This is a genomic window from Lysinibacillus sp. G01H, from assembly GCF_028872195.1.
GTDB lineage: Bacteria > Bacillota > Bacilli > Bacillales_A > Planococcaceae > Lysinibacillus > Lysinibacillus capsici.
Genome location: NZ_CP118397.1, coordinates 2,825,905 through 3,287,277, shown reverse-complemented (window position 1 = coordinate 3,287,277; position 461,373 = coordinate 2,825,905). Strand labels below are relative to the sequence as shown.

Genomic DNA, 461,373 nt, shown 5'->3' with positions numbered 1-461,373 from the left:
TAGCTGAATCTAATCGTCCTCAACTTTTAACACGTGGGTTTGATAGAAACTATATTGTGAAATATCTAGGAATGTATAACTATACGATTTATGACTCAGTTGAAACGATGAAAGCATCTTCTCAGAGAGCTTTGGCTGATAGTAGTGATATTACAGAAGTAATTAACTATACAAAATCAAACTATGCCAAGCCGAATGCCCAATATTTTGGTGCAGCTAAGGGAATGAATGTTATCTATTTACATTTAGAATCATTCCAAAACTTTTTAATCGACTATAAATTAAACGGTGAAGAAGTAACACCATTTTTAAATTCATTAGCAAAAGATAAGAATACATTGTATTTTGATAATTTCTTCCATCAAACAGGTCAAGGGAAAACGTCTGATGCAGAATTTATGCTTGAAAACTCTTTATTTGGGTTACCTCAAGGATCAGCTTATATTACTAAAGCACAAAATACGTATCAGGCAGCTCCAAGTATTTTAAAAGATTATGGTTATACATCAGCTGTATTCCATGGTAATAACGGAAGCTTTTGGAATAGAAATGTGATTTATAAATCATTTGGATTCGACAAATTCTTTGATGCTAGTTACTATAACACAGGTACTTCCGAGGACATGGCTGAATATGGTTTGTTAGATAAACCATTCTTTGAACAATCTCAAAGTCTTTTAAGCTCCTTACCACAACCTTTTTATACAAAATTAATTACGGTAGGAAATCACTATCCATACAAAATGAATCAAGATTTAGTGACAATTGATAAAGCCAATACGGGAGATGCAAGCGTTGATAATTATTTCCAAACAGCGCGTTATGCAGACGAAGCAATTCAACAGGTCTTCCAGCAATTAAAAGAATCAGGTTTATATGATCATTCAATGATTGTGCTTTATGGTGACCATTACGGTATTTCCGATAATCATAATAAAGCGATGGAACAAGTCATTGGAAAAGAGATTACACCATATGAAAGTGCTAATTTACAACGTGTACCATTATTTATACATGTTCCAGGCATACAAGGTGGTACCAACCATAGCTATGGTGGCCAAACAGACCTACTGCCAACGTTATTGCATTTACTAGGAATTGATTCACAACAATTTGTTCAATTTGGTTCAGACTTATTATCAGAAGAGCATGATGAAATTGTTCCATTTAGAAATGGCGATTTTGTCAGTCCTACTATTTATTCAATTAATGAAAAATATTATGATAATAAAACAGGCTTACCATTAGACGAGAGTCAATTAGAGGAAGCAAAGACGATTAAAAATGAAGTAGATCATAAATTGGCGTTATCTGATAGAGTCGTAAATGGTGACTTATTGAGGTTCTATACGCCAACAGGTTATACGCCAGTTGATCCTTCTCAATATAATTACTCTCCTGATGAGAATGTAGAGTCTAAATAATTTAAGGCAGTTCAAGGAATTGTGTACGATATCAAAGTCTATAGGATATCATACCATTACCTTGAATTGCTTTTTTATTGGTCATTTTGAATAAGTATGGCAATACCAAGATTTTATATTCTCCTTAAGGTTCAAATAGAAAATTGGACTAACTGAAAAAGCGATTCAAATCCTAATAGTCAGGGTTTGAATCGCTTTTATTAGTAAGGAGAGGAACAAACATGATGGTACTCATCATCCTTACTTATTTCTTTATAAAGAATAATATAGATGAAAAAAGGAAAGAAATAGGTGTAAATTTGAGGAGTTGATCGGGATGGAATTTTATAAAGACATAGTCATTTACTGTTATAGTTGTCGTAAAAAGACTGTGTTTACATGTAAAGATACACATGAAAAAAAGGGTGTCGATAGTCACTGTAGTGAATGTACAGGTATTTGGTTTGAATGGCAAAATCGAGCTGTCGAGAGAGAAATGGAGAAGTGGATTGCCTATAATAAAGACTTAGTAAATAATATAAACCACTGATCTATATTTTTACACAAGAGTTAAGTTGAATACACCTAAAAAGCGTATTATCAAGTAAGTACGATGAGGCGTTGAAAGTGCCATTTTCTTTTAAGGGAGTGGTTCTTTTTCTTTTGTATAGACAAAAGCTCTAGCTAGAATGAACAAAATTACTATTCCTTTATCTCATTTGATTAAGAGACGTGAATAATTGAATCTAAACCATGATTTTCCCGTATACATATTATTAGGATAATCAGGAGGGCATCATGGACGTTTATAAAAAGATTGCAATTATTGGGGGAACAGGTAAAGCGGGGCGTTACATTGCTTTTAAAGCATTAGAGAAAGGATATCACGTACGTATGCTTGTTAGAAACCCAGAAAAGTTAGTTTTCAGAGACAGTAGGATTGAGGTAATAGAAGGAAATGTACAAAAGATCGAGGATCTTCAAAAGCTATTAAAAGATTGTCAAATCGTTATCAATACTTTTGGTCAACCAATGAAAGAAAAACCAATTTATAGTAAAGTAACGGAAAATATATTGGGAGTCATGTCTGATTTACATATGGATCGTTATATTGGGGTAACGGGTGGATCTCTAACCATTGCTGGAGATACAAAGAGTATTATAAATAGAATAGGTGCAAAGATATTTGAAATTATTTATTCGAAAATGATGATGGATAAGAAAAAAGAATGGCATCTACTTAGCCATAATCAAGTAATCAAATGGACACTAATTAGACTTCCATTTATAGTAGAGGGAAATGAAGTAGGGTTCATAAAGGAAAATCTTAGAGATATGCCAGGTACAAAGATAACAAATCGGGATATAGCTACATTCATCATTAACCAAATAGAAAATCAAAAGTATGTACAAAAAGCACCATTTATCTCTAATTAATCTACTTTAAAGGAGAATGCCACTTATAGAGGGATAGGGTCAGCGCCTCAACTAAATGACTTTATCCCTTTTGAATGCTCCACAAAATTTTCCCTTGCCTCAATCGTATTGGTTCAAAAACTCAAATGATTTCCTTTTGAGTAGCTTTTAATTAAAACCTTCTCCAATAAACCTTCCAACCCCTCTCAACAACCAATAAATGATTCTAAATGGGAGGAAAAGCAGTTCTGGTATCCAACCAAGTACGTCAAGAAATAAGTCAATTAAAGAATATTGATCATTACGTCTCTTCTCTCTTCTTCTTGTGTTTTTCCTTTCTTGCAACCACTTCTTCACATTACTCGACCCCTTTTACAAAAAAAGTGCTGGCTTTCTTAAATAAGTTTACGATTCATGGCTTTAGTTGGTTTCATTTTTTAAAAATTTTATGATGTAAAAGCAGATATGGGGCGTAACTGGGAGTAAAAATGTTGGCTTATTATATTTCTTTAGTGATGTGTATTACCAAAAATGGGGAAATGGAAAATATAAAATTGAATAAGGCAAAGGGTATACAGATTTAAAAAGGGCCACTAGACTGGGAGTGACCCTTTTTGCTATGATGTATCGACATTATTATTCGCTCCCAATAATGAAGATCATCCCTTTTTCATGTTTTTCAATAAATATTAATATTCTTTTTGGACGAAAGCTGCTCCGACAATAATGAGAAGAATGAATAGCACAACGATTAAAACGAATGTTGAACTATTATTTTTACCGCCATAGTCCATACCACAACTCATGTTATAACCCCCGCTATAGTCGTTACCATAGCCTCCATAACAACAATTGAAATTACCCATATTTCCAAAGTATCCCATCAAGATCTCTCCTTTCTTTCAGTTTATTGTATGAATGCCGTTGAAAGAGAAAAGGGTATTCGTCTAATGAATCGTATTTACGTAATTTTAAAAGGGATCTTGGGTGAAGGATGCGTATCACTAAACACTTGATATGAATGAAACTAAAGGTTAGTTGTCAATCCACTCCATCATTATTGTCAATTTTTTGATGAATGATGGTGGAACAGGTTTGAAACAGTAAGTCTATGTTAATCCGTTTCTATTTTTAACTACAATCTGTTGTGGAAAGGAATCATTTATTTTTTTATTAAATAATGTGAGAGTTTTTTTTCATTCGCTCGTTATTACTTGTAGAGAAGAAAGGAGGTTTTCTAACTTCGTGTATTCATTAATTAATCAGCTACAAAAAAAGGAAGAACAAGCTTTAAGAGAAGTGATTAACAAATATGGAGGTTATGTTAAAGCCATAGTAGTGAAAGTGTTACAGCCCAATCAAACAGCTATTGAAGAATGTATCAACGATGTATTTCTAACCATTTGGCAAAAGAGTATTCAATTTACTGGCGATGAGATTGATTTTAAAAAATGGATTGGTGTTATCGCAAAATATAAAGCGATTGATACATATAGAAGTCTTCAAAATAAGCCTAAAACAGTCGAGTTACTTTCATCAATTTCAAATAGCAAGGATCTTCCAGAGAGAATTGTAGAACAAAGAGTACAAAAAGAGCAACTGTTTATCAGTATTTTAAATTTAAGTAAAAACGATCAGGAAATTTTTCTATTGAAATACTACTTAGGATATTCCAACGGAGAAATCGCAGAGATATTTGGTCTATCTAAATCAGCTGTTGAAAATCGTTTATATCGAGGTAAGTTAAAGTTAACAGAAGAGCTGGGAGGTATCTAAATGAACGAAAAGGATTTTATCGGAATAGATGTTGAAGAGATTGAACCAGTTGAATTATCTGATTGGGAAAAGTTTAATATTGAAAAAAGTGTTTTACGGTCATCTTCAAACAAGAAGTATGTATTTAAAAAATGGAAATGGGTTAGTATAGTCGCCATGCTCACATTCATTTTTACTAGTAGTAGCATTTGGCTACCTGTAGTGGCTAATCGAGTACCAATTGTACAGCAACTATTAAATAGCAATGATAATCCCCAATTACAAGTATTTAGTGATCATGCATCAATCATCAATCAAAAAGACGAAAGTAACGGAACCTCCATTGAAGTAGCTGAGGCTTTTTTCGATGGAACTGTTGTATCGGTTAGTTATGAAATGAAACATGAAGAATCGATAGATGATCCCCCTCTATTTTGGAAGGGTGATTTAGAAGTCAACGGAAACAAGTTAGACGTACTTAGTCATCAAATCATTAAAAAGAATGATGCTACTTGGATTGGTATGTTTACGGCGAGAATTTCAGACAAAGTAATTGATGAAACGATAAATGTACATTGGCGTCCCAAAGATTTTATAGGTATGAAAAATACGACTCTAGTAGAAGGAGATTGGGACTTTCAATTAGAACTTACACCAACCCAAGCCTATTCAAGAAAAGTAAATATACCATTTGGTAATGATCAATACCAGCTATTATATAATCAAATAACAGAGGGAAAATATATAACCACTCTTTATTTTGAGGGAAATCTTGACTGGGAGACAGAATTTTTAATGGTAGACATAGAAGATAATCTTGGAAATGTATATGAAAAAGTAGGAGCAACAACTATTAAAAGCGGTTCTGGGCGAGTAAATGGTTATGTTGAGGTTTTTATACCTGATTCTGATATTCGAACGCTAATCATTACACCAACTATAAGAATTGTTGACGAAAAAACATTAGAGCGGAAAGAGCTTGTTCCGCTCCCAAGTATTAATATTTCTCTAAAATGATATGGTCTGTTCCTACAACTTCTTTCCAAAGGCTGAAGGAATCAATTCATTGATGTAGTTTCAATGAATTATACAGGTTAGCATCTTTACCATTAGCTCATCTCACGCAGTATTCAATCAAGATAAGGCTATTAATTGTATATCTTTTAAGCTATTAAATTTTAATTCTTCCTTTTAGTACCAATAATCATAAAGCCTAATAATAAATATAGAAGACTGGCCGAAATGGAGCTATACAACAGGAATGTAATAGAAGTTGGTGCCCATACGTTAATAAATGTCCAATTTAAGCCGCCAAGTACTGTGTTAGGTGTGATAAATATTGCTGTCAGCATTGTCGCCACAAGTATAGTATGGGCAGATAATAACAATATTTTTTTGTAATTTAGCTTTGCCATACTACGTTGTTTTTTATAGAGGTTGCGTATATTCTGAACGAATAGATAACAGAAAATAATGCTGATTGCGATGATGATAGCACAGATGATTGTCACAATTTTATCTAGCTTTTGATAGCTGCTGATATGTTGCATGTCAATCGTTTTGCCCTCCCATAAATCCATGACACCTTGTCCAATCGCTGTTGTAGAGCTTGTATTCATATTGGCTAAAATAGCCACGCCAATTTGTTCGTCAGGTTGCATAATGAAATATGAGGAAAAGGTTGGATTCTCACCAGCATGGTAGATATATGACTTTGTGTCCTTTTTCACAACGGCCCAACCGTTTGCATAGTAAGTATTCGTATCAAAAGGCTCCACTGTTAGATCTGGAGTATGGGATTCTTGAATTAAATTGTTACTGATTGAGTAGATATCACTGTTTCCTACCTGTAATTTTAACCATCTGGCTATATCATTAGCGTTACTGATCAGATAACCAGCAGGGATATTGCCACGATAGATAGGTGGTATGTATCGCTGCTCTCTCATTAGACCTATTTTATAGCCAGAAGCCATATGTTTGGAATGTACTTGGTGAATCCCTACAAAAGATTGATTCATACCAACAGGTTGTAAAATTTTCTGTTGAATATACTGATCGAATGGCTGTTTTGCCACTTGTTCAATGACGAGTCCTAAGACATCATAGTTGATGGTTGCATATTCAAAAGAACTACCTGGTTGACGATTTAGAGATTGATCCAGCAGTGTTTTAACTGTTAATTCAAGGGCATTATCAGCTGTGCTTTCTGGGATTCGAGTAATGGAATTTGAGGGAATTCCGCTAGTATGAGACAATAGCTGCTGTATTGTCACAGCCTGATTTTCGCCTTTATAGGTTAATGATAACCAAGGGATATACTTTCGGACATCATCTGATCGTTTTAACAAACCTTGCTTTTCTAATTGTAAAATAGCGAGGCCTGTAAATGCTTTAGACGTCGAGCCTAGCTCAAAAAGGGTACTAGATGTAACAGGCGTTTTTGTTTTTGTATCTGCAAAGCCAAAGCCCCTTTGATAGACGGTTTTCCCTTTATCAACAATAATTACTGAAATTCCTGGGATTTTACTAATGGTTTGCTGCTCCTCAATAAACTGATCAATTTTACTAATTGTATCATTTGATGCTGCGTGTCCAAATTCGGGTGTGAAAGTAAAAAATACTAACATTACCATCAACATCACCGTTTTCTTCGTTAATAATGTCATGTTGTTTTTCTCCTTAGATCGTAATGTGCTCGTGACCATGATTTACTGTAACAAGAAAAATAAGGGTAAACCATCGATTAACATGACTATTTCAGGGATAACATGACAAAATTGTCACTTCAAAAAGGGCCACTCCTAAAACCAATAGGAGGGCCCTTGAAATTTTATTTAGTTTGTTCTGGCTCTGGAATAAAATCTTGGCCGTTAAATGTTAATTTAGATGCTGAGATGAGAATTTCTCTATTCGCTTCGTAGTAAGGATCTAAAATTTTGTAGAAGGCTTCCCATTGCTCGCCTGCTTTATCATCTTCACCCTTTTGTTCAAGGGCAACTGCTTCTTCATAGTGTTGTTTTAATTTTGCGTAATCCGCATTACTAATGCTGAATTCGATATCTGTCATATATTCCTCGAAGGGAACAGGTTTAAAGTGTGGGCGAAGTATTTCATAGAATTGATCCCATTTCTTCATGGCCAACTCTTCATCTTTATCTTTTTCAGCTTTTTGTGCCTCTTCATAGAGCGTTTTAAGTTTTGCAAGTTCCTCTTTTGTTACATCTACGTTCATATCTGCCATGTACTCTTCAAAAGTTAATGGTGGATATAATTCTTGGTAATAAGGTTCAAGAATTGTAAAAATTTTATCAATGTTTTCTGATGCCTCATCCGTTTTATTTTCTTTTACATACTTAATCCAGTTACTATAAAGTGTTTTCAGCTGTTCTTTATCTTGCGCTTTGATAACGATATTTTTCTCAGCGAATGCAGCTTCATTGATAAACTCTTCAAATGGCTCAGGCTGCCAATTTGCTAATTCATAAGGTCTTGTGATGTTATCCATCGCCTCATAGATTCTTTCCATTTCTTCGTAATTCTCTTCTTTTTCAGCCTTTTTCATGTCAGAAAAAAGTTTTTCTAGTTGGACTAATTCTTCTTTTGTTACTTCTTTAGGTAAGCTTTTTTTATACACGTCAAAGGTATAGAAATCTGAGTAATCTTTCACAAGACTACCCTCAACTAAAATTTCCTGCCCCTCCGCTAGCTTTAATTGCTCGATTTGCTTATCAGAGAACTTGTGCAAACCAATGTAATAGTTCTTTCCATCTGTTCCTTTAAGGGTAATGCTGCCGCCATCAAAATATTTAATGGTACCTGTTATTTTTTGTTCTATTTGAATTGTTACACTATTTGTTGTTTCAACAGCTGTTGCACCAGCTTGAAGCGGTGTTAAAACAGCCATCCCAAGTGTTAATGCTGAAGCTAATAGCCATGTTTTTTTAGCAGGTTTTTTCATATTTATCAATTCTCCTTTGGGTTAACTTCTGTTACCAATTATTAGACGCTTTACCAATTGAAAAAGTTTTAACTTTTTGAAAAAAATTTCAAGAAATTAAAGAGTGGAGGATTCATGATAAGGACTCACTGTTTTAGTATCTGAAGTCTTTGGAAAATAGCCATTATTGCAGCTTATACTATTTTAAGCTCTTTTCTCCTAATTGAAGATTTTAGGAGAGACGCTGTCATTCTAATGTTTAATCTCGTAAGATAGCTTGCAGACGCATCCGTTTAATCCAAGCTCTTCTACTGCTCATCCTGAAAATAGATTTTATAGAATTTGCGATTTGTTGCCTCATCATAGCCAACTTCAATTAATTCATCTATTTGGTCGATATGTTGAATATTTACTTGGATTTCAATATTGGAATCCAGTTTGATTTTACGTTTGTATTTCTTTTCAGCCTTTTCTAGCGCACTATCAGAAATGACAGTCTCATAGGGTTTGACCGAATTAATGATGATATCTTTTTGAGTAGTGTCCGCTTGCTCAAAAACAGTTTCAATATAATGATTTACCTGAAATTCCTCTTCATTTCTAAAGTAATCCAGTGTTTTATTCAAGAGCCCAAGTTTTTCTGTGCTTGTATAATTTTCTTCCTTTAAAATGAATTTTTTGCATTCTGTTAATGCTAAATTGGTTTTATAATAATGCTCATCCGCTGCCTTAATTTTTAAAAATCGTTCTTGCCAATAAACAATATCTTCCTTACGTTTTGTTTTAATATAAACAGCAGGAGATTGATCCTGTCCCATATCAACAATAATAGCCATATTATTAATTTTCTTAACGTTAATGCCATCCACGCCGTTCACGATCATTTGATTGTGTTCATTTTTCACATCTAAAAACATTTCTTTTTCATCAATTTTGACAATAGCGATAATCTTTTTTGCCTCATTTAATAGTAAACAATTTTCAAAGAGGCCAATAAACAGTTCTCCGCTTTTAATGTTAGGATGCTGTGACACACTATGTAAGTGCTTGGCAATATTTTGTGAATGTTCTAGGAAGTTACTTCCCTGTTCGAAAATAGCTCTCGAATACGTAAAAACTTCATTGAGTGTAATAGTGCTTTCATGGAAAAATTCATATTGCTGTTCCAAATCAATTTTACTAAAAGCGAGCTGTGTAAAGGCTGCTTCTAACATGACCTCAGGTTGTGTAAAAACTTCTTCTCCTAAAATAAGCGTCTCACTCAAAAAATGCAGACTATATTGTGCTAATTTACTTTCACTGACTTCTAGCATAAATTTCACCTTCTAATTTTTCATAGTAGCTAGTATACCATAAGCTAAAGATTGCTTTTATAAGTACCAGTACTCATTTGAGGCTGGTTTTTTATGATCACCGAATGTTAGTGTCTTGTTATGAAAGAATGTTGAGGATTGGAAGTTTAAAATACTGCTGCTTAGATAAAGATAAAAACATGTAGAGATACTCTGTACAAGTGTACTAAAGAGGGTGATCAATATGTGGGAAAAGGTGATTTCCTACATGCCACATTGGCAAGTTTTTTTACAAGGCTTTTTAGCATTTTTAATTCCATATTTAATTTATAAATTGTTTCATGTTTTTTTATTTGTTAATAAGAGCAATGGCAAAATTGAGATGAAAGAAAAAAGTGAAGAAGGTGAGAGGGTACACATCCCTGTTCAAAAAACGTTAGAGCAATTTACAGGGGATTATAATAAAGATCTTTTACAAATGAGGAAAGAACTTGGCCATAATTGGGATATTCATTTTAGAGAATTTCAAATAGGAAATACGGATAATCGTGCAGCAATCGTTTTTCTTAAGGGATTATGCGATAAAGAATTAATTGACAAACATATTTTGAAATCATTAATGAATGGACATACAGGAAAGTCGTCTGTTTTAAGAGGTCATGAACTACAACAATCAATTAGAAATGAAATCCTACCAGTGAGCGATCTGCTAGAGGAATCGAAAGTCATGAAAGCTGTTGGCAAAGTATTAACTGGTTCCACTGTATTAATTGTGGATGGCATACAGAATGTATTTATCATTGGCACGGCACATGGCAAAACTCGAAATCTTGAGGAGCCTGTTTCTGAAGCAATGGTACGTGGACCAAGGGTGGGCTTCACAGAAAAATTAAGTGTGAATACCTCTTTATTAAGGCAGCATGGTGAGAATCGAAATTTATCGATTATTGAGATGGAAGTAGGCGAACGTACGAAAAAAGAGTTGGTTTTAGCCTATATAGATGAAATTGTGCAGCCTAATCTCGTCAAAGAGGTGAAGGAACGAATTGAAACAATCCATTTGGATGATGTTGCTGAATCGGGATATATTGAGCAATTGATGGAGGATAATTACCTCAGTCCATTTTCGCAAGTGCAGAGTACCGAACGTCCTGATCGGGTTATTGCTGCGTTACTAGAGGGACGAGTCGCAATTCTTTTAGATGGAACGCCCTTTGTATTAATTGTGCCAGTCACGTTTAATATGCTACTGCAATCACCAGAAGATTACTATGAACGTTGGTTGTCGAGCTCTCTTATTCGCTTGCTTCGCTATTTTGCTGCAGGCATCTCTTTATTTGGCCCATCCCTGTACATTGCTTTTGTATCTTTTCATCAAGGTTTAATTCCCACTAAACTAGCGCTGTCCATGATGGCAACAAGGCAGGGAGTACCGTTCCCAGCTTTGATTGAAGCCCTCATTATGGAAGTCGCTATTGAGATATTACGAGAAGCAGGACTTCGTCTACCGAAGCCGATTGGTCCGACAATGGGGATCGTTGGGGGGCTTGTTATTGGAGAAGCCGCCGTACAGGCAGGAATTGTTAGTCCAATCATGGTCATTGTGGTTGCATTAACAGCAATTTCCTCTTTTGCTATCCCTCAATATAATGCTGGTATCACGCTAAGAATGTTACGTTTTGTCGCGATGTTTTCCGCAGCTTTATTTGGACTATATGGCATCATTCTATTTTTCTTATTCCTTTGCAGTCATTTAGTAAAGCTAAAGAGCTTCGGTGTATCATATTTGAGCCCAACTATTCCGTATCGAGCAGGTGATTGGAAAGATTTTATGGTACGAATGCCGTTAAAGATGATGAAGCATCGTCCTAAATTGTTAAAGCCAAAAGATTCGGTCCGCAAAGGGGAATAAGAGAAAGGGAGCAAAACAGCCATGAACAGCAGTATGAAAGATAAAATAACGACGTCACAAGCAGTTGTTATTATTATTAACTATATTCTTGCCACTGGGATTCTTACTTTACCTCGTGCATCTGTTGAAAAAGTAAAAACGCCAGATGTTTGGATTAGTGTATTTTTAGGTGGTGTCGTTGCAATGATTGCAGGTGTAATCATTGTGAAGCTAAGCCAACAATACCCTGACAAAACATTTTATCAATATAATCAAGATATCATAGGGAAGTGGTTAGGCTGGTTTATAAGTGCGTGTGTAATTGCCTACTTTTTTACCATTTCTGCCTTTGAAGTTCGCATCATGGCTGAAGTAACCTCTCTCTTCTTATTAGAAGGGACCCCCACTTGGGCGATTATTTTGCCCTTTTTATGGGTTGGGCTTTACTTAATAAGCGGTGGCATCAATACAATCGCACGCTTATTTGAAATCATTTTTCCTATTACCTTTGTTATTTTTTTACTTGTGGCTTTTTTAAGCTTAGGGATTTTTGAAATTGATAATTTGAGACCAGTACTCGGTCTGGGCGTTGTTCCGATGTTAAAGGGAATAAAAACAGCGACCCTGGCATTTTTAGGGCCTGAAATTATGCTACTACTTGTGGCATTTATGTACCCATCTGATAAATCAAAAGCCGTAAAGGTTGTACTGGCGGGTATAGCCATACCTTTGCTCTTTTATGTCATCACAGTTGTGATGGTCATTGGTGCTCTATCTATTGAAGGTGTTATGACAAGGACTTGGCCAACGATTGAATTAATGCGAAGTTTTGAAATCCCTGGTTTAATTTTTGAACGCTTTGAGTCATTTCTTCTTGTAATTTGGATTATGCAAATCTTTGCTACCTTTACGATTACTTATTATGCCGCCACTTTAGGCTTAGCCCATCTGTTTAAGAAAAATATGCATCCTTTCTTATATGGATTACTGCCAATTATCTACATTATTGCGATGACACCTAAAAATATTAATGATCTTTTTACATTTGGCGATAAGATTGGTCATGCTGCATTAATTTTATTTGGTTTAGTACCGATAACCTTACTCCTTATTTCGAAATTGAAAGGAAAGAAAGCATGAAGCGAATACATTGTTGTGTACATTTACTTCTAGTTGCGACGGTAACCTTACTTCTTACTGGATGTTGGAGTAGTAAAGAGATTGAGGATTTAGGCCTTATTGTAGGTACATCATTGGATTTAGAAACGGGTGATGTTTCCTCTGAAGAGCAACAAGATGCTAGGTATGCAAACAGACTGCTGCTAACAATTACTAATCAATTTGTTACGTCAGAGACAACGGTTTCTGGAGCAAAAGAGGGAGCATTGCCAGAAAAAGCGTATAAAAATGTTTCTGAGACAGGTGATGCGGTGTTACCAACTTTACGAAATATGCTATTAAAGGTTGATAAACGTTCCTTTGCTGAACATTCCAAAGTAATTATTATTGGTGAGGAATTAGCTAGTACTATGAATCTCCAGCAAACGTTGGATTTTTTTCTAAGAGAATTAGAAATACGGCCGAGTGGACTGCTCTTTATTGCTCAGGATCAGGCAAGTCAGGCACTGGAAACAAATGAACCAACTAAAATTCCTGCCTTTCAATTAGTAGAAATGATGGAGGGACATGAAAGGACGACTAAAATTTTGCCTCCGATGACCGTAGCCAAACTAGAGGGGAAGCTTTATTCAGACTCTAGCTTTTTATTGCAAAATGTGAGTACGGAAAATGGAGAAGTAAAATTTGCAGGCGCTGCTATCATTGAAGGAAAAACCAAAAAGCTACGAGGATTTTTAAATGAGAGTGACTTAGAAGGAATTGCATGGATGTCTGGCGATGCGAAAGGTGGACTTGTCAAAGGCTTTGATGAGGAGTCAGGAGCACCCATTGTGTATGAAATTATTTCAGCTAAAAGTAAAATTATTCCACATGTAAAAGGCGATCAAATCTCCTTTACGATAAAAATTCAATCAGAGGGAAGAATTGCTGAACATTGGGTTCTCTCCGATAAAGCATTTGACAATCAATTTTTGAAAAAAGCAGAGAAAGTATTTGAAAAAGAGATAGAACGATTAGTGAGGAAAGCACTAGATAAAACGCAACATGAATTTCAAACAGATGTTTCTGGGTTTGGTAATAAACTAAGAATCGATTACCCGAAAGTATGGCAAAAAAGAAAAAAAGAATGGGATCAAACGTTTAGTGAGGTTCCTATTACATGTGAAGTGAATGTTTCCATTAAGGATTATGGCACGTCAGGTGATTAACATCGTTAATCATCTTTTTTTCTGTCCATTTAGTCTATACTGGAATGAAAGGACATATAGTAGATATTCGAAAAGATGGGGGATAAAAGACATGCAATATACTATTCAATCAATCGCTACCGTTCGTAACAATCGGCAAATGATAAAAGATGATCATTGGGGAGAGATTATTTCAACTATTGAACTTGCTGATCATATCCAAGAGGCGTCCTTAAAAGGAATAGAAGATTTTTCTCATCTAGAAATTATTTTTTATTTTGATAAGGTTACAGACGATCAAATTCAATATGAGGCAAGACATCCGAGAAATAATCATGATTATCCTGAGGTCGGCATTTTTGCACAAAGAGGTAAGAATAGACCTAATAAATTAGGAAGTACAATTGTTGCATTGTTAGAGGTCAAATCGAGAGGATTAATCGTTAAAGGGCTAGACGCCATAGATGGCACACCTATACTAGATATAAAGCCTGTAATGAAAGAATTTTTACCTAAAGAGGATGTTAAACAGCCAGTGTGGTCAATAGATTTAATGAAGGCCTACTGGGGGTAAGAAAGTTGTTAAAGCGAAGAAAATTGTGGATTTCTAAAAAAGGGGAGTAGCGTGCTCCCCTAAGACAGGTTTTAGATAGCGATTATTTTGAAACCTATAATAGGGAGAATGTTTTATTGGTTGATGTTAAAGAATCACCTATTCAAAAAATAACAGGAGAAGGTATTCAAACGGCGGATAACCATTTTGATTTAGAAATCATCATTTTTGCGACAGGCTATGATGGCATGACAGGGCCATTGTTTAAGATTGATATCCGAGGAAGGAAGGGCGTGTCATTAAAAGAGAAATGGAAGGATGGGGCAGCTGTTTAAATCTATCTTGGACTCACAGCAGCAGGTTTTCCTAATTTATTTATGATTACGGGACCAGAAAGCCCTTCTGTCCTTGTCAACATGCCGATTGCTATTGAGCAGCATGTCGAATGGATTGCCGAGTGCATCCATTACTTGCATGAGCATGACATTAACCTTGTGGAACCAACTATAGAAGCAGAGGAAGCCTGGAGCATACATTGTCGAGAGGTTGCTAATGCAACACTCTACGTCAAAGGTGATTCCTGGTATACGGGGGCCAATATTGAGGGCAAACCTCGAAGTTTTTTAATCTATCTAGGAGGATTTGATTATTACACAAAACATTGTAATGAGGTGGCTCAAAACAATTATGAAGGCTTTAAGTTAATGAAATTAACATACTATCATAGTTTGAGAGAGGGGAGCATATAATATGGGGCAACAAGTAGTCATTATTACAGGTGCTGGAAGTGGTATTGGAAGAGAGACTGCAAAATTGCTTGCCACTAAGGGAAATGCATTAGTTTTAGTGGATTTTGATGAAAAAAGAGGACAAGACACACTACATGCTGTTAAGGAGCATCACCAACAAGCAATTTTTGTCCAAGCAGATGTTTCACAAAGCCATGATGTCAAAAAATATGTGGACGCTGCAAAAGAAACATTTGGCAGGATTGATGCTTTTGTCAATAATGCAGGTGTATTAAGCCCACCAACACTACTGGGGGATTTAGAAGAGGAGACGTTTGATAGAGTAGTCTCAGTCAATCTTAAAGGGGCATTTCTCGGCTTAAATTATTAAAAGAAATGGAGCAACAGCAATCAGGTGTCATTGTGAATACATCCTCAGCAGCCGGTATACAGGGACAGCCCTATCTAGGTGGCTATGCGGCAAGTAAGCAAGGTGTAATTGGATTAACTAAAACGGCAGCCATGGAATATGGACCTAAAGGGTATCGAGTGAATGCAATTTGTCCTGGTGGCGTGAGGGCAAACATGACAAAAGGATTGGCATCGAGTCCAGAAGAAAATGGACCATTACGTAGATTGGCAGACCCAACTGAAATCGCAAATGTAATCGCTTTCTTAATTTCGCAGGAAGCTTCTTATGTGAATGGCGCTGTCGTCACAATTGATGGCGGTTTAACATCGTAAAACATTTAAATAAGAGAGGAAGGATTTTAATGGAACATCGTATTGATTCAGAACTAAAAGAAACGTTAGCAATTTTTCCCTCATTAGATTTGGATAATGTACAAGCTACAAGAGAAGGAATGGCAGCCGTTGCTGTACCAGCTCCAATAGAAGAGCACATTATAGTAGAAAATAAAGTCATTCAAGGGCCTGATGATAATCATTCTCTTCGTCTTCGTATTTATAAGTCAAAAGAGCAAAAGGAAATATACCCAGGCCTGCTATGGATTCATGGTGGTGGCTATGTCTTGGGAGCACCAGAGGGAGATGATGTGCTTTGTCAGCGCTTTGTCAATGAAGCGAATTGTATTGTGGTATCTGTAGACTATCGGCTTGCACCTGAACATCCTTATCCTGCTCCTCTTGAAGATTGCTATGCAGCGTTAAAATGGGTAGCAGATCATGCGAGTGAATTAGGGATAGATCCTACCCGTTTAGGGATTGCTGGAGCAAGCGCTGGTGGTGGACTCACAGCTGCACTTGCATTACTTACGCGTGATCGAAATTATCCGAAGCTTAGTTTCCAAATGCCGCTCTATCCAATGATTGATGATCACAATAATACCCCATCTTCATTAGAAATTACGGGACATATGATCTGGAACCACTCACTCAATCAAAAGGGATGGGAAATGTATTTGAATGGCGAAAATGGTAGCGACAATGTATCACCATATGCCGCAGCAGCTAGAGCGGATGATTTATCAGGTTTACCATTTACTTATACATGTGTTGGTCAACTTGATCCGTTTCGTGATGAGACTTTGCAATATGTAACCAAGCTATGTCAGGCTGGAGTAGATGTTGAATTCCACTTATACCCAGGCTGCTATCATGGTTTTGAGAGTATTGTTCCTACAGCTGCAGTCAGTCAAAGAGCTGTCAAAGAGTATGTAGAAGCTGCTAAATATGTGTTACATCGAAATATTTCAGTGCCTTTATAAAAAATTTACGAAAATCTCGAAACCATAATTTACTCAGGTTTCGGGATTTTTTTGTTAAACAAAATGATCTTTTAGCTAGTTTGTAATAGCGTCTTTTAGGTTAAACTTTTATCGAGTGAAAGGAGGAGAATGTAAAATGTTACAATTTGAATCAAAAATTGTTGGAAAAGAGATAGGGTTTGGCTATTTACGAGATAAAATTGCGGATCAGGGTTTCACGATCGGCGGGAATTGGGAGTACTATAAAGGTAGCTTTGACTCGGTATTATGGAAAGAGGCAGGAGAAACTATTTATTTACGTGTCCCTTTTATCGTCACATCAGGAGAGCTTGATAATGAAGATGCTCAAATTCGTTTTCAAAAGCCATTTGTCATTAAGCATGTTGAGAATATTGGTCTAGATTATGATGAGGGCTCCTTACTAGATGCAACTGGTGTTAGCCAATTTCAAACTCCGCTTGATAAAGATGGATACATTCATGATAAAAGTAGATGGATTCAAGCAGGTGAACAAGCTGTGGAAGAAAAAGTACTTCCATTTTTCATTCATTAGCTAGATAAATTTAAATGGCTGCTGCAAGAAATTATATGTCTTTTCTCCTTGTTATTTTGGGAACATGTAATCAAAAATACAAATAGAATTGTCGTAAGAATTTTCCAACATTATAATGGTATTAGCATGTACTACTATATGAGGTGAGTTTATGGATAAAATAGCTATAGATGATTTTCAGCATTCCTATCAGAAATTGCACCAAGAACGACTCATCCATCGTAAAGAAGCCTTTCTAGAGGTGTTAGAAAAAACAAGAACATTTGGTGAAATAATCCTGCTTGAAAGTATAAAAAGTAAGAGAGGCGTCTAGGTGGCGTCTCTTTCTATTTTTCACAAAAGAGAGGATGATTAATCATGGGACGTTACATGCCTTTATTACTGCTAACAATGATTCTATGTGTTGCTTGTACGTCAACGAAGAATAATACCAATAAAAGGTTAGAGAGTGAGGGAAATCACGCGATAGATGCTATGAATTCCTCTGTTGAAATACTAGCAGATCAATTGCAGACACCTTGGTCGATTCAAAAAATTGGAGATGTCTTTTATATAGCAGAAAGGCCAGGCAGTATTGTAAAAATTGCGGAAGGGAGCGTTGATAGGCAGCAGATTATCCTGAAAAAGGAGCTATCAACTGCGCCAGAAGCGGGTATGTTAGGATTTGTATTAGCACCTAATTTTCCTACCAGTCAAGTTGCCTATGCGTATTATACGTATGTCGAGGAAGAGGAACAATTTAATCGTATTGTTACGTTAACGTTTAGCGATAATAAATGGATCGAACAGGATCTTATTATGGATCGAATAAAGAGTGGTACATATCATCATAGTGGACGATTGAAAATAGGTCCTGACGGAAAGCTGTATGCAACGGTAGGAGATGCAACACAACCTTCTTTAGCACAGGACGTGAAAGCTTTAGAAGGAAAAATTTTGCGCATCAATTTGGATGGCTCCATACCGAATGATAATCCTTTTCCTCAATCCTATATATACAGCTATGGACACCGAAATCCACAAGGCTTAACATGGTCTACTGATGGTACGATGTATGCCAGTGAACATGGCAATGCAGCAAATGACGAAATTAATATCATTGAGAAGGGGAAGAATTATGGCTGGCCTCTTATTGAAGGAATGGAGAAAGAGCAGGGGATGATAACACCTCTTTTTACATCCGGTGCTTCTACCACATGGGCTCCATCAGGCATTGCTATTGTAAATGATCAATTATATGTCGCTGCCCTAAGAGGTACAGCGGTCCTAGCTTTTGATATAAATAAGAACAAACACAATGAATTACTATCAGAATTTGGTAGAATTCGTGATGTCTTTGTGGATGAAAAGTTTCTTTATTTTATTAGCAATAATACAGATGGTCGTGGAAATCCACAACCTCAGGATGATAAACTATATCGAACGCCATTGTGATATAATATTTGAGAAAACATGGAATGGTAGGAAGAATGGGGAGGACAAACATGGCAAACTATCTTAAGATCGCAGTAGCAATTGATTTCTCAGAACAATCATTAAAAGCATTGGATAGAGCGAGTCAATTAGCAAAGGAACACAATGCTATTTTGCAATTGGTGAATGTCATTGATACAAAATCGTTTGGAGCAGTTTCAGCATATGACTTAAAATATGCCGAGCAATTGAAGAAGGAAAACATTCTTAAAATGGAAAAGCTAGAAAAAGAGGCGTTACAGACAGGAGTCAAAGAGGTCGAATCCATTGTAGAAACAGGTTCACCAAAAGGTATTTTAACACAATTACCTCAGGTTGATTTAATTGTTTGTGGTGCAACTGGGTTAAATCGTATGGAAAAAATGATGTTAGGCTCTGTGGCAGAGAAAGTCGTACGTCATGCGCTTTGTGATGTGTTGATTGTTCGTTAGTGGTTAAATAGTTTAGAGTAAAAGAACCTGCTTGTGCTAGTCGACAAGCAGGTTCTTTTATTATTGGATTGTTTGAGCGTTATCAATAATGCTTTGAGGTATATCAATTGTTTTTAGATGATTAAATTCCGTATACGTAACGACTGATTTTGTATTCATTAACAATTCGTCACCTTCTACGGCCATTTTTAAGTCAAAATTCATATCCATTTTGTTCGTATCGAAAGTCTCTTTATCGATGTGTAGCACGTAGTTAATTTTTTCAATTGATAGTTGATCCATTGGGTTTTCTTCTAGACCCATTTCTTGGATAGACTTATTAATCTCAGAATCGATTAGCTCTTTGAATTTATCGCCTTTTGCATCTAATGTAAGGACATATTCATCATCCGTTTGTTCAAATGTAAAGTCCTTAATGAATTTTTTCAATTGTTCTAGCTGTTCCTTCGCATCAGCAGAAGCCGCCGTTTGATCTAATATGGCATCAAAGTTCTCATCAGGGAGCTTTAACCAGCTGTCTGTTGTCGAATCCTTCATAAATAAGCCTGCATCTTTTTTCATATACATTTCAATTGGCATGTCCATTGTTTCTTCACTTTCATTCATCATATCAGGCATTGTCATAGATCCTGATAAATGCATTGCAAGTGGATCAACGATGATATCCATCTCCATTTTGGAGTCGATTGAAAACTCCATTGCTTCTTCACCAGACCCAACCTTTGTCACCTGTGTCATATCCATTTTAGCACTTGCACTTTGAATATCAGCCTGGCGATTTACTGCCTTGTCATACACTTGTTCTAAAGTGAGTTTGCTTTTATTAGTTGTGTCTTTCGTAGGCGTAGCGCTTGAATTACAAGCGGCTAGTGTCAACGCTAGTGTTCCAACTGCTAATACTTTAAAAATTTTCTTCATTACTTTCATCTCCTATTCTTGGTAAAAAACACTATCTACTACTATACGCACTAGAAAAGGAAAAGTTTCATAAATTGTTAGAAAAGAACTATTTTTTTATTAAAAAAATAACATTATTCCTACTTTTGTAAGTGGTAAACGTGATAATTACCAAATGAATAGGGATAAAACAAAAAAGCTGTCACGAACTTATCATACAAGGACGATAAGTTCAGACAGCCTTTTGCTTACACCGTAGTGTAATGGATCAATTATAACCCCAGATCATAGCAAATAATGTACCAATGATTGTCACAACACCTACGAATACTGAGTATAAAATGGTTGTATATAACGTTTTTTTATCTTCAGATTCACCGATGTGCATGAATAATACTAATTGTACAGTTGCCTGTGCAAGAGCCGTTACTAGTAAAATTCCAAATGCCATATTAAGAGACATATCAAATTTAACAACGGCTAAAGCTACGATTGTTAGTAATAGTGAGAAGCCGAAGCCCATCACATGTTGTTTTGGGAATAATTCCTTCATCAGCTAATCAGTCCTTTCAAGTAGACGAAGCTGAAGATGAAAATCCAAACAACGTCTAGGAAATGCCAGTACAGTGAGAAGATAAACGCTTTATTAGCCGTTTGTGGGTTTAAGCCACGTTTTGCTACTTGGATTAAAATAGCTACGCCCCAGAAGAAACCGAATGTTACGTGGGCACCGTGCGTTCCAAGTAAAGTCATTAAGGACGATAAGAATGCGCTTGTTTGGATCGTCGCACCTTCGTGTACATATGTGACAAATTCATCAATTTCAATGGCTAAGAAGCCAAGGCCTAGTAGTAGAGTGATGATAAAGAATGTCATCATCGCTTTTTTACGACCGATACGCATTGCATGAACACCAAGACCAATTGTGAAACTACTTGTTAATAATAAGAATGTTTCCCATAGAACAGGAGTTAACTCAAAGATTTCAGCACCATTCGGGCCACTACCTGTCCGTGTGTGAAGTGTGAAATACACAGTAAACAATGTGGCAAATAACACGATCTCGGCGCCAAGGAAAATCCAGAAACCAAAGATTTTTAGGCGATTTTCCTCTGTACTATATTCTAATGGAAGTGAAGAATCGATTTTCATATTATTTATCACCTCTCAAGCTTTTCTCAGTTGCCATAACTTCCTCAACTGAAATATAACGACCATGGTCTTTTTCAAAAGAACGATGGATCATGAAGCCAAATACACCAAGCATACTAATGATGGCTGGCACCCACATATTGAATACAGCGAAGAATGCTGCAAGGAAGAAGAATCCACTCATCCAGAATGGTGTGCCTGTATTATTTGGCATGTGAATTTTTTCGATTGTACCTGCAGTAATATCGCGACCTTCTTTTTTTGCGAACCAATACTCATCTAAGCGAGTAACGGTAGGCACTACGGCAAAGTTATATTCTGGTACTGGAGAATGAGTAGCCCACTCAAGTGTACGACCATCCCAAACATCTGCCTTTTCATTGCGAGGCATATGCTTCCAGCTGTAGTAAATATTGTAGACGATTAAAGCAAAGCCGACTGCAAGTCCTAGAGCACCGACGAACGATAACATGTTCAATGGACCATAACCAGTAGACTCAGAATAAGTGTACATACGACGAGCATATCCATCTAAACCTAAAATGAATAATGGGAAGAATGTTACGTTGAAGCTGATGGCAATGAACCAGAAACCAGCTTTCCCTAATTTTTCATTTAGACGGAAACCGAACATTTTTGGCCACCAGTAGTGGTAACCTGCAAGGACACCAAATACTGTACCTGGAATTAATACATAGTGGAAGTGGGCAACTAAGAACATCGTATTATGATATTGGTAGTCAGCACTTGCCATCGCTAGCATTACCCCTGTAACCCCACCAATTGTGAAGATAGGAATGAAGCCAAGTGCATAAAGCATCGGTGTTGTAAATTGAATTTTCCCGTGCCTCATTGTGAGTAGCCAGTTAAATATTTTAACCCCAGTAGGAACTGCGATTGCCATTGTTGTAATAGAGAAAACACTGTTTACCATTACACCATGACCCATTGTATAGAAGTGATGGGCCCAAACTACGAATGATAGTAGGGAAATGACCACCATACTCATCACCATTGATTTGTAACCGTATAAGTTTTTACGTGCGAATGTTGCAATGATTTCTGAGAAAATACCGAAAGCAGGTAGTATAACGATATAAACCTCAGGATGTCCCCAAACCCAGAAAAGGTTGGCCCAAAGCATATCCATACCACCGTCTTGCATCGCAAAGAATTTTGTGCCGAATTGACGGTCAAACATCATCAGAGCAAGCGCTACAGTTAATACTGGGAACGCGAATACGATAATAATGTTTGTAATTAAAATAGACCAAGAAAACATTGGCATTTTCATTAATGTCATACCAGGGGCACGCATTTTAATGATCGTCGTGATAAAGTTAACACCTGTCATTAATGTACCAATACCTGATAATTGAAGGGCTAAAGAATAATAGTTATTCCCTACAGTCGGACTAAATTCCGTACTTGCAAGAGGGAAGTAGGCTGTCCAACCAGCGTCTGGTGAACCACCGATAATGAATGATAAGTTTAATAAACCAGCACCTGCTGCAAATAACCAGAAGCTGACAGCATTTAGACGTGGGAAAGCAACGTCACGTGCACCGATTTGAAGTGGAATGACAATGTTCATTAAGCCGATAACAAATGGCATCGCCATAAATAGAATCATTAATAAACCGTGTGTTGTGAAAATTTCATTATAGTGTTGTGCATCAAGAAGTCCGTTATCTGGAACGGCTGTTTGTGCACGCATTAATAGTGCATCGATACCACCGCGGAATAGCATTAATAAAGCTACTGCGATATACATAATCCCGATTTTTTTATGGTCAACAGTTGATAGCCAGTTTTTGTAGAAATAGCCCCATTTTTTGAAATAAGTAAGGCCTGCTACGATAACCACTGCACCAACTACGATACTAATAGCTGCCGCTAAAATCATCGGTTCTTGCATTGGATGGAATAATTCTTCCATACTCATTGGATGCGCTCCTTTCAGAATTAAAAATTAATGTCTCGATTCGTTCAACGATAAAATCAAATTAATGACCAGAATGTTCATTATTCATGTCTTCTTCAGACATATCCCCATGATCCATTTCATCCATATTCATGTGTTTACCATGTTCCATTGGAGCTGGTCTAAAGTCTAAGTGTGTAGATGAGAAGCTTTGGCGACCAACATGTTCTGCCTCTAAAAGCTCATCAAATTTTTCTTCTGTTAATGGTGCCTCTTTCGCTTTAACATCAGCAACCCATTTATCGAAGTCTTCTTGTGTCATAGATTGTGCTTCAAATTCCATTTCTGCAAAGCCACGTCCATTAAAGTTAGAGTTACGTCCCATAAATGAACCAACTTCATCTGCTGCAAGGTGAATTGTTGTTAACATATCACTCATAGCATATTTTTGACCTGCTAATTGAGGAATCCAGAAACTTGTAATTGGACCAAATGAGTAAAGCTTAAATTCGATTGGACGATCCACCGGAATGTTTACATAGTTAACTGTTTCAACACCTTCTTCTGGATAACTAAAATGCCATTTCCAGTTTGATGATGATGCATAAATCACTAAAGGCTCCTTATCGTCATAACCTGCTGGTTGAGCTTCTACTGTAGATGTTGTTCTTACTGTCACAACAGCTAAAAATGCTACGATAATAATTGGAATTACTGTCCATGTAATTTCAAGCAGATGGCTTCCTTCTTCATGAGGAGGCTCATAATCTGCAGCAGCTTTTGATGCACGATATTTTGTAAGCATAAAAGCCAAAAGCACATACACGACTAGCAATATAAAGGCCATTGTAATAATGGATAAGATAATTGTGTTTGATAATGTTTCAGCATTAGGTCCTTTTGGATTGAACACTGTTAATGGTTCACATCCAGCAAGAAGAGCAATCGCACTCAATGCTACTAACATTAAACTTAATTTTTTCTTCATGTTTGACTCCTTTCTATAGAACGGCTATTCATAAAATTCATGTGTTTTTTGTCAGTGTCACATTTACAAATAGTTGATACTGAGGTCACCTCTTTTATCTTGGCGTATCAATCAACAACATAAGAAATTACAATGGCATGGTTCAATATGAAACATAATATCTAGTGTTGATTGATCTGATGCAAGCGTTAGCAAAATCAATGATGTGCACAATCGTTTAAATACGTACTTGGTTAACTACGATTGCCACATTCTCTCGTTGTTTGCACATTGGATTATACGCCCTGTTTTTAAGAAAAAACATAATTTTGTTATGAAAATGATAGTATAGCGGTATTGAATTTGAACATTTTTTGAACAAAAATCGTTATTTTAGTATTGGTATTTATAGGTTTTATTTATTAAACACTGTGGAAACGTTGAAAATACTGCATTCCTGATGTTTACCTAAGTAAATAATTTAAAATGTGAAAAATGGTATTTCACATTTTAGACGCTGTTTTGTAATAAAATCATTGTCATACCAGTCCTATTGGGATTTTTTATTTGCCTTTTATCCAAAAAAGGAGTAGATGCAATGACGTTTTATGGAAACAATAGGTTGAATTTTCAATGAAAGGAATGAGTAAGGAGGGAATAAATGGAGTGAAATATTAATTATGTTAATATAATAACTGTTTTTCTTTAATATCCATATTTTTACTTCATTTGTTTTATCTGAAAAGTAAAAAGCAAACTAAGACCGTTCTTAGTTTGCTAGTATTTTAGAAAAAAATTATGTTATCAAGAATTAAGCGGTGTAATTCAGCATTTTTAAAATTACCTGTCAATCACCAAGCTTCAGCCATTTGGCTACTTGTCCATAAATCGTATTTTGAAGCTGTGGAGCTTTATTATTCATTTTCAAAGAAAAATACAGTGTTTTCATAAAGTTTAAGGTACAAGTTCTGCCACTAAAGAAGAGCTCATTATAACCTTGTGTCATTAAATGCATTTCGAATTTATCAAAAGCCTGCTCAACAAATTCGATCAGTGCTTCCTCTGAGTAATTCCGAAGTAATAACGCATCCACTATATTAATTAAACGTTCCTCTTCATCGTTAACAAAGACTGTTTCTTTCCAAGTGACAAGTTTTAATGCATGTAAAATGGATGGTGCATACTGTAAATCGAATTTTGGATGTTTTATTGTTGTTGTAGCTAAATCTGCACCATGTGCAATACTGTGTGCCCAACCTTTTTCCTGAACATATCCTCTCGTATCCTGTTCTAATAACAAATAACGGCCAATTTTTTTGAAGAACACTTCTAGGTCTTCCTCTCTTAAAATGAGTAATTCAGCGTCCTTTGCAAGAAGACCTGCAACTAGTAAAGCGGAAAACGAACGAGTAAAGACACTATCCTCTGTTTTATCTCCGATATGTAAATATAAAAAATCCTCACCTGTAACTGTATCAAACAAATATTGAAGTTGTTGAGAACTCAATAAATTATCACTTAGTAAATCAACAAAGGTGCGATAAATGAGGTGGTCTCGTAATTCGGCATCAACTGAGCCAATATGGGTTAACATCTCCTGTAATAGCCAATCACTATGCTGGAACATAAATGTCTGACGCTCAGACAGTGTCATTGTTGAAAAAGACTGTAATGTTTCTTTAATATCCATGTTAAAAAAGCCCCCAACTTATTTTTGTACTATATATTATAGCGCCATTTCATTTCGAAGGGATAAATTTGAAACCTTCATTTTAAATAAGCACAGTTAGAATGTCCTCTTTAAAACATAATTTTTACAATATTATTTCCAGAAACTATAGAAAGTTGTTATGATAGAAACGCAATTAAATGGTAAAACTAAAATGTGAACAATAAAAAAGACATACCTATTTAAGTATGTCTTTGTCTAGCTAAATAATGACTGCTGATTTAATGCCAATTGGCCATTCAGTGAGCGTGTGTTGATTTGTCTTTAACTCGACAAGAATATTGGCATTTTTGATTGCATCAATGAGCCATTCACTATAGTGACGATTTGGTTCAGGATGCTGTAAAATCTGCTGCATATCTTTTTTATCAACATGTAACAGCTTGTAGTTACATTCAATGTTTACTTTTTGAGGAATAATGGAAAGAGACTCATTTTGATGACCAAGTGCAATAGATCCAGGAATACACCCTTGGATTTTTAAAATATAGGTGCTGGCTTCTTGTGTGAAGACATCAATTTTGGTGCGTGTTAAAAGTTCAAATTCTATCGGCTTATCTTGAAAAGGGCCGTCCGTTGTAGAAATTGAAATGACTTTAATCGATAATGCCTCGAATGTAGATGAGATACAATGATCAAACTCTGTAATTGTATCAAGTAATTGCATGGATTCCACTCCTTGTGTAAGAACTTGATTTTCTTGATGCAGACAACAAAGGGGGAGTGTCTGCGAATTGTGATAAATTTTAGACTATTCTAATTATAATACAATTTATTACAAAATATGAATGCAAAAGCAATAATTTTTTGTTAAAAACAAGAAACTTGTGGATTTTTTAGTAAATAGCAGAAATGAAAAATTAGAACAAAGAGGTGAGAAAAATGACAAAAAGAAAGCGTCATGTCATTAAACATGACAATGTTGTTGTTTTTCCGGGCGCTGTCCAAACTTTAATACGTGAAGGACATATGTTTGCTGAAAATTTTCAGTATGAAAAAGCGGTGGCGAGTTTTGAAAAGGCATTTGTGTACGAAGCTGGAGATGAACTTGCTCTTAGTGCCTATGCTTTTGCCTTGTATGAATTAAAGGACTATAGCAAGACTAAGAATGTTTGTGAGCAATTATTTTCAATGGGTACGTCATTTTATGTAGAAATCATGGAATTGTACATTACCGTATGCATGCAGTTAAAAGAATACCATCAAGTAGAGTCATTAATTACAACCCTACTTGAAGAAAATGTTTTGCCTCAGGATCAAATTGAAAAATTTGAACGTTTAAAAAATTTGAATAGTGAAGTGTCTAAGAATCTAGAAAAAAAAGAAAATGCACAACGGTTAATAGAAGAACAGGAATATGGCCTTGAGAAATTTGGGGCACTTAGTCCAAATGAGCAATCCATTCGCTTACATCGACTGATGGATACAAATGTAAGACAACTAAAAGAGCCATTGAAAGAGATTATTGAATGTTCCACGATCCATCCGTTTGTCCAAAGTCTAGCACTCATATTATTAGTAGAACAAGAAGTAGCTATCAATGTTACAGTGGCCAAATTTAATCAAACCAAAATTGTTAATCCTACTGAATTAGTATTGCCTAACCAGCTACCGCAGTATGGAGAAATAAAAAATATACTAGAATTGAAGCTAGAACAAGACCCATCAACGTTAGAAATGGTACAATATTTAATGGCAAAGCATGCGATTGTAACGTATCCATTTGAATGGCACCCGTTCGAAGCAGATGATGTTGCCTATAGTTATATTGATTTTGTCTTAGCGATGCTTGGAAATGTACAAGAAATGGACTATGAAATCATTGACTTTTTACAAATGTTAGAAAAGTTAACAGAACTACATTAGGTATGAAATAAGTTGAAACTATACACATCTATGTTATACTAAAATGGTTGTCAAAATCGTAGTTACGAATGAATTGTCTAACATCTAAACTTGATTATTTATTTGGAGGTATTTATACATGTCAGCAAAATGGGAAAAACAAGAAGGTAATATCGGTACTCTTACAATCGAAGTACCTGCTGCAGAAATCGACGCAGCAATGGACCAAGCGTTCAAAAAAGTTGTAAAACAAATTAACGTACCAGGTTTCCGTAAAGGTAAAATGCCTCGTAAAATGTTTGAACAACGTTTTGGTATTGAATCTCTATACCAAGATGCATTAGAAATCATCGTTCCTGAATCTTATGCAAAAGCAATTGATGAAGCTGGAATTATGCCAGTTGATTACCCAGAAATCGCTGGTACAGAAAACTTTGTACACGGCCAAGATTTCACATTCACTGCACAAGTAACAGTGAAACCGGAACCAAAGCTAGGAGACTATAAAGGTCTAGAAGTATCTAAACTTCCAGTAGAAGTAACGGATGAAGAAGTAGATGCACAAATTCAAGATCAATTAGCTCGTAAAGCAGAGCTTGAAATCAAAGAAGACGAAGCAATCGTAGAAGGTGATACAGCTGTGATCGACTTCGAAGGTTTCGTTGGTGAAGAAGCTTTTGAAGGTGGTAAAGGTGAAGACTATCCACTAGAAATCGGTTCAGGTTCATTCATTCCAGGTTTTGAAGAGCAACTAGTTGGTGTTAAAGCTGGCGAATCTAAAGATGTTGTTGTTACATTCCCAGAAGAATATCATGCAGCTGAATTAGCTGGTAAAGAAGCTACTTTCAAAGTAACAGTGAAAGAAGTTAAAACAAAAGTTCTTCCTGAGTTAAATGATGAATTTGCAAAAGAATTAGATCCAGAAGTTGAAAGCGTTGAAGCTTTACGCGCTAAAATTAAAGAACAAACTGCAGCTCAAAAGGAAACAGAATCAGATGCAGCTCTTCGTGATGAGCTTGTAGAAAAAGCAGCTGAAAATGCTGATTTTGAAGTACCAGCAGGTATGATCAACTCTGAAACTGATCGTATGTTACAAGAATTTGGTCAACGTTTACAAATGCAAGGTATGAACCTAGACCTTTACTACCAATTCTCTGGTCAATCAGAAGAAGACTTACGTGGCCAAATGAAAGAAGAAGCTGAAAGCCGTGTGCGTGTATCATTAACACTTGAAGCAATTGCTGAAGCAGAAAAAATTGAAGCATCTGAAGCTGATATTGAAGCAGAATTAGAAAAAATGGCTGCTCAATTTAACATGACTAAAGATCAAATCACAAGTGCTTTAGGTGGAACAGCAGTACTTGAAAACGACATCAAAATCCAAAAAACAGTTGAATTTTTAGTAGAAAACGCTAAAATTACTGAATAAGATTTTGTGTAATTAGATAGCCCAAAAAAACAAGGTACGGCATTCATCCGTGCCTTGTTTTATCACATAAACTCTTAGAAATCAGTCCCCTTAACATTAATTCACTTTATACTTCACTTATACATAGTATTGTTTTAGTTTTTATCTTCATTCAGCAGATGTTTTTGTATCCAAAGTATAATGTCAGGTACAAAAAACTCCCATCTCACATAGATGGCGAGCTGTAAACCTTTTAACCTTTTAGTGTGTGTTTAAACCACGACTGGATGAAGATAGTGCCTGCTGGCAGGCGTCAAGGATTTTGATTGAAGTCCTAGCGCTATTAGAGTCAAGGCGAAATTGATACGATGCTAAACTTAACTTCATTCAGAAAGGTTCTAACTAAATAAAATTTATTTTTTGAGTGATATACCCTTGGTTGATGAATGTAGTAGATTTATAAATAGAGATTCAGTAGTTTGTAGTGTGTCGGAAGTGAATAAATGTAACTTTATAGCAGTATAAGGTGGCGAAGTAAGTAGGTTCCTATAGCATGCTTCGAAAGACAATTGAAGTAAAGTACATGTCGATGCGTTATAATCTACACATGCATAATTACTGAGGCGTAAATGATGCAGACAATTTATTTGATAAAGGTTCAATAATCTTGTAAGATTGTTGCTTGAATAGGGGTGAAACATATTGTTCAAATTTAATGATGAAAAAGGCAATTTAAAATGCTCATTTTGTGGAAAACCACAAGAACAAGTGCGTAAATTAGTTGCAGGTCCAGGTGTTTATATTTGTGATGAATGTATCGAGCTTTGTTCAGAGATCGTTGTAGAGGAACTAGGTGTAGAAGAGGAAATTGAATTCCAAGATATTCCAAAACCAAAAGAAATCTTAACGATTTTAGATGAGTATGTAATTGGACAAGAGCGTGCTAAAAAAGCATTGGCAGTCGCAGTTTACAATCACTATAAACGTATCAATACGAATAGTAAAATTGATGATATTGAATTAGCAAAATCGAACATTGTGTTAATCGGCCCAACTGGTAGCGGTAAAACTTTATTAGCTCAAACGTTAGCACGTATTTTAAATGTTCCATTCGCAATTGCGGATGCTACCTCTTTAACTGAAGCAGGTTATGTTGGTGAGGACGTTGAAAATATTTTATTAAAGTTAATCCAATCAGCTGATTATGATATCGAACGCGCTGAAAAAGGGATTATCTATATTGATGAAATTGACAAGGTTGCACGTAAGTCGGAAAATCCATCTATTACACGAGATGTTTCCGGCGAAGGTGTTCAGCAGGCACTCCTGAAAATTCTTGAAGGAACAGTTGCAAGTGTTCCACCACAAGGAGGACGAAAACATCCTCATCAAGAATTTTTACAGATCGATACAACCAATATTCTTTTCATTGTTGGCGGTGCATTTGATGGTATTGAAACCATTATTAAACGACGTCAGGGTGAAAAAGTAATAGGATTCGGTTCAGATCCTAATAAAGTAGATGTAGATGAAGGTTCTATCATGTCCAAGCTGATTCCGGAGGATTTATTGAAATTTGGTTTAATACCAGAGTTCATTGGTCGATTACCTGTACTTGCGAGTCTGGAGCAATTAAATGAAGCAGCACTAGTACAAATTTTAACAGAGCCGAAAAATGCACTAGCCAAGCAATATCAAAAAATGCTTGAATTAGATGGCGTTGAGCTTGAATTTGATGAAGATGCTCTTGTGGCAATTGCTAAGGAAGCAATTGAACGTAAAACAGGTGCGCGTGGTCTTCGTTCAATTATTGAGTCAACAATGCTTGATGTAATGTACGAATTACCTTCACGTGAAGACGTAAAAAAATGTATCATTACAGCAAAAACAATTACGGATAAAGAAAAACCGAAATTGCTTCTTGAAGATGGCACTGAACTCGATGAAGGTAGCGACACTAAAACTTCAGCATAATGAATAGACGTGGCTGTCTACCGTTGTGAGATAGAGAGTAATTAGCTGACTTCGATTGTGCAATATTCGCACATATCGACAGTCAGCTTTTTATTCATTCCTACATAAAGCAGCTGTAACTTGAAGAAATTTTTGGCTCGCTTCAATATCTAGTGTGAATCAACTTTTTAAACACATACTAGTAGCGCGGGATGTTAACATGAAAATTTTGACGGAGGTGAATGCCCGCATGGTGACAATACAAAAAACAACAAATGTACCATTATTGCCTTTGCGTGGACTTTTAGTATTCCCATCGATGGTGTTACATATTGATGTGGGTAGAAATCGTTCTGTAGCGGCACTTGAGCAGGCAATGTTAGAGGACCAAATGATTTTATTGGTAACACAAAAAGAAATGCACGATGAACAACCTGAAGAGCAAGATTTGTATTCAGTTGGTACAATTGCCTATGTCAAACAAATGCTTAAATTACCAAATGGCACATTACGTATCCTTGTAGAAGGAGTTGCTCGTGCAACGTGGAAAAACTATCGTGCGTTGGAGAAGTATACGGTTGTCGATATTGAGATTAAAGAGGAGTCAACAGAAAAAGATGTAGAAACACAAGCGTTGATGCGGACATTGTTGACGTATTTTGAAAAATATGCAAAATCTTCCAATAAAATCACGACAGAGACGATCAATACTGTAACGGATATTGAAGAACCTGGTCGTTTAGCAGATATTATTGCTTCTCATTTGCCCTTTAAAATTGCCGACAAGCAAGAAGTATTAGAAATGCTAAGCGTTAAAAAACGACTAGATCATTTAATTATTCGCTTGCATGATGAACAGGAAGTATTGGATCTAGAAAAGAAGATTAATTCCAAAGTAAAGCAGTCAATGGAGCGTACGCAAAAGGAATATTATTTACGTGAGCAAATGAAAGCTATCCAAACGGAGCTGGGAGATCGCGAAGGGAAAACTGGAGAAGTTGCAGAATTACGGAAGCGTATCGACGAAGCTGGTATGCCAGAAGCAACAAAGGAAGCAGCACTGAAAGAATTGGATCGCTATGAAAAAATACCTGGAGCTAGTGCAGAGAGCGGTGTTATTCGCAATTATATTGATTGGCTTATTTCATTACCGTGGACAAATGCTACAGAGGATCGCATGAATATTACCCATGCTGAAAATATTTTAAACCGTGATCATGATGGATTAGAAAAAGTCAAAGAACGTGTTCTAGAATATTTAGCAGTACGTCAGCTGAAAAATTCACTTCGAGGGCCTATTTTATGTTTATCAGGGCCTCCAGGTGTTGGTAAAACATCATTAGCTCGCTCCATTGCCGAAAGTTTAGATCGTAAGTTTATTCGTATTTCTTTAGGTGGTGTTCGAGATGAATCGGAAATTCGCGGACATCGACGTACGTATGTTGGTGCAATGCCAGGACGTATTATTCAAGGAATGAAAAAAGCAGGTACCATTAATCCGGTATTTTTATTAGATGAAATCGATAAAATGTCGAATGATTTTAGAGGTGACCCAGCAGCAGCCATGCTTGAAGTTTTAGATCCTGCACAAAATAATACATTTAGTGATCATTATATTGAGGAACCATATGACCTATCTAATGTGTTATTTATTGCAACTGCCAATGATTTAAGTAGCATCCCAGGACCATTATTGGATCGTATGGAAGTAATTTCTATTGCAGGCTATACTGAAATAGAAAAAGCTCAAATTACAAAAAATCATCTCATACCAAAGCAGCTTAAAGAACATGGTTTGAAAAAAACACAAGTGGTAATCAAAGATGAAGCAGTTACTGATATTATACGTTATTATACTCGGGAAGCAGGAGTGCGCGGTTTAGAACGACAAATCGCTACGCTTTGCCGTAAAATTGCCAAAGTAATTGTATCTGGTGAGAAAAAACGCGTAACGGTAAGCTCAAAATCATTACAAGATTTGCTCGGTAAACATCGTTTCCGCTATGGACAGGCTGAAAAGGAAAATCAAGTGGGTGTCGCAACTGGACTTGCATATACAACAGTTGGAGGAGATACATTACAAATTGAAGTTTCTTTAACACCAGGTAAAGGGAAGTTACAACTTACTGGTAAGCTTGGTGAAGTAATGAAGGAATCTGCTCAAACAGCATTATCCTATGTGCGCACGAAGATGGAATACCTTAATGTGGATGCAGAATTTTTTGATACACATGATATTCATATCCATGTGCCAGAGGGTGCTGTACCTAAAGATGGACCTTCAGCTGGTATTACAATGGCAACTGCTATCGTTTCGGCTATTCTACATCGCCCGATTCGCCGCGAGGTAGGTATGACAGGTGAGATTACCCTGCGTGGCCGTGTATTGCCAATCGGCGGCTTAAAAGAAAAAACATTAAGCGCTCACCGTGCAGGATTAACGACAATCATTTGTCCTAAGGATAATGAACGTGATATAGAGGATATTCCAGATAGTGTACGTGAGCAACTAACATTTAAACTAGTGTCATCGGCTGATGAAGTATTAGCCTATGCGCTGGACGGAGGTTTTTAAAAAAATGAAAGTCCATAATGTCGAAATGGTCATTAGTGCGGTACGACCAGACCAATATCCAGAAGATGGACTGCCAGAATTTGCATTAGCAGGTCGTTCGAATGTAGGAAAGTCTTCCTTCATTAATCGAATGATCGGACGTAAAGCTTTAGCACGTATTTCATCTAAGCCTGGTAAAACACAAACCCTTAACTTTTATAAGATTGAAGAGCAACTGTTTTTTGTAGATGTTCCAGGGTATGGTTATGCAAAGGTTTCTAAAACAGAGCGTGAGGCATGGGGAAAAATGATCGAGCGCTATTTTACAGGACGCCAGGAGTTAAAAGCAGTCGTACAAATTATAGATTTGCGACATCCTCCAACAGCTGATGATCGTATGATGTATGATTTTTTAAAGCATTACAATATTCCTTGCATTGTCATTGCAACGAAGGCAGATAAAATTCCAAAAGGTAAATGGGATAAACATAAGAAAATTGTCAAAGAGACATTGGAGTTGGAAAAAAGTGATCCTCTTATTGTCTTCTCTTCAGAAACGGGACTTGGCTTTGAGGAAGCATGGAAAACAATCGAAAATAAAATGTAGTAAAAAGCATCTATTGTATCTAAAGCGTTAGGACAATAGATGTTTTTGTATTTTCAATCGAGTGGTGTAGAAAATTAGGGAAAATACTTGATGATGTAACTATTTGTCCGATAAATTAGATAGGAGGTGGACTAGATGGATATCGCAGCTTTATCGATGGCAATGAACCAAACAACACTTATGCAAAATGTATCTTTAGCTGTTACGAAACAGGCAATGGAAATGCAACAGCAAAATACAGAACAGTTAGTTGAAATGTTAGATGCTCCACATCCAACAGCCGGACATACAATTGATATTCAGGTATGAAGTAGGCAAGGTAGCTTGAAGTTAAAAGCTACCTCAACTTTTGTTTTTAGAAATAAATTCAAGAAGGCCTAAAATGTAACTTTTCTAATAAGAAAAACTACCAATAATACGATATACTAATAATTAGTAAGGAGGCAGGTTTTTTGAAAAAATATTTATACATACTGATGATTACGTTACTGATGATAGTTGGTTTTTCCTTTAATCAATCTGCTAAAGCAGCCCAACTAGTGACAGGGACATTTGTTGATGTAACGTTTTCAGAATATACGAAGCCAGATGGTACGATAGAAAAGCAACTTAGTAAAATTACATTGGAAAATGATCGTGGACGAACAGTAACGTTTAATATTAATAAAAATACTAGATTATATATTAATAATACGTCTACAACGATTGAGGGTTTTAAGATGGGGATGGAAGTCGAGGCTGAAATTTCTCTCAGAAGTGTTATTGAACTTCGCGGTACCTCTCATACACCAACAGAAACAAATGTACCATCAACAGGAAGCAGTAACGGTAAAACAACTGCTGGTGTCGTAACGAGTATTGATCCAAATGGTTTATTTATCATGGTAAAACCAGATGTTGGCGCAGAAACGACATATTATTTAAACAAAGAAACCAATTATCAAAAAGGTTCTTCTGCAACAGATATTAGTGCATTATACGTTGGGGATCGAGTTAAATTAAGTTTCAAAAATAAAACTTCCTCAGTCATATCAAAGGTAGCTATCAGTGAAACAGGTACGCTCGTTGAAAACTTATATAAAGGCGAGATACAAGCGGTCAATCCTAATGCTAACAAGCTTACCGTGAAAAATCAGCATGCCTTTGTTAACTGGCAATTTGGCTCTCAAACAACAAATGATCTTTCAACTATGCCTTTTACATCCAAAGTACCAATCCATGTTGGGAATACGAAAATCGAGAAAGGTCAGCTGAAAAATTATATAGGTAGCGAAGCATACTATGCGACCGTTAAACAATTTGGTAAGGAAGTAATCGAGAAAATTGTTGTATTGAAAAATAATGAAAGAACATATTACGAACCAATGCTGTCTGTTGATACAGATTACCAACTACTGAAATTGAAAACAGCAGGAACAATGTATTTCCATAATGGGACTATTTTAATTCGAAATGGACGATTAATTGAACCTACTGGTCTTATGGCATATGGTACTGCTTTTGTCGTGGCTGATGGGGCTACTCGTGATCACTATGCCCAAGTAGTACAAGTTACAAGTGATAGCTTCATGTCACCTAATCTGGCAGGTCATGAATTATATTATGGACGCTTATCTCAAGCTGATGGATATGTAATTGAAATTGACGATGCGATGAAGATTGAATCGAATGTTTTCAAGAAAGCAGATCGTACTGTACTGTCGGTTAGTAATTCAACGAAAGCTATGGTAGATGACGGCAATAAAACGTTTAGTGTCATGCCAGATATCGAACTTTACTTATCTGAGGGAGATTATGGTTATTTCTATGTGAAGGAAGGCCATGTACAAGCTCTTCATATTTTAGACAAGGCTAAACCTGTTGCCCCTCTAATGCTCGCAGGTAAACTACAGTCTGTGAAATCTACGTATCCTGCAGTCATTAATGTCAAGAGTGTTAGTCAATGGCAAAATGGTCGTTGGTATGAAGCGGGTGAAATGGTTAATATGAATATTGACCAAGCGACACTGATTAAAGCAGGTAAGGTGATTCAAGCTTCTGACTTACAGCCATCTGATCGTTTAGTTGTATTATCAGATCGATTTGTTAAAGCTCATTTTATTTTGGTAGATTAGCAATATTAAACTAAAAAAATCTGCGAGTCTTATGCGAATATGTTTCATAAGCTAAAGGTGAGGAAGATACTTCAAATAGGCTAAATTGTGTATACATTCGCAAGACAAGCAGATTTTTTTAGTGGTATTAGAAACAAGCTTCATTATGCACGCAAATGCACAGTGAAAGAGAGGAAAAGCGAATGCAAAAAAAATTATCTAAAATCATGTTTCTAGTCCTTGCTGTTTTTTTGATTGGAACAACTATTCCATTCAATGCATCAGCCGCTTCATTAGAAACAACAGGTGCAGTAAAAAATGAATATACATATGAAGAAGCTGTGTTCCTTTCAGGGACACCTGTTATTTTTAAAGGGACAAGCAAAGATATTAAAATTGCACAAAAAGAATCCAAAGGTAAATTAACTGAAACGTATAGCATGAAGTTAACAGCAAGCAATGGCGCTACATTGACAAGAAATATTGCCTATGAATCTGATGTAGTGGATTATGCAGTTCTTGGTCAAAAAACATCCAATGGTGAAGTGAAGAAATACACGGAAAAAATTACAATTGGCGCCATTACTTATTCCTTAGTCGATTATCAATTTTCACAAGGAACAGTTACTGATAATCGTGCAGCCTCTGATTATTACTCAGGAAATATTATTTCTAGAAAAACCTATGCTTTTGAAACAGGAAAAGGAAAAAATGCTGTTCAAAACACAGTAACAATTGAAACAGATAGTCGACATGCAGGCTATGAGAACTTCTGGGGTGCGACAGAAACTCAAATTACGGAGTCTGTTTATTCCTATAGTGATGGTAAAACAAGTCATGTGAAAAATCGTTTATCTACAAGTAAATCACGTGTTTTAAATTATGAGGAAAATCTCGGTAGCTTAGGGAGTTTTGAAGGTGGATATGCAGTCGTAAGTGAAAAGGATGTTATTTCTGAATATACATACGACCTATCTTCAGGACAAAAGGGTACACTTGATTTAGATACAGAGTACATGCCAACAATTGAACGTCTGATCATTCCTAAATTCAGAGATTTAACAACCCATTACGCGAAAGAAGCAATTGAAAAACTTTATTCTTTAGGTATTTACTCAGATTCAAGTAACTTCTTTTCTCCTAATACACCAATGAAACGTATTGATTTTACGACGGCTATTGGTAAAGCGGTTGATTTACGTGTGTTTGAAGAAAAGAAATCAAAAAAGACACCTACTACAAGTGTTTTTAAAGACTTGAAGCGTTCTATCAAAGATTACGGCTATATTGAATCAGCGTTAAATAAAGGGATAATTAAAGGTGTATCAGCTGACTACTTTAAGCCAGATAATGCGATTAATCGAGCGCAGGCTGCAACTATCTTTGTCCGTGCCTTAGGACTAGAAAATAGAGCACCTGATCCTGGTTACTTAACTAAATTTACAGATGACAAACAGATTCCAAATTATGCGAGAGATGGCATCTATATAGCGAATGAACTTGGCTTAATGATTGGTGATTCTGCTGGTCGTTTTAATCCAAATAAACCGCTAACGCGTGCAGAGGCGTCAGTTGTTCTAGAACGATTCTTGAAATATTTAGAGGATGACTTAAAACAAAACTATCGTGATGACATATTGTTCTTTAACTAAAGAAAGGATGGAACAAAAATGACCTATGTAAAAAAAGCATTGCTTGCTATGCTTTGCTTCATGCTTCTACTGATGACAGCTACACCTACTGTTACGCAAGCAGCTCCAACAATTAGAGATGTTCCAACAAATAGCAATAATTATAAAGCTATTTCATGGGCGGTCGATAATGACCTGATGTCCTTAAATAGTGCAAGTAACTTTTTACCAAATGATCAAGTGACAGATCGCGATCTTGTTCTGATGTTTGCCAAACTAGATCGGAACTATGCTTTATCTTATATAGATAGTGTTGCTTATAATTTCTATAGTGATTTTTATTTACCATTTAACGGTACACATGTTAATACGAATCGAACAAAAGCTGTAACTCGTGGCCAATTTGCCCAAATCTACGCGGCTTTTAAAGGCTTAGATTTAGATGAGCCACAGGCAGTTCAATATTTATATTCAAATGATTTATCTACAAGTTCTACAGGCAAAAACACATTTGCTAGCTTTAATCCTTCCACAAAATTAACACGGGGTGATGTTGCTGTATTTTTCTATCGTGCTGTTCAAAATAGCACTTTCGCAGTACAAGGATTAAAACGTAGTCCAGCTGGTCGTGATAATGATAGTATTACGTTGCCTCCTGGTTTTATGGGATCTAGTAGTGCTGATTTTGAAGAGCCAAAGGATAATTCAAATGATTTTACTGGACCAAATAATGTTAATAATGCATTGCAGAGTATCGTGGTGGAAAAGCCTGATTTAATTGCAAATAATGTGGATACAACACTAGTTACGGTGTCTTTAAAGGCTTGTAATGGTGATCCTATCGCTGATGATAAATCCTATTCATTCCGCGTGAAGGCATCCTACGGAAATATTGTTGATACTTCAGGTGAAGCAGTTGACATTGTCCAATCAGATGGTTCAACTGTATCTGCTATAGTGGTAGCACCAAAACTAACTAAATCAGTACGTGATACAATAACTTTTGAACTGATTAATAATACGGACCCAGCAATGAAGTGTCTTGTTGGAGAGAAACTAAACGCAGAAGTGCGTTATGCACCACAGCCTGAATTACGTATTGATTACCAAGTATACGACCCAGCAAATACAGATGATAATGGTAGCGTGATTCCTGAATTTCCTAAAAGTGAAGATATTCCAGAGTTCTTTACGCAAAACTTAATTGATGTTTATAGCCCAGTTCCTCTCAATGCTAATTCAGATAAAAAATTATTTAGTATTGGGCAGCAAACAAATGTGACAGACGTTTTAGGAAATGTGCAAAACATCTATTTGCGTTACGGTGGATCTGATCCTAAATATCCGGCATTAGGTTATGAAAATGCTATTCTTCAATTTGAAAACTATAATATTTCTGTATACTTATTTGAGGAACTTTTAAAGACACGTTTTGAAAACTCTGTTACGACGCCAGCTAAAACGGAAATAATGTATTTAATTGCTGACGATGGTCGTCCTATTTATCGCGTTCAGGGCATTGACGATGATATTGCCTCACAGGTAGAGAACATTAATCCAGTCGGCGCCATTATTCAGCTTATGAAAGAAATGCCAGACGAAAAAGATTTAACATTAGAACATTATGATAGTGTTATGAAGATTTATTCGATCTTCACAAACTTAAGTAACTATGACCGTACGGTATTATTAAAATACCAAGGCGGTAAATTACTTGGACAAGTAGAGGCCTTTAAAAAACGAGTTGAGGCACTAAAGGAAAGTGCGGATGCGGCATCAAGACCATCAGGAAAAGATCGTTATACAAAAGTAATGGTGACTTTAGTGCGTCCTGGTGGAGAGCCTATTACAGATTATCAAGGGACAGTTAAAATTAAGTATGACGGAGTAGAAAAAACAGCTTCATTCATTACGAACACTTCTGATCCATTAAATAATACAGGAAATCCAGGTACTGCTGTAGCCTACTTTGATTCAGTTATATATGGGAAATCTAAAGTGGAAGCAAGACTTGTCAATCCAATAGACCCTCGCTATGCAACGTCCTTGAAGGGTTTAAAAGATAAAACAGTGACGAAAGATATTTTCACGAATCCATACTTCAGTAAAAATTCATGTTCTTTAGCAACTGAAATTGCCTATGTAGTGGATTATTCTTCTTCCATGAAAGCTGTTGATCCAACAAATTATCGTGGGAAGAAAATGATTGAACTAATCAATCAATTAAAGGCTAAAAATAACATAGTCATTGAAACCAATACAAAAGCAACAGTACTTGGAGAAGGCACAACAGAAAATGTGTTGAAAAAAGATCTTTATAAAGCATCGAAAGAAAAGGGTGCAACCGATATTTTTGCAGGCATCGATATTGCTTTAACAAAATTCTCGAATGATTCGAAAACATCCAAAGCGATTGTTGTTGTCTCTGATGGTAAAACAAGTAAATCAAAAATGACAAAAGTTATAAATGAAGCGAAAAAGCAAGGTGTCAAAGTATATACAGTAAGTATGGGCAAAAAATCACAAGTAAATGACGCCACTTTAATGCAATTATCTTCAGAAACGGGCGGAACGTACTTCCATGCAATTGATAATATGCAATTGCATCAAGTCTTCCAGAAGTTAATTGATACAATTTTATGTAAAACGCAAGCTTCGAGCTGTATCAATCCAGAAGATTTATTTGAAGAGACAAGTGTTTCGCTACGAAAAGGTTATATTACAATGAGTGCTCGAGTTGATGGTAACTGTCAAAACGTTGCGAAGATGAATGTACGTTTTAATTCAATCAGTGGAGATGTCCAGTTTGATTTGCAAAAGCGTAGTGATCAAGTGTATATGTTAACAAAAACTGTTCAAACGATGCAGGACTTTAAAGTCAATGATGAGATTGAGTTTATAGCATACGATAAAGATGGAAATATGATTGCAATAAAGACTGTTACAATAACAAATTAATGAGAAAACTGCCTCCGATGATGGGGGCAGTTTTTTAATTTGAAACAACACGTATAATTTGTTACACTTAGTTTATAATAATTCTAATGTAGATGACGAATTGCAGTTCTTCATGACATGTTCACAAATTATTGATGAACTCTTGTCGAACTGTGCTATAATGAGATTTGTGAATTAGAACGTGTGAGGTGTTATTCATGCATACCATCGTAGTAGGCTTGAATTATAAAACAGCGCCTGTTGAAATACGTGAGAAGTTATCATTCATTGAGAGTGAACTGCCACAAGCAATGGAAGCGCTGCAAAAGCAAAAAAGTATATTAGAGAACGTAATTGTTTCGACATGTAATCGTACAGAAATATATGCTGTTGTGGATCAATTGCATACTGGACGTCATTTTGTGAAACAATTTTTAGCAAACTGGTTTGATTTACCTGTGGAGACATTTTCTTCGTATTTAACGATTCGTGAAGAAGATGAGGCAATCGAACATTTATTTAAAGTGACAGCTGGAATTGATTCAATGGTTCTAGGTGAAACACAAATTTTAGGGCAAGTAAAAAAAAGCTTTTTAAGTGGACAAGAGATTGGCACAACAGGAACGGTATACAATCAGCTATTTAAACAAGCAGTAACATTTGCAAAGCGTGCTCATAATGAAACAGCGATTGGTGAGAATGCGGTATCCGTTTCCTATGCTGCTGTAGAATTAGCAAAGAAAATTTTTGGCTCATTACAACGCAAGCATGTAGCTATTTTAGGTGCAGGTAAAATGGGGGAACTTGCAATTGAGAACCTTTACGGTAGTGGTGTAGGGAAAGTTACTGTCATTAACCGTACATTTGAAAAAGCAGAAAGCTTAGCAGCTAAATTCCATGGTGAAGCTAAATCAATGAAGGAATTACAATGTTCTTTGTTAGAAGCGGATATTTTAATTACTTCAACAGGTGCTACTGATTATGTTATTGATTACGAGCTAATGCAATTCGTGGAACGTTTACGTAAAGGAAAACCATTATTCATGGTAGATATAGCGGTTCCTCGTGATATTGACCCACGAGTTGGCGACCTACCAAATGTATTCCTATATGATATTGATGATTTACAAGGTATTGTCGAAGCGAACTTAGCAGAGCGTGAACGTGCTGCTGCTGATATTACTAATATGATTGGCGACGAAGTTGTGCAATTTAAAGACTGGGTAGCAACGCTTGGGGTAGTGCCAGTCATCTCCGCATTACGTAAAAAGGCAAATCGTATTCAACAAGAGACTATGACAAGTATCGAAAATAAAATGCCAGATTTAACGGAACGTGAACGTAAAATTTTAAGCAAACATACAAAATCTATTATCAATCAATTGTTAAAAGAGCCAATCTTGCAAGCTAAAGAAATGGCTAATTCTCCAAAAGCAAATGAACAGTTACGTTTATTCCAACAAATTTTTGGTATAGAGGATGCTGTGGAAGCTGAAGTTCATGAGATGACAAAGCAAGAGCTTGAGCGCAAAGAACGCGCACAGGTATCTCAGACTTCTACTGAACCAAAGTACTCTTTCTAAATTATCTATTGCGCTCACGTAGAAAGCTGTGATTGTATATGGGTGTTACGCGCAATTGGATTTTCTACTGATATTACATGAGGCGTTTTCGTATCTGTATGGTAAACTAAGGATACGAAAACGTTTTTTTGTTTTCTATGCTAGAATAGTTTATTAATTTCACGACAAAGAAGGGATGTCTATTGGCTGATTTGACCATGACGAGGCTGTATGAAGTGATGATCGTCTTGTATGCGATCAGTCTAGTTTTTTACTTTACTGATTACTTTTATAAGCAAGTACGTGCAAGACGCATTGCTTTTTGGCTTGTTTCATTTGTATGGATGATTCAAAGTGCCATTATCATTTTAACGTTTGTGGAAACGAAGCGTTTTCCGATTTTATCCTTGTCTGAGGGAATACTTTTTTATTCCTGGTTACTCGTGACGTTATCCATTATCCTTCATTGCATAGCAAGGGTGGATTTACCTGTGTTTATTATTAATATACTAGGATTCTTATTCGCTAGTATATTTACTTTTATGCCGAAACGTCCTACAGGAGCTGTCGGGGATACTTTAATTTCGGAGATGCTTTTTATTCATATATCATTTGCAATATTGTCTTATGCAGCGTTTACATTAACATTTGTGTTTGCCATTTTGTATCTCGTTCTATATCGATTGCTGAAAAAGAAAAAGTGGTCGCATTTATGGACTAGATTGCCTTCCTTGCAGCAGACAAGCAGCTGGATGAATATTTCATTTTTTATTGGAATTCCGATGTTATTTATAAGTTTAATATTAGGGTTTGAATGGGCACTATTAACATTAGAGAGTCTTTCGATTTTCGATGCGAAAATCATAGGGTCCTTCATTATTTTAATTTTGTATTGTTTTATCCTATATGTGAATCGCAAAAGCAAGCTGACAGGTACAACTTATGCATGGGTACATATTTATGCCTATCTATTAGTTGTTGTAAACTTCTTCTTAGGGAGTAGTTTATCGAGATTCCATTTATGGTATTAGAAGAAAGGTTGGAGAGAGTTGAGAAAAATTATTGTAGGTTCTAGGAGAAGTAAACTAGCGCTAACGCAAACAAATTGGTTCATTAATGAATTAAAAGCGGCTGGTGCACCATTCGAATTTGAAGTAAAAGAGATTGTAACAAAAGGTGACCAAATTTTAGATGTACAGCTTTCAAAAGTAGGCGGGAAAGGGTTGTTTGTAAAAGAAATTGAACAAGCCCTTTACGATAAAGAAATTGACTTTGCTGTTCATTCTATGAAAGATATGCCTGCTGTATTGCCAGAAGGGCTAGTGATTGGTTGTATTCCACCACGTGAAGATGCTCGTGATGCATTTATTTCGAAAGGGCATGTTAAATTTGCTGACCTTCCTGCGGGAGCAGTCGTTGGGACAAGTTCTTTACGTCGTAGTGCACAGCTTTTAACAGTACGTCCTGATATCGAAATTAAATGGATTCGTGGAAATGTTGATACACGTTTAGCTAAGCTTGAAACAGAAGAATATGATGCCATTATTTTAGCAGCGGCTGGTTTGAAACGCCTTGGGTGGAGTGATGATGTAGTCACTGAGTTTTTACCTGTAGAACAATGTCTACCGGCTGTAGCGCAAGGCTCTCTAGGCATTGAATGTCGTGCCGATGATGCGGAGCTTTTAGCCGAATTAGGTAAACTGACTGATTCATTTACATGGCAAGAAGCACATGCAGAACGTGCATTTTTGGCTGCAATGGATGGTGGTTGTCAAGTACCGATTGCTGGGTATGCCACTTCAAATGGGGAAGAAATTACATTAACAGGCCTTGTTGCTGCTCCAGACGCATCTGTTGTCTATAAAGAAACAGTAGTCGGTACAGATGCACAAAAAATTGGAGAAGAGCTAGCTGCTATTTTAACAGAACAAGGTGCTTTCGATTTAATTCAGCGTGTAAAGGCAGAGCAAGATGCCGAGTAATTTACCTCTCAAGGGTAAAACCATACTTTTAACAGGCACATCTAAGACAACAACCATTGTCGAAAATATAATAGCTTTAGGTGGACAGGCCATCGTAGCCCCATTAATTGAAACTTGTGAACGATTAGATAGCGAGGATTCTGAACTATTGAATCGCGTTAAGCAATATGATTGGTTGATTTTTACTAGTCAAAATGCTGTAGAAGCTTTTGCTAGTAAAATGCTTCGACATCAATTTAATGCGAGTCACTTCCAAGGAAAAATAGCTTCTATTGGAACTAAAACAACAACAGCGCTGGAAAATTTAGGATTTCAAGTGAGCTTTATGCCTTCCATATTTAGTGCTGATATCTTCGTTAAAGAATTTCCGAGTGTAGCGGGTAATCATCCGAGATGTCTGTTTATTCGAGGAGAAAAGGCGAAAAGTACGTTGAAGGATGGATTGCCTTTTGAATTAAAAGAATGGACAGTCTATGAAACGATAGAACGACATGATCAAACATCTGTTATTGTCAATTGCATCCAGCAACATCAAGATGTTACAGTGATTTTTGCTAGTCCTTCAGCAGTTGACGTTTATGCAATGGAGGTTGTGCCACATATTGGCTGGGAAGCAGCTCACATTGCAGCCATTGGCCATATTACGGAAGCAGCTCTTGAACAATACGGCGCTACTGTGGATATTATGCCAAGTGTTTATACAATGCAAGCAGTCATCGAAGAAATTATGAAAGTAGGGGACAAATCATGACAAAACAACAATTTCAAAGACACCGTCGTTTGCGTACCAATGCAACGATGCGATCAATGGTAAAAGAAACATACTTACATAAAGAGGACCTGATCTATCCTATTTTTGTAATAGAAGGCGAAAATATTAAAAATGAAGTACATTCAATGCCTGGCGTTTTTCAATTTTCATTGGATAAATTAGAGGCAGAGGTGGATGAGGTTGTAGCATTAGGTATTCCTGCGGTTATTTTATTTGGCTTGCCAGCTGAAAAGGATGCGGTTGGAACGGGTGCATTTCATGATCATGGCATTGTGCAGGAAGCGACTCGACTCATTAAAACACGTCATCCTGAGTTATTAGTCATCGCGGATACATGCTTATGTGAATTTACAGATCATGGACATTGTGGCTTAATTGAGGGTGATCAAATTTTGAATGATCCTTCATTAGATGTTTTAGCCCGCACGGCGATATCCCAAGCAAAAGCTGGCGCTGATATCATTGCTCCATCTAATATGATGGATGGCTTTGTAACGGCAATTCGCGCTGGTCTGGACGAAGCTGGTTTTGAACATATTCCGATTATGTCCTATGCAGTTAAATATGCATCCAGTTACTATGGACCTTTCCGTGATGCTGCAGATGGTGCTCCGCAATTTGGTGATCGTAAATCCTACCAAATGGATCCATCAAATCGTCTAGAGGCATTCCGTGAGGCAGAGTCAGATATCGAAGAGGGCGCAGATTTCCTAATTGTCAAGCCTGCCCTTAGCTATTTAGATATTATTCGAGACATGAAAAATAACTATCCATTACCGCTTGTTGCATATAATGTTTCAGGTGAATATGCAATGATTAAAGCGGCTGCTATAAATGGTTGGATTGAAGAGAAAAAAGTTGTGCTTGAAACATTATTAGGCATGAAACGTGCAGGCTCTGATTTAATCATTACGTATCATGCAAAAGATGTTGCACGTTGGTTGGAGGAGAAATAAATGACACGTTCTTACGAAAAATCAAAACAAGCCTATGCTGAAGCTGTTCAATTAATGCCGGGTGGTGTAAGTAGCCCAGTACGTGCATTCAAATCAGTAAATATGGACCCGATTTTCATGGAATCTGGCCATGGGGCAATCATTAAAGACATTGATGGCAATGAATATATTGATTATGTATTGTCTTGGGGTCCGCTAATTTTAGGACATACACATCCCGAGGTAGTGAAAGCAATTGCAGATACAGCTGCGAAGGGTTCTTCCTTCGGTGCTCCAAGCTATACTGAAAATCGCTTAGCTCAATTAGTATTAGACCGTCTACCAGGAATGGAAATGATTCGCTTTGTTTCTTCAGGAACAGAGGCTACTATGTCTGCATTACGTGTAGCGCGTGGTGTTACAGGTCGTGATAAGATCTTAAAGTTTGAAGGGTCTTATCATGGTCACGGTGACTCCTTATTGATTAAAGCTGGTTCTGGTGTTGCCACATTAGGCCTACCTGATAGCCCTGGCGTACCTGCAGATATCGCCCGCAATACGTTGACAGTTGCCTATAATGATTTAGAAGGGGCAAAAGTAATTTTCGAAAAATTTGGCGCAGAGTTAGCTGCAGTAATTGTGGAGCCAGTCGCAGGAAATATGGGTGTTGTACCTCCACAACCAGGTTTCCTAGAAGGTTTGCGTGCGCTTACTTCAGAGCACGGTGCATTATTAATCTTTGACGAAGTCATGACAGGTTTCCGCGTAGATTATGGCTGTGCACAAGGGTATTTTGGGGTAACGCCTGATATGACTACTTTAGGTAAAGTAATCGGAGGTGGCCTCCCTGTAGGTGCATTCGCTGGGAAAAAAGAAATTATGGAGCAAGTAGCACCAGCTGGACCAATTTATCAAGCAGGAACATTATCGGGGAATCCGTTAGCGATGACAGCCGGTTATGAAACGTTATCACGTTTAGATCATGGTACGTATGATTACTTTAAAAAATTAGGAGATCAGCTTGAGGCTGGTTTCCGTGAAGCAGCAACTAAATATAATATCCCGCACACTGTTAATCGTGCAGGCTCTATGATTGGCTTCTTCTTCACGAATGAAGATGTCATTGATTTTGCTTCTGCTAAAACATCAGATTTACAATTATTCGCTGAATATTTCCGTCTAATGGCAGAGGAAGGTATTTTCTTACCTCCTTCTCAATTCGAGGGACTATTCATCTCAACAGCTCATACGGAAGAGCACATTGCGACAACGGTGGCAGCATTCCATAAAGTATTCGCACAATTAGCGCAATAAAATTAATTTGATAGAGCATGCTAGAATTATTTCTAGCATGCTCTTCTGCTGTTAAAAAACAAAACCATTACTAGAATTTTTGCGGGAAGTGAAAATGTTTTCCTCTGTAGGCTACTTGCTCTCCTGTGGCCTCACCTCTTTAGCTATCCCATGGGAGTCAAGCATCCTCCACTCCAACCCATAAAAATGTTTCTTTATAGCAAAGGTTTTCATAAAGTGAATGTGTTCACTATTCATTTTATGGAGAGGTGCAAGAACGCAGTGAGTGAAGCAGCTCCGCTGGTGGAACGAAAAACAACCCTCGCCTTGCAAAATTGCTTTTTCTACGTTGATATTACATTTTTTAATGGATTAAGCAGAAAGCATTATAGTGCTTGAGGAATACATGAGCAAAAAGGAATAATAGCATATATTTACTAGTAAGTAAGCTCAACTATACTGGATGAAGGACCTGCTTTTGTCAAAATTACATCTTTCAGCATAGCCAAATTGTGGGCGATATCGTTTATAATATAGCTATTCATAAAAGAAAGTAGTGAATTGATATGGCAACAGGCACACACACGGTCGAAGTACCCGTAGGGATTGAACATGTATGGGATTTCGTTAGTGATATGGAAAAATGGGCAAAGCTTGTCCCTGGTTATAATGCACATGAAATGATTGATGAGAAACACTCCACTTGGACTTTTAAAGGCAATGTTGGCGTTTTGAAAAAAACAGTTGAAGTAGAAATTACAATCTTAGAATGGTTAGCACCATCAAAAGTTACATTTGAATTAAAGGGGCTTTCTGATAACTTCACAGGAAATGGCTATTTCCTCGCAGAAAGTATCGACGCTGAAAATACTAAAATGACAGGATTCTTAGAAGTCGTTGCGGGCGGGTTAGCTGGCCCTGTTCTAAATCCAATTTTTAAACCGATCGTACCAAAGGCAACACAAATGCTAACAGATCGTGTGGCTAATAAAATTAAATTAGTAAATGTTTAATGATACCAACATCCATGGGAATGGCATGCTAGACTATTACTTCTAGCATGTCATTTTTTTAGTAGTATCTATTTTAGACTATGTTCAAATGGCAACATCCTCGCATACTATCCTTCAAATCGTCATATGATGCAAAGGGAGGGATTATTATCGAACACAAAACTTGGAATATGCGCGAAACATTTTGTTTTCCTGGATATGGCTGCCCAACTGAAATAGCAGCTGTTCAAATTAAGCCACAGTGGCAGGCGATGCAGTTAGAGGATTCTTTGCGACTTATGGGCATCTATCATATCACCGCACACGTTCGCTTTGATTTTCAAGATATGCAAGCATTTGCAGAAAATGAAGATTTAATTACAATTGATGCTCTTGATATTCAAGGAGATACTGGTTATTTTGAGTATGCCGTTCCTTTACATGTGGATTTACCAAAAGAATCCGATGTCAAAGATTTAATGGTCAAGGATATTCGCCCTAGTCTGACAAATCAGGTGTGTCAGCTTGAGTGGACAGTCACAAGTGCTTTCAATGAATATGAACCTGTTGTTGAAAAAGATGTGTTAGACAATCCGCACCTATCAACACATGCTTTCGAACAAGAGGAGACATTGGCTGTAATTGAAGAAAGTATTCAAGTGAAACAACCTGCCGCAGTAGCAGCAGCTTCACGCCAAGAGAATTCTACAACAGTTAACCAAAAAGCTATATTAAGAGAATCCTCAAGCCATATTGTTGTACGTGAATCCAGTACTTGGCATGAAGTGCCTTCTATGATTTGGGATCTAACAGAAGAATATACACCGCTTAAAGTTCGTGTTTCAAATGATGTCTTTCAAAAGTAAATAGCAGAGAAGTAGCAGGAGTAATAAGAAGACTAAATCACCTGATGTTGGCACAATAATGACACGGATAAACTGAAAAGCACAAATCGGCACGATAATGGTTCTGCAATAAAAACGAACTTGTCGTAGCCAGGGTGGTAAAAGCCAAGGGTTATACTTGCGTCGTCGCATTTGAATTGTCACTTCCTTTTCTCTTTACTTTTCTCTTACTAAAAGATGACTAAATCACTTGAAAAATGACACGATCCTGCGGTACAATAAGGAAAATCAAATACAGATGCTATGATAGGGAAGAGTAAATTTTGACTACATTTTCAGAGAGGAAACGGTAGCTGAGAAGTTTCTATTTGTACGGAATTGAAGGTAGCCCTTGAGCAGCTTTAGTGAACTAATAGTAGTTAAAGCCGGTTAAACACCGTTACCGAATTGAGAGCCAGTAGAATAGGCTGAGAAAATATGTCATTTAACATTTATCTTAACCCTGCTGGAATTAAAGGTGGTACCGCGAACTAAAACTCCTTCGTCCTTTTAGACGAGAGGAGTTTTTTTATTGGGTAAAAAAATAAATAGTATTTCTTTACCAACAGTTTTCAAACAATAGGAGGAGTCAATATGACAGAAAACATTTCAATGCCAACTAAATATGACCCACAGTCCATTGAAGCTGGTCGCTATGAATGGTGGTTACAAGGGAAGTTTTTCGAGGCACAGCCTGAAAGTGGGAAAAAACCCTATTCAATCGTTATTCCACCACCGAACGTAACAGGTAAATTACACCTAGGTCATGCTTGGGATACAACATTACAAGATATCCTCATTCGTATGAAACGCATGCAAGGCTATGATGCCCTATGGTTGCCAGGTATGGACCATGCGGGTATTGCAACACAGGCAAAAGTAGAAGCCAAGCTACGTGAGGATAATATTACACGTTATGATTTAGGACGTGAAAAATTCCTTGAAAAAACATGGGAATGGAAAGAAGAGTATGCTGGACATATTCGTGATCAATGGGCAAAGCTTGGTCTTGGATTAGATTATACACGTGAACGTTTCACATTAGACAAAGGTCTTTCAGACGCGGTAAAAACAGTTTTTGTTCAGTTATATAAAAAAGGCTTAATTTATCGTGGTGAACGTATTATCAACTGGGACCCAGCAGCAAAAACAGCATTGTCTGATATTGAAGTAATTTATCAGGATGTGCAAGGTGCCTTCTATCATATGAAATATCCATTAGCTGATGGCTCAGGCTATGTAGAAGTTGCTACAACACGTCCCGAAACAATGCTTGGTGACTCTGGGGTAGCTGTTCACCCGAACGATGAGCGTTACCAGCACTTAATTGGTAAAAACGTTATTTTACCGATTGTAGGTCGCGAAATTCCAATTGTTGCTGACGAGTACGTTGATATGGAATTTGGTACTGGGGTTGTAAAAATGACACCAGCCCATGATCCGAACGACTTTGAAGTGGGTAATCGTCACAATCTGGAGCGCATTCTAGTAATGAATGAAGACGGTACTATGAATGATCTTGCGGGCAAATATAAAGGAATGGATCGCTTCGAATGCCGTAAGCAAATTGTTGCTGATTTACAAGAAGCAGGTGTGTTAATTCGCATTGAAGAGCATATGCATTCAGTAGGACACTCTGAGCGTTCTGGTGCTGTTGTTGAGCCATATCTTTCAGCACAATGGTTCGTTAAAATGCAACCACTTGCTGATGCTTCCCTAGAGCTACAAAAGGACGAAGAAGGGAAAGTAAACTTTGTTCCTGCTCGTTTTGAAAACACATATTCTCGCTGGATGGAGAATATTCGCGATTGGTGTATTTCTCGTCAATTATGGTGGGGCCATCAAATTCCAGCCTGGTACCATAATGAAACAGGTGAAATATACGTAGGTAAAGAAGCCCCAGCAGATGCAGAAAACTGGACGCAAGATGAAGATGTACTAGATACATGGTTCTCTTCAGCACTATGGCCGTTTTCTACTATGGGTTGGCCAGATGAAGCAAATGAAGAATATAAACGTTACTATCCAACAAATACATTAGTAACAGGCTATGATATTATTTTCTTCTGGGTTTCTCGAATGATTTTCCAGGGTCTTGAGTTTACAGATCAACGTCCATTTAAAGATGTGCTAATTCATGGTTTAGTACGTGACGGTGAAGGGCGTAAAATGAGTAAATCACTTGGCAATGGTGTTGATCCAATGGATGTCATTGAACAATACGGTGCAGATTCATTACGCTACTTCTTAGCTACTGGTTCATCACCTGGTCAAGATTTACGCTATACAACTGAAAAAGTAGAAGCAGTATGGAACTTTGCCAATAAGATTTGGAATGCATCACGTTTTGCGCTTATGAATATGGATGGAATGACATATGATGAGATCGATTTAACTGGTGAAAAATCAGTCGCTGATAAATGGATTTTAACGCGCTTAAATGAAACGATTGAACGCGTTACCTCTCTTGCAGAGCGTTATGAATTCGGTGAAGTTGGCCGTGAACTATACAATTTCATTTGGGATGATTTCTGTTCTTGGTATATTGAAATGGCAAAATTACCTCTTTACGGTGAGGATGAAGCAGCTAAAAAGACAACTCGCTCTATTTTAGCTTACGTACTAGATCAAACAATGCGTCTATTACATCCATTTATGCCTTTCATTACAGAAGAAATCTGGCAGCACTTACCACATGAAGGTGAATCTATTACAGTGGCAGCATGGCCAACAGTACGCACAGATCTTCATTTTGCTGATGAAGCAGATAATATGAAGCTCCTAATGGATATTATACGTTCAGTACGTAATATTCGTGCGGAAGTAAATACACCAATGAGCAAAAAAGTACCGTTGTTTATTTCAGCGAAAGATGCAGCAACAGCAGCTGTACTTGAAGAGAATCAAGCATATCTAGAAAAATTCTGTAATCCTGACACTTTAACAATTGGTGAAGGTTTAGAGGCTCCAGGACAATCAATGACGGCTGTTGTGACAGGAGCACAAGTTTTCCTACCTCTTGTTGGACTAATCAATCTAGAGGAAGAAATTGCCCGTCTTGAAAAAGAATTAGAGAAATGGGCGAAAGAAGTAAAGCTTGTTACAGGTAAATTATCGAATGAGAAGTTTGTATCGAAAGCACCGGAAGCGTTAGTCAACGCAGAACGTGAGAAATTAGCAGATTACGAAAGCAAGCATGCAGTTGTTTTAAAACGTTTAGAAGAATTAAAAAATATGTAAAGATGAAGCAATGGATGACGAAAAAGTCATCCATTGTTTTTTTATATAGAGCTAAAGATATGCATTGAATTAGGTAAAAATATATAGTATTATTTTAAATAAATTGGTCTAATAGATGATGTTCAGCACTGAACTTATAGGAAACAAAACCTAATTTCATTGTTATTTAGCCGTGAAAAACCAAATCTGAAATTGAGAATGGATGGTATTTTAGATAGACAGTCTTTGTTAGTAAAGAAAATAAGAGCCTATGGAGGTGTTGAGAATGTCAGGAAATATTGCAACCATTATTACAAAAGTCAACAAAGCATGTGATGAATTAGACTTTGTAAGTGCGAGAGTATTGATCGAAACAAATCTCTTAAAATTATCCGAAGCAAAGTATTATCGTTTATTGAATACAAGTGGCCGTGTCCTGATTAAGCACATATTAGCAAATAGTAATCCTCAGCAGGATAGCATTAAATTATCAAGGACTGATTTATTAACAATCCAAAAAATTAATGAGTATTGCTCAGATTTTGATATATCGATGCTAAAAAGAACGTTAAAAAACGCTTTTGAATTAGTGCAACGCCCAGATGTTCATCCTTTATTAAATAGTGATGCAAAAACTATTTTAAATAATATGGGTGCTTTATTAGGTGCTCATAAAGTACACTAAAATAATATTAATACGAACACGCAGTTGCTAGCTGCGTGTTTTTTGTATTTTGTCATTTTGCTATGTTATTAAACGTTACTTGTACTAAAATAAAGATATTGCAGTAAGAAGGAGTGTTTCTTTTGTTTAACACAATGAACGAATGTACAAAATTTATTTTTACATTAAAAGCAGTTGATCATAAACGTGCGCCACTTGTCCTTATGCGAGAAGTACTAGGGCATTTAGATGAACCTCACAACAAGCTAAGAGTAATCCATGTAGCTGGTTCAAATGGTAAAGGTTCTACGGTGAACGCATTAAGAGAAATGCTTCAACATGCAGGCTACACTGTAGGGGCATTTACGTCTCCGCATTTAGAGCGAGTCAATGAACGTATGACCATTAACGGCCGCCAAATTTCGGATGAGCAATTTCTCTACTATTTCAATAAACTTGCGAAAATTATAGAAGAACACTACAATGGCGATTTTCCAAGCTTTTTTGAGGTAGTTACACTGATTATGTTTCAATATTTTGCACATGAAGGAGTAGATATTGCACTTATTGAGACAGGGCTTGGAGGACGTTTGGATGCGACAAACGTAGTAAGACCGCTTATATCTATTATTACAACGATTTCGCTAGAGCATACAGCCTTTTTAGGTGACACCTTCGCAAAGGTTGCCGCTGAAAAAGCTGGCATCATCAAAGAAGGCATACCAGCTGTTGTAGGTGTTCAAAATGAGGAGGCATTGGCTGTCATTAAAGCTACTGCAGAGGAACGACATGCATCATGCTTAGTTTTAGGGCAAGACTTCACGGTGACAAATAGTTGGCAAAGTGCTGACTATCAGCACTTTACATATGAAAAGGCCCCTGTCTTGATGAAGGATATACCATTAAAAATGGCTGGTCAACATCAAATAAATAATGCAAGTTTGGCAATCACAGCCATGCTAACATTACGTGAGCAGGGGGCAATTGGCATTGCTGATGATTCTATTTGTCAGGGTCTACAATGCGCGCAATGGGCAGGCCGCTTTGAGCAATGGCCAAATCAAATTGTGCTAGATGGTGCTCATAATTCCGAGGGGACAGCTGCTCTTATCCAAACACTAAAAAATGTCTATCCAAGAAACCATTATCACTTTATTTATGCGGCATTAGCAGACAAGGATCATGCCAACAGTATAGAACTAATGGATACTGTTGCCACCTCGATCACTTTTACACAAATAGACCTACCGAATGCAATGCCTGCTGAAAGCTTAGCGATGTTGTCGACACATGCAAATAAAACGGTTCATACAGAATGGCTAAAAAGCCTTCAAACAGTATTACAAGAACGCCAAAAAGAGGATATTGTTGTCATTACAGGCTCATTATACTTTATAGCACAAGCTCGACAGTGGCTACAGGAGGAAGGACAATGATCCCAAACTTTGATCATTATAAAGAGAAATGGCAGGTTAAAAGTGATGATGTAATTAAACCAGGTCTTACAGCGATTGAAGAGGCTTTATCATTAGTAGGTAATCCTGAACAAACTTTACGTGTCGTCCACTTAGCAGGCACAAATGGCAAAGGCTCTACGTTAACATTTCTAGAGGCAATTGCACAAGAACATGGCTTACGCGTGGGCAAATTTATGTCACCGTGTATCATTGATGTTCATGACCAAATTCAAATAGCTGGTCAACCTATTAAAGAAGCTGAAATGGATCGAGTTTTTCAACAGATGCATGAGGCTGGGCTGAGTGGCAAACTAACCGATTTTGAATTGCTGACGGTGGCGGCATTTTTACATTTTGTCAATGGGCAGGTGGATATTGCGCTGATTGAAGCGGGAATGGGTGGTTTATTGGATAGCACAAATGTGGTAATACCCATTGTCTCTATTATCCCAAGTATTGCTTTAGAACACACAAAGTTTTTAGGGGGTACACTTGAAAGCATTGCACACCATAAAGCAGGTATTATTAAACAACAACGTCCAGTTATTATTGGTGATTTGCCGGGTGAGGCGAAGCGAGTTGTGGAGGCAGTAGCCAATCAAAAAAAAGCCACTCTATTTGCATTAGGTCAGCATTTTTCCATTAAGCCGACAACTGATGGAGAAAGCTATATAAATGACGTACAGCAGTTCCAAATAGCGAACCTGAAACGTACTATGAAGGGGGCACATCAGGGGAACAATATGGCTCTCGCCATTACAGCATTTTTTGAAGTGGCGTCAGTATTAGGCGTGTCTATTGATCAAACAGCTATTCGTCAAGCTGTGCAAAAGGCCTCTATTTTGGGACGCTTTGAAGAAATAATGCCTTTCGTTATATTGGATGGTGCACATAATCCTGCAAGTGCTCAAAAATTAGTAGAAACGATTCAGTGTGAATATCCAAATGAGCAGATAACCTTTGTCGTTGGCATACTAGCAGATAAAGATGTTCAGCAGATTCTCGGGCTTCTAGAGCAGGTGAGTGATGACTTTTACTTCGTTGATTTTGCTAATTCACGAGCAATGCCAGCCCATCAAATGGTCAAACTTTCTCATGCAACATCGAAAACAACCTTGCTTGACTATGCATCCTTTATACAGGCACAATCACATAGACAGCAGAGAACCATTGTAGCAGGATCGTTATATTTATTAACAGAGGTTCGCCATAGATTAAAACAATGCAATAACTAGGGCTCTTGATAGGGAGTCCTAGTTTTTTTATGGCTGCAAATTTAGGATTGCAATGAGTTCCGTATCAAAAAATAATAAATTCGCATTTACCCTTTGGAATGTACATATAATATCATATGATGTTGGCATAGATAGGTGGAAGGATGAGGTGATAGTTAAATGAAAATTGTAAGTCATGTGATGAAAAAACAAATATTTCGAGCAATGATTATAGGTGGATTTGTTGGTCTATTAGGTGTAGCAATTTTTCTGGGCGTTTTACAAGCCAGCACGCAATTACCTTTAAAGAAAAATGGTAGTGAAGTGGCAAATAATCAATCACAAACAGAAACAATTCCAACTGCCGGGGAGACAACCAATACATCTAATGCATCTATGTTTTATGCAAGCCAAGCTGGCGTGTATTCAAACTATGAGAGTGCAAGTTCATTTGTTGCTGAGTATCCTGCCTTAAAAGAGAGCGCGATTGTTCAAGTTGATGACAAGTTTTATGTGTGGACAAGCATGGTGACGGAGGAAAGTCAGCTAAAATTTTTACAGGACCCCGCTACCTTTAAAAAGGCATTTAGCGTCAGTGGTGAAAGCTGTAAAGAACCGACCTTGGCAGAACTACCAACTGCTTTAGCAGATAAAAATGCCGCAAAATTAAATTTTAAGGAAAATGGCAAGGACTCAACGCTACCTGAGGATTGGCAGTCCATTGGTGCAGCGGCCTCTACTATTTCCAACGATATCGACATCATTCGTCTGCATGTTTTTGCACATTACCAATCTAAAAATACGTGTCTTCAAGTGAAGTTTTAACAATAAATTATAATGAAATCTTCATTATCTTGTTTTTTTGAAAATTTTCAAATTGTGCATTCTTCTGTATCATAAGGATAAGGAGGAATGATCAGATAATGTTAAAAACAAATCATAAGCTTGTCCTTGCTTCTGCTTCCCCTAGGCGTAAGGAATTACTTAACATGCTAGCACTCCCATTTGAAGTCTTGACAAGTGAAGTGGAAGAAACAAGTGTACAGGCTCATACAATGCAGGATTATGTAAAAGGAGTAGCTTTATTGAAGACGCGTGATGTAGCCAAAAAAGCAGCTAATGCCACGATTATTGGTGCAGATACGATCGTTGTTTACAATCAAGAGCTACTACATAAACCCAAAACGCGTGAGGAAGCTATTTCTCACTTATTACGTTTGTCAAATAACAAACATAGTGTGATGACTGCGGTCGCTATAATCGAACCGGATGGAAAGGAAACGACCTTTGTGGAAGAGACGACAGTTGTTTTCCACCGTCTATCGCAGGAATTAATTGAAGCTTATGTAGATACAGGAGATCCTTTCGATAAAGCGGGTGGTTATGGCATTCAAACGATTGGTACACTATTAGTTAAACGAATTGAAGGAGATTATAACAATGTTGTAGGTCTACCACTTGCAGCTTTGTTTTCGCAATTGGTGGATCTACAGATAGTCCAGTTTGCGAAGGAGTGAATATTTTTGCTAGAAGACGCTTTACCAACTTTGATGATACGTGATGTCAATATAGAGGATCGCCCTCGTGAACGGCTATTACGACAAGGGGCTGAAAGTTTATCGAATCAAGAGCTACTCGCTATTTTATTGAGGACAGGCACAAAGGAAGAATCTGTGCTTGTTCTTGCAAATAGGGTGTTAAATGTTTTTGAACGACTCCATCATTTGAAGCACGCAACCATCGAAGAAATGATGGCTATTAAAGGAATAGGTGAGGTGAAAGCCATTCAATTAATGGCTGCCATTGAACTGGGTAGAAGACTGGCTCAAAAACATAATGATGAGAAATTCACGATACGTTCTCCGCAAGATGCAGCAACTTACTTAATGCCTGATATGACGTCGCTTAATCAGGAGCATTTTGTAGTGCTTTTTTTAAATATAAAAAATCAAATTATTCATAAGCAGACGATTTTCATTGGCAGTTTAAATGCCTCTATCGTTCATCCTAGAGAAATATTTCGAGAAGCTGTCAAAAGGTCTGCCGCCTCTATTATATGTGCCCACAACCATCCAAGTGGGGTGCCAACACCGAGCTCGGAGGACATTGAAGTAACAAAGCGAATTGTTGAAGCAGGCTATATTATAGGGATAGAGTTAATAGATCACGTCATCATCGGCGACCATCAATATATTAGTTTAAAGGAAAAAGGATATTTTTAACTCTGCATACAATATGCAGAGTTTTTTATGATTACACCATTTCGTTGTATAGAAAACTCTATTACAAATGGCCTTAATTATAACCAGGCCTAAAAATTTTTTGTATTTTTTTGTGGTATATTAGCGAACCTTTTTTCTTACATAACGTTAATGTATTCATAGAAAAGCAATTATCTTCACAAAAATTGGTAGCCTGATACACATTGTCTTATGGGAATAAAAATTATATGCTAATCTATACGTACTATTTTTAGTTTAAGAGGGAATTAAAATAGTATCTTTTCTGTGAGATGAAGTATGTGATACTACAAATTCTTGCGTTTTTCCGTTATAATGAACGGTATGAATTTTATCTTTATTCAGGGAGGACTCCCATCAAAATTGGTGGTGAGGTGAATGAGTGTGTAGTTTTTTCATAGGTGTAAACTACCAACTGATGGAGATAAAAAACTTTGACAGGTGTTATGGACTTTGAAAGGAGTCAATTGTGTATTTACACAATTCAATTTCCTATACATTGTCGTCAAATATATTGGATGTCAACGAAAGTATGGCTTATATAGAAAGGGAGTACACAATTTGTTTGGACTAGGAAGCAAAGATGTCGGGATTGACCTCGGCACAGCGAATACATTAGTGTTTATTAAAGGAAAGGGAATCGTATTACGTGAACCTTCAGTTGTAGCAAAAAATACAAAAACAGGGGATATTGTTGCCGTTGGTAATGATGCGAAAAATATGATTGGTCGAACACCTGGCTCAATCGTAGCGATTCGTCCAATGAAAGATGGCGTTATTGCTGACTTCGATATTACAACAGCAATGATCGAGTATTATTTAAAAGAAGCATGTAAAAACTCTGGAGGCAACTGGAAAAAACCAAATGTTATGATTTGTGTACCTTATGGTATTACTTCAGTGGAGCAGCGTGCTGTTATTGATGCTGCACGCCAAGCAGGTGCAAAAGAGGCGTTCACAATCGAAGAGCCATTTGCAGCAGCAATCGGTTCAAATCTTCCTGTATGGGATCCTACAGGGTCAATGGTTGTTGATATCGGTGGAGGTACAACAGAAGTTGCCGTTATTTCTTTAGGTGGTATTGTAACGAGTGAATCTGTCCGTGTTGGTGGTGATGCAATGGATCAATCCATCATTTCGTATATCCGTAAAACGTATAATTTAACAATAGGTGAACGTACAGCGGAAGCCGTAAAAATGGAAATTGGTACTGCATTGGCAGAAGGACCAGAAGCACGAATGGATATTAGAGGACGTGACCTGTTAACAGGATTACCGAAAACAATCGAAATTTCTTCACAGGAAATTTCTGAATCCTTACGTGAAGCGGTTGCCTCTATTATTGACGGTGTTCGTAAAACATTAGAACAAACACCTCCAGAATTATCTGCTGATGTAATGGAGCGCGGTATTGTATTAACTGGTGGTGGGGCACTGCTAACAAACTTAGACAAAGTAATCAGCCAAGAGACAAATATGCCAGTATTCATTGCAGAAGATCCTTTAGACTGTGTAGCAATTGGTACAGGTAAGGCATTAGATCATATCGACTTAATTCGTCAACAACAAGTTAAAGGGTAAGGAGGTTTAGGCAATGCCACACTTTTTTTTCAATAAGAAAGTAATTTTGCTGCTCATAGGCATGGTTTTTCTTGTGGCATTGATTAGCTTCTCATTACGTGATCGGACGAATGCAACTTTACCAGAGCAAATTATTAAAGATACTGTCGGTTTCGCACAATCGCTCGTTGCGAAGCCGGCGAATTATATTAATGGTGTTTTTAATAGTATTGACTCCCTCTTAAACACGTACGAAGAAAATAAACGTTTGAAAGCACGCTTAGAAGATTTTGCAGTTGTACAAGCTGAGGCTACGGATTTAAAATCAGAGAATAACAAGCTTCGAGAGCTTTTGGATAAAACTGAGAGCTTAAAGGCATTTAATCCAATTCAAGCAACAGTGATTGCTAGAAATCCTGACCAGTGGGAAGAGAAAATTATTTTAGATAAAGGGTCTTCTCATGGAGTCAAAAAAAACATGGCAGTTATGACGGCGAAAGGGTTAGTGGGGAAAATTACCCTAGTTACACCTTTCACATCTGAGGTAGAGCTTTTAAATACAAATAATCCAAACTATCGTGTTTCCGCGATGGTGCTAGGAGAAAAAGAAGCATACGGTTTAATCGAGGGCTTTGATGAAGAACGTAATGAACTCATTATGAAGCGAATCGATTCTAGCATGAAGGTGAAAGAAGGCGAGCAAGTAGTTTCTTCAGGTCTTGGTGGTATTTTCCCTAAGGGAGTGCCGATAGGAGAAATTATGGAAGTTAGTACAGATGATCATGGTTTAACAAAAATGGCGTATGTCAAACCATCTGCTGATTTTTCAATTTTAGAGCATGTTGTGATTGCAAAGCGAACATCCACAAGTATTGATGGTTCAGATGGCAATGCAACGAATGAGGATTTATCGAATCCGCAAGAGGCGAGTGAAGAGGAGGCGGAGTGATGGTTCGATTTCTCATTCCCTCTGTAGCGGTTTTACTATTCCTTTTAGAACCAGAATTTGCTATGCTTTCCCCTATTGAAATTAAAGGGGAAGTCTATTTTCTGGTACCGCGTTTTTTAATCTTATACCTTATTTTTATATCCATCTATTACAGCCGTCAACGAGCGGTAATGTATGGACTTTTTTTTGGTGTCTTGTATGATGTGTTTTACATTGATATTATTGGATTATATTCAGTACTTTATCCACTTATATGTTTTTTGGCAGGGTCTATCGTGAAAGTTATACATCAGCACTTAGTTGTAACAACTACAATTTCAGTTGTACTAGTAGCGATTTTAGAATTTATTCTCTATCAATTCTTTTTCCTAATCGATTTTACAGCAATTCCTTTAGCGGATTTCTTACGTTCACGACTACTACCAACAATCATTGCGAATGCTTTATTTTTAATGATTCTTGGGTGGGCCTTCAAGTATCTAATTAATGCGCGTGTCTTACAGAGAGCACGTGAGGTTTCTTAACAAAGAACAACGTGAGGTGAGGCATTCATGAAAAAACAGTTAGTTAATATGAAGGGAACGAAGGACGGTTTTGTACTACGCCTAGACGACCAATGTGCGTATGGTGAACTAGTGGAAGAATTAAAGAATAAGGTTTTAGAGGGCGGTATCGATGGTAAAGTTGATGTACAATTATACTTAGGCTATCGATACTGTACTGAAGAACAATTAAATGAACTTATAAAAATTATAGAAGAAACGGAGCAGCTTATTGTATCAAAGGTGCAAAGTGAAGTACTGACTGTCCACGAAAGCAACCAGAAGATGTTTGAAAGCCAACAAGATACATATATAGGAGTGGTCAGATCAGGACAAATTCTGCGTTCATCTGGGGATATTACCATCATAGGAAATGTCAATCCAAACGGTCGTGTTGAGGCTGGAGGTAATGTATATGTCCTAGGTAGACTTAAAGGGATTGCACATGCTGGTATGCAAGGTAATAAAGAAGCAATCATTGCAGCATCTCGATTTGAAGCCACGCATATCATGATTGCCGATCAAGTTCAGGTAATGTCAGATGAACATGTAAAAGCGATAAATCAAGTAGAAATGACTTGTGCATTTATTGGCTACGATGGACGCATTACGTACGATCAAATTCATGCCTTAAAAAATATTCGACCATTGTTAAATGTGTCTAAGGGAGGAAGCTAGTGTGGGAGAAGCGATCGTCATAACTTCAGGTAAAGGCGGTGTCGGTAAAACAACGACAACGGCTAACCTTGGGACTGCATTGGCTCTACAAGGTAAAAAAGTATGTTTAGTGGATACAGATATTGGCCTACGTAATTTAGATGTGATTTTAGGCCTTGAAAATCGTATTATTTATGACCTAGTTGATGTGGTGGAGGGACGCTGTAAAATTCATCAAGCATTAATTAAGGATAAACGCGTAGATGAGAAACTATTTTTATTACCTGCTGCTCAAACAACAGATAAAAACGCTGTTACCCCTGAGCAAATGAAGAGCTTAGTAGAGGAATTGAAAAGAGACTATGATTATGTATTAATCGATTGCCCAGCGGGAATTGAGCAAGGCTACCGTAACGCTGTTGCTGGTGCAGATCATGCGATTGTTGTCACAACACCTGAAATTTCTGCTGTTCGTGATGCAGATCGTATTATTGGTTTACTGGAGCAGGAAGAGATCACAGCACCTAAACTCATCATTAATCGTATTCGACAACATATGATGAAGAGCGGTGACACACTGGATGTCAATGAAATTACAACTCATTTATCTATTGATTTATTAGGCATTATTATAGACAGTGAAGGCGTCATCTCATCTTCTAATAAAGGTGAACCAATTGTAATGGATCCCTCAAATAAAGCGTCATTAGGCTATCGAAATATTGCCCGTCGTATTCTTGGTGAATCAGTGCCTTTAATGGCTATTCAAGATGAGCAAAGAGGGATGTTTTCAAAACTTAAAGCCCTTTTCTCAAAATAAATTAAAACCTTTTCGTGCAATAGTACGGGAAGGTTTTTTCTTGTGCATGTTTGGACATGCAATCACATATAGTGAGGAAAAAAGGATGAGGGCTTGTTTAAAAAATGGAAATGGTTCGTCACGATACTTCTTGTGGCGGCAATCATGCTTGTTATTCGTTTAGAGGATCAGGGTGTAGTGGATACACCTGTTCGGAAGCTTGTTACTACCTCTGCTGATTTAACGTATTTAAGTGAGCTCGGACAAAGCTGGTTCGAAAAAGAAAAAGAGACCATCATGGTTTCTAGTGATGTAGGGCAAGCAGATCTTTTAACATTTGCGAATGCCCAAGTATTTAAAGAAGGCTATCTATTGCAGTATGATGTTGGCTTACCTATCTATGCTGGTCAGAATGGATTAGTCGTTTTTACTGGCCATACAAAATACACAGGTAAGACCATGACCATCAGCTATGAAGATGGTACAACCGTTTCCTATGGTATGTTAGATAGTTTAGCTCAACTACCATACACATCTATTCAAGCAAATGATTTAATTGGCATGAAAGAAGCGGGTCAACTTTATGTGTCCATCGAAAAGGGAGATGCCCATTATGATTTAGAGCAAATTGTACAATGGCTTGAAACGACGGAGACAAATGAAGATTAAATTACATCTTTTGTGTATCCCTCTCGTATTTGTCATGATTTTTAGTGGCCAGTTAGCCTATTACGCGATCATTCTATTTTCATTACTGTGGCATGAGGCTGGTCACTTAGTTGCGGCAGTAATGTGCGGAGTGAAGGTGAAATCCTGCGTAATTACACCATACGGGGGAGAAATTCAATTTGAAAATCCAGCGGTTGTGCAAGCTTCGTCACTCCTATGGATTGCATTAGGAGGGCCAATCGCTACGATTATTGGGATTGGCCTCGCTTTTTTTATGCCTGATTTACTCGCTACTAAGCTTATAAATGTACAACTCGTGTTATTGGCTGTAAATATTGTACCCATCATACCGTTAGATGGTGGAAGGATATTGTTAGCCTGCCTATTTTTAAAATATCCAAGAGCTCACCTGATAGAGCTATATTATTGGTTATCATTCATCGTAGCTACTATACTATTACTTGTCACTTTCAAGTTCTTGCCACAATCTATTTTTTTAGCCATCATAAATTTATTCATTTGGTTGCAAGTGTTGAAAGAATGGCGTTATCGAAAATATCGAGTTGCTTTTGAAAAATATGTTATGAATAGATTGACTTGAAAAAAATCGTGTGGTAATATTTTAATGTTATTGTTTGTAGCACCCGTGCTACTACAACCGCTCTGTAAAGGTTTAAGTGTCTAGTAAGATCACCTTATGAAACAGGCGAGTCTGAGTCTAAGAGGAGGTGCAGTAAAATGTACGCAATTATTGAAACTGGTGGTAAACAAGTCAAAGTAGAAGCTGGTCAAGAAATCTATGTTGAAAAATTAGGCGTAGAAGCTGATGAGGTTGTAACTTTTGATAAAGTTTTATTCGTAGGTGGCGAAAACGTTAAAGTTGGCGCTCCATTCGTAGAAGGCGCTACTGTAACAGCTAAAGTTGTTAAAGAAGGCCGTGCGAAAAAAATCGTTGTTTTCAAATTGAAAGCTAAAAAGAACTACCGTCGTAAACAAGGTCACCGTCAACCTTACACAAAATTAGTTGTTGAAGCAATCAACGCTTAATTGTGAGGTATAGAGAATGATACAAGTTACGATTCATCACGATGAAAATAGACATGTGTCAGCATTCGAATTTTCAGGACATGCTGGTTATGATGAATCTGGTAAGGATTTAGTATGTGCAGGAGCATCAACTATAGCGATTGGTACAGTTAATGCTATTTATGCATTATTACAAATTCAGCCAGAAATCGAACAAGCTGCTGAAGGTGGAGGCTATCTCAAGGTAGATTTACCATCAGACTTAGAGCCTGAAGTAGATGCAAAACTACAGTTAATTGTTCAAGTAATGACTGCCCAAGTGTATTCTATGGTGCAAAATTACGGACAATACATCCAAATCAACTACAACCAAGTAGGAGGTGGAACTCGATGAAATTATTATTAGCATTAGACCTTCAACTTTTTGCATCGAAAAAAGGGGTAGGTTCTACTAAAAACGGACGTGACTCTGAGTCTAAACGACTTGGTGCAAAACGTGCTGATGGCCAATTCGTAACTGGTGGTTCAATTCTTTACCGTCAACGCGGTACAAAAATTTACCCAGGTACAAACGTAGGTCGTGGTGGTGACGATACACTATTTGCTAAAGTTGATGGCGTTGTTAAATTCGAACGTTTAGGTCGCGATCGCAAACAAGTATCTGTTTATCCAACAACACAAGAAGCTTAATCTTTTATAAGATAACATAAAGCGGAGGACTGCATTTATTGCAGTCCTTTTTTTGGCTAAATTTCAAAAAAGCCAATTTTGGACGCAATGACACCAAGGTATAATTGATTAAAGAATTAAGGGAAAAATACAGCAAAACTTGTTATACTAGTAAGGATAACTTTATTGGAGTGAATGGGATGAACAATCAATCACTAACCATTAGTGAAGTATTACGTTTTGCAAATCATGATTATGTGAATCAACTGCAACTGATTCGCATGAATTTAGATTTAGGTAGAATCGAGGAATCGAAAAAACTTATTCAACATTATTCAGAACAATTACGAGTGTTTTCTATCCTCAATCGACTACAATTACCACAAACAATTGAATGGCTTCAAACAGCAGGATGGCGTTACCCATCATTAGCATGGAAGCTAAGCGGTGAAATAAAAAAGCCTGTGACCATTGATATTGATCAGGGAGTTGTAGATTATTTAAACAAAACAGTTATGCATGTTTATGATACATTAGATCCATTTACAGAGCAGATCCTAACGCTTGATGTACGTGTTGACGATCATACATTTGCCGTGACATTCACGCTAAATGGGTTATGGAGTGCTGATGCATTCACCGAAAAAGGTTTGAAACAATTCGACATTCAAACAATTGAGCAGACAAATACGCGCTGGCAATATGTCTTGAGTGCAAATAGGGAGTGAACTAAATGTTTGTCGATCACGTAAAGATTTATGTTAAAGGTGGCGACGGCGGAGATGGTATGGTTGCCTTTCGTCGAGAAAAATATGTACCGAACGGTGGTCCAGCTGGTGGAGATGGTGGACATGGCGGTAATGTCGTATTTGAAGTAGAGGAAGGCTTACGTACATTAATGGATTTCCGCTATAAACGTCATTTTAAAGCACCGCGTGGCGAGCATGGTATGAGTAAAGGCATGCACGGTAAAAATGCGGAAGATTTAATTGTTAAAGTACCACCAGGTACAGTGGTTATGAATGAAGAAACAAATGCCGTTATTGCTGACTTAGTCGAGCATGGGCAACGAGCAGTTATTGCAAAAGCAGGACGAGGTGGACGTGGTAATTCTCGATTTGCTACTCCTGCCAACCCAGCGCCAGAACTTTCTGAAAAAGGTGAGCCAGGACAAGAATTAAATGTTATATTAGAGTTAAAAGTTTTAGCAGATGTAGGATTAGTTGGTTTCCCAAGTGTTGGTAAATCAACACTTTTATCTGTTGTTTCCGCGGCTAAGCCAAAAATCGGTGCTTATCATTTCACGACAATTGTACCGAATTTAGGCATGATTGAAACGGATGATCATCGAAGCTTTGCAATGGCAGATTTACCAGGGCTAATTGAAGGGGCTCATGAAGGGGTAGGATTAGGCCACCAATTTTTACGACATATTGAACGTACACGCGTTATTGTCCATGTGATTGATATGTCAGGAATGGAAGGTCGCGATCCATATGAAGATTATTTAACAATTAATGAAGAGCTAAAACAATATAATCTTCGTTTAACAGAGCGTCCACAGATTATCGTAGCCAATAAAATGGATATGCCTGATGCAGAGGAAAACTTAACAGCATTCCGCCAAAAGGTAGGGGAAGACGTTCAAATTTTCCCGATTTCTGCTGTCTCACGTCAAGGGTTAAAAGAACTGTTGTTTGCTATTGCGGATCTCTTAGAAGTTACGCCTGAATTCCCACTGTATGATGAAGTTGAGGAACAATCAGACGCAACTGTCATGTACAAGCATGAGGCGAAAGGTGAAGATTTCGAAATCACTCGTGACGATGACGGTACATTTATTATTAGTGGCTATGCAATTGAGCGTTTATTTAAAATGACGGACTTTAGCCGTGAAGATGGTATACGTCGTTTTGCTCGTCAATTGCGTGCAATGGGTGTGGACGAGGCTCTGCGTGAACGTGGAGCACAGGATGGCGATACAGTACGCCTACAAGAGTTTGAATTTGAATTTGTCGATTAAGACATGAGTTTTAGGGGGAAGCGTATGAAGAATGTTGCGAATCAGCGATATTATTTAGTTCGTGAGGATGTTTTAACGGATGCAATGCAAAAAACTTTGGAGGCGAAACACTTACTGTCAAGTGGTTCAGTATCTTCCATTTGGGATGCGGTAAAGCAGGTGGATTTATCGCGAAGTGCGTTTTACAAATATCGTGATGCGGTTTTTCCTTTTCATTCAATTGTGCAGGAACGCATTTTAACAGTCTTTTTACAGCTTCAAGATAGAAAAGGAACACTTGCCAAGCTTTTAGAAACGGTGACAATTACACATTGTAATGTCTTAACGATTCATCAAACAATCCCTATTCAGGGACGTGCGAATGTTACATTGTCATTAGATGTAACAAGCATGACCTGTGATCTTGATGATCTTATCCAGCAATTAAAACGCTTAGATTTTGTGGAATCAGCGGAAGTGATTAGCTCTGGAGCATTATAAACACAGAGAGTGTTCAATCCTTTAATTTTTGACAAAATGACAAACATCGTGTTGAATAACCCCAATGGGTAAAGATACGATAACAAAGCTCAAATAAGGAGCTGTCCCAAGCGTTATTCATCACGAGGGACTGCTCCTTATTGTGCCATAAAGGAGGTAAATGCAATGACAAAGCAACAATGGGAAAATCGAATCGCCTATCTAGGACCAGAAGCATCATTTACATACTTAGCAACAAAAGCTACTTTTCCAAATGAGTGGCTTGTACCGTGTGCCACGATTCCAGAATGTATAGAGGCTGTTGCAGAGGGAAAGGTAGATTTAGCTGTCGTGCCGCTAGAAAATGCGCTAGAGGGCTCTGTATCATTAACATTAGATTACTTATTCCATGAGGCAACACTTTATGTAACTGGAGAGTTATTACTGAAAATTCAGCAGCATTTAATGGTCAATAAAGCGCAGAAGGATGATTGGCAGTCAATCGAAGGTGTTTTTTCTCATCCGCATGCACTAGCTCAATGTCATAAATATTTATTTTATCGTTTTAGTCATGTACCATTACATCAAACAACTTCAACTGCAGCAGCAGCGAAATATGTATCAGAGAATCCACAAGAGTGTATAGCGGCAGTTGGTAATGCAGCCGCAGCGGAAAAGTATGGTCTTGAAATAGTGGAGCAGAATATCCATGATTTTCATTTTAATCATACACGATTCTATGTACTATCTAAGCAAAATAAACGATTGCCACAAGAGCTATCAGATGGGCAAGCAAAAACAACATTTATGATTACCTTACCAACAGATCGTTCAGGTGCATTACATCAGGTGCTTTCTGTTTTTGCATGGCGTCAGCTAAATTTAAGTAAAATTGAATCACGTCCATTAAAAACAGGATTAGGTGATTATTTCTTTATGATTGATGTATTAGCAGATGAAAAGGAACCGATGATGCGTGGGGCAATGGAAGAATTAGCTGCGCTAGGTTGCAAAGTAAAATCTCTAGGTACCTATTTTACTTATGTAACATCAGACGAAGCATAGTAATGTGAAGGAGGAGGAAAGAAGATGGGGGGGATTATTTTATTCGATGGTGTCTGTAATTTTTGTGATAGCACTGTTCAATTTATCATCAAACATGATCAAGCGGGCTATTTTCAATTTGCATCGCTGCAAAGCGAGGTTGGTCAATCGCTCCTCACTCAATATCATATTCCAAAGAATATAGATAGTGTAATTCTTATTGAACAAGGGAAAGTGTCTGTTGAATCTACCGCTGCGTTAAACATTTGCCGTAAATTTGATGGATTGTGGCCTTGTTTCTATGCCTTCATCCTTGTACCACCATTTATTCGCAATGCATTATATCGATTATTTGCAAAGCAACGCTATCGTTTGTTTGGGAAAAAAAGTGAATGCTTATTGCCTACGCCCGAGCAACGACAAAGATTTCTATCCTGATAGGGAAATTGCCGCCTTTAAGGGAGCAATAGTTGCGGAGAGAAGAGAAATACCCGTGCTTACGACACAATACCTGCCTTAAAAACAGAAAGCACCGTTTGAAATTAATTTTCAGACGGTGCTTTTGCTATTCATTGATCTGTCACTAAGTAACCCTTTTTTTGTAAAGCTCGCTCAATTAATGTTAAAACTTCAACAGAGGGTGCTGTGATGACATGTAAATGAATGCCACCAGTGAGAGCAGATAAATAATTGGCCTGTGTTGCATTCACACGTTCGATAAATTGTTTCACTTCATGGCGGTTGGATACCATGATTGAGGCTGTCAGTTCACCATATATCGGATGTTCAACAATGACATTTTTGACGGTTCCGCCACAGTCTACAATCGTCATTAATTCATCTTCTGTCTGCTCTGATGTATGCAAGCAAGGGAATGTTCGTTCAACGGTTTGCTGTATTTGTTCTTGATGCATATAAAGATAGCCCTGGCTTGTAGCAATAATAGGCTCATTTCTTGCCTTTAATAAAGTCATATCATTGACGATTACTTGTCTAGAAACATTGGCGAACTTAGCTAAGTCTGTCCCAGTTATAGGTCCTTTATTTTTTTTTAATTGCGCTAATAGTTGCAGTCGGCGTTCTTCGCCTAACATTTTTTTCATAAGAGATCACCCCTGCTCGTAATAAAGGAATCCGTATTCCTTATGAATTAGTGTACCATGAAGCTTTTCTAACTTGCTGAAATTTTTGTATCCAAATGAAACATTGAACATATGATACGTAGAGAGGAAGGGAGGAAAAAATTGCGTATTCATATTGTTCAAAAGGGAGATACATTGTGGAAGATTGCGAAAGAGTACGGCATTTCGTTTGAAGATTTGAAGCGGCTCAATGTCCATCTTGCCAACCCAGATTATATTGTTCCAGGCATGGAAATTATATTGCCTGAAAAAATAAACAAAGAGCCGCATAGAGATTCACATAAAGAAATGCCGAAAAAGGAAACACAAGTGCATAAGGAGACACCAAAGGAAAGTCCTAAAAAAGAGGTACAGCGACCAATGCCACCACCACCGCCAATTGTACCGCCACCACCTATGCCAATGCCAGAACCACAAATGATACCGATACCAATACCGATGCCAATGCCAATGCAGATGCCACAACAGCCGATGTGGGTACCGCAGCCTGTGGAAATGAATTGGCACCAGCAATTGGTGATGCCACAAATGGAGCAAAATGTTACAATACCACCTGTACAAATACAGCCACCACCGCCGCCAGCACCTACACCGCCACCACCACCTGTAGCTAAACCGAAGCCAATGCCAATGCCACAACCAGCACCACATCCACCAATGCATATCATGCCACAAATGCCTGCCGTACCACATTGTTCAAGTTGCCATCAGCCGATCTATCATCAGATGTGGTGGCCGATGCCAATGCAGCCGCAGGTCGAGCATTATACGATGCCACAGCAGCCAATGTCCTATGACATGCCAGATCATAAAGTTGGTGGAATGGAAGACTTTTTAGAGTCCACATCACCATTCTTCCATACGCAAGATCACCAAATGAAGCCACAAATGGATATGATGCCAGATATGAATATGGGGCAATCCTGTGGTTGTGGCACACAACCAATGATGATGCCAGATATGAACATGGGGCAATCCTGTGGTTGTGGCACACAACCAATGATGATGCCTGATATGAACATGGGTCAATCTTGTGGCTGTGGCACACAACCAATGATGATGCCAAATTGGCAAATGGACCCTTGTCATTGCCCGCCACCACCATGCCCATCAGCAACAGGTCCTTGGATGTCACCGCATTATTTCCCAGGCGGGATGACGCCTTATCGATGGTGAAAAAGCATATATTGTAGAAGAAGTAAAGCCAAATATTTGGAAATATAAGTATCGATCGAAAAATTATTTTGTCAAACGTGCAAAGCAAGTGGAAATTGCAGAGAAGGTAAGAACCATTCATCGCCAATTAGGACGTATGGAACCTTCTTTGATCCTACCATTAGTTCAGAGCGATGATGAGCAGTTAATTGTGCAAATGTGGCAAGAAGGAAGCCACGGTGCTAACTTTGCGCATAAAAAAGATCGTAAGGAATCTCTTAGACTATTAATCGCTTTACATGATACACATAAAAAGATTGCTTGGCAGCGCATGCCAGGCTTGCATACCTACTCACAGCTTTTAAAATGGCAAATGCGTCATATGCGCTTTAAAAGTAGAAGAAATGAGTTTCGAACATTTTTAACGAAAGAAGAAATTGATCAAATACTGCATTATAGTGATAAGTCATTACAATTGATTGCATTGGAAGATGCACCTGAAAAAGAGATTACGCTATTGCATGGGGATGTAGTTCATCATAATTTTTTATGGTGCTCCGATGGACAATTACGTTTAATTGATTTTGATTTAGCACACCTTGGTGAAGCGGATGACGAGTATATTTTATGGTTACATCGTGTGTTACCTGCTGTAGATTATGATCTTGGAAAGATTTTTGCAGAGTTACCTGAGCTGAAACGACTGGATAAAAGAAAGCTTCATCGCTTGAAATATCCGAATGAGTTATTACGAGAATGGCTGTTTGCTATAGATTTACCACTAGAGCAACAGCTAGTATTTTTAGATTATTTAGTACCGTTTACAAAACGAGCCCTCACCTATTGGCCAAAACTGTGGTACGATATTGATAGATTTGTCAAGAAATGACCGTCAACTGGCGGTCATTTTTGTCTGCGAACGGCGTTTCGACGCTACTTTTTGTCGAGCATTCGTTCGCTATATGCTATAATCGAAGACGATGATTGTGAGGGATTATAGATGTATGATTATTTAAAAGGACAAATTACTCGTATTACACCTGAATTTATTGTGCTGGAACAACAGGGGATTGGGTGGCAACTTAATACGCCCAATCCATTTGCTTTTCGAACATCTGCCCTTGAACAACAGATATATGTTCATTTGCATGTACGAGAGGATGCACAAGTTTTATATGGCTTCCCTAATCTAGATCAGCGTGAGTTATTCCGTAAGCTTATTTTAGTTTCAGGAATAGGACCAAAGGGCGCTTTAGCGATTTTAGCTACAGGTAATCCACAACAGGTTATTAGCGCAATTGAACGAGAGGATGAAGCGTTTTTAGTGAAATTCCCTGGAGTTGGTAAGAAAACAGCACGTCAAATGATCCTCGACTTGAAGGGCAAACTTGGTTCATTATTAGATACACTGGAGTTACCTAGTGCAGAAGATGAGTTACCTTTGTTTGGTGTGAATGCATATAAACACGAATTAGAAGAGGCCTTACTTGCCTTAATGGCACTTGGCTATTCTGAAAAAGAGCTAGAAAAAATTAAACCACAGCTAGAGGATAACGATAAACTTGAAACGACAGATGCCTTTATGAAACAAGCATTGCAACTACTGCTAAAATTAAAATAAGGAAAGGAGGAAAGGTGCATGTCTGAACGTATGATGGCAAGTGAAGCAGGCAGCTATGATGAGCAGTTTGAGTTATCTTTACGTCCTCAAAAATTAGCCCAGTATATTGGGCAACATAAAGTTAAGGAAAACTTACAAATATTCATTGAAGCGGCAAAGCTTCGCCAAGAAAGTTTAGATCATGTGTTGTTATATGGACCTCCAGGACTTGGTAAAACGACCCTAGCTGCTGTCATCGCAAATGAGATGAATGTTAACGTACGCATGACAAGTGGCCCTGCGATTGAGCGTCCAGGAGATTTGGCAGCTATTCTAAGTTCACTAGAGCCTGGAGACGTTTTATTTATTGATGAAATTCATCGCCTGCCCCGTGCTATTGAAGAAGTACTATATCCAGCAATGGAAGACTTCTGCTTAGATATTGTGGTAGGAAAAGGTCCTGAAGCACGTTCTGTACGACTTGATTTACCTCCCTTTACCCTTGTAGGTGCAACAACAAGAGCGGGTGCCCTATCTGCTCCTCTAAGAGATCGCTTTGGTGTGTTGCTGCGCCTAGAATATTATGATGACCAATCACTTGCTGAAATTGTTGTGAGAAGTGCACATTTATTTGAGGTAGAAATAGAGCAAGTAGCAGCAATGGAAATGGCGAGACGCTCACGTGGAACACCTCGAATTGCCAATCGTTTATTGAAACGAGTGCGAGATTATGCACAAGTGCTTGGAGATGGTATGATTACGGAGGGTCTTGCACAGCAAGCACTAGAGCTGTTACAAGTAGATCCTAGAGGGCTTGATCATATTGACCATAAACTTGTAACCAATATGATTGAGCGATTCCGAGGAGGCCCAGTAGGCTTAGATACTCTTGCTGCATCAATTGGTGAGGAACGGGTTACGATAGAAGATGTTTACGAGCCTTATTTGATGCAAATTGGCCTTATTCAACGTACCCCGAGAGGAAGAGTAGCCACACATTTAGCCTACGAACATTTTGGATATGAGTATCCCCAACAAACATAAAGAAGGAAGTTATTTTCATGCGTGTAGAAGATTTTGATTTTGAATTACCAGAGGAGCTTATTGCCCAAACACCATTAGTCGATCGTACAGCGAGTCGATTAATGGTCGTGACACCGGGCTCAAATAAAGTGGAGCACCACCATTTTGCTCATGTATTAGACGAGCTACATGCTGGAGACTGTCTTGTACTAAATGATACAAGAGTTTTACCTGCTCGTTTAATGGGTGTAAAAGAAGAAACAGGTGCACATATAGAAGTATTGCTACTGAAGCAAATGGCTGGTACAGATGAGTGGGAAACACTTGTAAAACCAGCAAAGCGTGTAAAGGTAGGAACAGTCATCACATTTGGTGACGGTTTATTAACAGCTACATGTACAGGTGAGCTTGAACATGGCGGACGTACATTTGAATTTCAGTATGATGGTATTTTTTATGAAATTTTAGAGCAACTTGGTGAAATGCCGTTACCTCCCTATATTCGTGAAAAACTAGAGGATAAGGATCGTTATCAAACCGTTTATGCCAAAGAGCGTGGTTCTGCTGCAGCGCCTACAGCTGGGCTGCATTTTACAGAGGAGCTATTAGCTCAAGTGAAGGCTAAAGGCGTAGAGGTTGTCTTTATTACGCTACATGTAGGCCTTGGCACTTTCCGTCCCGTTAGTGTAGACTCGATTGAGAACCATGAAATGCATGCGGAATTCTATAGTGTTACAGAACAAGCAGCAGATACAATTAATCGTGTAAAGCGTAACGGTGGCAAGGTAATAGCTGTTGGGACAACCTCTACTCGTACATTAGAGACAATTGGTTCTAAATATGAGGGAGAAGTGCGAGCAGAACAAGGTTGGACGTCTATTTTCATCTATCCAGGCTACAATTTTACGGTGGTGGATGGGTTAATCACAAACTTCCATTTACCAAAATCAACACTAGTTATGCTTGTTAGTACGCTAGCCACTCGTGAGACCATTTTAAGTGCTTATCAGCAAGCTGTAGAAGAAAGATATCGCTTCTTTAGTTTTGGTGATGCAATGTTTATACGTCCCAAAAAATAATAGTGGATAAAATCGGAGTACTGTTTTTACTTCAGATAAGAAAGGATTATTTATTTTATGACACAACCAGCAATTCGATATGAACTACTTCATACATGTAAACAAACAGGAGCACGTCTTGGCATCGTTCATACACCACACGGCTCCTTTGAAACACCAGCATTTATGCCGGTGGGCACACAAGCAACGGTGAAGACCATGTCACCAGAAGAATTAAAAGAGATGAATGCCGGTATTATTCTGTCTAATACGTACCATTTATGGCTTCGTCCAGGTAATGATATTGTCAAAGAAGCAGGCGGACTTCATAAATTTATGAACTGGGATCGACCAATTTTAACGGATTCAGGTGGTTTCCAAGTATTTTCACTTAGTCAATTCCGAAAAATCGAAGAGGAAGGCGTTCATTTCCGTAATCACCTCAATGGAGATAAATTATTTTTGAGCCCAGAAAAGGCAATGGAAATTCAAAATGATTTAGGCTCTGATATTATGATGGCCTTTGACGAATGTCCACCATATCCTGCGACACATGACTATATGCTGAAATCAGTTGATCGTACAACGCGTTGGGCAAAACGCTGTAAGGAAGCACATCAGCGTCCAGAGGAGCAAGGCTTATTTGGCATTATTCAAGGTGGAGAGTACGAAGATTTACGCCGCCGCTCAGCAGAAGCGTTAGTAGAACTAGATTTCCCAGGCTATGCAATTGGTGGATTATCCGTTGGAGAACCGAAAGATGTGATGAACCGCGTTTTAGAATTTACTACGCCAATGATGCCTGAAAATAAACCTCGTTATTTAATGGGTGTTGGCTCACCAGATTCTTTAATTGATGGGGCAATTCGCGGTATTGATATGTTTGACTGTGTACTGCCAACACGTATTGCACGTAATGGAACACTGATGACATCAGAAGGACGTCTAGTAGTGAAAAATGCAAAATATGCACGTGACTTTGGGCCGATTGATCCGAACTGTGACTGCTATACATGTAAAAATTATTCTCGTGCCTATGTTCGTCACCTTATTCGCACGGAAGAAACGTTTGGTATTCGTTTAACATCCTATCATAATCTACACTTCCTATTAAAATTGATGGAGCAAGTGCGTGAGGCAATTCGTCAAGATCGTCTTGGTGATTTCCGTGAAGAGTTCTTTGAAAAATACGGCTTTAATGGGCCAGATGCAAAAAACTTTTAAACTAGACAAATAGGATCATTACATGCGCTAAATTAAAAAAGGACATTAGGCATTCCCTAATGTCCATCATCAATAGCAATAGTTTTGCAAATCATTCAAAACTTTGTAAAAAGTGAATATTTCTAGCAAAATATTGTCAATCATAGAAAAAATATTAGTAATTGAGAAAATTTTTGGGCTTGTCCATCGCTTTTTAATGGTGGAATAGTCTATACTAAAAAAGTGAGATTTGGAAAGGGGGCAAGATGCTATTATGGATCAATTATTAGGATTAGCACCAATATTATTAATGTTCGTTGCAATGTGGTTTATCTTAATCCGTCCAGCTAAAAAAAGACAGCAGGAAACACAAAATATGCAAAGTAGTTTGCAACGTGGAGATAAAGTCATTACAATTGGTGGTTTACACGGTGTTATTGATGCAATTGAAGACACAGCAGTGACATTAAAAATTGCTGACAATGTACGAGTGAAATTTGACCGTCAAGCAATTGGACGAATTGTCAATGACAATCAGTAACAAAGAAGAAAAGGCTTACAATAGGCGATATTGTAAGTCTTTTTTATACAATATTGGATGGCTGTGTTTAGATGTTTTTTGCAGTTGCAGTTTTTAATTTATGAATGAATGCCTCACCAGTATCATTGCCATTAATCGTTATTCTGCTTAATGTAAATAGGGAATCGCCTTTTTTCACATGTTTATTTTGTATGACAAAGGCCATTTTAAAGCCAGCTTCCTTGGCTAATTTGATGGTGGAGGGTGAATAAATCCCATAAGGATAGCTTATTGCTATTGGTTCATATTCTAACTTTTCTTTGATTATTTTTCTTGAATGAATAAAGTCATTTCTTACCCTTTCTTCATATTCAACCTGACTCTCTAGTTGCCCATTCACAATACCAGGACCAAATACTGCGCCATTTAGTTTACCATTTTTTGAAGGTAATTTATAATGTAAGTCCCAAGTATGACTCTGGATTGTAATATAATCCTTCATTTCCTTTAATTGATCCCAATTCATCTTTGCAGTTTCATTTGGATAGTGATTGTTTCCATTCATCTCTAGGATTCGGCTTGCAATCACAAAGATTTCTGCATGCATATCATATTTTTTCAATATCGGGTAAGCTTTTTCATAATTACTAAAATACCCATCGTCAAAAGTAATTAACACTGGCTTTTGAGGTAACGGTGCTTGGTCGTTTAAGTAATCATATAATTGCTGAGCAGAAATGGCCTGATAGCCTTCCATTTTAAGTAATTTCATTTGATTTTCGAAGTTTTTGGGTGAAATAACTGTAGTGTTGTTTATATTGTCCTCTAAATGATGGTACATAAGAATAGGTATTTCCTGTTCTTGATACCCGTAAATAGGATAAGGTCTAATAAGAAAAAGGATATAAACAAAAACGAAAACAATTATTTTTTTTATCATGTCCTCACCTTGTTTGCATGTTTATTGTGATAAGCATCTAAGTTCTATGTTAGTGTGTACGAACAAGTAGGGACTATTCCTTGAAAACTGTATAAAAAACAATAAGTAAGGTCACCTTGATAGTATGGGGGTGTTTATATGGAAGAATATTACCATATTATTTTTAGAACTTGCTTTTTGTATGTGTTTATCATCATCGTTTTCCGTTTAATGGGTAAACGAGAAGTAGGTGAATTATCAGTCATCGATTTGGTCGTATTTGTATTAATTGCAGAAGTAGCAGCCTTTGCGCTAGACGATTATAAAAATCCTCTCTTTAATGCGATACTACCTATCATTATTTTGCTCTTTATTCAAATATTAAGTGCCTTTTTGTCATTAAAGTTCAAAAAAATACGTGACCTAGTGGATGGTGACCCTGCTTTATTAGTAAAAGACGGTGTTATTTTAGAGAGCGAGATGAGAAAACACCGCTATAATTTAGATGATTTATGTCAGCAATTACGAGAAAACGGAATTGCATCTGTGACAGATGTAGCGTTTGCGTATTTAGAGCCTTCAGGCAATCTTTCTGTCTATAAAAAAGATGAAAAAGCCTTTGTGTATCCATTGATTATCGACGGTGATATCCAAGAAAGACATTTATTTACTATGCATAAAGATGTGGACTGGCTAATGGGTGAGCTAGCAAAAAATAATATTACTGACAGTGAAACGGTATTTTTTTGTATTTGGGAAGACAATAAGCTGCATATCCAATTAAAGGAATCCTAGACTTTCTTCGCTAATTTTTTAATGTAACGGAAATCGGTAATACGCAACTGATTGGTAAATAATAAAAAGGTAAATAGCAAAAATAATGTCACACCACTACTTAAAATAAATGGTAGGGATAGTATTGGAATAAGGAAATACTGGGCGACGCAAACAGCAATAAAACAACTATAAGGCACAACAAACATTCTGAAGCCAGCGCGCAGGTTTTTACGTTGTCTAACTGTTGCAATATGCAAGAACGACGTTAGTAAAACCCCAAAGCCAATAGCTACAACGGCTCCTTTTTCCTGGATACCTGGTTGAGAGGCAAGTACAAACATCACGAAAAGTTTACCTAGCCCACCATAGATGGAGTTCATCATGGCAGCTCTTGCCTCACCAATTGCCTGTAAGATGGAGTGTAGAGGACTTTGAATATAATAAAAATAAAAAATAGGTGCTAAAATTTTAACGTACCCACGATTTTCTTCTAAATGGAAAAGCTTCATAGCTAATTCATCTCCATGAACAAAGAAATACGTAGCAGCAAAGCACCCCACTAGCGAAGACAATCTTAGGGACACCGAAATTCGTTCCTGTAATAGCGGGGTGTGCTGACGAGCGACGGCATCACTAACAGCTGGAATGAGCACAATCGATAAGGCTGTTGATACAAACGCTGGAAATAACAGTAATGGCACCAAAACACCGGAGATGACACCATATAAAATAGTGGCAGCAGAAGCGGTTAAACCGGCCACAGTCAAAGCTTTTAAAAAGATAATCGGCTCTAAAAACCAAGTGAAAGAACCAAAAAGCTTACTGCCTGCAGAGGGAAGGGCAATACGCAACATTGGTGATGCAGGATACCCTTCAATTTTAGTTTTTCGTGTCAGTAATTTCTTTTTGGAAACGATATAGTGTAGCCATAAATACAAGAATGCTACAACTTCGGCTAGCAGTGTAATGCCCATTGCCGCCGCAGCCGTGACAGCAGCATTATTGTAATTAGCCACATAGGGTAGCATCAAAGTAATGAAGCTAATACGTACAATTTGTTCGATCATTTGTGCCCATGCTGTCGGTGTTATCTTAGCAACACCTTGTAAATAGGCACGTAATAAGCCAGATCCAACTGATACTGGTACAGCAAAGAGTGCAATCCATAATGTAAATGTTGTCTGTTCATTATGTAATAGAGTTGTTGAAATATATGGTATTGTTAGTGCAACGAGTGGCATAAAAATGATCATGCCAATGAATGACCAAAGAATGGCTGTACGCATGACACCAAAGATGTTCTCACGTTTATTTTTTGCTAGTAGTTCAGCCACTATTTTAGCCACAGCGATAGGTAGTCCTAGTTGAATGAGTGAGATGAAGAAAATAAACGCTGGATAGACGGTCATATAAATACCGACAGCCTCTTCACCAGCAATCCGCATAAATTGCATTCTATAAAAGAAGCCAAAAAGTTTAGATAAAAAAATCACAAACATTAAAAATAATGTACCTCGTACAAAAGAACTCATGCCATCCGTCCCTTCTCAAGCCGCAAAAATTCATTTACACTATTTGTATGCAAGCATGTCTTACGTTACGACTTTGATTGGAGATGATTCAAAATGAGTATGCAATATGAGCAACTATTTGAACAGATTCGTCCGGCAATTGATAGTAAGATAGCAGAGTTCCAGCATTATCAATATAATGCTATTACAGCCGAAGAACTATGGCGCTACTGTATTGAAAAAAAATGGCGTAAAAAGAAAATTGAGCAACTACGTTTACATGAAGTCATTTCTACCATTTTTTCAGTATCACCATCTGATATCGTCTCATTTAATCAAGTAGAGTTTTTACAAAGTAATAATTGGTTTGAAGAAGTCAATACAGACGAGTTACAATTACTGCTTGGTCCAGTCAGAACGTAATCAATGATGTGTCAAATCTTACAAGATTTCAAAGAATCCTATACGTGTTGAATTGACACAAAGCGCAACCTGTTTCATAATAAGTGTGTTGCGCTTTTTTTATTTTGAATAAGTTCTTACTTACATAAGTCACTTATGATTTTATTGACATTTGGAAGACTAGTATCTAATAATACTAAGATAAACTTGCGCGTTATGAACGATTGAATTAAGTAAAGCAACCTTTTTGAAGCACAGGTAACACGATTCTAGATGAAAAGGAGGATTAAACGTTTCAAAAGGTATTGCTAGTTACTTGTTTGGCGTGTAAGGACAGCCCTTACACCAATTCGAGGAGGATTTATTAATGAAACTAAAAAGTCGTATAGTTGCATTCCTACTGATTATCGTGCTATTGGCAGCAGGTATTAGTACGACTGTAAACGGCGTCTTAAAGGACATCAAGCTTGGTCTTGACTTACAGGGCGGGTTTGAAGTGCTTTACGAGGTAAAAAAATTAAAAGAAGGACAAAAAATTACACCAGAAATTGTCACTGCAACATCCACTGCACTTGGTGAACGTGTAAATACGATGGGGGTTAGTGAACCGAGTATTCAGGTTGAGGACAAAAATCGTATTCGCGTGCAATTAGCTGGTGTTGAGGATCAGGAATCGGCACGAAAGTTACTGTCTACTTCTGCGAATTTAACATTCCGTGATGTTGATGATAATTTATTATTAGATGGAGACGATTTGAAAGCAAACGGTGCTAAAGGCTCTTTTGACCAACAAAATCGTCCGATTGTATCCTTAACTTTAAAAGATGCCAAAAAATTTGCTGATATAACAAGTAAAATAGCAGCAAAACCCGCAGGTCAAAATTTATTGGTTGTATGGTTAGACTTTGAAGAGGGAGTCGATTCCTATAAAGCGGAATCACAAAAGGCAAAGCCTCGCTATGCATCGGCAGCAACTGTTAGTCAAACATTAAATACAACAGATGTTATGATTAGCGGTAACTTCTCTGTTGAAGAAACAAAAAATTTAGCAGATATTTTAAATGCAGGGGCATTGCCTGTAAAACTAGATGAAATTTATTCAACTTCTGTTGGTGCTCAATTTGGTGATGCAGCACTGAAAAGTACGATTTTTGCTGGTATTGTCGGCGTAGTAGTTATTTTCTTATTTATGCTATTCTACTATCGTTTACCAGGCTTTATTTCCATTATTACATTGGCTGTGTTCACCTTCCTAGTATTAGTGGTCTTTGACTGGATTAATGCGGTATTAACGCTCCCAGGTATTGCAGCCATTGTTCTGGGTATAGGAATGGCAGTAGATGCCAATATTTTAGCGGCTGAACGTATTCGTGAAGAGCTGCGAGTAGGCTATTCCGTTAAACAAGCCTTCCAAATTGGGTCTAAACAATCTTTATCAGCCATTATTGATGCGCAGTTGACAACTTTATTAGCTGCAGCAGTATTGTTCCAATGGGGAACAAGCTCTGTTAAAGGATTTGCTACAACATTAATTATTAGTATTTTATTGAGCTTTTTAACAGCAGTTTGGGGCTCACGTGTCCTATTAGGACTACTTGTTAACAGTGGCTATTTCAACAGTCCAGCATGGTTTGGTATTGCAAAATCCAAACAGCATAGTCTAGATGAAAATATTGGTACATTAGATTTATCAACGAAATTCGATCGATTTGACTTTGTTCATAACCGTAAGAAATTCTATACATTCTCATTAGCCATTTTAGTGGCTGGTTTAGTGGTTCTTGGCATTTTCCGCCTCAACCTAGGTATTGATTTCTCAAGCGGTACTCGTGTCCAAATTGAATCTGATCAAACATTAACAAAAGAAGAAGTATCCAAATATCTAGATAGTATTGATTTTTCATCAGAGGATATCATACTCTCTGGTGATAAAAGTAATACAGCAGTCATTCGCTATAAAGATGACCTTACACAAGCAGAAATTATAGAATTTAAAAAAGAAGCTGGCGAAAAATATGGTCATGAACCAGCGGTAAGTACCGTATCGCCTACAGTTGGTAAGGAGCTTGTAAAAAATGCGATTAAGGCTTTATCTCTTGCAGCAATAGGGATCATCATTTATGTGGCAATTCGTTTTGAATGGCGCATGGGAATTGGTGCAATTGTTTCATTATTACATGATGTATTCTTAATCGTTGCGGTCTTTAGCTTCATGCGTTTAGAAGTAGATATTACGTTCATTGCAGCTGTATTAACAATTGTTGGGTATTCCATCAATGATACGATCGTTACCTTTGACCGTATGCGGGAAAACTTAAATCGCTATGATACCATTAATGACCGTGAAGTATTGGCGAATATCGTGAATAAATCGCTACGTCAAACAATGGGTCGTTCGGTTAATACAGTATTAACTGTAATTATCGTTGTTGTAGCCCTATTAATTTTTGGTGCACCATCTATTCAAAACTTCTCTATCGCTTTATTGATTGGTTTGATTACAGGTATGTATTCTTCAATCTGTATCGCAGCTCAAATCTGGTATTCATTAAAAATTCGTGAAATGAAAAAAACAGATGGAAAGCTACACAAAAAAGAGAAAAAACAATGGGGTACAGACGAACCTACTGTATAAGATAGTGAGCAGGGAATGGAAAACGAATGGTTTTCTATTCTCTGCTTTTTTCATGCAAAAAAATGCTGCCTTTTAAAAAAGCAGCAGATTTTTCATATAGTATTTACAGTTTAAATTGCTGGATTAAGCCTTGTAGCTGTTGCGCATTTTCACTTAATTCTTCTGCGACAGTATTTACCTGCTGCATGGTCGCAACTTGTTCGTCAACAGATTCTGCAATCATATGAGAATTCGTTGCTGATTCGTTAGAAACATTGGCAATTTCCGTAACAGAAGCTGCAACCTGCTCTGCACTAGCAGAGATTTCTTCAGATGTGGCAGAAATTTCTTCAATTTGCTCTGTGAATGCAGCAACAGCAGAGGTGATGGAATAGAAAGCATCTCCAGCCTCATGAATTTTGGCTACGCCGTCCTTTACAGAAGCTAAACCATTGTCTACTGATGCTGCTACATTTTGCGTATCTGTTAGAATTTCTTTTGTAATAGCAACGATTTGATTGGCAGATTGATTCGATTCCTCAGCAAGTTTTCGTACCTCATCCGCTACGACTGCAAAGCCTTTCCCGTGTTCTCCTGCTCTTGCTGCTTCAATGGCAGCATTTAGTGCCAGTAAATTTGTTTGTGCTGAGATAGCTGTAATCACTGTTGTAATTTGTCCAATTTCTTCTGATTGCTTACTTAGTTTTTGCGTTAATGTTGCAATATCAGAAGTTGCTAGTGCGATCATATTCATCTGTTCTTTTGCTGTTGCAATCGTTGTACCACCTGTATGGGCAAGCTGAGTCAGATTTTCTGCATTATGATGAAGACTTTGAGTCGCCTCCGCAATGCGTTGGACCCCTGATGCAGTTTCATCCATTGCCACAGCACTTTGCTGAGAGGCACTAGCAGAAGAAGTGATATGTGTTACATTATTTTGAATTCGTTGAGCAATATTATCAGAAGTTGCGGTTACTTCTTCAGTACTAGCAGAAAGCTCTTCTGAAACGGCCGATAAATGGGATGCACTATCTTGTATGTTAGTCATTAAACCAGCTAGATTTTGTTTTAATGTATTGACTGCATTTGCAAGTATACCGATCTCATCTTTTGATTGATGGTCAAGCTCAGCAATTGTTAAATCACCTTGTGCTAATGTATCTGCTGCTCCAATAACCTTGCGTAGGGGCAGGATAATGGAGGCTTTAACCATATGCATAAAATATAAACCAATAATAATACTTGCAAGGAGAAGGCTAATAGCAATGATAATAGCGCGTGAAACGGTTTGATTAACAGATTGGTCAACATTTTGAAGCTGTTCATCGTGATAAGCTAATAATTCAGTTGTTAACTTAAAAATGTCCTTATTGTATTTTGTAACATCATTATTGATGATAGAGAGTGCTAGATCGGTGTTGCCACTATTAAACGCTTGTAAAGCTTTCTGTGAATTTGATAGTAACTCTTTTTGCAATTCCGTGATTTGCTGCATAATATTTTTTGTATAATCTGATCGAACAATAGTAGAAAGTTCATGAACTGTTTCAGGTAACAACTTTTCATAGCGCTCTAAATTGGCCTTAGCTGTTTCGTCCTTCTTATTTAAAATATAGGAGCGTAAAAATAAACCTTGAGACGCAAGTTGTTGTTGGATTTTATCTGTTAATTGGATTTGCACCATCCGATGCTTCAATACTTCTTCTAAATCATTCTGTGTTGTTTTAAATTGAATAAATGATACGATGCTTGAGATAAAAAGTAAACATGTTAAGGAAATGAATCCTATATTTAATTTTTTGCGAACGGACATAAACTTCCTACTTTCTTTTATTATATGGAAAAAATTGATGTTCTGAAATTACTATAACTTGATATATTTACATGGTCAATAGTCAAGGAATTTTCAATCGTAGGAAATCTTATTCTCCAATAAGTTTTTATAGAAGGATAATATACCTACTTTTTGACTCTGCTGATAAAATAGGAATTTTAACTTTTTTCGTCAGAATTGATTGACAATAGTATTGGATTGGCATAGAATTAAGGCTAACTTTTTGTTCGGTCAAGGTAGAAGGTCTCGGGAGCGAGGTCAGCCGCAGAACAGATGAGCTGAGTTTAGATGAGAATAGCTGAGAAATTGTTGAATAAGAGTAGTAGCCTAAGTGTGTAATAAAGAGAGTCAGTGGCTGGTGTAAACTGATTTACAGCTTATGTGAATGGACTTATGAGAGTCGCTTATAAAAAAGCGAACGTGATTCCCCACGTTATAGGGGTGCTTTCAAGGTATGGTTTACCATACCCATAAAGCACAAAAGTGAGAGCATATGCTCTAATATGAGGTGGCAACGCGGTCATAATCGTCCTCTGCAATTAGGAATAATCCTTTTTGCAGAGGGCTTTTTTATTTTCATGCAGCATTCGTCTAGACATTAGCTAAAGGAATCTTTGAAAAAGGAGCAAAGTAGCTATGCAAATAACGAGTTCAAGAACAAAAATGAAAACGATCAATGGCGATTCTTTAACACCTATTTTGATTTTTAGGCGTTTACAGGGAAAACATAAATTTTTATTGGAAAGTTCTGCTCAACATGAAGGAGCTGGAAGGTTTTCCTTTATTGGGGCTAATCCACGAAAAACATATACAGGTGTGGGTCAAGAAATCCAAGAGGTTTCCTATAAAACAGGAAAAACATACGTGCATCAAGGGGAGCTTTTTGTTCTTCTTAAACGCCTCATGCCACGTATTTCCAATACGACACAATTTCCATTTTCAGGTGGTGCCGTTGGATATATAGGCTTTGGCGGTACAACGATGTTCGTAGATAAAAAAATAGAACTGCCTGATGCTCATTTTCATGTCTATGAAACGATTATTGTATTCGATCATCAAACAGATGAAGTGACATTGATTCATACAACTATAGATGCAGAAAAGCAAGAACCTGATTTGGAAGATTTGGCTCAACAAATAGTAAACGGGCATATCAGTGACGAAGCATCTTATCGTTATCAACCGCTTGATGCTACAACAAATGAATCATTTGCAACGGTTTTACAGACAATGCAAGCCAACTTACATGATGACATAACAAGGGTGGTTTTGCCGAATCGCAATGTAGCAAATTTTCAAGGCGATACGTTGGCTCTGTATCGACAGCTACGCAAAAAAAAGCCTGCAGCCTATATGTATTATATAGAATTTGAGGATCATGTTGTATTAGGTACTTCTCCTGAAAGTCTAATACGAGTAAAAGGTGAAAGCGTTATTGCGACTCCTACAGAGGGAGCATATCCGCGAGGGGAAACAAAAAATGAAGACCTAGAAAATGAACGCAAATTATATAACCATGAAGGCATTAGACAATCACATGCAGTTCTTGTTAGGGCTATTCAGCAAGAATTACAGTCGATTTGTTTTCGAGATTCTGTTCAGGTCATGGAGGCTATGCGTATCCAGCGGTCCAAAAAGGCACTGCACATGACGACTAGGGTGGAAGGAAAGCTTTTACCAATGCTTCATGCCCTTGATGTTTTAGCAGCAACTATATCACCACTTTCAGCTCCAAAGCTTCCGCATACAGCTGGTAATTTTGGTGCTCTCGGCTTTATTGGATTTAATGGTCATTTGGATTTTGCCTTAACAGGTCAATCTATTGTAGTTAAGCAGGATACAATGCATTTGCAAGCAACAATAACTGTTACCAAATATACAAATGTGCAAAACGTATTACATCAAGTGCAAGAGGAAGAACAGGCATTTTTACAGTTACTAGTGAACAATGGGGGGTAAAACTAATGGAACGATTACAAAGGAAAGTACTGCAGGGAACACATCTCATGTACGAAGAAATGCTACAGGCAGCGCAATGGTTATTTCAAGATGATACTCCTAAGGAAGAAATAGCAAGCTTTTTAACAGCTTTAGCTGCGAAGGGAGAAACTGCACATGAAGTAGCCGCATTAGCAACTATTATGCGATCTTTTGCTCTTGATATAGCTGTAAAAGAAGGTAGCTATATGGATAATTGCGGTACAGGTGGAGATGGTCTTCATACTTTTAATATCAGTACAGCTTCTGCTTTCGTGTTAGCTGGGGCAGGTGTCAAAATTGCCAAGCATGGGAACCGTAAAATCTCTTCCTCCTCTGGTAGCTCAGATGTGTTAGAGGCACTAGGTATTCATACAGCTATTTCTATCCCACAAACAGCCCATTTGCTAGAGAGAGAGGGAATCGCTTTTATTTATGCACCGAATGTTCATCCGAAATTAAAGAGAATTGGTGAAGTTCGCCGTTCATTAGGAAAACCGACGATCTTTAATCTTGTTGGCCCTTTAACAAATCCGGTCCCATTATCCACACAATTTACAGGCATTAATCGACCGAATTTTGTCATGGAATATGCCTCAGTCTTACAAATGCTTGGACGTGAGCGAGCCATTGTCGTCTCAGGACCACAAGGCTTAGACGAGGCTTCATTAGCAGGTCAAAATACATTGGTTTTAGTAGATAAAGGAGATCTGATTCCCTTTTCCCTAACCGCAGAAGATGTCGGTCTTCAAATGGCCCCTTTAGAGGCCATTCGTGGTGGCAATGCAGATGAAAATGCGGTGATAATGCAAAAAATATTGGCTGGGGAACAGAGTCCTTATTTAGATACAGTTCTATTAAATGCTGGCATCGGCTTATTTGGCTATGGTCTAGTGGAAACCATCAAAGAGGGTGTAGCCATGGCAAAGGAAAGTATTTTTAGCGGGAGAGCACAACAAAAATTAGAGGCGGTTGTAACGTTTAGCATGCAAATCAAAGAAGTGGAGGTTGGATAATGAATATACTCAATAAAATTTTACAGCAAAAAAAGATTGAGGTAGGTGCTTTATTAGAGCAGCCAGATCCTTTAGCAAACTTTACAGAAACGCCACGTCGCTCGCTCATTGAATCATTGCGTCAAGCCCATACATTGCAAGTCATTGCTGAAATGAAGCGTGCTTCGCCTTCGAAAGGATTAATAGCTGGCGGAGCAGACCCAGTTGCTCAAGCACAAGTCTATGAACTAGCAGGAGCAGCAGCTATTTCGGTCTTAACAGACAAGGAATTTTTTAAAGGCTCCTTTGAAGATTTAGCAGCAGTTGCTGGTGCAGTAGATACGCCACTTCTTTGTAAGGATTTTATGATTGATCGAGTGCAAATCCGATTTGCCAAAGCAGCAGGTGCATCCATTATCTTATTAATTGTGGCAGCCTTAACAGATGATGCCTTACGTGATTTATATAGCTATGCAACAGGCTTAGGCCTAGAAGTTTTAGTGGAAGTACACGATTGTAAGGAGCTTGAACGCGCTCTTGCAGTAGATGCAAAGTTAATTGGCGTTAATAACCGAGATTTACGTACCTTTGAAGTAAGCCTAGAGCGCACCAGAGAAATTGCTAATGTGTTTCCATTTGATGAGAATCGAGTATTAATTAGTGAGAGCGGCATATGGTCGAGAGACAATGCGAAGCTAGTAGCCTCGATGGGGGCTAGTGGTGTCCTGGTAGGTGAAGCTTTAATGCGGAGTGGAGATGCTGGGCAAGCACTACGGGATTTGCAAGTAAGTAAAGAGGGGGCATCGGTATGACAAAGGTCAAAATTTGTGGTCTACAGGAGCAAGAACATGTCAAAATAGCTATTCATGCTGGTGCAGATGCTATAGGGTTTGTTTTTGCACCGAGTAAACGCCGTGTATCCATTGAGCAAGCCCAACTGTTAGCGAAGCATGTACCACAAGGCGTTTTAAAAATAGGTGTCTTTGTGAATCCAACGCCAGCCGAATTAAAGGAAGCAGTAGAGCGGGTGCCCTTAGATTATGTGCAATATCATGGGGAGGAAACGCCAGCATTTATTCAGGAGCAAGGTTATCCCGCCATAAAGGCATTATCGATACGAGAAAAAGAGGATGTTCAAGCGGCTACCAATTATCAGGTAGATTATTATTTATTTGACGCGCCTGGTACAGAGTTTAAAGGCGGAAGTGGTCACACATTTGATTGGACACTCCTTGAGCAAGTAAGGATTCCCAAAGAAAAATTACTATTAGCGGGTGGTCTCAATGTAGACAATATTGAAGCGGCCATTACAGATGTTGGGCCTTTTATGGTGGATGTTTCGAGTGGTGTGGAAACAGATGGAAGCAAGGATTCTACCAAAATACAAGGTTTTTTACAGGCAGTAAAGAGGGGGAGCAGATGATGGGAATATCAATCGCAAATAGTGTACCGACAAATGAAGGGCGTTTTGGGCAATTTGGCGGTCGGTTTGTGCCAGAAACATTAATGACAGCCTTGCTTGAATTAGAAGCTGCTTATGAGCAAGCATTACTAGACCCTGCATTTACAGAGGAGCTGTCCTATTATTTAGAAGACTATGTTGGCCGCGAAACACCGCTCTATTACGCAGAAAATTTAACGAAGGCGCTAGATGGAGCAAAGATTTATTTAAAGCGTGAAGATTTAAACCATACAGGTGCACATAAAATTAATAATGCGATTGGGCAAGCTCTTCTAGCCAAACGCATGGGTAAAAAGAAAATCGTTGCTGAAACAGGTGCTGGTCAGCATGGTGTGGCAACGGCTACTGCATGTGCATTATTGAATTTAGAATGTGTTGTTTTTATGGGAGCAGAAGATATAAAACGTCAGCAGTTAAATGTCTTTCGTATGGAGTTGCTTGGCACAAAGGTTCAATCGGTGGAAAGTGGTTCTAAAACATTAAAGGATGCTGTGAACGCTGCACTACGTTACTGGGTGACAAATGTTGAAGATACCCACTATATTTTAGGCTCTGCCTTAGGTCCTCATCCATTTCCAAAAATTGTTCGGGACTTTCAGCGTGTTATTGGGTTAGAAACAAGAAAGCAAATCGTGCAAAAAGAGGGGCGTTTACCAGATGCAGTTGTTGCCTGTATTGGAGGTGGCAGTAATGCAATCGGTATGTTTCACCCATTCGTTGATGATGAATCAGTTGCCTTATACGGTATTGAGGCAGCAGGAAGTGGTCTTGAAACTGGGAAACATGCTGCGGCCATCGCAGGTGGACAATTAGGTGTATTACATGGCGCCTACATGTATTTATTACAGGACGAAAACGGCTTTGTCCAAGAAGCACATTCTATTTCAGCTGGGTTAGATTATCCAGGGAAAGGACCAGAGCATTGTTATTTACATGATATTGGTCGAGCGCAATTTGACTCCATCACAGATGCTGAAGCACTGGAGGCACTACAATTATTAAGCCGAACGGAAGGGATACTGCCTGCACTTGAAAGTTCTCATGCCATTGCTTATACGGCTAAACTTGCAAAGACCATGGCAAAAGATCAAATCATTGTTGTGTGCTTATCTGGTCGAGGAGATAAAGATGTTCACACAGTTCGAGCAGCACTAGGAGGGGATGTTAAATGACAACTATACAGCAAGCGATCGAACAGGCAAAAGCTGCAGGTCATAAGGCTTTTATACCTTATATCATGGCAGGTGACGGAGGGCTAGAGACCATTAAGCCGACTATCTTAAAACTGCAGCAATTAGAGGTAACAGCTATTGAAGTAGGGATTCCTTTTACAGATCCTGTCGCTGATGGTCCAACGATCGAACGAGCAGGAGAACGTGCACTCGCAGCTGGTGTGACATTAAGAAGCGTGTTGCAAACACTCGCGTCATTTAGAGATGAAATAACAGTGCCTCTCGTAGTCATGACTTATTTCAATCCAGTATTAGCATATGGCTTAAAGCCTTTTGCGCAAGCCTGTATAGCTGGGGGAGTTAAGGGATTAATTGTACCAGATGTTCCATTGGAAGAGAGCGGGTTGTTACGTGAGGCACTAAATCCATATGGCATTGATATGGTACAACTCGTCTCATTAACAAGCCCTCCAGAGCGTATAGCACGTATCGCAGCAGTTAGTCAGGGCTTTGTTTATGCAGTGACCGTGAATGGGATCACAGGAGCAAGATCGCGTTTTGCCAATAATTTAGAACAGCATTTTGCAAGCTTACGTCAAGCAAGTCCAATCCCTGTGCTTGCAGGCTTTGGTATTTCGACACCTGAGCAAGTGAAAAAGATGGGAGCTTTGGGAGATGGTGTAATTGTCGGTAGTGCCATTGTTACAGCAATACACGAAGGAGATTTGGCAACGGTGGAAGCCTTAGTAGCCGCCTCGAAAGGTATGTTAGAAAAGTCTACTCTTTAGAAGAGTAGGCTTTTTAAATGATGAAAGAAAGGAGAAAGTGACAGATAGAAATTAAAAAGTGATGGATAAAACTATCAATCTAACGGATAGTGCGCAACCTATAGAAATTCGGTATAATAGCTTTCGTAAGGAAGTGAGAAGATGATTCTATCGAAAAAAAGATGGCAGGTGGAGCGTCCTGACGCAACACTTGTACAAGCATTACAAAATGACTTACAACTTTCTGCGATTGCAGCAAAAATTTTAGCAGCACGAGGCTGCGAAACAACGGCTGAGGCAGAAAGCTTATTAAATATGACTGAGGCAAATATCCATGACCCATTTCTTATGCATGGTATGGCTGAAGCGGTAGCACGAATTGAACAAGCACTAGAAAATGGTGAGAAAATTTTAGTGTATGGTGATTATGATGCCGATGGTGTGACAAGCACAACCGTTATGTTACATGTTTTACTAGATCTTGGAGCAGACGTCTCCTTTAAAATTCCGAATCGTTTTATCCATGGCTATGGTCCGCATGAAGCCCTATTTCGGGAGGCCTATGAAGAGGGTGTACAGTTAATCATTACAGTGGATAATGGTATATCTGGTATTGAGCCTATTCGAGTAGCGAAGGAGCTTGGTATGGATGTCATTGTGACAGATCACCATGAGCCAGGTGAGGAGCTACCACCAGCAGATATTATCCTTCATCCCCGAATACCAGAAGGGCAATATCCATTTGGCGAGCTAGCAGGAGTAGGGGTTGCCTTTAAGCTGGCACATGCTCTTTATGGTGAACTACCAAGCCATCTAATAGAATTTGTGGCGATTGGCACTGTTGCAGATTTGGTTCCGTTGGTGGACGAAAATCGCTATCTCGTGAAGCGGGGCATACAAGAAATGCGTCGTTCTCTTAGCCCATGGGTACAAGCGTTGTGTGACATAGCCAGTACAGAGCAGACGAAAATTACAGAAGAAACGATTGGCTTTTATTTTGGTCCACGATTGAATGCTGTTGGTCGACTAGGTGAAGCAGCTCCTGGTGTCGAATTATTAATGGCGGAGGATAATGCTAAAGCAACTGCATTGGCAAAAAAACTAAATGCCTGCAATACCGAGCGCAAAGATATTGTGAAAAGTATAACAGATGAAGCCATCGCACTGATTGAAGCAGATGAAAAAATCGGCAATTCCTTAGTTCTTGTTGTTGCTGGCGAGGGCTGGAACGCAGGTGTTGTAGGAATTGTAGCATCACGTCTCGTTGAACTGTATTACCGTCCAACGATTGTGCTGTCACTTGATCCCGAAAAGGGCATAGCAAAAGGATCTGCTCGAAGTATTGAAGGTTTTCATCTATATAATGAACTAGCTAAAAATCGAGATATTTTACCGCATTTTGGTGGACATCCTATGGCTGCAGGTATGACCTTATCATTAGAGCATGTGGATGAACTACGTACTCGCCTAGATGCTCAAGCAAGAGCCTGTTTAACAGAGGAGCAATTAACACCTGTAGTGCATATTGATATACCGCTCAGCATAGACGAAATTTCAGCGGATGCTATTGAGGAAATTTCAACACTAGGACCATTTGGCACAGATTTTCCTAAGCCTGTGTATGTACTGGAGGATGTAGAAATCGCCTCCATGCGTAAAATTGGAGCGGGCGAGAATCATATTAAAATGGAAATAACAAACGGCTATGACAAATTGGATAGTGTTGGTTTTAACAAAGGGCATTTACATGATGAATTAACGTATGGCATCAAAGTTTCCTTTATAGGCGATTTGCAAATTAACGAATGGCAGGGACGTAAAAAAGCCCAATTTATGATTGAGGATGTCCAAACTACAGAATGGCAGTTATTTGATATTCGTGGTATCCGTCAAACAGCTCGATGGCTGAATACGGTACCGAAGGACGTGGCTCGGTTTATCGCCTTTCGTCCAGAAACGATGACCTATTATCAATCATTAATCGGTGCACCTATTACACTGGTTGACCCAGTCCTTTCAAATATTGAACAAAGTGATTACATCGTGCTCTTAGACTTGCCACACAATGTTCAAAAGCTAGAGGACGTTTTACAGAAGACAGCACCGTCACGTATTTATGCTCATTTTTATATGCCTGACTCGCAATACTTCAGCGGTCTACCTACTCGTGAGCAATTTGCTTGGTATTATAAGTTCTTGAAAAATCGACCAGCCTTTCCGCTTGATATGCATATCGCAGATTTAGCGAAGCATACGGGGTGGCCATTAGATACATTAAAATTTATGACACAGGTGTTTTTTGAGCTTGATTTTGTTAAAATGGAGGGTGGACTGACGACTGTCAACGTGAATGCTCCAAAACAAGCACTAACAGAGGCACCGTCTTACAAACAACGTTCAGAACAGATTGAAATGGAGCAAAAGCTTGTTTATGCTCCTTATATAGAATTAAAACAATGGTTTGATGAACGATTAACATAAACGGACGTATAACGTTTCGTAGGAGGAGCAAGAACATGGATTTAAAGCAATACGTTACAACGGTTGAAAACTGGCCAAAAGAAGGCATTACTTTCAGAGATATTACGACAATTATGGATAATGGGCCTGCCTACAAATATGCAACAGATCAAATTGTAGAATATGCTAAAGAAGTAGGTGCAGAAATTGTAGTTGGACCTGAAGCTCGTGGGTTTATTATCGGTTGCCCAGTAGCTTATGCGCTTGAAATTGGATTTGCACCTGTTCGTAAACCAGGTAAATTACCGCGAGAGGTTATTAGTGCCGACTATGGTTTAGAGTATGGAAAAGATACATTAACAATGCATCACGATGCGATTAAGCCTGGTCAAAAGGTGTTAATCTGTGATGATTTACTAGCAACTGGGGGAACAGTTGAAGCAACAGTGCGTTTAGTAGAACAATTAGGTGGTCAGGTAGTAGGCTGCGCATTCCTAATCGAACTTCAAGAATTAAATGGTCGCGAAAAGCTTGGCGATTTAAATATTAAAACACTTATTCAATATTAAGAGCATTGCAAAAAGCGCCCTACACTGTAGGCGCTTTTTTTTATACTTCGTCATAGGCTTGAATAATTTTTTGCATTGTACGCAATGTATCGTAGAAATCTGCGTATTTTTCGGTTCCAATATCCTCGATAATTCTATCTTGAATGCCTTGCCAAATAGGTGCGGCTTCATGCAACTTTTCTAATCCTTTTTCAGTGAGCGTAATTTTTTTTGTGCGAGCATCATTTGTATCTCGTTTTAATTCAACATAGCCATGTTGCTTTAATAGATTAATATTACGTGTTACAGTGGTTTGATCGAGTTGCAAAATTTCACCTAAACGGCTGATTGAGACAGCTTGTTGAAGGTCGATATGAGCAAGCATCGAATATTGTGTAACCTTTAAACCAGTAGGCTGTAGCAATTTATCATATAATTGCGTGACAACCCTTGTTTTTTTTCTAAGGTTTGCACAAACACAAATTTGTGTATAATCAATATCTTTAAGTTGTTTCTTCATCGACAGTACTCCTTTAAGGGGATTCTACTAACTATAAGTATACACCCAATAACTAGAAATTCCTTCTTGACAGCTTTATGAACGATTACTATGATTATACATGTATATACATATAAATGAAATAAGCAGACTTAAACATGTATATACATGTTTTGTAGTCTATCAAAGAAAAGAAGGTGTTGAGGTGAAGCGTGTTCATTATAGTTGGTTTATTTTAATCGTCACATTTTTCTCGATAATTGTCGCAGGGATTACGATGTCATCATCTGGCGTGTTTATCGAACCTCTTGAAAAAGAATTTCACTGGGATCGTTCAACCATTGCATTAGCTTTTGCTGTAAGTTTGTTTTTATATGGCATATCTGGACCATTTATGGCTGCGTTGCTTGAAGTTATAGGCTTAAAGAAAATGATGCTAGGTGCCATGGCAACTTTAGTATTAGGAATGACTTTAACATTTTTGATGAGTGAATCCTGGCAGCTAATCGTTATTTGGGGTGGCATTATTGGTCTTGGGGCAAGTCTTTTTTTAACTGTCCTTAGCCCATATGTGGCGAATCATTGGTTTGTAAAACGTAGAGGGTTAGCGGTTGGTATTTTAACGGCAAGTACAGCCACAGGCCAGTTAATTTTATTACCAGTTCTAGCTATCATTATTGAACACTATTCTTGGCGATGGGCCATCACATTAATGCTACTCCTTAGTATCATAATGCTTTTCATGATTGCAATTTTTATAAGAAATAGACCTCAGGATATAGGATTAACTCCTTATGGACAAGAGGAGGCTATAGAGGAACAACCAATACAGCAAAAGAAGAATCCAATAGCTATGGCTTTTAAAGGTTTATTTGAGGCGATTAAGGTTAAAGCATTTTGGCTCTTAGCAGGTAGCTTTTTTATTTGTGGGCTATCGACAAGCGGATTAATTGGTACTCATTTTGTTTCTTATTGTATTAGCTTTGGCGTTCCTTTAGTCACTGCCGCATCATTCCTTTCTTTTATGGGCATTTTTAATTTATTAGGTACAACTGCGTCTGGCTGGTTATCTGATCGCTTCGATAATCGGTGGTTATTGTTTTGGTATTACCTGTTAAGAGGCGCATCTCTATTATTGCTTCCTTACGCACTCGCACAAGGATCATATGTTTTATTAACGATTTTCACGATCTTTTACGGACTAGATTGGATTGCTACAGTGCCACCAACCATCAGTATGACACGACAAATTTTTGGTATGCAAAAAAGCAGTATTATCTACGGCTGGATATTTGCTTCACATCAAGCAGGAGCGGCGGTTGCTGCGTATGGTGGAGGGTTAATTTATAAATTTTTTAACGCTTATACATGGGCTTTTTTCCTTGCAGGAATGTTTTGTGCAATGGCCAGCTTATTCGTTATCATTGTTAAAAAACAAACACCTCAGCAAGCATAAACAAATATAAGTTGAACCTCGGTAAGATGAGGTTCAACTTTTTTAATAAAGAATCTTTTGACATAGCACAAACAAAAGTTTATAATATAAACAAATATAATAAAAGGTGATGCTATGAATGAAAGAGAACAGGCGGTGCTTGCTTTAATTCGCCAGAATCCGTTTATGTCTCAGCAAGAAATGGCAGATGCAATGAATCTGTCGCGTCCTGTGCTTGCTAATTTAGTGTCTAGTTTAACGAAGCAAGGAAAAATTGTAGGTCGTGCTTATATATTACCCGAAGAAAATGAAATTATTTGCATCGGTGGAGCTAATTTAGACCGCAAATTCCATGTCAAGGGCAATGTTCAATTTGGAACATCTAACCCAGCCAGTTCTTCCTTTAGTGTAGGTGGTGTTGGTCGAAATATTGCTGAAAACTTAGGCAGATTAAACCACCAAGTGACGTTACTGACAACGGCAGGTAAGGATGCTGATTGGCAAGTGATCCAAGAGGCTTCGGAATCCTTTATGAATCTACGTTATGTAGAGCAGCTTGCAGAGGCTACTACAGGCTCTTATACTGCCATCATGGATGAACAAGGTGAGCTAGCACTAGCTGTAGCAAATATGGAGGTTTACGACCTTCTGTTACCTAGCTTGTTGAAAAAACATGAAACAATGCTTGTAAACGCGGGCTGTTTTATTTTGGATTTAAACTGCCCAAAAGAAACAGTAGCGTATATCCAGCAAGTAGCCATTGCTCGTGATATTCCACTTGTCATTGTGCCAGTATCTTCGCCCAAAATGAATCGACTACCTGAAACATTACAAGGCGTAACTTGGTTTATTTGTAACACAGATGAAGCGGAAACGATTGTTGGACATAAAATTGAAAACGCTACCCATTATGAAAAAGCTTTACAACAGCTCCTACAATTAGGTGCGGAGCATGTCATTATCACGGCTGGCAGCAAGGGCGTTTATGCAGCGTCTACAACGATTGCCCCTCGTCATTTTGCCGCTAAAGTAATTGACAAAATTGAAGATGTCACAGGAGCAGGAGATGCCTTTGTCAGCGCTGTCATACACAGTTGGCTGACTGGACAATCTTTTGAGACATGTATTGATGCTGGATTAACCAATGCAAAAAATACATTGGCATCTCCTTATACAGTAAGACCTGAATTATCAGTAGATTTGTTGAAAAATGAAATGGAGGAATAACAACATGAAAGATTTCATCGTATTATCAGAAGAAGTAAAAGCAGGACAAGCAAAAGGTCTACCAATCGTTGCATTAGAATCAACAATTATTTCACACGGTATGCCATACCCACAAAACGTGCAAACTGCGCGTGAAGTTGAGCAAATTATTCGCGATAATGGTGCAGTCCCAGCAACAATTGCATTAATTGATGGAAAAATTAAAATTGGTCTATCAGATGAAGAGCTTGAAATGTTCGGTAATGCTCAAGGTGTTGCAAAAGCTTCACGTCGTGACTTAGGCTACTTACTAGCAACGAAAAAATTAGGTGCTACAACAGTTGCAGCGACAATGATCTGTGCAGAGCTTGCCGGTATTGAAATCTTTGTTACAGGTGGTATTGGTGGTGTACACCGTGGTGCGGAAACAACAATGGATGTCTCTGCTGATTTAGAAGAATTAGCACAAACAAATGTTGCCGTTATCTGTGCGGGTGCAAAATCTATTTTAGACATCGGTCTTACATTAGAATATCTTGAAACAAAAGGTGTGCCAGTGGTTGGTTATGGTACGAATGAATTGCCAGCATTCTACACACGTCAAAGTGGATTTGATGTAAACTTCCAATTAGATACGCCAGAAGAAATTGCAGCAATGCTATCTGCGAAATGGAAATTAGGCTTAAAAGGTGGCGCTGTCATCGCAAATCCAATTCCTGAGGCGGAAGCATTAGAGCATGCATTTATTACAAACATTATTGAAAAAGCTTTAGTTGAAGCAGAAGAGAATGGCATTCAAGGTAAAAACGTTACACCATTCTTACTTGGCAAAGTTAAAGAATTAACAGAAGGTAAAAGTCTTGATGCCAACATTGCATTAGTGAAAAACAATGCAGTAGTCGGCGCGAAAATTGCTGTAGCTTACAATCAATTACATTAATCAATTTGTCGAAACAAGGACTCTTTGTGACGTGAAGTCGCAGAGGGTCTTTTTTATTAAAAAGAAGAATATTTTTTCCATTTTTCGAACTGTTCACGAGATTAACTAAACTAAATGATACAGTCTCTTTACAATAGACCACTATATTTTATACAATAAAGTTTATATCTAATCTGAAAAATTTGACGAGCAAGGTGGACATGTTATGGCGAAAGAGCAAATTTTGACTCCTGAGGACGTTTTTGAGTTAGTCAAATCCTACATGAATGATGAAAATGTCGCATTCGTGAAAAAAGCATATGAATTAGCAAGGGATGCCCATATTGAGCAATTCCGTAGCTCAGGTGAACCGTATATTATTCACCCAGTACAAGTAGCAGGTATTCTAGCTGAATTACAAATGGACCCAGAAACTGTAGCGGCAGGTTTTTTACATGATGTTGTCGAAGATACGGATTTTACACGGGATGATTTGGTACGTGAATTTGGCGAAGAGGTAGCCGTGCTTGTTGATGGTGTTACCAAGCTAGGGAAAATTAAATATTTATCAAAAGAGGCGCAGCAGGCAGAAAATCATCGGAAAATGTTTGTGGCTATGGCGCAAGATATTCGTGTCATCCTCATTAAGCTAGCAGACCGTCTTCATAATATGCGTACGTTAAAGCATTTACCTGCTGAAAAGCAACGACGCATTTCAAAAGAGACGCTCGAGATTTTTGCACCACTTGCTCATCGTCTTGGAATTTCGACTGTAAAATGGGAGCTTGAAGATACAGCACTGCGCTATTTAAACCCACAACAATATTATCGTATTGTCAGTCTAATGAAGAAAAAACGTGATGAACGTGAAGCTTATTTAGAAAATGTGATGGCTGAGATGAAATCACAACTGAATGAGGTTGAAATTGACGCAGATGTCTATGGTCGACCAAAACATATTTACAGTATCTATCGAAAAATGGTGTTACAAAAGAAACAGTTTAATGAAATTTATGATTTATTAGCCATTCGTGTTCTTGTCGATAGTATTAAAGATTGCTATGCCGTATTAGGAATTGTGCATACACTTTGGAAACCAATGCCAGGACGCTTTAAAGACTATATTGCTATGCCAAAACAAAACCTGTACCAGTCTCTACACACGACTGTTATTGGACCTTATGGTGATCCGTTGGAGGTACAGATTCGTACAAAGGAAATGCACAAAATTGCAGAGTACGGGATTGCGGCGCACTGGGCATATAAAGAAGGCAAAAACGTTGATCATCAAAAGCAAAATGTCGACCAAAAATTAACGTGGTTCCGTGAAATTTTAGAGTTCCAAAATGAATCTTCCAACGCAGAAGAATTTATGGAATCCTTAAAATTTGATTTATTTTCTGATATGGTTTATGTCTTTACACCTGAAGGCGATGTCATTGAATTGCCAGCAGGTTCTGTTCCTATTGATTTTGCCTACCGTGTTCATTCCGAAGTGGGAAATCGTACGATTGGAGCGAAAATCAATGGGAAGATGGTACCGCTTGATACGCCATTAAAAACGGGTGATATCATTGAAATTTTAACTTCGAAACAATCCTTTGGTCCGAGTCGCGATTGGCTAAAAATAGCTCAATCCTCACAGGCGAAGAATAAGATAAAGCAATTCTTTAAACGACACCTGCGTGAAGAAAATATTGTCAAAGGTAAAGAAATGATTGAAAAAGAAATCCGTGCTCAGGATTTCGATTTAAAGGAAACGATGTCCTCTGAAAACCTAAAACGGGTATGCGACAAATTTAACTATACGAATGAAGAAGATCTGTATGCCGCGGTTGGTGTGAATGGTATTACTGCGCAACAGGTCGTAAATCGTTTAGCTGAAAAACGTCGCAAAGAACGCGAGCAGGAAGAAGCACTAGAGAAAATTGAACAAAAAATGAAAAATCCAATTCCACAAAAACGTACGGAATCGGGTGTTATTGTAAAGGGTATTGATAATATGCTCATTCGACTTTCTCGCTGCTGTACGCCTGTTCCTGGGGATGATATTGTAGGTTTTATTACGAAGGGTAGAGGTGTTTCTGTCCATCGTGAGGACTGTCCAAATATTCAAATTGAGGATGAGCAAGAGCGCTTAATTGAAGTGGAATGGGAGCATGGTGTCATTCCTGAGAAAAAGGAATACCCTGTTGATATTGAAGTGTCAGCCTTTGATAGACCTGGCATTTTAAATGAAATCATGCAAATTGTTAGTGAAACGAAAACGAATATTTTAGCAGTAAGTGGTCGTGCTGACCGTGATAAAATGGCAACAATTCATTTAACAATTTCTATTTCAAATATTTCACATTTGCATAAAGTAGTTGAGCGAATTAAACAAACACCTGATATTTATTCGGTGCAACGTGTCATTAACTAATGGATAGGCAATATAGAATTGGGGTTTAGTACATGAAAGTAGTATTACAGCGCAGTAAAGCTGCCTCTGTAACAGTGGACGGAACTGTTACAGGAGCAATTGATCATGGCTATGTTCTTTTAGTGGGAATCACACATGAAGACACACAAGAGGATGTTGCCTATTTAGCAAAAAAAGTAGCCAATTTACGTCTCTGGGAAGATGAAGATGGAAAAATGAATCATTCGATCTTAGAGCATGGGGGCGCTATTTTATCCGTCTCACAATTTACATTGTATGGGGATGCAAAAAAAGGGAATCGTCCAAGTTTTATCAATGCAGCTAGACCAGAAGCAGCTGAGCCACTGTGGGAGGCTTTTAATCAAGCTTTACGCGAGTATGGCTTACATGTGGAAACAGGTATTTTTGGTGCCATGATGGATGTAGCACTAATTAATGATGGTCCAGTCACAATTCTTCTAGAGTCAAAATAATGGAACATTTCCTATAATTCCTTCATATACTAAAGAGTATGGTTAGTTTTATAGGAAGGAGTGTCTTAAACATGACGCAGACGAGAAGTATAACAAATCCATATTTATACGAAACTCTTAACATGATGATTGGTCAGGCAGTAGTTGTGCAAACAGAAAAAAATATTCAACAAGGTATTTTATTATCCATACTACCTGACCATATGGTTCTTGAGATAAATCGTACGCCTTTCTTCATTCGGATGGAGGAAATTGTATGGGTTACATTGGAAACTACAAAAAAATGAGAAAGTATGAACCTTCAAATCATAATAAATGATAGAAGGTTCTTTTTTATTAAGTGCAATAAAAAATACCTGAATAGCAAATTTATTTCGAGGAGATAAAAACTATTAAAACAGTTGCTACTTTTTGAATATTATTTTTTTAAAAAAATATAAACGATATGTAAGAAAGTCCATTTGATTCCTTATGGATAGTTAACCTCGATTTTCAATTCTACTTACTAACTTTGATGTCTTTCATCTTAGATTTATCCCACTAATAATGGGGGAGCTATATGAAGTTCATGAATAAAAAGCACCTAAGGACAATCCATACAACTTTATCATTTAACACCGCCGCATATTGCTCCTGCCTTAATAAGAAACTATAAGATGAAATTATTATTTTGGAAAACAAAAAATAACGTTGGAAATGCCCATTATAATTTGAGTATGTGTCCGTGTTTATAGGAGAGGAATAAGAGGTTTAATAAAGAAAGGCAGCGTGTACTTTCTGAAATAATAGAAAATTAATACTTTACAATAAATTTAAACTCATGTATATTTATTTTCAATTAGCGACAAATAGCGACAATGTACTGCTAATGTCTAAATCAGAAAAAGGAGCGTGATTTAATGGAAAATGAACAGGGGGTAAAGAAGAAAAGCTGGTTGAAAGTACCTCATACATATACGATTATTTTTGCTATTATTTTTTTAGCAGGTATTGCAAGCTATATCATACCAGCGGGTGAGTTTGAACGTGTAGAGGATGAAGAAGGGCGAATGCTCGTTGTAGATGGAAGCTATCATCATATTGAGAGTGAACCAGTTTCCTTTTTTGAAATGTTCACAGCGGTTCCAATGGGCCTCGAAAAAGGGGCTCAAATTATTTTCTACATTTTTTTAGTCAGTGGTGTATTTGGTATTATTCGTTCTACAGGTGCTATTGAGGCTGGTGTTTATAAAGGAGTAAAAGCTTTAGAGGGCAGAGAGAAATTACTGATTCCTTTATCGATGATTTTATTCTCTGTTGGTGGTTTTACAATGGGGATGGCGGAAGAAACTATTATTTTCGTACCAATTGGTGTGGCCATTGCACGTGCGATGGGCTTTGATGCTGTAACAGGAACAGCCATGATTACACTTGGTGCCGCCAGTGGATTTTTTGGAGGAATGCTTAATCCCTTTACGGTAGGTGTTGCGCAATCATTAGCTGATGTGCCATTATTCTCAGGTATTGGCTTCCGTGCTGTTGTCTATGTTTTTGTATTAGGTTTTGCTATTTTCTATGTCTCTCGCTATGCTTTTAAGGTGAAAAAGAACCCACAGGCAAGTGTTATTTACGATATTGAGCAAAAAGCTAAATCCAATGTTTCTGCGATTGACATTCCTGCATTAACGGGAAAGCATAAATTTGTATTTATTGTCATGGCTTGTGGAATAGGCTTTAATATTTATGGTGTCTTTAATTGGGGCTGGTTCTTAACGCAGCTAACTGCATCCTTTTTAATTATGGGGTTAGTTGCAGGATTAATTGGTGGTTTAAAACCTGCTACTATTTTTGATTCCTTTATTGAGGGAGCCAAGGCTGTAACATTTGGTGCTTTAATTGTAGGTTTTGCCCGTGCTATTACGGTTGTTTTAGAGCAGGGGAAAATTATTGATACAATCGTTTATGCAGCATCAGAAACAATTGGACATTTGCCACATGCTATCAGTGCAATCGGCATGTTAGTTATCCAAGCTCTTTTGAATTTATTTATTTCATCTGGTAGTGGACAGGCAGCTGCCACAATGCCGATTATGATTCCAATCACTGATTTATTAGGATTAGAGCGACAAGTGGCTGTTTTAGCCTTCCAATATGGGGATTCCTTAACGAACTCTATTATTCCTACTTCCTCTGCATTAATGGCGTATTTAGCTGTTGCAGGTATCCCATATGAAAAGTGGATTAAGTTTATCTGGAAGATGATTCTTGGGTGGGCATTGATCGCCTGTCTGGCGCTAATTGCTGCGGTAGCATTAGGAATATCTTAAATATGAAAAAAGCTGTGGATGTTATCATCCGCAGCTTTTTTGCTTAGTCATCTTGTTCATTAAAGTAGTTGAGAATTCCCTGATAAATACCAAGAGTCGCTTGTTCACGGAATTTAGCTGTTGTAATGACGCGCTCCTCACTGGAATTACTTAAAAAGCCTAACTCAATAAGGACAGCCTTTTGACGATTCTCTCGTAATACTAAATAATTCCCTTGTTGTGTACCACGGTCTCTTAAATCTAGTTTACTGGAAAGACCATCATGAATTGCTTCAGCAAGCCCTTTTTGATTGTTATTCATATAGTAAGATGTGAAGCCGTTAATGGAGCTATCATCTGTCGCATCGTAATGAAGGCTAATAAAGGCATCTGCCTCATATTGATGGGCAATCGATACACGCTTACGCAATGCCACATATTCATCCGATTCTCTCGTCATGACAACGTTTGCGCCAGCAGCACTTAACTTGGAAGCAAGCAGAGTGGCCGTTTTTAAAGTAATGCCCTTTTCCTCTGTACCTCGTTGACCAGTTGTGCCATGGTCATTTCCACCGTGACCAGCATCAACAACTATCTTTAATCCAGTTAAAGTACCTTTTTTACGAGGCTCTTCCTTTTCTTTCTGTGGACTTGTCGCTTTATTGGAACTTGTTGTGACTACCCAGTTCGCGACAAAAGCTGTTTTTTCGTCGTCTAGTTGTATTTCATAAAAATCATTTTTAACGCCTACAATTGGGTAATTTACACCAGCATCTACACGTTCAACTACTTCTGCAGCTGTTGAGGCATCCGTTCGTAGGTTTGTCCCATTATAGATAATCGTAACAGACTCTAACTCTTTGGAAGTTGATGTTTTTGAGGTACTTTTTACTTTATTAGAGAATGTACCGTAAAAACTATAGACCCAACCTACTTTTTTATCATTGTACTGAATTTGTACCCAATTATGCTCATGTGCGAGTACTTTAAAGGCTTGTCCTTTTGTTACTGTGCCGATTTTTTTAGCGTTCAAATCTGGCTTCTTACGAACATTAAGGGTGTCCACTAAAATGGTGAAGGTTGTATCTTTGTTAGCGGGTGCCGTGGTTGTAGTAGTTACTTCTACAGCATTTTCTTTGGGTTCCGTTTCTTTTTTAGGGTTATCGTTGATCGTGACATAATCCTTCGACACCCATCCTGTTAGTCCATTCCAATCGATTTTTGCCCATTCTCCATTTTCTTCAACGAGGTTTGCTTGGTTACCAGTAGAAAGTTGACCAAGAACAGCTGAAGAGATATCTGGTTCTGTTCGAATATTTAAACGGTCCACTTGTGAAATGACGGTTTTGTCGATCGCTTGTTTAGCATTCGTAGGTGCTGTCAGCCAAGAGGCAACCCATCCCTCGTAATTACCTGCTTTGACTTGATACCAATCACCTTCTCGACCGATTGAGGTTAAAGGGTCACCTTCTTCTAAAGTCGTAATAATGGGATAAGACAATCCAGGACCCTCTCGCAAATGAAGAATCGTTCCAGCGACTTTTAGATCACTGGTGTCAGCGGAAGCTCTTTGAACAAAGTTCTTATTTGGCATCGCCATCGTTACCATTAGTACAAAGATGATTATACTATGTAAAATTTTTGTCCTCATCAGATTCCTCCTATTCCTTGTGCTATTTTACCATGCTTTTATCATAAAATTCGTGGTAAAATGGTAACAGAATTAGTTATTTTCAACATAGACTGATGAAAAATACAAAAATAGTTGACATTGCTTTGGCTAGTGACTAACATAAAGGGTAATCGAAAAATGATTAATCGCTTATGACCAAGCAAGTAGCGTATACCACTATTGGAAAAGAGAGGGAAAGACTTAGGCTGCAATCTTTCCTACAAAAATGTATCACGTGAATAACACTTGAGAGGCTTTTTTCTGAAAAGCAGTGCCTAGTAGGAAAAAACGGAATCGGCCGTTATCCGATTAAGAGGAGGACACATGTAATTATTTGTGTCAACTAGGGTGGAACCGCGGAAGCTTATACAGCTCTCGTCCCTTGCTATTGCAAGGGATGAGGGCTTTTTTGTTGTTCAAAACAGTAATGAGTTTTTTAGAGGGATTGTTGTTTTTGCTCATAAAAGAGGGGAAGGCGCTCCAATTAGTATGAAAAGCGCTCGTCAAAGGCTATAACCCACTCCAACAGGACAAAAATTTGCTCAACCAAAGCATGCATTCGCTCAAAGTGGGACTACAGCTGCTCTATCATAAGCAATCAATATAGGAGGGAATTACATGAGTTTTAAAGTGCCAAGAGGGACACAAGATATTTTGCCAGGTCAATCTGAAAAATGGCAAAAAGTTGAAGCGATTATTCGTGATATTTGTCGTGTTTATCGCTATAACGAAATTCGTACACCAATTTTCGAGCAAACGGACCTATTTGCACGTGGTGTTGGGGAAACAACTGATGTTGTACAAAAGGAAATGTATACATTTGAAGATCGTGGAGGGCGTTCATTAACACTACGTCCAGAGAATACGGCTGGTGTCGTACGTGCCTATGTGGAGCATAAAATGTTTGGTGCTCCTGATCAGCCAGTTAAGCTTTCTTACTTAGGACCAATGTTCCGCTATGAGCGTCAACAGGCTGGTCGTTATCGTCAATTTGTACAATTTGGAGTAGAAGCAATTGGTTCAGCAGATCCTGCGATTGATGCAGAAGTTATTGCTCTTGCTATGGACGTATACGAATCAGCGGGCTTAAAGGATTTAAAATTAGTGATTAATTCACTTGGCGACAAAGAAACACGTGATACACATCGTACTGCTTTATTACAGCATTTTGAGCCACATATTCATGAATTTTGCTCAGACTGTCAAAATCGTTTACAAAAGAATCCATTGCGAATTTTAGATTGTAAGGTAGATCGTGAACATCCATTAATGCAAACGGCTCCAGCGTTAACTGATTTCTTAACAGAAGAATCGGCTGCTTATTTCGCTCAGGTGAAATCGTACTTAGATACATTGGGTATTTCATATGAGGTCGATCCAAATCTTGTACGAGGACTTGATTATTATAATCACACAACTTTTGAAATCATGTCCACAGCATCAGGCTTTGGGGCTATTACAACATTATGTGGTGGTGGCCGCTACAATGGACTAGTACAAGAAATTGGCGGTCCAGATGTACCAGGTATAGGTTTTGCATTAAGTATTGAGCGTTTGTTGCTGGCACTTGAAGCGGAGGGTGTTGAATTAGACACAGCTTCAGGGCTAGATGTTTACATTATTGCAATGGGCGATGAAGCGAAGCAAAAGGCTGTTGAGCTGACAAGCACTTTCCGAGCGAAGGGACTTGCGACAGAGATGGATTATTTAGACCGTAAAATGAAAGCTCAAATGAAATCTGCGGATCGATTAGGTGCAAAATATACGCTTGTTCTTGGTGAAACGGAACTTGAAGAGCAAGCAGCGGCTGTAAAACATATGGAATCTGGGGAGCAGCACAAAGTGGCGTTCTCAGAGCTGGTGAACTATTTAACACAAAAAGCTTAAAAACAGATAGAGGGCATTCCTAGTGAAATGCTACATAAATTGAAGATATTTTGGAGGAATTTAACAATGGCTACAAGAACACATGCTAGTAACGAGCTTTCAGAAGCGTTACAAGGCGAAAAAGTCGTATTAAAAGGTTGGGTACAGCGTCGTCGAGACCTTGGTGGTTTAATTTTTATTGATTTGCGTGACCGTACAGGTATTACGCAAGTTGTGTTTAGTCCAGATGTTGCAGAAGCACACGCATTAGCGGATAAAGTGCGTAGTGAGTATGTGATCGAAGTGGAAGGCACAGTCATCCTTCGTACAGAGGATCAAATCAACCCGAATGTACCAAACGGTAAAATTGAAGTGGAAGCAACAAAATTAGTCGTGATTAATACGGCAAAAACAACGCCATTCCAAATCGAAGATCGTACAGATGTATCAGAAGATTTACGTTTAAAATATCGTTATCTAGACTTACGTCGTCCTGTAATGTTCGATACTTTCAAAATGCGTTCTGATGTGACACGTACAATTCGTAACTTCCTACAAAATGAAGGATTCTTAGAAGTTGAAACGCCAATTTTAACAAAATCTACGCCAGAGGGCGCTCGAGACTATTTAGTCCCTTCACGTGTACATGAAGGTGAATTTTATGCATTACCACAATCACCTCAATTATTTAAGCAATTATTAATGGTTGCTGGTTTTGAAAAGTACTTCCAAATTGCGCGTTGCTTCCGTGACGAAGATTTACGTGCTGACCGTCAACCAGAGTTTACACAGGTGGACATTGAAACGAGCTTCTTAACACAAGAAGAAGTATTAGAAATGAACGAGCGCTTAATTCAAGAGGTTATGAAAGAAGTAAAAGGCATCGACATTCCTGCACCTTTCCAGCGCATGAAATACCAAGAAGCAATGGATCGTTATGGTTCAGATAAGCCAGATGTACGTTTTGGATTAGAGCTAGTGGCGTTAAATGATATTTTTGAAGGCTGTAATTTCAAAGTATTTGCTGATACGGTTGCACAAGGAAAACAAGTGAAAAGTATCAATATTAAAGGTGCAGCTGACAAATATTCTCGTAAAGACATGGACGAGTTAACAAAATTCGTTGGGATATACGGAGCAAAAGGTCTTGCCTGGTTAAAGGTAACAGAAGAAGGCTTAAATGGACCAATTGCGAAATTCTTTGATGAGGCATTAGCAGCAGCCTTAATCGAGCGTATGGGAGCAGAAGTTGGCGATATTCTAGTATTTGTAGCAGATAAAGCCGCTGTTGTAGCAGCTTCTTTAGGCGCTCTTCGTACAAAATTAGGACAAGATTTAAATCTGATCGATGAATCACAATTTGCTTTCCTTTGGATTACTGATTGGCCATTATTCGAATACTCTGAGGAAGATGGACGCTACTATGCAGCACACCATCCATTCACACGCCCGTTTGATGAAGATATAGCGTTAATGGACACAGACCCTGCAGCAGTACGTGCACAAGCATATGATATCGTTTTAAACGGCTATGAACTTGGTGGTGGTTCATTACGTATTTACGAACGTGACCTACAAGAGAAAATGTTTGAATTACTTGGCTTCTCAGAGGAAGAAGCACAAGCACAATTTGGCTTCCTATTAGAAGCATTTGAATACGGCGTACCACCACATGCAGGTCTTGCCTTTGGTCTTGATCGCTTCGTTATGCTATTAGCAGGTCGTACTAATTTACGTGATACAATCGCATTCCCTAAAACAGCTAGTGCAAGCTGCTTGATGACAGAAGCACCAAGCGAAGTATCTCCTGAGCAACTAAGTGAACTAAGCCTGGCTATCAAACCATTTAGAAAATAATGTATAATTCGAAATACCTGGATTACCTAGCAAATACTGTTGGGAATCTAGGTATTTTTTGCGTTTTCTTAAGAAATTATAGATTATTAGAGAAAATCGTTTGAATTATCAGAAAAGTGGTGTTATGATAACTGTAATACGAATCCTGATGTGTTTGTCTAACTGCTAACTCTACTTCACAGTTTTGACCGAACATTATAGAATCGGGAGCCTTCATTTTGTAGTCGCAAACATGCCCCTAACAAAGCGGGACGTTTAAAGTTGCAAAGCGGGCACCCACCTGCAAATTGCGGGTTCAAAACGAATGTTTCTTGGCATTACGGCACAATTGGGATTCGTCCTATACATAGGATTGAGAGGAGCTTATCAATAGCTCCTTTTTTTTACATCAACAGGTACATGGTAGCCAAGAACTCGTAGAGTGTTTGGAGCGAATGTTTAGAAAATAGGAAAGATTACTTTTTATTTCTGATGAAGCAGCATATAATTGGTATAGACAACTATACCTTTTTGAGAAGCTATATCCGCATTCTTCCTTTAGGCAGATAATACGAGGCACTTATGGAAATGATTTTTAAAGCGTTTTAATTGTAGCTGATACTAAACACAGTAAAGGAGAAGCCTACTTAAAAGAAGGCAATTTATATCAAAATTACGAGAAGGTGATTAGTCATTTGACAATATAATGGTACAACGATTGAGCTCAGATGCTACAATGATAGTGAGAAAGGCACCACTTCAAGCGACTGTGTCAATATGTCCTTTTCACACTGTCGTTAGTGGATATCATTTAGCTTTGTTTAATTATGCGAAATACAAAAACCGATCTGACGAGGTAAAGTTGTATTGAGAAATCATAAAGGCGATAAGGAAGGTGCAAGAATTGTTAGAGAAAAATTCTCATATACCTATTTATATACAAATAGAAGAGATTATTAAACAACGGATTTATTTAGAAGAATACAGAATTGGTGAGACCATCCCATCAGAACGAGAGCTTTCTGCACAATTCGATGTAAGTAGAATGACTGTTCGTCAATCCATTACCAATCTAGTTAATAGTGGTCTATTATATCGAGAAAAAGGGAGAGGAACGTATGTTGCAAATCCAAAATTAGAGCAACCGTTAAAAGGTTTAACGAGTTTCACGGAAGATATGCGAGCAAGAGGAATGGAACCAAGCAGTAAGGTATTACGATTTGAGAAAATCATACCACCAGTGGATATTGCAAGAGATTTAATGATAGAGTCTGGCGAAGAAGTGTTTTTTGTAGTGCGCATAAGAAATGCAGATGCGCAACCAATGGCAATCGAAAGAACATATATCCCAGTTAAAATTTATCCGGAGTTGGATGAGAAGCAAATAATGGGCTCGCTTTATGCCTTAATCGAAGCAAAGTTCCATCAAAAAATTGGGAATGCGGTACAACAGATGGAGGCAGCCATCGTATCGAAAGAGGATAGTAAGTTTCTACAAATTAATCATACAGCACCAGTTTTAATTATCAAACGTACAAGTTATTTATCAGATGGTAAGCCCTTTGAGCTTGTACGCAGTACGTATCGAGCTGATCGTTATAAATTCATAAGTGAAATTAAAAGGTGATTTTATGCATGCATATTTTTCTGAAATCGAAAAGCTTATCCAGGTTGTGAAGGAACAGGAGGCATCACATATAAGTGATATGGCTCAAATCATTGTCCAACGTCTCCAAAAAGGTGGGATAATTCAATTATTTGGTTGTGGTCATTCACAGCTATTGGCACAAGAGGCATTTTATCGAGCAGGTGGTTTAGTACCCGTCCGTCCTATATTTATTGAACCATTAGCTTTACATGCTGGGGCATTCGCTTCTTCAATCAATGAGAAAGATTCAACTATTATTGAACAGCATAAGGAACAGTTTGACTTTCGTGAAAATGATGTTTGCATCGTCATTTCAACCTCGGGGAGAAATGCAGCACCTATTGACGCCGCTTTATTAGCAAAGGATTCAGGGATATTTGTGCTATCCCTCCAATCGCTCCACTATAAGGAACAGACTACACGTCATCACAGTGGGCTGCGGCTAGAAGAGGTGGTAGATTTTGTGATTAATACCCATATACCGATTGGCGATGGTGTACTAACTATACATGACCTACAGTATGCGCCAGCATCTACTGTTATTGGTTCATTACTATTAAATGCTTTGTTCAGTGAAATCATAGAAACACTAGCAAAGTCCTCAATAGAGTTACCTATTTTTGTCAGCAATAATGTTGATTCGGATGGATCACATAATGAGAAAATGATTGCCAAATATCAACATCGGATTAATTTTACGTGAAAGAGTGGGGTATGTAAATGAAGAAAATGTATAAAATTACATCTACTGAAGGTATTCATGCCAGACCGGCTGCATTACTCGTAACTGCAGTGACACCATTCCAAAGTGATATTAAATTAATATACGAAGAAAGATCCGTTAATTTAAAGTCTATTATGGGCGTAATGTCACTAGGTGTAAAATCAGGAAGTATAGTGGAAATTTCAGCAGATGGGCCAGATGTAGCAACATTATTTCAAACTATTACTGAAGTCATGTTGTCTAAAGCAATAGGAGAAGTATGGCAAGAGGAATAAAAGATTCGTGCAGTGGTTGTGATCACGCCACTGTAAAAGAATCTCGTAATTAATTATCTGAATATTTAGAATTTAAGAGGTGATTAAATGGACATTCACATCGTCTTGCCTAATGATTATGGGCAGATTCATCGATTGAGAGACTATTGCTTTCCAAATAAGTACTCTGGGGCTCGTCGAGAGGACTTTCATTATTGGATTGAGCAAAGCACGACCTTAGGTGCTTATGATGACAAAAAAATTGTTGGGCAGCTATTAATATTACCGCTAAATATTACAGTGCATGGAGTTTCATTTAAAATGGGAGGCATCGGCTTTGTTGCAACGTATCCTGAGTATCGACAACAGGGTATTATCAAAAGGCTTATGACAGAAGCGCTGCAAAAAATGCGAGACAATGGACAAACGATTTCAGTATTAGCACCATTCTCTGTGTCCTTCTATCGTTATTTTGGTTGGGAATTATTTTTTGAGAAGCTTCATTATACAATTCCTCAAACTATGTTTCCCTCTCTAGGGAAACAAGTGGACGTCATGAAAAGGATGAGCTTTGAGTGGTTAGATTCGGCGCTCTTTCAGATGATTAAGGATTTTCATAATGCACAGGCAATCGTTCAACATGGTGGCATGGCAAGGGATGATGCATGGTGGAAAAGACTTGAAAGAAGGAGCCCAGATAGTCACTTTGCTGTCTATTTTCAAGGCAATAATATAGAAGGCTATATTCGTTATACGATTCGAGATGGGACATTTACTATCCAGGATTTTATTGTAGCAAATCTCTTAGCTGAACAAGCTATGTGGCGTTATATGACATCTCATGCAGCAAGTGTCAGTAGCATAACTGGTGTTACTAGTAATCATTATCCTTTTGGCTTTTATTTCAAGGAACCGCAATTCAAAAGGGAAGTCATACAGGATGTGATGATTAGAGTAGTAGATGTTTATGCATTTATGCAGCAGTATCCGTGGAAGGATATTCAAGAAACATTAACTATTCGTATTAAAGATCCATTTTGTCTCTGGAATGAGCATGTGTATCAAATAAATAAAAATGGTCAGGTCTCAATAATTGAGACAAGTTCAGTCTCTGATAAGCATATGCTAACACTACCAATTAATCTTTTTTCTGCGATGATGGTAGGTTATCTTTCTGTCAAAGAAACGGTTGTCTATGCTAATCAACCTACGGTAGAAAAGGTTATTGAACAGTGGCAATGGGCAATCCCTACTGAAAAGCCAGCATTTTATGAGTATTTCTAGGTATTGAATAATAAGAAAATTTAAAAAATTTTTGGCTTTTTTTCTGGACTATACCAGTTGATTATAATCATTAATTTCACGACAAAATTGAGATAGCCCAATTTTGTAAATAACTTGATGTAAATAAAATTAATGTAAAATTTGTATTGTGGTATATACCAATAGGTGCTATTCTCAAAATAAGTAAGCGATTACACAATCGAAGAAAATAAAAGGAGTGTATCGAATGAAAAACATCATGTTAGTGTGTGTAGCAGGTATGAGTACTAGTTTATTAGTGTCGAAGATGCAAAAAGCAGCGCAAGAGCAAAATATTGAAGCAGATATTTACGCCATTGCGGAAGGAGAGGTGGAAAAGATATTAGCGTCAAAGAAGGCTGATGTTCTTTTATTAGGCCCACAGGTTCGTTATTTGAAAGGATCATTTGAAACAAAATATAAGGATAAAGGTTTTCCAATCGATGTGATCAATATGGCGGATTACGGCATGATGAACGGTGAAAATGTCCTGAAACAGGCTCTACAACTAATTGGATGAAAGAAGGGGCAAAGGGGAATGGAAGATACAGAATTAATGGAGTCCATTATGGGACTGATTGTGCATAGTGGAAATACGAAAAGTGAGTGTATGGAAGCTATTCAGCTAGCAAAAAAGGGGCAAATTGAGGCAGCAAAAGAAAAAATCAAATTAGCGAATGAGTCATTAATTGAAGCACATCATTCTCAAACGGGCTTACTGTCTCAAGAAGCAAGGGGAGAAAAGGTAGAGGTTTCAATGTTATTAATTCATGCCCAGGATCATCTAATGAATGCCATTACTTTTCGCGATTTAGCACAGGAAATGATTGAGCTATATGAACGAATCAAAGGGGAGTAACATCAAATTTTGATGTTATAAATAAAAAGCAAAGGGAGTGTATGTGAGTGTTCCGTTTTTTAGAAGAAAAGTTTGTACCGGTTGCTGCTAGGGTAGGGAATCAGCGTCATTTAGTTGCCATTCGTGACGGATTTATTACGATTATGCCTTTAACGATTGTGGGAACTTTGGCTGTACTTTTTAACAATTTGCCTATCAAATTTTATCAAAATACACTCGATGCCATTTGGAAACATGAGACATGGACTCAATTTGGCGGTAATATTTGGAGTGCTACATTTAATATCATTTCACTGCTACTTGCCTTTACTGTTGCTTATCATCTTGCTAAAAGTTATCAAAAAGATAGTCTATCTGCTGGAGTAATTAGTCTATCAAGCTACTTAACGTTTGGGACTTTTGGGGAAGGCGGAATAACCGGCTTAACAACAGGCACGGGTGGTATATTTATTGCTCTGATTGTTGCACTACTTTCTACAGAATTGTTTTGTAGATTGTCTGGCAATCCTAAGCTACTAATTAAAATGCCAACGGGTGTACCACCAGCTGTTGCCAAATCATTTGCTGCGTTACTTCCTGCCATTATTACGATTGGAATATTTGCTTTAGTACGTACCATTATTTCAGCAGGTTTTGATATACCAGATATTGTCGGGTCCTTCTACTCTGCGATTCAAGAGCCATTTATGGGTCTAACAAATACATGGCTTGCTGCTTTAATTTTGGCATTTATACCTACATTTTTATGGACACTTGGCGTACATGGAGCAAATATCATCGAACCCTTCATGCAAACAATTAATTTACCAGCTATTAACGAAAATGTTGCAGCAATCTCTGCTGGTAAAGTTGCGCCTTACATTGTCAATAAACCATTCTTTGATGCTTTTATTAATATGGGAGGCTCTGGCACGACAATAGCACTCATTATTGCGATTTTCATATTTGCTAGAAAGAATAAGCAATATAATACAGTTGGGAAATTATCTGCAGCACCTGGAATTTTCAATATTAATGAGCCATTACTTTTTGGGTTACCAATTGTATTAAATCCGGTTTTATTTGTACCGTTCATTTTGACACCAATGATCAACGTAACCATTGCATTCTTTGCAACGAAATGGGGCTGGGTACCAGCTGCTACCTTTTCACCGCCGTGGACAACACCGCCAATTATTAATGGTTTTTTAGCAACTCAATCTTGGCGTGGTGCTGTTTTGAGTATGGTTTTAATTGTCATCGCTGTTTGTATTTATCTGCCATTTATCTCAATGGCGAACCGTATGGCAAGGCAGAATGAGCAAAAAGCTGCTTTAGCGGCACAGAGTGAGGAATCTGTAGTGGAATCCAGAGGACAAAAAGTGGAAGTATAAGCGTCAATTAACGGAGGGTTTGAAGTGAAAAGATTAGGAATCTCGCTATATCCACAGCATAGTACGCTAGATGAGATGAAGCGCTATGTTCAGCTGGCTTATGACAATGGCTTTGATCGTATATTCACATGCCTAATGTCACTAAAACAGGATGAGGAGCGTCAAAAATTACAACAAATCAACGAATTTGCGCAACGCCTCGGCTTTGACATATCCGCTGATATTGCACCAGGTGTTTTTGATGATTTAGGCTTAACCTATAGGGATATTGGCTATTTAAAAGAACATTATTATTTGGCAGCTATACGTTTAGATATGGGATTTTCAGGTCAAGAAGAAGCGTTGATGTCACTTGATGGAAGTCATCTAAAAATAGAATTAAACATTAGTAATGGTACGAAGTATGTAGATAATATTATCTCTTATCAGCCTAATAAAGAGAACATTATCGGCTGTCATAATTTTTATCCAAAACGCTTTACGGGGCTATCTCGTCAGCATTTTTTACAAACGTCACAGCACTTTAAAGCGCACAATGTGAGAACGGCAGCGATGATCTCCTCACAACATGGTCAATATGGACCTTGGGAGCAAACAGAGCACGGGTTACCTACATTAGAGGAGCACCGTCATCTCCCAATCACTGTACAGGCGAAAGATTTATGGCATACGGGGTTAATTGACGATTGTATTATTGGCAATATGTTTGCTTCTGAGGACGAACTACGTGCATTAGGACAATTAAATCGTAATAAGCTTGAATTAAGGGTTGTTCAGTCTGAAGACACGAGCATTTTAGAGGAGACGATTCTTTATAAAGAGCCTCATTTTAATCGAGGTGATGTGTCTGAATACGTGATTCGGAGCACCCAATCCCGTGTGAAATATAAAAATGGAGATTTTCCTGTGCATGATATACGGCCATTAAAAAGAGGGGATGTCACGATTGATAATAATTTAGATGTTCGGTATAAGGGAGAGCTACAGATTGTGCTAAAGGACATTCCTAATACGGGATCGAGTAATGTCGTAGCTAGCATTGTAGAGGAAGAACTATTTTTATTAACATGCATTCAACCATGGGCATCATTTGGTTTTACAAAGTAAAGAAGAGTGAGAAAGAGATTGAGTCATCAATCTCTTTTTCTTTATGTGGTCGAGCATAATGTTATATAAGATTTACCTGATTAATGAACTAATTTTTAAAGCGCTATTTTACCATATATAGAACTAAAAGGGATGAAATCTTTTTATGGATTATTATCTCAAAGGATTTAAGTAGACAATTTTGATTTTTTCTTTATATTTTTATCTTGAACAATAACATGATAAAATGTAAGATAGGTTTTGATTTTATCTTAGTATATAACTAGGTTTACTAATAAAATTTCATAGATGGAGAGTGTCAGGATGTTACATCAATTTTCACGTAACGAGCTCGCAATAGGAACAGAGGGTCTCGAGAAATTAAAAAATACAACGGTTGCCATTCTTGGTGTGGGCGGTGTCGGTTCATTTGCTGCTGAGGCTTGTGCACGAAGCGGAATCGGCCGTATTATTCTAGTCGATAAGGACAATGTAGATATCACAAATGTCAACAGACAACTTGTGGCATACCTATCAACAGTTGGTCAATCAAAATCAGCTGTCATGAAAGAGCGTATTGCAGATATTAACCCAGCATGTGAAGTGATTGACATGCACATGTTTTATACGGAAGAAACCTATGAAGAATTTTTTGCACAAGGCATTGATTATGTGATCGATGCAAGTGATACAGTGATGTATAAAATTCATATAATGAAGGAATGTTTAAAGCGTAATATTCCTATTATTTCAAGCATGGGTGCAGCAAATAAAATGGACCCTACTCGCTTCCAAATTGCAGATATTTCAAAAACACATACAGACCCATTGGCTAAAATCATTCGTACTAAGCTACGTAAAGAAGGAATTCATAAGGGTGTTACGGTTGTATTTTCAGATGAAAGTCCAATTGTCGTACGTCCAGATGTTGTCGAACATGTAGGAAAGCCTGATGCAGCAATTCGTAAAGCAAAGATGCCACCTTCATCTAACGCTTTTGTACCGTCTGTAGCAGGTTTAATTGCAGCAAGCTGGGTAGTCAATACCATCCTAAAAGATGTGAAAATTACGCGCGTACAAGGTTAATACCAAATACGATGCTTTGGTAATAGTCAAAAAACAGCATAAATGTTCATTTTCGTAGAAGTAGCTGCCTTAATTGTATTTAGAGGTAGCTATTTTTTCTGTGTTACAATTAGACCGTTGTAAAAAAGGAGGCGTATACAAATGGAAAAAATTTATCAAATGGAGTATAGAGGTTTAAATCTTTTCGACGAGATTAGCACAGTAGAGTTAGCTATAGATGAAGAAAACCAAACTATACATATTTTTGATGTTGGACAGGTTGTCAGCCCCATTTTTAATTTTGATGTATCAGCCTACGAATTGTCAGATGGTTTTTATAAAATGGCTGATGTTCTGAGACATAAAAAAATCTTAACGAATCAACAAGCAGGTAGTGATTTAACATTAAGTGAATGGTTAATTATGAACAATGCTTATTTTTATATACCTCAAAAGCGCATTAAAAAATATGTGCATGGAAGTATTATTGAAATTATTGATCGAGCAAACGAACAATGCTTATTTGATGATTATGTACAAAGGGTATAATTTTACCAAAATAGTTCCTCTTATGTACATAAAATGCTATTAATTCACGAAATTGTCTTATTTTTTTCATGTCCACACTACTTCAGATGGTTTATTGCTATAATTTGAATCATCCATTAGATAATCGATCTGTTTGTTTGGGATGCTTGGTGCTACTCAGTGAATAGCCAGGAAGCTAAACAGCAAATGACATATGGGAGAGTGGGAAAATGGAAATTCAAGTAATTCGTGATCATTTAGATATTGTGAAACTTCAAGAGAAAATGAATGCCATTGTATTTGACTATTTGGATACATCCAACAACTATCCGAAAGCCATGAGAGAATTGAATCCTTTATATATACAAGTCACTACCTATTATAAGGAATATATTAATCAGCGGGCAGGGGAATTACCGAAAGCAAATACGTATTGGCATTTATTTATCGATTGTTGTGCAAAATTATGCTACTTTTTAGCTGCATCGACCTATTATTCTTCGAATGCTTTGCAAGAAACACCTGAAAAAGTAGAGCATTTATTAACCATAGCAGCCTATTCCTTACCAAGTATTGAGCAGGAAGAGAATGAGCAATTATTAGAAGATATCATGGCTCTTTTAACTGAAGTGCTAGAGGATGAAGAAAAAGCAACAAACATACGCAACGAAGTGCTGTCACAAAAAGGTGAAGTGAAGCAATGTCTTCAACAGTTTAAATTATTTGTGGATCAAGAACTTCCGGCATAGACCTTAGACAATAATAGACTATCTATTTTCTGAAAATAGCCTATACGTCAAGAATCTACGTAACTAATAGGAATTAAATCAGTTTTTCTACAATGTTCGATGTGGAAAGAGAGTGATTTACTTGCCTTTTTTAGTAGCGTGGATTCTTTTTTATTGTGGAGAAAGTAAAAAGGCATATTATCTTGAAAGGTATTTATGTTTTTTTGTCGAATTATAGTTAGAAAATTGGTAATATATGTGCTCACTCTGCTTAACGCTGTAAGAACTTATTGGAAGGGGGCTAAGCAATGATTGTAAATGGAATAGAAATAGATTTGGCGAATTTGGAAAAGCCGCTTTTATTAGTTAGTGAGGAAGATGAACTTTTATTTCTACAGCTTATCCGACCGACAATTGAACAGGAGCTTATTCAATGTCAATTAGCGCTCTCAACAAGGAAATCTATTTCATTGGTCAAAGATATTTGGTTGGCTATGTATAGAGACCGAGAAAAGCTGTACATTAATAGCGGTCATGCCATGCTTTATCCAATACGTTTAATTCTTTTTGAACTAGTCACACAAGCAGAATATTTCCAGCGCTTAGCAAAAAAATCACGAGGCGATGAATGTCTTTCTCTTATCTATGCAGTCATTCTTTTGCAATTTGTCTTGAAATGGTTAAAAGATCGATTTAGTGGAAATAAAGAGGTATATAGCGCATTAAAACGGTTATACAGAGTGTCGGATGATGCATTAAGTAAGGAGCCTTCCTGTGAAACAAGAGAACAAAAAATTGCACAAGCAATTGCTGTAAAAGCAATTCGCTTTGAGGTAAGAGAAAACAATCAAGAGTTCGCGAGCTTATTGTATCAGTCGTATAATTTGATTGTTTTTTTGCATAGTAAGGCAAATGAAGGAGATGTGAAAGAATCCATTTTGCCATTACTTCGACATTTAGCTGAACCATTAAATTTGTTTTACCAAGAACGATATACGACAAATAACCCGAGCTTTACAGGATGATTGCTAGAGCAGCCTATCCTGTTGGTATATAAAAAGCAAAGTCATTGCAATTACTTAAGATAGTGACTTTGCTTTTGTTTTATTATTTCTTATCTTGAAATGATTTTAGTTTGTCGTAGATGCCAGCCATGCGCTTTTCCTCACCAGCAATAACAGGTTTGTAGAATTCAGTTCCTACAAGTTCGTCTGGCAAATATTGCTGGTCTACCCAACCACCAAAAGTACCAATCGGTGTGTTATGAGGATATTGATAGCCGACGTGTCCTAAATCTTTTGCACCCTCGTAATGAGCATCTCGCAAATGATGAGGGATATCACCTGTTTTGCCTTCATGAATAGCCTTAATAGCAGCATCAATTGCCACAATGGCTGAGTTGGACTTTGAGGCAAGGCACATTTCAATGACAGCACTGGCAAGTGGGATACGTGCCTCTGGTAGCCCTAGTCGTTCTGCTGCTTGAATAGCAGCTAATATATGAGGTCCGACGTCGGGATTAGCTAGACCAATATCTTCATAGGCCATAACAAGTAGGCGTCTGCTGACAGCCACTAAATCGCCTGTTTCCAATAAATGTGCTAGATAATACAGAGCAGCATTAGTATCACTGCCACGCACAGACTTTTGCAGGGCTGATAGTAAATTATAAAAATGTGATCCTTTTTTATCGCCATACACCCCAATTCGACTAATGAGATGTTCAATAACATGGTCGGCAGCAACCGTTTGTCCATCCACCTCGTCACTGGCATAGTAAATAGATTCTAGCAAAGTTAATGCCTTTCGTGCATCTCCGTTTGCTGCGGCTGCAATTTGTTCAATTTGTGATGGTGTTAAGGCAAAATGATACTTACCTAATCCCCGTCTTTCATCAGCAAGTGCTTTTTCAACTAGTTCGATTAAATTTTCCTTCGTTAAGCGTTTTAGCTGGTAAATTTCTCCACAACGTGAACGAATCGCTGGATTAACATCATGATAAGGATTTTCTGTCGTGGCACCAATTAATACAATTGATCCATTTTCTACATGTGGTAACAGCGTATCCTGCTGTAATTTATTGAAACGGTGAATTTCATCTAAGAAAAGTATTACTTTCCCTGAAATTCTGGCTTCTTGTACAATATCTTCCACATCTTTTTTGCCAGCTCGTGTGGCATTAAGTGCGAAGAAAGGGAGCTTGGAACTTCCTGCAATGGCATTGGCAATGGATGTTTTACCGATTCCAGGTTCTCCATATAGCAACATGGAAGGGACATGTTCATTTTGAATCATTTTATAAAGGGCTGTGTTGGGACCTATGAAATCCTGATGACCAACAATTTCATCAAGGGTTAAAGGTCGCATTCGAAAAGCGAGTGGTTCATTGTGCAAAATAACTTCCCCTTTCTGTCATTGTCATTTTTTGCTTCATACATTTTTTTACGCTAAAATAAAGCACTCGTATGGATTTTAAACGATTTTTAATCGCTTTAATTAGTATATCATATCCTTCTAGGTGTATTTCCGAGTTCATCAAGAGGAGATTATGATATACTGTTGGTAGTATTTTGACTAGACTAATTGAGGGTGATAAAATGAAAATTTCAACAAAGGGCCGTTACGGGCTTACAATTATGATTGAATTAGCAAAGCATTATGGGGAAGGGCCAATTCCTTTGCGTAAAATTGCGGCGGAAAAGGAACTTTCAGAGGCATATTTAGAGCAATTAGTATCTCCGCTTCGTAATTCAGGCTTAGTAAAAAGTGTACGTGGTGCTTATGGTGGTTATATGCTAGCAAATCCACCTAGCGAAATTTCAGCAGCCCATGTTATTAGTGTGCTAGAAGGGCCAATTCAACCAGTAGAGGGTATTGAAAATGAAGAAGCACCGCAACGTGAATTATGGCTACGTATTCGTGATGCAGTAAAAAATGTGTTAGATACAACAACAATTGAAGATTTAGCACAATATACAGAAGAAAATGTAGTGGAAGGCTACATGTTCTATATTTAAAATAGTTTAAGCTAAAGCGCTACTCCTGCATTCACTTCATCTTATTGGGAGATTGTGAACTATTCACATCCCAATGACTATTTTTATGATGAGTGATGTGGGTTTTGTGCTTTTATCTCGATTCAGCAAATGTTTTTGTACTAAAATGAACCACCAAGTACGGAAGACTCCCTGTCATAGTGGGGTGAAGAATACTTGTATTGATTTTACAAGCATTAACTGAATCAAGCGAAAGCCTCTGGCGGATGTCACAGAGTTTAAAAAGGAGTTTTCAACATGAATTCATATATCTATCTCGATCATGCGGCCACATCTCCAATGAATGGCCAAGTAATAGAAGCGATGACGACTGCTATGCAGCAGGTATTTGGCAATGCATCGAGTATTCATAAAGCTGGTCGAGAAGCAAGGAAATATCTAGATGATGCGCGTGAGCTATTGGCGAAATCAATTGGTGCGCAAGCAGGGGAAATTATTTTCACAAGTGGTGGCACAGAAGCTGACAATATGGCAATTTTAGGAACGGTCTATGCCCGTGCAAATGAAGGAAAACACATCATTACAACGCAAGTAGAGCATCATGCAGTATTACATACTTGTGAAAAACTTGAACGTGATGGGTTTGAGGTGACCTATTTACCTGTCGATCAAAAAGGGCGTGTCGCGATTGAGGATGTCAAAAGAGCCCTTCGTGATGATACTATTTTAGTAACAATTATGTATGGAAATAATGAAGTAGGAACGATTCAGCCAATTGCTGAAATTGGCACGTTATTGCGTGAGCATAGTGCTATATTCCATACAGATGCGGTTCAGGCTTATGGCTTAGAGCGCATTAATGTAAATGAGTTACAGGTGGATTTATTAAGTGTATCTGCTCATAAAATCAACGGTCCAAAAGGTGTTGGATTCCTTTATCAAAAAGCAGGAACACCCTTAGCAAGTTACGCTCTTGGGGGCGCACAAGAGAAAAAACGTCGTGCAGGTACTGAAAATATACCTGCCATTATAGCTTTTGCGACTGCCGTGCAAGTTGCAAATGAGTTGCGTGAAGAAAAGCGTTCACTATACAATCACTTTAAGCAAATTATGCTTGCTGTTTTTTCACAGGAAAAGCTAGCATTCCATGTTAATGGTGATGAAGAGCAGTCATTGCCACATGTTTTAAATATTAGCTTTGAGGGCATGGAAGTAGAATCATTTTTAGTGAATCTTGATATGGCAGGAATCTGTGTATCTAGTGGTTCTGCATGTACCGCTGGGTCGATTGATCCATCACATGTGTTAGTAGCAATGTTTGGACAAAGTGCAGAGGAGCTACGAAATTCCATCCGATTCAGCTTTGGGCAGGGTTTAACGGAAAAGGATATTCAAGATGCAGCAGAAAAAACGGCTCAAATCGTGAAAAAACTAGCTAAAAAATAATTTGCAAAATACCTATGTTATGTTTCGTTAAAATATTGAAACATAAACTGTAATTAGATAAAAGAAAAGGTGACCACAATGAAAGAAACACGTGACCCATCTAAAATTCGAGTTGTTGTCGGCATGTCAGGTGGGGTAGATTCATCGGTGGCGGCATACTTGTTAAAACAACAAGGGTATGAAGTAATCGGAATCTTTATGAAAAACTGGGATGATACGGACGAAAACGGTGTTTGTACAGCAACGGAAGATTATGACGATGTGATAAAAGTATGTAATCAAATTGGTATCCCATACTATGCTGTCAATTTCGAGAAACAATATTGGGATAAAGTGTTCACATACTTTTTAGAAGAATATAAAGCAGGGCGTACACCAAATCCTGATGTTATGTGCAATAAAGAAATTAAATTTAAAGCATTTTTAGAGCATGCCATGAACCTTGGCGCTGATTATTTAGCAACAGGTCACTATGCACGAATTGATCGTAGTGGTGATGGTGAAGTAAGAATGTTACGTGGCGTTGATGATAACAAAGATCAAACATACTTTTTAAATCAGTTATCGCAAGAGCAATTAGCGCATGTAATGTTCCCAATTGGTGATATAGAGAAAAAAGAAGTACGAAAAATTGCAGAAGAAGCAGGCCTTGCTACGGCCAAGAAAAAAGATTCAACAGGCATTTGCTTTATCGGTGAACGTAATTTCAAGGAGTTCTTAAGTCAATATTTACCAGCGCAACCTGGCAAAATGGAAACAATGGATGGCGTTGTAATGGGCCAACACGATGGTTTAATGTACTATACACTTGGTCAACGACACGGGCTTGGTATTGGTGGAGACGGTGAACCTTGGTTTGTGCTAGGAAAAGATTTAGCACGTAATGTTCTACTTGTCGGACAAGGCTTTGACAATGAATATTCGTATTCAACATCATTAACAGCTGTGAAAATGAACTATACTTCGACAAAAAAATTGCCTGGGAAATTTTCTTGCACAGCAAAATTCCGTTATCGTCAAACCGATACACCAGTAGAAGTTGAAATTTTACCAGATGGGCGTGCACACATTACATTTGCAGAACCTGTACGTGCAATTACACCTGGCCAAGCTGTAGTGCTATACAACGGAGAAGAATGTATGGGTGGCGGAACGATTGATGAAGTCTTTAAAAGTAATGAAAAACTAACATATGTTGGATAAATTGCGTTAAGACTGCTTTTATGGCCTCTTGGCTTCCTAAAAGCAGTCTTTCGCTACATAGAGGTGAAGAACAAATGAATTATAATGAACAGGGCATCCAAGCATTTCAAGAAAAACGTTATGAGGATGCTGCTCAACTATTTACAAAAGCAATTGAGGCAGAGCCTGAAAATGCTATTGGGTATGTAAATTTCGGCAATTTATTAGCCGTATTAGAGGATACTGAACGTGCAGAACGTTTCTTCCAAAAGGCAATCACTGTGGATGAATCAGCAGCTACAGCCTATTACGGTCTAGCCAATTTATATTACAATGCTGAACGCTATGCCGAGGCTGTGAAGCTATATGAGCAAGCGCTAAACCATCATATTGAAGGTGCCGATGTCTATTATATGATGGGGAAATGCTTTGAACGTATGGATAACTCTAAATTGGCATTACCTTATTTACAACGTGCAGTAGAGATTGCTCCAGAAGATACACAGATTCGTTTAGCTTATGCGATAGTACTATGTGCATTAGAAATGTTTGATGAAGGGAAGAAGGAACTGGATCTCTTGATTGAACAGGATTGGAATAATGCCGATGCACATTATAATTTAGGCGTACTATATGCCGTGTCCACTGAACAAACAGAAGATGCCATGTATCATTTGAAACAAGCCTTTACCTTACAACCTGAATATGACCAAGCACGTTATATTTACGATATGATTGCTCAACGATTTAACTGATAGATAATAAGCAGCGAGTGAATGTTGAATTACATTCTTGCTGCTTTTTTATTGATTTTATCTAGTAAAACAGAAAAACATTGTTTATTTTTTCATAAATTGAATCTCTTTCTCTTTTAATTCTAGTTCAAACTTGGTAATGTATGTCATGCAGGAAAGGAAAAGGTGACAGAATGAATAAAGTATTTATGGCACTATTACTTGTAACAGCACTCGCTGCAATTGAGGGAACTATTGTTAGTACTGCTATTCCGAGTATTACGGCTGATTTATTAGGTGTAGACTTAATAAGCTGGATTTATTCTGCTTATTTACTAGCTTCAGCCATAGCGGCGATTATTTTTGGTAAATTAGCCGATTTATTTGGTCGTAAACGGATGATTATTACAGGTATCATTATTTTTTTAGTAGGTTCTATGTTATGTGGTTTAGCTCAATCCATGGAGCAATTAATTGTTTTTCGAGCAATTCAAGGTATTGGCGCAGGTTCAATTTTACCGATTACATTAACAATGGTTGGTGAATTGTTTAAGACTGAAAAAGAGCGTGCCAAAGGACAAAGCTATTTAAGTATGGTATGGGGCGTTTCTGGTGTAGTAGGTCCGTTATTTGGAGGCTTTATAGTTGACCAAGTATCTTGGCATTTTATTTTCTTCATTAATGTACCGTTTGGTTTAGCCTCTATTTATTTAATTGCTAAACATTATAAAGAACAACTAGAGGCAGTGAAGCGTAAAATTGACTACCTAGGTGCAGTGTTTTTTACAATTGGCATGGTTGCGTTACTGTTTGTTATTATCGAAAACAGTAAAACACAAACCTGGTTATCAGGTCAATCGCTGCTAATGTACGGTGTTGCTCTTGTATTCTTAAGTATTTTTATCTGGGTGGAGTTACGAGCAGAGGAGCCAATTATTCCGTTAACACTATTTAAAAATGGACGACTAATGGTCATTAATGCATTAACTTTAAGCGGTATGTCTATTGTCATTGGTGTAACCGTTTATATTCCTATATTTGCTCAAAGTGTTTTAGGCAAAAATGCAACGCAGGCTGGTTTATTATTAACACCAATGTCTATTTTTTGGACGGTGAACTCGATTATGGCAGGTTATTTAATCGGTCGTTTAACAAATAAACGCATTATCCAAATGGGTACGATTTTACTTGTTACGGGTACACTATTGTTGGCAAGACTATCTTCAGATTCTAGTGATTTCAGCGTTTATTTCGCATCATCATTAATTGGACTAGGGATGGGCTTTATTATGCCGATGTTGATGATTTCCATACAAAAGGTGGCAGATCCAAAGCAACTTGGTATTTCAATTGGTTTGAACTCTTTTACAAATACATTTAGCCAAGCGATTGGTGCAGCACTATTTGGTATGATTTTCAACCTAGCAACGAGTGAAAAAATGGCTTCATTAGGAAAAGGTGAAATTCAATTAAATGGTGAATTTGCAAAAGGTGGGTTTAAATTAGAAGAAGTAAGCTTTTTAAAGGATACTATTGCGAATGGCGTCAGTTATGTATATATAGCTACCTTTATTTTTGCTATTGGTGCTCTTATTTTCTCCTTTTTTGTAGCAACGAAATCTACAAGGAAAGCGCAATAGTGAATAAAAAGTAAAATCCACCTCACATTCTGTGATCAAGCAGCGTGTGAGGTGGGTTTTTCATTTGACGACTAAACCATAGAATAAATTTACTTTTTGAATAGAGTGTCATCAATTATTTGATTGCCAGGTAGTTCCGTTAAGTATTTCGCTAAATGTGCGATGGGGGTACTGTCTAGCAATGAAGGCTCGGCTTCATTTTCTTTTAAAATATTGATTTCCTTATTCAGTCGCTCCATTTTTCGATCTAATTCAGCTGCTTGTAGTGCGGCATCCTTTAATTCATGTCGAATATGCTCAGGTACTTCTTTGTTATACTTATAATAAATTTTGTGTTCTAAGCTTGCCCAGAAATCCATTGCAATTGTACGAATTTGGATCTCTGTATAGACCTTTTCCATATGGTCTGACATAAAGATAGGAATTTTAATAATAAGATGTAAGCTTTGGTAGCCATTTTCTTTTGGATTGGCTATATAATCCTTCACCTCAACAACTTCCATGTCATGCTGTGCTTGTAACATGGCACTTACCTTGTAAATATCCTCCACAAAGGAACAGGTGATGCGAGCACCAGCTATATCGCGGATATTTTCACGCACAGCCTCTATTGATGGAGGAAGCTCTTTTTTCATCATCTTCGTTAAAATACTTTTAGGTGATTTTACACGTGTAGATACATGCTCAATTGGATTATATTCATGAATTAACTTAAATTCTTCTTGTAATATATTAATTTTCGTTTCCACTTCCTGTAGAGCAAATTTGTAAGCTAAAAAGAAGCGTGTTAATTCAGTTTGAAATGATTTTAAAGTGTTTACTTCTAGTTCAGTTTTCATCGTTTGTAAATCCTTTCTTTTTTGGTTTGTTCGATTTTTAATTTTTGTATAGCTGTGATGGCAATGAGATAGCCGATAATTGGTGAAATGCCATAGCCCATAATAGGCATAGGAAAATGACCCACGAACGTGACAAGGATTGTCATTAGAAAATATAAGCCTAAAGCTAATGACAAGGTATCTTTTTTCCATGGGACAAAGAATGGATAAATTAACAATAGGAGTGCTAAAACACCTAAAAAAAGCAAAATACTGCCCATGTCAGCCACTAAAAAATAATTTGCTCCACATATGGGACTGGAGCTAAATGATCAAGAAAAATCCATGATGCGATGACAAAAAAAGCGAATAAGAGCAGTGAAATGTACTTCCAAATCGAATTTTCTATAGCTCTCCATAAAATAATAGTGGATGCACAAGCAAACGCAGTGATTTGTCCTGCATCAGGTTGCATTAATATATACCTTCTATGAGGAACATGAATCCTATCGTAAATGATAAATGGTTATTGATTGAAAAACTCAATAAATAAACAATTGAGGCAAACTAATACTAGCTATATAAAAATTAAACGGGCCAAAAGTTATCCATCGATGGACACCCTCTATTCCATTAAACCAAAAGGGCATAATGAGTAGAACGATTAAAACAGTTGTAATAGAAAGAGGGCTAATATCTAAAAATTTTAGGGTAGTTTTTGTTGACATTCCATAGCAAAAACTAATGCCAACAACCCAGATGAGCAAGTTCTGTATCCAAATATGAAAGCCTACGCCATAGGAGATCATGGTGATCATCCCTATTAGAAGAGCAGGGAGCATAAAAAAATAAGGAAGGACATATTGAGTATGTAGTTTTGTCAGGTAAACCCCTTATGGTTATGCTATACAATATATAACTCACATGACAATGAAAAGGTTTCAGAAATAGGGGCAAGGAAGAATGCAGAAGAGGATTTGAGGTTAAAACAAAGGGAACCATCTGTCCCCATGTTTTAACTAATAATTTCAGCATTTAAGTTATAACGCTTATTAAACTCATCAACGAAAACTTGTAAATCAATATAGGTTCCGATATAAGGCTCAGTTTCTTGATCGCGTAAGAACCCACATGTTGCCTTTAGTGATTTTGAAAATTCCAATAACATTTGTTCGTTGTCAAGTTGCACTTGAATTGCAAGAGAATTATCTTTTTTATTCACTTTGAAATATTTACCATCTATAATTCTCTCTAAATTAGTTTCTTGAAATGGAAAAATATAATCTTTATAAATAAGCTTCACAAAATCCCGCCTTTTTTACAATATTCTACTACATCTGTATAAGGTAAATCGCCACCAAAAATAGAAAGCGCACTCCCAATGGTTACATGAAGTTTTCCATTGGCTAATTGGTTAAATCTTTCTAAGTCTTCAATAGATCGGACGCCGCCTGCATAAGTAGTTGGGATAGATGTCCAAGCAGCTAAGTCCTGTACCAAGCTTTCCTGCATGCCACCCTTTTTTCCTTCAACATCGACAGCATGTATTAACAGCTCATCACAAAAATCTTCAATATAGGCAATCGACGCAGCATTGACTTCGAAGTGACTAAATGTTGTCCATTTATCTGTCATGACAAACCACTTCCCGTCACGCATCTTACAACTGAGATCGATGACAAGGTGTTCTTTACCAATTAATTGATTTAAACGCTTTAAACGTGCTAAATCGAGCTGACCATCATGAAAAATATAGGATGTGACAATGACATGCGAAGCACCTGCATCAATATACTTTTGAGCATTGTCAGCCGTAATGCCACCACCTATTTGCAAGCCTTGAGGATAGGCTGTTAGAGCGGATAGGGCAGCTTCTTCATTACCAGAGCCTAGCATAATAACGTGTCCACCTGTTAAACGATCTTGGGCAAACATTTGTGCATAGTAGCTAGCGTCATGTTGAGAAATAAAGTTTTCAACAACTGCTTGATTTGTATATCCCAAAGTGCTGCCTACAATTTGCTTTACTTTGCCATCGTGTAAATCGATGCAAGGTCTAAATTCCAATAATTTCACAATCCTTCCGTGCAACTAATTCATATTAATCATAGCATGGAACGGAGGATAAAGGCAGAGAATTGTCATTTGTCAAAATAATGTAAAAATAACGAAGCGAATCTATTTTTGTCTGCGATATTTTCATGTGGCTATGGTAAAATAAAAAGATTGAAAACTATAAGAAAGGACGGACCGAACATGACAGATCATTTAGATTTATTTGAACTCAATAAATTTTTTATACTCGGACGTCCGATCGTCTCTATATTTCATAATGCGCAAAATATGTATTCGATTGTACGTGTGAAAATTCAAGAGACGAATTTGCAATATGAAGATAAAGAAATTATTGTTGTTGGTTATTTTCCCCCACTACAAATGGACGAACAATATCGATTTACTGGTATTTTAAAACAACATCCTAAATACGGTGCTCAATTTCAAATTGAGACATTTACGAAAGAAGTGCCTGCAACTGAGCAAGGAATTATTCATTATTTATCTAGTGACCTCTTCGTAGGAGTCGGGAAAAAAACAGCTGAAACGATTGTTGAAAAACTAGGTGCGAATGCACTCCGTGTTATTTTAGAAGATCCTAATGCCCTCGATGCTGTTCCGCGTCTATCTGCTGAAAAAAAAGAAGTTATTCACCGCACCATTGAGCAAAACTTAGGTTTAGAGCGGATCATGATTCAATTGAATGAGTGGGGATTTGGTCCACAGCTCGGCATGAAAATTTATCAAACCTATCGAACAGAAGCCATTGAATTATTGACAGAGAATCCATACCGCTTAATTGAAGATGTGGAAGGGGTGGGTTTCTTTCGAGCTGATGAGCTAGGTGCAAAATTAGGTATAACTGGTAAACATCCTGATCGTGTCAAAGCAGCGATTTTACATATTTTAAATACAGCAGCTTTATCAGATGGACATGTCTATCTAGATGCAGAACATGTTTTACCGCTCGTTAAGGAAATGCTTGAACAAAGCCAACGACAGGAGATACCATTCGAAGATATTTCTCAAGCCTGCATCGGACTCCGTGAAGAAGGCAAAATTTGTGGTGAAGAGACAAGGTTATATTTACCGTCACTGTATTTTTCAGAGGTAGGGATTGCATCGAAAATCTTATCGCTTATCGAACGGAATAATAAGGCTGAGCATTTTAGTAAAGATGAAATTCGAAAAGCCATTGGAGAAACAGAGGAGCTACTCAATGTTACCTATGCAGAAACACAAGCGAATGCCATTGAGCAGGCTTTAAATTCAGCTGTTATGATATTAACGGGTGGTCCTGGTACGGGGAAAACCACTGTTGTACGGGGAGTCGTAGAAGTGTATGCAAAGCTTCATGGCCTATCCTTAAATCCAAAAGAGTATGCTCAAAAAGAGGAGCCTTTTCCGATTATTCTTTGTGCGCCGACTGGACGTGCTGCTAAACGATTAGCCGAATCAACAGAGCTACCTGCGATGACCATTCATCGACTGCTCGGTTTTACAGGGCAAGAAAAAGAGGAAGAAACAGAGCGTGAAGTGACAGGTAAGTTGATTATCGTGGATGAAATGTCCATGGTTGATACATGGCTTGCCCATCAATTATTAAAAGCTTTACATGAAGATGTTCAAGTTGTCTTTGTAGGAGATCAGGATCAGCTTCCACCAGTAGGTCCAGGACAGGTATTAAAGGATTTATTAGCATCCAAGCAGCTACCAACCGTCGAGTTAACAGATGTTTACCGACAAGCAGAAGGCTCAACGATTATTGAACTTGCCCATCAAATAAAAAAAGGAACGATTCCAAAAGAGTTAACAGCTAAAACCTCTGATCGTTCGTTTATTAAGGCTTCAGCCGATCAAGTTGCCAACGTTGTAACACAGGTTGTCAAAAGTGCTGTCGCAAAGGGTCAGGAAATCCGTAATATCCAAGTGTTGGCACCCATGTATAAAGGACCAGCTGGGATAGATAATTTAAATAAAATGATTCAAGAGCTTATTAATCCAAATGATACTGGAACACGAAAAGAGCTAGTCTTTGGGGATGTAACCTATCGAATAAAGGATAAAGTTCTTCAGCTTGTCAATCAACCAGAAAGCAATGTCTTTAATGGAGATATGGGTGAGGTCATTAGTATTATTAAGGCGAAAGAGACGGTCGAAAAACAAGATTTATTGATCGTATCCTTTGATGGCATTGAAGTGACCTATCAACGAAGCGATCTCAATCAATTGACACTAGCTTATTGTTGCTCCATCCATAAATCACAGGGCTCTGAGTTTCAAACGGTCATTATGCCAGTGGTTAGAGGGTATTCCAAAATGTTACGGCGTAATCTTTTATACACAGGTATTACACGTGCTAAAAACTTTTTGATTTTATGTGGTGAACCAGATGTACTTGCAGATGGTTTACAACGTACAGATGACCTACAGCGTTTCACCTCTTTACGTGCAAGACTTAACCCAATGGAAATTGAGGAAGAACTTGTGGAAGTCGAGGCAGTGTCAGTTGAAAATGAAGTGACGCAGGAGCCTGTTTCCATTGAACAAAAGCTAACAGTAGAAACAGCCCCTTTTATTCATCCAATGATTGGTATGAATGATGTCTCTCCCTATGATTTTTTGGATGACTAAAATAAATATACCCGATTAGACTGTCTAATCGGGTTTTTCTAATTGATGTATCGTCACCTAATATTTGGACATTTCATATACTAGATAAGTACAAAAACATAGGGAATGTATAGGGGTGACAGCATGCCAATAATGACAGGGCAGCAGTATATTGAACGAATTGATGCTTTAAAAACGTATATTTCGATAGATGGGAAAATCGTGACAGGGAAGGTGTCAGAACATCCTGCCTTTAAAGGAATTATTCAGAGTCAAGCGAAACTTTTTGATTTACAACATCAAGAGGCACTTCTTGAAAAAATGACCTATGAATCGCCAACTAGCAAACAGAAAGTTGGCATGTCCTTTCTTCAAGTATTGACGCAAGAAGATCTTGTGAAAAGGCGCCATGCGGCAAGAGAATGGGCATTATCTTCACAAGGCTTTATGGGGAGAAGCCCTGATTATATGAATACAACATTAATGGCCCTTGCATCAGCGTCAGACTTTTTAAAAGAGCAGCCAAATTGTTTCCCAGAGCATTTGCTAAAGTTCTATGAGTATGCTCGCGAGAATGATATTACGATGACACATACCTTTATTGAACCACAGGTAAATCGCAAACGCTATTACTATGAGGATGAAGAAGTAACCATTGCTGCTAAAATCATTGGGAAGACAAGTGAGGGCTTAGTCATTAAAGGGGCAAGATTACTAGCAACACAGGGTGGCATAACAGATGAGCTTCTTGTTTTATCGACAAATGGCTATGATGAAGGAAAAGGTTTCGGTTTTTCTATTCCAAGTAATACTAAAGGCTTAAAGTTTTTATGTCGGCAATCGTTTGTAGGGGGAGATTCTACCTTTGATTATCCGTTAAGTGCTCGTTTTGAAGAAATGGATGCAATCGTTGTATTTGATGATGTAGTTGTCCCATGGGAACGTGTTTTTTACTATGAAAATATAGAAGTGGCCAATCAATTTATGAATGTCAGTGGCTTCCAAGCTTACACATTACATCAAGTGTTATCTCGCCAAATTGCCAAGACCGAATTTGTACTTGGGGTTGTGCAATCGATAGTGGACACTATTAACATCGGAGACTATCAACATGTACAACAAAAAGTGGTGGATGTGATTGTGCCATTAGAAACGATGAAAGCACTGTTAATCAAATCAGAAGTGGATGCACAAAGAGATAATTTTGGCTTTATTCGACCTGACCTTGCAACCCTCCAAGTAGCTATTCAAATTTTCCCGAAAGTTTATCCAACTTTTACGGAAATTATCCAGCAACTAGGAGCAAGTGGCTTGATGTCTATACCGACTGAACATGCATTTGCAGTAGATGACGGTGATCTTGAACATTATTTGCAATCATTCAAAGACAAAGGAGAAGAGCGAGTAAAGAAATTCCGTTTAGCTTGGGATTTAACGATGAGTAGTTTTGGCACAAGACAGACATTGTACGAACGCTTTTTCTTTGGTGATCCTGTACGTTTATCTAGCTTGCTCTATCAATCTTATCAACGAGAGCATTTAGTGCAAAGAGTAGAAGACTTTCTGAAAAATGATTGATAGAAAGTTTGACAGTTGTGAAACTATCCGTTATCATTTACAGGAATAAAAAAATAAGACTCCCTTCGTTAGGTGAGGCTCCTATGCTGGAGATACGCTACTACCCAAAAATGTCGAGAGACGCCAATGGGTCAACAGAAATCATCGAAATAAGGTGTTTTTTAACGTAGCTGGACATATTCCTATGCCGCATAGTGCTAAAACTCAACGTTTGAAGGTAACAAGCATGCAATGTATTTTATTGCTATTTTTTGATATGTGTATTCAACACGCCTTCATTCGTAGAAGGCGTGTTTTTGTTATGGAAGGAAGGTGATGAGAAATGGATAGTAGTCCTGAACCGAATAAGTATCATTTAGGCAAACGGAAACATATAAAAAGTCATCGATTTCTGATCACCGATGCAGACAAAAGGTGATAAGGATGACCTTTTGTTTCCCTCAATAACAAACATGAGGTGAAATGCAATGATTAAAATCCACTATTATAATAGCAGCAGCAAGACAGTCCAACATGATTTCAATATGATTGATTTAAAACTCCCTATTCATAACGAAGATTTATTATGGGTAGATTTATATGCCTATAGTTATAATGAATTGAACAATATAGCAGATGTATTTGGCTTTCATCCACTAGCAGTTGAAGATTGCTTACATGAAGGCTCACGTCCAAAAATGGATAGTTATGGTGATTATAAATTTTTTGTGCTCCATGCACCAATCTATAATGAGAAAAGTAACAATGAAATTACAACAGTTGAGTTAAATATTTTTATGGGACCAAACTATATTGTGACTGTGCATAAACAAAAGTTGCAATGGCTAGGGAAAATGGAGAATGTTTGTGTCAATAGCCCAAGATATTTAGAAAAGGGTACTGATTTTTTATTGCATACTATTATTGACGGTATTACAGACGAATACTTCCCAGTATTAGAACGAATTCGCGCACGTATAGATGAACTAGAAGAAGAAATTTATGATTATCAACCAAAAGTGGTGACAGAGGAATTTCTTGCATTGAAGCGGACAATTATTTTAATTCGTCAGGCCATTATGCCACAAAGAAGAATTTTTTCTACAATCAATGGTCAGTGGAAATTTGACATTCAAGAAGAAAATATTCCATTCTATAAAGATTTGAATGACCATCTAGAACGTATTGTCGACTCCACAGAGACATATCGCGATTTAGTGAACAGCACGCTTGATACGTATTTTTCAATTATCAGTGGGAAATCCATTGAAAAGCTGAATTTATTAACGGTCATTTCGACAATTATGTTACCACTATCAGTAATTACTAGTTTTTTTGGAATGAATGTACCTTTACCTTATCAAGATACCCCTTATACAACGATTGCAATTAGCGCCTTCTTAGTTATTTTTACATGGGGTATGTGGATATATTTCAAAAAAATGATTGCTTAGTTAGTGTTAGTCATACTAGTACTAATTGACAGCGCAATAGATTTTTTTTATAATTTTCGATAGAAAAAGTAAAAACGATGATGGAAAAAGTACGTATTTGTGTGTGCACAAGAAAGGGATTTCTAGGCTGAAAAAATCCTCACAACAGCAAATGCCGAAAGCTACTCCAGAGTGCAGCTAATCCCTGCCGTTCACTGACGTTACAAGTGCTAAAGAGGTAAGTAAGATTTTTACTTACAACTAGGGTGGTACCGCGAGACTAATGACAAGTCCTCGTCCCTTTTTGGGGATGAGGGCTTTTTTTATTTTCTTCGGTAGATCGCAGGACTCGTATCGTGATTTTACAATATAAAATAGGAGGAATTTATCCGATGAAAGCAGTAGATATTCGCCGTATGTATTTGGAATTTTTTAAAGAAAAGGGGCATCATCATGAGCCCTCAGCACCACTTGTGCCAATAAATGATCCATCACTTCTTTGGATCAACTCAGGTGTTGCAACTTTGAAACCATATTTTGATGGCCGTATTATCCCTGATAATCCACGTATTACAAATGCACAAAAATCGATTCGTACCAACGATATTGAAAACGTTGGGAAAACAGCTCGACACCATACATTCTTTGAAATGTTAGGAAACTTCTCTATTGGTGACTACTTTAAAAAAGAAGCAATTCATTACGCTTGGGAGTTTTTAACAGATAAAAAATGGATGGGCTTTGATCCAGCATTATTATCTATCACGATTCACCCTGAAGACCAGGAAGCTTATGATGTTTGGCATCAGGAAATCGGTATTCCAGAAGAACGTTTAATTCGTTTAGAAGGGAACTTCTGGGATATCGGAGAAGGTCCATCTGGTCCGAACTCAGAGATTTTTTATGATCGCGGCGTAGAATACGGCTCAGATGAAAATGATCCTGAAATGTATCCAGGAGGAGAAAATGAGCGTTACCTTGAAATTTGGAACCTTGTGTTCTCTCAATTTAACCATAATCCTGATGGCACTTACACGCCACTACCAAAGCAAAATATTGATACAGGTATGGGCTTAGAACGTATTGTGTCCGTCGTGCAAAATGTACCAACAAACTTTGATACTGATTTATTTATGCCAATCATTGAAAAAATCGAGGAATTTGCCAACCGTAAATATAAACGACCTGGCGAAGTAGACTTAAATGAAATCTTTGGCTCAGAAGAAGATATTAATACACCATTTAAAGTGATTGCAGACCATATCCGTACAGTAGCATTTGCTATAGGTGATGGTGCCCTGCCATCAAACGAAGGCCGTGGCTATGTATTACGTCGTTTACTACGTCGTGCGGTTCGCTATGCTAAACAAATTGGCATTGAAAAACCATTTATGTTTGAACTTGTACCAACTGTGGGTAAAATTATGGAAGACTTCTATCCAGAAGTGACAGAGAAAAGCGAATTTATTCAACGTGTCATTAAAAATGAAGAAATTCGTTTCCATGAAACATTAGATGGTGGTTTAGCTATCTTTAATGAAGTAGTGGAATCTCAAAAAGCAGTCGGTCATGATTACATCCCAGGAGCAGATGCTTTCCGTTTATATGATACTTATGGTTTCCCAATCGAGCTAACGGAAGAATATGCAGAGGAAGTAGGCATGAAAGTAGATCATGAAGGTTTTGAGGCAGCGATGGAAGAGCAACGTGAACGCGCGCGTGCTGCACGACAAGATGTTGATTCGATGCAAGTGCAGAATGAAGTATTAGCAAACTTAACGGTTGCTAGTGAATTTGTTGGCTATGATACGTTAACTGTTAATACTGAAATCGCTGCAATGATCGTCAATGGTCAAGTTGCGAAAGTCGCTTCAGAAGGTCAGGAAGCATTGGTTATTTTAGCAAAGACACCATTCTACGCTGAAATGGGAGGCCAAATTGCCGATAGTGGTACTATTTCAAATGATAGCTTTACGGCTGTCGTAAAAGATGTTCAAAAAGCACCGAATGGTCAACCGCTTCATACAGTAGTAGTTGAATCTGGGGAAATGCATGTGGAAGATGCAGTGCAAGCAGTGGTCAATCGTGATGACCGCAATTTAATCATTAAAAACCATACGGCAACACATATTATGCAACGTGCATTAAAAGATGTGCTAGGTGATCATGTAAACCAAGCTGGATCATATGTAGGACCTGACCGTTTACGTTTTGATTTCTCTCACTTTGGTCAAGTTACAAAAGAAGAATTACAACAAATTGAACGTATTGTAAATGAAAAAGTGTGGGATGATATAGAGGTCATTATTGAAGAAAAAGGCATTGATGAAGCAAAAGCAATGGGTGCTATGGCATTATTCGGTGAAAAATATGGAGATGTTGTACGTGTAGTATCCATCGGAGATTATTCGATTGAGCTATGTGGTGGTATCCATGTTAAACGCTCTTCTGAAATTGGCTTCTTTAAAATTGTTTCAGAAGGTGGTATCGGTGCAGGTACTCGTCGTATAGAAGCTGTTACAGGAAAAGTTGCTTATGAAGCAGTAAAAGAAGAAGAAGCATTATTAAATGATGCAGCAGCATTATTAAAAGCAAATGCTAAAGATATTGTCACAAAAATACAGGCATTACAAGCAGACTACAAAGAATTACAACGTGAAAACGAAGCATTATCTCAAAAAATTGCCAATGCTCAGGCTGGGGCAATTGTTGATGCAGCACAAACAATTGGAGATGTCACAGTTCTTTCTACAAAGGTAGAAGCAAAAGACAATAACCAACTGCGTCAGATGATGGATGATTTGAAGGCGAAAATGCCAAAGGCTGTTATCGTTCTTGGAGCAGTGGATGGCGATAAGGTTATGCTATGTGCTGGAGTATCAAAAGAATTAGTTGGTGGCAATTACCATGCTGGAAATATCGTGAAAATGGTTGCGGAAGCATGTGGTGGTAAAGGTGGCGGTCGTCCGGATATGGCGATGGCAGGTGCAAAAGATGCATCAAAACTTGATGAAGCACTACTTTCTGTGTATGATTATGTTAAATCCATTTAATTAATTCACCAAAACATGTTATAATAAAGAGAAATTGGAGATGAGCTTGTTTGCACATCTCCTTATTTCTGAAAGCGAGGTGCTGGTCATGAGTTCATTTGATCAAACGATGAAATTTAATTTTCCAGAAGAATCAATGGAACAGGAAGTCAAGCAGGTAATGTTGAAAGTTCATTCTTCATTAGAGGAAAAGGGATATAACCCTATCAATCAGATTGTTGGTTACTTACTTTCTGGTGATCCGGCGTATATTCCTCGCCATCAGGATGCTCGTAATTTAATTCGCAAGCTTGAGCGTGACGAAATTCTAGAGGAGCTTGTTAAATTTTATATCAAAAAGAATAACGAGGACTAGAAATGAGAATTATGGGATTAGACGTTGGGTCAAAAACTGTGGGTGTTGCTGTAAGTGATGCACTTGGTTGGACCGCCCAAGGTATTGAAACCGTAAAAATTGATGAGGCTAATGGTGAGTTCGGTATTGACCGTATCGCTGAGCTAGTAAAGGAATATACTATAACAGAATTTGTTGTAGGTTTTCCAAAAAACATGAATAATACGGTTGGACCGCGTGGAGAGGCTTCTGAGAACTATAAAAAGCTATTAGAAGAGCATTTCTCACTACCGGTCAAATTATGGGATGAACGTTTAACGACGATGGCTGCTGAACGTATGCTGATCGAAGCGGACGTGAGTCGCAAAAAGCGCAAGCAGGTCATTGATAAAATGGCAGCTGTGATGATTTTACAAGGCTACTTAGATAGCAAAAATTAATTGATGAGGTGACTATGCATGGCACACGAGCATAACCATGAAGAAGAACTACATGTTCAACACATTACAGTGATTGACGAAAACGGAAACGAGCAGCTTTGTGAAGTGATTCACGTTCATGAATCTCCAGAGTTTGGCAAATCATATGTGTTTTACTCAATGGTAGGCGCAGAGGAAGATGAAGATGGCTCAGTTGAAATCTTTGTATCTTCATTTGTACCATCTGAAAATGGTGAAGATGGTGAATTAACACCAATCGAAACTGAAGCAGAGTGGGATATGGTAGAGGACGTTTTAAACGCTTTAGAGGATGAAAACGAAGACTAATCTTCTAACTCAAAGCTTGGAACAAGGATCGCAGCTTGCAGTCCTTGTTCCTTTTTTATTGAAGCTTTTCTATTGTAGAAGGATTGTTAAATGGAGGAATGAATGCATTGTAGATGTGTGAATTTGATCCACAATTGTTGGGAAACGTTCATAAAGTTAGAGGATTCGCTTAGAATTAGAGTGGCACCGCTCCATGAATGGAGGCTCCGCTCAAAGCCACGCTCGAAAATTTCGAGAGCCTGCTCAAATGTAGAGAAGAAAAGCTCCTAAACAGGGAAAACTTGCTCAAAAATAGGAGAAGCTATTCTAAAGTGTATAGCCTCAAAAACGATTTAATAAATGACATCAAATTGTCATAAAGGAGGAAACAGGATGAATGAAGAAACGCAAGAATTTATGATCATTGGGAAAGATGGTAAGGAACAGCAGTGTCGTGTGGTCATTACCTTTGATGCGGAGGACAAGTCCTATGTGTTATTTTCCCTTCTAGATGAAACCGGTCAAGAAATTCCAGGAGACCTTTCGGCGATGACTTTTGATTATGATGACAATACAGGTGAGATGACAAATTTACAGCCTGTTGAAACAGATGCAGAATGGGAAATGATTAATGAAGTGGTGTTAACATTACTTGATGAATTTGAAGAAGAACCACAGCTAATTACTGTGACAGACGAAGAAGGAAAAGATCAAGTGTGCGAAGTCATTCATACGTTTTCGTCTGAGCAATTCGGTAAATCGTATGTATTATATGTGCCAGCAACAGATGAACCGATTGATGAGCGTGATATTTTTGCTGCCCAATATATAGCTGGAAATGAAGGCCAGATTGAAGAATTATACCCGATTGAGTCAGATGAAGAATGGGAATTTGTAGAAGAAGTATTAAACACTTTATAGGATAAACTATTTCTAGAATGCTCAAAAATCTGCTAACGAAAGTTGTTGGCAGATTTTTTACATATGTAATTTCTCCTGAATTGTCGATTTCTGTTTGTCGTGAAAGTTGATTTCTAGTATGATATTGAATAGTGATAGGGGGGAAACCCGTGGATAACGGTTCTAAAAAACAAGAAATGTTTTCAAAAATGCAAGAAAGAAAATCTGAGGTAAAAATCGTGAGAAAAATCGTCGCAATTATTGCCATTGTTTTCGTACTAATAATTGGCGTTGTTGGTTTATTTGGGTACAATTATGTAAAAGGTGCTTTAAAACCACTAGACCCTAATGCAACGAAAACGATTGCGGTAGAAGTACCAATTGGCTCTAGTTTGTCCTCCATTTCAACACTACTAGAGAAAAAAGGTGTCATAAAAGATGCACGTGTTTTTAAGTACTATGCAAAATTTAAAAATGAATCACAATTTCAAGCGGGAAATTATGATTTAACACAGGCAATGACTTTTGATGAACTTATTGAAAGCTTGAAAACAGGGAAGGTATATCGTAAGCCTGTCTTTACGATGACGGTCCCAGAAGGCTTAACACTTGAACAAATTGGGAAAGTGATTGAAAAGAAAACACCGTACACACAAAAAGAATTTATGGATCTTGTGACGAGTGACACATTTGTTCAACAAATGATGGCTAATTATCCTGAGCTAGTTACAGAGGCGGTTTTAGCTGACAATATTCGCTATGACTTAGAGGGCTATTTATATCCAGCTACGTATTCTTATTATGAGGAAAAACCATCCTTACAAGCGATTGTAGAAGAGATGATAGCAGCCATGAACAATGTGGTGAAGAACTATAGTGATGTATTAGCTGAAAAACAAATGTCCGTACATCAGCTGTTAACATTTGCTTCATTATTGGAAGAAGAAGCGACTGCTCAAACGGATCGAGAGACTATTGCAAGTGTCTTCTATAATCGAATCAATGAAGGGATGCCACTACAAACAGACCCAACCGTGCTCTATGCACTGGGTGATCACAAGGATCGTGTTTTATATGAGGATTTAGAAGTGGATAATGCCTATAACACATACAAAAATAAAGGTCTACCACCTGGTCCAATAGCGGGTGCAGGTAAAACTTCTATTGAGGCATCATTAAATCCAAGTCAAACAGATTATTTCTACTTCCTAGCAGATAAAGAGGGTGTCAACCACTTCTCGAAAACCTATGATGAGCATTTGCAGAAGGTAGAAAAATATTTACGAAAAGAAGAGTAAACGTATAGGAAGAACAAAAATCGTATAGCAAACAGATGGATAGAAGGAAAGAAAAATAGCTTTCCTTCTATTTTCATGCTATTATAAAGTGTGATTTTTGATCAATCCGTTCATTTATGCGGGACAAATATGCGTGGTGGCAATTGTTTGAGCATATCGAAGCAATTGCTCATTTTTGTATGGCAAAGTACCAAGACATCACGTTTGGTCTTTTTCTTTTTGTTGATAAATGATGAAGTACAGACAACGGCAAACGCTCGTTGCCTTTTAAATGAGGGTGGAAACAATGGAATTATCAGATGCATATATACAATCATTTATACAGCCACGTAATGAATTGCTTTTAGAAATGGAAGCATATGCGGAGGAGCATCACGTACCGATCATGCAGCTAGCAGGTATTGATGCATTAAATCAACTGTTGCGTATTCAAAATCCGTCAAAAATTTTAGAGATAGGTACAGCAATTGGTTACTCTGCTATTCGTATGGCAGAGGCATTGCCTCATGTCCAAATTGTTACAATTGAACGTGATCAAGATCGTGTAGCAAGGGCAAAAGCCTATATTAAACGTTCGACTGTATCAGATCGAATTACGGTCATTGAGGGTGACGCTTTAGAAGTGGATGACGAGGCCATTAACACAACATTCGATGCGGTCTTTATTGATGCTGCGAAGGGACAATACCAACGCTTTTTTGAAAAGTATGCACCTTTAGTAAAATCAGGTGGGGTATTGTATATCGATAATATGTACATGCATGGTTTGTCTGATTTAGAGTTGAAGGATGTTCCACGTCGTAAGCGAACAATGATTCGCAATTTAAAAAGCTTCACGGATTGGATTATGCAGCACCCAGATTATACAAGTGCTTTTTTACCAGTCGGTGATGGTTTATTACTATGTTTGAAGAGGTGACTACTATGAAAAAACCAGAATTGCTTGTGACACCACAATCATTAGAACATATAAAAGCACTTTTAGCCGCTGGAGCAGATGCTTTTGTTATTGGTGAACAACAATTTGGTCTACGTCTAGCAGGAGAGTTCTCAGTTGAAGAAGTAGAAGAAGCGACAAAGCTTATTCATGAAGCGGGTAAAAAGGTATATGTTGCAGTCAATGCACTTTTCCATAATGAGAAACTAGAGGCACTTGCTGATTATTTAAAAGAAATGCAACGTATCGGTGTGGACCGTTTAATTTACGGTGATCCAGCGGTACTCATTATTCGCAGAGAGCAAGGTGTTACGATTCCGTTACATTGGAATCCAGAAACGACAGCTACAAACTGGTTTACAGCTAATTACTGGGGGAAACGTGGTGCAACGCGTGCCGTATTAGCGCGTGAGCTTTCTCTTGATGAAGTATTAGAGATTAAAGAAAATACTGAAATGGAAATTGAAGTACAAGTACATGGCATGACATGTATGTTCCAATCAAAACGCCCATTACTCGGCCATTATTTCTTATATCAAGATAAAGTAATGGCTATTGAAAATCGCCAAGAAAATCGTAATATGTTCCTACATGATGATGAACGAAATAATAAATATCCAATATATGAAGATGTGAATGGTACACATATTTTCAGTCCAAATGATATGTGTATGATTGATGAACTAGGCGAATTATTTGAAGGTGGCATCGATGCGCTGAAAATTGAAGGTGTACTTCAAACACCAGACTATGTAGTCGCGGTAACAGAAGCTTATCGAAAAGCGATCGATACGTATTTTGACGAATCAGAAGACGCATATGAAGAAATAAAAGACGATTTATTAGCAAAAATTGAAGATATTCAACCAGCTATTAGACCATTAGATACAGGCTTTATCTTCAAGGAAACAGTTTACTAGGAGGGGACAATAACATGGCATTAGCGTTAGAGCAAAATGACAAAATCCGTGAGATTGTCAACGGTAAACGTGTCATTACTAAAAAACCAGAACTACTTGCTCCAGCTGGTAGCTTAGAGAAATTAAAAATAGCTGTCCATTACGGAGCAGATGCTGTATTTATCGGTGGGCGAGAGTTTGGCCTACGTTCGAATGCGGATAACTTTTCAATTGAAGAGATGCGTGAAGGTGTAGAATTTGCCAATCAATATGGTGCGAAAATATATGTAACAACAAATATTTTTGCCCACAATGAAAATATGGATGGCTTAGAGCGTTATTTAAAGGATATTGAATCAGTGGGCGTAACTGGTATTATTGTAGCAGACCCGCTCATTATTGAAACATGTCGTACAGCAGCACCTAAGCTTGAAATTCACCTTTCTACTCAGCAATCATTGTCCAATTGGAAGGCCGTCCAGTACTGGAAAGAGGAAGGTTTACATCGTGTTGTATTAGCACGTGAAGTCGGCGGAGAAGAAATGAAGCTGATGAAAGAAAAGGTCGACATTGAAATTGAGGCCTTTGTCCATGGAGCAATGTGTATTGCCTACTCTGGTCGTTGCGTTCTTTCTAATCATATGACGGCTCGTGACTCAAACCGAGGGGGATGCTGCCAATCATGCCGTTGGGACTATGATCTATATGAATTAGAAGATGGTGAAGAAAAAGCACTTTTCGATGAGAGCCATGCACCATTTGCGATGAGTCCAAAAGATTTAAAATTAATTGAAGCGATTCCTCATATGATTGAGCTAGGTATTGACTCGTTAAAAGTTGAAGGTCGTATGAAATCCATTCACTATGTAGCGACAGTAGTTTCTGTGTACCGTAAAGTGATTGATGCTTATTGTGCAGATCCAGATAACTTTAACATTAAACGTGAATGGCTAGAGGAATTAGACAAATGTGCTAACCGTGATACGGCTGAAGCATTCTTCCATGATGCACCTGGCTTTGAGGAGCAGATGTTTGGTGTGCATGGTCGTAAAACAACCTATGAATTTGCTGGACTTATTTTAGAGCATGATCCAGAGACAAAAATAGTGACAATGCAACAGCGTAATTATTTTAAACCTGGTGACGAAGTAGAATTCTTTGGTCCTGAAATTGAGAATTTCCGTTTAACAATGGGTGAAATTTGGGACGAGGATGGCAATAGCCTAGATGCAGCACGTCATCCATTACAAATTGTTAAATTTAAATGTGATACACCATTGAAGCCGCATAACATGATGCGAAAGGAGAATAACTAATGGCAGTGAAGCGCCCTGTTGTCATCGGAATCGCAGGTGGCTCATGCTCCGGAAAAACGAGCGTGACGCGCGCCATTTATGATGTTTTCCGTGAGCATTCTGTTGTGGTAATTGAACAAGATTTTTATTATAAGGATCAAAGTCATTTAACATTTGAAGAACGCTTAGGAACTAACTATGATCATCCGTTAGCTTTCGATAATGATTTATTAATTGAGCACATAAAAAAGTTGTTAGTTCGTCAACCAATTCAAAAACCTGTGTATGATTACGTCCAGCATACAAGGGCAGAAGAAGTTATACATGTTGAACCAGTAGATGTTATTATACTAGAAGGTATTCTAGTTCTAGAGGATGCTGATTTACGTGATTTAATGGATATTAAATTATTTGTGGATACAGATTCAGATTTACGTATTATTCGCCGCATTATGCGTGATATTAAAGAGCGTGGACGTACAACAGATTCGGTGATTGAGCAGTATTTATCAGCGGTTCGACCAATGCATAATTTATTTATTGAACCAACGAAACGTTATGCTGATATCATTATTCCAGAAGGTGGGGATAATGAGGTCGCGATTGATTTAATGGTAACGAAAATTAAAACTATTCTTGAAACCGACAACGTATTGTAATAAGATAGAGTGGTATTGACAATATTTACATGCATATTTTGAAAAAGCATGCATACTATTAGGTCAAAGCGTAATTTGAAAACGTTTAAAAATAATAAAATTCGATTAAGTGCATCTCACATGCATTTAGTCGAGTTTTATGTTTTTATATTGAAGAAACAAGGAGTGAAGGACTTTGGCAAATGAAAAACAGTACCCTATGACAGCTGAGGGAAAACGTAAATTAGAAGAAGAATTAGTAAAATTAGAAACTGAAACACGTAAAGAAATCGTTGAACGTATTAAAATAGCACGTGATTTTGGAGATCTTTCTGAAAACGCTGAGTACGATTCTGCAAAAGAAGAACAAGCCTTTTTAGAAGGTCGTATTTCAACATTAAAATCAATGATTCGTAATGCAGTGATTATTTCTGAAGACGAGACAGATAACAGTGTAGTATCACTAGGGAAAACGGTTACATTTGTAGAAATCATCAATGGTAAGCCATCAACAGATGAAGAATCTTATACAATTGTTGGTTCTGCTGAGGCAGATCCTATGGAATTCCGTATTTCGAATGAATCACCAATTGCAAAAGGTTTACTTGGTCGTGCTGAAGGTGAAGAGGTTGTTGTTCAAACACCTGGCGGCGAAATGAAAGTGAAAATTCTCTCAATTAAATAATATGTATATGTACAAGCAGTTAGCCTTTGGCTGACTGCTTGTACCATTTTTAGCGTGAAAACTATGTAGTAAAATAATGAGTAGAATTATTTTGCAAGTGCTGTCGAACTTGATAGAATATTGCCTAGAGAGGGGGAGACATTATGAGTGAACGACAAACTCGAAGTGGTCGTCATTTGCAGCCATCTCGTAATAAAAAGCTAGATAAACTATTGAATGTTTTAATTGGTGTTGTGGTTGTACTCATTATTATCACAGCAACCTATGTGTTTAAATGGCAAGATGATGCAGATCAAGCAGTGAAAGAGGATCCAGCTCAAGAAGAACAGAGCGGTGATGATGAAAAAGAAGTAGAGAAAGAACCGACGGATGAAGAAAAAGAAGATCTCGCTGTAGAAGAAGATAAACCTTCAGAGGAAGAGTCGGAACCTGAGACATCCCAGCAAGAACAAGGCACAGCAGAAGAATCAGCATCAGATAATCCTATTGTTGAAAAGGTTATCACGAATAAAAATTGGCAGCCAACACCTACAACTCAAACAGGTCAGCATGTGTCTTCATATGACGACAAGTCTGTAGACTGGGCTGAGAAAGTAGCAACAGTATCTACTGTGACAGGTATTGACCAAAGCAATATGATTATCTGGCGTATGCAAAATAATGGTGGTCCTAATTCATCCATTGCTACTGTTTCTACAAATGATAAATCTCAAATGTATCGTGTAAGCATGGAATGGGTTGATAATGAAGGTTGGAAGCCTGTGAAGCTAGAGCAACTAAATACATTAGAAGGCGCCTATTGACGAAAATTACTCTTTTGATTATTTTTAATAGAGTTGATAAAAGAAGGGAAGTAACAGTACATGAAAATTGCAGTAATTGGCGCAATGGAAGAGGAAGTGGAGCTTCTAAGAGCAGCATTAGACAATGCACACAGCACAACGATTGCGGGTAGTGAGTATACAACAGGAACTTTTGAAGGGAAGGAAGTCGTATTATTAAAAAGCGGTATTGGTAAAGTAAATGCTGCTATGTCTACGACAATTCTTTTACATGAGTTTAAACCAGATGTTGTCATTAATACAGGCTCTGCAGGTGGATATGATGAAGCTCTTGAGGTAGGCGCTATCGTTATTTCTGATGAAGTTCGTCACCACGATGTAGATGTCACAATCTTTGGCTATGAAATTGGACAAATGGCTGGTATGCCAGCAGCCTATAAATCAGATGAGAAATTGATGAAGGTAGCTGAGGAGGCTGTGAAGGCAGTTGGAGAGCACCAGTATGGCGTTGGTTTAATTTGCTCTGGAGATGCTTTTATGAATGATCCTGAACGTGTAGAGGCTGTTCGTCGTCATTTCCCTCAAATGAAAGCTGTAGAGATGGAAGCAGCCGCAGTTGCACAAGTTTGTTATCAATTTGCTACACCTTTTGTAGTCATTCGTGCATTATCAGATATTGCAGGTAAAGAATCGAATATTAGCTTCGATGAATTTTTACCAGTTGCTGCAAAACATTCGACACAAGTCGTATTAAAAGCAATTTCCTCACTATAAACTACACAGAATGGTCAAAATGTGTGGTTTATTCTGTGAGAAAAATCACAGTTAATACAAAAAACAAATGCTACACTGACATTAATAAATCTCTTCATAATAGAATGGGAGGCTTTCATGATGTTATTTTTAACAGCAGGTGTAGTCATTATTACAACTTTAATAGGTACGTTGATTTCAGCAGAACTCTCTGAATCAGCACATTAGTATGACGGGAAAGCTCCCTTGCGACATAGTCATGTTGCAGGGGAGCTTTTTATATGCCATAAAATAGGCATATTCTTCCGCCATTGAAGGATTGAATTTTTTTCATAACCATTTTACAATATATTATTCAATAGTTTTTTGGTCTCGTTTATATAGTTGATAGAGTTTAATAAGTGCCCGTTTTTCAATGCGAGATACATAGCTACGTGAAATATTTAAGCGTGCTGCAATTTCCTTTTGCGTAAGTGCATCCTGTTGATTTAATCCATAACGGAGTGTCACAATTTCGAGCTCACGTTCATCGAGCATATGCAAATAGTGGTATAGTTGTGCTACATGCTCTTTATGCTCTAGCTTCTCTGTGGCACTTTCTTCATCACACTGAAGTAAATCACGAATTTGCAGTGCGTTCCCATCTTTATCAGTTCCAATCGGCTCAAATAGCGAAACGTCTTTTTGCACTTTCTTTTGGGTGCGTAGATGCATTAAAATCTCATTTTCAATGCAACGAGCTGCATATGTGGCAAGTCGAGTTTTTTTATCAGGGGTATAGCTCTCAACGGCTTTCATTAGTCCAATTGTTCCAATGGAAATATAATCATCGAGTTGCTCATGTTTTGGATGGAATTTTTTAACGACATGCGCGACAAGCCTCATATTACGTTCTATTAGATCAAGACGTGCTTGCTCATCGCCACCTAAAAATCGTTCAATACAAGCAGCTTCCTCTTCTTTTGAAAAGGGTTTATGGAATGTTTGCCCCTTTAAATAGCCAAGCAATGCAGGGATTTCAAGCCATAACTGCAACATCGATGTAAAAATTCCGCTCATTGAATGATTTCATCCTTTCCCCATTTTTCGACAGTATATGTTTAAAAGCAGTGGGAAATGAAAAAAGTGCAACAGCAAATGTGCTGTTACACTTTTTTTAACGTAAATGTACTAATCATGAGTAAAGCTAAAATGGGGAAAAGGAAAAGATAAAATGCCGGATGGAACGTATAAGCTGCGAAATACGTTAAAGTTAAGAACGTACCTGCGGCTGTAATTGGTAAACCTGTGAAATAACCGTTCGCTTCGCTAATATTGAAGCGAGCTAAACGCATAGCGCCACAGACGATAAATAATACGGCCATCATCATGCCGACAAAACCAAAATCAACTAGAACAACTTCATACATTAATAATGCAGGCGCCACACCAAATGATATAATATCACTCATAGAATCTAATTGTTTACCTAATTCTGACACTTGTCCGAGCGCTCTCGCTACCTTACCATCGTAGCGATCAAGAAGAGCTGCTATAAAGATAAACAAGACACTATAGCTATAGTATTCATGTAGAGTGGCCATAATAGCCGCGCCTCCAAAGGACATATTACTAATTGTTATGAAGTTAGCTGCGTGCGATTTCATTTTCTTAACCGTGGTATCCACCAACTTGTGATAAAAAAACAAGGGGGATCACTCCTTTGCACTTAAGATATTGTACCATTATACTTCGAATGCGAAAAAATTGACAGTCTAAATTAATGGATAGGGGTTTTACTGTATGAAAGAAAAACTATATCAACGCTTGATAGAACTAACGAATGGTAAGCAATCTTCCCATCTTTTGCAAACAATTGCAAAAGCGAAGTGGAGTAAACGTATAATTCCAAGCTACATGAAGTTATACGATATTAACCTTGAAGAAGTTTCAAAAAAACAACAACAATTTTCGTGTTTACATGATTTTTTTACAAGAGAACTTATTGAAGAAGCTCGCCCTATTGAAAAAAATCCAACTGTATATGCCAGCCCAGTAGATGCAAAAGTGGAGTCCTTTGGACGTATTGAATGGGATATGACATTTCTTGTGAAGGGTAAGCCTTATGCATTACAAGATTTACTTGGCAATACAGAACGAGCTGCACAATATGCAGACGGACATTATATCGTTTTTTATTTAAGTCCGGCTGATTACCATCGTATCCATAGCCCGATAGATGGAGAAGTCTTACGACAATATACACTTGGTCAGAAATCTTATCCTGTGAATCAGTTAGGTCTTACATACGGTAAAAAACCAATTTCTCATAATTATCGTTTAGTGACTGAGCTGAAAACAGCAAATAATCAGCATGTTGCATTGATCAAAGTAGGTGCGACCTTTGTGAATTCCATTGTGCTTACCAATACAACAACGAAATGGCAGAAAGGGCAAGAAGTTGGTTATTTCTCATTTGGTTCTACTGTTGTGATGCTGTTTGAAAAGGATACAATTAAATTTACGGATAATGTTGTAAAAGGAAGCCCAATTCGAATGGGTGAAGCCTTTGCAAATATGCTATAATGGTCGAATAATACGTTAAGATTAGGGGTCGCTATTTTGTATAATTTTTTATTACCGAACGAATTTGTGACGAATATTTTTGAAATTACGCCGGAAAAGTTACAGGAATTAGGGATTAGAGGAATCATTACGGATTTAGATAATACGCTTGTTGAATGGGATCGTCCAGATGCAACAGAAGAGCTAATCATATGGTTACGCATTATGAAAGAATCAGGTATTCGTGTTATTATTGCGTCAAACAACAATGAAGCTCGTGTAAAGCATTTTGCTGAGCCGTTAGGTATCCCTTATATTCACAAGGCGAAAAAGCCACTTCGTAATGCTTTTTATAATGCACTGATTCAACTAGGCTTGCGTCCAAATGAAGTAGTAATGGTAGGAGATCAACTCCTTACGGATGTTATGGGAGCAAATCGCTTAGGCTTACACACAGTGCTCGTGAAGCCTGTTGCACAATCAGATGGGCTTGTAACAAAATTGAATCGTTTTATTGAACGTCGCGTATTTAATGATTTGAAACGAAAAGGAATTATAACTTGGGAGGAACAAGAATGATTGAAATGCCAAATTGTATTGGCTGTGGTACAACAATTCAAACAGAAGATAAAACAGCAGTTGGGTATGCACCCCCATCATCATTAGAAAAGGATGTGGTCATTTGCCAGCGTTGCTTCCGTTTGAAAAATTACAATGAAATTCAACCAGTATCGTTAACAGATGACGATTTTTTACGTATTTTAAATGGTCTTGGTACACAGCAAGGCTTAATCGTAAAAATTGTTGATATATTTGATTTTAATGGAAGCTGGCTACCAGGGCTTCATCGTTTTGTAGGGAAGAATCCTGTCCTATTGATTGCCAACAAAGCTGATTTATTACCAAAGTCAGTGAAGCCCAAAAAAGTTATCAACTGGCTGAAACGTGAAGCAAAGGCTCTTGGACTACAGCCTGTCGATGTCCTATTAGTCAGTGCCCATAAAGGCAAAGGGATGGCAGAAGCAATGGAAGCCATCGATGAATATCGTAAAGGACAAAATGTATATGTTGTTGGCTGTACAAATGTTGGGAAATCTACGTTCATTAACCGAATTATTAAGCAGGCAACAGGTGAGGGTGAAGTGATTACAACCTCACACTTCCCAGGTACTACTTTAGACATGATTGATATTCCATTGGATGATGGTAGTGCATTATATGATACGCCAGGTATTATTAATCATCATCAAATGGCTCATCATATTGATTCCAGTGAATTAAAATATATTATGCCGAAAAAAGAAATTAAGCCGAAAGTCTATCAACAAAATGCAGGGCAAACTCTATTTATTGGTGCATTGGCAAGATTTGATTTTATTCAGGGTGACCGTTCTGCCTTTACAATCCATGTGGCAAATGATTTACCAATTCATCGTACAAAGCTTGAGAAGGCAGATGCGTTATATGAAGAGCATAAAGGAGAATTATTGGCACCCCCAACTGCGGACTTTATCGACCAGTTACCGCCATTGGTTCGTCACGAATTTTCCATCAAAGAAGCGAAAACAGATGTTGTATTTTCTGGGCTTGGCTGGATTACCGTTCAACATGCGAATGTAGTAGTAGCAGCTTACGCACCAAAAGGTGTACAAGTTTCAATTCGTCCTTCGCTGATCTAAATGGAGGACATAGTAGAGAGAGGGACTAAAAATGAAGAAATGGTTTGCAGTTATGGGTGATCCAATTGAACATTCAAAATCACCTGCCATGCACAATGCTTGGTTTGAGGACATGTCAATTGATGCGACATATATTCCTTTACATGTTACGCCTGATCAATTAGAATCTGCTGTTGCTGGTTTGAAGACATTAGGGGCAAGTGGCTGGAACGTGACCATTCCTCATAAAACAGCAATCATTCCGTATCTAGACGAGCTAGATGAGCTGGCACAAAAAATGGGCGCAGTGAATACAGTCGTACGAACAACAGAAGGAAAGCTAAAAGGCTATAATACAGATGGTATTGGATTTGTTCGATCACTTGAAGAAGCCGTTGGGGTTTCTCATAAAGACAAGCCTGTATTACTTGTTGGTGCTGGAGGTGCTGCTCGAGGCATTGCCTTTGCTATGCAGCAACAAGGCTATCGTCATGTAACCATCGCCAATCGTACGGTGACGAATGCACAAATGATTATTGATGAAATGGGTATGGGACGTGCCATTTCATTACAACAAGCGGAAGAAACGCTAGCTGATTTCAGTATTATTGTGCAAATGACATCAGCTGGCCTTTCCACGGGTAATTTTTCAATGCCATTTTCATTAGATCGGCTGATGAAAGAAGCAATTGTTGCGGATATTGTGTATAATCCATTAATGACGCCTTTTTTACAAGCGGCTGAAGAAAAAGGAGCAACGATTGTCACTGGCTTAGGAATGTTTGTCCATCAAGGAGCCATCGCTTTTGAACACTGGTTAGGAGACTATCCAAATACAAATTCAATGATTGCGCAACTGAAGGCGCAATTAGGAGGAAACTAATTTTTATGTTAACAGGTAAACAGAAACGTTTTTTACGTGCAGAAGCACACCATTTAACACCGATTTTCCAAGTGGGAAAAGGTGGCGTTAATGATGAAATGACAAAGCAAATTCGCGAGGCATTAGAAGTACGTGAATTGATTAAAGTACGTATTTTAGATAACTGTGAAGATGATAAACATGAAGTCGCTGAAGCATTAGCCAAAGGCGCTCATGCGGAGCTTGTCCAATTAATCGGTCTGACAGTTGTTTTATATAAAGAGTCCCGCAATCATAAAAAGATTGTATTACCAAAAGTAACGAAATAAGGTGAGACGATGAAAAGGGTCGGTTTACTTGGAGGTACATTTAACCCACCACATATGGGTCATCTTTTAATGGCAAATGAAGTTTTTCATGCGCTAGAACTTGATGAAATCCGCTTTATGCCTAATGCCATCCCACCACATAAGCATGCACGTTTTGATGCTAGTAATGTTGAGCGACTTGAAATGGTAAAACGTGCGATTCGTCCATTTCCTTATTTTTCAGTAGAGTCGTATGAGCTTGAGAAGGGTGGCGTATCCTATTCCTATGAGACACTTTCTGCATTGTGTAGAAGAGAGCCGAATGTGAAATTTTACTTTATCATCGGTGGCGATATGATTGATTCGCTACATACATGGCATTGTATAGATGATTTAGTGAAACTTGTTCAGTTTGTCGGAGTAAAGCGTCCAGGGACAGCCGCGGCAACAGAGTACCCTATACGTATGGTGGAAATACCTCAAATCGATTTATCGTCCACACTGATTCGTGAACGCCTGGCTACAGGAGGAACGGTGACATTTCTACTACCAGAAGCTGTAGAGACGTTCATACGAGAGGAAGGTCTTTATGGAACGCGAACAGTATTTAGCGGCGATTAAGCCAAGACTGCCTGAAAAACGTTATATTCATACAGTCGGAGTGATGGAAACTGCCATCAACCTAGCTCATAAATATGGCGAGGACGTAAAAAAAGCTGAAACAGCAGCTATCCTCCATGATATTGCTAAATATGCTGATATTAAGTGGATGGAAAATATCGTTCGTGATGAAAAATTAGATGAAAGACTAATTGGATGGGGTAGTGAATTACTACATGGTCCAGTAGGTGCATATATAGCACAAAGTGAGTTTGGTATCACAGACGAAGAGCTGTTGAATGCTATTCGTTTCCATACAACTGGGCGGGCTAATATGAGCCGTTTAGAAAAAATTATTTTTGTCGCAGATATGATTGAACCGAACCGTCGATTTGATGGAGTTGATCGTCTGCGCAAAAAAGCACAAAAAAATTTGGATAAGGCGATGAGTGCATGTGTACGCCATACTTTGGCATTTTTAATTGACACAAAGCAGCCGATTTATCCTTTATCTATAGAATGTTATAACGATATGATGAACAGAGAGGATAGTGAAGGATGACTTCAACTTTATTACAAGCAGCGTACAAAGCAATTGACGACAAACATGGTGAGGATATTGTCGTTTTAAATATGCAAGGAATTTCCCTTTTAGCAGATTATTTTATCATTGCTCATGGTAACTCAGATCGCCAAGTGCAAGCCATTGCACGCGAATTACAGGATGTAGCTGAACAACAAGGCTATGAAATTCGCCGTGTCGAAGGATTTGATGGAGCTCGTTGGGTACTAGTTGACCTAGGCGATGTTGTGGCACATGTATTCCATAAGGATGAGCGTGCTTATTATAATTTAGAGCGTCTTTGGGGCGATGCACCGCAACTAGACATGCCAGAGGCCTAAGTGAGTTACGAACGCTTTGCTCATGTCTATGATGAGCTGCAAACGGATATTCCTTACAATCTTTATGTAGATTGGGTTGTACAGCATGCACCAAGCAGCCAGTACCCAAAACTGTTGGATATTGGTTGTGGCACTGGTGTACTTAGCTTGTTATTTGCAAAGTCTGGTTATCAAGTCAGTGGAATCGATTTATCAGAAGAGATGCTGTCCATTGCCGCAGAACGCTTTGCTGGTGCAGGCTACCATGCACCATTATACTGTATGTCTATGGTCGAACTAGATGGCTTTGAGGAAATCGATGTTGTCACAATCACAATTGATTCCTTGAATTATGTGGTAGAGGAGCACTCTATTTATACGACATTAGAACGTATCTATACGGCGTTGCGTGATGGAGGTCAGCTGTTTTTTGATGTTCATTCGTTATTTAAAATGAATGAGATTTTTTTAGATGGTCCGTTCACATATGATGATGGTGACATTAGTTATATATGGCATACGGAGCCTGCCGACTTTGAACATTCGGTTATTCATCAAATGACCTTTTATGTACGAGATGACGCAAGTGAATTATATGAACGCTTTGATGAGGAGCACGTGCAACGTACTTACACTATCGAGCAGTATATGGCTTGGTTGCGTGCCATCGGTTTTAGTCATGTGGAAATTACAGCAGACTTTACAGATGAGGCACCTGATGAGGAAAGTGAACGCATTTTTATTCGTGCAGTGAAATAAAGAAAAGGGAGCTACACTGTGTAATTGGCAGTGTGGCTTTTTTGATGGATAGAAAGGTTAAAGTAGCGGATAGAAAACTTGAATAGGCGGATAAAGAGGCTAAATTGTCGGATAAAACCTGTATAGAAGGATAAAAAATCTAAACTCCTGACGATTTTTTATCATTTTCAACCACCCATCCATAGTGTAAGATATATATAACTCCATATGATGACCTTTCGCAAGGAAAGGATGATACTGTGCTACAATCTTTATGGCAAAAGTACAAAAAAAGTATGTTATTCCCCAGCATACTAGTCGTCAGTGGACTTTGTTACTTCTATTTTTCGAGTTCTGACTCTTCATCTCCCCAAGAAGAGCTCATCGAAACAATCCAACCTATTGAAGAAAAAAATTTGAGTGAATCTGCTGAGGAAGCGGTTATGCAGCAGCTATTTGTGGAAATAAAGGGTGCGGTAATGTATCCAGGCGTTTATGAACTTGAGCAAGACCAACGTATAAAAGATGTTGTACAGCTTGCTGGAGGCTATACAGAGAACGCTGACACACAATTTATCAATCATGCCCAAAAGGTACAGGATGAAATGGTAATCTATATTCCTATCAAGGGCGAACAGCTAGAGGAAGGAGCCTCTTCTCTGTTAACGCTACCTACTGAGACGAATAAGGAGCAAAAGATTAATATTAATAAAGCTGATGTAGCAACGTTAGCAACATTGCCAGGAATCGGTCCTTCTAAAGCACAAAGTATCCTAACGTATCGAGAGGAAAATGGGCAGTTTCAAACCATAGATGACTTAAAAAATGTTAGTGGTATTGGTGATAAAACATTTGAGAAGCTAAAGGATGCAATTACCGTAAAGTAATGCTTTTACATGATGGTATATTGACGTCCCTTTTCTAAAAGGGCTACACTATAGTAGAAAAGCAAGAGAAAGTTAATTTGTTAGACAATTTTTGGAGGTAGTCATATGGAGCGAATTACTTGGGATCAATTTTTTATGGCACAAAGCCATTTACTCGCATTACGCAGTACATGTACAAGACTAGCTGTAGGAGCAACTGTTGTACGGGACAAACGCATCATTGCAGGTGGTTATAACGGTTCCATTACAGGGGACGAGCATTGTATCGAAAAAGGATGCTATGTGGTTGATAATCATTGCGTCCGTACCGTGCATGCTGAAATGAATGCCTTACTGCAATGTGCTAAATATGGAACACCGACAAAAGGTGCTGATTTGTATGTAACACATTTCCCATGTTTACCATGTACAAAATCTATCATTCAAGCTGGCATAGAACGTGTGTATTATGCAACGGATTATAAAAATAATCCCTATGCACAGGAGTTATTTGCAAAAGCTGGAGTGGAAGTAGTTCATGTACCCTTTGATGAACGTAAAATTGATTTTTTACGAGATGACAAGCTAGCTTTGTATACAGAAATGCTGCACGAGCTTCGCGAGAGTGGGGTTTCTGCTGAAAAATTGCTCCCATATGAACAGAAGGTGAGTGCATTATTTGGCATCAAGCTTTAAAGCATAGATGGATTATGGTAGCTCTTGCTGTACTGATAGCTGCTATGGCGATATACAAATCAGTATGGCTACTCATTTTTTTATTGCTACTAGCCCTGTGGCTCACCATAAAAGGTGAGTCACGTTTTCTTGCAATTTTTGTACTAACAAGTGGTCTACTAACTTATTTTTTCCTATCTATCAATCATCTGACGGAACCTTCTCCTTTACCGTCAACCTTCCCTATAACTTGGTCAAATGACTATAAAATAAATGGGCAAAAACTCCGTGGGTTTGCTACAACAACAAATGGTGAAAAACTTTACGTGGTTTATACCTTTTCTTCGGAACAAGAGAAAAATTTTTATGAAAACACCTCATTAACTGGAATGACGTATTCTGCAAAAGGTGAACTTGTGACTCCCTCTCCAGCTGCACATGCTTATGCTTTTTCCATGTCAACCTATTTAACGAGCAAAGGAGCAACAGGCGTCGTTGAAATCGCAAATTGGAACTATATAGGAAAACGAACCTCCATCTTCACTATTCTTGCCGAAGTAAGACACAATATGAAAAAGCATATAGAGAGAACTTTTCCTAAATCACTTGTAGCAGAGGCTCAAGCACTTTTAATAGGGGTGCAAGATCAGATGGAGGATGAACTGCAGCGTGCCTATCAAAAGCTCGGTATTACCCATTTATTTGCGATTTCTGGGCTACATGTCGCGCTGATGTCTTGGCTCTTTTTTGAAGGATTACTGAGAATCAGAGTTCGCAAGGAAATGGCTACTGTCGTGCTATTGATCCTCTTACCGATTTATGGAGTTATTGCAGGTGGAGCACCTTCCGTATGGCGTGCTGTTTCTGTAGTAGAGTTGATGATGTTACTGCGCTTTTTTAAGTGGGTTCTTTCGATCGATGATGCATTAGCTATTAGCTTTATAGGCTTTGTTTTGCTTGAGCCAGGTGTTATTTTCCAGATTGGTTTCCAGCTATCCTATTTAGCAACCGTTAGTCTTCTTTATTCTGGTATTATTTTTAAGCAGACAAGAACTTGGCTAGGTCGTTCTTTTTTTATCACATTCGTGTGCCAACTGCTCGTTTACCCACTATTACTCCATCATTTTTATGAATTATCTTTATCCTCGTTTTTTGTCAATATTGTTTTTGTTCCACTGTTTTCCTTTGTTATATTACCCTTTAACTTGATAGCCTTTGTACTATCTTATCTTTCTTTACCACTTGCTAATGTCCTATTTGCTGGCTATGAACCACTGCGTAAATGGCTGACCGAAATAATCTTTTCTATGCAAGAGCTTCCTTGGCAATTATGGACACCAGGCAAACCATCAATTTGGCTGAGCTGCGTTGCGATGTTAAGTGTTTTAGTGAGCCTCTATTATTTGGAAATAAAACGATTCAGGAAAGCTATTTTGATCCTTGTCATCCCTGCTATTTGGATTCATTTGGCACCCATGTTGTATAACGAAACAAAGATTACCTTTTTAAATGTAGGACAAGGAGACAGTATTATCATTGAATTGCCTTTTAGACGGGCTGTCTATGTTATAGATACAGGTGGAGTATTGCGCTTTGAGCAGGAATTGTGGAAGAAAGCAGATAGTCCTTATAAGGTAGGGAAGCAAGTTGTCGTCCCATTTTTAAAAGGCAAGGGTATACGTACTATCGATATTTTTATTGCTTCTCATGCGGACGCAGATCATATTGAGGGAGCAGAGGAAGTATTACAAGAGATTAACATGAAGGAAATACACGTTACACCTGGTTCATTGTATGAGCCTTTAATGCATGATTTATTACGAGAAGCCAATAAGCGACATATTCCTATTAAAGAAAAAATGAAGGGGACTTCGTGGCATGTAGGGGAAACATATTTTTATTACTTATGGCCTGCTGACGCCATTTATGAGGGAAATGATGATTCTCTTGTCCTGTACATGCAGCAAAAGGCGTTTACAGCGTTATTTACAGGGGATTTGGAGCAATATGGCGAACAACAGCTGATCAATCGTTATGGACCTTTATTGGCCAATCTCACATTACTAAAGGCAGGGCATCATGGGAGTAAGACATCGAGCACAGAAGCCTTTGTCGAGCTGCTACAGCCCCAATTAACGGTTTTTAGTGCAGGTCTCCATAATCGTTATGGTCATCCACATGAAGAAGTAGTACAACGATTTGTCAGTAGACATTTAGTGACATGGATAACAGGGGTGAATGGATCAATCGAAATAAGTATTCGTGATAATCGCTGGTCCGTTAACGGAAAGGAAAAGGGCCTTGTCCAATGACCAAGGCCCTTTTCCTGCATAAGTCCAATTACTGTGATACAAATTCTACTATAGTTGCAATAATAAACATAAGCGTGAAAACGCCAAATGATACACCGAAGCCAACACCAGAATCGATGGCATCGTTACGTCGACATTGTATGTTTTTTCCTTCAAATGGATTCATTGTTATCCCTCCAATTCTGTTATTTATTATAAGACAACATGGTCATAAAAGCTATATCGAAAAGGTGATTTCCCCGTCTGGAAAGGAATCGACACAATTCGGTCAAAGACACAAAGGACTATGAAATCATGTATACTAATAGTATTGCTAGATGGAGGGGAAATTATGATTTCAACGGTTTGGAATACAATAAAAAAAGGTGAGCTTGCACCAGTATATTTGCTTGTTGGTGAAGAAAGCTATTTTATAGATGAAACCATTAAACGTTTAAAAGAGGCAATGGGTCCAGAAGAAGAGCTGGAGATGACCACATTTGATTTAGAAGAAGTACCAGTAGATGTGGTCATGGATGAAGCAGATACCATTCCTTTTTTCTCAGAACGTAAGCTTATTATTGCTAAAAATGCTTCGTTTTTAAAGGCAACCGAGAAAGGGAAGGAAAAAATCGATCATGATGTGAAACGATTGGAAACATGGTTGTCGAATCCTTCTGATTTTTCCGTAACGGTTTTTATTGCCCCTTATGAAAAATTGGATGAACGCAAAAAAGTGACTAAAATGATGAAAGAGCATGCATTATTTGTACAAGCAGAAACACCAAAAGAGCAGGATTTAGCCGTATGGATTCAAGGCATTGTCAAAACACAAGGTAATAGCATTACACAAGATGCTATTGAATTGCTTGTTACGATGGTCGGAGCCAACATGCTACAATTACAGATGGAAATTGACAAGCTAACCCTTTATTTAGGTGATGGGGGCGAAATTACAACTTCTTTAGTGGAGGATTTGGTGGCAAAGACATTAGAGCAAGATGCCTTTAAAATGCTTAACGCATACTTGGCAAATGACTCTGTCGGAGCCTTGTCCATCTATCATGATTTATTGCGACAAAAACAAGAACCTATTATGTTAGTGGGCTTGCTAGCATCCAATGTTCGTACCATGTCAAATGTTTTTTATTTATTGAAAAAAGGTTATCACCCTCAACAAATTGCTAAAAATCTAAAAATTCATCCGTATCGCGTCAAACTTATGATTGAGCAACGGCATCGGCCTTCAGAAGAAAATTTGCTCCGGGCATTATATCAATTAGCAGAGGTTGATTTACAGCTTAAATCGTCTGGTGGAAATCGAGAGCGCTATCTAGAGCTATTTTTATTGCGCCAACTATAGGAAAAGAAAGCTGTCCAATAAGGGCAGCTTTCTATGTTCTCTATAAAATTAAAAAGATCAGCTACTCCTAATAGAGTATCTGATCCTTTAAACAATTACGCTTTTTTAGCAAGGCGAGACTTTTTACGAGCCGCCGCGTTTTTGTGGATAAGTCCTTTTGAAGCTGCTTTATCTAAAGATTTGAAAGCTGCTTGTAAAAGTTCTTGTTTGTTTTCAGCGTTAGCAGCAACAGCGTTTTCAGCTTTTTTCACTGTAGTACGCATTGCAGATTTAGCTTGAGAATTAGCAATGTTAGCTTTTTCGTTAACTTTTACGCGTTTAATCGCAGATTTAATGTTTGGCATATATTTCACCTCCTAAATTAGGTACGAGATGATATCTTCTCATTGATTTCTTGTGTCAATACAACAAAAATCATTTTAACAAACGCTTGGCCAAATTGCAATAGATAAATGCAAAGAATATTTACTTGACAGTTTGAACAAACTACAGCTTGAGGTGAACTGTATGCAAAATTTTAATTGGCAACGAACAGATTTAATTGATGAATCAGAAGAGGTAGTTGTCCATCAGACCAAAGAGCAAAAAGAAAAGCTTGAACAATCAAGTGGCATTCAAATTGAAGATCGGAATGCTGGTAGAGTAAAAATTACAGATGTTCTTGTAGACGCTGAAGGGGAAAAGCAAATTGGTAAAAAGGAAGGGCAGTATATTACCCTTTCTGTCCCGACACTAACATTAGAAGATCAAGAAGGCTTTGCACAACTCGAACAAGAATTGCTTGTAAATTTCAAAAAAATGCATGACGCAATTTCTTGGCAAGAAGACGATAAAATTTTAATAGTCGGTTTAGGAAATCGCACTATTACACCCGATGCAATAGGTCCCTATTTAATTGACCATTTGCATAGTTTAGATGTCATTGATGAAAAATTCGTTATGTATGCTCCTGGTGTAACAGGACAAACAGGCTACGAAACAGGTGAGTTTGTGGCTGCTATTGCTGAACGTCTGCAACCGAAATTAATCATTGTAGTAGATGCACTTGCTACAAGAGCGAGTAATCGACTCTGTAAAACGATTCAATTAACAGATACAGGCATACATCCAGGTTCAGGAGTAGGTAATCAACGGCAAGAGATTTCCTATGAGATGCTTGGCATTCCCGTAACAGCAATAGGGATCCCTACCGTAGTAGATGCACCTGTCCTAATTGCAGATGCGGTAGAAACTATGCTCCGTTCGATAGCTGCTCGTGTGGCTGAACGCAGTAAACCGTCATCGAAGCTTTCATTATCCTCATGGCAACCAGATATCAACAAGGAACTGGATATGACATTAGTACAACCTATATTTGGAGAATGGGCGACATGGACGAAGGAGGAGCGGCAGCAGCTGTTTGAGGAAACCTTCGCTGGCTCCCACACACAATTGATGGTTACACCAAAAGAAGCAGACTATTGGATTGATCGCTATGCAAAATTAGTGGCTTCTATGCTAATGAATTGGGCAAGTGATTTATAAAATAATGAAGAAACAACGCTTAGAGTAGTCCTTCTAAAACACGCTTATTTATGCGTAAAACAAGAAATTTATTTTCGTTCTAATTAACATCCCCCCTCCATACGATATGGGGAGGAGGGTGTGACTTTGCTAAAAAAACTACAATGGTCATTTGGTATATTATTGTTCTTTTTCGTATTACCTGTCATTGCTGGGCAACTTCCGTTCAACAAGCAAGCATCGACTCCGATCAAACAATCAGAAGATAAGCAAGTCGTGTTTGCTGCTACCAATTTAGCTGAACAAAGTGTACTGGAACAAACGAAAGAACCTGAACCAGATCAAGCCCTAGACCCGGACCCATTTAAAGTGTTAGTGTTATTTACCCATACGCATGAAGCATATGAACCTATGGTGAAAGCAGTGAGTGGTAAGGTAGCGACTTCTCATGAAACGGTCAATATTATGAGCCTGAAGGATAAGATTGTGAATCATTTTAATGTAAATGGTTTAAAGACGGATGTTCTTGATGTAGATATTATGAAGAAATTACAAGAAGAAGGTAAAGGCTATCATGAATCTTATAATGTGATGAGGCCATATTTAAGTAAGCATTTAGAAACAAATAATTATGATTTAATAGTTGATTTACATCGTGACTCATTAAAACATGATCTTACAACGATCTCATATAATGGGGAAAATTATGCGAAAATCGCTATTGTTGTTGGGGCAGAACATGCTAATTACCGCTGGAATACAGCCTATGCTGAAAGTTTATCATCCACACTAAACGCCATCGTTCCAAAAATTTCCAAAGGGGTTATTTCTAAAAGTGGTGATGGGGTTGATGGGCGATACAATCAGGATTTAGCAAAGCAAATGATGATTATTGAGATTGGTGGAATTGGTAATACTGAGGAAGAGGTTAATCGTACGATTGCTGTAATTGGTAAGGCAATATCAAAAGCGTTTGTCAATGATTCAACAAAATAGACCAATCATATTAAAAAGTGGGACTCTTGTGGGCTCACTTTTTTAATATTGTATGATAATAAAATTTCCAGAAATAATTCTCATTAATTGTCTTTCCATTGCTTCATTCTTGTCTTATAATTTTCAAGTTGGCTCGCGAATTTCATGATAAAACGTTAAATGAAGGCATATGCAAATAAAGCAAACATACTTTTGAAGTATATCCCACTTTTGGGAATGCCTTTTTAAGTCTATAGCAAATATACATATGAATTTTTAGAAGACAAAAAGTGATAACGTTTCATTTTTCTCTCAAACTTTTATCGTATTTCAATCGTCAAACATATAAGTGAATAAGCAAAAATAATAGAGAGGGGATGGTTATCAATCAAAAGGTTCTATTACGTGACAACAGGTTTTATATTGATGCAGAAGGGAATACCTTCAAAAAGCGTTACTCCTTGTAGCATTTGGATGTAACTATCATTTATCAGCCGTGGGCGGTTATTAGAGGTTGTGACAGCGACTTCTCATTGTACAGCTAGAAAATACCAAAACATTATACCGAAACGAAATTGAGAGATTATTGAAGGAAGGAATAGTATGTCAGGCAAGTCATTAAATCATCGTTATATTCCTGGACTAGACGGGATTCGAGCATTGGCTGTGTTAGCAGTTATTGCTTATCATTTTAACTTTAGTTGGGCTAGAGGTGGCTTTTTAGGAGTAGATATCTTCTTTGTGTTATCGGGCTATTTAATCACCTCTACCATCTTACCTTTAAAGGGCAATCAATTAACAGTCAGCCTAAAGAAATTTTGGGTGGGACGATTTAGAAGGCTACTACCAGCGGCCTACGTTATGATTGTTACATCATTTGTTTGGGCAATGCTCTTTCATAAAGAGCTTCTCCCTACTTTGCGCGGGGATGCACTGTCCTCCATTTTTTATTCAAGTAATTGGTGGTTCATTTTTCATAAACTCTCTTATTTTGATAGTTTCGGTTCTCCATCACCTTTAAAAAACCTATGGTCATTAGCCATTGAAGAACAATTTTACTTGATTTGGCCATTGCTCTTAATGATTGGACTTTTTGTTGTTAAAAAACAAAATAAACTAGCAAATATCGTCTTTTGTGGTGCCCTTTGTTCAGCATTCGTAATGGCCTTACTCTATCAGCCTGGCGCTGATCCTAGTCGTGTCTATTATGGAACGGACACACGTTGTTTTGAATTATTAATAGGCTGTTGGCTAGCCCTTGTTTGGCCAATGAAAAGACTTTCTTCTCAAAAATTATCAGCGAACCATGTGAAGAAACTAAATACTATGAGTTTCATTGCACTTACTATTTTTTTAGTAAGCATAGTGTATGTGGATGAATATCAATCCTTTCTTTATAGAGGAGGTATGTTTTTATTTTGCTTGAATGCTGCCGTTTTGATTGCATGTATTTCTCATCCAGTCAGCATACTAGGAAAAATATTAGCATGGAAGCCATTATGTTGGATAGGCTCTCGTTCCTACGGAATTTATCTATGGCATTATCCTGTCATGGTTTTAGGGACACCCATTCATGAAATTGGTAATCCCTCCTATTGGCGAATCTTCCTGCAGCTTTTACTAATCCTGATGATTGCAGAGCTCTCCTATCGCTTCATTGAAATGCCCATCCGGAAAGAAGGGTTCCGAGTCTATTGTCAAAAATATTTGATTTGTAATAAAAATAAATGGGGAAGCCTTACTTTTCCACGAAAAATATCAACGGTTATGGTTCCACTTTTCCTGCTTGTATTTTTTACTGGCATGACAGGTGTAGTGGGTGAAAGTCAGCAAAACCCATCTAAAACGTTGCCAACAACGATAAAAATTAATGGCGATGACAAGCAGGACAAACAAGCTGAAGCCTCAAACGGCAAGCCTTCTCAAAGCAAGGATGAGGGAGTAGAGGATGTGCAGGAGATAGAAACGCCTAAGCAAGAAGAAAATAACACCATTATTGAGCCTGAAAAGGATGAGTTTTATCGTGGTATACTAGCCATTGGCGATTCCCTAATGATTGATATTGCACCGAGCTTACATAATATGTATCCGACTATTACAATCGATGGAAAAATAGGTCGTCAAGTTTCACAAGCTGTAAGACTTGCACCAAATTATGCAAGTTTTAATCAACCTCATCATGCAGTCATTCTACAATTGGGGACAAATGGTTATTTTACGACTGACCAAATGGATGCACTCCTTGAAGCTTTTTCAAATGCCGATATTTATTTAGTGAATACACGTGTGCCGCGTTCATGGGAAGCAAAGGTGAATGAAGCTTTACTGCAAAAAGCACAGGAACATGAGCGAATAACACTAATTGACTGGCATGCAGCAGCAATCAATCATCCTGAATACTTTGCCCCAGACGGTGTACATTTAGAGAAAAAAGGGGTAGAAGTTTTAACAAAGCTCATTCAACAATCCTTAAACAAATAAAATAATAAAGTCAGTATACACAGTTTTTTCTGCGTAGCTGACTTTTTCTATATCTTAGAAAGGGAACTATTTGATCTACCTATATGTTTTCTATTAGTTGTTGCTCCTGTATGGTAAGCTTGACATTTGACTTGTTCTATTGTGTGGAAGATGGTGCGTTGTTCATTCTTTCTTTTACGATCATAGTTTAGGTTGATAAAAATGGGGTTTTGTCCACGCTTTTTAGTAATATGGATGTTGATATCTTTAGTAGATAGCGGGCTTTTCTCGTTTGATCAAGGGAAGATTTATCCATCGAATCTCTCCTCATGTCGAGTAGACGCATTTTTATTTCAACTGCTACACATCGAGCACTACTATAGCTGATTTGTCTGCATTTATATACTTAATATTGTAAAATTTAAAAACGATGTGAAACACTGAAAGTATTGATATTATAGGCTTTCAAGTCTAGTTGCTGTTGTACTTTGCGTAACGTTCATAGTATAATTCATTATAGTTTAATTAGGAGTGGAAAAGATGAACCGAGAAGCACGTTTAAAACGACAAGAGAATATACGAAATTTCTCTATTATTGCACATATTGACCATGGGAAATCAACGCTTGCTGACCGTATTTTAGAGCAAACAAAATCTTTAACTTCCCGTGAGATGAAGGCACAGCTCCTCGACTCAATGGATTTAGAGCGTGAGCGAGGCATTACAATTAAGTTAAATGCAGTTCAATTAAAGTACGAAGCAAAAGACGGCGAAGTGTATACATTCCATTTAATCGACACACCAGGACACGTCGATTTCACATATGAAGTATCACGTAGTTTAGCTGCTTGTGAGGGTGCCATATTAGTTGTGGACGCAGCACAAGGGATTGAAGCACAAACACTAGCAAATGTTTACTTAGCACTTGACAATGACTTAGAAATTTTACCTGTAATCAATAAAATTGATTTACCTGCAGCTGACCCTGAACGTGTACGTCAAGAAGTAGAAGACGTTATTGGATTAGATGCCTCTGAAGCAGTATTAGCTTCTGCAAAAGCAGGAATTGGTATCGAGGATATTTTAGAGCAAATCGTAGAGAAGGTACCAGCGCCAACTGGTGATCCAGATGCACCACTACAAGCTTTAATTTTTGACTCTGTTTACGATGCTTATAAAGGTGTTATCATTTCGATTCGTGTCATCAATGGTACTGTCAAGCCTGGCGATAAAATTCGCATGATGGCAACAGGTGCGGAATTCGAAGTTATTGAAGTTGGGGTACATACACCAAAAGTTGTGCCACAGGCTGAATTAACAGTGGGTGATGTAGGTTATTTAACCGCATCTATCAAAAATGTAGGAGACACACGTGTAGGGGATACTGTAACCTATGCGAATCGTCCTGCAGCTGAGCCATTAGCTGGTTATCGCCGTTTGAACCCAATGGTCTACTGTGGTTTGTATCCAATTGATACAGCCAAATACAACGATTTACGTGAAGCGTTAGAAAAGCTAGAGCTAAATGATTCTGCTCTACAATATGAGCCAGAGACATCGCAAGCACTTGGTTTTGGTTTCCGCTGTGGATTCTTAGGATTACTACATATGGAAATTATTCAGGAGCGTATTGAACGTGAATTTAATATCGACTTAATTACAACAGCACCTTCCGTAATTTACAATGTTCATATGACAGATGGTACCGAGCTTAAAGTCGATAATCCATCCTTTATGCCAGACCCACAAAAAATCGATCGTGTCGAGGAACCATATGTGAAAGCAACAATCATGGTACCAAATGATTATGTGGGTGCGGTTATGGAACTTTGTCAAATGAAGCGTGGTAATTTCATGACGATGGATTATATTGATACATCCCGTGTAAGTATTATTTATGAAATGCCATTATCAGAAATTGTCTATGATTTCTTTGACTATTTAAAATCAAATACAAAGGGCTATGCATCATTCGACTATGAACTTATTGGTTACCAGCCATCGAAATTAGTGAAAATGGATATTTTATTAAATGGTGAGCAAGTCGATGCACTAAGCTTTATCGTACACCGTGACTTTGCCTACGATCGAGGTAAAATCATCGTAGAAAAATTAAAAGAATTAATCCCACGCCAACAATTTGAAGTACCAATTCAAGCAGCAGTTGGACAAAAAATCGTGGCGCGTTCAACAATTAAAGCCATCCGTAAAAACGTATTAGCGAAATGTTACGGGGGAGATATTTCTCGTAAACGAAAACTTCTTGATAAACAAAAAGAAGGTAAAAAACGTATGAAACAAGTAGGCTCAGTCGAAGTCCCTCAAGAGGCATTCATGGCTGTGCTGAAGATGGATGATTCGAAGTAACATTGATATAACAGCGTTTATAGGGGTTTTTAATAATTGATTTTATATCAATTTGGTGGGGTTCCCCACCAATTCCCCACCATAAAAAAATAAGTTAGAAATTCTTTTCTTATATATCTTGAGCAAATGAGTCAAAGATGTTAGCGGCATCTCTAGCCATTTTCTCAGTGAGGTGGACATAGCGATCTTCTGTTACGGCAGCTCGACTATGTCCTAATCTTTTTTGTACTGTTTTAACAGGTGTACCATTTTCGATTAAAGTTGTTGCATGTGTGTGGCGTAAGGAATGATAGTTAAAACTAAGATTTAACTTTTCGCTTATTTTTCTAGTATTATATTTAATTACACTTGGCGTACAATGTTCGCCATTTTCTTTTTTACATACATAATCATGTTCAGGATCCTTTTGATAAAACTCACCGTATTTTAAACGATTTTCTATTTGTGCTTTTTTAATACGTTTGAGCATTTCTGCGAGCGTATTACCAAATGGAATTGTTCTATAACCAGCCTTTGATTTTGGAGGTCTAGGTTGCCATTGTGCTTTCCCATTTTCATCTTTAATACCAACTAATTGTTGTTCAACCTCCAATGTCATTTCTTCAAAATTTATGTGCTTCCATTCAAGTCCACAAACTTCTCCTACACGTAACCCACAATGTAACCCAATATGAAATGGTAAATAAAAAGGGTGTTCTTCATCTAAAATGCTATTAATAAGTCTTAGATTTTCCTTCGTTTGTATCTTTAATTCCTCGCGAGTTGGTTTTCGTTTCTTATCCTTCATTAATTCTACATAATGCATTGGATTTTCTTTAATGTATTTGTAGGTGTATACTGCATGATTCAAAGCTTTGCTTAATACCTATGATTATACTTAATGTTTGCCGAGCATAACCTTCACGTGTTTTCAAATTAATGAATTGCTGCAACACGTGAGGAGTTAGTGATTTAACTTTATACTTTCCTAAGTGTGGTGCAATATGGTTTCTAATAGTTGATTCATAGTTATAGTACGTATTTGGTTCTAATTTGAGATCTACATATTCCTTCATCCAAAAATCTAAATAATCATGTAAAGTAATTTCTTGGGGTTTAAAAACAGTTCCTGCATTTTCATATTCTAAAATCTTTCTTCTTAAAATTGCCTCTGCTTCTGCTTTTGTATGGGCTCCTTCAGCTGTTGCTGAATCAAATATTAAAGAAATTCGCGAGGATATAGGTGGAATTAAAGACAACACAACTTGGATTTTAAGATTAGTTATTGGTGGACTAGTGGGAGCATTGTTGACCTTTATTATAAAAGGAGGAATGATTTAATATGAAAATCAACTGGAAAGTACGTCTACAACATAAACAATTTTGGGTGTCATTAATCGCATTACTACTAGTGCTTGCTAATCAAATAGCAGGCATTTTTAATGTCGATATTATGATTTACAATGCTCAAATTACAGCCATTTCAGAGACTGTTTTAAGCATTTTAGGTTTGCTTGGTATTATCATCGACCCAACTACAAAAGGTGCTTCAGACAGCGAGCAGGCGCTTAAATATGATGAGCCAAAGGGTGATTTAAAATGACGAGCATTACTACAACATGTCGTGATATATCTGAACTATTGCCAGCTGCACAAACTGCCTGTCGTTTGTTATTCCAAGAGTGTTTTAAAGCAGGGATTAAGAACATCTTTATCACTGAAACATATCGCTCACAGGAACGACAGAATTACTTATATGCACAAGGCAGAACTCGACCAGGGCAGATAGTTACTTGGACATTAGATAGCAATCACAAGTCACGATTAGCATGGGATATTGCTGTTTGCCCTCCACAGTCTTTATATGATCTAACAACACTAAGTCGAGTCGGTGCTATCGCACGAAAGCTTGGTATTACATGGGGCGGAGATTGGACAGCGAATATTGATCGGCCTCATTTTGAAGTTAAACCAACTTGGATTATGCCGAAGGGATACAAAATTGAAGGACAAGTAATTGTTCCAACCAATAGCAAATACCAAGTGCAATTAATTGTGGAAGGCAATACAACGAAACCAATTGCAAAGGATGATGATAAAATGCAATTTACTAACGAAACACTTAAAGCTGCAGTACGTGACTACCTAAAGCAAGCAGTAGACAAAAAGCTTATTGATAAATCACACCTTGAAAAGTTTGACGCTGGTACATTAACAAATTGCGATTTAAAAGGATTAGAAATTATCATTGCACAACGTAGTGTGTAATCAAATGCCTTTTACCTAAATTGGTAATGGGCTTTTTATATTTGGAATATCTGAAAGTCAATTTACTGTCAACAGATATTTAAGTACAAATTGTTAATTTATGATTACAAAATGAATAGTAACTACAATGTAATTAAGGTCAAATAATATGTTTACAAAACGTTGGAAATGTAACTTTAGTATAGCAAAATTAATCGAGAACCGCCAAAAAATGGCGTTATTGATGGGGGGATGTGGCGGTTATTGTAAATTTAATGTAAATTCCGCGCCAAAAAATGGCGTTCTTCAATAATAGATTTGGGAAGTTTCCAATGATAGGATATTAATAACTCGAGGGAACTTAATTTACTATAGTAGGTTTAAACAAAGATTTGGAGGTAAATTAATTATGAAAAATAACCTATTTAAAGGTTTTATCTTTATGTTAAGCTTTATGTTAGTATTTAGTGTAATGTCACCAGCACTTGCAAATGCTAGTGAAATTCAGGAATTACCAACTAATGATTCTTTAAATCACGAAGAAACTGATTTTGATGAATTAACTAATAATTTCTTACTTGGAATAGGAGATTTTGAAGACCCTCTTTCAGATGAAGAGTCTTTAGCAATATTTAATAATAAAATTCTGGAAAACCAATATTCAAATGATCATCCTTCTGTAGAGCAATTCAATCTTTTTAGACTTGCGTTTTCAGTAGTGAGAAGTGGCGTTAATTACGTAGTTAAAGTAACTAGTAAAGGTAATAAAATAAAGGATGTAAGAAACGGGAAATTAGAAGTAGATGTTAGTAAACATATAAATGCTGGTAATCGGTTCAAAGATTATGGTGATATGGACAAACTTGTAAAATATATTGTAGAAGATATACGTAGATCAGATCAAGATAATGTAGTAAAAGATGGTTGGAACTCGATCAAAACGTATTACGGAAAAGGAGATAAAAAATTAGAAATCCGTTTCTATATAGAGGATGGAAAATTATTAAGTTTCAATGCTTTTCCTGATCATTCAAATAAAGATGCAGGTAATGTGATTTGGTTAATTCCACAATAATAATCTAAATAAGAGGAGTTATTATGGAAGAAATTAAGATAAATGATTATGTTGTAAAAGTAGATAAAGAGAAAACTTTAGAATTATACAAAACACTTCCGAAGGTTTCTGAAAAAGCTCATTGTGGTTGTGAAGATTGTCAACTTTTCGCGAAACAAATTCAGCTCACTAGTCCAGAAATTTTAAATTTCTTTAAACAATTTGGAGTAGATCCTACAAAAGAAGCCGAAGTTTGGAGAGCAATCCCCAATAAGGATGGATATGATACTTATAGTGCAGATTATCATTTTATAGGTTTTATAGAGGGTACGGATGATATAGATTGGATTCATATAGGAGAAGCATCTTTTGGACTTGCCAATCATGATGGAGATTTACCAAGTCCCATGATTCCAAGTACATTCTCAAAACCAATAGTAGAATTAGCTGTAAGGATAACAATGCCTAATTTGGAGATTTAATGTGAAAAAATTTTGTTTATAAATTAAACCATGAAAGCCCAGGCGCTCATTCAAACGTGAGTACCTGGGCTTTTTTTATTCATCATACGGTCTGTATTTAGCATGTAATTCTTTCGCTGCTTCTTTTCTTGCTTCCACATCTTCACGTAAAAACATTCGATCCCGTGGTAACTCTTTGATAGGAGTTAGCTTTCCTCGCTTTACAAGTGAATTTAATGACTGCCTAGAAATTTGCAATTCCTCCAATACTTCTGATGATGTTAGGATTTCTGATTGAACTAATTTGATAAATTCTTCTTTGCTGGTGAAAGAGTAGTTTTTTGACATTGGATGAGACCACCTATTTTTTATTTTTTTCTCATTGTAATAACTGTGGCGCCAATTATTATTAATGCTGCAACTGTAAGAATTAAAGTAATAGTCGTCATGAAAATCACCTCTTCTTTTCATTTTGATTGTATAACATTTAGAAATCATTTATATTTAGTGTGAAGGCTAAGGGGGTCAGCCTTAACCTTCATTTTTATACTTTGTTGGACGCTACTTCTTTGAAGTGGTGTCTTTTTCTTTTTCATTAAGTGCTTTTGCTTTTTGGTTGTTTAACTTTGCTGTTTGAAAGTTAATGATTGCAATTGCTAAGTTGACGAATGCTGTTATTGCTACTACTCTTTCAAGTTCCATTTTTATTACCTCCTTTCTATATTTATCATAGTATATCTACATACTTAAGTAAATAGATATTGTTGATTTATTTTCCTGTTATGATAAAAATTTTCATAGAAAAAGCCACTCGTTTGAGTGACTATTTCTTATTTAAGGCTGGATGTTCCTCATAATTACTAACTACATCTGGAAAATTTTCTGTTAAGAAATTATCCCAATTTATTTTATCTAAAGTTGCTTTATCAATACTAAACTTCATTACTGCAGCATCTTTCTCGTTACCAAATTTATCTACAAGAGGTAGCTGCCAATCAACATTAATTAATTTAATATTATTAACTTTTGAAAGTGGTTCTAAAACTTTAATAGAATCCATCCACATACCACGTTTCATCATATCTAATGTAAAATTATCTGATGCATTTAAAGTTAGATTTAAACTGTTGTCTGTTGCATCTATTTTTTCAATTACTTTTTTCTTTGAGTTATTATTTTCACCTAGATTATCAGTGATTATTTTTTCTACTTCATCTGTTGAAACTTTACTTTTTATTTGAGCTATATTTTCCTCGATTTTTTCTTTCTCTTCTTTAGATAACTCTTGTTTGGGTTCTAATAAACCACTTTCAACAAGAGTATTTAATTTTCCGTCTTTAAAAATAAGTGATACTGAAGAGTTCTCACTTACTCCATTTTCGCCATCATAGTCTAAAAATAATAATAAATCATCATTTTCTTTTGCATCTGGATTTTTCGGTTTGCCGCCTACAACTTTTTGTACTTCATCTAAACTCATACCTTTTTCCAGTTTATTAAATTCATCTGGCGTAATTGTAGTTACCTTATTTATATTCTTTTCAGCTTCACGTTTTGCTTTGGATTCATCAGATTCAAAAATATTACCTAGAATACCAATCACAAAAACTACTACTATTACGATAAACCACCATTTTTTGTAGAATGGTTTTTTTACTTTCCTTAAGTTTTATATTCGACATCCATAATTCCTCCTCTGTATTTCCATTTTAGGAAATTCGGTGGTGAAAGTACATATAAAAAAACAGACAACCTTATTTAGTTATCTGCTACATAAAAAGTGATCTATATTTTAGTTCCATCATCTAAAAGGAAATTACTTTCAAACTTAGCTCCACATACTCTTGCTATTTCTTCTAACTCACTTACTTTAAAATCGTCACGACGCATTTTGTTGGATAAGTTTTGTGATGATGTCCCCAATGCTTCAGCAACCTCAGTTACTGACTTTCCTGTTTTGATTAAAAGTATTTTTATTTCTTCAGTTTTACCCACTTTAACACCATCTTTCGTTTCGTATTAGTACTTTAATTATACACTTAAAAATTACAGTGTAAACTTATAAATTAAAAAATAAATCATAAAGTGTTTACAAGGTAATTAGATTATGTATAATGTAACTATAAAGTTTCAAAAGTTATTCATGTGTTAATTGAAAATGGAGAAGAGGTGAAACACAAATGTCATTCGAATACCTAGCACAATACATAACATTCGATTCAGTAACAGATATGGATAAGAGTGTGGAGGACCACATGGCGGTTCATTATTACGACTTAACAGAATCAGAGCGAGCAATCGTATTTAAACTTGCATCGCACAGCTTAGAACATACAGGAGTATGCCATCTTAAAGCGAGTACCATAGCTGCTTCATTGGAAATCAGTACAAAGACGGTTTATCGATCAATGAAGAAATTAGCAGAGTTAGGCATCATCGAAAAAGTACCAAGCACTAAATTAAATGGCATTAAAGGGGCTAGCATTTATCGTATTTTACCTTATGTCCCATCGAGCGTGTCCCAACGAGAGACAGCCGATGAAGCCAATAATGACGCGGTTTGCCTTCCACAATCTGAAAACCAACCATCTAGTTCTTTTAATCTTTTAAGTTCTAAACAAGCAAATAATATTATGAGTCTTGGCAATGAATTGGCTTTGCAAGCTGAAAAGAAAAAGGAGTACATGAACGAGTACCAAAAGATGCTGTTCGATTTCATGAATAGCTTGCCATTGGCTGATAACTTGAAGGATGAATTACACAAGGTTGTATTAGCTTCGCAAGTAAATTCTGTGGATGAATTTATAAAAGCTAAGAACGTGCTATTTAAAATAGCTATGGATATTAAAGAAGGTGTTCTGACGGTTACAAGTACATTGAGAGCTGTATTTGTAGGGGCATTTAACAAGGCTGTAGCGCGTTCAAAAGTTAAGCCTAATAAATCATCATCTATAGAAGAAACAGCAGATAGAAAGCGTCCAGTGCCTTTCTATAACTGGTTAGAGGAAAGAGATAGTCGTCAACAAATAAAAAATATTAGACAAGTTAATATAGAAAATTGGTTGGGGTGGTATGGGGGAATATATCCTTATGAATAACTTAGGTTAAATTAATGAACAGGTTAAGGTTAGCGTACTTCTAAATTCCTATGATAAAATAATCTATAGATAGAAAAGGTATTCCAAAAAAATAAAAGTGGGGGTTTTATTTTAATGTCTATTAGAAAAAAATTATACTTAGGATTTGGTAGTATTATTTTATTTTTGCTCATTAGTTCCACCATTGCATTTACTCAACTAAACAAGGTTAATGACAAGTATTCATTTATCATAGAGGACAGAGTCTATAAGCTTTTACAAGTCGATGCCATAGTAAATGCATCTTCTTTACAAGGTCTTTATATTCGTTCCTATATACTTGAGCCAAGCGATGAAACCTTTAGTAATCTAGTTACACAGGGAAAACTTATAAAAGAAAAATCTGCAGAACTCGAAAAAATATTAACCAGTCCTGAAATGCAAATACAACTTCAAAATTTAAAAGAAAGTCAAATGAAATTTGAACAAGCTGCAAAAGAAATTATCAATTCATATAATCCTGAGGATATCCAAGCTTCTATTGAAATACTACCAGCAAAGGTGCACCCTGCAAACCAAGGCATTCAACTGGCAGTCAACGCTATTGCTGATTATCAAAAGGCTCAGATGGAAAAAACTAACGCTGAAGCAACTAAGATTGCACATACAAGTTCACTAATCATTTTGGTTATTGCTATACTGTCCACAATTCTGGCCCTTCTCATTGCACTATTTATCACTCGTTTAATTACAGTACCTGTCAATAAATTAGCTGCTGCTGCTAAAGTAATTGCTGAAGGTGATTTAAGTCGAGAAGACATAAATGTGAGAACAAAAGATGAGATTGGGACATTAGCCAATTCATTTAATGAAATGAAAAGGAATTTACATTCACTTATTAATAATGTTATTGCAAATGTAGAGCAGACAACAGCCGCTGCTAAACAATTAGCCGCCAGTACAGATCAAGTAGCTATCTCTTTCAATGAAGTGGCAAATCGAATAGAGGTAACATCCGAGGGTGTTAATCAATCGGCTACCATGGGACGAGAAAGTGCGACTGCTATGGATGAAACTGCCCATGGGATACAACGAATCGCAGAAGCCACACAGCTACTTAATTCAAAAGCTTTAGATACACAAGTGATTGCAAATGAAGGTGAAAAAACATTACAGACCGCAGAAAACCAGATGGCTGTTATTCAACAATCTTCTCATGAGACAACTGAGCGTATTAAACAACTAAGTGCACAATCTATGGAAATAGAAAATATTACAAAAGTCATTACAGATATTACTGAGCAAACCAACCTCATTGCCCTTAATGCAGCCATTGAAGCCGCACGTGCAGGTGAGCACGGGAAAGGTTTTGCTGTAGTTGCCGATGAGGTTCGCAAGCTTGCAGAAGAATCAAAAGCTTCTGCCAATCAGATTGTTAACCTAACAACGTATATTCAACAAGAAACAAAAGAAGTTGAAAAGGCAGTGAGTGTCACTGTGCAAAATGTCGAAGAAGGTGTTACCTTTATCCAAAACGCACAAGTCTCATTTGATACTATTATGAAGGCGGTTCAAGAAGTTACTTTTCAAATTGAAGATGTATCTGCTTCTACCGAAGAAATTTCGGCAAGTACTGAAGAGGTTGCCGCTTCAGTGAGTGAAATGGCTTCCACTGCAACTACTGTAGCAGAACAATCCGAAATGATTACTGCAGTCGTAGAAAAACAAACAGCAACTATTCAAGAAATTAATGCTGTAGCTAAATCATTAAGCGATGGTGCAACGACAGTGCAAGAGGAAATCAATAAATTTAAAATCTAAGATTAATTACCCTTTAGCAACCTTAAGAGGACTTCGTGATTAGTTGCTTTATGTAAAAATCACCTTTCTTATCTTTTAACACGAAATTCTCATCGCCTATTTGTTATTTGCACGAAGGTTCATCTTCATAACATAGGAATGATTTCTGTTTCGGCGTATAGCTAAATAGAAACACTTCATGGATGTCAAACAGTGATTTAGTTTAATAACCGATAAAAAGACCACTCCGTGATGGGTGGTCTTAAATTTTCCCCCATCATATCCCCACCAGTGGTAGAAAATAAATAGAGATAAAATGAATATACAACTAGATAAAATTAAATAAAAAAAACCGACAACCCCTTATATATCATAGGATTGTCGGTTATATAGAAATCTAAAAAGATACGTCTGAATACAGCATTTCTATAGGAGGCATTCATGGCTGTGCTGAAGATGGATGATTCGAAGTAACAAAGATTTAAAAATGATTTAAGATAGTGGGTTATATTAGTTAAAGTGGTTGATTGGTGAGGTTCCCACTATTTAGCCACCTTAAAAATGCGTTAGCAATTAACTAATAAATCTTGAGCCAACTGGTCAACGATGTTTTGTAGCATCTTTGGCCATTTTTTCTTTCAGTAAGATGTTTATAGTGATCTTTTGTGATGGCAGTTTGGCGTACATTGTTCTCCAATTTATATATTACATAAATAATCATGTTCTAAGACCTGCTATAGCTTACTCGTATTCCAAACGAATTTCTAATTGACTGCGGTGGTCTAGATTGTCATTTGGTTCTTTCTATCAGGTATACAATCGTCATACATAGTCCAAGCTGAAAAGCCAGACTTAATTTTTATGGAAGTTTAAAAAACTATTATTAAACAGGTAAAAAGGTAATAGTTTTTTAAAAGATAATGATATACTTTGGTTTAATATCTTCTGAATCAACTAAAGGTAGTAAAGAAACTATTAGTTTTCGTATTGAATACTGAGTATAAAAAATAATCTGTAGGAGTTTATGACATGACTATTAAATGGAACAGAGAAGAAATACTTTTCGATACTCTATATGAAGCTGACACCTGGGCAGATTCAATTGCAAATGAAATATATGGAAGAATTTATAACGGCTATGATACTCCAGATTACAAAATAGCCTATTCGCTTGCTTTTAGATTAGCTTCTATAAAAGAGTGTAGGGTTTATACAGAAAGTAGTATTGAAGGTAGATATAAAGTTTGGGTCATTTTTGAAATTGAATAATAAAGACCAGGTGCTCATTTAAAATGGAGTAGCTGGTTTTTGGTAATTCGAGTTTCTTCCTTTTCAATTATATAAATGTAAAGGTGTAGAAACTAACGAAGCAACAGTATGTCCTGAGTTTCTCTCACTCTCTTTCTTTTCATGAGCTTTAAAGTAAATAGGCACCCACTACTTCAAACGTTAATTTGTACAATAATATATTTTATATCTATTTCTTTATCTGATTGGAACAACAGAATTTGTACTATTTGGATAACTGTTTCTACCTGAGCTTGCAGCGTATTGCAGTTATTATAGTCACAGTTAAGTAGAGTTATTACTTTGGGATTGTTGGTTTAAATAGTTCACATTTGTTTCATGAATAGATTGGGTGATTGTTTAAATGAAACCAATCATAGGAATTAGCTTGATGGTCATGTTGAAGAATTTTATAATATCGTTATAGAACAGTATTTGGTATTTGAGTTTAGATTAGTAAGTCAAGAAAGGTGAGAGGTCGTTGGGACAAATTAAAATTTATGGTGTTAAGGGAAGGTTAAATCCCATTAAGAAAACATTATCGAATATTATCCATTCTTGTATGGTGGACGCACTTGAATATCCACTAGATAAGAAATTTCATCGCTTTTTTCCTATGGACAAAGAAGATTTTTATTTTGCAAGTGAAAGAACTGAATCCTATACAATAATAGAAATTAGTATGTTTGAAGGTAGAACGATTCAAGCTAAAAAACAATTAGTAAAGCTACTATTTGAACGCATAAATAACCAATTAAATATTTCACCTCAAGATGTTGAAATTACAATTTTTGAAACGCCTAAACATAATTGGGGAATAAGAGGGTTACCTGGGGATGAATTAGCACTTAATTACAAAGTAAATATATGACATAAAGTCGCTAATTTTTTAGCTAATTCGACTAATGAACACTCTGTGAAAAGTGCTCCCTGTTTATTATTTAACAATTATCTGACCACTAAATAAAGAACCTATAAGGACTAGAATAATCTACATAACTATTATTTTAATGAATGATTCTAAATAATGCTTGAAGCAATGGGTTCGCTTCTATCCGCAATTTATTTACTATTTTTTAGGGAGGGGACAATTGAATGAGTTCTATCATAGACATTTCACATCATCAAGGAGATATTGATTGGTCTGAAGCTTATAAAGATGTTGATTTGGCTATAATCCGCACTCAATATGGTACAAGCACAATTGACCGTAAATACATTCAAAATATAGAAGCTTGTATTAAGTACAAGGTACCTTTTGGCGTTTATATTTATGTTACCTTTAAAAATGGTACTGAGGCATTGGAACAAGCAAAAGATTTCTATAACAGAGCAAAAAACTATAATCCACTATTTTATGTTGTAGATATCGAAGAAAGCTTTGGTGCTAGTGTCCAAAATATCGTACAAGGCACACAGGTGTTTATTAATTATTTAAAAAGTAAGGCTGTAAAAGTCGGACTATATACAGGCCATCATTTTTTCAAACCTTATCTGATGGATACCGTTAAAAATTATGATTTCTTGTGGATTCCTCGCTATAGTGGCTCTAGTTCACCTGGACTAAAGCCAAACTTTGCTTGTGACTTATGGCAGTACACAGATAAAGGGATTGTAGCAGGGATTAAAGGAACTGTAGATTTAAACCAATTAAATGGATCTAAGTCTTTATCCTGGTTCACAGATACGAATAAGAAGGAAATATCATTGTCTCAGTATGAAGAATTAAAGAAAGAAAATAAGCAACTAAAACAGGAACTTACTGAAATGAAAGAGTTGTTAGTTGGGAAAGCAGAATTAAAATCAAATGCTGTGGTATCACCAACACATAAAGAAGATTGGGAATGGGCCATTGAAGAGGGAGTTATACGAGGAGATGGCAAGTGTATGAACCCTACAGATACACTCACAAGACAGCAGATGGCAACGATGCTCAAACGTTTCTATGATAAATTTATTAAATAATAGCATTGTCTCGCCCATAAGTACCAGAGAACAAGCAAAAAATATTTTGCCTATTATGGAGCGATTCGTTAATCGTAAAAGGAATCACTGTTATAGTGATTCCTTTCAAAGTGGGACCAACCTGTTTGAAATTTAATGAAACAATAGGAAAAACTTAGCTAGTAAAAAAATGGGGACTCCTACAATTATTACGCCTGCAAAGAAATAACAAAACAACATAAAAACATCGAAAACCGCACCAGCTAAATCATCAATGAATTTTAACATTTCATTCCCCTCCAAACATAATAAGTATTAGCATTTATAATCTCTTTATTGCTTACCAATCATCATACTGACCCAAAGTCTTTTTTAGAGTTTTATCCCACTTAATCAAGAGTCCCATAAATTTTTATTAGGATGATTTTCATCAGATGGTAACGCATGAAAGCTGGAAGTCACACTGAGTATTCATTGTAATTTGTCATACCCTAAACCACGAAGCTTGAGTATATTTCCTAATAACGACCCTGTAAATCTTTTGGAAAGTGTTTTATATTGTATGCATAAAGCATGTTATTGACTAATGATTTGTTATTTACATAGAGATTTTGTGTTATCTGATAGAGCATTTTTTCCTTCTATAATCGGAATGGTAGTGTTCGCTTCCATATCATATGGTGATTATTTGTTCCCCAATAGTTTTCAAGGACAATATCAGGCTGTCCAAATTTCTTCTGCCAGACCATTTGCGCTTGTTTATATCCACTATCTAAACAAAAACTAGGAACCCTTCGATTTTCTAACGTCAGGAGCATTTTTTGCAGTAGCACGGTGCCAATCCCACGATTTTGATAGTCAGGATGAACAAAAACGGTACCGATTTCTAGACAATTGAATAGATTCTCTTTGATCGTTTGTTGGATGATTTCGTTGGCTTGACCACATTCGATAGTGCCTATTATTTCATTGGTTTCTTCATTCAAAGCTAACCAGAAAAATCTTTTTTCGCCCTGGCTCTCTAAGTCCATTGCTACGTACTGTTTTTTCGTTTCCCATTCATGCTGTTGATCGTCCACTAGCTCTGCAATTCCTTCTTTTTTATAAGTATCCCGAATGACAAGATCAAAGAATTCGTGTAACGTCTGGATTTCCGATTGTTCTGGACGTCTAATAAGTAATTTCAAGATTGCTTGCTCCTTATAATGGATGTCGTCGGTGGTTTAGTAGGGATCGAGCTCGTTGCACATCCACATCTAGTAAGTCATTTATATCCTGCTGTACTACAGTCCATCGATCAAGTGCCAGCTGTAACCAATGATCGGAGGCATCATATTTTTCAGCGTGCCATAGCAACTCTCCATAACAAATGGCAGCACGAATAAATGTGATATGGTCATTCAGCAGATTTGCTAAATGAGTGGCTTGTTTGAGACATGCTTCCCCTTGTGTTACCTTACCATAATCTAAATAGCGAAGTGCTTTCAAAAATTCCGTGTTGGCTTGCTGTATTGTCTGTTCATTCATATGTTGCATGACAGATCGCTCCCATCCGTTATTTTTGTTCACGTTATGCCTACTATCAGTCTATTTTAATGATTATAACATGTTCCCCTTATTTGGTTAATAATGGGGTATGTTAAAATGCAAGAAAGACACTTGGTCATTAAAAGGAGAGAATTCCATTGAAAGATATAGAAAAGAAACTCGATGCAGTATTAGAGCAAATGCGTGATTTTATCGATGAGATTCAGGAGCGGGAGTCAGCCTATCCCATGGTTTTTTCTCATCAATCAGAAGAGGATATTAGCCAATTTGTGGATGGTGGGTGGTCATTGCCAGCAGAGTATGTTTATTTTTTGAGACATTATGTTGTTGAAAGGGTCACATGGGCTACAGGTGATTATATTAATCTAATGATCTATAGCGCAAGAGATTTAAAACGAGGGCAGGAGGGCTATAATTATAATCCGGTGACAGAAGAGGTGATTGTGGATTGGCCACATGATTATTTAGTCATCGCAACAGATGAAGGCGATCCCTATTGTCTGGATCTATCAAGAGGGGATACAGCTGTTTTTACCGCTCCTCATGGGACAGGCAGTTGGCATTTTTCAATGGCTTATGACAATTTAATTTTGTTCCTTGAAAGTGTACTGATTCCACCTGGTTTAGAAGAAATGTTGCCTGAAGAAAGTTCTATAGCGTACATTGAATTAACTATTACTGGGGAAGGAGAAGATAAACTAAAGACATTATTGTTGCTAAAAAAATTATTATCTTATGATTATTCACAAGCGAGAAAGGCTTTAGAACAGCCCCCGCTAGTAATTTATAGGGGAGTTGAAGCAGGTGCCTTAAAGTTAGAAGCCGAGTTACAGGATATCCGTGCAGATTTTCAAAAAAGGAAAATTAGCTTAGCTGAATTTATTGAATGAGGGAAATTAACAAGAATGATGGATATCCCTCCTCTAAAGCAGGAAAGGAAGTGTAATAATGAAAATTAACAAAGCATTAGCACAACACTATCAATGGGGAGCACAGTGTGATGGCTGGCATCTTGTACAAAATAGGGAGCTTAGTGTGATACATGAGAGGATGCCTGCTCAAACAGCTGAGGTAAATCATTATCACCATCATGCACAGCAGTTTTTCTTTGTTCTTTCAGGCACCGCTACAATCGAAATGAATGACCAAAGAATTGAGTTAAAGCAACATGAGGGAATTGAAGTACCTCCAAATGTACCACATCAAATGCGAAACGATTCACAAGAAGATGTAGAATTACTCGTGATATCGCAGCCAAATAGCAGGGGAGACCGAGAGCTGCTTTAACTGCACGAAAGTAAACTTCATTCTTTTGCATGAAGCCATTCTTATCAGCTGCTTGTATAGTAGGGGGTGTAAAGGGGTGTTTAAAGATGAAGATTACGAAGGTAAAATTATATGTCCATGATATGCAAAAAATGGAGCAGTTTTATGTTGAACTGTTAGGCTTTACTTTGTTAGAAAGAACAGCTGATTATTTTACAATAGTCGTGGGGGAAAGCAGGATGACGTTTGAGAAGATTCCTTCTAAAATGCCAAAGCAGTATCATTTTGCATTAAATATTCCTAGTAACTTATTTCAACAGGCAAAGATTTGGGCAAATGAGCATGTAGGCTTGCTGGATTCAGAGGGGCAGGATGAAGTCTATTTTGAATTTTTAAAAGCATATGCATGCTATTTCTACGATCCTGAAGGCAATATAGTGGAGCTTATTGCAAGACAGGAAATAAATCCAAAACATGCTGAGGTTAATTTTTCTGTAGAGCAAGTGTTACATATTGGAGAAATCAATTTAACGTCAGATGACATTCAAACAATTGCTGAAAAGTTAAAGGAGTATGCTATTAATCCTATAGCTAACAAGGAAATTCAACTAGATAGCCTTAATTTTCTAGGGAACTATGAAGACGGAGCCAATATCCTTTTAGGACCGAGTGGACGTCTTTGGTATTTTTCTGATAAGAAAGCAGTAATCAGCCCGATTAGTATTGAAATAGATGAAGCTTTACAATTAAATATGGATGAAGAAGGTCAATTAACGCTTCTGCAACTTTGACATCATAAACTTATCGTTGATTAAATATATGTTATTTTGTATATTTATTCAAAATAAGGAGGGTGTTATATGTATATAATCAAAGAAACAAATCCGACGATAGACTCGTATAAAGCATTGCACCAAACAACTGGTTGGAATGCAAAAGGGCTGTATACGTATGAACAATTATACAAGGCTATTTGTAATAGCTGGTTCAGTACATCTATATATGATGAAGAAAATCTAATTGGTTATGGACGTATTATCTCTGATGGTATCTATCAAACATTTATCTGTGATGTGATGGTGCACCCTGATTATCAACGAAAAGGTGTTGGCACAATGGTGATGGATGCTCTTTTAGAGCAATGTCAGAAAGAAAATATAAAATGGGTTCAATTATTTTGTGCTAAAGGTAAACAACCTTTCTATCAGAAGCTTGGATTTAAAGAACGTGAAATAGATGCTCCTGGTATGATGTTGTTTTATACGGAATGAATAAAGGAGCTAGAATCGTTGAAAGCAAAATGCCTAAAAATTTATGAATTTGGAAATCCGCAAGAGGTAATAAGGTTAGAGAATAAAACAATCGAGCCTCCTCAAGGTAAAGAAATTCTAGTTCGCATGCTAGCCAGACCGATTAATCCCTCAGATTTAATCCCAATATGGGGGAAATATGCTCATAGAATCACTTTACCAACTATACCTGGCTATGAGGGAGTAGGAATAATAGAAGATGTAGGACCGCTTGTTTCACCGAAGATTATTGGTCAGCGCGTATTACCGTTACGGGGAGAGGGAACTTGGCAGGAAGTAGTGAAAACGCAAGTAGATTTTGCAGTGACTATTCCTGACACTATGGATGATTTTACAGCAGCACAAATGTATATTAATCCAATTACAGCCTTCGTAACATGCTCAGAGGTACTTAATTTACAATCAAACGATGTCTTATTAGTAAATGCTTGTGGTTCTGCCATTGGACATCTCTATGCTCAACTTGCGAAATTGCTAGGCTATCAACTTATTGCTGTGACACGAAGTAATCAGCATACTGAAGAATTACTGCAACTTGGGGCAGCTTTTGTCATTGATACCTCTCAAATGCCACTTTACGAAACGGTTATGGCATTAACAAATGGTAAGGGAGCAGATGCAGCAATTGATTCGATTGGTGGAGAGGCAGGCAATCAGCTTGCCTTCTGCGTAAAGCCTGAGGGTATATTTTTAGCTATTGGTCTTTTATCGGGTATTCAGGTAAATTGGACATACATTGTGAAGGAAGCAAAGGTACAGGCAAGGATGTTTCATTTACGCCATTGGCAACATCAGACGTCAATTGAAAAATGGCAACAAACGATGCAACAACTTATACACCTTGTACAGGATGGCTCCTTAAAAATGATGAATGTACATGCTCATTTTCCATTATTGGATATCCATAAGGCAATTTATGCTGTTGAGGGAAATAAAAAAGGAAAGATATTTTTAACGAATGTTGATTAAGTAACATACTACCATCGTAGTTGGGCTACTACGGGTAGTATGTTTTTTTATAGGAAAATGAGTGTTTTTAGCTCTGAAGAAAATAGTTCATACATTGGCCTGCTCCAAATAGTGAGAAAGCCGCTCAAAAGAAGTTAGCCCCCGCTCCAAAGAGTAAGAAAAGTGAACCTCCCACTAGATTAAAGAATTCACTAGCAATAGTAATAACCTATCATTTTATAAAACTAACTAAATTAGCAATTTGAGGTAATAAAAAGGTATGATAAGGTTAGGTGTTTTTAAATAAAGGAGTACAGATGATGGAGAAGATCAACCAACTAAAACAGTCAATACAACGATTGAGTGAAGCTGATGCGAAGTCGATGCTTCTTTTAACTTTAATAAATGAACAGTCAAGAGACAGCATGTTACAGTTTTTATTACAGCAGGCTGAGGAGCGGGATCCTTCAAAGGTACAAACGGTGCATATTGTATTCGGTCATTCACCTGGGGGGAACTTGAAAGCAGCCTTTCGTAATCCTGACTATGCTAAGTCCGAGGAAATCATTGTTGTGCCAGGTAATTTTTCTGTTGGTCCTTTGAAAAATGTACATACATGGGACGGGATTGAAGCACGTTATCAATGGTTGGAACAGCGCTATACAATAGAAGACGATGGATTGATTATATGTGAGCGGGAGATGAAGGAAGCAATAGAGAAAATTAAAAATATCCCCCCCTCATCAGGCTATAATGATTTGGACTTGTCAAAATGCTCATGAGCAAATAGGACTTCGACTCGTTTTGGCGATGCTCGAACAGAAAACAAATGCTATCTATGTATTGGATACTTTTCAGTTATTTCATGAGTTATATACTTTACCACAGTTAGCAGAGGATCATTATCCAAGATCGACTGGAGAGGTCAGAACAGAGGATTTACTTTTATGAACACTTCCAAGGAAGGCCATTAAAAGAAGCATTGAGGCACTCCCTATGCAAAGAAGGGCTAAATCTGTTAATGGATGATTACGATTGCATACATACATGGAAATATCATGAACTCTGGGGCAATCATAATGAAGATAGAGAGGATGACTTGATCATTGCCTGTGCTAAACGTTTACAGGAAGAACAAGAGGAAACTCATTACCAAGTGGCCGCTAGGTTAATTGGAGAGGTGCTGGGGCATATGGAAGAATTGAGAGAGGTTGAATGGATTGACTATCGTCTACGCCAATTAATTCAGCAAGGCATTTTTACTTATGAAGGCGAGTTAAAGGGAATATTACACTATAAAGTAAAGTTAGCAGACGCAACGAACTATAAACCTTGGTGATTTTTATGATATAATTTTTTTGATATAGACGGTTAGAAGGAGTGAGATCATTGTTAAAAACAGAAGTATTTGAACAATTAAAAACGGCAATGAGAGAAAAAGATACATTAGCGAAGGGTGTATTATCTCTTTTAAAATCAGCATTAGATTCAGCTGAAAAAGAAAAGGGAGAGGCTTTAACAGCTGAGGAAGAAATGGCTATTATTAATCGAGAGGTCAAACAAACAAATCAGGCTTTAGAAGGAGCACAAACGGCTGGGCGAGAAGACCTAATTGAAAAAGAGGAAGCCAAATTGACACTTTTGAAATCCTTTTTACCAAAGCAATTATCAGAAGAAGAAATTGCAGACAAATTAGTGGCAGCGGGTGTTGGAAAAGGAATGAACATGGGAGAGGCCATGAAAATTGCAAAACCATTGCTGACAGGTCAGGCTGAAGGTGCCGTTATTTCAAAAGTTGTGAAAAGTATTATTGCCTAAACCTTTACCATTTTGGTAGGAGAGTTTAGAAAGAAGAATCCGCTATGCCGAAAATGGGCATAGCGGATTTGTTATATTTTATAACTGGAATTTTTGAATGATATTGCGGAGCTGTTGAGCCATTTCAGCTAAGTTATTAGAGGAAGCTGTTATTTCTTCGATACTTGCAGATTGCTCCTCAGAGGCAGCTGCTACGTTTTGAATATTGCCTGAAGCTTGTACAGCTACAACTCCCACTTGTTCAACGGAACTAGCGATACTGCTAACACCTTCATTGATATTGGACATCACGTTATTGACATGGTCCATTTCCTTTGTAAGTGCTGTGACGTGGGCATAGATATCAGCAAATGCCTCGCCAGATGCATTGAATGTTGTTGAGCTTTCGGCAAGATTACTGCTACTGATAGCCATTGATTTGACAGCTTGTGCAGATTCCTCTTTAATCGTTTCAATACGTGTACGGATACTGTTAGTAGCCTCTAAAGATTGATCGGCTAATTTACGGACTTCCTCCGCCACAACAGCAAAGCCTTTACCGTGTTCACCTGCACGAGCTGCCTCAATCGAAGCATTTAATGCAAGCAAATTCGTTTGATCCGTAATTTGGGTAATCAATGTCACAATATCCCCAATTTCATTTGTATATGTGCTTAAACGTTCTACTACAGCTGCTGACTCTTGAATAGCCTGAGATGTTACGGCCATTTTTTCAGTAGCATCTTGTATGGTAGTGTTGCCCTTTTCTGATATAGCAGATGCTTGGAATGCCTTATCTGTAACATCGGTTACACTTGTCACTACCTCTGACATTTTGTTAGAGATGGTTGTAATATGACTATCCACTTCTTCTATCGAAGAGGTTTGCTTTTCTGAACCCGCTGCCACCTCTTGCATAGAAGAGGTAATTTGCTGAATGGATGCACTTGTCTGTTCGGAGCTTGCTGTTAATTCCTCCGACATTGCGGCCACTTGTTCAGCATTTTGAGCGATTTGTGTAATTAACGAACGCAAATCTTCCGTCATGTTTTCAATGCCTGATGAAAGCTGGGCGATTTCATTGGAACCTTTTATTTGAAGTGGTTCGACAGCTAAATCACCCTGTGCAACTTGACCAACATAGCGCGTCATTTTTTTAATTGGCTTCGTAATGCCCACACTAATAAAGTAAGCAACGATTATACCAAAAATTACAAAGACAATCGTTAAAATAATACAAATCCAAAGTGTTTCCGTTTGTAGCTTAGAAATGAAGGAAGCATCCATATCTAAGCCGAAAATAATATCTGTATCTTTAAATGGGATAAAAATGGATTTATGGATACCATACTCATCCTTGTAAATATCGCTTGTTTGTGTGTTGCCAGATGCTACGGCTTCATGCATTTTTTCACTAAATACATAATCTTGCTGATGATTGTCGGTATTACTTAGTGCGACGATATGCTCCTTACCGTTTGCTTTAGAAAGGACATAGGCGTTTTCTACATCATATTTTTTAACCGTTGCATTCAATTGATCCAAAAGCTTTTTGTATTTATCAGGGCTACCATTATCCGCTGCTTTTACATCATTTTTCTCAATATCTTCAAAAATCGTGGTCGATGTAATCTCTAAAGTAGATTCAAATTGTTTAATAACAAAATTGTCAATAATGCGGTAAGAAACGGCAAATAACACAATACTAAAGAGCAAGGAAATAATCGCTATTGGAATGGTGAAACTGGCAATATATTTGTAGAGTAAAGAACTCTTAAATTTACTGACGATACGCAATGTGTGACGCCTCCAGTACTTTAAGCTTTTGCTGTAAGAAATGAATCATATTAGAGATATGTTCTAACTCTGTATAAGGTGAGATAGAGAAAAACTTTGCCGCTGCAACTGGTACTTGCTGTGTGGTATCACTAGTACTAACCGTGCAAACGCGCGTTGTGTCACCAAAGAATACTTCGTCTCGACCTTCTCCAATAATTTCAAAGAATGAAGCATTGATACCGTTTATGTGTTCTATTTGGTCTTGTGTATAGTGACCAGCTTGTTCAGCTTGCCAATTCATGCCGTCTGGATATAAACGGAACGCTGTGACTGGCCCAATATTGGATTCATTAACCACCTGTAGCATTGGTGTTTTCTCAGCTAATTGAGCACGGAATGCTAAGTTCACACGTACATAATTAGCTAATAGCTGTTGATAGCCTTCCTTACCGAATGCCTGCAATGCAGCAAAAATTGCAATGGAGCTACCCATACGAGAGCATTCTAATGTATAGCCAGTATGATAAGAGCCATAACCACGATTGCCTACATATGGCGTATCAAAGTCCTCAATATCTAGTAGCTGTAAACTTTTACCTTCCTTAATTAAGAACAGACTAGTTAAATAAGGAGTTTGACCAAGCTTTTGGAAGTCAAAGCAAAGGCTATCCGCAATGGCTAAATGCTGCATAAGTTCATGGATTTGTGCTAATCCTTGTAAAACCTCTGCCTCGAATTGGAGTGGATTTTTATTATAATCATAATCATTGAAGAAGGCATAAAAACCACCTAAAGCCGAATCAGCATGAATATGTACTGGTTGTAAGTTGTATTTCTTCTCAAGGGTTGTTGTGACTTCTTTGATGGCTTGGATATCATCAATACCAAATTGATCAGTAGCACCTGTTGTCGCTACTACATAAACAGGAATACCGCCATTTTCGATGACTTCTGTCATACGTACACGTAAGTCTTCCACATCCATCGAATGATCTTTACCCGCTTTTACCCGCACTAAATGTTTACTGCCGATACCCACTGCTTCTACTGATTTTAAAAGACTGTAATGGGCATTCTCTGAAGCAAAGCAATATAAATTAGTAGGAACACCATCTTCTTTTGCTTGAGGGAATTGTTTTGCAATGGCAAGACGAAGTCCACTGAAAACAGCACCTTGTCCACCCCACGTTGTATAGCCAAAACTTTTTGTATAGTCATAGCCCACTAATTTAGACATCATTGCTACTACTTTAACCTCACACTCAGCAGCAGCAGGGCCATAAACATCCCATAAATTATTGCCATTTAATAGTGCATTTGTAAACTGTCCTAACACTCCAGGAATACTTGCCATTGGTAAAACATTTGTTACAAAGTTACGTGTATGATAAGGGTGTCCTTGCATTAAATGTGTCAATTCTTGTACAACTTGATCTAGTCCAATCCCAGTTGTTGGCACTTGATGCTCTTGCATAAGCTCTTGATAAAAATTAGCCGATCGCTCTTTCATTGGACCAAGAGTTGTCTTATTTGGGTTCTTTAATTCATCTAATGAGGAAACAATTTTCTCTAATAGGGACAAAAAATTCTCTCTTTGTTGGATATTTCCATCTTCGCTCTGGAATAATTGTTGGATATTTTGCATATTCATCATCCTTTTTATAGTTCATATTTCCTCTATTTTTACTTTAATAAAAATAGGACATTATACTAAAAGTATAATAGCATATTTTAGCAGAGATGGTGATTATATTTTACTGAAAAAATATTTATAGACATTTCTGAAAAATCTAAGTTTTATTTACAAATTCTAACTATGTTAATGCGGCTTAATTCTTAAAGAAATATCTTGAGATGAAAAAGGACGATAATATTATTATAAGAAAAACTTTAAGCACTATTACTTTTTATCTATTTGCCTAGTTAAAAGAAAAAATCTGCACAAAGAAAATGCAGATTTTAAGCGTTTTGTTATAGTTGGTTTATTTTGTGGTTTCAAAATTATAGACATGATGTGCTTGTTTTTGAATCATTACTGGAGGTGTTAATTTTAATAACTTATTTCTTAGGCTAATTAAAAAACGATTATTCATCTGAGCCATTTTGCCAATATTCCATGATTGCTTAGAGATTGTATTTACTTTTTCTTTTCGATGGGCATTGTAGTTGGCAAATGCTTGAGTGATATTTTCATACTTATTAAGATATTCTGCTAATATTCGGGCATCTTCGATTGCTTGACATGCCCCTTGCCCCATGTCGGGTGTAACAGCATGCGCAGCATCCCCAATAAAAACGGTACGATGATGGAGAAGCGCACTTTATGAGTTAAGTAAGGAAAACAAAGATGCTTATGGTAAAGCACTTGATAAATTAATGAAAGAACATGCGGAATAATATAGTACCATATGGGGTGACTTCCAGTAAGTCCTCTATATAAAAATCCCCTCTAAGTACGTTTTAAACGTCTATAGAAGGGGATTTTTAATTAACTATTAATGGATTAGACATACCATAACATGAGAACCTAAACAACTAGCACAAGCGACAGCACCTACAACATTTCCACCAAATATTACTGACGCACACGCAGCACTACATATTTGTTTTGTCAGTTCAGGTGCATCATACCAATAGTTTTTTAAGCATTCCCATGAATCACTCCAATAACCTGCTTTAGCACTGTTAGTTGATAAAAGGGAAACTTCTGAGTTTTCATCGAAATATACTTGTTTATCAATTACTTTATTTGTACTTGCTTCAATAGTCATACCAAGCATGTCTTCATTATTCAATGTTGCATAAGTAACATTGATTTCATTATTCTCTACATCTAGAGTTGATTTCATTATGATAAATTCACCAACTTCACCAGTTGTTTTATCATAAGTAGTCAGTAATCGTATATCAAAACTTTCATTGTTCTTTTTATAAGGAATCATTAATCCATCTTTATTTTTAACGTAATCCATATACTCAGTATTTTGCCAATCAAAGTCTTCTCTACTGTATTCACTATGTGTGAAATTCTCTGCAATATCTAAATCCTGTTTCACTTCATTTACAACTACTGAGTCATTAAGGAAACCATTCTTTTCAATTTGCAAAGGTGCTTGTTGTGAGCAACTATTACAATCAGTAGTGTCAGTAGTTTCATTTTTTTCTTTAGCTAAAGCACCTAAATTTACAGATAGGGGTTGAAATGCTAAAAACATAACCATTACAAAGAAGATTAATTTTTTCTTCATTTACTAACCTTCCTAAATTTAAATTTACTTTTTGAAAAATTTGTACCACGGAACACCTATAAAGAAAACAGCAAACAATAGGATAAGAAAATCATAGGTTTGTATCCCATCTGAAAAAAGGATAAGCAATACGGCTATAAATGCCAATACTCTAAGTAGGACTGATTTTTTCATTTAAGACCCCCTTTCTTTTCTGATATTTCGGGAACGGTTGATATATTAAAACCATTCATAGAAAATTCTAACAATAAAAATATATAATTACCATAAAAATACCGATTATTTTATTTTCTTTTATACTACGAAGTATATTCTGTTCTACTAAATAGGTGTAACATTAGATATTAACGAAGGTGAAGCGGTACAACAAGCACTGTCGATATTAGAAAAAGAATTTGTAACATTTGATGATAAGGATTTCGATAAGTTAGTAAAGCTTTTGTATAACTTTTAAATGTGTTCCAAGCAACTAAATTTTTTCTAATAGTAGATGTAATATTATTGAATAAAATGAAGTGTTTGGTGAGTTTGTGAGGTCTTATCAAGTGGTTATCCAAGAAGAAAAAGATGGAAAAGAAGAAGTGTTCGAAAATATTAGTCATAGTCAAATGCTTGATTATTTTTCTAAACATCATGATACGGCTTACCGCTTCAAATCATAAGTAGTTAAAAACCATTAAGGGTAAAGGGAGGGCTTTATGTGAAAACACCTTCTAATGATGAAGAATATGTAATTACCTATATTGATTTGGACACAGATAGAGAGCCTCTATTATCTTTTAATTCTAAAAAAGAAGCGGAAGATAAGTTTAAAGAAATAAAAAAGAATAAAAATTATATATCTGAGTTCCTTATGACAAGAAGCCAATATGACCAATTCCAATTGGATGTAATCATAATGGGTGAATCAGATGAAGGAGAATTTTAAAAGGGGGAGTGGAGGTACATTGGGAGAAAAATTCGTTGTAACAACGGAACAGGTAGATGAATTAATCCTTAACTCACATTACATTAGACTTATTAAATAAGCTGAAAATGCTAATGCAAAGATCAGATAAATCCGATTCCACTATAAACTAGTTTCCTTTTCACTCACTGTGTCCTCTCTTTCACCCTTAAGATGTATGATTTTAATGTATGTTATCTGGAAAACAATATCAATGTTGTTACGTATTGAACGTCATTATCTGTTTGAATACTGAAAAAATAACCATACTACAGTGGAGGTGAGAACATGTATAAATTATTATCACATAATGATCTAGACGGAGTAGGGTGTGGGATTTTAGCCAAGCTTGCTTTTAACGATAAGGTGAAAATACGCTACAATTCCATTACAGCACTTGATCGCGAAATCGAATTCTTTTTGGAGAATGATCAACAGAAAACATTTTTGTTTATTACTGACCTTTCTCCAAATGAAGAGAATGAAAAAAGGATTCATGATTATTATCAGACGACTGGTAATGTGCAATTGTTGGATCATCATAAGACAGCACTTCATTTCAATCAATATGAGTGGGGAAAGGTATTAATTGAGGATGAGCAAGGCTTTTTAACGTCAGCTACTTCTTTATATTATCAATACCTGGTTATCCATGGTCTATTAGAAAAAACAGAAGCCGTTTCTGAATTTGTAGAGTTAGTAAGACAATACGATACATGGGAATGGGAAAAGAACGGCAATTTACAAGCGCAAAGATTAAATGCACTCTTTTTTCTAGTGTCGATTGAAGAATTTGAAGAGAAAATGGTCGAGCGTTTAAAAACAAGTGATCACTTTGACTTCGATGATTTTGAAAAGAAAATTTTAAGCATGGAAGAAGAAAAAACAGAACGTTACATTCGGCGTAAGAAACGGGAGCTTATTCAAACCACTTTGGGTGAATACTGTGCTGGGGTTGTCTATGCAGAATCCTATCTTTCTGAGCTTGGTAATGAATTGGGAAAGGAAAATCCGCATCTTGATTATATTGCGATGATCAATATGGGCAGTAAAAAGATATCCTTTCGAACAATCCATGATCATATTGATGTGTCAGCTATTGCCGCCAAATATGGTGGAGGTGGACATCAAAAGGCTGCTGGCTGCTCATTAACAGAGGAAGCTTACAAGCAGTATGTAGTGGCAACATTCCATATAGAGCCTATTCCAGAGGATGCAAAAAGAAATCGTTATAACATAAAAGGGTCTACGTTTGGGACTTTCTATAAAAATCAGCAAGATGAAATGTTTATGCTCTATTCAAACGATGAGGTTGATTGGATAATTGAAAAAAATAACATGCCAATGACACAATCCTTTGCGGGCTTTAATGAAGCAGAGTGGTTTTTAAAGCGAAATAATCAAGCATGGCTAGTAAGAGATGATCTCTTTGTGGACTATTTAATGCGTGAAATCAATAAAGTTCGTCATCTACATAAAGGGATGTAATATCCTTTTATACATAATGAATCTTCAACATAGAAGGTTATATAATGCATGATTGAGCACTACAATGAACCATAATGATTTTTATAAAAAATGAGGTGTACGGTTGTCCAATGATATGATTCGAGTTGTGGATTTGGATAAGGAAAATCGGAGAAGTAAGAAATGGCTTATTATTGTGATCCTTTTATTAATGATTGCTAGTGGATCGACGCTGTATTTGTGGTGGGATCAGGATGTGAATTTTGAAGCCTATAAAACGGATGTAGGGAAAACAGCTAGCAATAGCTTAGGACGGCTAACATTAAATGAAGTGATTATAGATGACAATCAAATTTTACTGAATGCAACTTTCGAACCTGGAAAAGAGTTTAAACCAGACCATCAAGTATTTTTCTTTCCGCAAATTCTCGTCAATGGTCAAGATTATATGGTTCGTAATGGAGGACAGTCCATAGCAAAGTCTGCCAACGTCTATACAATATACAATAGTATTAAAATGGATGATTTTCCGACTGATGAACAATTAGAATTAGTTATTCGTTATAAAGATTGGAATGTTGAAACACCAATTGAGAAGCCATGGGAATTTCAGGTAGATGCTTCACAAGAGCAATTACAACAAGATCGTGAAATCTTTTCTATTGATAAAAAAGTAAAGCATGTTGATCAGCAGGAAATAACCATTGACAAAGTTGTCTCCACACCTATTTCCACAACCATTTATTTTCATGCTGAGGAAAGTGTTGTCAATGATGCGTTACACTTTAAAATCCAATCAAAATCTGGACAATCATGGGCTTTTGCCACACCCTATCCATTAAATAAAGAGGGTACAAGGTGGGGAAGTCGTGTAGATGCACTCTATCTAACAGAAAAAAATTACACTTTAATTCCAATCAATAAAGAGGGTAGTAAAGTAGGTTCTGCAATTAAAATAAAGAAAAATGAATAATGAAGTAAATTTTACAAACTCTTAATCTAAAAAAAAACTGCTTTCCGTGTAAAATGAAATAAAAGATATGGAAAGTAGTTGAGAGTTTGCGAAGGCTTTGGGAGATTTTTTTTGTTGCTTTAAAATTAGGCTGTACCTCATTCGGAGGCCCAACAGCTCATCTAGGTTATTTTCAACAGGAATATGTACAGAAGCGTAAATGGCTTTCTGCACATGATTATGGTCAACTCGTTATGTTAAGTCAATTTTTGCCTGGTCCTGCATCTAGTCAGGTGGGGATGGGGGTTGGCTTACTTAGAGGAGGAGTATTAGGAAGCTTTCTATCATTTCTTGGTTTTACCTTACCATCTGTTCTGATACTTATAATTTTTGCCTATTTCTCCAAGTATACAGAGTTTAAGATGGATTGGATTCATGGTTTGAAGTTAGTAGCAGTGGCGATTATCGCTCATGCTATTTTTGATATGAGCAAAAAATTACTCTCGACAAAATGGCACTGGTTGATTGCTATATTGACATTGATAACAGTATTGACCTGGCTAAATCCATTTGCTCAAATCGTAGCAATATTGATTGCTGCTTGTTTAGGCTTTCAACTTCTGAAAAAAAGTGACGCGAGTAATACCTCAAAATTAGTTCATATACCTATTTCAAAAACCACGGGTATTGTTTTACTAGTACTTTTTTTCATGCTGCTCCTAGGATTACCTATATTAGCCGCCTTATGGCAGCATGAGTGGATTTCCATGATGGAGAAGTTTTATCTTGCAGGTGCCTTAGTATTCGGTGGCGGTCACGTTGTTTTACCTTTACTGGAAACACAATTTGTTCAAAGTGGTCAAATAAGTACTTCAGATTTTTTAGCTGGCTACGGTATGACACAGGCAGTTCCGGGACCTTTATTTACATTTGCTGCATATATTGGTATGGTCATTGCTGGCGTTCCAGGAGCGATTATTGCTACTTTCGCAATATTTTTACCAGCGTTTTTGCTAGTGGTTGGAGCGCTACCATTTTGGATTAGCCTAAGCCGTATTGCACGTCTTAGAGGTGCGATGGCAGGCGCAAATGCGGCGGTCGTTGGCATTCTAGCCGCTGCTTTTGTACATCCCGTTGTAACACAAACCATCCTCAGCACGTTAGATATTTTCATAGTGGCTGTCTTTTTATGGTGTTTAATTCGATGGAAAATACAGCCTTATTTATTGGTGCTTTTAGGCATAGTCGTCGGAATCGTTTGTTATACATGAAGTATATTATTTCAAGTGCTCGATTTTTCCCTTAACTATTGGGGGGAATCGGGCTTTTTTGTCTTTCTCTTCTCAACTCTATTCACAGTTTGTTCATAAAAATGGCATTTTATCCTTTTCATATTACATAAAATGTTGAATGCATTGAATGATTGATATATTATTTTATCAATTGATAGTAAAATCTATCAATTTAATAAATGAGAAAGAAGGGGTTTATGATGGTAAACACAGGATATGTTCCACGCCCTAAAATGTTTGGTCCACTTGGAAATTTACCTTTAATTGATAAAGAGCAGCCCACACTCTCACTTTGTAAGCTAGCTGAAGCGTATGGACCTATTTACCGTTTAGAGATACCAGGTTATTCAGGTTTGGTGATTTCAGGACATGAATTAGTAGCTGAAGTTTGTGATGTTAGGCGTTTTGATAAACAAATTTATAATGAGCTTGAAAATGTTCGTGCTTTTAGTGGTGACGGCTTATTTACTAGTAGAACGACTGAACCTAACTGGCAGAAGGCGCACAATATTTTACTTCCGACTTTTAGTAAGCAAGCGATGAAGGGCTATCATGATATGATGACCGATATTGCTACACAACTTATCCAAAAATGGGCCAGATTAAATCCTCAAGAAGAAATCGATGTTTCAGACGACATGACACGCCTTACGTTAGACACCATAGGACTCAGCGGATTTAATTATCGTTTTAATAGCTTTTATAAAGAAACACTTAGTCCTTTTATTATGAGTATGGTTCGTGCATTAAATGAAGCGATGATGAAAAGCTCACGCTTAAAAATCCAAGAGTTTTTAATGATTGGAAAAAGACGACAGTTTCAAGAAGATATTCAAACAATGTTTTCATTAGTAGATGCCATTATTAAAGAACGTAAAGCAAGAGGAAAGCAAGATGAGGTGGATTTACTTGCCCGCATGCTGCATGAACGAGATCCTGAAACAGGGGAGACGCTAGATGATGAAAATATTCGTTATCAGATCATTACCTTCCTCATAGCTGGCCACGAAACGACAAGTGGCCTACTGTCCTTTGCGCTTTATTTTTTGTTGAAGCATCCAGACGTATTAAAAAGGGCCTATGAAGAAGTGGATCAGGTTATTACTGGTGATGCGCCGAAATATGAGGAAGTACTAAAGTTAACCTATATTCGTATGATTTTAAATGAGTCATTGCGTTTATGGCCAACTGCTCCAGGCTTTACACTCTATGCTAAAGAAGACACAGTAATTGGGGGACAGTATCCAATCAGAAAAGGGGAAAATATAGACATTCTTTTACCCCAACTACATCGAGATAAAGATGCTTGGGGAGAAGATGCAAATTTATTTCGACCTGAACGTTTTGAAGATTAAGGCAAAGTACCGTTACATGCCTTTAAACCATTTGGTAATGGTCAGCGTGCTTGCATTGGAATGCAATTTGCTTTACACGAAGCCACATTAGTTTTAGGCATGATCCTTCAACATTTCGACCTAATTGATTTTACTAATTATCAATTAAAAATTCAGCAAACATTAACGATAAAACCAGATGATTTTAAAATACAAGTGAAGCCACGTCACTGCAAAATAAAGCAATCTAGTGGCCAACAGAAAAATCACGATAGCACTGTTTCTCATAAAGAAAAGAAGTCGAATTATCGAGGGACCAATCCAGCCTTAGAATCTAACTATCCATTATTAGTGTTGTATGGCTCCGATTTAGGAACAGCAAAGGGTGCTGCACAACAATTAGCTAATGAAGCTAGTTTGTATGGTATTCAAGGAGAAGTAGCTGCCCTTGATGATTATTGTGGGAATTTACCAAAAGAAGGAGCGGTATTAATTATTAGTTCTTCTTATAATGGGCAGCCTCCAAGAAATGCACGTAAGTTTCTCACATGGGTAGATCAACTTGATTCAACGGCTCTTCAAGGCATTAACTTTGCAGTTTTTGGTTATGGGGATCGAAATTGGAATACGACGTATCAAAAAATTCCAAGACTCCTTGATGAACAGCTCTCTTTAAAAGGAGCTACAAAAATTTCTAAACGTGGTGAGGCTGATGCGAGTGGAGATTTTGAGAAAACGTGGGAAGATTGGCGGGCTCAATTATGGTTGGATCTAAAAACGATTTACCCCTTAATGATTCATGAAAATGTGCTTCCAAAACATGAGAATATTTCGATTCAATTAATTCGCGATGAAGTGACAACTTCTTTAGCTTTCATGCATAGCGCTTCATTGGCGACTGTAGTAAAAAATGAAGAACTGCAAGGTATGGAAAGTAAACGTAGTACACGTCATATCGAGATATCCTTGCCTAATGGTATAACATATCAAGAGGGGGATCATTTGGGCGTATTACCGAGGAATAATAGAACCACAGTGCAGCGAGTGCTACGGCGTTTTGGACTTAATGATAATGATCAAGTGATCATTACTGCTATTAATGTACACGCTCATCTCCCATTAGGTCACCCAGTTAGTTTGTATGAGGTTCTTTCACACAGCGTTGACATTCAAAACCCTGCAACTCGACTGCAAATCCGCCAACTTGCAGCATTTACAGAATGTCCTCCACATAAACGTGAACTAGAGGCTTTATTAGAGGAGGAAGCATATAAGAAGGAGATAGTAAAGAAACGAATTTCCATGCTAGATTTACTTGAAAAGTATCAAGCTTGTGCTTTTCCATTCGAAAGATTTTTAGCATTACTTCCAGCCTTAAAACCTAGATATTATTCTATATCCAGTTCACCTCAAGTGAATTCTGAACAGCTGAGTATCACTGTTGGCGTTTTACATGAACCCGCTTGGAGTGGGCAAGGAGAGTATCGTGGGGTGGCCTCAAATTATTTAGCTCAATGTCATATTGGCGATGAAATCGTCATGTTTATCCGTGCCAATGATTCTGGCTTTCATCTTCCAAAAGATCCTACAACCCCGTTAATAATGGTGGGACCAGGGACTGGGATTGCTCCGTTTAGAGGCTTTTTACAAGCACGCTCCACACTGAAACAGCAAGGAATTGAACTGGGTGAAGCACATCTATATTTTGGTTGTAGAGATAATACTGATTTTATCTATCGCAAAGAGCTTGAACAATATGAAAAAGAAGGGGTTGTAACGCTCCATACTGCTTTTTCACGTACAGAAGGGACACCCAAAACGTATGTCCAGCATTTAATGACCCAACATGCCGCTACTATTATTCAAATGATGGAAGGTGAAGGACAAATTTTTATATGTGGAGATGGTAGTAAAATGGCGCCAGAGGTTGAGAGTGCATTACTGCTTGCCTACAGGAGAGTAAAAGGGGTAGGGGAAGAAGATGCTAATGTATGGATCAATCAACTTCAACAAGAAGGAAGGTATGTGAAGGATGTATGGGTCCAAAATGATCAATAAAATAATTTAATACATCAAAAGCTACTCTTTCAACAGGCAAGAGTAGCTTATTTCTATCTCTCATAGAAATTTGTGGAAGGTTGAAATCGTGCCTTCTGTGGTCTACAATTGTAGCAAATGATAGTAAAAACTATCTAGTTTATTTTAGATTAGAAAGAAGTGATAGTTGATGAAGAATTCTAGATCAGCAACCAAAGAAGCAAGACGTAACGCTATTTTAGATGCAGCGACAGAACTCCTTGTGGAAAATCCAACTGCTTCTTTAAATGATATTGCTAGTTATGCTGGTGTAGGTATTGCCACACTACACCGTTACATTGACAACAGAGAGCAATTGATGCTTCAACTCAGTTTTAGGGCTGTCCAAGTTGTAGATGAAACAATGAGTCAAATAGTTGTGGCAGAAGAGGATGAAGCATATATTCCGGAACTTGTTGAGGCTTTGATTCCTTTAGGAGATAAAATCTATTTTTTGGCGCATGAATGCTCTTTAAATTACAATGCAGAATTATTGGCGGCTGAGGATCAGTTAAAAGAGCCTGTTCGACGCACAATAAAATCATTGCAGTCTAAAGGCTATTTGCGACTGGATATGGATAGTGAATGGATGCTAAATGTACTTTATTCTTTACTGTTTACAACGTGGCAGCAGGTTCAAGAAGGAACTATTGCAAAAAAATCGGCAGCAACGCTCATTATAGAGACGTTATTCAATGGGATAAAAGCATAAGATATATTTCGATAATACCTTTGTAAGAAACACTTGTTAACTAGTAGGCTAGAGGAATTTCTTTGGCATACTAGTTTGTTGTTTGTAGAAAAACATTTGAGAAAAATATATGTAAGCTCACTTGAATGGTTTCATAGCGTTCCTTCTATCGATTCGTTATAATGTAGAAATGGAAAAGACTTAACGCGAAAGAAGGGATTGCTATGGCACGAGGTGTTTACATTCATATTCCTTTCTGTCATCAAAGCTGAGGATCAGTTAAAAGAGCCTGTTCGACGCACAATAAAATCATTGCAGTCTAAAGGCTATTTGCGACTGGATATGGATAGTGAATGGATGCTAAATGTACTTTATTCTTTACTGTTTACAACGTGGCAGCAGGTTCAAGAAGGAACTATTGCAAAAAAATCGGCAGCAACGCTCATTATAGAGACGTTATTCAATGGGATAAAAGCATAAGATATATTTCGATAATACCTTTGTAAGAAACACTTGTTAACTAGTAGGCTAGAGGAATTTCTTTGGCATACTAGTTTGTTGTTTGTAGAAAAACATTTGAGAAAAATATATGTAAGCTCACTTGAATGGTTTCATAGCGTTCCTTCTATCGATTCGTTATAATGTAGAAATGGAAAAGACTTAACGCGAAAGAAGGGATTGCTATGGCACGAGGTGTTTACATTCATATTCCTTTCTGTCATCAAATCTGTAATTATTGTGATTTCAATAAATTTTATTTTAAAAATCAACCAGTGGATGAATATATAGAAGCGCTTGGAAAGGAAATGGCCCTGACAACAGAAAAACATCCTGAAAAATTCCGTAACATCGAGACGATTTTTCTTGGTGGCGGAACACCGACAGCTTTATCGCCTGAGCAATTGGACAAACTACTAACGTCTATTCATACGTATATTCCAATGAATAGTGTGACAGAATTTACATCAGAGGCAAATCCAGATGAATTGTCTGCAGCCAAATTGCAGGTGTTGTTCGACGGTGGTGTCAATCGTTTAAGCATGGGGGTACAATCTTTTGACCAGGGATTGCTACAGAAGATTGGACGCACTCATAGTAATGATCATGTCTATGAAACAATCGCCTTGGCTAGGAAAATTGGCTTCCGTAATATCAGCATTGATTTAATGTATGGCTTACCTGGGCAAACAATGGCGCAATGGAAGGATTCATTAGCCAAAGCTTTTACTCTTGATTTGCCACATTTCTCTGCCTATTCTCTTATTGTAGAACCCAAAACGATTTTTTATAATCAGTACGCTAAAGGGAAACTGTATTTACCGACAGAAGATTTAGAAGCGGATATGTATGATGTGCTGATGCAACAAATGGCCTTACATGGGCTTCAACAATACGAAATTAGTAATTTTGCAAAGCCTGGGTATCGTTCAGAGCATAACAAGATTTATTGGGATAATGATGAATATGCGGGGTTTGGCGCAGGGGCTCATGGGTATTTAGCAGGTATACGCTATTCCAATCACGGTCCATTAAAAAAGTATATGGAAGCTGTGGAAGCAAATGAGCTACCAATTGTCCACGCACATGAAGTATCACAAGTGGAAAAAAGAGAAGAACAAATGTTTTTAGGGCTAAGAAAAACAGAGGGTGTTATGCACTCTATATATGAAGAGAAATTTAAAACACCTATGTCTGCCCATTATGATGTGGTAATAAAAGATCTAGTGTCAAAGGGGCTTTTAGAACAGGATGAGCTTGGGGTACGCTTGACGAGAAAAGGACGTTTTGTGGGCAATGAAGTATTTCAACAATTTTTGCTAGAAGATTGAGCGATATCGTTGACATAAAATGTGGGATTTGATAACTTAATAATAGTATTAGCACTCCTCTTAGTTGAGTGCTAACAGAGGTGATAATCATGCTAACAAATCGGCAGTTACAGATATTGCAAGTCATTGTAGACGACTTTATTGTGTCTGCGCAGCCGGTGGGTTCTCGCCAAATCTCCAAAAAACAAGGGATTACATTTAGTCCAGCCACTATTCGAAACGAAATGGCGGATTTAGAGGAATTAGGCTTTTTAGAAAAAACGCATACCTCCTCTGGTCGAGTGCCTTCGGAAAAGGGTTACAGATTTTATGTAGATCATTTGTTGAGTCCTCAAGGTATTAATTCTAAGGACATTCAACAAATTCAATCAATTTTTAATGATCGACTAGTAGAAGTAGAGCATATTATCCGAAAGTCAGCCAATATTTTATCAGAGTTGACATCGTATACTTCCATACTTTTAGGACCTGATGTCCAAAGGCATCGTGTTAAACGGTTTTCAATTGTCCCTCTTTCCAGCGACACAGCAGTAGCGATTATCGTGACGAATAATGGGCATGTAGAAAACCGCATGTTCAATCTACCACCTGACTTTACCGCTTCTGATTTAGAGAAAATGGTGAATATCTTAAATGATCGCCTTATTGGAGTTTCATTAGAAGATCTCCATAAAAGCCTTGAAGCTGAAGTGCTAGCCGTGTTACAGCAACATGTTCGGTCAGCGGATGATTTTATTCGCGCACTTATCACAGCAACAATGCATAATTCAGAAAGTAAAATTTTCTATGGTGGGAAAACGAATATGTTCAACCAACCAGAATTCCATGACTTAAATAAAGTCCGGATGATTTTGGACTTGATGGAGACGACTAGCCAAGTGCAGTCACTTTTCCATCCGAATGAATCAGGTATTCATATTCGGATAGGCTCAGAAAATAAACAACTAGAAATGGAAAATTGCAGTGTCATTACCACTACCTATTCTATTGGTGATGATCAACAGGGAGCCATTGCTATTATTGGCCCTACACGTATGGATTATAAGCGTGTTGTGGCTTTATTAGACGTAATGCGCTTGGATTTAACACAAGCCTTTATGAAGAATCGTAGTGAATGATAATGAGGAGGATTCAAGTGACGGAAACAACGGAAAACAAAGATTTAGTACAAGAAGATGTACAAGCTGAAACGACAACTGAGGAAGTAGAGCAAACAGAAGTTCAGGAAGAAGTAGAGTTATCAATTGAAGAACAGTATGAGGCTAAGCTGGCTGAACTGCAAGCAAAGCTGGCTGACGAAGAAAATCGTCACCTACGTTTACGTGCTGACTTCGATAATATGCGCCGTCGTAATCAGTTAGACCGTGAGGCAGCTGAAAAGTATCGCGCCCAAAGCTTACTATCTGATCTATTACCAGTCCTTGATAATTTTGAACGTGCTTTACAAGTAGAGACAACTTCTGAAGAGACTGCATCGATCATTAAAGGAATTGAAATGGTGTATCGCTCTTTAATTGAAGCAACAGAAAAAGAAGGTCTGCAAGTGATTAAAGCTGAAGGTGAGCAATTTGATCCAACAATTCACCAAGCTGTTATGCAAGAACAAGATAGTGAAAAAGAAACGGGTATCGTCTTACGCGAACTACAAAAAGGATATATCTTAAAGGATCGTGTATTACGCCCAACAATGGTATCTGTGAACGAATAGTCTTTGCACTATTTAGTCAATTAAAATTAGTTAGAAAACGCATCCCTTGCGTTGACATAATAGGAGGAAATTTTAATGAGCAAAATTATTGGTATTGACTTAGGAACAACAAACTCTTGCGTTTCTGTACTTGAAGGTGGAGAACCAAAAGTAATTCCAAACCCAGAAGGAAACCGTACAACGCCATCTGTTGTTGCCTTTAAAAATGGTGAACGTCAAGTTGGTGAAGTGGCGAAACGTCAATCAGTAACAAATCCTAACACAATCATTTCTATTAAATCAAAAATGGGTACGGCTGAAAAAGTAACAGTAGAAGATAAAGACTACACGCCACAAGAAGTATCAGCAATGATTCTTCAATACTTAAAAGGCTATGCTGAAGACTACTTAGGGGAAAAAGTGACAAAAGCAGTTATTACAGTTCCTGCTTACTTTAACGATGCACAGCGTCAAGCAACTAAAGATGCTGGTAAAATCGCAGGTCTAGAAGTAGAGCGTATCATCAACGAACCAACTGCTGCAGCTCTTGCTTATGGATTAGATAAACAAGATCAAGATCAAAAAGTATTAGTATTTGACCTTGGAGGCGGTACGTTTGACGTGTCTATCCTTGAGTTAGGTGACGGTGTCTTTGAAGTACTAGCTACAGCTGGTGATAACAAACTAGGTGGAGATGACTTCGATGACGCAATTATCGAATATCTAGTAGCTGAATTCAAAAAAGAAAATGGCATTGACTTATCAAAAGATAAAATGGCGATGCAACGTTTAAAAGATGCAGCTGAAAAAGCGAAAAAAGATTTATCTGGTGTAACATCAACTCAAATCTCTTTACCATTCATTACAGCTGGTGAAGCAGGTCCATTACACTTAGAAATCTCTTTAACTCGTGCAAAATTTGATGAAATTACTTTACCTTTAGTAAATCGTACAGTAGGACCAGTACGTCAAGCATTATCTGATGCAGGTCTGTCAACTTCTGAAATTGACCAAGTTATTTTAGTTGGTGGTTCTACACGTATTCCAGCAGTACAAGAAGCAGTACGTAAAGAAACAGGGAAAGAGCCACACCGTGGTGTTAACCCTGACGAAGTTGTTGCAATGGGTGCTGCAGTACAAGGTGGCGTATTAACAGGTGATGTGAAAGACGTTGTATTACTTGACGTAACACCTCTTTCACTTGGTATTGAAACAATGGGTGGCGTGTTCACAAAATTAATCGACCGTAACACAACTATTCCTACTTCAAAATCTCAAGTTTTCTCTACAGCAGCTGATAACCAACCAGCAGTAGATATTCATGTTTTACAAGGTGAACGCTCAATGGCAGCTGACAATAAAACATTAGGTCGCTTCCAATTAGCAGATATTCCACCAGCACCACGTGGTGTGCCTCAAATCGAAGTAACATTCGACATTGATAAAAACGGTATCGTATCTGTAAAAGCAAAAGATCTTGGTACGAACAAAGAGCAAACAATTGTGATTCAATCTGATTCTGGTTTATCAGAGGACGAAATTGAACGCATGGTAAAAGACGCTGAAGCTAATGCCGAAGCAGATGCTAAACGTAAAGAAGAAGCAGATCTTCGTAACGAAGCAGACCAATTAGTATTCCAAGTAGACAAAACAATTGCTGACCTTGGTGAGCAAATTACGGAAGACGAGAAAAAATCTGTTGAAGATGCTCGTGATGAATTGAAAAAAGCGCTTGAAGCTGGTGAATTAGAAGGTATTAAAGCAGCGAAAGAAAAACTAGAAGGCGTATTACAGCCACTAGTGATGAAAGTTTACGAACAAGCGGCAGCAGCTGCTCAAGCAGCTCAAGGTGGCGATGCAGGTGCAGACACTGGCGCTGGTAAAAAAGATGACGGTGTTGTAGACGCTGAATTCGAAGAAGTAAAAGACGATAAATAAGAAGTAACACAGTTAAGTGAAAAAGCCAAAGACCGCTTGCGGCTTTGGCTTTTGTCATGATGTGAGGTCACTTCACGTAAATGCACCATTTATAGGCTAGTTGCATACGTTAGCTGCTAGGAAGTGAGTATCTTCATTTTTGGAACTTATAGAACCTTTAATCGAAAAAATGAGGCAGTTTTTTCAACTGCATGTTACAATAGATTTTATGCAAACAGAGCGGAGTGTGAATCATGGAGAAACGCGATTATTACGAGGTGCTTGGTTTAACAAAATCGGCTACAAAAGATGAGATTAAAAAAGCATATCGTAAATTATCAAAACAATATCACCCTGACCTTAATAAAGAGGCAGGCGCAGATGAAAAATTCAAAGAAATCGCTGAAGCATATGAAGTATTAAGTGACGACCAGAAAAAAGCACGCTACGACCAATTTGGTCATGAGGATCCGAATGCTGGTTTTGGTGGTGGCTTTGGAGGGGGCGGCTTTGGCGGCTTCGAGGATATTTTCAGTTCATTCTTTGGCGGAAGTGGTCGCCGTCAGGATCCAAATGCTCCACGTAAAGGGGATGATCTGCAATATCGTATGAACATCCAATTTGAGGAAGCTATTTTTGGAAAAGAAACAGAAATAGAAATCCCAAAAGATGAAACGTGTGAAACATGTCACGGTTCAGGAGCAAAACCAGGCACGCAACCAGAAACATGTTCGACATGTAAAGGTGCAGGACAAATCAATCAAGCAGTGGATACACCATTTGGTCGTATGATGAACCGTCGTACATGCTCAACATGTCATGGGACAGGTAAAATTATTAAAGAAAAATGTACGACTTGTCGTGGAGAAGGAAAAGTTCAAAAACGTAAGAAAATTAAAGTGACAATCCCAGCAGGTGTAGATGATGGACAGCAAATTCGTGTATCTGGTCAAGGTGAACCAGGTATAAACGGTGGACCTGCAGGGGATTTATATATTATGTTCCGCGTTCAAGGTCACAAGGATTTCGAACGAGATGGAGACGATATTTACTTCGAGTTGAAATTAACATTCCCTCAAGCAGCACTTGGGGATGAAATTGAAGTACCAACAGTCCATGGGAAAGTAAAATTACGTATTCCGGCTGGAACACAGTCAGGTGCTCAATTCCGTCTAAAAGATAAAGGTGTTAAAAATGTTCATGGTTATGGTATGGGTAATCAGTATGTGACAGTAAAAGTGATGACACCAGAAAAATTAACGGAAAGACAAAAGCAATTATTACGAGAATTTGCAGAAATCAGTGGCGATATCCCTGAAGAACAAGGTAGTTCACTATTCGACAAAATTAAGAAAAAATTCCAAGGTGAATAATTAGAGGAGCTGAAGAGCTACGTGAAGTGGTCAGAATTATCCATTCATACAAAAAATGATGCGGTAGAAGCAATTTCGAATATTTTGCATGAAGCAGGTGCGAGTGGTGTTGTCATCGAAGATTCTGCAGAGTTTGCGAAGCCACGTGAAGATCAATATGGTGAAATTTATGCGCTAAATGAAGATGATTTTCCGAAAGATGGCGTGATTGTTAAAGCTTATTTATCGGAGTCTAGTTTTTTAAATGAAACAGTCGAAGAAATAAAAGCAGCTATCACAAATTTAACGAACTTTAACATTGATATCGGTGAAAATGTGGTATCCATTGTCGAAGTCAATGAAGAAGATTGGGCAACTGCCTGGAAGCAATACTACCATCCTGTTAAGATTTCTGAACGCTTTACTATCGTACCGACATGGGAGGAATATACACCTGTTTCAACAGATGAACTAATTATTGAATTAGACCCTGGTATGGCATTTGGTACAGGTACCCACCCAACAACGGTAATGTGTTTACAAGGACTTGAAAAGGTCATTAAAGAAGGGGATACAGTTGTTGATATCGGTACAGGATCGGGCGTATTGTCTATTGGTGCAGCATTACTTGGTGCAAAAAGTGTGCATGCGCTTGATTTAGATGAGGTTGCTGTACGTTCAGCGCGAGAAAATGTAGCATTAAATAAAGTGGAAGATAAGGTAGCAGTGTTCCATGGTAACTTATTAGATACTGTAAAAGAACCAGCAGATGTAGTAGTCGCTAATATTTTGGCTGAAATCATCATGTCCTTCACAGATGACGCGTATACAATTGTAAAACCAGGTGGATTATATGTCACTTCGGGCATCATCGGTGCAAAACGAGATGATGTGAAAGTAGCACTAGAAGCTTCAGGCTTTGTGATTGAAGAAGTATTATTAATGGAAGATTGGGTAGCCATTATTGCCCGTCGTCCACTATAACATGACTGAGGAAGCGCCAAATCGTGAGCCGTGTGCTTGTGATTTGGCGTTTTCCTTTCTTGCTAGAAAGGACTGTGTGGCATGCAACGTTATTTTATTGAAACAGCTATCGAAAATGCACGTATTAGTGGAGAAGATGCACGGCATATTGAACGAGTGATGCGTATGAAGCAAGGCGACAACATTGTAGTTGTTGCACAAAACACTGCGCATATATGCACAATTGAAGGATTTGAAGGGGATGAGGTCGTCATTGAAGCGACTGGACAAACAATCCCTTCCCCAGAGTTACCCATTCAAGTAACTGTAGCATGTGGTTTACCGAAGGGTGATAAGCTAGAGCTTATTACCCAAAAAGCCACAGAGCTAGGAATGTTTGCTTTATTACCCTTTGAAGCTGAGCGCTCCATTGTAAAATGGGACAAGAAAAAAGGAGCAAAAAAGCAAGAAAGATTACAGAAAATTGCTAAGGAAGCTGCGGAACAAGCTCACCGTACGCATATTCCAACAGTTTTTGAACCCATATCATTTAAACAGCTAGTACAACAAACAGATCATTTCGATGCCGTTTTTATTGCTGATGAAGAGGATGCAAAGGCTGAAAAGCGCACAAGGTTTGCGGAGAAGCTAAAAAACGTGTATGATAAGAAGTCGAAATCAATGCTTATTATCTTTGGTCCTGAGGGGGGCATTTCTCGTCAAGAGTCGGAAGCGCTATTACAAGCAGGCGCTCAAACGATGTCATTAGGACCGAGAATTTTACGAGCAGAAACAGCGCCATTATACGCACTGTCTGCCATATCCTATGAATTTGAATGAAAGAGGTGTTCAGCCTTGTCAAAAGTGGCTTTTCACACACTTGGCTGTAAAGTAAATCATTATGAAACAGAAGCAATCTGGCAACTGTTCAAGGAAGAGGGCTATGATCGTACAGAATTTGATCATCAAGCAGACGTCTATGTCATTAATACTTGTACAGTTACCAATACTGGAGATAAGAAATCTCGTCAGGTGATTCGTCGTGCAGTGCGTCAAAATCCTGATGCGGTTATTTGTGTAACGGGATGCTATGCGCAGACATCCCCGGCAGAAATTATGGCGATTCCTGGCGTTGATATTGTTGTAGGAACGCAGGATCGTACAAAATTGTTGGGCTATATCGAGCAATATCGTGCAGAACGCCAACCGATTAATGCCGTACGTAATATTATGAAAAATCGTGTATATGAGGAATTAGATGTACCAGCATTTACAGACCGTACACGTGCTTCATTAAAAATACAGGAAGGCTGTAACAACTTCTGTACTTTTTGCATTATCCCATGGGCACGCGGCTTAATGCGTTCTCGTGATCCACAGGAAGTATTACATCAAGCACAGCAACTAGTTGACGCTGGCTACCTAGAAATCGTCTTAACGGGTATTCATACGGGTGGCTATGGACAAGACTTAAAAGATTATAATCTTGCACAGCTACTACGTGATTTAGAAGCCAATGTAAAAGGCTTAAAGCGCCTTCGTATTTCATCTATTGAGGCTAGTCAATTGACAGATGAAGTCATTGAAGTTCTTCGAGAATCTAAAATTGTTGTTAATCATTTACACATACCTATCCAATCTGGATCTGATACGGTTTTAAAACGTATGCGTCGTAAATATACAATGGAGTTTTTCGGTGAACGTTTAACGAAACTACATGAGGCATTGCCTGATTTAGCCGTCACATCAGATGTCATTGTTGGTTTCCCAGGTGAGACAGATGAAGAGTTTATGGAAACGTATAACTTTATTCGTGATCATAAGTTCTCTGAACTACACGTATTCCCATTCTCTCCACGTACAGGAACACCAGCTGCACGTATGGAAGATCAAATTGATGAAGATATTAAAAATGAGCGTGTGCATCGCCTTATTTCTTTAAATGATCAATTGGCAAAAGAATATGCCTCTCGTTTTGAAGACCAAGTATTAGAAGTGATTCCTGAAGAATTTGTCCATGATGGCAGTGAAGAAGAAGGGCTTCTAACTGGTTATACAGACAATTACTTAAAAATAGTGTTTGAAGGGCCTGAAAGTCTCATTGGTCAGCTTGTCAAAGTAAAAATTACACAAGCAGGCTATCCACACTCACAAGGTCAATTTGTTCGTGTTTTAGAAACAGTTAATTAATATGAAAAGGATTGCTAACGGTTGGAGGCAATCCTTTTTTGTTGCTTCAGGAGGAGGGAAATACTCGAATAAATTGGCATATCTATGTCATAGTAGGAATTGAATTGAGCCAAACTAATAAAATAGAAAGATATTAGACGCCAACATGAAAAAGTGGTATGATTCGAAGAGGTACGTACATCTTGTTTAATGAAGGAGCGTTCAACAATGGAAAAAAATTTTGCACGTATGATTGATCATACATTATTAAAGGCTGAGGCAACAAAAGAACAAATTGAAAAATTATGTGCAGAAGCTAAACAATTTAACTTTGCTTCTGTTTGTGTAAATCCTACTTGGGTAAAACGTAGCAGTGAATTACTACAGGGTACAGACGTTTTAGTTTGTACGGTTATCGGCTTCCCACTTGGTGCCAATACGCCAGCAGTCAAAGCATTTGAAGCAAAAGATGCCATTGCTAACGGTGCAAAAGAAGTAGATATGGTTATTAATATCGGTGCATTAAAAGATAAAAACTATGAGCTTGTACAAGCAGATATCGCAGCAGTAGTAGAAGCAGCTAAAGATAGCGCACTTGTAAAAGTCATTATTGAATCATGCTTACTAACAGATGAGGAAAAAGTGAAAGCATGTGAATTAGCTGTAGCGGCGGGTGCTGACTATGTGAAAACATCTACAGGTTTTTCTACTGGTGGAGCAACAGCAGAGGATATCGCGCTTATGCGTAAAACTGTAGGTCCAGATCTTGGCGTAAAAGCATCAGGTGGTGTTCGTAGCTTAGAGGACATGAAAAAAATGGTAGAAGCTGGTGCGACTCGTATTGGGGCTAGCTCTGGTGTAGCTATTATGAATGGTTTAATTGCCGACTCCAACTATTAATTTTATCTTTTTATAGAGCCATAAGCTCATGTGTACATTGACGTGAGCTTATGGCTTCTTTGTGTTTAATCAGCATAATAATTTTCTATGCACATATACTCCACTGATGAATGTAAATACAGAAAGGAGGATGTCATGTTTACACAGTATAAGTCTTGGAGGCCCTATATTAGCCCCTTTGATCCTTGTAAGCCTATAGAAGTTAAGTATTATGCAACACCCCCACAGCTATATATGGGTTTTCAACCACCTGGACTTCCACAATTTCCAACCGCAAGAGAAGCGCTAATAGCAGGAACACTATGGCCACAGTTGTTTAGCCCATACCCATTTCCCCTAAAAGGAGGGAGGAAGCATGACTAAAAAGATGCCGCCCGAATTTTATAAGCAATTAGAAGAAATACAAGCAATTGATTTCGTCATTGTTGAATTAAACCTCTATTTAGACACTCATCCACACGATTATGACGCCATTCAGCAATTTAATGAAAATACAGAGAAAAGTATGAAACTTAAAATTGATTTTGAGCAAAAATATGGACCGCTCATGAATTTTGGGAGAAGCTATTCAAATTATCCTTTTAACTGGATTGATACACCATGGCCATGGCAAGTCTAAACAAAAGACTAGGAGGAAAAATCTTTGTGGTATTATGAAAAGAAACTCCAGTATCCGGTAAAAGTTAGTACATGTAACCCAATGCTTGCAAAGTTTTTAATTGAACAATATGGAGGAGCGGATGGGGAACTGGCAGCAGCTCTACGCTACATGAATCAGCGTTATACGATTCCTGACAAAGTAGTAGGGTTATTGACCGATATAGCAACAGAGGAATTTTCACATTTAGAAATGATTGCCACGATGATTTATAAGCTAACAAAAGATGCCACACCAGAAATGCTGAAAGAAGCTGGTTTGGGTGATCATTATGTAAATCACGATCGGGCTCTATTCTATCAAAACGCCTCAGGTGTACCATTCACAGCAACCTATATTCAAGCAAAGGGTGACCCTATCGCGGATCTGTATGAGGATATAGCAGCTGAAGAAAAGGCACGTGCCACATATCAATGGATTATTGACTTATCAGATGACACGGACTTAAATGATAGCTTGAAGTTTTTACGTGAACGGGAAATTGTTCATTCCCAGCGCTTTAGAGAGGCTGTTGAAATTTTAAAAGATGATAGAGATCAAAAGAAAGTTTTCTAAGACAACTATGGCTGGCTGTATCAAGGTGAACTTGACACAGCCTTTTTGTGGTTATTGAATATTTGAGAATAAAGTAAGATCTTTTCGATGACCAATCATTACTAATAAATCTTCCTTTTCAATAATTTGCTCAGGAGAAGGGGAAATTATTATTTCCCCTTCGCGCACAATCGCAATCACACTGACGTTATATTTAGCTCGAATATCTAGATCCCGAAGATTATATCCTGCCATTTTAGAAGGGATCATGATTTCTTCTAAACTGTACTCTTTTGATAATTCTATATAATTTAACATATTAGGTGATAGTAACTGATTTGCTACTCTTTCGCCCATATCTCTTTCAGGATAGATAATCCAATCAGCACCTACCTTATCCAACACTTGTCCATGCCTTTTTCCAAGTGCCTTTGCAATCACTTTTTTGATCCCTAATTCTTTTAATAACGATACAGTTAATATACTGGATTGCATATCGTTACCGATCGCCACGATAACACAATCGAAATTTCCAATGCCAATGGATGTTAAAGCTTTCTCTTCAGTTGTATCTGCTACTACCGCATGGGTTACATAAGGTTCTGCATCTTCAACTCTTTCCTCACTAATATCGATGCCTAAAACATCCTGTCCAGCTTCATGTAATCTGCGGGCGACACTTGTGCCAAATCTACCTAAGCCGATTACGGCGTATTGTTTAATAGCCATTTAATTAACAACTCCTTCTTCTAATCTAACCTATCATTATATTCCCCTTTGGGTGGCGGAAAGCTTCTGATTTTCGACGTTTTGTAATGGCAAAGGCAATAGTTAAGGGACCTAATCTACCCGCAAACATAGTTAAAATAATTAAAACCCGGCCACCTGGTGTAAGTTCAGGTGTTAATCCCATTGAAAGTCCGACCGTTCCAAAAGCTGATGTTGCCTCAAATAAATACATCATGAAGCTATGTTTTTGTTCTATTATGCTGAGGATGATGGTAACAAATACAACAATGAACATACCACACATGACCACAGTCATAGCTTTTAAAATTGTTTCATTTAAAATCCTGCGTCTAAAGAGAACGACATCTTCTTTCCCTCGAATTTGTGACCACATAGTAGCCACTAAAACAGCAAAGGTTGTGATTTTAATACCTCCAGCAGTCGACCCAGAGCCTGCCCCAATAAACATGAAAATGATCATTAAAAATAATGTAGAATGCGTTAAGTCTCCAATAGCCAGTGTATTGGAGCCAGCAGTTCGTGGTGTAACCGCTTGGTAAAGGGAACCTAACACTTTACCCCATTCGGATAATGATCCAAGTGTTTTTTGGTTGCCATACTCAAACAAAAATATCAAAATGGTTCCACTAGCAGTTAGCAAAAGTGTGGTTACTAAGACTATTTTTGAATGGACAGAAAGCCTTTTAGTCACACGATATTCATACAATTCATTCATAACAATAAAGCCTAATCCACCGATTGTAATAAGAGCACAGATGGTGAAAACAACAAAGGGGTCATCAACATAGGCAGTCATTCCGTTAAAGCCACCCATTAAATCGAAGCCAGCGTTGTTGAAGTTGGATATGGCATGAAAAAATCCAAAATACAGGGCCTTTCCAATAGGCATATCAAAAGAAAAACGAATGGATAGAATAAGACCACCGATTATTTCAATACATGCTGTAAAAAGCAATATTCTTTTTACTAATCGAACAAGACCAGCTATGGAGATATTATTAAATGCTTCTTTAAGCAGCAGTCTTTCTTTTAATGAAATTTTCTTCCCAAGTAGTAAAAATAATAATGTGGCAAATGTCATAAATCCTAAACCGCCAATTTGGATTAAGAATAAAAGAACCACTTCTCCAAAAGTAGAGAAGGTATCACCTGTATCAACTACAATTAATCCAGTGACACAAGTAGCTGATGTAGCAGTGAATAAAGCATCTAAAAAGGGCAAACCCTTCCCATCCTCAGTAGAAAATGGCATTGTTAAAAGAAACGTCCCTATGGCAATAATGAGAGCAAAGCCCAATACGAGAACTTTTGGAGGGTTTAATGCTTTTTTAAAATTGTTCATTTTATTTTCCTCAATTCTGAATAGTAAACAACTGTTTGTTAAATGGCATAATAAAAAGACCTACGATAAGAGCATGAAAATGACAGAAAGCATGCTAATAATGGTGGTCAATAACGACCTCCTTCGCTTTAGCCGACGAAGTTAGCTGACGGGTAGGATGGCGAAAGAGCTTTCTCATCCCTTCTGCTAAAGCAGAATTAACCCCAAAAAATTGGTTCCTCCGTTCTCAAATAGTTGAGATTTGGCCGATATGAAATTGAATGTGATTATTCTACGCCCTTATTCTATTTTTTGTAAACCCCTTAATTGTTAGGAAAATGTAATTATTTTTATTGTGGGCGATTTCTGTATGAATAATTCGAGCAAAAATAAAACCAAAAATTCACTTGATAATTTCGCATACTTTCTATTGACCATTATTAGACAATACGATATAATTTTTTAGTACACAACAGAAGGTAATTTGCCTAATTGTGTATTGACGTGTGTTCGGAGGGAGGGAAAGAGAGATGTCAAAAACTGTCGTTCGCAAAAACGAATCGCTTGAAGATGCTCTTCGCCGCTTCAAACGTACTGTATCAAAAAGTGGTACAATTCAAGAAGTTAGAAAGCGCGAGTTCTACGAAAAACCTAGCGTAAAACGTAAAAAGAAATCAGAAGCTGCACGTAAACGTAAGTGGTAATTTAATTTCCCATTAAAAATCCCTACGTTCATAACACGCAATTGTATGATTCACTGAGCAGACAAAGTTATACCTGAAATTAATCACATTTTTGATTAATTTCAGGTATTTTACATTGCTCAACTTTACGTACATATGAAAAAGCCGAATGAAATCACTTTGATTCATTCGGCTTTTTTGCACATACTGTTGTTAATTGCATTAGATCGAGTGATAAATAAGTGAATAAATTTTTAAGATTTGTGAAACTTTTCGCATGATTGACCGTATATACAGAGGAGAGGCATGTTAGAAGGGAGGGGAAAAGATGCGAAAACGGAAAATCCTCAGCTATTTACTAGTGATATGGATGACTTTTTTGTTAGCGTTTCCATTAACTTCGGCTTTTGCCAGTAATAAGGTTTATCATGTTCTGATTCATAATGAAGTAGAACGAGGACTTCATGCATTTTTAGAACGAGCTTTTAAAGAGGCTGAAGAAAACAATGCAGAGGCGATTATCTTAGAAATACATACGCCTGGCGGTTTTGTGAATGCGGCAAATGATATCGCCATGCTTATGGATGCAACGCAAATAAGGACGATTGCTTATATTAATAAGGATGCGCACTCAGCAGGAGCTTTTTTAGCCTTACATGCGGATGAGATCTACATGGTTCCAAATGGAACAATCGGTGCAGCGGCAGTTATCGATTCAGCAGGTAATGCGGCCGACCTAAAGGCTAATAGCGCTTGGCTTGCTCAAATGAAAGCAGCAGCAGAAACGTCAGGGCGCAACCCTAAGTATGCATTAGCAATGGCAGATACCAACTATGAACTACCAGAATACCGTGCTGGCGGAAAGAATTTGTTAACCCTATCTGCCTCAGAAGCATTAAAGGTTAAATATTCTGAAGGGACGGTTAAGGATTTTCAGGAGCTTTTAGACGTAACCAACTTAAATGGTAGTGATGTTGTTCCCATTGAACCGACCTTTTCTGAAAAATTAGCTCGTTTTATTACAAATCCCATCATTGTACCTATTCTATTGTCTATCGCTAGTTTAGGACTTGTGATGGAGCTTTATTCGCCAGGATTTGGTGTTCCAGGTATAATGGGCTTATCAGCACTTGGTTTATTTTTCTTTGGACATATGGTGGCCGGCTTTGCGGGATATGAAACATTATTGTTATTTATTGTTGGGTTAGCCCTTTTAATTGCAGAGTTTTTTGTCCCTGGTGGAATTGTTGGTATTTTAGGTGGTGTCTTAATAGTACTAAGTCTGATACTGGCAGGTGCAAATATGATGCAAATGATAGTAGCAATTCTCATTGCGCTTGTGATAGCGATGATAGGAATGGTGATTCTGATGAAATTTTTCGGAAAAAAACTGCATGTCTTAAACAGGCTTGTGTTAATGGATGCAACCACGACAGAAGAAGGGTATGTATCCAATGTGAATCGCACAGAACTGTTAGGGAAAATTGGGAAAACGCTTACGCCACTTCGTCCATCTGGAACAATGGTACTTGGTAGTGAACGCATTGATATTGTCTCAGAAGGTGGCTATATCGATGTCAATCAACATGTAGAAATTATTAAAGTTGAAGGCTCACGCATTGTTGTGAGACAAACAGATAAAGAGATGGAGGAATAGAAAATGGGTTTTGATTTAGCTTTGATTGGTCCTATTGCTGGACTAGTTATTTTATTCATTGTGCTTGCGGTATTCTTTACCTTTGTACCCGTAGCATTGTGGATTTCTGCATTAGCAGCAGGTGTACGTGTGAGTATTTTCACATTAATTGGGATGCGCTTACGTCGTGTAATCCCGTCTCGAATTGTTAATCCGTTGATTAAAGCACATAAAGCTGGTTTACCTGTAACGATTAATCAGTTAGAGAGTCACTATTTAGCAGGTGGTAATGTTGACCGTGTAGTGAATGCCTTAATTGCGGCTCATCGTGCCAATATTGAACTGTCATTTGAACGTTGTGCAGCAATTGATTTAGCTGGGCGTGATGTATTAGAAGCTGTTCAAATGTCCGTTAATCCAAAAGTTATTGAAACACCTTTCATTTCAGGTGTAGCAATGAACGGGATTGAAGTAAAAGCAAAGGCTCGTATTACCGTGCGTGCCAATATCGAACGTTTAGTCGGTGGTGCTGGTGAAGAAACAGTTATTGCTCGTGTGGGTGAGGGGATCGTTTCAACTATCGGTTCAGCGACACATCATACAGAAGTTTTAGAAAATCCAGATATGATTTCGCAAACAGTATTATCTAAAGGTTTAGATTCAGGAACAGCCTTTGAAATCTTGTCCATTGATATTGCCGATGTAGATATCGGTAAAAATATCGGTGCTGAATTACAGATTGAACAAGCACAAGCAGATAAAAACATTGCGCAAGCAAAAGCCGAGGAACGTCGTGCTATGGCTGTTGCAAATGAGCAAGAAATGATTGCACGTGTTCAAGAGATGAAGGCGAAAGTAGTAGAAGCAGAGGCAGAAGTACCTCAAGCGATGGCTGAAGCCTTACGTTCCGGTAATCTTGGTATTATGGATTATATGAACTATCGTAATATCCAAGCGGATACAGCGATGCGCGATTCGATTTCAAAAGTGAGCACAGATAAACCTGAAACAAATGAACCTAATGCTTAATAACGGAAAGGAGCAGAACTAATAATATGGAACAATTAATACTCTTTGCCATAATTGCCATAGTCAGCTCTATTTTCGGAAAATCAAAAAATAAAAAGCCTCAGAAGCAGATGCCTCCTTTTAATAAAGATACTGTGGTGGAGCCTCCAGTTACGGAGAAAGCGCCACATCGTACTGGGAAAGCACAGAGTTTTGAAGATTTTGCACGAGAATTTATAGGAGATTGGATTCCAGAAAATGAGAAAGTCGAGGAGCCTAAAAAACTTGTTGAAGAACAAGTGAAAAGAGAAATACCAAGCTATGTTGCCCCAACTGTCATTCCAGCAGATATCCCTAGCCGTTCTACTAATCGAGAAAGTCGAGGACGATTAGCTGCTGAAAAAAAGGAAGTGCAGTCAGTTGGCTCACATTCGACTTTACAACTACCTCAATCTAAAAATGATCTTATGCAAGCAATCGTGATGGCTGAAATATTAGGGCCACCAAAATCAAAAAGAAAATAACTAGCATGTCCTCCTTTTTCGATGCATATATTGCCGAAGAAGGAGGCATTTTTTATGAAAAAATTATTTCAATTAACGCCACTACTTGAGTTGTTAGAATACGAATCATTAAAAATTATTGGACCCTACCGTTTTATTCATGCAGATGCGACGACCTGTTCGTTTGTCTATGCAGATTATCATATTACTGTCAATGCGGATTCAGTGACAATCAATGCGCTCAAAGAAGAAATGCTACATCTCACTGTTGACAATCTACAGGAGCTTCATATGAAAATGACAAAGAATATGGGTGTGAGCTAAAATGTGGAATAATCGGCCAATTATTATACGTATAAAGCGCCATGAAAATGTTCATCCTTTTATTCAAGCATTGCACGCTCAACATGTACCATTAAAGCGTGTTGTCTTTCGTGAGCAGGAAGTTTCCTTTGAAACGACGATGCATTATCTACCAAAAATTCGCCGTGTACGAAGACGTTTTCGCTTAAAAATGGCTGTATTTTATGCAGATGAGCTTCAAGTTTTTCGAGCGCAAATTTGGACTTTATTGGGCTTAGCCTTTATGATTGCTATTCCAATTCTTTGTGCACAAGTTATATGGCGAGTGGACATAGAAGCCGCGACACCAGAACTAGAGCAGCGTTTAGGTAAGACCTTTCATGAAACCTTTCAACTAGAAACCCCTCTATCTCAAAAAAAGTTACCTTCCAATACGGTTATACGACAAAAGCTGTTAGAGCAACACAGAGAGCTATCATGGGTTCATATTGATAAACATGGCGGACGAGTAATTTTGAGACCACAAGAATCACCTAAACAAACAGAGCAAACAACTGATAAATTAGCTTCCCATATAGTAGCAACGAAAAGTGGTGTCATTACACATTTTAATATACAGCATGGTGAGCGGAAAATTTCAGTAAATGATACAGCCTACGAAGGTGACGTCCTCGTAAGTGGTGTATTAGAAAGTGGCACAGATCAAGTTTTTGTAGGGGCGAAGGGAGAGGTTTATGCAGATTATTGGCTTGAATGTTCATTTAAAATTCCAACAAAAATTACCGTGGAAACCTTACAGCAAAAGCAATGGCGAGTGTTGATAAAGGGTATACATCAGGAAAAGGTGGATTATGTACAAAGGAAGGATTTACCGAATTGGCTATCCCCTTATGTTTCGATTGTAGAGGAGCAACAGACGAAAACCATGCAAGTAGATTTGGATGAATCGAAAATTGAGTCATTGCTTATTCCTTTATTGCATGAAAAAGTATTACGCTCGTTACCTGCAAAAACAATCATCAAGAAAGAAAACCTTTTACAGGCAAAGTGGGGGAATGGTACAGTTGAAGGGAAAGTTCTATTTTTAGTCAATGAAAACATTGCAAGTCCAATACAAGGCCTACAAGGAGAATGATTATGTCAGAACAGTTAACTGTATTACAGGTGGATAATCCAAACGAAGCGGTTATGCTACTAGGTATTTCCGATGCAAATATGAAATTAGTTGAAGAAGCACTTAATGTTCATATCATTACGCGTGGTGAACAAATTCAACTTGCGGGTGAAGAAAATGCTAAGGAACAGGCAACATTTCTTCTGCAAGCTTTATTGAAGGTCATTCGCAAAGGAATTAATATTGATCAACGTGATGTTACAACAGCTATTGAAATGACACAAAAAGGAACAATCGAGTATTTTGCAGAACTATATGATGAAGAAATAGCACGCACGACGAAAGGTAAGTCAATTCGTGCAAAAACAATTGGTCAACGAGAATACATACAAGCAATCCGTCATAAAGACGTTGTTTTCGGTATTGGTCCAGCCGGTACTGGGAAAACGTATTTAGCGGTAGTCATGGCAACACAGGCACTTAAAAACGGCCATGTAAAGAGAATTATTTTAACTCGCCCTGCTGTTGAAGCTGGAGAGTCTCTAGGCTTTCTTCCAGGGGATTTAAAGGAAAAGGTCGATCCATATTTACGACCTCTCTACGACGCTTTAAACGACATCTACGGCTCAGAACAAACACAGCGACTAATTGAACGTGGAACAATTGAAATCGCCCCTTTAGCCTATATGCGTGGCCGTACATTAGATGATGCCTTTGTTATTTTAGATGAAGCACAAAATACAACACATCAACAAATGAAAATGTTCCTAACTCGTCTAGGCTTCGGCTCTAAAATGGTCATCACAGGTGATAAAACACAAATCGACCTACCCAAAAATACAGAATCTGGCTTGATTGTAGCAGAACGTACATTAAAGTATGTTAAATCTATCCATTTCCAAGTACTAGAACAAGGTGATGTCGTACGTCACCCAATCGTAGCCAAAATCATTCAAGCCTACGAAGAACAGCAACTTTAGAATTGCATAGCAATTCTAAAGTCTGCCCCGCAAGCGAAGCGACAGGGGTAACGAGGTTTAAAACATCTATATAGTTAAAACCTAAACCTCGAATTTAATCAAAATATGGAAAAAAATGTGACAGCTATGCGAAGATGCATAGCTGTTTTTTGCTTTCTTATACATTTTTCGAGAAAAATGTATGTTGAATTGGTATGATAGTAGGTAGATAGAGGAGGTGCCAGATGGAGAAACAACTTCGAAAATTTACAGAGCTTATCGGTTTTCGCTACTTTCTTATCATCATTCTCATTTTAACAGGTGGCCTACAATTTGGGTTCATGTATGGCAATGTTAAAGGAGTTACATATGATTTCAAACCATTACAGCTTGCGCCTGAAACCGTACGATCTACTAAAACCATTGAAGACACTTATAAAACTCAGCTAGAGCGAGAAAAAGCTGCCAATGCAGTGGATTCAGTCTATCAATTTTCGGAGGATGTCGCCAAGCAAAGAGCAGCGATTGTAACATCATTATTTGATTATGTTTTGGAAGTGAAAAAAGATGTTGCAAATAGTAAGGAACCTATTCCTATTGCAGACCAAGTTACACAGCTTCGAAAGAAATTTGAATCCATTGACGAAGACCAGATGCCGTTAATTTTTACAGATTCTCAGCTGGAAGGTCTGTTAGTGCAAAGTGAAGATGATTTAACTAGAACAAGTACGCAATTATCTAAATTTGTAGAGGAATATTTACAAAAATCCATCCGACCAGAGAACGTCTTTGTTGCACAAAATGATTTTGAAACAAAGATTCGTGGACAACGAGGATATCCTGATAAAATATTCAATACAGTCGTGTTAATAGGACGTACAAGCATTATTGAAAATGAAACAATTAACGAAGAACAAACAAAGATTCGAAAACAGCAGGCCAAAGAAAGTGTAGAGCCAACAAGAATTTTACAAGGTCAGATTATTGTTCAAGAAGGCCAAGTTATTGACAATGAGGCTTTTAGACAATTAGAGCTATTAGGGATGGTTAGTAATAAAGCCTCCTTGAAGCCGATAGCAGGGCTTATTATTTTAACGCTACTGCAAATGATGTTTATGTATATTTTATTTGAGCGTTGGGAGACTAACGAACAAAAAAAACGTAATGCACTGTTAGTGACAGTGATTGTTTATAGCTTGTCTATTTTGCTCATGAAATTTATTAGCTTAGTTTCTAGTGGCTTTGATGTGACGATTGCCTTTTTATTCCCGACAGCACTAGCTACGATGCTTGTACGATTGCTAGCAGATGAGCGAGCAGCCGTATTAATTACAGTTATGACGGCTGCTTCAGCAGGAGTAATTTTTCAAGAAGGCTATTCTTCAGTTATGCAAATGGAAATTACGCTGTATATCATATTCGGAGGGTTTGCAAGCCTATTCTTTTTGCGTAGTGTGGAAAAACGCTCACATATTTTACATGCGGTTGGTGTGATTTCCCTTGTAAACATGGCATTTATAGCGTTTTATTTGTTAATGACACAATCATCCTATGGTTTACCAGAGTTAGCCTTTTACTTAATAGCAGCGATGTTATCTGCCTTGCTTTCAGGGGCATTAACGATGGGACTTTTACCATTCTTTGAATCGGCGTTTAGCTTGCTTTCGTCTTTACGCTTAATTGAGCTATCCAATCCCAACCATCCATTATTAAAAAAATTATTAATGGAAACTCCAGGGACATATCATCATAGTGTGATGGTAGCGAACTTAGCGGAAGCTGCGTGTGAAGAGATTGGTGCTGACGGTTTATTAGCACGTGTAGGTTGTTATTATCATGACATTGGTAAAACCAAGCGACCTTCCTTTTTCATCGAAAATCAGATGTCGGGCATCAATCCGCATGATTCGTTACCACCTGAAACAAGTGCAGAGATTATTATCGCCCATACGACAGATGGTGCCAATATGTTAAAACGTTATAAAATGCCTCAAGAGATTATTGATATCGCTTTACAACATCATGGCACAAGTTTGTTAAAATTCTTCTTGTTTAAAGCAAAGGAAGAAGGAAAAAATATTGATGAAGCAAAGTTCCGATACCCAGGGCCCAAACCACAAACAAAAGAAGCAGCTGTTATCAGTGTTGCGGATAGTGTCGAGGCAGCAGTACGTTCTATGAAAGAACCAAATGCAGAGAAAATTCAGAAGCTAGTACGAGCGATTATCGATGATCGCGTCCAAGATAATCAGTTTGATGAATGCGATATTTCAATAAAAGAGTTAAAATGTATAGAGAGAGTACTTTGTGAAACGTTGAATGGGATATTCCATTCACGTATTGAATATCCAAAGGCAGATAAGTAGGAGGATCTATGATTTTAACAATTGATTTTACGGATGAAACAAATGAAGTGGGAGCACAACATATCGAACTAGTTGAAAAGCTATTACAGCATGCTGCAAGTGTAGAAAATATTGAGCCAGAAACAGAGGTTTCGGTGACGTTTGTAACGAACAAGGCAATTCAAGATATTAATCGTGAATATCGTGGCAAGGACCAGCCAACAGATGTCATTTCCTTTGCGCTAGAGGAGCTAGGGGAAGGGGAAATGGAAGTAACTTTTGAAGGGATGCCACGTGTATTAGGTGATATTATTATTTCAACAGACCGTGCCAAAGAGCAGGCTGAGGAATATAATCATTCCTTTGAGCGAGAATTAGGCTTTTTAGCTGTACATGGTTTTTTACATTTACTTGGTTATGACCATATGGAGCCAGAAGAAGAGAAAGTGATGTTTGCAAAGCAAGATGAGATTCTACAAACTTTTGGCTTAGGTCGAGACTAGATGGATTTGCGAAAATACTTGCGATCTTTTGGCTATGCTTTCGAAGGCATCATAACTGCAAGTAAAGAACAAAATTTGAAATCACATATAGTAAGTGCAATCATTGTTATACTGGCTAGTTATTTGACAGGTTTATCTCGTATGGAGTGGTATATTGTGCTACTATTAATAGCACTGATGTTTGCGCTGGAAATGATGAATACAGCTATCGAACGGGTAGTCGATTTAGCTTCCCCAGAGATTCATCCGCTTGCTAAGCAAGCAAAAGATATTGCAGCAGGTGCAGTGCTTGTATTTGCACTATTCAGTGCTATAATCGGATTACTCATCTTTCTGCCAAAATGGTTTTAATGGAAATGAGTGTCTTCTAATTGAAAATAAACCATAAATGTGAGGGAGAATTAGTATAGATGACAATGGATATGCATGCATTATTAGAAGAATCAAAAAAGGCACGTGAAAAAGCCTATGTTCCTTATTCAAAATTTAAAGTAGGGGCAGCTCTACTAACAAAAGATGGAGAGGTTATTCACGGCTGTAATATTGAAAATGCAGGCTATAGTATGACAAATTGTGCTGAGCGTACAGCGTTTTTTAAGGCAGTATCGGAGGGGATTTACGAATTCGAAGCCATTGCCATTGTAGCTGATACGGAAGGACCATGCGCCCCATGTGGAGCATGTCGCCAGGTCATGATGGAGTTTTGTGCTCCAACTATGCCTGTCTATTTAACGAACTTAAAAGGTGATGTGACGGTAACGTCAGTGGGCGAATTACTACCGTTTGCATTTACGACGGAGGATTTAGAGAATGCAGGAAACTAAAAATGGCTATAAATCAGGCTTTATCTCCATCATTGGTCGTCCAAACGTTGGCAAATCGACATTTTTAAATCGTGTCATTGGCCAAAAAATTGCGATCATGAGTGATAAGCCGCAAACAACACGAAATAAAGTACAAGGCGTACTGACAACAGATGATAGCCAAATGATTTTTATTGATACACCAGGTATTCACAAGCCAAAACATAAACTAGGCGATTTCATGCTGAAGGTTTCTAAAAACACATTGCGTGAAGTGGACGTTATTATGTTTATGGTTAATGCTGAGCAAAAACTCGGTAAAGGTGATGAATTTATTTTAGAAATGCTAGCAGGAAATCCAACACCTGTCTTTTTGGTCATCAATAAAATTGATGCCATTCATCCAGATGAACTAATGGGAATTATTGAGAGCTATAAAGAGCGCTATGACTTTGCGGAGATTGTACCGATTTCTGCGCTACAAGGCAATAATGTTGAAAATTTATTAGTGACCTTGGCGAAGTATTTACCAGAAGGACCTCAGTATTACCCGGCTGATCAAGTGACAGATCATCCTGAACGATTTATTATATCTGAACTTATTCGTGAAAAAGTTCTACATTTAACGCGTGAAGAAATTCCCCATTCTATCGCAGTGGTAATTGATAAAATTCGTCGTGATGAAGAAAATGAGGATAAAATTCATGTAGCGGCTACGATTATTGTGGAGCGTGATTCTCAAAAAGGGATTGTTATCGGAAAACGTGGAGCCTTGCTAAAAGAAGTGGGGACACGTGCGCGAAAGGATATCGAAATGCTCCTAGGGTCTAAAGTTTATTTAGAGCTATGGGTAAAGGTGCAAAAAGATTGGCGTAATAAAGCTACACATTTACGCGATTTTGGATTCCGTGATGATGAATATTAAGTTTTTTCCTGACTTAGCAAATGAGTTGCCCCGATCGTGAACATTGCCCGTTGAATCAGGAATAGACGCCAAATTTTGACGTGACGGTTTTAGAGGTTAACTTCTTCTTATAGGGGCAAAAGGATCTAGGAGTATTGATCATTTTATTTTTGAGCTGTCCAAAATTATTTTGGGCAGCTCTCTTTTCATGGATAGTTCTTTTAAGAAAGGAGGGGGATTATGCTTCATAAATGGGAGGGGATTGTATTAAAGGTTCGCGCTTATGGAGAATCTAATAAGATTGTTATTTTGCTAACTCGTGAAGCTGGCAAAGTGGCTACGATGGCTAGAGGGGCAAAAAAACCTTCTAGTAGATTGGCTTCCATCACGCAACCCTTTACCTATGGGATGTTTATGGTACAACATCATACGGGCATGGGAACTTTGCAACAGGGAGAACATTTAAATTCAATGCGCCATATTCGTGAAGATATTATGGCTACTGCTTATGCTAGCTATATTATGGAATTAGTGGAGCGAGTTGTTGAAGAAGGAAAGCCAGAGCCTTTTGCATTCGATGTTTTACTACATGCACTACAAGCAATTGAGGATGGCTACGATCCTGAAGCCATTACGCTATTTGTTGAATGGAAAATGTTGCCCTATACAGGTGTACAACCTATTTTACATGCCTGTGCTGCGTGTGGCGCTGTAGATGGGGAATTTGCTTTTTCCTTTGCTCAAGGAGGATTCTTATGCCATCGCTGTTATCAGCATGACCCCTATATCATTCGCTTAACGCCAACACAGCTAAAACTTATAAGGATGTTCTACACTGTTCCTATCGACCAAATTGGAAAAATAGAGCTAAAAAAAGAAACAAAATATTTCATTAAAAAAATTATAACAACCATCTATGAAGAACAAACCGGTATTCGGTTTAAGACGAGAAAATTTATTGAGCAACTAGAACGTACCCCTGAACTGCAAATTCGCTCGAAAGACGAAATGCCAGATGAATCATAATGTTCATCTGGCATTTCACGTTATTTAAAATTCATCCTCATCCTCCGACACTAAAAAGGCCCAGTGTCCAGCAATTTTTTTACTTTCAATATAAATGTATGCTGTTTGGTCATTTTTACCTGTTAAATGGAGAATCGCTAGACCTTCAGCTTTTGGCGTAACATGTAGTTGTCCGTTAAGAATCGTCGCTTTTACAGGCACTGGCTCAAAACCAAAGCTTTCGAGTGCTACATGTGTTGGTTCAAAAGGTAATTCTTGCGTTGTTAGTATTAATTCATCTGTCAAATGATATAAATCAATGCTGCGAACAAAATCATAGGAATACACATCTGCAGCCATCTTTTGCTGTTGTGTCCCATTTGAAAATGTAACAATGAATTGTCCATTTTGCAAGATGGATAGTGTTTGATCTTGTTGATTAAAGTTATATAAATTTGAAGCGAGTGGCTGTCCATTCGTGTTTTGAACCGTCACCTCTGCTGGCATGAATGGTAATTGACTCTCAGACAAATCGAGTGGTAAATTTTCGATATAATCATTTTCATTTACTTCTTCAAGCGTTACCTTCAGCTTACCATTTACGTTTTTGACATGTACTAAATAAAAAATGTCAGTAAAATCCTCTGAATCATCAGTAAATCCAGTAATCACTAATTTGCCCGTACCTTCTTTTATAGGGGTTATCGTGATAGACTCTGTCATATCTTCCTCTTCATGCCATGTGAAAATATCCTCTGCTGGCTCAAGACCACCATAAGAGGCAAAAATATAGTCCTGCTTAAATTGATTTGCATAGACGGTTGCATTGCCTTGCAACTTTTCAGCTCGTACAACAAAAGCAGCCAATTGAGAGCGCTTTACATTGCTTTTGGGGCCGAAAGTCGTTGCAGATGTTCCTTTGGTAATCCCATTTGCAAACAATGCTTTAATATGAGGCTCAAATTCATTCCCCTTTTTAACATCTGTAAACGGTAATTGCGTGTTACTCGTATTTGTTAATCCAAAGCCTTTCGCAATCATTTTGGACATTTGCTCGCGAGTTATATGTTGAGTAGGGTAGTAGTAACCATTTGCACCATTAATAATCCCAGCATTTGCTAATGCTGCAATGGCTCCGTAGTTTTCATCGCCAGGTTTGATGTCTTTGAATATAATGCCACGCTCTGCTAATTGAATAATAGCCTTACCTTCCTCATTGGTTGGGTTGACATCAGGGAAAAATGATGCTGCATGTGCGGGTGGTGCGATAATAATCGCACTTGTTACTAAAGCAGAAGCCATAGCTAGTTGAAATAAACGTTGTGACTGCAATTAAATTCCTCCAAAAAGTACAATAGAAAATTTTATAGTATATATGTTTCTGGTTAGACCCTCCTATGTATCAGTTCAAACTTCCGGACGAATGAATGTTAAAAGGTGATGTGTCTTTAGACTGTTAATTTTTCATTATTTAACAGCTAATACTAACTATAATAACTTATTTATACCAAAAAGATGGAACAACGCATAGAGGGAATTTCATCCATACCATGACGTGTTTGGTAATCAATGCTACCTTAAGTAAAAGGATGAGTTAAAACTAATTAACTTGCGTAGCGCAAAACTCGCTTCATTTTATCTTTTTAAATAAAAAGTAATACCTTTGATTTTATAGGAGGATGCAACTATATTATCTTTCTTTTTAATGAATAAATTTCAATTTTTACAAAATAAAATTATTGCAGAAATTTAATTTTATTCGTTATTTTTTTGTCTTTAAATGAAGAATATAAAGTCTTATTTATCTATATTTATACTTATATCTATATTTATAAGTATTTTAATAGGTAAAAAGATTTGTATTTTTGTTTAGTTTTCATTATATAAGTGGTAGAAACTGTTCATTCGAGACCCATATACTAGTTGAAAAGGCATTTTAACCTATGATATTGTAAATGGTATAGATAATGGTAATTATATTTTTTAAATATAATTAAGTCGTTTAATCTCCATCGAAACTGATGTACGCTAGATCACTTTAGACATGCCTATGAAATATAAAAGCCTCTATCAGCAAAACGTATTGTTATACGTTTATCAGAATAGCGCAGTCCTATGGAAGAAGGAGGGAGTCACATAGTGCTTAGTACATTGCGTATGTGGCAAAATATATGCTACGAAAAGTAACCTTAAGTATTCATGAAGTTGAAGCAAATGATATATTAGCAGAAGATATTTTTTCAGAGTATCGTTTATTGGCTAAAAAGGATTTAGTTTTAACGGAGCGAATTATTGCCTTACTTAAACTTCGTAAAGTAGATGAATTAGCTGTCTATTTGCCATCTGATTCAGTTCGAGTTGTCCATGATTTAAGTGCTCAACGAACAAGAGAATATGAAGATCTATTTGCCCCATTAATTGAAAAAAGAGATCCTGTGGATGATTATAGAGAGACAGTCAGTCAGCTTTTTATGACAACGTTGGAAAATGTCGTGCACGAATTACGCTATGGACAAATTCTTAAAAGCATACAAGATACGGCTTATGTAAGAGGTGTTTTTGAAAAGATTTTGGAAAAAAAACATCGCTATGAGCTACTTATGCGTTTAAAGGAATGGGACGAGTATTCATTTGTCCATTCATTTGATGTGTTTGTATTAGGTACAATTTTCGCTAGATACCTAGGTTTAACAGATATTGAAACATTAGCTAGGGGCTACCTGTTCCATGATATCGGGAAGGTTTTTATACCACAAGAAATATTAAATCTGAAACGTAAACTCTCTGAAGATGAGTTTGATATTGTAAAGACGCACACAACAAAAGGCTACGAGCTACTCATGGAACATAACGAGGAAGACATTGCCTATTTGGCACGAGATCATCATGAACGTTTTGCGGGAAAGGGCTATCCAAATCAACTTTGTGCGGATGATATGAGTGATGGTGTACAATTATTACAAATTGTTGATGTATATTCAGCGATGACATCCAAGAGAGTCTATCATGTTGGCTATGGTGCTACAGATGCTTTAGCCGTCTTATACAGAGATCGACATTTATATAATGAGAGCTTTATGCATAAATTTGTAGAATGTTTAGGGATTTACCCAGTCAACTCTGTTGTTATGTTATCAGATAATCGCAGTGCACAAGTAGAACTTGTTTATGATTTATTTCCTACATTACCAAAAGTAAGATTGTTAGATGAGCAAAAATCAATGAATCTACCTTTGAACTATAGTGTGAGAATTACGAAAATGATCGACTATCGAGCGAATAGCTTTGAAGAGATTTTCAACTTATTTGTGGAGCAATTAATCCGCTGTGACGAAAATAATCTGAGAATTCATTTTAATAAATTAATTGACCATTTACATCCTAAAGAAATTGTCTTAAAAATTTTTCTGCCAGCCTTTCGTATTTTACGTTTACTAACAAGAGAAATCCAAACGGATATGACAAAGTACCGCAATTCTATTGGTATTTTAAAAACGCTACTAGAAGAGCAATTAAACGTTTTATATATGGATTATCAACATGAGCAAACGACCATATTAGTTGTGGAGACATCGTTGCGTGAAAATTTCTTCATTAAGCTTGTTCAAAGTATTTTGTATATTGATAAAATTGTGCCATTCTTTATAAACCCAGGTGATGATCAACGTATTACACAATTGATGGAACATTGTGATGTCAATGTCGCTTACTTTATTGAAGATGAACAAACTTTTGACAAACGGGTTCGTCCAATGCGAGAAGGTACATTCCTTTATTACTCACTAGCGGATATTGAGGAGCTATTAGTGAGCTTAATAGGTTTGAGCATGAAAAAGTTTTCATTCGAGGAAAAAATGCAAGAGCGCTTATTTTCAACATATAAAGCATAAGAAAGAGGGAGTTGCCTGCTGGCTACCCCCTCTTTTTTGAGCATTAAAGTGATTAGAATTGTAGGTGTTTTTCAATATAGGCTTTTACTTCAGCAATAGGCATACGAACTTGTGTCATAGAGTCACGATGACGTACTGTTACTTGGCCGTCCTCTTTTGAATCAAAATCATATGTGATACAGAATGGTGTACCAATTTCATCTTGACGACGGTAACGTTTACCAATTGATTGTGATTCATCAAAATCAACAGGGAAGGCTTTACGTAGTTCAGCCCAAACATCTGTAGCTTCATCAGATAATTTTTTAGAAAGTGGTAGCACGGCAGCCTTAAATGGAGCCAGAGCAGGGTGGAAACGTAAAACCGTACGTTTATCATCACCTTCTAGTTCCTCTTCATCATAGGCATCACACAGGAAAGCTAATGTTACACGATCAGCTCCTAATGATGGTTCAATACAATATGGAACATAACGTTCGTTTGATACAGGATCAATGTAAGTGAAATCTTCACCAGAGTGCTCCATATGTTGTTTTAAGTCGTAATCTGTACGATCCGCTACACCCCAAAGCTCTCCCCAGCCAAATGGGAATTTGAATTCGATATCTGTTGTAGCGTTAGAGTAGTGAGATAGCTCATCATCCTCATGGTCACGAAGGCGCATCGAATCTTCTTTCATGCCTAGGTTTAGTAACCAATTTTTACAGAATTCTTTCCAATATGCATGCCATTCAAGGTCTTCACCAGGTTTACAGAAGAATTCAAGCTCCATTTGTTCGAATTCACGTGTACGGAATGTAAAGTTACCTGGTGTAATTTCGTTACGGAAAGATTTACCGATTTGTGCGATACCAAATGGTGTACGTTTACGCATAGAACGTTGAACGTTTTTAAAGTTCACGAAAATACCTTGTGCCGTTTCTGGGCGTAAATAAATTTCATTTGTAGAGGATTCCGTTACACCTTGGAATGTTTTAAACATGAGGTTGAATTGGCGAATATCTGTGAAATCAGCCTTTCCGCAATCAGGGCATACTACGTCATATTTAATCATTGTTTCTTTCATTTGGTCGAATGTCATACCATCAACAATGATTTCATCGCCCTTCGCTAATGCAGCGTCTTCGATAATTTTATCTGCACGGTGGCGGGCCTTACATGATTTACAGTCGATCATTGGGTCATTGAAGTTTCCTACGTGACCAGAAGCAACCCAAGCTTTTGGATTCATCAAAATAGCAGCATCGATACCTACATTGTATTCAGATTCCTGAACAAACTTTTGCCACCATGCTTTTTTAATATTATTTTTTAATTCCACACCTAGTGGACCATAATCCCAAGTGTTTGCTAAACCTCCGTAGATTTCAGAACCAGGGAAGACAAAGCCTCGATGCTTCGCTAAAGATACGATGGTTTCCATTGATTTGTTAGCCATAAAATAGCCTCCTTTAATTTTTTAATACGTTGTTTTAGCGGTAAAAACGCCAAAGTTTTTTTCATTCAGTTGCAACTAAATGAAAATAGCACCCGTCTCCGGGCACAATGTATGCCCAGGGACGAGTGCTAATACCCGCGGTTCCACCCTGATTGTTTTAAACAAGTAGTTTAAAACCTCTTTTCAAAAAGTTAGCTCAGGGAGTGCCTTTTCTCTGTTGCTGTGTAGACTTTCACCATCTTCTACTCGCTATAGAATGGAACAGATACTTTTTTCCCATCATCGCCTGTATAACGCAATTTGCTCGAAAATACAGATAGAGCAAGCGTATGTGTCAATATTGTAGCATGTAGTTCTTTAATTCGCAATAATTATTAAAATAGTATATAATAATTGAGCATAAGTATAACACTATTAGATTTGAGGCGGTGAGTCCAATCGAACTCAATAAACGTCAGGAAGACATATTACAAATTGTGAAAGAAAATGGCCCTATTACGGGGGAACATATTGCCGAACGTCTCAATCTGACAAGAGCAACTCTAAGACCGGATTTAGCAATCCTAACAATGGCAGGATTTCTGGATGCGAGACCAAGGGTTGGTTATTTTTATTCAGGTAAGAAGGCATCTGTTACATTAATAGATAGTATTCACAATTTAAAAGTGAAGGATTTTCATTCAGGGCCAGTAGTTGTCCCTGAAACAATGACGGTTTATGATGCAATTTGCTTTATGTTTTCAGAAGATGTTGGTACACTCTTTGTCGTAGATAAGAATGAGTTTTTGACAGGCGTACTATCTCGCAAAGATTTACTGCGTACAAGTATTGGTACGCAGGATTTAAATAAAATTCCAGTACATATTATTATGACGCGTATGCCAAATATTTCGTACTGTGAAAGATCAGATTCTTTAATTGTTGCAGCGAACAAACTTATTGAACGTGAGGTTGATTCACTACCAGTAGTTGAACCGCAAGAGGGTGGTTTAACGATTGTTGGTCGTCTTACAAAAACAACGATTACACGGGCTTTCTTATCTCTTGCACAAAATGTCTAAATGAAGGAGAGCTGCATGAAAAGATTACGCGTATTTGTTGTATCTGATTCTGTCGGTGAAACTGGTGATCAAGTTGCAAAAGCGGTTATTAGCCAGTTCCGACCGGGTCTTGAAAATACTGTAATTCGTCGATTTCCACATATTCAATCAGAGGAGCTTATCCGTAAAATTGTTTTTCTTGCTTCGCAACAGCGAGCATTTATTGTTTATACACTGGTTCGCCAAGAAATGCGTAAATTATTACATGATTTATGTGAACAAGAAAAAATTCAGGCTGTGGATATTTTAGGTCCGGCCTTACAATCAATGGCAGCTTTTATGGAAGAAAATCCTTTGGAAACGCCTGGCATTGTTCATCTGCTGGATGATGATTATTTCAAAAAAATTGAAGCGATTGAATTTGCGGTAAAATATGATGATGGTAGAGACCCACGAGGACTATTACAAGCTGATATCGTACTAGTTGGTGTATCAAGAACTTCTAAAACACCACTATCACAATATTTAGCCCATAAAAAATATAAAGTTGCGAATGTACCTTTAGTGCCAGAGGTAGAACCACCAGAAGAGCTATTACAGATAGACCCTAAAAAATGCTTTGGTTTAATTATTTCCCCTGAGAAGTTAAACTCAATCCGGAAAGAAAGGTTAATGTCTCTCGGCTTGAATGATGATGCTATCTATGCACAGCATGAAAGAATTCTTGATGAGATTCAGCATTTTGAAAAAATTGTCGGTAGAATAGGTTGTCAAGTTATCGATGTGACAAATAAAGCTGTTGAAGAGACAGCAAATACGATTATCGAACATATTTTGACCTGTAAATAAGGATAGAATTTTAAACCACCTCGGTTAGCAGAGGCGGTTTTTTTGAGTGGATTTTAAAAACGGTATAGATAAAAACTAATTTTTGTTTTATAATAATAAAATTGTGGTAAAAATATTTATAAGAGAAAAATCCTAATTTTTTGTCGAGAAATAAAGGAATTTTAAAACGAATAGCGAATTGTGTTTCTAGAACGCAAATATTAAAGATGGTGATGGATTTGGCAGGGAAGATTCCAGAAGAAGTAATTGAGCAGATTCGCACACAATCAGATATCGTTGATGTTATTAGTGAATACATGCAGCTTACTAAGCGTGGGCGAAATTGGTTTGGTCTCTGTCCATTTCATGGAGAGCAAACACCGTCTTTTTCTGTATCTACAGATAAGCAAATTTTTCATTGCTTTGGTTGTGGTGCAGGCGGCAATGCCATTACTTTTGTAATGGATATTGAAGGCATTTCTTTTCCAGATGCTGTTGTGAAACTTGGGGAACGTGTTGGCATACACTTAGATGTTGAGCCAAGTTTCCCTGGAGGAACGAAAAAGATATCTAAAGCGGAAGAAAGGATGAAAGAAGCACACGCTTTTGCAGCAGATTTTTTTCATCATTTACTGTTGAATACAGAGGATGGTGAAGAACCTTTAAATTATTTGCTAGAAAGAGGATTTACAAGGGAACTTATCGAATCTAATAACATTGGTTGGTCTCTCCCAAGCTTTGATGCATTAACAATATTGCTTGAAAGAAAAGGTTATAACTTACAAGAAATTGCCGAAAGTGGCTTAATCATCAAAAGAGAGGGAGAAGAACGTTATTTTGATCGTTTTAGAGGACGTATCATGTTTCCTATTCGAGATGAGAATGGTAAAATTATTGCCTTCTCAGGACGTATCCTTTCATCCAATGGTGAGGAAGCAAAATATTTAAATAGTCCAGAATCACCAATTTTCCAAAAAAGTGAAGTGCTGTATAACCTAGATAAAGCACGAACTTCTATCAGAAAAAATCGTCAAGTAGTATTGATGGAAGGATTTATGGACGTTTTAGCAGCCAACTCTGTAGGTGTAATGAATGTTGTTGCGACAATGGGTACTTCGTTAACAAATCAGCATATCACAAAGCTAAAGCGCTTAGTAGAGCAAATTACGATTTGCTATGATGGTGATAATGCTGGATTTGATGCAGCGAAACGAGCGGCGCAGCTACTGCATACAGAGCGAATGAAAGTCGATATTGCCGTGTTGCCAGAAAAATTAGATCCTGATGAATACATTCACACTTTAGGTGGACAAGCATTTAAGGAACAAATTTTGGAAAAACCTCATGCGTATATTGCTTTTATGATGATGCATGCTAGACGCAATAAGAACTTTCAATTTGAAAATGATACGCTTCAATATATTCAAGAAGTTCTTGAGCAGCTAGTGGGAAGATCTTCACCAGTTGAACGAGATTTGTATATACGACAGCTATCAAATGAAACAAACATCTCGGAAGAAGCCATTTATGCCCAATTCCGAAAACTGGAGGCTAATCAGGTACGTTCTGCTAAAGTAGAAATGCCTACACAGATACCTTCAATGCCAGTCACGCAACAACAAAAGCCTATGGACGCAGCTGAACGTGCCGAACGTTTATTACTGGCTCATATGCTTCATAATATAGATGTAGTGGACAGGGTATTACGTAGTGAGCAAAAAGAGCCATTTGTACGAGATGCCTATATGGCAGTTTTTGTTCGCTTAGTTGGATTTTATGAGGAGTATGGTCATCCTGATTATCAACGTTTTGTGGAAATTTTGGATGACGCTGAATTGCGAAAAATTGTCATGGAAGCGGCTTTAGTTGAGCGAGATCCTGATCAAGCAGAGGCAGAGGTTATGGACTCTATCCGTCAGCTTCAAAAATATAGAATTGAGCAAGAAATTTATCAAAAGATGCATGAGTCAAAGGAAGCGGAGAAGATGCATGAGTATGCACGTGCACTTGAAATCGCCCAACAGATTATTCATTTAAGAAAATCGTTATCGGCGATTTAACCCGATTCGGTTGTTTAGAAGGAGGAAGGTTTATGGCGGACAAGTCAGAACGTTCAAAAGAGATAGAAGTAGAAATTACATTAGATGATGCAAAAAAATTCCTACAAGAAAAAGCAAAAACAGAGGGTGAAATTTCAATGAAAGAAATTTCAGAGAAACTAACACCTTATGAATTGGAAAACGAAGAAATTTTCCATTTTGCTGAGGATCTTGAAAAGCATAAAGATATTCAAATCATTGGAAAAGAAGAATTTGAAGAAGAAAGTCTAATGAAAGAAGAAGCGAACGAAGAAACTTTCGACTTAAATGATTTGAGTGTGCCACCAGGTGTTAAAATCAATGACCCTGTACGTATGTATTTAAAAGAAATCGGCCGAGTGGATTTATTATCTGCTGAGCAAGAAATTGCACTTGCTGAACGCATTGAGCAAGGGGACGAGGAAGCACGTAAACGCCTTGCAGAAGCGAATTTACGTCTAGTTGTATCGATTGCAAAACGCTATGTTGGTCGTGGAATGCTATTCCTTGATTTAATTCAAGAAGGAAATATGGGTCTTATTAAGGCTGTTGAAAAATTCGATTACCGTAAAGGATTTAAGTTCTCGACTTACGCTACATGGTGGATTCGTCAGGCGATTACACGCGCAATCGCTGACCAAGCCCGTACGATTCGTATTCCTGTTCATATGGTCGAAACCATTAATAAATTAATACGTGTACAACGTCAACTTTTACAAGATTTAGGTCGTGAGCCTTCTCCAGAGGAAATTGGAGAAGAAATGGATTTAACACCTGAAAAAGTACGTGAAATTTTAAAAATTGCACAAGAACCAGTATCTCTTGAAACACCAATTGGAGAAGAAGATGATTCCCATTTAGGAGACTTTATCGAGGACTCAGAAGCACAATCTCCTTCCGACCATGCAGCCTATGAACTGTTAAAAGAACAATTAGAAGATGTACTAGATACATTAACAGACCGTGAAGAAAACGTACTTCGTTTACGTTTTGGGTTAGACGATGGTCGCACACGTACATTAGAAGAGGTTGGAAAAGTCTTTGGCGTAACGCGTGAACGTATTCGTCAAATCGAGGCGAAAGCACTAAGAAAATTACGCCATCCTTCTCGTAGTAAACGTTTAAAAGACTTCTTAGAATAAAATTTAAAATAGCTGGAGCTATCCAAGTAGTGAGATAATGACTAATTGGTATAGCTCTTTTTTTATAGGCTTGAAAAGTGAACAAAAAGAAATTAGCCTTGCTATTCACCTATCGATGTTATGCAATCATAGATAATTAGAATGAGGGAAATGCTAGATTTGCGACTTTATACAGATGTGTTTTCAAATAGTGTGAGATAAAATTGTAATACAACCATTATTAAGCAATGTTTGGAGCTAACACTATGACAAATCCTCGCAAAAAAATAATCCTTAATGAAATTTTGTTTTGGAAGCAAAATAAACTTTTACCTGAGCACTATTGTGACTTTTTAGCAGCTCTTTATACGGAGGGGGCTGATATAGAGGAGTTAGAACCAGTGCAACATCCTAAACAAGCGGTCTTGCCATCAGAAAAAAGAAAAATGATCCTATTGGTAGTGGGTCTATGTATCGCCATAATGGCTGTTTTGGCACTTTATTTTACAATGCAATCATTAACATTGATTTTTACAGTAATTGTGGGAGTAGGCGCATGCATCTTATTTATTGCTGCGTGGCAAATGGCGCGAAAAAAACATCTACTAGCTCCCATTTTTCATGTACTAGCGGCCATCCTGTTATTTAGTATGTCGATCCGCATTTGTACTACATATTTTAGTGGAAATAATACGGTTTTATTTTGCTTGATTGCAGCAAATTGTGTCATTTGGCTTTTGTCAGGTATTAAAATGAAACTTCTATATTTCACAGTCTCAGGTGCTTTAGGATTAATAGCACTAGTGGGGTACTATATCATAAATTTATCTTGATTTAGCAAATGTTATTTGTATCGATGTACAAAGGACTCCATCTACTATATCAGGTAAGAAACTTAATTGAACTTTAGTGTTTATATAAAACCATAATTTGTGACAATTTATCTATAATAGGGTCAGTATCATGTTAAAGTTTTTACCTCAGGAGATTCAAAATCTGTACGCTAATTAAAAACGTACAGATTTTTTAATTTTGGGTATATGAATGAGTGAAAAGGGTATGATAACAGCATAAATATAATGAAAAAGAAATTGTATAAAAGGATAAATTTGACCAAATTTGGATGTTGGCAAGACATATTTTATCCAATAGATACAGAAATGTCGAATTTGTTACAAACAAAGGAAAACTTAGCGAATAGGGCTTTTCGTTTCTTTGTTAATGAAGTACAATATTAGATGTTGACTGATTCTATATTATAATAGAAGTAGACTTAAAATGAGGAGGGGAAACTTATGAAAAACAATCCAGTCGTTCCTTACATCTTAATTCTGGCATTTGGTATTGGTCTTATTTTCTTCATGTCTTTACAAGGTGCAGATAACAAGAAAGAAATTGCTGCTGAACATGAGGGCGGTGGCGAAACTACAGAAACTACAGACGCAAATGCTGGTGGTGATGGAGCAGCATTAGTACAATCTTGTATCGGTTGTCACGGTGGTGATTTAACTGGTGGTATGGGTCCAAACCTACATGGCTTAGATGAAGCTCGTATCGTAGAAGTTTTAACAAAGGGTATCGAAGGTACTCCAATGCAACCAAACATGAAAACTGAAGAGGAAGCAAAAGCAATCGCTGAATACATTTCTACTTTAGAATAGTAAAACTGACAAGTAGCTGTACTGAAATAGTACAGCTACTTTTTAGATTTAAGCATCATGAAGATGGGGTTGTCCACATAGAAATGTGAGACAACTCCATTTGTTTTTTTTCACGACATCATCCATACTATTAATGGACTCTATTGAAGATAGGCGGTATAAAAATGAACGCACAAAAACTTTCAAAGCGATTAGAAGCAGTAGCAAAATTTGTTCCTACAGGAGCAGTCATGGCGGATATTGGTAGTGACCATGCCTATCTACCATGTTATTTAATTCACAAAGGGACTGCCTCATATGCCATAGCAGGAGAAGTTGTAAGAGGACCTTATGAATCAGCGGTAGGACAAGTACAAAAGGAAAACTTAACAGAAAAAATTACAGTACGCCTTGCAGACGGTTTAGCAGCGATCAAAGAAGCTGACCATGTGGATACGGTGACAATTGCTGGCATGGGTGGACCATTAATTGTTTCCATTCTAGAGAAGCATCCAGAAAAGCTTCAAGGTGTCACACGTCTAATCCTACAACCAAATATTCACGCCAAGGTTATCCGTGAGTGGGCTTTAGCACATCAATGGGCGATTCTTGATGAAGAGATTTTAGAGGAAGATGATAAAATCTATGAAATCCTTGTGTTACAAAGAGGCCAAATGGAGCTCTCTACAGCAGAGATTTTGTTTGGACCTAAGCTAAGCCTGCGTAAATCACCAGCATTTACGAAAAAATGGTTGCGTGAAAAAGACAATTGGCAACGTGTACTACAATCCATTGAGGGAGCAGAACAAACACCTGAAATTGAAGAAAAACGTGCAGAGTTAACGGCTCTGATACATTTAGTAGAAGGAGTTTTGTAAGATGAAAACGGTAAATGGCCAAGAAGTTATTCAAGTGTTCGAAGCATGGTCACCGAAAAAACTAGCTTGTATGGACAATGATCCAATTGGACTAGCGATAGGGACCCTAAACAAACCTGTCAGTAAAGTGTTGGTGACGTTAGATGTCAATGAAGCCGTGGCAAATGAGGCAATAGAAAAAGGCTGTGAGCTGATTATCGCACATCATCCACCAATCTTTAGACGCCTAGCGAATATCCGCACAGATCATCCAGCAGGGCGCTTATATGAAAAGCTGATTAAACACGATATTGCTGTATATGCCGCTCATACAAATTTAGATGTAGCCGAAGGTGGGGTAAATGATTTATTAGCAGATGCCCTACAGCTAAAAAACCGTTCAATATTAGAAGAAACGTATGCTGAGAATTTGTTGAAGCTGGCAGTCTTTATACCAACTGCTAATGCACAAGCATTACGTGAGGCGCTTGCAACAGCTGGGGCGGGTCGTATTGGCGACTATGAAGCATGTAGTTACACAACGACTGGAGAAGGTCGGTTCCGTGCACTAGCAGGAGCTAATCCGTTCGTTGGCTCTGTTGGCGAATTACATGTGGAGGAAGAAGTAAAGGTAGAAGTTGTTTTTCCTGAATCCATGAAAGGCCGCGTGTTAAAGGCCATGCTTACTAGTCATCCTTATGAGGAGCCTGCCTATGATGTGATACGTCTTGAGCAGCAAACAAATGTGATGGGATTAGGGCGTGTAGGTTACTTAACAAAGGAAATGACGTTACAACAATTTGCTGAATTCGTTAAACAGCAACTAGATGTGCCAGCTGTTCGTGTAGTGGGTGATTTACAATCGAAGGTCAGCAAGGTTGCGCTTGTTGGTGGAGATGGTAATAAATATATCTATGCGGCAAAACGTGCAGGAGCTGATGTTTTCTTAACAGGCGATATGTACTTCCATACAGCTCAGGACGCACAAGCCATTGATTTACAAATAGTAGATCCTGGGCATCATGTAGAAAAGGTAATGATTGCAGGAGTAGCAAAAAAAATGGCTGAACTATGTGAGGATAAAAAATACTTGGTTGAATTCATCCAATCAACGATCCATACAGAACCATTTTTATTTGTATAAGTGAGGGAACAAATATGGCTAATGAAAGACCAGCTGGTAATAAAGCCGGCAAGCTATGGATCATGATTGGTTTATTCATCGTTGTTTTTGGTATTGGTATGACGGTGATGACAAATATGGTCAATGATAAGAAAATCGATGCAATGACACAGCAATGTGAAGATGATGGTGGACAAGCGATTGTAGCAAAGGAGAAAAACTTTTTATCCACTAGCTATTCATTTGAATGTAAACAATGAGATGGAGGCTGAACGCTAGCAGTACTAGTGTTTCAGCCTTTTTGAATGCAAGGAATCTATGAACAGTGATAAGATGAAAAAAAATTGATTAACAGAAGTGGAGAGAGTGTCTTGTTTATTCGTTTATCTAAAGATCAGCAGGAAATGATTCTTGCTGATATCCAACGGTTTTTTTATAATGAGCGTGATGAAGACATTAGTGAATTTGAAGCTGAACGTATGTTAGATTTTATCAAGGAGCATATTGCCCCCTATATTTATAATGCCGCCTTGTCAGATGCCAAGTATATTGTGGAAAGACAATACGCCTCTATTGAAGAGGAATTAGAGGCATTGGAGCAGCCCATTAAAATAAAATAATCCTCCTTATCCCTCTAGTTTAAATATTTGACAGGTAAGAAAGCTTGATGGTACCTTAATCTTGAATTAGAGATAATTCAATTCTAACTATTCAAAGCTAATTTTCGGGTGATGAATAAAGGGATATTTCCCTGACCAAAATGGTTACGAGTGGCGAACACGTACGAAGAATCGTGATGGAGTCACAAGAATGGATGATAAGAGGAGGCGTCATATGTTAAAAATCGGTATTATTTTAGGAAGTACGCGAGAAGGTCGTGTAAGCCCACAAGTTGGAACTTGGGTAAAGGAAGTTGCGGAAAAACGTCGTGATGCGGAATATGAAATAATTGATATCGCTGAATTTAAATTACCATTTTTAGGGGAACCAGGTGGAGATACTTCTGGGGTAGCTACATGGTCAGAAAAAGTAGCAGCTTGTGACGGCTTTGTCTTTATTGTTGCGGAGTACAATCACTCCATTACAGGTGCATTAAAAAATGCATTAGATTATTTACGAGTGGAATGGAACAATAAAGCTGCTGGTATCGTCTCTTATGGTTCTGTTGGAGGAGCGCGTGCAGCAGAGCATCTACGAGGAATTCTCGGAGAATTGCTAGTTGCTGATGTTCGAGTGCATCCAGCATTATCATTATTTACTGATTTTGAAAACGGCTCTGTCTTTAAACCAAAAGAGGTGCAAGCCGATTCTGTTCATCAAATGTTAGATCAGCTTGTGCCATGGTCAACTGCTTTGAAAACAATTCGATCCTAAACTTAAAGCTTTGATTCAGACGGCCGCTTTCAGAAAGCGGTCGTTTTTTGATGAGGTAATCATTAATGTTTGATTTCTTCAAGGACTTTTTCCTTTAAATCATTCTCCATCGAAGATAGTTTTACTGTATTGGTGAGGCGCTCTTTTAGTTCTTTATCTGTCATAATGCCACGTTCCTCTAAGATTTGTACAAGTAGATTTAATGTCAGTATATTTTTAATATCAGCTGCTTTTGATGCCATATAAAACCCTCCATAATGATAGAATTACTACCTCTTAAGTGTACTCCTTTTTTAGAAGCATGGCACAGAAAGAACAAAACAAAGCAAATTTATTTCGTGTCCCGGAATATGTAGGGAAAAATAAGCGATATAATTTCCCTTATGAAGAGGGGAGATACTGTATTCGACACTTCGCATTTTAGTATGATAAGTGTGAGCTGTTTCAAGCTAGAAAAGCGAATATTGTAGTAAAAGGGGACATACCTTCCTATCAGGAGGGATTCAATGGGTAAACGGTTTGGGCTTGTCATCGGACTGTTGGTAGTCATTATATCTATGCTGGTCCTATTTGATAAATTTGCAGGAGAGAAAAGATCAGAAGCAAATAAAGAGGCTCAATCGCTTATAACAAATGAAGAGTTGAGTCTAGCTCGATTGAAGGATAAGCTACTTGAAAAGTATGTCGGCATTGACGTTAAAACGACGGCAGAAAAGGAATTAGTAATCCAAGTTGTAGGCGAAGAAGACTATTTCCAGTCAATCAAAAAAGATATGGAATCCACAGCAAAAAATGCTTTAAAAACGTCTCCCCTAAAGGACTATCCCATAGTTTTTGAAAGATGGGAGTTTACCTCCTTGCTTGATAACAACAAGATAATGGGAGATGATATGAACCTTTTGATGGAAGATTTAATTGCGGGCTTAGAAGTTTTTGACGTATATGAATATTTAGTCATTGAAAATCGAACAACTATTACCATACAAACAAGTATAAAGGGCGTTACGCATGAGGCACTTGAGTTAGCGTTAAGGATGGAAGAAGCCATCAAGAAGATTGTACAAGCAAAAGCATCACAAAATGATTCCTATGTTATTAACATATTAAATGCCCAACGAGAAAAAATAAATTAGCTGTATAGAAAAATAACATAGGATTAAGGCATCGAGAGGTTAACGCTCGATGCCTTTGACATATTTAAGCAACTATGTAGTTGTTGCAAAGAGAGCTTGATAAAGAGTTGCTAGGAGTGCAAAAAAGCGCATATCATCCGTTTGGAAAAGCTTAAACTGTATGCCTATCTGTACTAGCTCAGTTTCAATAGAGCTTGCACTCGCAATCTTTTCGTCATTGCAATATAAATAAGCCGTAGAGGTAAAATCCTTTTCAAAACGAAATTCTAAATCGTCCATTTTGAATGAATAAGAGGATTCTAATAATTGCACTGTTTTCCGTTGAATGGGTATCAAGCTACCATCAGGCATAACAATTTGATGGCTGACTCCTTTTGTTAGCAGGGTAGATTGTACTTGAAAAAGTGGTACACCTAATGTAGTGCGTGTCTCATAACGGAATGGTAATGTTTGCTGTGCAGCTACCAGCAAGACAGCATTCAATACTTTACCAGCAGAGGTACGTTCCATTTTTTGAAGTACACATACTGTTTCGTTGTGTTCATTCACGATTGGAATATCAGTAAAGCTTTTAAAGCCCTTCGGATAGGTAAGTGTAAATGTTGTCATAAAGAGACCTCCAGTCATTATTTATACGAGTATGCAGTCGAGGAGGTTTCAAGAAACTAGCTCTATGGTGTTTTTTATTTACATGCCTCTCTATAAATAAATGAATAGGCTGCTGAAGAGCAAATTATTTCGCTTTCAGCAGCCCTTTTCTTTTTATGATATTTGGGTATGACCAGACAGAGCTCGCTTTTCCTGCTCTGTATCAAATTCTTTTTCCATTTTTGACACGACCACTGTTGCGACACCATTACCAATTAGATTTGTAACAGCACGTGCTTCTGACATGAAGCGATCTACGCCGATTAAAAGGGCAATCCCCTCTACTGGGATCATCGGGAATGCTGCTAATGTTGCTGCAAGTGTAATAAAGCCAGAGCCTGTTACACCAGCTGCCCCTTTAGAAGTAAGCATTAAGATGGCTAATAACGTAATTTGATGCCAAACATCTAAATCCACACCATAGGCTTGCGCAATAAAGATCGCAGCCATTGATAAGTAAATGGATGTTCCATCTAAGTTAAATGAATAGCCTGTAGGAATCACTAGCCCTACCACTTGCTTTGAACAACCATAGTTTTCAAGCTTACGCATCATGGAAGGTAATGCAGATTCAGATGAAGATGTTCCGATAACGATAAAGATTTCATCTTTAATGTACTTGATAAATTTAAAAATACTAAAGCCAAAATAATGGGTAATCAATCCAATAATCACAACAATAAAAATGAACATTGTAATGTAAACAGATAGCATTAAAAATCCTAAGTTTCCTAATGATTTAAGTCCAAAATTTCCGATTGTATAACTCATGGCACCAAACGCACCAATGGGTGAAATTTTCATCACCATGTTAACGATTTTAAAGAAAATATCTGCTACTTGCTCGAAAAATTTAATAACAGGTTTAGCTGGTTCTCCAATCGCCGCAGCAGCTAGTCCAAATAAAACAGCTGAGAACAAGACTGGTAATAATTCACCATTTGCTAAAGCACCAACTACATTTTCAGGAATAATTTGCATAATAAATGCACCTAAACCATGTTCTGCAGATGCCGCTTCGGTATATTGTGAAACATCAGCGCCGCTTGCTGCATCTGTATTAAAACCTTTACCTGGTTGAACAATATTGACAACGATTAAGCCAATTGCAAGGGCAAAAGTTGATACAATTTCAAAATAAATTAAAGCTTTTCCACCAATTTTACCAACCTTTTTGACATCCCCCATGCTACCAATGCCGATTACGACTGTTAAGAAGATAATTGGTGCTATTAACATTTTAATAAGTTTAATAAATATATCCGCCAATATTTTGAGCTTTGCCCCGAATTCTGGGAATGTTGCTCCGACGATAATCCCTAGGACAATGGCGATCAATACTTGTACTGTTAAGTTTTTAAAATTTATCCGCATATAGTTCTCCCCCTACAACATCTATGAATATTGTGTGAACGCTTTCATGTGGTTATCATAGCTGAAATTTTCCGACAATAGTGTTTATGACCGTAATGGTTGTATTGTTCATTTTGTTCATTCTGAGAGAAGGGGGGATTAAAGCTAGTAATGTCAAGGGTTTTAAGCTGTTTTATAGTAGTTATGATATTTTGGAATCTATTATAATACAAAAGAAAAAATCCTTACGTTTTGTAAGGATGTTTTCATTAATGAACAAAAGTATTAGGGAGCAACGATTTTTTCAATCTCTGCTAAGACATGATCGTTTTGAATATGACCTCTATAAAAATCATAAACAGGTACAAGTTGTTCCTTAAAGCGCTGTCTTTCTTGAGGACTCATTGTATATACATCAAAATCATCTAGCTGTTTCAGCTTGTCCATATCTTGTTCATTCATAAGTTCAGCCTGCTCAAATTGCCAATCGGTTGTTTCTTTCATAGCATCCAACAGCTGATGCTGAATTTTGATAGGTAGTGAATTCCAAAAGGTTTCATTCATTAATACAGCATAGCCTAAAATCCCATGCTGGGTGATAGTCATATGCTTTTGTACTTTATAAAAACCCTTTGAATAGATATTAGAAGCGGTATTTTCTTGTGCATCAATAGCATGCTTTTCTAAATCCGAAAAGACCTCACTAAAAGAAATAGGTATAGGTGTTGCATTGACTAGTTCAAATTGCTTTTCTAATGTTTTACTTGGCATCGTACGTACTCGTAAGCCCTGTAAATCTTCAAATGTATAAATAGGCTGCTCAACAGAGGTTAGATGCTTAAACCCATTGTACCAAAAGCCAAGCCCTTTAATATGGAACGGCTCTAGCTCATTGACCAATTGTTCGCCAATAGAACCCGTTAGGACTTCCTTTACTTGCTCATTTGTATTAAATAGAAAGGGTAAATCAAGCACCTGCCAATTAGGAACATAAGCTGTCATTTTAGAAAAAGTAGGGATGATCATTTCCACTTCTCCCTTTTGCAATGCCTCAAATTCATTTTCATCATTAAATAAAGAGGAGTTGGAGTAGACATGTACTTTGACCTTCCCGTTTGTTTTTTCTTCTACTAGCTCAGCAAATTTGTTGGCAGCTTGACCTTTAGGGGTATTTTCAGCGACGACATGACTTAAATGAATGGTTATCTGTGTGTCTAAACCCTTTTGCTCATCATCATAGGGAAGTGGCTTGGCGAATAGTAATCCTTGTTGAACACTGATAGTGAGGATTAACACAAGCACAGTTATAATCGTTCCAATAATAAATTTTTTCATTGTATACACCCAATTAATTCGTATTTTCTGATGTTTTTGTTATTCTAACATATGGAGTAAGCTAAAATATAGTAGAAGGGAGGCGGTCAGTTGAAATTTCAGAAGTTATCCATGCAAAGAAAAATTATGTCTCTGACTTTTTTTATTCTCATGCTTTCCTTTAGCATTGGCGGTACTTTTTTGTTAGGTTTTGTCATGAATGAGCAAAAGACTAAACTAAGTGATCAAGCACTCCTTGTAGCAAAAACCGTCTCACAGCTTCCTGAAATAAAAACATATATTGCTAGTGAAAATTACTATGATGCCGTACAGCATATTAATCCTGTTGTAGAAGAAATCCGTGATATCAATGGGGCAAAATATATTGTTGTTCTTGATATGCAACGACGAAAATATTCTCATCCTAATAGCCAGGAACTTGGTCGAATATCACAATCTGGCGATTTAAACGCTGCTTTTTCAGAGCACTACTATACGTCGATTGCACGTGGGGAACATGGTAATATGGTTCGTGCGTTTGTTCCGATTATGAATCATGAAGGACAACAAATAGGTGTTACGGTAGTAGGGTACAGTGTTCTTACGGTAGTGGAGTTACTGCAAACAATGCAAACCGAACTAATGATTACTGTTCTATTATCGTTACTATTTAGTGCATGGGGAGCACGAACATTGGGGCTTCATATGAAAAAACAAATGTTTGGGTTAGAGCCGCATGAAATTGCCAAAATGTATGTAGAACGTACAGAAACGTTTAATGCCATGCACGAAGGTATCATTGCTATCGATAATGATTTGACCATTACGATTTTTAATGAAAAAGCCTGTGATATCTTAGGCGTTTATGAAAAACCCTCTAAATTGATAGGACAGAAAATCTTTCATGTCTTGCCAGACACACGACTTCCTGAAATTTTAGAGCTGGATCAGCCGTTATTTAATCGTGAGCTGTATATTAATAATCATAGTATTATGAGTAATCGAATTCCGATACAGGTTAATGGCGAAACTGTTGGGGCAGTAGCCATGTTTAAAGACCGTACGGAAGTGAAAAAGCTTGCAGAAGAATTAACAGGCGTTAGAGCATTTGTCCAAGCCCTTCGTGTACAAACACATGAACATAAAAATAAACTGCATACGATAGCCGGTCTTTTACAGCTAGGTCATCATGAACAGGCACTTTCTTACTTAACACAAGTGAAGGAAGAGCATGATGAAATCACTAATTTTTTAAACGAACGAATAAAAAATGAAAATATTTCTGGGCTATTGCTCAGTAAAATTTCCTACGCGAAGGAACAAGGAATTCGATTGGAAATTGACCGTGAAAGCCGATTAACATCATTTCCAGCTAATTTGGATCATCATGATTTTGTCATTCTCTTTGGTAATTTGATAGAAAATGCATTTGATGCATTAAAGGATGTACAGGTCGAGGAGAAGGTGATTCATGTTTCTGTGGATGAAGATGATGACGTATTAGCCATATTAGTAACTGATAATGGTGTTGGCATGACGGAAGAGGTCAAGCAGCACATTTTTGATAATGGTTATTCTACAAAAGAGAAAAACTACCGTGGAATAGGGTTATTTTTAATAAAGGAAATCGTCGAAAAAGGACAGGGTGACATCGAAGTCATCACTGAGCCTAACAAAGGAACAAGTTTTTTAATCACCTTTTATTATTCTTAATGGGATGGAGGGCTAGCAGTGGCACAGATCAGAGTATTATTAATTGAGGATGATCCAATGGTACGAGAGGTAAATCGTCAATTTATTGAAAAGGTAGAGCATTTTCAAGTGGTTGGACAGGCACCTAATGGATTAGAAGGTATTACGCAAATTTGTCTTCTGAAGCCTGATTTAGTTTTTATGGATATTTTTATGCCAGAGCAAGATGGTATTACAAGCTTACGCAAAATACGTGAGCTCGATCTCCCAGTAGATGTTATTACCGTGACGGCTGCAAATGATATGGAGACAGTGAAACAGATACTACATCTAGGTGTTTTTGATTATATTATGAAGCCCTTTTCTTTTGAACGTGTTAAAGGGACACTTGACAATTATTTACGCTTTAACAAGCAAACTCAAACAGAACGTGAGCTCACACAGGGAGAATTAGATCAGTTATTTCATTATCGTGATGGACAAACCCTATTGGATCAATCTGTTACATTGAAATCCGAGAAAAATCTCCCAAAAGGTTTTAATCGTACAACACTTGAAAAGGTTGTGCACTTTTTACAATCGGTGGATGGTGCTTCAGCAGAAGAAGTAGCCAGTGGAATTGGCATTGCCCGCGTAACAGCTAGAAGATATTTAGATTATCTTGAAAAACAAGAGGAAATTACAATGGATGTCCATTATGGTGGCATTGGGCGTCCTATAAACTATTACTTTAGTAAATAAAGAAAATCCTGATTGTCATTATGCAATCAGGATTTTTTGCGAGTAATTAATAAGGCATGATTTTATCAACAGGTGTTGCTGTCTTAATCTTTGGCAGAATTTTATCTAGTGTCACTGTACGCTTAATCTCGTGTGTAGATGGATCATTTTCATCAAATTGATCAAGGAAGTTAATAACCTCTTTTACAATTGGCGTTGGCGTAGAAGCACCTGCTGTTACAGCAACGATGTTGATACCTTTTAACCATTCTACTTTTAGCTCTGAAACATCTGCAATGCGATAGGATGGTGTTCCTGCAATTTCTACAGAAACTTGTGTTAAGCGGTTCGAGTTATTGGATTTAGGATCACCAACAACAATAAGTAAATCCGCTTCACCTGCTTGCTGAGCAACAGCCTCTTGACGGACTTGTGTAGCTAAACAGATCTCTTTGTGTACCTCAATATGTGGGAATTTTTCTTTTAAACTATCCATTAAATGGGCGACATCCCATTGGCTCATTGTCGTTTGATTTGTGACAAGTAATTTATCATTCGTTAATTGTAAAGCATCAATATCGTTAGAAGACTGAACTAAGTGGACATGATCCGGGGCAACGCCAATAGCACCCTCTGGTTCGGGATGTCCTTTTTTACCAATATAAATAATGTCATAGCCTTCTGCTGATTTTTCACGAATTAAATCGTGGGTAACTGTTACATCAGGACATGTAGCATCAATGGACACTAAGCCTTTTCGCTTCGCAATCTCACGAATTTCCGGTGAAACACCATGTGCTGTAAAAATGACAGTACCTGTTTCAACTTGTTCAATAATTTCTAGGCGGTTATCACCATCTAACGTGATGATACCATCCTCTTCAAACGCATCTGTGACGTGTTTATTATGCACAATCATCCCTAAGATGTAGATAGGTCTTGGTAATGTTTTATCAAGTGCGGCGTTACGAGCGATCACCATCGCATCCACAACACCGTAGCAATAGCCACGTGGATTAATTTTTAATACTTGCATGGTGGTTGTGACTCCTTTCAAGCTTACCTATCTACATTATAACGGACAGTGACAGTGAATACAAAGAAACGTTCATTTACATTGGTGGTTGGAAAATACGTGGTTTAGATGGAAGTGGCTCGGGCGGCGTAAATGATGCACTTTGCCTAGATGACCGTCTACTTCCAGCAGCCTTACTATCGCTTCCTGCTGCTTCAGTTGCTCCACCGCCAGCGGAAGGGAGTCCTTGGAATCCTTTATACAATTTTAAGAGTGATGGAATATTTTTCACCATCGGCATAGCTTGTTGGATATAAGGGGTATAGTTTTTGGCTGTATTAAATAAACTATTGGCTTGCTGTAAAAATGAACCGACTTTCGAAGCTTCTTGCACAGGTGGCATCGGCATTTGCCCTCCAAATGAACCTATTCCATTAGCCATTGGAAAGCCGCCTGGAATTCGTGGTTGAACAGGGAAGCCTCCAGGCGGGAAAAAGGACTGTGGCGACATCTGTGGAGGTGTTTGCATGGGCATGGGCATTCTCATGCCACCCGGATACATTGGGTATGGATAAGGTGGTCGAAATACCATAATGATCTCCTTTCTACTTGTTTTTCATTGATGACATACCTGACTATAGCTATGATATGCAAAGGCTAATAGGAGGGTTCGATAAAGCTAAATAAAATCAAATGTAATATGGAATTTGTAAAGTAAAGTAGAAGGCCAAATACAACTAGACCTTAGGTTCCAAATTCATTCATCCTCTTCATGATAGCGAAGCATTCGATAGCCTATCCGTACATGTGTCTGAATAAGTTTGGGCTGTGCTGGATTAACTTCTATTTTTTTTCGAAGTGTAGCCATAAATACTCGTAAACTTGGAACATCTGATTGAAGAGCATTTTGCCAGATTTCCTTTAAAATATAATTATGTGTTAGAACTTTTCCAACATTTTTGGATAAAACAATTAAAAGTTTATATTCAATCGGCGTTACATGTATTTCTTTTCCATTTACAAATACTGTTTGATCAACATAATTAATTTGAAGATAACCATTTGTGAAAATGGGATTCTCTTTTTCAAGTGGTTGTTCATAGGCCATTCTTCTTAAGGCAACCCGAATTCTTGCTAATAATTCTTCCACACTAAATGGTTTAGTTACATAATCATCTGCACCTGCATCCAAAGCATTAATTTTATCATGTTCTTCTCCACGAGCACTTACGACGATAATTGGTGTTTGATTCCAACTTCTAATTTTTGTGATTAGTTCTACGCCATCTATGTCTGGTAGACCTAAATCTAAAATAAAAACGTCAGGTTTTATGGTAAGAGCCTTTTGAAGTGCACTACTACCATCACGTGCAATGTCGTATTCATAATGGTTTGTCGCTAATGTCATTTTAATTAAATTGGCAATTGCTACATCGTCCTCTACTACAAGAATTCGTTTACTCATCAAATTTCATTACTCCTTTTTTCAGTGAAAAGTTAAAAATCGTTCCTTGAGGTTTATTATCTGAAACGTTTATGCTGCTACCATGTAATTTTAAAATTGTTTGACAGAGTGCCAAGCCTAAACCAAGACCTCGTCTACTATCGCTGCGCTGTACTTTTCCAGTTGTAAATGGCTCAAACAAGCTACTTTTTAAAGCGTCATCGATTCCAGGCCCATTATCAGAAATACTAAAACTTACGAACCCATCAGATTCTTTCACTATAATAGTAATGGCACTGCCTGGTGGGGTGTAAGTCAATGCATTATCGATGATATTAATGAAAACTTGTATGATTAATCGAGCATCCATTACAGCAAATAAAAACTCAGGTTTAATTTCATAAGATATTTTATGTGTATTGTTGTGACGAACAACATGGGAAAGTGCCTCTTGAATAATATCTTCTACTAGTTCAATTTGCATTTCTAACGCAAATTGCCCATCCTCTAACTTAGATACAGCTAGTAAATTTTCAACCATTTGTACAAGCCATTTTGAATTTTTATAAATATCTTCATATAATTTATTTTTTTCAATCTCTGGTATTAGTGATGCATTGTTGAGTAATATATCTGCATTTCCAGAGATAGCAGTGAGTGGTGTCCTAAGGTCATGAGAGATTGCACGTAAAAGGTTAGCTCGCATCTGTTCCATTTCAGCTTCTCGCGCTACTTCCTCATTAAGTTTCTGTAAATACCATTTATCCAAGGCGAATGAAAAATCATTAATAATGGCGTGCAAAATATTGCGCTCAAATGCAGGCAATGGGGAGACTTTAGATAGGGCAATACCTATAACACCCTTCACATCTCCATTAGAGATTACAGGTATATAATAAGCGTTCACTTCAGGAAATATGTCTGTGGATACACCTGCTACATGCCTATTATTTGTCACCCAACTAACAACACCACATTCATTTGGATTATCGAAAAGTACAGCTATTTTTTGATTTTCACTACTAGACATTGTTTCAGTACGAAAGAAAGAGGATTTCTCAATTACCTGGTTATTTATTTCGAAAAATTGTACAGGCTTTTCTACTAATTTAACAATTTGAGACATGCCTTCAACTATTATTTCTTCCATAGACTTAGCATGTTGAAGCCTACGATTTGTTTCAAGGAGTACCTCCATTCGATAAGATTTACGAATGGCTATAATGGTTTGCTCCTTTATCTTCTTTGTTAAGCTACTCGTAATTACTCCGGAAATAAACATGATAAAAAATGTCATTGGATAGTCACGATGATAAGCATCAAATGAAAATCGAGGCTCTGTAAAAAAGTAATTAAAAAGTAAGACAGCAATAATGGAGTTAATAATACTCATCATCGACCCTGTTGACCAAATAGCAAGGATGAGGACCCCTAAAATGTAAATTGTAATGATGTTTGACTCGCTTATACCAATTGTATATAGATATAAGCCGACAACTGATATGAAGCAAAATACGATAAACATTTTGAACAAATCAAGCCATTCAAATGATAATTTATTACTGATACTTGGAAAATAAAATGGTTCATTTTCTTGATCTGGTACGATGTGTAGAGCTAAGTTCGGAACAAATTCATTCAGGCGGTCACTTATTTTTGTGCTAGGTCGCCACCATTTTTTCCTCATACTTGTTCGTCCGATAACAAGTTTTGTGACCCCGCTAATTTGAGCATAATTAGCAAGGGCTGCTGCTACGTCGTCTTCTTGAACAATGACGACATGGCCGCCAAGCTGTTCAACAAGTTTAATGTGTTGTTGTAATCGTTCAGAATTTGCACTATTTCCTTCATTCTCCTGCAGGTTTTGCACATAAAGAGCAGTAAATTTACCGTGTAATGCTTGTGCAAGTCTTGCAGTGGTTCTAATAACTTTTGCATTTGTAGGAGAACTACTGATACCAACTAGTAGGTGTTCTTCTATTTGTACAGGGTGTTTGACAGATTCTTGGTTGTTTAGTTGTTTATAGTTAATTGTATCCGCTGCTCTACGTAATGCGATTTCTCGTAATGACACTAAATTTTGTTTGCGGAAAAAAGAATGCAGTGCTTTTTCCGCTTGTTGCTTTGCATAAACTTTCCCTTCTTGTAGGCGTTGTATTAGCTCATCTGGTTCAATGTCTACGACTTTTATTTGAGATGCTTGATCAATTAAGTAATCAGGGATACGCTCTCGTACTTTAATATCAGTAATTTCTTCTACTAAGTCATGAAGGCTTTCAATATGTTGAATATTTACAGTTGTATAAACATGAATCCCCTTTGAAAGTAGTTCTTCAACATCTCCAAAACGCTTCTTGTGCCGCATTGTTGGAACATTGGAATGTGCCAATTCATCGATAAGAACAATTTCTGGCTTGCGCTGCAATACGGCATCAATATCTAATTCATAAAAAGCTTTGCCTCTATAGGTTATTTTTTTCGTAGGAATTTGCTCAAGCCCTTCTAGTAAAGCTAACGTATCTGGACGAGGATGTGGTTCTACATAGCCAACCACCACATCTTTACCTAATTTTTGAGCTTGATGTGCGGCATCTAACATTGCGTACGTTTTACCTACTCCAGCAGCATAACCGAGAAAGATTTTTAAATTCCCTACAAATTGTTGCTCCTGTTGAAGTCTTGCTAAAAACATCTCAGGAGTTGGACGTGTATTTTCCATCCTCGTTCACCTCATTTGTATTATAGCGTTAACTTCCATTAAGAAAGTATAAAGATTTTGCCTCTTTATGCTTTCTTAATAGAAAAGTAGATTTCCTAACACTACATTAATTTGAAAGTGAGTATGATGAAAACAACCTGAATGAAGGAGGGGTATTATATTGATGGACTTTTATATGGTTGTATTGCTACTGATAAGCTTTGGAAGTCTTTTGTCATTAACCACATGGTGCTTCAAACTAGTAGATGAGCAATAAGGAGGAAATAGAAATGTGGATTTTTATTGGAATTGTACTTGTGTTCTTGTTTGGTTATCTAGGGCATGCATTACTTTGTCCTGAAAATTATTAAAGGCTGTTAGGAGGTAATGCACTATGTGGCAAATAGCCATCGTATTAATTATTTATTTACCGCTCGTTATCTTAACTGGGCATTATCTATATCGGGTAACATTACACCAAAAAACTTGGCTTGATCCTATTCTAGACAAAGTTGACGCAGTCATTTATAAATTGTGTGGCATTAAACAAGTAGATATGAATGGTAAAGAATATGTACTTTCATTAATACTTTCAAATGCATTTATGGTTTTTATTGGATATATTTTGTTGCGCATTCAAGCTTTACTGTTTTTAAATCCAAATAATATTAGCAGTATGGAAGCTACACTTTCATTTAACACGATCATTTCTTTTATGACGAATACAAACCTTCAACATTATAGTGGTGAATCTGGACTCAGCTATTTATCACAGATGCTAGTCATTATCTTCATGATGTTTACATCTGCAGCTACGGGTTATGCAGCTTGTATGGCATTCTGTCGTCGTCTTGTTGCAAAAACAGATACTATTGAGAATTTCTTTATTGATTTTGTTCGTGTTATTACGCGTATTTTAATGCCTATCTCCATCGTTGTTGCCATTATCTTAGTATCTCAAGGGACACCACAAACCTTAAGTGCAAATAAAACAGTACAAACGATCGAAGGAAAATTACAAGATATTGCACTTGGACCTGTCGCTTCTCTAGAATCAATTAAGCATGTAGGTACGAATGGTGGGGGCTTTAACGGAGCCAATTCAACAACACCTTTTGAAAATCCAACCGTTCTCTCAAATGTAGTGGAGATGTTATCGATGATGCTATTGCCGGGCGCTTGTGTAGTTGCCTTTAGTTTGATGATCGCTTATAGAAAAAAGAAAACTATTTTTGGAAAACAAGGTTTAGCTATTTTTGCGGCAATGAGTATATTGTTTCTACTCGGATTAGTGACTGTGTACATAGCAGAGAAGGCTGGTAATCCAATGATAAGTGAACTCGGTATAACACAGGAGCTAGGGAGCATGGAAGGGAAAGAAATGCGTTTTGGAGTAGTACAATCAGCATTATTTACCACTGTCACTACCGCGTTCACAACAGGATCTGTTAACAATATGCACGATACATTGACGCCTCTTGGTGGTCTAGTGCCGATGTTTAATATGATGCTAAATGTTGTGTTTGGTGGTAAAGGGGTCGGCCTGATGAACATGATGATGTATGTTCTACTAACAATTTTTATTGCCTGTTTAATGATTGGGCGATCTCCTCAGTTTTTAGGTAAAAAGATTGAAGAGAAAGAAATGAAGTTAATTGCACTATGCATTTTGATTCATCCGGCTATTATTTTGCTATTTTCAGCACTAGCAGTTGTAACACCAACAGGATTAGCAGGAATAACGAATCCAGGTGCACACGGATTATCACAGGTTTTATATGAGTTTGCTTCGGCCTCTGCCAACAACGGCTCAGGGTTTGAAGGGTTAGCAGATAATTCCACATTTTGGAACGTAACAACAGGACTTGCCATGTTCTTTGGACGATATTTAACCATAATCATTCAACTGGCGATTGCGTCTCTACTTGCCAAAAAGTTTTGGCACAGTGATTCAATAGGAACATTAAAAACGGATAATACTACTTTCACTTTTTTACTTGTGGCTATCGTTTTAATGATTGGTGCGCTAACATTTTTACCAGCTTTAGCACTTGGTCCAATTACAGAGCATTTACAACTTTATTCTTAATGGAGGAGAGAGCATATGGAAACAGTAAAAAAGAGTTTTTTGACAAGTAAGATGCTGAAAAATGCCATGATAGATGCTTTAAAGAAGTTTAGTCCCACTTATATGCTAAAAAACCCTGTTATGTTTGTTGTAGAAGTAGGATTTTTGTTTGTGCTGCTATTAGTTCTTTTTCCAAATATGTTTGGGAGTGTAGTAGAAGAACACGCTCGATTATACAATGGAATAGTTGCTATCCTACTTTTTATTACAATTCTATTTGCTAATTTTGCAGAGTCAATTGCAGAAGGAAGAGGTAAAGCACAAGTTCAAACTTTAAAAAAAACAAAGACAGTGACACAGGCTCGTGTTTTGCTTCATGATGGTACGGAAATCTTTAAACAGGCCAATGACCTAAAAAAAGGAGATATCGTATTAGTTCAAGCTGGAGAGGTAATTCCAAATGATGGAGAAGTCATTGATGGCATTGCAACTGTGGATGAATCAGCAATAACAGGTGAATCTGCCCCTGTTGTAAAAGAACGAGGTGGAGATTTTTCATCCGTTACGGGTGGTACAACGGTTACGAGTGATTGGTTGATGATTGAAATTACTTCATTGCCTGGTGAATCATTTCTGGATAAAATGATTACGCTAATTGAAGGGGCTAGCCGTAAGAAAACACCAAATGAAATAGCCCTTAATACACTTCTAGTAAGTTTAACAATTATCTTTCTGTTAGTGGTAGTGTCCCTCTATCCAATGACTATTTATTTGAATGTGCCAATTTCTATCGCAACATTAATAGCACTTACAGTTTGTTTAATTCCTACGACGATTGGTGGATTATTATCCGCAATTGGTATTGCTGGTATGGATAGGGTAACACAATTTAACGTCATCGCAATGTCTGGAAGAGCGGTGGAAGCCTGCGGAGATGTGGATACATTAATCTTAGATAAGACTGGCACGATAACATATGGCAATCGAATGGCAGCTGAGTTTCTACCAGTAAAAGGAGTTGTCAGGGAAGAGTTAATGCAAGCTGCATGGCTTAGTTCTCTAACAGATGATACACCTGAGGGAAAATCTATCTTAACGCTTGCTTGCGAATTAGGGGTGAATACGGACGGTGAAAAAAACATTATCCAAACAAGTAAACATATTCCCTTTACTGCACAAACACGAATGAGTGGCTTGGATAGGGTGGATGGCACAAAAATTCGAAAAGGTGCCTACGATACAATAAAAAGAGAGAGTTTGAAGGCAGGGTACAGTATTCCTTCAAATTTAGAGTTGCTGGTTCAACAAGTATCTACAGTAGGGGGGACGCCTCTGGTCGTAGCACTGAATGATAAGATTTTAGGCGTTATTTATCTTAAGGATATTGTCAAGGCTGGACTAAAGGAACGTTTTGAACAGCTTCGTGAAATGGGAATTAAAACCATTATGTGTACAGGAGATAATCCACTTACTGCAGCAGCCATTGCAAAGGAAGCTGGGGTAGATAGCTTTATCGCAGAAAGCAAACCTGAGGATAAGATTCAAGTCATTAAGGATGAACAGGCACAAGGGAAGGTAGTAGCAATGACTGGTGATGGTACAAATGATGCACCAGCATTAGCGCAGGCCAATGTCGGGCTAGCGATGAATTCAGGTACAAATGCAGCAAAAGAAGCAGCTAACATGGTTGATTTAGATTCAAACCCAACTAAAATTATTGAAATTGTAGAGATAGGGAAGCAGCTTCTGATGACTCGTGGCGCTTTAACAACATTTAGTATCGCTAACGATATAGCAAAATATTTTGCCATCATACCTGCTATGTTGATGGTGGCTGTGCCTGAGATGAGCGCATTAAACATAATGAAACTTAATTCTTCAACAAGTGCGATTATTTCTGCCTTAATTTTTAATGCAGTCATTATTCCCTTGTTAATTCCAATTGCAATAAAGGGTGTAACGTATAAACCTATGAGTGCTTCAAAACTTTTGAATAAAAATTTATTAGTCTATGGTTTAGGTGGTATTATAGCCCCTTTTATTGGGATTAAGTTAATTGACATACTAGTTGGTCCACTTTGCCGTAGTTTTGGGCTATAGGAGGAAGGTACATGCGGAAACTATTTGTGAACTTAAAGCAAGCAATTCTTATTACAATAACAATGTTTATACTGTGTGGGCTAATCTACCCGTTTGCGGTGACTGCTTTAGCTCAAGGATTACTTCATCATCAAGCAAATGGTAGTTTACTAGAAATCAATGGTAAAGCTGTTGGTTCAGAACTGATCGGTCAATCCTTTTCAGCACCATCATATTTCTGGGGACGTGTTTCAGCCATTCATTATAATGTTTATACTGAGGATGATACGGTACCAGACAAAAATGGTCAGTTAAATTATAGTGGAGTGACCTCTGGAACTTTTAACTATGCACCATCTAATCCAGAATTGAAGAAGCGAATTGAAGCAGATATCAAGAAGTTTCTACTAGCAAACCCAACAGTAAAACGCCAAGATATACCTGCAGATTTAATGACCGCTTCTGGCTCAGGGCTGGATCCACATATTAGTGTGAAGGCTGCAAACATTCAAGTGAAGCGCATTGCCCTAGCAAGCGGTCTTTCAGAAGATGAGATTGAAAAAATCATTGAAGAAAATACGGAGAAACGAACACTAGGGATCTTTGGAGAAAATAAAGTGAACGTTCTAATGGCAAATTTAACAATCATGAAAAAAATGGATAATAAACAACAATAATAACCATAAAATCAGGTAGAGAAATGCTTGGTTCTCTACCTGATCGTATTTTATGCTTGAGAATTTACAAGAATTTTAATATGATTACGTTCCTTCATTAATGCCTCAAAGCCTTCTGTTACCACTTCATCAAGAGCAATTCGTTTCGTTACAAGCTTGTCTGCAGGGAAGTAACCTTGTGTCATCAGCTCCATTACGGCTGGGAAGATATCGCGGTAGGCAATAATTCCTTTGACTGTTCGCTCTGATAGAACGATATTGTTCGGTTGGATAGCAGCTGTAGACTCCCAAATCGATACGATGATTGTTTCACCTTCAAAAGTTGTGGAGTCAATAGCTTGTTGTAATACCACAGGAACGCCCGTTACTTCAAAGGCAACATCTACACCACCATTTGTTAATTCATGTAGACGCACAACGGCATCTTCATCTTTAGGGTTAATGACGGCTGTTGCACCAAGTTCTAAAGCTTTCGCGGCACGCTCTGCTGAAAGCTCTACAGCATAAATTTCTGCTGCGCCCGCTGCACGTAATGCTTCAATGACAAGAAGCCCAATTGGTCCTGTTCCAAAGACGGCAGCTTTGTCACCGGCTTTTAATTTACTTTGACGCACGGCATGTAAAGCGACTGCTGCTGGTTCTACAAGTGCTCCTTGCTCATAAGAAAGCCCTTCTGGCATTTTGTGAACCATTTTTTCATCTACCATTGTATATTCGGAGAATCCTCCGCCACCGCCTGAAAGACCATGGAAACCTAAATGTTTACAAATATTATATTTACCTTTTTTACAGGCAGCACATTCGCCACATGCAAGGATTGGTTCTACTACTACAGGATCACCAATTTTAACAGATGTAACACCATCGCCAATTTCAACTACTTCACCTGAAAATTCATGTCCCATTACAATAGGTGCTATGTCTTTACTTACATAGTGAGGTTGCTCCACTGGAATAAAGATTGGCCCAGCTGCGTATTCATGTAAATCACTGCCACAAATCCCTGTCCAATGTACTTTGATTTTTACTTTTCCAGGTGCGATGACTGGTTCTTCAATGTTTTCTACACGGATGTCTTTTGCTTTATACCATCTTGCTGCTTTCATAATCTACCAACCTCCCATAATATCTTACAGCTCTATTATAACATGTGGGGAATCTGCTAATCATTAGTTCCCTATAAATTGACATAAAATTTACATATTACAAGCGTTTTCGAACATTGTTACAGCGCTTTTTTGATTGCATATTCTGCGTATTTCAAGTACCTTTGATAAGGGCTTTGTTACGGTGATAATAAAACATTAAAAATATGTTTATGCTAGTAAGAAATAGAACGTAAATATACCTTAAAGTTCGAATCATGGTACAATGAAAAAGATGTTAGGAGGAACGAATGATGTCAAAATATACTGATTATAATTTTCAGCCATTTTTGCAGGACGCCATTGCAAATCTTGGCTTTACAGAACCGACACCAATTCAAAAAGAAATTATTCCGCTTTTATTAAAAGGGAAAAGTGCTATTGGACAGGCACATACAGGAACAGGGAAAACACATAGTTTTTTAATTCCAATTGTTCAACGTATTGATGTAGAAAAACAGGAAGTACAGGCCGTTATTACTTCTCCTACACGAGAGTTAGCACAGCAAATTTTTGATGCATTAAATCAATTAATAGAAGGAACTGCTATTCAAGCAAAACTATTTATTGGGGGTACGGACAAACAACGCTCTATTGATAAATTAAAAACACAGCCACAAATTGTTGTTGGAACACCAGGACGTATTCGTGACCTTGTTTCAGCACAAGCGTTATTTGTGCATACAGCACCAATTTTAGTTGTCGATGAAGCGGATCTAGCTTTTGATATGGGCTTCATTGAAGAGATTGATGGATTTGCTTCACAGATGCCAGAAAAGCTTGAAATGTATGTTTTTTCTGCAACAATTCCAGAAAAACTTCAACCATTTTTAAAGAAATATATGGAAGCGCCAGTGCATGTCCATATGAATGATAAACGACCAGTGGCAGAAGGCATCGATTTTGTCCTTGTACCAGTGCGTTCAAAATCGCGTAATAAACGTTTATTAGAAGTCATTGAGGGCATTAATCCCTTTTTAGCTGTTATCTTTACCAACACACGTAAGACAGCAGAACACGTTGCTGGCTACTTAAATGAGCATGGTATCCGTTGTGGCCAAATTCACGGTGATTTAAGTCCACGTGATCGTAAAAAAATGATGAAGCAAATCCGTGATCTTGACTACCAATACATTGTAGCAACTGACTTAGCTGCTCGTGGTATTGATATCCAAGGCATTTCTCATGTTATTAACTACGAGATTCCAGAGGACTTAGAATTCTTTATTCACCGTGTTGGTCGAACAGCGCGTGCAGGCAATAAAGGGACAGCCATTACTTTATTTGAGCCATCAGACGAGGATGCAGTAGTTCGCGTAGAAAAAATGGGCATTCCTTTTGTGCAAAAAGATGTAAAAGATGGCGAATGGTCAGAGTTAAAAGAGCGTCATGCACGTAAAAACCGTGTGAAGCAAGAGAATGAAATTGATGTGAAAGCAAAATCGTTGGTACGTAAGCCCAAAAAGGTAAAACCTGGCTATAAACGTAATATGAAGTGGGAAATGGAAAAAATTAAAAAACGTGAACGTCGCTTAAAGGCACGCGGTAAAAAATAAGGGGGGCTTTTACATGTTACTTGGCTCACATGTTTCGATGAGCGGTAAAGAAATGCTACTCGGCTCTAGTAAAGAGGCACTGTCATACGGAGCCAATACATTTATGATTTATACTGGAGCACCGCAAAATACACGTCGCAAAGCCATTGCTGACTTGAACATTATGAATGGACTCCTGCATATGAAAGAGCATGGGATGACCAATATTGTTGTACATGCACCTTACATTATTAATATTGGCAATACGGAAAAACCAGAAACATTCCGTCTCGGTGTAGATTTTCTACAATCGGAAATTGAACGTACTGCGGCACTGGAGGCAACGCAAATTGTTTTACACCCTGGTGCCCATGTAGGTGCTGGTGCTGATGCTGGTATTGCTAAAATCATTGAAGGTTTAAATGAGGTACTATCTCAGGACTATCCCGTTCAAATTGCATTAGAAACCATGGCAGGGAAGGGGACAGAATGTGGGCGTTCCTTTGAAGAACTTGCTAAAATTATTGATGGTGTAACGAATAACGAGCGACTTTCAGTATGCTTTGATACTTGTCATACACATGATGCTGGCTATAATATCGTGGAAGATTTTGATGGTGTATTAAACGAATTTGATAAAATTATAGGCGTGGAACGCATTAAAGTATTGCATATCAATGACTCCAAAAATGTGCGCGGTGCAGGTAAGGATCGTCACGAAAATATTGGCTTTGGTCATATTGGCTTTGATGCCCTCAATTATGTAGTACACCATCCACAATTAATGGATGTTCCTAAAATTTTAGAAACACCCTTTGTCCCTCTCAAGAGTGACGCTAAATCTAAGGTAGCTCCGTATAAAGTGGAAATTGATATGTTACGAAACGGTACTTTTAAGCCTGAACATATTGAAGCTTTAAAAGGCTAAAAGCAATAACCCGAAATCAGGCTAGTTCTGATTTCGGGCTTTTTTTATTTTGTAAACAAGGCGATGAGTTGACGAGAGCGCTTTCTTCCTAAAACGGCCTCCACTTCAACAAGAATATCTTTAGGAATACCTAAAAATAGCCAAGAAAATGAGAATTGCTCCAAATAAGGTCGAAGTTTTTTTACTTCAGAAGTCGTAATGCTAAAGCCTTCTTCACGAGCAATCGCGACAATTTCCTTATCCGTGCTTTGTGCTAATTGCTGTAAAAATTGAATACTCAAAGTCAATCCTCCTTTATCTTATTTATTTTCACGAAATCATTTACACGCCTGCAATCAGCTGTTCGAAAAAGCATCCATCCTCTTTTCTTTACAAAAACTGCACTTTCCTTTATACTTACAATTTGTAAATCGTAATGATTTTGAATTAGAAAGAAGCGATCATGCATGAAAACAACACTAATTGACATTGAAAATGTGTCATTTCAATATGACTATACGCAAGTTTTAAAAAACATTTCTTTTCGTGTAGAAGAGGGAGATTTTTTAGCACTACTCGGCCCAAATGGTTCGGGAAAATCAACACTACTAAAAATAATTTTAGGTTTGCTGAAACCTTTATCCGGAGAAATAAAATTATTTGGTGAACCAAGTGCAAATTTTAAGCACCGTGAATGGATTGGCTATGTCTCGCAAAAATCCAATGCCTTTAATTCTGGGTTCCCGGCAACCGTGCAAGAGGTCGTGAAAAGTGGATTAACGAAAAAATTAGGGCTTTTTAAAAGACCTGGCCGAGATGCCAAAGACAAAGTACAAGAAGCTTTAAAGGCAGTTGGCATGGATGCTTATATGAATCGCAACATTGGAGAGCTATCTGGTGGACAACAACAACGTGTTTTTATTGCAAGAGCTTTAGTCAGTGATCCCAAACTGCTCATTTTAGATGAGCCAACTGTCGGCATTGATCACGAGAATGTGCAGTCATTTTATGATATGCTGGCGAAATTAAATCGGGAACAAGGAATTACGATGATTCTTGTCACACACGATGTCGATACGGTATCGAATCGTATCAGCCATGTAGCATGTTTGAATCAAACTATTCACTTCCACGGCTATAAAAATGAATTTGATAATATTTCTCAGGATGCGCTAGACGCTTGGTATGGCCATTCCGTGAGAAAGATTCACTAGAAGGAGCAGGCACATGATTGAAGCAATTTTACATTATGAATTTTTACAAAATGCCTTTTTCTCTGGATTATTAATTGGCATACTAGCGCCACTTCTGGGTATGTTTATTGTTGTACGTAGGCTATCCTTGATTGCGGATGCTTTGTCGCATGTAACACTCGCAGGAATTGCTGGGAGCTTATACATTAGTCAATCGGTAACAGCCTTTGCAATGCTCAATCCTATTTATCTAGGAATACTAGCCTCTGTGAGTGGCTCTGTCTTGATTGAGCGTTTAAGACGTTTGTATAAGCACTATGAGGAGCTTGCCATTCCAATCATCATGTCAGGTGGTATTGGAATTAGCGCCATCTTTATTTCACTTGCCAGTGGTTTTAGCACAGATTTAATGAGTTATTTATTCGGCTCGGTTTCTGCTGTATCTCGTCAAGACTTATGGGTAGTGATTGGCATTGCTGCCATTGTGATTGTCTTTTTGTTTTTATTTTTTAAAGAATTATTTGTTTTGTCTTTTGATGAGGAATATGCAAAAGCTAGCGGACTTCCGGCTCGTTGGGTTCATCTTTTATTTATGATTGTGACAGCACTTGTCATTGCGGCAAGTATGCGAATAGTTGGAATTTTACTTGTATCATCTCTAATGACATTGCCTGTTGCAGCCGCAATGCGCTTAGCAAAGGGCTTTAAGCAAACCATCATTTTTGCAATTGTTTTTGGAGAAACAGCTGTACTAATTGGCCTAATTAGCGCATTTTATATGGATTTAGCGCCAGGAGGCACGATTGTTGTCACTTCTATTCTGATTTTGTTACTTGTAATCCTAGGGAAGAAAGTAGCATTTAAAATGGCTGCAAAGCAGGGGGAGGTAGCGCAATGAATATTTCAAGAGCGTGGGAAATATTAAAGGAAAATGGCTATAAAAAAACAGATAAACGGGAGTTAATATTAGATATGTTTGCAGCAACAGATAAATATCTAACAGCCCGTGATTTATTGGATGTTTTAAAAAAAGATTTTCCGGGAATGAGTTTTGATACCATTTATCGTAACCTTGCTACTTTTGTGAAACTTGGAATATTAGAAGAAACAGAGCTATCAGGGGAACGTAATTTCCGTATGCACTGTGAATCTGCGCATCATCACCATCATTTTATCTGTATGGACTGTGGCAACGTCAAAGAGCTTAATCTTTGTCCAATGGAAATGTTAGGTGAAAAATTGCCTGATTATGAAATTGAAAATCATAAGTTTGAAATATATGGTAAATGTCCTGATTGTAAGCATGAAACTCTGTCACATTAAATGTGACAGAGTTTCTTAGTGTTGAAAAACAAAACAGTCAATTGAAAGGTAGAAATGGATTTCCGTTGCAGGCTATTTGATTTTCTGTGGGCGAGCGCCGAGCCGCTTCCTCCGCTACCGCTCCGTTTAGAGGCTATCCTACGGGAGTCAAGCCTTCCACGCAAACCTACAAAAGTGTTATCTTTTTAGCAAAGGTTTTCAAATAAAGTGAAGGTGTTCACTTCTTGTCACTCATCACTTCTCCACATTGAAAATAAGAGCTTATCCCCTCTATGAATACAGATAATGGGCAATTTTAATACTATGCTACTATGAAAAAAGTAAAGACACTTTGCAGAATGGTTGATTGGAGAGGAGCCAGTGTCACTCCTAGGGGATTTAGCGTCACAGAGGAGACCCTGGAGCGAACGGAAGTGAGTGAAGCGGCTCATCGGACGCCCCTGGAAAGGACGCTGGCGGAACGGAAATCAACCCCTCGCCTTGCAAAGTTGCTTTTTCTGCCGTTGACATCTTCTTTTTTCTATGTAAGAAGAGGGTGCCTATAGAAGGCTACCCTCTAAAAGGATTAAGCTACTGCCACTCGACGAATCGCAACAATTTTATTGCAATCTACAATTAAAGGAGAAGCAGCTGCTGCACCTGGCTCAAGGAAGTATGCACAGCAATTTCTTGGATCGAAGGAAATGAAAGTCACACCTAAGAAGCTAATACCTCCAGATAAGAAGATATCTAGTGTAGTAGCTAGCTCTAATTTTCTTAATTGGTGACAAATACAGCCTCTACAGTTGCTGCTCATTCTTGGTGTACATTTTTCCTCTTTTTGACAAGGACATTTTTCAACTTTACGTTGACAGCATTTTTCCTCTTTTTTAGGACATTTACAGCCTTGCCAGTTCATATGTGACATGTATCTTTTATCTTCCATTGTCTAGACCTCCCTTCCTCTATTTTCGTAAAGGTAACCCTTACAGTAATAATCTATGTTTGGTGCATAGCTAGAGGCTGGCGATATGTCCGATAGGCAGCTTAAAAATCTATATTTTTCTCAAAAACTTTTGCAATGTGTAAAGCCCTAAGCTGAAATATTGCTATAAACATCTAATCAAGCTAATTGTATGGGGATAGATTTCTTATTTCCTTCTACAAGCGCGAAAAAAGATGAGTCTTTACATTTCTGTAAAGATTCATCTTTTAAATAGAAGTTTATTGATGTTTTTGTTGGAAATCTACCATGAAATCTCGTAAAGCTTCACATGCCTCAAGGGGCACTGCATTATAAGTGGAAGCACGACAACCACCTACTGAACGATGTCCATTTAGCCCAACAAAACCTGCTGCCTTTGCCTCGGCAAGGAATTGTTTTTCCAGCTCCTCATCTGCAACACGGAATGTAATGTTCATTAAAGAACGGCTTTCAGGTGTGGCATGGCCTTTATAGAAACCATTACTATTGTCAATGGCATCATAAATGACTTTTGCCTTTAATTCATTATGTTTTTCAACTTCTGCTACGCCGCCTTTAGCTTCAACCCATTTTAACACCTCGCCTAGCATATAGATCCCAAATGTTGGAGGTGTATTATAAAGTGAATTACTATCGGCATGTGTTGTATACTTTAGCATCGTTGGAATATTTTTATTGGCTTTTTCAAGTAAATCTTTGCGAATAATTACGACCGTTACACCTGAAGGACCAAGGTTTTTTTGAGCACCAGCATAGATGATTCCGAACTTTTCAATATCAACTGGTTTAGATAGGATGTCACTTGACATATCTGCCACTAATGGAACATTTCCTGTATCAGGGTAGTTTTTCCATTGCGTACCATATATCGTATTATTAGATGTGATGTGAACATATGCATCATCTTCATTGAATTGAATATCTTCTAAAGCAGGAATATTGCGGTATTGGTTTTCTTTTGTGCTTGCAGCTTCAACAGGTATCCCAAATAATTTAGCTTCCTTAAAAGCTTTCTCAGACCATGAGCCTGATAATACATAGCTAGCTTTTTGCTCAGTTGTTAAGAAGTTCATGGGCACCATTGTAAACTGAAGGCTTGCTCCACCCTGTAAGAATAGTACCTCATAGTTTTCTGGAATAGCATAAAGTTTTTTTAATAAAGTAATGGCTTCGTTATGTACTTCATCAAAAATGGCACTTCGGTGACTCATTTCCATAATGGACATACCTGAATCACGGAAGTTTACTAATTGCTGTTGAGCATTTTCTAATACTTCTTGTGGTAGAGCAGATGGACCTGCGTTGAAATTGTATGCACGTTGTGTCAAAGTGGTACACTCCTTGTTTGGTTAATAACAGAACTTTACTGGATTATAACCTAATTTTCAAGAGAAAAAATAAAATTCTTAATATTTGAGCAGAATGGCGACAGGCTCGCAACAAAATGTACACATTTAAGCAGGTATTTTTCATTAAAAACGAACAAAAAGAAGGTTATTTTTGAAATTAAGTTATATTTTCCGTATATTAAATATTTTTTATGGCAATAAAAATGATAATGTTCGTGTTTTTATTTACGAATACTCCTTTATTAGAAGTGTGAAATCTACAGGCTAAAGCAAAAACATTAAAATCGCTTGTTAGAGAAATTTCCTTATTACTTTACGAGAGATAAGCAGGTTTTTGTATAATATTATAAAGAAAAGAAAAAGAGGTGTTTAGGATGTTTACCGTAGAGAAAGCTTGTTTAGTAGTTGTAGATGTACAAGGAAAGTTAGCAACAATTGTTGATGACAATGAAATGGTAATTGAAAATGTGGCAAAGCTCGTACAAGCAATGCAGGCACTGGAAGTACCTATTTTATGGCTAGAACAAAATCCAAGTCGTTTAGGCGGAACGGCTCTTGAGATTGCTCAGCATTTACAAGGGCAACCGATTCCTAAAATGGCCTTTAGTGCGTGCCAAGAAGAGACATTTGTAGAAGCGATGAAGGAAAATGGACGCACTCAATTCATTGTGACAGGTATCGAAACACATATTTGTGTGTACCAATCGGCTAGACAGCTGAAAGAACAAGGATTTGAAGTAGAGGTTGTTGTAGATGCCGTATCCTCTCGAACAAAGGCAAATAAAGAAATTGGGCTTACAAAGATGCATGCGCTTGGTATTTACCCAACTAGCACCGAAATGATCTTGTATGAGCTACTACAACGGGCAGATCATGAACATTTTAAAACCATTTTGAAGCTTGTTAAATAACGCCAACTAAAATTGAAACAATTGGTATATGTATTCCATTCATTGTGATAACAATTTTGTTTTCAAGAGAAATATATACAAAGAAATTGGGTTAGATTGAAAAAGTATAGATGTCTGATGGGTCTATAGACCTTTATTGGGCATCTTTTTTATTTAAGGGCTAGATTATACGTGACATTACTCACATAAAAACTTAGCCATTCCATTTGTTGTATACTATAATTAAAAATCGGGAATTCGTAATGGGTAAATAACATTTAATTAGGATGATGACTATGAAATAACAGTCATTTTTATGGGAGAAATGGAACAGCTAACATGGCTTTCCAAGAAAGCCTCAAAAATTCCTCACACATCTGAGCAGCTTATCTCGCAAGGGTTTTTACCAGAGGCAATTGGCCAATATGTGTTCATAACGAAAAATTTCTGGCAGCAAAAAGAGCCTTTATTATGGATTCATTCATTAGAAAATGCTTCTGTAAAAGGTGACTTTTATGCTCACTTGAAAGAGACGAATTCTCAGGCAGACGCTGCGATTGAAACAAAAGAAGGACAATTTGTCGTAGCCGTAAATCAAAATGCTGATAAGGAAGACGTGAAAGTAGCTAAAAAAGATGAAATATCCTATGTTTTAATTGCAGAATTTGTTGGGCTCATTCTTGTCATTGCTGTTATACTGTATATCATCCTTCGTAAACGAAAGAAAAATCAACTAAAACAATAAAAGCAAAGTCGCGAATGTGCGACTTTGCTTTTTTATGCAGGCATGTCCGTTGGTGTTGGTTTTGCATAGCCCTCTTTATACGTGTCATCAATGAACTGACGAATTTCTTTTAAGCTCTTGCCTTCTTTGTGCAGTTGTGCTGATTGGACAGCAATCTCTAAGCACACTAAACAACGTGTCCCGTGATCATCCCAAACAATCGAACCATCCTCACGTTTTTCCTGAATAAAGCAATTTAAATTACTTTTATGGCCAGCAGATTCCCCACAGCCGCAATAGCATGGCATCCATTCGAGAATCTCTGTTGATTGTCCAGCGATTTGATAGACTAAGCGTATATTTTCTTGCTTGCCCTCTAAAAAGGTTGGTAGGACGTCAGCAGAAGCCGTTTCTTCTTGGATATCAACAGATGCCTCTGCATGGTCATGACCTTCATGTGAAGCGTCATTTGCTTTAGGAGAGGTTTCAGCACTGTTTTTATTTTCTCCACAAGCACTTAATAACAGTAACGCCAATACAACAAAAATAGTAATTGATTTCTTCAAAAATAGCGCCTCCTACATGTTTACAATACTTCCATTATAACATCGTTTTCATAAACATTTACAGACGCCTCGTTGAAAATCAGTGAAATATATCTAATCCACGTGTTTTGTTCATGAAATGTTCCATTTTCTCGCTCAATAATTTTTTTAAGAAGAATCCGAACAGGATAAAAATGAACCAGAAACCTAATAGGAAAATGAGGTCCATCCAGACTGTTGACCAAATAATTCCGCCGACAGCTTCACGCATCATTTCAATCGCATACGTAAAAGGTAAGAAAGGGTTGATTATTTGGAAGAACCTCGGCAATAACTCGACTGGATAGGTTCCCCCAGAGCCTGCAATTTGTAACACAAGCATCACAATGGCTAATGCTTTTCCTACATTACCGAAGACGGAAACGAGTGTGTAGACAACCGTTACAAATACGAGACTAATGAAAAGTCCAAATAAGATAAAGTAGGCAGGTGCTTGAATGGAGCCGTCTACTAAGAAAATATCTCCAATGGTAATAATTAGAGTTTGAATAAACGAGAAAGTTGCAAATGTTAAGAGTCGACCAAAGTAAATTTCTCGAATACTATAAGGTGAATCTCCATGGAGATTCACAGACAATAATGAAATTAACAGTAAACAGCCTACCCAAATAGAGAGTACTGTGTAAAACGGTGTCATGGCTGTTCCATAGTTCGCAATAGGGAATACACGATGTTCCTTTAATTTAATAGGCTCCTCAAAGAAATCACGTTCGGCGTTGACATCATTTTTAAGTAATTGTACAATCTCTGCTAGATCCGCTTCTTCTTCTAGAGTTCGTAGTTTATTCGCTAATTCTTTGATTTTAGCACTTAAAGTTGGAAATTCAGTTTGTATTTTTTGAATAGCTTGATTTGCTGTACCTAGCGTGTTTTTGGTCTGAGTCAATTTATCTGTTGCCTGAGGTATGAATTGTTTTACATTTGTCAGCATGGTAGAAGCGTTAGTTAAAGTTTGTTTCGCACTGGTAAGGGTCGATCGAATTTGTGGCTCTAGACTTTCGTTATAGTAGGATAAGAATTTTTGTAAATTAGCTGTAGCATTTTGTGCGATTTGCTGAATAGCTGTAATGTCTTGCTTGATAACATCTTTATCAATTGGCTTTAATTGATCTATTTTATTTAGTAAATCGTCATGTAGAGTCTGTAATTGTTGTAATGAGCTAAGCGCATTTGACGTAGAATCAATGAAGTTTGGAGGATGTTCCAAGGCTTCGCGAATGGCTGTAAGCTGTTCGATGATTGGTTGATTCGCTTCTGCATTACTTTCCTGTAAAGAACCAATAATGGTTGTTAAAGAGTCTTCTAATTGCTTACGAGTCGAAGCATCTGCCTGAATTAATTTTTGCATTGCCTCAAGCGTTTGAATACTCTTGGTTATGCTATCTTTAGAAGTTGACAATTGATTTTTAAGTGCCTCTTTTGTTTGTGTAATAGAGGCAGGGTCAACATTTATACGATTGAGCTTATTGATGATATCTGTAAAATGTTGGGCAATATTTTGAACAGTTGTGACATCCTTTTTGATGATAGGAGATAGTTCATTAAATAAAGCATCTGCTTCATTCACTAAACGTAAACCCTTTTGAATGGTAGTTAAACCATCTGTTGTTAGTTGTTCCACCTGTGGAACTTGTGTCAGTGCCTGATTAAGTAATTGATTTGCCTCTTTTCCTTGGGTAGAGGCTTGAGTTAAAAATGAATTAATATCAGGTAAATGCTGTTCTATAGTAAAAACATAATTTTCAAATTTGCGGAAATCAGGAATGTCACGTTCCATTTCAATTCCAATTGTATTAAAAATAGAAAAAAGTGTCCCATTGACGGTGGATACAAATTCATTCGAAACCTGCTGTGTAAGTACGCTCGCGCCTTTACTTGTAATTTTAGGAGCAATAGGATTCTTTTTTTCATTTACATAATAATCAATATGGGCCTTCGTTGGTTTGTCGGTTAGAATAGAGGTTAGTTTTTGCGAAAAATCATTTGGAATGATAATGACTGCAAAGAAATCACCATTTTTTAATTGTTCCTTAGCTTTTTTCTCTGTCTCGAGCTTCCAAGTAAAGCTTTTATTCGTACGTAAAGTCTCAATTACTTCATTCCCGACATTTATTGCTTCATCTCTTACAGTGGTTCCCGTATCTTCATTGACAATCGCGATTTTCATATTAGATGTGTGGGCGTAAGGGTCCATGGAGGCATAAATATTTAGCCAGGCATAAAGAGAAGGAAGAAAAATTAGTCCACCTATAATGACAGCTACGACCCAGTTTGTGACAATGTTACGGATATCTTTTGTATAAATTTGAAAAACATGCTGGAACGAGTTTTTCATCATAATCACCCCACATTCAAATTTGCATGAACTCTCACTATGTATGTTCCCAAATATACTTTAAATTATGTTATAAATGTGAAATATCTTCATTTAAAGGCGAATTAGTTTACTAGGTTTTCAAAACAATTTATAATCAATCGCGAATGCACTAAAACTAGGGCTTTTAGTGTAAAAAAGGAGGTCACTACTTTAGTGAAAAAATTATTAATTATTGGTTCAGTGATTGTTGTTTTATTTGCAGCAATTATTGTGCTTACCAACGTCTCAAACAAAAGTAAATTAGAAAGCGCAAATAACCCTTATGGCGATAAAAAGCTAAAACAAGAAACAATTGATCAATTGGATGATGAAAACTATCAAAACATTATGTTACCAGACGAACTAGAAGCTAAAATTAAAGCGGGCGAACCGGTTAATGCTTACTTCTTCAGTCCAATCTGTGTACACTGTCAAGCATTTACACCAGTATTAATGCCAATTGCCGATGAGCTTGGTGTTGATATTGCTCAATTGAATGTCTATGAATACGATGATTTATGGGGAAAATATAATATTGAAGCAACACCAACATTCATTCGTTTCGAAGATGGTAAAGAAGTAAATCGCTTTGTAGGAGCTCTTAAAGAAGAAGATTTACGAACGTTCTTAAATACGGTTGTGTTAAATAAATAGAAAAGGAAGAGACTGTATCATAATTATTTAGATACGGTCTCTTTTGTTTTTGTAGTGTATACTAAAAATACTGAATAGTTGTACACTGGAGGAATGATGAATGTCAATGGATGATTATTTTTATAATGGTGAACTGATGAAATGCTATGAATTAGCGAAGCAGGTGACAAATGAAGCAGACAAAGCACTAGCACAAAAGTATATTCGATTATTAGAAGAATATGAATATGATCGTTATCCAAAGCCAACTGGTCATATCGAAGTACAGCATTTGGAACGCGCTGATGAAAGCTATCCAGAATCAGATCTAGTTGTAGAAATACGGGCAATAAAAGATGAAGAGTCATTTGCGAAGCGTATTCAGCAATTGGAGGAAGTCGCAAAAACTGGAACACCTGCAGACAAGGCACAATCCTTTTTTACACAGGGAGAGCTGTTCCTATTCGCACATCAATACAATGAGAGTGTTCACTGCTTTCAACAAGCAGTAAAGGAAAATCCGAATAAGGCTGTCTATTGGGGAATCACAGGGCAGACGATGCATCGTTTTGGTTGGATGCCATTTGATGCGCTCGGTTATTTAGAACAAGCGATACAGCTAGATCCAACAAATCCTCGTTGGAAATGGAATAAAGCGCTTGTACTTATTCAATTAGCTAAGGATTTGCAAATGGCTCCATTTATGGCGAATGCAGCAATCACTTTAGAGGATGCACTAACTTCTTGTGGCGAACAGCAGCGGTCATTGAAAGATGCCATTCAAAATACAGTAGATAATATGGATAGCTATGTTTTTTCCTAACATTCAGGAGTCTTCTACAGAAAACTAATTTCAATAGTTTTATAATATTATGCGGATGTCCCCAATGTATATGGAGACATCCTTATTTTGTTGAAATAAGATTATGCCAAGAGCGAAAAAAGACCTTTTGGCAAGGCGTGGGGTTGATTTCCGTTCCGCCAGCGTGTCCGATGAGCCACTTCACTCACTTGCGTTCGCTCCATGGGCGCACCTGTGACGAAGTAATCTGTAACGAAAATCTCTTTTCACCTTTCAAAAAATGCTTTAGATGATTTTGTTTTCCAACACAGCGAGGATGTCTCCAATGCATATGGAGACGTCCTTTTTACTGAGAAATCAAGTGAGCGGGGTTCGTTGCCATATTTCACAATCATGGTATGATAAGAAAGAAAATGATTTATAGATATAAAGGACGGATTTTTTATGGCACAAGAAGCGGCAAATAAGTTTATAGAAAACGTATGTAATCATTTAGTTCGCAATATGAATATTACAAAAGTGGAAGAGCATTTTAAAGAAACAATTACTATGCAGCGACAATCTGCCGCAACATCTATGGACTTTTGGGACATGTTGATGATGAATATGCTTTATTTTACGGAGAATGAACAGGCTTGGGAGCAGGAATTTCTAAAAATGCTTCAAGCTAAGGAATGGCTAAAGCCATCAGCTCTTGAAGAGGAATTATTAATGCATCAGATGCGCATTCGTCAACAAGTAGCAGAGCAATTGGATGCTGCAAAGGATTTATTCCATCAGCAATATGAGTCGGAAGATATGACAGAGGAAGCGATTATTTATGATTATGCCTATAGCTCTGCTGGGCATTCCATGCGCATGGATTTATTAACCGTGCTTGTATCCACGCCAGAGCAATCAAAAATACTCTTTGACGCAGACCCACAGGAAACGATACGAATTGTCAATGGCTACATTGCCTACCATACAGATGGATTAATTAATAAAACAAAATTACACTAATTTTGTTACAAAGCTTCACGCGAAAGGAATTTGATTAAATGAATACACCATTTACTTTTAACCATACACAACCAACAAATATGGACCCTACGAAGAAATATCCCGCTATTTTTTTGCTTCATGGCATGGGCAGCCATGAAGATGATTTACCACAATTAGTGCAGGATTTTCAAGAGCAATGTCATATATTTAGCTTACGAGGACCAATTACGCAACATCCCGGCTATGCTTTTTTTACCATTCAAGAGGTGGGGCAACCAGATCGTGCAATCTTCGATAAAGTGTTGGTTGCACTGCAACGATTTATATTAGAGGCCATCGAAGAATATCAAATCGATCCACATAAAGTCTTTGTTTTAGGCTTTAGCCAAGGTGCGGTTTTAGCACAATCACTTGCCTTTGTTATGGGGAATTTAGTGACGGGTATTGTTGCATTAAGTGGCTATACGCCAAAGTTTGTGACGGAGGAATATGCCATTCGTTCTGTAGAACATTTACATGCTTTTATTTCGCACGGTGATTATGATTATGTAATACCTTCTCAATGGGGAATGGAAAGCAAGGAGATCTTTGAACAATTTGGTGCCACGGTGACATTTAAACAATACCCAGATGGACATGGTGTAACACCTGATAATCTTCGTGATCTAGTGGCATTTTTAGCACAGCAACTACAGGAAGAAATTCAATAAAAGGAAATCCGAGGCAAAAATTTGTCTCGGTTTTTTTGCCTACTGTAATAAGACCTATTATCAAATTATTTTTCTCCAATAGTGTTTGGAAGAATCGAGGCAAGAAGGTTCAAATTCACGTCAGTCGGTGGTATCATAGTAGATGTTGTGAATGAACGTTCTTTGTTAGATGAAAAACATGTACTTTATGTGAAAAGAGAGACAGAACAGATCTAAAAGGGGTAAAATAATAATTTGATGTGCTAGATGCAAATTTTGTCGCTTTCTATCGATGAAAGCGTGTAGAAATTATGGAGAAAAGGAATTAAGCTGAATGGAACAAAATCTGAAAACGGAGCATAAACCACTATCCTCCGAAAAAACAAGAGGGAAGTCATCACGTTCTTCTATTTTAGCGCAAACCGTCAAGACAGGGATTATCAAATCTAATTTAATACCTATGTGGGCTGGTTTAACGCTAGGCATGTATAAAAATAAAATGACGTTTGTAGACAATATACCAGAAATCATTTTTTCAACAATCGGTTCCGCCCTTGTCATTGGAGCTGCAGGGGCCTTTAATAATGTCTATGATCGTGATATTGATGCAATTATGCCTCGTACACAAAGCAGACCAACTGTAACAGGTGAAATGTCAGCAAAATCGACGTTATCATTAGCTGTTGTAATGTTAATTATTGGAGTAGCAGTGTTGGCACTTGCGTCACCTTTAGCAGCGGCATTTGGATTATTAGGTGTATTCCTATATGTAGTCCCTTATACAATGTGGACAAAGCGTCGTACGATATATAATACAGAAATCGGTAGTATTAGTGGTGCGGTGCCACCATTAATTGGTTGGTCTGCTGTATCTACAGATATTACACACCCAGCGATACTTGGTTTATTTTTTGTTATGGTCATTTGGCAAATGCCACATTTCTATGCTATTGCCATTCGCAAACGTGTAGACTATGAAGCAGCCAGTGTGCCCATGCTACCAGTTATCAAAGGGATGCGTCGAACGTATTATCAAACCAATTTCTATTTAATATTATTGATTCTATCAAGCTTTTTATTTGGCTCGCTAAGTGTAGGCATCATGCTTGTGGCATTGATCTTAAGTGTTGCTTGGCTAGTGATGAGTATTTACGGTTATCATAGTAATACAGATCAAGTGAAATGGGCTACCAAAATGTTTGTTTTTTCCCTATTCCATATGACTATACTATTCTCAACAGTCATTGTGTACTCGCTAGTAGGAGTTATTTTTAAGTTATATTAATTTTTTCAAAAATTGCCCTGAAAAAAATAAGTAGTGCGAAAACAATTACGAAAATAAAAACCAACAAGTTTACTCGTTACTTGTTGGTTTTTTATTATCGACAGAAATGATTTGGCGACTAGGCCATTCGAATGCATGTAACCGTCCGCCAAACACAGCTCCACCGTCAATGCCAATAATATTATTTTCTCCGAAATAAACACGATAATCAGTTGGATCATGATGCAGGTTATAAGTAGGGGTATGGCCGAAGATTATTGTTTTTTCCCCTTGATAGCCTGCGTGGAATTCCTCACGAATCCAAAGTAAGCGCATGGGGTCAGTTTCGGCTATTGCAGCACCTGGCACAACGCCACCGTGGACGAAAATAGCATCCTCTAACTCAATATATATTTCAAATGTCTCGATTAACTGTAAATGTTCTTCGAGCTTAGGGAGCGTTTTAATAAAGCTAGGTAGTGTATTACTTTGGATGGCTTCCTCAAAGTCTGCCAACTGATAACCGTAGCTTGCTAATGTAGCCTCACCACCACAAAGTCCTACCCAATGGTTCCATGGCTTAGCAAGGCCTGAACGACATGCATTGAGCATGATCGCCTCATGATTGCCTAGTAAAACGCGTGCACCTTTTGTCTGTAGTTCACTCACTAAATTTAACACACCACTAGAAGAGGGCCCTCTATCAATATAATCACCAAGAAGAAAAAGCTGGTCGTTGATTGGGTCATAGTTTGCTTTTAATAATAGTTCTTCCAGTAGCCCTAATTCTCCATGTATGTCACTAATTGCTAGTATACGGTTCATGTACGAGCATCCTTTCTAATAGTACAGCTTTACCCTTAAGTATAGAGAATTATTCTACAAGTTTCGACTTTTCTAGCTTCTCCTAGCTTTTTTCATAGAATTTTTAAAGAAACAATTCTCCTACTACTATGTTTATCATATGAAGGATGATTTTATAGCTTTATTCATTTGTCTAGAGAAGATGAGTTATGAGAGGAGGGGAAATGCTTGAAACGTAACAGCAGAAGCAAATTGCAATGCTCCTACTGTTTGACTTAAAAATTATATCTGTAGTTTTTCCCATGCTTGCTTCGCTATTTGTTCATCAAAGGTTGAAATGAGGCGAAAATTATTGCTGTCTAAAATGCGATAATGCTGACTGATGACGTTTTGCTGTAGTCGAAAACCACCATACTCCTGAATGTTTTTCCACCATATGTATCCACCCATTGTTTTCTCCTTTGGCTGCAATGTTCCATTATTTGCGATTAAATCTACAACCTCTAATGGATCACCACCAAGTTCATGCTGTAAAATCGTACTGTCTCGACACAATGTGCAAACTGTAACAGTGGTTGTCCAGCCAGCTAGTATACGGCCCTTTTCAATTTGGACAAGTGTTTTTTTTGATAATCCTAGTAAATCACTCATTTGATCCTGTGTGAAAGCTTTTTCTGTACGGATTAATTTCAGTTTTTCTGAAACGAGTGTGATTAATTGTTCACGATTCATCCTAACACCCCTTATTTTCAGATTGTTAAGTTCTATTATACATGAAAGTAAAGAAGCGTGTTTTTCTTTCACCTTAGGAAGTGGCTGAGATCGCGTAAAATTGAAACAGACTGCCCCTAATGGACAGTCTGTTGGATGTTAGATTTCATATTTTTTCGTATCCGAGATCACTCTGAAGTGGATGCCTTTAATCTGAGCGCTGACTTTATGGCGGAGTGTATCAATATCCACAAGCTCCTCTTTATTTTTGACACACACAGCAATCTCTTGTAATAGCTTTGTAAAAGATTCTTTAAATAGTGAGCGCATATTATCGAAATCTAAACTACGAAAACTCCCATCAATATCGAAAGCTTCAACTGAATTTAATTGCTTGGAAGCTCCTGCAAAACGATCATCGTAGACTGTGTAATTTTCATCTGTTACCACGATAATAAATAGAACTTCTCCCGTGATTGTTTTTAACTCAATATTTGTTTTGTGTTTCTTTACATCAGTAATAATGTGAATACCATCTGAATGATATAGCTTAAATAATGTCATGTGTATGGCCCCCTACAACTAAAATCATTTTTCTCTATTCATTATATAGTGAAATGGCTAATAATGGAATAAGGAATACTGTTTCCTACAGTTACGATTGAACCTCTGTTTTAAGAAGTAGATTTTTTCGAAGAGGACGAACCTCAATATAATGAATTTGATGACCTTGTTGCTCATAGATGCTAAAAATATAGGAGCCTAGTTCAATGTTTTTTGATGCTTTAATGCCGTTATTTACAGTTAAGAACCAACCACCTAATGTTTCCACTTCTTCAGCTTCCAGCGTAATGTTTAATAGATTTTCTACATCTTCCACAAGCATTTTTGCATTTAATAAATAGTGATGATCTGTAATTTTTCGAATATCCGCAATTTCATCACCATCAAACTCATCTCGAATTTCACCAACAATTTCTTCTAAAATATCTTCAACTGTTACAAGACCAGATGTACCACCATATTCATCCATTAGGATGGCCATATGGATTCGTTCCTTTTGCATACGTACAAGTAATTCTTGAACGGGCATTGTTTCAATTACGCGAATGACAGGATTTATGAAATCTTCTAGAACTAATGAGTCGTCTGTAAGTTGTTCAAGTAGACCATGGGTTAATAGTTCTTTCGCATTGATGAAACCTAATATATTATCTCGGTCCCCATCATAGATTGGGTAACGGGTATATTTTTCAGCAGCGATGTAATGAATAATGTTTGTAAAAGATTCATTTTGTTCAATTCCAACAATTTCTGTTCGGGGAACCATGATTTCACGAGCAATACGTTCATCAAATTCAAAGACGTTATTAACATATTTGAGCTCAGATTTATTGATTTCACCACTTTTAAAGCTTTCGGACAGTAATAATCGCAATTCTTCCTCTGTATGAGATAGCTCATGTTCGCTAGCAGGTTTCATACCGAATAAGCCAACTAACACACGTGCAGAACCGTTCAAGAACCAAATAAATGGATACATGATCTTATAGAAAAACATAATGGGTTTTGCAAAAAGAAGTGTAATGGATTCAGCTTTTTGGATGGCAGCTGTTTTTGGGGCTAATTCGCCGACTACTACATGTAAAAACGTAGCGATGGCAAAGGCTGTTCCAATTGTAAAGATTGTCATATATTTATCAGAAATGCCGATCATTTCGAATAGTGGGTGAAGCATAAATTCAAAAGTTTTTTCACCAACCATCCCGATACCAAGAGCGGTTACAGTAATCCCTAATTGACAGGCTGATAAGTATTCGTCTAAGTGTTGAACAACATGTTTCGCAGCAACTGCTTTTTTATTGCCTTCTGCAACCAGCTGGTCAAGTCTTGAGGAACGTACTTTTACAATGGCAAATTCTGTTGCTACGAAAAAGCCTGTTAAAGCTAATAAAATGGTAAAAATCGATAGGTTTATTATGGTCTCCAAATAGTCGTTCTGTAAAAACAGAACGTCACCTCCTAATTATGAATGAGTAATAATAAAGATTGCATTAATGCAATACTTTCGGGTGAAACATTTTTCTTAATCGTTTCAATTCTTTTATCATCTTGCTTGTTCATTTGTGCTAGCAGAGATGTAACATCATGCTCTAAATCTTGCATTTTTAAACGAAGCACCTGTACATCGATTTCTTCATAGGGTGTGATGTTTAGTTCATGTTGGATTTGTACAAGTGAAAGCCCCTGTTGTTTGCGCTGTTCAATAAATTGAAGCCGTTTAATCATGGCTGGGTCATAGTAGCGATAATTTGCTGCAGAACGTTCTGCATCTAGCAAACCAATATTTGTATAGTAATCGATTGTTCGTTTAGTAATGCCTGTTTTTTCTGCAAGCTCGCCAATCTTTAATTTTTCTGTCCCAATGCAAACACCTCCAAACCATCACGTGATACTTTGATTATAACGTGATGGTTTTAGTTTATTCAAATGATAGCCTTTGATATTTCGAAATTATAAGATTTTTTTCAAAAAAAGAACGTTTCTGCCATGATTAAATGGTAGAGACGTTCCTAAGTTTACGGAAGTAAATAAGTATCATATAGGTGATGGAGAGCTTCCTCACCATTTTTTTGTAAGAGAATTTCTTCATTATATGTAAGTGTTATGCTCGTTTGCTCGCTATCAATTTTGTCGTCAATTATTTTACAGGTAACAGTCACAAAGCCTGATTCAGCAAGCTTTTCTTTCATGTCGTCACTCCACGCCTGATCAGAAAATAGCGGAGGCTGCCAAGTACCTCTCACATGTAGCTCATTTTTTTCGAGGTCATAATCCCAGCGTATGTCACGTAAAATAGTTTTAAATAGGTCATTAACCGTAAACGATGTATCTTTATAGTTAATGTCTAGTGCACGTATTGCATGGACATCTCGGCTAACTGCACTAGCTGCGGAATTAGCAGCTGAATTGATGCCTGAAGCAGCATCTTTAATTTCTGAAAATCGACCACCACAGCCAGAAAGTAGTGCGCAGATGCATGTGATACAAGCAACTTTTGTCATCCATTTCACAAGTAGTCCCTCCAGTCTAGTAAGTTGTTATAACTATCTTAACGAAAAGAAAAATATGAAGAAAGGGCATGAAGGCGGTAGTTTGTGACGGTTTTGCAACGATGCGACCTCCACTTGATTGTTCGGCATTTGAGAAATATATAATTCTGAATATTTAGTAAAAAATCAAAAGAATAGGAGCGGTTTGTGATGAAAATTAATGATGAAATGCTTGATCGATTAGGAACATACTTTGTTTATCATGCTGTTTATGATAATTATGGAATTACGTTTGAAAACTTTGTGGAGCGTTGGCTACGAGGCATACTTGACATATAGCGAGCTGAACTTTGAAAAACTCCTGGAAACAGGAGTTTTTATCTATAAAAAAGACATATTTCCTCTTGATTTAGATACTTTACTCATGGTTACTGATGCTATAATTAGCTTAATTGGTTAGGTATCTATTACTTTCTATCTAAAGGGGATGATGCATATGAATTTATTGGGGAAAATTCTCGCAACTGTCATTGGGACAGTATTTGTCGTATTCGCAGTTATAACAGTTGTGAATATTTATCAAACAAAAAATTTAACAATAGAAACAGCTCAAAAAATGGCACAAGCAGAAACATCGGATCACGCCAACCAGATTCAAATTCAGCTTGATTATGCTATGGATACAGCACGTACGCTTGCAGCTAATTTAACTACAATGGTGGAAGAACAAAAGGCTGATCGTGCTTTAACAGATGCTATGTTCCAACGTATTTTGAAAAATAATGAGCAATTTATGGGTGTTTGGTCTGTATGGGAACCTAATGCCTTCGACGCGCAAGATGAAAAATACATAAACACAGAAAGACATGATGCATCAGGACGCTATGTTCCATTTTGGACGCGCGATGGTGATCGTATCGTTCCTTCTCCTATTGTTGATTATGATACGTCTGATTTTTATCTATTACCGAAACAAAAAGGACAGGAAATGATTTTGGAACCATTTGTTTATCCTATTGCGGGTAAGGATGTGTTATTAACGTCCATCATTGTGCCTGTTACGATTGACAATGAATTTAAAGGCATCGTGGCCGTGGATATGAGTTTAGAAACATTCGCTCAACTAAGCCAACAAGTAAAATTATTTGAGAGTGGCTTTGGTTCGATTATCTCGAATAATGGCATGTTTGTGACACATCCAAATAATGATTATGTGACAAAGCCATTTGCTGAGCAAGAACAGTATACATATAGAAACGAGATTCTATCAGCCATTCAGCAGGGCAAGGCTTCCGTTATTCAAGATTTTTCAAGCTATTTACAAGAGGATAGCTATATTGTCACTGCTCCCATTCATATTGGAAAAACGGAAACTCCGTGGTCATTGCTTGTCACAGTACCGACTAAAGAAGTGTTAGCACAAACAACAAAACTCACATGGACGATGGTCATCATAGGCGTTGCTGGCCTTATTTATCTTATAATCGTGCTAACATGGCTTATTCGTCGAATTGTTCGACCTATCGTAATGACAGTGGAGCAGGTGCAAGCGATTGCAGATGGAAATTTAGCAGTGGAGCCATTAGCGGAGGATAGCAAGGACGAGCTTGGTCATTTAGCAAAGGCTGTCAATATCATGACAAGTAATACACGAACATTGATTCAGGAAGCAACGCAAATTTCAAATCAGGCAAGTACCTTTAGTGATCGTCTCATGTCTTCCACAAAAAATATGAGTGTGAGTATCGATCAAGTGCTAACGACAACAAGTGAGTTAGCGACAGGAGCAACCCTACAAGCTGAGCACGCAGCCCTAACGCTAGGTGTAACGCAAGAGGTAGAGCAGAAATTGCAAGCTATTCAAGCGGCAATCAAGGAAATGACTCATCGCTCTCAGGAGACTACGCAGGCATCTAAGCAAGGTTTGGTTCATGCGGAACAATCGATTCAAGGCATGGAGGCGATGTCGGAGCAAGTCACATTAACAGCATCTGTTGTCCAGCAGCTGAGTGACCAATCGACTGAAATTAATCGTATTTTACAAGTCATAAATGCTATTGCAGGTCAAACGGATTTACTTGCACTTAATGCTGCGATAGAGGCTGCTCGTGCAGGAGAGCATGGAAAAGGCTTCTCAGTCGTAGCAGAGGAAGTACGCAAACTTGCAGAGGAGTCCGCCAAATCGACGAGTCAAATAGCAGCTATTATTGATACGGTTGTGAAGGAGACTGTCAAAGCAGGCGATGCCATGCAAAATGTTGTGGCTGCTGTGCAAACCAACACACAGTATCTTGATGCCAATAAACAAGCACTTGATGCCATCTTACAGCATATCGTTGATACTGTAGCGCAAATCGACGAAGTGACAACTGCCTCTCATTTAATTCAAACGGAAACAGTAGAGGTAGTCCGGGCAGTGGAAAATATGACAGCTGTCAGCCAGCAGTCCTCAGCAGGAACAGAGGAGCTATTAGCAACGATGGAGCAGCAAAATACCGCGGTTCATGAGCTGAAAAATATGGCAGAAAGCTTATCTGGTATGACGAACTCCTTACAACAAACACTAGCAAAATTCCATTTTTAGTAGAGAACTAAGGCTGCGTGTCATCTTATGTACAACGGGATGACATGCAGCTATATTGTAAGTTAAATTCTATAAGAATTATTTTTCTGAATATTTAGTTATTTATTGACGTATAAATGCTATTATTTATTTAGTTGCTATAGGCGGGAGCTGGTACATATGAAATTACTACATAAAATATTACTGACAACGTTATCTACAATGATGATTGTGTTCATCATTATTTTAAGTGTCAATATTGTAAAAACTAATTCATTAGCAGTGGAGGATGCACGACAGCTCGCTCAATCGCGGGCGTCCGAAAGTGCATATCAAATGCAAATGGAACTTGATTATGCGATGGATACAGCAAGGACAGTAGCCTCTAATCTTCAAACAATGGTAGCCAATCATAAGGGAGATCGTGATTTAGCAAACGAGATGCTCAAACAATTACTCGAACAAAATGATACCTTCCTAGGGGTTTGGACGATTTGGGAGCCAAATGCCTTTGATGGACAAGATGCTCATTTTGCCAATTCGAAAGGGCATGATGCATCAGGTCGTTTCCTTCCCTATTGGGCACGCAGCAACAATGGTGTGACGCTTGCTCCTCTAGAAGACTATGAAACTAGTGATTATTATGTATTACCTAAAACGTTGAAACAAGAGGTTATTTTAGAGCCGCTAATTTACCCAATTGATGGTCAAGATGTATTGATGACTTCCACAGCTATACCTATTCAAATAGATGGAAAAGTCGTTGGTCTTGTTGGAATTGATATAAGCTTAGAAACATTGGTAGCCATTAATAATGAAAATGTACTCTATGATACAGGGTATAGTGCCATAGTATCTCATAAGGGGACATTTGTTGCCCATCCATCTCCTGATTATGTCAATAGACCAGTGACTGAAATGGAAAAATATAAAAGTGCGGATAAAGTTTTGTCTGCTGTTGAACAGGGCAAATCCTATCTAGTAGAGGATTATTCATCCTATTTACAAGAAGCTTCCTTTATTGCTGTCTCACCTATCCAAATTGGTCAAACGTCGACACCGTGGGCATTGCAGGTAATTATTCCATCTGATGAGGTAATGGCAGCCGCAAGTGAGGCAATGTGGTTATCAATATTACTAGCTATTATTGGTATTATTGTATTAGTTGGTGCCATTACTTGGATAGCTCAGCGGATCGTCAAACCAGTGGTTCAGACAGTGGAACAGGTCAAAACCATTGCTGGTGGAAATTTAGCAGTGGAGCCGTTACAGGTTCGTTCGAAGGATGAAATTGGCGAGCTTGCACATGCAATGAATCATATGACAGACAATATGCGCGAGCTGTTACAAGCGGCTACACATATTTCCAATCAGGTGAATCTATACAGCGGAGAATTACGTGCTTCTACCAATGATATGAGCATCAGTATCGAACAGGTGTTAACAACAACAAGTGAGTTGGCGACAGGTGCTACCGTACAAGCCGAACAGGCGTCTACCACATTAGGCGTTACACATGAGGTTGAGCAGAAATTGCAAGCAATTCAAATGGCAATTGAAGAAATGCTTCAGGATTCTCAGCTTACAACAGCGTCTTCTAAACAAGGTTTAATTCATGCAGAGCAGTCTATTCAAGGGATGGAAGTGATGTCGGAAAAAGTGTCACTGACAGCTATGGTCGTCCAACAGCTCAGCGACCAATCAACAGAAATTAATCGTATTTTACAAGTCATTAATGCAATTGCAGGTCAAACAAATTTATTAGCATTAAATGCGGCGATAGAAGCTGCTCGTGCAGGTGAGCATGGCAAGGGCTTTTCAATTGTGGCAGAGGAAGTACGGAAGCTTGCTGAAGAATCAGCCAAATCAACAAGCCAAATCGCCTCCATTATTGATATGGTTGTTAGAGAAGCAGCAAAGGCTAGTGATGCTATGCAAAGTGTTGTCTTAGCTGTGGAAAACAATACGCAATATATTGATGCCAATAAGCAGGCACTTGATGCGATTTTACGCCATATTGTCGATACAGTAGCGCAAATCGATAATGTGACAGCTGCCTCCAGTGTCATTCAAAGGGAGACGCAGGAGGTTGTACGTGCAGTGGAAAATATGACGGCTGTTAGCCAACAATCCTCAGCAGGAACAGAGGAACTATTGGCAACGATGGAACAGCAAAATTTAGCGGTTCATGACATCAATAGCAAAGCCCAACAATTAACAGCTATGACGGACTCCTTACAGGCAGCACTAGCTAAATTTCAATATTAAATTAAAAGAGCTGTAGGCAAGGTGAAATTTTCATCCAACTTTGCGTACAGCTCTTATACTTATTTGAAGAAGTGTGTAATAAATTGATTCGCTTCCTGCCAGTTATAAACCCTTACAACATTATTAGGAACGGCAAGACGATTATAAGGTGTATCAAATAACACAACAGGTATTTTTAACTCCTCTGCCAGCATCACCGCATTATCATGCTTATCCTCAAAGAAAGCTTCTACATTATGTTTTTTTGCAGCGGCTAGTTTATCATGGCTGCCGAGAAGCTCGATATGGTCGTAAGGTATAGCTTGCGATTTAAACCAATCGACCGTGATGTCTGCTACATTTTCACCTCGTGCAGAAATATAATACAGCTCAAAATTATTTTTCCAAGCGCTTAGAATATTTTTTGCATCTTTTGCCACCTCAGAGACTTCATACATGTAAGGTTCATTTTCCTTAAACCAAGTATTAAAGGCACTTCGGTCAATAGGGTGTGGGAAGGCAGATAAAAAATCATATTCACAAACATCATCCAGCGTAATATTTACATTGTACTGTTTATTAATATGTGGAATGAGTGTACTTGGACATGTCACAGTCCCATCAATATCAATACCAAAGCGGGGCTTCTTCATGCTAGCACCTCCTTAGGCATTCGCTTTTTGAGCTTCTTCCGCTGCGCGTTTTTCTTCCATTTCTGCTGCTAATTTATCAATTTCTTTCTTCAGTTCTTCCACCATTGTTTCTTCTGGCACTTTACGGACTGTTTTCCCCTTCATGAATAATAAGCCTTCACCACGGGCACCAGCAATACCGATATCTGCCTCACGCGCTTCTCCAGGACCGTTTACCGCACAGCCTAATACTGCTACTTTTAAAGGTACCTTCAATTTAGAAATATATTCTTCTACTTCATTCGCAATGGAAATTAAATCAATCTCAATGCGTCCACATGTTGGACAAGAGATCAATGTTGCCATATTAGAAGCTAGACCAAAGGATTTTAATAGTTCACGTGCTACTTTTATTTCCTCAACAGGGTCTGCTGAAAGTGAAATACGTAATGTGTTACCAATTCCTTTTGATAGGATGGCTCCAAGTCCAGCCGCTGATTTTACAGTACCAGCAAACAGTGTACCTGATTCTGTAATTCCTAAATGTAGCGGATAATTAAAAGCCTTAGACGCCTTTTCATAGGCTTCAATGGCAAGATTAACGTCAGATGCCTTCATCGATACAATAATGTCGTGGAAGTCCAAGTCTTCTAAAATTTTAATATGGTGAAGAGCAGACTCAACCATACCATCAGCCGTTGGATAGCCGTATTTTTCTAAAATATGACGCTCTAATGAACCGGCATTTACACCAATACGAATTGGAATACCCTTTGCTTTAGCCGCATTCACGACAGCCTCCACTTTTTCTTTACGACCAATATTACCTGGGTTAATACGTACTTTATCGATACCATTTTCAATGGCTTTTAATGCTAATCTATAGTCAAAATGAATATCAGCTACTAAAGGAATATGGATACGTTTTTTGATTTCGGCAATTGCATCTGCAGCACGCTCATCTGGAACTGCAACTCGAACTATTTGACAGCCTGCTTCTTCAAGTCGAAGAATCTCTGCCACTGTTGCATCTACATCATGTGTTTTGGTTGTACACATACTTTGAATGAATAATTCATTACTACCACCAATTGTTAAGTTACCGACACGTACAGGACGTGTATTTGTACGGTGACAAATTTCACTCATTAACTTTCTCTCCTTTTCGGGCCACTATTTTCAGCCGTCACTGTCATTTATTTTAGCAGTGTAAGAAAATAAGGACAAGGAAGAAACGCTAACTTTTCATTTTCCGCATTTGTTTTCAAGCTCAAATGAGAGAGGAAGCTTGATATTTTCACCTGGAACTAGTGCTTGTAATTGTAAGTGTGGGTTTAAGTTGTAAAAAAGTTGTAAGCGTTCTGGAAAGGTCATGGGAACTTTAGCAGGGTGTAGAGCAAATAAACTATGGATGGTATCTCCTTCAATCGTTTGTACAGTAATATAATTTGGCTCACGCTGTTGTTCACAAAGTCCATTTTCTGAGGTCTTTGTGGATAAAGCCGCAAGTGGGATGGACCCTTCTGTTAAATCTACTTTGACGACAAAGGCAATTACGATAATGATAGTTGTTAAGATGAATGCTCGCAAAAAATCCCCTCCTTTTCTACACTATATTGAGAAGAGAGGGGATTCATGCACATTATTTTAAATTTGGTTGTTTTGGATATTTTGTAAAGGCCACAATTAATAGAGAAATGGTTAAAAATAAAGATAGTACAGTGATAACAGTACTACTAACGGGCAGATAGTCTGCTAACATCGAAAGTAACGTAGCCCAAGTGATCGCAAAGGTAGTTGTTCTCCAGATATGGCGATACTCACCCCGACGCTTCATCGCTTTCAAGATAAATAAACCTGCTAAAGCATAAAGGGCAATTTGTGCAAAAATAAGCATTGTTGTCACGACGAAAAGCATTAGGAAGGTGAATGGATATAAGAGCCATTTAATGCCCTCTATGTAATCTGTTAAACCAGTTAAACTGTCCATATCGAATGTATCAACGGACATACCTGCTGCAAAACGACCTAAAGAGAATACGGAAACAATGGTAATCAGTAGAAAAGTATATTGAATAACCTTTCCAATAGGTAATAAACGATAGGCTGCTAGTTTTTTAGGATGTATAAGACTATCAATAAAAAGCTGTGAGTGTTTCATGCTATATCTCCTCCAATCGATATTTTAACATGTTCAAAGAGGACAAGATATGAAAGAAGTATAAATGAGGAGGGTCTTGATGTTAAAATGTTAACATTATGTAAAGAAGTTAAAGGATTTCTTTACTTTTTGTTTGGAATCATTTAATGATTAGAACGAGGGTAGTAGAGATGTAGGAATTGGAGCGAAAACAATTGACAATAGATTGGCAAAGCATTCTCTTTCAGTTTTTAGGTGGGCTAGGGGTCTTTTTATTTTCCATTAAATTCATGGGGGATGGGCTACAAAAATCAGCGGATGATCGGTTACGTGAATGGTTAAATCGCTTTACCACAAACCCTATTATGGGTGTCCTAGTTGGTATATTTGTAACGATTTGCATACAATCAAGTTCTGCCACAACAGTCATCACTGTAGGGTTAGTGAGTGCTGGTTTTTTAACATTGCGTCAAGCAATCGGCGTCATTATGGGGGCAAATATTGGTACAACGATTACAGCATTTATTATTGGTATTAATATTGGACTCTATTTTTACCCTTTATTGGCAATTGGGGCTGCCTGTTTATTTTTCTTAAAGAAAGCAACGTATCAACATATTGGTCAGATTCTATTTGGCTTTGGCGGTTTATTTTTAGGGCTAGAGTTGATGAGTGCTAGTATGCAGGCGTTACACCAGCTTGCAGATTTTGCATCGTTAACGCTTCATTTAAGTAACCAACCGATATTAGGCATATTTTTAGGAACCATTTTCACCTTACTGGTGCAAAGCTCTACCGCAACGGTGGGGGTATTGCAAGGTTTATATGCAGAACAATTAATTGGTTTAAATAGTGCTTTACCGATTTTGTTTGGAGAAAATATTGGCACGACCATTACAGCAGTTTTAGCTTCTCTTGGTGCTTCTATTTATGCTAAGCGTGCAGCAGCGGCTCATGTGTTATTTAATGTGATTGGGACGATTATTTTTATGTTATTGTTCACACCGTTTATGCAATATGTACAGTGGATTAGTGGCGTATTTCATTTAGAGCCTCGCATGCAAATTGCCATTGCTCATGGCTCATTCAATGTATTTAATATGATGATCCAACTACCATTTATCGCTGGACTCGCAGCATTAGTTACAAAGCTACTGCCGGGACATGATGGCAATATCAATGTAACAACTAAGCATTTAGATCCATCATTCATTGATTCCTCACCCGCTATTGCGCTGGGTCAAGCTAAAGAAGAGGTATTGCGAATGGGTGAACATGCATTGCGTGGGTTGGAAGAAACGTTTCTATACATGAAATCTGGAGAGGTAGAGCATATTCCAACGGTGCTACAGCTAGAAGTCGGGCTTAATCATCTAGACAATGAAATTACTGATTATTTAGTAATGGTGTCTAAGCAGCCTCTTTCCCGTGCAGACTCAGTAAGACATCATACTTTATTGACAAATGTAAGGGATTTTGAACGAATTGGGGATCACTTTGAAAATATTTTAGAGCTTTTACAGTACAAGGATCACCACGAGGTAAGCTTAAGTAAATCAGCGCGACAGGACTTAATAGGTATGTTTAGTTTAGCCATAGAGGCAGTACGCAAAAGTATAGAAGCATTAGATACCGCTAGCCTGAGCTTAGCTCAAGAAGTAACAGAGCTAGAAAGCCTGATTGATGATATGGAAGATAAACTACGTCAAAAGCATATTGCCCGATTAAACACGAATGAGTGTAGCGGGGCTGCAGGAATTGTTTATATGGATATCGTTAGCAACTTAGAGCGTATAGGAGACCATGCAGTAAATATTGCAGATTCTATTTTAGGCATTCGTCATTAATGAAACTTTTCACTTTGTTATTTCGTATGAAAGGCAATGCACGTTAAAAGGAGAGAATCTTTATGGAAGTTGTTGGCTGGATCTTAGTGATTGCCTGCTTTATTATTTCATTTATTGGTTTAGTGTATCCAATTATTCCCGGAGTACTGTTTTTAGTCGGTGGATTTTTGCTCTATGGCTTATTTTTCTCATTCGCAGAGCTAAGCTGGTGGTTTTGGGTCATTGAAATACTATTTGTCGTGTTGTTATTTGGGGCGGATACTGTGGCAAATGCGTTTGGTATCAAAAAGTTTGGTGGTTCCAATGCTGGCATGTGGGGGAGCACCATCGGGTTATTAATTGGTCCATTTGTGATCCCTGTGGCAGGGATTTTAATTGGACCATTTTTAGGGGCTGTGATTGCGGAACTAATCGTTGAGAAACGTACATTTAGTGAGGCAGTGAAAAGTGGTGTCGGTTCTTTAATTGGCTTTTTAACATCTACTGTTGTCAAGGCTGTTATTCAAATTGTTATGATTATTGTATTTTTTATCGCCATTTAATGCCTCACTTTTAAGGTTTAGTGAGTGTGAGTAAAGGGTAAGATAGTAAACATATCGGTATTTCGGTCAAAAGGCTGAAATCTTCAAATTGAAGTATTTTTCGTTGAATGGTTTGACCAATTTTGATAATCTAAGGATGTACTAATTATTTCTTATTTTAGGGAGGAACTTAACAATGGCTTACGAATTACCACAATTAACTTACGCTTATGACGCATTAGAACCACATATCGATGCAAAAACAATGGAAATTCACCATTCTAAACACCACAATACTTATGTAACAAACTTAAACGCAGCAGTAGAAGGTACTGAATTTGCAGAAAAAGACATTAACGACTTAATCGCAAACCTAGATGCTCTTCCAGCTGACAAACAAACTGCTGTACGCAACAACGGTGGCGGACATGCTAACCATACATTATTCTGGGAAGTAATCGCTCCAGGCGGTTCAAATACACCAGTTGGTGAAGTAGCAAAAGCAATCGATGCTAAATTCGGTTCTTTTGATGCTTTCAAAGAAGAATTTGCTAAAGCTGCTACAACTCGCTTTGGTTCAGGTTGGGCTTGGTTAATCGTTGATGGTGACTCAGTTGCTGTTACGTCTACTCCAAACCAAGACTCTCCAGTAATGGAAGGGAAAACTCCAGTTTTAGGCTTAGATGTATGGGAACATGCATACTACCTAAACTACCAAAACCGTCGTCCAGATTACATCGGTGCTTTCTGGAACGTAGTAAACTGGGATGTAGTAGAAGCTAAATTCCAAGCTGCAAAATAATAACGAATAATTGGCTGTGCCTAAAGTGAGCATTCACGGGGCATAGCCTTTTTTTGTTGGATAAAACAGCAAATTAAGAGTTAGAATTTAAAAATATCAGGATAATGAAGCTGAAATAAAAGGATAGCATGGAATAGGGCAACCTTTCTCCATAAAGTACCGTCAAATAAATGATGTTTTACATAAGAAATCGAAAGTGCGTGCTTTTCTGTCATACCTTCGAATGGTATACTAGGTATCGTGTATTGAAATGATCAGAAGATGAGGAGGGGAATACATATGCGCAAAGCACCAGGAAAAAATCGCGCGGCGAGTGTTAAAGCAAAACATCATTCTAACTTAACATTTCGTATGAATATCCTTTTCTTTGCAATATTTATCGTATTTTCAATGTTAATTTTTAGACTTGGCTATATGCAAATCGTCAAAGGGGAAGATTATGTACGTATTTTAGAGCGTACAGAAGAGGTTCCTGTCAACACAAGTGTACCAAGGGGACGCATGTATGATCGTTATGGTCGTATTTTAGTAGATAATCACCCAGAAAATGCCATAACGTATACGAAAATGCAAACGACCACAACAGAGGAGATGCTTGATATCGCGAAAAAGCTGGCACAATTGATTGAACAGCCAACAAAGCGTGTCACATTGCGTGATAAACAGGATTTCTGGATACTACAAAATCATGATGCTGCCTATGAAAAAGTTACAGAGGCAGAAAAAGCAAAGATTAATGCACAAGAAAATATTACAACAAGTCAAATTAATGCAGAGATTGATAAACTGGTACGGGAACGTATCACAAACGAAGAACTTTTACAATTAACAGAGGCAGATTTAGAGGTATTAGCGATTTATCGTGAAATGGTATCTGGCTATAATCTATCTCCTCAAATTATTAAAAGTGAAAATGTATCAGCAGATGAATTTGCTCGTGTATCTGAGCGTTTAACTGAACTACCAGGTGTTAATACAACAACAGACTGGAAACGTGTCAAATTATCATCTTTATCTATTCTTGGACGTACAACGGTCCCAACAAAAGGGATACCGAAAGAGAAGCTCAATTACTATTTAGCACGTGACTACTCACGTAATGACCGTGTGGGAGAAAGTTACATTGAAGCACAATATGAAGAATTACTACAAGGTCAAAAAACAGTTGTGAAAAATATTACCAATAAAAAAGGTCAGGTAGTCGATACAGTTACAACCTATGAAGGGGAGCCAGGTAAAGACTTAATCCTTTCATTGGATAGTGAGCTGCAGGCTGAAACGGATAAGATTGTAGAAGAAGAACTGCTTAACTTAAAAGCACTTCCAGGCTCCTATCTATTAGATCGCGCCTTCCTAATTATGATGGATCCAAATACAGGCGACATTTTATCGATGGTAGGTAAGAAAATAGAAAAAAATCCCGAGACAGGGCAAAATGAAGTCGTTGACTATGCATATGGATCGTTTACCACGGCTTATGAGGCAGGTTCATCTGTTAAAGCAGCAACAGTTCTCACTGGCTACAATCAGGGCGTTATTTCGATGGGTACTTCAATGGGAGACGAGCCGATTAAATTAGCTAGCACGGATCCGAAAACATCTATTTTTAACAGGGCTGGATATATTCCGATGAATGACTTGTTGGCATTAGAACGTTCTTCCAACTCCTATATGTTTAAAATTGCGTTGCTGCTTAATGGAACACCTTATAGTTATGGTATGCCATTACGCTTAAAGGACGATACGTTCTCAAAAATGCGTAATAATTATGCGCAATTTGGTTTAGGTGTGAAAACAGGCATTGATTTACCAAATGAATTTAGCGGAGTGAGTGGTCCATCAGGTCCTACAATGGGTGGTAAAACACTCGACTTGGCTATTGGTCAGTATGATACGTATACACCGCTTCAACTTGCGCAATATATTTCGACAGTTGCCAATGGTGGCTATCGTATTCAGCCACATGTTGTGAAAGAGGTTCGTGACCCATCTCAGGATGGAAAGCAATTAGGACAATTAGTAACCGAAGTAGGTCCAACTATTTTGAATCAAATTGATAATCCTAAAGAAGAGATCGATTATGTAAAGCAAGGGCTACGTCGTGTATATACTGGTTCACATGGTACAGCACGAGCACAATTTGCCGATGCTCCATATACAGCAGCAGGGAAAACAGGGACTGCAGAGGTAGTGTATTATGGTCCATTACGTGAGCATTACGGCACAAATACGATTAATTTAACGCATGTTGGCTTTGCCCCATATGAAAATCCTGAAATTGCCTATGCAGTTGTGATCCCATGGGTTAATACAAATTTAGCTCCACACTACTATCAAAATAATGTCATTGCTAGACGTTCTTTAGATAAGTATTTTGAATTAAAAGCTAAATATCAAGCTGAAAAAGTAACAGATAGTAATGTGAAACAGCCAATTTTACCAGCGATTACGGAAGAAAAAATTGGAGAGAATGAGCAGGAATAAAGGGTATTGGATACGCGCTAATACAAAACGGATTTGGAAAAATTATTTCCCAAATCCGTTTTATTTTTACTTTTTTTAAGACTAGTCATGAGTAATGGAAAGGGGCGTTTGCATAGCAAAACGCCCCTTTCAGATATTTAGTGCCTTTATGCGGATAATTGCTGAATGGCTAATTCAAATTGCTCTCTTGGTTTTACCCCATAAAGCTCTATATTGTTATAGAAATAAGAAGCTAGCATAAAATCAACCGCCTCTTGAAGTGTGTAGTCCCGATGTTCCATTACTAATGATAAATATGTTTTAAAATAATCGACATTTTGTACTTTTGCATGTTTCATGACAAAGGTCAAACGCTCCTTATCATTAAAATAAATATTTCCTAACACAATTGCTTATTATAACACCTTTCCTATAGGAAGCAAGTTTCCCCTATTGTAAATTCATCTTTACAAACGTTTACAAAGCATTACATTCCTTTACATCTCTTTTACGAACCGTTTATACGACTTCAACAATCAGTCATTATAGTAAAGATTGTAAGACAAATAACTATAAAACAGTTCATGACGGAGGCAAATGAGATGAAAAAGTGGAAGTACTTAACGATGACAGCGGTAATGGGTTCTGCATTAATGCTAGGTGCATGTGGTAGCGATTCTGCACAAAACGGAAACAATACAGAAACGAACGCACCAGCAAGCTCAGGACAAGAAGCTGCTGATGAAAAGCTACAAGGGTCTGTAGCTGGAGATGGCTCATCAACAGTAGCACCAATCATTGAGGCAGTTGTTGAAGAGTATGCAGGTACACAACCAGATGTCAAAGTATCAGTGGGGGTTTCTGGTACTGGTGGTGGTTTTGAAAAATTCATCGCAGGTGAAACAGACTTTTCAAATGCATCTCGTAATATAAAAGATGAAGAGAAAGCGAAATTAGAAGAAGCGGGCATTGATTTTACAGAGCTAGCTTTAGCATATGACGGTTTATCAGTAGTCGTGAACCCAGAAAATGATTGGGTGAAGGACTTAACGGTCGAACAACTACAAAAAATTTGGATTGAAGATGGGACTGAGAAAAAATGGTCTGATATTGATCCATCTTGGCCAGATGAAAAAATCGTTTACTATTCACCAGGTACTGATTCAGGCACATACGACTACTTTGATGAAGTGATTTTAGATGGTGCAGATCTAGTAAGCTCAGCAACATTATCAGAGGATGATAATATGCTAGTGCAAGGTGTTTCTGGTGATAAAAATGCGATCGGCTTCTTCGGTTATGCTTACTACCTTGAAAATAAAGATAAATTAAACATTGTCAAAGTAAATGGCGTAGAGCCAACAAATGAAACAATTGAAGGTGGCGAATATACACCACTTTCACGTCCATTATTCACATACGTAAAAAATAGTGCGATGAAGGACAATGAAGCAGCTTACGACTTCATTAAATTTACACTTGAAAACGCAGGCGATATGGCTGAAGCAGTGGGCTATGTTCGTTTACCTGAAGAAAAATATACTGAAGGCTTAAAAACTTTAGAAGGCTTAAAATAAGAAGACATGCATAGAGGGAAAGAGATGTATGCTCTTTCCCTCACTTATTTGAAAGGAGCTCCCAATGGTTTCTCAAAAGGAAGATAAGACATCATCTGTGCAGCAATTAATTGCAAATTCGCGCAACCAAAAAACAAAGAAAATAGTGGAAAAAGCCATGCCAGCTCTATTATTTTCTGCAGCTATTATTTCGATATTAACAACATTTGGCATTGTTTTCACCCTTATTTTTGAAACGTTTGAATTCTTTAAACGCGTGTCGATTACGGATTTCCTTTTCGGTACTAAATGGTTACCGTTTTCAGGTAACGAACCGTTATTTGGGATACTGCCATTAATCGCTGGTACATTAAAAGTGACACTTATTGCAGTTGTAGTAGCTGTACCATTTGGAATTGCTTCAGCTATCTATTTAAGTGAATATGCAAGTGAGAAAACACGACGTACAGTGAAACCTATTTTAGAGGTATTAGCAGGTGTGCCAACAATTGTTTATGGCTTCTTCGCTTTAACATTTGTCACACCAGTTTTACAAGAAATTGTACCTGGACTCAAACTATTTAATGCATTAAGTCCTGGTATTGTTGTAGGGATTATGATTTTACCAATGATTACGTCTCTTTCAGAAGATGCCATGTCATCTGTACCAAATAGTATGCGTGAGGGAGCCTTAGCTCTAGGTGCGACGAAATTTGAAGTAGCAATCAAAGTGGTATTACCCGCTGCGCTTTCAGGGATTATCGCTTCAGTTGTGTTAGCTATTTCCCGGGCAATTGGAGAAACAATGATTGTATCACTTGCAGGTGGTTCAACACCGAAATTTGACCTCAATGTGACAGACTCTATTCAAACAATGACTGCATACATTGTACAGGTTTCAACTGGTGATGCGGGTTACGGTACAACCATTTATTACTCAATTTATTCAGTAGGATTCACACTATTTATCTTTACGCTAGTAATGAATTTACTTGCTCACTATATTTCGAAACGCTTCAGGGAGGTTTACTAGCATGCGCTATATGGATGACACAGTCGTCATGAAACGAATGACAAAGCGTATTACAGCAAATAAAGTTTGGAAAACTCTATTTTTCTTAGCTACAACGTTTGCACTTGTTACTTTAGCTGTTTTACTGTACCGCATTGTGACACAGGGGATTGATTACTTAAACATCGATTTCTTGACGAATTTTGCATCACGATTTGCGGATAAGGCAGGTATCAAAGCTGCTTTAATCGGTTCGCTTTGGTTAATGGCAGTTGTAGCACCAGTATCGATTATTTTAGGAGTTGGTACTGCGATTTATTTAGAGGAGTATGCCAAGAAAAATAAAATCAATGACTTTATTCGCATGAATATATCGAATCTAGCAGGTGTTCCTTCCATTGTTTTTGGATTACTTGGATTAACTATTTTTGTACGTATGATGGATCTAGGAAAAAGTATTTTAGCTGCTGGCTTTACAATGAGTTTGTTAATTTTACCGGTTATCATTGTAGCGGCTCAAGAGGCTATTCGTGCAGTGCCAAACGAACAACGTGAAGCTTCATATGGCATGGGTGCAACGAAATGGCAAACGATTTTGCGTGTTGTATTGCCAGCTGCCATTCCAGGTATTTTAACAGGAAGTATTTTAGCCTTGTCTCGTGCCATTGGAGAAACAGCTCCACTAGTTGTAATTGGAATTCCAGTTATCCTGCAGTTTTTACCGAATGGTTTACTGAGTCAATTTACAGCATTACCAATGCAAATCTATGATTGGGCAAAACGACCACAAGAAGCCTTTCAGTATGTAGCGGCAGCAGGTATTTTAGTGCTTATGACAGTGCTGTTATTAATGAATTCGATCGCCATCTATATCCGAAATAAATTCCAAAAACGTTATTAATGAGGTGACCTTATGGTATTAGATTTTAAAGAGGAAAAAACAATTGTCAAACGGAATCAGGCAACGACTAAGTCTGTAGCAGATGTGGCGAAAAATATTGTCTATGATACACGCAATTTAAACTTATGGTATGGTGACCATCATGGTTTAAAAGATGTTAATTTAAGCATCTATGAAAATGAAGTAACGGCTATTATTGGACCATCTGGCTGTGGGAAATCTACGTATCTAAAAACATTAAACCGCATGGTTGAACTTGTACCAATCGTACGTACATCAGGAGAGATTTTATATCGTGAGCGAAATATTTTAGATAAAAACTATACGGTAGAAGAATTAAGAACACGTGTAGGGATGGTATTCCAAAAGCCAAACCCGTTTCCAAAATCTATTTATGATAACATTGCCTATGGACCAAGAATTCATGGCATTAAAAATAAAAAAATTCTGGATGAAATTGTGGAGAAGTCATTAAGAGGGGCAGCCATTTGGGACGAGGTAAAAGACCGTTTGAATCAAAATGCCTACGGATTATCAGGTGGTCAGCAACAACGTATTTGTATTGCACGTTGCTTAGCGATTGAGCCTGATGTCATCTTAATGGATGAGCCAACATCTGCCTTAGACCCGATTTCTACATTGAAAGTGGAAGAGTTGGTCCAAGAACTGAAAAAGGACTATTCCATTGTCATCGTGACACATAATATGCAGCAAGCGGCACGTATTTCTGATCGTACAGCATTTTTCCTAAGTGGAGAGGTTGTCGAATACGATAAAACGGATGTTATTTTCCAAACACCAGCAGATCAACGTACAGAAGACTATATTTCGGGACGTTTCGGCTAAGGAGGAGCAATGAATGATCGTACGTGAACGTTTTGAACAAGAGTTAAAAGAGGTACAGGGGCAATTTCTTGCAATTGCCAATAGCAGTATCCTTGCATTAAAAACAGCTTTTGAAGCATTGGTAGAGCAGGATTTAGAAAAGGCTTTAAAAATTTTGGAAGACGATTTAATCATTAATCGCCTTGAAGAAGAAATTAATGACCATGTGATCCTAATGATTGCCAAGCAGCAGCCAGTAGCAACAGATTTACGCCGTCTCATGGTTCTTGTAAAGGCAGCTTCAGATATGGAAAGAGTAGGGGACTATGCGGTTAATATAGCTAAAGAAGCAATTCGAATCGGTAAGGAGCCAATGATTTTCCCAATAACAAATCTCCAAACCATGTGTAATAAAACAGTAGAAATGCTAGAGAGCATCATGAAGGCCTTTACTGAGGAAGATACGGTACGCGCTAAAGAGATTGCAGAGTTAGATGATTACGTGGACGATTTATACGGAGCGACGATCACCCTTTTACTTCGTGCTGGGGTAGAAAATCCCTCCCATATTTCACAGATTACACACCTAACATTTATTTGCCGCTATTTAGAACGTTCTGCTGATCATGCTACAAATATTGCTGAACATCTATTTTACTTAGTAAAGGGCAAACATTATGAATTAAATAATTAAGAGAGAAGAGCTGCGTTTTAGCTCTTTTTTTCATTTGCAGAAAAAAATCTCCTGAAGCAGCAACATTGTCTTTGGCTGTAGCGTCTTTATAGCGAGCGTTTTTGTATTGTCAAAAAAATTTTTTGGTTATACTATAGACATTATCCAAAAAATGTGGTGCTTAGGAGGTGCTGCTATATGAAAGATGCTATTGAATCCCTCATCAAGCAATTTGACAAGCAGTTGACAATAGAACAACTTGACTATTTACGTTTTCTCTATGAAAACCTACATATAGAGGAGTTAAGTGAAGGGGAACAACATTATTTTATCGATTATTTTTTCAAGAGTGAACCATTACGAAATATGGCAGCATTTGCTCTGGAATTGACGGATATTATGCATGAAATCCAAGAGAATATTCCTGCTATTGAGAAGGCAGAACGCTTAGCAAACGGCAAAGAGCAACGCCAGTATTATGAACGAAAATGGTCAGAGCTTAGACGTCAAAAGCTTAAGCAACAGACAACGAAAAGCGGAAATATTTACTATGTACCTTTTCATGATTATCAACAAGACCCTGGCCCGATGATTATTTGTTTAGAACAAACGACAGGAATGGCCGCTTATTCTGAGATTTGTAAAAGTATGATTTTAGCGTTATTTATGAGTGCGCATCGGGAAGGCCGTGATTTATACATTGTACCGTATGATCGGCAAATTCATGTCCACTATCGCTTTGAAAATGGGCATTTAAATTTAGCTGATTTTAAGAGTTTTATCGAATATAAGGCAAAGGGAGAGGCAGCCATTTTACCTGTTTTACAATTTGTGAAAGCATTGCTACAGGAAAATCAATTAGGTACAGAAGCAGATGTCATTATTTTTACAGAAGGAGCACCTATTGATGGGCAGCATCTCGTTGGCAAGCAAGCCAAAACGATGCTAAAGGAAATGAAGCAAAAATATCATGCTGAATTTTCAGTGATTGCCATGCATGAACATAATTTTAATAAACAGCAATTTTGGTTTGCTAGTAAGGCTTTTTTTGCAGATGATGCCATACAATAACAAGAAGGGGCTAACCATTTCTGAAGGTCGGCTCCTTTTTGCTGGCGATACATAGGTAGTTATAAAGGAGATATACATGGATTCATTACATTGGTTATTACCTAAATTTACAGTCCCAACTTGGCTAGATGGCTTAATTGCCGTCATTATTTGTTTAGTCGGTTGGCTTATTCAACGATTCATCATCAAAAAAATTATTCATCGTGTCGTGCTATTTTTAAAAGATCGTCAGCGCAATTTCCAAGCAAATGTACTGGCTCAATTTAGTAAAGCAATTGGCTATGCCTTTATGACGACGGTCATAGTGCTCAGCTTATCTTATTTAATAAAGGTTCCTTTATTTACGCATCCATCAACAAAGAATTTTGTATTGTCTATTATGGTGTTTCTTGCTTTTAAAGGGATTTATGATGTTTTGAATTTCTATACGAAACAACCATTTGAATTAACGAGCGAAGAGGATCAGAATGTTTTATTACCGTTTTTCCTACGAATAGGTAAAGTGCTTATCATGATTTTTGCTATGTTTACGATTGCTTCCTTTTGGGATTTTAATCTGAATGGCTTTTTAACTGGAATTGGCTTAACGGGTGTGGCGATTGCCTTTGGGATTCGCGATACACTAGCGCATGTATTTGGTGGCATGTCCGTAGCTTTAGATAATCCATTCCAAATAGGAGATTGGATAGCGACAGAGGATCAAAAAATTGAAGGAACGATTGAGGATATCAATTTAAGAAGTACGTTAATTCAAACAGGAGACAAAGGACTTGTATATGTGCCGAACTCCTATTTAGTGAACCGTCCACTTTATAATTTATCTAAGCGAGAAAAACGGAAATGTGAGCAGTTTTTATATATCGCTGCTGATAATGATGAGGAAGACATACGTAGCGCTTTAACGGCCATTCATAAGGAAATTTATTTACATGCTAAAACAGAGAAAGACATGATTCATGTATTTATAGATGAGTTTCATTATGATTCGTATCGCGTGCTTGTTCGATTCTTTGTTGCCACAAATGATACTGCTGTTATGCTGGAAGTACGACAGGATATTTTATTTGCCATTCGTCAAATAATGGAGGAGCTATCGATTACATTAGCTAGCCATCCTGAAGATGAAAGTCTACGAAATAAAAAATAAATTGAATTGTAAGATAGTTTGCTTTACAATATTACCAAGAAATCAGCTTTGATGAAGAGTAGTAGCTAGTACAATTTGTTATAGAGAGCTAGTGGTTGGTGAAAACTAGTACAAATGTTTAGTGAATGGACTTCGGAGCTCTAATCCTGAAAACAGTATGGATTAGCGGATGCCTACGTTATAAGGCTTAAAGAGGGTTTTCTTATCAGGAGACCAATGAAGGTGGCACCACGGCTTTTCCGTCCTTTTGTGATGGAAAGGCCTTTTTATATTTTTTTCTTTAGACAGCATATATTTTAGCTGAATGAAGAGAAAGCCTTTAGCAGATTTCTGCTGCTAAAGATAGATGAGGTGTAGATGAGCAGAGCTTAGAGAAGGAGAGAAGAGAGTATGGCAGTTGAGCTTAGAAAGTATGCTATGAAAGTATTACAGGGGGATATGATGACCCCGATCTCTGTGTATCAATCACTGAAAGGGCAGCATAAAATGTTGTTCGAATCCTCAGCGAAACATGAGGAAAGTGGGCGATATTCCTTTATCGCTATCAATCCAGTGGCTGAACTAAAAGGAAACAATGAAGAATTCGTGTTTTCAAAAGGATCAAAAAATGACAAGGCTAGGGGCAATGTGCTTGATCGATTAAAAGAACTAATACCCTTTCATGAAGAAAGCTATCCTTTTGCTTTCTTTGGAGGAGCTATAGGTTTCTTTGGCTATGAAACAGCATTTTACACAGAACAAATAGGTGACTATTTACAGGATGATTTAGCTATGCCTGATGTTCATGTTTTTTTCTATGATACATTTATTGTTTTTGATCATCTAACACAGGAAATTACACTAGCTTCGATTGATCTATTTCAGGATGGACGTTCATTACAGGAGATGGAAGCTGCTATTACAACGATGGAGCAACAGCTTTGTGCAGGCACAACCTTTGAGGCATTAAAGGTGGATGAGTTACAGTTTAAGCCAATGATTTCAAAGGAACGATTTATTGCTTTGGTGGAACGTGCTAAACAGCATATTTTGAGAGGTGATATTTTCCAAATTGTGTTATCGCAACGTTTTTCTGCACCATTTACAGGTTCGCCATTCTCGCTCTATCGTCAATTGCGCACGTCTAACCCGTCACCCTATATGTTTTATATGGATTATGGGGACTATGTTATTTTAGGAACATCTCCTGAAAGTCTTGTAAAGGTAAAAAATCGAAAAGTGACAACCAACCCAATAGCGGGTACAAAGCCGCGTGGCACGACAATAGAACAGGATGAAGCAATCGCAAATGCGCTATTAGAGGATAGCAAGGAAATAGCTGAACACCGTATGTTAGTGGATTTAGGTCGCAATGATCTTGGTCGTATTGCAAAAGTCGGTTCCGTCAAGCTAACCAAATACATGAAAATAGAGCGCTATAAATATGTGATGCATATGGTATCTGAGGTGATTGCTGAATTGCGAGATGACCTTCATGTTCTGGATGTACTTCGTGCTTGTTTACCTGCTGGTACAGTGTCAGGGGCACCAAAAATTCGTGCCATGCAATTGATTAATGAATTAGAACCAGTAAAGCGTGGGGTATATGCGGGAGCGGTAGGCTATATTTCGACAACTGGTGATATGGACTTGGCCCTCGCAATTCGTACGATGCTCATTAAGGACCAAAAGGCACATGTACAGGCAGGAGCAGGTATTGTTTATGATTCGATTCCATTGTCAGAATATGAAGAAACACTGAATAAGGCACGTGCCCTATTGGAGGTAAAAAAATGATTTTAATAATAGATAACTATGATTCTTTTACCTATAATTTATTTCAACAAATCAGTATGCTTGGAAAAAGCGTCAAGGTCATACGAAATGATGCCATTACTATAGAAGAAATTCAAAAACTATCGCCAGAAGCCATCATTTTATCACCAGGGCCAGGAACGCCAAATGAAGCAGGTATAACAATAGAGGTCATCAAGGTGCTCTATCAAAAAATCCCTATTTTAGGTATCTGTCTTGGGCACCAATCTATAGGGCAGGCTTTTGGCGCAAATATTGTGCAGGCCAAAAACATTATGCATGGAAAGCTGTCCCCATTACAATACGAGCAAACAGGTTTATTTGCCCAATTAGATGGAGATATCGAGGTTATGCGATATCATTCACTTATTATTGAAGAACAAACTTTACACAAGGATTTTAAGATACTCGCCACAGCGGGAGATGACGGAGAGATTATGGCCATTCAACATAAAGAATATCCTCTTTATGGGCTGCAGTTTCATCCTGAATCAATCGGCACAAAAGAAGGCAGTATGATGATGCAAGCCTTTCTGGAAAGTATAGCTTAATAAAAAAGCTGTCGCCTCATCTGAATGGGCGACAGCTTTTTAAGTTATTGTTTCTTGCCTGTAATTAAATTAGCTATTTCTTCTAAGGTCATGGAAGAATTGACCTCATAGGAGCCGATTTGTAAGCTTCTAGCATATTTAGGGTTAGCGAGTAGTAACTCCATTTCAACACTATTGGTAATAATGCCACCGTCTTCAAGTTTTTGTGCCACACTATACGGTGTGATGCCACTATAGATTTGCAGAGACATCGTTGTTACATCCGTAGCCGTTTCTTCATCAGCTTGTTCAGATGCATCTGTTGTAGAAGTTTTTTCAGTCGTATGTACTTGCTTTAATTGATCCTTTAACGAGGCAATTTCTTGATTGGCCTTACTTAATTTGTTTTGTAGTTCTTCTACCTGTTGTTGATTGGAAAATTCCTTGGTAGGAAGACCAATAGTTACATCGAAGCGGTTTGCGAGTGCGAGCAATGCCCCAACAAGAAAAACGGCTATACCAAATGCACGAATGGCAGACTTATTCATTAATTAACGCCCCCCGTTTGCAATCACTTGCCGAACTTGCTCTTCTGTTAAATTTGAGCGAATACTAATATCTGCTACAGAAAGTCCCTGTTTATTTAATTCAAGTACCTGACTAATAATAATTTGATGAATCGGTTTTGCTGCTGCTGTGGTTTGTCCAACTTTTGAAGCCTGTGCAGCCTGTTGAACGGCCTGCATGACTTGGTGCACTTTAGGATCTTGACCTTTTGGAGGGATACTTGATTTTGATTTCACTTGGAACTCAGGCTCTAGTAAAAGTTCTTCCTCCACAATCTTAAGGCGACGCTTTAAATTATTCGTTTCTTGGAAGATGGAGATAGATAATTCTTCGACATCTTGTTCGATTTTTTTCGTGCTATTTTTGAAAAAGAACGAAACAATGATCAGAAAAATTCCGATACTCATTAATACGATGGATAAATCCAATAGTTTCACCTCAATGTAGTATGTAATTATAAGATATTTTACCATATGCAAACTTAATATGAAATGAAGGTAGATTTTTTTTCAGTTTATGTTATAATAGGTTAGTCGTATAAATCATGCTCAAATTTAAATTCTTGATATAGAGTGGGAGGGTTAATGATGCGCGTAAATATTACTTTAGCTTGCACAGATTGCGGCGAACGTAACTACATTTCTAAAAAGAACAAGCGTAACAATCCAGAGCGTCTTGAACTTAAAAAATATTGCTCTCGCGAGAAGAAATACACTCTTCACCGTGAAACTAAGTAATCGCTCATTAAGCCAAAACCACAAGTGGTTTTGGCTTTCTACATTTTATCAAATCATTCAATGTAACACTTCCAGGAGGATATGACGTTTTACGATATAGGAGGTAGCCTAGATGGATAAAACAACTTTACGAAACACGGTACGCAAAGACCTTGCAACCTTGACGGATGAAGATTATTATCGTCAATCATTAGCTGTGTTAAAAAAGGTGCTACAGGAACCATATATAATAGAAGCAAATACAATTGGTATGACCATTTCAAATAAGCCAGAAGTCGACACAATTCTTCTAATTGAGGAATTATGGAAACTAGGGAAAAAGGTCGCAGTTCCTAAATGTCACCCGAAAACAAGAGAAATGTCATTTTATGCAATTGATTCATTTGCACAGCTTGAAACTGTATATATGCATTTGCGTGAGCCCATTCCAGCAAAAAGTGAGTTTGTTGACGCAAATGAGATGGATATCATTATTGTACCAGGCGTTGTTTTTGATCCATACGGTTATCGAATCGGCTATGGCGGTGGTTATTATGACCGCTATGTATTAAACTATAACAAGGGTAAGCTGATGTCGTTGCTCTTTGATGAGCAAATCATTGATTGTGTTCCTACTGAAGCACATGATTGCCCAGTAGATATCATTGTGACGCCTACAAAACGTATTGACTGTGTTGCACAACGAGGAGCGAACGAAAATGGATAAAATGCTAGATATTTATGAACTCTTGAAAACATATGGTACCTATATTTATACACGTGATCCTATTGGCGATTTGATGCTGATGGAGGATGAAATACGTGAGCTCTATAAAGCGAATGTACTAGATATAAAAGATTATCAAATGGCCCTCCTGCTTATTCGACAAGAAACAACAAGACTTCGTATGGAAGAGCATAAAAAGTAATGTTTGAAATATAATGTAATTGGGTATTGTAAAATTAATGTAACATGTATGTAATATTCTTAAAAACAGTGGGTTTCCGCTGTTTTTATGTTTTTACGAAACTTTTTACAATGCAAAACGTATATATAGATATCTGGTGCATAGAAAGAGCAAAGAGAAAAAATTTTCCATGAGATATGTGTTGATTATCTGTTAAAAAAGGATTAAGATATATTTTGTTTCCGTAACAAAATGTAAAAAATTATTATTTTTTTGTAAGGAAGTAGGGAGGATGTTAGGAATGAAATCAATAAAGTGGCCTAAACATTCATTTATGATACTAGCAATTATAGCAACTTGGATCAAAACGGTCATTGTTTACCACACAAGCTTTGAAATGAAAATTGAAAATGCAATGCAACAGTTTATTTTATTTATTAATCCATTAAGCTTCTTGCTATTTACGTATGGTTTATCACTATTCTTTAAATCAGCAAAAGCTAGAAATCGTTATTTGATTACGGTCAGCGTTATTTTGTCCATTGTTTTATACGGAAATGTAGCGTTCTATCGATTCTACAATGATTTTATTACGCTACCAGTATTATTCCAAACAAGTAACTTTGGTGACTTAGGAACATCAGTAGCAGCCATTGTTGAGCCTTGGGATGTATTATATTTCGTTGATGTCGTTATCTTAATCTTAGCGAATAAATTTTTACCAAAAATGAAAGATGCATTTAAAGTGAATATTGAATTCCGTCGTGCATTTTTTGTGCTTGCAATAGCAATGACATTCTTAAATTTAGGATTAGCAGAAACGGAGCGTCCACAATTACTAACACGTAGTTTTGACCGCGAATTATTAGTAAAAAACATTGGTACGTACAATTACCACTTGTATGACATTTATATTCAATCTAAATCATCTGCACAACGTGCGTTAGCCGATGGTAGTGAACTAGTAGAAGTGAACAACTATATACGCTCTAATCAGGCTGCTGTAAATCCAGAGATGTTTGGGAAATATAAAGGTCGTAACCTGATTGTGGTGTCGATGGAGTCATTACAAAACTTTGTCATTAATAATGACATGAATGGTCATGAAATTACGCCATTTTTAAACTCTTTAACAAAAGATAAAGATACGTATTATTTCAGTAACTTCTATCACCAAACAGGTTTAGGAAAAACATCTGACTCCGAGTTTATTGTTGAAAACTCATTGTTTGGTTTAGGTCGAGGTGCTGTATTCTTCACGCATGGTGGAAATACGTATAATTCAATGGCTGAACGCCTTGGAGAAAATGGATACTTTACAAATGTCATGCACCCTAATAATAAATCATTCTGGAATCGTGACATGATGTATCAATCGTTAAAAATTAATAAATTCTACGATATAGATTCATATACTGTGGAAGAGGGGCAAGCTGTAAACTGGGGAATGAAAGATGTTCCATTCTTAGAGCAATCAGCTGCTTTAATGAAAGATATGCCTCAGCCATTCTACTCTAGACTTATTACTTTAACGAACCATTATCCATTTACATTGGATCCAGAAGATATTATGATTCCTGAATATGATTCAAATTCAGGTACATTAAATCGTTACTTCCAAACAGTACGTTACATGGATGAGGCATTAAAAGACTTCTTCCAACAGTTAAAAGATCAAGGTGTCTATGATAATTCTATTATTGTGATGTATGGGGATCACTATGGTATTTCTGAGAACCATAATAAAGCAATGGCACAATATTTAGGAAAAGATCAAATTACACCAATGGATAATGCAATGCTTCAAGAAGTACCTTTATTCATTCACATCCCAGGAGCGGGCGATGGAAAAGAAATGACTGAGATTTCAGGACAAATGGATTTACGTCCAACGATCTTACACCTTCTTGGCGTTGAAACGTCAAAAGATATGCAAATGGGTGCGGATTTATTCTCTCCAGAGCATGAGGACTTTGTAGTCTTCCGTGATGGACGCTTTATTACAGATAAATACGTCTATGCTGGTGAAGCTTGCTATGACAAAGCAACTGGCGAAGAAATAGATGGTGAGCCATGTCAGTCTTATGCTGATCGTGCCACAATGGAGCTAGAAAATTCCGATGCCATCATTAATGGCGACTTACTTCGCTTCTATGACGAAAAAACAGGTAATTTAAAGCAGGATTCAGTTAAGTAATCAAAGAGAGATCTCGTATAGGGATCTCTCTTTTTATATTGCTGATATAAAGGAATTGGTCACAATCAACCATTCATAATATTTTTTTGTGAATCTTATGCTAAAGAAAACACCTTTCGCAATGTTTTACAACATGATGCAACGTGAATACACTTTATTGGGCATTTCTTTTTATTGACAAATAGAAAGATACGATTATAATAAGTGTAAATATCTGCATAACGAAGATTTGTTTTTCGCATTTCGGAGTATAAGAGTGAAAGGCATCGAAAAGAACGAGTAACTTTAATGGAACTAACAGAGAGTAGCCGGTTGTTGAGAGGCGCAAGGGGATATTAAAGTGAATACATCTTGGAGCTGCGTACCGAAACTTTAGTAGGCTACGACGGGGTTGCATCCGTAATCATTGCAAAAGTATCGCTATGGCTGTACTTGTTAAGGAGGGCTATGTGAATAGCTCTCGAAAAAAGGTGGTAACACGTTTATCTACGTCCTTTAGGAATTTCCTAAAGGCGTTTTTTTTATGCCTTCTAAGCAAAAGCGGTACCCCACATTTACTCTTATAGAACTTGCAATATTAATATTTAATATTACAAGGAGATGTTTCGTATGTTTTTAACACCAAAGGAGCAAATGGCGATTATCAAGAAAGGTGCTAACAAGATCGTTGACGAACAGGATTTACTTGAAAAATTAGAGCGATCATATAAAGAACAGCGACCTTTAACGATTAAGCTAGGACTAGATCCGTCCGCACCAGATATTCATTTAGGCCATGCGGTTGTTCTACGAAAAATCAAGCAAATGCAAGATTTAGGCCATCATGCAGTTATTGTTATCGGTGATTTTACAGGACGAATTGGCGATCCTACAGGTAAAGCCAAGGGGCGAACAGCCTTAAATGACGATACAGTGAAGAAAAACGCCCAAACATATTGTGAGCAAATTTTTAAAGTACTAGATCCTAACAAGACAACGGTTCGTTTTAATAGTGAATGGTTAGCGAAGCTGTCCTTTGAAGAGGTCATCAAGCTAGCAGCCACAACATCTGTTGCTCGACTTTTAGAGCGTGAGGATTTTCAGAAACGCTACCAGCAGCACATCCCAATTGGTATACATGAGTTTTTCTACCCACTCATGCAAGCATATGATTCAGTAGAGCTTGTGGCAGATATAGAGTTAGGTGGAACGGATCAGACTTTCAATATTTTAATGGGACGCACCTTACAAAAGCATCGGGGATTAGAAAAACAAATTGCTATTTTTATGCCCTTGCTAGAGGGATTAGATGGCATAGAAAAAATGAGTAAGAGTTTAGGTAATTATATTGGCATCAACGAAGCACCTGAGATTATGTTTAAAAAGGTGATGGAAGTCCCAGATACTTTAATTATCAAATATTTCGAATTAGCAACAGATGAGCATCCACTACATGTGCAGGCTATTCAAGATAGACTACAAAAGGGAGAGAATCCCCGCGATTTGAAATTCCTATTAGCAGAAATTATAACGGCTTTATACCATGGATCTACAGCAATGGAGGAAGCAAGAGCTTATTTTGAAGCAGCATTTCAAAAAAGGGAAATACCAAAAAACATTCCTATACTGCTCTTGGAAATTGATAAGGAAAGAATCGTGGATATCATTCCACAACTAGTGGTAATGGGTTTTATTCAAAGTAAGAGTGAGTTTTTGCGGTTAATCAAGCAAAAAGGAGTATCCTTGAATGGAGAAAAAATGGCGATGGATGACTTATCACAAGTATTAATGAATAATGATGTCCTACAAATTGGCAAGAAGCGATTTCTTCAATTCAATAAGTAATAACAGACAAAAAAAGAGCAATCTCCGAGGAGACTGCTCTTTTTTTGTCTAAATTTTAGTGTAATTTTGGTGGGTAACCGCTGTGAACAATCGTCATGATGACGAACCATCCGAATACAGCAGCACTTAATAAGTTGAAAACAACGCTTAAAAGGTTCTTTTCTTTAATTGCTTGGAATGTACCAAATACAGCTAAAATCGCTACTAGACCAAAAATAACCATTAATAAGTTCATTAAAAATAGACACTCCTTTCGACATCAGAAAATGAATGTCGCAAACAATATTCCTCCTTAATTGTAAACGTTCTACTTGTTTTTGTCGAGGACTAAAATACTGTAAACTATGAACATTTATCGTCAAATTGTGGCAAAGCCTGTATAATAGGAAATTGAGGTGATAACTATGATGAACGTACGAAGTTATTCTCTTGGTCCCGTCCAAACGAATTGCTATATCGTATCGAATAAAGAAAAAGAATGTATCGTATTTGATCCAGGTGAAGAAGCGGAGCGTCTAATTAAAACAATCCGTAGCAACGGCTTAAAACCTCTTGCTATCTTTTTAACACATGCCCATTTTGATCATATAGGGGCAGTAGATGCAGTGCGTGAGGTATTTGACGTTCCTGTATGGATTCATGAAAAGGAAGTTAGTTGGCTAGCGGATCCAACGAAAAATGGCTCTAGTAAATATCCTGCATTACCAGATTATAGGGTAGCTGCACCAGCGCAAGATACAATTATCAAAAAAGAACAGCAAATTGAAATGAGTAATTTTGTGTTTCAAGCAGTTTTTACACCTGGGCATTCACCGGGGAGTATTTCCTATATCTTTGAAAATGACGGTTTTGCCATCGTGGGAGATACGTTATTTGAACAAGGTGTAGGACGTACAGATCTATTAGGTGGATCAACCAAAATTTTATTGGAATCGATCCATCATAAACTGTTGACATTACCTGAGGATACTATTATCTATCCTGGACACGGTAATTATACAACGGTAGGCGCAGAAATGGAGACAAATCCTTTTTTAAATGGATTTTAAAATATGGCTAATAAACTGTTTTAGCACATAAAAAAGCGTATCTCACCGAAAGTGAGATACGCGATTTTGTTTGTATTAATGACCGCCACCAGGTACGTGAATGAATGTTGTATAGTACGTGAAGCCAGCGAAGAATACAGTTAAATATGCTCCGAAAATGTACATGTACATACGTTCTGAAAGGTTTAAGAAGCCTAATAATAAGAATAAACCTGTATTACCTAAGAATAATAGCGATACCTCGTTCATACCTCCAAGGTAGAACATAACGGCAAAAATACCTGTCCAGAATGCCATAACTTTATACATATTATCCATGAAATTTCCCCTCCTTTTGCCCACGACACAATAATCTCTTACTCATTATAAATGATATGAAAGGTGTCTGTAAACTGGAACTTCTCCATGTTTGTGACAAACAAATGGATTTTTAATCTAGCTATCGATTTCTGTCACGTTTATTTCATATTTACATAAATCGCAATTATGTATCATACTTTCCATTTGCACAAATTCATTGTTCGTAAACAATGCATCTAATTGCCCTTTTAAATAGGATTCATGTAATGAACAAACAATTTCAGAATAGGCTGTCAGTTGCTCCTGGAAGGGACAATTGAAGATGGAGAAGATAACTTTTTTTCCATGCTCAGTTTGTTGAATTTGTGGAATATAGCCAATTAAAGCGGCATTGTCCGTTAATAGCTGAAGTTTTTCATCGAAGGAAAGAGAATTACTTAATGTCAATTCAGCACTCATATAATTTTTCATTTGCTGGTAGCCGTCTTGGTAGCTAATTTCCTGGCACTTTGTTAATGCAGATGGACCAAAGTCTTCAATTAATTGTATCGTCCATTTTAATAAACGATCTTCCTCACGTCTTGGAAAAGTAAGAGATACGCCTTTTTCTGAAGCTTTATAAACACGTCCAGGTCTGCCACCTTTACCTGTTTTTACATAGTCAGCTGTAATAATATTTATTTCTGAAAGCTTCGTTAAATGAAGTCGAGCAACGTTAGGATGGATACCGAATTTATCAGCAATATGTTGTACAGTAACTGTTTTTTTCTCTTGCAATATGTACTCATAAATAGAGTATCTTGTTTCATCCGCTAGTGTACTAGTAATTTTTAATGGATGGATCATGAGCTTCACCTCTTTAATTTTTATAAAAATTTTGTTCGTCTACCAAGTGTTAGGAAAATAATCATGTTGATACTATTATATTGTATTATTGAAAAAGATACAGTTCATTTCGGCATAAATATTAATTTTTTCATGCATTTATATTCTTTTTTAGTGGAAAATTGCACTTTATCCACATTTTTATAGCAAAAAACATTATTGGCAGAAAATTAACTTGCAAATTTTTATTTTCTGAAAAGGGCTTTTCTCGTGGCGAGTTCCTCCTTATACTAGGAAATAACGAATAGAGCGGTCATATTCGAATGAACTAAAAGAGAGGTGCATATATGCAGAGTTTTGAAACAGTTGTCGAACAAAAATGTGAGCAACTTTTACTAAAGGCCTATCATTTTGGAGCATCCGATTTATTGTTAGTTCCAGGAAACATAAAGTATCGGATCTATTTTCGGAAATATGATAAACTTCTCCACGCTGGTGAGCTACCTCATGAACTTGCAGAAAGAATGATCTCTTACTATAAATTTCTTGCCGAATTAGATATTAGTGAGCGTCGTAAACCTCAAAGCGGTGCCTTTCAAAAAGCAATGGAGCAAAATTCTTATTCGTTTCGAGTATCCACACTGCCTTCTGTATTTTTAAAAGAAAGCTTAATTATTCGTTTACTTCTCCAAAATCATGCATTTCCACTAACTTCCCTAAGCTTTTCCAAAAGCGCAGCTCACCAACTCATGGAGCTGGTACAAAACCGACAAGGTCTTCTATTTTTTACGGGAGCAACAGGCTCTGGCAAGTCTACTTCACTTTATTCCCTAATCCATTACTGTTCCACAGAATTGAATCGACATGTGATTTCTTTAGAAGATCCTGTAGAAAACAGCCAAGCCAATTTACTTCAAATTCAAGTCAACGAGCGAGCAGGCGTTACATATGCTGCAGGATTAAAAGCCATTTTGCGCCATTCACCTGATGTCATTATGATTGGTGAAATTCGCGATAGAGAAACAGCAAATATTGCCATCCAAGCCTCTCTAACAGGGCACTTAGTTGTCTCCACTATTCATGCAAAAGACTCCATTAATTGTCTCTATCGTTTAATGGATTTAGGTGTGTCGATAGAGGAGCTTCGTCAAACGGTTATCGGTATAGTTGCCCAAATGCTTGTTCAGACCTCAGCTCTACATGGAGAACGTCGAGCTGTCTATGAAATATTACATGACGATCATCTATCAAGAGCCATCACCGCCATCAAGGATAAGGGAAATTACAAACTTCCTTATGAATTAACATTAATGGGGCAAAAGGAATTAGTGGAGAGCCTATATGCAGTTACAAACATACATCGATAAAATTGTTCTTTTTTATAATCGGGCTACGAAATGGCGGGTAAAGGAACAAGCTCAGCTTTTCAATCGTTTATGTGTACTAATGCAGGAAGGATATTTATTTCCCCAAGCTATTTCCATGCTACTACCTCATCATATCGAAGCCCATGAGGACATACAGCAGCAAATTGATGAAAAGCTCAGACAAGGAGTAGGGGTTGCAGGGATATTTGAAACATTACAGCTAGGGAATCATTATTTAATGGCAATTAAGGTGGCGGAAAACAATGGCCACATGATAGAAGCATTTAAAGGTGTGGCTAAACAGATAACAGTAAGTGAAAAGACTAAGAAAAAGCTAATCAAGCTGCTGATCTACCCTGTCACACTGATTATCTTTTTATTGTTGTTATTTTTTGTGTTTCGTACATTTTTTTTACCGAACATTGAAAGAATGGTCGTCAGTCGTACCTCTGAAACAGAAGAGACAAGTATTGCGTTGTCCAATCTGTTATTACATGTACCAGATGTAGTTATCTCGACCATGTTCATAGTAATAGGTAGCTTAATCATTTTTCGTTTCTATCTCAAACGACAAGCTGTTGCTCATCAACTAACAATTTTATTAAAAATCCCCTTTATACAGCGCTATTTTAGGCTGGCATTGACAAGGCAGTTTGCTGCTTATTTAGGCAGCTTACTACAAAGTGGATTTTCATTACAAGCAAGCCTTCAGCTATTAGAGGAACAGCAGCTACAACCATTTCTCCAAGTTCTTTCACAGCGTATAAAAGAAAGAGTCATCTTTGGAGAATCACTGACACAGGCGGTAACGATGATGGCCGTTTTTCAAAAAGATTTTCCAATGTTCGTAGAGCATGGCGAGCACAGCGGCTATTTAGGAAAAGAATTAGTATTGTATAGCGATTTATTAATGGAAAAGCAGGAACAGCTTTTACAAAAAATATTAGCTTTTGTGCAGCCTAGTTTCTTTATCCTTATAGCTGCTTGTATAATAGCGGCTTATATCAGTTTATTATTACCCATCTATCACATGATTGAATTAGTTTAGGAGGAAGATGATGAAACGACTCAAACAACAAGCTGGTTTTACTTTAATCGAGATGCTTATAGTTCTGTTAATTATATCCATTCTTATTTTAATTACAATCCCAAATGTTACAAAGCATTTCGCCACAATAGATAAGAAAGGCTGTACAGCTTATATAAGCATGGTACAAGGCCAAGTAGAGGCGTATCGTGTAGATTATATGGCTTATCCTACCTTAGATGATTTAGTGGCAAAAGGCTATTTAAAGGAAAATGAAACAACCTGCCCAAATAAAGAAGAAATAGTGATTACTAATGAGGGAGAGGTACGCCCAGCCAATGTCAACTTGGAAACAGGTACTGATAGCTAATGAATGTTCATAAAAACGGTGGTTTTACGATTCTTGAAATGCTGGTTGTCTTATTTCTTGTTATGAGTTTAACAGCGATTGTTAGTAAATTCTCATTGAAAATAGCAGAAACCAAGGAATTAGAACGATTTTTTACGCAATTACAACTGGATATTCAATATATTCAAACCTCTAGTATGAGCCAACGACAATATATAGCCCTGAAAATGGAAGGTTCAACAAATCGTTATACTATTCAAAAAGATATTTATACTCATTTATATGAACGCTCTTTTCCAAAGGGGGTTGAATTTTTGCCAGCTGAGAGTTCAATTCAAACACTTGTCTATAACTATAGCGGCAATGTGATGACAGCAGGCACCATGGCATTTAAAACACCACAGGGCAAGAGAAAAGTAATCATAACATTAGGACGAGGGAGAGCTAGGATTGAATGAGTCAGGCTATTCTTTTGTAGAAACTATTTTAGGTGTGGGTATTTTGATGTTACTTTGTACTTCGTTAATCCCCATTACTTATACGATGAAAACAAATCTTGCTAATAAAAAAATGGAGCTAATTGCAGCTGAAACAGCATACGAAGGTTTAAAACAGTACCATGCGATTCAAGTAACAGAGGGCTCTCGAATCATTGAACAGGTTGCTTATCATTGGAAAGTTGACGAACAACAAGTTTGTGTCCAATTTCAAAATTTACAGGGATCACGCCAAAAATGTATTCAAGTGACAGGTGAAGTTCATGAATGAGAAAGGCTATACATTAATAGAAGCTATGTTTCAATTAGTCGTTTTTGTGCTTATTTCTCATTTTTTTGTCCTTATAATACTTTGGTTTGCTGAAATGAAGTCCACTATGCTAACAGATGAACAAACAAAGTGGGAACTATTTGTTTCTGATTTGAACCTCTCTCTAAAAGATATTTCCACCTTTTCCATTCGTGAAGATCAAAAAAGAATAACTTTCCAAACAGCTAATACGCTCCATCATATTGATTGCTACTCGAATATTATCCGTGAGCAGGTAAAGGGTGGACATGTTCCTATACTAATAGGAATCAATAAATGTCAATTTAGCTATTCCGAAAATAAGCTGACGATAGCTGTTGAAATGGCTAGTGGTATTCTAAAGGAGCGAACCTTTTATGTGCCAATTATTGAAAAATGATAGAGGGGCTATTTTTTTGATCGCAATTGCATTATTATTTTTTGTAACTACTTTTGTTCTTGCGTATTATATGTCTTATGAAATGCAGTATCGAACATATGATGGGCTAGAAAAATTGAATGTTCGAGCTACGATAAATTTATTGGGACAAATTTTGTCAGACAGTGTAGAATCGTAGTTATAAGAAGGTGAATCGAATTGCGAAAAATATATTTAGTTGGTTTTATGGGTAGTGGAAAAAGTGCATTAGGAAGACGTTTAAGCTATTTATTGAAGATGCCATATTATGATATGGATCATGAGATTGTGCGTCAGCAGGGGATGACAATTCCACAGATTTTTGAAAAATACGGTGAGGCCCACTTTCGAGAAATAGAAACAGAATTTTTGAAAAATTTCAGGGACGAGGCTTGTATTATTTCGACTGGTGGTGGCGTTGCCATCAATGCTGAAAATCGAAAAATTATGAGACGCAGTGGACTGGTGTTTTTTTTAGATGCGTCGTTTGAGGATATTTATAAACGAGTTCAGCATGATCCAAATAGACCCATTGTACAGAGCTCTACAAAGGAGGAGCTAGAAAGTCTGTATCACTACAGAAGGAAGTTTTACCGTGATGCAGGTCATATTCAGGTACTGACAGAAGGTAGGACGATTCGCCAAATTCTAGAGTATTTAGTATTTCAAGTGAAAAGGTTGAAAAACGAACGATGAATTACTTTCTTTTATTTAATGTTCGCGTTTTATTATCTTTTAAAAAATGATTGCCTTTCCAATGCATTTAATGTTAGGATATAGACAAATAAGTAACTAAATGTTCATTGAATACTAAATAGTACCAAGATTTATCTTGGGCGGATGATTGTGCGGGGAGAGAGCGTGTAGACGCCACCGAAGGAGCAAGTAGCAATGGGCTATGAATCTCTCAGGTAAAAGGACTCGTACAAGACGCAACTCTGGAGAGAGCTGTAGTATAACAATAACAGCCACCAAAGGGGAAAGCCGACTGATTGGCAACGTAGAGCTTGCTAGCCAGTCTGGTGTAACTTTCAGGTGCAAGGACAGAGAATCCCGAAAAGGGGTTCGTCTGTCTTTTTTTATGTCTATAGCCTGATTTACGTAATTGACTGTAGGAATACAAAGAGCAGACGAACTACTACCAGTAAAAATGTAACTAACAATAAGGGGGCAAAAAAAGAATGGCGAATGAATTAAAACGTACACCTCTATTTGAAGAATACGCGAAATATGGTGCAAAAACAGTTGACTTCGGTGGATGGGAATTGCCTGTTCAATTCTCTTCTATTAAAGAAGAACATGATGCAGTGCGTAATCGTGCAGGCTTATTTGATGTATCACATATGGGAGAGATTTTAGTAACTGGTCCCGATGCATTAGGTTTTTTACAAAATCTTTTATCAAATGATGTATCAAAAATTGTTGACGGTCAAGCACAGTACACGGCAATGTGCTACGAAGATGGTGGCGTTGTTGATGATTTATTAACATATAAATTAGCTGACAATCACTATTTATTATGTGTCAATGCAGCTAACATTGAAAAAGACTATGATTGGATGATGGAAAATCAACATCAATATGATGTGACGATTGATAACCAATCGGATGCCTATGCACAAATAGCTCTTCAAGGTCCACTAGCAGAAGAGGTTCTTCAATCCCTTACTTCGACGGATGTAAGTGCCATTAAATTTTTCCGCTTCCAAGAGAATGTGGAGGTTGCAGGACATAAAGTTTTAGTTTCTCGCAGTGGCTACACTGGTGAAGACGGCTTTGAATTATATGGCGCTCCAGAAGACATCAAAGCGCTTTGGGGTAAAATTTTAGAGGCAGGTCAAGAAAAAGGGGTTGTTCCAGCTGGACTAGGATGTCGTGATACACTTCGTTTTGAAGCTGGGCTACCACTATATGGTCAAGAGCTATCAGCAACAATTTCTCCTCTAGAGGCTGGTATTGGCTTCGCTGTGAAATTAAATAAAGAAGGCTTCATTGGTCATGAAGCATTAGTAGCTCAAAAGGAAAATGGTCTACCACGCAAACTTGTAGGCATTGAAATGATTGATAAAGGCATTCCACGCCATGGCTACAAAGTGTTTAAGGATGGTCAAGAAATCGGTGAAGTGACAACTGGTACACAGCTTCCTTCATCTAAACGTAATGTTGGTCACGCATTAATTGACAGTCAATTCGCAACAATCGGAACTGAGCTAGAAATTGAAATTCGCGGTAAACACTTAAAGGTAATAACAGTAGAAACACCGTTTTACAAGCGTTCAAAATAATAGTTGAAAAGAGGGACCTACATTTATGAAACATCGTTATTTACCTATGACGGAGCAAGATCAAAAAGAAATGTTAGACGTAATCGGTGTATCCTCAGTCGATGAGTTATTTGAGGATATTCCTGAGAAAGTCCGTTTTAAAGGCCTTTATGATATTAAAGAAGCAAAATCAGAATCTGCTTTATTAAAAGAGTTAACGGCACTTGCTGCTAAAAATAAGGACACAAATGCCAACGTATCATTTTTAGGTGCAGGTGTTTATAACCACTATAAACCAGTGATTGTAGACCATGTTATTTCTCGTTCAGAATTCTATACAGCTTATACACCATATCAGCCAGAGATTTCACAAGGTGAGCTACAAGCCATCTTTGAATTCCAAACGATGATTGCTGAGCTAACGGGAATGGATCTTGCTAATTCTTCTATGTATGACGGTGGTACAGCATTGGCAGAAGCGGGTATGTTGGCAGCTGGTCATACGCGTCGCAAGAAGATTTTAGTGTCAGAAGCAGTGCACCCAGAATATCGCGATGTTGTTGCTACATATGCCTATGGTCAATCCATTGACATCGTGACTATTCCGCAAAAAGATGGTGTGACAGATGTGGATGCATTAAAAGAGTTAATCGATGACAACACAGCAGCTGTTATTGCACAATATCCAAATTTCTTTGGCCAAGTGGAAGATATTCAAGTGATTGGGGATATTGCACATGCTGCAAAAAGCTTACTCGTTGTATCTTCTAACCCATTGGCATTAGGAATTTTGACGCCTCCTGGCAAGCTTGGTGCTGATATTTGTGTAGGTGATGCGCAAGTATTTGGTATTTCTGAAGCTTTCGGCGGCCCACACTGTGGTTTCTTTGCAGTGACAACAAAATTGATGCGTAAGGTACCAGGACGTCTTGTTGGTGAAACAGTGGATGGTGAAGGCCGTCGGGGATATGTTTTAACACTACAAGCACGTGAACAACATATCCGTCGTGATAAAGCAACTTCGAATATTTGCTCGAACCAAGCACTACTTGCACTTGCAGCTTCTGTAGCGATGACAGCTCTAGGAAAACAAGGAATTCGTGAAATGGCTACTCAAAACATCGCGAAAACACGTTATGCAAAAAATGCCTTTGAAGCAGCAGGCTTTACAGTAGCATTCCAAGGTGCACACTTCAATGAAATCGTTGTGAAAACGAATAAATGTGTGAAGGAAATCAATAAAGGTTTAATCGAAAAGGGTATTATCGGTGGCTATCCTTTAGGTCAAAATTATGACTCTCTTAAAAATCATGTGCTAATCGCAGTAACTGAATTACGCACGAAAGAAGAAATTGATGCACTTGTTGCAGAAATGGGGGCTCTTAATGCATAACGAAAATCAATCACTCATTTTTGAAATTTCAAAAGAAGGTCGCGTTGGCTATAGTTTAGAAGCACTAGATGTGCCTGAGGTAGACCTAGCAGATTTATTACCTGCAAACTTAGTACGTTCAGAGGCAGCAGAACTACCTGAAGTGTCTGAGCTTGATATTATGCGTCATTATACAGCACTTTCTCGTAGAAACCATGGAGTAGACTCTGGCTTCTATCCGCTTGGCTCTTGTACGATGAAATATAATCCGAAAATTAATGAAACAGTTGCACGTCTATCAGGCTTTGCAAATGTTCACCCATTACAGGATGAATCAACAGCACAAGGGGCAATGGAGCTTCTTTATGATCTTCAAACTTCTTTAGTAGAAATTACAGGGATGGATGAAGTTACATTACAACCAGCAGCAGGTGCTCATGGTGAATGGACAGCGTTAATGATGATTCGTGCATTCCATGAAGCAAATGGTGAAGGTCACCGTAACAAAGTAATCGTTCCTGATTCAGCTCACGGTACAAACCCAGCATCAGCGACAGTAGCAGGCTTTGAAACAATCACTGTTAAATCAGATGAAAATGGCTTAGTTGATATCGAAGACCTTCGTAAAGTAGTGGGTTCTGATACAGCAGCTCTAATGTTAACTAACCCGAATACACTAGGGTTATTTGAAGAAAACATTATCGAAATGGCAGAGCTAATTCACTCTGTAGGCGGTAAAGTGTACTATGATGGTGCGAACCTCAATGCTGTAATGAGTAAAGCACGTCCTGGTGATATGGGCTTTGACTGTGTGCATTTAAATCTACACAAAACATTTACAGGCCCACATGGTGGCGGTGGTCCAGGTTCTGGTCCAGTAGGTGTAAAAGCAGATTTAATTCCATTCCTACCAAAACCAGTATTAGTAAGAACTGAAGAAGGCACATACCACTTTGACTACGATCGTCCACAATCAATCGGTCGCGTAAAACCTTACTATGGTAACTTTGGTATCAATGTTCGTGCTTATACGTACATTCGCACAATGGGTCCAGATGGCTTAAAAGCTGTTACAGAATATGCTGTATTAAACGCCAACTACATGATGCGTCGCTTAGAGCCATTCTACGATCTACCATATAACCGTCACTGTAAACATGAATTTGTCTTATCAGGTCGTCGTCAGAAGAAACTAGGCGTTCGTACATTAGATATCGCAAAACGTCTGTTAGACTTTGGCTACCATCCACCAACAACATACTTCCCATTAAATGTGGAAGAGGCGTTGATGATCGAACCAACTGAAACAGAATCTAAAGAAACATTAGATGCATTCTGTGATGTAATGATTCAAATTGCGAAAGAAGCAGAAGAAAATCCATCAATCGTTCAAGAAGCACCTCATACAACAGTCGTATCTCGTCTAGACGAAACACGCGCTGCTCGTACACCAGTGCTTCGTTATCAAAAAGCATAGTCTACAAAACCGTTCACGTTTATGTGAGCGGTTTTTTTGCACCTTAAATTACAAGCTAAATAAATCTTCAATAGTGAAATGTATTACAGGATTATGTGATAGCTAATTTGCGTGTTGTGAGTACAAAAGGTAAACCAAAAGTAAAAAATTCATTTTGCTTTATTATAATGAATGAAAAGACATGTATTAGTTGATTATGATAAATCTGAGTATCTTACAAGAGAAGTGCCAAGTAATGCAAAATTAAAAGTTGATGGAAGTTTCGTTGGTAAGTATATAAGATGGGTGTTACAAGACATTGATCTTGAGTTATTTCCATCTTAAAGGATCCGATTTATGGACTTAGAGTTAGTGCCTAACTATCTACAATCGATAGTATAATTAATCAAAATCTTTTCACCTTGTTATGCACAAAAATATGATAGGGTTAGGATGGATCTATTAAGGGGGTTAAAGTGGTGGAAGAAGATATCAAGTTTGGTGATAGTCTATTATACTATAAATGTGATAATATTGAATTTTTAAAAGGTTATGGTCAATTATATACAGAATTTGATGATGGCGTTGCAACTAGGCAAATCAACATAATTAGCAACGATATGTATAGTTCTTCATCATTGCATGATTGGAACGAAGATATTGGATTTTTATTGTATGACGGACATATCGATAATTTAGATTTAAGCGATAGTATACCTATTACTCGATTCGACTTTGAGAATAAATGGCAGGAAGGAATTGTAGCTAACAAATCTCAAATCAACTACTTAAAGGGCGATGCTTCTCTTCCTTTAGAAGAACATACACTCATCATCCATGTTGTTAATATTTTAGGAATTTGGGGAGAAGGCTTTGTTTTATCTTTATCAAAGCAATTCCCTTTAGCCAAAAGGGAATATGTTAAATGGTCTAAGGATAAAGAAACTTTTGAGTTAGGAGAAGTTCAGTTTGTATGTGTAGACCAGCTGAAAGCTACTTTTGTTGCCAATATGCTTGCACAACATGGTGTGAGGAAAAATGACAAAGATCGTACAACCTATATGGATTATGATGTGCTTCGTTTATGTTTAAGAAAAGTTGCGAGATTTGCATTAAAAAATAGATTATCGATACAGATGCCTAAAATTGGTTCAGGTTTAGCTGGAGGAGATTGGAGAGAGATTGAAAAAATAATAAATGAGGAATTGATTTATTATAAAATTAAATGTACTGTTTTTGAATTGTGATAAATTTTAAAAAAGTTAGGGGTGGTATCTATGGTAGATACAAAATTGAGGGAGAGGGTGTTTGACACTTTATACGGTGGGATTATTGGTGATCTAATGGGCGTACCTGTTGAGTTTAAACAAAGAGGGACTTTCCATGTGCAAGATGTGATGGGATACGGTACTTACAATCAGCCACCTGGCACTTGGTCTGACGATACTTCTCTAACACTCTGCCTAGTCGAGAACATTATTGAAAATGGGGATACCAAAACATTAATGAACAAATTTGTACAATACATGGAGCAGGGCTATCTCACACCATTTGGCGAAATGTTTGATATTGGAATTACTACAGCGGATGCCGTTTCGAACTATAAAAAAGGTGTTCCACCAGCACAATGTGGTAAAACGGGCGAGTTTGATAATGGCAATGGTACGTTAATGAGGATAGCTCCTTTAGTATTCATGGTCATACATGAGTTAGATTTTACTAAAAGAAAAGAATTAGTTCATCAGTATACAGAGATTACTCATGGTCACCCGCGTTCCATAGTAGGGTCCATCATTTACATTGAACTATTATTAAGCTTATACCGAAATAATTCACTAGAAGTGGCCTTAAAAGAGGTCTTTGACTTACTGCAAAATAATTTACAGAATGAAATGAAAGCAGAGCTAAATGCTTACGTAAGGATTTTTCATGAAAACTTTTTAAATACGCCTGAAGATGAGATTCAATCAAGCGGCTATATTGTTCATTCACTAGAAGCAGCCATTTGGTGTGTAGGTAATTCTACAACGTTTAAAGACGCGATTCTAAAAGCAGTTAATTTAGGAGAAGATACGGACACCGTTGGGGCGATTACAGGATCAATCGCGGGTATGTATAAACAGTTGGACAAAATTCCAGAAGAATGGTTAGGTAAAATTGTCAGTAAAGAAAAGGTAGATGACTTAATCTTGGCGTTTTATGAATTTTGTGTAGCACAGACCTAAAAAAAGTTTGTTGGAAAGGACGGTGACGACATGTTACCTATACATAATAGATATACTGCAAATCCACCAGCAACAGATCACCAAATTGTACACATAGAAAATAGGCTGAATTGCCAACTTCCTCGTGCGTATACACTTGTATTAAAGGAAAGTAACGGTTCATCGTTTACAAACGGCGTGTTCATTTATGGTACAGAAGAAGTTTTAGAAAGAAACGAGACTTGGGAAGTGGAGGAATATGCAAAAGGCTATATTGCAATTGGTGATGATAGCGGAGGAATTGTCTTTTTAATGGACATAAAGGCAGAGGATTCTCGTGTTTTAGCAGTAGATAGTGGTGATATGAATCCAAAGCATGCAACATTGATTACTTATGATTTATGCAAATGGCTACAAGCAGGGTGTCAGTATTAGCAAGAGAGACAAATGAAAAGCTTCTTCCTACTAGAAGGAAGGAGCTTTTTCATTTGTTTTCTATGTCTATTTTTGGAGAAAAATAATTGAAAATAAAGCAAAATTATTACGTAATCTATTATTTTTTGAATTTTTTAGAAAATTATGTTGAATTATTGGAGAGAGGTAGTATAATAAAAATATAGTTACATAAATGGTTAATAATTCCTTATAAAGAGGGATTATTGGCAAAAAATAGTGACTATAAACTTAAAAAATGAAGAAATGAGGCGATTTTAATGATTAACATGATTCAATATTTAGAGCAAAATCCGACGTTAGTGACATTGTTAAAAGAAAAAAAAGCTTCTCTCATTGGTGTAACAGCATTAGAACAAAAGGCAATTTTGGATTCGTTTGATGAAGAACTGAACCTTGAAAATCGTTTGTGGAATTAAAAACAAATAACAATAAAAGGTTTTGGTTTACTATAAGTGTATATTTAATAATAGGTCTCTATTTATTATTTATCATTTATAGTAAACCTTTTATTAATATAGAGGTTAAAGAGGAAAATGGTGTTTGGAAAATAACGAATCCTTATTATAAAGATTGGGCTTTAAAGCAGCAAATAGAGATTGGAGATAATATTTTAAGCGTAAATGGGAATAATATAGATAAAATAACTAATCTTAAATATGATTTAGTAATTAGATCGGCAAATGAAATAACAATAATGAAACCGAACGGGGAACTAAAAGAGATAAAAATAAAGCCGTTTGACATCACTCAACAATTCTATTCTGTTCTCCTTGTGCCAACTAGTTACTATTTATTATCTCTATTAATTTCAATTTATTTGTATCTGAAACCTAAAAATACAATCTTAATAAACTTATTAATTTTGTTTATTTTATCTGTTTCTTTAGCTTATCTAAGCATAGGTGCTTCAGGTATATTAAACCCTTTCGGAATTATAGTAAACCGTGGTAGCATGCTTCTCTGTCTAGTTCTTTTATTAAAGTTTTTGAAAGAGTATTTTGGCTTCCTAAATATAAGATGGCCGTTTATAAAAAATATTAATTCGTTATATATACTTCCCATAGCTGTAATTATTTTAAGTATCTTCGGAATAGTTTATGACGGAATTCATTCTATAGTTTCAAGTATTATTTTAGGTCTATTTTTTTTATTACTAGTAGCTATTCTTAGTATAATGATTTTTAGTTACGTTAAATATAGAATTCCAGAACTTAAAATCCTATTAAGTAGTATAATAATTCCTTTTATACCATTCCTTTTTCTATATGCGTTACCAGAAATTTTTTTCCACAATCAAATTCTTTCGGCAGATATAAGTTCAATATTTCTTTTACTAATTCCATTCAGCTTCATTTTTACACAACTCACTGAACGTATTTTTGATATGGAGTATTTCATTTCTAGATTACGTTATTATTTTAATTTCTCATTTGGCTTTACGATATGGCTGTTAATCGGTTTATATTTATTTGCAGATTTATCAGTTTCGCACATGACGGAGATTTTCTTTTTTGCCTTTCTATCGTTAATGGCGTTGTTCTACATTAAAGAGCGGATTGATTATCGTAAGCGGAAAATTTTATTTTCTACAAAAGGCGACTACATCCACCGCTTGTATACGACCGTTGAGAGTATTGGTAGAGTGGTGAAGATTGAGGACTTATTAGAGAAATTTGTACAAGAGGTTGTGGTTCAGCTTGAAATGGAAAGTGTGTATGTGCTCACATATGATTTTCAAACGCATCAAGTTACCTTAACAAATAAATCCAAAGAATACACGCAGCATCAAATAGATGAGGTACTAGTTGAACGATTAGGCTTGGGAGATATTAAAAAGACAGATCATTTCTATATTGCCTTTATTCATCAAGATGTGAACTATAAACGAATCCTTGTTGTGGATCATAATAAAACGATTTATCTCAAGGACGAGGAACTGCTATGGCTAGAATTATTGCTGCTCTATTTAAATAATTTTATCGAAAACACAAAAATGGTTGAGGAGCTTTTAAATCAGTTAAAGCATATGAAAGAAGCCGATAATCGACAGCTACCATGGCTCAATAAATTACTCTGGCTAAGGTTCGAGGAAGAAAAATATCAGTTGGCACAGGAACTTCATGATACGATTTTACAAGAACAATTGCACATTGCAAGGGAAATGGATGTCCTCATGCATACAAAAGAAAAAGAGGAGATCCCATCTAAACTTATAAAGCTTCATGAACATATGATTATCTCTCTGAATGATTTGAGGGGCTACTGCGAAAACTTAAAGCCACCTCTATTAGATACATTAGGCTTAAATGCAGCCCTTGAAAAATTAATACAAAAAATTCATAAACGGGCTAATTTTGTTTTGATATATACGATTGACCGCCTCTATTTAGAGGATGAGCGTTTAAATTTAATGATTTATCGACTGTTCCAAGAACTATTAAACAATGCGTTAAAACATTCCTATGCTAATACAGTTGAAATACATTTATTGGGCACCGAAGAAGGGTTCCAAATTTTGTATAGTGATGATGGTGTTGGTTGTAATATAGATGATATTCTACTTGCCGATTCTATGGGCATACAAGGAATGCAGGAGCGAGTTCAAGCTTTTAATGGGAAATTCGCATTAGATAGCAAAGTAGGAGAAGGGATGACGATTCGTATTCAAGTAAGTGAAACCCAACATACGAATCCCTATACCTATAAGACCCTGACCCGACCAACTTATATGATACGAGGATAACCAGATGAAGCGGAAGCATACGTGCATATATTTTTTTAACACCTTTTAATCTCTTCGTAGAGGCTACGAATGTGGGTTAGAAGGCTTTTGTTTGAAAATATATTTATTTATTTAAGTTAATAAATCAAAAATGATAAAATGTTATCAAAAAAATATCATTTGGTGAATAGTAAATCAGGAAAAAATGCACTTTTTGGAGTATTTACCTAATATTCAAGGAAATTATGGCCAGATGACCGATATAATCAGGAGAAGGATTGAGGAGGTCAATAGATTTGAATAAAAAATTATTTTTAACAGCAGCAGCAATTCCTGTAGCACTTATTGTTCCAACTGTAGCAGGTGCAGCTGAAACAGTTTCAGTCACTGGAGATAATATTGTCAACGCAACATTAAAAGTAGAAAAATTACCAAATGATAGTATCGTCAATGCCTATCAATGGTATTATCTAGAGGAAATTACTGGGGAAGAGGGTTCAACAAATAAGCCCATTTCTGGAGCAACATCTATTTCCTTAAAAGTGCCTGTTGAAGCAGCTGGAAAAAGCATTTTTGTGGAAGCAACTACGACAGACGGTAAAAAATTTAAAAGTGCACCGCGCACTATTCAGCCATTAGAGCTCGATATCACCATTCCGACCTTAGAAGGTCAATCCGCTGGTTTTGTAGCACCTGGAGAAACAGTGAAAGTAGCTGGTATTACTGTAACTGATAAGAATGGTGCAAAATTGCAAAGTGATCAAATTACATATAGTTATCAATGGTTTTATAAATTAGGTGATAACTCCTTTACTATCATAGAGGGTGCTTCAGGTAGTACATATACGATTCCGAAGGATGCCATTGAAAAGGATATTAAAAATATTGCTGTCACTGTCAAAGCAAACGTGGGTCTTTCCTTTGCGGAATCTAAACTATCTGATACCATCACTGTCTCTAAACAACCCACTGATACTTTAACGAAAGAGATTAAAGCTTTACTGGTCAATGATAATAAATACAATGTATCCAGCTTAGCAGAATTTGGTGCTAAAGTTACGGAACTAGAAAAAAACTATCAATCCTTATCAGCAGCAGCTAAAGGTAATGTGTCTAATTATGATGTCTTAAAGCGAGCACTTACTGATGTTGAATTAATAACTAAGTTAAATGAAAAATGGAGCAAAATAGAGACTAGTAATGAAAAAGAAATAAAGGAACTAGAAGATGCTTATAATAAGCTAGATCTGTTACAGCGTAGCTTAGATGTAGATGAGACCCTATATACGGGCATTAAAAATCTATTAAACGAGCCAAATGATCTTGAAGAGATAAAAGAAGTGAGAAAACTCAATCAAGCTATTATTAATTTATTATCTTATGAGAATTCACTTGTGAAGTATGTAGCTTCTGATGTTGATTCCTTACAAGCAAGCGTGAAGACAATCGAAGCAGATATTGAGAAATTATCACAAAGCTACCGAGCTGCTGTCCAAAACCAAGCAATTTTGTCTGAGGCTAAAACGGATATTAAAAAGGTCGAGCAATTCATTAAATCATTTGATAAATTAGCTACAAATAGTACGCCTAATAAACAAGTGACGACTGCTAAATCAATCCGTACAGCCTATGAAAAATTAACATATAAACAATTAAAATTAGTGCCAGATGTGTATGTCCAGCGTTTGACTACAGCAGAACGTGCAGAAGAAAGCCAAATTATAAATTTAAATAATGTTATAGATAGCTATATTAGCGATGATGTTTATCCGTTCAATCCGTCTGCTGGTTCATGGCAAAGTCATGTCAATAATGTTAATCAAATGATCAAGGAGTATAAGAGCTTAACGAAAGCCTCGGCAGCACAAATTATTGGCTACGATAGTCTTGTTAGCTTACAGAAAGATTTAAAAGCAGCTGAAAAAGTAATTAAAGATATGGATGCCTATCAAAAGTTATCTGCAACAACTGGTGTAACGGAAAGTAAACTTAATTCAAGCTATACAAGTACTTTAAAAGCTTATAATAATCTTACAAATTTACAGCAATCACTTGTATATAATGCTGAAGAATTTTTACTAAACACGCCAAAGATTTCAGTTGATGGCAATGGTAAAGTGCCTACTGATAAAGCAGCAGCAGAGGCGTTAAAGACGGATATTGCCAAATTTGCGGATGTTACGAAATATTCATTCAATCAATTAGAAACCGCTGTTAATACAGCTTCTGAATCCTATAAAAAATTGTCTTCTGCTGCAAGAAAATACGTGACAAATTATTATTTATTAACAGCAGCAAATAAGGATATTACAGGTGTAAAATCCTTCTATAAAAAAATACAGACTGCTAGAGAAGAAACAGATGCTGCGAAAAAGGCTAAAAAAATTGAAACAGTGCAAAAAGCTTATGCGAAATTACCTGCGAATCAGCAGCATTTAGCAAAAGAACAATATGAAGCTTTATTAAAAAATCAAAATATAGATGAAAATGCATCGAAAATTACACAGCTAAATAATGATATTGCCACAATTGTTTCCAATAATCTCTATGTCGTAACGATTGAACGTATTAAAAATCTTTCTACACAATATAGTAGCCTTAGTTCAAGTGAGAAAAAACTGATTACAAACTATGATATCTTAAAAACTGCGCTTGCAGACGTGAAAAAAGTGGAAAGCTTTATGAAGACCTATGAGAAATCCTTTGCTTCAAATCCAAGCACTGTGATCAAGGCATATGAAAAGCTTACATCTAAACAAGTGAGCCTGATTGATGCAGGAACTAGACAATTGATTATTGATAAGCAAAAAGGACAACAGCAAACGAATGAAAATGCATTGTCATTAATTGAATCCATCAATTCACTTCTTGTAAAAGGTGAATATATCAATGGTTTACAGGAGAAAGTAAGTGAAATCCGTAAAGCCTATGATGCTCTGAGTGATGCTGATAAGAAGGTTGTTAAAAATTATTCGAAGCTCACACAAGCAGAGGGTGATTTGAAGAAGGTTGAAGAGGTGCATGCTATATACGAACCAGCAGGGAGCAGTAATGATGCTGCACGTAAAGCGTGGCAAACAGCCTATGGAAAGCTCTCTAAAAGATTAGAGTTACTCTATACAAACATGTATCCAACGGAGCAATAATTGTTACTTTCAGATGGCCTCGAACAGTTTTCGAGGCTTTTCTTTATACATAAGATTTGTCTAGTAATTTGATTGTCCGCTATACTATGTACAACAAGGGAAGAAATTTTTTACATAAAGATTGTAGTTTCACAAAGAAGGTAGGAACAAAAGATGTATAAAATAGGTGTTGTTGGTCCCATTCAATCCGTTGAAAGAATTATTGCCTTAGCACGAGAAATCGAACAGGATATGGAATTTATTCCGTATATATATGAAGTGGCGACGGAAACAAAGCATCTTGTGGAGACACACAATCAGGCTGTCGATTTCTGGTTGTTTTCAGGTTACATCCCTTATAAGCTTGCCAGTCAAACGAATGTATCCAAAGATAAATTGACCCATATTATTTTTTCCGAAGCGGCTATTTATCGGGGTTTTTTAGAGCAATCCTATCAGCAAAAAAAGTTTATAGAAAATGTTAGTATCGATATTATTCCTTCGCCTTCTCAAATGGCTTCAGAAAGTCTTGCAGAGATTCAGCATAATGTCCATCATATGTATCTAAAGGAATTTGATGTCGCTATTGATCCACAAGAGCTATTTGATTTCCACTATAGTCTTTGGCAGGCGGGCAAAATTGATTTTGCGATTACTTGTTATCCCTCTGTAGATGAAGAGCTAAAGGAACGAGGAGTTCCATCTTATTGGGTTTCCCCGACAAAAACAGAAATTTATCATACAGTTCAACTTTTTACAGAGAAGATCAAAACGTCCTATTACAAAGAGACACAAATTGGAGCAGTCATGCTTGAAATTAAGGACTTCGATTCATTAAAAGAGCGCATGAAGCAAGGCTATCGTATTCAATATTTAGAATTGCGTACGAAGGAAAATCTACTACAGCTCTGTGAACAGATTGATGGTTCTCTTATTGAAGAGGGGAATGGCAAATATACGATCTTTAGTACAAGGGGTGCGATTGAAGGGCAAATACGATTCTTACAGGAAAAAATGTATCAGTTGTCGATTGAAATGGAGACAAAGGTGACAGCAGGCATTGGCTTTGCTCAAACAGTGTTCAATGCTGAGTTACATGCTCACCGAGGACTAAGACAGACGAAGAAAAATGAGGCTATTGACATCGTGATGATACAGGATGATGGCACCATTATTGAATCAGTAGGGAATGTAGAAGAGCTATCATATTCCTACCGAGCAGAAGACCCTTATATTTTAGAAAAACTAAAAAAAGGGAATATTAGTATTAAAACCTATATGAAAATCCATGCACTTGTACAAAAAATGCATTGGAAGCATTTTACGACAAAGGATTTAGCGACACAACTGCAAATGAGCGAGAGAAATGCCCAACGAATCGTAGCAGATTTATGTAATGTAGATTTGGCGAGAATTTGTGGGGAAGAATTGCAGCATACTCGAGGCAGACCTATTAAAATGTATCAACTTGTCTGAAAAATTACAGAAATGTTCCAAACCAATAAATGGTGTGGGACATTTTTTTATGCTTTTTGCAGCCTCAAATACTGATAAATCACTAAATTCAGCGGTTATTTAGGTAAATAATATGGATTTACGAAGACGATTATCTATTAGAAATTTTCAAAAAAATCTTGTCTTTTTATTGAACTTTGATTATTATACGAATATATAACGAAAATGTCGGTATATAAAAGGGGATTTACTTACAAGGGGGCAAGCATATTCAAGAGTAGTCGTGGCAATAAAGAGAGGATTTCTATATATGGGAGGGATATAAATGACAACAAATGAAATAACGAAGAAATCTAGAAATGTCATCCTTGCACTTTTATTTTTAGGCTGGTCTTTAGGGAATTTAGATCGCTATATTATGAACTATGCAGTGGTTTCGATTACAGGGGATTTGCAACTGGATGCATCTTCTACGGGTATTATTTTAAGCGCTTTCTTTTTAGGCTATGCCATTATGCAAATACCGGGTGGCTGGCTGGCCGATAAATTTGGCGCAAAACGAGTTTTATTGATGGCTGTTATTATGTGGTCTATTTTTACGGGTCTAACAGCTATTGCGTGGTCCTTAACAGCGATGATTGTGATTCGTTTTTTATTTGGCATTGGTGAGGGTGGTTTTCAGCCATCAAGCTCTAAAATTATTGCTACGATTTTTCCAAAAGAGGAAAGAGGTAGAGCGATGTCCATTATGCTTACTTCTGGTGGCATTGTTTCACTCATCGTCCCTTTACTAGCTGCTTATTTATTAGGAACAATTGGCTGGCGCATGATGTTTATCATTATTGGGGCAATTGGAGCAATAATTGCCTTTTTATATTGGAAATACATTAAACTCCCACAAGATGAGGCAGCTATAGCTGGAACAGAAAATACTACGAACAAAGTGAATTTTAAAGAATTATTGAAAACACCCCTAATGTGGAATTTAATCATTGCTTATTTTTGTATTTATGCAGTGAACTGGGGATTAGTTTCTTGGATTCCAACATATCTTCAAAAAAATCGAGGCTTGGATTTAATGTCTATTGGTTGGGCACAAACAATACCTGCCATTACAACGATAATTGGTGTATATGGTAGTGGCTATATCATTGATAAGTTACCAAAAGGTATGGAGAAAGTGTTAGGCTCCATCTCCTGCGCAGTCATTGGTCTTTTATTGTATTTAATGTTTACTGCCAAAACAGTGACGTTATTTATTGGTTACCAAACAGTCGTGTCGATATTTATTGCGTTTGTCATTACATTACTACCTGTTATTGTACTCAAGAAATTACCTTCTTCTATCACAGGTTCTGCAATGGGGATTGCCAATACAGGTGGACAATTAGCAGGATTTGTTACACCAATGGCAATTGGATTTATGGTTGATGCCTTTAATGGCTCCTTTGATGCAGCCTTTTGGATGTTAATTGGCTTTGCACTTATCTGTATTGTGTCGCTTGTCACACTAAACGACCAAAAAGGAACATTGTTAAAAGCATAATGAAATTGGAGGGACAAATATGAGTTATCATGAAAAAATTTCAACGTTAATTGAAGCAAAACAGCAAGCTACAGTAGCATTAAGCGATGCGATTTGGGCTGTGCCCGAGCTTCATTTTCAAGAAAAGAAATCGATGGAATATATGAAACAGGCACTAGAAAAAGAGGGTTTTAAAACAAAAGTCGGTGTTGCTGGTCTTGAAACAGCGCTTGTTGGAACTTATGGTTCTGGCAAGCCAGTTATTGCCTTTTTAGGTGAATATGATGCGCTTCCAGGCTTGAGTCAAAAAGGTGGGGCAACACAACATGAGCCTCTTGTGGATGGTGGAAGCGGACATGGCTGTGGTCATAACTTATTAGGTACTGGCGCATTCGCAGCTGCTGTTGCTGTAAAAGATTATTTAGAGCAAAATCATCAGTCAGCAACAATCCGCTTTTACGGTTGTCCTGCAGAGGAGAATGGATCTGGTAAAGCTTATATGGCAAAGGCTGGCCTTTTTGATGATGTTGATATCGCGATCTCTTGGCATCCAGGTACGTTTTCGACTGTGATGACATGTAGTTCTCTAGCAAACTATGCAGCAACGTTTAAGTTTACGGGCAAAAGTGCTCATGCCGCAGCTGCACCACATCTTGGACGAAGTGCTTTAGATGCTGTTGAGCTTATGAATGTTGGGGTAAACTACTTACGAGAACACATCATTCCAGAAGCTCGTGTGCATTATGCCATTACTAATTCAGGCGGGACTTCGCCAAATGTAGTTCAACCGTATGCAGAGGTAACGTATCTAGTTAGGGCACCTAAAAAGCAGCAAGTGCAGGAAATTTATCAGCGCGTTGAGAACATTGCAAAGGGTGCCACAATGATGACAGGGACGTCAGTGGACATTGAGTTTGAAGGTGCTGCTTCGAATCTTATTACAAATAAAACACTTTATGATGTGATGTATCAACAAATACTTGAAATCGGTATGCCAGACTATACAATAGAGGATGAACAGTATGCGCAGGCTATTTTCAATACGTTTACACCAGAAGTACAAGCAGCTTCATTAGTGGGCTTGCGTAAAGAAGATGCCAAGCTATTACAAGGAAAAGTGATTGCTAATCATGTTCCAGGCATGCTACCTGAATTTATTATGGGTGGCTCTACAGATGTTGGAGATGTTAGCTGGAACGTACCAACCGTGCAGTGTACAACTGTATGCATGGCATTAGGGACACCATTACATACATGGCAGGTAGTGTCTCAAGGAGTTACCCCAATAGCGCATAAAGGAATGCTACAGGCTGCTAAAATTATGGCTTGTACAGCCTTAGCGTTGCTGGATAATCCTCTATATATTGAAAAAGCGAAAAAGGAATGGCAAGAACGTCTTGATGGTGAAACATATCAATCTTTAATTCCAGATGGAACACAGCCACCTAAGCGCTAACAGGATAGAGTCTTCATAGGAGAACTATGGAGGCTCTGTTTTTGCCTCATTTTGAAAGGAGAACGCAACATGTCAACACAACCGAATCATCAGCATCAACTTTTAGCACAGTGGGTATCACAGTATCGTGCTACTGCCAAAGAAGGGCAATGCGCTAGTTATATCCCTGCTTTAGCCCAAAAAGATCCCAACCAATTAGCTGTGGCGATTGTTGGGACTGAAGGCCATGAAATCAAAGCGGGAGATACCGAAGAACTATTTACCCTTCAAAGCGTTTCCAAGGTCATTACCTTTATTTTAGCCTGTATGGATCGAGGCTTACCATATGTTTTAGAAAGAGTAGATGTTGAACCAACAGGAGATACCTTTAACTCAATTATTCGCTTAGAAAGTCATCAGCCAGGTAAACCCTTTAACCCGATGATTAATGCTGGAGCTATTACGGTATCCTCCATGTTGGCTGGTCATTCTCCACAAGAGAAGGTCACTAAGATTCTACAATTTTTAGAACAAATCATTGGAAAGCAATTAAGTATCAATGAAGAAGTATTCCAGTCAGAGTGGCAAACGGCTAATCGTAATCGAGCATTAGCCTACTACTTAATGGATTCTGGGTTCTTAGATTGTCCAGTAGAAGCGGCGCTTGAGGTTTATTTGAAGCAATGTGCAATTGAAGTCAATGTATCAGATTTAGCCATGATTGGCCTAGTTATTGCGAATGATGGCTATCACCCACTGTTAAAGAAACAGCTATTCCCTAAACAAGTGGCAAAATTAGCAAAGGCTTTGATGGTGACATGTGGTATGTACAATGCCTCAGGGAAGTTTGCGGCATTCATCGGCCTTCCTGCCAAAAGTGGTGTATCAGGCGCGATTCTTGCGGCTGTTCCAGGGCATGCAGGCCTGCACTCGCCGTTTCCTACTGGCTGTGGTATTGGAATTTACGGACCAGCGATTGATCCAATAGGAAACAGTGTGGCAGGTGTAAAGTTGCTAAAACAGCTAGCAACAGAATGGGATATGACGATTTTTTAATGAGTAAAGATGATTTCAGCGCTTAGTCTGAAGTCATCTTTTTTTCATTTTATAAATAATAAATAAAGCGATAAACCAAATTGGTGTTAACAGCAGTGCTGTACGCGTAGCCTCAGAAATAAACATCACAATTAATAAAAAGGCAAAAAATGCAAGCACAACGTAGTTGATAAAAGGTGTCAGTGGTGCTTTGAAGATGGAAGCTTCATGTAAATCACGTTTTTTTCGTTTGTAGATGATGTGCGAAATGATGATAATGCTCCACACCCATATAAAACAAATTGCACTGATTGTCGTCACAACACTAAAGGCGTTCTCTGGCATCAACTTACTTAACAGAGCACCAATTGATACAACAATAGCGGAAATAACGAGTGCATTACTTGGCACACTGTTTCTGTTGAGTTTTGCGAATGCTGGAGATGCCTGTTTATTGTTACCAAGATTATAGAGCATCCGACTTGTGGAGAATAACCCACTGTTACCTGCTGAAGCCGCTGAAGTAAGCACAACAAAATTGATAATACCAGCAGCAATCGGGATACCTGCTAATGTAAAGACTTGGACAAAGGGGCTGCTTGAAGCAGACATCTCATACCATGGGTTAATGCATAAAATGACAAATAATGCCCCTACATAGAAAAGTAAAATGCGAAATGGAATTTTATTAATGGCAGAAGGAATATTTTTTTGAGGATCTGCTGTTTCAGCTGCTGAAACCCCCACTAATTCCACCCCAACAAATGCAAAGACAACCATTTGGAAGGCCATTAAAAAGCCGTATATACCATTTGGGAACATGCCTCCATGTGCCCACAGATTTTCAACTGATACTGTTCCTGAACTAGTTTGAAAGCCAGTTACTAACATAAAAAGACCAATAATAATAAGCGCTACAATCGTAATAACTTTAATAATAGCGAACCAAAATTCTAGCTCACCAAAAAGCTTAACAGTTAATAGATTTAGTAGTAGTAACAATACGAGGCAACCAATGGCTGGCACCCATTGTGGGATATCAAACCAATATTGTGTATAAACCCCCACCGCAATAATGTCTGCCATCGCCGTCATAATCCAACAGAACCAGTATGTCCAACCTGTTACATAACCTGCCCAAGGCCCTATGTATTCGGATGCAAAATCCGTAAATGAAGTGTAGCCTGCATTGGATAGTAATAATTCACCTAAGGCACGCATCACAAAAAATAGCGCTGTCCCTACAATTAAGTAAGCTAGGATGATCGAAGGCCCTGCTAAGGCAATGGCTTTCCCAGAGCCTAAAAATAAACCAGTTCCAATTGTTCCACCAATGGCAATAAGCTGCACATGGCGATTTTTTAAATCTCGTTTTAATTGTTGCTGTTCCACGTTAATCCCCCTCAAAGATGCATAAAAAACTATGGCTGGAAAAATAAAAAGAGACTAGTTGTGACACTAGTCTCGGAAAAACGTCAGAATAACAAATACCATTTACTCGCAGATGTCTACATGAAATAGGTTAAATATTTTATGTAGCATCGCTTATAAAAGCTGTATTACTCCTCTGTCCTTTTGCCTGAGATAGTGAACCCTTCGGCGACGCAATGTGCGCTCTCTCCAGAACTGCTCCTGCTATAGTTTGATCCATAGCATTCATAGCTTATTAACTTTATAATCAATTATTATTGTAAGATATTATACATCCTAACAGTGCTTCTAAAATTATTCAACAATAAATTTTAGCTATTTTCAGAAAAATAGAAGAATAGGGTTCATAACTGGCATATCTCTAACGAAAAATAGTATTTTTGGTTATACAAAGTGTTTCGTGAAGGGTTTTTAAATATGAGGTGGATTATTGGAAGCTTGCTCGGTTATAGCTATCGAAGCGTTCAAACATATGAGAAACTCGCTCCAAAAAGGTGTCAAAGCGCTCAGACGGAAGTGAAAGCCGTTCCAAAAGAGTATTAAAGCGCTCATTTTTATGAGGACCCGACTCAAGTAGTGAAAACTCGTTTAAAGAAGACTTGGTATCAAAAAGGGGACTATATTGCGTTTTGTAGCATTACTTTTTTTATTTTAATGCATGATCAAGGACTTCGTATACAAGAAGCTCGTACAGCATCATTCGAAATAGATATAATATAGTAGAAACTCTGAATTTTTTAAAAAAGAAGTCGTCTCATAGTACTTTGAGACGACTTTTTTTGATGAGAGCATTAATATTTTTTTGCTTTTATTTTACCTGTCCAAGTTTTGAAACCACCTTGAAGTTGGTAAATTTGGTTGTACCCACGTTTTTTAAGAAATAGTGCAGCACGTGAGCTACGGCCTGTATTTTGACAGTATAGATATACTGGTAAATCTGGGCGGATTTCTTTATAACGTTGACGAAGTGTTGTCGAAGGAACATTTCGTGCACCAAGAATGTGACCAGCATCAAATTCTTTTTGCTCACGAACATCGATCAGCTGCGCTTTACGATAGCCTTCAATAAATTGCTCTTGTGTTAGGTTGGTTACGGCTTTTTTGAGTCGTAGTGCATTAATTCCGATATATGCAATTGTGACTACTAAAACGACACCGATTGTGATAAGTATGTCCAAGATTTTCTTACCCCTTTCTATCTTCTCTATTATTATAAAAGATGCGCTAGCGATAGTCCAATGAGTTTGATAAAATTAACTAGGTTGTAGCGAATTCGCCTTTTTCGTTACACAAGCAATTGTTCGCAATTTGAATTGTAGCATAATATTCGTTCAAGTTGACCCACAGGTGGGGCCTGATGGATCATTATATTTGTAGGAGATGAACATATGACAACTTGGTATTTTTTAAATTCAGGGAAATGTAGTCCTTCTTTTAATATGGCACTAGATGAAGCATTACTTGATTGGCATAGTGAGGGGTTAATTCCACCAGTAATTCGTTTCTACGAGTGGGAGCCTGCGACATTATCTATTGGGTATTTTCAACAAGCAAAGAGAGATATTAATTTAGATGCTGTGCGTGAACAAGGCTTAGGTTTTGTACGTCGTCCAACCGGTGGACGAGCTGTCCTACATGAACATGAGCTAACTTATAGTGTCATTGTGACAGAAAGCTATCCGAATATGCCAGAATCTGTAACAGAGGCATATCGTGTGTTAAGTGAGGGAATCTTGCAAGGTTTCCATAACCTGGGTATGGATGCCTATTTTAGTGTACCTGATACAGAGGAGAAAAGAGCGGACCTGAAGAGTCCCAAAAGTGCTGTTTGCTTTGACGCACCAAGTTGGTATGAACTTGTCGTAGAAGGGAAAAAAATAGCTGGAAGTGCTCAAACACGTCAAAAGGGTGTCATTTTACAGCATGGCGCCATTTTATTAGATTTAGATCAAGAGAAATTATTATCCGTATTTAATTTCTCCAGTGAAGAAGCGAAAAATCGTATGCGTAGAAAGCTACCAGAAAAGGCTGTTGCCATCAACAGTCTTGTAAAAGAGCCAGTGACAGTTGAGCAATGTGTGACAGCATTTAGAGATGGCTTTGCAAAATCGTTGCAAATTGAATTAAAACCATTTACACTTTCTGAGGAGCAATTAGAATATGTCCGAGCTTTAGAAGAAAAAAAATATGCTTCAGATGAGTGGAACTTTAAAAAGTAAAAAATGGTATGAAAAAAATATTTTTTAACGTTCAATCCTAGTCATAACAAGTAGTTCTGAATCTATTAAAAAAAGCAAGAGTTGAATTAAAAAACTATATATAGTATCTTTTTTAAAGACATATACACAATATGTAGTGTTTAACAACACGAGATATTGTGTATTTATTTTGTAATGAAGAAAACAAGGGAGGCTAAACGATGGTACTCACAAATCATCAACCCGAAGTAAACAATCAATTTGAACAGTTAAACAAAGATATTGAACAATTCCCGCAGGTACACCCCGTAACATCTGATATGCATATTACACACAAAGGTGTATCGAGACTTGTCATGATCGATCGCTATTCGTTTAAAGACACAGAAAAGAAAACATTGAAAGCCGGCGACTTTGTTGTATTAACGGTAAAAGCTGATCCGAAATTTCCTGCACGTGGTTTAGGGACAATTCAAAAATTGGATATGTCTACAAAAACAGCAGAGATTTTGATTGAAGAAGATTATCGTAGCGCATTAGACGATCCGCAAGAGCAAGAAACGGGTGTGATTACGCGTTCAATTGACGTGTTAGAAAAGCCTCTTGAGATATTTTATGAACAAATTGCAAAACGAAATGCAACAGGCCTTGCTGCTGTTGAAAAAACACCAGAAAAACGCCAAGAGTGGTTTGAGAAATTTTATAAGCAATTAGTCTCTTTAAAATTCATCCCTGCAGGGCGAGTGATTTATGGAGCTGGTTCTGAAACAGATGTAACTTTCTTTAACTGTTATGTGATGCCATTTGTCGCTGACTCTCGTGAAGGGATTAGTGATCATCGTAAGCAAGTAATGGAAATTATGAGCCGTGGTGGCGGTGTAGGAACAAATGGTTCAACTTTACGTCCACGCAACACGCTAGCTCGTGGTGTAAACGGTAAATCATCTGGTTCTGTCTCATGGTTAGATGATATTGCGAAGCTGACTCATCTTGTCGAACAAGGTGGTAGCCGCAGAGGTAAGCATAATCTAGGTGCTTCTGCGTAAACAAACCTCGTGAATTGCTGGGAACTCTTTAACGGAAATATTGTCACTTTAATCGAGGTGGGAAATATGGATGTTTATGATGCGATACAACCACATGAAAATGTTAAAAAATGCATTATAAATGCACTGCTAGCTACAACGTAATCGGAAACGGTAAACGTGAATGCTTGAAAATAGCAGTGGGATAAAGACAATCAGCAGCCAAGCTCCTTTTAAAGGGGAAGGTTCAACGACCATCGAAAACACGCTAAGTTAGCGGAAGTGAGTAGAGTAGGAGTGAAGCCACTCCGAAGTGCGAGGGCATCTAATGAGATGTAAGATATGGTCTCAACTTCTATGGTGACATAGAGAGTGGGTGTAGCGAGCCCGCGTAAGAAATCGGCACAAATGATTATGCTAGCAGATTGGCATCCAGATATTGTGGAGTTTATTATTTCCAAAATGCAAAATCCACGTATTCTACGTTACCTGATCGAAAATACAACGGATGAAACAATCATCCGTCTAGCCAAAGAAAAATTAAACTTCAGGCCACTTTCTATGCAAGAAGAAGCGATGTATCAAGGCATCGTGAACTATAAAAACATTGAAGGCTTAGGTGGATTTGATACAGCTATCATTCGTGAGGCTGAAAATAAATTACGTGATGGTGGCACGTACACTGTTCATAACCCAGAGTTTTTAACAGGTGCCAACATTTCTGTGACATTAACAAAAGAATTTATGGAAGCAGTTGAAAAAGACGCTGACTTCGAGCTTCGTTTCCCAGCCGTTGAAGAATATACAAAGGAAGAAATGAGCGTTTACAACACGAAATGGCATGAAGTTGGTGATGTTCGTGAATGGGAGAAAATGGGCTATAAAGTCCGCACATACCGTACAATTAAAGCAAAAGAGTTATGGAATTTAATTAATGTATGTGCAACATACTCGGCAGAGCCAGGTATTTTCTTCATCGACAACGCCAATGACATGACAAATGCAAAGGCATATGGTCAAAGTGTTGTAGCGACGAACCCATGTGGCGAGCAACCACTTGCACCATATTCTGTGTGTAACTTAGCTGCTGTGAATTTAGCACAGTTTGCGAATAAAGAAAATCAATCAGTTGATTACGAAGCACTACGTGAAACAGTTCGTGTTGGTGTTCGTATGCAGGATAATGTGATTGATGCGACACCTTACTTCTTAGAAGAAAATCGTGTACAAGCTCTTGGTGAACGTCGTGTTGGTTTAGGCGTTATGGGCTTAGCCGATTTACTGATTTACTGTGAAAAAGAATATGGTTCAGAAGCAGGTAATGCGTTAGTCGATGAAATCTTTAAAACAATCGCTGAAACTGCGTATGAGGCGTCTACAGAGCTTGCGAAAGAGCGTGGTAGCTTCCCATTCTTAGTAGGTGCTACAGACAAAGAAACAGCTCGTTTACGTAAAGCCTTTACAGAGACAGGCTTTATGCAAAAAATGCCTGCTCATATCAAAGAGCAAATTTTAGCGACTGGTATCCGAAACTCACATCTATTAACTGTTGCACCAACAGGGTCAACAGGAACAATGGTAGGGGTAGCAACAGGTCTTGAGCCATACTTCTCCTTCACGTACTATCGTTCTGGTCGTCTAGGTAAATTCATTGAAGTAAAAGCTGAAATTGTCCAAGAATATTTGAACCGTCATCCAGAAGTAAATGAGCAAGAGCTTCCAGAATGGTTCGTTACAGCAATGGAGCTAAAACCAGAAGCGCATGCTGATGTGCAATGTATTATTCAAAAATGGATCGATTCCTCTATTTCTAAAACTGTAAACGCACCAAAAGGCTATACAGTACAGCAAGTTGAAAAAGTGTACGAGCGACTATATAAAGGTGGCGCTAAAGGTGGTACGGTCTATGTTGACGGTAGCCGTGATTCACAAGTTCTTACACTAAAAGCAGAAGAAAATGATATGGATCAACTTTCATTTGAAGAGGAATTGGTTGAAGAACATACAAAACGTCCAGTCGTATTAGTAGATACGATTCAAGCGTTAGAGTCAACAACTGTTATTGGCTCAGACGTTGGGAATACATGCCCAGTATGCCGTAAAGGCACAGTCGAAGAAATGGGCGGCTGTAATACATGTACAAACTGTGGCGCACAGTTGAAATGTGGCCTGTAAATAATATTTTAAATTAATTTGTTGTGGCTTTGAAATAAAGTTGCGATCTATATAATGGCAAAGAAATACCTCTTTAGATATTTTATCTAAAGGGGTGTTTTTCATGTCTAACACAAACAGAACATCTAAAATTGGCTATATAACAAGAAGAATTTTTTTAGATGCAAATTACTTCAATTAAGAGACTTTTATTGAGCTACGGGGAAGCTTAGTCCAACCAAAAGAAGTGTTGTTAGATATATTAAATAAACTAAATGAAAATGATTTTGTGCAGCAATTCATTCAAGTTAGGGGTGGCACAATCAACATCATTTTATGGGTGATAACATTAAAGCAAAATAAGATTTTCCCAAGCATGTCTCGTAAAGCAACGTGTGCAGACAATGCGGCCATGGAGAATTCTTTGGCTAAATGTATTACGGAGAAGAATTAATATCCTACAAAACATTAAAGAAGAAAATAGAAAAGTATATCGATTACTATAATAATGATCGAATTAAACAAAAATTGGCCGGCATGAGTTCAGTATTTTACTGAACTTATGCCAGCCAATTAGCTGCATAAATAAAACTCTAACTTTAAGGAGTCACTACCAATACAAGCGGTCTAACATTTTTTCTTTTTGTTTTTAGCCTCTTGTATTTGGCTTTTTCTATTCTGAAAGCTGTTCTTTTCCAACTGTATCTTTTATATAAGAGTGAGAGTTTGCGGCTTCTTCAATTTCCTTGAATGCCCAATGTGTTGCTTTGACATCTGGGAAGCTTGGTTTTGTGACGCCGTTTAATGGACCACGTTCAAACATGCGATTCATCATTACGACTACTTGTGCACGTGTTAAAGCAGCATTTGGTGCAAAGCTTCCATTCTCAAGACCATTGATGATGCCTGCAGTACGGTTTGCTTCAATAATCCATTGTGCCCAGTGGTCTTTTGTATCCTTGAATGTAATCGCTGCCCCTTCTTCTACAGAAAGCTGTTTATAGTTGGCTACGACTGCCGCCATTTCAGCACGTGTGATGTTGGCATTTGTATGGAAGTTACCATTGTTATCACCATTCATAATGCCCTGTTCTTTTACAAAGGCAATTGCTCCTGCAGCACTATGGTTTTTGGCTACATCCTTAAACGGTGCTTTCTTCAATGCTTGTCCTTCTGTATAGCCTAAAATACGAGCCATCATGATCGCTACTTGTGCACGTGTAACATTCTTATCAGGACCAAATGTGCCGTTTGGGAATCCTTTAATATAAGCATCATGCTCGCTTACCTCTGGCTTTTCAAATTGAATAATGGTAAACGTACTGAACTTATCTACAGTGAAGCGTAGACCAAGCTCACCCTTTGCCATTGTGACGACTTCAGGAAAGACCATTTTTTTCTCACCATCTGAGTGTTCAATAAAGACGGCTAGTTGCTCTAAGAATCTTTGACGTGCTGCTGCTTCTGTTGGTACATTTACATCTCTTAGTGGTAGTGTTACTTGTACTGGACGACTTGGCATATTTGTTTCTATTGTCATTGGACGAGCTACCACACCCCAATCGTTACTTTGTAGTGTCTCTCGGACAACTTTTTCTACTTTAGCGCGTTCTTCAATCGCTTGACGCTCGCTTTCTTTCTTCACTGGTACTAAACGGAAGTAGAAGTTATCGTCAAGGCCTTCCATTGAGCTATGTGAAATTGCAATATGACCATTTACTGTTGAAATTTCTAGTGATAAACCATTGTCACGTAATGTTTGTAGAGATTGCTTTGGAATTTCTACTGTTACTTTATCCACCTCATCATTCACATCAGGAATGACGATACGTGCAATGTTATTGCCAATTTGTTTTGCTTTTTCTACAGTTTCTAATGCTTGCGATGGTGTGAAGTTGACGAAGTCTGTCATTTCACCATTGGCATGTTTAGTGCGTTCAATTTCCACTGTTGTTTTTTCAAGTGGATGGTTACCATCAATTTCTAATGCTACTTGGATTTTCGTTGTTGTCGAGCTTGGATTAGTTGTTGCAGGGATAGAATTTGGCGTCCATGTATCACCATTGCTACTTGATTTTTGAACCGTAAAATTAATTTTATATGTTTTTGTTGTAAATCCATCTTCAGCTGTGACAACAATTGTTGTTGTACCTGGTAAACTTGTTGCATTCGTCACAACAGCACTCGCTTTATCCTTATCTGCGACAGTCGCCATTACCTTAGGAACCATAGTAGTGTATGACGGTAATTCAACATTGTATATTTCTTTTTGAGATTCGAACTCTGCTACAGATGAGGCGTTAATAGTTAGATTACTTAATGTTGCATTATTGCTTAAAGTTGGTGTTAAATTTTTAACCGTAAAATTAATTTTGTATGTTTTTGTTGTAATCCCATCTTCTGCTGTGACAACAATTGTTGTTGTACCTGGTAAACTTGTTGCATTTGTCACAACAGCATTCGCTTTATCCTTATCTGCGACAGTTGCCATTACACCTGGAACCGTAGTAGTACCTGCTGGTAATTCTACGTTGTATATTTCCCTTTGAGATTCAAACTCTGCTACAGTTGAAGCATTAACTGTTAAGTCTCTTAATGTTGCATTATTGCTTACAGTTGGCGTTGAATTATTTTCAACATCCTCTAAAGTCTGTTCAATATTGCTATCTAAACTATAAAAATACTCAACTGTTTTAGCTTCACCAGGTTTCATGTTACCAACAGCAAAAGTTAAACTAATCTGTGAATCATTTGTTGTTTCGGCTACTTTACCGTCATCATTAAATGCAGTTGGATCAAATGGGTTGGAACTATCAATGGATGCGCGTGATTTAGAATCTGTAGACATCAAAATCAATGCATTCCCAGTAATAGGACCCTTCGATAATACAACAGATTTAGCATCATTCGGATAGTTAAATGGAACCGAATTGATAGTATCAAAATTATCATTTTTATCCGCGTCAATATCAGGATCTACAGAACGCATATAACGTACATCTAAAAGTACTCTATCTGTCATATTCGTCATTTTAACTGTAGCTTTAAAGAATTTATCATTTGCTTTAAATGAAACAGTTTGTTCTATTTTTAATGCACCATCAGATGTTACCCCACTCGTTTTTGCTACTAAATTATCTTCTGTCGATAAATCTTCATTAGTGCTCATTAGAATCTCCATAGATCCTAAAGCATTTGCATTTAAAAATAATTTTGTGCTATCATCATTTTCTTTATAACCAACATAAAATCCTTCGTAGGGACTTCCAGGTAAGAAATAATCGCCACTACTCATTGCTTCCCCACTATCAAACCCATCAGAATCTACTGTAAATCCTAAATTTTCACGTCCAGTAGGATGGAAACCTATTGGGGCTGCACTTTCCGTTCCAAACGAACCACCTTTTGAAATCCCCATCTCAATATATTTTCCTCCAAGGAAGATATCATCACCAACTTTTTCATGTCTCGCATAGGAAACATTTTCCGGAACTATCATCTCTTCTGGTTGAGATTCTTCCGGCGCTATCGGCTCTTCAATTTGTGATTCTTCTGCTCCTACAGAATTTACAGGAAACAAGCTAAGTAATAACATACAAATTGTCATTATCAATAATTCTTTGCTTTTTTTCATAACTTTTTCTCCTTTCCGAATAGGATAATGCCTCGTTTTATATTTTTTTATAATGAGGATTCATTAACAAAGTTATTATAAATAAACAAACTCTCAAATAACTCTCAAAAAAATAATGAATTTTCCTATTTAGATAGAAGAGTTTTACAAGTCTTTAATAAATACATTTAATCCATACTTATATTTGAATATGTAATCTTTTCGTGTTATTCAATAATTTATCAGATTTTTTAATTATTAAAACAATCATGAAAAATAAAAAAAGAAATCATTTCGATTGCTACTCCTTGTTTTTTTTGAGGGAATAGAGAGAGCCTATCATCTAGCTAGATTTGTAGAACGAGATGATTTTTTTTGGATATTTATGTTAAATTCACTATAATGTATGTGGAGCAGGTTAGTTTATTGATTTGCTTAGAATATTTTGAGTTTCATTTATTAAAGCTTAAGGAGACAAGCATATGACGTTATATTCTGTCCTAGTGGCGAACAGTTCTTTACAAACAGTTGATTGTACAGGAATTGCTGAAATAACAGTAAGAGAATTAAAAAAATTATATCCAATTACAGAGAGTACACCAACACAGCCGTGGCATCTGATGGATGATGATGCACGAGTTTTACATGCAGCAGATGAATCGGCTTTTGGAAATTTGAATATATTCCAATGGAATAATCCACCTTATGACTTAGGGCTTTATAATGAAAAATCCTTTGTATACGGCATCGAGGGAAATTGGGGTCCTCAATTTTTAGAAGATTTTTTAAGTTATTTGAAGGAACATATACAACCAGAGCAAGGAGCTGAATTAATTAGGTTTTGGGCAGGGGATTATGATAAAAAACTAAAAAGCCGTCGTATTACGATGGAAGACCTTGAATTGCATCACCTTGAAAGCTTAAAGAACGAGGAATACATACGTGTCGCTTTTGTATAGCTAACTCTGAATGATGGAACTCCACATAATAGATGCAGAGGAAAATCAAGCGTTATCAGAAGATGAGGTAGAAATTTATCAAAAAAAGTAGATAAATTATTTCAGGATGATTAATCTTAACTATCTACATGTTATCAAGACAAAATTGATTAGCCTTATTCACAGGGTGGAAGAGGTTAGAAAAGGGTATAGGTATAGTTACTCGTCTCAAATTAAAATCCAATAATATAGCGGTAGTTGGATGGAATAGATACCTAATCGAAAGCTGTCATTTTGTTTCAAAATGGCAGCTTTTTGACAACAGGAAGGTCTTTTTATTTGATGATAGATTTTGGAAGGAGTATTCTTCAAAATGTGGAATTAAAATAAAGTTCGATAAAAAAATGCATTTTACCATCATCGATACTCAGTTTTAGTGGTTTGGCACATCACTTTATTAATCATTACATGTTTGGAAACAGAATGAACAATAAAAGGAGAGAAAAACATGAGTATAGAAATTTTTAATGGAGAACGATCTGTAGAGAGTGTGCAATTTGAAAAATTATTGTTTTCACAAAGTAATAAAAAGAGCTTTTCTAGTATTGAAAATGCTCAACATTTTATTAAGCAAAGAGGAACAGAAAATATTCACCCCTATGTGATTGGGGAGGATGTCAATCTTTTAAGCGAGGTGAAGGAGCAAACATTTGAGGATATGCAGGTTTTTATTTTAAATGACCAAAAGTCTTCATCACAAATGGTGATTCTTTATATACATGGTGGAGCTTGGACAAATCAACCTTTAAATTTACACTGGTTGTTCATGGATAAAATGGCACAAGCCTTAAATGCAAAAGTTATTGCGCCTATCTATCCAAAAGTACCTCATTTTAACTATCAAGATACGTACCCAAAAATGCTCAGTTTCTATAAAGAGATTCTAGCATCTATTGAAAGCTCCAATCAATTAACCATTATAGGAGATTCAGCAGGTGGAAATATAGCACTCGGTCTAATACAACAGTTGAAGCGGGACAATCTTCCTCAGCCGCAAGATATTATTTTATTGTCGGCATGTGTTGATATGAGTTTAGAAAATCCACTTATTCAGGAATATGAAGAAAACGATCCCATGTTAGCTAGTGAAGGAATGGAAGTCATAACAAAGATATGGGCAGCTAATAAAGCTCTGAAGGACCCATTGATTAGTCCTATTTACGGTGATTTTCAAGGGATTAGCAAGATTACTCATTTTATTGGGACTCACGAAAGCTTATATCCAGATGCAATACAATTTGATGAAAAGCTAACAGACCAAGGTGTTGCGATCACTACCTTTGTTTATCCTAAGATGAATCATGTGTTTGTTGTGATGCCAATCCCTGAGGCAGTGGATGCTCAACAGAAAATTATAAATATCCTAAGTAAATAATTCACAGAAAAACGTGTTTTGACCCATTCAAAATACGTTTTTTCTATGTACATTTTTAGCAAGGTTTATTTATCTGTAGATGTTTGCAGAAATCGCAGAAGGATTTGTCAAAATTAGTTGGTGTCTCAAAACAATCAATCATTGCAATTGATTTGGGAAAATATTAGAGTTTACCTCCAATATTTTAAAAGCTCCCGAATATGATGGGTGTTTTTACTGCCTTGCTAGTAAGTAAAAAAACATTCTAAGTAAGCTAACTTGTACGTTTAACCCCTTGGATAGGCCTATCTAGAGGGGAGTTTTTTTATTGTTCAAAAAAATCTTTTAAATTGACCACTTATTCCTTGATAACGACCAGTTGTCGATAATCCATTTACAACATGTATGGAAAAATTTATAGTGAGGCGTAGAAAGGACAGTGATCATATGAAGGTGGAAGTATCGATTGACCCTACATATAAAGAACCCAAAGTAATCATTCTCACAGATAAAATGACTGATGACATTGAGCATCTTATACAAATTATTACTACGACAGCGGAAAGCACTTTATTAGCTTTCTCCCATAAAGGTGTTGAATTGATCGATAGTAAGGAGATCGTGCGTATTTATACAGAGCAAAAAAAGGTTTGTGTCCAGAGTATTCACGGTGTTTATACGGTACGTTTGCGTCTTTATGAGCTGGAGGAAAAGCTCAATCCTCAAATGTTTCTCCGTATTTCAAATGCTGAAATAGTTAATCGCTACATGATCAAGCATATGGACATTAGTAGAACAGGTACAATCGGAGTTGAATTAAAGAATGGCACGAAAACATACGCTTCTAGGCGTTATGTAAGCAAAATAAAGAAGCAATTAGGAATCTGAGGTGATAAATATGCGAAAAGACATTTTAACACGTATTATTGGTGGATTTTTGATCGGTATAGTAATGGGACAAATTGTGCAATTCTTTGTCTCGATGGGCATAGGGCAAGGAAACTATGTTTGGGTGGTGCCAGAATTTCGTACTTACTTTACAGATGAAATAAGTGCAATTATTACTCAAATTCTATTAACGGGTGTCATAGGCATTGCCTTTGCTCTTGCAGCACTTATTTTTGAAATGGCTAGCTGGGGAATGTTGAAGCAATATTTCGTCCACTTTTTCATAACGGCAATGATTTGGATACCGATTGTAACGCTACTATGGATGCCAAAAACAATAGCGAATGTTTTTTCTCTCGTAGCCAGCTTTCTCGGAACTTATATTGTGACATGGGTTTTACAATATCGATTTTCACAGCGTGACATAGAAAAAATTAATGCGATTCTGACTAATCGAGGTGAAGAGCATGATGATTAACATAATAGATTTAACAAAGCTTTATAAAGAGCGTGTAGTCGTTAATCAATTAAATTTACAAATCCATCAAGGTGAACTTTTTGCTCTTTTAGGACAAAATGGCGCTGGCAAAACAACCATAATCAAAATGTTGTGTGGGCTCCTTTCACCTACAGAGGGGGATGCCACAATAGATGGAAAAAGCATTGTGCAAAATACACAGGCTGTAAAACAAGTGATTAATATTTCGCCCCAGGAAACGGCGGTTGCACCTAATTTAACGGTATATGAAAATTTATTATTATTCAGTCAGATTTATGGCTTTGAAAAAGAAAAAGCACAACAACAAGTATATGACAAAATGGCCTTATTCGGACTGACACCACATCAGCATGACAAGGCTAAGACACTATCAGGCGGCTACCAGCGTCGTTTAAGTGTAGCAATGGCCCTAATGTCAAACCCAAAGGTATTGTTCCTCGATGAACCGACTTTAGGGATGGACATACGGGCAAGGAATGATGTATGGAACACATTGAAGCGCTTAAAAGGACATGTCACGATTATTTTGACCTCCCATTATTTAGAAGAGATAGAGGCTTTGGCTGATCGTGTAGGAATTATGCATCATGGACAAATATGTGCACTAGGAACGATACAACAATTGATCACTGAAACAGGCAAGCATTCTTTAGAAGAAGTATTCTTGGAAAAAACAGAGGAGGTGTTATTGTGAGGATAGCTGCGTTTGCAACAAGGAATCATAAAGAGATTGTCCGCGATCCAATCACTTTATTATTTGGTATAGGCTTACCAATTCTTTTATTAGGCTTATTTTCTGTTATGCAAAAAAATATGCCACTTGCTTTATATGAAATGAATAATCTAGCACCAGGCGTCATTGTATTTAGTTTTTCTTTTCTCACACTGTTTTCAGGAATGTTACTAGGAAAAGATAAAAGCTCATCCTTTTTAATGAGGATTTTTGTTTCTCCTTTGTCTGCTGCTGATTACATTTTAGGGTATATGATACCTTTACTACCAATAGCCCTGCTACAAATTTTTGTTTGTTTAGCTACCGCCATGTTATTAGGGTTGCCATTTAATAAGTCGATCCTCTTTTTAATCCTTGTACTTCTAATGATCTCACCACTCTATATTAGTTTTGGTTTATTATTTGGGACATTATTTACAGATAAGCAGGTAGGAGGGATATTTGCCATCTTTGTTAATGTGACAACTTGGTTAAGTGGAACATGGTTCGAATTAGATATGATTGGTGGAACATTTCAAAAGATTGCGCAGCTTTTACCTTTCATGCACGCAGTCGATGCAGCTAGGGCTATCCTACATGCAGAGTATGCTCATGTGTTTTATTCACTTATTGTCATCATTGGTTATACGGTAATTATGACAATTCTCGCCATCTTTATGTTTAAACGGAAAATGCAAGGCCGTTCAAAATGAAAAAAGGCAGCTCCGACGTTGGGCTGCCTTTTTGATTAATCATGATTTAATGTCGCAGCGATTTCAGGTTGCTGCTCTACTTGGCGTAGCATATTAAAGGAAGCAATCGCTACTTCTACTTGATCGTCCTTTGGTTCACGAGTTGTAAGTAATTGGAGCCATAAGCCAGGGTAGCCAAGGAAGCGTAGCACTGGAATATTACGGCAGGCATTTGTCGCTTGTAAGACTTCAAATGAGATCCCCAGAACAACAGGAATTAATAGGATACGATCTAAAATACGAAGCCACAGTGGATCTGTAGGCACAAAGAAATATAAAAACATACCGACGAACACTGTGAATAATATGAAGCTACTACCGCAACGATAGTGTAGGCGTGATTGAGCTTGAACATTTTTTACGGTAATGTCTAATCCAGCTTCATAGCAATTTATCACCTTGTGCTCTGCACCATGGTACTGAAATACTCGTTTAATGAGGGGCGTTAACGAGATAAAATATAAATAGGCTAGCAGTAATAATAGTTTAATACCGCTTTCTAGTAAAATTTGTCCCGTTTTTCCTTCAATCCATTTTGAGAAAAAATCAGCTATAAAAACAGGAATTAATGTAAAGGCAAATTTTCCAAATAAAAAGGAAAGAATACCTACTACAGCAACGCCTAGTATCATTTGAAGTTTAGAGCCTTCTTCTTTATGATCTTCCTCTTCACCAGGTGCCACATCATAACGATCCCCAGCAAATTGCATGTGACGAGAGCCTAAGCCAGCGGATTCAATCAGTGCGACCACGCCTCGTACAAATGGGATTTTTTTAAGCTTTTGTAAAAAAGGTTTTTGTACTTTTTTGAAATGATAATAATCAATGGAATCATCGTTACGACGAATGGCTGTAACAGTATGTTCCTTTCCTCCGAACATCACACCCTCTAATTGTGCTTGTCCCCCGTATACAGGTGAATTGCTCAAGGCTAACACCACTCTCTTTATATATTTCAACTGTACCATTGTACTAAATTTAGTGAAAAACCTCTACCGTTACGCATAGTAAATTTTCTATATGGCTACACTAAACGTACATTTTAGGAAATAATTAGTGTGCATAAAGGAGAGGTATATGATGAAAGTAGCGACAATTACAGCACTTGTCAATGCGCTTGTTTTAGCGCTGTGCTTAAAGGGTTTACATTATTTCCATCTCATTAAATGGCATCCGATAGGGTTTTATAAAAAATGGAATTGGTTTGAAGAAAGCTCTAAATTATTTCAATGGACCTTTTTTATTTTTCTACTATTTATTATCGGCTTATTTTTATACATGACTATGCGCTATGTATATATCATTCCAGCTGTCTTTTCTTCCCTTTTATTAGGTCTGTTGGTGACCATCACATTGGAATGGATTGCTTTAGATTTACCATTACAGCTTACGTCTTTTAAAAAACTGTCAATTCCCTTTATGGTGACCGTTATTTGTTTATTACGTTTCTTGCTTGAAACTGCCAATTTCCATCAAAAGGAACATACAGCACAAAAACAAAGTTGAAGGTACAAAATATCCCCTTCGTTTAAGGGGGTATTTATGGCACTACTAGTTGAAATTAGTTGCTGAATGCATGGTGTATGATAAAATAAATGGCAAGTACATAGAAAGAGGCGAATAGAAGCGTGAAGTTATTATGTTTGAATGGACCTAACTTAAATCGACTTGGTAAACGAGAGCCACATATTTATGGACATGAAACATTGGATGATGTTCGAGAAAATGTTCAAAATCTTGCGGCATCTTTAGGTGCTACAGTTGAATTTCGTCAATCCAATCATGAAGGGGTACTAGTAGATTGGGTGCATGAAGCAGAGGACGAAAAATATGATGGTATTATCTTTAATCCTGGTGCATATACCCATACAAGCATCGCATTGCATGATGCGATAGCAGGTATTTCCGTGCCAGTTATCGAAGTACATATTTCCAATATCCACAAACGTGAGGCTTTCCGACATCATTCCTATCTTGCTCCGGCCTGCCTTGGTCAAATTTGTGGACTAGGTACGAAAGGCTATGAACTGGCACTACGTACATTTATCGAGAGGGAGAATTGATTATGTTGAAATTACAAAAGCTACGTAAAGCACTTCAAGAACAAAGCATCGATGGTATTTTAATTACGAATGGGTACAACCGTCGCTATATGACAGGTTTTACAGGGACAGCAGGCGTAGCAATTGTGTCTCAAAATGATGCTGTATTTATTACAGATTTCCGTTATACAGAGCAGGCTGCTGCACAAATTCAGGACTTCCGTATTGTCAAGCATGATGCCACAATTATTGAAGAAATTGCTACTCAAGTAAATAATATGGGTATCAAATTATTGGGCTTTGAGAAAGATACTGTAAGCTATGGCACCTATGAACTGTATAAATCGAAGATTCAAGCAGATTTAGTGCCGATTTCTGGGCTAATTGAAAAAATTCGCTTGATTAAGACGGAACAAGAGATTAATATTATTAAGGCTGCGTGTGAAATTGCAGATCACGCATTTACACATATTTTAGGCTTCATCAAGCCTGGTAAAACCGAGCTTGAAGTTTCGAATGAATTAGAATTTTTCATGCGTAAACAAGGAGCAACTCAGTCTTCGTTTGACACGATTGTTGCGTCTGGTCTTCGTTCAGCATTACCACACGGCGTTGCAACGAATAAAGTGATTGAAAAAGGCGACTTTGTTACATTAGACTTTGGTGCGCTTTATAATGGCTATATTTCGGATATCACACGTACTGTGGCTGTGGGAGAACCATCTGAAAAATTGGTAGATATGTACAATACAGTCCTTGCTTCTCAACTGTTAGCACTTGAAAAAGTGGGTCCTGGATTAACAGGCATTCAAGCGGACGCGATTGCACGTGACTACTTAAAAGAAAAAGGATATGGCGAAGCATTTGGTCATTCTTTAGGACACGGTATTGGTCTTGAAGTACATGAAGGCCCTGGCTTATCGATGCGTTCTGATACAGTGCTAGAGCCAGGTATGGCCGTGACGATTGAACCAGGTGTTTACTTACCTGGAATCGGTGGTGTCCGTATCGAGGATGATATTTTAATCACAGAAACGGGTAATGAACTACTAACACATTCGTCAAAAGAACTCATTATTTTATAAACTTTGGAGGAACACAAATGATCTCAGTAAACGATTTCCGTACAGGTCTAACAATTATTGTTGATGGCCAATTATACCGCGTGTTAGATTTCCAACACGTAAAACCAGGTAAAGGTGCTGCATTCGTACGTTCTAAATTACGTAACCTACGTAACGGCTCAGTGAATGAAAAAACATTCCGCGCTGGTGAAAAAGTTGAAAAGGCACAAATCGATAATCGTAAAATGCAATATTTATATGCACAAGGTGACGAGCATGTATTTATGGACTTGGAATCATATGAGCAAACTGAACTAGCTTCATCTGCTATTGAGTATGAATTAAAATTCCTAAAAGAAAACATGGAAGTGCATATTCAATCTTACCAAGGTGAAATGTTAGGTGTTGAATTACCAAACACTGTTCAATTAGAAGTAACAGAAACAGAACCAGGAATCAAAGGTGATACAGCTTCAGGCGGTACAAAACCTGCTACTCTTGAAACAGGTCTAATCGTACAAGTACCATTCTTCGTTAACCAAGGTGACGTTTTAATCATTAACACGGATGAAGGTTCTTACGTTTCACGTGCATAATGATCAGCCTACTCTTTTCATTAAAGAGTAGGTTTTTATTTTTTTCTTATACATATACTGTCAAATCGTTCATTTAATGTGATAATAGATAGAAGCACTAGTTAATTTTTATTGAGGTACTATCAAATTTCTATCATCAGATAGATGGTTATTACTGGTAGAATTGTTTACAATCAGAGTAAGGAGTGAAAGGTATGTTACAAAAAACATTTGATATGCGATATCCAATTATACAAGCACCAATGGCAGGTGTGACATCGCCTAAATTTGTGGCGGCTTGTGCTGAGGCAGGGCTATTAGGTTCAATTGGTGCAGGTTACTTAGATGGCGAACAAACCAAGCAGTTTATTCAAGAAGTGAAGAAGTTAACGACAAAGCCCTTTGCGGTCAATTTATTTGTGCAAGAAGAACCCAAAATTGATGTCGAGGTTTTACAACAAGCCAGAATGGCACTGCAACCTTTTTACGATGAATTAGGATTATCCCCTGTACAGAGCGTAACATCAAAGGAAGTTTTTGCAGGACAGGTTCAAGCTGTGATTGAAGAAAATGTAGCAATTTGTTCATTTACATTTGGGCTGCCATCTCCAGCAGTTCTTAAACAATTAAAAGATCATGGCGTCTATACGATTGGTACTGCAACTACATTAGAGGAAGCCATACTAGTGGAGCAAGCAGGAATGGATGCGGTTGTATTACAAGGGGGAGAGGCTGGTGGTCATCGAGGCTCTTTTACTGACCCTTTGCAATTAATTCCATTACATGACTTACTACAACAAGTAGTGGGAAAAGTTGCGATTCCGATTATAGCTGCGGGAGGCCTTGTGACCAAAGAGGATATTCAAAAGGCACTTGAAAGTGGGGCACAGGCAGTTCAAATTGGGACGGCTTTACTAGTGGCAGATGAATGCGAAATTTCGCCACTCTATAAAAATGCTGTATTGGCATCAAAGGAACAACAAACGACGATTACGCTTGCATTTACTGGTAAACCAGCAAGAGGTTTAGCAAATGATTTTACGAAACGTATGGAGGATGCGACAGTAGCACCCTATCCGCTACAAAATTATCTAACGACTACCATTCGTAAGGAAAGTGCTGAGCAAGGTAATGCGGAATACTTATCCATGTGGATGGGTGAAAATAGTCATCTCATACAGCAAAAGGATACGGTCAAAAACATTGTAAGCAAACTAATATAATTTTTAATTGTAGAAGATCTCTATACATCTGTATAGAGGTCTTTTTTTTTGAAGAGCGACATATATTGCTGTACACGAGGGGGCGTAGGAATGGAATTACAAGACGTATTAAGAGTTGCTGGAGTGGGACTAGTCGTTGCGCTTCTTCATGTTTTCTTTGATCAAACAGGGAAGAAGGAGTTTTCATTTTTCCTCTTTTTCATTGCTTACTTATATATGACAGCAGAATTACTTCGATTTTTACGTCTATTCTTTAATGAGATTTTAACCTTCTTCCAATGGCTTACCTCATCCGGGTAATGTGAATGGAAATTGTCATCGTTGCTGTTGTCATGCTGCTTTTATTATTGCTGATAAAAGAAGTTATACAGCCACTCCATGCGCTAATCAGTGTGATGTTTTCTTTTTTGCTTTTTGGCATGTTGTTCTCGACACTTTTATTGCCGTTCACCAAACAATTGTTAGAAGCACTTGCGTTTTTACCTTATGCGAAGGCTATTTTAATCAGTGCAAGTATGTTCTATGTCGGGCAGTGGGTGGCATTGCTTTTGGCAGAACATAATTATAAAGTGCTCGGGAACATCGTTTTTGCTGCTGTAAAAATTGTGATTTTGCTGTATTGGTTCAAAGAATTTCTGGCTGTTCTACAGGAGGTGTCGGCCATTTTAAAAAGGCTAAACTAAGGAGCGAAGCCATTGCAGGAGCAAATATTATCGTTTTTAATCGACCCATTCTTTCTCTTGCTCAAGATGACGCTCATGCTTTGCAGCTACGTCATCATCATTTTGATTGTGAACATGCTATTACCAGAGTTTGAAAAAGGGACAAGGATACTTTTTTTTCTTATCGTTTTAGCAACAATCGGTCCTGTTGTTGTCAACTCCTTTACATTAATCGATGAAATTGCACAAGGACTAGCCCATCTATTTACAGCATTTTATCCAATTCTTACATCGAGCTTTTTATTATCCAGTAGTATTACAGCGATTGCTTCCTGGCAGCCTTTTTTACTGTTTTTTGTACAAGTCCTCACCATTATCAGTAGTAAGTGGCTTATTCCTGGCGTGCTTTTGGCCATTGTCTTTGATGTATGCAGTGTGATTGTTAAGGAAATATCCTTTACTCGAATAGCTGAATTGATTCGATTTACGATTATGAGCATCGTGTCGGCCTCAGTTATTTGCTATGTCTTACTGATGACCGCAAGCGGTGTAGCAGCATTTAGTGTCAATGCGGCTGTAGCGGAGCCCGTCAAAAAATTAATTGAAGAAAATATTCCAGTTGTAGGTTCTTTTATTGTGGATAGTTTTTCGATGTTTCAGCATATGACTCAATTTACATCTTCTCTTACAAGTATTAGCGCCTTTATTGCGGTCATTACGGTGTCTTTTATCCCAACCGTGCAGCTTGTAGTTAGTGCCTATTCTTTGAAAATGCTTGCTGCTATTTTAGAACCGATTGCCTTTGATGATATTTGTAGACTACTAGATCAAGTTAGCAAATCGCTATTTACTTTATGTGCTGTATCATTTTTAATTGCTTTTTCATTTATGTTTTCTTGTTTTTTCCTCATTGTGTTCGTACAAGTCATGGCAGGGGGGAGATAGATTGATTCTTTTATTGGCATTGCTGTTTGTCTGTCAGATTTTTGTGTTTCTAACGGATGATAAGGAAATAATTTCACTGACAAAGTTGGTCATCACGTTAGTATTTTTGCAATTGCTATTAAAGATTCCATTTATCAATTCATAGGAAGAAACAAGCGTACATACACTTGAAAAAGAGAAGATGAAAGGAGGCAATGTACAAGTGATGTGGAAAAGACACGAAAAAAAACAACGTCATTAATGGTATTAATTTTGATAGCTGCCTCCGTGGGAATTTTCATCATTTTACCTATGTATCAAACGAATTCAACAAGCGACAAAGGTTCACCACTCACAAATGAAGAAAAACTTGAGCAAACCCTGAAGGCAATGGAAGGTGTTGGGGAGGTTAAAGTCTACTTTTATTATGGAGAGATGACAGATGATCAGGATGCCAATAAACTATTCAGCCAATATTTTCGAGGGACTGAACAAGGCACGAAAAACGTGACAGGAATGCTCGTTGTTTCAGAGGGTGCTTCCGATATCTTTGTAAAAAATGAAATTCGTGCTGTCGTCAGTCAAGTGATGCAATTACCGATTCATCGAATTATTATCGTTCCAATGGAAAATAAGGAGGAAAAGTAAATGCGCGTACGTAGAAGAACAGTTTGGTTTATGACATTATTAAGTTTAGTAGCAGTCATTTCAGTGTATTATTTGGTAGATCCAGCAAAGCAATTCAATGGTCTTACTATTTTTACAGATGATACACTGCAACAAACAGCTGTCACAGGTGTTACAGATCAGGAAGCAACAAATGATATAACACAAGAAGTATCTTCACCAAGTCACTTATTTGAAGAAATGCGTATGCAGGTTAGTGATGAGAGAAGCCAACTTCGTGAACAGTTAACACAAAAGATTGCTTCAGAAGAATATTCTGCCGAAGAAAAAAATGAGGCATACAATGAGATGGATGGCCTGATTAAACGTGAATCAGCGGAAGCTATGCTTGAGATGCTTGTAAAATCATTAGGCTACTCTGATGCGTTTGTACGTGCTGAGGGAGAAAAAGTGTCGGTGACAGTGATGGCAGAGGAATTGTCAAAAGCACAAGCAAACGAAATTATTTATCTCGTAAAAACAGAGATGGAAGGCGCAAATGATGTGCAAGTCAAGTTCAGTGCAAATAATTATTAAAAAATAAAGAAAAAAATAAATTTTTAGTTAATTTATAAAAGGTTGTTATATATCAGCTTCATGAAAAGGCTTTCGCTTAGTAAAGGAAAGCCTTTTATTTTGTTCATATTTACTTAATTTTCATTTAACTATTTCAAATTGATACGAAAAAATATAGAATAGTTATTGTAGTAGATTTTAATTCATAAGGAGAGTTAGAAATGTTCAAAATTCAAGAAATTCGTGAAATTATCAAATTAGTGGATTCTTCTTCAATTGACGAGTTTGTGTATGAAGTAGATGGCGCAAAAGTAAAACTTAAAAAGAATAATGTTGTTGTTACAGAAACTGTAGCACCTAAAAAAGAAGTAGTAGCCCCTGTTGTACAACAATCTGCACCAGCAGAAGCTCCAGCAGTAACACCTGCACCAGCGAAAGAAGAAGCGCCAGCACCAGCTGCACCATCAGTTAACGACCCATCGTTACATAAAATTGTATCTCCAATGGTCGGTACTTTCTATCAAGCACCAAACCCAGATTCTCCTGCATACGTAAAAGTGGGTGACAAAGTAGGGGACGAAACAATTGTATGTATCGTAGAAGCAATGAAATTATTCAACGAAATCGAAGCAGAAGTTCAAGGGGAAATCGTTGAAATTCTAGTTAAAGATGGCGACTTAGTAGAGTACGGCCAACCATTATTCCTTGTAAAAGCTGAGTAAGGAGTGCAAAACAAATGAAAAAAGTTTTAATTGCAAACCGCGGCGAAATCGCTGTGCGTATCATTCGTGCTTGTAAAGAGTTAGGCATTCAATCGGTTGCTGTGTACTCTGAAGCAGATGCTGACGCATTACATGTGAAGTTAGCAGACGAAGCTTATTGCATCGGACCGAAGCTATCAAAAGATTCTTATCTTAGCTTCCCAGCGCTACTTAGTGTAGCTGAAAAGACAGGTGCTGATGGCATCCACCCAGGATATGGCTTCGTATCAGAAAACGCTGATTTTGCTGAAGCTTGTGAAAACGCTGGCATTAAATTTATCGGTCCATCCTCTGATTCTATTAAAATTATGGGCATCAAGGACGTTGCACGTACAACAATGGAGGCAGCAGGTGTCCCACTTGTTCCAGGTACTGGTATTGTACCAGATATCGAAACGGGTAAAGAATGGGCTGCTAAAATTGGTTACCCTGTCATCATCAAAGCAACTGCTGGTGGTGGTGGTAAAGGGATCCGTGTAGCACGTACAGAAGAAGATCTTGTAAAAGGTATTGAAATTACGCAAAAAGAGGCTGCTGCAGCATTCGGTAACCCTGGCGTATATTTAGAGAAATTTATCGAGTACTTCCGTCACTGTGAAATCCAAGTTTTAGCAGATGGCTACGGGAACGTGGTACATTTAGGCGAACGTGACTGTACGGTTCAACGTCGTATGCAGAAGTTAGTAGAGGAAGCTCCATCTCCAGCCTTATCTTCTGAGCGTCGTGCTGAAATGGGTGCGGCAGCAGTAAAAGCGGCACAGGCATGTAACTATGAAGGTGCCGGCACGATCGAGTTTATCTATGACTATCAAGAGGACAAGTTCTACTTCATGGAAATGAACACTCGTATTCAGGTTGAGCACCCAGTAACAGAAATGATTTCTGGTGTAGATCTTGTACAACAACAATTAAAAATTGCATCTGGTGAGAAGCTTCCCTTCACACAAGATGATATAAAATTAAATGGTTGGGCGATTGAATGCCGTATTAATGCAGAAAATGCCTATAAAAACTTCATGCCTTCAGCAGGAACTGTTGATACGTATATAACACCAGGTGGCTATGGTGTACGTATTGATTCTGCTGTCTATGCGGGCTATACAATCCCACCATATTACGATTCAATGGTAGCAAAACTAATTGTTCATGCGGATACACGTGAAGAAGCGATTGCAAAAATGAACCGCGCTTTAAGTGAATTCGAAGTATCTGGTCCTGGAATTAATACAACCATTCCATTCCACCAAGCTTTGATGAACAATGATGTCTTCAAATCAGCGCAATTCAATACGAAGTTCCTAGAAGAGAACGATGTATTGGGCGTAGCAGAAAAAGTGAAGTAAGCGTTCGCAAGTTTAAACCTCCTAGCTTTTATTAGTTAGGAGGTTTTTTTATGTCTAAGCATAAATAGATAGAGGACTTACTTGCAGGTAGAAAGATCAATCATAGAAGAAAATTGATCGTTATAGAAGCTTAAACCGTTACCAATTGAAGTAATCAATAGTAAAAGAATAGTGGTGAAAAGTACTAATTTATAGATAGAAGATCGTTATCGGGTGTTAGCATACCATTCTTTGTTGTATAATCTCCTATGTTTCTATAAAGCACTGCTGTTTTTATCACATGGCCATCTTTTGCAAATACAAGAAGGAATATATCTTCCCGTACATCTAAACCACTGGTACTACCTCTAAACTGTATGTCCATTGTTTCTTCAATCGTATCTTTCGTTGTATAAGGTCCAAAAATTTGCGCTTTTTCCCAATCAAAATCCGTTAATTTATTCAGTGAAACTACTGTTGTACCACTATTTGCTTCTTCCATTATATTTTTCGCAAGCATTGTATCTTCACTAGCTCTATCCCCCAAAAATAAAAAAAGCATTGTAAACATGAGGACAACTCCACCGATACCAAACAACCATTTTTGTAACATACTCTACCCCTACTTTATCTCAAATCAATTCTATATTATAGAAAGAATACTATATAATAGAAGATAGTGATAGTAATCCCCCTGATAAGGAGTTAAACAATGGATGCCTATATATAATAAGCTAGTGAGGGATAAAGTTTTAGAAGTAATGGAAGCGAAGGGTTTATCCTATCATGCACGCATTTTAGAACCTTGTGAGCTGATAAAGGCAATAAAAGCTAAAATGATAGAAGAAGCTACAGAATTTTACGAAGCCGAGGATAAAAAAGAAAGTGTTGAAGAGCTCGCAGATATACTGGAGCTCCTTCATATGGCTATCGGTGTGATAGGAGTAAGCATTGAGGAGCTAGAAGCGATCCGTGAACACAAGAGAAAAGCTCGTGGAGGATTTGAAAAGGGAATTTATTTAATCGATGTAGCGGATCAGTAAAGTCGGTTTTAAATTAAAACGGCTTTCGACAGCCAAACCTTCCTTTTTATAGTATAATAAATGTAAGTACAGCACTTGTTTGAGATGTGTAAGGGAAAGGATGATATTTGTATGGCAGAGAAAGTAGGACAATCTTTCGTACAACCAACACCTTCTGGTAAAGAAGAGCTTGGAAAAATTGAGGTAGCGGCAGAGGTGATCGAAGTTGTGGCTGGGATTGCTGTTAATGAAGTAGAAGGCATTGCTGCAACTCGTGGAAATATTGCGACGGGTGTCGTGGAACGTTTCGGTAAAAAAGTACACAATAAAGGCATTAAATCAGGTGTAACGGAAACTGGTGAAATTGCGATTGATGTATTTTGCTCTGTGAAATATGGATATGCCATTCCTAAGGTAGCAAAAGAAGTTCAAACGCAAATCCGTCAGGCTATTTTTAATATGACGGCACTAGAAACAGCAGAAGTAAATGTGCATATTACAGGTATTCACTTTGAAAAAGAAGAAACAGTAGTGCATGAATAAAAAAGAAAAGGATTGCCCGATGATGATTCGTTCATCAAAGGGCAGTCCTTTTTATATGGATTTCTCTAGGGTGTGGATGTGTATCGCTATTATTATAATTCTATATGCTTTGGCTTTCTCCAGAATAACGCAAGTATGACGCCAAGCACCAGTACGATTGTAGCAAAGTAGTATGGATAGTTCAGATTGATATCGAACAATACACCACCTAGGATCGGGCCAAAAATATTACCAAGACTTGTAAACATAGAGTTCATTCCACCAACAAATCCTTGTTCATTTCCGGCAATTTTCGATAAATACGAAGTAACAGCAGGTCGAATTAAATCGAAGCCTACGAAAATAAAGAATGTAACGAATAAGATGGCAAAATAATGACTCACGATCGTCATGGCGAATGTTAATACTGCTGAAAGGATTAGTGAGTAACGAATAACATTAATCTCACCCATTTTCTTTGTCAGCCAATCAAATAGTATTAATTGAGCTAGTGCACCTACAATACCACTTCCTGTAATAATTATGGCAATATCCGATGGTGTAAACGCAAATTTGTGATCAACGAACAAGCTAAACAATGATTCGAATGCAGCGAGGCCAAATGATAACACGAAAATAAGAATGAATGGTATGAAGTAGAGCGGACTAAACACACGCTTGACACTACCTAACATGGATGGTGCTGCTTCTTCATTGTCTGTAGCACGTGCTGGCTCTTTTAAAAACAGGAATGATAGGATAGCTGCGAACAGACCAAGTACCCCAGCTGCATAAAATGGGACACGTGTACCAATTTCAGCCAAAAATCCACCAATCCCAGGACCGATAATAAAACCTGTGCTAATGGCTGCACTCATATAGCCAAGTGCCTTAGGGCGCTGTGCCAATGTCGTAATATCAGCTATATAGGCGGTTACGGCTGGCATAATGAAAGCTGCACTCACGCCACCTAACATACGAGAGACAAAAAGAATTTCAACAGAACGACCAAATCCAAATAAAAACTCAGAAAGTCCAAAAATAAAAAGACCTGCAACAATCATAACTTTGCGGCCAATAGTATCAACAAGCTTACCTGCAATTGGTGATGCAATTAGTTGTGTAATGGCAAAGGCTGCCACCATATAACCAACAACAGAACCAGAAATATGCAGTTCATTCATGATGGTTGGTAAAACAGGGATGACTAAACCGATCCCTAAAAAGGCAATGAAAAGATTAGATAATAAAATAGCTAAGGTTATATTTTGCTTCTTGCTCATAAACTTCTCCTTCTAATTGTTCGCGATACATGTTTTCAATCTACTAGAATAGAATATTTCCATGTAATACGATAAACCCTATAGTAACTATAGGGTCAAAAGATTTGTTTTTATTTTTTAAAATTTTTATCAGTTTGGGAGTTCTAGTAGAGAGTTATACGAATGCGCCACTAATTTTTCGGAGCATTTTTGTGTCTCTTGTTTTTGCCTAATCTTTAATTCTACTATAAATTTCTTTTCTTGTTCCATCGTGAGCGTTGCGGGCATGTATAGCTCATACACTTGCGACTCAAATAGTTCCTGCTGAGCCAATACATGATTTCTCAATTTTTCATAAAATGAAAAATAAGTATCAGGGTCGTAAATAAAGGCAATGCATACATATTTACCGCCAGGAATAATGGTTTGTTGTATGTTTGGTGAAAGCTGCGAAAATGTGCGCTCCGTTAATAGGGGAGTGAAAATAGCATCATAAATGATGTCATTGACATCTTTATAAGGCTCTAGTGGATAAATACAACCATAACGACTGTTTAAGACACTGCCTTCCTTTTCGATGATTTTAATTAAAGTGGCATAGTATGTACTGGTGCTCGATGTGGGTGTTAATTCAGTAGTGGTTACTTGAAGAACGGGCATTGCTTCCTCTATCTGCACATAAATCTCACCGAAGACTGGGATATCAATTTGCTCTTGTAATTGCTTTTTTGTTTTCAGTAAAGTATTTTTTGCTTCGTTTAAACGTGAAATTTTTTCATTGATGCGTAGCTCCTGCTGTGCTAAAAAATCAAGCAATTCCTCAGAGGTTAATCTAAGTGCTTTTTTTATATCATCGAGCGTCACGCCGATATATTTAAGGGACTTTATAATGTCTAAATAGAATAGCTGATTGCCTTTATAATATCGATAATTGGTGAAGGTATCGATATAAGCAGGCTTAAATAAATCAATTTGATCATAATACCGTAATGTCTGAACCGATAAGTTTGAAAGTTTGGCAACCTCACCTATCGTATAATAATGTTCCTTCATAAATGGCCTCCACTAATAAAAGCTAAAAAAGTTTCGAATAGCATCAAAACGAATTTTATGCTTGCAATCCACCTAGTAAAATAGGAGAGATTTACGTTCCTTCATTTGTTGATATTGTTCTTCTCTGTCAACCATTTTAAATGTTTTTTGCAGCTAGGACATATAGCTTCATGTTGCATTGTGACACCTCTTAAGTTTTTTCTTTATTATACCATTACGAACAGGAAACATTCATTTTTGAATACCACTATTCGTTGAGAAGTGGGCTTAAACAAAAAGTTCCTTGAAAAAGGTTCAGATTATTGAAAACTTGCTTGAAATCGTGTTTCTCATGTGATTTTATGCTATTATAAACCTTAATGCCACTTAAGAAGGAGAGCTTTACATGAAACGACATGAAGCACGCGAAAAAGCGTTGCAAGTTTTGTTTCAGCTAGACAATACGGATCTAACAGTTGAAGAAGCAATGGGCCATATTAAAGGTCAACCTACCAATGCTTTCTACGAAAAGATCGTGAATGGAACAGCTGAACATTTGGAGGAAATCGATGCTACATTAGAACAGCATCTTGAAAAGTGGTCACTTGCCCGTCTACCCAAAATTGAAAGAACGGTTTTACGTTTAGCTGTATATGAATTGTTATACATGCCAGAAACACCAAAAAGAGTAGTACTAAACGAAGCAATCGAGTTATGTAAAACATTTGGCGATGATAGTTCATCTAAATTCGTCAATGGTGTACTTTCTAAATTTACAGAACAAGAATAATGTGTTGAATTGGAAGGAGTAACGAAGGTTTATGTCAAGTGCAATTATTAATGGTAAAGAGATTGGTCAAGAAATTCGTAATGCTGTAGCAGAGCGTGTCATTCGTTTGAAAGAACGAGGATTGACACCTGGTTTAGCGGTTGTGTTAGTTGGAGACAACCAGGCATCAGCTACATATGTGAGAAATAAACAAAAATCTTGTGAAGCGATTGGTATGTTTTCAGAACTCATTAAATTACCAGAAGAGACAACGCAAGAGGAATTACTAGCACAAATTGAGCTTTTAAATCAACGTGAGGATATTCATGGTATCTTAGTTCAATTACCACTCCCAAAACATATTAATGAGGATACAGTCATTGCAACGATTGCTGTCGAGAAGGATGTCGATGGATTCTCACCTGTAAGCGTTGGAAAAATGATGCTTGGCCAAGAAACATTTTTACCTTGTACACCGTTTGGCGTGATGAAGCTTCTTGAGTATTCAGGAATTGAAATCGCAGGAAAGCATGCTGTAATCGTAGGTCGTAGTCATATCGTTGGTAAACCAATGGGACAACTACTTCTACAAAAGGATGCAACGGTAACCTATACACACTCTAAAACGCCAGATTTACCTTCATTTACAAAACAAGCAGATATTTTAATTGCTGCAGTTGGACGTGCAAACTTTATTACGAAAGAGCACGTGAAAGAAGGGGCTGTTGTTATTGATGTAGGCATTAATCGCGATGACAACAATAAATTATGCGGTGACGTAAACTTTGCAGAAGTAGATGGAATTGCGTCTCATATTACGCCTGTACCAGGTGGTGTAGGACCAATGACCATCACGATGTTACTATTCAACACAGTGCAAGCAGCTGAAAATACGCTTGCAAAATAAAAAACCTTTTGAAAACAGTCATCTCAACATTGTGTGAGGTGACTTTTTTGTTGTGTAAATCAGAACTTTTCTTCGATTTGGTCGTCTAATGTAACGTTTGGGACATACATACTGAGGAGGAGGTTTTTATGGAAAATATCGATATGATGTTAATTGTCAAGCATATCATTATTGGACTTGTCCAAGGCTTTACAGAGCCAATTCCTGTATCGTCGAGTGGACATGTAATGATTGCTAGCGAAATGCTGGGACTAGGTGAACAGGGTTTTACTTTTGCCATCTTAACAAATACAGCTTCGTTACTCGCTATTATGTATATTTATCGTAAGGATATTGTTCGTCTGATCAGTCATTTTTTCCTTTACTTGAAAACTAGAGAAAAGCGGTATAACGCGGATTTTCGCTTTGCTCTCTACATTGTCATTGGTTCAATTCCTGCTGGCGTTTTAGGGGTGTTATTAAGTGATGTGATTGCAGATAACGTAAGTATGACGACGATTGCGCTTATGCTATTTGTGACAGGGACTGCATTATGGCTAATTCGTAATATGCGTGGCAAGAAGAACGATGCAGATTTACGTGCTAAAGATGCCATCATTGTAGGGTTGGGGCAAGCAGTTGCTTTAACACCAGGCATTAGCCGTTCAGGAGCTACGATTATTTCCGCCATAGCAGTAGGGATGAAGCAGGATACAGCCTTACGTTTTTCCTTTATGCTTTATATTCCTGTAAGTTTGGGTGGGGTAATCCTTGGCATTACAGATTTTTTAGACGAGCCGAATAAAGATGCCTTAGCTCTTCCATATGCTGCCACTTTCTTGGCAACACTCATTATGACTTATTTTGCGATGCGTTGGTTTATGGGCATTATGAAAAGTGGCAAACTTAGCTACTTTACGTATTATTGTTTTATCGTAGGAACTCTTTTATTACTATTCTATTAAAATATAAAGTCTCATAACGTATGAAGTTATGAGGCTTTGTTTGTTATTTGTCATAATATACGGTTTCTAATAGTGAGAACGTGTAGGAATGTGTTATAGTTGTTTTTCGATAGAAGAAAGACAGTCATTTTTTCTACCGAAACTGCATTTTGGCACGTCAACGACTGCAAAAAATGTTATGATAGGTGTAGTTTTGTGAAAAACTTGATTTTAGTAAAGGAGCCGAAAACATGTCCTCTGCTTCTTATTTAACAGTAAAGGCGTTAACAAAATATATTAAACGAAAATTCGATGCAGATCCACATTTGCGTGAAGTGTATGTAAAAGGTGAATTATCGAATGTGAAAATTCATCAATCCGGCCATATTTACTTTACATTAAAGGATGATGGTGCCCGAATAGCTGCGACGATGTTTAAAACAGCGGCTACGAAATTAGCGTTTGAACCAAAGGAAGGTATGCAAGTATTTATCCGAGGGGATGTAAACGTTTACGAAGGCTATGGAACCTATCAGCTATATGTACAGGAAATGCAACCGGACGGCATTGGTAGCTTATTTGTTGCCTTCAATCAATTAAAAGAGCAATTACAAAAAGAAGGTCTTTTTAAACCTGAGTGGAAACAACCGATACCAAAATTTCCTGAAAAAATTGGTGTGCTCACATCAACAACTGGTGCAGCTATACGGGATATTTGTACAACCTTAAAGAGGCGTTACCCACTTGCTGAAATTTTGATTTATCCAACCCTAGTACAAGGAGCTCAGGCTGCACCGAATATTGTGCAAAATATTCAACGGGCTAATCAAGAGGCAAGCTGTGATGTGTTGATTGTCGGGCGAGGAGGAGGCTCCATCGAGGATTTATGGGCTTTTAATGAAGAAATTGTGGCAAGAGCTATTTTTGAAAGCAGAATCCCTATTATAAGTGCGGTTGGCCATGAAACAGATACAACGATCGCCGATTATGTCGCCGATTTACGTGCACCTACTCCAACAGCTGCTGCTGAGATGGCTGTGCCAGATCAGGCGGATCTCTACCAACGAGTGCTTACGCAGAAATCACAGCTTCATCAAATGGTTAGGTCGCAACTTATGGCAGAGCGACAACGTCTAAATAAGCTCCAACAGTCTTATCCATTGTCAATGCCAGAAAGACTTTATCGACCTTTTACAGAAAGATTGGCACAGCTTGAGTCAGGATTACAGGCAGCAATGCAAATGAGCTTGATGAAAAAAGCTACCCAACTTCAACAATTACATAGTACGGTGGAGCAACATTCACCCAAAAAGGCACTTGCTTTTCATCAGAGAGAGCTTGAAGCGCGGATCCAACAATTATCACGTGCTACAACGTATTATGTGGCAAAACAGCAACAACAATTTGAGTCAACCGTTAGAACATTAGAAGCTTTAAATCCACTGTCTATTCTAACAAGAGGATTTACAGTAGCATATAAAGATCAGCAAATGATCAAATCATCCACTGAGGTGCAAAAGCAAGATCAACTGACATTGACCTTCCATGATGGAAAGGTTGTGGCTAAAGTGACGAATATCTTGCCAAAGAATGAGGGGGAATTGTTGTGACTGAAAAACAACAAACATTTGCAGAAGCCATGACGGCACTAGAAGAAATCGTTCGCCAGTTAGAACAGGGTGATGTGCCATTGGAAAATGCGATTGATTTATACAAGCAAGGAATGGAGCTATCAAAGTTTTGCCATAGTAAGTTGCAACATGCTGAGGAGCAGCTTGTATCAATTGTCCAAGAGACTGGTGAAACAACAGCATTTGATCCACTAAAGGGAGAGAATTAGGAAATGAATGAGCCATTAAAGTACTTTATTGAAAGCAATACACCACAAATTGAAGAGACGATGTTTTCGCTTGTTGAACAAATTGATGCACCAGCAGATTTAAAGGAATCTATGCTTTATTCATTAAAGGCAGGGGGTAAACGAATTCGTCCGCTTTTTGTGTTAGCGGTACTAGAGCTTTACCGTGAAAATCTTCAGGACGGTTTGATTGTCGGTTCGGTCATTGAAATCATTCATACGTATTCTTTAATCCATGATGATCTACCAAGCATGGATAATGATGATTTCAGAAGAGGCAAGCCAACAAATCATAAAGTTTATGGAGAAGCGCTGGCTACGCTTGCTGGTGATGCATTAAACACACTGGCATTTGGCATTTTAGCTCGCATGGATATCTCTGCTGAAAAGCGTATTGAACTTGTCCAATTGCTAAGCATTGCAGCAGGTGCAGAAGGCATGGTTGGTGGTCAAGTACTAGATATGGAAGGGGAGCAACGTCAGCTTAATTTAGCTGAATTGGAACAAGTCCATGTCAATAAAACAGGTGCTTTATTGCGTTTTAGTATTGAAGCGGGAGCCGTACTTGCAGATGTATCAGCACAAGACCGTGCTACATTGAAAGAATATGCGCATCATATTGGTTTAGCTTTCCAAATTCAAGACGATATTTTAGATATTGAGGGAACGACTGAAGAACTAGGAAAAACAGCTGGAAAAGATGTCGCTAGTGATAAAAGCACTTATCCAGCCCTCTTAACCCTAGAGGGAGCGAAAGAAAAGCTTGCTGAGCATTATCAACATGCCATTAACGCACTCGATCAATTACCAATAGATGTCAGCCTATTACGTGACTTTGCTGCTTATATCGTTCATCGTAAAAACTAAGAGAAAATCAAGGCGTTGAAGGAAAAGAATATGCTAGAATAGGTGGGAACGTTTGCAATATGTAAACAATGAAGTGTTCGTACTTTTAGCATATTGATAACACTGCTATAATGGTGGAAACACAATTGCGGTGAATATTTTATTGAAAAGGTGTGTGAGAAAGGTGGATTTAAATAAAATAACTAGTCCATCCTTTTTAAAAAACTTAAATAAGAAGGAGCTTGAGCAGCTTGCCCAAGAAATTCGTACCTTCTTAATCGAAAAATGTTCTGTCACAGGTGGGCATATCGGGCCGAATTTAGGCGTAGTTGAGTTAACGATGATGCTGCATAAAATGTTTGACAGTCCTAAAGATAAGTTTTTGTGGGATGTTGGCCACCAAGCTTACGTGCATAAAATTTTAACAGGTCGTGCGAGTCAATTTGACACACTACGTCAGTTCAAAGGGCTTTGTGGATTCCCGAAGCGCGTGGAGAGTGAACATGATGAGTGGGAAACAGGTCATAGCTCGACATCTTTATCAGCAGCCATGGGTATGGCAGCAGCACGTGATATAAAAAAAGAAAACAACTTTGTTATCCCTATTATTGGAGATGGGGCTTTAACAGGGGGTATGGCACTTGAGGCATTAAATCATATTGGCCATGCAAAAACAAATATGATTGTCATCCTCAATGATAATGAAATGTCGATTGCACCAAATGTTGGCGCATTACACAATGTTTTAGGTCGTCTACGTACAGCCAAGGAATACTCAAAAGCCAAGGAAGAGCTGGAGTCACTTATTAATAAGATTCCAGTATTAGGTGGAAAGCTTGCCTCTACTGTTGAACGCGTAAAGGATAGCTTAAAATATTTAGTAGTATCTGGTGTGTTTTTTGAGGAGCTAGGTTTTAAATATCTTGGTCCAATTGATGGACATGATTTTGAAGCGCTTGAAATGACATTATCACACGCGAAAAAAGTAAAAGGGCCAGTCCTTGTTCATGTGATTACGAAAAAAGGAAAGGGCTATAAGCCAGCCGAGGATGATACAATTGGGAATTGGCATGGAACAGGTCCTTATAAAATTGAAAATGGTGCCTTTGTGAAGTCTGAGACTACTGGACCCGCTTGGAGTAGTTTAATTGCTGAGACGGTTCGTAAAATTGCTCATGAAAATGAGCGAGTGGTAACGATTACACCTGCCATGCCTGTAGGTTCAAAGCTACAAGGTATTCAACAGGACTTCCCAAATCGTTTCTTTGATGTAGGGATTGCGGAGCAACATGCGGCAACGATGGCTGCAGGATTAGCTACGCAAAAGATGAAACCATTTTTAGCGATTTATTCTACGTTCCTGCAACGTGCATATGACCAAGTTTTGCATGATATTGCTCGCCCGAATTTAAATGTCTTTATTGGTATTGATCGGGCTGGTTTAGTGGGAGCAGATGGGGAAACACATCAAGGTGTATTTGATATTGCTTTCCTTCGTCATATTCCAAACATGACAATCATGATGCCAAAGGATGAGAATGAAGGGCAACATATGGTAAAAACAGCGATTGATTATGATGGTGGTCCAATTGCACTTCGTTATCCACGTGGTAATGGAATGGGTGTGCCATTAGATGATGAGCTGATAGCTTTACCAATTGGTAGCTGGGAAGTTTTACGTGAGGGCAAAGACGCATCTATTTTGACATTTGGAACAACGATTCCAATGGCAATGGCTGCTGCTGAAATGCTAGCGCAACAAGGAATCGATATTGAAGTGGTCAATGCTCGCTTTATCAAACCGATGGATGAGGATATGCTACATCGTATATTATCTAGTCAAAAACCGATTTTAACAATTGAAGAAGCTGTTCTACAGGGTGGGTTTGGTAGTGGTGTATTAGAGTTTGCTCATGACCACGGCTATTTAAATGCGTTAGTTGATCGAATGGGCATCCCAGATCAATATATTGAGCATGGCAACGTAGATCAGCTACTCGCAGAAATTCATATGACAGCAGAAGATACGGTTGCACGTATGCACGTATTACTTCAACAAAAACAGCAAGTGGGTTTGAATAAATAATGACAAAACAACCAAAAGAACGAGTAGATATTTTACTTGTAGAGCGTGGACTATGTGAAACAAGAGAAAAAGCAAAACGGTCCATTATGGCAGGCCTTGTCTTTTCAAATGAAATACGAATTGATAAGGCAGGCGAGAAAATTGCCGTCGATGCACCGCTACAAGTAAAGGGCTCAGATTTAAAATATGTGAGTCGTGGAGGCCTTAAATTAGAAAAGGCGCTACAAATTTTTGATATGTCTGTAGAAGGGAAGCTAATGCTTGACATTGGCTCCTCTACAGGTGGCTTTACAGATTGTGCCTTACAACATGGAGCAAGACATTGCTATGCACTAGATGTTGGTTCAAACCAATTAGCATGGAAAATTCGCTCAGATGAACGAGTGACAGTAATGGAGAAAACGAATTTTCGCTATACAACGGCAGCCGATTTATCAGAAGGTTTACCTGATTTTGCAACAATCGATGTTAGCTTTATTTCGTTATCACTGATTTTACCGGTATTAAAAACATTATTGCTGCCAGGCGGGGATGTTATGGCTTTGGTGAAGCCTCAGTTTGAAGCTGGGAAAGATAAAGTAGGTAAAAAAGGAATTGTGCGTGATAAAAAAGTACATTTAGAAGTTTTGGAAAAAACAGCTGCAATGGCAACTGATATTGGTTTTGTAGTAAAAGATGCTTCGTTCTCTCCAATCACAGGTGGAGAAGGGAATATTGAATTTTTATTCCATTTAGTGAATCCTATTGGACAAGAAGTGCTACCTGCATATACAGCTTTTAATGCACTCGTTGAAGAAGCGCATAATACTTTAAAATAACACGTGCTCGCTTATAGAGCCGTGTTTTTTCTTGTGCTTTTTTGTGGAAAATGGTAGTGTGATTATACACATATACAATTATTTATAAGAGGTGATTTCGTTGAATAAAGGACAACGACATATACGGATTCGGGATATTATCGCCAATCATGAAATTGAAACACAAGATGATTTAGTCGATTTTTTAAAAGAAGCAGGCTATAATGTGACACAAGCTACAGTATCACGAGATATAAAAGAGCTTCATTTAGTAAAAGTACCATTACAGGATGGGCGCTATAAATATAGCCTACCCGCAGATCAACGTTTCAATCCAGTCCAAAAATTACATCGTGCATTAGCGGATGCTTTTGTAAGTATTGATGGGGCATCACATTTTTTAGTCATGAAAGCTCTTCCAGGGAATGCGAATGCCATTGCTTCCTTACTTGACCATTTAGATTGGCCGGAAATTTTAGGTACAATTTCTGGAGATGATACCATTTTAATTATTTGTCGAAATGAAAATGAGCGTGAAAATACAAAAAATCGTTTATTAGACATGCTATAAAAAATGGTTAATTTGATTTAGAGGTGACAATTTGTGTTAAGAGAGCTTAGTATTCGAAACTTTGCCATCATTGAGGATTTGACTGTCAGCTTTTTAGAAGGCTTAACAGTTCTCACTGGGGAAACAGGTGCCGGAAAATCCATTATCATTGATGCGGTGCATTTACTTGCAGGTGGACGAGGTAACACTGAATTTATTCGTCATGGCGCAAGAAAAGCAGAATTGGGTGGCTTATTTCAAATTTCGAGTTCAGTTCATCCTGTTCTGAAAAAGTTAGAAGAAGCAGGCATTGAAATAGAAGAAGATACAATTATTTTACGTCGAGATTTGAATGATACTGGTAAAAGTATTTGCCGAGTGAATGGTAAGCTTGTGCCTTTATCGGTACTAAGAGACATTGGGGCAAGTCTCATTGATATTCATGGCCAACATGAAAATCAAGAGCTAATGGATGAAAAGCAGCACATCAATTTGCTTGATCAATTTGCAGAAGAAGAGTTGTCGCCGATTCAAAAAACCTATCGAGCGCAATACGATGAATACCGTTTGCTCAAAAAAGACTTAGCTTCGATATCCATTGATGAGCAGTTGATGGCACAACGTATCGATTTGTATCAATTTCAAATTAAAGAGTTGGACGAAGCTAATTTAAAGTTAGGTGAGGAAGACGAGCTTCTAGACGAACGCCGTCGTCTGATGAATTTTAATAAAATTTTTGAACGCTCTAGTGCAGCCTATGAAGCCATTCAAGGTGAAACAAAAGGGCTTGATTGGATCGGAACGGCAATGGGTGCTTTAGAAGATGCTGCAACGGTTGATGAGCAATTCAAAGAATCATCTGAGGCAGTTACAACTGCGTTTTATGCATTACAGGATGCAGCCTATCAGGTCAAAAATGTGTTAGATGAATTAGAATTTGACCCTGCGCGTTTAAACGAGGTTGAGCAGCGATTAGCGTTGTTGCAAACTTTAAAACGCAAATATGGTTCGACAGTGGAAGAGATCTTGGCTTATTATGAAAAAATTAAAAACGAGTTAAATGAGCTGTTGAATCGTGATGAGATTTTGCAGGTGAAAGAACGACGTGTGTTAGAGATGGAAGCTGTACTCAATGAGCTGGCTAGTGAACTTTCAACTGTACGTAAAGCTGCAGCCCAACAATTGAGTGAAGCAATTATGGCAGAGCTACGTGAATTACATATGGAAAAAGCAAAATTTATTGTCAATTTCGATGAATTACCCTATTTCGACGCAAATGGGAAAGATCAAATTATCTTCTACATTTCCACAAACGTTGGGGAGCCACCAAAGTCTTTACCGAAAATTGCATCAGGCGGAGAGTTATCACGAATGATGCTAGCATTGAAAACCATTTTCTCTTCTTCCAATGGAATTACTTCCATTATATTTGATGAGGTGGATACAGGTGTCAGTGGTCGTGTTGCGCAAGCGATTGCAGAGAAAATTGCCGCAATTTCTGTTAATTCTCAAGTTTTATGTATTTCACATTTACCTCAAGTTGCAGCGATGGCTGATCATCATTACTTCATCAAAAAAGAAGTCGAACATGATCGAACGTTTACTTCCTTATCAGAAATTGATCAAGATGCTCGTATAGAGGAAGTTAGCCGTATGATGTCTGGAACTGAAATTACAGCTTTGACACTACAGCATGCCACGGAGCTTTTAAAAATGGCAGATGAACGAAAAAAACAAATGCGTTAACCATTATTCCAGAAACAGTTTCAGCTGTTTCTGGCTTTTTTCATTTTGCGCAAATATTTACCGCTTATAAGAACGTCACAACAACACATAGTAAAAAGACAAAAATGAAAAGGAGGTGTCGTATGAATCGTCATTGGCGTCAATTAGTCATTTTGCCTATGCTCATCTTTTTATTAGTGATGCCTATACAAGCTTTAGCCGCCAAAAAGCTTATACCGATGGGCGAAGCAATTGGAATTCAACTTCAATTGTCACATGTATTTGTCGCACACGATGTACTGTTAGCTTCCAATCAGTGGATGAAAGGAGGCGCAGTTATTGAAAAAATAAACGATATACCAGTAAAATCCCTTGCTGATGCCAAGCAGGCTGTGGCAAAAGATGGCCAACAGAAATGGACGATCAATAGTGAAGGCCAACAAATTACATTGGAATTACAAAACCAAGAAGCAGAGCATGTCATTTCCTTTTTAAAAGATGAAACAGATGGAGTAGGAACACTGACTTATATTGATCCAGAGACAAAAAATTACGGTGCACTAGGTCATCAAATTGTCGATTCAACCCTACAAGAAGCCCCTGTTTTTAGAGCTGGCTCCATTTTTTTAGCTTCTATTCAGCAAATCCGAAAAAGCACACCAGGCCAACCAGGCTATAAAATTTCCTCCATTGAAAAACATCAAGAACGTCTAGGTAGTATAGATAAAAATACTATTTATGGTATTTTTGGCCGCTGGGAAGACGGTTATCAACAAAGATTACCCAAAGCGATAGAAATTATGCATGAAAAAGATATAAAAACGGGGAAAGCTGAAATCTATACAGCCATTGAAGGCAGTAAGGTGGAAACCTTTTCAATAGAAATTACCAAAGTGGAAAATGAACGCCTTGAATTTATAGTATCTGACGAGAAGCTCATTGAAAAAACAGGTGGCATTTTGCAGGGAATGAGTGGCAGTCCTATTATCCAAGACGGTCGTTTTGTCGGAGCTGTGACACATATGTTTGTGGAGGAGCCGAAAAAAGGTGCAGCGCTAACAGTAGCGGAAATGTTAAGAAGGTCTTCATAAAAAGGTATGAAAGGTAAAAATCCGTTTAAATTTCCCCAGGCAGGACAAAAGCCGCGGGAAACTACACGGATTTTTTACCCTTATTTCATCGAAACCAACATGTATTTCCGATAATTTCCTGAAGAAGGCATGATATTTAAAAAAACTGTAGTTTTATCTACTAAATTTATCTAAAATAAGTTATAAGAGCATTCGACAAGTCGCGTCATTTAGCGTAACTTGTCGATATTAAAAGAAAGTATCGGACTACATACTCATTTTTGGAAATAGAAAAGGTTTTTAAAACAAAAATGTCGAAAATTCCACAGTGTGCCAAAAACGGCATTTAGGGGTTTAGGTTATCGCTTTGAGGTGTTCAAAGCAAGTCCAGAAGGAGGAATTGAAAATGACAAAGGTAAAAGTAGCGATTGCAGATGATAATCGTGAGTTATTAAAAACAATGGAGCAGTATTTTCAAGGACATGCCGAAATAGAAATTATTGCAACTGCTTCAAATGGAAAAGTATGTCTACAAATGCTTGAGGAATTTACACCAGATATTTTACTTCTAGATATAATAATGCCTCATCTTGACGGTTTAGCTGTATTAGAGTCCATGTATCAAAATGAAAAAATGTCATCAATTCAAGTCATTATGCTAACGGCTTTTGGCCAAGAGGATGTCATGAAACAGGCGGTGGATCTAGGAGCTTCTTATTTCATGCTAAAGCCCTTTGAATTCGACCAATTGGTACAAAAGATTTTACATTGTGCTGGACAGAAGGCGACACTTCCGAAAAAGACAAGCGTATTACAACCGACAGTACCTCAAAAATTAAATCAGCATCAATTAGACAGCACGATTACAGCCATCATTAAAGAAATCGGTGTACCTGCACATATTAAAGGCTACTCCTATTTGCGTGAAGCCATTCAAATGGTCTTTGAGGATATTGAATTATTAGGATCTGTGACAAAAATTTTATATCCAGAAATCGCCAAAAAATTTAATACGACACCATCCCGTGTAGAACGTGCGATTCGTCACGCCATCGAGGTAGCCTGGAATCGTGGCAATTATGAATCCATTTCGTCAATGTTTGGCTATACAGTCCATCACTTGAAATCCAAACCAACAAATAGCGAATTCATCGCTATGATCGCAGATAAAATTCGTATCGATATGATGGCTAGCTAGTACCGATATATATCATTAACATATACAGCAATTATACTTCGCATAGTATAGCGCCTTTTTAAATCTTATTGTTTAAAGGGGCGCTTTTTTTGTTACTTGAACAAATACTGTGGAAATTTCTGTGGCTGATCTTTAATATTGAAAGCGTTAAAAGAACGTCTAAATCAGCTAAAAATACACGATATATACATGAATAGTGAATTTAAAGTCATATTCTAAAGTTGAATAATTTGAGACCTTTTCACAAACTTATAAGTGGGTGATCACAATAAAAAGTATAAATTTCCAATTAGAGGGAATGAATTCACTGGAAATCACACAGATAACAGATGAGCTATTTGAGGTGCGTTTAGTATTCGATGGTAAAATAAGTATGCAATATATGAATCGACAGCAATTGATACAACTAGGATCTACTTTCCAAATTGAAAGTAATATCAATACGACATTAGTTAAAAAGACCTATAAAGACCTATAGTTTAGTGGGAAGCGCCACTTGATACCTGTACTTGGAAGATGATTTATTCAAAATAGCATGATGGAATTACTTTGAATTTATCGGTAATTTTAATAAAAAAGCTCAAAAACAAACAATTTACTAGTATTAAATATATACATTCTTTTAGAAAAAATAAAATATTGTCTTATATTTTAATGATTAAGTGGTACTATTTTCTTTCTCGGTAGTGACAATGGTCTCTAAACAAATGTAAGTGGATTGTATATACTTACATATAGAGGGAAGGAGGAGGTAGCTTGATTCTAGTTCGAAATGAAAACTTCGAAATTTCTGAGGAAAATGGCAAGGTATTTATGCTTACTTTTAGCGCAGGTTTCCCATTAAAAGAATTTGATAGCATCCTACGTAGTCATCCACGACTGAAATTATCTAATTTTTCAATTTTAAAAAATGTGTTATCAACCCAGAATACCAATCCTGTTGAAATTGGACGCTGGCTTCCGAACATTGAAGCAGAAGTGGCACGTGATAAGATGTCAGCCTCTGTTTTTATATATGAAACGCATGATTATATTCAAAATAATAAAGAAAAATTAACACAACAAATCCGAGAAACACTCAATGATAATGGAATTATACACGGCATATTAGATTTTGATATATTGAAGGCTGAGCCAGGAAAAGCATTCTTAATTGCTCAAGGCGAGCAACCTATAGCAGGAATAGATGCACAAATTACATATTTACCTAAACCCGAGAGAAAGCCAGTCATTCGTGAAGACGGTAAAGCGGATTACTATGATATGAATTTTATTTCGGAAATTTCAGAAGGCTCTTGGCTAGGTGAAAAGATCCCTGCTACATTAGGTAAACCGGGGAAAAATGTGCTAGGTCAAGAAGTTGCTGCTGTACCTGGTCGAGATTATCCTATCAAATATGATACAAAATCTGCCTATGAAGTGGAAGAAGACGGAAAAATCGTCATTCGCTCGAAAATTGCTGGTGTTTTAGATGATGTCAAAGGCATGATTGGTGTAAACAGGCACCTTCCTATAAATGGTGATGTTGGAGTAGAAACAGGAAACCTTGAATTTAATGGTTCACTTAGTATTAAAGGTACAGTAACAAATGGCTATACAGTTATTGCGACTGGCGATATTTCCATTGAAGGGGCTGAGGGTGTAAGCGGTGCTAAGCTTATTAAATCCATTGAGGGTGATGTATATATTCGTGGTGGCATCTTTGGGCTTGGTTCAACAGTGGTAGAAGCAGGTGGCAATATATTTGTTAAACATGTGAATGAAGCAAATTTATTTGCAGCTAATAGTATTCATATTGGTTTTTATGCACTAGGGTCCCAGCTTTCTGCTCATTCGATATATGTGGATGAACGAAAAGGGAAAATTATTGGGGGACGTGCAGTAGCTAAAAATACGATTGTGACGGCCATTTCAGGAAACCGATTAGAGCGTCGAACAGATTTAATAATAGAAAGTATTAATAAGCAGGAAAATAACACCGTGATGCAGGAAAAAGCAGCACAGCTAAAACAATTGCAAACAGAGATTTCAGCACACGAGAATAGCATGAAAAATTTATTGCCTTTTCTCAATAAAATGTCCAAAGAACAATCAGCGTCATTTGAAGTAACAAAGCAAGCCTTAACAAAATTAAAGGCAGAAGCGATTACGTTAGATCGTGAAATAAAACTATTAATGGATGAAATGCGTCATGTAGGGAAAGAAGAGATTATTGTGACAAAAGAGGCCCACCCTGGAACTTATATTCAAATTGGCAGAAAATCATCTTTATTAAGCAAAATGACAAATGGTAAATTCCTGCTAGAATTTGGTGAGTTAAATGTCTAAGGCAGCTTTTATCCCCGTTTTTGCACATCGAGGTGCTTCTGCTTATGCATTAGAGAATACCTTTCAAGCTTTTGAAAAGGCATTAGAACTAGGTGCTGATGGGATTGAACTAGATATTCATTTCTCTAAAGATGGATTACCTGTAGTGTATCATGATCCACAATTATCGAGGTTAGTAGGCACCAATAAATTGGTGAGTGATTGTACGATGGAGGAGCTTCTGCGCTTTAAACTTGGCAAGCCTTGGAGACGTCTATTTTCGTCCTATAAAATGCCAGCGTTTGAGGCAGTTTTAGCATGGGCAAATATACATCAGATGCCGTTAAATATTGAATTAAAATCAACGATCTTGGACAATACGAGTGGGCTAATTCATTTTCTTCGAGGCTTGGCTCTGCCAAAAGGTAGTCATTTTTCATCCTTTCACTATGAGCTTTTAGAGATCGTAAAAAAGCATAGACCTGAATTTGAAACGGCCCTTATTGCAACGAAAAAAATAAAATGGGATCTTCTAACTGATTATAAGGCGGCTGATAGTGTGCATATGCATAAAAGGTACTACAAACCAAGATACTTGGAGGCCTGCATTACAAGTGAAAAAGCATGTCGTTTTTATGCTATTGATGGCACAGAACCATTTTTAACCAATCCGCACCCTTCTGTTATTGGTTGGATTACGGATTATCCTGATAAAGTCATCACATCTCAGCAACGGGTATAAAAAGAGCTATCCAGTAAGTCTTGCATGACTTATTTGGATAGCTTTTTTTATTTTTTTTGGAAGCGTGGTGCTACTTTTCCGTTTTTTCGATCGCGATGCAGTAAAAATCCAGCGAAAAACCCAAAGCCTATGACGAAGAAAATAACACCAACTACAAATTGCAGCCATAAAAATGGGAATGGTGAAATGAGCTTACCAAATAATGTATCACGCATAAATTTAATGCCACCTGCAGCCATAAGACCTGGAATAAGCATTACAATAAATGCAGCTAAACGGGCCATGTATACCCCTCCTTATTCCTATGATTAATTTTACCTGTGGATGGGGGAATGTCAAGGAAGGGTATAAACCAATATAATATTTTTAGCTAATAACATGGCAGGACAGAAAGTAGCAATTGTAACAGAATGTTTAGAAAATTCTTACTTAAATAAGAATATGTAATAATAGTTGCGAAATTGTGAATTTGTCAGTATTGTAAAAATAAGTGGAGCAATATTATCCATTACTAAACAATTTCTTCTTTAAGTATTAGGGTCTAAACACCTACTACCGAATAGGAGCTCAGAATTTGCTGAGTGAGGACGCTATGGAGATTAGATTGTTAGATAAAACTTGATTGGATGGGCATTTGGGGATGCACTTTCCAAAGCAAAGGGGCGAGTTTCATGGAAATCTTCAAGTATATGGAAAAGTATGATTACGAACAATTGGTATTTTGCCAAGATGAAGCATCAGGGTTAAAAGCGGTTATCGCTATCCATGATACAACACTTGGACCAGCACTAGGTGGAGCACGTATGTGGACGTATGCGTCGGAAGAAAATGCAATTGAAGATGCATTACGTTTAGCACGAGGAATGACTTACAAAAATGCTGCAGCTGGTTTAAACCTTGGCGGTGGAAAAACGGTCATTATTGGTGACCCATTTAAAGATAAAAACGAAGAGATGTTCCGTGCGTTAGGTCGTTTCATCCAAGGATTAAATGGCCGCTATATTACAGCTGAAGATGTAGGTACAACAGTATCGGATATGGATTTAATCCATGAAGAAACAAATTATGTAACAGGAATTTCTCCTGCATTCGGTTCTTCAGGTAACCCATCTCCAGTAACAGCTTATGGTGTTTACCGTGGTATGAAGGCAGCTGCAAAAGAAGCATTCGGTTCAGACTCACTAGAAGGATTAAAAGTTTCTGTACAGGGTCTAGGAAATGTAGCTTACAAGCTTTGCGAGTATTTACATAATGAAGGGGCAAAACTTGTTGTAACAGATATCAATCAGGCAGCTATTGATCGTGTTGTTAATGACTTCGACGCGATTGCAGTGGCACCAGATGAAATCTATGCTCAAGAAGTAGATATCTTCTCACCTTGTGCATTAGGGGCAATTTTAAATGATGAAACAATTCCGCAATTAAAAGCGAAAGTGATCGCTGGATCTGCAAATAACCAATTAAAAGATTCACGTCATGGTGACTACCTACATGAATTAGGTATTGTCTATGCACCAGATTATGTAATCAATGCTGGTGGTGTTATTAACGTTGCGGATGAATTATATGGCTATAATCGTGAACGTGCAATGAAACGCGTTGATGGCATTTATGATAGTATTGAAAAAATCTTTGCTATTTCAAAACGAGATGGCATTCCAACATATGTGGCAGCGAACCGCTTAGCGGAGGAACGTATCGCTCGCGTAGCAAAATCTCGCAGCCAATTTTTAAAAAATGAAAAAAATATTTTACACGGTCGCTAATTTACACGGTTGATACAAGAAGAGAAGTCGCATTGTCGACTTCTTCTATTTTCAACAAGAAATTGGGGTTTTAATGAAGTGAAGCTAAAGTTTTTCTAAAACAAGCACTGACTGTTAAAAAAATCACTTGGTTATTGTTTAATAGAATCCTTTAGCACTTTTCTCAATAGGGGGAATAAACATGGCTCAAAATTATGATGTTGTCATTTTAGGTGGAGGTACAGGTGGATATGTTGCAGCCATCCGAGCTGCTCAGCTAGGCTTAAAAACAGCCATTGTAGAGCGTGAACGTTTAGGAGGTACATGCTTGCATAAAGGCTGTATTCCAAGTAAAGCCTTACTCCGAAGTGCCGAAGTATATCGTATGGCTAATAAAACAGCTAGCGAATATGGTGTCGATATTGAAGGTGTGACATTACAATTTGACAAAGTTCAAGCTAGGAAACAAGCAATCGTTGAGCAATTAAGCCAGGGTGTGAATACACTGATGAAAAAAGGCAAAATAGATGTTTATCATGGTACAGGGCGAATTTTGGGTCCATCTATTTTCTCACCTATGCCTGGTACAATATCTGTAGAAATGTCCAATGGCGATGAAAATGAAATGCTTGTGCCTACGAATGTTGTCATTGCAACGGGCTCAAAGCCTCGTGGTATGGCAGGGTTAACGATAGATGGGCAATATGTGCTGAATTCAGACCACGCATTACAGTTAGAAAGTTTACCAAAGTCACTGCTAATCGTTGGTGGTGGTGTTATTGGAATTGAGTGGGCATCTATGCTATGCGATTTTGGTGTATATGTAACAGTGGTAGAATATGGTCCATCCATTTTACCAGCTGAAGATGCGGACATCGTTAAAGAAGTGACGAAACAACTTGAGAAACGAGGAGTTCGTATTGTTACGAATGCTCGCTTAGATACAAATACATTCAAAATTGAAAATGATAACGTTTTCATTTCTGCGCAAGTCAATGACAAAGAAGAAGTTTTTGAGGCTGATAAACTATTACTTTGTGTAGGACGTGAGGCGAATACGCAAGGTATTGGTCTAGAAAATACAGAGATTGAAGTGGAAAATGGCTTTATTAAGGTGAATGGTTCCTATCAAACGAAAGAGTCTCATATGTATGCCATAGGAGATGTGATTGGTGGCTTACAATTAGCGCATGTTGCTTCTCATGAGGGGCTTTCAGCTATTGAGCATATAGCAACAGGGAAAACAGAGGCATTGGATGCACTAAAAGTACCGAAATGTGTTTATTCCTATCCAGAGGTTGCTAGCATTGGATTAACAGAAAGTGCTGCTAAAGAACAAGGATTTTCATTAAAGATTGGTAAATTCCCGTTTAAGGCCATTGGTAAAGCATTAGTAAATGGAGAGACAGAAGGCTTTGTCAAAATTATTGCTGATGAAGAAACAGATGATATTTTGGGTATTCATATGGTAGGGCCTCATGTAACCGATTTAATTGGTGAAGCATCCTTAGCAAAAGTGTTAGATGCAACACCATGGGAAATTAGTCAGGCAATTCATCCACATCCATCCTTAAATGAGGTGTTAGTGGAATCTGCTCTAGCTGTGGATGATCGCGCTATCCATTTTTAATTTTCTGAATTTCATAACTAACATATCCAAATGTGGGGATATAGGATAAGATAGTTATTTCTCTATAATACGAAAGGGGTGTTCGTATGCAAGATGTTCAAATCAAACATGAAGATTTAGGTTTGTCAAATGAAGATGTACTTGCTATGTTCGAAACAATGTTAATGGCTAGAAGACTAGATGAGCGTATGTGGTTATTAAACCGTTCTGGTAAAATTCCGTTTGTAATTTCCTGTCAAGGTCAGGAGGCGGCACAGGTTGGAGCAGCCTTTGCACTTGATAAAAGTAAGGATTATATTGCACCTTATTATCGTGATATGGGTGTTGTTTTACATTTTGGTATGACACCAAGAGAACTGATGCTATCTGCGTTTGCTAAAGCAGAAGATCCAAACTCTGGGGGTCGTCAAATGCCAGGCCACTTTGGTCAAAAGAAAAATCGTATTTTAACAGGTTCATCACCTGTTACGACTCAAGTTCCACACGCAGTGGGCGTTGCACTTGCAGGACGTCTACAAAAAGAAGATTTTGTTTCTTTCGTTACGCTTGGTGAAGGTTCATCCAACCAAGGAGACTTCCATGAAGGAGCGAACTTTGCAGGTGTGCATAAGCTACCAGTCATTATTATGGTAGAAAACAATCAATATGCGATTTCTGTGCCAGTAGAGCGTCAACTTGGCTGTGCAAAAGTATCTGATCGTGGGATTGGCTACGGAATGCCAGGAGTGACCGTGGATGGGAAAAATCCGTTACAAGTATATAAAGTGGTAAAAGAGGCTGCAGATCGTGCACGTAATGGGGAAGGTCCAAGCTTAATCGAAACGGTAACATATCGTTTAACAGCCCATTCTTCAGATGATGATGACCGTCAATACCGTACGGCTGAAGATATTGCAGAAGGCAAAGCAAAGGATCCGATTGTATTATTTGAAAAGTATTTAATGGATGCTGGCGTGATGACTGACGCGATACGTACTGAAATCGAAGAGCGTGTTATGGCAGAAGTAAATGAAGCAACTGATTATGCTGAAGCGGCTCCATATGCACAACCAGAGCATGCACTTAAATATGTTTATGCACCAGTGGACGGAGGTGACATGTAATGGCAGTAATGTCTTATATTGATGCGATTACATTAGCAATGAAAGAAGAGATGGAACGTGACGAACGAGTTTTCATTTTAGGTGAGGACGTAGGTCGTAAAGGCGGTGTATTCAAAGCCACTACGGGACTATACGATCAATTTGGTGAATACCGCGTGCTTGATACACCTCTTGCAGAAAGTGCAATAGCCGGTGTAGGTATCGGTGCTGCAATGTACGGTATGCGTCCGATTGCTGAAATGCAATTTGCTGATTTTATTATGCCAGCTGTCAATCAAATCGTCTCAGAGGCAGCCAAAATACGTTACCGTTCTAATAATGACTGGACTTGTCCAATGGTCATCCGCGCACCTTTTGGCGGAGGTATTCACGGGGCACTTTATCATTCACAATCTGTTGAAGCACTTTTTGCTGGTACACCTGGTTTGAAAATTGTCATTCCATCAACACCGTATGATGCAAAAGGTTTACTGAAAGCTGCTATTCGTGATGAAGATCCGGTATTATTTTTCGAACATAAACGTGCCTATCGTTTAATTAAAGGGGAAGTACCACTAGATGATTACACATTGCCAATTGGTAAAGCAGATGTAAAACGTGAAGGAGATGACGTGACAGTCATTACCTATGGTTTAGCAGTCCACTTTGCTCTACAAGCGGCAGAACGCCTAGCTGCGGATGGTATTTCTGCTCATATCCTTGATTTGCGTACAGTTTACCCTCTGGATAAAGAAGCGATTATTGAGGCTGCAAGTAAGACAGGTAAAGTATTGCTTGTCACAGAGGATAATAAAGAAGGTAGTATCATGAGTGAGGTTGCTGCAATTATTGCGGAACATTGTTTATTTGAGCTTGATGCACCAATTCAACGTCTAGCGGGACCTGATGTGCCAGCCATGCCGTATGCACCAACGATGGAAAAATATTTTATGATTAATCCTGATAAAGTGGAACGTGCTATGCGAGAACTTGCTGCGTTCTAATAGATCACAACAAGGCTGAATGAAAATATAAAAGCCTCAGACGGAACAACAGATTTTGACTTTGCACATATGAAAGTCAAAATCTGTCTATATGCCTATCTACGTTTAATGTTTTTAGCGCTACATCAGGTACAATGACGCCTAGGCTTATTTGATGGGAGGAATAAAGGATGTCGGTTCAAAATATTACAATGCCACAGCTCGGCGAAAGTGTAACAGAAGGTACAATTGAAAAATGGCTTGTAAAGCCTGGAGATACAGTTAAAAAATATGATCCATTAGCAGAGGTTGTTACAGATAAAGTAAATGCTGAAATCCCGTCATCATTTGAAGGGGTTATCACGGAGCTTCTTGCGCAAGAAGGTCAGACATTACCAGTTGGAGCAGTCGTTTGCTCGATTGAAATAGCGGGAGAAGGTGAATTACCAGCACCGCCACCTGAAAAAAAATCAGCGGTAAGTACGGCTATTTTAAATGCAGGTGTTCAAAAGAAACAGGAGGCACCACAGCAGGTAGCGGCTCCAGTATCTGCACCAAAAGAGGCACGTACGGGTAAAGTACGTTATTCACCAGCTGTTCTTCGACTTGCGCAGGAGCATGATATAGCTTTAGACCTTGTAACAGGTACTGGCGAGGGTGGTCGTATTACACGAAAAGACCTGTTAAAGCTAATTGAAACAGGTAATATCCCAACGGCAAATGATGTAGCACAAGCAGCTCCAACCGTTCAAACGACATCAGCAGCTCCAGCACCACAGCAACAAGTGGAAAAAGCAGCTGCACCTGTACAACCTATTCATCCAGGAGATATCGAAATTCCAGTGACGAAGATCCGTCGTGCCATTGCGAATAATATGGTGAAAAGTGTACATGAAGCGCCGCATGCTTGGATGATGATGGAAGTGGATGTAACAGATTTAGTGACTTATCGTGATAGCTTAAAGAATGAATTTAAGCAAAAAGAAGGCTTTAATCTTACATATTTCGCCTTCTTTGTAAAAGCGGTTGCTCAAGCTTTAAAGGAATTCCCAATGCTGAATTCGATGTGGGCGGAAGATAAAATCATTCAAAAGCATGACATCAATATTTCGATTGCAGTAGCAACGGATGATGCCTTATTTGTACCTGTTATAAAACATGCAGATGAAAAATCCATTAAAGGAATTGCGAAAGAAATCAATGAACTGGCTATCAAAGTTCGTACAGGAAAATTAGCAATGGATGACATTACTGGTGGTACATTTACAGTGAATAATACAGGTGCATTTGGCTCTGTTCAATCAATGGGCATCATCAATTACCCACAAGCAGCGATCCTGCAAGTGGAAAGTATTGTAAAAAAACCTGTTGTTTTACCAGGTGGAATGTTTGCTGCACGTGATATTGTGAATTTATGTTTATCATTAGATCATCGTGTGCTTGATGGACTTGTCTGTGGTAAATTCCTAAATAGAGTAAAAGAAATACTCGAAAATACAAATAAATCTTCAACGTCAGTCTACTGATGACTTGTCGGAAACCTGCTGTATAAGGGTTTCCGATTTTTTTTATGCTTTTCGAGTCGCAATTTGTCATGTAGAATAACAAATAGAAACTACTAAGGGGGGAAGCTGATTAAGCGTCCGCATGTCAAACAACATGAAAAATATTGAATTTGAAATACCAGCCTATTCAGACTGGCAAGATGCAGCAATCAAAGCTTTAAAAGGGAAACCATTTGAGTCACTATTCACAAAAACAAATGAAGGTGTTACACTACAGCCACTTTACACGCAAGAAAGTTTAGTAGCTAAGCTTGGAGAAGAGCTTGATTTACAAGTTGCCACAATCCGTTCCCTACAAAATGATCAAGTATTTCAGGTGGCACAACAAATTCACGCTGATTCAAGCGAAGCTTTTTTTGCACAGCTTGAGGATAGTCTAGCTCGAGGCAATGAAGTTATTACGATTGATAGCCGAGTGAGCTTTGCTTGGACAGAAGAAGTATTGGTCAAATTAGCATCATATTTCTCAGAATATTCGTTTAAAATTACTGTTGAAAATTCAAAAGACCCATTATTAGCAGTATTCGACAACATTCCAGTAGATCAACAAGAAGCCATTAAAGGTTACATTATTTCAAAAGACCCTATCACTTTGACTGCATTTCCGAACGTGCGCTCAGTCAGTGCAGACACAACAGTTTATCATAATGAAGGTGCTAACGCTGTACAAGAATTAGCCTATGCACTTGCATTAGCAGCCAAATCTGCAGAACAAGAAGAAAGCTTTGAAGCGTTCTCGAAGAAATTCTTTGTATCATTTGCCATTGATACACAATTCTTTACGGAGATTGCAAAGCTACGTGCTTTTAAAGTACTTTGGAAAGCGTTCTCATCCGCTTATGGCGTAACAGATCATATCAAAATCCCTACTGTTGCTGAAACATCATTAAGAAGCTTTTCTAAATTAGATGTGTATGTAAATTTATTACGCTCTTCAAATGAAGCGCTTTCTGGTTTAATCGGTGGGGCTGATCTCTTTACGGTTCATCCACATGATGTGTTAACAAAGCCTACGGATCAATCCATTCGTATCGCTCGTAATGTATCATTAATTTTAAGAGAAGAAACAAATGTCTTAAAAGTAAAAGATCCAGCAGGGGGCTCTTACTTTATCGAGTCGTTAACAGCAGATTTTGTGAAAGAAGCATGGGTACTATTTTTAGACATTCAGGCAGCTGGCGGTATCGATGAATATACAGCCTCTGGCAAGCTTGCAGAAGAAGTGGAAGCATCCTATCAAAAACGCATCAAAGCTGCCCAAACACGTAAGCAATCATTAATTGGAACGAATATTTATGCTAATCCAGCTGATATCCTTGAACAGGATACAAATCCATTATTTGCTGATATTAAGCGTATTGCTGCTCCATTTGAGGATTTACGTGCAGACATGACAGCAGCAAATGTGAAAACAGGTATTTTAGCATTAGGATCACTAAAAAGCTCTAAACCACGCGCAGATTTTGTAGCGGGCTTCTTAAACACAGTTGGGCTTGTACCAGAAAAAAGTGAGCCAGTGACAACTGTAGAAGAGGCAGTAGCTTGGCTGAAGGCAACAGAGGCTAAGTATATAGTGATTGCAGGCAGTGATGATGATACAAAAGCATTGGTATCGGCCATTTTAGCTGAGAAACCAGCGAATGTGCTTGTAGATGTAGCAGGCAAATTTAAAGACGAAGAAGAAGCATGGTTAGCCAATGGCTTAAACGGCTTTATTTTCGCAGGACAAAACATCATTGAAAAATTACAGTCCGTGTTTGCGAGCATGAAGGAGGTCCAACGATGAGCAAGCCAAATTTTAATGCAGTAGAAATAGAAAAGGTTTTAACAGCTGAAGCACCTCAAGCGTCTGAAGACAAGTTCATGACAAATGAGGGAATTGAAATTAAAGATATTTACACAAAAGAAGATATTAAAGAGGCTAAACATCTAAATGATGTGGCGGGGATTGCACCCAACACACGTGGGCCATACCCTACTATGTATGTAGCACGTCCATGGACGGTTCGCCAATACGCTGGTTTCTCAACTGCTGAAGAATCCAATGCCTTTTACAAACGAAATTTGGCTATGGGACAAAAAGGTCTTTCTGTAGCGTTTGATTTAGCAACACATCGAGGCTATGACTCTGATCATCCACGTGTAACAGGGGATGTAGGAAAAGCTGGGGTTGCGATTGACTCAGTAGAGGATATGAAAATCCTTTTCGATCAAATCCCGTTAGACCAAATGTCTGTTTCAATGACAATGAATGGTGCGGTATTACCTGTCCTTGCGTTCTATATTGTAGCAGCAGAAGAACAAGGGGTAACGCCAGATCAATTAGCAGGTACCATTCAAAATGATATTTTAAAAGAATACATGGTGCGTAATACATACATTTACCCACCAGCTATGTCAATGAAAATCATCGCAGATATTTTTGAATATACAGCGAAGTATATGCCGAAATTTAACTCTATTTCAATTTCTGGTTACCATATTCAAGAAGCAGGCGCAACAAATGACATTGAGCTTGCCTATACATTAGCAGATGGCTTGGAGTATGTACGAACAGGATTAAAAGCAGGTATTGATATTGATGCTTTTGCACCTCGCCTATCGTTCTTCTGGGCAATTGGTATGAACTATTACATGGAAGTTGCTAAAATGCGTGCAGCACGTCGTATTTGGGCACAAATGATGTCTACATTTAACCCGAAAAATCCAAAGACATTAGCATTACGTACGCATTCCCAAACATCTGGCTGGTCATTAACTGAGCAAGATCCATTTAACAATGTTGCACGTACATTAATCGAAGCAAATGCCTCTTCGATGGGACATACGCAATCCCTTCATACGAATGCACTGGATGAAGCGATTGCACTTCCAACTGATTTCTCTGCACGAATCGCGCGTAATACACAGTTATTTTTACAAGAGGAAACAGCGATGACAAAAGTCATTGATCCATGGGGTGGTTCGTACTACGTGGAGAAATTAACAGAAGAAATTACGAAATCTGCTTGGGCGTTAATCGAAGAGATTGAAGCGCTTGGTGGTATGGCTAAAGCGATTGAAACGGGACTTCCAAAAATGAAGGTTGAGGAAGCTGCAGCAAAACGTCAAGCGAAAATTGATTCTAAAACAGAAACGATTGTTGGCGTGAATAAGTATCGCTTAGCAAAAGAAGAGCCAATCGATATTTTAGATATTGATAATACAATTGTTCGTCAAAAACAAATTGAACGTTTAGAAGCGATGAAGGCAGCTCGTGATGAAGCGGAGGTTCAAAAACATTTAGCTCGCTTAACAAAGGCGGCTCAAGATGGAGAAGAAAACCTGCTAGCGGTAGCAGTGGATGCAGCGCGCGCTCGTGCTTCTTTAGGTGAAATATCTGATGCAATTGAAGCAGTTTCTGGTCGTCATAAAGCGGTCATTCGTTCGATCTCTGGTGTTTACTCTGCAAACTTCTCTGATGAGGAGCAAATTGCGGAAGTGAAACAAATGACAGAAGAATTCCTTGAAAATGAAGGTCGTCGTCCGCGTATTTTAGTTGCTAAAATGGGACAAGATGGACATGACCGTGGTGCAAAGGTTGTCGCAACTGGTTATGCAGATTTAGGCTTTGACGTAGATATTTCTCCATTATTTATGACGCCTGCTGAGGCTGCTCAAATGGCTGTTGAAAATGATGTTCATGTTATTGGTGTGTCTTCACTAGCAGCAGGACATAAAACATTGGTGCCTGAATTGATAGCTGAGCTTGAAAAACTAGGTCGTGAAGATATTATCATTATTGTGGGTGGTGTTATACCAGCACAAGATTATGATTTCCTTTATAATGCTGGTGCAGTAGCTATTTTCGGACCAGGTACAGTGATTCCTGTATCCGCACAAAAAATTATTGAAGAAATCTACAAACGTTTAGGCTATGAGGAAGTGTCTGAATAATGGACAAAAATAAAGGAATGGAAGAAAGTGCGCTATTTGTCATGGACGGAGTAGAGGCGACTCACGACGGGATGCAATATGGTACACCCAAAAAGTTCCGAAAGAAAAAGGCAGACACTCTAAATGTAGGAGAGCTTGCACAACAAGTACGTGCGGGCTCTCGCACACATTTATCAAAAGCCATTACCCTCATTGAAAGTTCAAACGCTACCCATAAAGTACAGGCACAGGAACTATTGCAGGAGCTTCTTCCACATACAGGCAATAGTATCCGAATTGGCATAACAGGTGTGCCTGGGGCAGGAAAAAGCTCATTCATAGAGGCTTTCGGCACTATGCTTTGTGATATGGGAAAACGAGTTGCTGTTCTTGCCATTGATCCAAGTTCTTCTCTATCGGGAGGAAGTATACTTGGCGATAAAACGCGTATGGAAGAGCTCGTGAAGAAGCCTAGTGCATTTGTGCGTCCATCGCCATCAGCAGGTACCCTAGGGGGTGTTCACAAAAAGACACGGGAAACCATGTTAGTTTGTGAGGCAGCAGGCTATGATGTGATTTTAATTGAAACAGTTGGTGTTGGACAAAGTGAAACCTATGTCCGTGGCATGGTTGACTTCTTCCTGCTTCTTGTTTTAACAGGAGCGGGGGATGAATTGCAGGGCATGAAAAAAGGCATCATGGAATTAGCAGATGCAATTGTTGTGCATAAGGCGGATGGTGATAATGTTCGTCTAGCTAAAAAAACGGTTGCAGAGTACAAACAAATTTTGCACTTTTTACAGCCAGCTACACCTGGTTGGATGTCTACTGCCATGCCTGTTAGTTCATTAGAAAAACGAGGACTTGATAAGGTTTGGGAAACAATTGGGGAATTCAAGCAAATCGTAGAAGCAAATCACTATTGGGCTACCCGACGCCAACAACAAACAAAAGAGTGGTTCCAATCGATGATTACCGATCATTTAATTGATCTATTTTATGGAAACCCGCAACGTAAAGCACAAGTACAACAGCTTGAACGTCAAATTTTAAGTGGACAGTTGACAGTTACACAAGGTGTGGATCGTTTATTTAGCGAGGAGCAGGAAGACAAGTAAACGAGTCTTATTGAAATCGTAGTAATTTCAACTGAAATGGGTTGAGCAAGTAGGTGCACAAATTGCTTGCAAACTGCTATGATAAGAGATGGATAAGCGTCAAAAACCTACTATCTGAAATATAACTAAATTGGCGCGAACTTGAAAGGAGCTATCGCTATATGAATATGGATTACGATTTATTTATGCAAGAAATTTTAAAAACAGCACGTGCTGAAATTGAGGCAGCTGGTTATGAACAATTAACAACACCAGAAGCTGTAGAAGAGGCGTTTGCTCGTCCAGGTACTACATTAGTAATGGTGAACTCAGTATGTGGTTGTGCGGGTGGTATCGCTCGTCCAGCAGCAGCACAATGCGTTCATTATGATAAACGTCCAGACCATTTAGTAACAGTGTTTGCAGGGCAAGATAAAGAAGCAACTGCAGCAGCGCGTTACCATTTTGGAGAAGATCATTTACCTTCATCACCATCATTCGTTCTATTAAAAGACGGACAAGTTGTCGCAGAAGTAGGACGCTATGAAATTGAAGGGCATGACCCAATGTCAGTTGTGACAAATTTACAAGCAAACTTTGAAGAATATTGTGACGAGCTTTAAGTCCATTCTTGCATAAGAAAAATAATTTTCAATCAAGTAGAAAAGCCTCATAGATCATGCTATCTATGTAGGCTTCCTACTGATCCTCATGTATAGATAGTTTCATTATTGTTAAAATTTTTGTAATATTGGCTAAATAATTAGCTGAATGAGTGAAGAGTACTAAAGGATGGGAGGCAGTCGGCCTGAAGAAGTTTTCAATCGGCTATCGAACTTTAAAAACAGCAATTGGTGCGGCCATCGCTATTGCCATTGCACAGTATTTTGATTTAGCCTCATATGCATCTGCTGGTATTCTAACCATATTATGTGTGCAGCCAACAAAAAAGAAATCCATTTATGCAGCCTATACACGATTGGTTGCAAGTATTGTAGCAATGCTTTTTGCCTTTGTAAGCTTTGAGTTATTTGCTTACCATCCACTTACACTAGCAGGCATGCTTATATTCTTTATACCTACCATTGTATCTTTAAAGGTTGCGGATGGATTTATCTCCAGTGTCGTAATTATTATGCATATTTACGCTGCTGAAGGTTACTCATTGACACTTGTTTATAATGAATTAGCGTTGATGGCTATCGGTTATGGAACAGGGATTGCCATTAATATGTATATGCCAGACATTCAAAAGGAATTAAATTACTACAGAGTCAAAATAGAGGAGCTATACAGTAAGATTTTTTTAGAAATTGCCAGCTATTTACGGCAAGGAGATACGTTGTGGAACGGCCAAGAAATTATCGATGCAATCAAAGCACTAGAAGAGGCTAAATCATTGGCGTTTAAAGATGTTCAAAACCATTTTACAAGACGTAAAAATGATTACTATGTATATTTCGATATGCGAGAGCAGCAGCTAGAAATTATCGAAAGAGTGCTACCCAAAGTGACGACATTACCTGTTATAGTACAAGAGGCTGAAATTGTGGCAGATTTTTTACAAGACCTAGGTGAGCATGTTCATTCGGGGAATACGGCTAGTCATTACCGTGAAAAGCTCGAACATGTTAAGCGCGATTTTTCTCAGCTTCCTTTACCACAAAGCCATGAGCAATTTATCGCTCAGGCAGCCCTCTATCAGTTTATAGAGGAAATGGACAGGTATTTAGAAATAAAGCAGTCATTTAAAGGGTTAAAGGCTAAAAAAGAGCGCCCACAGTAGTGTGGACGCCTCATGCTTTGCCTTAAATTATCATAGATAATCCGAATGCTAGAGATGAGATTAGCATAATTGCGATCATACTATAAATAACGACTTTTTGAAATTTTTTATTACTCATATGCTCGTTCGCTCCTTCTTTTCTTATAAATAGTTTAGCAAATCTGAAAAATTTCTCAAGTAGTAGAGTTTTGACAAAAAAATCTGTAAAATAGAGTATGTACCATAACAGAAGGAGATGTCACCATGGAGAAAGTAGACCATATTGGGATTGCAGTGCGCGATCTTGATGAACGCATTACATATTATACAGAAACTTTAGGCTTAAAGTTGATGAAAGTGGAAGAAGTAGAATCTCAACAGGTTCGTGTGGCATTTATCGATGCAGGGAACGTGAAAATCGAGCTATTAGAACCAATGAGTGATAAAAGTGCCATCCATGGTTTTATTGAAAAACGTGGAGAAGGAATTCATCATGTTGCGTTTGGTGTGACGGGAATTCGTGAACGAATGGCAGAGCTTCGTGAAAAAGGTGTACGTCTCTTATCCGAAGAGCCAGGGCCAGGTGCTGGAGGGGCAGAGGTTGCGTTTATGCATCCTAAATCCTCATTTGGGGTGTTATATGAATTATGTGATAAAAGTGGAAAAGGGGATAAGTGATTAGTATGGATATGTTCGACAAAATTAATGACTTGTATGACCGTAAAACGGTAATTGAACTTGGTGGGGGCTATGATCGCATCGATAAGCAGCATGAGAAGGGGAAACTTACTGCTCGTGAGCGTATAGACTTGTTGCTAGACGAAGGTACATTTTTCGAAATTAACCCATTTATTACACACCGTACAGTAGACTTCGGCATGGAAAAAATGGAGGGACCTGGTGATGGTGTCGTAACTGGCTTCGGTAAAATTAACGGACGTCCAGTATACTTATTCTCTCAAGATTTCACAGTGTTTGGTGGGGCGCTTGGTGAAATGCATGCGAAAAAAATGGCAACAGTGATGGATTTAGCTGCTAAAAATGGTACACCATTTATCGGCATCAATGACTCAGGCGGTGCACGTATTCAAGAGGGTGTTCTTTCATTAGATGGCTATGGTCATATCTTCTACCGAAATGCCATTTATTCTGGTGTGATTCCGCAAATCTCTGTGATTATGGGACCTTGTGCTGGTGGAGCTGTTTATTCTCCAGCTATTACTGACTTCATTCTAATGGTGGATAAAACATCTCAAATGTTCATTACGGGACCTAAAGTAATCGAAACGGTAACAGGAGAGAAAATTTCTGCTGAAGATTTAGGTGGTTCAAAAGTAAATAATGCGGTCAGTGGGAATGCTCATTTCCGTGCTCCTTCTGAAGAGGCAGCGATTGATGAAATTAAAAAACTATTAAGCTACTTACCACAAAACAATAAAGAAAAGGCACCTCGTCAAGCTAGACCTGAAGGGGATGACTACCGTCCAGAAATCGTGGATACAGTGCCAATTGAAACAACACGTCCATATGATGTTCGTAAAGTTGTTGAGCAAGTAGTGGATGAAGGTTCGTTCATGGAAGTACATGCAGAGTTTGCTAAAAACGTAGTAGTCGGTTTTGCACGTATTGCTGGCGAATCAGTTGGACTTGTTTGTAACCAACCAAAAGTTCTTGCTGGTGGCTTAGATATCGATTCTTCTGATAAAGCAGCTCGTTTCATTCGTACTTGTGATGCATACAATATCCCAATCATCACATTTGAAGACGTTTCTGGCTTCTTCCCAGGCGTTAAACAAGAACATGGTGGTATTATTCGTCATGGTGCGAAAATTCTGTATGCTTATTCAGAAGCGACAGTTCCAAAAATTACAGTGATTTTACGTAAAGCTTATGGAGGCGCTTACGTTGCCTTAAACTCTAAATCTATCGGTGCTGACCTTGTATTTGCATGGCCAAATGCTGAAATTGCTGTTATGGGTGCTGCTGGCGCAGCAAACATCATTTTTGCCCGTGAAATTGCAAAATCAGATGACCCAGAAGCAACTCGTGCAGCAAAAATCGAAGAATATAAAGAGAAATTTGCTAACCCATATGTTGCAGCATCTCGCGGTATGGTAGACGACGTAATCGATCCACGAGATACACGTATCAAGCTGATTCAAGGACTTGATATGCTGTCAAACAAACATGAAACACGTCCAGAGAAAAAGCACGGTAATATTCCTCTATAATAGTAATACAAGCCTAGCAGCTCAAAAGTTGCTAGGTTTTTCATTGCCAAAAAGTGAAACATTTTTGTTTGTCATCCGTACTGATAGATAGGAGGAGTTGAGATGAATGGAATGGCAGCAATTACAAACAGAGCAAGAAAAGATTCATGCACAACTTAGAAAAGCATCTAGATTAAACGAACAAAATCAGTTAATTGATGGGCAAATTAAACATACACAACAGGAAATAGACAATCATACGGCAGCACTCCATCAAATTCGATCCAAACTTGATAAATTGGATGGTTTCTCGTTCATGAATATGATTCGTACGTGGACAGGGCAACAAGATGAACTGAGGGCAGAAAAAATTGATAAGGCGGCAGTACTTGAATTAAAGCTAAATGAAGCAAAGAAAATGCAAAAAGATTTAGCAGAGGACAACGTGCAAGTGATGAATCAGCTAGCCCAGATTGATGAAAGTGCGCTTCAGCAATCACTTCAACAGGTCTATCTTAAAAAGAAGAAGTACTTACAGATTCATGATGCTGCCCAAGCAGAAAGGCTAGAGCATTTAGCACATGAGGAAATGCTAACAAAGCAGCTCATTAGAGAAATTAAAGAGGCTGAGGAAGCGGGAGAAGTAGCTCTTACAAGGCTAGGGCAAGCAGCAGCTTCATTACATTCGGCCAATGGGTATTCCACATGGGATACATTTTTTGGTGGTGGGCTGATTGCTACGCATTTAAAGCATGATGCGCTCGATCAGTCTGAAAACTATTTACACAGTGCTCAAATTGCCTTACAACGGTTTCATAATGAATTATTAGATGTTCATGAAATGTCTACGAAATCGTTGCATATTGAAACAGATGGGTTTGTGAAGTTTGCGGATTACTTTTTTGATGATATTTTTTCAGCATGGTCTGTTCATTCTAAAATCTCAACAGCAAGGGAACAGGTCTCACGTGTTCAAGATGATGTACATAATACGATTTGGCGCTTACAGGATAAACATAATAAAGCTGTCAATTACCTACAATCATTAGAAAAAGAAAAAGAGCGTATTGTCAATGACTAAGGAAAGTCTGAGATTTTTCTCAGCTTTTTCATGTTGTTGAAAAAAGATCGTGTCACTAGCAGAAAAAGACCTTTTGGCAAGGTGAGGGTGTGATTTCCGTTCCGCCAGTGTCCTTTTCAGGGGGCGTCCGATGAGCCGCTTCACTCACTTACGTTCGCTCCATGGTCTCATCTGTGACGCTAAATCCCCTAGAAGTGACACTGGCGGAACGGAAATCAACGATGTGGCAAAGTGTCTTTTCATTATCTTTCATACTAGCTAGCCGTAGCAATCAAATTAACCCATTATTTGTATAATTAGAGAAAGAATAGACTCTTAATTTCATTGCGAAGAAGTGATTAGTTACAACCCCCCTCCATAAAATGGGTAGTGAAAACCTTCACTTTATTTGAAAACCTTTGCTAAAAAGTTAACATTTTGTAGGTTGGAGTGGAAGGCTACTTGACTTCCGTGGGATAGCGAGACAGGCGAGCCCCTGCACGGAGCGGTAGCGGAGGAAGCGGCTCGGCGCTCGCCCACAGGAAAGCAAGTAGCCTGCAACGGAAACCATTTTCACCTTTCAAAAAATTCTATTGATGGTTTTGTTCTTTAACACTATGGGAAAGTCTGAGATTTTTCTCAGACTTTTTATTTTGGTAGTATTGTTCAATGATTTCAACTCTTCTGACGTTGTGCTAAAATAATACATATACTATAACGTGGAAATACACGTAAACTAAGGGAGTTTTACAACATGACAAGTCGTTTAGTAGAAGAGTTTTTTGAGCTCGTACAAATTGATTCAGAAACAAAACATGAACAACTAATAGCACCAATTCTTGTAGATAAGTTAACTGCACTTGGATTTTCAGTGATTCAAGACGATGCACATACGCGTAATGGACATGGGGCAGGTAATATTATTGCCACATTAAAGGGCACATTGGATGTAGAGCCAATCTATTTCACTTCTCATATGGATACTGTTGTTCCAGGGAAAGGCATCAAACCGTCTTTACGTGAAGATGGCTATATCGTATCAGATGGTACAACGATTTTAGGTGCCGATGATAAAGCAGGACTAGCTGCTCTATTTGAGATGGTCAAACGTTTGAAAGAGCAAAATATTGCACATGGCGATATTGAATTTATTATTACGGCTGGTGAAGAAAGTGGCCTTGTTGGCGCTAAAGAGTTAGATCCAGCGAACATTAAAGCAAAATATGGATTTGCGGTTGATAGCGATGGCAAAGTGGGTGGTATCGTGACAGCAGCACCATTCCAAGCGAAAATTTTCACAAAGATTATTGGAAAAACGGCACATGCAGGGGTTGCTCCTGAAAAGGGTATTTCTGCCATAACAGTCGCATCAAAATGCATTGCTCAAATGAAACTAGGTCGTTTAGATGAAGAAACGACAGCGAATATTGGGCGTTTTGAAGGTGGACAAGCGACAAATATTGTTTGTGACGAAGTGACAATCCTTGCAGAAGCACGCTCTATAGACAAAGCTAAATTGGATGCGCAAACAAAGCATATGCAAGATACGTTTGAACAAGTAGCTGCTTCGTTAGGCGCACGTGCAGAGGTAGAAGTGAAGCTAATGTATCCAGGCTTCCGTGTAACGGAATCTGATAAAGTAGTTCAGGTAGCTATGGCTGCTGCACGCAATATTGATCGTACACCGACACTAGGCATTTCTGGTGGAGGCTCAGATGCAAACGTCATCGCAGGCTTTGGCATTCCTACAGTTAATTTATCTGTTGGATACGAGGATATCCATACAACAAATGAAAAAATACCAGTAGAAGAACTTGAAAAATTAGCAGATTTACTAGTAGAAATCGTCAAAGAATCGGCGAAAAACTAACAGTCGAATAAGGATGTGACCCTATGGAAAGTGTCAAAGCAGTCGTTTTTGCTTGTGGGACAGAGGAGTATGCTGTGCCTGTGGAGCAAGCGATTTCAATTGAAAAATTAGAGCAAGTAACACCTATTCCTCATTTACCTAACTATCTTCTAGGCTTTACAAGAATTCGCGGTGAGCTTGTACCTGTTCTTGATTTTGAACGCATACTGTACAATCGTTCATCGAATACAGCAACCGCACGTATCATTGTGTTGAATACTGATGTGGTTAATTATGGATTACTTGTTACAGAAGCACGAGAAATTCTTGATTTCGATGAATCAGTACTTCAGCAATTGGGTCTAGTCAATTATAGTAAAACACGCTATTTTACTGCGGTAGCTAATCTTGAAAATCGTATGATAACATATGTTGATCCTAAAATACTGGTTAATTCATTAGAGGGCATTAGGGAAATTATCAATTATTTACACAAAATGATTGAAAATGAAAAGGAAAACGTAGAGGCTTAAGTACTCTACGTTTTTTTTATGTTTGAATAGTAAATTTAACCTGTATTTTGTCGTTTTTACCTGATCATACATGTGACAATTATGCATTCTACCTACAGACAAACCATTGCTAACCGCGTATGATAATGATTAAGAAAAAACTGAAAAAGGCAAACTTCATCGAAAGGGAGGGGCGCCAAGCCATGAGTCTAAACACTATAATTTAGTGCATGATTGTCAGGTTGCCAGGTTCTGTTCTAGGAGCCGTGGCGAGTAGAATGGAGTTAGTTCGTATGAAGAGACAATTAAAAGTATGGACCGTACTAATCGTCCTCATGATTAGTTCATTAGCTTTATCAAGTGGAAAGGTTGATGCAATGGCTATACAGGAAAAGGCTACGTGGCTGTGGGATACATCCCTTATCATGGATGATCAAGAAAAAATATTATTATTTTTAGAACATAACGATGTTAATAAAGTTTATCTGCAAATCGATCAAGGCATAGGGAGCGATGACTATAAGCGTTTTATTAGTAACGCTTCTCACAAAGGTATTCGTATTTATGCATTGGATGGTGCTGCAAGCTGGGTTTCAGCTGAGGGTAGTCGAAGCCAAGACGAATTGTTTAATTGGTTACATACATATAATGATAATTCAACTGAATCTGAGCAATTTTCTGGGGTTCACCTTGATGTAGAGCCTTATTTAAATAGTGGATGGAGCTTACATCAAGCACAAACGATAAAAACCTATCAAACACTAATAATGAAAGCAAGTGAGAAGGCAAGTCAGTTACAACTTACTTTAGAAGTAGATATGCCATTTTGGTTTGATGAAGTTCAGTATAATAACGAATTTGGAAAAGGGTTATTAGCTGATTGGGTCATTGACCATGTGGATAGTGTGACGATCATGGCCTATCGTGATGCTGCAAAAGATATTATCTCTATTGTAGAACATGAAATCGCTTATGCTTCCACTGTGAATAAATCAATTGTAATTGGTGTAGAAACAGGCGCTTCAGAAGAAGGGGAAAATATTACTTTTTATGATAATGGAGAAGCCTTTATGAATGAACAGCTTATACTTGTTCAGCAACATTTTTCAAATAACGATGCTTTTCATGGAGTAGCCATTCATTATGTGGAAAATTGGATGACCATGCGTCCATAAAAAAAGTCCTTCCAGTGTTAAACTGGAAGGGCTTTTCTATTGGTATTAGGACAGTCGACCGCTGTAGTCCTCGAATTTAAATTCGCGAATGACTTTAATACCTTCTTCATCATTATAAGAAACGATAGATGGTAAGTTGACACCGTTAAACATATGGTTTTTCACCATAGAATAATGAGCCATATCTGTGAATACAAGACGATCACCTGGTTTTAATGGCTGTTCAAACGAATAATCGCCAATCACATCACCAGCTAGACATGTTAGTCCGCCTAAGCGATATGTGTGTGCTAATTCACCTGCTTGTCCAGAACCAATAATCATTGGACGGTAAGGCATTTCAAGTACATCAGGCATGTGACATGTTGCAGATGTATCTAAAATAGCAAGATCCATCCCGTTTTCTTGAATATCAAGCACCGTTGCTACTAAATAGCCTGTATTAAGGGCTACTGCTTCACCTGGCTCAAGATAAACAAGCAGGTTATACTTTTCTTGAATATAATTAATGATGTTCACAAGTTTTTCTACATCATAATCATCACGTGTAATATGGTGACCGCCACCGAAGTTTAACCATTTCATTTGGTGTAAAACATCACCAAATTTTTCCTCAACTACTTCAATAATACGCTCTAATGTATCCGAATTTTGTTCACACATCGCATGGAAGTGTAAGCCATCGATACCGTCAAGCTGTGATTTATCAAAGTTAGCCAATGTTGTACCAAGGCGAGAGTTTGTGTAGCAAGGATCGTAAAGCGCTGTTTCAATTTCAGAGTATTCAGGATTCACGCGAATACCACATTCAATTGTTTTACCAGTAGATTTCACTTTATCCTTGAACTGAGCCCATTGGTTAAATGAGTTAAATACGATGTGATCCACATAGCCTAGAAGCTCGTCCATTTCATGCTCAATATAAGCAGGTGCATAAACGTGAACTTCTTTGCCCATTTTTTCGTAGCCAAGACGTGCCTCATGCAGTGAGCTAGCTGTAATGCCTGCTAAATATTCCCCTACTAGTGGGAATGTTGAATGCATAGAGAAGCCTTTAAGGGCTAATAAAATGCGGCAGCCTGTTCGATCTTGAATTGATTTTAAAAGCTCAAGATTCTTTGTTAATAATCGCTCATCCACTACATAAGAAGGGGATGGAACTTTTGAAAAATCAATTGGTTTCATCGGCTTAATTCCTTTGCATCTAAATCAAGGTCTAATAGTTCTGGGTTATGGCTTTCTTGCCATGGTAGACCCCATTTATTTAGTGCATCCATGAATGGATCTGGATTGAAATCTTCCACATTCCATACACCTGGTTTACGCCATTCACCGTTCATCACAAGCATTGCACCGATCATAGCTGGTACGCCAGTTGTGTAAGAAATCGCTTGTGAACCAACCTCGTTGTAGCACTCTTCGTGGTCACATACGTTGTACACATAGTACGTTTTTTCTTTGCCATCTTTTAGGCCGCGAATGATACAACCAATGTTTGTTTTACCTTTTGTACGTGGTCCAAGTGAAGCTGGATCTGGTAATACCGCTTTAAGGAAGTGGATTGGTTGAATCATTTGCCCTTCAAATTCGATTGGTTCAATTGATGTCATACCTACGTTTTCTAATACTTTTAAGTGTGTTAAGTATTTTTCAGAGAACGTCATCCAGAAGCGGATTTGTTTTAAACCTTTGATATTTTTTGCAAGTGATTCAAGCTCTTCATGGTATAGAAGGTAAATATCTTTTGGTCCGATTTCAGGTAGGTTATACACTTCTTTTTTCTCAAGTGGTGCAGTTTCAATCCACTCGCCTTCTTTCCAGTAACGACCATTCGCTGTAATTTCACGAATGTTAATTTCTGGGTTGAAGTTTGTTGCGAAATGATATCCATGATCTCCCGCATTGGCATCCACGATATCGATATAGTGGATTTCATCAAATTCATGTTTTTGTGCATGAGCTGTGAAAACGCCTGTTACACCTGGGTCAAAACCGCTTCCAAGTAATGCAGTTAAGCCAGCTTTTTCAAACTTCTCTTTATAAGCCCATTGCCATTTATATTCAAATTTTGCCGTTTCAGGTGGCTCGTAGTTTGCAGTATCCACATAGTGCACACCTGTCGCTAAGCAAGCATCCATAATCGTTAAGTCCTGATAAGGTAAAGCCACGTTAATCACTACATCTGGTCCGAAAGCTTTAATAAGCTCAATAACCTCTTCTGTATTGTCTGCGTCTACCTGTGCAGTATGAATTTTTGTTTTTCCGCCGTCTAGTTTTTCTTTTAGAGCGTCACATTTTGAAACAGTTCTACTTGCGATACAAATTTCCTCAAATACGTCCGAATTTTGAACACACTTGTGTACCACAACACTGGCAACTCCGCCAGCTCCGATAATCAATGCTTTACCCAATTGTCTACCCCCAAGTTCATATAAAGTATTGTCAAACAAGCTGATTATACAGAAAATTGATATACTACTCAATCATTGTTTTAAAATTTTCTACAAAAAATTTTATTTTTCTACAACAATTAGACGTATATGGAGGGGAATACCTCGGAAAAGAAGGGAATCATGAATAAATCTACAACGTCATTTTAGTAAAAATAGAGGGAAATAGCTGTTGTATATATCCAAATATATGGTGAAGTTTCATCACAATTCATCCTAGATTTTACGACATCAAGTAAATAATTGTCTAAATGAATGTTATGACATATTATCTCTCCCGATTGACTATTTGATTCCTGCTACTAAATCATTCCTACTGACCTTACATAAAAAAATCCCTCTACCTATAGGAAGGGAAGGAACAGGAACCACATTAAACGTGCTACAGGTATCTGTGTAATGGAGAATGATGCATATTATTTCAGAAAACGATTGGATACTTGTTGTTTTTCTTCCCCCCATATATAGAAGAAAACCACAAGCAAAGTACTAAAAAAACCCATCACAAGAGCATACGTACTGAGGGCTACTCCCACTTGACTTTGCATGGCATAAATAAAAATGGCCCCTATTGTTAACAAGTTTCCTGTAACAATCGATATAAGATGAAAGCGTTTATTCATAGCAAGCCCTCCTATTAGATGAATTGGTAATGCTCAGGATTTAAGATAATTAACTTCAATTATCGCACAATTCAGAACTTTTTCCAATGTTTTTATCTTACTAGAATAATTAAAGATGCTTTTTTAATACATCTTTTTGTAGTATGATGAAACACAAAAGGAATATTCATAGATTATTACAAGAAAGGGGAGAGGATGGATCGTGAAATTACGCAATTCATTAACTTTTCAACTTGGGACGATTATCGCTGGTATTTTAGTGGTGATGCTAGGGATTACTTCGTTCGCTACATACATAACTGCTTACAATAAACTTTATGATGCTGCTGGTATTGAGGCCTATGGCTGTGCCAATATTACGACAGGTTTGATCAATCCGCAACAATTGGACAAGGCCATTCAAGGCGACAAGGCTGTACAGGAAAGCATTGGGAACGATTTGAACTGGACAACAGGTCATAAAGATATTTTCCAAACACAATATATTTTATCGTTGGATGGCACATTATTAGCGCTTGATGATCATTTGGCTGAAAAAGGTTATGCCCCTGGTGATCAATTTTATTTAGATAAAGAAGCTATTGATATGTTGCTTACACATAAGCATCCAACATACTCACAGCCTTATACTTATGCAGGGATGGACCGTTTATCTGGCTATGCCCCTATTTATAAAGACCATGATTCCAGTAAAGAGATTATTGCCATTAGTGTCATCGACTTTGATGCCAATATCGTGAAGGAACGAACATGGGATGTTGTACGAAATGGGATTTTAATTAGTATTTTCCCTATGCTAATTGCTTCTATCATCACAGGCTTTTTAATCCGTCGTAAAGTAAGACCGATTAGTGTGCTGATTCAGCAGGCGAAAGAAATTGCCAATGGTAATTTAGCTGTACCTGAAACAAAAATTAACAGTAAAGATGAAGTAGCGGATTTAGCCAATACATTAAATCGAATGACAGCTAATTTACAAAATATGATTATGACGATGCGATCCACTTCTAATACTTTAACGAATAACGCAGATGAAACCGCTTCCACCTTGAACGATATGAGCAATACCATTCAAGGTGTCGCCAATAATATCGAAGAGGTAACAAGTGCGGTGACGGCAGGGATGCACCATGCTGAAAATGCGACAGATGTTCTTACTTCTTTAGCGCAGGACCTTCAAAAGATTCAAAGCAATGCCAATAACAGTGCCGATAATGCTCGACAAACGATGGAATTAGCAACAGAGGGTGAGCGACTAGCAAAAGATATAAGCAATGATATGGCATTAATTCACAGCGGATCAGGTGAGGTACGACAAACAGTAGAAAACCTGGTTACATCTGCAACCAAAATTCAAACCATTACAACGTCTATTGCGAACATCGCATCACAAACAAATTTGCTAGCATTGAATGCTTCCATTGAAGCGGCTAGAGCAGGGGAGCATGGTAAAGGCTTTGCTATTGTTGCTGAGGAAGTACGGAAGCTTGCTGAGCAATCTAATCAAGAGGTATTGCAAGTTGAACAGCTTATTCAGGATATAATGAAGCATGTGCAGCAGGTCATGTCATCTACGAATGATAATACGCAATATATTGAAAAAGGAACAGAGACAGTGCGTCTAACAGCACAATCTTTAGGAAATATTTCGACAGCAGTGGCTGCAACAGTAGAAGAAATGATTACCATTTCTAATGCTATGACCGCTGAAAACCAAAAATCTACACGTATTGTGCAAATGATTCAACAATTAACAGAATCTATTCGTGATATAGAAGAAACGATGAATATGATTACTGTCGCAGCGCAGCAAACAACTGCAAGCATTGATGAGGTGGCACAAGGCTCTAATGAAACAAATCACATGGCACACACACTCGAACAGCATGTAAAGGCGTTTAAATTAAAAGAATAATAGAAAGATTAGGACATGTTGGCTTTTGCTTATACTACTTAAATGGTAAACTAGCAATAAGATTTTTCTTTTGCGAAGGTGAGGATTTTAATGGTGGTAAAACAAATGAACGAGCAAGTTCAACAAGTCAATGACTTATTTTTGAGTGGTCAAGTTAAGGAAAGTTATCAACTAGCTAAAGAAATATTGGGCAATGTTACAGCGGTCGAAGAAGAGGCCTATCAAGTCATTCAGCACCATGTGGCAATGCTAGAGGCAAATGGGTATGCAAATATTCCTCAGCCTACTGACGACAAAGTAAAGCAAAATGGGGAACGAACAGATGGCTCGTATCCAGAACGAGATGTTCTCGCAGCTTATATAGGTAGTCAGGATGATGAGCAATTTGGTAAAGTGGTCGATGAATTATTAGCAGGACCTTTAGAAGCGCAGGCTAACGCCTATTATACAATGGCGGAATATTATGTCCTTGCAAAAGAACAGGATAAGGCATCCGTACAATATGCGGAGGCAATCAAATTGCAGCCCAATAAGGCATTGTATTGGGGAGCATTTGCACAGTTTTTAAATCGTCACGAAGGTAGCCCTTATTTGGCATTAAGACTGATTGAAGAAGCAATACTCCTAGATGGAATGAATCCTCGTTGGCACTATATTCAAGGTAATATATTTTTTCAGCTAGTAGCAGCGACAAAAAATTTAAGCTATTTACCTGCCTTGGAAGAAGCATGGGAGAAAGCTAAAAAACGTTGTACAGCTAAGCAGGTCACCTTGAAATTGGATTTGGAGAAGTCAAAAGATTTGTTAGCGCAATGGAAAAAGCAAATGCTCTAACAGGTAAAAAGACATGTAACTTTTAATAATTATTTCCTTTCAAGTATAATTATGCTATAGTGAAACCATAAACGGACGTATGAAGCTTATCGATGACATGAAAGAAGTGTTTTTTTGAGTTTATATGTAGCGTATGTATTGGTAGGACTTGCCATTGCCATGCCTGTAGGAGCTATTACAGTAGAAATGACAAAGCAAGGACTCAAAAATGGTTTTATGCACGGCTGGGCTGTTGGGCTTGGTGGTATGACCATTGATATTGTATTGGTTTTTGCTTTGTATATGGGACTAGCCTCCATCTTGGCTATGCCTATGATTCAACTCCCTATGTGGATTATTGGAGCGGGCTTTTTATTTTTGTTAGGCTATGATTCTATCAAGAACGCTGACCATGATATTACATTGGCAGGAGAAACAGTAACCAAATCGTTTTTTGCCTCTTATTTTAACGGCTTACTAGTGGCCATTTCACCTGGTAATCTCGTTTTTTGGGTCAACGTATTTGGCGTGGTGCTAGCAAAATCTTATGGACAAGGGGAGTCAACGAGCTTTTTAATTATTGCTGCTGGTGTTTTAAGTGGAATTTTACTCCACGATATCGGTTTGCTGACCATTATCTCGGTTACTCGTAAAGCTATGAATCGGAAGATGATTAGGACATTTACAATTGTCGCAGGATTCTTATTGATTGGTTTTGCTTGTTATTTTATATATGAATTTATACAAGGAATTAAGATTTATATATGAAAAGTGCGATCCCTAAAGATCGCACTTTTTTTATTGCGCAATAGCCTCAGTTTGCTCTTTTATACAAGCTAAAATTTCTTCTGCTACTTCATGCGCTAATGCTAGTTCTGAAGTAAAGCCAACACAAGAACAATTCATCTCACCTAAAATATAGCAATCCTCTCCGTCTTCATTGGTATCTAGCATAAAGTCAGCCGTCCAGATAAGCGGTAAATCATAATTACCTAGTAGGTTTGTTATTTGAGGGAGCTGCTTTAAAAAGTTTTGTACCAGCTCTTGCCAGTCTTCAGGCTTGTCATAGCGGTATTGAGCGCCAGAGAATAGAGTTGCGCTAAAGGCATCCTCGGTAGCAGCTGGTTTTTTATGTACGACATGTACGGGATGATCGCGCAACATGAATAAGCGAATTTCGCCTTCTGTAATCCTTGGAAGAAAGCGCATATCGATTAACATACCATTCGTCCCTGTAATATACTGCTCACAAAATGTCATAAAGTCGCCAAGCTGCCAATATTCTACATGATTATCTTTTGCTTCAGTACATTTGATTTGGGCATCAAGTGGTACTTCAGTGATACCCTCTGCTAGCGGTTCCACTAATTTTACACGCCAAATACCTTCTCCAGTTGAACCACGATTTTGCTTCAAAACACGCTCTGTTAAGGCTAAGGAAGTAGGGAATTGTTTTTTGAATGCTTCGATTGTGTAGTAGGCAAATGTATCATCAGGTACTAAATTTGTTGTCGTCAGTTTTGATAATACGTCTTTTGAACCATAGCTAATCATGGCGTCTGGATGTGGCATCCCTATAACGCCAGCTTGGCATAGCTCTCGTAGCATAGCAAAGTACTCTTCCTCATGCTGCAAGTTACCTGGGTTAATGCGAGATACATAAGCAACACCATATTCCTTCACGTAGTGAAAGATTTCCTGCTTTTTTGTGATATCAAAGAAGAGTACCTCTGCATCCTGTCCACGTTGCTGTAGTGCTTCTACCATTGGCATTGTATCTGGGCGATAGCCATCTGGTCCTTTATCTGTGCCGCCTTCCACCTCGAAAAAAATAACTTTTTTATCCATAAAATACCTCCTTCTATCTGTTATTATGTTCAGTATAGTAGACAAATAAGGAGAAAAGATAGATGAAATATGTAAATTTTATGTATAAATTCATATATTGCTATCTCGATAATAGGAGGTATTAACTATTAAAGTTCACAACTCTCTTAATTTTCTGTTCTTAAGGCTGCTTTTTCTGAAATACTGTGAGATATAAAATCATAAGAAGAATTAGCAATGTACCAATAAACTGATAGCCGCCAAAAGCAATTTTTAACCACCAAACACTTGTGATGACAGCCATTAATGGTTCAAGACTACCTAGTAGGCTTGACTCCTTTGGTGAAAGATAGTGCAAGCTAGCAATATAAAACCAAAAAGCGAGCATTGTCCCAAAAATAACAATAAATAAAAAATAGGCAATGGTTGAAAACGTCCAATCTGATAGATCGATAGCCCATGGTGGGTGAGCTATACTCATTACTATACCACCGATGATCATCGACCAGCCGACAACTAGTAATGAATGGAATTGCTGTAAAAGTGGGACGGCATAAATGGTATAAAATGCAACAGAAAGACCCGATAAGATACCCCACAACACAGCCATAAAAGGAACGGACAATGTTGAAAAAGAACCGTTTGTTAATAATAAAAAGGTCCCCACAAGTGTAAGTGACACAGCTATACCGTCCTGCTTTGTTAATGGACTTTGCCTCGTTAGAAAATAATAAGCCATGATAAACAGTGGTGCTAAATATTGCAATAATGTGGCTACAGCTGAATTACCAATAGCGATTGACATCATATAGGTATATTGGACAGCAAGCATACCGAGTAAGCTAAATAAAATTTGTCTAAAAGCATTTTGCTTTGTGCGCCATATGACGAAAATGGATTCATGCCGATGGGTCATTTTATAAATAGCAATTAGTAACAGACCTGCTAAAAGTAAACGACTAGAAACAAGCCAGCCGACCTCTAAATTGTCCTGCTGAAATAGTCGTTGGGCAACGGTCCCTCCGATTCCCCAGAAACTTGCTCCAAAAATAACTAGTAGAAAGCCCAGTGTACGTTTATTTTGAATAATTTGATTCATCTGTTTACATCTCCTAAACTATCAATATATGATGATTATAAAGGGATGAAATGGAAATAAATATCGATTTAATCCAAAAAAATATCAATATATTGAGGTGTTGTAGATGCCGTTAACACATATCAAAATTGCCAAGGATTTACAAGAATTAACCTTGCACGGAACGAAGGAATTTCCAGTTGCCTTGTATGAAACAATTATGCGATTAGAAAGTATGGATTTTCTACCTCTCCATTGGCATAAAGAAATACAATTTGTTTTTATAAAAAATGGATGTGCACAGTATCGAGTGGGGACGGAAGTTTTTGTATTGAAGCAAGGCGAGGGGCTCTTTATTAATGCCTCCGGCTTACATGAAGCGAAACCTTATCAAATTGAACAAGCGATCGTTTATAGTGTGAATGTAGATCCAAAGTTATTGGGAGGGCATGAGGGCAGTATTTTTTTCTCAAAATATGTAGAACCGTATATTACAAGTAATCGAATACCTTATGTCAAACTAGCAGGAGAGTTAGCACAGAAAATAGCAACGATTGCGGAATTAATGCGAGAGCAAACCGCTTTTTTTGAGTTAAAAGTACGGAGAGAGCTTCTATTTATTTGGGAATCCATGCTAACCCAATCCTTATTGACAGAACAAATAATGGATTCTGCCACTATTGTGCAGCATGAACGAGCAAAAGCTATGCTAGATTTTTTACACGCACATTATCAGGAGAAAATAGCATTAGAAGATTTAGCTAGTCATGTGTATATAAGTCGCGCTGAATGTAGTCGTTTTTTTAAGAAAATAGTGGGCATGACACCGTTTACCTATTTATGCCAATATCGATTGCGCAAAAGTATAGAATTATTGAAAGGTAATGAGCGATCTATAACAGAAATAGCTGTTGATACAGGCTTTAGTACTGTCAGTTATTATATTGAAAAGTTTAAAGAATACACTGGCTATCCGCCACATGTTTATCGTAAGAAGTTTTTAAGTGTGAAAAATAATTGAACGTGAATGGAATTAGGAACATCTTTTATTCTCAAATTCTATACAAGATTAACCATTTGGCATAAAGTAAAATTATTAGTAGAGAGGGGGCATTATGAATGATGGTCTTAAAAAGTAAGCAAAATATTTGGCTAGCCTTATTATTAGTGGTATTAGCGAGTAACTATACACTCTATAATACAGGATTTGGCACATCCCTTTTACCTATCGAAACAAATGGTGTTGTCATGGGCTCATTGATTGATTGTATTGTGGTGGTGCCTGTGCTATTTATGCTTTATAAAGGAAAATTTTCATTAAAGCAAGCCATACTATTAGCTGCAGCTGGCTGTATTGCTGCACGTTTCATCATTCCTCTGGAACACCTTCAGCCTTATGTGGCAGTGACATGGGCTGGCTTTGCGATTGAAGGGTCTATTATTCTAGTAGAAATTATACTAGTGGCAACTCTTTTACGATACCTGCCAAAAATCCTAGGGGAAGTGCGGAGAAGCTCTTTACCAGATCTCTTTTCATTTTCAAAGGCTGTAGAAAAACATGCTCCCAAGCATCCAGTTATTCAGATGATCTGTGCTGATTTATTAGTGCTTTATTATGGTTTCGCGAGTTGGAAAAGACAAGAACGACAAGGTTTAACGTTGCATAAAAATTCTAGCTATATCGCTTTTCAGCTCATGATTATTCATGGGATTGCTATTGAAACGATTGGTATTCACTGGTGGCTACATGAAAAGTCAATGATACTTTCCGTTGTGTTGCTTGTTTTTAATATTTATTCAGTAATTTTCTTTCTTGCGGATATGCAGGCTATTCGCCTAAATCCTGTTTATGTCACAAATGATACATTGTACTTATCTCTGGGATTAATGAAACGTACTGAAATTCGTTTTGCTCATATTGTTGAAATCATAGAAGACAAGGAGCGATTAGAGGGGAAATTATCAAAAGATACGATAGACTTTATAGCACGTGATTTTGGTGAGGCCTATCCGCACTTTATTTTGAAAATGAAAGAGCCTGTGGAAGTAACGTTTATGCTAGGGATCAAGAAGCACTATAGTCACATAGCCATTAAAGCAGACCAGGTTCAAGAATTTAGACAGATGCTTGCGCAAGGGATGGCAATGAGCCAACATCATTGAAATTATTGAATAGTGTCCTATATATAAATAGCTAATGTTTTGTGATAGAAACATTGGCTATTTTTTTATTGATTGACTTGAAGCAACACTCTCTGTATAAAAAGTCTTTACCTCCATAATATCTAGATCATCTTCCACTATTAAAATTTTCTCGTTCGCATATCCATCACCTTCCTATTTCAAATATACCAACTTTTGTTTGAGTTGGGAATTAGAAGATTTAGGACTCGCATAATTTTAGAATCCCTCATAACCTTTAGTTCAAAATAATCAAGAGAGTTTACTAAAAATAAATAAAGACTTCAATTTCCCATTAGAAAATGAAGTCTCTAAAAAATTAATCTAGGTGTGCGATAGCATTGAGTAGATCATCACGGATGGCCTCCCAAAATTGCTGTTGAACACTATCACTGTACGTATAAAGCTCTTTATGTTGAACATGGTCATAGATGGCAGCAATCGTTTCTTGATGAAAAGAGAGACGATGGTTTAATAGCTCTCGTTCTTCTTCAATACAAAATAGTTTATAAATATCGGATAAGCGTTCAAACTTTGCTAATTTCTGTGTCATCACTTCATATTGTGTTTGATGAAAACGCCCTACGGCAGAAGTCATGGAAATTTTTGCCCGATGCTCTGCTTGTAATGTCCGATACTCCTCTTGACGGATGGCCACACGATACCAAAATTCATAACGATTTGGTAATTCTTTTAGTTCATAGGTAAGTAATGATTTTAAAATTGAATGCACTTGTTCATATGTATCGATGATCTTCGCTGGTTCTTTAAAAATGCCAAACATACTACCACCCCCATGTAGTTTAATACTACGAGTGAAGATTAAAATCCTTTAAAATAATCATAATATTCAAAAGCGAGAACCTACTAATTATTGAAACCTTGACTCCGTAGTTACGTAAAGATTTACAGGGGGTGAGTCAATGTATGAGTATAAATTTGTACAAACACATTTAGGTAGCTTTTTTCAGGAAGCTACCTATCGGAAAACAATCGAAGAATACGCGAAGCAAGGTTGGCGTTTAGTGCAAGTATTGCCGATTGCTTATAATGGACATGGGAAACCAACAGACTATGAAATCATTTTTGAGAGATTACTATCATGACGATCAATGAACGCTAGATTCTTGCCATAAAGGGTGGGAGTTTAGCGTTTTCTTATTTTAATACAAAATTTGCTGTTTTTATTAACAAAAATAGTGTATTCAGAAAAATATAGAAATAGCATTTACAAAACAAAAATATATGTGTTAACTTAAATAGTGTTAATGGTTAACTTAAAAGAGGGGGAGGTTAACAATGCAACATTTTTGGGTTGTCGGTACAGATACGGATGTTGGAAAAACGATTGTCACCACCATGTTGATGTATCATTTACAAAAACAAGGCTTGAAAGTTTCACCATACAAGCCTGTGCAAACAGGAGAGGTCTACGAAAACGGTCGTGGCTATTATCATGATACAGCCATGTATGAAAAGTATTCCTTACAAAAGCTTCAACAAGAGCACCTCAATAGCTATTCATTTAGAGAAGCTGCATCGCCACATTTTGCTGCGCAACTGGAGGGGCAGCAAATTGATGTCAATGAGCTAATATTGCGGATTCAATTATTACAAGCGTCCTATGATGTTGTGATATGTGAGGGAGCGGGTGGGCTTTTTGTTCCTTTTACTGCTCCCCATGGGAAGACGCTGCTTGATGTCATCGTCAGTAGCAAGCTGCCAGTAGTGCTTGTTACAAGGACATCCCTAGGGACGATCAATCACACATTATTAACAATAGAGGCATTGCGCGCTCGTCAAGTTGATGTTCTTGGCATAGTGTTTAACGGGGACACGGGCAGCAGTATGGAGCAAGATAATATACAAACGATTTTACAGTACCATTCCTTACCCTATGCGATTATTCCAAAGCTACAAAATTTGTCACAGTTAATGGATTTTGCTATGACGCACACCACACTGTTTGAAAGGCTTTTTAACTATGAAACAAGCATTAACTGATTTACAGCTAAGAGATTTACGTCATGTTTGGCATCCATGCTCACAAATGAAGGACTATGAAGCATTTCCACCCATCGTCATAAAAAAGGGACAAGGCGTGTGGCTTTATGACGAACATAATCAGCGTTATTTGGATGCTGTATCTTCTTGGTGGGTTAATTTATTTGGACATGCCAATCCGCGTATTAGCCAAGCTTTAAGTGAGCAAGCATTTACATTAGAGCATACGATCTTTGCTAATTTTACACATGAACCAGCCATACAGTTGGCTGAAAAATTAACAACACTCGCACCACAGGGATTACATAAAGTCTTTTTTGCCGATAATGGCTCATCTGCTATTGAAGTTGCATTGAAAATGAGCTTTCAATACCATATGCAGACAGGGAAACCAGCTAAAAAGCGCTTTCTCGCCTTGACGGATGCCTATCATGGAGAAACCATTGGTGCTTTATCCGTGGGAGGGGTAGGGCTTTACAATGAAGTTTACCAGCCTCTGTTATTAGATACTGTTCGTGCCAAAGGACCAGATTGCTTCCGCTGCCCATTTCAGGAAGATCCAGCAAGTTGTAATGCACCATGTAGTCAATTTGTCGAGGAACAACTTCAAGCTCATCATGAGGAAATTACGGCAGTTATTATTGAACCATTAATTCAGGCTGCAGCAGGTATGAAAATGTACCCGCCTGTCTATTTACAGCGCTTACGGGCATTGTGCTCACACTATGATGTGCACCTCATTGCAGATGAAATTGCAGTTGGTTTTGGTCGGACCGGTACATTGTTTGCCTGTGAACAGGCAGACATCATGCCAGATTTTATGTGTTTATCAAAGGGGCTAACAGGTGGTTATTTACCATTATCTGTTGTCTTAACGACGGAGCAAATCTATGACGCTTTTTATGATGATTACGGAACAATGAAGGCTTTTTTACATTCGCATAGCTATTCAGGCAATACATTGGCCTGTCGTGTGGCATTGGAAGTGTTAACGATGTTTCAAGAGGAACAAGTGATGGAGTTGATTCAGCACAAGGGACAATACATGCGAGCGTTAGCCATGGAAGCTTTTCGTGATATGCCCTATGTGGGTGAATACCGACAAGTTGGTTTAGTGGGAGCGATTGAACTAGTGAAGAACCGGTGGACAAAAGAAGCGTTCACCAATGAGGAGCGAATCGGCTATCAAATATATCAACGGGCTTTAACGAAAGGCTTACTCATCAGACCGCTCGGCAATGTTCTGTATTTTATGCCACCTTATATTATTTCTGAAGAGGAAATGTCCTTTATGATTCATACAACGAAAGAGACAATCGAACAATTTTTCAAGGAAAGGGGGGCTAAGATTGGGTAAGAGACATCAGACATTAGCGCTTGTCATGATTGCCATGTTCGCTGCTCTAACAGCAATCGGAACTTTTGTTAAAATTCCATTGCCTGTCGTACCGTTTACATTACAAATTGTTTTTGTATTTTTAGCAGGCTGTTTATTGGGTAGTCGGAATGGTTTTTATAGTCAACTTGTCTATATCGGCGTGGGCTTAGTAGGCTTACCTGTTTTTACACAGGGTGGTGGTATCACATATGTTTTACAGCCAACTTTTGGTTATCTGATTGGCTTTGCCCTAGCCGCCTATGTGATTGGGCTCATTATCGAAAGGATTGAGACGCCGACGAAAAAGCATTTTATTGCAGCAACAATTATTGGGCTAGTTATCATTTATGCTGTGGCTGTTCCGTATTTGTATGTAGCATTGAATTTTTGGTTAGACATGAAATCAAGCTGGTCACATGTGTTTGTTGTCGGCTTTTTAAGTAGTATTGTCGCTGATTTTTGCTTAGCTATTACATCAGCGCTATTAGCTGAGCGCTTGTATAAAGTATTTCAGTCTGCAAGAAATGTGAAATTTTCACACGTAGAGGGGGAGAATGTAATATGAATTATTACCAATTAGCACAAGAAGTAATTGCTGGGAAGATCATTAGCAATGAAGAGGCACTTGCCATATTAAATAGTGAGGATGATGAGCTATTACAGCTTATGGATGGTGCTTTTACGATTCGCCGTCATTATTATGGTAAAAAAGTTAAATTGAATATGATTATGAACGCCAAAAGCGGTTATTGCCCGGAGGATTGTGGCTATTGCTCCCAGTCCTCTAAATCAACGGCTCCTATTGAGAAATATCCATTTATTACAAAAGAGGAAATTTTAGCAGGTGCAAAACGAGCGTTTGACAATAAGATTGGGACGTATTGTATTGTAGCCAGTGGTCGTGGGCCAACACGTAAGGATGTCAATGTTGTGAGTGAGGCGGTTGCTGAAATAAAAGAAAAGTATGGCTTGAAGGTTTGTGCCTGTCTTGGCTTACTAAAAGAAGAACAGGCACAGCAACTAAAGGAAGCGGGGGTGGATCGTTACAATCATAATTTAAATACATCGGAACGTCATCATTCCTTCATCACGACCTCACATACATATGAGGATCGTGTCAATACGGTAGAGATCGTGAAAAAGCATGGAATTTCACCTTGCTCGGGTGCCATTATTGGGATGAAGGAAACAAAAGAGGATGTCGTCAATATTGCACGCGCCCTCCATCAATTGGACGCTGATTCTATTCCTGTAAACTTTTTAAATGCAATCGATGGCACAAAGCTAGAAGGGACAAAGGATTTAAATCCCCGCTATTGTTTAAAGGTTTTAGCTTTATTCCGCTATATCAATCCGACAAAGGAAATCCGTATTTCGGGTGGTCGTGAAATCAATTTAGGCTCACTTCAGCCACTCGGTCTCTATGCAGCTAATAGTATTTTTGTTGGGGATTATTTAACAACAGCTGGACAGGAAGCGAATAGCGATTATCGTATGCTGGAGGATTTGGGCTTCGAAATTGAATTAACACATAAGCAAGAAGAAGTATTTTGTTAAACTTATGACATGTAAATCTACTACTACAGCAAAAACCGTACAAAAGTACGGTTTTTTTGCTGTAGATGAAAAGAGACGGATAGCCGTGTAATGTAGTGGATAAAAATTGAAAAGAGAAGGAAAGACCTGACATCACTGGCTGTTTATATACCTATAAAATCAAGGTTTTCACAAATTGTTCAATGAAAGCGTTTTGAAATTGAACAGTTTGTGAAGACCTTCACATAAAGCTTTCTTTTTGAGAAAATCAGCGTAAAATAAGAATCAAGTAAGGAATTGTTATAAAACAGTTGATAAGTCGTATCACAAATTTTGGTGGTTGTTATATTACAAAAATATTGAGTGAAGGGAGCTTTTCACATGTGGGTTATTACAGTTTTTGATAAAAAGGACGTTCGAATTTTTGAGTATGCGAGCAAAAATGAGGCAACAGAAGCTTTAGCAAAATTCAAGAAAAATGCCGTTTTAACGTATACAAAATAAGTTGCTGATGAAGCAGCCCTCTATCGACAGAGGGCTGTTTTTTTAATGTACAACAATGGAAACAGCACTGTACATTAATAATAGTGCCATGATCATGTTAAACGGTTTTCGGTATTACTGTAGAATCTTTTGAAAAACGGAGCCACATAACGCCCAACTAAATGTACTGATTACACCTACTAGAGCTAAAAAGAAAGAGAAAAATAGATAGCTTATGTAGGATGAGTAGTAGGGTAGGATGTAAGTTGCGACAACAGTAAGACCAAATAAAATACCTTTTGGGTTAATAAATTGAACGAACGCTCCTAAAAAAAATAGGTTTCGTTTTTCTTCTTCGTTGTCGGGATCCTCTAATTCTTTGCTTGTTAAAATTTTATAAGCCAGGTACAACATATAGCCTACACCAAATATGGTTAAGGGTAATTCAATGGCAGGTAAAATGTTTAACATGACCGTGTTAAAAAAGCTACTTAAACCAATAATGATGAAAAAGCCAATCCCTACACCTAAACAGAATGGAATCGTTTTCGCTAAACCATATTGTTTAGCAAAAACCATCGCCATAAAATTATTAGGGCCAGGTGTAAAACTTGTAATGATGATAAATAATAAAAAGGAAAATACAGGCAAAATAATCACCTCTTTCAAGTTGTATGATATAATGCACGAAACAGACTGTATAACGTCGGTCTTTTTATTATACAAAACGTACGTTATATTGTACATACAAGGAGGGCTTTTGGATGGAAGAAATTCATCTAGTCTTTGCGAGGAATTTAAAGGCAATTCGAGAAAGGGAGAAATTCAGCTTAGAGAAGGTTTCTCAGCTTAGTGGCGTGAGTAAAACGATGATTGGTCAAATTGAGAGGGGAGAATCCAGTCCAACTTTGACAACGATTTGGAAAATTGCAAATGGATTAAAGGTTTCGTTTACAGAGCTTATTCATCCTCCCCAACCTGAGACGGAGGTTATTCGCGGTAAAGAGCTTCAAGTATTGAAGGAAGACCATGGCCGATATATGGTATATCCTCACTTTCCCTATCAAAAGGATAGTCGCTTTGAAATTTATACAATTGAAATCAAACAAAATGGAAGGTTAGATGCTGAGGCTCATCGAGAAGGAACGGAGGAATATATAACCGTTTTCGATGGGGAATTAATCATCCATATTCAGGGTCAGGATTATCGATTAACAAATGGTGATGCTATACGATTTAAGGCTGACCGTCCACACACATACAGCAATCCAGGTAGTACAGTAACACGACTTAGTATGACTATTTACTATCCACATTAAAAAACGTATAAACGCTTTTCACAGCGTTTATACGTTTTCGTTTTATAAAATACTAGCTAAACGTTTAATTCCCTCACGGATGACTTCAGGTGTTGCATTTGTATAGTTAAGGCGCATTGTATTCACATTCGTTTTTGATGTATAGAATGGATCGCCAGGCACGAAGGCTACCTTTTGTTCCATCGCTTTATTGAATACATCAAGGGCCGGTGTACCGTCCTTCATTGTTGCCCAAATGAACATGCCACCCTCAGGTCGTGTATATTCAACATGGGCAGGGAAAAACTCCTGCATCGCATCAAGCATCGCATCCGACTGATTTTTATATAAAGCAATAATTTTCTTTACATGTTCTGTATAATCATTACTTGCTAAGTAATCGTAGATAACATATTGTGAAAAAATATTAGTATGAAGATCAGACGCTTGCTTTGCTGTTTCAATATGCTGCAAAAGCTCTTTGTTTTTTGTGATAATAAAGCCGAGACGCATACCTGGTGTGACCGTTTTAGAGAAAGAACCTAGTAAAATACTATTTTCTAATTTACCAGCACCGATATATGGAAGTGGCTCCCCTTGGAAACGTAGCTCCCCGTATGGATCATCCTCAATTAAAGCAACATCGTATTTTGCTACTATTTCACAAATTTGCTCACGCTTTTCTTTCGAATATGTGAGTCCTGTTGGGTTTTGGAAGTTCGGCACCGTATAAATGAATTTTACATTTGGTTGTTGTAGGGCACGCTCTAGCTCTTCTAAGTTTAGGCCATCATTTTCTAGCGTAACACCATGGAAAGTTGGCTCTGTTAAAGTAAAGGCTTGGATAGCCCCTAGGTAACCTGGCTCTTCGATGATAATGCCATCGCCTTTATTGATAAGTACTTTACCAATAAGTTCAAGCGCTTGCTGTGAACCTGTAGTAATAAAAACATCGTCAGCATGTACATCAAGTCCATGGAGACGTTGATATTTCGCGGCAATATATTCGCGCAATGGTGCATAACCCTGTGTAGATGAATATTGGAATAATCGACTGCCATTTACTGTAATAGCATGATCTACGGATGCTCTCAATGCATCAATCGGGAAAGAAATAGGGTTTGGAAGCCCACCTGCAAAGGAAATAACGTCCTCTGCATCTGTCACTTTTAAAATATTTCGAATAAATGAGGATGGTGTTTTTAAGATTCTTTCAGAATATTGCATAATTATCGGTCCTTTTTTTCTGATTTTTTAAAAATTATATCATTGTCATCGTGTGCATACAATATTATCATTGTATGCAAGACAATTAAACTATTGTATGCAAATTAAGAGAAAGAAGGGCTAGTGAATGCCTATTAATTCATTTGACGAGTATCCAATGAGTTGGAAGCCGGATATTAGCAATATTTCTGCTCCGTTATATATAGCCATCGCACATCAGCTAGAACAAGATATCAAGGATGGAAAGCTAGTACCCGGTACAAAATTGCCACCCCAGCGTGAATTAGCTGATTTTTTAGATGTGAATTTGAGTACAATTACAAGAGCCTTTAAGCTTTGTGGCCAAAAAGGATTAATCTATGCCTCGATTGGCAGCGGTACATTCGTTTCAACAGATGCGGCTAGCAATAAAATGTTACTCCCAACCAACCATGCCACACCTATCATTGAAATGGGCTCTGTTTTACCAGATAATTTTGTTAATGATGATATTACACGCTTTATGAAGAAAATGATAAACGAACCTAGTTTTAGCATGCTATTTCAATATGGACGACCTGAGGGCAATGCATGGCAAAACGAAGCCGTGATGAAGCTACTCGAACTAGTAAATTTTCAAACAGATCAGCCAATTCTTCTAGGAGCAGGCGGACAAAATGCCATTGTAGGAACCCTTGCAGCTTTATTTCAGCCAGGCGACCGCATTGGTACAGATCCAATTACTTATGCAGGCATTAAAACAGCTGCAAATATGCTCGGTATCCAGCTTGTGGCTATCCAACAATGTCAGGGTGAAATGACAAAAGAAGGATTACTATATGCTTGTAAAAATGAGCATATCAAAGGAGTCTATGTGATCCCTGATTTTCATAACCCAACGACTCATACGATGTCAGTAGAAACAAGAAAAATGATTGCAGATGTGGCAAGACAGAAGGATTTGCTTGTGATCGAGGATGCTATCTATAGCTTTCTCAAGGAGCAACCACTTGCTCCGATTGCTTCTTATGCACCCGATAAGGTTATTTACATTGCTAGCCTATCTAAAACACTATCACCTGGTTTACGATTATCCTTCCTTGTGACACCGCCTGCGCTACGAAAAAAAATAGTGGAAACGCTCTATAATATCAACATTTCCGTTTCTCCTATCATGCTGGAGCTTGCAGCACGATTAATCCATGAAGGTGTTGCCCAAACGATATTAGAAAAACACCGAGCATATGCCAAGCAGCAAAATGCGCTTGTCGATCAGTATTTAGGGGATTATCACATATTAGGGGATGAGGAATGTATTTTTAGGTGGCTCCAATTGCCTGACAAATTTACGGGTGTTCAATTTGAATTGTTAGCTTCGAAAGCTGGTGTACAAGTCTATGCAGCGGAACGCTTTGCCGTAGGGAACACAAAGCCTGTCAATGCCGTTCGTTTAGCCATTGCAGCGCCAGAATCTCAACTTGAGCAAGCGTTAATTATTTTAAAGGACCTCCTTGAAAGTAATGGTGATTATGCATTTGTTGATTAGAGGTTATGGGGCGTATAATAAGGCTAAGAAAGAAACGAGGTGATGAACATGGCACATAAAGGGCGTGTTATTTTGCATGTGGATATGAACAGTTTCTATGCTTCTGTGGAGCAAGCACATGACCCAAGTTTAAGGGGGAAGCCTATCGCAATTGCAGGAAACCCAAAGGAGCGGCGTGGCATTTTAGTAACTTGTTCATATGAAGCAAGAGCGCTAGGCATTTATACAACGATGACTGTTCATGAAGCGAAGCGTAAATGTCCTGAGCTATTGTTATTACCTCCAGATTTTCAAAAGTATCGTCATGCATCTAAAGAAATGTTCACCATTCTTCGAAGCTATACACCATTAGTAGAGCCTGTTTCGATTGATGAGGGCTACTTGGATGTGACTGAGCTAAGCAAGGAACGGCATGCCTTAAGTATTGCCCAGGAAATACAAGCGCGCATTTTAGCTGAGCTGGATTTACCTTGTTCCATCGGTATTGCACCGAATAAATTTTTAGCGAAAACAGCCTCTGATATGAAGAAACCAATGGGGATTACCGTACTACGAATACGGGATATTGAACAGCAATTATGGCATCGTGAGGTTGTCAACATGCATGGGATTGGAGCAAGTACTGCTAAAAAATTAAATGCACAAGGCATCTTTACAATAGGTGATTTAGCTAAGACAGAAGAATTTAAAATGAAGCGAATTTTAGGGAAGAATGGGGTACGGCTTCGAGCAAGGGCCAATGGAGTGGATCAGCGCATGGTCGATCCTGAGGCAATCTTTGATACGAAAAGCGTTGGGAATTCAACAACATTACCAGAAGATGTAACAGATGTTCGTACACTTCATAAAACAATCGAAGGTCTATGTAAGAAAGTGGTGGAGCGTCTTGATGCCAAGCGCTTAGCAGGTTCCACTGTAAGCATTCAAATTCGTGACGCTGATTGGCATAATCATACGCGTTCGAAAACAATGTCCAATGTCCTGTATCGTTATGAAGAAATTTACGACATTGCTTGTACTTTATTTGATAAGCATTGGGATGAATCTCCTGTAAGATTACTTGGTGTAACGGTTTCCAATGTGGTGGATCGTAAAGATTATTCACAGCAATTATCGATATTTGATTTTCAAGAGCATGCGAAAGATGAACCGATTCTCAAGCTTGTCGATGAAATTGAGGGACGGTTTGGCAAGGGGATTATAAAACGTGGTGTAGATTTAGGAAAACGTTCCTCCTATCAATCACAAACGAGCTTTAGTAAAGATTTTTTAGATGACCATGAATGAGATAGAATGAAAGTAGGTGTATCTATGCAATACAAGGAGTATGGGGATGCTAACAATCCTTTCATGATGTTTATTCATGGAGGAGGCGTTGGAGGGTGGATGTGGGATCAGCAAGTTCACCATTTTTCCCATTATCACTGTGTTATACCTGAGCTAATGACACACAATCCATTTTCCATTGAACAAAGTGCGAAAGAGCTTCTTCTCCTTATTGAGAAAAACGCCAATGGGAAGCCTGTTATAGTAATTGGTTTCTCTTTAGGAGCGCAAATCGCTATTCAAATGCTAAGTCTACAGCCTAGTTTAATCGATTTTACGATCATCAATAGTGCGCTCGTGATACCCTCTCCTACAGTAGAAAGGATGCTTCAACCGTTTATTCGGCTGTCATTTCCGCTTATAAAAAATAAAACATTTGCGAAACTTCAAGCAAAAGCCCTGTACATTCAAGAAGATTATTTTGAGCGTTACTATCAAGAGAGTGCCACGATGAAAGTAGATACATTGATTCAAATTTTGCGAGAAAATATGTCGTTTTCCATCCCAGCTGACTTTAACAAAGCTCAGGGAAAGATCCTAATAACTGTGGGAGAAAAAGAGAAAAGCAACATGAGAAAATCCGCTAAAGCACTTGTGCGAAGTCATCCAAATAGCAAGGGTGTGTTATTGAAGAACATCGGTCACGGCGTCTCATTAGCCCAGCCTGCATTTTTTAATCGCTTTGTAGAGAATTGGATTAAGGATGGTCAATTACCTGAGGGGACAGTTATTCGGTAGGGAAACCCCATTACGAATCGTCATCCATAATGGAGTTGATGTATGGATCATTGAAAATAGTGAGGATATAAATCTTTATGCTGCAATATCCATTCCTTCATCTCTATCATCATTTCCTCGTAGCTAGGGACAATAAATGAAAAGTCATTTCTTGTATTTATTAATGTTTTATTGACATGGACAAGGTGATGAGGAAGAATTTTTATACTGTTGTTAAGAAAGTGCTTATTAAATAGATGCAGTAGATCGTGTTTAGAAATATTTGTCGTATTGACGAGATGATAGAGTCCTGTTAAATCTTGTTGTGCAGCACGTTCAATGGCTTTAGCCAAAGTAAGTGTTGTCACTCCCGTCCAAATAGCACCCGAATAGCCATAGACGGGACTTTTTTGTTGCATAAACCAATTGAAGAGTCCGATGCCATCCTTTTTCAAATCAGGACCAATTATAGAATTACGAAATGTTAGGTGCTTGTCGTTATTCACTTCCCCTATACCTTTGGTGCGGTCATAAATGGTTTCCCCGTCTAGTACACTATTTTCATAGTAGGGAGCACTTTTGCCTGAAAATACGCAGTCGGTACTTAGATGAATAAGCTTTGTGTGACGATTTTCAAGAAGAGATACAATGGCATGCGGTAAATAGCTATTCAGTAAAACACTTTGGGCAGGATGAGCCTCACAAGCATTGTTTAAAACACCAATACAATTAATGACGACATCTACCTCATTGTCTAGTAGTAGCGACCTTAAGAAATGGGAGTCTGTCACATCACCTGTTCGATTATTGCCATAGGGAAAAGGGGTGCGAGAGTATGTTGTTACATCATGCCCTTGTTCGCATAAATAGATCGCAATGGTATGACCAGCCATGCCTGTAGCACCGAGCACTAAAAATTTCATGGTTTTCCTCCTGTCCAATGAAGGAGCTCTTCTTGTATAAGAGGCAATGTTAATAGCTTTACTTTAATGTCAGCCACACTTAATTGTGGGGTATTGTTCGAGTTATATTCATCCGTTAATGTAATTTTTGGAGAGCCCTCATCGAGATATTTTCCATAATTTAAATCCCGATTATCCGCTGGGATTCGATAGAAATGGCCCATATCAATAGCTTTTGCCGCTTCTTCCTTCGTACATAATACTTCATACATTTTTTCTCCGTGCCGTGTTCCGATAATTTGCATGGCGTTGTTCGCTTGAAAGATCTCAAGTAAAGCCTGTGCTAAATTTTCTATTGTGGCAGCAGGTGATTTTTGCACCATAATATCCCCGTTTTGAGCATGTTTGAATGCGTACAGTACCAATTCTACCGCCTCCTCAAGGCTCATCATAAAACGTGTCATATGAGGGTCCGTAATCGTTAAAGGTTTCCCAGCCTTTATTTGTTCAATAAATAATGGGATAACAGAGCCTCGTGAAGCCATGACATTGCCGTATCTAGTGCCACAAATTAGGGTATGGTGAGGATCAACCATTCGTGACTTCGCAATAAACGTTTTTTCCATCATTGCCTTGGATATACCCATCGCATTGACGGGGTACGCGGCCTTATCTGTTGAAAGGCAAATGACTTTCTTAACACCAGCTTGAATGGCAGCTGTTAGTACGTGATCCGTTCCTAAAATATTGGTTTTCACAGCTTCTAAGGGAAAAAATTCGCAGGAGGGAACTTGCTTGAGAGCGGCGGCATGAAATACATAGTCAACATTATACATCGCATTGTGAATGCTTTGGATATCGCGGACATCTCCGATATAAAATTTGATTTTAGTATGCTGATAGTGTTTCCGCATATCATCTTGCTTTTTTTCATCCCTTGAAAAAATCCGAATTTCCTTGATATCCGTATTTAAGAATCGCTTCAATACAGCGTTCCCGAAAGAGCCCGTGCCTCCAGTAATCAATAATATTTTATCTGTAAACATTGTATAGTTCGTTACACCTCCTGCATGCTATTATTTTAATCCTCTTTGATGTAGGTCACATTCAGAGTTCTCTCTAGGGTAGTTGTACCAATAAGCAAATTCGTTAGTATATTTACTTGTCGGATTTTTATCCATCAGGGCGCAATTAAAATCCCAATCTCCTGCAATATCTTTGCGTATCGTAAATTTCGCATCTCCAATTAAACTTCTCCTGATGATCTTAAATTGCCCAGGTAAGGAATAGCGGTTGGATTCATCTTTAATAAAAGCAAAGCCATTCTTAATAATCATGTTGTAATAGTAAATATCAAATGTGCCATCCACTTGTGCAAGTACATTGCGAATAGCAGGTAAATAGTGGTCATCACTATCGATGATGGCTATATAATCTCCTGTCGCTTCTGCAATGCATCGATTGTAGGCAACACTTGCACCTAAATTCGTTGGGTGCACGATGATTTTTAAAGCCGCACAGTTTTTCTGATAATCCTGTAAAATAGCTAGCGTATTGTCTGTAGAGCCATCATCCACCACGATAATTTCATAGGCATATTCTTTAGGAATACTATCAAGCATCGTTACGATCCATTCTTCGCTATTAAATGCAGGTGATAAAAAACTAATCTTCATCTGATCCCTCCATTTCTATGTTCATTAGTAGAGTTGTTCTATGTGACTGAGTAGATCCTTTAATACAATATGCGTAGACGTAGTGCTACTGTAGGCAATTGCTTATTTTAGGGTGTTTTTAAGAGAGTCGTTTTTAGATAGAATTTTTATGTTTACTAGAGATATGGCATAAGAAAGGCGAAAATTTACTAACATAAGCACGTTTAGCAAGAGAGTTCATAAACTAGCAAGAGCGCTTTTTTTAGAAAGAGGGATACGATGACAAAAAGGATAGCATTTATTTGTAGCGTGGAATCTTACAAACTTTCGGATGCCCATATTTTCAAAGATTTGTGTCTAGTGCCTATTTTACTGGGGGAACATTTAGGCTATGAGGTCACTATTGTCACGACAGAAATGAATGAAGCTCTTCTTCAACAAGTCTTTCCCACTGTGAAATTTGAGTCTGTAGCATTTGAAGATGATTATGTGGCGAATATGAATGCCTATTTAGCCCAGCATGCAAGGGACATCGACATTGCCTTTGCTATTGGACCCTATCCATCCTATTTAGCTATTTTGAAAACCTATAAGCACTTTAATCCACATGGCAAAATTTATATGAAATTAGATGTTAATCGATTCTGGCTAAATCGTTTAAAAACCTATCCCTATTTTTTAGAGTTGTTACAGCTTTGTGATCTCCTTACCTCTGAATGTATATCTATTCAAACAGTAATCAAAGACTTTTCACAATTAGATGTTAAACATATACCCAATGGTTTTTATGAACATTTTCCCACAGAGCCAGTGCCGTTTCACGAGAAAGAAAATAGAATTCTAACAGTTGGGAGATTGGATGCACCAGAGAAGCAAACAATTTTGACAGTCAAGGCATTTCTCGCAGCACAACTGCCAGATTGGGAGCTTCGTTTAGTAGGGTCGATGTCAGTCTCATTTCAAGAAGAGCTGAGACTATTACTAGATAATCATCCGCTTGCCGCTCAAGTGACGATAGTAGGACCTATTTTTGATAAGGTAAAGCTAGAGGAGGAGTATCGCAAGGCTAAAATTTTTTGCTTAACGTCTTTAGTCGAATGCTATGCCCATGTGTTTGCGGAGGCAGCTAAAAATGGTTGCTATATCGTGACAACAGATGTGGATGGTGCTGCTGATATTACACAACAACAGCGTTTTGGTACAATCCATCCTACACATGATTGGGAGGCAATAGGTCGGACATTGCAACAAGTTGCAGCACAGGAACCATTGTTGGCAGATACTTGTGTCCAGCTTCAAGCATTTGCCAGCAAGGAATTAAATTGGAGGCAGATCGTCAAGAAGGTTGCCAATTATTTAGGTGAATAAAAGTGAATCTTTTCTGGATTGAGAGGAGTATTCTTTTCTTTATACCAGTATTTCCTATATAATAAAAGCTAGTTTTATAAAGCTAGACAATCATGGGTAGACACAAGGGGAGACTAGAATGGAAATACTACAAGCAACAATGAATGAACTAGAGGACTTATCAAAACTGTTTGATGAATATCGTCAATTTTATGGAATTGAGTCAGATATAAGCAGTGCCAAGGCATTTTTACAATTACGATTAGCCTTGAAAGAATCTGTCATTTTTATCGCGCTGGTGGATGACAAGATGATTGGATTTACACAATTATATCCAACATTTTCGTCCATTGCTTTACAGCGTGCCTATATTTTAAATGATATTTATGTAACAGAAGATGCTAGAGGCCTAGGGGTGGGCAAGGCATTGATGGAAAAGGTATTTCATTATTGTGAGCAACAATCTGCTCGCTATGTCACGTTACAAACGGCGGCTGATAATGTAAATGCCCGCAAGCTTTATGAAAAGCTACAAATGAAACAAGATGAATATTGTAATTATGTTAAATATTTTATGTAAGCTGAACTGGCGAGCGTTTCACCGTTGGATGAAAATGCTTCTTTCATATCCTAAAAATCCCTTAGATCGTTAGGATCTAAGGGATTTTGTTTGATTTCTTCTATTTTATTTCAAGTGTATAAGGTTGTGTGCTAGCTTTGCCATCAAACTCACTTACTTCAATATAATATTTACCCGCATCCAGCTCCACAGTACCAACCTCGGCGTCTCCAACTCCGTAAAGATCGAATGTTTTGACGGTTTTTCCATTTGCATCTAATACTCGAATAACACCATCCAACGCCTTTTCTGTTTGAAGCGAGAAGAAGACTTCGCGTTTCTGGTCGTTATTCCATTCAAAATAGTCTTTATCGCCAAATGGTATACCTGCATTTAAATATTGCGTTGCAACCCATTTCTCATCCTTTTTCACAAGAACAGATGGCTTGCTAGGTACTCCATTTACTAATTTTGAATCCTTATCTTCATCTACAAGCTTATGATCAAACAATGTTAATGAATAGGGCTGAATCGATACTTGGCCAAGTCCCATGCTGTTGACTAGAATAAAATAACCTCGATCCTTCTTCGCCTTAAACGATGTATTTACATCGTTTGTACCCATCATTCCAAGTAACATTTCAAGAATATTATCACCTAGTCCAAATGGAATTTCTGTTTCCATTTCTTTGGCATCAATCTTCATATTGCCGTTCGTATCTTCGATGATAGCTCCTGCAAATTTTAAGTCTTTTTGTAGTTCCTTAGGTAGCTGAGCTAATTGTTCATTTGTAAAGGGAACCGAAGAAAGAAGCAGACTCATGACCTCGTCATTTCCTTGTTGCTTATAGTAGTAATAATCTACATCATCTTGATAAATCAGGTGGTCTTTATAAGTAGTACCTGGTTGAATTTTTAGCGCTTTTGCTTCCTCATGATTGTTTGGATTGTACTCTGCTGGAATATCGCCTATTTTCTTTGTTTTCAATGTATAAGGCTCAGCAGATCGTTCTCCAGCATTGACAACTGCTACCACGTAGGTTTTGTCCTTTTTCAATGGAATAACCTTTGCATCGTCCTCGTTGCCAACTGAACCAAGTAGTAGCGCCAGTATGCCAAGATCGTTTGTTAAGGAAGAAACGGGAATTAATTCCTTTGTTTTTTCATCATATTCAAATACTGTACCTGCAGGCATTTGATTCATGCCTTTCATAAAGCTGAAGCTATAAAGAGCGTCTTCCTTCGCTTTGAATAAGAAATAATCCTCGTCATAATCTGTTTGGAAATAAGCTTTTTGATCCTCGCCTATTTCAAAGCGGATTGCCTGTTTAATGATAGGGTCAACATTTTCTAGATTGCCTGAAGCTGTAGGATTCATTAACATGCTCATCAAGCTGTCAATTTCATTACGTTTTTTTATGTTGTTTTCTGTAAGTGGTAATTGGCCCTCAGGGATATTTTCTTCGATCATGGCTTCATCTACAGGTAGACCATCCTCATCAGGTGGGAGGGAAACTACTTCACCTTTTAATGTGTAAGGGATCATTGATTCACTGATCGTTTCTTCTTTTTCGATGCCGCCACTAAAGAACATCTCCATAGAAAACTCGCTATTACTTTCATTAGATACACTTAAAACGTACTCTTGATCTGGAACAGCATCGATAATCATACGAACCGGTTCACCTTTTGCAGTACCATAAGCGGTCTGCATTGGATAGGCTTCTTCTTCTTCACCTTCCTCATTTTCAGCTTGATCGATTTCTTCTGGTGGCACAGGATTAAAGTCATCTTTCAGATAAAGCTCCATAGAGGCAGTGACACCTGGAATTCCCGATAGATCAAATTGTAACGTCGTCGGTTTTTTGACTGAGAACGTGAAGTAATCTTGATCTTGTTGTTGATCTTTTGACAGTAATGTATAGTTTTTACCTGCTGTACTATATGGGAACTTTTTAATAGGCTCCATCGTAGACTTGTCTACTGTATCAATTGGTAAGTCCTTCGTCGTTTGTGCTGTGAAAATGTAAGTAGATTTGCCTTTTAAACTATAGCTTCCATTATGATCTTTGACACCAATGACAAGCGTTCCCTTTTGATCTGCTTTAAATAGATAACCTTCTTTTTTTCCTACGCGAACATCGTTGACATGGATAGGCTCTACATCACCAATCCCGCTATTTGGGTAGAAATATAAATCAAAGGCATAGTCGTATTTGTCAGCGCCTTTTAATGTCAATTGAGCATATTCATTTTCTTCAAGATCGACTTTATACCATTTCTTTTCGTCTTGCTGTTCAAAAGTACCTTGTTCTGTATTTAGCTTATTTTTAGTAAGGACCTTGGCGTTTTGAATGCGATCTTCCTTTGTCTCTGAATAATGCTTTGGTAATTTATTTAAATCAAATTGTAATGCTTCTACAGGGTCAACTAATCCGTGACCATAAGTAAGATCATAACCTTTCTCGCCCAAATCTTGTGCTGTCATTTCTAAAATCGCTTCTATTTGATGCGGTTTTAAAGATGGGTTTTTTGATTTAAGAAGAGAGGCGATACCTGCCACGACAGGAGAGGCCATGGATGTTCCACTAAACTTGACAAAAGAAGATCCTTTCTTCGCATCATGAACGGTACTATAAATGTCTTCACCTGGTGCAACAATATCAACAGACGGGCCGTAATTGGAGTAGCTTGATAGTTTGTTGCGTTCATTTGTTGAACCAACACTAATGACACCTTCGAAAGAAGCGGGGAAGGAATATTCATCTGTCGATTCATTTCCTGCGGCTGCCACAATTGTAATACCACTATCAATCGCTTTCTGAACGGCTTCCTTCATCAGGGGAGATTCACCATAGCCTCCTAAACTCATATTAATAACGTCAACGCCCTGCTCAATTGCATAAAGAATACCCTGTGCAATAATGAAATCATTAGCACCTTCTTTGCCGTTAAATACATCAATTGGCAGTAACTTTGCTTTCGGATTAACCCCGTGCCCACCTACGCCATTATCTTTTGCTGCGGCGATAATACCTGCCACATGTGTTCCGTGATCGCCTGAATAAGTAGTATCGGCAGGTGCTGCTGCATTATAGGGTGGGAGTACTTGTGACTTTAGATCGGGGTGTTTAAAATCTACACCAGAATCAATGACAGCAACTGTGACATCATGGTTGCCTGCTAATTCTAGTGCCTTATCCATTTGCAGTAGGTTTAAATGATACATCTCTTGTTTCTTAGGATCAGCTTCATTATTGAAAGAATGATAGACGTAGCTAGGAGACACACTAGATATCCCGTTTTGCTTTAAATAGTAAGAGACGGCTTTTTCGATTGATACGCCTTTATTTAGTTGTACAACATCATAACCTAATGAAGGAATGGAGCGGATGACCTTGGAGCCAATTTTTTTATGTACGTTTTTATCAAGACCTGAATGCTTGATAACAATTGTATCCTTACTCATCCATTTTTCTTCATTCTTCTCTGTTTGTTTTGCACTGTTTGCCAGCATGTTTTTCGCTTTATGCTGTGGTGCCTCAGCAAAGGCAGAAGCAGCAGGAACCATGAGTGCAGCGGATGCTACAACAGCGACTGATTTTTTATACCAACTTTTCAATTGTTATCTCTCCTTGGTGTTATAAATTAAGTCTCGACTATATTAATACGGACAAAGATTAGAAAAGTTTCGTAATGGAGGAAAATTTTTCTTTGCTATTTTAATTTTTGGTAGGTATAACGAAAAAACGGACAGCTAAACACGGCTTGTTTTTCGTATACCTAGCATTGTTAAAAGCTTTAAATCTGTTCTATTAATTGTTGTAACTCCTGCTTGGAACGAGGGATTTTGATATTTTCCTGCAATAGCTTCTTTTTTTGCAAAGCTATGACCATTTCAAAAATCCATGGACGTTCAAGATGCGCGCGATGTAACAATTCGTCTTCATAAAACAAGGTGATTGGATCACCGTTGTAAATGATTTTTCCAGCCTCCATAACAATGATTAGATCGGCCCATTCATAAGCGAGAGGTATGTCATGGGTTGCTAGTAAAATGGTTCTCTCACCATCCTCTAATTTGGCTAAGTATTGTAATACTTGTGTAGCATAATAATTATCAAGACCTGCTGTTGGTTCGTCTAACAAAAGGACAGAGGGCTCCATCGCTAAAACACCTGCCATTGCTACACGTTTTTTCTGACCTACGCTTAAAAAATGAATGGGTTTATCAAGCAAATCTTCCACTTCGGTTTGCGCAACGGCCCAAGCTATTTTTTCTTCCGTTTTTTCAGTAGACCAGCCGAGATTTAATGGGCCAAATGCTATATCTTGCTTGACGGTCCCTGAAAAAAGCTGATGATCTGCATTCTGAAAAACAATGCCGACTTTTTGGCGTAGGGTCTTTAAAGCTTTTCGATTATATTCCAGACCGTGGCCTTCGAATAAAATCGACCCAGCTGTAGGTTTTAAAATACCATTAAGATGCTGAAATAAGGTTGATTTTCCCGCGCCATTATGCCCGAGTATGGCGATTTTTTTACCTTTTGGAATGTTTAATGTAATATCTGATAACGCCTTCGTACCATCCGCATAGGCATAAGATAATTGGTTGAGTTTAAAATAAAACGTTGTCATGTGAAATACCCTCCGTATACGATGAGGACTAGTAAAATTGCTGCCATGCCTAGCCAATTTTTCTTGCTATAAGAGCCCATATCTTGCCAGTAGACAGCCTCGCCTCCACGTGATTGCATGGCGTTGTTGAGCTCCCGGCTACGTTGAAACATTTCCACAAATAATGCCATAATAAGCATGGAGACAGAGCGTAGCCATTGCATCGGTGAATGATAGCCGAGACGTGCTTGCTGGGCGAGATGTATATTTTGCATACTTTCTAAAAACATAAAAATAAAACGATAGGTTAGTTCGACGAGCTCCACTAATAAAGAGGGGAGTCGCCATTGTCGTAGCACATAACATATTCCTTGTACGGAAGTAGTTAGAATTAAAAAGTATAAACAACTAATGCTGCCAAGGACAATAAAGAACAGCTGTTGCGCTGATAACACACTTGCGTTCCCAATAAAAACAGTCCAATTCCTCCATGTAAACGACCAAATATGGGCAGGGAGTGTATTCGTTGATGATGTAAAAGAAAGTAAAATAGATACAAGACTTGTTAATAAGAAAAAGCCAGGTAGCAATAATAGTTTGCCATAGTATGTAAGCGGAATTTTGGCACCTAAAATGATAAAAGCACTCATTACAAAAAATGTAATGAGTGAAAGTCGTTCATCTCTCATGATGAGCGTTATGAGAAGTAATCCAAGTGAAAATATCATTTTTTCTAGCGGATGAACGGCCGCTAGCTTATTCAGATAGGCATACTTATCAATGAGTAACATAATGGTTAACCTTCTTTGTGTTTGCCACGCATATAGCCGATGAAGTAGCCAATAAAGCCAGCACCTATAGCTGCCTGTAGCACGAATAATAAGCTTTCGATTTCACCACTTGGTGGCTCCCATAGACTTTCAAACCATGGCTCATATTCCGCATTGATTTCACCAATAGCTGCTTCTGCTTCTCCATCAGCACCACCAAATTCAGCACCTTTTTGTATGAACAAGGGAATGATGGCTAATAACACAACAATTGCTAATAACAATAAATTTTTTTTCATCTGTTAATGTGCCTCCTTTGTTGAGAAAACACGTAAAGTTTTTAGTTCGCTAATATTGTATTTTTTTAAGAAATTCATCACTATGACCGTTAAAATTCCTTCACTCACTGCTAAAGGAATTTGAGTTAAGGCAAAAATACCTGCAAACTTTGTAAAGGATGCCATAAAGCCTCCAACCTCTGAAGGAAAGGCTAGTGCTAGTTGTACAGAAGTCACAATGTATGTACCTAAATCACCAAGCATAGCTGCAAAGAATACGGCTAGTGAAAATGACAAGCCTACTTTTTGAGCACCTTTAAAGACAAAGTAAGCAATAAAAGGACCAACAATAGCCATAGAAAAGGCATTAGCCCCTAAAGTTGTAATTCCTCCATGAGCTAATAATAAAGATTGAAATAATAAAACGATTGTTCCAATTACACTCATTGCTAGAGGGCCAAAGAGTACTGTCCCAAGTCCTACACCAGTTGGGTGAGAGCAGCTACCTGTAACAGAAGGGATTTTTAAGGCGGATAGCACAAAGGCAAAGGCTCCTGAAAGCCCCAAAAGCATTTTTGTTTCAGGATTTTCATCAACGGTTTTTCGAATAGAACGCAATCCTAGAATGATAAATGGAATAGAGATGACCCACCAAAAAATAGCCCATTCGATTGGTAAAAAACCTTCCATGATATGCATGGCAAAGGCACGTTTTGGCACGATTAAAAAGGCCAGTAAAAAATAACTAAGTTTCCACCATGAAAATTTCAAAAAGCTTTCCTCCTAACTAATTAGTAGATTTTTAGAAGATTGCGTGCGTAATTAAAAAAAGCACTTCTCCACTGGTGGAAAAGTGCATAGCTAAAAAAGCAAATAACATTCTCATCTGCTAAGCCGCACACCTATCCTCGTAGGCTGAAACGATCACTTATTTTTCGGCAGGTCTCCTGGCTCTAGTTCAATGCTTTATAGGTCTTCCCATCCGTTGGACAGTGACATATTCTATAAAGCTCCCTATTACAGTGGCGGGACCGCGCCGGACTCAAACCGGCTTCCCTTTTAAGCAAAATGACAAGCACTTTGCACCGAAAAACATTCAAATTGTGAGATTTCACGACAAAGTGTAACATGAATTTCCATAAATATGCTATACCTTTTATAAATTTTTATAATTAAAGGTCAATGGCGAATATTCTGATAACGATTTATGGGCAAATTATATAGATTGTATAAATTTCATACCTAGTTCCATTCAAAATTGATAAATTTGTCATAAATTTTTAAAGAAATATTGAAATTTTAAAAAAATAAGATATGATAAAGACAGTTTTCTATTTAAAATTCTAATAAAAATTTCATATAAAACGTCAATAAGTGCTCGAATAGCTCGAGATAATAGGGAAATTGGTGAAAATCCAATACAGCCCCCGCTACTGTAATAGCTGATGAAATCGCAAAGCCACTGGTGCAAACTTGGGAAGGTGCGATAGTAAAATGAAGCTTAAGTCAGGAAACCTGCTTATTTGATTGTGCATGCAAACTTTTCGGAGGGAGAAGTTGAAGCGAAAGCGAGTACCTGTATTTCATGCTATTCGTTTTTATTTGGCTTCTACAAAACCTTTACTCTTCGTTATAGAGTAAAGGTTTTTCTTTTTCCAAAAAGCAAATGAGGGGAGACAGAAGATGACAACTTGGAATTTAGAGGGGATGAAAACACATCTCTTTATTTGCAATGGCAGTAGCTGCATGAAAAAGGATGGGGAGGAAATTACCTTAGCCATTCGAGATGAGATACAGCGGCAAGCACTCGATCAAGAAATACATACGACAAGAACGCGCTGTAATGGACGATGCAAGGATGCTTGTGTGGTAATTGCCTACCCCCAAGGAAACTGGTATCGTGTGCCATCAACAGAGCATGCTAGAACACTAGTACAAGATTTATATCATGAATCCTTATACAACGAACATGTCTTTACACTTCATGAAGGTACATTACAGCGTACTGCTCAAACAACTGCCATTAAAGGGATCGAAAAGGTGAAAGAGGGGTAACAACATGGCGCAAAAAGGAAAAATTTTCGTAGTAGGCTTTGGACCTGGAGATTTTAAGCATATTACGACACGTGCAGTAGAGGCATTACAACAAAGTGATATGATTATAGGCTACAAAACCTATGTAGAGCTGATTCAAGATTTAGTAAGTGCAAAATCGATTGTTAGTACAGGCATGACAGAAGAAGTGTCGCGTGCACAGGAAGCCGTTCGTCAAGCAGAAGCAGGGAGCATCGTCTCGGTGATTTCGAGTGGTGATGCAGGCGTCTATGGTATGGCGGGATTAGTATATGAGGTGTTAATTGAGCTAGGCTGGACAGAAGCAACAGGAATTGAAGTAGAAATTGTTCCTGGGATTTCTGCGATTAATTCATGCGCTAGCATACTTGGTGCACCCATTATGCACGATGCTTGTACAATCAGCTTGAGTGACCATCTAACACCTTGGAATTTAATTGCAAAGCGTGTCGAGGCAGCTGCAATGGCAGACTTTGTCATTGCTTTATACAATCCTAAAAGTGGTCGTCGAACAAGACAAATTGTCGAGGCTCAGCGAATTCTCTTAGAATATCGTTCGCCAGACACACCAGTAGGGCTGGTGAAAAGTGCCTATCGAGAACGTCAAGAAGTGACCATGACAACACTAGCAGAAATGCTAGAACATGATATTGGTATGCTGACAACAGTTATTATCGGGAATTCATCAACATTTTTCTATGACAATAAGATGATCACGCCACGCGGTTACCAACGTAAATATACCCTAGGTGAAGAAAAACAGCCATTACGTCCTCATCAACGTTTACGCGAAGAAAATGAACCTTGGGCAATGAACCAAGAGACAGGAACAGCGCGAAATGACTTTACGGCTGACCCTAATGCGGGACGATTTAACAAACCCAGTATAGCCGCTACGTCAAAGCCGAAAAAAACAGCTCTTGAAATGGCTACAGCGGCACTCGCAATGGTAAAAGGGACAAGCGCAGTCAAAGTAACACCGAAGCTTGTACAGCAAAAAATAGAATCTATATTTGAACTAGCAGTAAGCCCTGGAGTAGCCAATAAATTTTTTACTCCCCAGCAAATGATGACGTTAGCAGAGGTTGTTGGGGAGGAGGGGACGATGGAATACACACCAGATCATCAAATTCATTTGAAAATACCAACGACTGCCCCTGAACAGATCACAGAGAAATTACAGGAAGTAGGATTTTTATTAACCCCGATTGGTGATGTGCTATCACTGAAGGCTTGTGATTTTTGCTACGGTGAAAAGGCTGATTCGATACCATATGCAGAGGAATTACAAGAAAAACTAGGCGGTATGTCCTTACCGAAGACATTAAATATCGGCTTTAATGGCTGTGGTATGGCATGTTATCGGGCTGTATTTGATGATATTGGCATCGTCTACCGCAAAAGTAAATTTGATGTCTTTATTGGAGCAAAACCAGTCGGTCGTACGGCTCACGCAGCACAGCCTGTTGTAGAAGGGCTGGAGCCCGAGCAGCTGATTCCACTCATTACAGATATTATTGAAGAATATAAAGCAAATGCTCATCCAAATGAACGCTTATTTAAATATTTTAAACGTGTGAAAAAGATACTGCATTTTACGTATCAAGATATGTCTTCCAAAATAAAAGTAGAGCCGGCTCCGTGCGGCGACTAGTAAGGAGTAGAGAGATGAAAGCTATTTTATTTGTCGGCCATGGGAGCCGTTTAGCAGCAGGAAATGATGAGGTTCGTACATTTATCGAACAAATGACACCGCGTATTGATGAACAATTTTTAGTGGAAACTTGTTTCCTTGAATTTGCTTCACCGAACATCGAAGAAGGTATTACAAACTGTGTGAAAAAGGGAGCTACAGAGGTGCATGTAATACCAATCATTTTACTACATGCAGGCCATTCAAAACTGCATATTCCAGCGGAAATCGAGCATGCGCGTGAGCATTATCCAACGATTACCTTCACATATGGTCAAACAATTGGTATCCATGATGAAATCTTTGCCATTTTACAAGATCGCCTAGCTGAAATTGGCTTTAATTCAGAACAAGAGCAGGAAGAAACAGCGATTTTATTGATTGCACGAGGTGGCAGTGATCCATCTGCTAATGGTGATTTTTATAAGATCACACGACTTCTATGGGAAAAACTACCTGTAAAATACGTAGAAAGTGCTTTTATGGGTGTCACAGATCCACGAGTTGAAGAAGGAATTGAACGTTGTGTCAAACTAGGTGCAAAAAAAATCATCATGTTACCATACTTTTTATTCACAGGCATTTTGATGGAACGCATGCATTGTATGTGTGAGAAGTTTACTGAACTTTATCCAGATTGTGATATACAAATTGCTAACTATTTTGGCTACCATGAGCGTTTACAAAATGTTTTATTAGAGCGTATTGAACAGGCAATCAACGGTACATCAACAGGTATGCAAGATCTAGAAGATTATCGTGCCTATGCGGCAGTACATGGACATGCACATCATCATCACCATCATGATCACGATCATGGACATGCGCATCACGATCATGCGCATCATCACGATCACCATCATGACCATCACGATCATGACCATGACCATCATCATGAAGAGGAGCCGGTAAAATGATTTTCATGTTAGCAGGGACAAGTGATGCAAGGGATCTAGCCCTAGCATTACAACGTGCAGGTTATGCAGTAACCGCTACGGTCGTCACTGAATCGGCAGCCTCTAGTCTTGCTGACGTTGGCCTGCCACATTTAATCGGTAGACTGACCGCTGAGGAAATGGCGACCATCATGACCGAGCAGGGCTATCGATTGGTGGTAGATGCTTCTCATCCATTTGCGGAGGAAGCCTCTAAAAATGCGATGGCAGCGGCAGAGCAGGCAAAGATTCCTTATATTCGCTATGAAAGAGCTCATGAACATTATGCCCATCCTTTGATTACTGTTGTAAAGGATTATGAGGAGGCAGCTCAGCTAGCTGCAGAAAAACGCGGTGTCATTATGCTAACGACAGGAAGTAAAACACTCGCTACATTTACGAAGGTTTTACAGGGCTTAGAAAACACAAGAGTAATCGCTCGTATGCTTCCACGACTGGATAATATGGAAAAGTGTGAGGCACTTGGCGTGGCGCAGCGAGATATTGTGGCTATTCAAGGTCCGTTTTCAAAGGAATTAAATGAAGCTCTATTTCGTCAATACGGAGTGACGTTGATGATTACCAAAGAAAGCGGTAAAGTGGGCTCAGTTGATGAGAAGCTAGAGGCAGCTCTCGCATGCCAGATTGAAACGATTCTTATTGCACGACCAAATATACAATACGGCCAACAATATTCAACATTTGAAGAAGTATTACAGGCTGTTGAACATACAATTTAGGAGGCATTTTCCATGGATTTTAAAACAGATTTTAAACCATTAACGGTAGACCCAGATAAAATTTACGATTACAGTTTCTCTATTATTGCAGAGGAAATGGGCGAGCATGACTTCTCAGAAGATGAATGGAAAGTTGTACGTCGCATTATCCATGCGTCAGCTGATTTCGAGCTAGGCCGTAGTGTCATCATTACACCAGGTGCGATTGAAGCGGGTATCAAGTCTATTCTTGCAGGACGTCATGTCATAGCAGATGTGCAAATGATTGAAAGTGGCTCTGGTAAAAAGCGTTTCCAAAAACATGGTGGCGATTTGCATTGCTATATTGCGGATGAAGATGTGTCAATAGAAGCGAAAAAACAAAATACAACACGTGCCATTATTTCGATGCAAAAGGCATCAAAATTACATGAAGGTGGTATTTATGCCATTGGTAATGCACCAACTGCATTGCTGGAATTGATTCGATTAATTAAAGAAGGGCTAGCAAAACCAGATTTAATTATCGGTATGCCTGTTGGTTTTGTGTCAGCAGCTGAGTCAAAAGAAGAGCTGCTTAAACTAGAAGGGATTCCGTACATTACAAATGTTGGTCGTAAAGGCGGTAGTACAGTGACGGTTGCTGCTTTAAATGCCATCTCACTTTTAGCGGACGAACAGGCGAAAAAATAATGGAGCGGAAGCCAAAAAAGGACCCCAAGGACATGCGTCACGGTTATACGACGGGAGCCTGTGCAACTGCTGTATCAAAGGCTGCACTGCTTGCCCTTATTACTAAGGAGGAGCAAGAGACAAGCACGATTCATTTACCTATTGGTCGAGATGTAACCTTTACAATTGAAAAATGCATATTTGAAGAAAATGCTGTCAGCTGTGAAACGATTAAAGATGCTGGTGATGATCCTGATGCGACCCATCAGGCACTCATCGTTGGCACAGTGAGCTGGGCAGATACACCTGGGATTCATTTAGATGGAGGTATTGGCGTCGGGCGTGTCACAAAGCCTGGCCTGCCAGTGCCTGTCGGAGAGGCAGCCATTAATCCTGTACCCCGTAAAATGATTTATAGCACGATCCAAGGTGTGTTGGACGAATTTCACATTACTCGAGGCGTGAATGTGGTGATTTCTGTACCTAAGGGAGAGGAGATTGCTAAAAAAACGTTAAATGGACGACTCGGTATACTTGGGGGCATCTCAATCTTAGGCACAAGGGGAACCGTCGTGCCTTTTTCGAGTTCTGCTTATATGGCCAGTATTGTCCAAGCCATCAGTGTAGCGAAAGAGGCTGGCTGTGAGCATTTAGTCGTGACAACAGGTGGACGAAGTGAGAAGTTTGCGATGAAACAATATCCACATCTAGCAGAAGAAGCATTTATTGAAATGGGTGACTTTGTAGGTTTTACATTAAAGCATTGTAAGCGTTTAGGCATCAAACAAGTTTCTCTCGTTGGGATGATGGGGAAATTTTCTAAAGTCGCACAAGGTGTCATGATGGTGCATTCCAAAAGTGCAGCAATCGATTTTAATTTTTTAGCACAACTGGCAGAGGATATAGGGGCAGATAGAGAAACGATAGCACAAGTTCTAGAGGCAAATACAGCTTCACAAGTAGGTGAGATGATGATGGAAAAGGGCTATGATGCGTTCTTCCATCATTTATGTGAGGCTTGCTGCTATTCCTCTATCCATCATATTAAGGGCGGTTTAACGCTTTCCACATCGATCTATTCGATGCAGGGACAATTATTAGGAAGGGCTGATGACATTGCATCGATCGATGAAGTTGATTGGGATCGGGGATAACGGATTAGCAAGCTTATTACCGCAATACCTTCAGTGGATTGAAGACTGTGAGGTACTTGTTGGTGGTGAGCGAGTACTTGATTTTTTCCCAGACTTTAGAGGTGAAAAAATCCTGATAAAAGGAGGTCTTTCAACACTTGTTGAAAGATTGGCTGAAGAAACAAGAAATACCGTGATTCTTGCATCTGGAGATCCATTATTTTATGGCATCGGAGGCTATTTAGCAAAAAAGCTACAAATAGAGGTTTATCCATATATGAGTTCGGTCCAGCTGGCCTTTGCGAAAATGGGAGAGAGCTGGCAGGATGCTTACGTAACGAGTATTCATGGACGACCAATGAAGGGCTTGGCACAGCGAATTGATGGCAAAAAGAAAGTAGCACTTTTAACAGATGCAGAGAATAGTCCGAATGCTCTCGCTCAATATTTAAAGCATTTTGGTATGACGGAATATCGTGCGTTTGTAGCCGAAAATTTACAGGGCGAAAACGAAAAAAGTGGCTGGTACTCGCTCGATGAAATGGAAGTTACTCATTTTTCTCCTTTAAATGTCGTGATTTTAAAACAAACAATAGCACCGAAACGCTACACACTTGGGATTGATGATGAAGAATTTTCACAACGAAAGCCAGATAAAGGACTTATTACGAAGAAAGAAATTCGAGTTTTAAGTTTGCAAGCCATGCAGCTTCAACAGGATAGCGTTATTTGGGATATTGGCACATGTACGGGATCCATGGCCATTGAGGCAGGTAAGCTTGCTCCGGAGGGACAGGTTTTTGCCGTAGAAAAAAATGCCCCTGATTTAGACAATTGTCTTCAAAATCAACAAAGGTTTCGAGTTGATATAACGGCTATCCATAGTAAAGCACCAGAGGGTTTAGACAACTTTCCAGACCCTGATGCCATTTTCATCGGTGGCACTGGTGGTGAAATGGTTGAGTTACTGCAATTATGCTGTCAGCGTTTAAAGCAAAATGGGCGCATTGTCTTAAATGCGGCGACTATTGAAAATTTATATAAAGCCGTTGAGGCATTTAAAGCTTGTGGTTTTGCTGTTGACATTTTACAGGCTCAGCTTGCACGCAGTAAACCAATTTTAGATATGACACGCTTTGTGCCATTAAATCCAATATACATTATTTCCGCTTATCGAAAGGAAGAAAATCATGAGTAATCTAGGAATTTTATATGGCTTGGGCGTTGGTCCTGGCGATCCAGAATTAATTACAGTAAAGGCATTTCGAGTGATTCAGGAATCACCTGTTATTGCTTACCCAAAAAAGCTAAAAGGCAGTAAAAGCTATGCCCATCGTATTGTAGATGTATATATTAATCCAGACGAAAAAGACATGCTTGGTCTTGTATTCCCAATGACGAAAGATGAGGCTGTTCTAGAACGTGAATGGACAAAGTCAGTAGAACTTGTCTACGAAAAATTACAAGCAGGCAAAGATGTAGCCTTTGTTACAGAGGGCGATCCATTATTGTATAGTACGTTTATTCATATGATGAAGCTAATGCAAGATAAGCATCCAGATGTCGAAATTCGCACGGTACCAGGGATTTCTTCATTTAATGGATCTGCATCGCGCTTAGGTATTGCGTTAGCGGATGGTGATGATCGTGTTGCGATTATACCTGCGTATGACAATTACGAAGCGATGCGTGAAGCGATTGAAACGCATGATGCTGTTGTCTTTATTAAAGTGGCGAAAGTAATTGATTTAATGCTTGAAGTACTACGCGATTTAGATTTATTAGATAAAGCATCCGTGGTGACAAAGGTAACATCTGATGAAGAAATCATTTGGGATGTGCGTGAGTTGGATGGTGTCGATTTAGAATATTTAACATTAATGGTGGTGCGTAAATAATGAAGAAAATCTATATTGTCGGCGCTGGTCCTGGTGATCCAGATTTAATTACAGTCAAAGGTTTACATATGTTACAAACAGCGGACGTTGTCATGTATACAGATTCTTTAGTGAGTGAGGACCTTATTGCGAAAGCTAGGCCAGATGCGGAGGTCATTCGTACAGCTGGTATGCATTTGGAGGAAATGGTTGCTGTGATGGTGGACCGGGTCAATACTGGTAAAACAGTGGCACGTATGCATACAGGGGACCCAGCGATGTATGGTGCCATTATGGAGCAAGTTGCATTATTAAAAAAGGAAGGCATTGGGTATGAAGTCATTCCAGGAGTTAGCTCTGTATTTGCATCGGCCGCTGCTATCGGAGCTGAGCTAACAATTCCTGATCTAACCCAAACCCTTATTCTAACACGTGCAGAGGGGCGCACACCTGTACCAGAATTTGAAAAGCTGCGTGATTTAGCGAGCCACCATTGTACAATTGCCTTATTCCTTAGTGCAACGCTGACGAAGAAAATTGTTAAAGAGCTACAAAGTGCTGGTTGGGCTGATGACACGCCTGTAGCAGTTATTCAACGTGCTTCATGGCCCGATCAAAAAATCGTACGAACGACTTTAATCGAATTAGATGAAGCGATGCGTGTGAATGGTATTCGTAAGCATGCGATGATTTTAGCAGGCTGGGCATTAGACCCGAACATTCATGATAAAGATCAATATCGTTCGAAGTTATATGATGCAAGCTTTACACATGGCTTTAGAAAAGGTGTGAAGACAAGTGATTGAGTTACAAGAGGGTGTGTTACCAGAGGTTGATCAACGTAATCCTTATGCAGTGGTAGCCATTACGAAGCATGGTGTCCAAATAGGACGTCGTCTGCAGCAGACCTTTGCAGCAAGTGATTTATATTATATGAGTAAATTTGAACAAGGCGATGAAGAAGAAAAGCATATTCAACTATTTACAGGAACAGTGCGCCTGCTATTGCCAACACTATTTAAGCAATATAAAGGGTTGATCTTAATTATTTCACTAGGGGCAGTTGTACGAATGATTGCGCCGATTTTAAAGGATAAAAAGACAGACCCTGGTGTTGTGGTGATTGATGATCGAGGGGAAAATGTTATTAGCGTATTATCAGGGCATTTAGGTGGTGCCAATGAGCTAACACACGAGGTGGCAGCTGCACTTGGTGCAAATCCGATTATTACAACGGCTTCTGATGTGCAAAAGACGATTCCAGTTGATTTATTTGGAGCCCGCTTTGGCTGGGTATGGGATAGTGCGGATAAATTGACACCAGTTAGTGCATCTGTTGTAAATGAGGAACATGTAGCCATTGTACAGGAAACAGGCGAACGGGATTGGTGGATGCGTGATACACCGATGCCAGAGCAAATTAAGATCTATCCGTCCACACAGGCAGCTATCCAAGCAACTCCTCATGCCACATTATTAATAACAGATCGTATCATTGAACCTGAAGAAGAGGTTCTTCTAGAAAACGGTGTTATTTATCGACCGAAATCCATTGTATTAGGAATGGGCTGTAACCGTGGTACATCGTTAGAGGAAATTGAACAAGTAATCGATGAAACCTTGGCAGAGCTAAAGCTTTCAAAAAAAAGTGTGAAAGCCTTATGCACGATTGATTTGAAGAAAGATGAGCAATGTTTCTTAGAAATTACGAAGAAATATGATTGGGAGTTCGTTACGTATACACCGGATGAATTAAATGAAATCGAATTTCCATCACCCTCTGAAACAGTCTTTCAATATACAGGCGCATACGGCGTGAGCGAACCAGCAGCTATGCGCTATGCACAGGTTCCATCACTTCTATTAGAGAAGAAAAAATCGGGTAATGCTACGATTTCAGTTGCTAGATACCTATTTTAAGGAGGAAGTCCATGCAAACAAATCGCTTTGTACTAGCTGGTACGGGTAGTGGGGTAGGCAAAACTACTTTTACCATTGGACTGATGAAGGCACTACAAAACAAAGGAAACGTGGTGCAGGGCTTTAAATGTGGTCCTGATTATATCGATCCAACCTATCATACAGCTGTAACGGGCAGAGTATCACGTAATATTGATAGCTGGATGTTTTCACACGAAGCAGTACGTGATATTGTGGCACGTGCAAGTATAGATGCAGATGTGTCCATTATTGAAGGTGTGATGGGCTTTTATGACGGTAAAAGCCCTTTATCTGATGCTGGGTCTGCTGCTGATATTAGCGTAGTGACAGAGAGCCCTGTTATTTTAATCGTCAATTGCGCTAGCATGGCACGTAGCGTAGCAGCAGTTGTGAAAGGCTTCCAATTACTATCAGATAAGCCGAATATCGTTGGTGTTATTGCGAACCAGGTTGGTAGTGTTGGTCATTACGAAATTGCGAAGGCAGCTATTGAACAAGAATGCGGCATTCCTGTTATTGGCTACTTAAAGCGTGAGGAAGGGATTGGTATCCCGAGTCGTCATTTAGGGTTAGTACCTGCTATTGAAAGAGGAGAGCTAGATTCATTTTTTGATAAACTAGGGAACCTGATGGCAGAAACAATTGATTTGGACCAATTAATACATTTAACAAAGGCTCCTATCTTGCAAGAATCAGGCCATTTATTTAGGGAGGAGCCTTCACGAAATATTTGTATAGCGGTTGCAAGAGATGCAGCTTTTAATTTTTATTATGAAGAAAACTTGGCTTTGTTACGTGCGAAAGGTGCGACACTACAGTTTTTCTCACCGCTTGCGAATGAGCCTGTACCAGCTGAAGCTGATGGCTTGTATATTGGTGGTGGCTTTCCTGAGGAATTTGCAGAGTCACTTGCTACCAATACAGTCGTTAAAGACTCTATTCGTCAAGTCATAGCGAAAGGTCTTCCAACATTAGCTGAATGTGGAGGCTTTATGTATTTAACAGAGGCCATTACAAATAGCCATGGCGACCGCTATGACATGGTAGGGGTAATTCCTGGAGAAGTGGCGATGCAAACAAAACTAGCAGCACTTGGTTATCGTGAAATTTTTGGCACAGCCGATAATTTCTTAATTGGCGCTGAGGAACAAGCGAAGGGCCATGAGTTCCATTATTCCAAATATAGTGGTTCTCACAATACAGCAGCCTATGAAACGATTGGTCGTTTTGGCAAAAAGAAAGAAGGCTATCAAGAAGGAAATTTAGTGGCTGGCTATACTCATTTCCATTTTGTATCAAACCCAAAGCTAGTTGACAATTGGTTAACAGCTTGTAAGAAGGTGAAAAGTAATGACTAATTATTTTCCTATTCATATCAATCTAGAATATAAAACAGTAGTGATTGTAGGCGGCGGTCACGTGGCAACGCAGAAGGTAGCAACCCTGTTACCAGCAAAGGCAAACATCGTCATTGTTAGTCCAACCTTACATGACACATTACAGTCATTTGCTGAGTCAGGGCAAATTACTTGGAAGCAAAAGGAATTTGAACCTCGTGATTTAGATGACGCCATTCTCATTATCGCTGCAACGAATGTGACAGCAGTTAACGAAGCCGTTCAAGAAGCAGCACAGCATTGGCAATTAATCAACCGAACAGATAAACAAAGTGAAAGTGATTTTATTACGCCTGCTACTGTTCGCCGTGGTCCATTGGTGGTCACTGTTTCGACATCGGGAGCAAGCCCAAGTCTAGCCCGCAAGATTAAAGCAGATTTAGAAGAGCAATTCGATGATGCTTATGATGACTATGTATGCTTTTTACAGCAAGCTCGATTAATGATTGCTGCTAAGTATGATAAAGGTCCACAAAGACGTGCGGCATTACAAGCATTGCTAGAGCCAAACATCCTTGAATGGACACGTCAGGGTGAGATCGATCGACGAGAAGCATATTTACAACAACTATTGATGGGAGCAACGCAATGAAGGATGGAATCGTATATATCGTGGGAGCAGGTCCTGGCGATCCGAAGCTCATTACTGTGTATGGACTGGAATGTATTCAAAAGGCTGATGTAATTGCTTATGACCGTCTTGTAAATCCTAAATTGCTTGATTTTGCAAAAAAGGATGCTGAGCTCGTTTATTGTGGCAAATTACCTGGGAAGCATCATCTCATTCAAGAGGAAATAAATGCATTACTCGTTGAAAAAGCACAAGAAGGTAAAATTGTTACACGCCTAAAAGGTGGCGATCCCTTTGTTTTTGGACGTGGCGCTGAGGAAGCTGAAATAGTAAAAAATCATGGCATTGCCTATGAAATCGTACCGGGGATTACAGCAGGAATTGCAGCTCCTGCATACGCAGGAATTCCAGTTACACATAGAGACTTCGCGACAAGCTTTGCCCTTGTAACTGGACATGGTCGTGAAGAAAAAGGACAAGATTTTTTAAATTGGCCCGCATTGGCTACGGGTATAGATACCGTTGCCTTTTATATGAGCGTTGGTAATATTGCCTACATTGCTCGAAAATTAATCGAAAATGGACGGAAGGCAACAACGCCAGTAGCGGTCATTGAGTGGGGAACAACTGCTCAGCAACGCACGATTACAGGGCCGTTAGATGAGATAGCCAGCATCATTGAGCGTGAAGGGTACCATAACCCTTCTATGATTGTTGTTGGCGAGGTTGTCAAGGTACGGGAAAAAATTCAATGGTTTGAAGAGCAAGGTCTTACCTTTTCATAATCATTTCTTATAAGCGCACAAGGAGGAAGCACTATGACTGTCATTGAAGCATTAAAAAAACGTCGAGCAATTCGTAATTACACGACACAACCAGTAGAGAAAGAAAAAATTGAGCAAATTTTACAGGCAGCAACCTATGCACCGAATGACCGGATGCGTGAGCCCTGGCATTTTTATGTCATTCAAGATGAAGCCATGAAGCGTTATGAAGAAATGGCAAGTGCTTATTTACAAGAACGCTTTCCCACGAAGCCAAATTTAGTGGAAAGTTCATTAAAGGTTGTACAAACAACCCCTGTAGCCATTGTTGTGACAGCTGACATAGTAGAGGGGGACACAGATGCGACAGAAGATAATGTCTTTGCTGTATGTAGTGCCATTATGTCTATGTGGTTGACAGCAGAGGAGCTAGGTCTTGGCTTTGTTTGGCGTACACGTGGTGTTGGCCTCGTACATGATCCTCGTATGCATACGTTTATTGGTGCAAGCGACGCTCAAAAAGTAGTCGGTACAATATTTATTGGCTACCCACAGGAGCAAGAACAAACCGACAAGAAACGAACGCCGTTTGCAGAAAAGACAACATGGCTGTAAGGAGGCTATCAGCATGGCAAGAAAAGGCTTGTTTTTAGTATATACAGGTGAAGGTAAGGGCAAAACGACAGCATCTCTTGGTGTTACATTGCGTGCAGTTGGTCGAGGCTTAAATGTGCGTTATCTGCAGTTTATCAAATCCCCAGAACGTACTTATGGAGAGCAAATTGCCCTTCGTAAGCTAGGCGTAGAAATGGAACAGATGGGCATAGGTTTTACATGGACAAAAACACCTGAGGAGCATCGTGCTGCATTAGCCAAGGCTTGGAAAAAAACGAAGGCAGCTCTACAGGATGACAGCATTGATTTATTGGTCTTAGATGAACTGAACAATGCTCTAGCGATCACCAAGTTTCCAATCGATGATGTCCTTCCTCTAGCAGAAGTCATCGAGGCAATCCAACAGCGCCCTTCAACAATGCATTTGGTTGTCACAGGACGAAGTGCGAATCCGGCCTTACTAGCAATGGCTGATTTAGTGTCAACCATTGAGGCGACAAAGCATTATTATGATGAAGGGATTCCAGCGGTGAAAGGGCTCGAATTTTAAAGCCCTTTACAATTGCTGGATGAAAAATACCCGCGGAGCGAAGGCAAATACCCGCGCTTCGCCATAGAATACCCGCGGAACGCAGGGAATTACTTGCGCTTCGCCTTAGAATACTTACAGAGGAGAGTGACTATGCCAGCAAAATCAATCATGATTCAAGGAACAGCTTCCGATGTTGGAAAAAGTATGATTTGTACTGCACTATGTCGTATATTTTCAGATGATGGACTGAAGGTAGTCCCATTTAAATCACAAAATATGGCTCTTAATTCATTTGTTACAAAGGATGGCGGTGAAATCGGCCGCGCACAAGGGGTACAGGCAGAGGCAGCTCGTGTTGTTGCAACGACGGATATGAACCCTATCTTGCTGAAACCGAAGCAAGATATGATGTCAGAGGTTATCGTTCATGGTAAGCATTTTTTAAATATGGATGCCAAAAGCTACCGCAATAATTTTGTGCAAGAAGCGATGCCAATTGTAGAAAAATCAGTACGCACGCTACAACATACATATGATGTCATTGTCCTAGAGGGCGCTGGTAGCCCAGCAGAAATTAACTTAAAGGATCGCGATATTGCTAATATGCGAATGGCTCACTTAGCAGATGCAGCGGTAGTCCTTGTTGCTGATATTGATCGTGGCGGGGTTTTTGCCTCGATTGTTGGTACACTGGCATTATTAGATGAGGAAGAACGAGCACGTGTGAAGGGATTAATTATCAATAAGTTTAGAGGCATGCGTGAATTACTGGATGATGGTTTGGCATGGGTGGAGCGCGAAACGGGTATTCCGGTACTTGGTGTGATTCCTTATGTCGATGTCAATATTGAAGCAGAGGATTCACTTGCATTATCGTCACTACGTTTTAAAAAACCAAAGCAAGGCGAATTTGCTGTAGATGTAGCCATGATTCGTTTACCACGTATTTCAAACTTCACCGATATTGATCCATTTTTCGATGAGCCAGAGGTGGGTGTCCGTTTAATTGGTCATGTCAATGAACTAGGTACACCAGATTTACTCATTCTGCCAGGAACGAAAAGTACAATGGATGATTTAGCTTGGCTAAAAGCACAGGGTTTCGATCAAGCCATCACACATTTACGTGCGTGCGGTACTAAAATTATTGGCATTTGTGGCGGTTTCCAAATGCTTGGTGAAACATTACTTGATCCAGAAGCAGTGGAGGGGAATGGTGAATCTGCAGATGGTCTTGGGCTATTACCGATGGAAACCACTTTTGTAGGCAATAAAAAAACGGTGCAAACGACAGGCGTAAGAGGGCAGGACACATTGACAGGCTATGAAATCCATCTAGGGCGTACGAAAATTTTACGTGATGCGGTATCACCGTTTTTACTGTTAGAGGATGGAAGAGAAGATGGTGCGGTTAGTCAAGATGAGCAAGTGATTGGCACGTATTTCCACGGCTTGTTCCATAATCGTACCTTTACCCGTCAACTTGTCAATGAAATACGAGTGAAAAAAGGGCTAGCAGCTTTACCAAGTGATGTGAAAAGTGACGCAGAACGAAGAGAAGATGCCTATAATATGTTAGCCGACCATGTTCGAGCAAATCTTGATATGAAAAAAATATATGAAATATTATCTTTAGAGGTATCTATATGACGAGAAAAGGACCGTTAGCCATTAACTATGAGGCATTATGGCAGGAAGGCATGAAGGACTGGCATGGCAATATGCCTGAACGAATGGTGAATGATCAGCTAGAGGAGCAATTTTGGGCGCAATCCGTGGCACGTAAAAAAGTGGGACAAACAGACCCTTATGCTGCATTGATTTTTCAGGAGCTTCAAAAAAAGATTGAACCTCAGCATTCTGTATTAGAAATTGGTCCGGGGTGGGGCAATTATACATTTCCATTAGCTGATAAAGTAAGCAAGCTCACATGTGTGGATAGCTCTGAAAGCATTTTGCATTACTTACAGCAGTGTATGCCGCAGGAGAAGCACGTTTCCTATATTCATGCAAAGTGGGAAAGTTTAGAGCAAGATGAGATTGAACCACATGATATCGTCTTGGGCGTGAATTGTTTTTACCGAATGTATGAAATTAAAGCAGCTTTATATCACATGAATCGGCTGGCGAGGAAACGTGCCATCATTGGGATGACGACAGGGCCCATTCAGCCACACTATGAACAGTTATATGAAAAGTATGGTTATGACATTAAATTTCCCCGCAGAGATTATATCGAGTTTTTGAATCTCCTCTATGAAATGGATATCTATGCGGATTGTCAGATTATCCCGCTCGAACGTGTCTATGAATATGAAAGCTATGAGCAGCTTGTGACAACGCAGAGTAAAAAAATATTAACGACGAATTTCCAGCGAGCCCATGTAGAGGAATCACTGCTACCTTTTATCGAAGAAAAGGATGGACGTTATTATTATCGTCATGATTTCCATGCGGCGCTTGTTTCATGGCAACCAAAATAATCAAGAAACCTTTGGAGAAACTGTACACCAAAGGTTTTTCTTATGGGAATGGATAAGGTACAATAAAACGATATAAAGAAGAAGTGAGGTGGCATATGTTGCAGCTACATTTTCTAGGGACAGGCGCAGGCATGCCTTCAAAAGAACGAAATACAAGTGCTCTGATGGTAAAGCTATTAGATGAAGTGAGTGAAATGTGGCTATTTGACTGTGGGGAGGCGACACAGCATCAAATCCTTCATACGTCGTTAAAGCCACGGAAAGTAACGAAAATTTTTATTACACATTTACATGGAGATCATATTTTTGGACTTCCAGGCTTTTTAAGCTCGCGTTCCTTTCAAGGTGGGGATGAGCCGCTAACGATCTTCGGGCCATCTGGCTTACAGCAGTGGATTGAACAAACATTGGCCCTATCAAAAACCCATTTAACATATCCTTTACGCTTTGTAGAGGTACAAGAAGGCATTATTTTTGAGGATGCTCATTTTACAATTCATGCTAAGGAATTACGCCATGTTGTACCTTGCTATGGGTATCGTATCGAACAAAAGGATTTACCAGGCGAATTATTAATCGACAAAGCACAGGCACTTGGTGTTCCAAAGGGACCTTTATTAGGGCAATTAAAAGATGGCCACGATATTGTACTTGAAAATGGTGATGTGGTACATGCGAAAGACGTGATGGCACCAGCCAAAAAGGGCTTTACATTGTCAGTCTTAGGCGATACAAAATATTGTGAAGAAGCAATCCAATTATCAATGGGTGCTGATATCATTGTGCATGAAGCAACTTTTGATGGTACAACAACAGATTTAGCAGCAAGCTACGGTCATGCAACAAATGTGGAGGCTGCAAAAGTCGCACAGCAAGCTGGTGCACACTATTTATTATTAAATCATTTAAGCGCACGTTTTCTTCCATACGACTTACCTCAATTTTTAGCTGAAGCACAGGGGATTTTTCCGAATACATTCCTAACAGCTGATCAAGCCGTTTATACATGGCAACACAATAAATTATTCTGATATAATTATTAAATAGAAAACATCTATTAGGGGAGATTCCTTTAATAGATGTTTTTAGTTTATAGTCCTAAAGATGTGTAGATAATTTTGTTTAAATATTACTGTTTAATCATGAGAATTATGCTTTTTTGCATGCTTCTACTAGTACAAAATAGTTAGTTTTATCCTCCATGCTTATCTATTTCGAAATTTTTACAAATTAATGACAATTTGAACTTCTTCAAAACTTATTATTTTATATTTAATAAATTGTTAATGAAATATATGGAAGTGATATTGTATGATGAAGTGGAAATAATCGTAATTTTTAGGGGGATCTCATCATGAGAAAGTCAATGAAATGGAAAATGCTTCTGGAGATTATGGGCATTGTGGTGTTCATTATAGCGGCATTTTCTATTTATGTTTATCAAGCTACATATAAAAGTGAAAAAAGCAATGGAGAAGCAATCGCCAACTCCATTGTCATGGGATTGGAAGGAGCGATTCAATCTAGAGAAAAAGCAGAAGAAATTATGGAAAAAGAAATGATTGCTGAATCTGTAATGGCTTCTTACATCATTGACAAAGGTGCTACATATGAGGATTTAAAGGCCATTGCTGAGCGTGGTGGCATCGATGAGATTTGGAGTACAGATGATAAAGGGAATACAACAGTGACATCAGTAGCTCCAACTGTTGATTTTAACTTTGGCGCTGATCCAAACGGACAAGCTGCCGAATATATGCAACTCTTAGATGGAAGAGCGAAAGAAATTGTCCAAAAAGCACAAATTCGCGATGTCGATGATCAATTTTTCAAATTTGTCGGGGTAGGTAGCTGGAATCCAGCAACTCCACAAATTGTACAGGTGGCTCGCCATGGACAGCAGCTACTAGATTTAGAAGCAAGTATCGGCAGTGAATCCTATATCGATCATCTGGACAACTATTTATCCTCAACCGTATTATTCGCCGCTATTGTAGATGAAAAAGGTCAAACCATTGCCGCTACAGCAAAACAAAATTTAGCGGATATTGGTTTTGAGCCAGCCCAATTTTCAGCACAAAAGTCAACTGAATTTTCAGGGCGCTACGATGGCACTCGTGTCACGCAATATGTAAAGCCATTATCAAACGGTACATACTTAGCTATTATTGTATCCAATGCTATTCTCTCGCAAATTTTGGTAGGCACAATTGTAGCTTCATTGATTGTTGTCTGTGTGATTTTCTTCACTACGGGCCTGTCTATTTCGAAGCAAGTTTCGCGTATTTTAAGTGTGCGCAATTCCTTAGAGGAAATTAGTAAAGGTGAAGCAGATTTAACCAAGCGTATTCCAATCCATGCAAAAGATGAGATTGGCCAATTAGTGACATCATTTAATGGGATGATGGATAATTTCCAACAAATTATGTGTGAAATCAAGCAAGGGGCCAATCAAATAAAAGAAGCTACCTATACCATTCAAGAAAATGCTCATGAAACACTTGAATCAGCCGCAATTATCCAAGGCGAATCTAGTCAGGTAGCGCAGGCCTCCTTTGCACAACAGAATAATACGGCAGACAGTGCGCATTCAATGGAGGAATTGGCACGCAGCATTCAATATATTTCGGAATCCATAGCAGAAATTTCTAGTATTTCGCGTAATACTGAGGAAAACGCAGATAATGGATTACAAATTATGCAGTCCTTACAAAAGCAACTGGTGACTATTCATGAGAAAACGAATTTTGCGGTGATTGGAACACAGGAGCTTGAAAAACTATCTACAATGATTGGGGAATTTACCAATGTGATTACAGGAATTTCTGATCAAACGAATTTACTGGCATTAAATGCATCTATTGAAGCGGCGCGTGCTGGTGAAGCGGGTAAAGGCTTTGCCGTTGTAGCTGAAGAAGTTCGTAAATTAGCTGAAGATTCTAAGAGTGCGGCGGATAGAATCACCCAGGTGGTAATGAATGTCCAAAAGGAAACAGCCAATATTGTAGCAACCATCCAAGCGACAGCAGATGTTTTACATGCAGGACGTGCAATCGTACAAGAAGCACAGCAATCGTTTGAAGGAATTCATAATGATGTACAGGTCTTAGCAACACAAGTGGATTTAGTATCAAGCTCCACTGAGGAAATTGCTGCTAGTACAGAGGAAGTAACAGCTACCATGGAAGATGTTTCGCTCTTGGCTAAGCAGACATCGCAAAGTGTTGATGCCGTTGCTCAAAAGGCTAAACATCAAGCGGAAAATATGGAGAGCATGACCGCATTTATCGACCAATTGAATACAACAGCGGAAAACCTCCAACTATCAGCAGGCAAATATAAAGTATAAAAGGAAAAATATAGTACGATAAATCACTAGATTCCCGTATAATTGAAAAAAGGGGTGTGGTTTAAATGAATCAACAAAAGATGCCGCCAGCATTATTGCGATTAATCGTCATTTTTCCAAATGTGCTGAGCTATTTACTATTATTTGGTCTAATTATTTTTGTCATGACAAATTATGAAACATTAAAAGCAACAAATAATTTAACTGTGTGGATTATTTTTATTGTCGTGTTAGCACCCGCTGCTGCCTACACGACTTTCAGCATCGTAAAGAAAATCCGTGCAGGACATATGTAAGGATATTAACGACTTCCTATTCAACATAGTAGGAGGTCGTTTTACTTAAAAGAGAATAAAAAACATATAGAGAGAAAAACTATCGTAAACAGTGATGAAATGAAGAGGTGTGTATATCATATGGATCCAACAAATTGTGATTTTTCACCAATGAAAGAAACTTTAAAAGATGAGCTTCTCGAAGTGATCATGTCCTTACAACAGAGTGTGCAGGAAATGGATACAGATGCAAATTGTCTCCTCGGTAATTTTGAGAAAATTAAAGAGAAGTTTATGACAATTGAAATGAAAGCTGCAACGTTCTATTTAAATTGTTATCTTTCTCCGTTTACTGAAAAGTATCCAGAGCTATCACACAGTGTGCAAAATATGTCTTTGAGAAGGCATGGTGGTTTAATTGTTATTCAAAGACAGGATTCTTTAGAGAATCTAATTCAGCCTGGTATTCATATTGGTGCGGATTTAACCCATTCTTTATTAGAATCGATTTTCTTCCCTGGTAATCCACTTCATGATGGAGCGGTACTTGTCTATCAAAATCAAATTGAGTCAGCTGCCAATGTACTGCCATTGTCAGAGCGGTATACAGGGGAAAAGAAATTAGGAACAAGACATCGTGCAGCGCTGGGATTGAGTGAGCTAAGTGATGCACTTGTAATGGTTGTATCAGAAGAAACGGGTAGAATTTCTTTTGCTCTTAAGGGCAATTTATATCCTGTTACAACACCTGGCATCATATAGGGAGTCCCCCTATGTTAGAAAAATATCTCGAATTCAAGATATTTTTCTTGCGGAAGTATCACTTGCATGGTAAAGTGATAACTGAAGGGAGGGTGAAGTCATGAGAAATCATACACTAGGCACCTTAACATGGATTCGGATGATGCGCTTTACAGCGCAAAGTAATCAGTTATCGAATGAATTTTTAAAACGTTTCGACTTAACGACAGCACAATTTGATGTGTTAATCCAGATCAAAACATATGCCCCGATTACACAGTCTCAATTAGCAGAAAAAGTAACTGTAACACAAGGTGGCATGTCCCGCATGCTTGCCCGACTGGAAAAAGAGGGACTAATCGAGCGTAAACAAAATTGGAAGACGAAAACCATCTCATTGACATCAAAAGGGGAGCAAATGATTGATGCAGCAACACCTAGTCAACTTCACTTCCAGTCTTCATTTTTTGAAGAAGTATTAACAGCTGAGGAAATTAAATCTTTATATATTGCGATGACAAAGCTTGAAAAACATAGCCGAGAAAAAAAATTGCCGCCTGTGTAATTTTTTTTGTAAAATCACTTGCCTAGTCAAGTGAAAATAATGAGGAGGAACAATTAATGAACAAATTAAGCGGACACCATCATGTATCTATGTTAACGAAAAATGGTAAACAGAATAATCACTTCTACACTACCATTTTAGGGTTACGACGTGTGAAAAAAACGGTGAATCAAGACTCCCCTTCCATGTATCACTTATTTTATGGAGACTTAACAGGAGCAGCAGGTACAGAATTAACATTTTTTGAAATGCCTGTTGCAGGGCGTACAGTGCGAGGGACGAATGCTATTACTAGTATAGGCTTACTTGTACCTAGCTCCGAAAGCCTACTATATTGGAAAGAACGCTTTCAACAGCTAGAAGTAGAACATAGCGATATCACTACTTATGCAGGCAAAGAGGCTTTGTTTTTTGAAGATCATGAAGGTTTACGGATGGTATTGTTAAACCATCAAGGACAAGAAACGCCTGCTCAATGGCAACCATGGGATGGAAATGATATACCGGAGGAACATCGTATTTTAGGCATGGGAACGATTGAAATCACTGTGCGATCTTTACAAAGAACGGTCAATTTATTACAAGATTTATTTCACTATACAGTTATGGCAGAAAAGGACAAGGAAATGGTCCTACAATCAATAGAAGGGGAAGTGCATGGCGAGATTGTTGTCAAAGAAGTAGAAGGACCAAGCGAAAAACCTGGTAAAGGCAGTATTCACCATCTTGCGTTACGTGTTGCAACCGTTGATGAATTACAGCAATGGGATACCAAGATTAAGGAGCTAGGATTGAAGAGTACTGGTGTGGTTGATCGTTATTATTTTCAAAGTCTTTATTTTAGAGATCGTAACGGTATTTTATTTGAAATGGCGACAGATGGGCCAGGGTTTACGGTAGATTCAGCAGTCGAAGAACTTGGCAAAGAATTAGACCTCCCACCATTTTTAGAAGAGAGACGTTCAGAAATTGAAGCTATTTTAGAACCGCTAGAATAAGGAGAGATAACACATGATGGAAAAATATCGTATTGATCAAGCACAAGGACTCGAATTCGGACTGTACTCTTTAGGTGATCATATCCCTAATCCACTAACGGGCGAGCGTATTTCTGCCCAACAACGCCTAAAAGAGCTTGTTGAAGCAAGTCAATTAGCAGAGCAAGCAGGAATTGATGTATTCGGCATAGGTGAAAGTCATCAGTCTTATTTTACAACACAGGCACATACGGTCGTGTTAGGTGCTATTGCACAAGCCACTTCGACTATTAAATTGTCTAGCTCCGCAACCGTATTAAGTGTTTCAGACCCTGTACGAGTATATGAGGATTTTGCCACAATTGATTTATTATCAGATGGTCGAGCAGAAATTGTAGCGGGACGTGGTTCACGTGTCGGTGCCTATCACTTACTAGGTGTAGATTTACAAGATTATGAAGAAATCTTTGAGGAAAAATTAGAGCTTCTTATGAAAATCAATGATGAGGAGCTAGTGACGTGGGAAGGGCAATTCAGAGCACCTCTCCATCATGCACAAATTTTACCGCAGCCAAAAAACGGCTCGTTGCCAATATGGCGTGCGGTGGGTGGACCACCTGCCAGCGCCATTAAAGCAGGATATATGGGCATTCCGATGATGCTTACAACATTAGGTGGACCTGCTATCAACTTTAAACCATCTGTGGATGCCTATCGCGAAGCGGCAGAGCGCAAAGGCTTTGATCCAAATGAATTACCTATTGCCACAACAAGCTTGTTTTATGTAGCAGACACAACAAAAGAGGCATTGCAGGGCATGTATCCACATTTAAACGGTGGTTTCCAAGCTATTCGTGGTGGGGGCTATCCAAAGCAACAATTTGCACAAGCGCCTGATACACGTGATGCTTTAATGGTGGGCAGTAAAGAGCAAATTATTGAAAAACTACTTTATCAATACGAACTATATGGCATGCAACGCTTTATGGCACAAATCGATTTTGGTGGCGTACCTTTCGAAAAATTGATGAAAAATATTGAAATCATCGGTAATGATATAATTCCAGCGATAAAAAAACACACAGCAAAATAAGGAGTGGCTCATTATGAAAATTGTCGCACTTGCGGGTTCTATTGTCGGCTCAAAAACAAGAACAGCTACGCAAAAAATGGTCGAGATGTTACAAGAAAAATACCCACAGCATGAAGTAATATTACTAGATCTTGCTGACTATCAGCTAGTTTTTAGTGATGGACGTAATTACTTTGACTATGAAGGCGATACAAAATATGTGACGGAAACCATTATGGCTGCAGATGCGATCGTTATTGGGACGCCAACATTCCAAGCATCTATACCAGCTACATTAAAAAACATCTTTGACCTTTTACCTGTCAATGCCTTCCGCGATAAAGTCGTCAGTGTTATTGTTACAGCAGGTACATCCAAGCATTATTTAATGGTGGAACAGCAACTAAAGCCGATCCTTGCTTATATGAAAGCGCACATCGTACCGACCTATGTATTTATAGAAGAAAAGGATTTTTTACGTAAAGAAATTGTCAATGATGATGTCCTTTTTCGTTTAGAACGGTTAGCAGAGGATACCGTGATGGTTACAGAGGCTTTTGCAGAAATTCGAGCCAAAAAAGATGCTGAATATGATTTTTAAAGATTAATAGAAGAAACGCTGTGAAGTAGTCTGACACAGCGTTTCTTTTTGTGTCAAGGCTAGCTATTTGACCATTCAAACCATCGAGCATGCCCATCTGGACGCGCCATTGTACGAATGGATTTTATAGTGCCTTGATCTATAAAATCTTGATGAAGTTTTGTATCAAATAAATTGTTATAGCAATGATAGAGAGGTCGCTCTAGGCTAATTTCTTTTAATTGCTCTATTAATGTATGACGTAATTCAATTGGTATTTGATTTGCGACATGTGTATGATAAATAACTAACATCGCCTCTTGCTCTATTGTTCGACTGAGCTCTTTAATCAGTTGAATCGCATCCCCTTTTACCAACTGAATATCTAATTGATTGATGATGGGAAGAGCCTGATTGAATAACATTCTACGTTCATGATGTTCAGGCTAAATTAACGCTTGAAGCCATTGACTTTCTTCTTTATTACCAAGATCAATTGGGTGTAAATCGATCCCTATTCTCTGCCAAACAACAGGAGGCTTTGACAAAGAGGCAGGCAATGTTTCACCACGATTTTCTGAGATCAACACGATATCATTCTTAGTATTAGTAATCGCTAAGTGTTGGTTATAGCAATAATTGTAGCGATCCATGCCAAGCTGAAGCCCAGCACTTGCACCAATTTCGATGAAAGCCAATGGTTGTTGATGTTTGGCATAGATTTCAGTCATCATTGGGTAAAGATACGCACAGCGTCGAATTTCATTTGTTTGTACCAGCTTTTCTTGAAACAATGTCGTTAATTCATTTGTATGTGATAGTACAAATGCTTTAAAAATAGGGAACACCTCCTGTATTGGATGTGGGAAAGGTGCGAAAGATGCATAATAATTTGTCAAAGGATCATTAGATGTTGATAACAGATAATGAACTGCTGCCAACAATAAATTGGGCGCAGGCTGACCCTGTGGGATCAAGGAGGCAATGTCTAACAAATCTTCGTCATTGGCAATTTTATTTGCTAAATGTTCGTACAGCGGGCTTGAGCCTTGACATTCCTGTTGAGCAAACATCAGAAATTGACGACTTAATCTAATGTGCGGCATATGATTCTCTCCTTTTAAATACATAATCTAGTTCATCATCAGTCTATTCTTATTGTATAATTTAGTAAATTATATATATTTAATGAATTTAATTAAGAATATTAATCAATGAGGTGAGATTTTTGGAATATAAATGGTTACAATCTTTTATCGTCGCTGCCCAAACCAGTAATTTTCGTACAGCAGCGGAACAACTTCATTTATCTCAACCAAGTATTACGGTTCATATTCAGCAGTTAGAAGAATTTCTGCATGTACAATTATTTAAGCGCGAAAAAAATCGTGTGCAATTAACAGACACTGGAAGGCTCTTTCAAATAGAGGCACAGCAAATGGTTAGACAGTGGGAACAAAGCATTGAACGTATTCGATTAGCAAGTAAAGGTATTCAAGAAAAGGTCATTATTGCTATGACCCCGTTAATGGTTGAAACGATTCTGCCTCATGTTATCTATCAATTTATCAATGACAACCCTTCACTTGAGATATCGATTTTAGTAGAGGATTCAGCTAAAATAGAGGATTTAGTCAATCAGGATCAAGCTCATATTGGTATTTCATTATTACCAACACGTTATCGACATTGGCATCAAGAGCTGCTGATTGATAGTCCATTAGAGTTAGTAATTCCCTTAGATGCCTATGATGATGAAACAGGCACTTATATTGATTATGAGGAGTTATTTCAAGCGTATACTTTATTTACGAACCACCATCCAACGATTTGGGGAGAGCTAGTACGTAAATTAAGAGAAAAATATGTTTTAACGAAGCAAGTATCCATTTCTCAGTCCTATGTGGTGAAAAGGCTAATAAAGGATGGTTTAGGGATGTCGTTTTTACCTCGTATGATTGTAAGGAAAGAGCGCATGGAGGGGAGATTTAATATAGTTCCTTTTGAAGAGTTCCCATTACCAAGTGTACCAGTTTACTTCTTTTATAAGGAATCTACACAAGTCCCAGATGGGTTATTAGATTTATTACAAACAAGAAATTATTTATAATTCAGATGATGGTCAAAAATGAAGGGGGAATCTAATATCAACTTTTTAAAAGTATACTTAGAACAAATGCAGATGATTTATTACAAAACCATACTGGTAATTGTACAATGTTAAATGAATGAAAAACATTGGTGTTTACTTGGATATTGAACAAATCATTATTGAACTTAATACACTATAGTAAAACAAGCGCTAATATTGTTCCTTCAAAACCTTAACGGAGGAGGAGTAGGGAAAATGGTTATTGAAAATACGGTTTTAAAGTTGCTTAAGTATAGTGCGCCAAAACCGAAATTAGAAATTACATGGGAAAATGGAAAGACTAGTATATGTGAAATTGATACATTTTACGATTCCGATAATGGATTGGAACTAGACGATGTAAATTATAAAGAGTATCATGTGGCACTAGTTATAGATGTGTCTAATAATTATTCGTATGTTGAAATTGGCACAGGAGAAAATAAACCTAAACTTATAAAGTTAGTGGATACAAGAGAAATAATTTTTAAAAGTGATTAATTTTCTTGCAACCAGAAGAGAATAAATATAATTACAAAGCCCAGATACTCAAATTGAAGTGCTCGAAGTAATAAAAATAGTATTAAGCGGCTTCAGACCTGAATTTTAGTGGACTCAAGTCGTTTAATCATTTCTGATAACGGTGATGATTATAAAAATGACATCAATTGCTTGTTTAAAGCTTCATAGTAATAATACTTATGTAAATAATACTTTTCAACTTCAACGTACCCCAAAATCCTTCAATCAGTCCGTTTTCAATACATCGACCAACACAAGACATTCTTTGTGTTATATTGGCTTTGTTTACGATTCGTTTAAATTCCTTCGAGGTATATTGAAAACCTCGATCACTATGTATTTTTGACAACTCGCCTGGCTGTAATGATTCATTTGCATTTTTTATTGTGTTGAAAACGAGGGAATTATTATTCGAATGACCCAATACATAACTTACAATTAAACCATCTTATAAATCGATAATTGTGCTTAAATAAGCTTTCTTTCAGTTTCCATACTTACACTCTGTGACATCTGTACACCATTTGTCATTTTGCTTTTCTGATGTAAATGCCCGATTCAATGAATACTCTGCCACATGATGAGCTGGTGATACGATAAGGCTTACGATTACGCCGAATAACAGATTTCAATCCGCTCAGTTGCATTAAACGATAGATACGTTTCTTGTTAACTATCCCTGGATTACTTTCTTTTCGCAGACGTTCGATTGCCAACGTTGTACGTCGATGGCCGTAAATATCCTCTACTTGTGGTAAAGAAGATGAATATCCTTTAAAATGGCTTCATTTTCAACTTCTCTTGTAGAATGCTTGCGACTCAACCTCTTCTAGAAATTCTAATAAACCTCCAAAACCATCTAGAGTATGTTTAACACTAAAGCTCTTACGATAGAGCTGACTTTTATCCAAAAGGCTTGAACCTTTAGAAACATCTAGACCAACGACTGGATTCTTATCGAAATCTCCTCCTCTAAGAAAATACTAAATTAGTCGGTAACCCCTAAATCTGCTTGTAATATCATAAGTTCGTTTGTTAAACGGGATCAAGTCCCGCGGGCCAGACGTTTTACCCCGACTACCGTAATAATAAAACCTATAAGAAAATAGCCAGCCAGAAAAATCTAGCTAACCTTATATTACGATAGGGCCATTTAATTGAGGAAGGATATGGTAAAATGATATTAGCCCAACATACAAGGTGAAATGATATCGACAAGTAGGGGATGTTATTCATAATACCTTAAATATAAGGAGATCTAGATGGATAAGAGAATAAAAGAATTAATTGATTATACAAAAGAAAAATACTGCTTACACGCTTATTATTTACACACATTTGATATCAACCGAAGTACAACAATTTTCAAAGATACCGTTTATAGTCTAAGCATGGAATGGTTTCCAAATCATATTAAAAATTGGGATGATGGAACCTATAATCCAGAAGGTACAGCTTGTATTGAGATAGACATCCATTCAAGAAAGACTAAACATGTGATTTTTAGTGAGGGTATATCAATTGTTGATGGTATGACATTTGATTTGAATAACAGGCATGAAATCATCATGTGGATTGAAAAGGAAACTGGGTTGAATTACGGAAGACAGTTTGAGTTATGGAAGGAAGAAGAAAGAGAGCTTCATTTCAAGGAATTTATAGATGGGGTTGCAGTTTCTCCGTCTGGTCATATTACATTAAAACTGGATAAAGAAGGTAGGCTCACCTTATTTTCCGTATATGGACAGTTTCAATCAGATAAATTTGTAAAACAAGAAAAATATTTACTTTCCCTTGAACAAGTAGAAAAGTTAGCTAAGGAACAATTGAAGTTAGTTGAGTTTCCAGTCATTGAACAAAAAAAGCTCGTTCCTGCATTTGCAATCGAGGAGATTTATATTAAGAATAATTGTTTTTCTACCTTACCTTTTGAAATCTTTGTAGATGATAAATTTTCTTTGCAAATGGATAAAGTGATAGAATGGGATGATAATATTCAAAAAACTTTCCAAGGTAAAATACTATCACTCATTGAAAATGTCACACCTGATCAAGCGTTTCAGTGGG

At 37.9% G+C, this 461,373-nt stretch carries 458 protein-coding genes, 1 other RNA gene, 5 pseudogenes, 7 riboswitches and 7 other annotated features (2 of these 478 cut by a window edge); of the genes and pseudogenes, 361 read left to right on the top strand and 103 right to left on the bottom strand.

Going from position 1 to position 461,373, the window contains the following annotated elements; all coding sequences use genetic code 11:
- The 3 genes from PSR12_RS16720 to PSR12_RS16710 all read left to right on the top strand — a co-directional run.
- A protein-coding gene (locus PSR12_RS16720; RefSeq protein WP_274769815.1) for a lipoteichoic acid synthase crosses the window boundary here: on the top strand, positions 1-1,424 show its 3' portion. The gene continues 529 nt to the left of window position 1, outside the view; 1,424 of the gene's 1,953 nt are visible here — the last part of the coding sequence; its start codon lies off the left edge, out of view; the stop codon is at positions 1,422-1,424.
- A gap of 316 nt (positions 1,425-1,740) precedes the next feature.
- Positions 1,741-1,953 carry a hypothetical protein gene (locus tag PSR12_RS16715; protein ID WP_112118074.1) on the top strand — a complete coding sequence of 71 codons (213 nt, stop codon included), beginning with the start codon at positions 1,741-1,743 and terminating at the stop codon, positions 1,951-1,953.
- A gap of 248 nt (positions 1,954-2,201) precedes the next feature.
- Positions 2,202-2,840: an NAD(P)H-binding protein gene (locus PSR12_RS16710; protein ID WP_221680917.1), complete on the top strand. Its 639-nt coding sequence runs from the start codon at positions 2,202-2,204 to the stop codon at positions 2,838-2,840.
- 147 nt (positions 2,841-2,987) lie between these two features.
- Here the strand turns inward: PSR12_RS16710 and PSR12_RS16705 are convergent, their stop codons facing one another.
- A complete protein-coding gene (locus PSR12_RS16705) occupies positions 2,988-3,176 on the bottom strand; it encodes a hypothetical protein (RefSeq protein ID WP_221680916.1) in 189 nt (62 codons plus the stop codon).
- A gap of 332 nt (positions 3,177-3,508) precedes the next feature.
- Positions 3,509-3,703, bottom strand: a complete 195-nt coding sequence (locus PSR12_RS23850) for a YjcZ family sporulation protein (protein WP_004226543.1) — start codon at positions 3,701-3,703, stop codon at positions 3,509-3,511.
- Positions 3,704-4,064: 361 nt separating this feature from the next.
- On the opposite strand from PSR12_RS23850, the gene PSR12_RS16695 reads away from it, so the two are divergent.
- Together PSR12_RS16695 and PSR12_RS16690 are read left to right on the top strand one after the other, a co-directional pair.
- Positions 4,065-4,595: a sigma-70 family RNA polymerase sigma factor gene (locus PSR12_RS16695; protein ID WP_221680915.1), complete on the top strand. Its 531-nt coding sequence runs from the start codon at positions 4,065-4,067 to the stop codon at positions 4,593-4,595.
- Complete coding sequence (locus tag PSR12_RS16690) at positions 4,596-5,591, top strand: DUF4179 domain-containing protein (RefSeq protein WP_221680914.1); 996 nt, start codon at positions 4,596-4,598, stop codon at positions 5,589-5,591.
- 161 nt (positions 5,592-5,752) lie between these two features.
- On the opposite strand, the gene PSR12_RS16685 is transcribed toward PSR12_RS16690, so the two are convergent.
- The 3 genes from PSR12_RS16685 to PSR12_RS16675 form a co-directional block, all read right to left on the bottom strand.
- Positions 5,753-7,243, bottom strand: coding sequence for a serine hydrolase domain-containing protein (locus PSR12_RS16685; RefSeq protein WP_274769811.1), 1,491 nt, complete (start codon positions 7,241-7,243; stop codon positions 5,753-5,755).
- A gap of 164 nt (positions 7,244-7,407) precedes the next feature.
- Positions 7,408-8,535 carry a hypothetical protein gene (locus PSR12_RS16680; protein ID WP_274769810.1) on the bottom strand — a complete coding sequence of 376 codons (1,128 nt, stop codon included), beginning with the start codon at positions 8,533-8,535 and terminating at the stop codon, positions 7,408-7,410.
- Between the two features lie 287 nt (positions 8,536-8,822).
- Positions 8,823-9,827: a nucleoid-associated protein gene (locus PSR12_RS16675; protein WP_221680911.1), complete on the bottom strand. Its 1,005-nt coding sequence runs from the start codon at positions 9,825-9,827 to the stop codon at positions 8,823-8,825.
- A 223-nt stretch (positions 9,828-10,050) separates the two neighbouring features.
- Between PSR12_RS16675 and PSR12_RS16670 the strand changes: the two genes are divergently transcribed.
- From PSR12_RS16670 to PSR12_RS16615, 13 genes are all read left to right on the top strand, one after another.
- The gene (locus PSR12_RS16670; RefSeq protein ID WP_221680910.1) at positions 10,051-11,718 is read left to right on the top strand and encodes a spore germination protein; all 1,668 of its coding nucleotides are present in this window, start codon (positions 10,051-10,053) and stop codon (positions 11,716-11,718) included.
- A gap of 21 nt (positions 11,719-11,739) precedes the next feature.
- A complete protein-coding gene (locus PSR12_RS16665; protein ID WP_221680909.1) occupies positions 11,740-12,837 on the top strand; it encodes a spore germination protein in 1,098 nt (365 codons plus the stop codon).
- Positions 12,834-14,024: a Ger(x)C family spore germination protein gene (locus tag PSR12_RS16660; RefSeq protein WP_257520281.1), complete on the top strand. Its 1,191-nt coding sequence runs from the start codon at positions 12,834-12,836 to the stop codon at positions 14,022-14,024. The genes PSR12_RS16665 and PSR12_RS16660 overlap by 4 nt, the downstream gene beginning before the upstream one ends.
- Before the next feature lie 91 nt (positions 14,025-14,115).
- Positions 14,116-14,577, top strand: a complete 462-nt coding sequence (locus PSR12_RS16655) for an SAM-dependent methyltransferase (RefSeq protein ID WP_274769808.1) — start codon at positions 14,116-14,118, stop codon at positions 14,575-14,577.
- Between the two features lie 116 nt (positions 14,578-14,693).
- Positions 14,694-14,891, top strand: a complete 198-nt coding sequence (locus PSR12_RS16650) for a hypothetical protein (RefSeq protein WP_257520279.1) — start codon at positions 14,694-14,696, stop codon at positions 14,889-14,891.
- Positions 14,892-14,933: 42 nt separating this feature from the next.
- A complete protein-coding gene (locus tag PSR12_RS16645; protein WP_274769806.1) occupies positions 14,934-15,305 on the top strand; it encodes a hypothetical protein in 372 nt (123 codons plus the stop codon).
- Between the two features lies 1 nt (position 15,306).
- Positions 15,307-15,675 (top strand): SDR family NAD(P)-dependent oxidoreductase, encoded by a 369-nt coding sequence (locus PSR12_RS23845; RefSeq protein ID WP_342456115.1) that lies wholly within the window; start codon positions 15,307-15,309, stop codon positions 15,673-15,675.
- Positions 15,676-15,680: 5 nt separating this feature from the next.
- On the top strand, positions 15,681-16,028 hold the full coding sequence (locus PSR12_RS23840; RefSeq protein ID WP_342456114.1) for an SDR family NAD(P)-dependent oxidoreductase: 348 nt from the start codon (positions 15,681-15,683) through the stop codon (positions 16,026-16,028).
- Between the two features lie 29 nt (positions 16,029-16,057).
- Complete coding sequence (locus PSR12_RS16635; RefSeq protein WP_274769805.1) at positions 16,058-17,011, top strand: alpha/beta hydrolase; 954 nt, start codon at positions 16,058-16,060, stop codon at positions 17,009-17,011.
- 136 nt (positions 17,012-17,147) lie between these two features.
- On the top strand, positions 17,148-17,564 hold the full coding sequence (locus tag PSR12_RS16630) for a YugN family protein (protein ID WP_274769804.1): 417 nt from the start codon (positions 17,148-17,150) through the stop codon (positions 17,562-17,564).
- Positions 17,565-17,715: 151 nt separating this feature from the next.
- A complete protein-coding gene (locus tag PSR12_RS16625; RefSeq protein WP_004226572.1) occupies positions 17,716-17,877 on the top strand; it encodes a hypothetical protein in 162 nt (53 codons plus the stop codon).
- Positions 17,878-17,921: 44 nt separating this feature from the next.
- Positions 17,922-18,998: a PQQ-dependent sugar dehydrogenase gene (locus PSR12_RS16620; protein ID WP_274769801.1), complete on the top strand. Its 1,077-nt coding sequence runs from the start codon at positions 17,922-17,924 to the stop codon at positions 18,996-18,998.
- Between the two features lie 50 nt (positions 18,999-19,048).
- Positions 19,049-19,468 carry a universal stress protein gene (locus PSR12_RS16615; protein WP_221680903.1) on the top strand — a complete coding sequence of 140 codons (420 nt, stop codon included), beginning with the start codon at positions 19,049-19,051 and terminating at the stop codon, positions 19,466-19,468.
- A gap of 60 nt (positions 19,469-19,528) precedes the next feature.
- On the opposite strand, the gene PSR12_RS16610 is transcribed toward PSR12_RS16615, so the two are convergent.
- The 7 genes from PSR12_RS16610 to PSR12_RS16580 form a co-directional block, all read right to left on the bottom strand.
- A complete protein-coding gene (locus PSR12_RS16610; protein WP_274769800.1) occupies positions 19,529-20,386 on the bottom strand; it encodes a DUF6612 family protein in 858 nt (285 codons plus the stop codon).
- Positions 20,387-20,633: 247 nt separating this feature from the next.
- Positions 20,634-20,918 (bottom strand): cytochrome aa3 quinol oxidase subunit IV, encoded by a 285-nt coding sequence (gene qoxD / locus PSR12_RS16605; protein ID WP_004226585.1) that lies wholly within the window; start codon positions 20,916-20,918, stop codon positions 20,634-20,636.
- A complete protein-coding gene (gene qoxC, locus PSR12_RS16600) occupies positions 20,918-21,517 on the bottom strand; it encodes a cytochrome aa3 quinol oxidase subunit III (protein ID WP_004226587.1) in 600 nt (199 codons plus the stop codon). The genes qoxD and qoxC overlap by 1 nt, the downstream gene beginning before the upstream one ends.
- Before the next feature lies 1 nt (position 21,518).
- On the bottom strand, positions 21,519-23,462 hold the full coding sequence (qoxB, locus tag PSR12_RS16595; protein WP_221680901.1) for a cytochrome aa3 quinol oxidase subunit I: 1,944 nt from the start codon (positions 23,460-23,462) through the stop codon (positions 21,519-21,521).
- 61 nt (positions 23,463-23,523) lie between these two features.
- Positions 23,524-24,429 carry a cytochrome aa3 quinol oxidase subunit II gene (qoxA, locus tag PSR12_RS16590; RefSeq protein ID WP_221680900.1) on the bottom strand — a complete coding sequence of 302 codons (906 nt, stop codon included), beginning with the start codon at positions 24,427-24,429 and terminating at the stop codon, positions 23,524-23,526.
- A gap of 826 nt (positions 24,430-25,255) precedes the next feature.
- Positions 25,256-26,098: a DUF2785 domain-containing protein gene (locus PSR12_RS16585; RefSeq protein ID WP_274769799.1), complete on the bottom strand. Its 843-nt coding sequence runs from the start codon at positions 26,096-26,098 to the stop codon at positions 25,256-25,258.
- Between the two features lie 241 nt (positions 26,099-26,339).
- Positions 26,340-26,804: a hypothetical protein gene (locus PSR12_RS16580; RefSeq protein WP_066036516.1), complete on the bottom strand. Its 465-nt coding sequence runs from the start codon at positions 26,802-26,804 to the stop codon at positions 26,340-26,342.
- 215 nt (positions 26,805-27,019) lie between these two features.
- On the opposite strand from PSR12_RS16580, the gene PSR12_RS16575 reads away from it, so the two are divergent.
- The 39 genes from PSR12_RS16575 (at position 27,020) to PSR12_RS16380 (ending at position 69,214) form a co-directional block, all read left to right on the top strand.
- Entirely contained in the window at positions 27,020-28,003 is a 984-nt protein-coding gene (locus PSR12_RS16575; RefSeq protein WP_221680898.1) for a CDC27 family protein, read from the top strand.
- A gap of 118 nt (positions 28,004-28,121) precedes the next feature.
- Complete coding sequence (gene tig / locus PSR12_RS16570; protein WP_221680897.1) at positions 28,122-29,411, top strand: trigger factor; 1,290 nt, start codon at positions 28,122-28,124, stop codon at positions 29,409-29,411.
- Positions 29,412-30,092: 681 nt separating this feature from the next.
- Complete coding sequence (gene clpX / locus PSR12_RS16565) at positions 30,093-31,364, top strand: ATP-dependent protease ATP-binding subunit ClpX (RefSeq protein ID WP_036075657.1); 1,272 nt, start codon at positions 30,093-30,095, stop codon at positions 31,362-31,364.
- Positions 31,365-31,593: 229 nt separating this feature from the next.
- The gene (gene lon / locus PSR12_RS16560) at positions 31,594-33,918 is read left to right on the top strand and encodes an endopeptidase La (RefSeq protein WP_274773491.1); all 2,325 of its coding nucleotides are present in this window, start codon (positions 31,594-31,596) and stop codon (positions 33,916-33,918) included.
- 4 nt (positions 33,919-33,922) lie between these two features.
- Entirely contained in the window at positions 33,923-34,504 is a 582-nt protein-coding gene (gene yihA, locus PSR12_RS16555; RefSeq protein ID WP_004226613.1) for a ribosome biogenesis GTP-binding protein YihA/YsxC, read from the top strand.
- Between the two features lie 135 nt (positions 34,505-34,639).
- Positions 34,640-34,813 carry a YjfB family protein gene (locus tag PSR12_RS16550; RefSeq protein WP_004226614.1) on the top strand — a complete coding sequence of 58 codons (174 nt, stop codon included), beginning with the start codon at positions 34,640-34,642 and terminating at the stop codon, positions 34,811-34,813.
- A gap of 143 nt (positions 34,814-34,956) precedes the next feature.
- Positions 34,957-36,618 (top strand): hypothetical protein, encoded by a 1,662-nt coding sequence (locus tag PSR12_RS16545; RefSeq protein ID WP_274769795.1) that lies wholly within the window; start codon positions 34,957-34,959, stop codon positions 36,616-36,618.
- A gap of 182 nt (positions 36,619-36,800) precedes the next feature.
- Positions 36,801-38,249 carry an S-layer homology domain-containing protein gene (locus PSR12_RS16540; RefSeq protein WP_221680895.1) on the top strand — a complete coding sequence of 483 codons (1,449 nt, stop codon included), beginning with the start codon at positions 36,801-36,803 and terminating at the stop codon, positions 38,247-38,249.
- 18 nt (positions 38,250-38,267) lie between these two features.
- Positions 38,268-41,186: a vWA domain-containing protein gene (locus PSR12_RS16535; RefSeq protein ID WP_274769793.1), complete on the top strand. Its 2,919-nt coding sequence runs from the start codon at positions 38,268-38,270 to the stop codon at positions 41,184-41,186.
- 197 nt (positions 41,187-41,383) lie between these two features.
- On the top strand, positions 41,384-42,748 hold the full coding sequence (gene hemA / locus PSR12_RS16530) for a glutamyl-tRNA reductase (RefSeq protein ID WP_221680893.1): 1,365 nt from the start codon (positions 41,384-41,386) through the stop codon (positions 42,746-42,748).
- A 182-nt stretch (positions 42,749-42,930) separates the two neighbouring features.
- Positions 42,931-43,758 carry a cytochrome C assembly family protein gene (locus tag PSR12_RS16525; RefSeq protein ID WP_004226624.1) on the top strand — a complete coding sequence of 276 codons (828 nt, stop codon included), beginning with the start codon at positions 42,931-42,933 and terminating at the stop codon, positions 43,756-43,758.
- A gap of 18 nt (positions 43,759-43,776) precedes the next feature.
- Entirely contained in the window at positions 43,777-44,709 is a 933-nt protein-coding gene (gene hemC / locus PSR12_RS16520) for a hydroxymethylbilane synthase (protein WP_221680891.1), read from the top strand.
- Positions 44,699-45,460: a uroporphyrinogen-III synthase gene (locus tag PSR12_RS16515; protein WP_257520269.1), complete on the top strand. Its 762-nt coding sequence runs from the start codon at positions 44,699-44,701 to the stop codon at positions 45,458-45,460. The genes hemC and PSR12_RS16515 overlap by 11 nt, the downstream gene beginning before the upstream one ends.
- Positions 45,457-46,437: a porphobilinogen synthase gene (hemB, locus tag PSR12_RS16510; RefSeq protein WP_274769789.1), complete on the top strand. Its 981-nt coding sequence runs from the start codon at positions 45,457-45,459 to the stop codon at positions 46,435-46,437. Before PSR12_RS16515 ends, hemB begins: the two co-directional genes overlap by 4 nt.
- Positions 46,438-47,730 (top strand): glutamate-1-semialdehyde 2,1-aminomutase, encoded by a 1,293-nt coding sequence (hemL, locus tag PSR12_RS16505; RefSeq protein ID WP_054550021.1) that lies wholly within the window; start codon positions 46,438-46,440, stop codon positions 47,728-47,730.
- Between the two features lie 545 nt (positions 47,731-48,275).
- Positions 48,276-48,722 (top strand): SRPBCC family protein, encoded by a 447-nt coding sequence (locus PSR12_RS16500; RefSeq protein ID WP_221680889.1) that lies wholly within the window; start codon positions 48,276-48,278, stop codon positions 48,720-48,722.
- Positions 48,723-48,802: 80 nt separating this feature from the next.
- Positions 48,803-49,567: a valyl-tRNA synthetase gene (locus tag PSR12_RS16495; RefSeq protein WP_255601109.1), complete on the top strand. Its 765-nt coding sequence runs from the start codon at positions 48,803-48,805 to the stop codon at positions 49,565-49,567.
- Between the two features lie 273 nt (positions 49,568-49,840).
- Positions 49,841-50,098, top strand: a binding site (T-box leader).
- Positions 50,099-50,179: 81 nt separating this feature from the next.
- Complete coding sequence (locus PSR12_RS16485) at positions 50,180-52,825, top strand: valine--tRNA ligase (RefSeq protein ID WP_274769787.1); 2,646 nt, start codon at positions 50,180-50,182, stop codon at positions 52,823-52,825.
- A 265-nt stretch (positions 52,826-53,090) separates the two neighbouring features.
- Positions 53,091-53,489 carry a hypothetical protein gene (locus tag PSR12_RS16480; protein ID WP_016991882.1) on the top strand — a complete coding sequence of 133 codons (399 nt, stop codon included), beginning with the start codon at positions 53,091-53,093 and terminating at the stop codon, positions 53,487-53,489.
- A 134-nt stretch (positions 53,490-53,623) separates the two neighbouring features.
- Positions 53,624-54,904, top strand: coding sequence for a bifunctional folylpolyglutamate synthase/dihydrofolate synthase (locus tag PSR12_RS16475; RefSeq protein ID WP_221681084.1), 1,281 nt, complete (start codon positions 53,624-53,626; stop codon positions 54,902-54,904).
- Positions 54,901-56,160: a bifunctional folylpolyglutamate synthase/dihydrofolate synthase gene (locus PSR12_RS16470; RefSeq protein ID WP_274769785.1), complete on the top strand. Its 1,260-nt coding sequence runs from the start codon at positions 54,901-54,903 to the stop codon at positions 56,158-56,160. The genes PSR12_RS16475 and PSR12_RS16470 overlap by 4 nt, the downstream gene beginning before the upstream one ends.
- 159 nt (positions 56,161-56,319) lie before the next feature.
- Positions 56,320-56,964 (top strand): hypothetical protein, encoded by a 645-nt coding sequence (locus tag PSR12_RS16465; protein ID WP_221680886.1) that lies wholly within the window; start codon positions 56,320-56,322, stop codon positions 56,962-56,964.
- Positions 56,965-57,062: 98 nt separating this feature from the next.
- The gene (locus PSR12_RS16460) at positions 57,063-57,656 is read left to right on the top strand and encodes a Maf family protein (protein WP_221680885.1); all 594 of its coding nucleotides are present in this window, start codon (positions 57,063-57,065) and stop codon (positions 57,654-57,656) included.
- Between the two features lie 33 nt (positions 57,657-57,689).
- Complete coding sequence (gene radC / locus PSR12_RS16455; RefSeq protein WP_192807141.1) at positions 57,690-58,361, top strand: RadC family protein; 672 nt, start codon at positions 57,690-57,692, stop codon at positions 58,359-58,361.
- 579 nt (positions 58,362-58,940) lie between these two features.
- Complete coding sequence (locus PSR12_RS16450; RefSeq protein ID WP_004226654.1) at positions 58,941-59,960, top strand: rod shape-determining protein; 1,020 nt, start codon at positions 58,941-58,943, stop codon at positions 59,958-59,960.
- 13 nt (positions 59,961-59,973) lie between these two features.
- The gene (mreC, locus tag PSR12_RS16445; RefSeq protein WP_004226655.1) at positions 59,974-60,888 is read left to right on the top strand and encodes a rod shape-determining protein MreC; all 915 of its coding nucleotides are present in this window, start codon (positions 59,974-59,976) and stop codon (positions 60,886-60,888) included.
- A complete protein-coding gene (mreD, locus tag PSR12_RS16440) occupies positions 60,888-61,412 on the top strand; it encodes a rod shape-determining protein MreD (protein WP_004226656.1) in 525 nt (174 codons plus the stop codon). The genes mreC and mreD overlap by 1 nt, the downstream gene beginning before the upstream one ends.
- Positions 61,413-61,439: 27 nt before the next feature.
- On the top strand, positions 61,440-62,108 hold the full coding sequence (gene minC / locus PSR12_RS16435; RefSeq protein ID WP_004226657.1) for a septum site-determining protein MinC: 669 nt from the start codon (positions 61,440-61,442) through the stop codon (positions 62,106-62,108).
- A 1-nt stretch (position 62,109) separates the two neighbouring features.
- Entirely contained in the window at positions 62,110-62,907 is a 798-nt protein-coding gene (gene minD, locus PSR12_RS16430) for a septum site-determining protein MinD (RefSeq protein WP_004226660.1), read from the top strand.
- A 93-nt stretch (positions 62,908-63,000) separates the two neighbouring features.
- Positions 63,001-63,555 (top strand): peptidoglycan DD-metalloendopeptidase family protein, encoded by a 555-nt coding sequence (locus PSR12_RS16425; RefSeq protein WP_016991889.1) that lies wholly within the window; start codon positions 63,001-63,003, stop codon positions 63,553-63,555.
- The gene (locus PSR12_RS16420) at positions 63,545-64,156 is read left to right on the top strand and encodes a zinc metalloprotease (RefSeq protein ID WP_274769778.1); all 612 of its coding nucleotides are present in this window, start codon (positions 63,545-63,547) and stop codon (positions 64,154-64,156) included. The genes PSR12_RS16425 and PSR12_RS16420 overlap by 11 nt, the downstream gene beginning before the upstream one ends.
- A 45-nt stretch (positions 64,157-64,201) precedes the next feature.
- Positions 64,202-64,279, top strand: a sequence feature (ribosomal protein L21 leader region).
- 14 nt (positions 64,280-64,293) lie between these two features.
- Positions 64,294-64,602 (top strand): 50S ribosomal protein L21, encoded by a 309-nt coding sequence (gene rplU, locus PSR12_RS16415; protein ID WP_004226667.1) that lies wholly within the window; start codon positions 64,294-64,296, stop codon positions 64,600-64,602.
- A 16-nt stretch (positions 64,603-64,618) separates the two neighbouring features.
- The gene (locus PSR12_RS16410; RefSeq protein WP_004226670.1) at positions 64,619-64,975 is read left to right on the top strand and encodes a ribosomal-processing cysteine protease Prp; all 357 of its coding nucleotides are present in this window, start codon (positions 64,619-64,621) and stop codon (positions 64,973-64,975) included.
- Positions 64,972-65,271, top strand: coding sequence for a 50S ribosomal protein L27 (rpmA, locus tag PSR12_RS16405; protein ID WP_016991892.1), 300 nt, complete (start codon positions 64,972-64,974; stop codon positions 65,269-65,271). Before PSR12_RS16410 ends, rpmA begins: the two co-directional genes overlap by 4 nt.
- 179 nt (positions 65,272-65,450) lie before the next feature.
- On the top strand, positions 65,451-65,978 hold the full coding sequence (locus PSR12_RS16400; RefSeq protein WP_257520264.1) for a Spo0B domain-containing protein: 528 nt from the start codon (positions 65,451-65,453) through the stop codon (positions 65,976-65,978).
- Positions 65,979-65,983: 5 nt separating this feature from the next.
- Complete coding sequence (gene obgE / locus PSR12_RS16395; RefSeq protein WP_036162247.1) at positions 65,984-67,273, top strand: GTPase ObgE; 1,290 nt, start codon at positions 65,984-65,986, stop codon at positions 67,271-67,273.
- Positions 67,274-67,297: 24 nt separating this feature from the next.
- On the top strand, positions 67,298-67,753 hold the full coding sequence (locus tag PSR12_RS16390; RefSeq protein ID WP_004226679.1) for an ACT domain-containing protein: 456 nt from the start codon (positions 67,298-67,300) through the stop codon (positions 67,751-67,753).
- Positions 67,754-67,918: 165 nt separating this feature from the next.
- Complete coding sequence (gene pheA / locus PSR12_RS16385) at positions 67,919-68,797, top strand: prephenate dehydratase (protein WP_004226680.1); 879 nt, start codon at positions 67,919-67,921, stop codon at positions 68,795-68,797.
- Between the two features lie 24 nt (positions 68,798-68,821).
- Positions 68,822-69,214 carry a thiol-disulfide oxidoreductase DCC family protein gene (locus PSR12_RS16380; RefSeq protein ID WP_221679903.1) on the top strand — a complete coding sequence of 131 codons (393 nt, stop codon included), beginning with the start codon at positions 68,822-68,824 and terminating at the stop codon, positions 69,212-69,214.
- A gap of 131 nt (positions 69,215-69,345) precedes the next feature.
- Here PSR12_RS16380 and PSR12_RS16375 read toward each other — a convergent pair whose 3' ends face one another.
- Positions 69,346-69,879 carry a transcription repressor NadR gene (locus PSR12_RS16375; protein ID WP_257520262.1) on the bottom strand — a complete coding sequence of 178 codons (534 nt, stop codon included), beginning with the start codon at positions 69,877-69,879 and terminating at the stop codon, positions 69,346-69,348.
- Positions 69,880-70,020: 141 nt separating this feature from the next.
- Between PSR12_RS16375 and PSR12_RS16370 the strand changes: the two genes are divergently transcribed.
- The 7 genes from PSR12_RS16370 (at position 70,021) to yajC (ending at position 76,498) form a co-directional block, all read left to right on the top strand.
- On the top strand, positions 70,021-71,094 hold the full coding sequence (locus PSR12_RS16370; protein WP_274769771.1) for a LysM peptidoglycan-binding domain-containing protein: 1,074 nt from the start codon (positions 70,021-70,023) through the stop codon (positions 71,092-71,094).
- Positions 71,084-71,962 (top strand): phosphotransferase, encoded by an 879-nt coding sequence (locus PSR12_RS16365; RefSeq protein ID WP_313150612.1) that lies wholly within the window; start codon positions 71,084-71,086, stop codon positions 71,960-71,962. Before PSR12_RS16370 ends, PSR12_RS16365 begins: the two co-directional genes overlap by 11 nt.
- A gap of 111 nt (positions 71,963-72,073) precedes the next feature.
- On the top strand, positions 72,074-72,694 hold the full coding sequence (gene ruvA, locus PSR12_RS16360) for a Holliday junction branch migration protein RuvA (protein WP_004226690.1): 621 nt from the start codon (positions 72,074-72,076) through the stop codon (positions 72,692-72,694).
- A gap of 18 nt (positions 72,695-72,712) precedes the next feature.
- Positions 72,713-73,717, top strand: a complete 1,005-nt coding sequence (gene ruvB / locus PSR12_RS16355; RefSeq protein WP_221679907.1) for a Holliday junction branch migration DNA helicase RuvB — start codon at positions 72,713-72,715, stop codon at positions 73,715-73,717.
- A 17-nt stretch (positions 73,718-73,734) separates the two neighbouring features.
- On the top strand, positions 73,735-74,775 hold the full coding sequence (gene queA, locus PSR12_RS16350) for a tRNA preQ1(34) S-adenosylmethionine ribosyltransferase-isomerase QueA (protein ID WP_221679909.1): 1,041 nt from the start codon (positions 73,735-73,737) through the stop codon (positions 74,773-74,775).
- Positions 74,776-74,832: 57 nt separating this feature from the next.
- A complete protein-coding gene (tgt, locus tag PSR12_RS16345) occupies positions 74,833-75,978 on the top strand; it encodes a tRNA guanosine(34) transglycosylase Tgt (protein ID WP_016991901.1) in 1,146 nt (381 codons plus the stop codon).
- 253 nt (positions 75,979-76,231) lie between these two features.
- Entirely contained in the window at positions 76,232-76,498 is a 267-nt protein-coding gene (yajC, locus tag PSR12_RS16340; RefSeq protein WP_004226696.1) for a preprotein translocase subunit YajC, read from the top strand.
- A gap of 67 nt (positions 76,499-76,565) precedes the next feature.
- On the opposite strand, the gene PSR12_RS16335 is transcribed toward yajC, so the two are convergent.
- The gene (locus tag PSR12_RS16335) at positions 76,566-77,417 is read right to left on the bottom strand and encodes a polysaccharide deacetylase family protein (RefSeq protein ID WP_221679911.1); all 852 of its coding nucleotides are present in this window, start codon (positions 77,415-77,417) and stop codon (positions 76,566-76,568) included.
- Between the two features lie 138 nt (positions 77,418-77,555).
- Between PSR12_RS16335 and PSR12_RS16330 the strand changes: the two genes are divergently transcribed.
- On the top strand, positions 77,556-78,191 hold the full coding sequence (locus PSR12_RS16330; RefSeq protein ID WP_066036504.1) for a DUF421 domain-containing protein: 636 nt from the start codon (positions 77,556-77,558) through the stop codon (positions 78,189-78,191).
- Here the strand turns inward: PSR12_RS16330 and PSR12_RS16325 are convergent.
- Positions 78,188-79,705: a putative polysaccharide biosynthesis protein gene (locus PSR12_RS16325; protein WP_048395180.1), complete on the bottom strand. Its 1,518-nt coding sequence runs from the start codon at positions 79,703-79,705 to the stop codon at positions 78,188-78,190. The two genes, PSR12_RS16330 and PSR12_RS16325, sit on opposite strands and share 4 nt — an antisense overlap.
- 93 nt (positions 79,706-79,798) lie before the next feature.
- On the opposite strand from PSR12_RS16325, the gene PSR12_RS16320 reads away from it, so the two are divergent.
- Both PSR12_RS16320 and secDF read left to right on the top strand, forming a co-directional pair.
- The gene (locus PSR12_RS16320; RefSeq protein WP_221679915.1) at positions 79,799-80,107 is read left to right on the top strand and encodes a post-transcriptional regulator; all 309 of its coding nucleotides are present in this window, start codon (positions 79,799-79,801) and stop codon (positions 80,105-80,107) included.
- A gap of 346 nt (positions 80,108-80,453) precedes the next feature.
- On the top strand, positions 80,454-82,721 hold the full coding sequence (secDF, locus tag PSR12_RS16315; protein ID WP_274769761.1) for a protein translocase subunit SecDF: 2,268 nt from the start codon (positions 80,454-80,456) through the stop codon (positions 82,719-82,721).
- Positions 82,722-82,824: 103 nt separating this feature from the next.
- Here secDF and PSR12_RS16310 read toward each other — a convergent pair whose 3' ends face one another.
- Positions 82,825-84,513 carry a methyl-accepting chemotaxis protein gene (locus PSR12_RS16310; protein ID WP_257520257.1) on the bottom strand — a complete coding sequence of 563 codons (1,689 nt, stop codon included), beginning with the start codon at positions 84,511-84,513 and terminating at the stop codon, positions 82,825-82,827.
- Positions 84,514-84,834: 321 nt separating this feature from the next.
- Positions 84,835-85,071 (top strand) — a binding site (T-box leader).
- Between the two features lie 99 nt (positions 85,072-85,170).
- Here PSR12_RS16310 and PSR12_RS16305 point away from each other — a divergent pair.
- The 8 genes from PSR12_RS16305 (at position 85,171) to PSR12_RS16270 (ending at position 93,936) form a co-directional block, all read left to right on the top strand.
- Entirely contained in the window at positions 85,171-86,493 is a 1,323-nt protein-coding gene (locus PSR12_RS16305; RefSeq protein WP_263082186.1) for a chorismate-binding protein, read from the top strand.
- 5 nt (positions 86,494-86,498) lie between these two features.
- Positions 86,499-87,527, top strand: a complete 1,029-nt coding sequence (gene trpD / locus PSR12_RS16300) for an anthranilate phosphoribosyltransferase (protein WP_221679923.1) — start codon at positions 86,499-86,501, stop codon at positions 87,525-87,527.
- Positions 87,527-88,318: an indole-3-glycerol phosphate synthase TrpC gene (gene trpC / locus PSR12_RS16295; RefSeq protein ID WP_257520254.1), complete on the top strand. Its 792-nt coding sequence runs from the start codon at positions 87,527-87,529 to the stop codon at positions 88,316-88,318. The genes trpD and trpC overlap by 1 nt, the downstream gene beginning before the upstream one ends.
- Entirely contained in the window at positions 88,315-88,929 is a 615-nt protein-coding gene (locus PSR12_RS16290) for a phosphoribosylanthranilate isomerase (RefSeq protein WP_274769757.1), read from the top strand. Before trpC ends, PSR12_RS16290 begins: the two co-directional genes overlap by 4 nt.
- The gene (gene trpB / locus PSR12_RS16285; protein ID WP_221679929.1) at positions 88,929-90,140 is read left to right on the top strand and encodes a tryptophan synthase subunit beta; all 1,212 of its coding nucleotides are present in this window, start codon (positions 88,929-88,931) and stop codon (positions 90,138-90,140) included. The genes PSR12_RS16290 and trpB overlap by 1 nt, the downstream gene beginning before the upstream one ends.
- Positions 90,137-90,928, top strand: a complete 792-nt coding sequence (gene trpA, locus PSR12_RS16280; RefSeq protein ID WP_274769754.1) for a tryptophan synthase subunit alpha — start codon at positions 90,137-90,139, stop codon at positions 90,926-90,928. The genes trpB and trpA overlap by 4 nt, the downstream gene beginning before the upstream one ends.
- A gap of 141 nt (positions 90,929-91,069) precedes the next feature.
- The gene (gene recJ, locus PSR12_RS16275) at positions 91,070-93,388 is read left to right on the top strand and encodes a single-stranded-DNA-specific exonuclease RecJ (protein WP_263082183.1); all 2,319 of its coding nucleotides are present in this window, start codon (positions 91,070-91,072) and stop codon (positions 93,386-93,388) included.
- A 35-nt stretch (positions 93,389-93,423) separates the two neighbouring features.
- The gene (locus tag PSR12_RS16270; protein ID WP_221679935.1) at positions 93,424-93,936 is read left to right on the top strand and encodes an adenine phosphoribosyltransferase; all 513 of its coding nucleotides are present in this window, start codon (positions 93,424-93,426) and stop codon (positions 93,934-93,936) included.
- A gap of 40 nt (positions 93,937-93,976) precedes the next feature.
- Here PSR12_RS16270 and PSR12_RS16265 read toward each other — a convergent pair whose 3' ends face one another.
- Positions 93,977-94,435, bottom strand: a complete 459-nt coding sequence (locus tag PSR12_RS16265; RefSeq protein WP_221679937.1) for a MarR family winged helix-turn-helix transcriptional regulator — start codon at positions 94,433-94,435, stop codon at positions 93,977-93,979.
- 184 nt (positions 94,436-94,619) lie between these two features.
- Here PSR12_RS16265 and PSR12_RS16260 point away from each other — a divergent pair, with 184 nt between their 5' ends.
- The 7 genes from PSR12_RS16260 (at position 94,620) to PSR12_RS16230 (ending at position 103,175) form a co-directional block, all read left to right on the top strand.
- The gene (locus tag PSR12_RS16260; RefSeq protein ID WP_274769752.1) at positions 94,620-95,870 is read left to right on the top strand and encodes an MFS transporter; all 1,251 of its coding nucleotides are present in this window, start codon (positions 94,620-94,622) and stop codon (positions 95,868-95,870) included.
- A gap of 114 nt (positions 95,871-95,984) precedes the next feature.
- Positions 95,985-97,076, top strand: a complete 1,092-nt coding sequence (locus PSR12_RS16255; RefSeq protein ID WP_274769750.1) for a carbohydrate kinase — start codon at positions 95,985-95,987, stop codon at positions 97,074-97,076.
- Between the two features lie 4 nt (positions 97,077-97,080).
- Positions 97,081-97,995 carry a pseudouridine-5'-phosphate glycosidase gene (locus PSR12_RS16250; RefSeq protein ID WP_221679940.1) on the top strand — a complete coding sequence of 305 codons (915 nt, stop codon included), beginning with the start codon at positions 97,081-97,083 and terminating at the stop codon, positions 97,993-97,995.
- A gap of 205 nt (positions 97,996-98,200) precedes the next feature.
- Positions 98,201-100,396 (top strand): RelA/SpoT family protein, encoded by a 2,196-nt coding sequence (locus tag PSR12_RS16245; RefSeq protein WP_048392114.1) that lies wholly within the window; start codon positions 98,201-98,203, stop codon positions 100,394-100,396.
- 32 nt (positions 100,397-100,428) lie between these two features.
- Positions 100,429-100,869: a D-aminoacyl-tRNA deacylase gene (gene dtd, locus PSR12_RS16240; protein ID WP_221679941.1), complete on the top strand. Its 441-nt coding sequence runs from the start codon at positions 100,429-100,431 to the stop codon at positions 100,867-100,869.
- Positions 100,870-100,940: 71 nt separating this feature from the next.
- A complete protein-coding gene (locus PSR12_RS16235; protein WP_004226745.1) occupies positions 100,941-101,156 on the top strand; it encodes a DUF2642 domain-containing protein in 216 nt (71 codons plus the stop codon).
- A 612-nt stretch (positions 101,157-101,768) separates the two neighbouring features.
- Positions 101,769-103,175: a YfcC family protein gene (locus PSR12_RS16230; protein WP_221679943.1), complete on the top strand. Its 1,407-nt coding sequence runs from the start codon at positions 101,769-101,771 to the stop codon at positions 103,173-103,175.
- 43 nt (positions 103,176-103,218) lie between these two features.
- On the opposite strand, the gene PSR12_RS16225 is transcribed toward PSR12_RS16230, so the two are convergent.
- Positions 103,219-104,805 (bottom strand): N-acetylmuramoyl-L-alanine amidase family protein, encoded by a 1,587-nt coding sequence (locus tag PSR12_RS16225; RefSeq protein ID WP_257520246.1) that lies wholly within the window; start codon positions 104,803-104,805, stop codon positions 103,219-103,221.
- Positions 104,806-104,969: 164 nt separating this feature from the next.
- Positions 104,970-105,212, top strand: a binding site (T-box leader).
- Between the two features lie 232 nt (positions 105,213-105,444).
- Here PSR12_RS16225 and hisS point away from each other — a divergent pair.
- From hisS to PSR12_RS16150, 15 genes are all read left to right on the top strand, one after another.
- Positions 105,445-106,713, top strand: a complete 1,269-nt coding sequence (gene hisS / locus PSR12_RS16220; RefSeq protein WP_054550047.1) for a histidine--tRNA ligase — start codon at positions 105,445-105,447, stop codon at positions 106,711-106,713.
- Between the two features lie 66 nt (positions 106,714-106,779).
- Complete coding sequence (aspS, locus tag PSR12_RS16215; protein ID WP_257520245.1) at positions 106,780-108,549, top strand: aspartate--tRNA ligase; 1,770 nt, start codon at positions 106,780-106,782, stop codon at positions 108,547-108,549.
- A 139-nt stretch (positions 108,550-108,688) separates the two neighbouring features.
- Positions 108,689-108,888: non-coding RNA, 6S RNA (ssrS, locus tag PSR12_RS16210), on the top strand.
- Positions 108,889-109,432: 544 nt separating this feature from the next.
- A complete protein-coding gene (locus tag PSR12_RS16205) occupies positions 109,433-110,155 on the top strand; it encodes a GntR family transcriptional regulator (protein ID WP_221679950.1) in 723 nt (240 codons plus the stop codon).
- Between the two features lie 4 nt (positions 110,156-110,159).
- Entirely contained in the window at positions 110,160-110,879 is a 720-nt protein-coding gene (locus PSR12_RS16200) for a sugar isomerase domain-containing protein (protein WP_221679952.1), read from the top strand.
- Positions 110,880-110,896: 17 nt separating this feature from the next.
- Positions 110,897-111,175, top strand: coding sequence for an HPr family phosphocarrier protein (locus tag PSR12_RS16195; RefSeq protein ID WP_221679953.1), 279 nt, complete (start codon positions 110,897-110,899; stop codon positions 111,173-111,175).
- A gap of 87 nt (positions 111,176-111,262) precedes the next feature.
- On the top strand, positions 111,263-112,438 hold the full coding sequence (locus PSR12_RS16190) for a GNAT family N-acetyltransferase (RefSeq protein ID WP_274769744.1): 1,176 nt from the start codon (positions 111,263-111,265) through the stop codon (positions 112,436-112,438).
- Positions 112,439-112,664: 226 nt separating this feature from the next.
- Positions 112,665-112,976 carry a PTS sugar transporter subunit IIB gene (locus PSR12_RS16185; protein WP_221679957.1) on the top strand — a complete coding sequence of 104 codons (312 nt, stop codon included), beginning with the start codon at positions 112,665-112,667 and terminating at the stop codon, positions 112,974-112,976.
- 18 nt (positions 112,977-112,994) lie between these two features.
- Positions 112,995-113,315 carry a PTS lactose/cellobiose transporter subunit IIA gene (locus PSR12_RS16180; RefSeq protein WP_221679959.1) on the top strand — a complete coding sequence of 107 codons (321 nt, stop codon included), beginning with the start codon at positions 112,995-112,997 and terminating at the stop codon, positions 113,313-113,315.
- 47 nt (positions 113,316-113,362) lie between these two features.
- Entirely contained in the window at positions 113,363-114,688 is a 1,326-nt protein-coding gene (locus PSR12_RS16175; protein WP_221679961.1) for a PTS sugar transporter subunit IIC, read from the top strand.
- Positions 114,689-114,712: 24 nt separating this feature from the next.
- Positions 114,713-115,795 carry a DUF871 domain-containing protein gene (locus tag PSR12_RS16170; RefSeq protein WP_221679963.1) on the top strand — a complete coding sequence of 361 codons (1,083 nt, stop codon included), beginning with the start codon at positions 114,713-114,715 and terminating at the stop codon, positions 115,793-115,795.
- A 303-nt stretch (positions 115,796-116,098) separates the two neighbouring features.
- Positions 116,099-116,860, top strand: coding sequence for a tRNA threonylcarbamoyladenosine dehydratase (locus PSR12_RS16165; RefSeq protein ID WP_048392126.1), 762 nt, complete (start codon positions 116,099-116,101; stop codon positions 116,858-116,860).
- Between the two features lie 141 nt (positions 116,861-117,001).
- Positions 117,002-117,388, top strand: coding sequence for a hypothetical protein (locus PSR12_RS16160; protein WP_257520241.1), 387 nt, complete (start codon positions 117,002-117,004; stop codon positions 117,386-117,388).
- A gap of 209 nt (positions 117,389-117,597) precedes the next feature.
- Positions 117,598-118,116, top strand: a complete 519-nt coding sequence (locus tag PSR12_RS16155; protein ID WP_221679967.1) for a hypothetical protein — start codon at positions 117,598-117,600, stop codon at positions 118,114-118,116.
- 287 nt (positions 118,117-118,403) lie between these two features.
- Positions 118,404-119,120, top strand: a complete 717-nt coding sequence (locus PSR12_RS16150) for a hypothetical protein (protein ID WP_221679968.1) — start codon at positions 118,404-118,406, stop codon at positions 119,118-119,120.
- Between the two features lie 82 nt (positions 119,121-119,202).
- Here the strand turns inward: PSR12_RS16150 and PSR12_RS16145 are convergent, their stop codons facing one another.
- The gene (locus tag PSR12_RS16145; protein ID WP_274769741.1) at positions 119,203-120,489 is read right to left on the bottom strand and encodes a replication-associated recombination protein A; all 1,287 of its coding nucleotides are present in this window, start codon (positions 120,487-120,489) and stop codon (positions 119,203-119,205) included.
- Between the two features lie 203 nt (positions 120,490-120,692).
- Here PSR12_RS16145 and cymR point away from each other — a divergent pair, with 203 nt between their 5' ends.
- From cymR to PSR12_RS16120, 5 genes are all read left to right on the top strand, one after another.
- The gene (gene cymR, locus PSR12_RS16140) at positions 120,693-121,112 is read left to right on the top strand and encodes a cysteine metabolism transcriptional regulator CymR (RefSeq protein WP_004226809.1); all 420 of its coding nucleotides are present in this window, start codon (positions 120,693-120,695) and stop codon (positions 121,110-121,112) included.
- 276 nt (positions 121,113-121,388) lie between these two features.
- Positions 121,389-122,537, top strand: coding sequence for a cysteine desulfurase family protein (locus PSR12_RS16135; protein WP_274769740.1), 1,149 nt, complete (start codon positions 121,389-121,391; stop codon positions 122,535-122,537).
- Positions 122,538-122,615: 78 nt separating this feature from the next.
- Positions 122,616-123,740: a tRNA 2-thiouridine(34) synthase MnmA gene (gene mnmA / locus PSR12_RS16130; RefSeq protein ID WP_274769738.1), complete on the top strand. Its 1,125-nt coding sequence runs from the start codon at positions 122,616-122,618 to the stop codon at positions 123,738-123,740.
- Positions 123,741-123,814: 74 nt separating this feature from the next.
- Positions 123,815-124,474: a tetratricopeptide repeat protein gene (locus tag PSR12_RS16125; RefSeq protein ID WP_221679973.1), complete on the top strand. Its 660-nt coding sequence runs from the start codon at positions 123,815-123,817 to the stop codon at positions 124,472-124,474.
- Between the two features lie 173 nt (positions 124,475-124,647).
- On the top strand, positions 124,648-126,093 hold the full coding sequence (locus tag PSR12_RS16120; RefSeq protein ID WP_274769737.1) for an MDR family MFS transporter: 1,446 nt from the start codon (positions 124,648-124,650) through the stop codon (positions 126,091-126,093).
- Between the two features lie 89 nt (positions 126,094-126,182).
- Here PSR12_RS16120 and PSR12_RS16115 read toward each other — a convergent pair whose 3' ends face one another.
- The 4 genes from PSR12_RS16115 to hisA all read right to left on the bottom strand — a co-directional run bounded on the left by PSR12_RS16115 (position 126,183) and on the right by hisA (position 128,978).
- Positions 126,183-126,932, bottom strand: a complete 750-nt coding sequence (locus tag PSR12_RS16115) for a GTP pyrophosphokinase (protein ID WP_274769735.1) — start codon at positions 126,930-126,932, stop codon at positions 126,183-126,185.
- Positions 126,929-127,192 (bottom strand): hypothetical protein, encoded by a 264-nt coding sequence (locus PSR12_RS16110; RefSeq protein ID WP_274769734.1) that lies wholly within the window; start codon positions 127,190-127,192, stop codon positions 126,929-126,931. Before PSR12_RS16110 ends, PSR12_RS16115 begins: the two co-directional genes overlap by 4 nt.
- Before the next feature lie 734 nt (positions 127,193-127,926).
- Positions 127,927-128,214, bottom strand: coding sequence for a hypothetical protein (locus PSR12_RS16105; RefSeq protein WP_004226823.1), 288 nt, complete (start codon positions 128,212-128,214; stop codon positions 127,927-127,929).
- Positions 128,211-128,978, bottom strand: a complete 768-nt coding sequence (gene hisA / locus PSR12_RS16100) for a phosphoribosylformimino-5-aminoimidazole carboxamide ribotide isomerase (RefSeq protein ID WP_257520235.1) — start codon at positions 128,976-128,978, stop codon at positions 128,211-128,213. The genes PSR12_RS16105 and hisA overlap by 4 nt, the downstream gene beginning before the upstream one ends.
- A 189-nt stretch (positions 128,979-129,167) precedes the next feature.
- Between hisA and recD2 the strand changes: the two genes are divergently transcribed.
- The 16 genes from recD2 to mtnN all read left to right on the top strand — a co-directional run bounded on the left by recD2 (position 129,168) and on the right by mtnN (position 146,910).
- Complete coding sequence (recD2, locus tag PSR12_RS16095) at positions 129,168-131,600, top strand: SF1B family DNA helicase RecD2 (protein ID WP_274769731.1); 2,433 nt, start codon at positions 129,168-129,170, stop codon at positions 131,598-131,600.
- 123 nt (positions 131,601-131,723) lie between these two features.
- Entirely contained in the window at positions 131,724-133,157 is a 1,434-nt protein-coding gene (gene hpaB, locus PSR12_RS16090) for a 4-hydroxyphenylacetate 3-monooxygenase, oxygenase component (RefSeq protein WP_221679979.1), read from the top strand.
- Positions 133,158-133,214: 57 nt separating this feature from the next.
- Positions 133,215-133,380, top strand: a riboswitch (M-box (ykoK) riboswitch).
- Between the two features lie 244 nt (positions 133,381-133,624).
- Complete coding sequence (gene corA / locus PSR12_RS16085) at positions 133,625-134,590, top strand: magnesium/cobalt transporter CorA (RefSeq protein ID WP_221679980.1); 966 nt, start codon at positions 133,625-133,627, stop codon at positions 134,588-134,590.
- 68 nt (positions 134,591-134,658) lie between these two features.
- Positions 134,659-134,874 (top strand) — a binding site (T-box leader).
- 87 nt (positions 134,875-134,961) lie between these two features.
- Positions 134,962-137,622, top strand: coding sequence for an alanine--tRNA ligase (gene alaS / locus PSR12_RS16080; RefSeq protein WP_274769729.1), 2,661 nt, complete (start codon positions 134,962-134,964; stop codon positions 137,620-137,622).
- Between the two features lie 88 nt (positions 137,623-137,710).
- Positions 137,711-137,977, top strand: a complete 267-nt coding sequence (locus tag PSR12_RS16075) for an IreB family regulatory phosphoprotein (RefSeq protein WP_004226839.1) — start codon at positions 137,711-137,713, stop codon at positions 137,975-137,977.
- Between the two features lie 2 nt (positions 137,978-137,979).
- Complete coding sequence (gene ruvX, locus PSR12_RS16070) at positions 137,980-138,396, top strand: Holliday junction resolvase RuvX (protein ID WP_004226840.1); 417 nt, start codon at positions 137,980-137,982, stop codon at positions 138,394-138,396.
- 18 nt (positions 138,397-138,414) lie between these two features.
- Positions 138,415-138,723: a DUF1292 domain-containing protein gene (locus PSR12_RS16065; RefSeq protein WP_004226842.1), complete on the top strand. Its 309-nt coding sequence runs from the start codon at positions 138,415-138,417 to the stop codon at positions 138,721-138,723.
- Between the two features lie 372 nt (positions 138,724-139,095).
- Positions 139,096-139,623, top strand: coding sequence for a DUF1292 domain-containing protein (locus PSR12_RS16060; RefSeq protein ID WP_004226844.1), 528 nt, complete (start codon positions 139,096-139,098; stop codon positions 139,621-139,623).
- Between the two features lie 149 nt (positions 139,624-139,772).
- Positions 139,773-140,900, top strand: coding sequence for an endolytic transglycosylase MltG (gene mltG, locus PSR12_RS16055; protein WP_009373773.1), 1,128 nt, complete (start codon positions 139,773-139,775; stop codon positions 140,898-140,900).
- Between the two features lie 286 nt (positions 140,901-141,186).
- The gene (locus tag PSR12_RS16050; RefSeq protein ID WP_257520230.1) at positions 141,187-141,819 is read left to right on the top strand and encodes an O-methyltransferase; all 633 of its coding nucleotides are present in this window, start codon (positions 141,187-141,189) and stop codon (positions 141,817-141,819) included.
- 5 nt (positions 141,820-141,824) lie between these two features.
- Positions 141,825-142,757 (top strand): peptidase U32 family protein, encoded by a 933-nt coding sequence (locus PSR12_RS16045; RefSeq protein WP_009373774.1) that lies wholly within the window; start codon positions 141,825-141,827, stop codon positions 142,755-142,757.
- A gap of 14 nt (positions 142,758-142,771) precedes the next feature.
- A complete protein-coding gene (locus tag PSR12_RS16040; protein ID WP_004226855.1) occupies positions 142,772-144,052 on the top strand; it encodes a peptidase U32 family protein in 1,281 nt (426 codons plus the stop codon).
- Positions 144,052-144,690 (top strand): uridine kinase, encoded by a 639-nt coding sequence (gene udk / locus PSR12_RS16035; RefSeq protein ID WP_221679987.1) that lies wholly within the window; start codon positions 144,052-144,054, stop codon positions 144,688-144,690. Before PSR12_RS16040 ends, udk begins: the two co-directional genes overlap by 1 nt.
- Before the next feature lie 175 nt (positions 144,691-144,865).
- The gene (greA, locus tag PSR12_RS16030) at positions 144,866-145,354 is read left to right on the top strand and encodes a transcription elongation factor GreA (RefSeq protein ID WP_004226860.1); all 489 of its coding nucleotides are present in this window, start codon (positions 144,866-144,868) and stop codon (positions 145,352-145,354) included.
- Between the two features lie 143 nt (positions 145,355-145,497).
- Complete coding sequence (locus PSR12_RS16025; RefSeq protein ID WP_221679989.1) at positions 145,498-146,157, top strand: YrrS family protein; 660 nt, start codon at positions 145,498-145,500, stop codon at positions 146,155-146,157.
- 60 nt (positions 146,158-146,217) lie between these two features.
- Positions 146,218-146,910 carry a 5'-methylthioadenosine/S-adenosylhomocysteine nucleosidase gene (gene mtnN / locus PSR12_RS16020; RefSeq protein ID WP_221679991.1) on the top strand — a complete coding sequence of 231 codons (693 nt, stop codon included), beginning with the start codon at positions 146,218-146,220 and terminating at the stop codon, positions 146,908-146,910.
- A gap of 330 nt (positions 146,911-147,240) precedes the next feature.
- Here mtnN and sigK read toward each other — a convergent pair whose 3' ends face one another.
- Together sigK and pssA are read right to left on the bottom strand one after the other, a co-directional pair.
- On the bottom strand, positions 147,241-147,948 hold the full coding sequence (gene sigK, locus PSR12_RS16015) for an RNA polymerase sporulation sigma factor SigK (RefSeq protein ID WP_004226867.1): 708 nt from the start codon (positions 147,946-147,948) through the stop codon (positions 147,241-147,243).
- Positions 147,949-148,034: 86 nt separating this feature from the next.
- Entirely contained in the window at positions 148,035-148,535 is a 501-nt protein-coding gene (gene pssA, locus PSR12_RS16010; protein WP_048392670.1) for a CDP-diacylglycerol--serine O-phosphatidyltransferase, read from the bottom strand.
- 136 nt (positions 148,536-148,671) lie between these two features.
- Here pssA and PSR12_RS16005 point away from each other — a divergent pair, with 136 nt between their 5' ends.
- From PSR12_RS16005 to PSR12_RS15950, 12 genes are all read left to right on the top strand, one after another.
- Positions 148,672-149,454 carry a phosphatidylserine decarboxylase gene (locus PSR12_RS16005; RefSeq protein WP_221679993.1) on the top strand — a complete coding sequence of 261 codons (783 nt, stop codon included), beginning with the start codon at positions 148,672-148,674 and terminating at the stop codon, positions 149,452-149,454.
- A 36-nt stretch (positions 149,455-149,490) separates the two neighbouring features.
- Positions 149,491-150,012, top strand: a complete 522-nt coding sequence (locus PSR12_RS16000; protein ID WP_058844216.1) for a YqeG family HAD IIIA-type phosphatase — start codon at positions 149,491-149,493, stop codon at positions 150,010-150,012.
- Entirely contained in the window at positions 150,009-151,112 is a 1,104-nt protein-coding gene (gene yqeH, locus PSR12_RS15995; protein WP_004226877.1) for a ribosome biogenesis GTPase YqeH, read from the top strand. The genes PSR12_RS16000 and yqeH overlap by 4 nt, the downstream gene beginning before the upstream one ends.
- 31 nt (positions 151,113-151,143) lie before the next feature.
- Positions 151,144-151,974 (top strand): shikimate dehydrogenase, encoded by an 831-nt coding sequence (aroE, locus tag PSR12_RS15990; protein WP_274769712.1) that lies wholly within the window; start codon positions 151,144-151,146, stop codon positions 151,972-151,974.
- Between the two features lie 5 nt (positions 151,975-151,979).
- Positions 151,980-152,282 carry a ribosome assembly RNA-binding protein YhbY gene (gene yhbY / locus PSR12_RS15985; RefSeq protein WP_004226882.1) on the top strand — a complete coding sequence of 101 codons (303 nt, stop codon included), beginning with the start codon at positions 151,980-151,982 and terminating at the stop codon, positions 152,280-152,282.
- Between the two features lie 9 nt (positions 152,283-152,291).
- Positions 152,292-152,882, top strand: coding sequence for a nicotinate-nucleotide adenylyltransferase (locus tag PSR12_RS15980; protein ID WP_221679999.1), 591 nt, complete (start codon positions 152,292-152,294; stop codon positions 152,880-152,882).
- A complete protein-coding gene (gene yqeK / locus PSR12_RS15975; protein WP_221680001.1) occupies positions 152,851-153,423 on the top strand; it encodes a bis(5'-nucleosyl)-tetraphosphatase (symmetrical) YqeK in 573 nt (190 codons plus the stop codon). Before PSR12_RS15980 ends, yqeK begins: the two co-directional genes overlap by 32 nt.
- Positions 153,420-153,764: a ribosome silencing factor gene (rsfS, locus tag PSR12_RS15970; protein ID WP_004226890.1), complete on the top strand. Its 345-nt coding sequence runs from the start codon at positions 153,420-153,422 to the stop codon at positions 153,762-153,764. Before yqeK ends, rsfS begins: the two co-directional genes overlap by 4 nt.
- Positions 153,765-154,502, top strand: coding sequence for a class I SAM-dependent DNA methyltransferase (locus PSR12_RS15965; RefSeq protein ID WP_274769710.1), 738 nt, complete (start codon positions 153,765-153,767; stop codon positions 154,500-154,502). It begins immediately after the preceding gene.
- A 239-nt stretch (positions 154,503-154,741) separates the two neighbouring features.
- Complete coding sequence (locus PSR12_RS15960; protein WP_274769709.1) at positions 154,742-155,368, top strand: helix-hairpin-helix domain-containing protein; 627 nt, start codon at positions 154,742-154,744, stop codon at positions 155,366-155,368.
- A 105-nt stretch (positions 155,369-155,473) separates the two neighbouring features.
- Positions 155,474-156,043: a ComE operon protein 2 gene (locus PSR12_RS15955; RefSeq protein WP_004226897.1), complete on the top strand. Its 570-nt coding sequence runs from the start codon at positions 155,474-155,476 to the stop codon at positions 156,041-156,043.
- A 14-nt stretch (positions 156,044-156,057) separates the two neighbouring features.
- The gene (locus PSR12_RS15950) at positions 156,058-158,334 is read left to right on the top strand and encodes a DNA internalization-related competence protein ComEC/Rec2 (RefSeq protein WP_274769708.1); all 2,277 of its coding nucleotides are present in this window, start codon (positions 156,058-156,060) and stop codon (positions 158,332-158,334) included.
- 28 nt (positions 158,335-158,362) lie between these two features.
- On the opposite strand, the gene PSR12_RS15945 is transcribed toward PSR12_RS15950, so the two are convergent.
- Positions 158,363-158,500, bottom strand: coding sequence for a YqzM family protein (locus tag PSR12_RS15945; RefSeq protein ID WP_004226902.1), 138 nt, complete (start codon positions 158,498-158,500; stop codon positions 158,363-158,365).
- 165 nt (positions 158,501-158,665) lie between these two features.
- Here PSR12_RS15945 and holA point away from each other — a divergent pair, with 165 nt between their 5' ends.
- A complete protein-coding gene (holA, locus tag PSR12_RS15940) occupies positions 158,666-159,676 on the top strand; it encodes a DNA polymerase III subunit delta (protein WP_274769706.1) in 1,011 nt (336 codons plus the stop codon).
- Positions 159,677-159,771: 95 nt separating this feature from the next.
- On the opposite strand, the gene rpsT is transcribed toward holA, so the two are convergent.
- On the bottom strand, positions 159,772-160,020 hold the full coding sequence (rpsT, locus tag PSR12_RS15935; RefSeq protein WP_004226906.1) for a 30S ribosomal protein S20: 249 nt from the start codon (positions 160,018-160,020) through the stop codon (positions 159,772-159,774).
- A gap of 163 nt (positions 160,021-160,183) precedes the next feature.
- Here rpsT and gpr point away from each other — a divergent pair, with 163 nt between their 5' ends.
- The 4 genes from gpr to lepA all read left to right on the top strand — a co-directional run bounded on the left by gpr (position 160,184) and on the right by lepA (position 166,981).
- On the top strand, positions 160,184-161,200 hold the full coding sequence (gene gpr / locus PSR12_RS15930) for a GPR endopeptidase (RefSeq protein ID WP_274769704.1): 1,017 nt from the start codon (positions 160,184-160,186) through the stop codon (positions 161,198-161,200).
- Between the two features lie 120 nt (positions 161,201-161,320).
- The gene (gene spoIIP / locus PSR12_RS15925) at positions 161,321-162,175 is read left to right on the top strand and encodes a stage II sporulation protein P (protein ID WP_225340378.1); all 855 of its coding nucleotides are present in this window, start codon (positions 161,321-161,323) and stop codon (positions 162,173-162,175) included.
- 582 nt (positions 162,176-162,757) lie between these two features.
- Entirely contained in the window at positions 162,758-164,635 is a 1,878-nt protein-coding gene (locus PSR12_RS15920; protein ID WP_274769702.1) for an acyltransferase family protein, read from the top strand.
- A gap of 519 nt (positions 164,636-165,154) precedes the next feature.
- A complete protein-coding gene (gene lepA / locus PSR12_RS15915) occupies positions 165,155-166,981 on the top strand; it encodes a translation elongation factor 4 (protein WP_004226914.1) in 1,827 nt (608 codons plus the stop codon).
- A gap of 109 nt (positions 166,982-167,090) precedes the next feature.
- Here lepA and PSR12_RS15910 read toward each other — a convergent pair whose 3' ends face one another.
- Together PSR12_RS15910 and PSR12_RS15905 are read right to left on the bottom strand one after the other, a co-directional pair.
- Entirely contained in the window at positions 167,091-167,786 is a 696-nt protein-coding gene (locus PSR12_RS15910; protein WP_274769699.1) for a site-specific integrase, read from the bottom strand.
- A 10-nt stretch (positions 167,787-167,796) separates the two neighbouring features.
- Positions 167,797-168,210: an N-terminal phage integrase SAM-like domain-containing protein gene (locus PSR12_RS15905; RefSeq protein WP_257522541.1), complete on the bottom strand. Its 414-nt coding sequence runs from the start codon at positions 168,208-168,210 to the stop codon at positions 167,797-167,799.
- On the opposite strand from PSR12_RS15905, the gene PSR12_RS15900 reads away from it, so the two are divergent.
- The 5 genes from PSR12_RS15900 to PSR12_RS15880 all read left to right on the top strand — a co-directional run bounded on the left by PSR12_RS15900 (position 168,125) and on the right by PSR12_RS15880 (position 170,743).
- Positions 168,125-168,301, top strand: coding sequence for a hemolysin XhlA family protein (locus PSR12_RS15900; protein WP_257522540.1), 177 nt, complete (start codon positions 168,125-168,127; stop codon positions 168,299-168,301). The two genes, PSR12_RS15905 and PSR12_RS15900, sit on opposite strands and share 86 nt — an antisense overlap.
- 1 nt (position 168,302) lies before the next feature.
- Positions 168,303-168,563, top strand: a complete 261-nt coding sequence (locus PSR12_RS15895; protein ID WP_274769697.1) for a phage holin — start codon at positions 168,303-168,305, stop codon at positions 168,561-168,563.
- Positions 168,560-169,228: a M15 family metallopeptidase gene (locus tag PSR12_RS15890; protein WP_274769695.1), complete on the top strand. Its 669-nt coding sequence runs from the start codon at positions 168,560-168,562 to the stop codon at positions 169,226-169,228. Before PSR12_RS15895 ends, PSR12_RS15890 begins: the two co-directional genes overlap by 4 nt.
- 388 nt (positions 169,229-169,616) lie before the next feature.
- Positions 169,617-170,282 (top strand): hypothetical protein, encoded by a 666-nt coding sequence (locus tag PSR12_RS15885; RefSeq protein WP_255600678.1) that lies wholly within the window; start codon positions 169,617-169,619, stop codon positions 170,280-170,282.
- 23 nt (positions 170,283-170,305) lie between these two features.
- Positions 170,306-170,743 carry a hypothetical protein gene (locus PSR12_RS15880; RefSeq protein ID WP_221680023.1) on the top strand — a complete coding sequence of 146 codons (438 nt, stop codon included), beginning with the start codon at positions 170,306-170,308 and terminating at the stop codon, positions 170,741-170,743.
- A 75-nt stretch (positions 170,744-170,818) separates the two neighbouring features.
- Here the strand turns inward: PSR12_RS15880 and PSR12_RS15875 are convergent, their stop codons facing one another.
- From PSR12_RS15875 to PSR12_RS15860, 4 genes are all read right to left on the bottom strand, one after another.
- Positions 170,819-171,070: a helix-turn-helix transcriptional regulator gene (locus PSR12_RS15875; RefSeq protein ID WP_274769693.1), complete on the bottom strand. Its 252-nt coding sequence runs from the start codon at positions 171,068-171,070 to the stop codon at positions 170,819-170,821.
- A gap of 213 nt (positions 171,071-171,283) precedes the next feature.
- Positions 171,284-171,424 carry a hypothetical protein gene (locus PSR12_RS15870; protein WP_274769692.1) on the bottom strand — a complete coding sequence of 47 codons (141 nt, stop codon included), beginning with the start codon at positions 171,422-171,424 and terminating at the stop codon, positions 171,284-171,286.
- 121 nt (positions 171,425-171,545) lie between these two features.
- The gene (locus PSR12_RS15865; protein WP_274769691.1) at positions 171,546-172,325 is read right to left on the bottom strand and encodes a hypothetical protein; all 780 of its coding nucleotides are present in this window, start codon (positions 172,323-172,325) and stop codon (positions 171,546-171,548) included.
- A gap of 182 nt (positions 172,326-172,507) precedes the next feature.
- Positions 172,508-172,717 (bottom strand): helix-turn-helix domain-containing protein, encoded by a 210-nt coding sequence (locus PSR12_RS15860; protein ID WP_274769689.1) that lies wholly within the window; start codon positions 172,715-172,717, stop codon positions 172,508-172,510.
- A 185-nt stretch (positions 172,718-172,902) separates the two neighbouring features.
- On the opposite strand from PSR12_RS15860, the gene PSR12_RS15855 reads away from it, so the two are divergent.
- The 5 genes from PSR12_RS15855 to PSR12_RS15835 all read left to right on the top strand — a co-directional run bounded on the left by PSR12_RS15855 (position 172,903) and on the right by PSR12_RS15835 (position 178,851).
- Positions 172,903-173,820 carry a helix-turn-helix domain-containing protein gene (locus PSR12_RS15855; protein ID WP_274769687.1) on the top strand — a complete coding sequence of 306 codons (918 nt, stop codon included), beginning with the start codon at positions 172,903-172,905 and terminating at the stop codon, positions 173,818-173,820.
- A 114-nt stretch (positions 173,821-173,934) separates the two neighbouring features.
- Positions 173,935-175,620 carry a methyl-accepting chemotaxis protein gene (locus tag PSR12_RS15850; RefSeq protein WP_274769685.1) on the top strand — a complete coding sequence of 562 codons (1,686 nt, stop codon included), beginning with the start codon at positions 173,935-173,937 and terminating at the stop codon, positions 175,618-175,620.
- 1,008 nt (positions 175,621-176,628) lie between these two features.
- The gene (locus PSR12_RS15845; protein ID WP_257520219.1) at positions 176,629-176,868 is read left to right on the top strand and encodes a hypothetical protein; all 240 of its coding nucleotides are present in this window, start codon (positions 176,629-176,631) and stop codon (positions 176,866-176,868) included.
- A gap of 499 nt (positions 176,869-177,367) precedes the next feature.
- Positions 177,368-177,757: a tautomerase family protein gene (locus PSR12_RS15840; RefSeq protein WP_257520218.1), complete on the top strand. Its 390-nt coding sequence runs from the start codon at positions 177,368-177,370 to the stop codon at positions 177,755-177,757.
- 224 nt (positions 177,758-177,981) lie between these two features.
- Positions 177,982-178,851 (top strand): GH25 family lysozyme, encoded by an 870-nt coding sequence (locus PSR12_RS15835; RefSeq protein ID WP_274769683.1) that lies wholly within the window; start codon positions 177,982-177,984, stop codon positions 178,849-178,851.
- Positions 178,852-178,983: 132 nt separating this feature from the next.
- On the opposite strand, the gene PSR12_RS15830 is transcribed toward PSR12_RS15835, so the two are convergent.
- From PSR12_RS15830 to PSR12_RS15820, 3 genes are all read right to left on the bottom strand, one after another.
- Complete coding sequence (locus tag PSR12_RS15830; protein WP_004226973.1) at positions 178,984-179,118, bottom strand: hypothetical protein; 135 nt, start codon at positions 179,116-179,118, stop codon at positions 178,984-178,986.
- A 353-nt stretch (positions 179,119-179,471) separates the two neighbouring features.
- Positions 179,472-180,017, bottom strand: a complete 546-nt coding sequence (locus PSR12_RS15825; RefSeq protein ID WP_446720638.1) for a GNAT family N-acetyltransferase — start codon at positions 180,015-180,017, stop codon at positions 179,472-179,474.
- Between the two features lie 13 nt (positions 180,018-180,030).
- Positions 180,031-180,399: a hypothetical protein gene (locus PSR12_RS15820; protein WP_257520216.1), complete on the bottom strand. Its 369-nt coding sequence runs from the start codon at positions 180,397-180,399 to the stop codon at positions 180,031-180,033.
- Between the two features lie 116 nt (positions 180,400-180,515).
- On the opposite strand from PSR12_RS15820, the gene PSR12_RS15815 reads away from it, so the two are divergent.
- The 9 genes from PSR12_RS15815 (at position 180,516) to PSR12_RS15775 (ending at position 185,720) form a co-directional block, all read left to right on the top strand.
- A complete protein-coding gene (locus PSR12_RS15815; RefSeq protein ID WP_257520215.1) occupies positions 180,516-181,268 on the top strand; it encodes an SMI1/KNR4 family protein in 753 nt (250 codons plus the stop codon).
- Between the two features lie 58 nt (positions 181,269-181,326).
- Complete coding sequence (locus PSR12_RS15810) at positions 181,327-181,665, top strand: cupin domain-containing protein (RefSeq protein ID WP_274769681.1); 339 nt, start codon at positions 181,327-181,329, stop codon at positions 181,663-181,665.
- An 86-nt stretch (positions 181,666-181,751) separates the two neighbouring features.
- Positions 181,752-182,435, top strand: a complete 684-nt coding sequence (locus PSR12_RS15805; RefSeq protein ID WP_274769679.1) for a VOC family protein — start codon at positions 181,752-181,754, stop codon at positions 182,433-182,435.
- Between the two features lie 69 nt (positions 182,436-182,504).
- A complete protein-coding gene (locus tag PSR12_RS15800) occupies positions 182,505-182,915 on the top strand; it encodes a GNAT family N-acetyltransferase (protein ID WP_257520212.1) in 411 nt (136 codons plus the stop codon).
- A gap of 18 nt (positions 182,916-182,933) precedes the next feature.
- The gene (locus PSR12_RS15795) at positions 182,934-183,923 is read left to right on the top strand and encodes a zinc-dependent alcohol dehydrogenase family protein (protein ID WP_274769677.1); all 990 of its coding nucleotides are present in this window, start codon (positions 182,934-182,936) and stop codon (positions 183,921-183,923) included.
- Between the two features lie 299 nt (positions 183,924-184,222).
- The gene (locus PSR12_RS15790) at positions 184,223-184,684 is read left to right on the top strand and encodes a DUF1835 domain-containing protein (RefSeq protein WP_274769676.1); all 462 of its coding nucleotides are present in this window, start codon (positions 184,223-184,225) and stop codon (positions 184,682-184,684) included.
- Positions 184,656-184,853: a DUF1835 domain-containing protein gene (locus PSR12_RS15785; RefSeq protein ID WP_274769675.1), complete on the top strand. Its 198-nt coding sequence runs from the start codon at positions 184,656-184,658 to the stop codon at positions 184,851-184,853. Before PSR12_RS15790 ends, PSR12_RS15785 begins: the two co-directional genes overlap by 29 nt.
- Positions 184,854-184,923: 70 nt before the next feature.
- Positions 184,924-185,241: a DUF3658 domain-containing protein gene (locus PSR12_RS15780; RefSeq protein WP_274769673.1), complete on the top strand. Its 318-nt coding sequence runs from the start codon at positions 184,924-184,926 to the stop codon at positions 185,239-185,241.
- A 50-nt stretch (positions 185,242-185,291) separates the two neighbouring features.
- Complete coding sequence (locus tag PSR12_RS15775; protein WP_202341256.1) at positions 185,292-185,720, top strand: GatB/YqeY domain-containing protein; 429 nt, start codon at positions 185,292-185,294, stop codon at positions 185,718-185,720.
- 78 nt (positions 185,721-185,798) lie between these two features.
- Here PSR12_RS15775 and PSR12_RS15770 read toward each other — a convergent pair whose 3' ends face one another.
- The 5 genes from PSR12_RS15770 to PSR12_RS15750 form a co-directional block, all read right to left on the bottom strand.
- Complete coding sequence (locus PSR12_RS15770) at positions 185,799-187,496, bottom strand: methyl-accepting chemotaxis protein (protein ID WP_274769671.1); 1,698 nt, start codon at positions 187,494-187,496, stop codon at positions 185,799-185,801.
- Entirely contained in the window at positions 187,480-189,123 is a 1,644-nt protein-coding gene (locus PSR12_RS15765) for a pyridoxal phosphate-dependent decarboxylase family protein (protein ID WP_274769669.1), read from the bottom strand. Before PSR12_RS15765 ends, PSR12_RS15770 begins: the two co-directional genes overlap by 17 nt.
- 337 nt (positions 189,124-189,460) lie before the next feature.
- Positions 189,461-189,736, bottom strand: coding sequence for a flavin-dependent monooxygenase (locus PSR12_RS15760; RefSeq protein ID WP_446720637.1), 276 nt, complete (start codon positions 189,734-189,736; stop codon positions 189,461-189,463).
- Positions 189,737-189,973: 237 nt separating this feature from the next.
- Positions 189,974-190,726 carry a hypothetical protein gene (locus tag PSR12_RS15755; RefSeq protein ID WP_274769668.1) on the bottom strand — a complete coding sequence of 251 codons (753 nt, stop codon included), beginning with the start codon at positions 190,724-190,726 and terminating at the stop codon, positions 189,974-189,976.
- A 24-nt stretch (positions 190,727-190,750) separates the two neighbouring features.
- A complete protein-coding gene (locus PSR12_RS15750; protein ID WP_274769666.1) occupies positions 190,751-190,900 on the bottom strand; it encodes a hypothetical protein in 150 nt (49 codons plus the stop codon).
- A gap of 356 nt (positions 190,901-191,256) precedes the next feature.
- Between PSR12_RS15750 and PSR12_RS15745 the strand changes: the two genes are divergently transcribed.
- The 20 genes and pseudogenes from PSR12_RS15745 (at position 191,257) to PSR12_RS15650 (ending at position 211,514) form a co-directional block, all read left to right on the top strand.
- Entirely contained in the window at positions 191,257-191,388 is a 132-nt protein-coding gene (locus tag PSR12_RS15745; RefSeq protein ID WP_255538182.1) for a hypothetical protein, read from the top strand.
- Positions 191,389-191,426: 38 nt separating this feature from the next.
- Positions 191,427-191,654 (top strand): hypothetical protein, encoded by a 228-nt coding sequence (locus PSR12_RS15740; protein ID WP_009373817.1) that lies wholly within the window; start codon positions 191,427-191,429, stop codon positions 191,652-191,654.
- 306 nt (positions 191,655-191,960) lie between these two features.
- Positions 191,961-193,160, top strand: a complete 1,200-nt coding sequence (locus PSR12_RS15735; RefSeq protein ID WP_274769664.1) for a DHH family phosphoesterase — start codon at positions 191,961-191,963, stop codon at positions 193,158-193,160.
- Positions 193,161-193,263: 103 nt separating this feature from the next.
- On the top strand, positions 193,264-194,112 hold the full coding sequence (locus tag PSR12_RS15730; RefSeq protein ID WP_274769663.1) for a DUF4179 domain-containing protein: 849 nt from the start codon (positions 193,264-193,266) through the stop codon (positions 194,110-194,112).
- Positions 194,113-194,198: 86 nt separating this feature from the next.
- Positions 194,199-195,362, top strand: a complete 1,164-nt coding sequence (chrA, locus tag PSR12_RS15725; RefSeq protein WP_257520204.1) for a chromate efflux transporter — start codon at positions 194,199-194,201, stop codon at positions 195,360-195,362.
- A gap of 221 nt (positions 195,363-195,583) precedes the next feature.
- Positions 195,584-198,775, top strand: a pseudogene (locus PSR12_RS15720) (bifunctional cytochrome P450/NADPH--P450 reductase).
- A 169-nt stretch (positions 198,776-198,944) separates the two neighbouring features.
- Positions 198,945-199,505 carry a TetR/AcrR family transcriptional regulator gene (locus PSR12_RS15715; protein ID WP_221680060.1) on the top strand — a complete coding sequence of 187 codons (561 nt, stop codon included), beginning with the start codon at positions 198,945-198,947 and terminating at the stop codon, positions 199,503-199,505.
- 198 nt (positions 199,506-199,703) lie between these two features.
- Positions 199,704-199,964 (top strand): hypothetical protein, encoded by a 261-nt coding sequence (locus PSR12_RS15710; RefSeq protein ID WP_274769662.1) that lies wholly within the window; start codon positions 199,704-199,706, stop codon positions 199,962-199,964.
- Positions 199,965-200,167: 203 nt separating this feature from the next.
- A complete protein-coding gene (hemW, locus tag PSR12_RS15705) occupies positions 200,168-201,313 on the top strand; it encodes a radical SAM family heme chaperone HemW (RefSeq protein WP_257520202.1) in 1,146 nt (381 codons plus the stop codon).
- 89 nt (positions 201,314-201,402) lie between these two features.
- Entirely contained in the window at positions 201,403-202,431 is a 1,029-nt protein-coding gene (hrcA, locus tag PSR12_RS15700) for a heat-inducible transcriptional repressor HrcA (protein WP_004227036.1), read from the top strand.
- Positions 202,432-202,448: 17 nt separating this feature from the next.
- A complete protein-coding gene (gene grpE / locus PSR12_RS15695; protein WP_004227038.1) occupies positions 202,449-203,021 on the top strand; it encodes a nucleotide exchange factor GrpE in 573 nt (190 codons plus the stop codon).
- A 75-nt stretch (positions 203,022-203,096) separates the two neighbouring features.
- Complete coding sequence (dnaK, locus tag PSR12_RS15690) at positions 203,097-204,938, top strand: molecular chaperone DnaK (protein ID WP_221680063.1); 1,842 nt, start codon at positions 203,097-203,099, stop codon at positions 204,936-204,938.
- Between the two features lie 233 nt (positions 204,939-205,171).
- Positions 205,172-206,290, top strand: coding sequence for a molecular chaperone DnaJ (gene dnaJ, locus PSR12_RS15685; RefSeq protein WP_221680065.1), 1,119 nt, complete (start codon positions 205,172-205,174; stop codon positions 206,288-206,290).
- A gap of 21 nt (positions 206,291-206,311) precedes the next feature.
- Entirely contained in the window at positions 206,312-207,253 is a 942-nt protein-coding gene (gene prmA, locus PSR12_RS15680; protein WP_004227050.1) for a 50S ribosomal protein L11 methyltransferase, read from the top strand.
- 81 nt (positions 207,254-207,334) lie between these two features.
- Positions 207,335-208,072 (top strand): 16S rRNA (uracil(1498)-N(3))-methyltransferase, encoded by a 738-nt coding sequence (locus PSR12_RS15675; protein WP_221680067.1) that lies wholly within the window; start codon positions 207,335-207,337, stop codon positions 208,070-208,072.
- A 15-nt stretch (positions 208,073-208,087) separates the two neighbouring features.
- Positions 208,088-209,422, top strand: coding sequence for a tRNA (N(6)-L-threonylcarbamoyladenosine(37)-C(2))-methylthiotransferase MtaB (mtaB, locus tag PSR12_RS15670; protein ID WP_274769657.1), 1,335 nt, complete (start codon positions 208,088-208,090; stop codon positions 209,420-209,422).
- A 207-nt stretch (positions 209,423-209,629) separates the two neighbouring features.
- Positions 209,630-210,301 carry a deoxyribose-phosphate aldolase gene (gene deoC, locus PSR12_RS15665; protein ID WP_009373827.1) on the top strand — a complete coding sequence of 224 codons (672 nt, stop codon included), beginning with the start codon at positions 209,630-209,632 and terminating at the stop codon, positions 210,299-210,301.
- Between the two features lie 135 nt (positions 210,302-210,436).
- A complete protein-coding gene (locus PSR12_RS15660; protein WP_221680069.1) occupies positions 210,437-210,664 on the top strand; it encodes a spore coat associated protein CotJA in 228 nt (75 codons plus the stop codon).
- Positions 210,657-210,920: a spore coat protein CotJB gene (locus tag PSR12_RS15655; protein WP_016994107.1), complete on the top strand. Its 264-nt coding sequence runs from the start codon at positions 210,657-210,659 to the stop codon at positions 210,918-210,920. The genes PSR12_RS15660 and PSR12_RS15655 overlap by 8 nt, the downstream gene beginning before the upstream one ends.
- Before the next feature lie 24 nt (positions 210,921-210,944).
- Positions 210,945-211,514, top strand: coding sequence for a manganese catalase family protein (locus PSR12_RS15650; RefSeq protein WP_004227065.1), 570 nt, complete (start codon positions 210,945-210,947; stop codon positions 211,512-211,514).
- 51 nt (positions 211,515-211,565) lie between these two features.
- Here PSR12_RS15650 and PSR12_RS15645 read toward each other — a convergent pair whose 3' ends face one another.
- Positions 211,566-212,222, bottom strand: coding sequence for a potassium channel family protein (locus tag PSR12_RS15645; protein WP_221680071.1), 657 nt, complete (start codon positions 212,220-212,222; stop codon positions 211,566-211,568).
- A 25-nt stretch (positions 212,223-212,247) separates the two neighbouring features.
- The gene (locus PSR12_RS15640) at positions 212,248-213,585 is read right to left on the bottom strand and encodes a TrkH family potassium uptake protein (protein WP_221680073.1); all 1,338 of its coding nucleotides are present in this window, start codon (positions 213,583-213,585) and stop codon (positions 212,248-212,250) included.
- A 115-nt stretch (positions 213,586-213,700) separates the two neighbouring features.
- A riboswitch (cyclic di-AMP (ydaO/yuaA leader) is annotated at positions 213,701-213,842 on the bottom strand.
- Between the two features lie 252 nt (positions 213,843-214,094).
- Between PSR12_RS15640 and rpsU the strand changes: the two genes are divergently transcribed.
- From rpsU to recO, 13 genes are all read left to right on the top strand, one after another.
- Positions 214,095-214,268, top strand: coding sequence for a 30S ribosomal protein S21 (gene rpsU / locus PSR12_RS15635; protein ID WP_004227078.1), 174 nt, complete (start codon positions 214,095-214,097; stop codon positions 214,266-214,268).
- Positions 214,269-214,575: 307 nt separating this feature from the next.
- Positions 214,576-215,904 carry an NfeD family protein gene (locus tag PSR12_RS15630; protein WP_221680074.1) on the top strand — a complete coding sequence of 443 codons (1,329 nt, stop codon included), beginning with the start codon at positions 214,576-214,578 and terminating at the stop codon, positions 215,902-215,904.
- Positions 215,905-215,907: 3 nt separating this feature from the next.
- On the top strand, positions 215,908-216,912 hold the full coding sequence (floA, locus tag PSR12_RS15625; RefSeq protein WP_004227087.1) for a flotillin-like protein FloA: 1,005 nt from the start codon (positions 215,908-215,910) through the stop codon (positions 216,910-216,912).
- Positions 216,913-216,938: 26 nt separating this feature from the next.
- The gene (locus tag PSR12_RS15620) at positions 216,939-217,415 is read left to right on the top strand and encodes a hypothetical protein (protein WP_221680075.1); all 477 of its coding nucleotides are present in this window, start codon (positions 216,939-216,941) and stop codon (positions 217,413-217,415) included.
- A 54-nt stretch (positions 217,416-217,469) separates the two neighbouring features.
- Positions 217,470-217,718 (top strand): hypothetical protein, encoded by a 249-nt coding sequence (locus PSR12_RS15615; RefSeq protein WP_221680076.1) that lies wholly within the window; start codon positions 217,470-217,472, stop codon positions 217,716-217,718.
- Between the two features lies 1 nt (position 217,719).
- Complete coding sequence (locus tag PSR12_RS15610) at positions 217,720-218,832, top strand: sporulation protein YqfD (RefSeq protein WP_221680077.1); 1,113 nt, start codon at positions 217,720-217,722, stop codon at positions 218,830-218,832.
- Between the two features lie 2 nt (positions 218,833-218,834).
- Entirely contained in the window at positions 218,835-219,791 is a 957-nt protein-coding gene (locus PSR12_RS15605) for a PhoH family protein (RefSeq protein WP_004227104.1), read from the top strand.
- Between the two features lie 224 nt (positions 219,792-220,015).
- The gene (locus PSR12_RS15600) at positions 220,016-222,136 is read left to right on the top strand and encodes an HD family phosphohydrolase (protein WP_221680078.1); all 2,121 of its coding nucleotides are present in this window, start codon (positions 220,016-220,018) and stop codon (positions 222,134-222,136) included.
- A gap of 8 nt (positions 222,137-222,144) precedes the next feature.
- Complete coding sequence (gene ybeY, locus PSR12_RS15595; protein ID WP_048392192.1) at positions 222,145-222,618, top strand: rRNA maturation RNase YbeY; 474 nt, start codon at positions 222,145-222,147, stop codon at positions 222,616-222,618.
- Positions 222,619-222,969, top strand: a complete 351-nt coding sequence (locus PSR12_RS15590; RefSeq protein ID WP_221680079.1) for a diacylglycerol kinase family protein — start codon at positions 222,619-222,621, stop codon at positions 222,967-222,969.
- 59 nt (positions 222,970-223,028) lie between these two features.
- Positions 223,029-223,442: a cytidine deaminase gene (locus PSR12_RS15585; protein WP_221680080.1), complete on the top strand. Its 414-nt coding sequence runs from the start codon at positions 223,029-223,031 to the stop codon at positions 223,440-223,442.
- Positions 223,429-224,346 (top strand): GTPase Era, encoded by a 918-nt coding sequence (era, locus tag PSR12_RS15580; RefSeq protein WP_004227129.1) that lies wholly within the window; start codon positions 223,429-223,431, stop codon positions 224,344-224,346. The genes PSR12_RS15585 and era overlap by 14 nt, the downstream gene beginning before the upstream one ends.
- Before the next feature lie 219 nt (positions 224,347-224,565).
- Complete coding sequence (gene recO, locus PSR12_RS15575) at positions 224,566-225,351, top strand: DNA repair protein RecO (RefSeq protein WP_257520196.1); 786 nt, start codon at positions 224,566-224,568, stop codon at positions 225,349-225,351.
- A gap of 24 nt (positions 225,352-225,375) precedes the next feature.
- Here recO and PSR12_RS15570 read toward each other — a convergent pair whose 3' ends face one another.
- Positions 225,376-226,662, bottom strand: coding sequence for an S-layer homology domain-containing protein (locus PSR12_RS15570; RefSeq protein WP_274769643.1), 1,287 nt, complete (start codon positions 226,660-226,662; stop codon positions 225,376-225,378).
- An 839-nt stretch (positions 226,663-227,501) separates the two neighbouring features.
- Here PSR12_RS15570 and PSR12_RS15565 point away from each other — a divergent pair.
- Positions 227,502-229,220 carry an HD-GYP domain-containing protein gene (locus PSR12_RS15565; RefSeq protein ID WP_257520194.1) on the top strand — a complete coding sequence of 573 codons (1,719 nt, stop codon included), beginning with the start codon at positions 227,502-227,504 and terminating at the stop codon, positions 229,218-229,220.
- A 52-nt stretch (positions 229,221-229,272) separates the two neighbouring features.
- On the opposite strand, the gene PSR12_RS15560 is transcribed toward PSR12_RS15565, so the two are convergent.
- On the bottom strand, positions 229,273-230,658 hold the full coding sequence (locus PSR12_RS15560; protein ID WP_004227145.1) for a glycine--tRNA ligase: 1,386 nt from the start codon (positions 230,656-230,658) through the stop codon (positions 229,273-229,275).
- Between the two features lie 428 nt (positions 230,659-231,086).
- Here PSR12_RS15560 and PSR12_RS15555 point away from each other — a divergent pair, with 428 nt between their 5' ends.
- The 11 genes from PSR12_RS15555 (at position 231,087) to PSR12_RS15505 (ending at position 240,719) form a co-directional block, all read left to right on the top strand.
- Positions 231,087-231,719 carry a transcriptional regulator CcpN gene (locus PSR12_RS15555; RefSeq protein ID WP_004227151.1) on the top strand — a complete coding sequence of 211 codons (633 nt, stop codon included), beginning with the start codon at positions 231,087-231,089 and terminating at the stop codon, positions 231,717-231,719.
- 15 nt (positions 231,720-231,734) lie between these two features.
- Positions 231,735-232,547 carry a pyruvate, water dikinase regulatory protein gene (locus tag PSR12_RS15550; protein ID WP_004227157.1) on the top strand — a complete coding sequence of 271 codons (813 nt, stop codon included), beginning with the start codon at positions 231,735-231,737 and terminating at the stop codon, positions 232,545-232,547.
- A 206-nt stretch (positions 232,548-232,753) separates the two neighbouring features.
- A complete protein-coding gene (gene dnaG / locus PSR12_RS15545) occupies positions 232,754-234,586 on the top strand; it encodes a DNA primase (RefSeq protein WP_081011013.1) in 1,833 nt (610 codons plus the stop codon).
- 32 nt (positions 234,587-234,618) lie between these two features.
- Positions 234,619-235,746 (top strand): RNA polymerase sigma factor RpoD, encoded by a 1,128-nt coding sequence (gene rpoD / locus PSR12_RS15540; protein WP_004227165.1) that lies wholly within the window; start codon positions 234,619-234,621, stop codon positions 235,744-235,746.
- Positions 235,747-235,991: 245 nt separating this feature from the next.
- A complete protein-coding gene (locus PSR12_RS15535; protein WP_004227167.1) occupies positions 235,992-236,558 on the top strand; it encodes a hypothetical protein in 567 nt (188 codons plus the stop codon).
- 462 nt (positions 236,559-237,020) lie between these two features.
- Entirely contained in the window at positions 237,021-237,386 is a 366-nt protein-coding gene (locus tag PSR12_RS15530; RefSeq protein WP_004227169.1) for a c-type cytochrome, read from the top strand.
- 164 nt (positions 237,387-237,550) lie between these two features.
- Positions 237,551-238,243, top strand: a complete 693-nt coding sequence (locus tag PSR12_RS15525; RefSeq protein WP_221680084.1) for a tRNA (adenine(22)-N(1))-methyltransferase — start codon at positions 237,551-237,553, stop codon at positions 238,241-238,243.
- 1 nt (position 238,244) lies between these two features.
- Positions 238,245-239,366 carry a Nif3-like dinuclear metal center hexameric protein gene (locus tag PSR12_RS15520; protein ID WP_202341242.1) on the top strand — a complete coding sequence of 374 codons (1,122 nt, stop codon included), beginning with the start codon at positions 238,245-238,247 and terminating at the stop codon, positions 239,364-239,366.
- A 14-nt stretch (positions 239,367-239,380) separates the two neighbouring features.
- Positions 239,381-239,605, top strand: a complete 225-nt coding sequence (locus tag PSR12_RS15515) for a hypothetical protein (protein WP_048392200.1) — start codon at positions 239,381-239,383, stop codon at positions 239,603-239,605.
- A 111-nt stretch (positions 239,606-239,716) separates the two neighbouring features.
- Positions 239,717-239,965, top strand: coding sequence for a DUF2164 domain-containing protein (locus PSR12_RS15510; RefSeq protein ID WP_221680085.1), 249 nt, complete (start codon positions 239,717-239,719; stop codon positions 239,963-239,965).
- A 214-nt stretch (positions 239,966-240,179) separates the two neighbouring features.
- Positions 240,180-240,719, top strand: a complete 540-nt coding sequence (locus tag PSR12_RS15505; protein ID WP_009370126.1) for an NADPH-dependent FMN reductase — start codon at positions 240,180-240,182, stop codon at positions 240,717-240,719.
- 62 nt (positions 240,720-240,781) lie between these two features.
- On the opposite strand, the gene PSR12_RS15500 is transcribed toward PSR12_RS15505, so the two are convergent.
- Positions 240,782-240,961 carry a hypothetical protein gene (locus PSR12_RS15500; protein WP_054550103.1) on the bottom strand — a complete coding sequence of 60 codons (180 nt, stop codon included), beginning with the start codon at positions 240,959-240,961 and terminating at the stop codon, positions 240,782-240,784.
- A 264-nt stretch (positions 240,962-241,225) separates the two neighbouring features.
- Between PSR12_RS15500 and PSR12_RS15495 the strand changes: the two genes are divergently transcribed.
- Positions 241,226-241,852, top strand: a complete 627-nt coding sequence (locus PSR12_RS15495; RefSeq protein WP_221680087.1) for a hypothetical protein — start codon at positions 241,226-241,228, stop codon at positions 241,850-241,852.
- Between the two features lie 72 nt (positions 241,853-241,924).
- Here the strand turns inward: PSR12_RS15495 and PSR12_RS15490 are convergent, their stop codons facing one another.
- The 3 genes from PSR12_RS15490 to PSR12_RS15480 all read right to left on the bottom strand — a co-directional run bounded on the left by PSR12_RS15490 (position 241,925) and on the right by PSR12_RS15480 (position 245,188).
- Positions 241,925-242,461 carry a tubby C-terminal domain-like protein gene (locus PSR12_RS15490; RefSeq protein WP_274769636.1) on the bottom strand — a complete coding sequence of 179 codons (537 nt, stop codon included), beginning with the start codon at positions 242,459-242,461 and terminating at the stop codon, positions 241,925-241,927.
- Positions 242,462-242,614: 153 nt separating this feature from the next.
- On the bottom strand, positions 242,615-243,874 hold the full coding sequence (locus tag PSR12_RS15485; RefSeq protein ID WP_009370130.1) for a dicarboxylate/amino acid:cation symporter: 1,260 nt from the start codon (positions 243,872-243,874) through the stop codon (positions 242,615-242,617).
- Between the two features lie 264 nt (positions 243,875-244,138).
- Complete coding sequence (locus PSR12_RS15480; protein ID WP_221680089.1) at positions 244,139-245,188, bottom strand: TRAP transporter substrate-binding protein; 1,050 nt, start codon at positions 245,186-245,188, stop codon at positions 244,139-244,141.
- A 111-nt stretch (positions 245,189-245,299) separates the two neighbouring features.
- On the opposite strand from PSR12_RS15480, the gene PSR12_RS15475 reads away from it, so the two are divergent.
- Together PSR12_RS15475 and PSR12_RS15470 are read left to right on the top strand one after the other, a co-directional pair.
- On the top strand, positions 245,300-246,880 hold the full coding sequence (locus tag PSR12_RS15475) for an ATP-binding protein (protein ID WP_423203067.1): 1,581 nt from the start codon (positions 245,300-245,302) through the stop codon (positions 246,878-246,880).
- Between the two features lie 18 nt (positions 246,881-246,898).
- A complete protein-coding gene (locus PSR12_RS15470; RefSeq protein ID WP_221680090.1) occupies positions 246,899-247,600 on the top strand; it encodes a response regulator in 702 nt (233 codons plus the stop codon).
- 46 nt (positions 247,601-247,646) lie between these two features.
- Here PSR12_RS15470 and PSR12_RS15465 read toward each other — a convergent pair whose 3' ends face one another.
- The 4 genes from PSR12_RS15465 to PSR12_RS15450 all read right to left on the bottom strand — a co-directional run bounded on the left by PSR12_RS15465 (position 247,647) and on the right by PSR12_RS15450 (position 252,757).
- Positions 247,647-248,615 (bottom strand): 4-hydroxy-3-methylbut-2-enyl diphosphate reductase, encoded by a 969-nt coding sequence (locus tag PSR12_RS15465; RefSeq protein WP_004227216.1) that lies wholly within the window; start codon positions 248,613-248,615, stop codon positions 247,647-247,649.
- A 76-nt stretch (positions 248,616-248,691) separates the two neighbouring features.
- Positions 248,692-249,186, bottom strand: coding sequence for a VrrA/YqfQ family protein (vrrA, locus tag PSR12_RS15460; RefSeq protein ID WP_274769633.1), 495 nt, complete (start codon positions 249,184-249,186; stop codon positions 248,692-248,694).
- Positions 249,187-249,351: 165 nt separating this feature from the next.
- Positions 249,352-250,059: a response regulator transcription factor gene (locus PSR12_RS15455; RefSeq protein WP_221680091.1), complete on the bottom strand. Its 708-nt coding sequence runs from the start codon at positions 250,057-250,059 to the stop codon at positions 249,352-249,354.
- On the bottom strand, positions 250,052-252,757 hold the full coding sequence (locus PSR12_RS15450; protein ID WP_274769631.1) for a sensor histidine kinase: 2,706 nt from the start codon (positions 252,755-252,757) through the stop codon (positions 250,052-250,054). Before PSR12_RS15450 ends, PSR12_RS15455 begins: the two co-directional genes overlap by 8 nt.
- 373 nt (positions 252,758-253,130) lie before the next feature.
- Between PSR12_RS15450 and kdpA the strand changes: the two genes are divergently transcribed.
- Genes kdpA through kdpC form a run of 3 tightly spaced genes read left to right on the top strand, consistent with a single transcriptional unit; the run spans position 253,131 to position 257,560 of the window.
- Positions 253,131-254,825, top strand: a complete 1,695-nt coding sequence (kdpA, locus tag PSR12_RS15445) for a potassium-transporting ATPase subunit KdpA (RefSeq protein WP_274769629.1) — start codon at positions 253,131-253,133, stop codon at positions 254,823-254,825.
- Positions 254,826-254,840: 15 nt separating this feature from the next.
- Positions 254,841-256,904 carry a potassium-transporting ATPase subunit KdpB gene (gene kdpB / locus PSR12_RS15440; protein ID WP_274769628.1) on the top strand — a complete coding sequence of 688 codons (2,064 nt, stop codon included), beginning with the start codon at positions 254,841-254,843 and terminating at the stop codon, positions 256,902-256,904.
- A gap of 11 nt (positions 256,905-256,915) precedes the next feature.
- Entirely contained in the window at positions 256,916-257,560 is a 645-nt protein-coding gene (gene kdpC / locus PSR12_RS15435; RefSeq protein ID WP_257520185.1) for a potassium-transporting ATPase subunit KdpC, read from the top strand.
- Positions 257,561-257,610: 50 nt separating this feature from the next.
- Here kdpC and PSR12_RS15430 read toward each other — a convergent pair whose 3' ends face one another.
- The gene (locus PSR12_RS15430) at positions 257,611-258,666 is read right to left on the bottom strand and encodes a 2,3-butanediol dehydrogenase (protein WP_257520184.1); all 1,056 of its coding nucleotides are present in this window, start codon (positions 258,664-258,666) and stop codon (positions 257,611-257,613) included.
- Between the two features lie 293 nt (positions 258,667-258,959).
- Here PSR12_RS15430 and PSR12_RS15425 point away from each other — a divergent pair, with 293 nt between their 5' ends.
- Positions 258,960-260,261: a DEAD/DEAH box helicase gene (locus PSR12_RS15425; RefSeq protein WP_004227232.1), complete on the top strand. Its 1,302-nt coding sequence runs from the start codon at positions 258,960-258,962 to the stop codon at positions 260,259-260,261.
- Between the two features lie 13 nt (positions 260,262-260,274).
- Positions 260,275-261,168: a deoxyribonuclease IV gene (locus PSR12_RS15420; RefSeq protein WP_221680096.1), complete on the top strand. Its 894-nt coding sequence runs from the start codon at positions 260,275-260,277 to the stop codon at positions 261,166-261,168.
- A 44-nt stretch (positions 261,169-261,212) separates the two neighbouring features.
- Here the strand turns inward: PSR12_RS15420 and PSR12_RS15415 are convergent, their stop codons facing one another.
- Complete coding sequence (locus tag PSR12_RS15415; protein ID WP_004227236.1) at positions 261,213-261,449, bottom strand: Nif11 family protein; 237 nt, start codon at positions 261,447-261,449, stop codon at positions 261,213-261,215.
- 165 nt (positions 261,450-261,614) lie between these two features.
- On the opposite strand from PSR12_RS15415, the gene PSR12_RS15410 reads away from it, so the two are divergent.
- From PSR12_RS15410 to PSR12_RS15400, 3 genes are read left to right on the top strand one after another with little or no spacing between them, the layout of a single operon-like run.
- Positions 261,615-262,361 carry a metal ABC transporter ATP-binding protein gene (locus PSR12_RS15410; RefSeq protein ID WP_004227240.1) on the top strand — a complete coding sequence of 249 codons (747 nt, stop codon included), beginning with the start codon at positions 261,615-261,617 and terminating at the stop codon, positions 262,359-262,361.
- A gap of 13 nt (positions 262,362-262,374) precedes the next feature.
- Positions 262,375-263,238, top strand: a complete 864-nt coding sequence (locus PSR12_RS15405) for a metal ABC transporter permease (protein ID WP_274769624.1) — start codon at positions 262,375-262,377, stop codon at positions 263,236-263,238.
- Positions 263,235-263,663 carry a Fur family transcriptional regulator gene (locus tag PSR12_RS15400; protein ID WP_004227247.1) on the top strand — a complete coding sequence of 143 codons (429 nt, stop codon included), beginning with the start codon at positions 263,235-263,237 and terminating at the stop codon, positions 263,661-263,663. The genes PSR12_RS15405 and PSR12_RS15400 overlap by 4 nt, the downstream gene beginning before the upstream one ends.
- Positions 263,664-264,228: 565 nt before the next feature.
- Here PSR12_RS15400 and PSR12_RS15395 read toward each other — a convergent pair.
- Positions 264,229-264,588, bottom strand: a complete 360-nt coding sequence (locus tag PSR12_RS15395; protein WP_004227250.1) for a hypothetical protein — start codon at positions 264,586-264,588, stop codon at positions 264,229-264,231.
- 278 nt (positions 264,589-264,866) lie between these two features.
- Positions 264,867-265,955, bottom strand: a complete 1,089-nt coding sequence (serC, locus tag PSR12_RS15390) for a 3-phosphoserine/phosphohydroxythreonine transaminase (RefSeq protein WP_221680099.1) — start codon at positions 265,953-265,955, stop codon at positions 264,867-264,869.
- Positions 265,956-266,350: 395 nt separating this feature from the next.
- Between serC and PSR12_RS15385 the strand changes: the two genes are divergently transcribed.
- Together PSR12_RS15385 and PSR12_RS15380 are read left to right on the top strand one after the other, a co-directional pair.
- Complete coding sequence (locus PSR12_RS15385) at positions 266,351-266,887, top strand: hydrolase (RefSeq protein ID WP_274769621.1); 537 nt, start codon at positions 266,351-266,353, stop codon at positions 266,885-266,887.
- Positions 266,888-267,191: 304 nt separating this feature from the next.
- Positions 267,192-267,611, top strand: a complete 420-nt coding sequence (locus tag PSR12_RS15380) for a hypothetical protein (RefSeq protein WP_257520181.1) — start codon at positions 267,192-267,194, stop codon at positions 267,609-267,611.
- Positions 267,612-267,643: 32 nt separating this feature from the next.
- Here PSR12_RS15380 and PSR12_RS15375 read toward each other — a convergent pair whose 3' ends face one another.
- Together PSR12_RS15375 and PSR12_RS15370 are read right to left on the bottom strand one after the other, a co-directional pair.
- Positions 267,644-268,156 (bottom strand): PCYCGC motif-containing (lipo)protein, encoded by a 513-nt coding sequence (locus tag PSR12_RS15375; protein WP_004227258.1) that lies wholly within the window; start codon positions 268,154-268,156, stop codon positions 267,644-267,646.
- Between the two features lie 79 nt (positions 268,157-268,235).
- A complete protein-coding gene (locus PSR12_RS15370) occupies positions 268,236-270,530 on the bottom strand; it encodes a YhgE/Pip domain-containing protein (protein WP_263082073.1) in 2,295 nt (764 codons plus the stop codon).
- A 195-nt stretch (positions 270,531-270,725) separates the two neighbouring features.
- Between PSR12_RS15370 and PSR12_RS15365 the strand changes: the two genes are divergently transcribed.
- The 5 genes from PSR12_RS15365 (at position 270,726) to cyoE (ending at position 274,944) form a co-directional block, all read left to right on the top strand.
- Positions 270,726-271,205 carry a thioredoxin family protein gene (locus PSR12_RS15365; protein WP_112118231.1) on the top strand — a complete coding sequence of 160 codons (480 nt, stop codon included), beginning with the start codon at positions 270,726-270,728 and terminating at the stop codon, positions 271,203-271,205.
- Between the two features lie 100 nt (positions 271,206-271,305).
- Positions 271,306-272,007: a tetratricopeptide repeat protein gene (locus tag PSR12_RS15360; RefSeq protein WP_257520179.1), complete on the top strand. Its 702-nt coding sequence runs from the start codon at positions 271,306-271,308 to the stop codon at positions 272,005-272,007.
- A gap of 423 nt (positions 272,008-272,430) precedes the next feature.
- Positions 272,431-272,988, top strand: a complete 558-nt coding sequence (locus PSR12_RS15355) for a hypothetical protein (RefSeq protein ID WP_221680108.1) — start codon at positions 272,431-272,433, stop codon at positions 272,986-272,988.
- Positions 272,989-273,026: 38 nt separating this feature from the next.
- The gene (locus PSR12_RS15350; protein WP_221680109.1) at positions 273,027-273,680 is read left to right on the top strand and encodes an alpha/beta hydrolase; all 654 of its coding nucleotides are present in this window, start codon (positions 273,027-273,029) and stop codon (positions 273,678-273,680) included.
- Between the two features lie 313 nt (positions 273,681-273,993).
- Positions 273,994-274,944: a heme o synthase gene (gene cyoE / locus PSR12_RS15345; RefSeq protein ID WP_131520585.1), complete on the top strand. Its 951-nt coding sequence runs from the start codon at positions 273,994-273,996 to the stop codon at positions 274,942-274,944.
- 69 nt (positions 274,945-275,013) lie between these two features.
- On the opposite strand, the gene PSR12_RS15340 is transcribed toward cyoE, so the two are convergent.
- The 6 genes from PSR12_RS15340 to PSR12_RS15315 form a co-directional block, all read right to left on the bottom strand.
- Positions 275,014-275,748 carry a metallophosphoesterase gene (locus PSR12_RS15340; protein ID WP_221680110.1) on the bottom strand — a complete coding sequence of 245 codons (735 nt, stop codon included), beginning with the start codon at positions 275,746-275,748 and terminating at the stop codon, positions 275,014-275,016.
- A gap of 261 nt (positions 275,749-276,009) precedes the next feature.
- Complete coding sequence (locus tag PSR12_RS15335; RefSeq protein ID WP_009370152.1) at positions 276,010-276,459, bottom strand: helix-turn-helix transcriptional regulator; 450 nt, start codon at positions 276,457-276,459, stop codon at positions 276,010-276,012.
- A 138-nt stretch (positions 276,460-276,597) separates the two neighbouring features.
- Positions 276,598-277,002: a hypothetical protein gene (locus tag PSR12_RS15330; protein WP_004227282.1), complete on the bottom strand. Its 405-nt coding sequence runs from the start codon at positions 277,000-277,002 to the stop codon at positions 276,598-276,600.
- A gap of 91 nt (positions 277,003-277,093) precedes the next feature.
- Complete coding sequence (locus PSR12_RS15325) at positions 277,094-278,428, bottom strand: hemolysin family protein (protein ID WP_221680111.1); 1,335 nt, start codon at positions 278,426-278,428, stop codon at positions 277,094-277,096.
- A gap of 32 nt (positions 278,429-278,460) precedes the next feature.
- Positions 278,461-278,802, bottom strand: a complete 342-nt coding sequence (locus tag PSR12_RS15320) for a MerR family transcriptional regulator (RefSeq protein WP_036218600.1) — start codon at positions 278,800-278,802, stop codon at positions 278,461-278,463.
- Positions 278,803-279,017: 215 nt separating this feature from the next.
- Entirely contained in the window at positions 279,018-279,503 is a 486-nt protein-coding gene (locus tag PSR12_RS15315; RefSeq protein ID WP_255600882.1) for a hypothetical protein, read from the bottom strand.
- 198 nt (positions 279,504-279,701) lie between these two features.
- Between PSR12_RS15315 and PSR12_RS15310 the strand changes: the two genes are divergently transcribed.
- From PSR12_RS15310 to PSR12_RS15300, 3 genes are all read left to right on the top strand, one after another.
- A complete protein-coding gene (locus PSR12_RS15310; protein WP_004227289.1) occupies positions 279,702-279,830 on the top strand; it encodes a hypothetical protein in 129 nt (42 codons plus the stop codon).
- A 157-nt stretch (positions 279,831-279,987) separates the two neighbouring features.
- Positions 279,988-282,075 (top strand): methyl-accepting chemotaxis protein, encoded by a 2,088-nt coding sequence (locus PSR12_RS15305; protein WP_274769617.1) that lies wholly within the window; start codon positions 279,988-279,990, stop codon positions 282,073-282,075.
- A gap of 159 nt (positions 282,076-282,234) precedes the next feature.
- On the top strand, positions 282,235-284,322 hold the full coding sequence (locus tag PSR12_RS15300) for a methyl-accepting chemotaxis protein (RefSeq protein WP_221680114.1): 2,088 nt from the start codon (positions 282,235-282,237) through the stop codon (positions 284,320-284,322).
- Positions 284,323-284,381: 59 nt separating this feature from the next.
- Here the strand turns inward: PSR12_RS15300 and PSR12_RS15295 are convergent, their stop codons facing one another.
- From PSR12_RS15295 to PSR12_RS15280, 4 genes are all read right to left on the bottom strand, one after another.
- Positions 284,382-284,954, bottom strand: coding sequence for a 5' nucleotidase, NT5C type (locus PSR12_RS15295; protein ID WP_221680115.1), 573 nt, complete (start codon positions 284,952-284,954; stop codon positions 284,382-284,384).
- 12 nt (positions 284,955-284,966) lie between these two features.
- A complete protein-coding gene (gene ispG, locus PSR12_RS15290) occupies positions 284,967-286,082 on the bottom strand; it encodes a flavodoxin-dependent (E)-4-hydroxy-3-methylbut-2-enyl-diphosphate synthase (protein WP_221680116.1) in 1,116 nt (371 codons plus the stop codon).
- A gap of 96 nt (positions 286,083-286,178) precedes the next feature.
- Positions 286,179-286,523: a hypothetical protein gene (locus tag PSR12_RS15285; RefSeq protein WP_221680117.1), complete on the bottom strand. Its 345-nt coding sequence runs from the start codon at positions 286,521-286,523 to the stop codon at positions 286,179-286,181.
- A gap of 52 nt (positions 286,524-286,575) precedes the next feature.
- Positions 286,576-287,094 (bottom strand): DUF1189 family protein, encoded by a 519-nt coding sequence (locus PSR12_RS15280; protein WP_221680118.1) that lies wholly within the window; start codon positions 287,092-287,094, stop codon positions 286,576-286,578.
- 194 nt (positions 287,095-287,288) lie between these two features.
- Between PSR12_RS15280 and PSR12_RS15275 the strand changes: the two genes are divergently transcribed.
- The 4 genes from PSR12_RS15275 (at position 287,289) to PSR12_RS15260 (ending at position 292,727) form a co-directional block, all read left to right on the top strand.
- On the top strand, positions 287,289-288,920 hold the full coding sequence (locus tag PSR12_RS15275) for a Na/Pi cotransporter family protein (protein WP_221680119.1): 1,632 nt from the start codon (positions 287,289-287,291) through the stop codon (positions 288,918-288,920).
- 62 nt (positions 288,921-288,982) lie between these two features.
- Entirely contained in the window at positions 288,983-289,462 is a 480-nt protein-coding gene (locus PSR12_RS15270) for a DUF456 domain-containing protein (RefSeq protein ID WP_004230999.1), read from the top strand.
- A 175-nt stretch (positions 289,463-289,637) separates the two neighbouring features.
- The gene (locus tag PSR12_RS15265) at positions 289,638-290,243 is read left to right on the top strand and encodes a superoxide dismutase (protein WP_016995356.1); all 606 of its coding nucleotides are present in this window, start codon (positions 289,638-289,640) and stop codon (positions 290,241-290,243) included.
- A gap of 279 nt (positions 290,244-290,522) precedes the next feature.
- Entirely contained in the window at positions 290,523-292,727 is a 2,205-nt protein-coding gene (locus PSR12_RS15260; protein ID WP_221680120.1) for a peptidoglycan D,D-transpeptidase FtsI family protein, read from the top strand.
- A 146-nt stretch (positions 292,728-292,873) separates the two neighbouring features.
- Here the strand turns inward: PSR12_RS15260 and PSR12_RS15255 are convergent, their stop codons facing one another.
- Entirely contained in the window at positions 292,874-293,065 is a 192-nt protein-coding gene (locus PSR12_RS15255) for a hypothetical protein (RefSeq protein WP_221680121.1), read from the bottom strand.
- A 243-nt stretch (positions 293,066-293,308) separates the two neighbouring features.
- Here PSR12_RS15255 and PSR12_RS15250 point away from each other — a divergent pair, with 243 nt between their 5' ends.
- The 9 genes from PSR12_RS15250 (at position 293,309) to PSR12_RS15210 (ending at position 302,236) form a co-directional block, all read left to right on the top strand.
- Positions 293,309-294,283, top strand: coding sequence for a PstS family phosphate ABC transporter substrate-binding protein (locus tag PSR12_RS15250; RefSeq protein ID WP_221680122.1), 975 nt, complete (start codon positions 293,309-293,311; stop codon positions 294,281-294,283).
- A 64-nt stretch (positions 294,284-294,347) separates the two neighbouring features.
- Positions 294,348-295,295 carry a phosphate ABC transporter permease subunit PstC gene (gene pstC, locus PSR12_RS15245; protein ID WP_004231004.1) on the top strand — a complete coding sequence of 316 codons (948 nt, stop codon included), beginning with the start codon at positions 294,348-294,350 and terminating at the stop codon, positions 295,293-295,295.
- Position 295,296: 1 nt separating this feature from the next.
- On the top strand, positions 295,297-296,175 hold the full coding sequence (gene pstA, locus PSR12_RS15240) for a phosphate ABC transporter permease PstA (RefSeq protein WP_221680123.1): 879 nt from the start codon (positions 295,297-295,299) through the stop codon (positions 296,173-296,175).
- Positions 296,176-296,187: 12 nt separating this feature from the next.
- Positions 296,188-297,021 carry a phosphate ABC transporter ATP-binding protein PstB gene (gene pstB, locus PSR12_RS15235; RefSeq protein ID WP_004231006.1) on the top strand — a complete coding sequence of 278 codons (834 nt, stop codon included), beginning with the start codon at positions 296,188-296,190 and terminating at the stop codon, positions 297,019-297,021.
- 13 nt (positions 297,022-297,034) lie between these two features.
- The gene (phoU, locus tag PSR12_RS15230; protein ID WP_004231007.1) at positions 297,035-297,694 is read left to right on the top strand and encodes a phosphate signaling complex protein PhoU; all 660 of its coding nucleotides are present in this window, start codon (positions 297,035-297,037) and stop codon (positions 297,692-297,694) included.
- A 177-nt stretch (positions 297,695-297,871) separates the two neighbouring features.
- Complete coding sequence (locus PSR12_RS15225) at positions 297,872-298,744, top strand: vWA domain-containing protein (RefSeq protein WP_221680124.1); 873 nt, start codon at positions 297,872-297,874, stop codon at positions 298,742-298,744.
- A gap of 76 nt (positions 298,745-298,820) precedes the next feature.
- On the top strand, positions 298,821-299,891 hold the full coding sequence (locus tag PSR12_RS15220) for a mechanosensitive ion channel family protein (protein WP_221680125.1): 1,071 nt from the start codon (positions 298,821-298,823) through the stop codon (positions 299,889-299,891).
- A 39-nt stretch (positions 299,892-299,930) separates the two neighbouring features.
- Positions 299,931-300,141: a binding site (T-box leader), on the top strand.
- Between the two features lie 140 nt (positions 300,142-300,281).
- Positions 300,282-301,667 carry an anthranilate synthase component I gene (trpE, locus tag PSR12_RS15215; protein WP_221680126.1) on the top strand — a complete coding sequence of 462 codons (1,386 nt, stop codon included), beginning with the start codon at positions 300,282-300,284 and terminating at the stop codon, positions 301,665-301,667.
- Positions 301,664-302,236: an anthranilate synthase component II gene (locus tag PSR12_RS15210; RefSeq protein ID WP_221680127.1), complete on the top strand. Its 573-nt coding sequence runs from the start codon at positions 301,664-301,666 to the stop codon at positions 302,234-302,236. Before trpE ends, PSR12_RS15210 begins: the two co-directional genes overlap by 4 nt.
- Positions 302,237-302,280: 44 nt before the next feature.
- Here the strand turns inward: PSR12_RS15210 and PSR12_RS15205 are convergent, their stop codons facing one another.
- Together PSR12_RS15205 and PSR12_RS15200 are read right to left on the bottom strand one after the other, a co-directional pair.
- Complete coding sequence (locus tag PSR12_RS15205) at positions 302,281-302,763, bottom strand: hypothetical protein (protein ID WP_221680128.1); 483 nt, start codon at positions 302,761-302,763, stop codon at positions 302,281-302,283.
- A 3-nt stretch (positions 302,764-302,766) separates the two neighbouring features.
- Positions 302,767-303,219, bottom strand: coding sequence for a hypothetical protein (locus tag PSR12_RS15200; RefSeq protein WP_263082506.1), 453 nt, complete (start codon positions 303,217-303,219; stop codon positions 302,767-302,769).
- A 150-nt stretch (positions 303,220-303,369) separates the two neighbouring features.
- Between PSR12_RS15200 and rpmG the strand changes: the two genes are divergently transcribed.
- From rpmG to tyrS, 5 genes are all read left to right on the top strand, one after another.
- A complete protein-coding gene (rpmG, locus tag PSR12_RS15195) occupies positions 303,370-303,519 on the top strand; it encodes a 50S ribosomal protein L33 (RefSeq protein WP_008408521.1) in 150 nt (49 codons plus the stop codon).
- A gap of 112 nt (positions 303,520-303,631) precedes the next feature.
- Positions 303,632-304,225, top strand: a complete 594-nt coding sequence (locus PSR12_RS15190; protein WP_221680130.1) for a 5-formyltetrahydrofolate cyclo-ligase — start codon at positions 303,632-303,634, stop codon at positions 304,223-304,225.
- On the top strand, positions 304,218-304,427 hold the full coding sequence (locus PSR12_RS15185; RefSeq protein WP_004231021.1) for a YqgQ family protein: 210 nt from the start codon (positions 304,218-304,220) through the stop codon (positions 304,425-304,427). The genes PSR12_RS15190 and PSR12_RS15185 overlap by 8 nt, the downstream gene beginning before the upstream one ends.
- A gap of 280 nt (positions 304,428-304,707) precedes the next feature.
- Complete coding sequence (locus PSR12_RS15180) at positions 304,708-306,603, top strand: LTA synthase family protein (RefSeq protein WP_004231024.1); 1,896 nt, start codon at positions 304,708-304,710, stop codon at positions 306,601-306,603.
- 257 nt (positions 306,604-306,860) lie between these two features.
- Positions 306,861-307,102, top strand: a binding site (T-box leader).
- Positions 307,103-307,212: 110 nt separating this feature from the next.
- Positions 307,213-308,427: a tyrosine--tRNA ligase gene (gene tyrS, locus PSR12_RS15175; protein ID WP_221680131.1), complete on the top strand. Its 1,215-nt coding sequence runs from the start codon at positions 307,213-307,215 to the stop codon at positions 308,425-308,427.
- A 55-nt stretch (positions 308,428-308,482) separates the two neighbouring features.
- On the opposite strand, the gene PSR12_RS15170 is transcribed toward tyrS, so the two are convergent.
- Positions 308,483-308,662: a DUF2759 domain-containing protein gene (locus tag PSR12_RS15170; RefSeq protein ID WP_004231029.1), complete on the bottom strand. Its 180-nt coding sequence runs from the start codon at positions 308,660-308,662 to the stop codon at positions 308,483-308,485.
- Between the two features lie 169 nt (positions 308,663-308,831).
- Here PSR12_RS15170 and PSR12_RS15165 point away from each other — a divergent pair, with 169 nt between their 5' ends.
- Complete coding sequence (locus tag PSR12_RS15165) at positions 308,832-309,476, top strand: MBL fold metallo-hydrolase (RefSeq protein ID WP_009370182.1); 645 nt, start codon at positions 308,832-308,834, stop codon at positions 309,474-309,476.
- Between the two features lie 75 nt (positions 309,477-309,551).
- Here PSR12_RS15165 and PSR12_RS15160 read toward each other — a convergent pair whose 3' ends face one another.
- Both PSR12_RS15160 and PSR12_RS15155 read right to left on the bottom strand, forming a co-directional pair.
- A complete protein-coding gene (locus PSR12_RS15160; RefSeq protein WP_004231035.1) occupies positions 309,552-309,794 on the bottom strand; it encodes a DUF2626 family protein in 243 nt (80 codons plus the stop codon).
- 117 nt (positions 309,795-309,911) lie between these two features.
- On the bottom strand, positions 309,912-310,622 hold the full coding sequence (locus tag PSR12_RS15155; RefSeq protein WP_221680132.1) for a helix-turn-helix transcriptional regulator: 711 nt from the start codon (positions 310,620-310,622) through the stop codon (positions 309,912-309,914).
- 326 nt (positions 310,623-310,948) lie between these two features.
- Here PSR12_RS15155 and comGA point away from each other — a divergent pair, with 326 nt between their 5' ends.
- The 21 genes from comGA to PSR12_RS15050 all read left to right on the top strand — a co-directional run bounded on the left by comGA (position 310,949) and on the right by PSR12_RS15050 (position 333,618).
- Positions 310,949-311,968, top strand: a complete 1,020-nt coding sequence (gene comGA, locus PSR12_RS15150) for a competence type IV pilus ATPase ComGA (RefSeq protein WP_221680133.1) — start codon at positions 310,949-310,951, stop codon at positions 311,966-311,968.
- On the top strand, positions 311,943-313,016 hold the full coding sequence (gene comGB, locus PSR12_RS15145) for a competence type IV pilus assembly protein ComGB (protein WP_221680134.1): 1,074 nt from the start codon (positions 311,943-311,945) through the stop codon (positions 313,014-313,016). The genes comGA and comGB overlap by 26 nt, the downstream gene beginning before the upstream one ends.
- A 10-nt stretch (positions 313,017-313,026) precedes the next feature.
- Positions 313,027-313,365, top strand: a complete 339-nt coding sequence (comGC, locus tag PSR12_RS15140) for a competence type IV pilus major pilin ComGC (protein WP_004231042.1) — start codon at positions 313,027-313,029, stop codon at positions 313,363-313,365.
- Positions 313,365-313,802, top strand: a complete 438-nt coding sequence (gene comGD / locus PSR12_RS15135) for a competence type IV pilus minor pilin ComGD (RefSeq protein WP_221680135.1) — start codon at positions 313,365-313,367, stop codon at positions 313,800-313,802. The genes comGC and comGD overlap by 1 nt, the downstream gene beginning before the upstream one ends.
- Positions 313,795-314,112 (top strand): hypothetical protein, encoded by a 318-nt coding sequence (locus tag PSR12_RS15130; RefSeq protein WP_274769597.1) that lies wholly within the window; start codon positions 313,795-313,797, stop codon positions 314,110-314,112. The genes comGD and PSR12_RS15130 overlap by 8 nt, the downstream gene beginning before the upstream one ends.
- Positions 314,105-314,530 (top strand): competence type IV pilus minor pilin ComGF, encoded by a 426-nt coding sequence (gene comGF, locus PSR12_RS15125; protein WP_221680137.1) that lies wholly within the window; start codon positions 314,105-314,107, stop codon positions 314,528-314,530. The genes PSR12_RS15130 and comGF overlap by 8 nt, the downstream gene beginning before the upstream one ends.
- Before the next feature lie 16 nt (positions 314,531-314,546).
- Entirely contained in the window at positions 314,547-314,708 is a 162-nt protein-coding gene (locus tag PSR12_RS15120) for a hypothetical protein (protein ID WP_225340350.1), read from the top strand.
- Between the two features lie 20 nt (positions 314,709-314,728).
- On the top strand, positions 314,729-315,244 hold the full coding sequence (locus tag PSR12_RS15115; protein WP_004231053.1) for a shikimate kinase: 516 nt from the start codon (positions 314,729-314,731) through the stop codon (positions 315,242-315,244).
- Between the two features lie 144 nt (positions 315,245-315,388).
- Positions 315,389-315,481: riboswitch (glycine riboswitch) on the top strand.
- Positions 315,482-315,729: 248 nt separating this feature from the next.
- Positions 315,730-316,833, top strand: coding sequence for a glycine cleavage system aminomethyltransferase GcvT (gene gcvT / locus PSR12_RS15110; RefSeq protein ID WP_131520616.1), 1,104 nt, complete (start codon positions 315,730-315,732; stop codon positions 316,831-316,833).
- Between the two features lie 25 nt (positions 316,834-316,858).
- The gene (gene gcvPA, locus PSR12_RS15105; RefSeq protein ID WP_004231057.1) at positions 316,859-318,205 is read left to right on the top strand and encodes an aminomethyl-transferring glycine dehydrogenase subunit GcvPA; all 1,347 of its coding nucleotides are present in this window, start codon (positions 316,859-316,861) and stop codon (positions 318,203-318,205) included.
- The gene (gene gcvPB, locus PSR12_RS15100; RefSeq protein ID WP_048392265.1) at positions 318,198-319,661 is read left to right on the top strand and encodes an aminomethyl-transferring glycine dehydrogenase subunit GcvPB; all 1,464 of its coding nucleotides are present in this window, start codon (positions 318,198-318,200) and stop codon (positions 319,659-319,661) included. Before gcvPA ends, gcvPB begins: the two co-directional genes overlap by 8 nt.
- 458 nt (positions 319,662-320,119) lie before the next feature.
- Positions 320,120-320,887, top strand: a complete 768-nt coding sequence (locus PSR12_RS15095; RefSeq protein WP_274769593.1) for a macro domain-containing protein — start codon at positions 320,120-320,122, stop codon at positions 320,885-320,887.
- A 30-nt stretch (positions 320,888-320,917) separates the two neighbouring features.
- Positions 320,918-321,865 carry an ADP-ribosylglycohydrolase family protein gene (locus PSR12_RS15090; protein WP_274769591.1) on the top strand — a complete coding sequence of 316 codons (948 nt, stop codon included), beginning with the start codon at positions 320,918-320,920 and terminating at the stop codon, positions 321,863-321,865.
- Between the two features lie 30 nt (positions 321,866-321,895).
- Positions 321,896-322,279 (top strand): SMI1/KNR4 family protein, encoded by a 384-nt coding sequence (locus PSR12_RS15085; protein WP_221680141.1) that lies wholly within the window; start codon positions 321,896-321,898, stop codon positions 322,277-322,279.
- A 278-nt stretch (positions 322,280-322,557) separates the two neighbouring features.
- Positions 322,558-322,716 (top strand): competence pheromone ComX, encoded by a 159-nt coding sequence (gene comX, locus PSR12_RS15080; protein WP_004231062.1) that lies wholly within the window; start codon positions 322,558-322,560, stop codon positions 322,714-322,716.
- On the top strand, positions 322,707-325,043 hold the full coding sequence (locus tag PSR12_RS15075) for a sensor histidine kinase (RefSeq protein WP_221680142.1): 2,337 nt from the start codon (positions 322,707-322,709) through the stop codon (positions 325,041-325,043). Before comX ends, PSR12_RS15075 begins: the two co-directional genes overlap by 10 nt.
- A 275-nt stretch (positions 325,044-325,318) precedes the next feature.
- Positions 325,319-328,168 (top strand): hypothetical protein, encoded by a 2,850-nt coding sequence (locus PSR12_RS15070; protein ID WP_274769590.1) that lies wholly within the window; start codon positions 325,319-325,321, stop codon positions 328,166-328,168.
- 153 nt (positions 328,169-328,321) lie between these two features.
- On the top strand, positions 328,322-329,623 hold the full coding sequence (locus tag PSR12_RS15065; RefSeq protein ID WP_221680144.1) for a hypothetical protein: 1,302 nt from the start codon (positions 328,322-328,324) through the stop codon (positions 329,621-329,623).
- 304 nt (positions 329,624-329,927) lie between these two features.
- Positions 329,928-331,148, top strand: coding sequence for an MFS transporter (locus tag PSR12_RS15060; protein ID WP_221680145.1), 1,221 nt, complete (start codon positions 329,928-329,930; stop codon positions 331,146-331,148).
- Between the two features lie 19 nt (positions 331,149-331,167).
- The gene (locus tag PSR12_RS15055) at positions 331,168-332,583 is read left to right on the top strand and encodes a M20 family metallopeptidase (RefSeq protein WP_221680146.1); all 1,416 of its coding nucleotides are present in this window, start codon (positions 331,168-331,170) and stop codon (positions 332,581-332,583) included.
- Positions 332,584-332,652: 69 nt separating this feature from the next.
- A complete protein-coding gene (locus tag PSR12_RS15050) occupies positions 332,653-333,618 on the top strand; it encodes a glutaminase (protein ID WP_009370192.1) in 966 nt (321 codons plus the stop codon).
- 33 nt (positions 333,619-333,651) lie between these two features.
- On the opposite strand, the gene PSR12_RS15045 is transcribed toward PSR12_RS15050, so the two are convergent.
- Together PSR12_RS15045 and PSR12_RS15040 are read right to left on the bottom strand one after the other, a co-directional pair.
- Positions 333,652-334,989: an amino acid permease gene (locus PSR12_RS15045; protein WP_221680147.1), complete on the bottom strand. Its 1,338-nt coding sequence runs from the start codon at positions 334,987-334,989 to the stop codon at positions 333,652-333,654.
- Positions 334,990-335,154: 165 nt separating this feature from the next.
- Positions 335,155-335,231: riboswitch (glycine riboswitch) on the bottom strand.
- A 588-nt stretch (positions 335,232-335,819) separates the two neighbouring features.
- A complete protein-coding gene (locus PSR12_RS15040) occupies positions 335,820-336,206 on the bottom strand; it encodes a rhodanese-like domain-containing protein (RefSeq protein ID WP_004231073.1) in 387 nt (128 codons plus the stop codon).
- A 261-nt stretch (positions 336,207-336,467) separates the two neighbouring features.
- On the opposite strand from PSR12_RS15040, the gene PSR12_RS15035 reads away from it, so the two are divergent.
- The 4 genes and pseudogenes from PSR12_RS15035 to PSR12_RS23915 all read left to right on the top strand — a co-directional run bounded on the left by PSR12_RS15035 (position 336,468) and on the right by PSR12_RS23915 (position 340,963).
- The gene (locus tag PSR12_RS15035; RefSeq protein ID WP_004231074.1) at positions 336,468-337,247 is read left to right on the top strand and encodes a lipoate--protein ligase family protein; all 780 of its coding nucleotides are present in this window, start codon (positions 336,468-336,470) and stop codon (positions 337,245-337,247) included.
- A gap of 200 nt (positions 337,248-337,447) precedes the next feature.
- A pseudogene (locus tag PSR12_RS15030) lies at positions 337,448-338,245 on the top strand (ribonucleotide reductase N-terminal alpha domain-containing protein); the annotation flags it as partial.
- 399 nt (positions 338,246-338,644) lie between these two features.
- Positions 338,645-340,426, top strand: a pseudogene (locus PSR12_RS15025) (vitamin B12-dependent ribonucleotide reductase); the annotation flags it as partial.
- Between the two features lie 411 nt (positions 340,427-340,837).
- Entirely contained in the window at positions 340,838-340,963 is a 126-nt protein-coding gene (locus PSR12_RS23915; protein ID WP_081456929.1) for an IS3 family transposase, read from the top strand.
- Between the two features lie 115 nt (positions 340,964-341,078).
- Here PSR12_RS23915 and PSR12_RS15020 read toward each other — a convergent pair whose 3' ends face one another.
- On the bottom strand, positions 341,079-344,039 hold the full coding sequence (locus PSR12_RS15020; protein WP_274769585.1) for an S-layer homology domain-containing protein: 2,961 nt from the start codon (positions 344,037-344,039) through the stop codon (positions 341,079-341,081).
- A 461-nt stretch (positions 344,040-344,500) separates the two neighbouring features.
- Here PSR12_RS15020 and PSR12_RS15015 point away from each other — a divergent pair, with 461 nt between their 5' ends.
- The 6 genes from PSR12_RS15015 (at position 344,501) to PSR12_RS14990 (ending at position 349,182) form a co-directional block, all read left to right on the top strand.
- A complete protein-coding gene (locus PSR12_RS15015) occupies positions 344,501-344,977 on the top strand; it encodes a hypothetical protein (RefSeq protein WP_221680150.1) in 477 nt (158 codons plus the stop codon).
- 487 nt (positions 344,978-345,464) lie between these two features.
- The gene (locus PSR12_RS15010; protein WP_274769583.1) at positions 345,465-346,391 is read left to right on the top strand and encodes an alpha/beta hydrolase fold domain-containing protein; all 927 of its coding nucleotides are present in this window, start codon (positions 345,465-345,467) and stop codon (positions 346,389-346,391) included.
- A 426-nt stretch (positions 346,392-346,817) separates the two neighbouring features.
- A complete protein-coding gene (locus PSR12_RS15005; protein ID WP_221680417.1) occupies positions 346,818-347,258 on the top strand; it encodes a LytTR family DNA-binding domain-containing protein in 441 nt (146 codons plus the stop codon).
- Between the two features lie 10 nt (positions 347,259-347,268).
- Positions 347,269-347,736: a DUF3021 domain-containing protein gene (locus PSR12_RS15000; RefSeq protein WP_274769581.1), complete on the top strand. Its 468-nt coding sequence runs from the start codon at positions 347,269-347,271 to the stop codon at positions 347,734-347,736.
- Positions 347,726-348,451, top strand: a complete 726-nt coding sequence (locus PSR12_RS14995; RefSeq protein ID WP_274769579.1) for an ABC transporter ATP-binding protein — start codon at positions 347,726-347,728, stop codon at positions 348,449-348,451. Before PSR12_RS15000 ends, PSR12_RS14995 begins: the two co-directional genes overlap by 11 nt.
- The gene (locus PSR12_RS14990) at positions 348,448-349,182 is read left to right on the top strand and encodes an ABC transporter permease (RefSeq protein ID WP_274769577.1); all 735 of its coding nucleotides are present in this window, start codon (positions 348,448-348,450) and stop codon (positions 349,180-349,182) included. The genes PSR12_RS14995 and PSR12_RS14990 overlap by 4 nt, the downstream gene beginning before the upstream one ends.
- A gap of 35 nt (positions 349,183-349,217) precedes the next feature.
- Here the strand turns inward: PSR12_RS14990 and PSR12_RS14985 are convergent, their stop codons facing one another.
- Entirely contained in the window at positions 349,218-350,189 is a 972-nt protein-coding gene (locus PSR12_RS14985; protein ID WP_050779473.1) for a DUF1385 domain-containing protein, read from the bottom strand.
- Positions 350,190-350,301: 112 nt separating this feature from the next.
- Here PSR12_RS14985 and PSR12_RS14980 point away from each other — a divergent pair, with 112 nt between their 5' ends.
- The 13 genes from PSR12_RS14980 (at position 350,302) to accC (ending at position 358,997) form a co-directional block, all read left to right on the top strand.
- Positions 350,302-350,727, top strand: a complete 426-nt coding sequence (locus PSR12_RS14980; protein WP_004231110.1) for a hypothetical protein — start codon at positions 350,302-350,304, stop codon at positions 350,725-350,727.
- Between the two features lie 122 nt (positions 350,728-350,849).
- Positions 350,850-351,284, top strand: a complete 435-nt coding sequence (gene aroQ, locus PSR12_RS14975; RefSeq protein WP_004231111.1) for a type II 3-dehydroquinate dehydratase — start codon at positions 350,850-350,852, stop codon at positions 351,282-351,284.
- Positions 351,285-351,286: 2 nt separating this feature from the next.
- Entirely contained in the window at positions 351,287-352,348 is a 1,062-nt protein-coding gene (locus tag PSR12_RS14970; protein ID WP_257520156.1) for a M24 family metallopeptidase, read from the top strand.
- Positions 352,349-352,365: 17 nt separating this feature from the next.
- Entirely contained in the window at positions 352,366-352,923 is a 558-nt protein-coding gene (efp, locus tag PSR12_RS14965) for an elongation factor P (RefSeq protein ID WP_004231115.1), read from the top strand.
- A gap of 194 nt (positions 352,924-353,117) precedes the next feature.
- Positions 353,118-354,125 carry an NAD(P)H-dependent flavin oxidoreductase gene (locus PSR12_RS14960; protein ID WP_274769574.1) on the top strand — a complete coding sequence of 336 codons (1,008 nt, stop codon included), beginning with the start codon at positions 353,118-353,120 and terminating at the stop codon, positions 354,123-354,125.
- A 90-nt stretch (positions 354,126-354,215) separates the two neighbouring features.
- Complete coding sequence (locus tag PSR12_RS14955; protein ID WP_012295089.1) at positions 354,216-354,425, top strand: hypothetical protein; 210 nt, start codon at positions 354,216-354,218, stop codon at positions 354,423-354,425.
- 5 nt (positions 354,426-354,430) lie between these two features.
- Positions 354,431-354,808, top strand: coding sequence for a hypothetical protein (locus tag PSR12_RS14950; protein WP_274769571.1), 378 nt, complete (start codon positions 354,431-354,433; stop codon positions 354,806-354,808).
- Between the two features lie 12 nt (positions 354,809-354,820).
- Positions 354,821-355,732, top strand: a complete 912-nt coding sequence (locus tag PSR12_RS14945) for a stage III sporulation protein AE (RefSeq protein WP_004231121.1) — start codon at positions 354,821-354,823, stop codon at positions 355,730-355,732.
- A gap of 1 nt (position 355,733) precedes the next feature.
- Positions 355,734-355,877, top strand: coding sequence for a hypothetical protein (locus tag PSR12_RS14940; protein WP_004231124.1), 144 nt, complete (start codon positions 355,734-355,736; stop codon positions 355,875-355,877).
- Positions 355,878-355,939: 62 nt separating this feature from the next.
- Positions 355,940-356,359: a hypothetical protein gene (locus PSR12_RS14935; protein WP_221680160.1), complete on the top strand. Its 420-nt coding sequence runs from the start codon at positions 355,940-355,942 to the stop codon at positions 356,357-356,359.
- Positions 356,360-356,914, top strand: a complete 555-nt coding sequence (locus PSR12_RS14930; protein WP_004231131.1) for a SpoIIIAH-like family protein — start codon at positions 356,360-356,362, stop codon at positions 356,912-356,914.
- 200 nt (positions 356,915-357,114) lie between these two features.
- Positions 357,115-357,615 (top strand): acetyl-CoA carboxylase biotin carboxyl carrier protein, encoded by a 501-nt coding sequence (accB, locus tag PSR12_RS14925; protein WP_221680161.1) that lies wholly within the window; start codon positions 357,115-357,117, stop codon positions 357,613-357,615.
- 14 nt (positions 357,616-357,629) lie between these two features.
- The gene (accC, locus tag PSR12_RS14920) at positions 357,630-358,997 is read left to right on the top strand and encodes an acetyl-CoA carboxylase biotin carboxylase subunit (protein ID WP_004231135.1); all 1,368 of its coding nucleotides are present in this window, start codon (positions 357,630-357,632) and stop codon (positions 358,995-358,997) included.
- A 184-nt stretch (positions 358,998-359,181) separates the two neighbouring features.
- Here accC and PSR12_RS14915 read toward each other — a convergent pair whose 3' ends face one another.
- Positions 359,182-359,589 carry a hypothetical protein gene (locus PSR12_RS14915; protein WP_274769567.1) on the bottom strand — a complete coding sequence of 136 codons (408 nt, stop codon included), beginning with the start codon at positions 359,587-359,589 and terminating at the stop codon, positions 359,182-359,184.
- Positions 359,590-359,692: 103 nt separating this feature from the next.
- Here PSR12_RS14915 and PSR12_RS14910 point away from each other — a divergent pair, with 103 nt between their 5' ends.
- Together PSR12_RS14910 and PSR12_RS14905 are read left to right on the top strand one after the other, a co-directional pair.
- On the top strand, positions 359,693-360,019 hold the full coding sequence (locus PSR12_RS14910) for a nucleoside triphosphate pyrophosphohydrolase (RefSeq protein WP_274769566.1): 327 nt from the start codon (positions 359,693-359,695) through the stop codon (positions 360,017-360,019).
- 111 nt (positions 360,020-360,130) lie between these two features.
- Positions 360,131-360,541 (top strand): Asp23/Gls24 family envelope stress response protein, encoded by a 411-nt coding sequence (locus PSR12_RS14905; protein WP_004231142.1) that lies wholly within the window; start codon positions 360,131-360,133, stop codon positions 360,539-360,541.
- Between the two features lie 92 nt (positions 360,542-360,633).
- On the opposite strand, the gene PSR12_RS14900 is transcribed toward PSR12_RS14905, so the two are convergent.
- Positions 360,634-361,803 carry an MFS transporter gene (locus PSR12_RS14900; RefSeq protein WP_274769563.1) on the bottom strand — a complete coding sequence of 390 codons (1,170 nt, stop codon included), beginning with the start codon at positions 361,801-361,803 and terminating at the stop codon, positions 360,634-360,636.
- A gap of 129 nt (positions 361,804-361,932) precedes the next feature.
- Complete coding sequence (locus PSR12_RS14895; protein ID WP_004231145.1) at positions 361,933-362,835, bottom strand: MerR family transcriptional regulator; 903 nt, start codon at positions 362,833-362,835, stop codon at positions 361,933-361,935.
- Between the two features lie 385 nt (positions 362,836-363,220).
- On the opposite strand from PSR12_RS14895, the gene nusB reads away from it, so the two are divergent.
- The 15 genes from nusB to PSR12_RS14820 all read left to right on the top strand — a co-directional run bounded on the left by nusB (position 363,221) and on the right by PSR12_RS14820 (position 378,592).
- Positions 363,221-363,604 (top strand): transcription antitermination factor NusB, encoded by a 384-nt coding sequence (gene nusB / locus PSR12_RS14890; RefSeq protein ID WP_004231146.1) that lies wholly within the window; start codon positions 363,221-363,223, stop codon positions 363,602-363,604.
- Between the two features lie 31 nt (positions 363,605-363,635).
- A complete protein-coding gene (gene folD / locus PSR12_RS14885) occupies positions 363,636-364,490 on the top strand; it encodes a bifunctional methylenetetrahydrofolate dehydrogenase/methenyltetrahydrofolate cyclohydrolase FolD (protein WP_221680165.1) in 855 nt (284 codons plus the stop codon).
- 128 nt (positions 364,491-364,618) lie between these two features.
- The gene (locus PSR12_RS14880) at positions 364,619-365,434 is read left to right on the top strand and encodes an undecaprenyl-diphosphate phosphatase (protein ID WP_274769559.1); all 816 of its coding nucleotides are present in this window, start codon (positions 364,619-364,621) and stop codon (positions 365,432-365,434) included.
- Between the two features lie 230 nt (positions 365,435-365,664).
- Positions 365,665-367,023: an exodeoxyribonuclease VII large subunit gene (xseA, locus tag PSR12_RS14875; RefSeq protein ID WP_221680167.1), complete on the top strand. Its 1,359-nt coding sequence runs from the start codon at positions 365,665-365,667 to the stop codon at positions 367,021-367,023.
- Positions 367,020-367,253, top strand: a complete 234-nt coding sequence (gene xseB / locus PSR12_RS14870) for an exodeoxyribonuclease VII small subunit (RefSeq protein ID WP_008179899.1) — start codon at positions 367,020-367,022, stop codon at positions 367,251-367,253. The genes xseA and xseB overlap by 4 nt, the downstream gene beginning before the upstream one ends.
- Positions 367,254-367,256: 3 nt before the next feature.
- Complete coding sequence (locus PSR12_RS14865) at positions 367,257-368,138, top strand: polyprenyl synthetase family protein (protein WP_221680168.1); 882 nt, start codon at positions 367,257-367,259, stop codon at positions 368,136-368,138.
- A 163-nt stretch (positions 368,139-368,301) separates the two neighbouring features.
- Positions 368,302-370,203, top strand: a complete 1,902-nt coding sequence (gene dxs / locus PSR12_RS14860) for a 1-deoxy-D-xylulose-5-phosphate synthase (RefSeq protein WP_263081993.1) — start codon at positions 368,302-368,304, stop codon at positions 370,201-370,203.
- Positions 370,203-371,021: a TlyA family RNA methyltransferase gene (locus PSR12_RS14855; RefSeq protein ID WP_221680170.1), complete on the top strand. Its 819-nt coding sequence runs from the start codon at positions 370,203-370,205 to the stop codon at positions 371,019-371,021. The genes dxs and PSR12_RS14855 overlap by 1 nt, the downstream gene beginning before the upstream one ends.
- A 100-nt stretch (positions 371,022-371,121) precedes the next feature.
- Complete coding sequence (ahrC, locus tag PSR12_RS14850) at positions 371,122-371,571, top strand: transcriptional regulator AhrC/ArgR (RefSeq protein ID WP_004231170.1); 450 nt, start codon at positions 371,122-371,124, stop codon at positions 371,569-371,571.
- A 33-nt stretch (positions 371,572-371,604) separates the two neighbouring features.
- The gene (gene recN / locus PSR12_RS14845) at positions 371,605-373,296 is read left to right on the top strand and encodes a DNA repair protein RecN (RefSeq protein WP_257520148.1); all 1,692 of its coding nucleotides are present in this window, start codon (positions 371,605-371,607) and stop codon (positions 373,294-373,296) included.
- 122 nt (positions 373,297-373,418) lie between these two features.
- Positions 373,419-374,366 (top strand): SpoIVB peptidase S55 domain-containing protein, encoded by a 948-nt coding sequence (locus PSR12_RS14840; protein ID WP_009370207.1) that lies wholly within the window; start codon positions 373,419-373,421, stop codon positions 374,364-374,366.
- 385 nt (positions 374,367-374,751) lie between these two features.
- Positions 374,752-375,543 (top strand): sporulation transcription factor Spo0A, encoded by a 792-nt coding sequence (spo0A, locus tag PSR12_RS14835; protein ID WP_016993890.1) that lies wholly within the window; start codon positions 374,752-374,754, stop codon positions 375,541-375,543.
- Between the two features lie 298 nt (positions 375,544-375,841).
- Entirely contained in the window at positions 375,842-376,021 is a 180-nt protein-coding gene (locus tag PSR12_RS14830) for a hypothetical protein (RefSeq protein WP_274769551.1), read from the top strand.
- A gap of 278 nt (positions 376,022-376,299) precedes the next feature.
- Positions 376,300-377,871: a flagellar assembly protein A gene (locus PSR12_RS14825; RefSeq protein WP_274769549.1), complete on the top strand. Its 1,572-nt coding sequence runs from the start codon at positions 376,300-376,302 to the stop codon at positions 377,869-377,871.
- Positions 377,864-378,592: a glycerophosphodiester phosphodiesterase gene (locus PSR12_RS14820; protein ID WP_274769548.1), complete on the top strand. Its 729-nt coding sequence runs from the start codon at positions 377,864-377,866 to the stop codon at positions 378,590-378,592. Before PSR12_RS14825 ends, PSR12_RS14820 begins: the two co-directional genes overlap by 8 nt.
- Before the next feature lie 47 nt (positions 378,593-378,639).
- On the opposite strand, the gene PSR12_RS14815 is transcribed toward PSR12_RS14820, so the two are convergent.
- A complete protein-coding gene (locus PSR12_RS14815) occupies positions 378,640-378,876 on the bottom strand; it encodes a DUF2627 domain-containing protein (RefSeq protein ID WP_004231186.1) in 237 nt (78 codons plus the stop codon).
- 387 nt (positions 378,877-379,263) lie between these two features.
- Here PSR12_RS14815 and PSR12_RS14810 point away from each other — a divergent pair, with 387 nt between their 5' ends.
- The 10 genes from PSR12_RS14810 (at position 379,264) to PSR12_RS14765 (ending at position 392,395) form a co-directional block, all read left to right on the top strand.
- The gene (locus PSR12_RS14810) at positions 379,264-380,358 is read left to right on the top strand and encodes a Leu/Phe/Val dehydrogenase (protein WP_048392303.1); all 1,095 of its coding nucleotides are present in this window, start codon (positions 379,264-379,266) and stop codon (positions 380,356-380,358) included.
- Positions 380,359-380,539: 181 nt separating this feature from the next.
- Positions 380,540-381,967: a dihydrolipoyl dehydrogenase gene (gene lpdA / locus PSR12_RS14805; protein WP_221680174.1), complete on the top strand. Its 1,428-nt coding sequence runs from the start codon at positions 380,540-380,542 to the stop codon at positions 381,965-381,967.
- Between the two features lie 86 nt (positions 381,968-382,053).
- Positions 382,054-383,070: a thiamine pyrophosphate-dependent dehydrogenase E1 component subunit alpha gene (locus tag PSR12_RS14800; RefSeq protein WP_004231196.1), complete on the top strand. Its 1,017-nt coding sequence runs from the start codon at positions 382,054-382,056 to the stop codon at positions 383,068-383,070.
- Positions 383,070-384,053, top strand: coding sequence for an alpha-ketoacid dehydrogenase subunit beta (locus PSR12_RS14795; RefSeq protein WP_016993882.1), 984 nt, complete (start codon positions 383,070-383,072; stop codon positions 384,051-384,053). Before PSR12_RS14800 ends, PSR12_RS14795 begins: the two co-directional genes overlap by 1 nt.
- 170 nt (positions 384,054-384,223) lie before the next feature.
- Complete coding sequence (locus PSR12_RS14790) at positions 384,224-385,558, top strand: dihydrolipoamide acetyltransferase family protein (protein ID WP_274769544.1); 1,335 nt, start codon at positions 384,224-384,226, stop codon at positions 385,556-385,558.
- A 121-nt stretch (positions 385,559-385,679) separates the two neighbouring features.
- Positions 385,680-387,383, top strand: a complete 1,704-nt coding sequence (locus tag PSR12_RS14785; protein ID WP_274769542.1) for a methylmalonyl-CoA mutase family protein — start codon at positions 385,680-385,682, stop codon at positions 387,381-387,383.
- On the top strand, positions 387,380-389,533 hold the full coding sequence (gene scpA, locus PSR12_RS14780; RefSeq protein WP_004231201.1) for a methylmalonyl-CoA mutase: 2,154 nt from the start codon (positions 387,380-387,382) through the stop codon (positions 389,531-389,533). The genes PSR12_RS14785 and scpA overlap by 4 nt, the downstream gene beginning before the upstream one ends.
- Positions 389,533-390,630, top strand: coding sequence for a methylmalonyl Co-A mutase-associated GTPase MeaB (gene meaB / locus PSR12_RS14775; protein WP_274769541.1), 1,098 nt, complete (start codon positions 389,533-389,535; stop codon positions 390,628-390,630). Before scpA ends, meaB begins: the two co-directional genes overlap by 1 nt.
- Before the next feature lie 161 nt (positions 390,631-390,791).
- On the top strand, positions 390,792-391,232 hold the full coding sequence (locus tag PSR12_RS14770) for a BrxA/BrxB family bacilliredoxin (protein WP_004231203.1): 441 nt from the start codon (positions 390,792-390,794) through the stop codon (positions 391,230-391,232).
- Between the two features lie 152 nt (positions 391,233-391,384).
- Positions 391,385-392,395, top strand: a complete 1,011-nt coding sequence (locus PSR12_RS14765; RefSeq protein ID WP_009370217.1) for an aromatic acid exporter family protein — start codon at positions 391,385-391,387, stop codon at positions 392,393-392,395.
- 22 nt (positions 392,396-392,417) lie between these two features.
- Here the strand turns inward: PSR12_RS14765 and prli42 are convergent, their stop codons facing one another.
- Positions 392,418-392,513 (bottom strand): stressosome-associated protein Prli42, encoded by a 96-nt coding sequence (gene prli42 / locus PSR12_RS14760; protein WP_009370219.1) that lies wholly within the window; start codon positions 392,511-392,513, stop codon positions 392,418-392,420.
- A gap of 125 nt (positions 392,514-392,638) precedes the next feature.
- On the opposite strand from prli42, the gene mce reads away from it, so the two are divergent.
- The 6 genes from mce (at position 392,639) to PSR12_RS14730 (ending at position 399,180) form a co-directional block, all read left to right on the top strand.
- Positions 392,639-393,052, top strand: a complete 414-nt coding sequence (gene mce, locus PSR12_RS14755; protein WP_004231207.1) for a methylmalonyl-CoA epimerase — start codon at positions 392,639-392,641, stop codon at positions 393,050-393,052.
- A 5-nt stretch (positions 393,053-393,057) separates the two neighbouring features.
- Positions 393,058-394,605, top strand: coding sequence for an acyl-CoA carboxylase subunit beta (locus tag PSR12_RS14750; protein WP_009370220.1), 1,548 nt, complete (start codon positions 393,058-393,060; stop codon positions 394,603-394,605).
- 106 nt (positions 394,606-394,711) lie between these two features.
- A complete protein-coding gene (locus PSR12_RS14745) occupies positions 394,712-395,665 on the top strand; it encodes a hypothetical protein (RefSeq protein ID WP_257520137.1) in 954 nt (317 codons plus the stop codon).
- Between the two features lie 733 nt (positions 395,666-396,398).
- Positions 396,399-397,514 carry a M20/M25/M40 family metallo-hydrolase gene (locus PSR12_RS14740; protein ID WP_048392312.1) on the top strand — a complete coding sequence of 372 codons (1,116 nt, stop codon included), beginning with the start codon at positions 396,399-396,401 and terminating at the stop codon, positions 397,512-397,514.
- A gap of 23 nt (positions 397,515-397,537) precedes the next feature.
- Positions 397,538-398,026 carry a chemotaxis protein CheW gene (locus PSR12_RS14735; protein WP_257520135.1) on the top strand — a complete coding sequence of 163 codons (489 nt, stop codon included), beginning with the start codon at positions 397,538-397,540 and terminating at the stop codon, positions 398,024-398,026.
- A 138-nt stretch (positions 398,027-398,164) separates the two neighbouring features.
- Positions 398,165-398,255, top strand: a riboswitch (cyclic di-GMP riboswitch).
- Between the two features lie 43 nt (positions 398,256-398,298).
- A complete protein-coding gene (locus PSR12_RS14730) occupies positions 398,299-399,180 on the top strand; it encodes an amidase (RefSeq protein ID WP_274769540.1) in 882 nt (293 codons plus the stop codon).
- A gap of 45 nt (positions 399,181-399,225) precedes the next feature.
- On the opposite strand, the gene nspC is transcribed toward PSR12_RS14730, so the two are convergent.
- From nspC to PSR12_RS14715, 3 genes are all read right to left on the bottom strand, one after another.
- Positions 399,226-400,365 carry a carboxynorspermidine decarboxylase gene (gene nspC, locus PSR12_RS14725; protein ID WP_257520133.1) on the bottom strand — a complete coding sequence of 380 codons (1,140 nt, stop codon included), beginning with the start codon at positions 400,363-400,365 and terminating at the stop codon, positions 399,226-399,228.
- Entirely contained in the window at positions 400,362-401,591 is a 1,230-nt protein-coding gene (locus tag PSR12_RS14720) for a saccharopine dehydrogenase family protein (RefSeq protein ID WP_048392314.1), read from the bottom strand. Before PSR12_RS14720 ends, nspC begins: the two co-directional genes overlap by 4 nt.
- Before the next feature lie 455 nt (positions 401,592-402,046).
- Positions 402,047-402,253 (bottom strand): hypothetical protein, encoded by a 207-nt coding sequence (locus PSR12_RS14715; protein ID WP_257520132.1) that lies wholly within the window; start codon positions 402,251-402,253, stop codon positions 402,047-402,049.
- A 202-nt stretch (positions 402,254-402,455) separates the two neighbouring features.
- Here PSR12_RS14715 and PSR12_RS14710 point away from each other — a divergent pair, with 202 nt between their 5' ends.
- From PSR12_RS14710 to PSR12_RS14700, 3 genes are all read left to right on the top strand, one after another.
- Positions 402,456-404,168: a methyl-accepting chemotaxis protein gene (locus tag PSR12_RS14710; protein ID WP_274769535.1), complete on the top strand. Its 1,713-nt coding sequence runs from the start codon at positions 402,456-402,458 to the stop codon at positions 404,166-404,168.
- 105 nt (positions 404,169-404,273) lie between these two features.
- Complete coding sequence (locus PSR12_RS14705) at positions 404,274-405,002, top strand: tetratricopeptide repeat protein (protein WP_274769533.1); 729 nt, start codon at positions 404,274-404,276, stop codon at positions 405,000-405,002.
- A 114-nt stretch (positions 405,003-405,116) separates the two neighbouring features.
- Positions 405,117-405,749, top strand: a complete 633-nt coding sequence (locus PSR12_RS14700; protein ID WP_274769532.1) for a LysE family transporter — start codon at positions 405,117-405,119, stop codon at positions 405,747-405,749.
- Between the two features lie 30 nt (positions 405,750-405,779).
- Here the strand turns inward: PSR12_RS14700 and PSR12_RS14695 are convergent, their stop codons facing one another.
- Both PSR12_RS14695 and PSR12_RS14690 read right to left on the bottom strand, forming a co-directional pair.
- Entirely contained in the window at positions 405,780-406,829 is a 1,050-nt protein-coding gene (locus PSR12_RS14695; RefSeq protein WP_257520130.1) for a Cj0069 family protein, read from the bottom strand.
- A 160-nt stretch (positions 406,830-406,989) separates the two neighbouring features.
- Positions 406,990-407,907 (bottom strand): DMT family transporter, encoded by a 918-nt coding sequence (locus PSR12_RS14690; protein WP_274769531.1) that lies wholly within the window; start codon positions 407,905-407,907, stop codon positions 406,990-406,992.
- Between the two features lie 106 nt (positions 407,908-408,013).
- Here PSR12_RS14690 and PSR12_RS14685 point away from each other — a divergent pair, with 106 nt between their 5' ends.
- Positions 408,014-408,907, top strand: coding sequence for an AraC family transcriptional regulator (locus PSR12_RS14685; protein WP_274769530.1), 894 nt, complete (start codon positions 408,014-408,016; stop codon positions 408,905-408,907).
- Between the two features lie 98 nt (positions 408,908-409,005).
- Positions 409,006-410,049, top strand: coding sequence for a beta-carotene 15,15'-monooxygenase (locus PSR12_RS14680; protein WP_274769529.1), 1,044 nt, complete (start codon positions 409,006-409,008; stop codon positions 410,047-410,049).
- A 337-nt stretch (positions 410,050-410,386) separates the two neighbouring features.
- Here the strand turns inward: PSR12_RS14680 and PSR12_RS14675 are convergent, their stop codons facing one another.
- The gene (locus PSR12_RS14675; protein WP_221680193.1) at positions 410,387-410,851 is read right to left on the bottom strand and encodes a hypothetical protein; all 465 of its coding nucleotides are present in this window, start codon (positions 410,849-410,851) and stop codon (positions 410,387-410,389) included.
- Between the two features lie 139 nt (positions 410,852-410,990).
- Between PSR12_RS14675 and PSR12_RS14670 the strand changes: the two genes are divergently transcribed.
- The 6 genes from PSR12_RS14670 to PSR12_RS14645 all read left to right on the top strand — a co-directional run bounded on the left by PSR12_RS14670 (position 410,991) and on the right by PSR12_RS14645 (position 415,489).
- Positions 410,991-411,173: a DUF4177 domain-containing protein gene (locus PSR12_RS14670; protein ID WP_221680194.1), complete on the top strand. Its 183-nt coding sequence runs from the start codon at positions 410,991-410,993 to the stop codon at positions 411,171-411,173.
- A 193-nt stretch (positions 411,174-411,366) separates the two neighbouring features.
- Complete coding sequence (gene bioD, locus PSR12_RS14665) at positions 411,367-412,071, top strand: dethiobiotin synthase (protein ID WP_274769526.1); 705 nt, start codon at positions 411,367-411,369, stop codon at positions 412,069-412,071.
- The gene (gene bioA / locus PSR12_RS14660) at positions 412,052-413,428 is read left to right on the top strand and encodes an adenosylmethionine--8-amino-7-oxononanoate transaminase (RefSeq protein WP_274769524.1); all 1,377 of its coding nucleotides are present in this window, start codon (positions 412,052-412,054) and stop codon (positions 413,426-413,428) included. The genes bioD and bioA overlap by 20 nt, the downstream gene beginning before the upstream one ends.
- The gene (locus PSR12_RS14655) at positions 413,421-414,014 is read left to right on the top strand and encodes a biotin transporter BioY (RefSeq protein WP_274769522.1); all 594 of its coding nucleotides are present in this window, start codon (positions 413,421-413,423) and stop codon (positions 414,012-414,014) included. Before bioA ends, PSR12_RS14655 begins: the two co-directional genes overlap by 8 nt.
- Positions 414,011-415,006 (top strand): biotin synthase BioB, encoded by a 996-nt coding sequence (gene bioB / locus PSR12_RS14650; RefSeq protein ID WP_048392330.1) that lies wholly within the window; start codon positions 414,011-414,013, stop codon positions 415,004-415,006. The genes PSR12_RS14655 and bioB overlap by 4 nt, the downstream gene beginning before the upstream one ends.
- Positions 415,007-415,366: 360 nt before the next feature.
- Positions 415,367-415,489, top strand: coding sequence for a hypothetical protein (locus PSR12_RS14645; protein ID WP_004231260.1), 123 nt, complete (start codon positions 415,367-415,369; stop codon positions 415,487-415,489).
- 42 nt (positions 415,490-415,531) lie between these two features.
- Here PSR12_RS14645 and PSR12_RS14640 read toward each other — a convergent pair.
- Positions 415,532-416,119, bottom strand: a pseudogene (locus PSR12_RS14640) (LysE family transporter).
- A 113-nt stretch (positions 416,120-416,232) separates the two neighbouring features.
- Between PSR12_RS14640 and PSR12_RS14635 the strand changes: the two are divergent.
- A complete protein-coding gene (locus PSR12_RS14635; protein ID WP_274769518.1) occupies positions 416,233-416,787 on the top strand; it encodes a helix-turn-helix domain-containing protein in 555 nt (184 codons plus the stop codon).
- Between the two features lie 42 nt (positions 416,788-416,829).
- On the opposite strand, the gene PSR12_RS14630 is transcribed toward PSR12_RS14635, so the two are convergent.
- Positions 416,830-417,993, bottom strand: a complete 1,164-nt coding sequence (locus tag PSR12_RS14630; protein ID WP_004231267.1) for an aminotransferase-like domain-containing protein — start codon at positions 417,991-417,993, stop codon at positions 416,830-416,832.
- 127 nt (positions 417,994-418,120) lie between these two features.
- Between PSR12_RS14630 and PSR12_RS14625 the strand changes: the two genes are divergently transcribed.
- Genes PSR12_RS14625 through PSR12_RS14615 form a run of 3 tightly spaced genes read left to right on the top strand, consistent with a single transcriptional unit; the run spans position 418,121 to position 421,582 of the window.
- Positions 418,121-419,518, top strand: coding sequence for an aminotransferase-like domain-containing protein (locus PSR12_RS14625; protein WP_221680199.1), 1,398 nt, complete (start codon positions 418,121-418,123; stop codon positions 419,516-419,518).
- A gap of 48 nt (positions 419,519-419,566) precedes the next feature.
- The gene (locus tag PSR12_RS14620) at positions 419,567-420,805 is read left to right on the top strand and encodes a DNA polymerase IV (RefSeq protein WP_274769516.1); all 1,239 of its coding nucleotides are present in this window, start codon (positions 419,567-419,569) and stop codon (positions 420,803-420,805) included.
- A gap of 24 nt (positions 420,806-420,829) precedes the next feature.
- Positions 420,830-421,582, top strand: a complete 753-nt coding sequence (locus PSR12_RS14615; protein ID WP_221680200.1) for an alpha/beta fold hydrolase — start codon at positions 420,830-420,832, stop codon at positions 421,580-421,582.
- 47 nt (positions 421,583-421,629) lie between these two features.
- On the opposite strand, the gene PSR12_RS14610 is transcribed toward PSR12_RS14615, so the two are convergent.
- Genes PSR12_RS14610 through PSR12_RS14600 form a run of 3 tightly spaced genes read right to left on the bottom strand, consistent with a single transcriptional unit; the run spans position 421,630 to position 424,139 of the window.
- Positions 421,630-422,484, bottom strand: a complete 855-nt coding sequence (locus PSR12_RS14610; RefSeq protein WP_221680201.1) for an SDR family oxidoreductase — start codon at positions 422,482-422,484, stop codon at positions 421,630-421,632.
- Positions 422,481-423,509: a polysaccharide biosynthesis protein gene (locus PSR12_RS14605; RefSeq protein ID WP_221680202.1), complete on the bottom strand. Its 1,029-nt coding sequence runs from the start codon at positions 423,507-423,509 to the stop codon at positions 422,481-422,483. Before PSR12_RS14605 ends, PSR12_RS14610 begins: the two co-directional genes overlap by 4 nt.
- 30 nt (positions 423,510-423,539) lie before the next feature.
- Positions 423,540-424,139 (bottom strand): glycosyltransferase family 2 protein, encoded by a 600-nt coding sequence (locus tag PSR12_RS14600; RefSeq protein WP_016993848.1) that lies wholly within the window; start codon positions 424,137-424,139, stop codon positions 423,540-423,542.
- Positions 424,140-424,397: 258 nt separating this feature from the next.
- Between PSR12_RS14600 and PSR12_RS14595 the strand changes: the two genes are divergently transcribed.
- Together PSR12_RS14595 and PSR12_RS14590 are read left to right on the top strand one after the other, a co-directional pair.
- Positions 424,398-425,486, top strand: coding sequence for a glycosyltransferase family 4 protein (locus PSR12_RS14595; protein ID WP_274769511.1), 1,089 nt, complete (start codon positions 424,398-424,400; stop codon positions 425,484-425,486).
- Positions 425,487-425,604: 118 nt separating this feature from the next.
- On the top strand, positions 425,605-426,045 hold the full coding sequence (locus tag PSR12_RS14590) for a GNAT family N-acetyltransferase (RefSeq protein ID WP_221680205.1): 441 nt from the start codon (positions 425,605-425,607) through the stop codon (positions 426,043-426,045).
- Between the two features lie 100 nt (positions 426,046-426,145).
- Here the strand turns inward: PSR12_RS14590 and PSR12_RS14585 are convergent, their stop codons facing one another.
- The 5 genes from PSR12_RS14585 to PSR12_RS14565 form a co-directional block, all read right to left on the bottom strand.
- Positions 426,146-429,646, bottom strand: a complete 3,501-nt coding sequence (locus tag PSR12_RS14585; protein ID WP_274769508.1) for a S8 family serine peptidase — start codon at positions 429,644-429,646, stop codon at positions 426,146-426,148.
- Between the two features lie 179 nt (positions 429,647-429,825).
- The gene (locus tag PSR12_RS14580; RefSeq protein ID WP_274769506.1) at positions 429,826-430,662 is read right to left on the bottom strand and encodes an energy-coupling factor ABC transporter ATP-binding protein; all 837 of its coding nucleotides are present in this window, start codon (positions 430,660-430,662) and stop codon (positions 429,826-429,828) included.
- A complete protein-coding gene (gene cbiQ, locus PSR12_RS14575) occupies positions 430,659-431,432 on the bottom strand; it encodes a cobalt ECF transporter T component CbiQ (protein WP_274769504.1) in 774 nt (257 codons plus the stop codon). Before cbiQ ends, PSR12_RS14580 begins: the two co-directional genes overlap by 4 nt.
- 5 nt (positions 431,433-431,437) lie before the next feature.
- Entirely contained in the window at positions 431,438-431,710 is a 273-nt protein-coding gene (locus PSR12_RS14570) for an energy-coupling factor ABC transporter substrate-binding protein (RefSeq protein ID WP_009370241.1), read from the bottom strand.
- Between the two features lie 3 nt (positions 431,711-431,713).
- Entirely contained in the window at positions 431,714-432,460 is a 747-nt protein-coding gene (locus PSR12_RS14565) for an energy-coupling factor ABC transporter permease (protein WP_004231293.1), read from the bottom strand.
- A 149-nt stretch (positions 432,461-432,609) separates the two neighbouring features.
- Positions 432,610-432,794: riboswitch (cobalamin riboswitch) on the bottom strand.
- 250 nt (positions 432,795-433,044) lie between these two features.
- Positions 433,045-433,226: riboswitch (cobalamin riboswitch) on the top strand.
- Between the two features lie 146 nt (positions 433,227-433,372).
- Between PSR12_RS14565 and PSR12_RS14560 the strand changes: the two genes are divergently transcribed.
- The 25 genes from PSR12_RS14560 to PSR12_RS14440 all read left to right on the top strand — a co-directional run bounded on the left by PSR12_RS14560 (position 433,373) and on the right by PSR12_RS14440 (position 456,674).
- Positions 433,373-433,744, top strand: coding sequence for a (2Fe-2S) ferredoxin domain-containing protein (locus tag PSR12_RS14560; RefSeq protein WP_274769501.1), 372 nt, complete (start codon positions 433,373-433,375; stop codon positions 433,742-433,744).
- 4 nt (positions 433,745-433,748) lie between these two features.
- Positions 433,749-435,416 (top strand): precorrin-3B C(17)-methyltransferase, encoded by a 1,668-nt coding sequence (gene cobJ / locus PSR12_RS14555; protein WP_221680210.1) that lies wholly within the window; start codon positions 433,749-433,751, stop codon positions 435,414-435,416.
- A 14-nt stretch (positions 435,417-435,430) separates the two neighbouring features.
- Positions 435,431-436,372: a sirohydrochlorin chelatase gene (locus PSR12_RS14550; protein ID WP_274769499.1), complete on the top strand. Its 942-nt coding sequence runs from the start codon at positions 435,431-435,433 to the stop codon at positions 436,370-436,372.
- Positions 436,369-437,130 (top strand): precorrin-6A reductase, encoded by a 762-nt coding sequence (gene cobK / locus PSR12_RS14545; RefSeq protein WP_221680212.1) that lies wholly within the window; start codon positions 436,369-436,371, stop codon positions 437,128-437,130. The genes PSR12_RS14550 and cobK overlap by 4 nt, the downstream gene beginning before the upstream one ends.
- A 12-nt stretch (positions 437,131-437,142) precedes the next feature.
- Complete coding sequence (locus PSR12_RS14540) at positions 437,143-437,802, top strand: precorrin-8X methylmutase (RefSeq protein ID WP_004231303.1); 660 nt, start codon at positions 437,143-437,145, stop codon at positions 437,800-437,802.
- Complete coding sequence (locus PSR12_RS14535; protein WP_221680213.1) at positions 437,802-438,935, top strand: cobalt-precorrin-5B (C(1))-methyltransferase; 1,134 nt, start codon at positions 437,802-437,804, stop codon at positions 438,933-438,935. Before PSR12_RS14540 ends, PSR12_RS14535 begins: the two co-directional genes overlap by 1 nt.
- Positions 438,892-440,112, top strand: coding sequence for a precorrin-6y C5,15-methyltransferase (decarboxylating) subunit CbiE (gene cbiE, locus PSR12_RS14530; RefSeq protein WP_221680214.1), 1,221 nt, complete (start codon positions 438,892-438,894; stop codon positions 440,110-440,112). The genes PSR12_RS14535 and cbiE overlap by 44 nt, the downstream gene beginning before the upstream one ends.
- A complete protein-coding gene (cobI, locus tag PSR12_RS14525; RefSeq protein WP_221680215.1) occupies positions 440,105-440,812 on the top strand; it encodes a precorrin-2 C(20)-methyltransferase in 708 nt (235 codons plus the stop codon). Before cbiE ends, cobI begins: the two co-directional genes overlap by 8 nt.
- On the top strand, positions 440,812-441,597 hold the full coding sequence (cobM, locus tag PSR12_RS14520; protein WP_221680216.1) for a precorrin-4 C(11)-methyltransferase: 786 nt from the start codon (positions 440,812-440,814) through the stop codon (positions 441,595-441,597). Before cobI ends, cobM begins: the two co-directional genes overlap by 1 nt.
- Positions 441,590-442,711: a cobalt-precorrin 5A hydrolase gene (locus PSR12_RS14515; RefSeq protein ID WP_221680217.1), complete on the top strand. Its 1,122-nt coding sequence runs from the start codon at positions 441,590-441,592 to the stop codon at positions 442,709-442,711. Before cobM ends, PSR12_RS14515 begins: the two co-directional genes overlap by 8 nt.
- An 11-nt stretch (positions 442,712-442,722) precedes the next feature.
- Complete coding sequence (locus PSR12_RS14510) at positions 442,723-444,090, top strand: cobyrinic acid a,c-diamide synthase CobB (RefSeq protein WP_221680218.1); 1,368 nt, start codon at positions 442,723-442,725, stop codon at positions 444,088-444,090.
- Positions 444,083-444,721, top strand: a complete 639-nt coding sequence (locus PSR12_RS14505; protein WP_221680219.1) for a precorrin-2 dehydrogenase/sirohydrochlorin ferrochelatase family protein — start codon at positions 444,083-444,085, stop codon at positions 444,719-444,721. Before PSR12_RS14510 ends, PSR12_RS14505 begins: the two co-directional genes overlap by 8 nt.
- Positions 444,718-445,485, top strand: coding sequence for a uroporphyrinogen-III C-methyltransferase (cobA, locus tag PSR12_RS14500; protein WP_221680220.1), 768 nt, complete (start codon positions 444,718-444,720; stop codon positions 445,483-445,485). Before PSR12_RS14505 ends, cobA begins: the two co-directional genes overlap by 4 nt.
- 33 nt (positions 445,486-445,518) lie before the next feature.
- Positions 445,519-446,079 (top strand): nitroreductase family protein, encoded by a 561-nt coding sequence (locus PSR12_RS14495; protein WP_048392353.1) that lies wholly within the window; start codon positions 445,519-445,521, stop codon positions 446,077-446,079.
- 13 nt (positions 446,080-446,092) lie between these two features.
- The gene (locus tag PSR12_RS14490; RefSeq protein WP_009370255.1) at positions 446,093-446,629 is read left to right on the top strand and encodes a cob(I)yrinic acid a,c-diamide adenosyltransferase; all 537 of its coding nucleotides are present in this window, start codon (positions 446,093-446,095) and stop codon (positions 446,627-446,629) included.
- A 132-nt stretch (positions 446,630-446,761) separates the two neighbouring features.
- Positions 446,762-448,261 (top strand): cobyric acid synthase, encoded by a 1,500-nt coding sequence (locus tag PSR12_RS14485; RefSeq protein ID WP_274769488.1) that lies wholly within the window; start codon positions 446,762-446,764, stop codon positions 448,259-448,261.
- Positions 448,258-449,094: a class I SAM-dependent methyltransferase gene (locus PSR12_RS14480; protein WP_221680223.1), complete on the top strand. Its 837-nt coding sequence runs from the start codon at positions 448,258-448,260 to the stop codon at positions 449,092-449,094. Before PSR12_RS14485 ends, PSR12_RS14480 begins: the two co-directional genes overlap by 4 nt.
- 98 nt (positions 449,095-449,192) lie before the next feature.
- The gene (rnz, locus tag PSR12_RS14475) at positions 449,193-450,125 is read left to right on the top strand and encodes a ribonuclease Z (RefSeq protein ID WP_274773488.1); all 933 of its coding nucleotides are present in this window, start codon (positions 449,193-449,195) and stop codon (positions 450,123-450,125) included.
- A gap of 323 nt (positions 450,126-450,448) precedes the next feature.
- Entirely contained in the window at positions 450,449-452,443 is a 1,995-nt protein-coding gene (locus tag PSR12_RS14470; RefSeq protein ID WP_274769486.1) for a methyl-accepting chemotaxis protein, read from the top strand.
- 65 nt (positions 452,444-452,508) lie between these two features.
- The gene (locus tag PSR12_RS14465) at positions 452,509-452,739 is read left to right on the top strand and encodes a hypothetical protein (RefSeq protein ID WP_009370265.1); all 231 of its coding nucleotides are present in this window, start codon (positions 452,509-452,511) and stop codon (positions 452,737-452,739) included.
- 120 nt (positions 452,740-452,859) lie between these two features.
- The gene (cdaS, locus tag PSR12_RS14460) at positions 452,860-453,480 is read left to right on the top strand and encodes a sporulation-specific diadenylate cyclase CdaS (protein ID WP_004231336.1); all 621 of its coding nucleotides are present in this window, start codon (positions 452,860-452,862) and stop codon (positions 453,478-453,480) included.
- 100 nt (positions 453,481-453,580) lie between these two features.
- Positions 453,581-454,024, top strand: a complete 444-nt coding sequence (locus PSR12_RS14455; RefSeq protein WP_221680226.1) for a MarR family winged helix-turn-helix transcriptional regulator — start codon at positions 453,581-453,583, stop codon at positions 454,022-454,024.
- A 56-nt stretch (positions 454,025-454,080) separates the two neighbouring features.
- Complete coding sequence (locus PSR12_RS14450) at positions 454,081-455,022, top strand: ring-cleaving dioxygenase (RefSeq protein WP_274769484.1); 942 nt, start codon at positions 454,081-454,083, stop codon at positions 455,020-455,022.
- A gap of 16 nt (positions 455,023-455,038) precedes the next feature.
- Entirely contained in the window at positions 455,039-456,094 is a 1,056-nt protein-coding gene (locus tag PSR12_RS14445; RefSeq protein ID WP_036218710.1) for an LLM class flavin-dependent oxidoreductase, read from the top strand.
- Positions 456,095-456,107: 13 nt separating this feature from the next.
- Entirely contained in the window at positions 456,108-456,674 is a 567-nt protein-coding gene (locus PSR12_RS14440; protein WP_274769483.1) for an NADPH-dependent FMN reductase, read from the top strand.
- Positions 456,675-456,733: 59 nt separating this feature from the next.
- Here PSR12_RS14440 and PSR12_RS14435 read toward each other — a convergent pair.
- A pseudogene (locus PSR12_RS14435) lies at positions 456,734-457,726 on the bottom strand (DUF2332 domain-containing protein).
- A gap of 155 nt (positions 457,727-457,881) precedes the next feature.
- On the opposite strand from PSR12_RS14435, the gene PSR12_RS14430 reads away from it, so the two are divergent.
- Complete coding sequence (locus PSR12_RS14430) at positions 457,882-458,763, top strand: LysR family transcriptional regulator (protein WP_221680230.1); 882 nt, start codon at positions 457,882-457,884, stop codon at positions 458,761-458,763.
- Positions 458,764-459,000: 237 nt separating this feature from the next.
- Entirely contained in the window at positions 459,001-459,285 is a 285-nt protein-coding gene (locus PSR12_RS14425; protein ID WP_257522472.1) for a hypothetical protein, read from the top strand.
- A gap of 175 nt (positions 459,286-459,460) precedes the next feature.
- Here the strand turns inward: PSR12_RS14425 and PSR12_RS23910 are convergent, their stop codons facing one another.
- Together PSR12_RS23910 and PSR12_RS23905 are read right to left on the bottom strand one after the other, a co-directional pair.
- Positions 459,461-459,745, bottom strand: a complete 285-nt coding sequence (locus PSR12_RS23910) for a DDE-type integrase/transposase/recombinase (protein ID WP_369354206.1) — start codon at positions 459,743-459,745, stop codon at positions 459,461-459,463.
- An 88-nt stretch (positions 459,746-459,833) separates the two neighbouring features.
- Positions 459,834-460,046: an IS3 family transposase gene (locus PSR12_RS23905; protein ID WP_446720658.1), complete on the bottom strand. Its 213-nt coding sequence runs from the start codon at positions 460,044-460,046 to the stop codon at positions 459,834-459,836.
- Positions 460,047-460,568: 522 nt separating this feature from the next.
- Here PSR12_RS23905 and PSR12_RS14420 point away from each other — a divergent pair.
- Positions 460,569-461,373: the 5' portion of a hypothetical protein gene (locus tag PSR12_RS14420; RefSeq protein WP_257522471.1), read on the top strand. It continues 464 nt past the right edge of the window; the window shows 805 of its 1,269 coding nt (coding positions 1-805); it begins with the start codon at positions 460,569-460,571; its stop codon lies off the right edge, out of view.

Coding starts and splice junctions, on each gene's coding strand:
- spo0A (WP_016993890.1), top strand. CDS start 374,752: ATGACAAAGGTAAAAGTAGCGATTGCAGATGATAATCGTGAGTTATTA.
- aroE (WP_274769712.1), top strand. CDS start 151,144: ATGAAGAAATGGTTTGCAGTTATGGGTGATCCAATTGAACATTCAAAA.
- PSR12_RS15155 (WP_221680132.1), bottom strand. CDS start 310,622: ATGATCCATCCATTAAAAATTACTAGTACACTAGCGGATGAAACAAGA.
- hpaB (WP_221679979.1), top strand. CDS start 131,724: ATGCCAATAATGACAGGGCAGCAGTATATTGAACGAATTGATGCTTTA.
- obgE (WP_036162247.1), top strand. CDS start 65,984: ATGTTTGTCGATCACGTAAAGATTTATGTTAAAGGTGGCGACGGCGGA.
- cobM (WP_221680216.1), top strand. CDS start 440,812: ATGAAGAAAATCTATATTGTCGGCGCTGGTCCTGGTGATCCAGATTTA.
- PSR12_RS15845 (WP_257520219.1), top strand. CDS start 176,629: ATGACTATTAAATGGAACAGAGAAGAAATACTTTTCGATACTCTATAT.
- PSR12_RS15760 (WP_446720637.1), bottom strand. CDS start 189,736: ATGGGGCAAGGGGCATGTCAAGCAATCGAAGATGCCCGAATATTAGCA.
- PSR12_RS14635 (WP_274769518.1), top strand. CDS start 416,233: ATGGAAGAAATTCATCTAGTCTTTGCGAGGAATTTAAAGGCAATTCGA.
- kdpC (WP_257520185.1), top strand. CDS start 256,916: ATGCGGAAACTATTTGTGAACTTAAAGCAAGCAATTCTTATTACAATA.
- PSR12_RS14740 (WP_048392312.1), top strand. CDS start 396,399: ATGACAAGTCGTTTAGTAGAAGAGTTTTTTGAGCTCGTACAAATTGAT.
- comGD (WP_221680135.1), top strand. CDS start 313,365: ATGAATGTTCATAAAAACGGTGGTTTTACGATTCTTGAAATGCTGGTT.
- PSR12_RS16190 (WP_274769744.1), top strand. CDS start 111,263: ATGGACATTCACATCGTCTTGCCTAATGATTATGGGCAGATTCATCGA.
- PSR12_RS14470 (WP_274769486.1), top strand. CDS start 450,449: ATGAGAAAGTCAATGAAATGGAAAATGCTTCTGGAGATTATGGGCATT.
- PSR12_RS15485 (WP_009370130.1), bottom strand. CDS start 243,874: ATGCGGATAAATTTTAAAAACTTAACAGTACAAGTATTGATCGCCATT.
- PSR12_RS14610 (WP_221680201.1), bottom strand. CDS start 422,484: ATGAAATTTTTAGTGCTCGGTGCTACAGGCATGGCTGGTCATACCATT.
- PSR12_RS16670 (WP_221680910.1), top strand. CDS start 10,051: ATGTGGGAAAAGGTGATTTCCTACATGCCACATTGGCAAGTTTTTTTA.
- PSR12_RS14705 (WP_274769533.1), top strand. CDS start 404,274: ATGAACGAGCAAGTTCAACAAGTCAATGACTTATTTTTGAGTGGTCAA.
- mreD (WP_004226656.1), top strand. CDS start 60,888: ATGGTTCGATTTCTCATTCCCTCTGTAGCGGTTTTACTATTCCTTTTA.
- PSR12_RS16040 (WP_004226855.1), top strand. CDS start 142,772: ATGGCATTAGCGTTAGAGCAAAATGACAAAATCCGTGAGATTGTCAAC.
- PSR12_RS23845 (WP_342456115.1), top strand. CDS start 15,307: ATGGGGCAACAAGTAGTCATTATTACAGGTGCTGGAAGTGGTATTGGA.
- PSR12_RS14425 (WP_257522472.1), top strand. CDS start 459,001: ATGGTTATTGAAAATACGGTTTTAAAGTTGCTTAAGTATAGTGCGCCA.
- gcvPB (WP_048392265.1), top strand. CDS start 318,198: ATGCATAACGAAAATCAATCACTCATTTTTGAAATTTCAAAAGAAGGT.
- PSR12_RS15000 (WP_274769581.1), top strand. CDS start 347,269: ATGCGAAAAGACATTTTAACACGTATTATTGGTGGATTTTTGATCGGT.
- minC (WP_004226657.1), top strand. CDS start 61,440: ATGAAAAAACAGTTAGTTAATATGAAGGGAACGAAGGACGGTTTTGTA.
- PSR12_RS14950 (WP_274769571.1), top strand. CDS start 354,431: ATGGAAATTGTCATCGTTGCTGTTGTCATGCTGCTTTTATTATTGCTG.
- prli42 (WP_009370219.1), bottom strand. CDS start 392,513: ATGAGTAATAAAAAATTTCAAAAAGTCGTTATTTATAGTATGATCGCA.
- PSR12_RS16460 (WP_221680885.1), top strand. CDS start 57,063: ATGTTAAAAACAAATCATAAGCTTGTCCTTGCTTCTGCTTCCCCTAGG.
- cyoE (WP_131520585.1), top strand. CDS start 273,994: ATGGAACAAAATCTGAAAACGGAGCATAAACCACTATCCTCCGAAAAA.
- PSR12_RS14815 (WP_004231186.1), bottom strand. CDS start 378,876: ATGGCCCGTTTAGCTGCATTTATTGTAATGCTTATTCCAGGTCTTATG.
- PSR12_RS15605 (WP_004227104.1), top strand. CDS start 218,835: ATGTCAGAACAGTTAACTGTATTACAGGTGGATAATCCAAACGAAGCG.
- yajC (WP_004226696.1), top strand. CDS start 76,232: ATGGATCAATTATTAGGATTAGCACCAATATTATTAATGTTCGTTGCA.
- PSR12_RS15715 (WP_221680060.1), top strand. CDS start 198,945: ATGAAGAATTCTAGATCAGCAACCAAAGAAGCAAGACGTAACGCTATT.
- PSR12_RS15270 (WP_004230999.1), top strand. CDS start 288,983: ATGGAAGTTGTTGGCTGGATCTTAGTGATTGCCTGCTTTATTATTTCA.
- cobA (WP_221680220.1), top strand. CDS start 444,718: ATGAAGGATGGAATCGTATATATCGTGGGAGCAGGTCCTGGCGATCCG.
- PSR12_RS16120 (WP_274769737.1), top strand. CDS start 124,648: ATGAATAAAGTATTTATGGCACTATTACTTGTAACAGCACTCGCTGCA.
- PSR12_RS14880 (WP_274769559.1), top strand. CDS start 364,619: ATGGAAAATATCGATATGATGTTAATTGTCAAGCATATCATTATTGGA.
- PSR12_RS14680 (WP_274769529.1), top strand. CDS start 409,006: ATGATGGTCTTAAAAAGTAAGCAAAATATTTGGCTAGCCTTATTATTA.
- hemL (WP_054550021.1), top strand. CDS start 46,438: ATGACACGTTCTTACGAAAAATCAAAACAAGCCTATGCTGAAGCTGTT.
- PSR12_RS15455 (WP_221680091.1), bottom strand. CDS start 250,059: ATGAGTAAACGAATTCTTGTAGTAGAGGACGATGTAGCAATTGCCAAT.
- PSR12_RS16655 (WP_274769808.1), top strand. CDS start 14,116: ATGCAATATACTATTCAATCAATCGCTACCGTTCGTAACAATCGGCAA.
- PSR12_RS15350 (WP_221680109.1), top strand. CDS start 273,027: ATGAATACACCATTTACTTTTAACCATACACAACCAACAAATATGGAC.
- PSR12_RS16665 (WP_221680909.1), top strand. CDS start 11,740: ATGAACAGCAGTATGAAAGATAAAATAACGACGTCACAAGCAGTTGTT.
- PSR12_RS15615 (WP_221680076.1), top strand. CDS start 217,470: ATGAAAAAATTATTTCAATTAACGCCACTACTTGAGTTGTTAGAATAC.
- PSR12_RS14830 (WP_274769551.1), top strand. CDS start 375,842: ATGAATTCACTGGAAATCACACAGATAACAGATGAGCTATTTGAGGTG.
- PSR12_RS15920 (WP_274769702.1), top strand. CDS start 162,758: ATGTCAGGCAAGTCATTAAATCATCGTTATATTCCTGGACTAGACGGG.
- hemW (WP_257520202.1), top strand. CDS start 200,168: ATGGCACGAGGTGTTTACATTCATATTCCTTTCTGTCATCAAATCTGT.
- PSR12_RS15600 (WP_221680078.1), top strand. CDS start 220,016: ATGGAGAAACAACTTCGAAAATTTACAGAGCTTATCGGTTTTCGCTAC.
- PSR12_RS15810 (WP_274769681.1), top strand. CDS start 181,327: ATGAAAATTAACAAAGCATTAGCACAACACTATCAATGGGGAGCACAG.
- PSR12_RS14625 (WP_221680199.1), top strand. CDS start 418,121: ATGCCTATTAATTCATTTGACGAGTATCCAATGAGTTGGAAGCCGGAT.
- PSR12_RS16685 (WP_274769811.1), bottom strand. CDS start 7,243: ATGACATTATTAACGAAGAAAACGGTGATGTTGATGGTAATGTTAGTA.
- PSR12_RS14605 (WP_221680202.1), bottom strand. CDS start 423,509: ATGTTTACAGATAAAATATTATTGATTACTGGAGGCACGGGCTCTTTC.
- accC (WP_004231135.1), top strand. CDS start 357,630: ATGAAAAAAGTTTTAATTGCAAACCGCGGCGAAATCGCTGTGCGTATC.
- PSR12_RS15310 (WP_004227289.1), top strand. CDS start 279,702: ATGAAAATTAATGATGAAATGCTTGATCGATTAGGAACATACTTTGTT.
- PSR12_RS14550 (WP_274769499.1), top strand. CDS start 435,431: ATGAAAGCTATTTTATTTGTCGGCCATGGGAGCCGTTTAGCAGCAGGA.
- PSR12_RS16305 (WP_263082186.1), top strand. CDS start 85,171: ATGCAAATAACGAGTTCAAGAACAAAAATGAAAACGATCAATGGCGAT.
- PSR12_RS15895 (WP_274769697.1), top strand. CDS start 168,303: ATGAAAATCAACTGGAAAGTACGTCTACAACATAAACAATTTTGGGTG.
- PSR12_RS14490 (WP_009370255.1), top strand. CDS start 446,093: ATGGCAAGAAAAGGCTTGTTTTTAGTATATACAGGTGAAGGTAAGGGC.
- comGA (WP_221680133.1), top strand. CDS start 310,949: ATGCAGAGTTTTGAAACAGTTGTCGAACAAAAATGTGAGCAACTTTTA.
- PSR12_RS15855 (WP_274769687.1), top strand. CDS start 172,903: ATGTCATTCGAATACCTAGCACAATACATAACATTCGATTCAGTAACA.
- holA (WP_274769706.1), top strand. CDS start 158,666: ATGATTTCAACGGTTTGGAATACAATAAAAAAAGGTGAGCTTGCACCA.
- PSR12_RS16465 (WP_221680886.1), top strand. CDS start 56,320: ATGAAAATTGTAAGTCATGTGATGAAAAAACAAATATTTCGAGCAATG.
- PSR12_RS15560 (WP_004227145.1), bottom strand. CDS start 230,658: ATGGCTAACAAATCAATGGAAACCATCGTATCTTTAGCGAAGCATCGA.
- PSR12_RS14980 (WP_004231110.1), top strand. CDS start 350,302: ATGAAAGTAGCGACAATTACAGCACTTGTCAATGCGCTTGTTTTAGCG.
- PSR12_RS16390 (WP_004226679.1), top strand. CDS start 67,298: ATGAAGAATGTTGCGAATCAGCGATATTATTTAGTTCGTGAGGATGTT.
- PSR12_RS14865 (WP_221680168.1), top strand. CDS start 367,257: ATGAATGAGCCATTAAAGTACTTTATTGAAAGCAATACACCACAAATT.
- PSR12_RS14485 (WP_274769488.1), top strand. CDS start 446,762: ATGCCAGCAAAATCAATCATGATTCAAGGAACAGCTTCCGATGTTGGA.
- PSR12_RS16115 (WP_274769735.1), bottom strand. CDS start 126,932: ATGAAAACTGAACTAGAAGTAAACACTTTAAAATCATTTCAAACTGAA.
- PSR12_RS16575 (WP_221680898.1), top strand. CDS start 27,020: ATGACAAAAAGAAAGCGTCATGTCATTAAACATGACAATGTTGTTGTT.
- lepA (WP_004226914.1), top strand. CDS start 165,155: ATGAACCGAGAAGCACGTTTAAAACGACAAGAGAATATACGAAATTTC.
- PSR12_RS15265 (WP_016995356.1), top strand. CDS start 289,638: ATGGCTTACGAATTACCACAATTAACTTACGCTTATGACGCATTAGAA.
- PSR12_RS16045 (WP_009373774.1), top strand. CDS start 141,825: ATGAAAAAACCAGAATTGCTTGTGACACCACAATCATTAGAACATATA.
- PSR12_RS16225 (WP_257520246.1), bottom strand. CDS start 104,805: ATGAGGACAAAAATTTTACATAGTATAATCATCTTTGTACTAATGGTA.
- PSR12_RS15010 (WP_274769583.1), top strand. CDS start 345,465: ATGAGTATAGAAATTTTTAATGGAGAACGATCTGTAGAGAGTGTGCAA.
- tgt (WP_016991901.1), top strand. CDS start 74,833: ATGACACAACCAGCAATTCGATATGAACTACTTCATACATGTAAACAA.
- PSR12_RS15630 (WP_221680074.1), top strand. CDS start 214,576: ATGCGAAAACGGAAAATCCTCAGCTATTTACTAGTGATATGGATGACT.
- PSR12_RS16630 (WP_274769804.1), top strand. CDS start 17,148: ATGTTACAATTTGAATCAAAAATTGTTGGAAAAGAGATAGGGTTTGGC.
- PSR12_RS16625 (WP_004226572.1), top strand. CDS start 17,716: ATGGATAAAATAGCTATAGATGATTTTCAGCATTCCTATCAGAAATTG.
- ruvX (WP_004226840.1), top strand. CDS start 137,980: ATGAGAATTATGGGATTAGACGTTGGGTCAAAAACTGTGGGTGTTGCT.
- PSR12_RS16645 (WP_274769806.1), top strand. CDS start 14,934: ATGATTACGGGACCAGAAAGCCCTTCTGTCCTTGTCAACATGCCGATT.
- PSR12_RS15020 (WP_274769585.1), bottom strand. CDS start 344,039: ATGAAAAAAAGCAAAGAATTATTGATAATGACAATTTGTATGTTATTA.
- cbiE (WP_221680214.1), top strand. CDS start 438,892: ATGACATTGCATCGATCGATGAAGTTGATTGGGATCGGGGATAACGGA.
- PSR12_RS16485 (WP_274769787.1), top strand. CDS start 50,180: ATGACAGAAAACATTTCAATGCCAACTAAATATGACCCACAGTCCATT.
- PSR12_RS14960 (WP_274769574.1), top strand. CDS start 353,118: ATGTTACAAAAAACATTTGATATGCGATATCCAATTATACAAGCACCA.
- PSR12_RS14505 (WP_221680219.1), top strand. CDS start 444,083: ATGACTAATTATTTTCCTATTCATATCAATCTAGAATATAAAACAGTA.
- PSR12_RS14955 (WP_012295089.1), top strand. CDS start 354,216: ATGGAATTACAAGACGTATTAAGAGTTGCTGGAGTGGGACTAGTCGTT.
- yqeH (WP_004226877.1), top strand. CDS start 150,009: ATGATTGAAATGCCAAATTGTATTGGCTGTGGTACAACAATTCAAACA.
- kdpB (WP_274769628.1), top strand. CDS start 254,841: ATGGAAACAGTAAAAAAGAGTTTTTTGACAAGTAAGATGCTGAAAAAT.
- PSR12_RS16610 (WP_274769800.1), bottom strand. CDS start 20,386: ATGAAGAAAATTTTTAAAGTATTAGCAGTTGGAACACTAGCGTTGACA.
- PSR12_RS14580 (WP_274769506.1), bottom strand. CDS start 430,662: ATGACAACGTTTTATTTTAAACTCAACCAATTATCTTATGCCTATGCG.
- PSR12_RS15495 (WP_221680087.1), top strand. CDS start 241,226: ATGGGTAAACGGTTTGGGCTTGTCATCGGACTGTTGGTAGTCATTATA.
- PSR12_RS16470 (WP_274769785.1), top strand. CDS start 54,901: ATGATCCCAAACTTTGATCATTATAAAGAGAAATGGCAGGTTAAAAGT.
- PSR12_RS15185 (WP_004231021.1), top strand. CDS start 304,218: ATGGATAAAATGCTAGATATTTATGAACTCTTGAAAACATATGGTACC.
- PSR12_RS16535 (WP_274769793.1), top strand. CDS start 38,268: ATGACCTATGTAAAAAAAGCATTGCTTGCTATGCTTTGCTTCATGCTT.
- qoxD (WP_004226585.1), bottom strand. CDS start 20,918: ATGAAGGAATTATTCCCAAAACAACATGTGATGGGCTTCGGCTTCTCA.
- PSR12_RS15060 (WP_221680145.1), top strand. CDS start 329,928: ATGACAACAAATGAAATAACGAAGAAATCTAGAAATGTCATCCTTGCA.
- PSR12_RS16540 (WP_221680895.1), top strand. CDS start 36,801: ATGCAAAAAAAATTATCTAAAATCATGTTTCTAGTCCTTGCTGTTTTT.
- PSR12_RS15085 (WP_221680141.1), top strand. CDS start 321,896: ATGTTACCTATACATAATAGATATACTGCAAATCCACCAGCAACAGAT.
- PSR12_RS15360 (WP_257520179.1), top strand. CDS start 271,306: ATGTCAATGGATGATTATTTTTATAATGGTGAACTGATGAAATGCTAT.
- PSR12_RS15165 (WP_009370182.1), top strand. CDS start 308,832: ATGATGAACGTACGAAGTTATTCTCTTGGTCCCGTCCAAACGAATTGC.
- PSR12_RS14730 (WP_274769540.1), top strand. CDS start 398,299: ATGAAGAGACAATTAAAAGTATGGACCGTACTAATCGTCCTCATGATT.
- recJ (WP_263082183.1), top strand. CDS start 91,070: ATGATTCTATCGAAAAAAAGATGGCAGGTGGAGCGTCCTGACGCAACA.
- PSR12_RS14670 (WP_221680194.1), top strand. CDS start 410,991: ATGTATGAGTATAAATTTGTACAAACACATTTAGGTAGCTTTTTTCAG.
- PSR12_RS15065 (WP_221680144.1), top strand. CDS start 328,322: ATGTATAAAATAGGTGTTGTTGGTCCCATTCAATCCGTTGAAAGAATT.
- ruvB (WP_221679907.1), top strand. CDS start 72,713: ATGTCTGAACGTATGATGGCAAGTGAAGCAGGCAGCTATGATGAGCAG.
- PSR12_RS15015 (WP_221680150.1), top strand. CDS start 344,501: ATGACGTTATATTCTGTCCTAGTGGCGAACAGTTCTTTACAAACAGTT.
- trpB (WP_221679929.1), top strand. CDS start 88,929: ATGGGAATATCAATCGCAAATAGTGTACCGACAAATGAAGGGCGTTTT.
- dnaJ (WP_221680065.1), top strand. CDS start 205,172: ATGGAGAAACGCGATTATTACGAGGTGCTTGGTTTAACAAAATCGGCT.
- PSR12_RS15225 (WP_221680124.1), top strand. CDS start 297,872: ATGAAAGATGCTATTGAATCCCTCATCAAGCAATTTGACAAGCAGTTG.
- ybeY (WP_048392192.1), top strand. CDS start 222,145: ATGATTTTAACAATTGATTTTACGGATGAAACAAATGAAGTGGGAGCA.
- rpoD (WP_004227165.1), top strand. CDS start 234,619: ATGGCGGACAAGTCAGAACGTTCAAAAGAGATAGAAGTAGAAATTACA.
- PSR12_RS14785 (WP_274769542.1), top strand. CDS start 385,680: ATGTCAAACAACATGAAAAATATTGAATTTGAAATACCAGCCTATTCA.
- cdaS (WP_004231336.1), top strand. CDS start 452,860: ATGGATCCAACAAATTGTGATTTTTCACCAATGAAAGAAACTTTAAAA.
- accB (WP_221680161.1), top strand. CDS start 357,115: ATGTTCAAAATTCAAGAAATTCGTGAAATTATCAAATTAGTGGATTCT.
- PSR12_RS14690 (WP_274769531.1), bottom strand. CDS start 407,907: ATGAATCAAATTATTCAAAATAAACGTACACTGGGCTTTCTACTAGTT.
- PSR12_RS16620 (WP_274769801.1), top strand. CDS start 17,922: ATGGGACGTTACATGCCTTTATTACTGCTAACAATGATTCTATGTGTT.
- PSR12_RS16065 (WP_004226842.1), top strand. CDS start 138,415: ATGGCACACGAGCATAACCATGAAGAAGAACTACATGTTCAACACATT.
- PSR12_RS23850 (WP_004226543.1), bottom strand. CDS start 3,703: ATGGGATACTTTGGAAATATGGGTAATTTCAATTGTTGTTATGGAGGC.
- PSR12_RS15425 (WP_004227232.1), top strand. CDS start 258,960: ATGTCAAAATATACTGATTATAATTTTCAGCCATTTTTGCAGGACGCC.
- rsfS (WP_004226890.1), top strand. CDS start 153,420: ATGACTTCAACTTTATTACAAGCAGCGTACAAAGCAATTGACGACAAA.
- PSR12_RS16380 (WP_221679903.1), top strand. CDS start 68,822: ATGGGGGGGATTATTTTATTCGATGGTGTCTGTAATTTTTGTGATAGC.
- cobK (WP_221680212.1), top strand. CDS start 436,369: ATGATTTTCATGTTAGCAGGGACAAGTGATGCAAGGGATCTAGCCCTA.
- bioB (WP_048392330.1), top strand. CDS start 414,011: ATGAATTATTACCAATTAGCACAAGAAGTAATTGCTGGGAAGATCATT.
- hrcA (WP_004227036.1), top strand. CDS start 201,403: ATGCTAACAAATCGGCAGTTACAGATATTGCAAGTCATTGTAGACGAC.
- PSR12_RS15945 (WP_004226902.1), bottom strand. CDS start 158,500: ATGAATCCATTTGAAGGAAAAAACATACAATGTCGACGTAACGATGCC.
- pstA (WP_221680123.1), top strand. CDS start 295,297: ATGCGCTATATGGATGACACAGTCGTCATGAAACGAATGACAAAGCGT.
- PSR12_RS14790 (WP_274769544.1), top strand. CDS start 384,224: ATGTCGGTTCAAAATATTACAATGCCACAGCTCGGCGAAAGTGTAACA.
- alaS (WP_274769729.1), top strand. CDS start 134,962: ATGAAAGCAGTAGATATTCGCCGTATGTATTTGGAATTTTTTAAAGAA.
- xseA (WP_221680167.1), top strand. CDS start 365,665: ATGTCCTCTGCTTCTTATTTAACAGTAAAGGCGTTAACAAAATATATT.
- PSR12_RS15055 (WP_221680146.1), top strand. CDS start 331,168: ATGAGTTATCATGAAAAAATTTCAACGTTAATTGAAGCAAAACAGCAA.
- pstC (WP_004231004.1), top strand. CDS start 294,348: ATGGTTTCTCAAAAGGAAGATAAGACATCATCTGTGCAGCAATTAATT.
- floA (WP_004227087.1), top strand. CDS start 215,908: ATGGGTTTTGATTTAGCTTTGATTGGTCCTATTGCTGGACTAGTTATT.
- PSR12_RS15645 (WP_221680071.1), bottom strand. CDS start 212,222: ATGGCTATTAAACAATACGCCGTAATCGGCTTAGGTAGATTTGGCACA.
- PSR12_RS15355 (WP_221680108.1), top strand. CDS start 272,431: ATGGCACAAGAAGCGGCAAATAAGTTTATAGAAAACGTATGTAATCAT.
- cobJ (WP_221680210.1), top strand. CDS start 433,749: ATGGCGCAAAAAGGAAAAATTTTCGTAGTAGGCTTTGGACCTGGAGAT.
- rplU (WP_004226667.1), top strand. CDS start 64,294: ATGTACGCAATTATTGAAACTGGTGGTAAACAAGTCAAAGTAGAAGCT.
- PSR12_RS16075 (WP_004226839.1), top strand. CDS start 137,711: ATGAGTTCATTTGATCAAACGATGAAATTTAATTTTCCAGAAGAATCA.
- PSR12_RS15655 (WP_016994107.1), top strand. CDS start 210,657: ATGACTAAAAAGATGCCGCCCGAATTTTATAAGCAATTAGAAGAAATA.
- PSR12_RS15475 (WP_423203067.1), top strand. CDS start 245,300: ATGCAAAGAAAAATTATGTCTCTGACTTTTTTTATTCTCATGCTTTCC.
- PSR12_RS15520 (WP_202341242.1), top strand. CDS start 238,245: ATGAAAACGGTAAATGGCCAAGAAGTTATTCAAGTGTTCGAAGCATGG.
- trpC (WP_257520254.1), top strand. CDS start 87,527: ATGAATATACTCAATAAAATTTTACAGCAAAAAAAGATTGAGGTAGGT.
- rpsU (WP_004227078.1), top strand. CDS start 214,095: ATGTCAAAAACTGTCGTTCGCAAAAACGAATCGCTTGAAGATGCTCTT.
- PSR12_RS14795 (WP_016993882.1), top strand. CDS start 383,070: ATGGCAGTAATGTCTTATATTGATGCGATTACATTAGCAATGAAAGAA.
- PSR12_RS15505 (WP_009370126.1), top strand. CDS start 240,180: ATGTTAAAAATCGGTATTATTTTAGGAAGTACGCGAGAAGGTCGTGTA.
- PSR12_RS16690 (WP_221680914.1), top strand. CDS start 4,596: ATGAACGAAAAGGATTTTATCGGAATAGATGTTGAAGAGATTGAACCA.
- PSR12_RS15530 (WP_004227169.1), top strand. CDS start 237,021: ATGAAAAACAATCCAGTCGTTCCTTACATCTTAATTCTGGCATTTGGT.
- PSR12_RS15850 (WP_274769685.1), top strand. CDS start 173,935: ATGTCTATTAGAAAAAAATTATACTTAGGATTTGGTAGTATTATTTTA.
- PSR12_RS16400 (WP_257520264.1), top strand. CDS start 65,451: ATGAACAATCAATCACTAACCATTAGTGAAGTATTACGTTTTGCAAAT.
- PSR12_RS15750 (WP_274769666.1), bottom strand. CDS start 190,900: ATGAAAAAATCAGTCCTACTTAGAGTATTGGCATTTATAGCCGTATTG.
- folD (WP_221680165.1), top strand. CDS start 363,636: ATGTCAAGTGCAATTATTAATGGTAAAGAGATTGGTCAAGAAATTCGT.
- PSR12_RS15525 (WP_221680084.1), top strand. CDS start 237,551: ATGAACGCACAAAAACTTTCAAAGCGATTAGAAGCAGTAGCAAAATTT.
- ruvA (WP_004226690.1), top strand. CDS start 72,074: ATGTATGATTATTTAAAAGGACAAATTACTCGTATTACACCTGAATTT.
- PSR12_RS16160 (WP_257520241.1), top strand. CDS start 117,002: ATGGAAAAAATTTATCAAATGGAGTATAGAGGTTTAAATCTTTTCGAC.
- PSR12_RS14645 (WP_004231260.1), top strand. CDS start 415,367: ATGTGGGTTATTACAGTTTTTGATAAAAAGGACGTTCGAATTTTTGAG.
- PSR12_RS15480 (WP_221680089.1), bottom strand. CDS start 245,188: ATGAAAAAATTTATTATTGGAACGATTATAACTGTGCTTGTGTTAATC.
- ispG (WP_221680116.1), bottom strand. CDS start 286,082: ATGAGTGAAATTTGTCACCGTACAAATACACGTCCTGTACGTGTCGGT.
- PSR12_RS15430 (WP_257520184.1), bottom strand. CDS start 258,666: ATGAAAGCAGCAAGATGGTATAAAGCAAAAGACATCCGTGTAGAAAAC.
- PSR12_RS14820 (WP_274769548.1), top strand. CDS start 377,864: ATGTCTAAGGCAGCTTTTATCCCCGTTTTTGCACATCGAGGTGCTTCT.
- PSR12_RS16710 (WP_221680917.1), top strand. CDS start 2,202: ATGGACGTTTATAAAAAGATTGCAATTATTGGGGGAACAGGTAAAGCG.
- tyrS (WP_221680131.1), top strand. CDS start 307,213: ATGTTTTTAACACCAAAGGAGCAAATGGCGATTATCAAGAAAGGTGCT.
- PSR12_RS15370 (WP_263082073.1), bottom strand. CDS start 270,530: ATGAAAAACTCGTTCCAGCATGTTTTTCAAATTTATACAAAAGATATC.
- PSR12_RS16515 (WP_257520269.1), top strand. CDS start 44,699: ATGCCGAGTAATTTACCTCTCAAGGGTAAAACCATACTTTTAACAGGC.
- PSR12_RS15090 (WP_274769591.1), top strand. CDS start 320,918: ATGGTAGATACAAAATTGAGGGAGAGGGTGTTTGACACTTTATACGGT.
- PSR12_RS14735 (WP_257520135.1), top strand. CDS start 397,538: ATGGAAAGTGTCAAAGCAGTCGTTTTTGCTTGTGGGACAGAGGAGTAT.
- PSR12_RS15550 (WP_004227157.1), top strand. CDS start 231,735: ATGAAAAGATTACGCGTATTTGTTGTATCTGATTCTGTCGGTGAAACT.
- PSR12_RS15410 (WP_004227240.1), top strand. CDS start 261,615: ATGAAAACAACACTAATTGACATTGAAAATGTGTCATTTCAATATGAC.
- PSR12_RS14675 (WP_221680193.1), bottom strand. CDS start 410,851: ATGTTTGGCATTTTTAAAGAACCAGCGAAGATCATCGATACATATGAA.
- PSR12_RS14495 (WP_048392353.1), top strand. CDS start 445,519: ATGACTGTCATTGAAGCATTAAAAAAACGTCGAGCAATTCGTAATTAC.
- PSR12_RS16615 (WP_221680903.1), top strand. CDS start 19,049: ATGGCAAACTATCTTAAGATCGCAGTAGCAATTGATTTCTCAGAACAA.
- PSR12_RS15305 (WP_274769617.1), top strand. CDS start 279,988: ATGAATTTATTGGGGAAAATTCTCGCAACTGTCATTGGGACAGTATTT.
- rpsT (WP_004226906.1), bottom strand. CDS start 160,020: ATGCCAAACATTAAATCTGCGATTAAACGCGTAAAAGTTAACGAAAAA.
- PSR12_RS15380 (WP_257520181.1), top strand. CDS start 267,192: ATGGAACAGCTAACATGGCTTTCCAAGAAAGCCTCAAAAATTCCTCAC.
- PSR12_RS14600 (WP_016993848.1), bottom strand. CDS start 424,139: ATGAAGATTAGTTTTTTATCACCTGCATTTAATAGCGAAGAATGGATC.
- PSR12_RS14855 (WP_221680170.1), top strand. CDS start 370,203: ATGACAAAACAACCAAAAGAACGAGTAGATATTTTACTTGTAGAGCGT.
- PSR12_RS14510 (WP_221680218.1), top strand. CDS start 442,723: ATGCAAACAAATCGCTTTGTACTAGCTGGTACGGGTAGTGGGGTAGGC.
- trpA (WP_274769754.1), top strand. CDS start 90,137: ATGACAACTATACAGCAAGCGATCGAACAGGCAAAAGCTGCAGGTCAT.
- PSR12_RS15590 (WP_221680079.1), top strand. CDS start 222,619: ATGGATTTGCGAAAATACTTGCGATCTTTTGGCTATGCTTTCGAAGGC.
- PSR12_RS14895 (WP_004231145.1), bottom strand. CDS start 362,835: ATGAAGGAACATTATTATACGATAGGTGAGGTTGCCAAACTTTCAAAC.
- pssA (WP_048392670.1), bottom strand. CDS start 148,535: ATGAAATCGCACGCAGCTAACTTCATAACAATTAGTAATATGTCCTTT.
- PSR12_RS15890 (WP_274769695.1), top strand. CDS start 168,560: ATGACGAGCATTACTACAACATGTCGTGATATATCTGAACTATTGCCA.
- PSR12_RS16110 (WP_274769734.1), bottom strand. CDS start 127,192: ATGGGCAGTATTTTGCTTTTTTTAGGTGTTTTAGCACTCCTATTGTTA.
- gcvT (WP_131520616.1), top strand. CDS start 315,730: ATGGCGAATGAATTAAAACGTACACCTCTATTTGAAGAATACGCGAAA.
- mreC (WP_004226655.1), top strand. CDS start 59,974: ATGCCACACTTTTTTTTCAATAAGAAAGTAATTTTGCTGCTCATAGGC.
- PSR12_RS14985 (WP_050779473.1), bottom strand. CDS start 350,189: ATGGTACAGTTGAAATATATAAAGAGAGTGGTGTTAGCCTTGAGCAAT.
- PSR12_RS15180 (WP_004231024.1), top strand. CDS start 304,708: ATGAAATCAATAAAGTGGCCTAAACATTCATTTATGATACTAGCAATT.
- rpmG (WP_008408521.1), top strand. CDS start 303,370: ATGCGCGTAAATATTACTTTAGCTTGCACAGATTGCGGCGAACGTAAC.
- PSR12_RS16195 (WP_221679953.1), top strand. CDS start 110,897: ATGAAGAAAATGTATAAAATTACATCTACTGAAGGTATTCATGCCAGA.
- hemA (WP_221680893.1), top strand. CDS start 41,384: ATGCATACCATCGTAGTAGGCTTGAATTATAAAACAGCGCCTGTTGAA.
- lon (WP_274773491.1), top strand. CDS start 31,594: ATGGTGACAATACAAAAAACAACAAATGTACCATTATTGCCTTTGCGT.
- qoxA (WP_221680900.1), bottom strand. CDS start 24,429: ATGAAGAAAAAATTAAGTTTAATGTTAGTAGCATTGAGTGCGATTGCT.
- PSR12_RS16660 (WP_257520281.1), top strand. CDS start 12,834: ATGAAGCGAATACATTGTTGTGTACATTTACTTCTAGTTGCGACGGTA.
- yhbY (WP_004226882.1), top strand. CDS start 151,980: ATGTTAACAGGTAAACAGAAACGTTTTTTACGTGCAGAAGCACACCAT.
- PSR12_RS16715 (WP_112118074.1), top strand. CDS start 1,741: ATGGAATTTTATAAAGACATAGTCATTTACTGTTATAGTTGTCGTAAA.
- PSR12_RS16330 (WP_066036504.1), top strand. CDS start 77,556: ATGGAAGAATATTACCATATTATTTTTAGAACTTGCTTTTTGTATGTG.
- PSR12_RS14905 (WP_004231142.1), top strand. CDS start 360,131: ATGGCAGAGAAAGTAGGACAATCTTTCGTACAACCAACACCTTCTGGT.
- bioD (WP_274769526.1), top strand. CDS start 411,367: ATGCAACATTTTTGGGTTGTCGGTACAGATACGGATGTTGGAAAAACG.
- PSR12_RS15280 (WP_221680118.1), bottom strand. CDS start 287,094: ATGAAACACTCACAGCTTTTTATTGATAGTCTTATACATCCTAAAAAA.
- kdpA (WP_274769629.1), top strand. CDS start 253,131: ATGTGGCAAATAGCCATCGTATTAATTATTTATTTACCGCTCGTTATC.
- scpA (WP_004231201.1), top strand. CDS start 387,380: ATGAGCAAGCCAAATTTTAATGCAGTAGAAATAGAAAAGGTTTTAACA.
- mtnN (WP_221679991.1), top strand. CDS start 146,218: ATGAAAATTGCAGTAATTGGCGCAATGGAAGAGGAAGTGGAGCTTCTA.
- gcvPA (WP_004231057.1), top strand. CDS start 316,859: ATGAAACATCGTTATTTACCTATGACGGAGCAAGATCAAAAAGAAATG.
- PSR12_RS14745 (WP_257520137.1), top strand. CDS start 394,712: ATGGAATGGCAGCAATTACAAACAGAGCAAGAAAAGATTCATGCACAA.
- PSR12_RS16050 (WP_257520230.1), top strand. CDS start 141,187: ATGGAATTATCAGATGCATATATACAATCATTTATACAGCCACGTAAT.
- PSR12_RS15780 (WP_274769673.1), top strand. CDS start 184,924: ATGGATGATTACGATTGCATACATACATGGAAATATCATGAACTCTGG.
- PSR12_RS16635 (WP_274769805.1), top strand. CDS start 16,058: ATGGAACATCGTATTGATTCAGAACTAAAAGAAACGTTAGCAATTTTT.
- PSR12_RS15220 (WP_221680125.1), top strand. CDS start 298,821: ATGGATTCATTACATTGGTTATTACCTAAATTTACAGTCCCAACTTGG.
- PSR12_RS14590 (WP_221680205.1), top strand. CDS start 425,605: ATGGAAATACTACAAGCAACAATGAATGAACTAGAGGACTTATCAAAA.
- PSR12_RS14810 (WP_048392303.1), top strand. CDS start 379,264: ATGGAAATCTTCAAGTATATGGAAAAGTATGATTACGAACAATTGGTA.
- PSR12_RS16320 (WP_221679915.1), top strand. CDS start 79,799: ATGAGTATGCAATATGAGCAACTATTTGAACAGATTCGTCCGGCAATT.
- PSR12_RS15805 (WP_274769679.1), top strand. CDS start 181,752: ATGAAGATTACGAAGGTAAAATTATATGTCCATGATATGCAAAAAATG.
- PSR12_RS15980 (WP_221679999.1), top strand. CDS start 152,292: ATGAAAAGGGTCGGTTTACTTGGAGGTACATTTAACCCACCACATATG.
- pheA (WP_004226680.1), top strand. CDS start 67,919: ATGACAAAGCAACAATGGGAAAATCGAATCGCCTATCTAGGACCAGAA.
- PSR12_RS15585 (WP_221680080.1), top strand. CDS start 223,029: ATGACAATGGATATGCATGCATTATTAGAAGAATCAAAAAAGGCACGT.
- PSR12_RS15315 (WP_255600882.1), bottom strand. CDS start 279,503: ATGACAAAAGTTGCTTGTATCACATGCATCTGCGCACTACTTTCTGGC.
- PSR12_RS16180 (WP_221679959.1), top strand. CDS start 112,995: ATGGAAGATACAGAATTAATGGAGTCCATTATGGGACTGATTGTGCAT.
- era (WP_004227129.1), top strand. CDS start 223,429: ATGCAGGAAACTAAAAATGGCTATAAATCAGGCTTTATCTCCATCATT.
- efp (WP_004231115.1), top strand. CDS start 352,366: ATGATCTCAGTAAACGATTTCCGTACAGGTCTAACAATTATTGTTGAT.
- PSR12_RS14480 (WP_221680223.1), top strand. CDS start 448,258: ATGACGAGAAAAGGACCGTTAGCCATTAACTATGAGGCATTATGGCAG.
- PSR12_RS16235 (WP_004226745.1), top strand. CDS start 100,941: ATGACGCAGACGAGAAGTATAACAAATCCATATTTATACGAAACTCTT.
- PSR12_RS14445 (WP_036218710.1), top strand. CDS start 455,039: ATGGAAAAATATCGTATTGATCAAGCACAAGGACTCGAATTCGGACTG.
- gpr (WP_274769704.1), top strand. CDS start 160,184: ATGCAAAATTTTAATTGGCAACGAACAGATTTAATTGATGAATCAGAA.
- deoC (WP_009373827.1), top strand. CDS start 209,630: ATGGAAAAAAATTTTGCACGTATGATTGATCATACATTATTAAAGGCT.
- PSR12_RS16265 (WP_221679937.1), bottom strand. CDS start 94,435: ATGAAGAAACAACTTAAAGATATTGATTATACACAAATTTGTGTTTGT.
- PSR12_RS16200 (WP_221679952.1), top strand. CDS start 110,160: ATGCATGCATATTTTTCTGAAATCGAAAAGCTTATCCAGGTTGTGAAG.
- PSR12_RS15405 (WP_274769624.1), top strand. CDS start 262,375: ATGATTGAAGCAATTTTACATTATGAATTTTTACAAAATGCCTTTTTC.
- PSR12_RS14915 (WP_274769567.1), bottom strand. CDS start 359,589: ATGTTACAAAAATGGTTGTTTGGTATCGGTGGAGTTGTCCTCATGTTT.
- PSR12_RS14455 (WP_221680226.1), top strand. CDS start 453,581: ATGAGAAATCATACACTAGGCACCTTAACATGGATTCGGATGATGCGC.
- PSR12_RS15875 (WP_274769693.1), bottom strand. CDS start 171,070: ATGTCAAAAAACTACTCTTTCACCAGCAAAGAAGAATTTATCAAATTA.
- lpdA (WP_221680174.1), top strand. CDS start 380,540: ATGGCTCAAAATTATGATGTTGTCATTTTAGGTGGAGGTACAGGTGGA.
- PSR12_RS14770 (WP_004231203.1), top strand. CDS start 390,792: ATGAATATGGATTACGATTTATTTATGCAAGAAATTTTAAAAACAGCA.
- PSR12_RS14910 (WP_274769566.1), top strand. CDS start 359,693: ATGCCTATATATAATAAGCTAGTGAGGGATAAAGTTTTAGAAGTAATG.
- PSR12_RS14750 (WP_009370220.1), top strand. CDS start 393,058: ATGGATATGTTCGACAAAATTAATGACTTGTATGACCGTAAAACGGTA.
- PSR12_RS15535 (WP_004227167.1), top strand. CDS start 235,992: ATGACAAATCCTCGCAAAAAAATAATCCTTAATGAAATTTTGTTTTGG.
- PSR12_RS15620 (WP_221680075.1), top strand. CDS start 216,939: ATGGAACAATTAATACTCTTTGCCATAATTGCCATAGTCAGCTCTATT.
- comGB (WP_221680134.1), top strand. CDS start 311,943: ATGCAGTTACAAACATACATCGATAAAATTGTTCTTTTTTATAATCGG.
- PSR12_RS16270 (WP_221679935.1), top strand. CDS start 93,424: ATGGATTTAAAGCAATACGTTACAACGGTTGAAAACTGGCCAAAAGAA.
- PSR12_RS14595 (WP_274769511.1), top strand. CDS start 424,398: ATGACAAAAAGGATAGCATTTATTTGTAGCGTGGAATCTTACAAACTT.
- PSR12_RS16185 (WP_221679957.1), top strand. CDS start 112,665: ATGAAAAACATCATGTTAGTGTGTGTAGCAGGTATGAGTACTAGTTTA.
- PSR12_RS15190 (WP_221680130.1), top strand. CDS start 303,632: ATGGATAAAACAACTTTACGAAACACGGTACGCAAAGACCTTGCAACC.
- comGC (WP_004231042.1), top strand. CDS start 313,027: ATGAAACGACTCAAACAACAAGCTGGTTTTACTTTAATCGAGATGCTT.
- PSR12_RS16675 (WP_221680911.1), bottom strand. CDS start 9,827: ATGCTAGAAGTCAGTGAAAGTAAATTAGCACAATATAGTCTGCATTTT.
- udk (WP_221679987.1), top strand. CDS start 144,052: ATGGCAGTGAAGCGCCCTGTTGTCATCGGAATCGCAGGTGGCTCATGC.
- qoxB (WP_221680901.1), bottom strand. CDS start 23,462: ATGAGTATGGAAGAATTATTCCATCCAATGCAAGAACCGATGATTTTA.
- nspC (WP_257520133.1), bottom strand. CDS start 400,365: ATGAAACCAATTGATTTTTCAAAAGTTCCATCCCCTTCTTATGTAGTG.
- PSR12_RS16475 (WP_221681084.1), top strand. CDS start 53,624: ATGAACGAATGTACAAAATTTATTTTTACATTAAAAGCAGTTGATCAT.
- PSR12_RS16325 (WP_048395180.1), bottom strand. CDS start 79,705: ATGAGTTCTTTTGTACGAGGTACATTATTTTTAATGTTTGTGATTTTT.
- PSR12_RS15610 (WP_221680077.1), top strand. CDS start 217,720: ATGTGGAATAATCGGCCAATTATTATACGTATAAAGCGCCATGAAAAT.
- comGF (WP_221680137.1), top strand. CDS start 314,105: ATGAATGAGAAAGGCTATACATTAATAGAAGCTATGTTTCAATTAGTC.
- PSR12_RS15035 (WP_004231074.1), top strand. CDS start 336,468: ATGGCACTAGATGAAGCATTACTTGATTGGCATAGTGAGGGGTTAATT.
- PSR12_RS16060 (WP_004226844.1), top strand. CDS start 139,096: ATGAATGAAGAAACGCAAGAATTTATGATCATTGGGAAAGATGGTAAG.
- qoxC (WP_004226587.1), bottom strand. CDS start 21,517: ATGAAAATCGATTCTTCACTTCCATTAGAATATAGTACAGAGGAAAAT.
- PSR12_RS15950 (WP_274769708.1), top strand. CDS start 156,058: ATGGTAGCTCTTGCTGTACTGATAGCTGCTATGGCGATATACAAATCA.
- PSR12_RS14970 (WP_257520156.1), top strand. CDS start 351,287: ATGTTGAAATTACAAAAGCTACGTAAAGCACTTCAAGAACAAAGCATC.
- tig (WP_221680897.1), top strand. CDS start 28,122: ATGTCAGCAAAATGGGAAAAACAAGAAGGTAATATCGGTACTCTTACA.
- corA (WP_221679980.1), top strand. CDS start 133,625: ATGATTAAAATCCACTATTATAATAGCAGCAGCAAGACAGTCCAACAT.
- PSR12_RS15250 (WP_221680122.1), top strand. CDS start 293,309: ATGAAAAAGTGGAAGTACTTAACGATGACAGCGGTAATGGGTTCTGCA.
- yihA (WP_004226613.1), top strand. CDS start 33,923: ATGAAAGTCCATAATGTCGAAATGGTCATTAGTGCGGTACGACCAGAC.
- PSR12_RS15400 (WP_004227247.1), top strand. CDS start 263,235: ATGAATATTTCAAGAGCGTGGGAAATATTAAAGGAAAATGGCTATAAA.
- PSR12_RS15450 (WP_274769631.1), bottom strand. CDS start 252,757: ATGGAAAATACACGTCCAACTCCTGAGATGTTTTTAGCAAGACTTCAA.
- PSR12_RS15800 (WP_257520212.1), top strand. CDS start 182,505: ATGTATATAATCAAAGAAACAAATCCGACGATAGACTCGTATAAAGCA.
- PSR12_RS15755 (WP_274769668.1), bottom strand. CDS start 190,726: ATGAAGAAAAAATTAATCTTCTTTGTAATGGTTATGTTTTTAGCATTT.
- PSR12_RS16420 (WP_274769778.1), top strand. CDS start 63,545: ATGAAGATTAAATTACATCTTTTGTGTATCCCTCTCGTATTTGTCATG.
- PSR12_RS15835 (WP_274769683.1), top strand. CDS start 177,982: ATGAGTTCTATCATAGACATTTCACATCATCAAGGAGATATTGATTGG.
- PSR12_RS14695 (WP_257520130.1), bottom strand. CDS start 406,829: ATGGATAAAAAAGTTATTTTTTTCGAGGTGGAAGGCGGCACAGATAAA.
- PSR12_RS14465 (WP_009370265.1), top strand. CDS start 452,509: ATGAATCAACAAAAGATGCCGCCAGCATTATTGCGATTAATCGTCATT.
- PSR12_RS15395 (WP_004227250.1), bottom strand. CDS start 264,588: ATGGAAGATAAAAGATACATGTCACATATGAACTGGCAAGGCTGTAAA.
- cbiQ (WP_274769504.1), bottom strand. CDS start 431,432: ATGTTACTCATTGATAAGTATGCCTATCTGAATAAGCTAGCGGCCGTT.
- PSR12_RS16125 (WP_221679973.1), top strand. CDS start 123,815: ATGAATTATAATGAACAGGGCATCCAAGCATTTCAAGAAAAACGTTAT.
- PSR12_RS16480 (WP_016991882.1), top strand. CDS start 53,091: ATGTCAGGAAATATTGCAACCATTATTACAAAAGTCAACAAAGCATGT.
- pstB (WP_004231006.1), top strand. CDS start 296,188: ATGGTATTAGATTTTAAAGAGGAAAAAACAATTGTCAAACGGAATCAG.
- hisS (WP_054550047.1), top strand. CDS start 105,445: ATGAGTTTTAAAGTGCCAAGAGGGACACAAGATATTTTGCCAGGTCAA.
- yqeK (WP_221680001.1), top strand. CDS start 152,851: ATGGAACGCGAACAGTATTTAGCGGCGATTAAGCCAAGACTGCCTGAA.
- PSR12_RS16150 (WP_221679968.1), top strand. CDS start 118,404: ATGATTGTAAATGGAATAGAAATAGATTTGGCGAATTTGGAAAAGCCG.
- PSR12_RS14615 (WP_221680200.1), top strand. CDS start 420,830: ATGCAATACAAGGAGTATGGGGATGCTAACAATCCTTTCATGATGTTT.
- dtd (WP_221679941.1), top strand. CDS start 100,429: ATGAAAGTAGTATTACAGCGCAGTAAAGCTGCCTCTGTAACAGTGGAC.
- PSR12_RS14995 (WP_274769579.1), top strand. CDS start 347,726: ATGATGATTAACATAATAGATTTAACAAAGCTTTATAAAGAGCGTGTA.
- PSR12_RS15160 (WP_004231035.1), bottom strand. CDS start 309,794: ATGGATAATATGTATAAAGTTATGGCATTCTGGACAGGTATTTTTGCC.
- PSR12_RS15870 (WP_274769692.1), bottom strand. CDS start 171,424: ATGGAACTTGAAAGAGTAGTAGCAATAACAGCATTCGTCAACTTAGCA.
- PSR12_RS14715 (WP_257520132.1), bottom strand. CDS start 402,253: ATGAATAAACGCTTTCATCTTATATCGATTGTTACAGGAAACTTGTTA.
- PSR12_RS16165 (WP_048392126.1), top strand. CDS start 116,099: ATGTTACATCAATTTTCACGTAACGAGCTCGCAATAGGAACAGAGGGT.
- PSR12_RS15255 (WP_221680121.1), bottom strand. CDS start 293,065: ATGAAACATGCAAAAGTACAAAATGTCGATTATTTTAAAACATATTTA.
- PSR12_RS14620 (WP_274769516.1), top strand. CDS start 419,567: ATGGCACATAAAGGGCGTGTTATTTTGCATGTGGATATGAACAGTTTC.
- PSR12_RS16310 (WP_257520257.1), bottom strand. CDS start 84,513: ATGTCCGTTCGCAAAAAATTAAATATAGGATTCATTTCCTTAACATGT.
- PSR12_RS15170 (WP_004231029.1), bottom strand. CDS start 308,662: ATGAACTTATTAATGGTTATTTTTGGTCTAGTAGCGATTTTAGCTGTA.
- recD2 (WP_274769731.1), top strand. CDS start 129,168: ATGACAGATCATTTAGATTTATTTGAACTCAATAAATTTTTTATACTC.
- PSR12_RS16230 (WP_221679943.1), top strand. CDS start 101,769: ATGGAAAATGAACAGGGGGTAAAGAAGAAAAGCTGGTTGAAAGTACCT.
- comX (WP_004231062.1), top strand. CDS start 322,558: ATGATTAACATGATTCAATATTTAGAGCAAAATCCGACGTTAGTGACA.
- PSR12_RS15260 (WP_221680120.1), top strand. CDS start 290,523: ATGCGCAAAGCACCAGGAAAAAATCGCGCGGCGAGTGTTAAAGCAAAA.
- trpE (WP_221680126.1), top strand. CDS start 300,282: ATGGCAGTTGAGCTTAGAAAGTATGCTATGAAAGTATTACAGGGGGAT.
- queA (WP_221679909.1), top strand. CDS start 73,735: ATGCGTGTAGAAGATTTTGATTTTGAATTACCAGAGGAGCTTATTGCC.
- PSR12_RS16585 (WP_274769799.1), bottom strand. CDS start 26,098: ATGGATATTAAAGAAACATTACAGTCTTTTTCAACAATGACACTGTCT.
- PSR12_RS15490 (WP_274769636.1), bottom strand. CDS start 242,461: ATGACAACATTTACACTTACCTATCCGAAGGGCTTTAAAAGCTTTACT.
- PSR12_RS15300 (WP_221680114.1), top strand. CDS start 282,235: ATGAAATTACTACATAAAATATTACTGACAACGTTATCTACAATGATG.
- PSR12_RS15420 (WP_221680096.1), top strand. CDS start 260,275: ATGTTACTTGGCTCACATGTTTCGATGAGCGGTAAAGAAATGCTACTC.
- trpD (WP_221679923.1), top strand. CDS start 86,499: ATGGAACGATTACAAAGGAAAGTACTGCAGGGAACACATCTCATGTAC.
- PSR12_RS16500 (WP_221680889.1), top strand. CDS start 48,276: ATGGCAACAGGCACACACACGGTCGAAGTACCCGTAGGGATTGAACAT.
- PSR12_RS15640 (WP_221680073.1), bottom strand. CDS start 213,585: ATGAACAATTTTAAAAAAGCATTAAACCCTCCAAAAGTTCTCGTATTG.
- PSR12_RS14900 (WP_274769563.1), bottom strand. CDS start 361,803: ATGAGCAAGAAGCAAAATATAACCTTAGCTATTTTATTATCTAATCTT.
- bioA (WP_274769524.1), top strand. CDS start 412,052: ATGAAACAAGCATTAACTGATTTACAGCTAAGAGATTTACGTCATGTT.
- PSR12_RS15955 (WP_004226897.1), top strand. CDS start 155,474: ATGGAGCGAATTACTTGGGATCAATTTTTTATGGCACAAAGCCATTTA.
- meaB (WP_274769541.1), top strand. CDS start 389,533: ATGGACAAAAATAAAGGAATGGAAGAAAGTGCGCTATTTGTCATGGAC.
- PSR12_RS15910 (WP_274769699.1), bottom strand. CDS start 167,786: ATGCATTATGTAGAATTAATGAAGGATAAGAAACGAAAACCAACTCGC.
- PSR12_RS15660 (WP_221680069.1), top strand. CDS start 210,437: ATGTTTACACAGTATAAGTCTTGGAGGCCCTATATTAGCCCCTTTGAT.
- radC (WP_192807141.1), top strand. CDS start 57,690: ATGATACGTGATGTCAATATAGAGGATCGCCCTCGTGAACGGCTATTA.
- PSR12_RS16255 (WP_274769750.1), top strand. CDS start 95,985: ATGAATGAAAGAGAACAGGCGGTGCTTGCTTTAATTCGCCAGAATCCG.
- PSR12_RS15675 (WP_221680067.1), top strand. CDS start 207,335: ATGCAACGTTATTTTATTGAAACAGCTATCGAAAATGCACGTATTAGT.
- hemB (WP_274769789.1), top strand. CDS start 45,457: ATGACAAAACAACAATTTCAAAGACACCGTCGTTTGCGTACCAATGCA.
- sigK (WP_004226867.1), bottom strand. CDS start 147,948: ATGAGCGGAATTTTTACATCGATGTTGCAGTTATGGCTTGAAATCCCT.
- PSR12_RS15500 (WP_054550103.1), bottom strand. CDS start 240,961: ATGGCATCAAAAGCAGCTGATATTAAAAATATACTGACATTAAATCTA.
- dnaG (WP_081011013.1), top strand. CDS start 232,754: ATGGTGATGGATTTGGCAGGGAAGATTCCAGAAGAAGTAATTGAGCAG.
- nusB (WP_004231146.1), top strand. CDS start 363,221: ATGAAACGACATGAAGCACGCGAAAAAGCGTTGCAAGTTTTGTTTCAG.
- PSR12_RS16005 (WP_221679993.1), top strand. CDS start 148,672: ATGAAAGAAAAACTATATCAACGCTTGATAGAACTAACGAATGGTAAG.
- phoU (WP_004231007.1), top strand. CDS start 297,035: ATGATCGTACGTGAACGTTTTGAACAAGAGTTAAAAGAGGTACAGGGG.
- PSR12_RS15565 (WP_257520194.1), top strand. CDS start 227,502: ATGCTACGAAAAGTAACCTTAAGTATTCATGAAGTTGAAGCAAATGAT.
- PSR12_RS15385 (WP_274769621.1), top strand. CDS start 266,351: ATGTTTACCGTAGAGAAAGCTTGTTTAGTAGTTGTAGATGTACAAGGA.
- mce (WP_004231207.1), top strand. CDS start 392,639: ATGGAGAAAGTAGACCATATTGGGATTGCAGTGCGCGATCTTGATGAA.
- PSR12_RS15785 (WP_274769675.1), top strand. CDS start 184,656: ATGATTTGGACTTGTCAAAATGCTCATGAGCAAATAGGACTTCGACTC.
- PSR12_RS15050 (WP_009370192.1), top strand. CDS start 332,653: ATGTCAACACAACCGAATCATCAGCATCAACTTTTAGCACAGTGGGTA.
- PSR12_RS16550 (WP_004226614.1), top strand. CDS start 34,640: ATGGATATCGCAGCTTTATCGATGGCAATGAACCAAACAACACTTATG.
- PSR12_RS16580 (WP_066036516.1), bottom strand. CDS start 26,804: ATGCAATTACTTGATACAATTACAGAGTTTGATCATTGTATCTCATCT.
- cymR (WP_004226809.1), top strand. CDS start 120,693: ATGAAAATTTCAACAAAGGGCCGTTACGGGCTTACAATTATGATTGAA.
- PSR12_RS16135 (WP_274769740.1), top strand. CDS start 121,389: ATGAATTCATATATCTATCTCGATCATGCGGCCACATCTCCAATGAAT.
- PSR12_RS16025 (WP_221679989.1), top strand. CDS start 145,498: ATGAGTGAACGACAAACTCGAAGTGGTCGTCATTTGCAGCCATCTCGT.
- PSR12_RS16155 (WP_221679967.1), top strand. CDS start 117,598: ATGGAAATTCAAGTAATTCGTGATCATTTAGATATTGTGAAACTTCAA.
- PSR12_RS15880 (WP_221680023.1), top strand. CDS start 170,306: ATGGAAGAAATTAAGATAAATGATTATGTTGTAAAAGTAGATAAAGAG.
- PSR12_RS16375 (WP_257520262.1), bottom strand. CDS start 69,879: ATGAAAAAAATGTTAGGCGAAGAACGCCGACTGCAACTATTAGCGCAA.
- PSR12_RS15330 (WP_004227282.1), bottom strand. CDS start 277,002: ATGACATTATTTAAGCTATATCATTCAGATGGTATTCACATTATTACT.
- PSR12_RS15885 (WP_255600678.1), top strand. CDS start 169,617: ATGAAAAATAACCTATTTAAAGGTTTTATCTTTATGTTAAGCTTTATG.
- PSR12_RS14450 (WP_274769484.1), top strand. CDS start 454,081: ATGAACAAATTAAGCGGACACCATCATGTATCTATGTTAACGAAAAAT.
- aspS (WP_257520245.1), top strand. CDS start 106,780: ATGGCTACAAGAACACATGCTAGTAACGAGCTTTCAGAAGCGTTACAA.
- PSR12_RS14630 (WP_004231267.1), bottom strand. CDS start 417,993: ATGCAATATTCTGAAAGAATCTTAAAAACACCATCCTCATTTATTCGA.
- PSR12_RS16250 (WP_221679940.1), top strand. CDS start 97,081: ATGAAAGATTTCATCGTATTATCAGAAGAAGTAAAAGCAGGACAAGCA.
- PSR12_RS14560 (WP_274769501.1), top strand. CDS start 433,373: ATGACAACTTGGAATTTAGAGGGGATGAAAACACATCTCTTTATTTGC.
- vrrA (WP_274769633.1), bottom strand. CDS start 249,186: ATGGTATTTCGACCACCTTATCCATACCCAATGTATCCGGGTGGCATG.
- PSR12_RS15205 (WP_221680128.1), bottom strand. CDS start 302,763: ATGAATAAGTCTGCCATTCGTGCATTTGGTATAGCCGTTTTTCTTGTT.
- PSR12_RS16335 (WP_221679911.1), bottom strand. CDS start 77,417: ATGATAAAAAAAATAATTGTTTTCGTTTTTGTTTATATCCTTTTTCTT.
- PSR12_RS14535 (WP_221680213.1), top strand. CDS start 437,802: ATGGAGCGGAAGCCAAAAAAGGACCCCAAGGACATGCGTCACGGTTAT.
- PSR12_RS14685 (WP_274769530.1), top strand. CDS start 408,014: ATGCCGTTAACACATATCAAAATTGCCAAGGATTTACAAGAATTAACC.
- PSR12_RS16680 (WP_274769810.1), bottom strand. CDS start 8,535: ATGAAAAAACCTGCTAAAAAAACATGGCTATTAGCTTCAGCATTAACA.
- cobI (WP_221680215.1), top strand. CDS start 440,105: ATGAGTAATCTAGGAATTTTATATGGCTTGGGCGTTGGTCCTGGCGAT.
- PSR12_RS14800 (WP_004231196.1), top strand. CDS start 382,054: ATGCAAGATGTTCAAATCAAACATGAAGATTTAGGTTTGTCAAATGAA.
- PSR12_RS16245 (WP_048392114.1), top strand. CDS start 98,201: ATGGCGAAAGAGCAAATTTTGACTCCTGAGGACGTTTTTGAGTTAGTC.
- recO (WP_257520196.1), top strand. CDS start 224,566: ATGCTTCATAAATGGGAGGGGATTGTATTAAAGGTTCGCGCTTATGGA.
- dnaK (WP_221680063.1), top strand. CDS start 203,097: ATGAGCAAAATTATTGGTATTGACTTAGGAACAACAAACTCTTGCGTT.
- PSR12_RS14930 (WP_004231131.1), top strand. CDS start 356,360: ATGCGCGTACGTAGAAGAACAGTTTGGTTTATGACATTATTAAGTTTA.
- PSR12_RS15005 (WP_221680417.1), top strand. CDS start 346,818: ATGAAGGTGGAAGTATCGATTGACCCTACATATAAAGAACCCAAAGTA.
- PSR12_RS15765 (WP_274769669.1), bottom strand. CDS start 189,123: ATGCAAAATATCCAACAATTATTCCAGAGCGAAGATGGAAATATCCAA.
- PSR12_RS23915 (WP_081456929.1), top strand. CDS start 340,838: ATGTATTACGGAGAAGAATTAATATCCTACAAAACATTAAAGAAGAAA.
- PSR12_RS14570 (WP_009370241.1), bottom strand. CDS start 431,710: ATGAAAAAAAATTTATTGTTATTAGCAATTGTTGTGTTATTAGCCATC.
- PSR12_RS14540 (WP_004231303.1), top strand. CDS start 437,143: ATGGATTTTAAAACAGATTTTAAACCATTAACGGTAGACCCAGATAAA.
- PSR12_RS16290 (WP_274769757.1), top strand. CDS start 88,315: ATGACAAAGGTCAAAATTTGTGGTCTACAGGAGCAAGAACATGTCAAA.
- PSR12_RS15340 (WP_221680110.1), bottom strand. CDS start 275,748: ATGAACCGTATACTAGCAATTAGTGACATACATGGAGAATTAGGGCTA.
- PSR12_RS14440 (WP_274769483.1), top strand. CDS start 456,108: ATGAAAATTGTCGCACTTGCGGGTTCTATTGTCGGCTCAAAAACAAGA.
- mnmA (WP_274769738.1), top strand. CDS start 122,616: ATGAAAGAAACACGTGACCCATCTAAAATTCGAGTTGTTGTCGGCATG.
- PSR12_RS15515 (WP_048392200.1), top strand. CDS start 239,381: ATGGCTAATGAAAGACCAGCTGGTAATAAAGCCGGCAAGCTATGGATC.
- rpmA (WP_016991892.1), top strand. CDS start 64,972: ATGAAATTATTATTAGCATTAGACCTTCAACTTTTTGCATCGAAAAAA.
- PSR12_RS16495 (WP_255601109.1), top strand. CDS start 48,803: ATGTTCAAATGGCAACATCCTCGCATACTATCCTTCAAATCGTCATAT.
- PSR12_RS23840 (WP_342456114.1), top strand. CDS start 15,681: ATGGAGCAACAGCAATCAGGTGTCATTGTGAATACATCCTCAGCAGCC.
- PSR12_RS15735 (WP_274769664.1), top strand. CDS start 191,961: ATGTATAAATTATTATCACATAATGATCTAGACGGAGTAGGGTGTGGG.
- PSR12_RS15790 (WP_274769676.1), top strand. CDS start 184,223: ATGGAGAAGATCAACCAACTAAAACAGTCAATACAACGATTGAGTGAA.
- PSR12_RS15830 (WP_004226973.1), bottom strand. CDS start 179,118: ATGTTAAAATTCATTGATGATTTAGCTGGTGCGGTTTTCGATGTTTTT.
- PSR12_RS16410 (WP_004226670.1), top strand. CDS start 64,619: ATGATACAAGTTACGATTCATCACGATGAAAATAGACATGTGTCAGCA.
- PSR12_RS15210 (WP_221680127.1), top strand. CDS start 301,664: ATGATTTTAATAATAGATAACTATGATTCTTTTACCTATAATTTATTT.
- PSR12_RS15465 (WP_004227216.1), bottom strand. CDS start 248,615: ATGCAAGTATTAAAAATTAATCCACGTGGCTATTGCTACGGTGTTGTG.
- PSR12_RS15295 (WP_221680115.1), bottom strand. CDS start 284,954: ATGAAGAAGCCCCGCTTTGGTATTGATATTGATGGGACTGTGACATGT.
- secDF (WP_274769761.1), top strand. CDS start 80,454: ATGAAACTAAAAAGTCGTATAGTTGCATTCCTACTGATTATCGTGCTA.
- PSR12_RS15335 (WP_009370152.1), bottom strand. CDS start 276,459: ATGAATCGTGAACAATTAATCACACTCGTTTCAGAAAAACTGAAATTA.
- PSR12_RS14840 (WP_009370207.1), top strand. CDS start 373,419: ATGAATCGTCATTGGCGTCAATTAGTCATTTTGCCTATGCTCATCTTT.